Here is a 417,169-nt window from a genome sequence, read left to right as displayed (position 1 = left end):
GTCTGCTGTGGATCGTCGGAGCAGAGGGTCCAGCACCGCTCACCGGCGCTGCTACGCCTCGAGCCGGTAGCCCATCCCGCGCACCGTCTCGATGACGTGGTCACCGAGCTTCTTGCGCAGGTAACGGACGTAGACGTCGACGACGTTGGACCCGCCGTCGAAGTCGTATCCCCACACGTGGGACAGCAGTTGCTCACGAGCGAGCACCTGACCGGGATGACGCAGGAACATCTCGAGCACCGCGTACTCCCGTGCCGTGAGCTCGACCTGCTGACCGGCCACGACGGCGCGTCGGGTCAACATGTCGAGTGTGACCTCGCCGGCGGCCAGCACCGTCTCCTGCGTGGTCCCGCTGTCGCGGAGCTGCACGCGGATGCGGGCGAGCAGTTCCTCGAAGCTGAAGGGCTTGGTCAGGTAGTCGTTCGCCCCGCCGTTCAGACCCGTCACGCGGTCCTGCACGGAGTCGCGTGCGGTCAGGACGATGATCGGGAGCCGCTCGCCGCGACGCCGGATCTCGGCGAGTGCGGCGAGCCCGTCCTGGCCCGGCAGACCGAGGTCGAGCAGGAGCAGGTCATGGTCGGTGTCACGAGCGAGCGACGCAGCGGAGATGCCGTCGGCGACGGTCGTCGTGGTGAAGCCCGAGGAGCGCAAGCCCTTCTCGACGAAGTTCGCGATGCGAGCCTCGTCTTCGGCGATGAGGATTCTGGTCACGTGTGCGCACTCTCGTTCTGTCGATGGTCTGGATCGGTCTCGTCGGGCTGCCCCTGACCCGGGCTGTCGTGAGCGAGGTCCGTCTCGACCTCACCGAGACCGGCACCCGGCAGCACGATCGTGAACTCCGCACCGTGCCCGGGTTCGCTGGCCAGGTCGATGCGACCTCCGTGCGCCTGGACGATCGCTTGGACGATCGACAGACCCAGGCCCGCACCATCGGAGCGTCGCTGGTTCTGGCGGCCCCGTGAGAACCGCTCGAAGATGTGTGCTCGGTCGGCCGCTTCGATCCCGCGACCGGTGTCGGCGACCCAGAACCGGATCTCGGAGCCCGACCGGCTGCTCCCGAACCCGATCCGGTCACCCTCCTCGGTGTGCTCGACCGCGTTGCGGGCGAGGTTCAGCACCGCCTGCGTGAGACGGTCGCGGTCGACCACCAACTCGCCCGAGTCGGCGTGGTCGAGCGACCAGTCCCGCTCACCGAGCTTCGTGATCTTGGAGAACAACTCGATCGTCACGTCGCTCAGCTCGTGCTCCTCGAGCCGGACGAAGTCGGGTTGCTCGGCTTTGGCGAGCACGAGCAGGTCGTTGACCATCCGCGCCATCCGGTCGAGTTCGTCGGTGACGAGTGCGACCGTCTCGATCCGCTCCGCCGGGCTGTCGCCCATCAGTTCCAGGTGCCCGCGAACGATCTGGATCGGCGTCCGCAACTCGTGGCCGGCGTCGTCGACGAAGGAGCGCTGAATGGCGAAGGCGGTTTCGAGCCGATCGAGCATGCCGTTGAACGTCTGTGCGAGCTCGGCGATCTCGTCGTGTCCGTCGACGGGCAGTCGACGGGACAGATCGGTGTCGGTGATCGACTGGGCGGTCGCCGTGATCTCCCGCAGGGGTCGCAGCAGGCGACCGGCGATCACCCACGCCGCACCGATCGTGAGCAGGATCACGAGCGCGCTGATCAGCGCCTCGATCCTGATCGTGTCCTCGATCTCCTGACGCTCGTCCCTCACGAAGTTGGCCACGACGAACACCCCTGCCGTCTCACCCTCCGAACGCAACGGGATCGCGATGTAGTCGACCGGACCGGCCTCGGTGACGATCCTCGCGACCTCGCCGTTCGTCAGGTTCGTCCATCGCTCGACGAGCCGTTGGTCCTCGTCGAGACGTACGCCGTCGGGCGGTGCCGTCGTCGAGTACGCCATGCCGCCGACGAAGGTGAGGTAGACCTCGCCCTCGCCGGGCACGTTCCGCCGCAGGAACGTGTCGAAGATCGCCCGGACGTCGCCGTCGAACGGCTCCCCCGTGGTCGGGTCGCGACCCGCGGCGAGACGGGTGATCTTCACGCGCTCCTCGTCGAGTGACGTCGAGACCTCCTCGTCCAGGCGCGCCAGGACCACCGCCCGTTGGACGACGACGCCCACGGCGAATGCGCCGATGAGCAGCGCCGCCACGAAACCGAGCACACGCGACCGGAACCCGAATCTCGGCCGGCGTCGGGTGCGTCCGGCCCCTGGGTCGCTGACGTCATCCACGGCGGTCTCGATCAGTCGTCATCGTCGTCGCCATCATCATCGAAACCGTCGTCGTCGTCATCGTCGTCGTCGTCATCGTCGTCGTCGATCGGGGCTGGGGCCGGAGCCGGTGCCGGCGCAGGGGCCGGTGGCGGGGCCGGGGCCGGGGCCGGGGCCGGGGGTGGTGCCGGGGCCGGGGCAGGGGGCGCAGCGGGGACCGGTGCCGGATCCGGAGCGCCGGAGGTGGGCGCGTTCACCGGGTCGGACGCCGCCGGCGCAGGAACGGTCGTGGTCGTGGAGGGTCGGATGGTCGGCACGGGCACCACGGCCACGCCGGGCCCGTCGGTGGTCGGAGGTTCGTCGACCAGCGCCGGGTCGTTGCCCAACTGGATCGCCGGAACGGTGCGTGGCGGCTCGGGGGTCGACAAGGCACGTCCGATCGCGAATCCGATCGGGATGGTCGAACAGACGAGCAGTGCCAGCACCGCGCCGCGCATCGCCGTTCTCACGGGACCACTGTTGCGGCGCACGACGAGACGAACATGAAACGGAGATGAGAAGTTTCTCACGATCCGCGCCACCGTGCCTGCAGTCGAGCCACGCTTCGCCGACGGATGTCACGCCGGCGCACTTCGTGAGCGCGGTGACGACGGTGCCTAAGTTCCAGGAGGTGACCATGGAAGGCGACACATCGCAGTCCGCGTCACGAGAGAGCCACGCAGCCGTCATCGTGGCGGTCGGTGCCGACGACGGGTACGCCCGGCGGCTCCTCGTCACCGTGATCGGTGGCCTGATCGTCTTCTCGTCGTCGATGACCATCGTGTCGGCGTCATTGCCCACCATGGCCGATGACCTCGACTCCACCGAGTCGTTCCTCAGTTGGTCGGTCACCGGCCTGTTCCTCATGATGGCGGTCGGCACCCCGGTGCTCGGCCGGCTCGGCGACAGCCACGGTCACCGCAAGGTCTTCCTGCGCGGTTCGCTCGTGCTCGCTGTCGGAACCATGCTGTGTGGCCTGGCGCCGACCGCCGAGGCGTTCGTCGGTGCACGGATGCTCGTCGGGCTCGGAATCGCCGCGACCATGCCCAATGCGATGGCCTTGATCATGGAGGCGTATCCGGCGTCGCGCCGCTCGGAGGCGATGGGCTGGTTCCAGATGGCGATGACCGGCGCGCCGGTGATCGGGCTGATCGTGGGCGGACCGCTCATCGACCTGTTCGGTTGGCGCATCGTGTTCGCCATCCTCACGCCGGTCTCCTTGATCGGCTTCGCTGCCGCATGGCGCGTCATCCGCCCGTCGGCGGGACGCGATCGGGTCCAGATCGACTGGGCCGGAGCGGCGGGTCTCGGTATCGCCACGCTGGGCTTCCTGCTGTTCCTCGAGCGCGGCTCCTCTGCCGGTTTCGCCGACCCTCTCGCCGCGCTGCTCGCGCTCCTCGCCGTCGGCTCGATCGCTGTGTTCGTGCGGATCGAACGACGTGCACCGAAACCCATGTTGCGACTCGACTACTTCCGTCGATCGAACTTCACCGGACCGCTCATCGCCCAGCCCCTCAGTCAGTTCGCCTACATGGGCGCCTTCCTGATCGCTCCGCTCCTGCTCGACGACCTGTTCGGCTACTCCGTCGGAGCGATCTCGCTCGTGCTGCTCGCGCGTCCGTTGGTGTACAGCGTGTCGTCGCCCGTCGGCGGGCGCTTGGCGACCACCATCGGCGAGCGTCAGATGATCATCGCCGGCTCGGTGCTGATGGTCCTGTCGATGCTCACCTGGGTGCTCGCAGCGCACTGGGTGAACCTGGCGTTGATCATCCTCGGACTCGTGCTGTCGGGGCTGGCGATGGGACTGGCGTCGCCGTCGTACGCGACCACCATCGCCGCCGCGGTCGACGACGGCGACCTGGGCATCGCGAATGCGATGGGCACCACGATGATGAACATCGGGATGCTGACCGGGATCCAGACCATGTTCGTGGTGCTGGGCGACGGCCGAGGGCCGGACGACTTCGCGATGGTCTTCGGGTTCGGGGCGGTGGTCACCGCGTTCGGACTCATCGGCGGCTTCATGGTCGACGCGAGACCGCAGGTGGCGGGCCCAGAGCACTGACTCGTCAGTTGCCGACGTACTTGTAGCCGAATCGACCCTTGATGCAGAGGTTGCCGTGGGTGACGGAGTGGTCGACGGGCGAGGTGACCTTGACGATCTCGTTGTCCTGCACGTGCAGTTCGAGGTTGCAGCCCACGCCGCAGTAGGAGCACACGGTGCGGGTGATCGTCTGGTCCTCTTCGCGCCAGTTGCCGGCCTGGCGCAGGTCGAACTCGGTCGTGAACTGGAGCGCGTTCGTGGGACACACCGCGACGCAGTTGCCGCAGTAGACGCACGCCGAGTCGGGCAGGGCGACGTCGAATTCGGTCGAGATCCGATTGCCGAATCCTCGTCCCGCGACGGCGATCGCGAACGTGTGCTGGGCATCGTCGCCGCACGCCGAGACGCACTTGTAGCAGAGCACGCACTTGTCGTAGTCCCGGATGTACAACTCGTCCTGGATGCGGATCGGCTCGTCGATCACCTCGCGGTCGGCCAGGCCGCCGTGCTCGTAGCGGCTCACGTCGGCGTCGTACCGAGCGGAGTACCGGGCGATCTCGGGCGCCTGGGTCAGGTCCACGCCCGATCCGAGGAACTCCAGCACCATCTTGCGGCTGTGTCGCACCCGTTCGGAGTCGGTCCGGATCTCCATCCCGTCCTCGACCGCCCGTGAGCACGCCGGGGCCAGGGTGCGGTTGCCCTCCACCTCCACCACACAGACGCGGCACACGTTGACGGGTGTGAGGTTCTCGGCGAAGCAGATCGTCGGCGTGTCGATGCCCTGTGCGTTGCAGGCGTCGAGGATCGTCACCCCGTCGTCGACGGTCACGTCGGCGCCGTCGATGCGAACGGTCACCCGCGTCCCGGTCACGGACGGGTCGGTCACGAGCGCGCCCCGATCAGGCCGAGGCGGATGGCGGACTGCACGGCGCCCGACGCCGTGTGGCCCAGACCGCAGATCGACGCATCACCCATCGCACGTGCCATGTCGTCGATGAGCGCGTTGCGGTCGTCGGTCAGCGTGCCTCCCCGCTCCGACATCTCGACGAGGACTTCGCGCTGACGCACGACACCGACTCGGCACGGCACGCACTGGCCGCACGACTCGCCTTCGAAGAACCTGGCGATGCGCAGGACGAGCGAGGTGAAGCCGACCGTGTCGTCGAACAGGGTGATCACCCCCGAGCCGAGCGTGGTGCCCCGTTCGCGGGTGTCCTCCTGGGTCAGGGGCATGTCCATCTGGTCGGGGCCGATGAACGACCCAGCGGCACCACCCATCAGGATCGCCGCCGTCGCGCCGGTCGCTCCGCCTGCGAGCTCGACGACCTCACCGAGCGTGGTGCCCATCGGCACTTCGTAGATGCCCGGCACGGCGACGTGACCCGACAGACAGAACAGGCGGGTACCCGGTGACGCCTCCGTCCCGGCGAGCCGGTAGGTGTCGGCGCCATGCTCGACGATGAACAGCGCGTTGGCGAGCGTCTCGGGGTTGTTGACGGCCGTCGGCTCACCGAACAGACCGTGCGTCGACGGAAACGGCGGCTTGTTGCGCGGCTCTCCGCGGAACCCGGCGATCGACTCCATCAGCGCCGTCTCCTCTCCGCAGATGTACGCACCTGCGCCCCGTCTCAGTTCGATGTCGAAGCGGAGGCCCGAGCCGAGCACGTCGTCGCCGAGGAGCCCCGCTGTGCGGCACTGCTCGATCGCATTCGCCAGCCGCAGCGTGGCGAGCGGGTACTCGCCACGGATGTAGATCCATCCGTTCTCGGCACCCGTGGCGAGGCCGGCGAGCGTGAGGCCCTCGATCACGCAGAACGGGTCGTTCTCCATGACGATCCGGTCCTTGAACGTCCCCGGCTCGGACTCGTCGGCGTTCGCGATGACGTGCTTCGGGCGCCCGCGCTCGTCGGCGACACCCTGCCACTTGATCGCCGTCGGGAACGCTGCGCCGCCTCGACCGGAGAGGCCGGCGCCGCGGATCTCGTCGATCACCGCCTGGGGGCCGATGTCGATCCCGCGCTGCAGTGCGAGGTATCCGCCGTGGTCGCGATACGACGCCAGCGATGTCGGATCGACGACGCCGACGTTCCGCAGCAGACGAAGTTGCACATCGGGATCGGCGGCGCGCTGGGGCAGCGCGACGAGTTCGTCGGGTCGGTCGGCGGGAACGTGGTCGGGTTCGTCGCGACCCTGCACGAATCGTGCCGGTGCCTTCTCGCACTGCCCGAGACACGGCCCGCGATGGACCTTCTCACCCTGCGCCTCGAGTCGCTGCGCGAGGTCCTCGGCGCCGGCGATGTGGCACGCCGTGTCCATGCATACGTGGTGCACCGACTGCTCGTGGCCGGGGTCGGTCGTGCGGAACAACTCATAGAAGCTCGCCACCCCGAAGCCCTCCGCCGGAGGGACCTGGAGTGCGTCGCAGAGATGGTTCAGTCCGCCGGGGCTGATCCAGCCGGCGGTCGCCTGCAACGCGTGCAGCCCGGGGAGCAGCAGGTGGCGTCGATCGCGACGCCGCGCCGTACCACCCCGAACGGATCGCTCCGACTCGTGGATCACCGCGTGGTCGTCGGGGGCGATCACCGATGCGACCGCCGCCCTCTCCGCGTCGGTCGAGGTGTCGACGTGCAACTTCAGGTCCGCCACGGGTGTCCTCTCCGATCGCACCGAGGTGTCGCGCAGGTGTTGCGCGTGTCGGTGTCGCACGTGTCCGACACCGACATCAGGTACCGGTGGCGGGGATCGGGGCGTCGAGCTTGTCGATGCGGATGGCGGCGGCCTTGAACTCCGACGTTCCGGACCGCCGGTCCCACGCGTCGTTCGTGAGGAGGTTGATGTCGACGAGGTCGGGGAAGTGGTAGGTGGTGAAGGTGAGGCCGACGGGGATGTCGGGTTGCACCCTGACCGCCATCTCGACCGACCCGCGAGGCGAACTCACCCGGACCCGTTCGCCGTCGGCGATGCCCAGATCGGCGGCGTCGGAGGGGTTCAGGTCGAGCGCCTCGCCGTAGCGGATCGGCGACGTGTACCCGTTCGACTGGACTCCGGTGTTGTAGGAGTCGAGCGAGCGGCCCGTCGTCAAGCGGAGCGGGAACTCCTCGGTCAGCGCTTCCTTCGGCCCTTCGTGCTCGACGGGCGAGAACGGTGCCGGGTCGCGCCCGTCCAGATCGTCCGCCCACAACCAACCGTGGAGGAACGGCGAGCCCGGATGGTCGAGCGACGGGCACGGCCACTGCAGACCGCCTTCGGACTCGAGACGCTCGTACGACATGCCGGCGTGGAGCGGCGACAGCGAACGCAACTCGTCCCACAATTCCTGCGGGACGCTGGTGCCGAGGTCGACGCCCATCCGCTCGGCCAACGCGCACATGATGTCGAGGTCGTGGCGCGCCTCGCCGGGCGGAGCGACGGCCCCGCGCACCCGTTGCACCCGTCGCTCCGAGGAGGTGACCGTTCCGTCGCACTCGGCCCACGCCACCGACGCGGGGAACACCACGTCCGCCAACTCCGCGGTGCGGGTCATGAAGATGTCCTGCACGACGAGGCAGTCGAGGCCCCCGAGCACGGTGCGGGCGTGTTCGATGTCGGCCTCGGAATCGGCCGGGTTCTCCCCCACCACGTACGCCGCGGTCATCTCGCCGCGCTCCATCGCCTCGAACATCAGCGTCAGGTGGATGCCCTCGAGCGGGTTCAACTGCATCCCGTACGCGGCTTCGAACTTGGCACGGTGCTCGTCGTTGCCGATGTCCTGGAAGCCGGGCAGCTTGTTGGGCAGCGCGCCCATGTCGCCACCTCCCTGGACGTTGTTCTGTCCCCGCAGCGGAACGAGGCCCGAACCCCACCGACCCACGTGACCGGTGAGCAGTGCCAGGTTGCACAGCGACAGGACGTTGTCGACGGCGTTGTGGTGCTCGGTGATGCCGAGCGTCCACAGGATCTGACTCCTGCCACCCGCCGCATAGGCGTGAGCCACCTCGCGGATCGCCTCCGGCGGCACACCGGTGATCTCGGCGGCGGCATCGAGCGTGTACGCCTCGACCGACGCCGCGAACTCCTCGTACCCCTGCGTCGAGTGTGCGATGAACTCGGCGTTCGCGAGTCCGGCGTGGATGATCTCGCGTGCGATCGCATTGGCGAGAGCGATGTCGGTTCCGACGTCGATGCCGAGCCAGAGGTCGGCGAACTTCGACGACGAGGTGCGGCGCGGGTCGACGCAGTACATCGTCGCCCCGTTGTCGAGACCCTTCATCAGGTGATGGAAGAAGATCGGGTGCGCTTCACGCGCGTTGGAGCCCCACAGGAGGATGACGTCGGCATGCTCGATCTCCTCGTAGGACACCGTGCCGCCTCCCGCTCCGAACACTGTCGCCAGACCGACGACGGACGGAGCGTGTCAAGTCCGGTTGCAGGAGTCGATGTCGTTCGACCCCATCACCATCCGAGCGAACTTCTGCCCCAGGTAGTTGACCTCGTTGGTCGCCTTCGAGCAGGAGAACATCCCGAACGCATGGGGCTGGGACCCGTCGGCGACCCGGGCGCGGGCGGCACCGAGCCCCGCTGCGGCCCGGTCGAGGGCTTCCTCCCAGGACGCCGGGCGCAACGGCCGGTCCTTGGCATCACGCACCATCGGGCTCGTCAGCCGGGGGAGTTTCGGCGAGGCGAGCCGAGCTCGGGTCGCTGCCATCGGGTCGGACCGGTTCGTGCGCTCACGCATGCCCATGTCCCGAAGTTACCTCGCCGGTCCATCTCCGTAATGGCCAGCGGCCCGTCATCCGGAACGAATCCATCATGCGGAACGCGGGCGCGAACACGTGTCCGTCGAAAGGCGAAACATTTGGCGGACTCCCCGAACGCGGTGGTTCGGCTCGCTATCGTGGACCACCATGCGCGACGAGTGGGATGATCGGCAGCACGACGCTGGACCCGGTCGTCGACGAAGCCAGTCGACGCAGTTTTCCAAGCCCGTCGAGCAACGACGACGCGAAGTGGCCCTCGGCCTCGGCCTGGTCGGTGTGCTCGGCCTCGCCGCACTCGGTGCAGTCGTCACTGCGGGCGGCGAGTCCTCGTCCGTCGCCACCGCCGATGCACCCGACCAGGCACTGGAGGACATCGACGCAGCCATCGACGCCAGCGAACAGGCCGCTGCGGCCGACGACGGTCTCGTCGAAATGGTCGACGTCGAACTCGCCGGCCTCGCCGACCCGGATCCCGACGTCGACGGCGCACCGGAGGAACAGGAACGCTCCGACGGTGGATGCACGATCGGTGCCCTGTCGTTGCGTCTCGGCGCCACCGGCGACGGGGTCACGTGCCTGCAGGACGCGCTGGCGGACGAGGGGTACTTCTCCGGAACGTCGAACGGCGAGTTCGGGCAGAGCACCTTCGACGCGGTGATGGCGTACCAGCAGGCCGAGGACATGTTCGTCGACGGAGTCGTCGGCCGTGAGACCGCACTCGGGTTGGCCGTCTGGCCGGACGAGGAATCGTTGGTGACCCGCACGCCCAAGCCGGCGCCCGGAGCCACCGACCTGTGGGGCGTGGAGCTCTCGCCCGTCGGCTCCGCCGGCGACGACGCTCCCCCACTGCCCGAGAACTCGGGCTCGGGCTACCGTGTCGTCTACGACCGAGCGGGCCAGCGTGTCTGGGCGGTGGACGAGAACGAACGGATCATCCGATCGTGGCTGGTGTCCGGAAGCACGTACGCGAACGAGATCCCCGGTACGCACCAGGTGTACAGCCGGTCCGAGATGTCCACGGCGTGGAACGGCAAGGCCTACCTTCCGAACATGATCCGTTGGCTCAAGACCGAGCGCGGTGCGATCGGATTCCACGGCATCCCCACCAAGGTCTCCACCGGCGAGGTGTACCAGACCAGCGACGAACTCGGCACCCGTCTCTCGGGCGGCTGCCAGCGCCAGCACAACCTCGACGCATCGTTCCTCTGGGGCTTCGCCCCGGTCGGAACCACCGTCGTCGTCACCTGACGACACTCACCGTCGCCCGGTGAGCGGACGTCAGATCTTCCAGCGGGATTCGGCGCCGGCGTGGCCCGTACGGATCAGCCAGACCGTGGTGGCCACGACGGCGACGGCGGCCAGCACCTGGAGCACCAGCACCAGTCGAGCACCGGTCGCGGGGGCCACTGCCGCCGACACTGATCGCGTCGACTGCCTCCGGACGACGAAGGCAGCGATGCCGACCGCGGCGGCCAGCACCAGCCACACGATGCCCAGCACGAACGTCTGACCGGCCAGGTCCTCGTGGCGATCGATGTCGCCGAAGACGTTGTTCGCGGCTTTCGCCGATTCGCCCGACTCCTTGGCGACGAAGAGCATCACGACCATCACGAGGGCGAGGCCTGCGAGCGGAATCGCTGACCGCTCACGCCACGTGCGACGGAACAGCACGACGATCGACACGATCGCCAGGATCGGGATCAGCACGATCGGCGCGTGGACTGCCAAGGGGTGTGTCGGGACCCCGAAGGTCTCGTCGAAGATTCCTGCGATCATCGCGTCGGCTCCGGTCCCGATGCGGTCAGGAGACGGTGATGTCGAGGCGCTGACCCTGGCCGGCGTGGCTGCTCCCGCCACCACCCAGGTTGCACAGCAGGACGTAGTTGCCGGGCGCGAGCGTGACCGTGAGATCCTCGCTCGACCCGCCACCGAGCCGACCGGTGCGACCGATCAGGGCGCCGGTGGGCAACTCGTCCTCGATGACCGAGCCGCCTTCGGCGAGTGGGAGCGACTCGTAGCCCTCGCCCGCGATCACCACGAACTCGTGCGGGAAGCTCCCGCCGTTCGTGGCGGAGAACGTGATCTCGCCGGCGGCGTAGTCGGTGGGGGCCTCGATCGCCCATTCGACCAACGTCACCGCCGCCGCCGATGCCGCCTCGGGCGTGTCGTCACCACCCGGAGGGGCCGCGTCGGTGTCGCTCGGTTCGCTCTCGGGCGGCGCGACGGTGTCGCCGGTCGTCTCGGTTCCGGGCGCCTCGGTTCCGGGCACCTCGGTTCCGGATGCCCCGGGCTCGACCGGGTCGGTGGCGACGGGTTGATCGGTCGTGTCGGCGGCGGTTCCGTCGACCTCGGTGAAGCCGCCGGAATCATCGGCGGAGGTCTCGGGGGCGGGTGTCGACGCCACGGTGTCGGCGTCGCCGTCGGACGATCCGCCGCACGCAGCGAGGACGAAGGTGAGCGAGACAGCGACCGGGAGTGCCCGGCGGATGGTGATCATGAGGGGACCGTAGTGGAGCAGAGCACCCCGGGGCAGGTCATGCGCGATGACGGCGCAGGTCCACGCGATCGAGCCGAGCGACGTCATGAGGCGGTGAGATCCCGAGGATCAACCGATCGACGCCCAACCCCTCGTACCGCTCGATCCGCGCCGGTGCGTCGGCCACGTCGTCGAGGGAGTCGAGCACGCTCACCTCGAAGTCGACCGGACGTTCCCGTCCGATCCGACCGAGCAGTTCGTCGAGCGCACCGGTTCGTCGCACGTTCACCCCGTCGGCCACCTCGAGCGCGATCTCGACGGTCGGCCACGCCGACGCCCCGACGACGATCGGTGGACACGGCGAGGAGTCCACCACCGCCGCCGACCTCTGCGAGCCGACATCGTCGCCGTCGCCGTCGGCATCGTTCCAGATGGCCCGGAGCGACGAGATCGTGTCGACCAGACGCCGACGCCGCGCCGCCGCATCACCCAGCACCGTGCCGATGGCCTCGTGCTCGACCGCGAAGCGCGACCCGGGCGCAGCACCCGACCCCACGCCCAGGCGCACCCGTCCCGCAGCGATCGACTGGAGGGAGTTCACCGCCGACGCCAACTGCGCAGGATGGCGGTTGACGACGTTGGCCACCAGCACGCCGACCTCGATCTGCTCGGTGACCGCGGCGATCGCCCCCAGGCACACGAACGGGTCGCGTGACCAGGAGCGACCCACCACGGCACCACTGAAGTGATCCGCGACCCAGATGCACCCGGCATCATTCGATTCCGCGGCACGGGCGAGCGACATCATGTCGGGCACCGATGCGTCGAACGGATTGATCGCCAGGTCGATCAGCACCGTCGCAGCGTAGGCCTGCACCGACGTACCCTGGGCCGGGTGGCCGGACCCCGCTCAGCGCTGACTCCCACCGAGGTCGACACCTACCTCGCGCGCCTCGGCATCGAACGCTCCGAGGCCACCGCCGACCTCGCCGGCCTGAGCAGGATCCACCGTACGCACCTCGAACGGATCCCGTTCGAGAACCTGGACATCGTCTTCGGTGGCGGCGTCGAGCACGACCGCGACGCGGCGATCGTCAAGATCCTCGCCGACGTCCCTCCGCCCGGAGGTCAGCAGCACGACGACCCGCCCCGTGGCGCCGGCCGCGGCGGCTGGTGCTTCGAACTCAACGGGTCGCTCGCTCTCCTGCTCGAGGCTCTCGGCTTCGACGTCCGGTTGCTGGGCGCCGCCGTCCTCCTCGGTGGTCCGAGCGAGATCGTCGAGCATCTCCTGCTGGAGGTGTCGTCACCGGATCTCGCGCCACATCTCGCCGACGTCGGATTCGGCAACAGCTTCGACCTCCCCCTCGCTCTCAACACGCCGGGCGCTCAAGCGGCGGGATCGGGCGTGTTCGAGCTGATCGGCAGTCCGCAGGGCACGACGGTGACCCGCCATGTCGGCGGCGTGCCCGAGGCGCTCCTGCGCTTCAAGCGGGTGGCCCACTCGTTCGACGACTTCGGGCCGATCGCTCGGTCGATGCAGACCGATCCGGACAAACACTGGCGGAGCAAGCCGTTCGCCACCCGCCGCTTGACCGATGCCGAGGTCGAGACCGACGTCGAGCAGGGCGATGCGGTCGGTGTGCGGCGCGTGACGCTCCTCCACGATCGGATCAAGATCGAGCGCAACGGCCACCTCGACGAACGGCTGGTCGCACCCGGCGAATGGGACCGGGCCCTGGCCGACTGGTTCGTCATGACCCGACCGGGACCCTGGCCCACAGCGACATGACCCACCCGACTCGGCGGCTGCCTCGCGGCGCCCCGGTGTCTCGGTGTCAGCTCGCCGACGAGGATCGAGGTTCGTGGCTCACGTCGTGAGGGCCGAGCTCGCGGGTCCACGCTGCGAGTTCGAGCGAGATGCCATCGGGATCGGTGAAGTAGACGGAACGGACGAACACGTCGTCGGTGAGCTCGCGCGACACCCCCCACTCGCTGTCGTCGTGATTCCACACCTCCGTGCAGTCGACTCCCGCTGCGCGCAGCGAGTCGACGCACCGGTCGATGTCGTCGGCCGACACGCCGAACGCGACGTGGTTCATCGAGCCGTGGGCGGAGACGATGTCGCCCTGGTCGGGACGGTGGGCGGGAGCGCTCACGCCGGGCACCCCGGCCGGTGCGTGCGGGAACCAGAAGAAGGCGAGCGAGTCTCCGTTGCCGCAGTCGAAGAAGAAGTGCTGACCGCCACCGGGGATCTCGATGGTCTTGGTCAACGGCATCCCCAGCACACCGGAATAGAAGTCGACGGTGCGAGCCATGTCGCTGCTCACGAGGGCGAGGTGGTTGACGCCACGGAAGTCGATACCGGCCATGAACCATCCTCGCACCAACCCGACAGCCCGGTACGGTCGGGGCGTGCCTCGTCGCCCCGCCATCGGCCAGCCCGCACCCCGCTTCGAACTCCCCGCCCACGGTGCCGTCGCGGGATCCCCCACGTGGTCGCTCGACGACGAACTCGACCGAGGGTTCACGTCGCCGCAGGACTCCGACACCGGCACGGGCACCGCGGGCGCCGGTCGAGCCGTCGTGTTGATCTTCCATCGGCACATCCATTGACTGCCATGTGCGGAACACGCGGCCGCCGTGCGCGACCGACTCGACGAGGTGGCGGGTCCCGATGGTGAGCGGGCGTCGGTCGTGATGATCACGTTCACGACGAGCGGCGAACTCGTCGGCTACCAGCAACGACGCCGGCTGCCCTTTCCGATCCTGCTCGACACCGACCGGCGGGTGTACGACGCCTATGGCATGGGTCGCGGTTCGTTCCTCGACGTGTGGGGTCGGCGCGCGCTCCTGCGCTATTGGCAGATCCTGCGTCCGTCGGGACCCGGCGGTCGCCGCGATCTGCACCCGGCCACCGAGGACACCCGCCAACTCGGCGGCGACATCGTCATCGCGTCCGACGGACGAATCGCATGGGGTCACTGGAGCGAACGTTCGACGGATCGACCGAGCGTCGACGACATCGTCCGCGCCGTGACCGAGGCGACGGCGGGTGTGCGACCGTGAGCGATCCCGCACTCGTGCGCCACCTCCCGAGACGAGATCCGCAACGTCCCGAGGACGACCTGTCCGACGCGGTGTTCGACGGCTTCGCCGCGTGGTGCGCGGAACTCGGGATCGAGATGTACCCGGCCCAGGAGGAGGCGATCTTCGAACTGCTGGTCGGCAACCACGTGATCCTCAACACCCCGACCGGGTCGGGCAAGTCACTCGTTGCGACGGCCGCGCACTTCGCCGCTCTCGCGACGGGCCGACGCAGCTACTACACGGCGCCGATCAAAGCGCTCGTGAGCGAGAAGTTCTTCGCCCTGTGTCGCGACTTCGGGTCGGAGAACGTCGGGATGATCACCGGCGACGCCTCGGTCAACCCCACGGCGCCGATCATCTGCTGCACGCAGGAGATCCTCGCCAACCAGGCACTGCGAGACGGACCCGACACCGACGTCGACGTGGCGATCGTCGACGAGTTCCACTACTACGGCGACCCGCAACGGGGCTGGGCGTGGCAGGTGCCGCTGCTCGAACTGCCCCACGTGCAGTTCGTGCTGATGTCGGCCACGCTCGGCGACGTCGGGTTCTTCCAACGTGACCTCACGGCGCGTACGGGACGCGAGACGTCGGTGGTCAAGTCGGCGCATCGCCCGGTGCCGTTGCACTTCGAGTACCGCACGTCGACGTTGCACCAGTCGATCGAGAGCCTGCTCGAATCAGGCCGTGCACCGATCTACGTCGTGCACTTCACGCAGAAGGACGCGACGGACGCAGCCCAGAACTATCTCGCGCTCGACCCGCTCACGAAGGACGAGAAGGCGCGCATCAAGGAGATGATCGGTGGGTTCCGCTTCGACTCCCCCATCGGCAAGGACCTCAGGCGGTTCCTCACGGCCGGGGTGGGCGTGCACCACGCCGGGCTGCTGCCGAAGTACCGACTGCTCGTCGAGAAGCTCGCCCAGGACGGTCTGCTGAAGATCATCTGCGGCACCGACACACTGGGCGTCGGCGTCAACGTGCCGATCCGTTCGGTGCTGTTCACGCAGCTCTGCAAGTACGACGGCACGTCGGTGAGGATCCTCTCGAACCGCGAGTTCGCGCAGATCGCGGGTCGCGCCGGGCGCAAGGGGTTCGACGATCGGGGCGACGTGTGGGTACAGGCACCCGAACACGTGGTGGAGAACCTGCGTCTCGCGGAGAAGTCGGAGACCGCGAACTCGAAGAAGAAGCCCGTGAAGAAGAAGGCGCCCGATCGCAACTTCGCCATGTGGGACCAGAACGTGTTCGAGAAACTGGTCGACGGCGCACCCGAGGAACTGCGGTCGCACTTCCACGTCAACCACCAGATGATCATGTCGATGCTCGACCGCCCCGTCCGCGCCGACGGCGTCGACGGGTGTGCGTCGATCCGGCGCCTGCTCACCACCAACCACGAGACCCGCAAGCGTCAGCGGGGCCACATCCGGCGGTCGATCGCGGTCTACCGATCACTCGTCGACGCCGGCATCCTCGAGTTCCTCGACGAACCCGACGACGAGGGTCGTCGCGTCCGCGTCACCGTCGACCTGCAGGACGAGTTCGCGCTCCACCAGCCACTCTCCCTCTGGGCTCTCGAGGCGGTCCTCGAACTCACCGAACAATCGGCTCCGATCGTCGATGACGTGGGACCGGACGGGACCGAATCGGATGACGACACCGTTCCGGCCCCCGACGACGGGTGTGGAGTGGGTCAGACCCCTGCCACACCCGCTCCGGCGCGGAGCAACGAGGTCGATCACGCGCTCAACGTGCTCTCGGTGATCGAGGCGGTGCAGGAGAACCCGGGCGTGATCATCGCCGCCCAGGTGAACGAAGCCAAGTCGGCGCTGATGTCGGAGATGAAGGCCGCCTACGTCGAATACGAGGAGCGGATGGAACGTCTCGCCCAGGTGGAGGCTCCCAAGCCGAACCAGGACTGGACCTACTCCAGCTTCAACCGGTTCCGGATGCGGCATCCGTGGGTCGGTGGCGACACGGTGAAACCGAAGTCCGTGGTGCGCGAGTTGTACGAACGGTCGATGACCTTCGGCGAGTACGTGTCGCACTACGGGTTGAAGCGGTCCGAAGGCGTGGTCCTGCGATACCTGTCCGACGTGTACAAGGGCCTCAGACAGAACGTCGCCGAAGAACTCCGCACGGAGGAGATCGACGACCTCACGGTGTGGCTCGGCGCAGTCGTGCGACAGGTCGACTCGAGCCTGATCGACGAGTGGGAGCGCCTGATCGATCCGGGCGACGACCCTGCGAACGTGCCGGTGCGCTCCAATGCGAACGGCACCGTCATGGACGACACCCGGGCGTTCCGGGTGATGGTCCGCAACGCCATCTTCGAGTGGACCCAACGACTGGCGGCGAGACGCGGGTACGACGTGCTCGTCGCCGCGGCCGTCGACGCGTCGGAGTTCGCCGAGATCGAGGACGTGGCCGCACGACTCGCTCCCTACTGGGAACAGTTCGACCGGATCGACGTCGGCCCGGACGCCCGCAGCCCCGAACGGTTCGTCCACGAGCCCGCGAGCGGCCGCGTCGCCCAGATCCTGCTCGACCCGGAGGAGACGAACGAGTGGCGGATCGAGGCCGTGATCGACGTCGAGGCCTCGATCGACCAGCAGCGCGCGGTCCTGCGTTTCGTCGACATCGTCCACGACGCCTGACGTTCATCCGGTGTCAGACACCGAATGAACGGACTGTCATCTGATGTCTGACACCGGATGACTGACCGGATGACTGCCCGCCGGACCGTCGGTGCCGGGTTCGTAGATGTGGAGTTCGAGGTCCGCGGAGTGGAGCGGAGCGACGAGCCGCCATGCGGCCACGACGTCATCGATGCGGGCGAAGTGGCGGGTCGCACCGGAGAGGGCGTTGTCGAGCATGACCGCGTAGTCTCCGAGTTCGCCGTGATCCTCGGGCGCACAAGCCACGATCGTGGTCGGGACGGTGTCGTGGGTGGACGGGTCGAGGATGCCGATGTCGATGGCGACCGACGCCCGCGGCTTCACCTCGAAGCGGATCCGGTTCTCGACGAGATCCGGACCGGGTGATCGCAATGTGATCGTGGCCACCGTCGAATCCGACGACAGTGCCTTGCCGGTGCGGATCGTGACCGGCACGTCCCGCCACCGGTCGGTGTCGATCGTGGTGCGTGCCTCGACGAACGTCTCCACCTGGGAGTCGTCGTCCACGTCGTCCAGGTCGCGATATCCGGCGTACTGGCCGATCACGGCGACCTCGGGATCGAACGGAACGACGGTGGCGAGCAACGTCGACCGTGCGGTGTGGTACGCCTCGTCGGAGTCGTCGTCGGGACGCTCCATCGTGAGCACGGCGAGCATCTGCAGCAGATGGTTCTGCACGACGTCGTCGATCGCACCGACGGATTCGTAGAACGAACCGCGTCCGTCGACGTCACCCTCCTCATGCATCTCGATGTCGATCCGCTCGACGAACCGGCTGCACATGCTGTTCTCGATGAGGGGGTTCGACGTGCGCACGGTCAGCATGTTCTCGATCGCCGACTTGGCGAGGAAGTGATCGACGATGAACAGCCTCGATGGGTCGAGCGCTTCGACGATCTCGTCGTACAACTGGCGTGACGATTCGACGTCGTTGCCGAACGGCTTCTCGCACACGAGGCGAGTGGTCTCGGGCAACGACGAGCCGGCGATCCCCCGCGCGACGTCGCCGAAGATGCCGGGCGGCAGGGCGCCGTACACGACCGGCCGCGCGGTGCCGTCGAGTCGGTCCACGAGCGCGTCGTAGGTGGCGGGGTCCGTGGAGTCGCCCGAGACGTAGCTGAGTTCGATCGCGTCGACCACCTCGGGATCGACCGCCCCGCCGCTGGCTGGTGTGTAACCCGCCAGCGACTCCTCGAGCATGTCGTCGAGTTCCTCGTCGGTGTACTCGGACCGACCGACACCCACGACCGGGATGCCCAACCTCCCCGAGGCCTGCAGTTCGTACAGCGCCGGGAACAGCTTCTTCTCCCCCAGGTCACCGGTCAGCCCGAACATCACCAGCGCGTCGGCCCGCTCCACATCGTTCGTCGTCATCTCGCAGTCCTACCCGATCCGAACGACCCGAACCACACGGTCGGCCTCGTGCCGGGCACGGACCAGACCCACCCGGGCAAGGAGCGCTCAGCGTGGTTCCGACCGAGCGTGATCAGGAATGTGATCCGCCCACGACTGGAGGCACTCGGCCAGCGGATCCGCCCAGGAGTCGTACCAACCCTGGATCGTGGAGAAGCCGAGGCTCCTCGCCTGGTCGAGTTGCTCGGATGTCTCGATGCCCTCGGCGACGACCCGATGCACTGGTCGCCGAGGGTTGAGACCTTCCCTCGGGACGCGCAACGGCCCCGCCGCCACACCGAAGTGGGGAGACGGGGCCGTCGGGCGTCGCAGGTCGGGGTCGCCCCCGGCCCGTCACGTCATGGTCAGAAGTTGCCGAGCTCCATCACCTTGGTGAAGGCCGCCGCGAAGTCCTTGACGAACTTCGCTTCGGAACCGGCCTGTCCGTAGATCTCCGAGATCGCACGGAGCTGGCTGTTCGCACCGAAGATCAGGTCACAGCGTGTGGCCGTCCACTTCACCGAACCGCTCGCACGGTCGGTTGCCTCGAACACCGACTCGGTGTCGTTGGTGGGAGCCCACGTCACGCCGAGGTCGAGGATGTTCGTGAAGAAGTCGTTCGACAGCACTTCGGTGCGGTCGGTGAGCACGCCGTGCGTGGTCCCACCGGTGTTGGCACCGAGCACGCGCAGGCCCCCGACGAGGACGGTCATCTCCGGAGCGGAGAGCGTGAGCAACTGCGCACGATCCACGAGGATCTTCTCGGGCGGGAGCGTGGCGCCCTTGCCCTCGAAGTTGCGGAAACCGTCGTACGTCGGCTCGAGCGGCTCGAACGAGTCGATGTCGGTCATCTCGGCGGTGGCGTCGCCGCGACCGGTCGAGACCGGCACGGTCACGTCGTGGCCGGCAGCCTTGGCCGCCGCTTCGACGGCAGCAGCGCCGCCGAGCACGATCAGGTCGGCCATCGACACGGTGCCCGAGAAGTTCGACTGGATCTCCTCGAGCTTGCCGAGGACCCGACGCAGCTGGTCGGGCTGGTTGACATCCCACGTGATCTGGGGTTCCAGGCGAACACGGGCGCCGTCGGATCCGCCGCGCTTGTCGCTGTCACGGTACGTCGAGGCCGACGCCCAGGCGGTGGCGACCAGCTCGGAGATCAACAGACCGGAGTCCATGATCTGGCCCTTGAGTGTTGCGACGTCGGCGTCGCTGAGCTCGGTGCCCTGCTCGACCGGATCCTGCCAGATGAGCACTTCGTCGGGCACTTCCGGACCGAGGTAGCGGACCTTCGGACCCATGTCGCGGTGGAGCAGCTTGAACCAGGCGCGAGCGAACTTGTCCGCCAACTCGTCCGGGTTCTCGAGGAAGCGCTGACAGATCTCGGCGTAGACCGGGTCGACCTTCATCGCCATGTCGGCGTCGGTCATCATCGGCTGGAACTTCAGCTCACCGGTGGCTGCGTCGGGCACCGTGTTGGCGAGTGCATCGCCGACCGGCTTCCACTGTGACGCTCCGGCGGGGCTGGTGGTGAGTTCCCACTCGTTGTTCAGCAGGGTCTCGAGGTAGCTGTTGTCCCACTGGATCGGCGTGGCCGTCCACGCGCCCTCGATCCCCGAGGTGATGGTGTCGGTGCCGACACCCGAACCGAAGGAGTTCTTCCAGCCGAGCCCCATCTGCTCGATGGGGGCGCCCTCGGGCTCGGGACCCACGTGCACCTCGGCATCACCGGCGCCGTGCGCCTTGCCGAAGGTGTGGCCACCGACGGTGAGGGCCACGGTCTCCTCGTCGTTCATGGCCATGCGGCTGAAGGTCTCACGGATGAGGCGGGCGGTGCCGAGGGGGTCGGACTTGCCCATCGGGCCTTCGGGGTTGACGTAGATCAGACCCATGTGGGCGGCGCCGAGCGGCTTGTCCAGGTTGCCCTGGGCGTCGGTGCGTTCGGATCCGAGCCATTCGGTCTCGGGACCCCAGTAGATGTCGTCCTCGGGAGCCCAGATGTCGGCGCGTCCGCCGCCGAAGCCGAAGGTCTCGAAGCCCATGGTCTCCATGGCGACGTTGCCGGTCAGGAGGAGCAGGTCGGCCCAGCTGATCGAGTTGCCGTACTTCTGCTTGATCGTCTGCAGCAGGGCGCGAGCCTTGTCGAGGTTGCCGTTGTCGGGCCACGAGTTCAGCGGCGCGAAGCGCTGCGCTCCGGTGCCGCCGCCACCGCGGCCGTCCTCGATGCGGTAGGTGCCGGCTGCGTGCCAGGCCATGCGGACGAAGAACGGGCCGTAGTGGCCGTAGTCGGCCGGCCAGTAGTCCTGGCTGTCCGTCATCAGGTCGGCGAGATCCGACTTGAGTGCCTGGTAGTCGAGGGCGAGGAAGGCCTCGGAGTAGTCGAAGTCGTCACCGAGCGGGTTCGAAGCCGGATGGCCCTGGTGGAGCATCCGCAGGTCGAGCGCATTCGGCCACCAGTGCTGCGCAGCAGTGAAGCCCTTCGCGGTGTGCGCGGCGCTCGGGCCGTGCATCACCGGGCATCCCGTCGCATCGCTGTCGTTGATCTCCCAGACGTCTGATTCGTTGCTCATTGCTACTCCTTGTGTTGACGGTTGTGTTGACGGTTCTTCGGTGCCTGCGGTGGGTGTTCGGGTGCTCGACCGTGGTGGCTCACGCGTCGGAACGGACTCGGTTCACCTGGCAGGTCGGACAGTGACCCCAGTACACGACTTCGGCTTCGTCGATGTCGAACCCGTGGTCGTCGTGAGCGGTGAGGCACGGAACGTCGCCGACGGCACAGTCGACGTCGAACACGTCACTGCACCCGCGACAGATCAGGTGATGGTGGTTGTCGCCCACCCGATCCTCGTAGCGCGCCGCCGCTCCGGCGGGTTGGATCCGACGCACGAGATCGTGGTCGATCAGGACGCTGAGCGAGTCGTAGACCGCCTGGCGAGAGATCGATCCGATCACCGAACGAACATCGTCGGCGACCTCGTCCGCTGTCGTGTGTGGCCGCGCCGACACCGATCGCATGATGGCCAGCCGCTGGGCTGTCACCCTGACCCCCCGCTCTCGCAGGAGTTGATCGATACCGTCGGTCACTGAAGATCAGACTAACACCAAGACTGGACTCAGTCAACTCTTGTCAGACGCGCTGCACCTGTACGAGCAGTTCTCGGTTCCGTACGTCGATCAGGTGCGGCATGTACCGACCGAGGACCGCCTTCTCGGCGATCAGTCCGAGCGGTCCGAGCGGTGCCTCGAACTCGACCTCGTCGATCATCTCGGTCGAGCCATCGCCGAGGTCGGTGAAGACGTGGAGATGACGGAACGACGCGAACGGCCCCTTCACCTGTTCGTCGACGAAGGAGTGCGGACGGTCGAACGCGGTGATCTGGGACGTCATCGTCCACCAGATGCCGAAGTGACGCGCTCTCCACGTGACGTCGTCGCCGAGCCGCATTCCTCCCGCCTCGACACCACCGACGATCTGCTCGCCGGAGTCGGAGAACGACTCGAGATGGACGTCGACATCGAGCGCCAGGTCGAAGCACCGTTCGGTCGACGCCGGCAGGACCGTGCGGCGCGAGAACCGGACGCCCATCAGGTGGATCCGATCGACTGACGTGGCGGACTGCGGGTGCCGGACGACGGCGCGGCACCGACAGAGGACTCGGCCAGCACGTCGGTGAGCACCCCGATCCGCCCCGACCTCGCTCCGCCCGACACGCGCACGGCCCCCTCGCACATCGCGACCCACATCGCCGTCTGGAGTTCCTTGGCGATCCGGAGGCCGAGGTGCAGGACCGTGAACGCCCGGTCGCCGCCGCGAGCCCAGGACCGGATGCGGAAGGTGAAGTCGTGCCCACCGCCCGGACGCTCGACGTGATCCGTGGTGTCGAAGCGGATGTGACCGGCCTCCATGTGGCCGTCCAGCGTCTGGAGGAGGAGCTCGTCGTCGTCCGCCCGCACGACCCGGACCGGGCCGTTCCACGGGCCGGGCAACTCGACGACCAACTCGTCGCCGACCCGCAGGTCGGTCGCAGGCCGATCGTCGCGGACGAAGGCGGCGATGCGGTCGTCGTTGAGTTCGCCCGGGCGCTCGAGGAGCACGCGCATCACCGCGGCGGGGCCGAGCGCAGCACCTGTGATGCGCACCTCGTAGGACCTCATCACCATCGGGCCGACGCCATCGGCGGCGGTCTGGACCTCGCTGCCGCCACCCGCCTGGTCTCCGGCCGCCTGGTCTCCGGTTCGGGTCGGTGGGGGCTCACGCAGCCGGTCGACGGTCTGCGTGCTCTCGTCGATCCTGCGGCGTCGCCAGAGATGGTGGAGCATGAACGGCGCAACGGTGAACACGGCCCGGCCGATGTTGCGCAACGTCGACAGGTGGCCGGCGGAGACGGGCGGGGACACGGATCCGGTCTACCCACGCCGCCGACGTCTCAAGCGCCGCACCGAATCGGCACGCGATCTGTTTGGCCGATGCGGTTCGTGGGGTACGGACCCGATCTCACCTGCCGGCGCAGGCAGTCGATCGAGCACTCGCAGGAGTTCCACCCATGGCCGCAACCGACGACATGAAGATCGAGACGACCTCGGACGGGCCGTTCATGGTCCACCACGTCACCGTCCGAGACGCCGACTACGTGACGGCCGCCGACGGTGCGCCGATGACGTGGTCGTTCGGAGAGGCACTCGACGTCGACGGCGACTCCGTGGCACTGTGCAGGTGCGGGCAGTCGTCGGACAAGCCGTTCTGCGACGGATCGCACCACGACGCCGACTGGGATCCGACCGACGCCGACTCGTCGGGCGAGTCCTACGAGCAGCGCGCACGTCGCAAGCAGAGCCCGAAGGACGGCTACGAGATGCTCGACGACACGCCGTTGTGCATGCACGCCGGTCTGTGCGGCACGGCCAAACAGACGGTCTGGCAGATGATGCCGTCGACCGACGACCCCGAGGTGCGCGGTCAGGTGATCCGAATGGTCGAGAAGTGTCCGTCGGGGAGACTGTCGAACGTGGTCGACGGGTCGATCGTCGAGCCGGCCCTGCCCGCCGAGGTCAACGTCGTCCCCGACGGACCGCTCTGGGTGACCGGAGGGATCACCGTCACGAACGCCGCGGGCGACCAGCTCGAGACTCGGAACCGGGTCACGCTGTGCCGCTGCGGAGCCTCGGGCAACAAGCCGCTCTGCGACGGAACACACGAGGACATCGGCTTCGAAGGCTGAGGTCACGACCAATCTGTGGAGTACCCCCGGGTCATACTCGGGAGATGGATCTCGACGGCGCACTGAGGGAACTGACCGGGCGCGACGACGCCGCGTTCCGCGATCACCAACGCGAAGCGGTGGAAGCGCTGGTCGATCGTCAGCGGGTGCTCGTCGTGCAGCGCACGGGGTGGGGCAAGTCGGCGGTGTACTTCCTCGCCACGTACCTGTTGCGTGAGCAGGGCATGGGGCCGACGTTGTTGATCTCGCCGCTGTTGGCGCTGATGCGCAACCAGATCGAGGCGGCAACGCGACTGGGGCTGCGGTGCATGACCGTCAACTCGTCCTCCGCGACCACGGTCGACGAACTCGCCGATGCGCTGAACGCCGACTCCCTCGATCTGATCCTGGTGTCTCCCGAGCGTCTTGCGAACCCCGAGTTCGCGATGAAGGTGATGCCGATGTTGGAGGAACGGCCCGGGATGATGGTCATCGACGAGGTGCACTGCATCTCGGACTGGGGTCACGACTTCCGGCCCGACTACCGGCGCATCGGCCGGATGATCGACGAGTACGGCCGGGCTGCCGCCGAACGGGTGCCGATCCTCGGGTGTACGGCCACGGCGAATTCGCGGGTCGTCGACGACGTGGCCGAACAACTCGGCGCAGAGCTGACGACGTTCCGCGGGGCGCTGGGCCGGTCCGGACTGGGCCTGGGCGTGGTGAACCTGCCGGCGCAACCCGAGCGTTTGGTGTGGCTGGCCGAACGGCTCGAATCGATCCCGGGTTCGGGCATCGTCTACTGCCTGACGATTCGCGACACGCTCGCCGTCGCCGACTGGTTGCAGTCACGCGGCATCGACGTGGCGGCCTACTCGGGCGCCACCGACGCCGACGAGCGAGAGGTGCTGGAGAAGAGGTTGCAGTCGAACGACCTCAAGGCACTGGTGGCAACGAGCGCTCTGGGGATGGGGTACGACAAGCCCGACCTGGGCTTCGTCATCCACTTCCAGATGCCCGGCTCCCCCATCGCCTACTACCAGCAGGTCGGGCGGGCCGGGCGGGCACTCGACCAGTCGGCGGCGATCCTGCTGGTCGGCCAGGAGGATCTCCAGATCCAGAACCACTTCATCGACCGGGCCTTCCCGCCGCCCGAACAGGTCAACGAGGTGATCGCGATCGTCGACGCCACCAGTGGTCCGATCGGGGTCCGGGACATCGCGAGCGAGGTCAACGTCAAGTGGAGCGACCTGGAGTCGATCCTCAAGCAGCTCGACGTCGAGGGCGCCGTGAAGCGGGTCAAGGGCCAGTCGTACGAACGGACCGGGCAACCGTTCGAGTATCCGACCGAGCGGGTCGCCAACGTCACCGAAGCCCGCAGGTTCGAGCAGCAGTTGATGCTCGACTACGCCGAGACCTCGGGCTGCCGGATGCAGTTCCTCACCACACTCCTCGACGACCCGGCCGACGACCCGTGCGGCATCTGCGACAACTGTCGGCGTGCCGGACGCCTCGCCGACGGAGCGTCGGCGATCGACGCCCTCGTCGACTCCGGCGTGTTCGCCGCGTTCGACCCCGACCCGGCCTCACTCGAACGCGCTGCTCGGTTCCTGCGCAACCGACCCATTGTGCTGGCCCCGAAGAAGATGGGTGTTGCCGCCGACCAGCGCAGCGAGTCCGGCCTGGCGTTGGCGGTCTGGGGCGACGACGGCTGGGGACGGGACGTCGAACGTGGCAAGTATCGCGACCACCGCTTCTCCGACGAGTTGGCCGAGGCGGTCGCCGTGATGGTGCGGGACTGGGCGCCCGACACGCCGATCGAATGGGTCACCGCCGTGCCGTCCGATCGCAGCGGCGACCTCGTCCCCGACGTCGCGGCACGGGTGGCGTCGTCGCTCGGCCTCCCGTTCCTCGCTGCCGTGACGCGTGCAGCCGATCGCCCTGCGCAGGAGGAGATGGCGAACAGCGCCTACCAGCAGTCGAACGTGGAGGGCGCGTTCGCCACCGCTGGCGACGTCCCACCGGGCGCGGTCCTGCTGATCGACGACCTGATCGATTCGGGCTGGACGCTCACCGAGGTGGGTCGGGTGTTGCGTCGAGCAGGCAGTGGCCCGGTCATGCCGGTCGCACTGGCGACCACCCCGATCCGCAGCTGAACCGGAGCGGCAGCGTGGCCCTGTCCGAGCGGCCGGGGGCGACCATCTACGATCGCGACACCCACGTCTGACCGTCACGCGTCGGGTCGACTCCAGGAGCACATCGAATGATCAAGGTCATGGCCACAATCATCGCCAAGTCGGACAAGGTCGAGGAGACGAAGGCAGCGCTGTCGTCGCTGGTGGCACCGACCAACGACGAAGCCGGGTGCATCAGCTACGAGCTGTTCCAGTCGAACGACGACCCGACCGAGTTCGTCACCGTCGAGGAGTGGACCGACCAGGCTGCGATCGACAGCCACATGGGCAGCGACCACATCGCCGCAGCGCTCGGCGCCGCTCCGGACATCCTGGGCGCCGACCCGAAGATCACGAGCTACACGAAGATCTCCTGACCGCTCGACCTGGCTCAGCGATCGCCGCCGACCCGTGACCGAACCCGCTCGATCCGAGGGGAGCGACGCACTCCCCGACGCAGGACGATGGGCGGCGGTGCGCACCGTGTCACGCAGCCGAGGCCTGGCTCGCTGTCTGCGCGGGTTGTTCGCCTTCGCGATCACCGAGCAGGGTTGCTGGCTCGCCATCCTGCTGTTCGCGTACGAGCGGGGCGGCGTCAGCGAAGTCGGTTGGGTGGCCGTGATGCTGCTCGTGCCGACGGCGGTCCTGGCCCCGCTGGTCGCGGCGTCGAGCGATCTGTTCCCCAGGGACCGCGTCCTCACCATCGGATACGCGCTCGTCGCCACCACCTCGATCGCCACGGGTGCCGCGATGCTCGGTCGTGCGCCGATCGCCGTGACCTACGGTCTGGCGATCGTCTTCTCGATCCTGTTGACCTTCGCCCGTCCGGCGACGGCGGCGATCATCCCGACGGTCGCGACCACCGCCGACGAGTTGACGGCCGCCAACACGGCGGCGGGGATCACCGAGACGGCCGGAACGGTCGCCGGGCCCCTGCTCGCCGGGGCGATCCTCACCGTGGCATCGCCGGGAGCCGTGCTCGTGTGGATCGGCGCGCTGATGGCGCTCGGCGCACTCTCGACCGTCAGGCCTGATTCGACGGCGTCACCGGCGTCGCTTCGCCATGCCGACGATCCGGGACGACGCTCTGCGCTGGTCGAGCTGTCCGCCGGTCTCCGTCTCCTGCGCAGCGATGCCCAGGTCCGGACCCTGACCGGAGCGATCGCCACCAGATCGTGGATCACCGGGGCACTCGACGTGGGTGCCGCAGCCATCGCGATCGACGTCCTGCGCCGAGACGACGCCTCGGTCAGCGTGTTGCTCACCGGGTTCGGGGCCGGCGGCCTGATCGGATCGGCCCTGTGTTTCGCTCTCGTCGGACGACGACGCCTCGCGCTGGCTCTCGCCGGGAGCGTGGTGATGATGTGCGGGTTCTTCGCACCACTCGGTCGGAGCACGGACCTCGCGACGGCAACGATGCTCCTCGTCGTCGTCGGGGCAGGCGTCACCCTGACGTCGGTGGCCGGTCGCACGATGCTGCAGGGTCTCACACCGGACGACACCCTCGCCCGACTGTTCGGAGTCCTCGAGGCGCTCGAGGCGATCGGACTCGCGTTGGGCGGCGTGGCACTCTCCGTGCTCGCCGTCCAGACCAGCATCGAGACCGCCTTCGCACTCGTCGGTGGAGTCGGGATCGTCGGGCTGGTGGTCATGTGGCGGCGACTCCTGACCATCGATCGCGCGCGCCGACCCGTTGACCGCGACCTCCTGCAGTTGGCGCGCTCGTCTCCGGTCCTCGCTTCGCTCCCGCCCTACGCCGTCGAACAGGTGATGTCCGGCCTGACGACCGAGACCTTCGCTGCCGGAGAGGTCCTGATGAGGATCGGCGAGGTCGGCGACCGGGTCTGCCTGATCGGCAGCGGCAGCGTCGACGTCCGCACCGAGACCGGCACGCGCCTCAGCCGCGGTGTCGGCGTGCTGCTGGGCGAGATCGCACTCCTTCGCAAGGTGCCCCGAACCGCCGACGTGACCGCCGGTGACGATGGCGCAACCGTGCACTGGATGAACGTCGATGCGTTCCTCGACGCGATCAATCGGGTCCCGCGCAGTCGATCACGCGCCGACGCGGAGGTCGACCGACGTCTGCAGAAGTGACGCCGGCGACGGGCCTGCGGATCAGCCCATCTGGGTGAAGTGACTCGGCGTCACCACCATCACGACACGCTCGTCGCCGGGTTGGTGGAAGGGGTAGGCGTCGACGTCCATGTACTTCTTCGCCATCGAGTCGATGAACGTGTTCGCGGAGTCGTCCTCGACGGAGGTCAACGCACCACGGATCTCGAGGTATCGGTAGGGGTTGTCGGGGTCGATTCCGGAGATCGCGATCGTCGAGTCGGCCGTGAGGTTCTCGTACTTCTGGCGACCCTTGGTGAGCGAGAACACGAAGTCGTCCCCCCGACGGCCACCCCACACCGGTGAGGACTGGACTTCGCCGTTCGGCCCGATCGTGGCGATGTGCCAGAACGTCTTCTTGTCGAGCAGGTCAGCGTGTGATTCGGGATATGCAGCCATGGTCGCAGCAACACCGTTCGACTCCCGGCTATTCCGATCCGGGTCGAGCCCGGCCGTGGTCGAACGCCGAGTCGTCGCGAGTCGACCGTGTTCCTTCGAGGACGATGTCAACCGAGTCGGTAGTGGGGACCGAGGATCTCCTGGTAGCGGTCCGACGTCCAGTCGGGCAGCGCGTTGCCGTGGACGACGGCGTGATGGCGGTCTGCGTAGTACTCCCAGCCCGGGCCGATGTCGGCCGCATCGAGCTCGTCGGCCAGCATCTGGGTGAACGTCATCGTCGTCGTGCCGTCGGTCTCGATCAGTTCGACCTGGAGTCGCCACGGGTCACCCGCACCAGCCGTCTCGATCAGGAATCGACGTGGCGGGTCGCACTCGACGACGAGCGCCGGTTCGGCCGGAGCGCCCTCCTCGGCCGTCATCGTGATCATGATCGTCCGACCGGCAACCGGTTCACCCTCCACCGTCCCGTACCACCGTGCGACTCGCTCCGGCTCGGTGAGGCTGGCCCAGACCTCTCCGATCGGAGCATCGAACGTGCGCTCGACGACCAGCCGGCGGCCCTGTGGTGTGTGATCGATGTGGCCGGTGGGTGGGCCGGGGTAACTGGTCATGCGGTCTGCTCCGTCTGCGCTCCGGGTCGATCCGGAGGCTACGCCGAGTCCGCCGCGCGTTCGCGCCGGGTGCGGTGCACCTCGGTCGCCAGTGCGTCGATGTCGTGGAATGCGGTCTGCTCCGTCAGGCTGCGGTCAGCTTGACGGCGATGATCGCGGCGACCAGACCGGCGATCGCCACGACCTGACCGATCCCGGCGTCGTCGCCCTTCACGAACACGCCGACGAGGAATGCGCCGACGGCCCCGATGCCGACCCACACCGCATAGCCCGTCCCGATCGGAATCGTGCGCGTGGCGACACTCAGCAGGTACATGCTGATGGCCAGTGTGACGAGGAAGCCCAGCGAGGGCCACAGGCGGGTGAATCCCCTCGTCGAGTCGAGCAGGCTCGCCCACACGACCTCGAAGAGTCCGGCGACGATGAGGATGATCCAGGCCATGAGGAGTACTCCTGCGCCCGTCGTGCCTGCCGGTACGGTGCGCCCCTCGTCGGGCGAGACGCGAACTGCGTCTCACGGCGATCACGATACCCGCGCTCGCACGAACGTCCGACCGCTCGTCCCGACCGGGTCGGGACGAGCGGTCGGCTGCGTTCGTGCTACCGCACCCACCCGCTGACGTCGAGGATCGCCTCGGTCTCCGACGACACGTAGATGCACACCGTGCCGCTGGCCGAGAGCTTCGTGAACGTGTTGTTCGCCACGATTCCACCGGTGCCATGGTTGAGGTTCGACGTGGTCGGCCGCACTCCACACGGGTAGAGGGTCACGAAGCCGGGAGCGACCGGGCGGATCGCAGCGACGTTCAGCAACGCTGCGGTCGCATCGGCCGGCACACCGGCACGACCGGCGACCTGGACCTCGATGAACGTGTCCCCTGGGATCGGCCCGTCGGCCATCGACTCGCCGTCGACGGTCACGCCGAACGCACGCGTGTCGAGCAGACGGGCCGGAGTGGCCGACGCAAGACCGGACACGCCGGTGGGGACGTACCCGGTGACGTCGAGCAACAGGTGACTGGCCTCCTCGGTGTAGATGCACACCGTGCCGTCGGGGCTCAGATCGGTGACCGCACCGTTGGGCACGATCTGACCGGCGGCGTAGTTCAACGTCGATGCCAACGGACGAACCCCGCACGGATACAGGGTGACGTACCCCACACCCGACGGACGCACCGCCGTGACGTTGACGACCGCCGTCGCCGCGTCGGCCGGGACGTTGCCACGGCCGGCGACCTGGACCTCGATGAACTGACCCGCAGCAACGGGACCGCCACCCTGGGCGACGCCATCGACCGTCGGATTGCCCTCACGGGTGTCGAGGAGACGGACCGGCGCCACACCGACCAGGCCTGCGCCCTCGGGAACGAAGCCGTTGACGTCGAGGGCGAAGTGGGATTCCGACGTGGTGTACACGCACACCTGGCCGTCGTCGCTGAGCGGCACGATGGAGTTGTTCGCCACGTTGGATCCCACGACGAAGTTGACGTTCGAGGTCGTCGGCACCGCATCCGTGCACGGATACATGGTGGCGAAGCCCCCGGCGCTCGGTGCGATGACCGTGAGGTTGGCGACCACGCCGACCGCATCGATCGGCACGTCTCCGCGACCGGCGATCTGCACCGCATAGGTGGCGCCCGCCCCGAGGCGTCCCGTGTCGGACTGCTGTCCGTCGAGGGTCGGGGACGGTCTCGTGTCCCAGTAGCGACCCGGCTCGAGCGGTGCGATCACCTCGGGATCGTCGACGACGGGTTCGTCGGTGCCGGTGCCCGTGAGTGCGACGCTCACCAGCGGCGCATTCGACGTGATCGTCAGGGTTCCGGTTGCTGCTCCGACAACGGTCGGGCTGAACGTGACCGACACCGTGCAGGACTCTCCCGCCGGGATGGTCGCGTCACACGCATCGTCGCCGTCGGCGGCGAACGGACCGGTCACTGCGATGTCGGTGATGTCGACGTCGAGGTCACCGCTGTTGGTGATGGTGACCACCCGAGGAGCCGACGTGCTGTCGACGAGTGTGTTGCCGAAGGCGACACTCCCCGGAGCGACCGTGACCTCCGCTTGGCCGACCTCACCGATCGTGACGTCGGCCGTGGCGATCGCCGACTGGGCGAACGGATCGTCGGTGATGTGACTGACCTCGTTGGTGAGGACCCCCGCCGTGGGCGGGTCGTCGACGGTGACGGTGTAGGTCAGCGTGGCCTCGGCGAACGTCGGACCCACGTAGTCGTAGCAAAGCGTGTCGCCGTCGACCAGGCCCGTGGCTGCGGCCGCGTCCAGGTACGAGGTCGCCTGCGTGCCCGCCAGGTTCTCGACACCGATCGTCGAGATCGCCGGCAGTGCTTCGAGCGAGGCGTACTCGAAGGTCATCTCCGGCCGGTCCGGGCTGACCGAGTTGTAGATCCACGCCTGGAAGGTGCCGACCGACGGGCCGGTGGCGTCATCCCCCGGCAGCCATTCCGGCAGGTTCTCCCACTGGATCACCGCTGCGGTGCCCGTGTTGGCGAGTCGGACGCCACGTCCAGCCGTGGCGTCGGCGATCAGATCGGACCAGAGCGGAGCGATCACGCCGTTGGGAAGGGCTGCGTCGGGAAGGACCTGCGGCTCGAACACCGCTCCGCCGTAGCCGCCGGTGACGGTCGCGAAGCCGTCCTCCGCGACGACGAGGTTGGGGTACGACTCGCCGTAGAACGGGAACGGACCGATCGAGCTGAACGCCGTCGCAGCGACCGAGTCCCCGTCGATCACGGTCGACACGGGGATGTTCGCGCCGTCCGGGTCACCGAGGTCGACGAAGCCGGCCCAGTTCAAGCAGTCCTCGCTGTCGGCCGGCGTGGAGATGACGTAGTCGCCCGCAGCGCCCGCCGCGGTCGGCATGGTGACGTTCCAGTCGATCTGGTTGCCGTCGACCACGGCCGTGCCGTCGCTGGACTCGACCGAACCGTCGACGAGGGTGAGACCCTCGGGCACGAGGTCCGAGAGCGTGTACTCGAGGTCGGTGTCGGTCACGTTCGGTTGGACGGTCACGGTGTACTCGATCTCGTCGCCTGCCGCCGCAGTTGCGACGGATGCATCCTTGGTCACGTCGTCCTCGATGCGCACGAGGCGGATCGGCAGCGTGCCGATGTCGTCCGTGCTCCCGACGTCGGAACCGAGCACCGCTTCACCGTAGAAGACGTCGCCGGCCTCGGCGTCGGGCAGGTCCCACGTGACGGTCATGTCGTACGGCTCGCCGGTCGGCGTCGGCGCCGGACCCACGATGGTCGCGTTGCCGAGGTCGCCTTCGACGACTCCGTACGACAGCGTGAAGCTGTCGGGTTGGTCGTCCGTCCCGTCCCAGTTCTGGACCACGACCCACCACGGGCCCGCGGCCGGATCGTCGATCGCGCAGTACTCGATCGCGGATCCGGTGGTCGAGGCGCACTCCTCGGTGGCGAGGCTCGGCGTGGTGCCCGACCCGACGAAGAGGTCGGCATCGGGCATCTCGGCGGCGATCGTCTCCACCACCAACGAGTTGGCACCCGCAGGGACGTCGATCGTGGTGACGTACACGTCGGTGAGGACGTCGTAGGGATCGTCGTTGGTCGGGTCCTCGAGCAGCGACTCGGTGACCTGCGCGCCCTCGACGAGTCCGTTCACCGAGCCCTGGAAGTCGACGACTTCGATCGACTCGACACCGGAGACCACCTGCGAGCCGGCGTCGCGCCGGGTCTCGATGTCGATCGAATCGGGCAACACCCCGCTCGACGGCACCACCGCGACCGGCATCGTGACGGTCGGGATGCTCGCGTCGCTCGGGGTCAGGGTGATCCGACCGAAGTAGGTCGTGCCGACGTCTGCGCCCGCGACGTCGGCGTCGACGGTGATGGACATGGTGTCGCCGGGCGACACCGTGGCCGGCGAGAGCACGACGCCGAGGTCGAGACCGGCGTCGGTCGACCATGTGGCGTCCCACGTGACGCCATCGGCGATCGGTCCTGCACCGATCGCATTGTCGGGCACCGTTGCCGTGCGCTCCCAGGTGCACTGGACGAGGCACTGGGAGTTGGCGAACGATGCGAGGTTGAGTGTCTTGGGGTCGCCGCCTTCGGCGGGGTTCGAGGCGTCGTAGTTCTCGAACGTCTCGTCGAACAACAGCCCGACGGAGACCGCCGCCGCGACGTCGACGCGTCCGGAGCCCTGGTCGAACGGAGTCCCCGGCGAGAGGTCGTGGCTGAGCACGCCCGTGAACGCCGAGGTCATCAGTGCCGACTGCATCTCCGCCGGCGACCACTCGGGACGGATCTGGGTCATCAACGCACCGGCACCGGCCACGTGCGGGCTCGCCATCGAGGTGCCCGAGAGGAAGGCGTGGACGTCGCCACCCGTCGGGTCCTCCAGGTCGGTGAGTGCTGCGAGGACATCGACGCCCGGCGCGCTGACCGAGGGCACGATGGTGTCGACGGCACGGTTCGGGCCGCGCGACGAGAAGCTGGACATGATGTCGGCGAATTCCGGTCCGTACTCGAACACGGTCCCCTGGATCGCGGCTGCGTGATCGGCGCCGACGGCGAGCCAGTCGCGCAAGGTGACGCCGTCGGTGTTCGAGATGAACACGCCGGGGATCACGTACTGGTCACCCAGGAGGGAGAGGTTGTTGAGCAGGTCGTTGACCAGCACGAACCCGACGGCGCCCTGATCGGCCACGTTCTGGGACTTCTCGACACGACCGTTCACGCCGCGTGTGCAGATCACGATCGCACCGGTGAACGCCGTCTCGTTGCCGGTGGCGTCCTCGCAGAACTCGTCACCGAACTCGGCGGCGTCGACGAGAGGCGTCGAGACCGGCAGCGCTGCGGTCACGCCGGTACCGGAGATGTCGGGCAGTGTGCCGCTGCTGCTCGTCAGGTCGGTGAGCACGTTGCCGTTGCGACGCGTGTGGGTGGATGCTCCGACCGACGTGATCCACGGGGCGTCGGCGGGCGATCCGGTCGTGGCGACGCCGGGTCCGTCGTTGCCGTTCGAGGTGGCGACGAAGATGCCGGCGGCGCGTGCATTGAGGAAGCCGATCGCGTCGAAGTCGTTCCACAGATCCGACGGGGCGCTCGACCCGATCGAGTAGTTGATCACGTCGACCTGATCCTCGATGGCCTGGTCGATCGACGCCGTCAGGCCGCCGACGCTGCAGCAGCCGAGATAGGAGATGACGTTGGCATGGGGAGCCACGCCGGAGATGTCGAAGGTCCCGGGCGCCCCGTCGACCGTCACTCCGGTGACGACGTTGCCACCCGATGTGCCGGCGGTGTGTGAACCGTGGCCGTCGTTGTCGATCGCCGTCTCGTTCAGGTCGTCGAAGACCCAGGCGCCGATCAGCTTGTCATTGCACGGGAAGTCCGGATCGAAGACCGGGTTGCCCGGCGTGGAGTCGCAGACGCCGAGGTAGTTCCCGGCACCGAGCGGATTGTCGTGGTCGTATCCGTCGTCGCCGACGTCGGCGAACGACTCGTTGAACGGGCTGATGCCCGAGTCGATCGTGCCGATCACGATCCCTTCACCGAGGTAGTCGGCGGGGAGTCCGAGGTCGGTCGCCGCATTCCAGACCTCGTCGGCGTTGATCTGCTCCGGGCCGACGTCGGTCTGCAACTCGCGGATCTGATCGGGAGCGATCGAGAGCACGTTCGGGTTCGTCGAGATCTCCCGCGCCTCGTCGGCGGTGAGCTCGACGGCGAGCCCGTTCACGGCGTACTGGTACGTGAACTTCACGTCGACGTCACGACCGGCCGACCGTTCGAGCTGGGTGATGAACTCGGCCTGTGCTTCTTCGAGGAAGTCGACGTAGCGCTGCGCAGCGGGCGCTTCGGGGTCGAGCTGCTGACCCGAGCGCGGCGCGGTGGAGGGCAGACCGGCGCGCCCGCCTCGGTACGCAGGGACCGGAGCTTCGGTCAGACGGATCAGGTAGGTGGCGATGCCGCCACCGGTGTGGAACTTCGGCGCTGCGATCAGCGCCTGGCCCTCGGCCTCGGCCGGGACCAGGTCGTCGATGTCTCGTTCGCTGCCGGGCGACCCCTCAGCCGCTGACGGCGCGGCGAGCGCCGAGCCCGCAGGACCTGCTGCCTGCGTCACCCCTGCGAGGGTGCTCGACGCCATCAACATGGTGGCGGTGACAATGATGAACGAGCGGCTGCGCTTCATTCGTACTCCTGGGTCGTAGTGATTTCACACGTCCCGTCCAGCCCTGGGTTCGAGAAGGTAGTACGTCGCTCGGCGGGTGGCAAGAACTTCTTGTCACCGATGTGCGCAGCAGAAAGCCGCCGGCCCGGGCGGTCCCTCCGTTGACTGGATTGCGGTCAGGCGGCGATCGGGCCGGCGACGTTGCGGCGGACGCGCCGCGTCACCCACGTCGGCAGAGCCGGCATCGGGAGGTCGCGTGACAGTTCGACGACGACGTGGCCGAGCGCACGCTCACGGACCGGGGCGGGTGCCGAGCGGTCGCCGGCGACGTCGACGAACACGGGGTTGACGTTGGAGCGACGAGCTTCGTCGAGCAGTTGGGCCAGGTCGGCGTCGAAGGAGTCGAAGCCGTCGACCACGATGGATTCGGCGATGTGGAGGGCGGTGGCGGTTGTCATGACAACAACGATACGGACGGTTGGTGATCATCAAAAGACACAGTTCATGGAGTTGGTCATCAGCTATCATGATGATCATGGCAGGCCTCCGGGACGTCGATCCGCGGCACTTCGCAGCGCTCGTCGCCGTGCACGAACAGGGCACCTTCGCCAATGCCGCCGACGCCCTCGGCTTCACCCAGTCGGCGATCAGCCAACAGATCGCACAGTTGGAACGCGCCGCGGGCGTGACCGTGTTCGACCGTCCCAAGGGGCCGCGACCTGCCGAGTTGACGCCCGCCGGAGAGGCGCTGCTCGACTTCGCACGGCGGACCCTGACGCGCCTCGACGAGATGGACGAACGCCTCGACCTGATGCGTCGCGGCATCGCCGGTCGTCTGACCGTCGGGACGTTCCAGTCGGCGTCGGCGGAGTTGCTGCCGAACATCATCGGCCAGATGCGCCGCGAGGTGCCCGACGTCGACGTGCGACTCGACGAGACCGACGACCTCGACGAACTCGTCAACGACGTCCTGACCGACGAGACCGATCTCGCCTTCACCGTCGACCTCGAGGCCGACGCACGTCTGACGATCGACGTCCTCGGTCGAGACCCGTTCGTGATCATCGCTCCCCGCGGCGAGGCGAGCGGGCGGGTGACCACCGCGGCCGAGATCGACCGCCACCCGCTGATCGGTCAACCCGACACGCACACCGGTCAACGGATGGTCGACGACCGACTGATCGCTGCAGGCATCCGGCCCGAGTTCGTGTTCCGGTTCCAGAACAACGCGGCGGTCCAGAGCATGGTCCGGTCGGGCCTGGGCTGGGCGGTGATGCCGTCACTCGCGATCGATGCGCACGACCCCGGGATCGTCGTGATGCAGACCGACCCACCGCTTCCACCGCGCGAGATCCAACTCATCGCGCGCACGGGTCGCACGCTGCTGCCAGCCGCCGACCGGTTCCGTGCCGTGGCGCTCGAGGCTGCGTCGGATCTGTTCGAACGACGCAGTCTCAACCCGCGAGCGCGGCGAACATCTCGTTGACCTTGCCCATGTCGAAGTAGTCACGCCAGAGGGTGACGAGACCGGCCTCGTTCACCTCGAACACGCCGGCGACCAGCAGGTCGAAGGTCTGATCGCCCGTCACGAAGCGGTCCGTCCGCTCGTTGAGGACGACTCCACCGGTGGCCGCCTCGCGGTGGACGATGAACTCGATCGTGTCGAAGCTCGACGTCATGTTTCCTGCGAACCCCTTGATGCCGTCGGGTCCGAAGTTCTTCCCGATCGGCACGTTGTCGTACTCCACGTCGTCGGCGACCAGTTCACATGCGTGGTCGAGGTGCATCGTGCAGAAGCGACGCATGAACTCGTTGACGGTCTCGAGTGGGGTCATCGTCAGACCGTAGCTGTCCGACGACACGAGAAATTCCGTGCATCGGCACCATGGTCTCTGCGACGCTGACGAGATGAAACTTCGAGCGATCTCCGCGACTCTCACCGTGCTCGTCGCCGGCACGGTGATCGGCGCCGCCACACAGCACTTCGCGTCGGCGGGGATCTCGTCCGGCGAGCGGGCCGTGCTCGTGTCGATCACGCCGTGCCGACTCGCCGACACCCGCCCGTCGTCCCAGGTCGGCCCGCGGTCGGCGCCCCTCGGGACCGGTGACGTCCACACGATCAGCGCACGGCAGGCGGGTGTCCCCTGTTCCGGACTGATCCCCGCCGATGCGTCGGCGCTCTCCCTCAACGTCACGTCCATCGGAGCGACCCGACAGTCCTTCCTCACGATCTGGCCGGGAGGCGACCGACCGAACTCCTCCAGCCTGAACCCGTCGCCGGGCCAACCACCGGTCCCCAACGCGGTCAGCACGATCCTGTCCGTGGACCAGACGTTCGACGTGTACAACGACCGCGGCAGCGTCGACCTCGTGGTCGACGTCAACGGGTACTACGTCGATCACGATCACGACGACCGCTACTACACCAAGTCCCAGGTCGACGGAGCAATCGCTGAGTCGACGTCGGCTGCTCCGTGGAACGTCTCGATGCCGATCTCGTCGGCATTCTGGTTCGACGACAGTACGAGCGAGACCTGGACCATCGCCAGCGGGGGGTCCAAGGCACCGGACGGGCTCACCCTGCAGAACATCTCGTACGGCCGCTTCTGGCACGGCTTCACGCTGCCGCCGACCTATCGGCCCGGGACCGACGTCAAGATCCGGGTGTCGTGGATGGCCGACACCGACAACGTCGTCGGATGCACCTTCCGGCTCGAGGACAACGGCACCTCCGCCTACCGCCCCGGGGTCCCCGACCTCCAGCCTGCCACTGCGTTCGTCGGCGGCCCCGCCGCGGGTGGGGGCTCGTTCCCCTACGTGATCCTGACGGCGAGCAACGAGGGCAGCCCGTCGTCGTTCACCGACAACGACGTACAGGTCGCCGAACTCGTCGTGACGGGAACCGACCTGCTCCCGGGCGATCAGGTCCAGTTCGCGATCGCCCGTCGGGCCGAGCCGACGAACGCGAGCCAGGACTCCTGCGCCGAGGGGCTCACCGTCGTCGCTCTGAGCGCCGTCCCGGCGTAGTTCCTCACCGGAGCGGGGCGGCACGAGTCGTCGAACGAACCGGCCGAGGTCGCGCCCGTCGCTCCCCGTAGCCTCGCCCGGTGCCGACGACCACGAGCGACGTGCTGGCGGTGCCGGCGGTCAGGTTGTACCTCGCCTCGGCCGCGTTCGCAGCGGTCGGCCAGAACCTGCTCGTCACGGTGCTCTTCAAGCAGGTGTTCGACATCACCGGCGACGAACTCGACATCGGGTTCATCGGGCTCGCACAGTTCGTCCCTGCGCTCCTCCTGGTGCTCGTCAGCGGATGGGTCGCCGACCGCTTCGACCGACGTCGGGTGACGGCCCTGTTCATGGCGGGGCGCGCATTCAGCGGTGCGGCGCTGATCGCCTTCAGCGTCAGCGGGTCGACGCGGGCACTGTGGCTGTTCGTCATCGCAGCCGTCCTCGGCACGGCCGACGCGATGCTCGCACCGGCACGTCGCTCGATCATGCCGTTCCTGACGGACAAGTCGATGGTCCCCCAGGTGGTCGTGGTGTGGACCGGCACGTTCGTGGCGGCGTCGATCATCGGGCCGGTCGCAGGGGGCTTCCTCTACAGCATCGGTCCGTCGTGGGCGTACGGAGTCGCCACGGCGTTCCAGTTCGCCGCGGCCGTCCCGATCCTGCTGATCCGGTACCAGCGCGAGCCGGAACGCTCGACCGATCGCCCCACGTGGACGAGCGCCGTCGAGGGACTCCGCTTCGTGCGCCGCACCCCGGTGGTCCTCGGCACGATCTCGCTCGACCTCTTCGCCGTGCTGTTCGGCGGGGCGATCGCACTGATCCCCGCGGTGGCCAGTGAACGCCTCGGCGTCGGCGACATCGCGTACGGATGGCTACGCGCCGCACCCGGGATCGGTGCGGCCGGCATGGCGCTCTGGTTGAGTTTCCGACCGCTGCGCCGACGGATCGGCCCGACACTGCTGTGGGTCGTGGCGATCTTCGGTGCGGGCAACATCGTGTTCGGGATCACCCGGAGCTACGCGATCGCCTTCCTCGCGCTGGTGGTCGTGTCGGCCGCCGACCTGGTGTCCATGAACATCCGCGGGGCGATCATCCCGCTCGTGACCCCCGACGAACAACTGGGCCGGGTGAACGCCGTGGAGGGCGTCTTCATCGGCGCGTCGAACGAACTCGGAGCGTTCGAATCGGGGGTCGCCGCACGCGCACTCGGCTTGCCCTGGGCGATCGCGGGCGGCGGCCTGATCACGGTGGTGATCGCCGCCGGATCCGCCTTCCTGTTCCCGTCGCTGCGCAAGATCGACACGTTCGAGGAACTCGAACCGATCGACGCCGCACCGAACGCTCCGGCACAGGCCGAGCCTCCACGAATGGTGTGACCGTGCCATGATCGGGCGATGGCCAGTCACTCCTTCACCGTCGCATCCGACCTGACGATCGAGGAGGCCTACGCCCGAGCGGTCGACCTCGAACGGGTCCCGGAGTGGGACGACGGGGTCCTGTCCTCGACCCGACTGCCCGACGACGCCGACGGGTCGGCCCGCTACTCCGTGAAGGTCACGGGGTTCGACGGGCAGCCGAGCTCGGTCGTGTACACCGTGACCGAATCCGACGCACCGAACCGCTTCGTGATGGTCGGTGAGAACAACGTGTTCCGGGCGGTCGACACCCTCACCTTCACGGCATCGGGCGATGCCTCCACCCTCGTCTACCTCGGCACGCTCGAACTGCTCGGCGACGAGCCGCCGCTGTCACCGGATCAACTCGACTCGATGTTCCCGAAGATCGCCGCCGTGGCCGAAGCAGGGCTCACCCGCTACCTCAACCCCTGACGACCGGCCCACTGCGGCGCGGTGGGACGCGGCGCAGTGGGTCAGACCCGATCCGGCCGTCAGAGGAGTTGGTCGGAGGTGAGCGCGAAGAGGTCGTCGGCGCGTGACGTCACCGCCGCGAGCAGCCCTGCGGTCGTGGGCAGGATCTGCTCGCCGAAGAACTTGGCGCCGGTGACCTTGGCGCTCAGGAAGTCCGCCGGGTAGTCGGCACCGTTCGAGGCGGCGATCGCCGACTTGGCGAGGAACCCGGCGCACACGGTGGTGCCGAGCAGGCGGAGGTACGGCGTCGACGACGCGAGCAGCGAACGAGGGTCGCTCCCGGCGATCGACACGAGGTGTGCGGTCGCCTCGCGAGCGGTCGACACCGCCTCGGACAGCCGGTCGGCGAACGTGGCGAGCCCGTCGATGTCGGCCAATTCCTTCACGCGCAGATCGAACTCGTCGAGCAGGTCGGTGATCACACCACCGGAACGCATCGCGAGCTTGCGTCCGACGAGGTCGGCGGCCTGGATGCCGTTCGTGCCTTCGTAGATCGCGGCGATCCGTGCGTCGCGATAGTGCTGAGCGACGCCCGTCTCCTCCACGTAGCCCATCCCGCCGTGGATCTGCAGGGCCAGGGAGGTCATCTCGTTGCACACGTCGGTGCACAGCCCCTTCGACAGCGGGATCAGCAGGTCGGCGAGTTCGCGCCACGTGCGCTGCTCGTCGGCATCCGTGGCGGCGTCGGCCCGGTCGAGGGCGGCGGCATTGGTGTAGACCAGCGCCCTCATCGCATCGATCCACGCGCGTTGGGTCATCAGCATGCGGCGCACGTCGGGATGTTCGATGATCGGGCTGGCGGCGCCCTTCGGGGCGCCCGGCGCCGTGCCCTGCTCGCGGTCCTGCGCGTACTGGAGCGACTGTTGGAAGGCCCGATCGGACAGCGACAGGCCTTGCAGGCCCACCGAGAGGCGAGCGTTGTTCATCATCGTGAACATGTTGCGCATGCCGTCGTGTTCGTTGCCGACGAGCCAACCGGTGGCACCTTCGAACTGCATCACGCAGGTGGGCGAGCCGTGGATCCCCAGCTTGTGTTCGATCGACACGCACTCGGCGCCGTTGCGCTCGCCGAGCGACCCGTCCTCGTTCAGGAGGTACTTCGGCACGACGAACATCGAGATGCCCTTCGTGCCCGGAGCCGAGCCGGGGGTCCGGGCCAGGACGAGGTGGATGATCTGCTCGGCCAGGTCGTGCTCGCCGTAGGTGATGTAGATCTTCTGACCGGTGATCGACCAGGCGCCGTCCGAGTCGGCGATCGGCTGCGCCTTCGTGCTCACCGCTCCCACGTCGGAACCGGCCTGCGGCTCGGTGAGGTTCATCGTGCCGGTCCACTCGCCCGTCATCATCTTGGGCAGGTAGGTGTTCTTCTGCTCGGTCGAGCCGTGCGCGTGGATGGCGTCGATCGCACCCTGGGTGAGCAACGGGCACAGCGACAGCGCCATGTTCGACGTGGTGTACATCTCCTGCACCGCGATCGCCGAGATCCACGGGAAGTCGGCACCGCCGTACTCCGGATCGAACGGCATCGCGCCGAAGCCCGACGCCACCCACTTCTCGTAGGCGGACTTGAAGCTGTCGGGGGTGACCACGGTAGCGGGTCCCCCATCGGACGCGTGCCACTGCGAACCGATGCGGTCCCCGTCGACGTTGGTCGGCGCGACCTCGTCGGCCATGAACCGTGCGACCTCGGTGATGACGGCGTCGATGCTGTCCGCGTCGACGTGGGAGAAGCGCTCGGTCGCGAGGATCCCGCCGAGGTCGGCCACGTGGTTCATCACGAAGCGGATGTCGTCGATGGGCGGCGTGTAGTCACTCATGAGAACCAGGGTAGGGCCACCCCGATGGCCTCGCCATCGGAGCGACGGAGATCGTTCCGCATCACTCGTCACATGTCCGTACGACCCGTTCCGACACGAGCGACGGACGCACGAAGGTCGTGCCGGTGCGGCTGCCGGTTCGCCCTCGACGCTCGCCCGATGCGACGATCGATGATGCTCAACACGCGAGTCGTCCTGCTCCGGCGCCCCACCGATCGGGCCACGCCCGATCACTTCTCGGTCGAGACGGAGGAACTCGGCGCGCTGGCGCAGGGCGCCGTCCGGGTGGCGGTCGAGTACATCTCGATCGACGCCGCCGCCCGCACGATGCTGCGTGGCGAGGGCTTCCACCGTCAGACCGGCATCGGCGAGACCATCCCCTCCCATGGCGTCGGGAGGGTCGTCGAGACGACGGACGACACCTGGTCGGTCGGCCAGGCCGTGATCGGTCGGTTCGGCTCGCAGTCGGTCGCCGACATGCCGGCGGGCAAGATCGCCGCGGTCGACGACTCGCTCGGCCCGATCAGCCTGCACCTCGGGATCCTCTCCGGCTCGACCGGCGTCACGGCGTGGATCGGGTTGCGGGAGGTCGCCAAGCCCCAGCCGGGCGACGTGTTCGTGGTCTCGGCGGCCGCCGGCGCCGTGGGGTCGGTCGCCGGGCAGATCGCGAAGAAGGACGGTGCACGGGTCATCGGCATCGCGGGCGGCGCCGACAAGGTCGCCCACGTGGTCGACGTGCTCGGCTTCGACGACGCGATCGACTACAAGAACTCCGACGTGGGCGAGCGCCTGAAGGAACTGGCCCCCGACGGCGTGAACGGCTTCTTCGACAACGTCGGCGGCCCGATCCTCGACGCCGTGCTGGACAACATCGCGATGCACGCACGGATCACGATCTGCGGTGCGATCTCCCAGTACGACGACATGGACCACGTCACCGGACCATCCATGTACCTCCGGCTCGCGGAGCGTCAGTCACGGATGGAGGGATTCGCCTACTTCCACTTCGCCGATCGGATCCCAGCAGCCGTGGAGGAACTCGCCGGTTGGGTCGCCGACGGGTCCATCACGCTTCCCGAGACCGTGCTCGACGGGATCGAGCGATACCCCGAGGCACTCGAGGTGATGTTCACCGGTGGCAACCTCGGCAAGCTGCTCGTGAAGGTCTGAAGCGACACCGGCCCAGCCCCGGTCCGCCGATCGGTACCGTGCGCACCATGAGCCGCCTCGACGTGACCGCCGCCATCGACGACGACGCGGTGCTGCTCCGCGACGTGGGACCGCGCGACGGGTTGCAGTCGATCGACGCCGAGGTGTCGATCGAGACCAAGGTCGCGATGGTGCAGGGCCTCGTCGCCGCCGGACTGCGGCGGGTGGAGGTCGGTTCGTTCGTCAGCCCCACGGCGGTCCCCCGGATGGCCGACTCGGGCGACGTGTTCGCCGCGACGGCCGGCCTCGGGAAGACGTCGCGCGAGGCGCTGGTCGTCAACGAGCGCGGCGCGCACGCCGCCGTCGCTGCCGGCGCCGACGTGCTGGTGAGCGTCGTGTCGGTGAGCGAGACGTTCAGCCGGCGCAACGTCGGGATGTCGACCCACCAGGCCATCGCCGAGATGGCCGCTGTGTGCGCCGTCGCGGCCGAGGCGTCGCTTCCGGTCAGCATCAACCTGTCGGCGTCGTTCGGCTGCGCGTTCGAGGGTCCGATCGAGCCGACGGCGGTCGCCGACGTGGCCGAGGCACTCGCCGAGCTCGGCCCGACCGAGTTGCTGCTCGCCGACACGATCGGTGCCGCTGCACCCTCCGACGTGCGAGCCGTCGTCGCAGCGGTGCGCGAGCGAACGGGCGACGGCACCCATCTCGGCTTGCACCTCCACGACACGCGAGGTCTGGCGCTGGCCAACGCCGCTGCAGGTCTCGATGCGGGGATCCGCCGGTTCGACGCGAGCGTGGGCGGCCTCGGCGGGTGCCCCTTCTCTCCCGGAGCGACCGGCAACGTGTGCACCGAGGACCTCGTCCACCTGTTCCACGCCGAAGGCCTCTCCACCGGCATCGACCTCGACGAGCTGATCGCCGTCGCCTCCACCATCGAATCCGCCCTCGACCGGACGCTCCCCAGCCGCATGCTCCGCGCCGGCCCCCGCTTCCGAGACCGGACGGAGCCGAGCTTCAGATGATGGCGTGTTCGACGATCGGCTCGTTGCGTTCGATCCGGCCGTAGCCGAGCGGGGTGAGGTCGATCGTGCGGTACTCACCGTAGGTGATCAGTTCGCTCAGTCCGCGCCCGACAGCGGGTCCCTGCTGGAGTCCGTGACCGGAGAATCCGTTCGCGAAGAGCAGGTTCTCGACCTGGCTGCTGGGGCCGATGATCAAGTTGTGGTCGAGCGTGTTGTAGTCGTACTGCCCTCCCCATGACGTGACGAGACGGATCTGGTCGAACCGTGGCACGTACGTGGACACGACCGGCCAGATCTGGTCCTCGAACTCGTCGTGGCGGACGTCGAAGTCGTCGGGGTCGATGGCGACGTCATCGCGCGGAACGGTGCCGCACATGAAGTGGTGCTGCTCACGTCGGAAGTGGACGCCGGCCGGGGTGATGGTGAGCGGCACGACGCTCTCGATCGGTTCGCGACAGGCGAAGACGAAGCTCGTGCGTGCACGGGGTTCGACCGGGAGATCGAGTCCGGCCATCACTGCGATCTGTCGGGCCCGACAGCCCGCAGCGTCGATGGCGACGCCACACCCGACCGATCGACCCGACTCCAGGCGAACCGTCGTCACCCGCGACCTCAGCACGTCGAGGCCGACGACGCGGTCCTTCACGTAGGTCACGCCGTTGTGGACCGCCCGCTGGCGCAGACCCTGGAACAGCGCCCACCCGTCGAAGGAGCCTTCGCGCATGCCGCCGAGCCGAGCACCCGTCAGTCGGTCGGCATCCATGTACGGGAAGCGCTCGGCGACCTGCCCGGGCCGGAGCATCTCGACGTCGGCACCCCTCGCGAGTTGGTCGACGGACTCGCGTTCGAGTTGGTCGTACAACTCGTCGGTGTCGGCGAGGAACAGGTATCCCGTCCCGCGGAAGTTCAGTTCCGGCGACTCACCGTTCACCTCGACGTGGTGGTGGAAGTCGTCGATGAAGTCCATGCCGAACGTGCTCAGGGCGATGTTCACCTCGTTCGTGAACTGCGCCCGGATGCTGTTCTGCGCACGGGTCGTGTTCGCGAAGTCGTACGTCCAGTCGGGCTCGACCACGAGCACGGAGCCGTCGAAGTCGGGGTTCTCCGACAGGAAGTACGCCGCTGCGGTCCCCGTCATCGCACCACCGATGCACACCACGTCGTAGTGCGCCGTCAGGTCCGTCACCGGGTGCGCGCCTCAGGTGACATAGCCCTGCTCACGATCGTGGGCGATCGCCGACTCGCTGCGGTCGGCAGGATCACCGAATCCGCCACCACCCGGGAGTTCCATCACGAGTCGCCGCCCCGACGGGACGATCTGGCGTCCCTTGCCGGCGAATGGCGTGCCGTCGTCCAGGTACACCGCACCGGGTGCCCCGTCGCGTCCGCCGAAGCGACCACGGGCCGGGTGGTCGATCCGGTCGAACATCGCCGAGAAGTCGAACTGGTACCCCTCGGTCGGGCCGACCTCGATGATCTGGCCGAGCCCTCCCCGATACTCACCCGCGCCGCCCGAGTCGGGTCGGATCTCCTTGCGCCAGATCACGATCGGACCGACCTGCTCGGTCGCCTCGACCGACATCGTGCGCACACCCGACGGGAACGCCGTCGACGTGAGCCCGTCGAGGCGCGGGCGCGCTCCGGTGCCGCCGCTGTTGAACATCAGGATCTCGACCGGTGGACGCGGGTCGGACACATCCGACGAGCGCGCGCTCGCCTGGAAGTTCCAGAGTGCCCCGGCACCTTCGGCCGGCACCCGTGCGGGCAGTGCCGCCGCCACGGCACCGAGACACAGGTCGGTGACGAAGTGCCCGAGCACGTGGCGCACCGACACCGGATCGGGGTGCTTCGCGTTGAGGATCACGCCGTCGGGTGCGCTCACCGAGAACACGTCGAGCGACGCGAAGTTGTTCGGGAGTTCCGGCGCGAGAGCCACGAGCATGCCGTACGTGAAGTAGGCATGGGCGTAGCCGAGCGGGACGTTGATCCCGAACGGGCACACGGGTGACGTGCCGGTGAAGTCGGCGTGCATCCCGTCGTCGGTGACGGTGATCGACACGGCGAGCGTGACCGCCTCGCCGTAGCCGTCGACGACCATCTCGTTCGTGTACACGCCGTTCTCGACCGCACCGATCGCCTGCAGGGTCGCGGTCGCCGTGCGCTCGAACACGAATGCCGCGAGCGACGACAGGTCGTCGAGGTGGAACTCGTCGAGCATCTGCAGCAGTCGACGACGCCCGGTCTCGTTCGAGGCTGCGAGTCCGTGGATGTCGCCGACCACCTGGTCCGACTCACGGACGTTGACCTTGAGGATGTTGACCAGGTCCTGGTTGAGTCGACCTCGGTCGACCCACTTCATGATCGGGATGTTGATGCCCTCCTCGTACACCTCCTTCGCGTCGGGCCCGTAGCCGCGACCGCCGATGTCGACCACGTGTGCCGTCGACGCGAAGAAGCCGATCAGGGTCTCCACGTCGTCGACGTGGCGGAACACGGGCGTGCAGACCGTGATGTCGTGCAGGTGGCCGGTGCCCTTCCACGGATCGTTCGTGATGTACGCGTCGCCCGGCTCGATCCGCTCGGGGCCGATGTCGGTGATGAAGTGACGCACGGCGGCCGCCATCGTGTTGACGTGACCCGGAGTCCCCGTGACCGCCTGGGCGATCATCCGGCCGTCGGGGTCGAACACGCCGGCCGAGAGGTCACCCGCCTCGCGCACCGAGGTGCTGAACGCGGTGCGCACCAGGGCCAGAGCCTGCTCCTCGACCACGGCGATCAGGCGGTTCCACATCACCTGGTTGTGGAGGATGTCGACGGCACTCGTGGTGACCTCGCTCATGTGCGTGCTCCGTTCTCTCGGCTGCGGGTTCTGGTGACCAGCAGGCTGCCGTCGGCCTGCATGGTGCAGACGTGGTGCGACCCGATCACCGTCGTGGTCTGCTGCTCGGCGATGATCGCCGGCCCCTCGACCGCGGCGCCCGCAACGAGGTCGTCGCGGTGCAGGACGGGGGTCTCGACCCGGCCTCCCGTGACGGCGTCGTAGGCGTCGCGGGTGGTGTCGACCGCGATCCTCGCCGTCGATTCCGTCGACAGTTCGACGCGTTCGGGGATCGGCACGATGGACGACACGCGTACGGCCCAACTGACGGTCTCGATGGCGAGGTCGTCGATCGCCCGGCCGAAGAATCCTTCGTACGCCTTCGTGAACTCGGCCGACAGCAGATCGGCGGCGAAGTCGTCGAACGCCGTGGTGGCATCGAGCGTGACCGGGATCTCCCACCCTTGCCCGGCGTAGCGCATGGACACCTGACGTTCGACCGTGACCTCGTCCGCCGTTCCCTGACGCACGAACGCCATCGCCTCCTCGGTGAGCGAGTCGAGCACCGCGTTCGAACCCTCGACGTCGAAGTCGAGCGTGCTCGTGTAGAAGCTGCGGATGGCCTCGTAGGAGAACGGTGCGACGAGGAACCCGATCGCGGAACCCACGCCGGCACCGGGCGGCACGATCAACTCGTCGAGGCCGAGCTTGTCCATCAGCCGCGCGGCGTGCAGCGGCGCACCGCCACCGAAGGCGATCATCGTGTAGCCGCCCAGGTCCTTGCCGCTCTCGACCGCGTGGGCACGGGCGGCGTTGGCCATGTTCTCGTCGACCACCTCGGCCACGCCCACGGCGGCGGTGTCGGCGTCGAGTCCGAGACGTTCACCCACCGAACGCACGAGTGCCTCGGCGGCGAACCGTGGCGAGAGGTCGATGTCGGTGGCGCCGAACGTGTCGGGGTGGAGTCGCCCGAGTTGCAGGTTGGCATCGGTGACCGTGGCGTCCTGGCCGCCGAGGGAGTAGGCGGCCGGGCCCGGTTCGGAACCGGCGCTGTGCGGGCCGATCCGGATCTGGTCGAGCGAGTCGACGCTGGCGATCGAGCCTCCGCCTGCGCCGATCTCGATCATGTCGATCACCGGGATCGAGATGGGCATCCCGCTCCCCTTCTTGAAGCGCGCCGTCCGATCGACCTCGAACGACTTCGCGGTGGCGGGGCGGTAGTCGTCGATCAGGCTGATCTTGGCGGTGGTACCGCCCATGTCGAAGCTCAGGACACGGTCCCGTCCGTAGCGGGCGGCGATGTCGGCCGCGAAGATCGCGCCGCCCGCCGGACCCGACTCGACGAGGCGCACGGGGAACTCGGCGGCGCTCTCGACGCTCATCAACCCTCCCCCGGAGTGCACGAGGTACAGCGGGCAGGTGATGCCGCGGACCTGCAACTCGTCACGAAGTCGCACGAGGTACGACGCCATCAGGGGCTGGACGTACGCGTTCGCGCACACCGTGTTGAAGCGCTCGTACTCGCGCATTTGCGGGCTGACCTCACAGCTGATCGACACCGACACGTCGGGAAGTCGCTCGAGCAGCAGCTCGCGGAAGCGTCGCTCGTTGGTGCCGTCGACGTAGCTGTGGATGAAGCCGACGGCGACCGACTCGTAGCCCGCCGAGGCGAGCCGCTCGATCAGTGCGCGTGCCTCGACCTCGTCGAACTCGATCAACACGTCGCCGCGCGCACTGCGCCGCTCGGTCACCGTGAAACGGTCCTTGCGTTCGATCAGCGGTGTCGGCAGCACGATGTCCAGGTCGTACTGCTCGAACCGACTCTCGGTGCGGGTCTCGATCACGTCACGGAACCCGTGGGTGGTCACCAGGGCGGTCCTGGCGCCGCGTCGCTCGATCAGCGCGTTGGTCGCGAGCGTCGTGCCGTGGATGAACTGGGCGACGGCGCCGGCGGCCAGGTCGACGTTCTCCTCGTCGGCCAACCGTGCCACCCCGTCGAGGATCGCCCGCTCGGGGGCGTCGTGCGTGGTGAGGACCTTCGTCGACGCGTACGAGCCGTCCGTGCGTTGGAGGACGACGTCGGTGAACGTGCCGCCGACGTCGGCCCCGATCCGGATCCCGGTCCCGGTCATCCCCGGTTCTCCCGACATCACAGGTCCTCGACCTTCGGGAACCCCGACGGCGGCATGATGTCGACGGTTGCCGAACGCTGCTGAGCGAGCATCCCGCCGTCGACCTTGATCACGTCGCCGGTGATGTAGCTCGCATCGTCGGAGGCGAGGAACAATGCGGCTCCGGTCATGTCGATCGGTTCGCCGATCCGTCCGAGCGGCACGTTCTCGCCACGCAACCGGCGCTCGTCGAGGCCGAGCCCGCTGGTGTCGATCGAGCCCGGCATCAGCGCGTTGACCCGGATGCCGTAGGGGCCGAGGTCGAGCGCCATCGCACGCGTGAGCGCCTCGATGCCGCCCTTCGTCGCGTCGTAGGCGGTGAACGCCCGGTGCGCCCGGGTGGCTCCGCCCGAACTCATGTTGATGATGTTGCCGCCTCCGGCCTTGGCCATGATCCGAGCGGCCCGGTGCGAACACAGGAAGTGACCGGTGAGGTTGACGTCGATGATCCTGCGCCACCAGGCTTCGTCGGCGTCGAAGAAGTGGAGCATCGGCGACACGAGGCCGGCGTTGTTGACGAGTACGTCGACGGTGCCGTACTCGTGCGTCACGGTGTCGAACATCGCGGCCACCGCATCGCCGTCCGACACGTCGGCGACGATGTCGATGGCCGTTCCGCCGGCGTCGGTGATCGTGGACGCGACCTCGGCAGCGCCGTCGGCGTTCACGTCGCTGACGACGACCTTGGCGCCCTGACCACCGAAGCGCTCGGCGATCGAGCGGCCGATGCCACCGGCGGCGCCGGTGACCACGACGACCTTGTCGTGGAGGGAGGGGAATCTGGTCTCGGTGATGTGTTGTTCGTTCATGTCGTCGGGTCCTGCTTCTCGTTCGTCGGGTGGGCGTGTCGGGACGTCGTCGGATGCGTGTCGCTTCAGAGGTCGGCGAGCCGGTGGGTGAGTCGGGCGATCGCGTCGGAATCGCGTCGGTAGTAGACGTAGCCCGACCGTGGCGTGGCGATGACCAGCCCGGCGTCCACGAGCACCTTCATGTGCCGCGACGCCGCCGGCTGGCTGACACCGAGCTTGTCGGTGATGTACATGTTGCATGCACCGTGCTCGACCGGATCGCCGTGTTCCTGCGGTGGGAAGTGGGCGATCGGATCCTTCAACCATTCGAGGATCTGCAGGCGCCGGGTGCTCGCGAGCGCCTTGAACGCCCGCTCCATCTCGCGAGAGTCGGTGTGGTCGCGCGCGCCCTGCGCCACGGCGGCTTCGATCGTCGTCGATGACATACCCATATAACTAATTCGTTATCGAGGCGGCGTCAAGCGTGATGTCGCCCACCACCTCTCGCCCGGGGCGTCGTCGCACGTCACGCCGCCCGTCCTCCCCGGGGCGTCGTCGCACGTCATGTCGCCATCCTTCCCCAGGTCGGCGCCGCACGTCACGCCCCGTACCACCCTCGTCCCGCACGCCAACGGAACAGCCCGGCCGGTCACCCGGCCAGACGCGAGGGCGGCCCCGCCGTCATCACCGTTCCGTCGGGCAGGGTGATCGTGAGTCGACGCTGCGGCCCGAGTCGGACGCCCCAACCGCTGTCGTGGATCTCGTGGTGATGGTGCACGCACACCGGGAGCAGGTTCTCGAGATCGGTGAGACCGCCGTTGCTCCACCAGACGATGTGGTGGATCTTGCAGCGATCGAAGTGCGTGGCGCACCCGGGGACCGCACACGTTCGGTACAGCGCTCGCAGAGCACGGCGTTGATCTCGGCTGGCGTGTCTCGCTCCGCGACCGAGGTTCATCTCTCCCGGGGCGTACACGACGACGCCGTGGCGAACCACCACCGCTGTCGCCGTGGCCTGCCGTGTGTCGACCAGTTCGGCAACGACACGCATCGGCACCTCGACGGGGATTCCCCAGTCGACCGTTGGTTCGCCGTTGCCGTTGGGCTGATCGACATCGATCACCGCGACGAACTCCGCCGTACCCGCCCGGACCACCGTGCGATCACCCTCGATCAGACGTGCGAGTGCGAGTGCCCCGAGGTGCTCCTGCTTCTCGACCGGATCGCCAGGACACGTCGGCGGCGCCTGCTCGGCGAACAGCGCATCGACAGCCCGACGGATCGCGCTCGACAGCCTCACGCCCGTCAGTGGGTCGAACCTCGCACGCAGGTTCCACATCCCGTCGGTGTCGGTCCACGACGACATGGTCGTCGCGCGCTTCTGGCGCTCGAGGCGCCCCATACCGTCGTCGCGCTGGATCGACTTCACCTCCTGCGCCAACGTCGCTCGGAACTGCTCGACTGTCGAACGCTCAGCGTCGGCCAACAACGTCGCCGACCGTTCGAACAGTTCGTCGCGCTGCGCCTCGTGGTCGAGTCGCTTCGCCGCTCGGGTGAGTTCGTCGACGTGACCCGTCACGATGGCTCCGCTGACGAGAGCACCCTCGAATCCTTCCGCATGCTCCAGCGTGACGCTCCGCTCCCGAGTCCGAGACGCAGCGCTGATCGTCGATCGAGTCGCCTCGGCGATGGAAGCCTCCGGCAACGACGAGACCGACCGGAGTTCGGAGACGATCTTCGCCTCGGCCGCCGATGCCCACGAGCGGATCGCCTCGATGTCGCACAGCGCAGCGCGCAGCGCTGCTTCGGTGCGAACCTCGCCGATGGGCGCGGGATGTCGAAGTCGCGCCACCCGTTGCACCCTTTCGACGACCCCCGTAGCCATGCTGTCCATTCAACTCCAGGGGTACTCCAGAGTTTCCGAGCCGTGCGCCGACGGCGTCGTCGATCCGGTCGGACGTCGACCACGTGGCGGTCTGCGCACCGCACACGTCACCACCAGGGTGCTTCGACGCGGATTGCGTCAGAGGGTCGGCTGGTCGCGCCACCAATCCGCGAGGTAGTGGCGTCGCGCGACCTCGTCGCTGAACTCCTCGGCAGTGAGTGCACCACTTCGTTCCGGGCCGACATGGAGGAGATACTCCGCTGCGCCGGCGCACATCGCACCAGCGACGCGCGTCGCGCGTCTGCGCTCGTCGGGACCCGCGCCGTACGCAGCCAGGAGCACATCGAGGGTCTCACGTGCCGCATCCGCTCGCTCCCGGTACTCCGCGGGTCGGTCGGGACGTGGGCAGCGTGAGGAGAACAGCAGGGTGACGACGTCGTAGAGCGCGTCGCCCCGCGTTGCGAAGTCCCAATCGAGCAGTGCGACCGGTCGATCGCCTCGATACACGAGATTGCCGTAGTGCACGTCGCCGTGGAGCCAGGTCGATCCCGGAGCCGGACACGGACGGCGAGACGTCACTCCCGCCGGTGCGACGAAGTCGTGGCCCGCTTCGTGCAGTCGCCGGAGCAACCGTGCGACATCGACGAGGTGGGAACGGTTGGCGTCGTCGTCGCGGAGCCACGTCGGCTCCGACGTGGCGTCACCCTCGACGAAGGTCAGGACCTGGCGGCCTGCGTCGTCGACACCCAGGAATCGCGGAGCAGCATCGAACCCGACCTGCTCGAGATGGAGGAGGAACGCTTCGACGAGGTCTGCTCCCGCCGAACGCGGCCGGTGGACCTCGCGACCGATCCGAACGACCTCTCCCGTGTGGGTGCTTCCGCCACCGAGCACCACCTCTGCGTCGTCCACTCCGACAGTCTCGTCGACGTACGGGTCGACAGGACCCTCGGTCAGGAGGGGATCCGCCGGATCGACACGTGGCTCGTACTCGTCGGTCCGATGTGTCGCTCGGACACGTCGAACGGGACCAGACGCTCCGCCACCGACGTCGAACGACGCCATGGGAATCGAGTACGAACCGTGGTCGGATGCGGACGTGGTGGTGGATTCGGCGGACGACGTCGATCGGGCGATCGAAGCGGTTCGCCGACCTCGCCGACGTCCGGATCGGTAGGTTCAGGGGATGGCGTCGAGTCGATCGTTCGACAACGGCCGGCGGAGGACCGTCGGCGAGTCGACCGTCGTCGGTCCACCCGTCGCAGAGCAACTCGTCGATGCGATCGACCGAGCGGTGGAGACCCGGTGGGCGGCTGCGCAGGAGCGGGCACGCAACCTGCCCGGTCTCGATCGCGAGGAGCGCGTCGATGCCGTCACGGCGAGGATCCGGCGGGAACTCGGAGCGGCCGGAGCAGCGTCCGGTGGCACGGCGGCGATCCCCGGCGTCGGGGTCGGAACCGTGGCTGCCACGTTCGCCGTCGAACTCGGGTGGTCGACGATGCGCCTGGCCGACCTGATCCTCACGATCGCCGCGATCCACGGCCACGACCGCGCCGACGTCGACGAACGGCGGATGTGGGTGTTGTCGATCCTCACCTACCGAGACGGCGCCGCCGGGATGATCGCGAAGTTGGCCGCGGAGATGGGCGAGACCACGACCCGACGTGGGACCCGTCGTCTCACCAACGCATCGGTCAGGAGGATCAACGCGACGATGGGTCGTGCGGTCATCGCCAAGTACGGCGCCCGTCGCGGCGTCGCGGCGCTCGGTCGGGCCGTGCCGTTCGGAGTCGGCGCCGTCCTCGGCTACGGCATGAACACGCGTGCCGTGTCGATCACCGCGAAGCACGCCCACGGCTTCTTCACCGAGTTCCCGATCGCACTCGACGCCATCGACACAGAGGGTCGGATCGTTCCTCGTTCGATCCCCTTGGGCCCGGGCAGCGGTTCGACACCGTAGGCGCCGGGCAGACTGGGCCCATGCCAGAGGGAGACACCATCCGACGTCTCGCCGAACGCATCTCCGGTCGATTCCTCGGCCAGCGGGTCGCCCAGTCGTTCGCCAGGGACCCGAGGATCACGCACCTCGACCTCGTCGGTTCGACCCTGACCGACGTCGATGCCGTCGGCAAGTGGTGGCTCCTGCGCTTCGACGACGGTCGCACCGTGTACGGCCACCTGCGGATGGACGGCCGCTTCGACCTCGGTCGTCGGTCGAAGGCACCCGAGTGGCAGCGACGCCTCGAGTTGGAGATGGAGAACGGCTGGATCACCGCCATCGACATGCCGAACATCGGTGTGGTCGCCACGGCGAAGGAGGAGTCGATCGTCGGCCACCTGGGCCCGGACCTCTGTTCGACCGAGATCCCGGACATCGCCCTGATCGCCGATCGGCTGAGGAGCAACGGCGACCGCCCGCTCGCCGGCGCGCTCCTCGATCAGCGTAACGTCGCCGGGTTCGGCAACGTGTACGCCGTCGAGGTCCCGTTCATCGCCGGAGTGTCACCGCACCAGCCGGTCGATTCGATCGACGACCTCGAAGCGCTCGTCGCCGCCGGTTCGGCGCTGATCCGCACCAACATGGGTCGGTCGCACCGCAACACGACCGGGCGCAGACTGCACACCACGAACATGTGGATCTACGGTCGACAGCGCCGACCGTGTCCGTGGTGCTCGACGACGCTGGTCGGCGGCGCGGAGCGCGAGATGCCGTGGGGCAGGGTCAGCGTCTGGTGCCCGACGTGCCAGGCGATCGAACCGACCCGCGCGGTCGACCCCGCTCGGATCGAGCGTGCGCTGATCCTCCACCCGGCCCGCAAGCTCTGGCCGATCGAACAACCGACGACCTGATCAACCTCTGTTGTTCCGTCCGGGAGCGAACAACAGAGGTTGCGCACCGAGGCTCAGTCAACCTCTGTTGTTCCGTCCGGGAGCGAACAACAGAGGTCGGTCGGCGACGGCCTACTGCTCAGGCGCCCACTCGATGACCTGTTGGAACGTCGGACGGTTCGTCGTGCGGAAATCGTTCGGGACGAGGCCGGGCACGAACGTGGTCCGACTTCCTTCGCCGAGCCAGGTGGACGGATCGTCGCCTCGCTCGGCCGCGACCACCGCGAGGGCCTCGTCGATCGCCGTCCACAGTGCTGCGCTGCAGGCATCGACGTCGCCCGCTCCGCAGTAGGAGACGGCGAACTCGCCCTCGACCGGTTCACCGAGCAGGGTGCGCAGGTCCTTGTCGATGATGCTCGACGAACCGATCCCCTCCAGTTCCACACCCGAGGCGACGAGGTCGCCCAGAACGGGTTCGCGGACGGCATCGGCGATCGGGCCGAAGATCGTGTCGAACAGCAGGGGTCCGGCCACGTCGTACTCGCCGTCGTCGTCGGCGTCGAGGATCGGCGCGTCGTCGGCGATCCAGGCGTCGATCAACTCGACGGCCGTGGCGGACAGTTCGCTGGGCGCGGTGCCCTCGGCGAGCACGCCGCTGATCACGGGCCAGAGCGTCGAGTCGACGTCCTCGGTCGCCGCCCGGTTCATGACACCGACCACGCCGGACAACTCGACCCGGTCGGGCCACTGGTCGAAGTTCTCGACGCGGTTGACCGACCCGTACAGGTTGTTGTCGCCGTGCATGAAGCCCGGAGCGGACTGGTTGTTCCAGTTCAGCAGGCGACCCGACGGATGACCGTCGGCGTGCGGGTGCTCGTCCTGCTCGAGGAAGCCCTGCCACTCGTACTCGCCGGTGCCGAGGGTCGGGAGGCGACGGTCGAGCCCTTCGGCCCGCACCGGGAGGTAGCCGGATGCGAAGTAGCCGATGCCCTCACGGTTGGCGTAGCCCCAGTTGAACGTGAACCCGAACCGGTTCGCCGATTCGAAGAACGACTCCGTCGTGTCGGCGTCGCCTTCGGTCATGTCCTTCAGCGCTGCCAGGTTGAGGCCGTCGCGGCCGAACGTCGAGCGCTTCGAGGTGAGCGCGATCGGCACGCCGTCCGACGTCGCCGTGCCGACGACGGGGCCGTGGACCGACGTGGGGAACGTGATCGGCACGTCGCCGAGCGTGCCTGCGTCGAAGAGTTCGAACGGCACGCATTCGCCGTCGAACTCGTAATGCGACGACGTGCGGGTCGGCTCGGAACCGTCGGGTTCGCACAGCACTTCGGCGTAGATGTCACGCACGTCCTGGTTGGCCGACGTGAGGCTCCACGCGTAGTCCTGGGTGCGCCCGATCAACAGGTACATCGCCAAGCCCGGCACCGCGGCGCCCTGCGCCTCGATGCCCGGACCGGTGAGGTGGATCTGCTGCACGATCTCGGGGTAGTAGTAGCCGAGCTGCGGGCCCATCACGGCGAGCGTCGTGTCGTTCGCCGACGCATCGGGTGACGTGAGCAACCAGTTCGACGCAGTGCGCGTGGGCGGGCCACCCGCTGCGGGGTACAGCACACCGTCGGGCACTGCGGCCTCGACCGTCGGCGCCGCACCCTCGGCGGGTTCGCGCGGGTCGAGCGAGATGATCGATCCGGCGTCGATCGCCACCGAACCCGTCACCTCGCCGCCCGTCAGGGCCGGGTACTCGAAGCGCTCCTCGAGGGTCGTGGGCGCCTCGGGGTCGTCGGTCGGGAGCAGGTCCTCCCACACGGCCCGACCCTGCTCCTCACCCAGTGCGAGTTCGAGTTGTGCGAGGAAGTCGGCGTTGCTCGCCTCGCCGCCACCACCGGCGCCGAAGATGGATCCGATGAACGCCGTCGTGGCGATCACGTCGTTGACGGTGAACGGTGCCGCGTCGACGCCGTTCGCCTCGTTGTACGCGGTCGCGCCATCGGCGTAGGCCTGGGCGTCGGCGACGATCTCCTCGCCCTCCTCGGGGTAGGTGTCGAGGATCAGCTGGATCTGGTCGGTCACCAGTTGTTCGGTCGCCTCGCTCGGGGTGAAGGTCTGACCGCTCGTGACGAGTGAGAAGGCGTCGATCCCGGGGATGTCGGCGACGGCGGCACGCGCCGGCCCGCGACCGAGTTCGATGAGCAGGCCGCGGTCACGAGCCGACACCCACCCGGCACCGAACGCCAGGTCCTCGCGGGTCTCGCCGGTGATGTGCGGGACACCGAACTCGTCGTAGACGATGGTGGTGCCGGCGCGTCCGGTGGGCTCCTCGAAGGTCTCACCGATCGGCGTGAAGTCGGCCGGGAGGAAGAACTCCTCGATGTCGGCGTCGGTGACGTCGCCGCGCAGCGGCGTCAGCCCGTCGTACAGCGCGAGTTGGTCGAAGGACTCGTCGTTGGTCGGAAGACCGCCGTAGTTGCCCGGCGGGAGGATGTAGAACGCCCGGTCCTCGGTGACGTCGCTCGGCGACGGCTCGTCGGATGCGTCGGTCGCCGGCGGCTCGCCCTCGACGGTGGTGTCGGGGGTGGTGTCGGCGGTGGTGTCCACCGGGGCGCTCGGATCGGTCTCGGTGGGCGCCTCGGTCGTGGGGGCGTCGGTCGTCGTCGCTCCGTCCGTCGCCGGGGGCGTTGCGTCGTCGGACGAGCAGGCCGCTGCCGCCAGGCCGATGGTCACGGTCAGGGCGAGTCCGACCCGCTTGGAGCGCGTCGGTCGGTTTCGTGGTGTCATGGCTTCCCCCTACGGAAAACGTGTTCGACACCGGTCGTCGACAGGTGTCGGACTGGAAGGTAGCCGAGCAGCCGGAGTCGGACCCAAGCGTCCTGGCACAGGGCACGCCACGACATCTCGGCTCTCTATGATCAGCGCGTGGCTGCGAGCGGGATCCCGAAGTACCGGTCGATCTCGAACGACCTCCGCCGACGGATCGACGGGGGTGAGATCGCTCCCGGCGAACGGCTCGCAGCCCAGCACGCGCTCGCCCAGGAGTACGGCGTGACGGTGATGACGCTGCGCCAGGCGCTGGCCGACCTCGAAGCCGACGGCCTGGTGCACGCGGTCAAGGGAACGGGCACCTTCGTTTCGGAGTCACCGAGCGTGCGCTACGACCTCGATCACCTGTGGAGCTTCACGCAGGAGATGACCGAGCAGGGCGTCGATGTCGACACCGAGGTCCTCGACGTCGACGAGGCGGCCGACTCGGCGATGGCTGCCGAGGCCAGCCGGTCGCTCGAACTCGCCGACGGCACGGCGCTCGTCGAGGTGGTCCGTCGTCGCTCGATCGACGGCATCCCGGTCGTCGTCCAGCGCAGCTTCGTGACCACGACGGCGTGGTCGAAGATCTCGTCGGTCGACCTGCGGGTGGTCTCGCTGTATGCGGCCCTCGCCACCGCGTGCGGTCTCGTCCTCGATCGTGCGTCGGAGATCCTGCGATCGGTGCGACTCGACGGGGTCGACGCCGAGATGCTCGCCGTCGAGCCCGGACGTGCGGCGTTCGAATCGGTGCGCGTGTCGCGGACCGGAGACGGCACGGCGTTCCTCTACGACCGCGCCGTGCTCAGCGGCGACGCCACCGAGATCCGCACCGAACGCTCGGCACGCAGCATGCACGTCGGCTATCGACCTCGCTGACGGCGCGGGTCGGGCACCGTCGGTCAGTCGCCGGACTCGAGCGCCGACTTGAGGTTGGCCATCGTGGTCGCACACGCGCGTTCCAGGTTGTCGCGGCGGCCTTCGATCCTGCCGGGGTAGACGTCGGGGAGGCCCAGGAGCGGAGCGTGGAAGGTCTCGGTGACGGTGCACCCGGTGCCCTCGGCGTCGGGTTCGATGGTGTACGCCCACGTGGTCGCGTGCTCGTAGTCGGGTGGCACCTCGTAGGCGAAGCGGCGTTCGGGTTCGAGTTCGGTCACCACGCAGTCGGCGTGCCACTCGTAGTCACCCGCCCGGTTGTGCCCACGGAACCGGGCGCCGACCTCGATCGACGAGGACCCGTCGAGGAACTCGCAGCGTTCGTTCTCCGGGCTGAGGCCGGGCAGACGGTCGAGGTCGGTGAGCAGGGCGAAGACCGTCTCGGGCGACGCGTCGACGTGGACCGACGCCGATCCGTGGAGTGGAGACCCGGCCTGGACGTCGTCGCTCATCTCCGTGAAGCTACGCGTCGGGGCGGGTGGCAGTCGAAACCACCGTCGTCCGGTCGCCGGCCTCGTGGAATAGCCGGGGGCCGAGTGGGTACGTCAGTGCGATGCCGAGACTCCCTCCACCGATCCGAGCGCTTCCGTGACCGTTCGGGTACCGAAGGCACTGCTCGACCGTGACCCCGCCGTGCTCGCGCCGCTGATCGACCTCACGCACGTTCCCGACACCGAGCCGGGCCACACGCGGCGTCGACGCGGATCCGGTTTCAGCTACACGAACGCCACCGGACGAGTCCTCGGAGTTCGTGAGATCACACGCATCGACGCACTCGCGATCCCGCCCGCGTGGACCGACGTGTGGATCTGCCCGAACCCCACCGGCTACCTCCAGGCGACCGGCATCGACGAAGCCGGTCGCAAGCAGTACCGATACCACGAGGCGTTCCGGGCGTTCTGCGACACGCGCAAGTTCGCTCGGCTCGCCTACTTCGGGCGGGCGATCGTGAAGATCCGAAAGGCGGCGGCGGCAGCTCTGAGCGAACCGGTCGGCAGTCGCGATCACGCCGTGGCCGCCGCGGTGACCCTCATCGATCGGGAACTGCTGCGCGTCGGCAACGACCAGTCCGCTGTCAACGGCCACTACGGCGCGACCACGCTGACGGTCGACCACGTCATCGACGACGGCCTGGTGTCGCTCGTGTACACCGCGAAGAGTGGCAAGGAGCGTGAGGTGCTCGTGGAGGACGACGACCTCGCCGACGTGCTGACCGAACTCGCCGCCGACGCCGACAACGAGCTGTTCTGGTTCGACGACGACCTCACCGGCGAGCGACGCCGAGCGACGGCGGGCGACATCAACCGGTTCGTGATCGAGCATGCCGGTTCGGCGTTCAGTGCGAAAGACTTCCGAACGTGGGGAGGGTCGCGCACCGCGCTCGAGGCCCGCGCCGGTGGCAGCCGTCTCCTCGAAGCGATCGACGCCGCTGCGGAGGAACTCGGCAACACCCGATCGGTGGCGCGCAGCTCGTACGTGCACCCCGCGATCACCGAGGCGGATCAGGAGTCGATCGACGCGGCATGGTCGTCGTCTCGCGGTTCGAGGTGGCTCGATCGGTCCGAGAGCGCACTCACCAAGCTGCTCACCGGGGAATAGTTGTGGCCACAAAGATGTTGGACCCGGTATGACATCGTCCATCCGACTCCACCGGGCCGCTGACCGCTTCCACACCGCAGCCGGCTGGCTCGACTCCCACCACTCGTTCAGCTTCGGGCACCACCGCGACCCGAACAACGTCCATCACGGGCAACTCCTCGTGCTCAACGACGATCGTGTCGCCGCCGGAACCGGCTTCGAGACCCACCCCCACCAGGACATGGAGATCGTCACCTGGGTGCTGGACGGTGAACTCGAGCACAAGGACTCCGAGGGCAACCGCGGCCTGATCTACCCGGGCCTCGCACAACGGATGACCGCCGGCTCGGGCATCTGGCACTCGGAGAAGAACAAGGCCGAGGACGCCGACGTCCACTTCATCCAGATGTGGATCGTCCCCGACACCGCCCGTGTCGATCCCGGGTACCAGCAGATGGACATCAACGAGCACCTCACACGAGGTGGCCTCGTCCCCGTCGCGTCGGGCATGGGGCACGACTCGGCGATCTCGATCCAGCAGCGCGACGCCGCGCTCTGGGCGGCACGCCTCACTCCCGGAGAACGGATCGAGGTCCCGGACGCGGCGTTCGCCCACGTCTTCGTCGCCAAGGGCTCGGCGGACTTCGAGCAGGTCGGCGCCCTGGCCACCGGAGACGCGGTCCGGATGACGGCGGGGGGCACGCCGACGATCACCGCCGGCGACGACGGTGCAGAAGTGCTGATCTGGCAGACCGGCGACCTGCCGCGCTGACCTCCGCCACGTCACCCACCCGACGAATCAACCAGGTGATCCAAACGGTGTCAGACACCATTTGGATCACCGGGTGGTCGTCTCGTCAGTCGGGGACGGGCACGGGTGGTTCGGGGTGACTGGCCATCGCCCACATGTCGGCGTCGGACGTGCCCATGATCGAGTCGTACACCGACCGCGGGTAGTGCATCTGCGGCTTCGAGTCGTCTGCGGCGGGCTGGGGCACCGGAGTCGGTCCGACCGTCGTGGGCGACGGTGACGTGAGTGCTGCGAGTTCCTCGGCCGAGATGCCGCACAGACCCTGCACCTCGGGGTCGACCCACTGCTTCTCGTCGATGTCGTGACCGCAGCACACCTCGAGGCTGAGCCCCTCGGGCCCGGCGAAGTAGATCGACTGGATCATGCCGTGGTCGATCGGCCCCATCACCTGCACTCCGTTGGACCTGATGCGATCGCGCATGGCGAGCACGTCGTCGAGGGTGTCGACGTGGAGTGCGATGTGCTGTGTTGCGCCTCCGGTCACCGGTGCGCCCGGATTGCCGGCGTGGGTGACGCCGTACTCGACCTCGGCCCGGTTGTCGGGGTGCTGCACGAAGGCGACGTAGGAGTCGCCGGACAGTTCGACGAAGCCGTGGAACGTGTTCGCCACACCGTGCATCCAGTACAGCGCTCGGGTCGGGCAGCCGAGCACCTCGGCCCAGAACGTGAGCTGGCCCTTCATGTCCGTCGTCGAGATGGCCAGGTGGTTGATCCCGCTCGGGTGCAGATCGGGGCGGATCTCGCCCTGGATCGTGGGAGCGGTCGACGACGCCGTGTCGAGTGAAGTCATGCTCCGACTTTACGACTGCGTCGCGAGGTCGAGATCATCGACGACCTCTCGACTCAGTACGCCGCGTCGAGGGCCTGTCGCATGTCGCGGACCTGCCCGGCCACCTCCTCGACGCTCCCGCCGTCGAGGAGCGTTCGCATCAGTGTCGAGGCCACGACCACGCCGTCGGACTCGCGCGACGCGGCGACCGCATGTTCGGGCGTCGAGATGCCGAAACCGATCACGACGGGCACGTCGCTGATCGCCTTCACCCTGCGCGCCAGCACCGTTCCGGCGTCGTCGAGGTCCGTCCGCTCCCCCGTCGTGCCCATGGTGCTCACGGTGTACATGAAGCCCTGGGTGTTCGACGCGAGCATCGCCAGGCGCTCGTCGGAGGTGACGGGGGCAGCGAGCAGGACGTTCTCGATGCCGTACTCCCCCGCTGCGGCGAGCCACTCGCCGGCCGCCTCGATCGGGAGGTCGGGAAGGATCGCGGCACTCAGACCGCTGGCCGCCATGTCCGACGCGAAGCGTTCCGTTCCGTAGCGGTAGACGAGGTTGTAGTACGTCATCGCGATCAACGGCACGGCGATCTCGCGATCGCGCAGTGCCGACAGAGCGGCGTGCGGCGTGATCCCGTTGTCGAGCGCTCGAACCGACGCCTGCTGGATCGTCGGGCCGTCCATCGCCGGGTCGGAGAACGGGATACCGATCTCCACGGCATCGGCCCCGGCGTCCACGACCGCCTCGACCAGATCGAGCCAGTCGGGGACGATGCCGGCGGTGACGTAGGGCATCAGCAGCTTGCGTCCGGAGTCGCGTGTGGCCCGGAGCGTGGAGCCCAGGGCGATCTGCGGTCGGGGTGAGGACGGGGAGTCCGAGGACACCGCCGTCTCGGGTGACGTCGTGCCCGTCACGACTCGTCGCCGTTCTGTGCGGCTTCGAGCATCTCCTGCACCTGTTGGACGTCCTTGTCCCCGCGCCCCGACAGGTTGACCACGACGTTCTTGCCCGCCAGTTCGGCGGCGTTGTCCATCACCCAGGCGATCGCGTGCGCCGATTCGAGGGCGGGGATGATCCCCTCGGTCCGTGCGAGCTTCCGGAAGGCAACGAGCACGCGTTCGTCGGTGACCGGGTGGTACTCGGCTCGACCGATGTCGGACAGGAACGAGTGCTCGGGGCCGACTCCGGGGTAGTCGAGGCCCGCCGAGATCGACTCGGCTTCGAGCACCTGACCCACTTCGTCCTGCATGAAGTGCGCCTTCATGCCGTGCACGATCGCCGGGATGCCCCGGCCGATCGCAGCACCGCCGGCCGGCTCCACACCGACGAGGCGGACCTCCTCGTGGTCGGCGAACCCGGCGAACAGTCCTGCGGCATTCGATCCACCGCCCACGCAGGCGACGGCGACATCGGGCTGTCTGCCCAACAGCGCCATCATCTGCCGCTGCGACTCGCACCCGATGATCTCGTGGAAGCTGCGCACCATCCACGGATACGGATGCGGACCCATCACCGTGCCGATGCAGTAGTGCGTGTGTTCCACCTCGCTCACCCAGGCGCGCATCGCCTCGTTGACGGCGTCCTTCAGCGTGCGGCTGCCTGACAGGGCGGGGATCACCTTCGCTCCGAGCAGACCCATCCGGAAGACGTTGAGGGCCTGTCGCTTCATGTCCACTTCGCCCATGTAGACGGTGCACTCCATCCCCATCAGCGCCGCGGCGGTGGCGGTGGCGACGCCGTGTTGGCCGGCGCCGGTCTCGGCGATCAGATGGGTCTTGCCCATCCGCTTGGCGAGCAGCGCCTGTCCGATCACGTTGTTGATCTTGTGGCTGCCCGTGTGGTTGAGGTCCTCACGCTTGAGGAACAGACGGAGGCCGAGTTCCGCGCCGAGGTTGACGCACTCGGTCATCGGCGACGGTCGACCGACGTAGTGCGTGAGGACGTCGAGGAACTCCTGACGGAACTCGTTGTCGGACCATGCGTCGCGGAAGGCCGCCTCGACCTCCTGGCACGCGCCGATCAACGGCTCGGGGACGAACCGCCCACCGAAGTCGCCGAAGTACCCGTCGGCGTCGGGTTCGGTCATGCGCTGTCGCTGGACGGTGTCGACTTCGAGCATCGTGGTCCTTGTCTCCCTCAAGAATTCTAGTCTTCTAGAAGAGTAGCGCCCCCAGTCGCATGTGCGGCGTCCGGCGGAGAAATCGGATCGGATCAGGGCTCTTCGGACGGAGCGGCCACAGTGGGCCGGACCCGACACGACCGATGCGTGTTCTCGGTGGTCCAATGCCGCGTTCGACCGTCGGGCGTGGCGCTCGACGGTCCGGCGTCGTCCGGCCGCGGGGTCTCGATTGCGGAACGGACGCCGAGAAACTCTGGAGTACCCCCGTGCTTGGATGGACAGCATGACCCCGGCGGCGATCCTCGAGCAGGCGACCATCATCGTCGGCGTGCGCTCGAACGCCGCGTCGTGCCGAACCGAGGTCTCGCGAGCGCTGGTGTCGGTGCGGCAGATGCGCGCCTGGATCGACGCACAGGAGGCACGTCTGATCACGCGTCTGTCGGCGTTCGACAGCTTCCCCGAAGCGACCATCGCCGAGGCCTCGAGGTCGAACCTCGGTCACGCAGCGAAGGCCACGGAACGCGCCGCCACGCTGGGTGCCACGCCGTCCCTCTCCCAGGCGTTGGAGGCCGGCGCCATCACGGCGGGTCACGTCGATGCCGTCACCCGGGCGCGCAGACAACTCGACGGGCCGCAACGTCAGCGGCTCCTCGACGTCGCCGACGGACTCACCGGAGTCGCCTTTGCTGCGACCGTCGAACAGTTCGCAAGCCGCATCCGTCTCGAGGCCCGACGGCTGCAGACCGACGACGGCGAAGACCGACTCGTCCGACAGAAGCGGAGCACCCGCGTGTCGACGTGGACCGGTGATGACGGCATGTGGAACCTGCGTGGGGTGTTCGACCCCGAGACGGGTGTCCGGCTGTTCTCCGCGATCGACTCGATGGTGGCGACGACGTTCGCCGAGGCCATTCCGGAGCACTGCCCCACCGACCCGATCGAGAAGCAGAAGTTCCTCGCAGCCCACGCCGTGGTCCGACTGCTGACCTCCCCGTCGTCGGGTGGGACCTCGTCGACGGGTTCCGTGCGGCCGCAGATGGTGGTCGCGATCGACGCCGATGCGCCGGAGCAGCCGGGACCCGTCGCTCAGTGGGCGATTCCGGTCGAACTACCGGCCAGAGTGGTGGCCGAACTGGCGGGCTCGTCGGACGTCACCGCAGTGGTCGTGCGCAACGGCGTGGTGCTGCACGCTCCCGGCAACCTCGACCTCGGTCGATCCACGAGGCTGGCCAACCGTCCCCAACGCCGCGCGCTGAGGGCCCTCTACCGCACGTGTGCGGTGCCGGGATGTTCGACCGGGTTCGACCGGTGCCGGATCCACCATGTGGTCTGGTGGCGACACGGTGGGCTGACGAATCTCGACAACCTGCTGCCGGTCTGCGCGGCGCACCACAGCCGGATCCACGACGACGGGTGGGCCGTCGAGCTCGGACCGAATCGCCGGCTGACCCTTCGCTTGCCCGATGGGACCGTGCGGAGTACCGGGCCGCCGAGCATCCGGGCGGCGTGACGTCCGAGGGAGCGGAACCGGGTCATCCGCGCCCTCCGGTCCGGCTCAGTCGCAGGAGACGGTCTCTCCGACCTTCGTACACGTTGTGAGACCGCCCCGGTCCGTCGGAGCGGAGTTCGACGGACCGGAGCGTTCCGTTGCGCTGCCCGGTGCATCAGCCGCAGACATCGGCGCCCTGCATTCCAGGGACGTCACGGTCGATGAATCCACCACACGGATCGTCCACTGCGTTCCGTCCCACACGAACTTCGGTGCGTTGACCGCCCCACCGACGTTGTAGCTCGAAAATGTGGCGCCCGTGACGGTCTCGCAGATCGTTCTGACGTTCGCGAAGTTCGGGAGCGTCGGGATGTTGAACTGGTCCTCCAGAGCGATGCCGTTCAGCGTCGGAGTCGGGCGGGGTGCGCGGTGCGCCGGGGGTGAGGGATCCACACTCGAGGGTGGCGCCCTTCACGATCTGTCTGGGGGTGAACCGCCCGACCGGTGCCAGCTCGATCGCCGGGCCATGTGGACCCACTTCGCCCTGCTCGCCCTGCGGTCCGGGGTCGCCCTGATCACCCTTGGGTCCCGGAGGTCCGGAGGCCGCGGGGATCATGTAGCCGGCCACGTCGATCAGCACGTCGCTCGCCGTTCCACTGACGAAGATGTCGATCTGTCCCGACGTCGGTAACTGCACGGTGACGGAGTTCGCGATGTTCGCCCCGCCTGCGGCCCAGTTGATGTTCGACGTCGACGGATCGCCGGTTGCGTCACCGGGACGGATCGACAGGAACCCGGTGGTGGCGGGTCGAACCACCGTCACGTTCAGCACGACCGCCGTCGCCGTGACCGGCACGACGTCAGCGCCGACCGGCGCGGCACCGCCGGGCGGCTGTGTCGGCACGGTGCCGGTCCCCTGCAGCTTCTGGGACACACCCGACACGAAGGGGCCGGCGAGGCCGACATCGGTGCGCGTGTCCAGGATTCGAGTCGGCGTCACGGTGATCACCGACGACGGTGCCGATGTCGCGGCGTCGACGGCGACCATGCCGCCGGCGCCCAGCGTGACCGCAATGGCGGCACCGATCGCCGCCCATCGTGAGCGCCACCCTCCGTTTCGAGGACTCGTCGTGCCCGTCATACTCCCGTCCGATCTCGCTCGAGCACCCGATCCCGCGCCGAGTGCGCAGGAAGTCATGCCACACGGCAGATCACTCGACGACGAACCGGCCGATTCATGTCGCCCGGTTCGAGACCAGGACAACGCTCGACGGCCTCTCGGGGCGTCGCCCGACCGCGCCTCAGAGCAGACGCTTGGCGACCTCTTCGAGCATCACCTCGGTGGCGCCACCACCGATCGGGAGGATGCGTGCGTCGCGGGTCATCCGCTCGATGGTCGACTCGCGCATGTACCCGATGCCTCCGTGGAACTGGAGACAGTCGTACATCACCTCGTTGACCACTTCGCACCCCAGGGCCTTGACGCCCGACATGGCGCGCACGTTGTCGATGCCCTGATCGCCGAGCCAGGCGGCGTGGTACATCCCGGCACGAACGGCGTCGACCTTGGCCTGGTTCATCGCCATGCGCTGACGGATCGCACCGAGGTCGGAGAGATGCCCACCGAACGCCGGCCGACTCCGGACGTACTCACTGGTGAGGTCGATCGCCGCCTGGGCTGCGCCGACCCCCATGCCGACCAGGACCATCCGCTCGTTCTGGAAGTTCTTCATCGTCTCGTAGAAGCCACGGTGCACGGTGCCGAGCACCGAGGAGTCGGGCAGCCACACGTCGTCCAGCACCAGCTCGGCGGTGTCGGAGCATCGCCAGCCGTGCTTGTCCAACTTGTTCGCGACGGAGAACCCCTCGGTTCCGGCCGGAAGGAGAAACATGGTGATGCCGTACTTGTTGTCCGGGTCGGTCTTGGCGGCGAGGATCGTCATGTCGCCGTACACGCCGTTCGTGATGTACGTCTTGGTGCCGTTGATGCGCCAGCCGTCACCGTCCTTCACCGCCGAGGTCCGGATGCCGGCCACGTCGGAGCCGGCATCGGGTTCGCTCACACCGATCGACAGGATCGTCTCGCCGGACAGGACGCTCGGCAACCACCGCTCGAGTTGTTCGGGCGAACCGGAGTTGACGAGATGCGGGCCGGCCATGTCGGTGTGGACGAGGACCGAGGCGTCGAAACCGGCATACGTCGACGAACCGAGCGCCTCACTGAACGTGGCCGATGCCACCATCCCGAGCCCGAGTCCACCGTGCTCCTCGGGGACACGGAGCCCGAGCATTCCCAACGAACCCATCTTCCGGAACGTCTCGCGGGGCACCTTGCCGGCCGCCTCCCATGCGTCGCCGTGGGGTTCGACCTCCTTGGAGACGAACTCGACGGTCTGTTCGTAGATCGCCTCCAACTCGTCGGTCATGTAGGCGTTGCGGTGCGTCGTGCTCACCGCTTCAGCCAATCACATTTCACATGCCGACCCACCGCGAAGGCCCGCCGCCCGGACACTCGGCCACCATCAGCGCCACCGAGGTGCCCGCCGGCCCCTGCGATCGTCACTTCCGCAGCGTCGTCTTCGAGATCACCTCGTACGCGCGGAGGAGGGGTCATCACCTCCGCTCGCGTGCGTTCTCAGCCCTGTGTCTCGCCCCGGCCGGTCTTCGCCTGCAACTCGTCGATCCGCTGCGAGGCTTCGGCCTTCGTCATCGTTTCGTCGAAGTCGACTCCGGCCTCCTGGCTCAGGGTCCGGAGGTACGAGGCCTGGGGACCGGTCATCTTCTCGTCGCCGGTCACCCAGTCCTGCGGGTCCTTCTCGGGGTTCCCGGGGAGGTCACCGCCACTGGTGTCGGTGGTGTCTTCGGTGTGATCGGTCATGACGTTCTCCTGTGGTGTTCGTGGACCGTCATCGGCCCACGTCGCTGTTGATGTCGGTGCTGATGACGTCGGTACCCGCAGCGTGCGACCCCCAATCCCCCGATCGCGCGCCGGGCGGTTCCATCCGTTCGGACGAGATTGGTCGCTCGATGCTCGGGGTACACCTGCGCGATGATCGCCAGCACTGCAGTGTCCGATGCACTCTTCGTCCTCGACGGAGCGCGTCGATCACCGGAGTCGGCGAGGAGTGCGACCCGGGTCCTGGGCGACGACGTCCGCTGGTCGATCGTGTCGGTCATCGCGGAGCATCCCCGCTTCACGTCGGGAGCGACCGGCTTCGCTTCGCCGATCCTGTCCGAGTCGGAGATGGACGCGCGTGCCACCGAGGAACTCATCGCCGGTGACGCAGCTGCGGCCGCGACCGCCGGCGGCTTCGGCGATCGGCCGGTGACCCAGGCCGTCGTGCGTGGCGAGGTGGTCGCTGCGGTCACGCGGTACGTCGATCGCCATCCCGTCGATCTCGTCGTCGTCGAATCGACCGACGTGGCCGCTGCACTGCTGGACGGCGGACTTCCCGCCGTCCTGGTCGTGGCTCCGACGAACGACTGACGACACGACAGGCACCGAGCGTCAGCGGAGAGGAACCGAGCGACGGAAGCCGTCAGCGCTCGGGCAACACGATCGACAGCAGTCGATCGACGAAACCCTGGTCGATCGGATCGCGAGTGAGCAGCCGCCGGTAGACGAAAGGACCGATCAGCACGTCGATCAGCACGTCGAGGTCGAGGTGGCCGGCAAGTTCTCCGCGCACGACAGCGCGCTCGAGCAGGCTGCGCAACGGCGCACGGCGATGTCGGACGTAGTCGTCGAGCGACGAGCGAACGGCCTCGTCACGACGGCTGGCTTCGATCAGGTGCGGCAGGATGTCACTCATCGGGTTCTTGTCGAACCGTTGCACCAACTCGCCCAGGTACATGTCGAGATCCGCCCGCAGTGAGCCGGTGTCCACGTCATCGAACGGCACGATCGCCGAATCCAGCGCTGCGATGACCAAGGTCTCCTTGCTCGGCCATCGCCGGTAGACGGTCGCCTTGGACACGCCGGCCCGGGCGGCCAGGTCGTCCATCGACATCCCGTCGATGCCGACCTCACCGGCGAGTTCGAGCGTGGCGGACAGGATCGCCTCGTCCGCCTCGACCGACCGCGGCCGCCCGCGACGGGCGGGCTGGGACGACGACCGTCCGCCGCTCGACGCCGCCGAATTCGCCGCCTCCGTGCTGGCGGTCCTCGTCTCCTCGGTGCCCGCCTCGACCGTGCCCTCCTCGACCGTGCGCGGCTCCGTCGTGCCCGAATCGACCATGGTGGACATCATGGCCGATCGATCGGACCCCTCGCCGCGTTCACCGAGAGACCGGGTGACCCGTCCGACGTGAGCGAACGGAGGCTCGCTCCAGCCGGTGCAGCAGCACCGACGACCGAAGGTGAACCGCCCGGCGCGCCCACCGCCGCGGGCCGGATGTCGGCGGGCTCGGACGTCGACGCGTCCGTGGCGTGCGCCGGGAGGAACCGCCACGCCATGAGCGCCGCTGCGGCGACGACGGCCACGCCGACCCGCAGACCGACCGACATCGAGTCGACGAACGACTGGTTGGCTGCGTCGAGGAACCGGGCCGCATCGGCACCGAGTCCGGCGGCGACGCGTTGCGCACCGCCGAGCGACGCCTGTGCCTCGGTCCCGGCGGCGGAACTCAGACCGAACTGCTCGGCCAGGTCGGTCAGTCGGCTGGCGTACACACTCGACACCGCCGAACCCACGATCGCCACGCCGAGCGCGCCGCCCACCTGACGGGTGGTGTCGTTGATCGCCGAGCCGACGCCGGCCTTCTCGCGCGGCAGCGAGCCCATGATCGACTCCGTCGCCGGAGCCATGGTCATGCCCATGCCCGCCGACATCACGACGAGGAACGAGATCACCACGACGTACGGGGTCTCGGGCTGGATCAACGACAAGAGCGACAGCCCGACCATGATCAGGACGAGGCCGGTCAGCACGACCCGCTTGGTGCCCGCGCGTTCGACGAGTCGCGCCGACATCGGTGCGACGAGCATCATCGTGAACGCCTGGGGCAGGAGCCTGACGCCGGCCTGGAGTGGCGAGTAGCCATGGACCAACTGCCAGTACTGGGTCATCAGGAACAGCGAGCCGAAGAGCGCGAAGAAGACCATGGTGATGGTGCCACTGGCGGCCGAGAACCGGGCGTTGCGGAACACGCTCACGTCCAGCATCGGATGTGCGGTGTGGAGTTCCCAGGCGATGAACGAACCGAGTGCGACGATGCCGACGGCGAATCCGACCAGCACGGTCGAGTGCGTCCATCCCTTGGCCGGGCCCTCGATGATGCCGAACAGCAACGACGCGAGCCCGACGATCGACAGCGCTGCGCCGACCGGGTCGAGCCGGCTCTGCTTCGGGTCGCGCGAAGTCGGGACGAGGAAAGCGCCCAGCAGCAGGGCGGTGGCGCCGAGCGGCAGGTTGACCCAGAACACGGAGTGCCACGAGAAGTGTTCGAGGAGGAACCCGCCCGCCATCGGACCAACGGCGACACCGAGGCCGGAGAACCCGGCCCACACCGCAATGGCGCGTCCGCGCTCCCTGGGGTCTCGGAAGACGTTGGTGAGGATCGACAGGGTGGACGGCATGATCAGTGCGCCGCCGATCCCCATGAAGGCACGTGCGGCGATCAACTCCCCGGCAGAACCCGACAGCGCGGCGGCGACGGATCCGAGGCCGAACAGGACGATGCCGATCTGCAGAGCACCCTTGCGACCGAAGCGGTCCGACAGGCTCCCTGCGGTGAGCAGCAACCCGGCGAACACGATCACGTAGGAGTCGATGATCCACTGGATCTGGCTGTTGCTCGCACCCAGGTCCGTGATCAGCGACGGGATCGCCACGTTGAGGATCGTGTTGTCCATCACGATGATGAGCAGGCTGAGGCACAGCACCCCGAGCACCAGCCAACGGCGCTCGTGGACCACCGTGTCGAGATCGTCGGGGGCGGGAGCGGGTGATGGCGGAGACGGCCGTGTGTCGTCGTCTGGCCGTCGCTTCGGATCGTCGATCACTGTCATCTCTCGCTCACTCTTCTCTTCTTGCAATACTGAACCGTTCAGTATCGTAAATCGACAGGCGGTGGGATCCGACCATCCGCCGTGTGACACTCGACATGCGGCAACGGGGCGGAGTCGCCGGTGCGGGACCGGTCGGCCGGACCGTGCACTACCTTGACGGCGATGTCGGGCCTCACACCGTTGACCACCTGGCAGCAACGCCTCGCCGATGAACTCGCCGACGACTCGGTGGTCGTCGCCGTCGACGACGCGGTCCGCCACGTGATCCTCGAGGAACTCGACCACTGTCGCCGGGCACCGGTCTTCGAAGGGCGTCAACCGACCTACGGAGCGATGATCATCTCGCCCGACGGATCGGCGGATCGGCGCCAGGCGCTCAACGACCACATCGCATTCGACGTGATCCCGCTCGACGGCGACCCGATGCGGGCACGAACCTACGCCGACGGCAGGTCGTCGTACCTCGTGCGCGACGTCGAGGGCCACGTGGCACTCGCATGTTTCGAACGGTCGATGCTCTTCGAAGTCGACCTCGTCCACCTGCAACAGCTCACCGGTGGCGCCATCGTGCAGCGCACACCCGTCCTCGACGTGGTGCGGATCTTCGTCGAGGACTCGGTGATCAGTTGGGACGGACGCCACTGGCAGTCGCGCCCCACGGCGAGTTCGCTGCGGACGGCGCTCGCGTCGGGACGGCCCGAACTCGGCGAGCGACTGGCCGACGTGGCCGAACTCGCGATCCACTGGCTCGCTCCGTCACGCGTGGGAGCGACCATCGTGATCGGTCACGGCGAACTCGACTACGGCCGCCTCGACCTGTCGACGGCAGCCCGCACGCCCGCCCTGTCGGTGAGCAACCGTCGCCACTTCGCAGCGCTGGTGGCGGTGCTGCGCCAGCACGATCTGGCCGTGGTCGTCGACAACGACGGCGTCATCCGCAAGATGGCCGTCGGCCTGCGATGGAGCGACGCCGCCGAGGCTGCCGTGGACAACGCCCGCGGGATGCGACACCGTTCGGCGCAGAGGTACAGCTACGACCAGGCCGACGTGACCGTGGTGGTGGTGAGCGAGGACGGGCCGGTGACGTTCTACCGGAACGGCGCCGTGCTGGCCACGACCGGCGCCGCTCCACCCGACGAGGCCGCGGCGCCGCTCACCGGACCCTGAACGCCGACCGTCCGCCGCGACGGCGTCGGTCAGGTCGTTGCGGTGCGCGCTGCGAGACGACGTCGGGTCTGGCGTGACACACGGGTGACGGCCTTGGACCTGTCGACGCTCCGCTCGGCCAGGTCCCGACGCGCACGTCGCTCCCCCAGCGCGGCGGCGATCACGAGGCGACGCTGGCGTTTGGAACGGAGCTTCGAGTAGACCACCGGCCGCCGGGCACCGGGGTCGATCGCGACGACGGGCCCGTCACACAGACCGACACACTTCAGGTCGACGACGTCGCACTCGGTCTCGAGGGCGTTGCGCATCTTGGCGGATTCACGACGTTTCGCACAGTCCTTGCCCATGCACATCGCGATGACGGGACGCTCGGCGACGACGGAGAGTGATCGTTTCCCCATGGCGGGCTCTACAGCTCGACCTGCGCACCCACTTCGACGACCTGGCCGGCCGGGAGGTGGTAGAAGCGCGACGCACTGGCTGCGCCGCGGTGGAGCAGCACGAACAACTGATCCCGCAACGGGTGCATCCCCGGCCGATTGCCGGCGGTGACCGACTCGCGTCCGAGGAAGTAGGTGACGTCGTCGACGTCGAACGGGTGGTGCGGGATCACGTGCCCGGCGAGCACGGCGGGAACGTCGGGCTCGTCGAGATAGCCGAAGGTGATCCGAACGTGCGTGATGTCGCCGGGGAGTCGGATGTGACGGGCTCGCTTGCGAACACCGACGTGTGGGTCCTCCGACACCTCGACCGACACGAGAATCACGTTCTCGTGCAGCACGTGGTGGTGACGTACGTTCGCGGCGAGGGCCGGAGGGACGCTGCCGCTGTCACGGAACATGTACACCGCCGTGCCGGGCACCCGCGGAAGGCCGCGTGAGGCGACCTCTTCCATCACCGACTCGAGTGTCCGGTTCGATTCGTTGAGCGACTTGGCGACGAGTTGGCGGCCCGTGCGCCACGTCGTCATCTGCGCCACGAGTACCAGGCCGACGAGCAGTGGGAGCCAACCGCCCGCCGGGATCTTCGGGATGTTCGCCGACAGGAACCCGACGTCCACGATCATGAACGGCAGGAGCACGACCAGTGCCTTCAGGGTCGACCAGTCCCACCGATCGCGCACCAGACGGTAGAAGATCAGCGTCGTGATCAGCATCGTGGTCGTGACGGCGATGCCGTAGGCCGCCGCCAGCGCACTCGACGTCCGGAAGATCAGGATCAGCGCGACGCATCCGATCATCAGCAGCCAGTTGACCAGCGGGACGTACACCTGCCCGATGTGCTGGGGCGACGTGTGGCGGATGGCGAGCCGCGGGAGGTAGTCGAGCTGCACCGCCTGCGCGGTCAGCGAGAACGCACCCGAGATCAGGGCCTGGGAGGCGATCACCGTCGCACACGTGGCCAGGACGGCGAGTGGAGCGACACCCCACTTCGGTGCCATGTCGTAGAACGGGTTCCCGAGTTGCCCCTCGCCGTTGCCGAGCAGTGCAGCCTGTCCGAAGTAGATCGCCAGCAGGCTCGGCAGGACGAGGCAGTACCAGGAGATCGAGATCGGGATCCGGCCGAAGTGACCCATGTCGGCGTACAACGCTTCGCCCCCCGTGACCACGAGGAAGATCGAACCGAGTGAGAGGAAGGCGCGCAGCGGATGGTCGATGAACAACTCGACCGCGTAACCGGGCGACACCGCCGCCAGCACTCCGGGGTGCTGGATGATCTGGCGGATACCGAGCACGGCGAGCGTGGCGAACCACACGACCATGATCGGACTGAACACCCTGGCGATCCCCGCCGTCCCGCGGGACTGCACCGCGAACAGCGCGATCAGGATCAGGATCGACACCGGGATCACGAAGCTCGAGAACGCCGTGGTGGCGACCTCGAACCCCTCGACGGCGGACAACACCGAGATCGCCGGGGTGATCAGTCCGTCGCCGTAGAGCAGAGCGGTGCCGAACACGCCGAGGGTCACGATCGCCGCATGCATCTTCGACGGAGGCGCTCCCTTGCCGGGCATCACCAGAGCGGTGAGGGCGAGGATGCCGCCCTCGCCGTGGTTGTCGGCGCGCATCACCAGGAAGAGGTACTTCAGGGAGATCACCGTCAACAGTGCCCAGAACACCACCGATGCGACGCCGTACGCCGTGGCCTCGGCCACTTCGAGTTCGGACACCTCGAAGGATTCGCGGAAGGCGTAGATCGGACTCGTGCCGATGTCGCCGAAGACGATGCCGAGAGTTCCGAAAGCCAGCGCCATCCGGCCCGCGGTGGGATGTTCGCTCACCGAGCAGACGCTACGTCAGCGCTGACGAAAGCCCTTGCCGTTCAGGATCTTCGGGACGCAGCTGTCCACGCGGGATTCACGGGTCGACGCCTGCTTCGCTCCCGAGATGTGCAGGTGGTACTCCCGCCGTCGACCGGGCGTGAGGGCATCGAACGCCGCCTTCAGCTCGGCATCGCCATCGAGTCGTGCCTGCAGCTCCTCGACGAGTTCGAGCTCGGGCGGTGGGCCCACCTCGATGCCATCGACCTCGAGTTGCACGGCTTCTGCGACGTAGGAGACCACGGTGTCGGTGAGTCGCTCGACGTCGGCCACCGACGCGAAGCACATCCGTCTGGCCGACCGCGAGTTCGGCCCGTTCGGCTCGAGCACGCCCGCGATGTCGTCCAGGAGCATGCCCTTGAAGAACATCAGTGCGAGGACGTCCTTCATCTCCTGCATGATGACGATGTTCGCGCCCTCGGTGCCGAAGCAGGGCTTGTTCCACTTGAGCTGCTCGGAGAGTCCGCAACCGAGCAGGACCGGGCGGAGCGCGGTCATCACCTCGGGCCAGTTCGTCGACTCGGCGATGTAGCGGTCGACGTCGTTGCTCGTGTCCCTCTGCACGACGACGGATTCTTCCACACCGTCCGGCGCCCGATGCGAGGCACTGGCCGTTCCGGAGCACGCGCTGACCTCGTTTCCGGGTCGACCTCTGACAAGCTCGAATTCATGCATGAACGTCGTCGACGTCCGGTCTCGTCGGCGCAACCCGTTCGCGGGGCGCAACGTCTCTGGCATCCCCGGGTCTGGGGAACCGTCGTCGGCGCCGCGGGCGCAACGGTGTTCGTCATGGTCAACCGGGGTGCGCTGCCGGAACCCTGGCCGACCGTTGCGCTGTGCGCCTGGGTCGTCGCGCTCCTGGCCTACGTCTTCCTCGTGTTCGGACGTCCACGGGCTCTCGGGGAGATGGACGAAGTCGGACCTCGGAGCGGGCTGGTCTACCTCGGCAGCGTGGTGGGGATGCTCGTGACGATCCGCCTCGGCTACGTCCTGCTGCCCGACTCACGGGTCGAGGACCTGCGGCCTGCGGTGATCGTGATCGCGGTCGGGCTGCACTTCCTCCCGTTCTCCGCAGCGTTCCACACCCCCATGTTCATGCGGCTCGGGGTCATGATGACCGCGCTCGGCGCGGCGGGTCTGGGACTCGGCTGGACGTGGGACGAGCGTGCCGCCGCCGCCTCGGCCGTGGTGACCGGAGTGCTGATGCTCGTCGCGATCGCGGGCGATGCCGTCGACCCGGACCTGGCGCCGACGTCAGCCGGCACTCACCCCTGAGGTCCGTCGACCCGGTCGGCGAGTCGTCGCATCGCGTCCGTCCAGTCCGGCGGGCCCACGAGGTCGGTCGGACTCCAGGCGTGGAAATCCGAGCTCCACATGCGGCCCTGGTACCGCCGCATGACCGAGGCGTGGCTGTGGTCGCGGGTGAACGCCGAGATCGCCGGCTGATCGTCCCACGTCGACAGGGTCCAGAAGGTCCTACGGAGTGGCGCGGCCCGCAGCGAGATGCCGGAGCACCCCGGCGACCGCAGTGCGGTGCGTCGGAGTCGCAAGGCGGTCACGAGGAACCCGGGTACGTGGCGGGCGCGTCTCAGCTCAAGTCTCGAGACCTGGACCAGACCCACGTCACGAGACCCGTGTCCGGACTTCCACAGAATGGTGATCATCGTTCTCCTCGGTTTCGTGGCGTGACGGTGGTGGTGAGCATTTCTCGATCAGTCCCGCAACGGCAGTCGGCGATTCTGTTCTCTCGGCTGTCAGAACCGCACGAAGGCGGCCGCGTACCGGCTCCGTCGGAACGCCTGATCACGGTGCGACGCGGCCGGATCGAGCGTCGGACCCCCGGGCGTCGGTGAGCGATTCCCGGCGGTGCGCGATCCGGTCCTCGGTGGATGCCCACGACCACACGGACAACAGCAGGAGCGGCAGCGTCGTCGCCATCCCACCGACCCACATCAGCGATGCCGCGGCGCGCTGGTCCGCGAGCGCGTCGACCGGCCCGAGACGATCGGCGTACGTGTCGATGAGTGGGCTCGACGCCGAGATCAGCACGACACCGAGCAACGCGCTGCCACCGATCACTCCGAACACGGCACCGACGCGATCGAAGGCTGCCTCGCGACCGGAGGATCGCAGCGCCGCCCACAGTGCGATCGCACTGCAGACGTAGGCGACGTGTTCGACGTCGTGGACGAACCGGTTGCGCAGCGCCGCATCGTAGATCCCGGTCAGATGGGTCGCATACAGTACGAGCACGAAGGCCGCCGCCGACGCGATCGCACCGTGCGAACGCCATCGACGCGCCAGCGAGCGCTCGGTCGTGGTCGTGCGCCTGGGCACCCATCCGAGCGCGCGTGACGTCGCGACCGGCCTGGCGACCACGACGAGCGGCGCCGCGACGACGATCATCACCAGGTGCTGCACCATGTGGCCGGTGAAGGACCGCTGCGCCCACCGCTCCATCACCGGCAGCACCGACACGAGCAGCGCCGCCACGCCAGCACACCACGCCGTCAACCGCCAGACCGACGCTCGGCCGGTCTGCAGCCACCCCCATCCGTAGACGACGACCGCGATGATCCCGACCGCCACGAGCACCCCGTGCTCCACCGGACTCGTGTGTGCGATCACGTCGGTCCACACGGTGTCAGACACCGTGCGACAGACCGTGATCCAAACGGTGTCTGACACCGTGTGACAGACGGTGTGGGGCTCACGTGTCGGTGTCCCTCGTGAGCAGCAGGACCTGGGAGGCGACGATGGCGATCCCGATCATGCTCATCCACGATCCGAGCGGGATGCCGAGAACCATCGCGGTCACTCCGAGAGCGAGTGCGAGCGGGCGCAGGCTGGCCGTCGGGTACACGCCGACGATGCCCGTGAGGTCGCTCGCGTCGACGTCGGCGCGGTCCTCGACCCGTTCGTCGTGCCTGCGACTCCAGTCCCACGTCCACCCCGCCACGAGCCCACCGAGGCCGGTGGCCATCAGCAGCAGCGACACGCCGGTCGTGTCGCCGCCCACGAGCAGATAGGTGACGCCGATCACGACGAAGTAGACCGTCACCCCCGTCCACAGGATCGCCTCGACCCTCACGGCTCGTCACCCTCCTCGACGTCGTCACCCTCGACGACTGGCGCCTCGACTCGCTTCTCGGCGGCGTCCGCGTCCTCGACGGCGTCCGTGTCGTCGACGGGTTCCTGGCCTTCGGGGACCTGCTCGATCGGACGTGGACCGTCGGTCTGTGTGCGCTCGTCCTCGTTCGACCACTGGTGCAGCGGCAGCCACTTCTCGTCGTGCTCCTGGCGGGCGTGCCACGCCTCGGCCGAGGTCGGCGCGCCCACCCCTTCGTGATTGATCCAGCGCAGGTCGAACACCGGGCGCTCCGACCGGATCGGCGGCATCCACGTGAAGTTGTGTTCGGCAGGCGGTGACAGCGTGGCCCACTCCAGCGAGTTGGCATGCCAGGGGTCGGCACCGACCGTGGCCGGGCTGCGCAGCGAGCGGACCACCGAGATCAGGAACGGGACGAACGAGGCGGCGAGGATCACGAACCCGAAGGACGAGATCTTGTTCCACAACTCGAAGTTGTCGAGCGGACGGTAGTCGGACACCCGTCGCGCCATCCCCTCCCGCCCGAGCAGGTGCTGGACGAAGAAGGTGACGTTGAAGCCGATCATCAGCAGCCAGAAGTGGATCGAGCCGAGCCGCTCGGACAGCAGCCGACCCGTGACCTTCGGCCACCAGAAATAGATCGCCGCGAACATCGCGAAGATCACGGTGCCGCCCATGACGTAGTGGAAGTGGGCGACCACGAAGTAGGAGTCGGACAGGTGGAAGTCGATGGTGGGCGACGCGAGCATCACGCCGGTCACTCCCCCGCCGACGAAGGTGACGAGGAACCCGATCGAGAACTTCATCGGTGCCTCGAAACTCAGCGATCCGCCCCACATCGTGCCGATCCAGTTGAACACCTTCACGCCGGTGGGCACGGCGATCAGGGCCGAGGTCAGCGCGAAGAACGGGAGCACGATGTCACCGGTGACGAACATGTGGTGGGCCCACACCGACGTGGAGAGCGCCCCGATCCCGAGCGTCGCCAGGACGAGGCCCTTGTACCCGAACACCGGGCGACGCGAGAACACCGGGAAGATCTCGGTGACCACACCGAAGAAGGGCAGGGCGACGATGTACACCTCCGGGTGACCGAAGAACCAGAAGAGGTGTTGCCACAGGATGGGCGAACCCCCGGCGACCGGATCGAAGAAGTGGGTGCCGAACTGGCGGTCGGCGAGCAACATCATCAGCGCCCCCGACAGCACCGGGAACGCGAGCAGCACCATGAACGAGGTGATGAACAGGTTCCAGGTGAGGATCGGCATCCGGAACAGCGTCATGCCGGGCGTTCGCATCATGGTCACGGTCGCGATCACGTTGACCGCGGTGACGGTGCCCGACGTACCGGTGAGGATGATCGACACGATCCACATGTCGGCACCCAGCCCCGGGCTGCCACCGGCGCCGGACAACGGCGGGTAGGCGAACCATCCGAACGAGGCCGCTCCCCCGTCGCTCACGAAGCCGAGCAGCATGACCGCACCGCCGATCACGTACAGCCAGTACGAGAACGAGTTGAGCCGCGGGAACGCGAGGTCGGGCGCCCCGATCTGCAGTGGGATCAGATAGTTCGCGAGGCCGAATCCGAACGGAACCGCGAACAGGTACACCATGACGCTGCCGTGGATCGTGAACACGCTGTTGTAGGTCTCGGGGCCGACGATCTGCAGCCCGGGTTCGGCCAGCTCCGCCCGGATGATCCCGGCGAGCGCGCCACCGATCGCGAGGAAGATCATCGACGTGACGACGTAGGCGATGCCGAGCGCCTTGTGGTCGGTGGTGGTGAGCCACCCCATGATCGTGCGCGGCAGACCACGCGGGCCGTGTGCGTCGGGGTCGCCCAGGAAGTCGTCGATCTCGACGAGCTTGCGATCGTCGTGCTGACCCATCACCTCGGGGTCGACGACCGGGTCGCCGGAGGGCGCCGGGTCCAGCGTGGTCATGTCTCACCATCCTGATCCTCGGCCTGATCCTCGGCCTGATCCTCGGCCCGATCCGCAACCTGATCCGGGGCCCGATCCTCGGCCTGATCTCCGGCCTGATCTCCGGCTTGCTCAGCGGCGCGCTCGTCCAGCCAGGCGTCGAACTCGTCGGGTTCGAGCACCAGCACCGAGAACTGCATCTTGGCGTGGTCGAGCCCGCAGTACTCGGCGCACACCCCGGCGTTCGGGTACGAGCCGGCCTCGTCGCCGATGTCGACGCTGAACGAGGTGAGGCGACCCGGGATGATGTCCCGCTTGAACCGGAAGGCGGTGACCCAGAACGAGTGGATGACGTCGAGCGACTCCATGTCGAAGCGCACCGAGGCGTTCGCCGGGAGCACCAGTTCGGCGACGTCGGTGTCGGCACCGCCCACCACCGTCACCCCGGACTCGGGGTACTCGAACTCCCACTGCCACTGGAACGCCGTGACGTGCACGACCAGATCGGGGTCCTCGTCGGTCTCGCTGATCGACCGCTCGGTGACGAACGTGACGGCGAACAGCCCCATGATCACCACGAACGGGATCACGGTGTACGCGACCTCGAGCGGGATGTTGTAGTGCTTCTGGCGCGGGAGCCGATCGTCGCGTCGCCGGTAGCGGATCACGACGTAGACCACGAGGATCAGTACGAACGCGAAGACCCCGTAGGCGAGGTACAGGAACAGGTTCCACACCCACTCGGTTTCGACCGCCTGATCCGTGATCGGTGGATCGAGCGTCCCGGCCGTCTCGGACACACTCATCGTCCGACCGCGTTCTCGGAGTCGACGTCGTCATCGGCGTCGCCGGCACCATCGCCCGCACCATCGCCCGCACCATCGTCATCGGCGTCGCCGGCGACATCGTCGGCGTCGTGTCCGTCGGCATCGGTGGTCGCCGCACCCGAGCGGACGGATTCCCGGGGCGAGATGTCGTCGAAGTGCCCGGGGGCGGCACCGCCTGCCACCATCCAGTCCTCGATGTGGTCGTGGGGGATGTGGTAGCCGCCGTCCGCGGCACGTTCGATCGGGACGCGCCGCTCGGTCCGCTCGGGCCCAAGCCGGTCGCGCAGCGAGATGCACACCCACCTCGCGATCACGAACGCGATCGGCGGCGCCAGGATCAAGCCGAACTGCAGCACGCTCGTGACGTGGCCGACCGACAGGTTGACGGTGCGCGCCACGACGTCCTGGGCTCCGCCGAGGAAGAGGATGGCGACGAAGGTGATCGATGCCGCTCCGATCGCCGTGCGGTTCGGCGCATCCCTCGGTCGGTCGAGCAGGTGGTGGTCACCGACGTCGCCGGTCAGTCGCCGTTCGATCGTCGGCGCCAGGTAGAGCCCGCCGAAGATGATCGAGGGGATCAGGATCCCGGAGAACACGAGCGTGTTGATCACGTACCCACCGACACGGATCTCCCACGGCGGCACGAGTCGCACCGATCCCTCGAGGAAACCGATGTACCAGTCGGGCTGGGCGAGCGACGTGGCCGCCGCCGTGTCGTACGGGCCGTACAACCACACCGGGTTGATCTCGAAGATCGCTCCCATCGCGGTGAGCACGCCCGCCGTGAGGAACAGCAGGCCGATCGACTTCATCGCGAACGAGGGCCACACCCGTTCCCCCACCACGTTCGACTCGGTGCGGCCGGGGCCACGGAACTGGGTGTGCTTCTGGCGCCACACCAGGCCGAGGTGCACGGCGAGCAACCCGACGATGGCGGCGGGGATCAACAGGATGTGGACCGGATAGAGGCGTCCGATGATGTCGGTCCCCGGCCACTCGCCGCCGAAGATCAGGTATGCCAGCCGTTCCCCGACGAAGGGAATGGCCAGGATGATCCCGTTGGTGATCCGCAACCCGGTTCCCGACAGCAGGTCGTCGGGAAGCGAGTACCCGGTGAACCCCGCTGCCAGCGAGAGCACGAGCAGCGTGAGCCCGACGGACCAGTTCATGTCGCGCGGGCGGCGGAACGCCCCGGTGAAGAACACCCGCGCCATGTGCAGCGCAATCGCCCCCATGAACAGCAGCGCCGACCAGTGGTGCATCTGACGGATGAGGAGGCCGCCCTTCACGTCGTGGGAGATCCGCATCACCGAGTCGAACGCCGCGGACACCTCCTGGCCCTGCAACGCCTCGTAGGAACCCGTGTAGGTGCGCATCTCCTGGGAGCCCTCGTAGAACAGGGTGAGGTACGTGCCGGTGACGAGCAACACGATGAAGCTGTACAGCGCCAGTTCCCCCCACAGGAACGAGAAGTGCGACGGGAAGACCTTGCGCAGGCTCTTGGTCAGGAACGTGTTGCCCCCGGTGCGTCCGGTGACCGACTCGACGTACCGCTCGACCAGACCGCGACGACGATCGACGGGTTCGGCTCGACGCAGCAGGCGGGGACGTTGCTTCGGGAGGAAGCGTGCGAGCGCCATCAGCCTTCGTCCCAGGTGATCGGGCCGACCGGACGGTCGAAGTCGCCGTTGGCCACGAGGAATCCCTCGTCGTCGACGCCGAGCGAGAGTTGTGGCAGCGACCGCGGCGCCGGGCCTCCCACCGGCCGGGCCCCGTCGGTCGGGTCGAACACCGACTGGTGGCACGGGCACACGAGTTGACGGACCACGTCGGGTTCGCGGTCGTCCACACCGAACAGTCCGACCGAGCAGCCGGCGTGAGTGCAGATCTTCGAGTAGGCGACCCAACCGTCGAGGGCACCCTGTTCGATCGTCGACGCGCTGAGCAGTTCCTCGCGCAGCCGGAGCAGCACGACCTGGGAGTCGTCGCGCCCGATCATGCCGTCGGGGAACACGGTCGCGAGTTGGTCGAACACGCCCGAACTCAGTGCGACCGGCTGGCCGTCGAGGGTCACCAGACGGCGCCCTGCGACCCACCCGGTGCGGTCGCGCTCCCCGCGAGGTCGGGGGCCGAGCGAGCCGATGGGGCCGACGAACCCGATGGCGAGGCTGGCGAAGGAGCCCCCCAGCAGCCCGACGAGGAGCTTGCGGCGACCGACGGTCTGCTGGGTCATCTCGACCTGCCCGGTCAACTCGTCCCGCTCGGCCGCCGTGGGACGCAACGGCTCGCGCTGCTGCACCACGTGCTCGTCGAGGTCGAGGTACTTGGCCCACGACACGAGTCCGAACCCGATGCCGCCGAGAGCGAGGGCGAGTCCGACGCCGAGCAGCGTCTGGGTCTCGCTCGTCCAGTACGCAGCAGCAGCCAGCAGCCCGCCGGCGACCGCCACGACGAACGCGACCGTGGCCGCCCGGTAGGCGCGCAGGTTCATCTCCTCGTGAGGGACCGCCACCCACTCCGATGTCGCTGCGTCGTCGCTCACGACGCGGTCGTGCCCACTGCGGGCGAACCCACCAGTGTCGCTTGCACGTGGTCCGTCCGCTCCCGTTCCGCTCGTCTCCGATCCGCTCACGAGGGCGCCATCTCCTCTTCGTCGTCGTCGATCGGGTGAGCGAGGTCGTCGAGCTGGGCGTCGTCGTCCACGTCACCGTCCGGTTCGAGGGGGTGGTCCCGGCCGTCCTTGGCCTGGCCGATCCACCGGGTCAGCGCGACCAACGGGAGGAGAGCGAGGATCCACGCCGCCAGCCCTTCGGCGACGGGCCCGGCACCACCGAAGCGGCTGGCCGACGTGGTCTCGGCGTCCTGCAGGGCGACCTCGATGTAGGCCGCCACGTCGGCGATCTCGTCGTCGTCGAACTCACCGAACACCGGCATCGACCCCGGACCGACGAGGATCGCCTCGGCGATCTCGGTCGACGTGGCCAGCTGCAGGTTCGGAGCGCTGCGGCCCCCACCGATCGGTGCGCCGGCGCCGGACGACACGTGGCACGCCGCGCAGTTGAGCCGGTACAGCTCGCCGCCGTTGGACACGTCGGCACCGGCGATGTCGACCTCCGGTACGTCGGGACCACTGCCGATCGACGCCACGTACTCGACGAGGGCGACGATCTCGGCCTCGTCGTACCGCACCGGCCCCCGGCGCGCCTGGATCCCCGGCGCGGCCAGCGGCATCCGCCCCGTCCGCAACACGAAGTCGGTCGAGGCGCCGCCTTCGGGTTCCAGCGTGGGACCGCGATCGTCGACGCCCCGGGCGTCGAGCCCGTGGCAGCTCGAACACTGCGTCTCGAAGAGTCGTCGCCCGTCGACGGGCTCGTCGACGCCCGCCTGCTCCGATCCCTGCTCGACTTCCTGCTCCGGCGGGGTGGCCGGTGCAGCGGAGGCTCCCGGTGCCGACGGCGACAGGAGAGCGACCGCGGTGAACAGCCCGGCTGCCGCGATCGGGAGACCGAGCATCGCCGCCGACGCGGTCGAGCGCTTCAACGGATCACCCAGATCGTGAGGAAGACGCCGACCCAGACCACGTCGACGAGATGCCAGAACAACGAGATCCCGCGAGCCCACGGCGTGATCTCGTCCAGCGAGCGGGTGCGCGCAGCGCGGACGTAGAGCAGGCCGAGCGCGCACACGCCACCCAAGACGTGCGCCGTGTGCAACCCGGTGAGCCCCCAGTAGACGGATCCGTAGGGGTGGTCGTCGGCGCGGAAGTCGAGTGTGGCGTACTCCGCGAACTGATTGACGAGGAACCCGGTACCGAGAGCGATGGTGACGATGAGCCAACGCCGCATCGACCGACCGTCACCACGTTCATGGGCCCGGTCGCCGGCGACCAGGGTGAACGACGACGCCACGAGCACCACGGTGGCCGCCACGGCTCGCGCCACGTCGAGTTCGGCGCCCTCGGGCGGCCACTGCTCGGCCGTGGACCGCAGCAGGAAGTACGCCGCGAAGAACGGGGCGAACAGCATCACGTCCGAGGCGAGGAACACCACGACTCCGAACTGGCCCGTCGTCCGCCCAGGCGACCGCGCCGGCGTGCGCTTCGCCTCGGCAAGGGTCATGTGTCGAACGTAACCCGCAGAGCAGCGTCGTGGGAACGAAAACTCGGAATTCCGTGGCGGGGGCGATGCAGCCGCTGTTCCCGTCAGCACATCCGGGCGACTCGGCCGGATGCGCTGCCAGGAATCGCGTCTCGTCGTGTCTGTGAGCACATGTCCGCAACTCGCACTGATGTGCTGACACGAATTTCGGTGCCCGATCGACCGTTCGGTCAACTCGTGGAGCGCTCCAGCCGGATGACGATCGACTTCGACGCCGGCGTCTGTGCGACCGGGCCGTGGTGGTCGAGTGGCACGAGCACGTTCGTCTCGGGGTAGTACGCGGCCGCCGTCCCCTCGGGCGTCGGGTAGTCGACGATCCGGAAGCCGCGCGCCCGACGTTCGGGTCCCGACGCCGACGTGACGAGATCGACCCGGTCGCCGGACGCGAACCCGAGACGAGCGATGTCGTTCGCGTTCATCATCACCACGTGCCGGTCGCCCGAGAGTCCTCGGTAGCGATCGTCATGACCGTAGATCGTCGTGTTGTACTGATCGTGCGAACGTGTCGTCTGGAGGACCAACTCCCCGTCGCCCGCCGTCGGCGTGACCGCACGACTGACGGTGAAGTGGGCCTTGGAGTCGCTGGTCTCGAACGTGCGTGAGTCCCTCGGCGGGTGCGGCAGTTCGAACCCTCCCGGGATCCGGACGCGCGAGTTGAAGTCGTTGAACCCGCCGACCGTGCGGCCGATGTGCTCGCGGATGACGTCGTAGTCGTCGCCCATCTCCTTCCAGCGCACCGGGTGGTCGGCGCCGAGCAGACGCTGCGCCAGCCCGGTGACGATCGCCACCTCGCTGCGGGCGTGTCTCGACGGCGGCGGCAACATCCCGGTCGACGCGTGGACCATGCCCATCGAGTCCTCGACCGTGACGAACTGGTCACCGCTCGCCTGGCGGTCGACCTCGGTGCGACCGAGTACCGGGAGGATCAGCGACGTCTGGTCGGTCACCAGGTGCGTCCGGTTCAGCTTGGTCGAGAGGTTCACCACGAGCGACGCATCGCTCAGGGCGCGCTCGGTCCGGTCCGTGTCGGGTGTGGCTCGCGCGAAGTTTCCGCCGAGTCCGATGAACACCTTGGCGTGCCCGTCCTCGAACGACCGGATCGCGTCGACGACGTCCACCCCGTCGTCCGTCGGCAGGGACACGCCGAACTCGTGCTCGAGGGCCGCCAGCATGTCCGGCTGCACCTTCTCCCAGATCCCCATCGTGCGATCGCCCTGGACGTTGGAGTGCCCGCGCACGGGACACAGCCCGGCGCCGAGTCGACCGATGTGTCCGCCCAACAGGTTCAGGTTCACGATCTCCGCGATGGTGTCGATCGCGCCGACATGCTGTGTGATCCCCATCGCCCAGCACACGATCAACCGCTCCGCCGACGCCACGATCTCGTAGGCCTGGTCGACCGCCGCGGGGTCGAGTCCCGTCTGTCGCAACAGATCGTCCGCGTCGACGGACGCCAGGTGCGCACACAGTTCGTCGTAGCCCGACGTGTGGTCGGCGACGAACCGTTCGTCGACCTCGCCGGCCTCGACGAGGCGCTTGTTCCAGAGTTGGAAGAGCGCATGGTCGGCACCGAGGCGGATCGGCAGGTGGACGTCGGCGAGCGGCGTGCCGACGCCCGACAGGCCACGAGGAGTCTGTGGGTTCTTGAAGTTCAGGAGGCCGGCCTCGGGCAGCGGGTTGATCGAGACGATCCGTGCCCCGTTCTTCTTCGCCTCCTCCAACGTCGAGAGCATCCTCGGGTGGTTGGTGCCCGGGTTCTGGCCGGCGAGGACGATCGTGTCGGCGTGCGCGAAGTCGGAGAGTCGAACCGATCCCTTGCCGATGCCGATCGTGTCGCTCAGCGCGGCCCCGGTGGGCTCGTGGCACATGTTCGAACAGTCGGGCAGGTTGTTCGTCCCGAAGCACTTGGCCATCAACTGGTAGACGTAGGCGGCCTCGTTGCTCGAGCGGCCCGACGTGTACAGCACCGCCTCGTTCGGGTCGTCGAGCGAACGCAGGCGATCGGCCACGAGGTCGAGGGCCGCGTCCCACGAGACCGGTTCGAAATGCGAACCGCCGGGTTGCTTGACCATCGGTTCGGTGAGTCGGCCGACCCGTCCGAGCCAGAAGTCGGATCGTGTCCGCAGGTCGTCGAGGTCGTGTGCAGCGAAGAACTCGCGGTCCACGCGGTCCGTGGTCGCCTCCTCGGCGACCGCTTTGACGCCGCTCTCACAGAACTCGATGTGCTTGCGTTCCGACGGGTCGGCCTCGGGCCAGGCACACCCCGGACAATCGAAACCCGACGGCTGATTGATGACGGCGAGCGTCCTCACGGTTCGGCGAACGCCCATCTGCGAGATGGATCGCTTCATGCTCGATGCGATCGCCGGGAGCCCGGTGGCCGAGGTCTCGGGTTCGGACACCTCCACGTCGGATGCTTCGGGTTCACGGATCGAGCGGGAGGACATGGGTCCATTGTCTCCACATGCGGAGCCGCATACACGTTCGTGCCGACGATCACCACGATCGGCACGATCGCCCCGCCGCCCCTCCGATCGAAGCACCAGCACGCGTCGTCGAACGACTGCTCCGTGGAATCCACCTCAGGCTGGGGGGATAGCTTCGACCCATGGAACACCGCAACCTCGGCCACACCGGAATGATCGTCAGCCCGCTCTGTCTGGGGGCGATGATGTTCGGCGCCTGGGGCGAACCGGACCACGACACGTCGATCGGCATCATCCACCGGGCCCTCGACGAGGGCATCAACTTCATCGACACCGCCGACATCTACTCGCGTGGGGAGTCCGAGACGATCGTCGGCAAGGCGCTCGCCGGGGGCAAGCGTGACGACGTGATCCTGGCCACCAAGTTCCACGGGCCGATGGACATCGAGATGGGCGAGTCCGGAGGCGACCCGAACCACCGCGGCAACTCGCGACGCTGGATCGTCAAGGAGGTCGAGGAGAGCCTGAAGCGTCTCCAGACCGACTGGATCGACCTCTACCAGGTCCACCGACCCGACACGGGAACCAACGACGACGAGACCATCTCGGCGCTGACCGACCTGCAGACCCAGGGCAAGATCCGAGCATTCGGTTCGTCGACGTTCCCGGCGCACCGCATCGTCGAAGGGCAGTGGATCTCGGAGAAGCGAAGCCTCGGCCGGTTCGTCACCGAGCAGCCGCCGTACTCGCTGCTCGTGCGCGGCGTCGAGGCCGACGTCCTGCCGGTGGCGGAGAAGTACGACATGGGAGTCATCCCGTGGAGCCCGCTCGCCGGAGGATGGCTCAGCGGCAAGATCCGCAAGGGCGAGGGTCAACCCGAGACGAACCGATCGAAGCGGCGCCCCGGCATGTTCGACATGTCGAACCCCGCGATCGCCCGCAAGCTCGACGCCGTCGAGGACCTCGCGCTGCTGGCCGAGGAGGCCGGGATGTCGCTCATCCACCTGGCGATCGCATTCGTGATGCAGCACCCGGCGGTGACCGCGCCGATCATCGGACCACGCACCATGGAACACCTGGAGTCCCAGATCGGCGCCGCCGAGGTGAAGCTGTCCACCGACGTCCTCGACCGCATCGACGAGATCGTTCCGCCCGGGACCACCCTCTCCGATGGCGACACCGGCTACCAGCCCGATGCGCTGCAGGATCCGTTCCTGCGGCGTCGGCGCACGGCCTGATCGGCCGTCACGCTCACCCGCCGATCAGGCGGGTCCGGCGCCGAGCACCCCACGGACGAAGCCCTCGCGGCCGGACCTGACCCGCCAGTGGACCCACCGACCGCGCTTGTCGCCGTCGATCAGACCCGCCTCGGCGAGGATCCTCGTGTGGTGGCTCACCGTCGGTTGCGACTTGGCGAGCGGCTCGACGAAGTCGCACGAGCACACCTCGCCCGATGCGGCGATCAGGCTCAACATCTTCAGCCGGACGGGGTCGGCGAGGGCGGCGTACGTTCGGGCCAGTTCGGCGGCGGCGGCGTCGTCGATCGGCGCAGCGGTCAGCGGGGCACAACAGTCGATCTGCTCGGTGAGTTCCACGTCTGAGTTCCCCTTCGGATCTTTCACATTGACATCTGTCGATCTATTGGTACGATCGTCACATCGACATCCGTCAATCTATCATCAGCTCATCGAAGGGGCCACCATGTCACGCATCCAGCTCGCACTGAACGTCTCGAACATCGACGAGGCGGTCGAGTTCTACTCGAAGCTCTTCGCCACCGAACCGGCCAAGCGCAAGCCCGGCTACGCCAACTTCGCCATCGCCGAGCCGCCGCTCAAGCTCGTGCTGATCGAAGGCGAGGCCGGGGGGACGCTCAACCATCTCGGCGTCGAGGTGGAGACCGGCGCCGAGGTCGAAGCCGCCGAGGGCCGCCTGTCGGGCGATGGCCTCGCCACGACCGGCGTCGACGACACCACGTGTTGCTATGCGTTCAAGACCGAGACGTGGGTGCACGACCCCGACGGGGCCCCGTGGGAGTTCTACGTGAAGACGGGCGACGCCGAACAGATGCGCAACACCGTCCACCGCGCCGCTGACGGCGCGGAGGACAACGCGCAGTGCTGCGCACCGGCTCCGCAGACAGCGTGACCCGCACCACGACCACCCCACCCGAGCCGGCCGTCGTCGCCGCCGCCGAGCTCTCGACCCTCGACCGGTATCTGCCGGTCTGGATCGGCCTGGCGATGGTGTTCGGCATCGGGATCGGACGCGTGCTCCCCGACCTCGACGACTGGCTCGACGAGATCACCATCGGCACCGTGTCGGTCCCGATCGCGATCGGCCTGCTCGCGATGATGTACCCGGTGTTGGCCAAGGTGCGCTACACCCGTGTCGGCGAACAACTGGGTGACCGACGCACGCTCGGGCTGTCGCTGGTGATGAACTGGATCGTCGGCCCCGCGCTGATGTTCGTGCTCGCTTGGACGTTCCTGGGCGACCTGCCCGAACTGCGGACCGGGCTGATCATCGTGGGGCTCGCCCGGTGCATCGCGATGGTGCTGATCTGGAACGACCTGGCGTGCGGGAACCGGGAATTGGGAGCCGGACTCGTGGCGGTCAACTCGGTGTTCCAGATCGTGATGTACTCGGTGCTCGGCTGGTTCTACCTGACGGTCCTGCCGGGCTGGCTCGGGTTCGAGACCGAGCGTCTCGACGTCGGCATCTGGGAGATCGCCCGTTCGGTGTTGATCTTCCTCGGTGTCCCACTGCTCGCCGGTTTCCTGACGAGAACCATCGGCGAGAAGCGCAGGGGCACCGTCTGGTACGAGGAACGCTTCCTGTCGCGCATCGGGCCGGTCGCCCTCTACGGGTTGCTGTTCACGATCGTCGTGCTGTTCGCCCTGCAGGGCGAGCGGATCACCGATCGCCCCGTCGACGTCGCCCGAGTGGCGGTACCCCTCCTGGTCTACTTCGTGACGATGTGGTTCGGGTCGTTCACCGCGGGCTACCGCCTCGGGCTGCCCTACGACCGCAACGCGTCGGTTGCGTTCACGGCGGCGGGCAACAACTTCGAGTTGGCCATCGCCGTCGCCATCGCCGTGTTCGGGGTGACGAGCGGTCAGGCCCTGGCCGGCACGATCGGCCCACTGATCGAGGTGCCGGTCCTGGTCGGTCTGGTCTACGTGTCGCTCTGGGCCCGTCGCCGCTTCTACGCGAGATCCGTCGACACGAACTGACGGGGGTGCCGGACACGGGCGCCGGCATCTCGTACGATCCGAGCGCTCCCGCCGCCGCCGCCGATCTCGTCATGCACTCCCACGGACCCCATCCTTCCCACGACGGTGCGCCGATCACCGTCCGCCCGACGATCCGCCGAGCGATGTGGGCATCGGTCGCCGTGTGTGCCGTTCTGGTGCTGATCGGGCTCGTCGCCCTGTGGCCGGGGTCGTCGGACGGGGGTGTCGACCCGCTCGGTCTGGAGGGCGACCCGGTACGGGCGCAGGTGACCTCGGCACCCGTCGAGCCGTGCAGCTACGACCCGCTGCTGGGTTGCAGGATGATCGAGATCGTCGTCTCCGAGGGTGATCTCGACGGGGAACGGATCTCGTTCGAGCAGTCGATCGACAGCCCGATCCGCGACGGCGACTCGATCCTCGTCGACGTCGTCGAGAACGGCGACGGGTCCACCCAGGTGTTCTTCTACGACTTCGAACGATCCACCCCGCTGCTCCTGCTGACGTTGCTGTTCGTGGCTGCGATCGTCGTGCTCGGCCGATGGCGTGGGGTGGGCGCCCTGGCCGGACTCGCGGCCAGCCTCTTCGTGATCGTCGCGTTCGTGTTGCCGGCGATCCTCGCCGGGTCCAACGCCGTCGCCGTGGCACTCGTCGCCGCCGGGGTGATCGCGTTCATTGCGCTGTTCCTCGCGCACGGGTTCAACCTCGCGACCGCGGCCGCTCTCCTGTCGTCGATCGCGAGCCTGGCGATCACGGCGCTGCTGGCCTGGGTGTTCGTCCGATTCTCCGATCTCACCGGCCTGGCCGACGAGTCGACCGGATTCCTCGGTGCGCTGGGCACCGACATCAACCCTCAGGGCCTGCTGCTGGCAGGGGTCGTGATCGGGTCGCTGGGCGTGCTCGACGACGTGACGGTCACGCAGGTGTCCGCCGTGTGGGAGTTGAAGCGCGCCCGGCCCGACGCCGACATGAGGGATCTGTACGGCCGAGCGGTACGGATCGGACGCGACCACATCTCGTCCACGGTGAACACCTTGTTCCTCGCCTACGCGGGGGCTGCGCTCCCCCTGCTGCTGCTGTTCAGCGAAGCCGGTCAGTCGGTGTCGTCGGTGGCGACGCGTGAGGTCGTGGCGGTCGAGATCGTCCGGGCGCTCGTCGGCTCGATCGGCCTCGTCGCCTCGGTGCCGATCAGCACCGCACTCGCTGCTGCCATCCTCGGCAGCGTGACCCACGACGGCACGGCCGACGTGTCCGCCGGTCCGGCTCACGGGACGGATCAGTCGAACGACGACTGATACCGGGCCCGCAGGTCGGAGCAGTCGTCGATTGCCCGCACGTAGGGATAGGGGTTGATCGCCCCGCCCCCGCCCGGGTGGATCTCGAAGTGCAGGTGCGGGGTGGCGCTGCTGCCGGTGCTCCCCACGAATCCGATCACGTCGCCGGCCTCCACCCTCGTGCCCACCTCGATGCCGGGAGCGAACCCGGACAGGTGCAGGTAGACGAAGTAGGTGCCATCGGCGGCGGTCAGCTTGAGCCCGTTGCCCGAGATCCGGCCGGGCTGGTCCCAGTAGCGGGTGGTGATGGTGCCATCGGCCACCGCGTACAGCAGGTTGCCCGTGGCGGCGATGACGTCGACGCCCTCGTGGACACGACCACCCCCACGCGACGCGTGCCAGGTGTCGCCGTAGGCGCAGTTGCCCTGCACGGGGAACCGCTCCAGAGAGGTCCATCCCGTGGCGTCGCTCCCCGTGGCGTCGGTCGAGTCCGACTCGGACCCGCCGGACCGAGATCGGCTCGACGCTGCACCGCTCGAGACGCGCTCGAGACGCCCGATCGTCTGCTCGTCGAGTTCACCGGTGCGCTCGAGACCGTTCCAGGACTGGAAATCCGCGATCGCCTTCGTGGTCGCCGACCCGAAGACACCGTCGACACCTCCGGGAAGGAACACCCCTCCTGCCACGAGCGCCTGCTGCACGTCCTTCACCCTCGGCCCGATGTCGCCAGGCCCGAGATCGTCGGCACCGTCGAGTCCCGCTGCGATCATCGGCGGCGCAGCAGCGGTGGTCGCGGGAATCGACGTCATCGAGATCGCGATCAGCGAGAGACCCAGACTCGCCTTCTTCCAGGTCCCGCGGCGCGAGAGCGGACGTCGTGTCGGTCGGATCGGCGTGGGGCGGGTGGTCGTCGTCATTCGGGGTCCTCGGGGTCTCGTGTGGTTGTCGTCGTCGTGTGTTGTCGTGATCCCCGTCCGCAAGTCTCACCCTAAACCACAGATCGAGGGTTGTCACGACAGGAGGTCTCACACGTTCGATGCGACGAGAGGTCACGACTACACTTCGTCCGGTTATGGCTCCCACAACCGAACTCGACCGGGTCGTGGCGGACCGCCTCGATCGACACGACATGAGGTACACGTCGGGACGCCGCGCGATCGTGGCGGCGTTGCGCTCGATCGGTGGACCCGTCACGCTGCCCGACCTCCTGGCCTTCTCCGGTGAGATCACCCAGAGTTCGGCGTACCGCAACCTCGCGTTGATGCAGGATGCCGGCGTCGTGCGCCGCCTCGTCCACGGCGCCGACCATGCGCACTTCGAACTCGCCGAGGAACTGACCGAGCACCACCATCACCTGATCTGCGAGACGTGCGGCTCCGTCGAGGACTTCACGCTCGACGACGAACTCGAGCGGCTCCTCGACGCCGCGTTCGCGAAGGTGGCACGCGCCGCCGACGCGACCCCCTCGAGTCACCTGATCGACGTCTTCGTCGTGTGCGCCGAGTGCGGCGCGACCGGCGACTGATCGGTCACCGCCCCCGCACTCCGCGCCACCGGCTGCTCGACGGCCCGACCAGTGGTGCCCGGATCAGTGGTGCCCGGTCAGTGGTGATGATCGTCGTCGATGGCGATCGAGCCGTCGCCCAGGTCGAGCACGCGACCTCGGTACGCCTGACGAAGGTTCTCCGGTCGCAGCACCTCGGCCGGTGGCCCGGACGCCACGACGGTCCCGTTCAGCATGACGACACGGTCGGCTCGAGTCGCCTCGGCGAGATCGTGCGTCGCAACGACCACGGTGCGACCGGCGGCCCGCTCGTCGTCGATCGCCGACCTGATCGTCTGTTCCGACGCCAGGTCCAGACCTGCGACGGGTTCGTCGAGCAGCAGGATGTCGGCCTGCTGAGCGAGGCCCTGCGCGATGAACACCCGCTGTCGCTGCCCGCCGGACATGTCCGCGAGGTGGCGGTTCGCCAGATCGAGGATGCCGAGGCGCTCCATCACGGCGTTCACGACGACCCGTTCGGCTCTGCTCGCGGCGCCCGGGAACGTTCGGCGACGGGCGAGGCGAACCACCTCGCGAGCGGTCACGAGCAGGTGCTCCGACGCACGCTGGGACTGGAGCACATAGGCCACGTTCGCGTCGCGAGTGCCCGACGGAAGCAACCTGACGCTGCCCTGCGACGGGTGCAGGAGGCCCGCGATGACGTGGAGCATCGTCGACTTCCCCGACCCGTTGGGGCCGACCAGGGCGGTGTAGCCGGCAGCGATCTCGAGGTGAGGGACCTGCAGCACCGTCGACCGTCCGCGGTCGACGATCACGTCGGACAGGACGATCGACGGTGAACCCGCCGTCCGCGAGGCGACCTCGCTCGTCGTGTCGATGTCAGGAGAACTCTTCACGCAGTGCCGTTCTTGGGTTGCCGTTCTTGGAATGATTCCCATAACCTGCACTCATGGGAAGAGTTCTCAATACTATCGTTCTGTCGGGCCGCTCCGTGAGCGTCATCGTCCTGCTGGCGGCCGCCACCGCATGTGGATCGCAGGCGTCGGATTCGGCGTCGGACACCGACCAGAACTCGTCGGCCACCGCAGACCGACCGCGGATTGTCGTGACGACCAACATCCTCGGCGACATCGTGTCCGCTGCGGTCGGTGACCAGGCGGACGTCGAGGTCATCATGCCGCTCGGAACGGACCCGCACGACTTCGCGCCGTCCGCCCGTCAGGCGGAGTCGATGGAGGACGCCGACCTGCTGATCGTCAACGGGGCCGGCTTCGAACAAGGCATGCTCGACATCGTGGCGAACGTGTCCGACACCGGAACCGAGGTGTTCTCCTTCGCCGACCACGTCGAACTGCTCGAATTCACCGGCGACCACGACCACGGCGACGACGACCACGGCGACGACGAGCACGCCGACGACGAGCACGCCGACGAGGACCACGCCGACCACGAAGGTGGCCAGGATCCCCACCTCTGGACGGACCCGACGCGGATCGCAGCGGCCGTCGCCGCGCTGGAACCCGTGGTGGCGGGTCTGTCGGGCGTCGACGCCGAGGCCGTGGCCACGTCCTTCGACGGCTACCTCGACGACCTCGGCGCCCTCGATGCCTCGATGCAGGAGACGCTCGCCGTGGTTCCCGCTACACAGCGAATCCTCGTGACCAACCACGAGGTGTTCGGCTACTTCGCGGACCGGTACGACTTCGACGTCATCGGCACGATCATTCCGTCGCTCACGACGAGCGCCGAGTCGTCCGCCTCCGACATCGAAGCGCTCGCCGACCTGATCGACGCCGACGGCGTCCCCGCGGTCTTCGGTGAGACCACCCAGTCGTCGACGCTGACCGAGGTGTTGGCCGACGAGGTCGGAGAGTCCGTCGAGGTGGTGGAACTGTTCAGTGAGAGCCTCGGCGAGGAGGGTTCGGGCGCCGAGACGTACCTTGGCATGATGCAACGCAACGCCGACCTGGTCGCCGGAGCGCTCACGTGACCCCCGCTCACGTCCGGCGCCCGTCGTGATCGACTTCTTCCTCGACGCATTCGGGTCCCAGATCACCCGCCGGGCGCTGGTGGGCGGGCTCCTCGCGGCGACGATGACCTCGCTGATCGGCACGTGGGTCGTCATCCGCGGCCTCGCCTTCTTCGGCGATGCCATGGCGCACGGCGTGCTGCCGGGCATCGCTCTCGCCGCGGTGTGGGGATTCGACCTCACGCTCGGCGCCGCTGCCAGCGCCATCGTGATGGTGTTCGGGATCAACCTCGTCCACCGCACGACGAAGCTGTCCGACGACACCGGGATCGGCCTGCTCTTCGTCGGCATGCTCGCGCTCGGGGTCGTGATCATCAGCAGACCGAACTCGTTCGCCGGCGACCTCAACGGGTTCCTGTTCGGAGACGTGCTCGGCGTCCGTCGCGGTGAACTGGTGCTGGGGTCGATCGCCCTGATCGTCACGGTGATCGGCGTGATCGTGGGTCATCGCGCCTTCCTCGCACTCTCGATCGACGCCGACAAGGCCGCCACACTCGGGCTCCGACCCGGCCTCGCGCACGTCGCGATGCTGTTCCTGCTGTCGCTCACGGTGGTGTCGAGCTTCCGGGTGGTGGGCACGCTCCTCGTGTTCGGCTTCCTCGTCGCTCCTCCCGCCACGGCGGTCCTCCTCGTGCGCCGGGTGCCCGTCGTCATGGGTGTCGCCGTCGTCTTCGGCTGGCTCGCCGTCGTCGTCGGACTGGCCATCAGCTACCACGCCTCGACCGCGGCATCGGCCACGGTCGCCGGCATCGCGGTGGCACAGTTCTTCGTCGTGCTCATCGCCTCCGAAGTCGTCCGGTCACTCAGCGGCCGACGGCGACACGAGCTGCGAGCGAGCGTCGGCGACACGGGTGTCCCGGCGGTTCGGGCCTGACCCGGGTCGCTCATCCATCACCGCGTCGCCCGGGCCCGTCGTCGGGGCGTGAGCGGCACGTCGTCGCCTCGCTGTCCGTATCGTCGCTGCGATGTCGGGCACCGAACTCGCGATCATCCTGATCGCTGTCGTCCTCGGAGCGACCGTCAAGGCGGTGACGGGGATGGGTCTGCCGATCATCGCGATCCCGATCGCGGCGCTCTTCGTCGATCTCGACGACGCCGTGGTCACCCTCGCCTTCCCGAACGTCCTCGCGAACGCAGTGCTGGCGTACCGCGAACGCGGTCACCGCTCCGAGACGCGTGACCTCCCGGTGCTCGCCGCCGCCGGGGTGATCGGAGCGGCGATCGGCGCCATCGCGTTCGTGTCGCTGCCCGAGACCCCGCTGGTCGTCGTCCTCATCGTGGCGATCGTCGGCTACGTCGTCACGTTCTTCGCCAAGCCCGACATGCGCATCGGTCCCGACCGGTCGCGCCGGGCCGCGCCCGTGGTGGGGTGGGTGGCCGGAGCGTTCCAGGGAGCCGTCGGGATCAGCGGGCCGATCGTCGGCTCGTGGATCCACAGCTACCGACTCCACCGGGGTGCTCACATCCTCTCCGTCACCTCGCTGTTCCTGATCACCGGGTTCACCCAGTTCGCCGTGTTCGCCGCCACCGGCGAACTCGGCGGACGCGTCGGCGCGTCGCTCCTCGCGTGCATCCCGGTGCTGGCATCGATCCCGCTCGGCACGTGGCTGCGCAACCGGGTGTCCACACGCGGATTCGACCTCGCCATCGTCGCGATGCTCGTCGCCTCCGTCGGAGCCCTGGCCGTCACGACCTTCGTCTGACGGGCAGTAGGTCCTGGGCTGCAGCGTTCCTGCCTCGCTGCCGCCCGCAACCCTCCTCACGGCATCCCGGCAACCGAGACCGCGACACGCGCGATGGCCGGCTTGCTCGACGTTGCGGTATGGTGACCGCGACCAACCCGACGGGGAGTCTGCGGAACGGCAGGCTGAGAGGGTGACACGCCGTCACCGACCCGAGAACCTGAACCGGATCATGCCGGCGTAGGAATCGAGACATGAACGAACACATCGTCGTCGTCACCGGAGCATCATCGCTTCCCGATCACGTCGTCGCGGAGATTCCGTCCGCAGCGATCGTCCTGGGCGTGGACGGTGGTCTCGACCTGGCACTCGCCGCAGGTCTCAGCCCGTCCGGCCTGATCGGCGACCTCGACTCGGTGAGCGCAGACGGCATCGCGTGGGCGAAGCAGTACGCCACGATCGCCCGGCACCCGACCGACAAGAACCAGACCGACACGGAACTGGCCCTCTCGTTCGCCGCCGACATGCAGCCCGCACGGCTCACGCTGATCGGTGGCGGTGACCGCCTCGACCACACCATCGCCGCCATCGGATCGCTCTCGGCGCGCACCCTCACCGGAGTCCCCGTCCTCGACGGATGGTGGGACGGACGACATCTCGACGTGCTCCACGGTCCCGCCCGCAGGACCCTCGACCTGGAACCCGGCTCGACACTGTCCTTGCTGGCCATCGGGCCGAAGTGCCTCGGCGTCACGATCGAGGGTGTCCGTTGGCCGCTCACCGACCATCGCCTCGATCCCGTCACCGGACTCGGCGTGAGCAACGAGGTCACGTCGACCGACGGACGAGTCCCCATCTCCGTGTCGGCCGGCGTCCTCACCGTCTTCGACACACCTCGAACCTCCCCTGAGACCTCCCCCACCGAAGGAGCATCCGCATGACCGCCGATCGACACCCCCACACCACGCCCGTCGCCGCTCTCCTCGTGGCGAGCGCGATGCTGGCCGCGTGCGGAGCGAGCGACGACTCCTCGGGTGACGCCGACGAGACGCCCGCCGCGACGACGAGCGACGAGGCCGCAACGCCGGGTGCACCCGGCACCACCGACGAGCCGACGGACACGGCGACACCGGCCTCCACCGACGACCCCGGGACGACCGACACCCCGGCCCCCGACGTGACCGAGACCGTGACGCTCGTCGCGTACGAGTCGTTCCCGTCCGAGGACACCCCGATCAACGAGCAACTCGCGGCGTTCACCGCCGACACCGGCATCGGCGTCGAGATCCTCATCGCAGGCGACACCGGGACGATGCTGTCGAAGGCCGAACTCACCGCCGGCAACCCCGAGGGTGACGTGATGTGGGGCATCGACAACACGTTCCTGACGCGCGCGATCGACTCGGGGATCTTCGAGCCGTACGTGTCGCCGGGCATCGATTCGGTCGATCCACGGTTCACCGACCTCGTCCCGAACGGCGAGGCGACTCCGGTCGACTTCGGTGACGTGTGCATCAACTACGACATCGCCGCGCTCGAAGGTCTCGGTGTGGAGCCACCGACATCGCTCGACGATCTGATCGACCCCGCCTACGCCGACCTCCTCGTGGTCGAGAACCCCGCCACGTCGTCGCCAGGACTCGCCTTCCTCCTCGCGACCATCGACGAGTACGGCGACGACGGCTGGCAGGACTACTGGTCGGGCCTCGTCGACAACGGCGTCTCCGTCACCGACGGCTGGACCGACGCCTACTACGGCGAGTTCACCTACGCCGGCGGCGATCGCCCCCTCGTGGTGAGCTATGGGTCGAGCCCGCCCTTCGAGGTGCTGTTCGGTGACGGGCTCACCGAGGCCCCGACCGGCGTCGTGGAATCCACCTGCTACCGCCAGGTCGAGTTCGCCGGCATCCTCGCCGGCACCGATCAGCCCGACGCTGCGCAGCAGTTGATCGACTTCCTGATCAGCGAACCCTTCCAGGCCGAGGTCGCGCTCAACGTGTTCGTGTTCCCCGTCAACACCTACGTCGAACTGGATCCCGCATTCGCGGACTTCGCCGTGATCCCCGACGAGAGCCGGTCGCTCGACACCGAGGACGTCGATGCCAACCGCGAGGACTGGATCGACGAGTGGACCGACCTCGTCATCGGCTGAACGCCACCACACCGACGGCGAACCGGGGCGGGCCGGTCCGACGGTGAATCGGTCGTCACCCTGGCTCCCGATCGCGCTCGTGGCCGCGCCGACCGTCGGGCTCGCCCTGTTCTACGTCTGGCCGTTCGCGAACCTGATCGTCGAAGCGGTCGACGTCGAGTCGGTCCGCACGACGCTCGGTCGCAGTCGGACCCGGTCGATCATCTGGTTCACCACGTGGCAGGCCGTGGTCTCCACGCTCGTGACGATCGTGGTCGGGTTGGCACCGGCCTGGGTGATCGCCCGCTACGACTTCGTCGGGCGCCGACTGCTGCTCAGCCTGCTCACCGCCGTGTTCGTGCTGCCCACGGTCGTGATGGGCGCAGCCTTCCTCGCCCTGCTCCCGGATTCGCTCGACCGCACCGTGTGGGCGGTGATCGGTGCACACGTCGTGTTCAACCTGGCGGTCGTGGTGCGTACGGTCGGTGCCGTGTGGGAGCACCTGCCGACCGACATGGAGGCCGCCGCCTCGACCCTCGGTGCGTCGCCGTTCGTCGTGTTCCGTGAGATCACGCTGCCGCTCCTGCGCCCGGCCGTCACCGCGGCCGCCGCGATCGTGTTCCTCTTCACGTTCACCTCGTTCGGGGTGATCCGTATCCTCGGAGCGCCCGGCACGCGCACGATCGAGGTCGAGGTGTGGCGACGATCGACGCAGCTCGGTCAGGTCGACCAGGCCGCCGTGCTCGCGCTGCTGCAGCTCGGCGTTCTGGCCGCCGTGGCCGTGTGGTCCTCGATCGCGTCGCGTCGCCACGCTCGCTCGCTCGCGCTGCGTCCGCTCGCCCGCCCGCGCCGAGCCCGGTCGCGCCAGGAGCGCCTCACGATCCTCGTCGTCGTCGGCGTGACGTCCACGATCGCGGTCGCCCCGCTCCTCGCCCTCGTCGTGAACTCGCTGTCCTCACCGTCGGGATGGACGACCAGCGGGTGGACCGACCTGGGGAGTGCGGAGATCCGTCCGGGCATCGGTCTCGGCATCGACCCCATCGCCGCACTCGCTGCGTCCCTGCGCACCGCAGCGTGGGCCACGCTGTTCGCCACCGCGCTCGGGGGGCTGGCGAGCCTCGGGATCGCGACCGCCGGTCGCTTCGGTCGGGTCCTCGACGCCGGGCTGATGCTGCCGATCGGAACCTCTGCCGTGACCATCGGGTTCGGGATGTTGATCACCTTCGACCGCGCCCCGTACGACTGGCGTTCGACGTGGTGGCTCGTGCCGGTCGGGCACGCACTCGTGGCGATCCCGTTCGTCGTGCGCACCACACTGAGCGTGCTCCGCTCCGTCGACGGTGCCCTGTCGGAGGCGGCCGCCACGCTGGGCGCATCACCGACTCGCGCCTGGCGCGAGATCGTCGTCCCGCACCTGTGGCGCCCGCTCGCCGTGGGTGCGGCGCTCGCCGCCGCCATCTCGCTCGGGGAGTTCGGCGCCACCAGCTTCCTCTCCCGCAGTGGCGGCGAGACACTGCCGATCGCCATCGAGAAGTTGCTCGGCCGAACGGGATCGCTCCTGCAGACGAAGGGATATGCACTGTCGGTGGTGCTCGCGGCTGTCACGATCGGGCTCGTGATGGTGGTCGATCAAACCGGCGACATCGTCGGCGCGCGGCGCGGCCCCGCGTCGGGTCCTCCTCGAGTGGGTCGAGCGGCCGGGCCGTCGTCGGGTGCGGCGGCTCCGGGGTCGGTCGACGAGGTCGGGCGCTGATGTCGGGCGCCGAGGTCACGGTCACCGGGGTGTGCGTCGGCTTCGACGGCCACCGAGTCCTGCGCGACGTGTCGATGCGGGCCGGCGCCGGTGAGGTCGTCGGGCTCCTGGGGGCCTCGGGCTCCGGCAAGAGCACGCTGCTGCGCGTCGTCGCCGGGCTGCTCACCCCCGACAGCGGACGCGTCGACATCGGAGGAACGGACGTGACCCGCCTTCCCACCCATCGCCGCGGGGTCGGCATGGTCTTCCAGGACAACCAACTCTTCCCGCATCGCACCACGCTCGAGAACGTCGAGTTCGGCCTGAAGATCGCCGGAGTCGACCGTTCCGAACGACGAGCGCGGGCCGAGGCGTGGCTCGAGCGAATCGGACTCGGCGGGTTCGGCCCGCGCCTCGTGACCGAACTGTCCGGCGGCGAGGCCACACGGGTCGCGCTCGCTCGGACCCTGGTCGTCGAGCCCACGGTGGTCCTGCTCGACGAACCACTCACCGGGCTCGATCGCGAACTGCACGACCAACTCGTCCGGGAGCTCGCCGGACTGCTGCGCGACACGTCCTCGACGGCGATCCTCGTCACCCACGACGTCGACGAAGCGTCCGCTCTCGCGGACCGGACGCTGTTGCTGAGCGACCTCCAGTCATGACGCCCCACGTCGAGATCCACGAGATCATCTCCGCTCGGACCCACGACCTCCGGCGGCGGGTCCTGCGTGACGGTGCAGCTGATGCCGTGGTGGACTGGGTCGGGGACCACGACGACTCGACCGTTCACCTCGGCGCCGTGGTCGGCGGCCAGCTCGTCGGCATCTCCACGTGGTCCGCCGTGCCGGATCCGCATGCCACGGACCTGCCGTCGATCCAGTTGCGTGGCATGGCGACCGACCCGGCATTCGCCGGGCAGGGGCTCGGACGTTCCCTCCTCGACGCAGGATTCGGACGTGCTCGATCGGCCGGGCCGGTGCGGGTGTGGGCGAACGCCCGCGTCACCGCACTCGAGTTCTACACACGGGCCGGGATGGTCGCGTCCGGCCCGGTTTTCGTGACCGAGGCCACGGGCCTCCCGCATCGTCACGTCCACATCGACCTCTCCTGAGCGCGGCACGCCGGTCGGCGGACACCGGGACACCGGTCCCGTCGTCTTCCTCTTCGTCGCTCCGACGACCCACTGGAGGGGTGCCCTCGTCCCGTTGCGCCTCGTCGACCCGACCGAACCCGACTTCGATCACACACGAGGCGCCATGTCGCACGCACACGCCGATCACGCCCGGCGACGAGCCGCCCACCTGCGCACGTTGGCGTCCGAGATGCTGCACTCACCCTCGATGACGTTGCACACCCATTCGACGGTCGACACGTGGCACGGCCCGCAGGCCCAGGCGTGCAACCAAGCGCTGGCCGGCGCCCAGCGGGCCGTCCACCTGGCGATCGACGATCTCCTCGACCGAGCGTGGCGACTCGACCGCGACGCCGACGAACTCGAAGCCGCTGCGATCCGCATCGATCGTCTCCGTGACCGCCGGGTCGACGAGGCCGCCGAACGCGCATGAATCCGGCGCTCGTTCGACTCCGAGCAACGGGGCCTCGAACCCGATCGACCGCCCCCGCATCGTCGGCGCTCCCGACCCGTTCGCCCACCGGGCCGAATCCAGCCACCGGCACCACACCGGTTCACGACGAGGTCAACGATGCGACACGGATACGAACCTGACCGGATCACCACGCTCACGCAGCAGTCCCGCTGGGCCCTCGGCGCCCTCGACACAGTCCGCAGCACGGACCCGGCGGCGGCGGAGGCGATGGCCGCGATCGCTGCCCTCGGGGCGGTCATCGCCGACCGCTTCATCCCCGCCACCACCGCAGTGGGGATCGTCGACCCGCTCGGTCGGGCGGGCCGGCCGAGCCCGACGCCGGCGGGGGCGGACTGGTACGCCGACTGGCTCGACGATCGGTTCGACACGACCGCCGAAGCGATGTCGGACGACGAGCTCTTCGCCGAGCTGGATCGCCTCGAGGACGAGTTGCCGTACGACGACGACCTCCGACCCGACATGGACCACTCGTTCTGGACCGACTTCGAACAACTCGCCGTCGAGATCGCCGTACGAGCCGAGACCGACCCCGAGTTCGCAGATCGGCTGGTCTCCGAATCCGCTTCCTCGGTCCTGATCCCCGTCGCGTTGGACTTCGCACGTTTCGACCCGGGTCTCGTGGCCGCCATGTCGGCGAAGGTCCTGTCGTCCCGCCAGACGATGATCGACGTCGAGTACCACTACCAAGCGTACGGCACCGACCTCATGCTCGCGTTCCTCACACGGTTCCCGGACCTGGCTCTCGACCTGCTGGCCCACGGCACGACCGACCGGGGCGACAGCATCCTCCGCGAACTGCTGACGTGGCCGACGATCGATCCCGGCACGGTCACGGCGTTCGTCGACGCAGCGATGTCGGCTCCCTTCGAGCAGCCCGAACTCCTGACACAGGCCGGAACGGTCATGCACCACCTCGTCGAGATGGCGAACGAGCGCAGCCTGTTCCCCGACGGCTTCCCCACGGAGTTCAGTCCGATCGCGGCGAAGATCGTCATCCAGTACCTGCCGTTCTTCGTCACCAGCCTGAGCGGAGACGGCGACGTCCATCTGAAGGGCTTCGACCTGCAGGACATCGGCGTCGAGCTCGGTTCGTACGGCGAGGTGCTCGATCTCGTCGGGGCGTTGATGCGCGACCCGACGTCGTCGGAGATCCTGCTCGGGGTGATCCCGGCCCTCACCGTGCTCGGCCAGAACGCCACCGGACCGCTCGACGTCCGACTCGACAGCGTCGCCGACTACCTGCAGATCCTCCGCAAGGGCGCGGAGAACGAGCAGCTCGAGGAGGTGCTCGAGGCTCGACGCGACGAGGCATCCACGCAGCTCGCCATCGACCTGATCCTCGGCGCCATCGACCTCGTCACATCGGTCACGGGGCCGATCGAGGTCGGTCTCGTCGAGGTGCCGCTGGGCGTCGTCGAGAAGGGAGCGCGACTGTTCGCCGAGTGGGCGGTCTCGGTGAGCGACCTCGGTCTGGGCACCATCGACCGGATCGCGTACCTCCTCATGGTGTACGGGCTGGGTGTGGCGATCACACACCGACGCAGCAACGGCGACGACGATCCCGACGGCGAAGGCGATCCCGACGGCGACGGTGACGAAGCCGCAACGACCCAGAACCGACGGCTCGCCGAGCAGATCATCGACGAGATCGACGACGCGCTCGCGAGCGGCCGGTCGATCGAGGAGGTCGAGGGCCTGATCGGCGATCTCCGGCTCGTGACCGACGCCGTCGACAGCCGGTCGACGACCATCCTGGACGACCCACGTGTGAGACCGACGACCTACGACGTCGAGGAGAACGTCGACAGCGAGGAGTGAGGGCACCTCGGCGGCCCACGGTTCCCACCTCCACGCCTCGCCGTCACGTCGACGTGGCAGGCTGGGGGGCATGCAACTCGGAATGATCGGGCTCGGGCGCATGGGCGCCAACATGGTGAGGCGACTCAAGGACGGCGGCCACGACTGCGTCGTCCACGACGTGAGCGACGACGCCGTCACGGCGCTCGAGGACGAAGGCTTCACCGGTGCCCACACGCTCGAAGAACTGGTCTCCGGCCTCGACGCTCCTCGATCGATCTGGGTGATGATCCCGGCGGCGTTCGTCGGCGACATGCTCGAGAAGCTGGTTCCGCTGCTCGACGAGGACGACACGATCATCGACGGCGGCAACTCCTGGTACCACCTCGACGTCGACCGCTCGAAGCTGCTCGCCGGCCAGGGCATCCACTACGTGGACGTGGGTACCAGCGGCGGCATCCTCGGCCTGGAGCGCGGCTACTGCCTGATGATCGGCGGCGACGACACGGCGGTCGGTCGGCTGGAGCCGATCTTCGACACGCTCGCTCCCGGTGTCGAGTCCGCCGAGCGGACACCGGGGCGGTCGGGCGACATCGCGCCCGAGGAGAAGGGATGGTTGCACTGCGGTCCCAACGGTGCCGGCCATTTCGTGAAGATGGTCCACAACGGCATCGAGTACGGCGTGATGTCGGCGATCGGCGAAGGACTCAACGTGCTCGCCGAGGCGAACATCGGCAAGCAGGACCACGTGCAGGACGCCGAGACCGCGCCGCTCGACTCCTCCGAGTACTACCAGTACGACCTCGACCTGTCGAAGGTCACCGAGGTCTGGCGACGAGGGTCGGTGATCACGTCCTGGCTGCTCGACCTCACTGCCGAGGCGTACCTGAAGGACCCGGAGCTGAGTGGCTACAGCGGCCACGTCAGCGATTCGGGTGAGGGGCGCTGGACGATCGCGGCCGCCATCGACGAAGGTGTGCCGGTCCCGGTGCTGTCCGCGGCGCTGTTCCAGCGCTTCGCCTCCCGCGGCCGCGACGACATGGCGAACAAGGCCCTGTCGGCGATGCGTGCCGGGTTCGGTGGCCACGTCGAGCGCAAGGGCTCGACGCGATGAGCGACCTGCACCCCGGCGAGGCGCGCGGCGGCACCTACGTCGACACGACACAGATCGACACCAACCAACCCCACGCCGACGCGCTCGTCCTGTTCGGTGCCACCGGCGACCTCGCCAAGCGGAAACTGTTCCCGGCGCTGTACCACCTGCAGAAGCTGCAGGACGTCGCGGATCGCGCCGACGCCCTCGTAGAAGTTGCCGCGACCTTCGATGCCGATGCTCTCCGACATCGTGACCTGCACGCTGCGCACGTAGTGCCGGTTCCAGACCGGCTCCAGCAGTGTGTTCGCGAACCGGAACACGAGCAGGTCCTCGACCGCCTCCTTGCCCAAGTAGTGGTCGATGCGGAAGATGTGGTCCTCGGGGAACACCGCGTGCAACGTCTTGTTCAGTTCGATGGCGGAGGCGAGGTCGCGCCCGAACGGCTTCTCCACGACGATGCGCCCACGCGAGTGGAGCCGGACCGACGCCAGACGCTCGGCGACCATCGGGAACATCGACGGCGGGATCGCCATGTAGAAGACCGCCGTCGACGAATCGTGGCTGTCGAGCATCGCCACGAGTTCGTTCCAGGTGTTCTCGTCGGCGTAGTCGCCCTGGATCAGGTCGAGTCGCGCTTCGAGGGCGTCGATGACCGCCGGATCCGCGTCGGCCACGTGCGCCAGGATCGACTCTCGGGCGTGCGACCGGAAATCGTCGTCGGTCCACTCGCTGCGCGCCACACCGATCACGGGAACTTGGAGGGTGCCCGACAGAACCATCTGCTCCAAGTCGTCGCGCTCCTCGCGATGGAGCCACCGGCGGGGCCCGACCCCGGGTTCCTCCAGGACGAGAAGGCGAAGGTCATCAACGCGATGCGCCCGATCGATTCGTCGTCGCTGGTGCGCGGCCAGTACGTCGGATACCGGGACGAGGAAGGCGTCGCCGAGGACTCCGAAGTGGAGACCTACGTCGCGGCCCGTCTCGAGATCGACTCGTGGCGGTGGGCCGGTGTGCCGTGGTACGTCCGGGTCGGCAAGGGACTGAGCGAGGCGGCCACCGAGGCCGTGATCGAACTGAAGAGCCCGCCGCGGATGCTGTTCGACGAGGCCGGGAGCCCACCGCCGGAACGCAACCTCATCCGCCTGCGCCTCGGCAACAACGACGGTGTCACGTTCGCGCTGCAGGCCAAGACACCGGGGCCGCACATGGACAGCCAGGAGGTCGACGTCGACGTCGACTTCGCGGCGGCGTTGGGAGTACGACAGGACGCCTACGAGCGACTGCTCGGCGATGCGTTGGTCGGATCACTGCGTCGCTTCGCCCGTCAGGACGTCGTCGAGGGGACGTGGCGAGTGGTGCAGCCCGCACTCGACGAGCCGGGCCCGATCTACCCGTACTTCCGCAAGTCGTGGGGCCCGTCGGAGGCCAGCGCGATCCTCGTCAACGACGACGACGTCTGGTACCCACCCAGCCCCACCCGCACGTGACGACCACCGACCACACGGTGTCGGACACCGTCTGGTTGTCATCCCGTCTGTCATCCCGTGTCTGTCGATCCGTGTCTGACACCGTTTGATATGCTCTCAACATTCGGTACGAACGTCCCGAATGTTGAGACACCATGTGGATTCCGATCACGCTGGCTGCGGCGACCTTCCAGATCCTGCGGACGGCGCGCCAACACGACCTGCGACGGGTCCTCGACATCGTCCCCGCGGGATTCGTCCGGTATGCCTACGGCTTCCCGTTCGCGGTCCTGGCGAGCATCGTCACGTTCGGGGTCGCACGAGCCGAGTTGCCGACGCCTCCCCCGCGGTTCTGGCCGATCATCGCCGGCGCGGGAGTCGCTCAGATCCTGGGAACGATCGCGCTGCTGCGGTCGTTCCGGATGCGCGACTTCGCGGTCGGCACCGTCTACGCCAAGACCGAGGTGATCATCGTCGCCGTCGTCTCGGCCGTCGCACTCGGCGAGCCTCTGGCTCCGCTCGGTTGGATCAGCGCCGTCGTCTGCGTGATCGGCGTGGCGTGGCTGGCCGCACCCGACCGGATCACCGACATCCTCCGCCTCGCCGGTGACCCCGCTGCCTCGATGGGCGTGCTCGCTGCTGCAGGATTCGCACTCGCCGCGACCGGGATCCGCGCCGCGTCGAACTCACTCGGCGACCTCCCCACCTGTAACCGGGCGTTGCTGACGCTGACGGTGATGCTCGGCATCCAGACCGTCGTCAACGGTGCCCAGTTGGCGATCACGGACCGCACGGGACTGCGCTCGGTCGTCACGCACTGGCGTCCGGCGATTCCCGTCGGGGTGCTCAGCATCGCCGGGTCCACGTGCTGGGCCGTCGCGGTCACCCTGACCGACGCGACGAGAGTGCGCACGCTCGGCCAGGTCGAACTGGTGCTCGCCTTCGCGATCTCCGCGATGTGGCTACGCGAACGGCACACGAGGCCCGAGTTCGTCGCCAGTGCCGTCGTGCTCGTGGGAATCGTCGGGGTGGTGGCGTTCGGCTGAACGATCTACATTCTCGACCGTGCGCGGCATCGTGGTCCCCGAGAAGACCGAAGACTTCACCGCCGACCCGGTCGAACTCTTCTTCGACCTCGCGTTCGTCTTCGCGTTCTCCCAACTCGTCCACCTGTTGATCGTGCACCCGGATTGGGAGCACGTCGGCAAGGCGACACTGATCTTCCTGCTGCTCTGGGCCGTCTGGTCTCAGTTCTCCTGGTCGGCGAATGCCGTGCCCGGCAACCAGCGCTCGGTCCGGGTCGGGTTCCTCGTCGCCACCGCTGCGAGTGTGCCGATGGCCGCCGCAGTGGAGACCGCGTTCGACGACAGCGGCCTCCTGTTCGCCGTCCCACTGGCTGTGATCTTCCTGATGGCGAACGGCGTGTTGGTCTCGTCGACCGAGCGCGGAACGGCGGCGCGAGCGACGACGATCCGATACTCGATACCGAACACCATTGCGATGATCACGCTGGTGGCGGGCGGGATCGTCGACGGAACGGCGCGGTACGTCGTCTGGATCGCGGCGTTCCTCGTCGTCCTGTGGGCCACGATCAAGGCAGGCCAGGGCGAGTGGACGATCCGCCCGGGGCACTTCGCCGAACGGCACGGTCTGATCATCATCATCGCCCTCGGCGAGGTCATCGTCGCACTCGGCAACGCCGTGGTCGACCCGCTGTCGGAGGAGGGCGGCGGATTCGCCGGCGAGACGGTGGCCGCACTCGCTGCCACCGGCATCGCGGCGGGCTTGCTGTGGTGGTCGTACTTCGATCGCGTCCAACCCGCACTCGAACACCACGCCGAGGAACTCGACAGCCGGCCCCGCGGACGCTTCGCCCGCGACGGCTACACCTACGCACACATGCCGATCGTCGCCGGGGTGATCCTGATCGCCGTCGGGATCGAGGAAGCGGCCCTGCACCCCGGCGACCCCCTCCCGCTCGCCTACCGGATGATGCTGCTCGCCGGCATCCTGTGCTTCTTCGGTGGCATCAACATCGGTGTGTGGCGAGCGTTCCGTGCTGTTGCCCGCGAACGACTGATCGCGATGGCCGTGATCACCGGCGTCCTGGCGCTGGCCGGGTCGGTCGAGGCCGTGTGGCTCATCGTCGTGATCGACGTCGTGGTGATCGCCGTGCTCGTCGCCGAACACCTCCGCATCGAGGTCCGCCCGAGCGACCCGAAGATCCACCACGCCCACTGACCCGACCTGTCATCCGGTGTCAGACACCATTTGGTTGTCCGTCATCCGGTGTCTGACACCGGATGGATCAGGTGTCGAGGGAGCGGCGCAGCCACTGGAACACGCGCCACGCGGCGTGTTCGGGAGACAACGTGGCGGCCGCGATGTGAGCCGCCTCGTCGCTGATCGCGCGTCCGTCGGGTGCCTTGACGTGGACCTCGGCGACGCGTTCGGCCATGACGAACCAGGCGACCGCCGCCTCGACCGACGTCCCGACGGTGAGGAAACCGTGGTTGCGCAGGATGCACAGCTTGGCGTCGCCGACGGCTGCCGCGATGCGCTTGCCGCCGTCGATGGAGAGCACCTCGACCTCCTCGTCGTCGAACATCGCCTGATCGAACACGAACGCACACGACTCCTGGCTCAGCGCGCGCAACGGCTCGACGTTCGCCGACCACGGCGTACCGAACTGGGTGTGCGTGTGAGCGGCCGACACGATGTCCGGCCGAGCGGCGAGAACCGGAGCGTGGATGTTGTAGCCAGCCGTGTTCACGGCGCCCGTCGAGTTCCCGTCGGCATCCTTCACCTCGCCGCCCGGGCCGACCAGCACCATGCGGTCCGCCGTCGCCGAACGGAACGGAACGCCCCAGTCGAGCAGCCAGAAGTGGTCGAGCAACTCAGGGTCACGCGCGGACACGTGACCGTCGCCGAGTTGGCCCCATCGCTGCGCTGCGAAGATCCGGTAACCCGCCGCCGCCATCTCCTTGCGGTGCTGTCGCTCGTCGTCGATCGACCGGACCGCATCCATCGGCTCCACGCCGTCGAAGCCCGGGTACTCGCTGTCGTCACTCATGGCACCCAGCGTAGGCACGCATCCGGACGCCGGTCGGAGCGGCCGCGTCACGCACGACTCACACGGTCGAGGACCTCCGCCAGTTCGTTGTCGGTCGAGATCCGTACGGTGGGGACATGAACCACCCGACACTGAACTACGTCGAACTCCCCGCCACGGACCTCGCCGCGACCAAGGCGTTCTACACCGACGCCTTCGGTTGGGCGTGGACGGACTACGGCCCGACGTATGCCTCCGCCGATGCGTCTGGCCTCGAGGTCGGCCTCACCACCGAGGCCGCCCCGGCCCCGACGCCGACGGACGACGACGAGAGTTCGATCGGTCCACTCCTGTTGTTCCAGTCCCACGAACTGGACGACGCACTCGCGTCGGTCACCGCCGGCGGTGGCCGGATCGTCACGCAACCCTTCGACTACCCAGGCGGCCGACGGTTCCACTTCAGTGATCCCAGCGGCAACGTCCTCGGCGTCGATCGACCCGACACCGCCTGACCCGGCCGCCTGACCCGGCCGCCTGATTCGGCCTCGCAGGACGCCTCGTCGAGCGCCCATCCTCCCGCCGCAGGCATCCGACGGCGATACTTGGGCCGTGAGCCTCCCCGGTGACGAGCGTGCGACCTTGACGGTCGACGAGCGTGCGGCGGCGCGTGCGTTCGTCGCTCGGTGCGAGGTCCGGCTCTCGACGATCCATCGAATCGCCGTGGGCATGTTGTCGGGTGCGGGTCTCCTCGTCGTCCTGCCGGTCGTCGCCCGCGACTCGGTCTCGGGTGTGCTTCGATCGCTGCTGATCGACGGGGTCGGATTCGTGGACATCGCGCTCGTCGTCGGTGTCGTCGCGATGCTCGCCGTCCCCGTCGTCGCCCTCTGGCTGCTGTTCGCGGATCTGACGCGCTTCTACTTCCACGCCAACCACCTGGGTGGTGACGGCCGGGATGTGTTCACGCCTCGCTTCACGCTGACCTCGCTCAAGCTCCCCTCCGACGAACTCGGCCCGACCGCTCGGGACCAACTCTCCGACAGTCGGAACGACCCCCGCATCGTCGAACTGCTGGTGCCGGCCAACGACACATCCAGGCGCCGCGTCGACCGTCAACTCCAGGTGTACCCGGGGCTCGACTCCGGTCCCGACGACGTGGGGCGAGCGGATGGCCTCTTCGAGCTGGCAGCGGCGACGAGCCGAACCCTGCTCGAAGAGGTCGCGAAGGTCGAGTACGGGATGGCCCGCCACGTCCTGCGACTCCGTGAACTGGTGCTGCGGTACGTGAAGGCACTTCTGGCGCTCCTGACCACGGCACTGGCCGTGTACTCGGGAGACGCCATCGTCGTCGGACTCGACCAGGGGCAGGGCATGACGGTCTCGGGGAGCGTCGCGCTCGCAGCCGTCGTGCTCGTGTGGGCCCCGGCCGTGGTCCTCGCCGTGACCTCTCCGGTTCGGTGGATCGAGAAGCTCATGCGTGATGACGGAGCTCCTTCGACCGCGGTTGCCGACGATCCCGATCTGACCCACGTCGAGCGTGTGTCCCTTCGGATCGCCGCGGTCGGCTGGCTCGCTGCGGCCGTGGCGATGGTCGTCTCGGCGATCGACGATGCCACTGGAGGCCAGGCCCGGGCGATGGGACTCGCGGTTCTCGCAGGGTCACTGATCGCGGTGACCGTCGCTGCGACGTCCGGACGATTCCGGAGTCTGGCGAGGATCCCCTGACATCGTTCGTGCTCCGGACCCGTCCGGGGAGCGTCGGACGCGGCGGTAGCTTCGAACCATGACGTCGATGTCGTTCGATCCGAGTGGCAGCCGGGTCGTGGCGGTACATCGGGCCCGGGACCACGAGTTCTCCAAGACGACCGTCGAGTCGATCATGCTGCTCGCCGGACTCGGCGTGGAGGGTGACGCACACATGGGTGCGCGCGTGAAGCACCGGTCGCGTGTGGCGAAGGACCCACTGCAACCCAACCTCCGACAGGTGCACCTCATCGCGTCCGAACTGCTGGACGAGGTGAACGCGAAGGGCTACGGCGTGGCGCCGGGCGACCTCGGGGAGAACATCACCACCGTCGGCCTCGACCTCATCTCGCTCCCGGTCGGCACATCGATCCGCATCGGCGACGCGATCCTGACGCTCACGGGGCTCCGCAACCCGTGCGTGCAGATCGGGGCGTTCGCCGAGGGTCTGCAGGGAGAGATGCTCGGTCGGGACGCCGACGGCAAGCTGCTCCGCAAGACCGGCGTGATGGCCGTGGTGATCCACGGTGGCGTCGTCGCCGCCGGCGACTCGGTCCTGGTTGCGCCACCCGCCGGCGAACCTCAGGCGATGAACGCGATCTGACCTGCGTAGAGGATCGGACCGGTCAACCGGCGACGAGCCGCCGGAGCAGGTCGGTGTCGAGGTGTTCCTCGACGGCGTCGGCCAGCAACTCGAACGTCGGCTCCAGCACCGGTTCGACGCGCACACCGAGCACCGCCTCGATGAAGTCCGGATGCTCGAACAGACCGTGCACGGTCGTCGCGGTGACGTTGCCGTCGACGCCGAACCGCAGATCGTTCGTCAGTTCACCGAAGCGGATCTCGTACCCCGAGTAGGTTGCGCCGAACGCCTCGATCACGCCGAACGTCGTGAGCTTCTCCGCGCCCATCACCGTCGAGTGGTCCATCAACCCGAGCCCGGCCACGATCGATCCGGGCGGACCTTCCACGCCGTGTGGGTCGACGATCTCGACGCCGAGCATCATCGCTCCCCCGCACACCCCGATCACCCGGACGCCGTGTCGGGCCGCGGCGACGATCGCCTGGTCGATCCCGTTCGAGCGCATCCACGCGAGGTCGGCGGCGAGATGTTTCGAGCCGGGGAGGATGATCGCATCGCGGTCGGGGTCGAGCCGTGTGAATCGACCGGGATGCGATGCCCAGCGGACGTCGGCAGCATGGCCGAGGAGATGGAACTCGTCGAGATTCGAACCGAACGGAAGCCTCGGGATCACGACCCTGGGCGCACCGCGGGGTGCCGACGAGGAGTCACGGGCACCCTCCTCCTGCGGCAGGTCGTGACGGAGCATCGGGACCACGCCGGCGGCTTCCATGCCCGTCATCGCCACCAACATCTCGGGGCCTGGTGCCAGCAACGAGGCGTCACCGCGAAAGCGGTTGAGGACGAAACCGGCGAGGCGGTCGCGGGTGGACTCCGGCACCAGCGACCACGTGCCGAACAGGTGGGCGAAGGCGCCACCGCGGTCGATGTCGACTGCGAGCAGCCCTGCGGCGTCGGCGTGTTCGATCATGCGATTGTTCACCTGATCGCGCAGGTTGATCTCGGCGGGGCTCCCCGCACCTTCGATCACGACGAGGTCGAACTCGGCGGCGAGCGAATCGAACGACTCCGCCATCGGCGTCCAGAGGGCGTCGTGGCGATCGTTCCACGGCGTGTTCGTCAGTTCCAGGTCCACGACGCCACGCACGATCACCTGGCTGCGGGTGTCGGCCTCGGGCTTCAGCAGCACCGGGTTCATCCGCAGGTCCGGTTCCACCCGCGCCGCCTTCGCCTGGAGCCACTGGGCCACGCCGATCTCGCCCCCGCGCACGACGCGCGCGTTGTTCGACATGTTCTGCGCCTTGAACGGAGCGACCCTGACCCCCTCTCGCGCGAACCAGCGGCACAGTGCCGTCACGAGCAGCGACTTGCCCGCATCGGAGGTGCAGCCCAGCACCATCAGTGGAGTCATCGCGTCAGTCTCGCCGACGGCTGCGTCCGAGCGAGGCACCTCTCGCCCGTCGAACTCCGCGTTCGGCGACGATGCCGCCCACGGCGAACACCAGCGTCACCCGACGCGCCAACGCGACCGCGCGACCGACGTCGTGTGCGACCGGCGCACGCCCGTCACCCAGTTCGCCCCGGTCCTCGGCAACCCCCTCGTAGACGTTCGTGCCACCGAGGCGGACGCCGAGCGACGCGGCGAACGCGGCCTCGACGACCCCGCCATTGGGCGACGGGTGCTTCCCGGCGTCACGACGGACGGTTCGCCACACGTCGGTGGCCCGCGACGGAGCGGCGATCACGACGGCGGCGACCGTGAGGCGCGCCGGCAGCCAGTTCATCGCGTCATCCAGACGGGCACTCGCCCAGCCGAACCGTTCGTGGCGATCGGTGCGGTGACCGACCATCGCATCCATCGTGTTGACCGCACGATGGACGAGAGCACCCGGGGACCCGCCGACCGTCGCCCAGAACAGCGTGGCGGTCACCGCATCGACGGTGTTCTCCGCGACGGTCTCGATGACCGCCCGGGTGACCTCGGTGGCGTCGAGCATGTCGGTCCGGCGCCCGACGAGCCGGGCCACTGCCCGGCGTGCGACGTCGAGGTCGTCGCCCTGGAGGGCGGCACCGACCCTGCACGCCTCACGCTCCAGCATCGCCCCGGCGATCGCAGCGCCCGACGCGAGAGCTGTGGCGACCGGCGCACCGGCGACACGACGGAGCAGCAGCGCCGGAACGACGCCGACGGCCACGCCGCTCGCTGCGTACGCGAACCCCGAGCGTCGATCGTCAGCCCAGTACCGCGCCTCGACCGCGTCCATCACCTCGGCGAACCGCACGACCGGGTGCCATCTCGTCGGTGGCTCTCCGAGCACTCGGTCGATCACGGCGCCGACGGCAGCGGCCGACGCACTCACGCCGACCGGACCCGTTCGAACGCTCGCAGTACCCGATCGACCTCGTCGCGCCGTGGGACGGCGACCCGCGACACGTCGATCAGACCGAAGTCGGTGCAGTCGCGCACCACGACTCCGTGCGGGATCAGGCGCTCCCGAAGCCCCGGTTCCATCTCGACCAGCACCCAGTTGACGGACGTGTCCCGCGCATGGAACCCGAGGGCGCGCAGCGCCTCGGCGAACGACCGGCGCAGATCGGCGATCGCCGACGACCACGAAGCCAGGTCGGTCTCGGCCAGCATCGGCTCGACCACGGCGATCGCGGGCGACGACACCGACCACCGTGGCTGTCGGTTCCTGATCACGTCGGCCGACCGCTCGTCGGGTGCGATCACGTAGCCGAGACGCAGGCCGGGGCACGCCCACAGCTTCGTCAGCGACCCGAGCCGCCACACGCCCTCACCGTCGAGACGCCGACTTGTCCAGGTGCCCGTGGCGATCGGCCAGAAGGCTTCGTCCCAGACCGAGGCGGTCTCGCCGTCGTCGGCCAACCGACCGAGCGGGTTCGACGGATTCGACCGCCACCTCGGCGCGTTCGGGTCCAGTTCGTCGAGGTGACGTTCGTACAGCGAGAACTCCGGCGCCACCACGTGGCCGGCCGGCATCGTCGACGCCACCAGGGCGATGGCCTCGGAGCCACCGTTCGTGAGCACCACCAGCGAGCGGTCCACCTTGAGCACGTCGGCCATGGCACGAGTCGCGTCGGTCGGGTCGGGGTAGTCGGCGATGGTGTCCAGTCGGTCGGCGAGAACCCGACGGACGTCGGGAGCCACCGGGTTCATGCTCATCGACAGATCGATCAGCGACGACCGGTCGACGCCGAGCGCCCGGGCCACCGCCGCAGCGTCTCCCCCGTGCCGGCTGCTGCCGACCTGCTCCGGCATCCGACCCGAGTCACGCATCCGTCGGCGACTCGACGGGGAAGCCGCGGCGTGGAACGACGATCACCGCACCGTCGTGCGGGTCGACGTCCACGGTCACGCAGACGTTGTACACCTCACCGAGTCGCTCTGCCGTCAGCACGTCGGCAGCCGAACCGGAGGCGACGACGCGACCTTCGTGGAGCATCACCAACCGGTCGGTGTAGGTGCCGGCGAGCGTCAGGTCGTGCAACGCGGAGATCACCGTCAGCGCCTGCGCGTGTCGGAGCTCGGTCACGAGTTCGAGCGCCTGCTGCTGGTGCCCGATGTCCAACGCCGAGGTCGGTTCGTCGAGCAGCAGGATCGGAGCCTCCTGCGCGAGCGCCCGAGCGAGCACGACACGTTGCCGTTCGCCGCCGCTCAGAGCACCGAGCAGGCGGGGGGCGAACTCGCCCAGCCGGAGGCGCTCGAGCGTGTCGGCGACCACGTCACGATCGTGCTTCGACTCGCTCGACCAGTAGCCGATGTACGGCGTGCGACCAAGCAGGACGTAGTCGGTGACCGTCATGTCGTCGGGGATCAGCGGCTCCTGGGGCACGTATGCGACGCGCTGCGCCCGTTCGCGATCCTTGAGGTCGCCGAGGCGGGTCCCGTCGACCTCGATCGAGCCGGCGTGTCTCACCAGTCCGGCGATCGACCGGAGCAGCGACGACTTCCCGGCGCCGTTGGGCCCGATCAGCCCGACCCACTCCCCCGGTGCGATCGTGTCGGAGAACGGTTCCACCGCCACCCGTCGCCCGTAGGACACGGCGACGTCCTGCAACGACAGTTCGCTCACCCGCTGATCCCTCGACGACGGATCAGGTAGATGAAGAAGGGCGCACCGAGGAAGGCCGTGACGACGCCGATCGGCGTCTCGGCCGGACTCTCGAGGATGCGTCCGGGAACGTCGGCGAGCACGAGGAACGTCGCGCCACCCATCAGCGACAGCGGAAGCACGCGCCGGTTCCGGGACCCAGCGATCAGCCGCACCACGTGAGGCACCACGAGACCGACGAAGCCGATCAACCCGCTGACCGACACGACCGCTGCCGTCCCGAGCGTCGCGGCGACGACGATGACCAGCCGTGTCCGGCGGATCGACACTCCGAGCGTTGCGGCCTCGTCGTCGCCGACGCGGAACACGTCGAGGTGACGACGGTGCAGGATCAGCACGATCGAACACACCACCACGTACGGCGCGCACAGTCTCACGTCGCTCCACGTGGCTCCCGACAGGCTGCCGAGGATCCACTCGAAGACCTCTCGGATCACGTCGAGGTTGCGGCGGAGCACGAACGTCTGGACGGCGGACGTGAACGACACCACCGCCACACCGGCGAGGACCAGCGTGGTGCCCGTGCGACCGCCGCCGAACGACGCTCCGACGACGTAGGTGACCAGCACCGTCGCCACGGCGAAGACGAACGCGACGGCGGGGACGGGATTGACCGGCCAGTCGTTCAAGGCACCGCCCCGCACGACGATCGCGATCGTCGCACCGAGTCCGGCACCCGAGGCGGCCCCGAGCAGGTACGGGTCGACGAGTGGGTTGCGGAACACGCCCTGATATCCGGCGCCGGCGATCGACAACATGCCGCCGACCAGCGCACCGAGCAGCACCCGCGGCATGCGGATCCTCCACACGATGTTCCACTCGGCGTCGGTCACGCCCGAGTCGATCGCCAGCAGTGGCAACCGGTCCATCAGTTCGAGCGGTACACGCCACCACGCCGGGCCCGCCGGTCCGATCGACGCTCCGAAGAGAATGGCGACCACGAGCAGCAGGCCGCCGCCGACGAACCACACGCGATCGCGCGCGTGTGCGTCGGCGTGTGCCTCCGTGCCGTCGAACACCGTCGTGTCGATGGGTGCGTTCGTGTCGGTGTCCGCGATCGGTGCGGTCGCGTCGGTCGCTGCGGTGATGTGGATGGTGTCGGCGGGTGACGGCCCCTCGCCCGTCTCCGGGTGTCGGTTGCCGAGGTCCCCCGTCGACACCCCGAGACCGGTCAGGCCGGCACCGAGGCCTGCTCGACGGCCGCGGCGATCGCCTCCATGTAGTCGACGATGCGCGGGCCCCAACGCGATGCGATGTCGTCGTCCATCTCGATCACGTTCCCGTTCTGGACCGCTGCGATCTCCGCCCAGCCGTCACGCTCGGCCACGGTCGCTGCGTTCTCGCCGCAGCACTTCGTGTCGGCGAGGAAGATCAGGTCGGGGTTCGCTGCGATCACGGTTTCGGCGTTGAGCTGCGGGTACTGGTTGCCCCCGCCGTCCACGCTCGATCCGGCGATGTTGGTGAGCCCGAGCAGTTCGTACTGCTGGCCGATGAAGGTGTCGGACGTGACGCTGAACAACGAGGGATCGAGTTCGTGGAAGTACGTCAGCGGAGTGTCGGACGCCGGTGCGTCGGCGACGAGTTCGTCGATGCGGGTCTGCATCGACAGGACGACTTCGGCGGCATCGCCGACGTGGCCGGTGGCCGCACCGAGCTGTTCGATCTGGGCGTAGGAGTCGTCGAAGGTCGTCGCCGACGGACCGACCCACGTCGCGATGCCGAGATCCTCCAACTGGGCGACGGCACCGTCGTCGCTCAGCACGACGAGGTCCGGCTCGTACGCAGCGATCGCTTCGATGTTCGGCTCGAAGCCCGACAACTCGTTCGGCAGGTCCAGTGCTTCGGCGGGGAAGTTCGAGAAGTCGTCGACGGCGACCACCTGGTCACCCGCGCCGATCGCGAAGAGGATCTCGGTGTGGGTCGGGCTGAGCGACACGATGCGCTCCGGAACGTCACCCTCGGCGGCCGCTCCCTCCGTCGTTCCTGCGGCCACGGCCTCGTCGTCCTCCATGTCGGGATCCATGTGGACGTCGTCGTTCATGTCCATGTCGGTGGTGGCGACGGCTCCGTCGTCCACGGGTGTCGCGTCCTCGGAGTCGCTGCCGCACGCCGCGACGACGAGCGAGAGACCGGCGACGGCGCCGATCAGTATCCGGATGTTCCGGTGGTGGTGATGTGTCTGCATGGTTCCTCCATGTGAGTGGAGGACAAGCTGGGTCCATCGCAGGCCGAGGCCTGCGGTGCGAACCGTCCCTTGCCTCGAGGGATTGTCTGTCGCGTTCTCGACCGAGGCGACCGGACTCGACTCGGCCGTGCGGCCGGGTCATCACCGTTGCGGGACAGTGCCGGGATCACACCGGACTTCGCTCTGACGAGAACAATTCGACACACTAGTGCGCGCTGCGTAGCCTCCCCCATTCCATGACCGACGCCACCGACACCAACCCCACCACGACCGACGCCACGACCGAGGCCACGATCGACCCGGAGACCGGTGAGCTCGCCCCGCGCGAGGATCCTCGCCCCGACGGGTTGCGTCGAGCCGACTCGCTCGTCGTGGTCAACACCGGCAACGGGAAGGGCAAGTCGTCGTCAGCGTTCGGGATGATGTTGCGGGCGCTCGCACGGGACTGGAACGTGGCCGTCGTGCAGTTCATCAAGTCCGGCAAGTGGAACACCGGCGAGGAGAAGATGGGCAAGGAGTTGGGCGTCCACTGGGTGTCGTGCGGCGACGGTTTCACCTGGGATTCCGACGATCTGAGCAACGACAAGCGGATCGCGGCAGAGGGCTGGGCGCAGGCGAAGGAGCTCCTCGCAGCCGGTGAGCACCAGTTGGTGATCTTCGACGAGCTGACGTATCTCGCCACGTACGGCTGGCTCGACATCGACGAGATCGTCGGCCCGATCCGTGACCGACCCCGCCACGTCAACGTGATCGTCACGGGCCGCGATGCCCACCCCGACCTGGTGGAACTCGCCGACACGGTGACGGAGATGACCGAGGTCAAGCACGCATACGCATCCGGCATCCGCGCCCTGCGCGGCATCGACTTCTGAGTCCGTTGCGTCGGCTCCCATGTCGCTCACACTGCTGATCGGAGGGGCCCGCAGCGGCAAGAGTTCGCTCGCAATCGACATCGGCCATCGGCATCACGCCGCCGGGATCTCGGTCACCTACATCGCCACGGCGCCGGTGCTCGACGACGACATGGCCGACCGCGTCGAACGGCACCGGGGCGAGCGTCCGCCGGAGTGGTCGACGATCGAGGAGGAGATCGATCTGGTCGGCGCCCTGCGCGGCGTGGACTCGGGTCTCGCGATCGTCGACTGCCTCACGTTGTGGACGTCGAACCTGATGTGGCGCGATCTGAGCGACGACGAGATCCGGTCGCGTTCCGCCGATGCCGTCGCTGCGGCCGCGGCACGGGCTGAACCGACGGTCGTGATCACCAACGAGGTGGGGCTCGGCATCCACCCCGAGACCGATCTCGGTCGCCGCTACCGCGACGTGCTGGGCTGGGTCAACCAGCAGTGGGCCGCCGCGGCCGACACCGCCCTGCTCCTCGTCGCCGGCCGAGCCCTCCCCCTCACCGACCCCTGGTCACACCTCTGATCCGAGTCGGTCCTTCTGGTTCTGAATGAAACGGACCGACTCGACCTCGGACACCGGTCGGTCCCTCTGGTTCTGAATGAAACGGACCAACTCGACCTGGGACACCGGTCGGTCCTTCTGGTTCTGAACCAATCGGAACAGGTCGGTGGGCCACCGGATCTGGCACACTCGCCGACGATGACGTTGTTGGCGGATCGACTCGTCGCGCTTCCCGCGCCGGACTCGGCTGCGATCGAGGCGGTGCGGACGCGGGCGTCGAACGTCCTGCGCCCGGCCGGTGCGCTCGCCTGGCTGGACGACGTCGCTGTCTGGAAGGCCGGCTGGCAACGCTCGGTGACACCGACGGTCGAGCGGCCCAGCGTCCTGGTCTTCGCCGGCGACCACGGCGTGACCGCCGCCGGAGTGAGCAACTATCCGAGCGACGTGACGGCCGCGATGCTCGCCGCGACCCGGCAGGGCAAGGCCACCATCAACGCCTTCGCCCGCTCGGCGGGAGCCACGGTCACCGCCGTCGACGTCGGCGTCGGCGAACCGACCGGCGACATGCGCGTCGAGGCGGCACTGTCCCGCGAGCGTTTCGACGAGATCACCCGCATCGCCTTCGACGCCGTCGACGCACTCGACGGCGACCTGCTCGTGCTGGGCGAACTCGGCATCGGGAACACCACCGCTGCGGCGGCGATCGCCGCGGCCTTCGCAGGCGGCGAAGCCACGGTGTGGGTCGGGCGGGGAACCGGCGTTGACGACGACGGCCTGGCCCGCAAGCGTGCTGCGGTCCAGGAGTCCGTGCGACGGATCGCCGGTGTGATCGACCCGATGGAGATCCTGCGCGAAGTGGGTGGTTCGGAACTGGTCGGCATGGCGGCCGCATGCGTCGCAGCGAGACATCGCTCGATCCCGGTCGTGCTCGACGGCTACATCTGCACGTCGGCGATGCTCCCGATCCATCGGGCGAACGGGGCCGCGCTCGACCACTGCATCGTCGGACACTGCTCCGCCGAACCCGGGCACCGCCTGCTGCTCGACCGACTCGGCAAACAACCGTTGCTCGACCTCGACATGCGTCTCGGCGAGGGCTCGGGAGCGATGGCCGCCGTCCCGCTGGTGAGGATGGCGTGCGCGGGAGTGGTCGAGGTCCCCACCTTCGACGAGTTCTTCGGCGCCGGATCCGTTGGAGGGTCGGATGGGGTCTGACCCCAGCCGACCCCCGCGCCGACCGTTCGGGCTGCTCGCGGCGATGCAGTTCCTCACACGCATTCCGATCCGCATGTCGTCGGCGCCCGATCTCCCCGGCTCCGTTCCGTGGTTTCCGGTCGCCGGCGCGCTGATCGGTGCGATCGTCGGGGGAACGGCCGCCGGACTCATGGAGGTCGTTCCTCCCTCGGTCGCGGCCGCGGTCGCCGTGGTGGTGGGCGTGATGATCACGGGCGCCTTCCACGAGGACGGCCTGGCCGACGCTGCGGATGCGATGGGTGGATCGACGCCCGAGCGGCGACGCGAGATCCTGAAGGACTCGCGCCACGGGAGCTACGGGGTCGCTGCGATGTGCAGCACGATCGTGGTGCGCGTGATCTGCGTCGCGTCGCTCGGCCCTGCCGCCGCCTTCGCCGGACTCGTGGCCGCCCACACGCTCGGACGTGGGGCATCGGTCGCCGTCATGGCGATCGCTCCGGACGACCCGACCGACGGGTTGTCGGGCCAGTACACCCGGACACTCTCCCGCCCTCGCGCCACGCTCGGGGTGACGGCCTCGATCCTGCTCGGTGCCGTCGCCGTCGGGTGGTGGGTGGTACCGCTCACGGCGGCCGTCGCGCTCGGAGCCCTCCTCGTGTCGTCGATCGCGCGACGCGCGTTCGGCGGTGTCAGCGGTGACATCCTCGGGGCGATCGAACAGGTCGGCGAGTGCGTGGTGCTCGTGATCGTGTCCGGGCTCGCCATCCACCACGCCCCCTGGTGGGCCTGAGTCCGACGTCTGCGTCGCATCACGTGTTCCGACGCGTCGATCGCACACCGAGACACCCGAGGACCAGTCGTCGCTAGCCTCGTCGCTCGTGCCCGACACACCGACCAACACCCGAACCACGCCGGCGGGCCATGCACTGCAGTTCGCACGTGGATTCGCCATGGGCGCCGCCGACATCGTGCCCGGCGTCTCCGGCGGCACCGTGGCACTGGTGCTGGGGATCTACGACCGCCTGATCCGCAACATCCGCACCGGCGCCCACGCCCTCAAGGAACTGCTCACGGGCGATCTCGCCGGATTCGGCAAGACGCTGCGCAAGATCGAATGGGTGTGGCTGATCACCCTCCTCGCAGGAATCCTCGTCGCCGTCGCTGCGCTGTCGTCACTGATCGAGACGCTGCTCAACGATCACCCCCAGACCATGGCCGGGCTGTTCTTCGGTCTCGTCGTGGGCACGATCTGGATCGCCTACCGCCTGCTCGACCGCGTCGACGCCGTCACCATCGGCATCATCGCGGTCACCGCCGTCGCCCTGTTCCTCCTGCTGGGCCTCCGCGAGGACACCGAAGTGGCCGAGGGAACCCTCGAGGTGGTCACCCAACCGCTCTGGATCTTCTTCCTCGCCGGAGCGATCGCGATCTGCGCCATGATCCTGCCGGGCATCTCCGGCTCCTTCATCCTGGTCATGCTCGGCATGTACAGCGAGGTCCTCGGAGCCGTGAACGACCGTGACATCCTCACGCTTCTCGTGTTCGTCCTCGGTTGCGTCACCGGCCTGGCGTTCTTCTCGACGCTGCTGAACTGGCTGCTCGAGAACTACCGGAACTGGGTGATCGCCGCCATGATCGGCCTGATGATCGGCTCGATGCGCGTCCTCTGGCCGTGGCCCGGGGGCACGTTCACCACCAGCCTCGGCGCTCCCGCCGACCCCATCGTGCTCCCCATCGTGCTGGCCGTGGCCGGCGCAGTGGTGGTCATCGTCGTCGAGCGGGTGAGCAGCCGGGTCGGCGAACCCCACTCGGCCTGACCGACCCGCCATTCCGACCCGCCATTCCGGTTTGCGTGACACCTTCGGCGGTCAGGACCGCCGAAGGTGTCACGCAGACCGGGGAATCAGCCGGAGACGAGGGCAGCGAAGCGGGCGATGCCCTCCTCGATGTCGGCATCGCCCAGCGCGAAACTGAAGCGCGCATAGCCGGGGGTGCCGAACGCCTCACCGGGCACGATGGCGACTCGCGCCTGGTCGAGCACGATGTCGGCCAGTTCGAGCGTCGAGGTCGCCTCCACTCCTCCGTACGAACGACCGAGGAGGCCACGCAGGTCCGGGAACGCGTAGAACGCGCCCTGCGGCTCCGGGCACACGACGCCGTCGATGTCTCCGAGCAGACCGTGGATCAGCGTCGCCCGGCGGGTGAACGCCTCGCGCATCATGTGGACGTCGTCGAGCCCGCCGTTCAACGCGGCGATCGCGGCCCGCTGGGCGACGTTCGCGACGTTCGACGTCGCGTGGCTCTGGAAACTCGTCGAGACACCGATGATGTCCTTCGGACCGATCATCCAGCCCACCCGCCAGCCGGTCATCGCATACGTCTTGGCGACACCGTTGACGATCAGACACTGGTCGGCGAGGTCGGGGACGAGCACCGGCATCGAGGAGAACTCGTTGGCACCGTAGACGAGGTGCTCGTAGATCTCGTCGGTGATCACCCACACGCCGTTCTCCACCGCCCACTCGCCGATCGCCTTCACTTCGCCGGGCGAGTAGATCGCGCCCGACGGGTTGTCGGGGCTGACGAACAGCAGCACCTTCGTGCGCGAGGTCTTGGCCTCGTCGAGTTGCTCGATCGTGACCTTGAAGCCGGCTTCCACGTCGGTGTCGATCACGACGGGGACACCGCCGGCGAGCGTGATCGCCTCGGGATAGGTGGTCCAGTAGGGAGCGGGGCAGATGACCTCGTCGCCGGGGTCGCACAGCGCCGCGAACGCCGTGTAGACCGCGTGCTTTCCTCCGTTCGTGACGAGGACCTGCGACGGCTCGCACTCGAACCCCGAGTCACGCAGGGTTTTGGCGACGATCGCGTCCTTCATCTCGGGCAGGCCGCCCGCCGGCGAGTACTTGTGGTTCTTCGGATCGGCGCACGCCGCCTGCGCGGCCTCGACGATGTGCGCGGGAGTCGGGAAGTCGGGCTCGCCGGCACCGAAGCCGATCACGTTCTCACCGGCGGCCTGGAGGGCCTTGGCCTTGGCGTCGACCGCCAGCGTGGCGGAGGGCTGGATGGCGGACAGGCGTTGCGATGCGCGGTTCACGGTTGCCGAGGCTACAACCGGGCCTCCACGCACTTCACGGCCGATTGCGTTCCCGGGGGCCTTCGTCACGGGCCAGGTGTCGGACTTGACGAAAAGTCCAGTCGGATCGGTGCCGTCGGCCGCCATGCTGGGCGGGTGAGCGCAACCCCCGACCAGATCACCATCCCGACCGACCTGCTGCCCGCCGACGGCCGTTTCTGCTGTGGACCGTCCAAGGTCCGCCACGAGCAGGTCGACGCGATCGTCGCCGCCCGCGACACCCTGCTCGGCACCTCCCACCGCAAGCCGCCGGTCAAGAACCTCGTCGGCGCGGTCCGGTCCAAGCTGAGCGACCTGTTCTCGCTTCCGGATGGCTGGGAGGTCGTGCTCGGCAACGGCGGCTCGACGGTCTTCTGGGACGTCGCGACCTTCGGTCTCGTCGACGACCGCAGCCAGCATGCGGTGTTCGGCGAGTTCTCGTCGAAGTTCGCCGAAGCATGCGCTGCGGCGCCCCACCTCGGTGAGCCGAGCATCGTGAAGAGCGACGTCGGAACGCACCCGACGCTGGAGGCCGAGGACGGCATCGACGTCTACGCACTCACCCACAACGAGACCTCGACGGGCGTGATGATGGACCTGAAGCGTCCGGCGGGCACCAGCGCCGACACCGCTCTCGTCGCCGTCGACGCCACCTCTGCGGCCGGCGGCCTCACCTGGAACCCCGGCGAGGTCGACGTGTACTACTTCGCACCGCAGAAGTGTTTCGCCTCCGACGGCGGGCTCTGGCTCGCAGCATGCTCACCCGCCGCGCAGGACCGCATCGAGCGGATCGGCACCTCCGACCGCTGGCGTCCGGCATCGCTCGACCTCCGGATCGCGCTCGACAACTCCAGGCAGAACCAGACGTACAACACGCCCGCCGTCGCCACGCTGGTGATGCTCGACGCGCAACTCGACTGGATGCTGGCGAACGGCGGCCTCGACTTCGCCGCCGGTCGCAGCGCCGAGTCGGCGGCCACGTTGTACGGCTGGGCCGAGTCCCGCGACTGGGCGACACCCTTCGTTGCCGACCCCGCGCAGCGATCCCACGTCGTCGGCACGATCGACCTCGACGACTCGATCGACGCGAACGACGTCTGCGTCGCTCTGCGAGCCAACGGAATCCTCGACACCGACGCCTACCGCAAGCTGGGTCGCAACCAGTTGCGCATCGGGATGTTCCCCGCCATCGACCCGAGCGACGTCGACGCCCTCACGAAGTCGATCGACCACGTCGTCGCCCAACTCTCCTGACGGGGTGTGGCAGGGGTCTGACCCACTCCGCACCCCGAATGGTGTGGCGGGGTCTGACCCACTCCACACCCGAGTGCAGCGCGGCGTGGCGTGACCCGTCGCCCGACAATGGTGTGGAGTGGGTCAGACCCCTGCCACACCAGGCAGACTGGAACACGTGGATGTGTCCGAGGTGCTCGACTTCTCGATCGACGAACTCGGTGAACTCGACCGGCCGGTGATGCTCGTCGGTCTCGAAGGCTGGTTCGACATCGCGAGCGCCGCCACCCACGCAGTCGATTCGTTCATCGACGACGATGCGGCGGTGATCGTCGGCGAGATCGACCCCGACCCGTTCTACGACTTCACCCAGCAACGTCCGCTGGTGTCCGTCGACGACGGCGTCCGTTCGATCCAGTGGCCGTCCAACGAGATCCTCGTCCAACGCAACGTCGGGCACCGCGACCTCGTGTCGCTGATCGGCGTCGAGCCGCACATGTACTGGGCGACCTACGTCGACGCCGTCGTCACGGTCGCCGAGGAGCTCGGCTGCGAAGCCGTCGTCACCGTGGGTTCCGCCGCCGAGGCGATCCCGCACACGCGCCGCCCTCCCGTCACCGGCAGCACGTCGAACGTCGCCCTGGCCCGGGCGCTCGGCCTGAGTGCGCCGTCGTATCAGGGGATCACGGGCGTGGCGGGCGTCCTGCAGGCTGCGCTCGAAGCCCGTGACATCCCCGCCGTCTCGCTCCGCGTCGGCATTCCCCACTACCTGATGAACGCGGAGCACCCGCAGGCGACAGCCGCCCTCTCACGGCACCTGAGTCATGTCCTGAACGTGCCGGCCCGCATCGACTTCAGCGATCAGATCGACTCGTGGCGCGATGTGCACGACGAGATCATCGACACCGACAACCAACTGCGGATGTACGTCCGCATGCTCGAGGCCGAGTTCGATCGCCGAGCCGAGGCCGCCATCCCGACCGCCGACGACCTGGCGGCCGACTTCGAGAAGTTCCTCGACCACCTCCGCGACGACGACTGATCGTCGGCGTCGCCCCACGCACCTGGCGTTCCGCCCCGAACCCGACCCAGCGGGAGACCGTCGGGAACGAGAGCCGTCGGACGAACGTGAGGGGCTGACGTCGCGGCTACCGGTTCGACTGGGCGACGGCCACGAGTGCGGCATTGACGATGCTGTCCGTGTCGATCCCCGTCAGTTCGTGCAGGTCGGCGATCGTGCCGGACTCGCCGAAGCGGTCGACGCCGAGCGAGTACTGGCGGGTTCCGAGTGCCGAGCCGATCCACCCGAGACTGTGGCTCGACGCGTCGTGCACGCTCACGACCGGACGGCTGCGTTCGTCGACCGGGATCATCTCGTGGAGGCGGCTCGACGACGGTGAGAGCCGCGCCGTGGCCATCGCCCGGACCAGGTCGCCACGCCAACTCGCGTGGATCCGGTCGGGGCTCGTGAGGTGCACCACGGTGGCCTGCACCCCCTCGGCGTCGAGTTCGTCGGACGCGGCGAGCGCCTCGGGCGCCATCACCCCGGTGGTCACGATCGTGACCCCCGGTCGCCCGTCGGGTGGGGCGTCGCGCAGTCGGTAGCCGCCGGACAGCACCTGGCCGCGGAGCACCCCCTCGCCCACACGATCGAGCACGGCACCGAACGGCTCCTGGTCGATCGGCCGCGTGGACAGCCGGAGGTAGCTGCTGGTCCCGTCGGCACGGCCGATCTGGTCCAGTGCGTCACACAGGATCCAGTCGACCTCGGTCGCGAACGCCGGCTCGAAGTAGGTCAGGTTCGGCAGTTCCGCACCGACCGACGCCGTGATGGTCGACTGGTGTGCGCCTCCCTCGGGAGCGAGCGTGACCCCGGCAGGGGTTCCCGCGACGACGAACTTGGCATCGTTGTAGAGGCCGTAGATGAAGGCGTCGAGCCCACGGAGCACGAACGGGTCGTAGACGGTGCCGACCGGCAGCAGATGCTCACCGTGGTGGTCGTGACTCAGCCCGAGTTGACCCAGCAGCATGAACAGGTTCATCTCGCTGATGCCGAGTTCGATGTGCTGCCCGGTCGGCCCGGGCGCCCACCGCAGCAGTCGGTCCGCTCCCCCGTGGTGGTCGTCACGCTCGTCGTGGGAGTACACGCCGCGCTTGTTGATGAACCCGCCCAGGTTCGTGGAGATCGACACGTCGGGGGCCGTGGTGACGATCCGCTCACCGACGCCCTCGACATCGGCGAGTCCCGCGAGCACTCTGCCGAAGGCTTCCTGGGTCGACGACACGCCTCGCGTCGTCGTGGACCGCACCGACGTGGGGATCGACAGTTCGGGTCGCGGCCGAGCCGGCTCGTTGTTGATGTCTCCGCCGACCGAGCGGCACCGGCGACCGGCTTCGGACTCGTCGTCGAAGCGGTCCCATTCGGTCTCGGTGGTCAAGCCGAGCGACGATCGGAACTCGTCGATCTGTTCCGAGCTCAGCAGCGCCGAGTGGTTCATCGGGTCGCCCGCCATCGCGAGACCGTGACCCTTGATCGTGTAGGCGAACACGACCGATGGACGGTCCACCTCGGCATCACAGGAGCGGAACGTGTCGACGAGGAGCCCGAGATCGTGCCCTCCGAGGTCGGTCACCAGGCGCTGCAACTCGTCGTCGCTCATCGTGTCGGCGACATCGAGCACCGCACGGTCCGCACCGACGAGGAACTTGCGTTTCGCGTCGGCGGACGACAGGCCGAACAACTCCTGATAGGCCTCGTTCGCCATGGCGTCGATGTGCGCCTCGAGCGCATCGCCTCCCGGCTGGGCGAACGCCGCGGTCAGCCGGCGCCCGTACTTCGCCTCGGCCACGTGCCACCCGGCATCGGCGAAGAAGCGCTTCAGTCGGGTGGCGGCGATGTCGGGGATCACGCGATCGAGCGACTGGCGGTTCAGGTCGATGACCATCGTGAAGTTGCCGAGCCCTCGGGTGGCGGGGTCGGCGATCGCCTCCCACACGTTGCCCTCGTCGAGTTCGGCGTCACCGACCAGCGCGACGAAGCGGGCGCGGGGCTGCTGGCCGAAGTGCGAGTCCACGTACCGACGGGTCAGGGCGGAGAAGAGCGGGGCGACCGCTCCGAGGCCGACCGATCCGGTCGAGAAGTCCGACACGTCGGGGTCCTTCGTACGTGACGGGTAGGCCTGCAGCCCACCTCGTTGGCGCAGCGTCGTGAGGTACGAGCGGTCGAGTTCCCCGGTCAGATACTTGATCGCGTGGTACACCGGCGATGCGTGCGGCTTGACCGCCACCTTGTCCTCGCCGCCGATGTGCGCGAACCACAGCGCCGTCATGATCGACACCATCGACGCGCTCGACGCCTGGTGCCCACCGACCTTCACGTCGTGGCGGCCCGCCGCTTCTTCTCGTCGGTTGGCGTGGTCGATCATGCGGGTGGCGAGCCACAGCACACGACGTTCGATCTCACGCAGCGTCTCGATGTCGATCTCGTCGCTCATGACCACCCATCCTCGCCCACTTCACTCCCCCGCGCTGCCGGTCCGTCCACGACGTCGTCGTCGAGGAACGCCCGGAGCGCGGTGGCGGCGTGGTCGAGGTGCGCGTCGAGCAGATCGACGGCACCGTCGACATCTCCGGATCGGCACGCGTCGAGCAGCGCCTGGTGTTCGACGTCGGAGTCCGAACCACCACCGAGAGAATCGGTGTACAGCCGCACGTACGGAGCGACGGATGCGTGGAGGATCTCCACGACGGCGAGGCCGCGCTCCCAGCCCGACGCGACGTAGATCGCCCGGTGGAACCGCCAGTTGGCCTCGAGGCCCGACGGGTCGGCGTCGGACGTCGCGGGACGGTCCGATGCGAGGGCGAGTTCCGCTTCGGCGAGGTCGACGATCGTCAGCTTCGGGATCGAGCGACGCAGCAGTTCGGGTTCCACCGCACGCCGGAGCGTGAAGTTCTCGTCGGCCTCGGCAGCCGTGAGCGCCGGGATCACGGCGCCCCGATTGGGCTCGAAACGCAACAGGCCGAGGGCTGCGAGACGCTGCAGGGCCTCGCGGACCGGGATCTTGCTCACCCCCATCGACGCAGCCAGCTCGTCCTGGCGCATCCAGGTGCCCGGGGCGAGAGCTCCGCGCAGCATCCGGTCCATCACGCTGCGCTGCACTCGATCGACGGTTGACATCCACCGATCGTATACGATTATGCTGTCGAGATGAAACTCGCCGACTTCCCTCGCCACCCGCTCACGTTCGGACCGTCCCCCATCCATCCTCTGCCGCGCCTGTCGGAGGCATTGGGCGGAGACGTCGAGATCTGGGCCAAGCGGGAGGACTGCAACTCGGGCATCGCATTCGGAGGAAACAAGGTCCGCAAGCTGGAGTACCTCGTGGCCGACGCCCTGGCCACCGGGTGCGACACGCTGGTGTCGATCGGCGGCATCCAGTCCAACCACACGCGCGCCGTCACCGGCGTGGCCCGCCACCTCGGACTCGGATGCGTGACGGTGCAGGAGGCGTGGGTCGACTGGCCCGACATGAACTACGACAAGGTCGGCAACATCCAGCTGACCCGCATCATGGGCGGTGACATCCGCATCGACGACGCAGGCTTCGACATCGGCATCCGTGACAGTTGGCGCGACGCCCTCGCCTCGGTCGAGGCAGCCGGCGGCAAGCCGTACCCGATCCCAGCCGGAGCATCGGATCATCCTCTCGGCGGTCTCGGCTTCGCGAACTGGGCGGTCGAACTGGCTGCACAGGAGGCCGAGATCGACACCTTCTTCGACCACGTCGTGGTCTGCACCGTGACCGGGTCGAGCCACGCCGGGATGATCGCCGGGTTCGCCCTCGAGGACACGGAGGCGCTTCCTGCAAAGCGGCACGTGATCGGCATCGACGCCTCGGCGACGCTCGACAAGACCGTCGAGCAGGTCACCCGCATCGCACGGAACACCGCCGAGACGATCGAACTCGGTCGTGAGCTGCGCGACGACGAGATCACGGTCGTGGCCGGCTACGAGGGCCCCGCGTACGGCATCCCCGACCAGCAGACCGTCGACGCCATCCACCTCACGGCCCGGACCGAGGGGATGCTCACCGACCCGGTGTACGAGGGCAAGTCGATGGCCGGACTGATCGGAATGGTCCGCAGCGGCGAGATCCCGGCCGGCTCCACGGTGATGTACTGCCACCTGGGCGGCCAGCCCTGCCTCCCGGCCTATGCCGGCGCCCCCGGACTGGGCTGACGACACGACGGCGCCTCCCGTCGGAGCCGCGGCCCTGGACGTCGGGAGACGTCAGTCCGGTCGCATCGTCCCGGCGGCCGACATCGATCCTCGAAGTCGCCGCGCCGTGGAGTCGACGATCCGACGCACTTCGTCGGGCGCGGTGTCGATCTCGATGTCGAAGCGGGTGGCGATGAACGCGATCGTCGAGGCGACGTGGACCAGGTCGTCGGCGGTGATGGTCACCGCGACCCGTCCGTCGTCCGTCGGGGTCGCGTCGCCGGAGATCCAGTGGCCGAGCGTCTCGACCTCTGCGGTCGATGCCGACACGACGACGACCGCCCGATGCGCGGCGACCATCGAGCGCATCCCCTCGCGCACGAACGACGCGGCATCGGCGGCCGGGAGCGGGCGTCGTTCGAAACGGACTCCGGCGAGAGCGGGTTCGCTCATCCGGTCGACGCGGAACGTGCGCCAGTCTCCACGCCGCACGTCCCACGCGACGAGGTACCAGCGCCGCCCGGCGGCAACGAGCTGGTGTGGCTGCACGAGTCGGTGTGAATCCTCGCCATCACGACGCCGGTACGCGAAGCGGACCTCCTCGCTGTCGCGACACCCCTGGCTCAACACCGTGAGGTCGTTCGATCGGACGACCGCCCCGTCGTGTGACCAGGTCATGACCTCGACGCTCCGCTGGAGTGCGTCGATCTGACGTCGGAGACGATCGGGGAGGATGTCGTCGAGCTTGGTCATCAGCGCCACCGACGAGTTCTCGATCCCCTCGATCGCACTCAACGCCGTGGCGCGCAGCCCGACGGTGAGTGCGATCGCTTCGTCGTCGGTGACGAGGAGCGCTGGCAGATGGGCGCCGACGGCGAGTCGATACCCGCCGTCGACACCCGGTTCCGCGTCGACCGGATAGCCGAGCCCACGCAGTCGGTCGACGTCGCGCCGCACCGTGCGCTCGCTGACGCCGAGCTCACCGGCGAGATCGGCGCCGCGCCACATTCGATGCGTCTGCAGCAGCGAGAGCAGCGACAGGGTCCGAGCTGTGGGATCCGACATCAGTCGTAACTGTTGACCATCTTGATGCTGAGCGCCAACATCGCCGCCATCGCCACCGCCACGACGGCGAACGCCTTGACGAGCGACGGCCCGTCGAAACCGTCGAGGATCAGCGAACGTGCCCCTTCCATGACGTACGTGACGGGGTTGATCGTGGCGGCGACCTCCATCGGGCGGGTCAGCTGGTCGCGAGGCACGAAGTTGGGTGTCAGGAACAGCAACGGGAAGAACACCATGCTCGCCCCCTGCGTCGCCGCCGCACTGCGGGTCTTGACCGCGATCAGTTGCATGAACCCGCTGAACACCATCGCCCAGAGCGACACCATGACGACCAGGACCAGGAAACCGAGGAAGCCGGACTCGACCCGGATCCCGAAGAGCAGTGCGAGCACCACCATCACGGTTCCGACCACCATCGTCTTCACGAACTCGGCGTAGAGACGACCGAGAACGAGCGCCATCCGCGAGATCGGTGTCGCACGAAGCTTGTCGAAGTAGCCGCCTTCGATCTCCTCGACGAGGTACAACGCCGCCCCGCCGAACGACGCAGACAGCAGCAGGGACGCCGGCAGTTGGAACGCCCCGTAGTTCTGACCCTGCAGGAACGACGTTCCGTCGGCCGGGAAGATCCGAGCGGCCTGCCCCACGTTGACGACGAGGAAGAACAGCGGGATGAGGATCGTCGGGAACAGCGAGTCCGGCGTGCGGATCGCCTCGCGGATCGCCCGACCGCCGAGGATCAGCGAGTCGCGAGCGGCGTTCGTCGACCCGGTGGCCGACATGGGTCGCGAGTCGGGCGCTGCGTGTGTGGTGATGGTCATGGTCAGATCTCCTTCACTTCGCCCGCGACCTTGTCGCGGGTACGGCCCGTGGCGTCGAGGAAGACGTCGTCGAGCGTGGGGTCGGTGGACAGGCCCGCGCGATCGCGCAGGTCCTGCTTGAGCGATGCGGGTGTTCTTTCGCGAACGATCCGTCCGCCGTCGATGATCGCCAACCGGTTGCACAGTTGGTCGGCTTCCTCGAGGTACTGCGTGGTGAGGAACACCGTGGTGCCGAGACGGTTGATGCGGCGCACCTCGTCCCACACCGTGAGTCGGCTGGCCGGGTCGAGCCCGGTGGTGGGTTCGTCGAGGAACAGCACCTCCGGTCGGTGGACGAGCGCCGAGGCGAGGTCGAGACGACGCTTCATGCCACCCGAGTAGCCCTTGACCCGACGGTCCGCGGCGTCGAGCAACTCCACGAGGACGAGCAGTTCCTGCGCTCGCTCCGACGCCTCGGTCGACGACATCCCGAAGAGTCGGGCCTGGAGGGTGAGGATCTCGCGACCGGTCTGACGGGGGTCGAGGCCCGCCTCCTGGAGGGCGACCCCGATCTTGCGTCGCGCTCCATGCGGGTCTGCGGCGATGTCGACGCCGGCGACGAAGGCCGAGCCCCCCGTCATCGTCATCAGCGTGGTGAGCATGCGGACCGTGGTCGACTTGCCCGCACCGTTGGGGCCGAGGAAGCCGAACACCTCCCCCTCCGCCACGTCGAGGTCGACGCCGCGCACGGCGTCGACCTCACCGTCGCCACCCACGTACGTCTTGCGCAGCCCGACTGCGCTGATCGCGCTCATCGGGTTCGCCCCGGTGGCCGTGTGAAATTGGTCGTCATGATCTGCTCCCTGTTCGTGGCGGGTCGGCGGATCCGACCTGCCACACGATCATGACGAACCATGCGGACAGATCATGTCCGCAATCAGGAATCCCCACGCGCACGTCCGCGCGTCGAGACCGCACATGTGCACCCGGACCCGCACGGCGGGCTCAGGCACACGGATTCGGCGCGGGGGGCGGGTGGAGCGCAGGCGCGGGTCAGGAACCCGACATGGTGATGCCGGAGATGACGAGCGACATCCCCGCCGCACTCGTCGGCAGCCACTCGATGTCGCCGCCGACCTCGACGATGTCGAGCAGCATCCGCTGCAGCGTCGAGGCGATCGTGAACTCGCGCACCGGGGCGCCGATCGTCCCATTCTCGATCAACAGGCCGGCCGCACCGGTGGAGAAGTCGCCCGAGATGGGGTTCACACCCGAATGCAGACCCTGCATCTGCTGCACGAGCAGGCCGTCGTCGATCGAGGCGACGATCTCGTCCTGCGTCCGAGCACCCGGCACGAGCGACAGCGCGAGGCAGCCCACGCCCGGAGTGCCGGCGAATCCGCCACGGGTCGCGTTGCCCGTCGACACGCCTCCGACCCGTCGGGCCGACGAGGAGTTGTGCACGAACTGCTTCAGCACGCCGTTCTCGATCAACACGTTGCGACGGGCGGCGAGACCTTCACCGTCGACGTCGGTCGAGGTGTAGGCGTTCGGGTTCGTCGGATCGTCGACGAGCGTGACGAGTTCGTTCGCCACGGTCTCGCCCAGCCGGTCCTTGAACAACGAACGACCCTTCGCCACGGCCATCCCGTTGAGCGTGGAGGAGATCACCCCGAGGAACTGAGCGGTGACGAACGGATCGAGGACCACCGTGGTGGTCTTCGACTTCGGCTTGGTCGCACCGAGCAGACGGGTGGCCCGCTCGCTCGCCTCGCGCGCCGCCCGTTCGAGGTCGAACTCGTCGGGCGAATCACCCACGGAGAACCCGAATCCGGTCTGGGTCTCGGCATCGTCCCCCTCGCCCCCACCTCCTTCGCCGTCGGCCAGCGTGGACACCGACACGTAGCAGCCGTTCTCCCGTCCGGCCTGGCGGATGCCGGCGGTCGAGGCGACTGCGGCTTCGCCCCAGCCGTCGGCGTAGTTGGCGTCGTCGACGCGGACGCGCGGGTCGAGCCCGGACGCGAGCTTCTCGAGGGTCTTCGCGATGTCGATCTTGCGGTCGGTCGGGTACTCGGCGAGCACGTCGTTCCACATCACCTGCTCGGTCGTGGGAACGCCGTCGGGTTCGGCGAGGCCGGCGAACTCGTCGCTCGTGCCGAACGCGACGTTGTCGCGTGCTTCGGCCAACACCTCGCGTACGGCGTCGGGGTCGAGCGTGCCGGCGTAGGCGAAGCCGGTGCGCCCGCCCTCGATCACCCGGATGCCGATGCCTTCGGACTGTGCCGACACGAAGTGCTCGACGGCGCCCTGGTACACCCGCACCTCGGTCTCACCGCCGCGAGACACGAACGCTTCGATCTGCTCGTTGCCGGCCGCCTGCTCGATCACCCGATCGGCGATCGCCTGCAACTCATCGGTCGTGTCGATCATGATGTCTCCTTCGACGAGGGCCGCGTCTGGCGCACCATCGTCAGCGCAGCCGGGAAGGCGCCTGCGTGGCATGAACGCTGCGCTCGGCGCGAGCCGGCGCTCTCGACACAGCTCATGCCGCGGTGCCTCCGACCGTGAGTGCCTTCACTCGCAGTGTCGGCTGACCGTCGCCGACCGGAACGCCCTGGCCGTCCTTGCCACACGTGCCCGGGCTGCCCATCGAGAAGTCGTTCGCGAGCATGTCGATGTCCTGGAGGACCTTGGGGCCGTTGCCGATCAGGTTGCCATCACGCAGCGGCTCGGTGATCCTCCCGTCCTCGATCAGGTACGCCTCGGTCATGCCGAACACGAAGTCGCCCGACGCCGTGTTGACCGACCCGCCGCCGAGCTTCGCGACGTAGACGCCGTTGGGGGTACTGGCGACGATGTCGTCGGGGTCGTCGGGGCCGTTCATGACGTAGGTGTTGGTCATGCGGACCATCGGCAGGTGCTGGTAGCTCTGGCGCCGGCCGTTGCCCGACTGAGGGCGACCGTCCTTGCGCGACCGCAGGTAGTCCCACATGTAGTCGGTCAGCACACCGTCCTCGATCAACACGTTGCGTCGGGTCTGCGAGCCCTCGTCGTCGAAACCCAGGGTTCCCCACTCGCCGGGCATCGTCCCGTCGTCGACGAGGGTGACCATCTCGTTCGCGACCTGCTTGCCGACCTTGCCCGCATAGACCGACGCGCCCTTCTGGATGTGGTCGGCCTCGAGGCCGTGTCCGCACGCCTCGTGGAAGAGCACGCCACCGGTGCCGTGCTTGATGACGACGGGCATCGAGCCCGACGGCGCCGGGCGGGCTGCGAGCTTGGTGACGGCCTGGCGGGCGGCTTCACGGGCCATGTCCTCGACGTCGACGGTGTCGAAGATCTCGAACCCGACCGTGTGCCCCATCGACTGGTACCCGGTCTGCATGCCGCCGTCACCGTTCGCGACGGCGTTGATGCGCAGCAGGGTGCGGACCACCTCGTCGTCGGCGAGGACGCCGTCGGTGTTCGCGACGAGCACCCGCTTGGTGCTGTCGCCGTACCCGGCCGACACCTGGACGATCTCGGGTCCGTACGCGCGAGCGGCGTCGTTCATGCGGACGAGCAACTCGACCTTGCGGGCCTTCTCGATCGAGTCGGGCTGGTGGACGATCGCATTCGGACGGTGCGTCGCCGCTCGGGTCAGCCCGACGGAGTTGACGCCACCGCCACCCTGGCTCGCTGCGGCTGCGGCGGCACCCGCAGCCGCCGACAGACCGGCCTCGGTCAGGTCGGAGGTGTACGCGAAACCGGTCGTGTCCCCGGCGATCACGCGGATCCCCGCACCGCGGTCACGACCACTCGTGACCTGTTCGATGCGTCCGTCGTCGAGACCCGCAGAGGTGGACCTCTTGTCCTCGGCGTACACCTCGGCGAAATCGGCACCGGTCTTCGTGGCACCGGCGAGCACTCGTTCCAGGACGTCGTTGTCGATCACCTCGACCAGTGTACGAACCGGCACCGGCGACCGAACCCGGACACGGCCGACTCAGCCGGACCGACCCCCGCGGCTCGTGTCGAACCCCTCGAGCGACGGTCCCGTGACGAATCGTGCGAACACCGCGACCAGCGAGAGCGCCACGCGACGTTCCTCGATCGACGTCGGGCGACCTTCACTGCGCACGACGAATCGTCCCAGCTCGACCAGGCCCACCGTCGCCGGGATCTCGACCGACGACGGAAGGACCTCCTCCGAGCGATTCGACACGGTTCCCGCTGTCGACATCACCGGGTCGACGGTGCCGTGGTAGCCGGGATGCCACGTCGCCGACGACGCCCGGAGGATGGTGGTCAGCTCGCGACAGGCGATGTCCGCCAGATCCGACGGAGTGCGACCACCGGCCACGAGCGCCACGAACCCGTCGACGTCGCGGCCACGGGTGAAGGCCGCTTCGCTCATCTCGCGGAGGTGCGAACTGGTGACCCCGACCACCGTGCCGGCGACGAGCAGCACGACCATCGCCACGATCTCGTCGGAGTCCTCGATCACGAGCGAGTAGTACGGCTGGGTGTGCAGGGCGTTGTAGGCGAGCGACGACACGACGCCGGCGACGACAGCGCCGAGCGGACCGCGGGCCAGGGCCACGAACAACGTCGGCAGCACGAACAGGATCGCCGAGCTCTGGCCGACCGCGTCGCGCGACGGCACCAGGACCACGCCCGCGAGGATCGGGACGACGACGGCGACGGCGATCGTGACCGAACGGCTGCGGGCGGCTGCTCGCGGGTGCTCGCTCGCCGGCTCGGGGCGGTCCCCCACCGGCGCTCCCGTCCGGAAGTTCGACAGCACGAGGAAGCGGAGCAGTCGCGCATACGGGCTCACGGCCCGACCTCGCCGGTGTCCTGGCCGGTCTCCCGGCTGGCGTCTTGGCCGGTGTCCCGGTCGGCGTTCGGGACCGAGTGCTCGTCGGGGCCGTCGACCACGCCTTCGAGTCGGTAGCCGATCCCGGGTTCGGTCACGAAGAACGCGGGCCGGACCGGGTCGGGTTCGAGCTTCTGGCGGATCTGGGCCATGAACCCGCGCAGGTAGTGCGTCTCGGTGTCGTAGTGCTCGCCCCACACGTGGTGCAGGACCTGGCGCTGCGTCACGAGACGACCCGGATTCCGTGCGAGGAGTTCGACGATCGCCCACTCCTTGGGCGTGAGGTGGACGGTCGACCCGTCGCCGAGTCGAGCCCGACCCTCGACCAGGTCGATCGAGAACGCAGCGGTCGCCACGACTCGCGGTCCGTCTGCGCCGTCGGCGACCGTCGCCCGACGCAACTGCGCCCGCAGCCGGGCGAGCAACTCGTTCATGCCGAACGGCTTGGTCACGTAGTCGTCGGCACCCGCGTCGAGTGCCTCGACCTTGTCCTGCTCGCGATCGCGGACCGTCAGCACGATCACGGGCACGGTCGACAGACCCCGGATCCCGTACAGGACGTCGATGCCGTCGAGATCCGGGAGGCCGAGGTCGAGGAGCACGAGATCGGGACGGTCCTCGGTCACCGCCAGCACGGCCTGCGCACCCGTCGACGCCTCGATCACGTCGTAGCCACGCACGACGAGGTTGGTCCGCAGCGCGCGCCGGATCTGGACCTCGTCGTCGACGACGAGGATGCGGTCGGCCGAGGTCACGAGCGTGTTGTCCCCATCGTCGCCCGGCCCATCGTCGCCCGGTCCGTCGTCGCCCGGTCCGTCGTCCAGCCCGTTGCGAGCGGCAGCCGGATCTCGACCGTGAGGCCGCCGCCTTCCGTGTCGTCCACCAGCAGTCGCCCGTCCATCGCCGTCACGAATCCCTGGGCGACGGACAGCCCGAGCCCCACGCCCGGGTTGCGGTCGTCGAGTTGCTGGAACGCATCGAACATGTGCGGCCGACGATCCGGCGGAACACCCGGCCCGTGGTCGACGACCGACAGGTACGCCTCGCCGTCGCCACCGTCACCTGCCCGGATCTCGATGCGTTCGGGCGAGTGTCTCGCTGCGTTCGCTACGATGTTCTCCAGCGCCCGCTCGAGGAGTCCGACGTCGGCGCGCACCGGGGCCATGTCGATGTCGACATGGACGCCGAGATCCCGAACGTTGCGGAGATCGATTCCCGACACCACCGCCTCGATGACCTCGTCGAGTCGGACCGGCCCACGATCGATCGTCAAGGCGCCCGCCTCCAGGCGACTCGCGTCCAGCAGGTTGGCGACGATGCGGTCGAGGCGGCCCGCCTCCTCGACGATCGTGGAGAGGAACTCGCGCCGTGCGTCGTCGGGCCACTCCACGTCGTCCTGTTGCAACGACGACCCGGCGGCGGTGATCGACGCCAACGGGGTGCGCAGGTCGTGGGAGACCGAACGCAGGAGTGCGGTGCGGAAGCGGTCGGCCTCTGCGAGCGCCTCCGCCCGTGCGGCATCGCCGGCGAGCTCGGCACGACGCAGCGCCACGGTGAGTTGGTCTGCGAATGCGCGCAGGATCAGGCGGTCTTCGGCATCGGCGATCGGTCGGGACGTGACCAGCGATCGACCGTCGGTCAGGTCGATGTGCTCGGCGTCGTCCAACCTCGACGTGTCGCCCGACGACACGATCGTCTCGCCGTGTTCGTCGAGCACGGCCATCGCATCGAGTTCCAGCAGGATCCGGAGTTGGCCGAGCAACTCGGGAACGGGGTCGGTGTCGGCGAGCGTGGCCGATGCGGACGCGAGGGCGCGGGCCTGGGTCCGCGCGGTCTCGGCCTCGGCGGACTGGCGACCGAGGCGCCCGACGATCACCGCCACGAGCAGCGCGACCGACAGGAACGACACCAGGCCGACCACGCTCGACAACGCCGTGATGCGGAACGTCTCGAACGGTCGGGTGAGGAACACGTTGCCGAGCGCGAACCCACCGACCGACGCCAACAGGGCGGGCCCGGTGCCGCCGGTGACCGCCGCGATCACGACCAGGAGGAGGTAGGCGGGCAGCACTCCGGGGAGACCGTTGTCCTCACGGAACGGCACGAAAACGGCCGTCAACACGATCGGCCCGACGACCGCGAGCACCCATGCGAGCGCTCGGCGTCGTGCGGTGAACCGGTGGCGACTCATCGTCCGCGGCGCGCTGCGCCAGATCGGCGGCTCGTCGCCATCCGCGTCGTGGGAGATCACGTGCACGTCCAGGTCCGGTGAGTTCCGGATCGCGCGGTTGATGACCGAGCCGTGCAACAGCTCGTCGAGGCGGCCGCGCCGCGACGTGCCGAGCAGGAGTTGGGTCGCGTTCTCCCCGCGTGCGAAGGCGGTGAGTTGTCGTGCCGGGTCGTCGCCGACCACCTCGTGGTACCGGCCGCCCAGGTCCACCAGCAACTGGCGGTGCTTGGCGATCTGATCGTCCGCCGTGTCGCTCCCGAGACCGTCGGACCGTCGGACGTGGACGCCGATCAGCTCGGCGCGGGAGCGCTCCGCCATGCGAGCGGCGCGCCGGATCAGCGGCTCGCTCCACGGCGAACCCGTCACGGCGACCACGAGACGTTCGCGCGTCTCCCACGGCCGATCGATGCTCCGGTCGCTGCGGTACCGGCGCAGTTCCTCCTCCACGCGGTCGGCGACCCACAGCAGGGCGAGTTCGCGGAGGGCCGTCAGGTTGCCGATCCGGAAGTAGTTGGCCAGCGCCTTGTCCACCCGTTCGGGCGGGTACACGTTGCCGTGGATCATCCGCCGGTGCAGTGCCTCGGGCGCCATGTCCACCAGTTCGATCTGATCCGCCTGCCGCACGACGGCGTCCGGGATGGTCTCGGCCTGTTGCACGCCGGTGATCCTGAGGAGTGCGTCGTTCAGCGACTCCAAGTGCTGGATGTTGACGGTCGTGATCACGTCGATGCCGGCGTCGAGGAGTCGTTCGACGTCCTGCCACCGTTTGGTCGCGACCGAGCCGGGGGCATTCGTGTGGGCGAATTCGTCGACCGCCACCACCTCGGGGCGCCGGTCGAGGACCGCTTCGACGTCGAGTTCGTGGAGGACCGCACCACGATGCTCGATCGTCCGCCGGGGGATCACCTCGAGGCCGTCGATCAGCGCCGCGGTGTGTTCGCGTCCATGGGTCTCCACGATGCCGACCACGATGTCGGTTCCGCGCTCGGCGCGTCGGTGTGCCTCCTGCAGCATCCGATACGTCTTCCCCACGCCCGGCGCCGCGCCGAGGTACACACGCAGCGCCCCTCTGCCCGCTCCGGTGGTCACCATCAACCCAGGCGATCGAGTGCGACGTTGAGTGCAAGCACGTTGACGGCATCGTCGCCGAGCACGCCCAGCGGCCGGCGTTCGGTGTGATCGTCGATCGCGTCGAGGACCACGTCGACGGCCAGTCCTCTCGCAGCCGCCACACGCTCCGCCTGCAACCGTGCATTGGCCGGGGAGATGTGCGGGTCGAGGCCCGAGCCCGACGCGGTCACCGCGTCGACGGGAACCGCTGCATCGGGGGCCAGGCCGTTCTCGCTGCGATACGCAGCGGCGCGGGCGTCGACGGCGTCGAGCAGAGTGGGGCTCGTCGGCCCCAGGTTCGATCCACCGCTCGCAGCGCCGTCGTGTCCGACCGCGCTCGGGCGGGAGTGGACGTACTGCGGCGACGTGAACTCCTGGCCGATCAGTTCCGATCCGACGACGACGCCATCCACCTCGAGCAGGCGACCGTCGGCACGATCGGCGACGACGGTCTGGGCGAATGCCGTGACCGCGAGCGGGTAGATCACGCCGAGGACGACGGTCATCAACGCCAGGATACGCACGCTCGCAACGAGGTGACGCAGGAATGGGGTACGCATGTCAGGAGACTCCCAGTGCCGAGACGACGACGTCGATGAGTTTGATGAAGACGAACGGTGTCACGAGGCCGCCGAGGCCGTAGATCAACAGGTTGCGGCGCAGGACCTCCGCAGCGCCGGCCGCGACGAACTTGACCCCGCGCAGTGCGAGCGGGACCAGCCCGACGATGACCAGCGCGTTGAAGACGACCGCCGAGATGATCGCCGAACGTGGCGACTGGAGGTCCATCAGGTTCAGTTCGTCGAGCGCCGGGAGCACACCGGCGAACATCGCCGGGATGATCGCGAAGTACTTCGCGACGTCGTTCGCGATCGAGAACGTCGTCAGGGCGCCGCGGGTGACGAGGAGTTGCTTGCCGATCTCGACGACCGAGATCAGCTTCGTCGGGTCGGAATCGAGGTCGATCATGTTCCCGGCCTCCTTCGCCGCCTGCGTGCCGGTGTTCATCGCGACGCCGACGTCGGCCTGGGCGAGTGCGGGGGCGTCGTTCGTCCCGTCGCCGGTCATCGCGACCAGTCGGCCGCCCATCTGCTCCTTGCGGATCAGGGCGAGCTTGTCCTCCGGTGTGGCCTCGGCGAGATAGTCGTCGACACCTGCTTCCTTGGCGACGGCGGCGGCGGTGAGCGGGTTGTCGCCGGTGATCATCACCGTCCGGATCCCCATCTCGCGGAGTTGCACGAACCGCTCGACGAGGCCCTCCTTGATCACGTCCTTGAGGTGCACCACGCCGAGCATCCGGTCACCGTCGACCACGACCAGCGGGGTGCCACCGGATCGGGAGATCTCGTCGACGGCGGTGGTCAACTCGGGCGGCGTCGCCCCGCCCATCGCGTCGACGTGGACGCGCATGGTGTCTGCTGCGCCCTTGCGCAACCGTCGACCGTCGGGCAGGTCGACACCCGACATGCGGGTCTGGGCCGTGAACTCGACGAGTTCGGCGTCGGCCGGCAGCGTGATCTCGGGTCGACCGAGTTCGCCGGTCGCCAACGCGACGATCGAGCGGCCCTCGGGGGTCTCGTCCGCGGCACTGGACGCGATGGCGGCATCGGCCAGTTCGTCGAGGGTCACTCCGTGCACGGGGACGAGTGCGACCGCTCGACGGTTGCCGTAGGTGATCGTGCCCGTCTTGTCGAGCAGCAGCGTCGACACGTCCCCGGCGGCTTCGACGGCACGCCCGCTCTTGGCGAGCACGTTGCGCTGGACCAGGCGGTCCATGCCGGCGATGCCGATCGCCGACAGCAGACCGCCGATCGTCGTCGGGATCAGGGCCACGAGCAGTGCGACGAGCACGACCACGTCCTGTTCGGCACCGGAGAAGATCGCGAACGGCTGGAGCGTCACCACGGCGACGAGGAACACGATGCTCAGCCCTGCGAGCAGGATCGAGAGCGCCAGTTCGTTGGGCGTGCGCTGGCGCTCGGCGCCTTCGACGAGCGAGATCATCCGGTCGAGGAACGTCGAGCCCGGCTCGGCCGTGATCCGCACGACGATCTCGTCGGACAGCACCGTCGTGCCACCGGTGACCGCCGAGCGATCCCCGCCCGACTCGCGTACGACGGGTGCCGACTCACCGGTGATGGCCGACTCGTCGATCGTGGCGATGCCCTCGACGATGTCGCCGTCGCCGGGGATCACCTCACCGGCCGTGACGACGACCTCGTCGCCGATGTGGAGGTCGTTCGACGCGATGTCCTCGACGTCACCGTCGTCGTTGCGTCGTCGGGCCATCGTCTCCTTCTTCGCGTCACGCAGGCTGGCCGCCTGGGCCTTGCCGCGCCCCTCGGCCATCGCTTCGGCGAAGTTCGCGAAGAGCACGGTCAGCCACAGGAAGACCGAGATCAGGCCGTTGAACACCACGACGTCGGTGTCGTCGCCGAGGTCGCGCAGGAAGATCAGGGTGCACAGGACACTGCCGATCTCGACGACGAAGATCACCGGGTTGCGGATGAGCTCGCGGGGGTCGAGCTTGCGCACGGCGTCACCGATCGCCGGGCCGACGATGGCGGGGTCGAAGATCGAGCGGGTCGGGAGCGGGTGTCGCTCACGGCCGCCGTCGCCCGGTGCGCGTACGGGTTCGCCGGCATCCTGGTCCACGGGTTGGATGGTCGTCTGGTCGATCATGGTTTCTGCTCCGTCCATCACAGTGAGAGGTGTTCGACGATCGGTCCGAGCGCGAGCGCCGGGAAGAAGGTGAGGCCGGCGATGATCGCGACGACTCCCACGACGAGGCCGCCGAACAGTGGCCCGTGCGTCGGGAACGTGCCGCTCGACTCGGGCACCCTCGGCTTGGCCGCCAACGATCCGGCGAGGGCGACGGCCGGGATGATCAGGAAGAACCGGCCGACCAGCATCGAGACCCCGATCGCCCCGTTGTGCCACGGTGTGTCGGCGGCGAATCCGGCGAACGCCGAACCGTTGTTGTTGCCGCCCGATCCGTAGGCGTAGAGCACCTCGGTGAGTCCGTGCGCACCCCCGTCCTGGATCGACTCACGGGCAGATGCCCAGACGACCGAGACCGCCGCGAGGCCGAGCACGACCACCGGCATCGCGAGCAGGTACAGCATCATCAGCTTCATCTCGGCGGCCTGGATCTTCTTGCCGAGGTACTCGGGTGTGCGACCGACCATCAGACCGGCGATGAACACCGCCAGCAGGGCGTAGACGAACAGGCCCATGAAGCCGACGCCGACACCGCCCGGGCTGATCTCGCCCAGGAGCATCGAGAGCAGCGCGATGCCGCCACCGAGCGGGGTGAAGCTGTCGTGCATCGAGTTGACCGACCCGCTGGACGTGTTCGTCGTCGCAGCAGCCCACGCCGCCGAGGTGGTCGAGCCGAAGCGGACCTCCTTGCCTTCGAGGTTGCCGCCACCCTGGTCGAACGAGATCGACTGATCGACGCCTCGTGCATCGAGGGCGGGGTTGCCACCCGCCTCGGCGAGCGTGGCCACACCGGTGGCGGTCAGCAGGATCGTGCACATCACGGCGAGCAGCGTCCGGCCTTGGCGGCGGTCGGCGACCATGCGTCCGTAGGCGAGCGGGAACGACAGCGGGATCAGCAGGATCATCACGTACTCGACCAGGTTCGACCACCCGTTGGGGTTCTCGAAGGGATGGGCGGAGTTGACGTTGAAGAACCCGCCGCCGTTCGTGCCCAACTGCTTGATCGACACCTGACTCGCGGCGGGTCCGCCGGGGATCCGTTGCAGCCCGCCCTCCAGGGTGGTCACGGTGGTGTTGCCCGAGAGGTTCTGGACGACGCCGGTGACGACCAGCACCACGGCTCCCACGATCGCCATCGGCACGAGAATGCGGGTGAGCGACCGGGTGAGATCGACCCAGAAGTTGCCGATCGTGTCGGCACGAGCCCGGGAGATCCCCCGGATGATGGCCACGGCGACGGCCATGCCGACGGCCGCCGACACGAAGTTCTGGACCGTCAGTCCGACCATCTGGGTGAGGTTGGACATCGTCGACTCCCCGCCGTAGGCCTGCCAGTTCGTGTTGGTCACGAAGCTGACCGCAGTGTTGAAGGCCAGTGCGGGCGAGACCGACCCGAGTCCGTTCGGATTCGCCACGAGTGACCCCTGCGTCCGCAGCAGCACGTACAGGAACACGAAGCCGACGACACTGAACGTGAGGAGCGAGCGGAGGTACGCCGTCCACGGCTGCTCGCGGGTGTGGTCGATCCCGCAGATCCGGTAGACCGCCCGGTCGATCGGACCGAACAGCCACTCGCCGGCGGTCGGTCCTCCCGAGTGGACGGCGGCGAGGTGACGCGAGGTCAGCGGGACCAGGACCGCGAGGATCGCGGCGAACAGGACGAGTTCGACGATCGAGGCGGCGGGCACGTCAGAACCGCTCCGGGGCGATCAGCACGGCCACCATCAGGACGACGAGGAGGACGCCCACCACGAGTCCCACCCCGTTGTCGTACGCGGCGCCGATCATCGCGCCACCACCTCGTCACGGGCGGCGACGTCGGCGGGTGACGTGTCGCCCGTCGTTCCGACTGCCTGGCCGACGCCGTCGGCTCCGACGATCGCCCGACAGAGTCGCACGTAGGCGAAGGCGACCGCCATGAACCCGGCGAACACGAGGGAGAAGATCACGTCGTTCATGGATGCGATCCAACACGGCGCCGGCACCGTCCGCTCGGCTCCTGACGACCTCGTTGCGGCCCGATGGCCGATCCTGACGCGAATCACACGCGGCGAGGTCGCCGTGTGAGTCGGCACGGACGGATCTCGCGAGAGGGCCGAGACCGTGCTCCGCGGGCTCCTCCCCCGCTCCGTGACCATTCCGCGTGTGCGCACCACCGTGGCTCCGGCCTCGGCTCGCGTTAGCGTCACGAGCCGTGACGGTGGAGACGGGCATGCGCGGGTCGGCAACGTTGGTGGTCGAGCAGGTCGACACGGCGTCGGCGATGCGATCGGGCGACGTCGACGTGCTGGGTACACCCCGGCTGATCGCGCTGTGCGAGGAGGCCACCATGACCGCACTGAACGGCGCCCTCGACGCCGACCACTGCTCGATCGGGATGCGGATCCGCGTCGATCACCTCCAGCCGACACCGGTCGGTGCGTCGGTCACCGCCGATGCCGTACTCGACAAGATCGACGGCCGACGCCTCACGTTCACCGTGTCGGTGTCGGACTCCGGCGGCCTCGTCGCAGCCGGCAAGATCACCCGCGCCGTCGTGGATCGTTCGACGTTCCTCGACAAGTGCTGCTCCGCCTGAACCGACCGACAGCTCGGCGATCCACCCGCCTACAGTTGGCTCGATGAGCGAGGGGAACGCACCGCCCGACGCGCCCCCACGTGTCCACCGCCTCCACTGGTGGAAGGAAGCGGCGATCGTCATCGCGTTCTACGTCGTGTACTCGTGGATCCGGAACCGGTTCGGGTCGAACACGATCGCCGACGACGGCGTTCCCCAGGCCGCATTCCACAACGCCGAGCGGATCATCCGGATCGAGCGTGCGATGGGGCTGTTCCACGAGGAGAGCATTCAGGAGCTGTTCCTCGCCCAGCGCTGGTTCATCCAGTTCTGGAACGTCTACTACGGGACGTTCCACTTCTTCGTCACGCTGGCGGTGTTCATCGTCCTCTTCTTCAAACGCAAGGACGTGTTCCCGCAGTGGCGCAACACGTTGGCGGCGATGACCGCGCTGGCGATCATCGGCTTCGCGTTCTTCCCGCTGATGCCCCCGCGCCTGCTCGACCAGCCGTGCCCCGGCGCCAACACCGTCGAATTCGGCGGTGCATGTGTCGAAAGTGAGCTGCGCCCGGGCCCCGAACTGACCTTCGACGGGACGAACGGATTCGGGTTCGTCGACACGCTGAGCGTGTACGGCGGGCCCTGGCGCTTCGACTCCGACGAGGTCGCGTCGATCTCGAACCAGTACGCAGCCATGCCCAGCCTGCACATCGGCTGGTCGACGTGGTGTGCCCTCGCGGTCTGGCCGTTGCTGCGCCGCAGGTGGACCCGAGCGGCCGTGCTGCTGTATCCGCTGGCGACACTCTTCTGCATCATCGTCACGGCGAACCACTTCTGGCTGGATGGAGCGGGCGGCCTGCTCGTCTTCTCCGTCGGCGCGTTGATCGGGTGGGGCTTCCACCGCTGGAACCAGAACCGGCTCGACCGACGCGACCTGCTCAACACGATGCTCACCGAACGCTCCGGTAAGGCACCCAAGCGGTTCCGGTTGAGCTCGGTCGCCTCGGAGATCATCGACGACGTCCAGGGCGACTACGACGACGAACATCGCCGCCCGCTGGTCGACGACGCATCGGCGCCCGACCCGCCGCGTCCGCCCGGCTGACTCTCCGCCACTCCCGCCCGCACGCTGTGCCACGCATGTGATCGTTCGGGGTCGTAACCTGGATCGCAATGAGCCAGATGCGTCTGAACCCTCTCAACGGGCGTTGGGTGACGATCGTGCCGGACCGCGCCGAGCGGCCGAGCGACTTCGCACCCCGTGATCCCAGCGACGACTACAACCTCGACCGCCCCTGCCCCTTCTGCCCGGGCAACGAGGAGGAGACCCCGCCGGCGTTGGAGACGATCGACGAGGACGGGAGTTGGTCGATGCGCGTCATCCCCAACCGGTATCCCGCGTTCGACGGCGACGACGCGTTCGCGGTCCACAACATCGGGCCGGTCCACGTCAAGGCGGAGGCCAGCGGCATCCACGAGGTCTTCGTCTACGCCGCCGACCACCAGGGTGCGCTCCACGAACTCGACGACGAGCACGCGACGCAACTGATGCAGGTCCTCAAGCGTCGCCTCGCCGAGCACGCGGCGCTGCCGTTCGTGCGCTACACGCAGGTGATCGTCAACCACGGTCGCGAGGCGGGCGCATCGGTCGAGCACCCGCACGGCCAGATCCTCGGTCTGCCGTTCGTTCCGAGCGAAGTGCTCGACGAGGAACGCGCCTTCGCACGCTTCGCGGGAGGGTCACTCCTCGAGACGACCATCGCCGCCGAACTCGCCAACGACGACCGTGTCGTCATCCAGAACGACGACGTCGTGGTGATCTGTCCGTGGGCCAGCGGCGTCCCCTACGAGATGCTGATCGTGCCCCGCGAGCAGCACGCCCACCTCCCCGACGCCTCCGATCGATCGCTCGCCGCTGTCGGGATCGCGCTCCGCGACGCCGTCGCACACCTGAACAAGGCGCTGGGCGACGTGGCGTTCAACCTCGGGTTGCACACGGCCCCGCACCAGCACAGCGGCGACTACCACTGGCACCTGCACATCTGGCCACAGATCACCACGCAGGCCGGTTTCGAACGCGGGACCGGCGTGATGATCAACATCGTCGCGCCGGAACAGGCCGCAGCCACACTGCGCTCGGTCAGCGCACCCGTCTAGAGGGTCGCTCGAACCTCACCGAAGTCAGGTCGAGGGAGGTCGGGTTCCTGCCAACCAGACCATGCTCATGGGGCCGATGTCGAGGAGGGCGCTCGATGGTTGCCCTTGCCAGGGTTCGTGGTCGGTGGCGACGACGGGTCCGAGCGAGCGGTGGCCGCTCCCCCACCATGCGGCGGCGTCGGTGTCGAGCGCGAGTTCCCACTCCCCGTTCCAGGGAAGGCCGACCCGGTAGCCAGGCCGCGGGACCGGCGTGAAGTTCGCGATGCACGCCACGGCGTCGGCGCCGTGGTCGCCCCAGCGGAGGAAGGCGAACATCGAATGAGCGGCGTCGTCCGCGTCGAGCCACTGGAAGCCGGCGGGGTCGGAGTCGCGCCGCCAGAGCGCCGGGAAGGCGTCGGCCGATCGACTCATCTCGGCGAGTACGTCGTGGACGCCGCGGTGCGACGGATGGTCGAGGAGGTGCCACGGCAGGCCCGTCGCAACGTTCCACTCCTGCCACGGTGCGAGTTCGGCACCCATGAACAACAGCGGTGAGCCGGGCATCGCCCACTGCCACGCGAACAGTGTGCGCAGGCCCGCGAACTTCTGCCAGTCGTCGCCGCCCATCTTGTTCAGCAGGCTGCCCTTGCCGTGGACCACCTCGTCGTGGCTGAGCGGCAGCACGAAACGTTCGTTGTACGCGTAGATCTGCGCGAAGGTCAGTTCGTTGTGATGGTGCGCACGATGGACCGGGTCGTGCTCCATGTAGCCGAGCGAATCGTGCATCCAGCCGAGATTCCACTTGTGGCTGAAGCCGAGACCACCCTCCGACACCGGTCGTGTGACGCCGGGCCACGCCGTCGACTCCTCGGCGATCATCAGGACATCGGGGAACTCGTCGCCGACGACGGTGTTCGTCTCCTGGATCAACCTGATCGCCTCGAGGTGCTCGCGGCCGCCGTGCTCGTTGGCGATCCACTCGCCCTGCTTGCGTGAGTAGTCGAGGTAGAGCATCGACGCGACCGCGTCGACGCGCAGCCCGTCGACGTGGAACTCGTCGAGCCAGTACAGAGCGTTCGCGATGAGGAAGTTGCGGACCTCGTTGCGGCCGAAGTCGAAGACGTACGTACCCCAGTCGGGGTGCTCACCGCGGCGCGGGTCGGCGTGCTCGTAGAGCGCCGTTCCGTCGAATCGGCCGAGGCTCCACTCGTCCTTCGGGAAGTGAGCGGGCACCCAGTCGACGATGACGCCGATGCCACGGCGGTGCATCGAATCGACGAAGCGGCGACAGCCGTCGGGATCCCCGAAGCGGGCGGTGGGGGCGTAGTAGCCCGACACCTGGTACCCCCACGAACCTCCGAACGGATGCTCGGCGATCGGCATCAGTTCGATGTGCGTGAACCCGAGACGTACCACGTGCTCGCCGACCTGTTCGGCGAGTGCATCCCAGTCGTCGACGCCGCGTCGCCACGAACCGAGATGGACCTCGTAGACACGCATCGGCGTCTCGCCCTCGAGGGTGCTGCTGCGGGCAGCCATCCAGTCGTGGTCGTCCCAGTCGAACGCGTCGAACGACGGCACCACGCTCGCATCGCTCGGCGGCGCCTCGGTGCGGCGCGCCATCGGGTCGGCCTTGCGAACCGTCCGACCCTGCGCCGTGGTGATCTCGTACTTGTAGCAGTCGCCCGTCGCAGCCTGGCTCGCCACCGACCAGATGCCCGACGTCCCTGCGACTCGGGTCATCGGCTCCGGCTGCCACTCGTTCCAGTCGCCCACGACGGCGACCGCGGTCGCGTTCGGTGCCCACACCGAGAAGAAGGTCGGTGCCGACTTCTGCTCTCCGCGCCCGGGACGCTGCGGCCCCAACACCTCCCAGAGACGTCGATGGGTTCCCTCCCCGAACAGATGGAGGTCGAGTTCACCGATGTACTGATCGTTGCCCGGCATCGAGCCCCACAGTACCCGGCCGTCCGTTCGCACTGCGCCGACGCGGCCACCCCGGTCGCTCTCGTCTTCCCCCGGTGCGAGCTACGTCGACGTCGCACGAGGCGGGTTACAGTCCGCTCGTGCGCGTGCTGATGCTGAGCTGGGACTTTCCTCCGCGCTCCACCGGTGGCAATGCAGCCCACGTCCACGGCCTGAGCCAGGCGCTCGCCGACGCCGGCCACGACGTCGTCGTCCTGACCCCGGCCATGAGGCGTCCCGACCCCGCCGTCGCGGACGTCGGACGCGTCCGAGTTCTCCGGGCCGACGTCGGACTCCCCCACATTCCCGACGATCGGCAGCTCGCGATCGCCGCGTCAGCGAACCATGCGCTGACGCAGGCCGTCTTCGATGCCGGCTCGCCGCTCTCGGGCTGGAGGCCCGACATCGTGCACGGTCACGACTGGCGCGTCGGCTGGGCCGCCGACACCGTCGCTCGGCACCACGACGTGCCGTTCATCCTCACGATGCACGGCACCGAACGCGTCCGTCACGGCGGCAACCTCCCGGAAGGCGATCCGACCGACGTCAACTCCATCGAGTGGTGGCTCGCGTTCCGCGCCGACCGGCTCGTCGCATCGACGCGCTTCATGGTCGACCAACTCGTCTCCACCTTCGAACTCGCTCCCGAACAGGTGGTGCGCGTGCCGAACGGGATCGATCCGACGCTCTGGGCGGGTCACGACCGGCCGACCGACCGCCAGCCGTTGATCGTCTCCTGGGGGCGGGTCCAGTACGAGAAGGGCTTCCAGGTCCTCGCCCGAGCGATGACCACGCTGCGCCATCGCGTTCCGGACGTGTCGTGCGTGATCGCAGGTCGAGGGAGCTACCTGCCCGAGCTGCAGACCCAGATCGACGTGGAGGGCGTGAGCGACCTGATCGAACTGCCCGGCTTCGTCCATGACGCGGCGCTGCGCCATCTCGTCCAGCGGGCCGGATGTGTCGTGCTCCCGTCGCTGTACGAGCCGTTCGGCCTGGTCGCACTCGAGGCGCTCGCAGCCGGCGCGCCCCTGATCGTCGCCCGCACCGGAGGACTCGCCGAGCTGATCGTCGACACCGACGCCGGCCTCACCTTCGAGCCCGGCAACCCCGACGACCTGGCGGACTGCGTCGAACTCGTCCTGCGCGATCCGGCTCTCGCACAGCAGCTGACCACGAACGCCCAACGGCTGATCGAGACGAAGTACTCGTGGGGAGCCATCGCCGCGTCGGTCGTCCACGTCTACGACGACGCGACCGGTCATCGCATGCGCTGACACCCCTGGCACGCCTCCGGCAATCGTTCACACGGCCGAAATCCTGTTCATCCGGACCGCGTTACGATCGCCGGACGATGCGCCCGACCCACCAGTTCAACGTCACCAGCGAGATCCCCGACGAGCTGTCGGTGCTCCCCGCGCTCGCCGCGAACCTGCACTGGGCATGGGATCGCCAGCTCGCTGCGGTGTTCGACCGCATCGACGGCCGACCCGTCGACGAGTCGTGGCGGCGAACGGGTCAGCACCCCACCGACCTCATCCGTCGCACCGATCCCGCCCGCTGGCAGCAGCTGTCGACCGACGGCGATTTCGTCGCCCAGGTCCGAGACGCCAAGCAACGCCTCGACGACGCCCTGCAGGGCGGCACCTGGTTCGGCGACCGCGCCGGCACCGACGGTTCACCGTTGCGCAGCGTCGCCTACTTCTCCCCCGAGTTCGGGATCACCGAGGCACTCCCGCAGTACTCGGGCGGTCTGGGCATCCTCGCCGGCGACCACCTCAAGGCATCCTCCGACCTCGGCATCCCGCTGATCGGCGTCGGGCTGCTCTACGCCGAGGGGTACTTCCGTCAGCGGTTGAACGCCGACGGATGGCAGGAGGAACGCAACGAGGCGATCGATCCGAACGCTCTCGGCATCGTGCCCACCGGCGTCGTCGTCGAGGTCGAGCTCGCCGGTGTCACGGCCAAGGTGCAGGTGTGGCGCGTCGACGTCGGGCGCATCGCGCTCTACCTGCTCGACACGAACGTGCCCGGCAACCCACCCGAGATCGTGTCGATCACCGACCGTCTCTACGGTGGCGACGAGCAGCACCGGCTGCGTCAGGAGATCGTGCTGGGCATCGGTGGAGTGCGTGCGCTTCGTGCGCTCGACCTGGCGCCGCAGGTGTTCCACATGAACGAGGGTCACGCGGGCTTCCTCGGTCTCGAGCGTGTGCGGGAATGGGTCGACCGAGGGCTCACGTTCACCGAGGCGATCGAAGCGGTGCGTGCCGGCGGCGTGTTCACCACCCACACCCCGGTCCCCGCCGGCATCGACCGCTTCCCCCGCGACCTGTTCGAGCGGTACTTCGCCGACTTCGCCCCGCTCCTCGGCATCACCTTCGACGAACTGTTCGCGCTCGGTCAGCGAGCCGACGAACCCGACGGCAAGTTCAACATGGCGGTCATGGGGATCAACCTCGCCTCCTACCGCAACGGGGTCGCCGCTCTCCACGGCTCGGTGGCCCGCGAGATGTTCAGCGGTCTCTGGCCCGACGTCCCCGTCGGCGAGACGCCGATCGGCCACATCACCAACGGTGTCCACGCTCGCACCTGGGTGAGCGACCGGGTCGACGAACTCCTCTCGGGCGCGGTCGGTGAGCACTGGCACCTCGCCGACGAGTCCGAGTTCTCACGGATCCGCGAGATCGACCACCACGCGATCTGGTCGGTCCGTCGACAGGGTCGCCAGGAGCTCGTCGACCTCGTCCGCGACCGGCTCGGACACGACCTCCTCGATCCCGACGTGCTCACCATCGGCTTCGCGCGTCGCTTCGCCACGTACAAGCGCGCCAACCTCCTCCTCGGACAGCTCGACCGACTGAAGGCCTTGGTGCTCGACGCCGACCGTCCCGTCCAGTTCGTCTTCGCGGGCAAGGCGCATCCGGCGGATCATCCCGGCAAGTCGCTGATGCAGCAGATCCACCACATCACCCGCGACGCCGACATCGGCCACCGGTTCGTGCTGATCCCCGACTACGACATCGGCGTCGCGCGCACGATGTACCACGGCTGCGACGTGTGGCTGAACACGCCGCGCCGTCCGATGGAGGCCTGCGGAACGAGCGGGATGAAGGCGGCACTGAACGGGGTGCTCAACTGTTCGATCCTCGACGGGTGGTGGGACGAGATGTCCAACGGCACCAACGGATTCGACATCCCGTCCTTCGAGGACGACCACGACGACGTCCGGCGCGATCAGCGCGAAGCCAACGCCACGTTCGAGGTGCTCGAGCGGCAACTCGTCCCGCTCTACTACGCCACCGACGATGCCGGTGACGGCCTGCCGCACGGCTGGATCGATCGGATCAAGGACAACTGGATCACGCTGGGCTGGAACGTCATCGCCGGCCGGATGGTGCGCGACTACACGACGGCGCTGTACGAACCCGCGGCACGAGGTGCCGACATCGCCGTCGCCGACGACGCAGCGTGCGCCCGCGAGCTCGCAGCCTGGCGAAACGGCGTCACCTCCGTGTGGCCGAAGGTGACCGTCGCCGTCGATGCGGCATCCGAACTCGACGACGGTGTGGCCGGCGACCGACGGACCGTCTCGGCAACCGTCGACCCGGGAAAGCTGCGCCTCGACGAGGTCATCGTCCAGATCGTTCACGGACCCCTCGATCCGTCGGGGGCGGTCGACGACAACCGGATGCAGACGGTCACGATGTCCGGCGACGGCACCGGCCGGTTCACCGGCGCCTTCACACCGACCGGTGCCGGCCCCTGGGGCGTCGCCGTGCGGGCCATGCCGTTCCACATGGCCCTCAGCAGCCCCGTCGAAACCGGCCTCGTCACGCTCGGCTGAGGTCTCCGTCCGAGGGCGTCCCGCCCCAACTCCCCCGTCTGTCATCCGGTGTCAGACACCGAATGACAGCTCTGTAGCCTCGCCTCGGATGAGCGTGGGACGAGACACACGGGTGCCCGTCGTTCCCCCGGTCGACGGCCGACCGTCGTCGTGGACGATCCTGCTCGCATTCGGCGGTCTGAACGGCACGCTCGCGGCCGGGTACGGCGTGCTGTTCACCATCGTCGACGACTACCAGCGCGAGTACGACATCGGGCGCAGCCAGATCGGGATCGTCATCGGCATCGGGTTCCTCGCCGGTTTCGTCTCCCAGATCGTCTTCGCACCGCTCGCCGATCGTGGCCACGCCCGCAAGGTCGTCGTGGTCGGGGTGCTCGTGAGCGTCACCGGCCTGCTGCTGATGGCGGTCGGAACGAGCCTCCTGCCCATCCTGATCGGGCGGATCATCAACGGGTTGGGGGTGGGAGCAGCCACCCCGGCGATCCGGCGCATCGTGATCCTCGCCGACCCCGAGAACCTGGGGAGCAATCTCGGTCGCCTGCTCTCGGCCGACGTGTTCGGCTTCGCCATGGGTCCCGCCATCTCCGCTGTGCTGGTCGGACCTGCGGGGATCCCCTCGCCGTTCGTCGTGGTCAGCGTGTTCGCCCTGGTGCTGCTGCCGTTCGTGGCGCGGGTGAAGGTCGACGAGACCGAGACCCACCTGCGTCCCAAGAAGCGACTGGCGTTCGACCTGCTGCGGATCCGACCGTTCGCCGGAGCGACGGTGCTGGCCGGGGTCACGTTCATCATGATCGGTGGTTTCGACGCCCTGTGGTCGCTCGTGCACGACGAACTGGGAACGTCCGAGTGGATCGCGAACCTCGGGATCACGCTCTTCGCGCTGCCGCTCGTCTTCCTCGGTCCACGCGGCGGCCGTCTCGCCCAGACCTTCGGGCCGTTCAGACTCGCGGCGATCGGGCTGTTCGCCGGCGGCGGATTCCTGATGGGCTACGGCCTGCTCCCCACAGGTGGACTGATCTTCGCGCTCGCCATGTGCCATGCGCTGTCCGACGGCCTCACGATCTCGGCCGCAGGGGTCGCCGCCGGCATGGTCATCCCGCAGGACCGCCAGGCCGGAGCACAGGGGATGCTCGGCGCCTCCCAGGCTCTGATGGCCGGGATCATGGCCGTGGTGACCGGCTTCGTCTACGAGGAGTTCGGTCGGACCGTGGCCTACGGCGTGATCGCCGGTTCGATCTTCGTCGTCACGGCGATCGGACTCTGGCTCGCCAGGGATGCCTGGTCACTCAAGCGACCGATCGAGCGCATCGCCATCTGAGATCGAACTCCGAACTGCGTCCCGCGGGAGCGTGGGCGAGCAGCCTCACCGGCCGGTGAACGTGGCCTTGCCCGGACCGTGTTCGAGGAAGCTGGCCACGCCGATCTGGCTGTCGTCGGATCGGAACACCTCGACGAACCCGTCGCGCTCCATCGCCAACCCGTCGTCGAGCGACGTCTCGATGCCGTCGTCGATCAGTCGCTTGGTGATGCCCTGCGCGACGAGCGCACCCCTGGCCACCTCACCCGCGAGCGCGAGCGCTCGGACGTGCAGTTGCTCCGGAGCCACGACCTCGTCGGCCAGACCGATCCGCAGTGCTTCGTCGGCCTTCACCTGCCGACCCGTCAGGCACATCTCCTTCGCCTTCGACGCACCGACGACACGTGCGAGGCGCTGCGTCCCACCGCCTCCCGGGATGATCCCGAGCAGGATCTCGGGCTGACCGAACACCGCTCGCTCGGATGCGATCCGGTAGTCACACCCCAATGCGAGTTCGCATCCGCCTCCGAGCGCATAGCCGCTCACCGCGGCGATCACGAATCTCGGAAGCGCGGCGAACGCACCGATCGCATCGTGGAAGAGCGGCCCGATCTCCGCAGCCTCGTCAGGCCCACCGAACTGTGAGATGTCCGCTCCCGCGGCGAAGATCCGGTCGCCGCCCGTGATCACCACGGCGCCGGGCAGATCCGCGGCCAGGTCGTCGGCCGCCTGCTTCAACTCGCCGAGCAGCTCCCGTGACAGCGGATTGACCTTGCCGTTGGTCAAGGTGACCACGGCCACTCCGTCGTCGCGTCGTTCGAGCGTGAGCAGTTCGTAAACCATCGTCACAGCCTGTCAGACCGGGACGTCCACCACCCGGTCCGGTGAGACTCCCTCGCACCCAGGCCGACCCGAACTCACCACCAACCCCGTCCCCACCCCACCGGTGAGACTCCCTCGCACCCAGCCCGACCCGAACTCACCGCTACGGCGGGTGGTCGGGTCAGGCGAGGCCGGCGAGCATCTCGTCGGCCGCGGTCCAGGGGTCGGTGATGCGTTCGGCGACCTCGTCGGTCAACTCGTCCCACCGATCGCCGGTGCAGATCTGACGGGCCTTGCGACCGAGCCGCTGCGCGATGATCTCACGGAGTTCCTCGCGCAGTCGGAACGTACGGCGTTCCTTCAGCAGTCCGGTCGACTCGGAGAACTCCCGATGCTCGAGCACCGTGTTCCACAGGTCCTCGACCCCCGCACCCGTGGTCCCCACGGTGTCGATGATCGGTGCCCGCCACGCTTCGTGCGCGATGTCCGACAGGTCGAGCATCTGCATCAGGTCGCGTCGAGTCTCGTCGGCACCCTTGCGATCGGACTTGTTGATCACGAAGATGTCGGCGATCTCCATCAACCCGGCCTTGTTGGCCTGCACGCTGTCGCCCCAGCCCGGATTGACGACGACGATCGTGGTGTCGGCCTTGCCGGCCACCTCGACCTCGACCTGCCCGACACCGACGGTCTCGACGAGGATCCACTTCCGTCCGATCGCATCGAGTGCTCGCACCGCTTCGGGCGTGGCGAGCGACAGCCCGCCGAGATGGCCGCGGGTGGCCATCGATCGGATGAACACGCCGGGATCGGTCGCATGGTCCTGCATCCGGACGCGGTCGCCGAGGATCGCTCCGCCCGTGAACGGCGACGACGGGTCGATCGCCAGGACGGCGATCTCCAGATCCATCGCACGCAGGTGGGAGATGATCGCCGACGTGAGCGTCGACTTGCCGGCACCCGGCGCGCCGGTGAGCCCGACCGTGTACCCGCCACCCGACAGCGGGTAGGCGAGTCGACCGATCTCGCGCGCTTCGTCGTCACCACGTTCGATCAGCGACAACAGGCGTGCGAGCGATGCACGATCACCGTCGAGCGCCGACTGGAAGAGTTCGGGAGCGGGCGGTCGCTTGCGGGCCATATCGCTACAGAGTCAATCGGATCGAGTGGGGTCGGACCCAATCAGACGACGCAACGACCACACTCGACGACGACGAGTCGGTGCGACGTCCCGACAAGGAGGACGCGCCGGTCGAACGGTCGCCCGGGCTCAGGCCAGAGGGCTGCGAACGGGCCCGTTGCCGATGGCGGCATCGAGATCGCGAGCGGCGATGTCGATCACTTCGGTCACGCCGTCGACACGGTCACGCATGATCCGTTCGATTCCGGCCTTGAGGGTCTGGGTGGAGGCGGGGCAGCCGACGCACGCACCGGTGAGTTCCACCTCGACCACGCCGGTCTCCTCGTTCACCGCGTGCAGGATGATGTCCCCACCATCGGCCTGGAGGGCGGGGCGGATCACTTCGATGGTGGTTTCGACCTGTGCGCGCATCTCGCAGACCATTCAATCAGCGGCGGTCGTACGATCCATGACGTGATCGCCACGCTCGCAGCGCTGCTCGCCCATCAGGGCGGATGGGACGAGGCCCTGCTGATCGCCGGCCCGATCGTCGCGATCGCCGGGTTGCTGATGCTCGCCAAGAAGCGGGTCGACGCCGCCGCCGAGGAGACCGCGAACAGCTCCGATCCGGACTGACGACACCCCGAATCGTCGCCCGTCAGACCCGCTCGATCGACGCACCGACGGCGCGCAGGCGACCCACGAGATCGTCGTACCCCCGATCGATGTGGTGCACTCCCGAGATGCGCGTCTCGCCCTCGGCAGCGAGGCCGGCGACCACCATCGCGGCGCCTGCTCGGATGTCGTGCGCCTTGACTCGCGTGCCCGTCAACCGGGGAACCCCGCGCACCACCGCATGGTGCCCGGTCGTGCGGACGTCGGCTCCGAGCCGTTGGAGTTCCTCGACGTAGCGGAAGCGGCCCGGGTAGAGGTTCTCGGTGACGATGCCGACTCCGTCGGCCACGGCGAGCATCGTGATGACCAGTGGCTTGTAGTCGGTGGCGATGCCCGGATACGGCAGCGTGGCGATGTCGATCGAACGGGCGCGACCTTCGGCCACGACGTGGATGCCGCTGTCGGTCACCGTGATGTCGAGGCCCATCTCGCCGAACCGGTCGAGCAGCATCGTCATCTGGTCACCGCGTGCGCCGACGATGTCGAGTTCTCCGCCGGCCACGCTGCAGGCAGCCAGGTAGGTGGCCGCCTGGATCCGGTCGGGGCACGTGCGGTGCGACACCGGACGGAGGTCACGCTGGTCGACGCCCTCGATCCGGAGCGTGGCCGTGCCGATGCCGTCGATCCGAGCGCCCATGGCCACGAGGAACTCGCACAGGTCGGAGATCTCGGGCTCGCGGGCACAGTTGTCGATCGTGGTCACACCGTCGGCGAGGACCGCCGCAGTCATCAGGTTCTCGGTCGCCCCCACACTCGGGAAGTCCAGCGTGATGTCGGCGCCGTGGAGACGGTCGGCACGCGCCTGGAGGTACCCGTCGCTGAACTCGAACTCGGCACCCATGGCTTCGAGACCGGCGATGTGCATGTCGATCGGGCGGGCACCGAAGTCGTCGCCACCGGGCATCGACAGCTTCACCTCGCCGCACCGGGCGAGGAGCGGCCCGAGCACGTTGATCGACGCACGGATCCGCTCGACCAGTTCGTACGGGGCGACCGGCACGATGTCGCCGGTGTTGAGCAGGACGAGTTCGCCGGGCGAGGGGCGTGACATCTCCACGCCGATCGCCGCGAGGAGGTCGCCCATGATCGCCACGTCGACGATGTCGGGAACGTTGCTCAGTTCGTGCGGACCGTCGCACAGGATGGTCGTGGCCATCAACTTGAGGACGGAGTTCTTCGCTCCCGGGACGAACACGGTGCCCGACAGCGGGCCGTTTCCACGGACGAGGATCGTCTCCTCGCCGGAGCCAGGGTCGGAGCGACGGTCACAGGCGGGTTCGGACACGACGTCGGACTGATCGTGGAGGGGGTCGACGGACGTGTTCACAGCCCACCAGTATGCTCCCGGCGTGAAGCCAGGTGGGCGCATGGTGACCCGTCGGTGGCCCAACGACTCCGAGCATCGCGCAACCATCGGCGCCGAGCGAGTCGATCTCATCTCCGAGCGGGAGGTCGAGCGGACTCTCACCGGTGACGGCGAGAAGATCGTGTTCGCCCAGCGTGTCGGCCCCTTCGTCACATACGAGCGCACCGTCGAACTCCCTGCGGTGTCCGACGGCCACTCGAAGATCGTCGAGCGGACCCGCTATCGGTTGGCGATCCCGTGGTTCGGCTGGTTGTTCGGCCCGCCGGTCCGAGCGGTCGTGTCCCGCAGACTGAAACCGAAGGGCTGGTGGACTCCACCCGACGAGGTCGACGCCACCCAGGTGCTCGTGATCGGCCTGCTGGCCGCAGCGTCGATGTCGGCGGCGTTCATCAACACGATCTTCACCCAGACCGTCGGATTCGCGACCGACGACTTCGGGATCAGCGAAACCGCCAAGGGCGACGCCGGCTCGATCGTGCGTGCCGGCATCGTGTTCGCGCTCCCGGCGGCGGTGATCGCCGACCGCATCGGCCGGCGCCGAGTCCTGGTCGCCGTTGCGTTCCTCGCACCGATGCTCACGATGCTCGGTGCGGCGGCGCCGAACTTCCCGTTCCTCGTCGCGACCCAGACACTCGGTCGACCGATGGGCATCGCTCTGGCGTTCGTGATCGGCGTGATCGCCGCCGAGGAGATGCCGAAGAACAGCCGGGCGTATGCGATCAGCGTGCTCGCGATGGCCTCGGGGCTCGGCGCGGGTGTCGCCGTGATGTCGCTCGGCCTCGCCGACATCAGCGAGGGCAGTTGGCGCCTCACCTATCTCGTGTCGGCGATCTGGCTCGTGGTGGCCGTCGACCTGATGCGACGGCTCCCCGAGACCCGTCGCTTCGCCGCCGAGGCCGCTCGGGTCGATCGTCCCAGCAAGCCACCTCGACTCGACCGCAAGCGTTTCGCACTCCTGGCCACCGTGGCGTTCGCCGGCAACGTCTTCGTCGCTCCGGCCAGCTTCTTCCAGAACACCTACCTCGAGGACGTCCGCAACTTCAGCGGCGGCCAGATCGGCCTCTTCTCGATCCTCGTCGGCACGCCGGCCGGCATCGGCCTCATCCTGGGCGGGCGTTTCGCCGACCGGCACGGACGCCGCCGGTTGATCAGCGTGGCGCTGCCCGTCTCGGTCCTCGCGATCATCGCTGCGTTCTCGTTCGGTGGGCTCGGACTGTGGGGGTTCTCACTCCTGGCGGGCGTTCTCGGTTCGGCGGTGTACCCGGCGATGACCGTGTACCGCACCGAACTCTTCCCCACCGCCAATCGGACGCGTGCCACCGGCTACGTGACCGCGTCGGCGCTGATCGGAGGCATCGGCGGCCTGAGCCTCGCCGGCCGTCTGATCGACGCCGGCTGGTCCTACGGAGCGACCATGAGCGTGCTGGCGATCGGCCAACTCGTCGTGACCGTCCTCGTGGTCGCCGCCTATCCGGAGACGGCGCACCAGGAGTTGGAGGCGTTGAACCCCGAGGACGACCCGATCGACCTCGTCACGTCCTGATCGCGAACCCGAGCTCGCAGGTCAGGCGACCGAGCGTCCGCGACGCTCGAACGCCTTGACGATCTCGAGCAGGACGAGCAGCGCCACTCCGGCAGCAACACAGATCCCGATGTCGACCGCTCCGAGCGTCTCCAGGTCGAGGAACTCGCGCAGCGGCGTGTAGATCGCCAGGAACTGCAGGGCCGTGACGAAGCCGGCGATGGCGAGCAGCAGCGGATTCGTGAAGAAGCCGATCGAACGCAGCGACTCGGTGTTCGACCGGGTGCCGATCGCCTGAGCGACCTGCATCAGTGCCAGGGTGGTGAAGATCATCGTCTGCCACTCGACCTTGTCGGCACTCTCGTAGGCGAAGCCGATGCCGAGCGACACTGCGCCGATCACGGCACCGATCCACAGCGTCCTGACTCCGAGCCCGCCTGCCCACAGGCTCGCTCCCGGGCTGTGCGGTGGCCGTTCCATCACACCCTGTTCGGCCGGCTCGACGCCCATCGACAGACCGAGCAGGCCGTCGGTCATCAGGTTCAGCCACAGCAACTGCAGCGGCAGCAGCGCGATCGACGATTCCAGGCTCCCGCCGTCAGCGATCAGGAACGGAATCGGCCAGCCCAGCATCACGATGATCTTGCCGAGGTTGCCGGCCACGGCGAAGCTGACGAAGCGACGGAGGTTGTCGTAGATGACCCGCCCTTCTTCGACCGCAGCGACGATCGTGGCGAAGTTGTCGTCACGCAGCACCATGTCCGACGCCTCTTTGGACACGTCGGTCCCGGTGATGCCCATGGCCACACCGATGTCGGCGCGCTTGAGCGCCGGCGCGTCGTTGACGCCGTCGCCCGTCATCGCGACGACCTGGTTCTGCTGCTGCAACGCACCGACGATGCGCAACTTGTGCTCGGGTGACACCCGTGCGAACACCGACACGGTGGATGCCGCCTCGTCGAACTCCGCATCGGTCAGCCGGTCGAGATCGACGCCGGTCAGGACCCGGTCGTCGGTCGAGATGCCGAGTTCGGTCGCGATCGCCTTCGCGGTGAGCGGATGGTCGCCGGTGATCATCACTGGCCGGATCCCCGCACGACGGCACACCGCCACCGCGTCGCGGACCTCGGTGCGAGGCGGGTCGATCATCCCGACGAGCCCGAGGATCACGAGTTCGTCCTCGGCCTCACCGGCGAGTTCCCCCTGGGAACGCTCCACGGAGGGGTCGCCGAACGTGCTGTACGCCACGCCGAGCACCCGTCGACCGTCGGCCGCGAGGCGGTCGTTGGCCTCGATGATGCGCCGTCGCCATTCGTCGTCGATGTCGACGGGCCCGTCGTCGGACCACACACCCGACGCCCGCTCGACCAGGCCGTCGATCGCTCCCTTCACGAAAGCGATCGGCTGGTCCTGGGGAAGTTCGGCGAAGAGTGGCGTCTGGCCGTCGAGCGGCGCGTGGACGGTGCTCATCCGCTTGCGACCCGAGTCGAACGGATTCTCGGCCACGCGGGAGAACTGCTGGCGCAAGGCAGGGACGTCGACACCGGCGTTGGCCGCCAACTGCAGCAGCGCCGTCTCGGTCGGATCGCCGATCAGCGACAGGGATCCGACTTCGTCGGTGTCGGCCTGCGCGTCGTTGCACAGCACCATCGCACCCAGCATCGCCCGCGCGGTGGCGGGAAGATCCTCGGGGGATGGCGTGGCGTCGGCTTCGATCAGGATGTCGTGGTCGGCGACGTCGAGCATCGTCACGGTCATCTGGTTCTGGGTGAGCGTTCCGGTCTTGTCGGAGCAGATGACCGTCACCGAGCCGAGCGTCTCCACCGCCGGCAGCTTGCGGATCAGCGCATTGCGCTTGAGCATCCGCTGCGAGCCGATCGCGAGCGTGAACGTGACCACCGCCGGCAGGCCTTCGGGGATGACCGCAACGGCGACGCTGATCGCGGTCAACACCAGTTCGGATGCCTCCTCTCCGCCGATCGCACCCATCAGGACCACGAGACCGGCCACGCCCACGCCGACCAGGGCGAGCTGCTTGCCCACCTTGTCGAGACGCGCCTGGAGCGGCGTGTCCTCGCCACTCACCCCTTGGAGCAGCGTGGCGATGCGACCGAGTTCGGTGGACATGCCCGTGGCCACGACCACGCCTGTACCACGACCGGCGGTCACCTGCGTGCCGCTGTAGGCCATGCCGCGTCGGTCACCGAGCGGGAGGCTGTCCTCGTCGATCGCATCGGTCGTCTTGTCGGCCGGCTCCGACTCACCTGTCAGGGCCGCTTCCTCGACGCGCAGGTTGGCCGCCTGGATCAAGCGGACGTCGGCGGGCACGATCGACCCGGCGTCGAGCTGCACGATGTCGCCCGGTACCAGTTCGCCGGCGGCCACCTCGGTGGTGCGGCCGTCACGCACGACGCGCACGATCGGCACCGCCATCTTGCGGAGGGCGGCGATCGCCTGCTCGGCGCGGTACTCCTGGAAGAAGCCGAGCAGCGTGAAGAGGATCACGATGGCACCGATCGCACCGGCTTCGAGGTACTTGCCGAGCAGCAGCGACAGGAACGCCGCGCCGATCAGGATCAGCACCATCACCGCGGAGATCTGCTCCCAGATGAGCTTCCAGGGGCTGCTCGACCCGGTGTCGACCAGTTCGTTCGTCCCGTACTCGGCCAGTCGCTCGGAGGCAACGGACGCAGTCAGACCGTCGTCGGTGACACCCAGACGCTCGAGCGCCTCGTCGGGGGAGAGTCGGTGCCATTCGACCGTCGACGTGTCGGTCGGACGGTCGGCGAGCGGCGTGGACGTCTCGGGGTTCAGTTCGGGCATGGCGAAATCCTTTCAGCGCACGGATCAACGTTCGCTGAAGGTCTCTCCGCCCAGAACTCGGACTGGCCGCGCCGGCTCGATGAGCGTGTTGACGACGGGCCACGAGGGATACTCCCCTTCAGTTCCCGGGATGATAGCGGCACATCCCGGCCGTCGTCAGGTGCCGTCGACGAACTCTGCGATCGCATCGGCGATCGCCGCGTCGTGACCCTTCAGATCGTGTCGCGCCCCCTCGATCCAGAGGTGTTCGACCGGCGCCGGGATCGTGGCCGTCCACGTCTCCAGTTCCTCGGGGGTGCCGAACGGATCCCGCGTTCCGGAGATGAACAGACACGGCACGGAGATGTCGGGGAGATGCTCGACACGCAGCTTCTCGGGCTGCTTCGGCGGGTGGAGCGGATAGCAGATCAGCACGAGACCGGCCAGGCGTGCGACCGGTCCGGCGCCGTCGACATCGGCGGCGACCATCGTGGTCATCCGCCCTCCCATCGACCGACCGCCCATCACGACGGGACCGCGCCGCCGAGCGAACTCCACCAGGTCGTCGCGGACCGACGCCATCAGCTTCGGGGCCCGATCGGGAGCCGTGCGACCCTGCCTCCGGTACGGGAAGTCGCGCCGCTCCACGTAGGCCGACGACCCGAGCCGACGTTCGGCGGCCACGAGGCTCGAATGGTCACAACCCGTTCCCGCTCCCGGATACAACACCACCGTCGCCTTCGCCATGCGACGATCCTGCCACGGTCGCCCCCATCTCACGCTCCACGGATCTCGTGGCCACCGACGACGGAACGGTCGCAGATGCCGCCGCGCCGGCCCGACGAGCGGTGAGGGACGACGCCGGGGATCGGACGATCCGGCTCGGCTCAGCCGAGGATCCGGCGGGCCTCGGCGAGGTCGGACATCGCCTTGGCGGCGTCGATCTCGGCCCCGCCGTGGTCGGGGTGCACATCACGCATCCGAGCGCGGAACGCCTTGGTGACGAGCCGCTTGGACGGCTTCTCCGCACCCAACTCGAAGCCCAGCATCTGCATCGCCCACCCACTCGGGTCGGCGAGCGCTGCGAGCGTCGTGGTCTGTGATCCGGCGAGGTACGCGATCATCGATGCGCCGATCGGGCCGCGCCATCGCGCCGCCTTCTGCAGCACCGGCACGATCAGGCGCCGGTGTTCGAGCGCCAGGCGTTCCACGGCGTAGATCGCACCGAGCACCTGCGCCAGGTCCGTGCCGGTCGTGGCGAAGTCGAAGGAGATGTCGTCCCCGTCGCCGATCAGGCGATGCGTACTGTGGGACAGCCCGTGGCGGTCGAGCTGGAACCGGTGCCGAAGGCGCGGTTGGACGACCCGGTGGCCGGTGGCGATCTCGTCGATCAGTCGGTGGACGTCGGGCACGTAGTCGTCGTCGACGCCGTCGAGGTGCTGCGCGATGATCGCGCCGAGCAGCAGCCCGCCGAACCCGGGGGCGGGATCCACCGGGAGCACCATGTGCCCGAGCGCGATCCGCCGCGTCGGCTGCACCGGCCGGCTGTGGTGGATCTCGAGTTCGGCGAGGAGCACGGACCGACGAAGCTCAGACGAACTCGCGCACGGTCGAACGCAGCTTCTGCGCCAGACCGATCACGTCCGAGGACTCCTCGAGGTGCCCGTCGTCGCCGATCGCACCGTCCTCGACGGTGTTGCTGTCGGCGTCGGCGTGGATCCTGTCGACGATCGCAGCGACGTCGGCGACCGCCTGCTTCCAGACCCGTGGCGCCAGGGCGTAGGGCGGATGCTCGCCGTCGATGAGGCCGTCGAGGTCGATGATCTCACGGCGCGCCTTGGCGTCGAACGGATCCTTGGCCAGCTTGTCGGCCACCAGGAAGATGTCGCTCAACACCCCCTCGGGCGGCTCGTCGGCGCCGTCGTCGACCGGACCGAGTTCTCCGGCCTCGATCGCGTCGAGGAGGGCGTCGACGTCCTCTTCGGCGTCTGCGGCGACCCGGACCGTGGTCGACGTCCAGCGGTGCGGGATCTCCGCGTCGATCAGTGCATCCGTGAGCGTCGAACGATCGGCATCGCTCCACTCGTCGAGCCCGTACTCGACCGATTCGTCGTCGGGGTCGAGGCCCACGGGGAACGGCCCGAGTTCGGCTTCGAGGTGCTCGAACATGGCGTCGGTCGCCGATTCGACCGCTTCGGGGACCACCAGTTCCTCGTCGTCCCAGTAGTGCGGCAGGCCGGCGTCGGCCAGTGCTTCGGCGAGCTCGGCGCGGTTCTCGAACGTCCACGCCGACAGGTCGTAGTGGACCTTCACGATCTCGTCGTCGTTCGGATCGAAATCGATCGGCTGACCGGACGCAGCCGTGTCCTGCTGCTGTTCCTCGCCACTCTGCTTGTTCACGAAAGCCACATCGGCACGCTACCGGCGGCCCCGGCGCAGCGACGGGCGGCGGCGGCCGACGGCGACGTCACGCGACGAGCTGGGATTCAGCGCACGGGCGTTCGGCAACGACGGGTAATCGGCGGTGACCTCGACCTGGAGATCGTGGAGTCCGTCGCGTGCTACGAACCGCTCGGCGGGTGAGCGAGCACGCGGTCGAGGAACGCCGCGGTCCGCTCGTATTCGTCCTCGACGTGTTCGGCTCGTCGGAATCCGTGGCCCTCGCCCTCGTACACCACGAACTCGACCGGTGCGCCGGCGGCCTCGACGACCCGTACCAGCCTCTCGCTCTGGGAGATGGGGACCACCGGGTCGTCGGTTCCGTGGAAGATCAGCAGCGGCGAGGTGATCCGTTCCGCCCGGTGGATCGGTGAGAGCCGGGCGAACGCCGCCTCGGACTCGGGCGATCCGTCGTTCGGCGCCACCAGCGTGTCGGTGTAGTGGGCTTCGAACCGGTGGTCGACCTCGGTGAGCGCCACGAGGTCGCTGACCGGGTACGACGCCACCCCGCCGGCCACCAGGTCGGGATGGTCGGCGAGCACCCCGAGCACGGTGAGTCCACCCGACGAGCCGCCGAGGACGACGGTCGACCCGGGCGTGGCCCAACCCCGACGGTGCGCATCGCGGATCAGGTCGGCGGTGTCGTCGACGTCCAGGCGGCCCCACTTCCCGTGCAGGGCCTGGTGGTACACCCGGCCGTGACCGGTCGTGCCGCGAGGGTCCACCACGAGCACGTCCCATCCGCGCGTCATCCAGTACAGGATCCGTGGCCGCCAGTCGACCTGCCACTGGTCCGTCGGCCCACCGTGGACCCAGACGAGCATCCGTCCCAGCCCCACGACGAAACGACGGGCGTGCAACGTGGTCCCGTCGGCGGAGGTCGCCTCCACGATCTCCGGCTCGGGAAGCTGCGACCGATCCCACACGTCGGGCTGCGTGTGCGCCAGTGTCGTGCGGGCCCACGGACTGCCGCGATACATCACCAGTTGCGTCGGCGTCCGCGCTCCCGACCGGATCGCCACCAACGCGTCACCGACCCAGTCGAGGTGGCCGTGGACCCCTCGACCCAACTGTTCGACCTCCCCACTCGTGAGGTCCGCCACGCACAACGCCCCGTGGCCCGCTTCATTGCGCACGAACGCCAACCGACGCCCGTCACCGTCGAGGGCGTAGGAACGGTTGCCCATCCCCCACGTCGGCCCGGCGTGATCGAGCGACTCGCACACCACGGGTCGGTCACCGATGTACACGTTCAGCCATCCGGAACCGTCGTGGACGTGGATCGGCTCGCCGTGCGGAGTGAACCGCGGTTGCTGGAACGCACCGTCCACGATGCGCCACTCGCTGATCGCACCGGTTCGCAGGTCGCAGTCCACACGGACCGCCCCGTCCCACGCCATGTCCGGAGGACTCCACCCCTGCCACGACACGATCCGTTCGTCGGGCGCGATCGCCGGATCGAAGCAGAACGCGTGCCGCCCGTCGTCGATCCGCCGTTGCTCCCCGGTGTCCATGTCGATCAACCAGATCTCCGCATCGTCGAGCACGTGGGCCACCAGCCGATCGTCGGCGTCCGGTGTCGGACGCTGTGACGCGACGGCCGGTCCTCGGGCGGATCGGCCGTGGGAGGTCAACCGCTCGAGGTGCATGCCGGTCTGCCGCCAGAGTTCGCCGTCGAGTGCGGCATAGAGCAGCGAGAGCGGCCCATCCGTGCGTTGCAGCCACGTGAAGCACCCACCACCGAGGCCCCGGCCGGGGGCGGGCTCGGCTCCGAAGGTGAGCCGGCGTTCGATCCCGTCGCCGTCGACCGCCACTCGGCCGATCGACGTGGTGCCGCCCGTGCGCTGGACGAACCCCACCCAGCGTCCGTCGGGCGACACCCGCGGTTCGGTCAGGTCACGACCGGCTCGGATCAGCGAGAGCGGAATCGGTTGCATCGTTCGACCCTACGCACCTCCGCCGCCTCGATTCCTTCCCGTCGGATCTCGATGTCGTCGCACCGTTCACCGTCCCACCTTTCACGGTTGGCTCGGTGTCTGACTACGGTCAGAGCATGTCCGAACAGCATCGTGAGCGCCCAGACCGCAACCTGGCCATGGAGTTGGTGAGAGCCACCGAGTCCGCCTGCCTGGCTGCTGCGCGCTGGGTCGGGCGCGGCGAGAAGGAGAAGGCCGACGGAGCCGCCGTCGAAGCGATGCGCCTGTCGCTGTCCACCGTCCAGATGAGCGGGACGGTGATCATCGGAGAGGGCGAGAAGGACGACGCTCCGATGCTGTTCAACGGCGAGATCGTGGGTGACGGTTCGGAGCCACAGGTCGACGTGGCGGTCGACCCCATCGACGGCACGACGCTCACCGCCCACGGCAAGACCAACGCACTCTCGGTCATCGCGGTGGCCGATCGCGGAGCAATGCTCGACCCTGGCCCGTCGTTCTACATGGAGAAGATCGCCGTCGGCCCCGACTCGGTCGGCTCCATCGACATCACCGCGAGCGCCACGCAGAACCTGCGGTGGATCGCCAAGTCGAAGGGCGAAGACGTCCAGGACCTCACCGCCGTCATCCTCGACCGCCCCCGACACGCCGACCTCATCGCCGAGGTGCGCGCGGCCGGCTGCCGGATCCGGCTGATCACCGACGGCGACGTCTACGGCTCCGTCGCCACCGCCTGGCCCGATGCCGGCGTCGACGTGCTGTTCGGCATCGGCGGGACACCCGAGGGCGTGATCTCGGCAGCTGCGTGCAAAGCCATGGGTGGCGAGATGCAAGCGCGTTTCGCTCCGCAGAGCGATGAAGAGCGCGCCAACATGGAGGCCGCCGGCTTCGACCTCAGCCGGGTGATGAACCAGGACGACCTGATCACCGGCGACAACTGCTTCTTCGCCGCCACCGGCCTGACGGACGGCGCTCTGCTGCGCGGCGTCCGGTTCGACAAGTTGGGTGCCCGCACGCAGAGCCTCGTCATGCGGTCACGCAGCGGGACCGTCCGCTTCGTCGATGCCCGCCACAAGGTGAGGAAGCTCCGCGCGTTCTCCGCCATCGACTACTGACCGGACATCACCCGACGACCCGGACGAGTTTCAGCCGAAGCTGTTGACGAGGACGGCGAAGTGCTTCGACGTCGCGCCGTGCCGGGTGCCCACGATCGCCTGGTATTCTCCCGATTCGTAGATCTCCTTCGCTCGTTCGATCGACTCGAACTTGAGCACGACGGTCTGCTTGCCCGCACCGTCGCCCTCGATCTGCTCCGACGCCGGGTCGAACACCACGACCTCGCACTCGTCGGGGATCCGCAGCGCAGCCACCGATCCGGCCTGGTACTCCTTGTACATGTCGAGGTCGTCGACGTCGTAGTTCACGATCAAGTAGGCGCTCATGGAGCGCCATCGTTCCAGACGGCCGCAGTCCGCGACGACCCGGATCGACTCGGTCGCACAGGTTCCGTCGAGTTCGACGACCGATGCCGGGACATGCGTCGGCGAGCCCGCTCACCGGGATCGGGCACACAGGTTTCGCACGTCGGGGACGTGCGGTCCAGCTGCGGTCGGGTCAGGCCGTGAAGGAGGTGCCGGTGGCGGTGAGACGCGCGCTGGCGCGCGCCTTGCCGGCCACAGCGTCGGCGATCTTCGATTCGACCTGCTCGTCCTTGAGCGTGCGCTCGTGACGCTCGAGGGCGTCCTTGGCGCGAGCCACGTCGATGTCGGCGGCGAGTTCGGCGACGTCGGTGAGCAGTGAGATCTTGGTGGTCTCACCACCGCTCACCTCGACGAACCCCCGGTGCACGGCGACGTCCTGGACCTTGCCGTCGGTGAGGAAGATCCGCGTGTGGTTCTCGACGAGAGCGCCCACGAAGGGCTGGTGCCCGGCCTGGAATGCGATCTCGCCTCCCCCGAGGGTGCGCGTGATCACCATGTTCGCCTCGCCCGAGAAGAGCACCTTCTCCGGCGACACGATGTCGACGTGAAATGGTTCAGCCATGATCAGCTGTCCAGCAGCTGCTTGGCCTTGGCCTGCACCTGGTCGATGTTGCCGACGTTGAGGAATGCCTGCTCCGGGAGATCGTCGAGTCCACCGTCGATGATCGCCTCGAACGACTCGACGGTCTCGGCGACCGGCACGTACTCACCGTCGAGGCCGGTGAAGACCTTGGCGACGAAGAACGGCTGGCTCAGGAAGCGCTCGACCTTGCGGGCACGGGACACCGTCAGACGGTCCTCGTCGGACAGTTCGTCGAGACCGAGGATCGCGATGATGTCCTGCAGTTCCTTGTAGCGCTGCAGGGTCTCCTGGACGCGGCGGGCGACTCCGTAGTGGTGCTCGCCGACGACCTCGGCGCTGAGGATGGTCGACGTCGACGACAACGGGTCCACTGCCGGGTAGATGCCGAGCGAGGCAACCGTACGGCTGAGCTCGGTCGTGGCGTCGAGGTGCGTGAAGGTGGTGAACGGCGCGGGGTCGGTGTAGTCGTCGGCGGGCACGTACACGGCCTGCAGCGACGTGATCGAGCGACCCTTGGTGGAGGTGATCCGCTCCTGGAGCTGACCCATCTCGTCGGCCAGTGTCGGCTGGTACCCCACGGCGGACGGCATGCGTCCGAGCAGGGTCGACACTTCCGAACCCGCTTGGACGAAGCGGAAGATGTTGTCGACGAACAGCAGCACGTCCTGGCCGGCCACGTCACGGAAGTACTCCGCCATGGTCAGCGCCGAGAGAGCGACACGCAGGCGCACGCCCGGCGGCTCGTCCATCTGACCGAAGACCAGTGCGGCCTTCTCGTACACGCCCGACTCCATCATCTCGAGACGGAGGTCGGTGCCCTCACGGGTGCGCTCGCCGACGCCGGCGAACACCGACACACCACCGTGCTGCGATGCCACACGGTTGATCATCTCGGTGATGAGCACGGTCTTGCCGACGCCGGCGCCACCGAACAGGCCGATCTTGCCGCCGGCGACGTAGGGGGTCAGCAGGTCGACGACCTTGATGCCGGTCTCGAACATGCGAGCGGACGGCTCGAGGGAGTCGAAGGTCGGCGCGGAGCGATGGATGTCCCAACGCTCCATCTCGGCGAGACCTTCGGGCTGCGTGTCGAGGGCTTCGCCCCACACGTTCCACACGTTGCCGAGGACCTTCTCGCCGACGGGCACCTGGATGCCGTGCCCGGTGTTGCGCACGGGTGCGCCACGGACCAGACCGTCGGTCGGCTTCATGCAGATCGCACGCACACGACCGTTGCCGAGCTGCTGAGCGACTTCGGCGAGCACGTTCGTCGACTCGCCTTCGAGCGTGACGGTGAACTCGATCGCCGAGTTCAGTTCCGGCAGCGCGCCGCGCGGGAACTCGACGTCGATCACGGGGCCGGCGATGGCGACGACCCGGCCGTCTTGCAGTTCGGTTGAGGATTCAGTCATGGTCATTTCGATGATCTCCTGTGTCGATCAGATCTGGTCGTCGGGGTACTTCTCGTTGTGGAACCGGCGGGCTTGGCCCTGCCAGTCGTCGCGCTGGATCCGACCTTCGAAGCCGAGGCTGTCGTCGATGCGATCCATCTCCGCGGCATCCCACGTGGTGATCTCTTTGAAGGTGGTGATGCCCAGGGCGTGGAGACGCTCCTCGAGCACACCGGCCACACCCTCGATGAGCTTGAGGTCATCGGGTCGTTCCATCGTGGCGGTGGTGGCGCCGGAGGACTGCGCGGCGGGGGCCGCCCCGGGCGACGCTGCACGACCGGGTGCCGGTTGCGCACCCAACGGATCGCCGAAGTAGTCGTCGCCCATGTCGATGTAGGCGATGACGTCGTCGCCACTGTCGAGGGCCGCTGCGCCACCGACGATCTCCATGATCTCGGAGGTGATCGACGCCTGGCGGGCCCGGTTCATGACGATGCTCAGGCTCCGGATGAGTTCCTCGGCATTGTCGGTGGCCGACTTCATCGCCCGCTGGCGGAAGGCGTGTTCGGACGCCGCGGCGTTGAGCAGCGCCGCGTAGATGCGGGCTTCGACGTAGCGCGGAAGCAGCGTGTCGAGGATCTCGGTCGGGTCGGGTTCGAACTCGAAGGACGCCCCGCCACCGGAGGTGTCCTTGCCGTCGCCGCCGACGACCGTGGTCGCGCTGAGCGGCACGAGCGGGCGGAGGACGACTTCCTGGCTGCCAGCGGTGATGAAGCGGGTGTAGACCAACTCGACCTTGTCGACCTGACCGGTGACGAACAGGTCCACGACGTACTCGCCGATGCGGCGTGCGTCCTCGTAGCTGGGCTGGTCGCTGAAGCCCATGAAGGACTCGGTCAGTTCGTAGCCGCGGAAGCGGAAGTACCCCTCGGCCTTCTTGCCGACGGGCACGATCTTGTAGCTCTTGCCGGCGAGCACGTCGGCCTTGACTTCGCCTTCGGTCGCACGCTGCACGCCGGCGTTGTAGCCGCCGCAGAGTCCGCGGTCGGCGGTGATCGCCACGTAGCAGGTGGTCTCGACGTCGGCGCGCCCGGCGAGCATCGGAGCGTCGGAGGAGGCCCCGGCCGCGGCGAGATCCTTGACGACCTCGGTGATCAGCTCGGAGTACGGCACTGCTGCCTGCACCCGCTGCTGGGCCTTGACGATGCGCGAACCCGCGATCAACTCCATGGCGCGCGTGATCTTCTTCGTGGACTGCATCGCCTTGATGCGGCCCCTGAGGATGCGTTCTTGTCCACCTGCCATGAATGACTACTCCGTCGCCAGCGTCTTGGCGGATGCGGCGTCGCCCATCTCGTCGGCGTCGACGGAGGACGGGTCGACCGGCTTGCCCGGGGTGCCGCCGGTGGGCGTGAACTGAGCCTTGAACGCATCGACGGCGCCGGCGAGGGCGTCGGGGATCTTCTGCGTCTTCAGCTCGTCCATCAGCCCGCCGTGGCTCGAGTGCATGAACTCGAGCAACTCGGACTCGAAGCGCGCCACGTCGGTGACGGGCAGGTCGTCGAGGTATCCCTTGGTCCCGGCGAACAGCGAGACCACTTGATCCTGGACCGGCATCGGGCTGTTGAGCGGCTGCTTCAGCAGTTCGACGAGGCGATAGCCACGCTCCAACTGAGCCTTCGAGATCGCGTCGAGTTCGGAGCCGAACGTGGCGAACGCCTCGAGCTCACGGAACTGTGCGAGGTCGAGCTTCAGCGTTCCCGCCACGCCCTTCATCGCCTTGGTCTGTGCGGCGGAGCCGACGCGTGACACCGAGATGCCCACGTCGACGGCGGGCCGCACGCCGGACTTGAAGAGGTTGTCCTGGAGGAAGACCTGGCCGTCGGTGATCGAGATCACGTTGGTCGGGATGAACGCCGAGACGTCACCGGCCTTGGTCTCGATGATCGGCAGGGCGGTGAGCGATCCGGCACCGTTCTCGTCGGACAGCTTCGCTGCCCGCTCGAGGAGACGCGAGTGGAGGTAGAACACGTCGCCGGGGTATGCCTCACGGCCCGGCGGGCGCCGTAGGAGGAGCGAGATCTGGCGGTAGGCGTCGGCCTGCTTGGAGAGGTCGTCGTACACGATCAACGCGTGTTCGCCGTTGTCCATCCAGTGCTGGCCGATGGCACAACCGGCGTACGGAGCGAGGTACTTGAAGGGTGCCGAGTCGGCGGCCGGCGCCGAGACGACGACCGTGTACTCCATCGCACCGGCCTGGCGCAGGGTGTCGACGGTCTGTGCGACGGTCGACCCCTTCTGCCCGATCGCGACGTAGATGCACTTCACGCCGAGACCCTTCTGGTTCAGGATCGTGTCGATGCAGATGGCGGTCTTGCCGGTCTTGCGGTCACCGATGACGAGTTCGCGCTGGCCGCGACCGATCGGAGTCATCGCGTCGATGGACTTGATGCCTGTCTGCAGCGGCTCGTGCACCGGCTGGCGCCCGAGGATGCCCGGAGCCTGGATCTCCATGCGGCGTTGGATGGCACCGACGATCTCACCGCCGCCGTCGATCGGCTCGCCGAGTGCGTTGACGACACGACCGAGCATCGCGTCACCGACGGGCATCGAGAGGATGCTGCCGGTCGACTTGACGGTCTGGCCCTCTTCGATGGCGTCGACGTCGCCGAGGACGACGGCGCCGATCGAGCCCTCGTCGAGGTTCAGGGCGAGGCCCATCGATCCGTCCTCGAACTGCAGCAATTCGTTCACTGCTGCGTCCGGCAGACCGGACACGCGGGCGATGCCGTCGCCGACTTCGGCGACGCGACCCACGGTGCGGGCCTCGACCGACGGCTCGAAGCCGTCGAGGTTCTTCTTGAGAGCGGACGCGATGTCCGCTGCGGAGATGGTGAGTTCAGCCATGTTCGTTCCTGACGGCCCTACAGGCGGGCCTTGAGCTGGTCGATACGGGTGCGGACGGAGTCGTCGATGACATCGTCGCCGACGGTGGCGACGACACCGCCGACCACGGAGGGGTCGACGATCGTCTTGAGGTTGAGGCGCTTGCCGGTGGCGTTCTCGAGAGCCGCCTTGAGGCGGTCCTCCTGGTCACCGGTGAGAGCGACCGCGGTGCGGACCTCGGCGGTGTCGAGTTGCTTGGCGCTGCTCGCACGCTGCACGAGGAGATCGACGATGGCCGGCAGGTCACGAGCCTTGCCGGAGCCGACGACCATCGACACGAGTTGCGTGGTGGTCGGTGTCGCCTTGCCGCCGAGGAGGTCCTCGATGATGGCCTGGCGCTTCTCGGCCGGGATCTGATCGTCGGAGAGAGTGTTGCGCAGCTCTTCGGAGCCCTCGTAGGAGCGAGCGAAACGGAAGAGTTCGTCCTCGACCTCGTCGAGCGTGCCGTCGGCACGGGCGATCTCGAACAGCGCTCGGGCGTAGCCCTGGATCTGTGCGTCGCTCATGACGTGACGACCTTTCCGGCGCCGACCCGGGCGATGAAGCCCTCGATCAGTTCCTGGTGAGTGGCGTCGTCGAGCGACGCGGTGACGCTCGACTCGATCGCCTGGCTGGAGAAGCGTGCGATGTCGGCACGCAGATCGTCGGCGCCACGGCCGGCGGCGGCGGCGATGTCGGCCTCTGCCTTGGCTTCCATCTCGGCCACTTCCTGGTTGAGCCGGGTGCGTCCGTCCTCGAGGAGTGCCGCAGCCTGAGCTTCGGCTTCGGCGAAGAGTCGGGTGCGCTCGCCGTCGACGTCGCCGAGCGACGTGCGGATCTGAGCAGCGTCGGTCTCGGCCTGCTTGCGTGCCGCAGCGGACTCGTCGAGATCCTTCTGGATCCGAGCGGTCCGGTCCGACATGCCCTTGGCGATCGCCGGCCAGGCGAACTTCCAGAGCAGTGCGAACACGATCAGAGTGGCGAGGCCACCGATGACCACTTCCTTGAGCGGTGCGAAGTAGGGGTTGAGCGAGGTCGAGCCGACACCGTCGTTGGGCACCGATTCGGCCTGGAGCACCCCGGCGGCGAGGAGGTTGAGCTGTGTGGTGATCATGAGGTCGCTCCTGCGCTCGCACCCATCGCAGAGCGCACGGCGCTGCTGACGGTCGCCGGATCGGCCGGCTTGCCGGTGGCGATCTCGGTCGCCCGGGCGACCACGTCGCTCACGGCCGATTCGACGTCGCCCATCGCTGCTTGACGTGCTGCCTCGACCTCGGCGGTGGCGACGCCCCGCTTCTCGGCGATCCGCTGGTTGGCAGCGGCGATCTTGTCGGAGCGTTCGCCTTCGAGGGTGGCCCGTGCAGCGTCGACCTTCTCCTGGGCGTCGGCACGCACCGACGCGAGGCGGGCCTCGTACTCGGCGACGTCGGCTCGAGCGGCGGCGGTGAGCGTCTCGGCGCTCTCCCGGTCGCTCTGGATCGACTCGTAGCGCAGCGTCATCCCCGCACGGACCTTGGGGAAGAGCCAGACGTAGAGGACGATCAGGAGCACGAGGAAGGCACCGAAGCCCCAGATCATCTCCTTGACCTCGGGCGCGATCGGGTTCAGCTCGGGGCAGCCTTCACTGCCGACGGTGAGGGCTTCCTCACCACCGAGTTCCTCGATCTCCGCGTCGGAGAGGTCGGTGCGCTCGCACGTCTCGGCTGCCAGGAAGTTGACCTGGAGCTGACCCGTGGATGCAGTTGTGACGACGGCAGTCAGCACGTCAACTCCATTCCTGGATTGCAGTTCGAATAGGACTCATGGTGTCTCGGTTCTCGACGGTCGCATGCGGACCGTCGGTCGAGCACGCCGGATCAGGCGAACTTGAGGAGAATGAAGACCACGAAGCCGATGAGGGCGAGGGCTTCGGTGAAGGCGATGCCGAGGAACATGGTCGTACGGACCATGCCCGCTGCTTCGGGCTGGCGGGCCATGGCCTCGACGGACTTGCCGACGAGGTAACCGATGCCGATGCCGGGACCGATGGCCGCGAGGCCGTAGGCGTAACCGGCCGAGGCGGCTGCTGCCGTGTTCTTTGCGTCTGCGGGATCGATACCTGCCTCATCGGCGGCGGCGACCAGTGCGCTGAAAGCTTCCATTGGGGTCTTCTCCTAGTGGTTTCTGTGTGAGTGGGAGATCTGTAGAGATCGGTGGGTGGACGGGGTGGGATCAGTGCTCGTCGCCGTGGCCGGCGACCGAGTTGCTGATGTACACCGCCGCCAGGATGGCGAAGATGTAGGCCTGCAGGAAGGCGACGAGGATCTCGAACGCCGTCAGGAACACGAGCATGAAGAACGGCAGGATGCTCGCCGGGATGAACAGGAACTGGTTCGTCTCGGCACTGACCAGCGAGTGCGTCAGCAGTGCGAAGGTGACGAGCAGGATGTGGCCGGCGAGCATGTTCGCCATGAGACGAACGGTGAGCGAGAACGGCGTGACGATGATCGTCGAGATGAACTCGATCGCACCCACCAGCGGCTTGAGTGCGACGGGAACACCGGGAGGCCACAGGAGGTGACCGAAGTAGGCCGCGCCCTGGTGCTTGAGGCCCACGAAGATGTAGATGACCCACACCAGCAGCGACAGCGTCAACGGGATGGCGATGCGGGCCGTGGCGGGCATCTGGAAGAACGGCAGGATCCCCGGGATGTTGCACAGGAAGATGAAGATGAAGAGGCTGAGCAGGAACGGGGTCCACTTCAGACCGTCCTTGCCGAGCGTCTGCATCACGATGCCCTCCTCGACGAACTCGATGGCCTGTTCGGCGAGGTTGCGCGGGCCGGTCGGAGCGAGCTTCGGGTCGGCGCGGCTGGCGAGCAGGAACAGCCCGATGCCGAGCAGCGACGCCAGGCAGGCGATCAGCGCGATCTTGTTGAAGCTGGGGAAGATGTCCTGCCAACGAAGCAATTCGTTGATCGGCGGGAAGACAAGGCTTTCGGCAAGCACGTTGATTCCGTTTCAGTCAGAGGTGGATGGAAGGGGCGAGGTGTCGAGCGAACGACGACCGGGTCTACGAACGCAGTGAGGATTTCGGTGTGGGCTTGAGGCCCGGGTGTGCGAGGGAGATCGCCACGTACTTCATCTCCCAGAAGAGCAACCCGAGGTGCGTCACGATGATGGTCGATCCGAGGGCCGGAAGTGAAATCCATCCGGCATCCTTCACGAGCAGGACGGCGAGGAAGATCAGCCCGAGGCGGATCAGGTAGCCGAAGAGCGTTGCGCCCATCATGAGGGCGACCGAGATGCGAGCCGCGGCAGCGATGAGCCCGGCGGCGAGTGCGAAGTTGGCGAGGACGATCGCGATGCCGTAGGCCGACGACCATGCGCCGTCGCCGCCCCAGATCACGGCGCAGATGCCGATCAGGACGGGTGCGACGATCAGACCACGCTTGATCATGTCGTTCGACACGCCGACTTCCGGAGCGGGGCCCTCGAAGCGGGTGGTCATCGGATCCATGACGCTCACGCCGCGTCCTCGACGCTCGTCGGCGAACCGGCGAGCTTGGCGACACGATCGGCGTCGTGGCGGTCCATGCGACGTCCGTAGCTGTAGTAGAACCTGGCGAACAGCCCGATCGATCCGATGACGGTCATGGTGATCATGAACACGGGGATCGTGCCGAAGAGGCTGTCGAGCCCCCAACCGGCACCGAGGAAGATCGCCAGCATGATCACGGCGTCCATGCCGTGACCGAGCGATTCCTCGGAGTTGGCGCGCACGTCGTCAGCGCTCGGGGGTGTCGGGAGAAGCTTCATCGATCTGGAGTTTCACGAGGCGATCCTGGCGGACACGACCGGCGCTTGTGAATGCATGCACAACCTAGTGCTGCCGCGCATCGGCGGCAACCCTTTCGCCGAATCGGTCGCACGATCGTCAACCTTCGTCGTCACGTACCGTCGACAGCGACGCCGACTCCGGCGTGCCGGGTTCCGATGCGGTGTCGAAGAGGGTCGGTTGGTTCGGGTCCGGCCGTTCGATCCCGCCGGGTGGCGTTCCGTTGCGACGCCGCTGCGCGATCACGCTCGGGTGCAGGATCGTGTACAGCACCATGCCGAGCGCGGCGATGCCGAACGGCAGGTAGCTCGGGTTCTGATCGGTGAGGATCGGATAGAGGACGAACGCCGAGAGCAGTGCGGTCCAGGTCCACAGGATCAGGACGCTGCGCCGGTGACCGTGACCGAGGTTGATCAGGCGGTGGTGGAGGTGCCCCTTGTCGGCCGTGGCGAGCGACGAGCGACTCGTGGCGCGTCGCACGATCGCGAACGCGGTGTCGAGGATCGGCACGCCGAGGATCAGGAGCGGGATCGCGATCGGCGCGAGCAGGAAGTACGTGGTGCCGACGAACTCGGTGTCGAAGGAGTCGGCGCGGCCGCCGACGACGCTCGTCGACACCGCGAGGAGCAGACCGAGCAGCAGCGCTCCCCCGTCGCCCATCATGATGCGCGCGGGGTTGAAGTTGTGTGGCAGGAACCCGACGCACACGCCGACGGCGAGGATGGCGAAGAGCGGGCCGACGTTGCTGCTCAGGATCAGGTCGCGACCCGCCAGTTCCTGGCTGTAGAGGAAGAAGGCGAAGGCGCCGATCGCCACCACGCCCGCAGCGAGGCCGTCGAGACCGTCGATCAGGTTGATGGCCTGGCTCATCCCGAGCAACCAGAGCACCGTGACCAGCGGCTTGAAGTCCGCTCCGAGGATGAACTCGCCGAAGTACGGCAGACGGAACGCATCCATCACCACGCCGAAGTAGACGAGTGCGATGCCTGCCAGGACGGTTCCGAAGACCTTGGCCGGGGCGCTCAGTTCGCGCACGTCGTCGAGGAACCCGGTGGCGAAGATGATGGCCGCGGCGATCGCCACCCCGAGCGGCTCCGAGTTCGACGCGAACAGCGGCTGCAGGTCGCCGATCGCCCAGGCCACCGCAAGCGCCACACCGAATCCGATGAACATGGCGAGCCCGCCGACGTCGGGCAGTGGTTGCTTGTGGACCGTTCGTTCGTTGGGCAGGTACACCCACCCGAAGCGTCGAGCGAGTGCTCCCACCACGGGAGTCGCGACGAACGTGACGACGGCAGCGATCAGCCCGATCAGGAAATACGAACCGACATCGGGCACGAACGCAGAGAGTAACCCACCCGCCTGCGTCTACAGTCGTCGCCATGTCCTTCCCTGCAGATTGGTACCCCGACCCCGCCGGCGACCCGACCCTCCTTCGTTGGTGGGACGGCGTCCAGTGGACCGAGCACACCCACCCGGCACCGCAGGCACAGGCGCAGCAACAGCCGGTCGAGCAGCAGTGGGACGCCGGTGCCGCTCAGGACGCTTCCGCCGCCGCAGCCGCAGCGGAGCAGGCCATCGAGGCAGCCGACCACGCCGTGGACCAGGCGACACCGTCGGACGTGGTCGAGCAGCGCGACGACGACCTGACCGTCGCCCGGGTGCCGGCCGCCGAAGGGAGTGGCGTCGCGACCGAGTACACGGGTGCAGCTGCCGTCGCCGAGCCCGCTGCGCCGTTCGTCGCTCCGGTCGCATCGCAGGTTGCCGGTGCGAGCGGCAACGGGATCGCCGGGATCCGTTCCGACCTGTTCTCCGGCGAGTACTCCGAGAACGATGCGAACGAACGCGTGGTGCTGCAGAACTCCAAGATGCTCAAGGTCCGACTCGGCGAGCCGGTGTTGGCACGTCAGGGTTCGATGGTCGCGTTCCAGGGCCAGGTCGATTTCGACCACGAAGGAGCAGGCGGTGTGGGCAAGTTCCTGAAGAAGGCCGCCACCGGTGAAGGCGTGCAGTTGATGCGCTGCACCGGTCAGGGTGAGGTGTTCTTCGCCAGCGAGGCCGACCAGGTCCACATCCTGCACCTCGACGGGAGCGCACTGTCGGTGAACGGCCGCAACATCCTCGCGTTCGAACCCACGCTCGACTACGACATCCAACGCGTCCAGGGCGCCGGAGTGCTGACCGGCGGCCTGTTCAACACGCGCCTGAGCGGATACGGCTGGGTCGCCATCACCACGAAGGGTCAGCCGGTGGTGCTCCACACCAACCAACCGACGTTCGGCGACCCTCAGGCGGTCGTGGCGTGGAGTGCCGACCTGCGCACGTCGCTGAACAAGACCGTCAAGGCCAAGGCCCTCGTCGGACTGGGTTCGGGTGAGGCGTTCCAGTTGGCGTTCGAGGGCAACGGCATCGTGATCGTGCAACCGGCGGAGTATGCACTTCCGGCCGCCGGCGGCTGATCTCGGTCGTCGAGTCCGCCGGGTCGACCGAGTCCGCCGGGTCGACCGAGTCCGCTGGGCCGACCGAGTCCGCTGGGCTGATCGAGTGCGCCGGGTCCGCCGGGTGGCGATCGCCGGGCCGGTCAGCGCTGCGTTGATCGCCTCGTCGTGCGCAGGCGGAGCGTCGCCTCCCGACGCGGTGTCGGTCGACGCGGTGTCGGTCGGGGCGACCTGGCAACTCCAACTCCAGGGTGACGTCGACACGTCCCACGACGCCGACGTCTACGACATCGACCTGTTCGACGTGCCCGTGGAGACGATCGACGCGCTCCACACCGACGGCCGCACGGTCATCTGCTACTTCTCGGCCGGGTCGTGGGAACAATGGCGCGACGACGCCGACGGTTTCGCCGACGATGCGATCGGTGAGCCGCTCGTCGGCTGGGAGGGCGAGCGGTGGTTCGACATCCGCCATGACTCGGTCCGCGACGGACTCGTGGCCCGCATGGACCTCGCCGTGACGAAGGGATGCGACGGCGTCGACCCCGACAACGTGACGGGATACGACACCGACACCGGGTACGACCTCACCGCCGACGACCAGCTCGACTTCAACCGGTTCCTCGCCCGCGAGGCCCACGATCGCAACCTCCTGGTCGGCTTGAAGAACGATCTCGCCCAGATCCCCGAACTCGTCGACGACTTCGACTTCGCCGTCAACGAGCAGTGCCACGAGTTCGACGAGTGCGGTGCGATGCAACCGTTCCTCGATGCCGGCAAGCCGGTGTTCAACGTGGAGTACCTCGAACGCTTCGTCGCCGACCCCGACGAGGTCTGCGACGCGTCGCGCGCGCGTCGGATCGCGACGCTGATCCTGCCGCTCGCACTCGACGGCGACTTCCGGATCGCCTGCGACTGACGCGTCGCTCCCCACCCCGGCCGGACCGCTCGACCGGCCACGTTCGCACGCACGGCGTCGTCTCGTGCCGTGCCTCGGCCCGAATCGAACGAGGGAATCTGGGCACTGCGACTTCACGCTCGGCCCGAATCGAACGAGGGAATCTGGGCACTGCGAATCCACCCTCGGCCCGAATCGAACGAGGGGATCTGGGCACTGCGAATCCACCCTCGACCGGCAGCCTGGAAGCAGCGCATCGCCGATCACGTCATGCCGCCCGCCGGCTCGGAGGCCCGGTGTTGCGGACCGTGCCGTCCGGCAACGTCAGGGTGAGCTCACGGTTCGGGCCGAGTTGCACGTTCCATCCGCCGTCGTGGATGGCGTGGTGATGACGGGAGCAGACCGGCAACAGATTGTCCAGATCGGTCGCCCCGCCGTTGCGCCACCACACCACGTGATGCAACTTGCAGCGGTCGAACCCCGTCGAACAGCCAGGGATCGCACACGTCGCGTACAGACCACGCAACGCACGCCGCTGTGCCCGGTTCGCCAGGCGCGTCGCCCGACCGAGATCCAGATTCCCGGGCGCGTGCAACACCACACCATTGCGCACCACCACCGTGGTCACGTCCGCATCCGCAACCAGTGACGCCAACACCCGCTGCGGCACCTCGATCGGAATCGGCCATTCCACCGTGGCGGCTCCCGCCACCGCCGGAGCATCGGCGTCGATCACCGCGACGAACTCGGGACGACCCGGCCTGCCCGACCCGACACCACCCTCGACCAGACGCCCGAACGCGAGCGCTCGCAGGTGCTTCTGCTTCTCGATCGGATCGGACGGACACGACTCCGGAACCGCCTCGGCGAACAACGCCTCCACCGCACGCTCCAGCGCCGACGACACCGACAGCGCCGTCACCGGATCGAACCGACCACGCACGTTCCACATGCCCTCGTCATCGGTCCACGTCGACATCGACGTCGCCCGCCGCTGACGCTCCAACCTCGCCATCCCGTCATCGGCACGCACCTCGTCGGCCTCACGACGCACACGACGCGCGAACTCGGCCACCGACAACCCACCCGCCTCCTCGACGAGCCCTTCGATCCGACCGAACAACGCGTCACGCTCCGAGGGCTCGAGCGACTTCGCTCCTCGGGTGACCGCGTCGACATGACCAGCGGTGAGACGAGCATCGTCGAGTGCCTCGGCCAATCCGGCCACCACCGCGAGGGTCTCGCCCCGTTCGATCACCCTGGACGCCGCCGACAACGACTCACCCGACACCGCAGCGATCTCCGGCTCCGCGAACGACGAGGCCACCCGCAGACGCAGCGCCAGATCGGCCTCGGCAGCGGCCAGGAACGACCGCAACTCAGCGACCGATCGCATCGCCGAGATCAGCGAATCCGTGGAAGCCGATGAGTCGGCGCGCACCGACATCACCCGCTCCGCTCGCTCGATCACCCCCTCGATCAGCATACGAACAACAGTACTCAGGGGGTGTCACAGAGTTGATGGGAAGTGCCACCCTGACGCCAGTGCGGAGCGTCGCCATGGGGTGAGCCTCGCCCCGCTTCGACGCGCCCTTCGGCGTGCGATACAGACCGGTGCACGTCACCGAACCCGTGTGCCACCGATCCGGAAGGTCTCGGAGCGATTCGCATCCGACAGCGGCACGGTCGGGTCAGGGAGCCACGGGTCGGGTCACTCCGATGCGGCAGCCGCGTCGAGCTTCGAGGGGCCGCCGCATCGGAGTGCGTACGTCACCGCAGCGAGCGTCATCGGCAGCAGGAGGATGCCGATCACGATGAGCCAGAAGCTCTCCGGTGGAGTGCCATCCTCGGCGGCGACGAGGTAGGACACCGCCGGCACCACCGGCATCGCCGGCACGAGCAGCGTCACCACCACGAGCCACCACCGTGCTGGGGCACCGATGCGGGAAGTCGACTGCCGACCGCGCCACCAGACGATCCCGACCGGTCCGAGAACGACGAGCAGAGGGGTCGCGAAGACGATCAGCGGCGAGACGACGATCAGCAGGCAGAGACCGATCAGGCCGTACAGGTAGAACGAGATCACCGAGATGACGCCCTGGTCCCCGACACGCATGTCGACGAGTCCAGCAGGTGGATACTCGTTCGGCGGGAATCTCGGGCGCTCGGTGGCGGAATGCGCCGGGACATCACAACGAGGTCGACACGCCGCACCGCCGGGAGACTCGTGCGCGAACAGGTGAACCGATCGTCGATCAGGTTCGGCAGCGATGATGCGAAGGCGCAGCTGGACCCAGGAGTGCGAGCGATCGGCCGCATCGCAGGCCGACGGTCAGTAGGCGGGGAACCTGGCGCAGAGGTCGGCGACCTCGGCCTTGATCGAGCCCAGGGCCTCGGCGTCGTCGACGCTGCGCAGCGCACGGGCGATCAGACTCGCGATGACGGGCATCTCGGCCTCCTTCATCCCCTGCGTGGTGACCGACGGCGTGCCGATGCGGACGCCGCTGGTGACGAAGGGGCTACGCGGATCGTCGGGGATCGTGTTCTTGTTCAGCGTGATCCCGGCTTCGTCGAGGGTGGCCTGGGCGACCTTCCCGGTGAGTTCGGCGTCGAACGGGGTGAGGTCGACGACCATCATGTGGTTGTCGGTGCCGCCCGACACGAGACGGAACCCCTCGTGTGCGAGTGCCTCGGCGAGTGCGGACGCATTCGTGACGATCTGGTGTGCGTACTCCTCGAACGACGGGTCCATCGCCTCGCGGAACGCGATCGCCTTGCCGGCGATGGCGTGCTCGAGCGGCCCGCCCTGCCACCCGGGGAACACGGCCTTGTCGATCGCCTTCGCATGCTCGGCCGTGCACAGGATCGCTCCACCGCGCGGGCCGCGCAGGGTCTTGTGGGTCGTGAACGTGACCACGTCGGCGAACGGCACCGGGTTCGGGTGGGCGCCACCGGCGACGAGTCCGGCGAGGTGGGCGATGTCGAACATCAGCAGGGCGCCGACCTCGTCGGCGATCGCCTTGAACGGCTCGGGGTCGAGCCGGCGCGGGTACGACGTGGTGCCGGCCACGATCATCTTCGGCCGGTGTTCGAGGGCGAGCTCGCGCACGTTGTCCATGTCGATGCGGTCCTCGGCTCCCGTGCCGTAGGCGACGAAGTGGTAGAGCAGACCGCTCGCGTTGACCGGAGACCCGTGCGTGAGGTGGCCACCGTGGTCGAGGCTGAGGCCGAGGATCGTGTCGCCCGGTTCGAGCAGCGCCTGGTACACGCACATGTTCGCGTTGGCCCCCGAATGCGGCTGGACGTTCGCGTGCTCGGCGCCGAACAACTCCTTCACCCGGTCGATCGCGAGCTGCTCGATCGAGTCCACCACCGAGTTGCCGCCGTAGTACCGCTTCCCCGGGTAGCCCTCGGAGTACTTGTTCGTCAACACCGAACCCGTGGCCGCCATGACGGCCGGCGAGGTGAAGTTCTCGGATGCGATGAGTTGCAGACCGGTGGTCTGGCGCTCGACCTCGCGGGCGATGAGGTTCTCGACCTCGGTGTCCGGATCGGTGGTGGTGGGAAACGGCATGGCGGGTTCCTTCGTGTGGTTCGGAGATGTCGACGACGGGCTCTGGACCAGCCCCGCCATCGGATCAGAAGATGGATTCGAGGGCGGTGATCTGGTCGACGCGCCGCTGGTGGCGGCCGCCTTCGAAATCGGTGGTGGCGAACGTGGTGACGATCTCCTCGGCGAGACCGATGCCGACGACGCGGCCACCCATCGACAGCACGTTGGCGTCGTTGTGTTCGCGTGCCATGCGTGCGGTGTAGAGACAGTTGCACAACGCAGCACGAACGCCGCGCACCTTGTTGGCGGCGAGTTGTTCACCCTGCCCGCTCCCGCCGAGCACGATGCCCCAGTCGGCGTCGCCGGCGACGACGGTGCGTCCGACGTCGGCGCAGATCTCGGGGTAGTCGATCGACTCCGTCGAATGCGTTCCCCGGTCGTCGACCTCGTGGCCGAGCACCGTCAGGAAGGTGACGAGGTGCGCCTTCAGGTCGTAGCCGGCGTGGTCGGATCCGATCGCGATGCGTGCCATCGCCTCGGAGTGTAGGACGGCGAGCCGCCGCAGGGCGCGGCCGATTCACCCGCAACCCCCACCGATTCATAGGGTCGGACCGTGAACCTCGATCCACGAACCCCCGTCATCGTCGGCGTCGGCCAGTACAACCATCGCGCCGACGGCTTCGACGATGCCCTCGAACCGGTCGCCCTGATGGAGCGGGCCGTGCGCATCGCGACCGACGACGCCGGATTCGACGGACCCCCTGCGGCGGACTCGGTCCGCGTCGTCAACGTGATCGGCTGGCGGTACCGCAACCCCGCCCGCTTCCTGGCCGGTCGGCTCGGGATCGAGGCCGCCGAACTGGCCGAGTCGGCACCGGGAGGCAACAGCCCGCAGTCGTTGGTGAACCGCACCGCACTCGACATCGCAGCCGGCGCCGTCGACGTCGCGATCCTGGCCGGGGCCGAGGCGTTCCGGACGTTCATGAAGGCCCGCAGGGAGGGCGTCACACTCGACTGGCCCAAGGCGGACGACGACGACCTCCCGGTCCGGATCGGCGAGGAACTCGACATGACGTCGCCGGCCGAGCGCGAGCGTGGCATCGTCATGCCGGTCCAGATCTACCCGATGTTCGAGACCGCTCTGCGCGCCGCCGCCGGGCGCACGGTCGCCGAGCACCAGGCCCACCTCGGCAAGCTGTGGTCCGACCTCAGCCACGTGGCCGCCGGGAATCCCCACGCGTGGATCCGCGAACCGAAGTCGCCCGAGGAGATCACCACGATCGGGCCGAAGAACCGGATGATCGGATTCCCCTACCCGAAGCTGATGAACTCGAACAGCGACGTCGACATGGGGGCGTCGATCATCATGTGCTCCGTCGAGGCAGCCCGGCGGATGGGCATCGACGAGGACCGCTGGGTCTTCCCCCACGCAGGCACCGACTGCCACGAACACAACTTCGTGTCGAACCGCGACACCTTCGCTCGGACCCCCGCCGTCGAACTGGGTGGCGCACGGGCACTGCAGCTCGCCGGCGTCACGATCGACGAGGTCGAGTTGATCGACCTGTACTCCTGCTTCCCGTCGGCAGTGCAACTCGGTGCGCAGTCCCTGGGCATCGATCTCGCCACCCGGCAGTGGTCGCGCACCGGCGGCCTGCCGTTCTGCGGTGGCCCGTGGAACAACTACCCGATGCACGCGATCGCCACGATGGTCGGCGAACTGCGCGAGCTGCCCGACGCTCGCGGCCTCGTGTGGGCGAACGGCGGGTATGCCACCAAGCACGCATTCGGCGTGTACTCGGCCACTCCCCCGGCCGACGGCTTCCGCTACGACCACCCCCAGGACGAGATCGACGCGCTCCCCCGTCGCGAACTGGCCGTGGGAGCCGACGCCGCCGGCTCGGTCGAGATCGAGGCCTACTCGGTGATGTTCTCCCGCGAGGGAGAGCCCGAGACCGCGCTCGCTGCATGCCTGCTCGCGGACGGTCGGCGGGCGTGGGGAACCTCGGGCGACCGGGCCCTCGCGTCGGCGATGTGTGACGGTGAGTGGGTCGGGGTGACCGTGCGCCTCGACGACGAGGGAGCGCTGCTCGTCTGACGACGTTCGTGCGTCGTCAGAGGCCGCCGGAGTCGACGTCGTCGTTGCCGGCCAGCGTGCCCTGGTCCGGGCAGGCGGCCGTGATGTACTCGAGCGACGGCCCGATGTCGAACTCGGTCGTGTCGAGGGTCGGATCCTCCAGGACCGACGGGAGTTCGGCGATGAACGCCTCGGCGGCTGCGTCGAGCGCCTCGGTCGAGTCGGCGGGGACGTCGACCGTGAGGCTCTCGGTCTCGAGCCCCTGCTCGGTGATCGCCTCGACCCACGCCACACCGAGCGCGTCGATCCGGTCGCCGTCGAGGCCCGCCTCGGCGAGCAGCTCTCCGGCCCGGTCGGCGCGGGCGAGGAAGGGCCCCGGCACGTCGACGGTCAGCGCCTGACGGTTCGATTCGATCTCGTCGGGCAGCTCGTCGGCCATCTGCGCGACGGCCGCTCGGAGCGCAGAGGTCGCTGCGACTTCGAGGCGGGCGGCGTCGACGGGCGCCTGCAGCGCCCACGCCAGCGAGATCGCCTGCACCGACCCGGCGTACGTGCTCCACGCACGACAGAAACCGTCGTCGCTCTCGATCCCCGGAACGCCGGTCTCGGCGACCGCGGGAAGCGACTCGACGACCCCCTCCACGACCGACTCCACGACCTCCTCCGCCGGGGGGACGACGTCGTCCTCGTCACCGGGGTCGACCCCGCCGTTCGTACTCACGCCACCGACGGTGCCGCCGGCCTCGGTGAACACGTCGCCGCCCGACTCCGCGGTGGCCACCGGAGCGTCGGGCGTGCCCGCTTCGCCCCCTCCGTCGCTCGAGGCGCACGCAGGGAGCACGACGATCGCGATGACCGCAAGTCTCGCGGCGAGTCGTCGCGGATCCTGACGTCGTTGCATTCGTCCAGTGTGCACGACGGCCTGCCAAGCTCACGGGCATGCCCGCCGACCGCGCCCGCCTGCTGCTCGACTGCGACCCCGGCCACGACGACGCCGTGGCGATCATCGTCGCGGCGGCCTTCGCCGACGTGGTCGGCATCGTCACCGTCGCGGGCAACGCCCCGCTCGATCGGACCACCCACAACGCACTGGTGATGCGCGATCTCATCGGACTCGACGCGCCCGTCCATGCCGGATGCGAGCGCCCGCTCGTCGCTCCACCACGCCATGCCGGGTTCGTCCACGGCGAGTCCGGACTCGACGGCGCCGAGCTCCCCGAACCCATCACACCGCTCGACGGGACGGACGGCGTGGAGTTCATCATCGACACGTGCCGGTCGTCGGAGGGTGTGTGGCTCGTGCCGATCGGACCGCTGACCAACATCGGCACCGCGTTCCGCCTCGCCCCGGACCTGCCCGGACGCGTCGCGGGTGTGTCGCTGATGGGAGGCGGGAGCTTCGGGAACCGTTCGGCCGTGGCCGAATTCAACATCTGGGCCGATCCGGAGGCCGCGGCGGTCGTGTTCGACGCCTACGACCCGGCCACCCCTGGCTCGGCGGCCGGTCCACTGATCATGGCGGGCCTCGACGTCACCCACCGCTTCCAGGTCACGCCGCCGCGGATCGCCGCCACACGTGCCGTGCCGGGGCGTCTCGCGACGACGCTCGCCGACCTGTTCGACTTCTTCACCGACACGTACCTCAGCCGACACGACGACGGTGCGCTCGACGGTGCCGCGCTCCACGATCCGCTGGCGGTCCTGGCCGTCACCCACCCCGAGCTCTTCGGCCACGTGGACCGCCACGTCGTGGTGGAGACCCGGGGCGAACACACGGCGGGGATGACGGTGATCGACGAGCGACGTCTGCTCGAACGATCGGACCCGAACTGTCGGGTGCTCACCACCGTCGACGCCGACGCTGCGTTCGCACTGGTCCTGGACGCCGTCGCCCGGTGCTCGACGGGCGGATGATTCGAGGCGTGGCCGTGGCGTGTCGCCCCTCGGGACCGGTCACCGACGGCCGCGATCCGGGAATCCACGGTTGACCTCGCCCGTCGGACGTCGGAAAATCGGACGATTGAGAACGCGAACGATGGACACACTGAGCCGGTGAACCGCGCACACGACCTGTCCCGCCGCACCTGGGTCGGTCGTCCGTTCCCACTCGGCGCCCGCTACGACGGGTCGGGCACGAACTTCTCGCTCTTCACCAGCGTCGCCGACGGCGTGGAGCTGTGCCTGCACGGCGAGGGCGCCGACGGGAACGACGAGGAACGCATCGAGTTGACCGAGGTCGACGGCCACATCTGGCACACCTACCTGCCCGACGTCCGCCCCGGCCAGCGCTACGGATACCGCGTCCACGGCCCGTGGGAGCCGGAGCGTGGCACGTGGTGCAATCCGTCGAAGTTGTTGCTCGACCCGTACGCCAAGGCGATCGACGGACAGATCGACTGGGACCCCGCGTGTTTCGCCTACGACTTCGACAGCCCGCTCGAGATGAACACCACCGACAGCGCGCCGCACGTGTGGAAGGCCGTGGTCGGTGACCCGTTCTTCGACTGGGGCAACGACCGCCCACCCGAGACCCCGCTGCACGAGACCGTGATCTACGAAGCCCACGTCCGCGGCATGACGATGACGCACCCGAGCGTGCCCGAGGCGCTGAGAGGCACCTACGCCGGGATCGCACACCCGGCGGTGGTGGAGCATCTCCACGATCTCGGCATCACCGCGATCGAGCTGATGCCGGTGCACCAGTTCGTGCAGGACCACCACCTGATGGAGAAAGGCCTGCGCAACTACTGGGGCTACAACTCGATCGCGTTCCTCGCGCCGCACAACGAATACACGTCGTCGGTGGCGCTGGGCCAGATCCAGGAGTTCAAGACGATGGTCAAGTCGCTGCATGCGGCAGGCATCGAGGTGATCCTCGACGTCGTCTACAACCACACCGCCGAGGGCAACCACTTCGGGCCGATGCTGTCGATGCGGGGCATCGACAACCAGGCGTACTACCGGCTGATGGAGGACGACCCGCGGTACTACCTCGACTTCACCGGCACCGGCAACAGCCTGAACATGCGCCACCCGCACGTCCTGCAACTGATCATGGACAGCCTGCGGTACTGGGTGCTCGAGATGCACGTGGACGGATTCCGGTTCGATCTCGCGTCGACCCTGGCGCGGGAACTGCACGACGTCGATCGCCTGTCGGCGTTCTTCGACCTCGTCCAGCAGGACCCCGTCGTCTCCCAGGTCAAGCTGATCGCGGAACCCTGGGACATCGGTGAGGGCGGCTACCAGGTCGGGAACTTCCCGCCGCAGTGGTCGGAGTGGAACGGTCAGTACCGCGACACGATCCGCGACTTCTGGCGCGGTGAGCCGTCGACGCTGGCCGAGTTCGGATCGCGCTTCACCGGAAGCTCCGACCTGTACGAAGCCGACACCCGTCGCCCGACCGCGTCGATCAACTTCGTGACCGCACACGACGGGTTCACGCTCACCGACCTGGTGTCCTACAACGAGAAGCACAACGACGCGAACGGCGAGGACGGCAACGACGGCGAGTCGCACAATCGGTCGTGGAACCACGGGGTCGAGGGGCCGACCGACGACCCGGCCATCCGCGCCCTGCGCGACCGCCAGCGCCGCAACCTGATGATGACGCTGATGCTCAGCCAGGGCGTCCCGATGATCGTCGGCGGTGACGAACTCGGTCAGACCCACGACGGCAACAACAACGTCTACTGCCAGGACAACGAACTGTCGTGGTATCCGTGGCACGACGTCGACGAGGAATTCGTCGACTGGTGCCGACGCGTCATCGCCTTCCGTGCCGCTCACCCGGTGTTCCGACGCCGACGGTGGTTCCAGGGTCGGCGCATCCGCGGCATCGAGGATCTCGCATGGCTTCGCCCCGACGGCGAGGAGATGACCGACGACGACTGGGACACGGGCTACGCACGGGCCGTCGGCGTGTTCGTCAACGGCACGACGATCCCCACCACCGACAACTACGGCGAGCGGGTCATCGACGATTCGTTCCTCCTCCTGTTCAACGCCGGGCACGAGGCTCTCTCGTGGACCATCCCGGGCCCGCAGTGGGGACGACGGTGGACCGTCGACCTCGACTCCGCCGACCCCCGGGTCGGGGTCCGCCGCAACATCGCCGCCAGACCCGGCGACGTGGTCGAACTGCTCCCCCACTCGCTGCGGGTGCTGCGCTCCACCCGCGCGCCGTCGCAACGGTCCAAGATGCCCGCACGTCGGAGTCCGGCACCGGCCGACGGTTCCGAGACCCACGACGCCAAGGCCACCGACGCCGACTCCGGCACCCCCCACACCCTCGCCCAGACCGACGCTGCGTTCGACACGCCGACCGATGAGGAGACCGATCGATGAACATGCCGCCACCGACCACGCCGTCGACTCCCGGAACAGCCGACGCCGCAACCGCCGGTCGATTCCCGGCGCACCGACCCTCCCGCACCATCGTGGAGCCGGTGTCGCCGATGGTCGACGGTGGAGCGTTCGCCGGCAAGGCCAGCATCGGCCGGCCCGTCCGCATCGTGGCCGACGTGTTCACCGACGGTCACGACGTGGTCTTCGCCGAAGCGGCCGTCGGGTCGGCGTCGTCGGATGCCGTCCGCACGATCCCGATGGCACCTCTCGGCAACGATCGCTTCGAGGCGTGGTTCACGCCCGACGAACTCGGCCGGTGGAACTACGAGGTGACCGGCTGGGTGTCGCACGCCGAGACGTGGCGCCTCGGAACCGCCGCGAAGGTCGCTGCGGGTCTCGATGTCGAGGTCGAAGCGGCGATCGGCGCAGCTCTGGTCGCCGCCATGCGCGCCACGCCACACCACGCCGCCACCGACGCCGATCTGGCCAGGCTGGCAACGCTCGGGACGGCGCTCGAATCCGGGAACACCGAAGCCATCACCGACGACGACTGGACCCAGCTGTTCCACCGCTGCGAGCCGCGCGATGCCGCCGACTCGGGGGCCCCCCTCCCGATCGACGTCGACCCGCTCCTCGGCGCGATCGGCTCGTGGTACTCCTTCTTCCCGCGGTCCACGGCGAGTGACGGTGACGTCGCACCGGATGCACCGGGAACGCTGCGCACGGCGATCGACCGCCTCGACCACATCGCCGACATGGGCTTCGACGTGGTGTACATCCCTCCGGTCCATCCGATCGGCACCACCAACCGCAAGGGTCGGGACAACTCCACGAACGCGCAGGACGGCGACGTGGGGAGCCCGTACGCGATCGGCTCGCCCGACGGGGGCCACTTCGCCGTCGCGCCCGAACTCGGCACCGTCGACGACGTCACCGCACTGGCCGCTGCATGCGATGCGCGCGGGATGAAGTTGGCACTCGACATCGCATTCAACTGCTCGCCCGACCATCCGTGGGTGAGCGAGCACCCCGACTGGTTCGTCCGGCGTCCCGACGGCTCGATCCAGTACGCCGAGAACCCGCCGAAGAAGTACGAGGACATCTACCCGCTCGACTTCGAGACCGACGACTGGCAGGCGTTGTGGACCGAACTCGCCGACGTCTTCCGGTTCTGGATCGAACGGGGCGTCACGATCTTCCGCGTCGACAACCCGCACACGAAGGCGTTCGCGTTCTGGGAGTGGGCGATCGGCGAGATCCGTACGGCGCATCCGGAGGTGATCTTCCTCTCCGAGGCATTCACCCGGCCGCGCGTCATGCAGCGGCTCGCGAAACTCGGGTTCAACCAGTCGTACACGTACTTCGCGTGGCGCCACACCGCGCACGAGCTCCGCGAGTACTTCGAGGAACTGTCGACCGAGACGATCGACTTCCTGCGCCCGAACGCGTGGCCGAACACCCACGACATCCTCACCGAGCAACTCCAGCACGGAGGACGCGCCGGGTTCGTGAGCCGGGCGATCCTCGCGGCGACCATGTCTCCCAGCTGGGGCGTGTACGGCCCGCTGTTCGAACTGCTCGAGACCTCACCTCGCGACGGCGTCGAGGACTACCTCGACTCGGAGAAGTACGAGGTGCGCCACTGGAACCTCGATCGAGCGGACTCTCTCGCTCCCCTGCTCGCACGCCTGAACGAGATCCGACGTCAGCACCCTGCGCTGTGCGACCTCGCGTCGATCACGTTCCACCCGTGCGACGACGAATCGTTGCTGTGCTTCACCAAGACCGACCCCGCAGGCATCGGTGACCCCGTCCTGGTGGTGGTCAACGTCGACCCGTTCGCCGAGCACCGCGGCTTCGTCGACGTCGATCTGGCAGCGGTCGGCCTGGAGTACGAGTCGAGCTACGACGTCGTCGACCGACTCGGCGGCACGACGCACCACTGGCGCGGCAACCGCAACTACGTCGAGCTGTCGCCGTACGGGGCGATGGCGCACATCTTCACCGTCCACGGCCACCGCCCGGCCGCTGCCGACGCGACGAACGACGACCCCGGAAGGACCATCCGATGACCACGACCGAACCTGCGACCTCCACCACGATCCACAGCGACGGCGCCGACTGGTTCAAGGACGCCGTCATCTACGAACTGCACCTGCGGGCCTTCAGCGATTCCAACGGTGACGGGGTCGGTGACCTGAACGGCCTGCGGGACCGACTGGACTACCTCGCCGATCTCGGGATCACGGCGATCTGGATGCTGCCGTTCTACCCGTCGCCCCAACGCGACAACGGCTACGACATCGCCGACTACATGACCGTGAACCCGGAGTACGGCTCGACGAAGGACTTCCAGAAGTTGCTCGACGCGGCCCACGAACGCGGCATCCGGGTGATCACCGAACTCGTGATCAACCACACCAGCGACCAGCACCCGTGGTTCGAGCGTGCACGGCGCGCCCCCAAGGGATCCCCCGAGCGCGACTTCTACGTGTGGACCGACAACCCGGAGGACTACTCCGACGCACGGATCATCTTCCAGGACTTCGAGACGTCGAACTGGACCTGGGACCCGGTCGCCGGTCAGTACTTCTGGCACCGGTTCTACTCCCACCAACCCGACCTCAACTTCGACAACCCGGCCGTCGAGGAGGCGGTGTTGGGCGTGCTCGACTTCTGGCTCGACATGGGTGTCGACGGGCTGCGGCTCGACGCCGTGCCGTACCTGTACGAGCGCGAGGGCACCACCTGCGAGAACCTCCCCGAGACCCATGCCGCGCTGAAGCGGATGCGCGCCCACATGGATGCCAAGTACGACGGACGGATGCTGCTCGCCGAGGCGAACCAGTGGCCGGAGGAGTCCGCTGCCTACTTCGGCGACGGCGACGAGTGCCACATGAACTTCCACTTCCCCGTCATGCCTCGACTGTTCATGTCGGTCCAGATGGAGAACCGCACGCCGATCATCGACATCATGGAGCAGACCCCCGAGCCTCCTCCCGGCTGTCAGTGGGCGACGTTCCTGCGCAACCACGACGAGCTCACCCTCGAGATGGTCACCGAGGAGGAGCGCGACCTGATGCTGCGGGCCTACGCCCGTGACGACGAGATGCGGATCAACCTCGGCATCCGCCGTCGCCTGGCACCGCTGCTCGGCAACGACCGACGCAAGATCGAACTGCTGAACGCGCTGCTGTTCTCGCTGCCCGGCACGCCGGTCGTCTACTACGGCGACGAGATCGGCATGGGCGACAACGTCTACCTCGGTGACCGTGACGGCGTGCGCACCCCGATGCAGTGGACCGCCGACCGCAACGCGGGCTTCTCCGACTCCAACCCGCACCGGCTCTACCTTCCGCTGATCACCGAGCAGGAGTACCACTACGAGAGCGTCAACGTGGAGACCCAGTCGGAGAACCCGGCGTCGTTGCTGTCGTGGATGCGTCAGCTGATCGCGCTCCGCAACCGCCACCCGGTACTCGGGCGTGGGGCGATCGAGTTCCTCGACCCCGACAACCCGCACGTGCTCGCCTTCACCCGCACCATGCCGGGCGAGTCGGGAGCCGTGTCCATGCTGTGCGTCGCGAACCTCTCCCGCCTCGCACAACACGTCGAACTCGACCTTCCCGACCACATGGGAGCGACACCCGTCGAGGTCTTCGGTCAGAACCGTTTCGCCCCGATCGGCGAACTCCCCTACTCGCTCACGCTCGCGCCGTACGGCTTCTTCTGGTTCTCGCTCGAACACGTCCGCGAGGAGGCGGGACGCCAGACGGTGCCCCACCTCCCGGGAAGCCTCGACGAGGTGGGCCGTCGCAAGGCCGCACTGACCCGCGCCCTGTCAGCATGGCTCCCCGAGCGCCGGTGGTACGCGGGCAAGGACCGCACCGTCAGGGACCTGACGATCGAGACCGTGGTCCCGATCGACGGCGACGTGCTGTTCGTGACCGCCGTCGTGTCGTTCACCGAGGGCGACGACCACCGCTACGCGATTCCGATGCAGAGGGTCACCGCCGACACGGCCACCACGGTCGAGAACCTCCACGCGTCCACGGTGATCGCCCGACTCGACGACGGCGCCCTGCTCATCGACGCGATGACCGACGCGCGAGGCGCTGCTCGGTTGGTGGCGGCCGCCGTCGACGGCGAACACTTCGAACAAGGCCGCAACCGGCTCGCCGGCGCCCCCGAACGAGACGGACTGTCGGGTGTGGCCGACGACTGGCGCAACGTGACGATCCTGGGCGTCGAACAGTCGAACTCGTCGGCCATCGTCTCCCTCGACGGCGGGGAGGAGTTGATCGCCAAGCTCATCCGGCGCGTCGACATCGGCGAGAACCCCGACGTCACACTCCCCCGCCACCTGGCCCGAACCGAGTTCACGCAGATGCCCGGCGTGGCCGCCACGCTCGACCTCTCCCTCCCGAAGCAGACCGCACCGGCGATGGTGATGGTCGTCCACGACGCCGTCGATCACGAGAGTGACCTCTGGGTCCGCGTGCTCGACGACCTGTCGCTGGCGATCGACAACGACGTCCTGTTCCGCGACCACGGCTCGGGGACGCCCGCGGCGCCCGTCGACGCCGTCGCAGCAGCGCTCGCCGATCTCCTCGGACGCCGCACCGCCGAGCTGCACAGCTCGCTCGCGGAGAGCACGGCCGAGGAGCTGCGTCCGGAGTCGTTCAACCTGCAGTGGCAGCGGTCGATCCTGCAGACGGTTCGCAACTCGGTCCGTGCGACCCAGCGAGAGCTGAAACGCCACCGCCGATCGAACGACTTCGCACCCGAGGCCGCCGCACTGGCCGACGTCGTGATCGAACGCGGCGACGAACTGATCTCGCGCTTCGATCCGCTCACCACCACGAAGATGCTGGCCAAGCGGATCCGGATCCACGGCGATCTGCACCTCGGCCAGGTCCTCTGGACGGGCAACGACATCGTGTTCATCGACTTCGAGGGCGAGCCGGGTCAGCCGATGGGCCAACGCACGATCAAGCGGTCCCCGCTCGGCGACGTCGCCGGGCTGCTGCGATCCCTCGACTACGCCGGTCGCGTCGCCGTGGACACCGCCACGCAGCGGGGCCGCGTCGGCGATGCCAGTCGCTCGGCGGTCGAGACATGGCGCGCCGCGTGGACCGACGAGATGCAGCGCCGCCTGGTCGCCACGTACGCCGACGCCGTACGGGGATCGGGGCTCGTCCCGGACGACCCCGACGAGATGCGTCTGCTCCTCGAGGTGTACATGGTCACCAAGAGCCTGTACGAGGTTCGCTACGAGTTGGCGAACCGACCCGGCTGGGTCGCCTGGCCGCTGAACGCCGTCGTCGAGATGCTCGAACCGTCGGCGAGTTCGGCTCGTTCGAAGAGGACTCGATGATCGGCGACGCACTGCGCCGACGCGCGATCGAACTGGGAGTCGAGGTCACCTACGACGACGTCGATCAGGTGACCCACGACGCCGACGAGGTGGTCGTCGCTCGGGTGGTCGAGGTCCTCGAGGAGGATCGCTCGCGACACCCGGCGCACATCGTCGAGCCGATCCATCTCGACCCGGCGCTCACCGTCGCCGTGGCGGCGACGCCCACCGACGCCGAGTTGACCGTCGAGGGAACGAGCGTCGGTGTCAATCTCGGACCCGGCGGTGTCGATCTCCCCGACGGGCTCCCCGTCGGATGCCACACGTTGCGCATCGAGGCCGACGGTCACGTCGCCGAATGCCTCGTCGTCGTGGCCCCGTCGGCGATGCCCGGGTTCGACCCGGTCGAGCGTTCGTCGTGCCTGTTCGCGCCCGCCTACTCGCTCTGGGAACACGACGAGCCGCTGCCGTCGTTCCGGCACCTCGCGCGACTCGCCGACCGGATGACCCGGTTCGGCGTCGACATGGTCGCCACGCTCCCGCTGTACGCGGCGTTCCTCGACCAGCCGTTCGACCCCAGCCCGTACTCCCCGATCAGTCGGTTGCACTGGAACGAGGTCTACCTCTCGGACGCGGGTCTGCCCGCTGCTCCGCTTCCCGACCTCGGCGACGACGGCCTCGGGGGCGACGTCGACTGGCGCGAACTGGCGGCCCGACGACGCCGCCAACTCCTCCGGGCCGCACTCGACGCCGACGACCTCCTCGTCGGCGAACTCGACCGCTTCCGAGCCGCACATCCCGACGTGGGGTCGTTCGCCCGGTTCATGGCCTCACGTGAGTCCGGTGGCGACCTCGTGGTCGAGCGCTCGCACGTGCTCGCGCAGTACCTGGCCGACCGCGAGCTGAGCGCCATCGGCCACAACGGATCGGCGTCGCTGTCGCTCGATCTGCCGATCGGATCCCATCCCGAGGGGTGGGAGACGTGGGCTCATCCGCAGTTGTTCGCCACGTCGATGTCCGTGGGCGCTCCTCCCGACACGTTCTTCACCGAAGGACAGAACTGGGGCTTCTCGCCCCAGCTCCCTGCGGCGATACGCCAGTCGGGCTACGAGCTGTGGCGGCAGATGATCGCCCGCGCCGGCCGCTACTGCGACCTGTTGCGGATCGATCACGTCATGGCCGTGCACCGGCTCTGGTGGGTTCCCGAGGGTCAGAGCGCCGACCGTGGCGTCTACGTCCGGTATCCGCACGACGAACTGCTCGCCGTGATCGCCGCCGAGGCCGCCGTGGCCGGCGTGGGCATCGTCGGTGAGAACCTGGGCACCGTGCCACCCGAGGTCGATGCGGCACTCGACGCCTGGAACGTCCTCGGCATGCACGAGGAACAGTTCCACCTCGACGGACCCGATCTCGCCGAGATCCCCGCCCGTTCGGTCGCCGGTGTGCGTACCCACGACATGGCGCCGTTCGCCGCCGTGGTCGACGACCCGGCGAACGCCGAGACCACGGCGGCCTACCGCGACCGACTCGGCGCCGCCACGCCGGCCGACCAACCGCTGCTCGACGCGGTGATCACGCGCCTCGGCGCGAGCGACGCTCAGATCGTGGTGGTCGACCTCGACGACCTCGTCGACGAGACCCGTCCGCACAACCTGCCCGGTCGCGTCGTCGACGGCATCTGGCGGCGCCGCCTCGACCGCCCCACATCGGAGACGCTGGCCGACGACCGTGTCGTGCGCCGCCTCGAACTCCTCGGAAGGACCCCCTCGTGAACCATCACCCGGACGATCTCGACCTGCACCTCTTCGGTGAAGGCACCCATCGGTATCTGCACCGCTCCTTCGGTGCACAGCCCGGCGACGGCGGCACACGCTTCGCCGTGTGGGCCCCCAACGCCACGCGGGTCGTCGTCGCCGGATCGTTCGACGGTTGGTCCGGCGAGCACGAACTGACGGGGAGCGACGGCGGCGTGTGGAGCCGCTGGGTCGATGGCGCCGGCATCGGCGACCGGTACGTGTACCGCGTGACGGATCGGCAGGGCGCCACGGTCGAGAAGTCCGACCCCGTCGGTGCCGCGGCCGAGGAGGCTCCCGGGATCTCCTCGATCATCGCCGACCTCGACCACGAGTGGGGCGACGACGAGTGGATGTCGACTCGCGGCGAACGGGTCGCGCTCGACGCGCCCGTGTCGATCTACGAACTCCACCTCGGGTCATGGGGTCGACACGTGAGCGACGGCCGGCTGTTCCCGCGCTACGACGAACTGGCGGACCCGATCGCGGACCACGTTCTCGCCCACGGCTTCACCCACGTCGAGTTCCTGCCGATCATGGAGCATCCGTTCTACGGTTCGTGGGGCTACCAGACCACCGGGTTCTTCGCTCCGACTGCTCGCCACGGCAGCCCGACCGACCTGATGAAGATGATCGACCGGCTCCACCAGCGCGGCGTCGGCGTGATCCTCGACTGGGTGCCGTCGCACTTCCCGACCGACGCGCACGGCCTGTACGAGTTCGACGGTACCCATCTGTTCGAACACGCCGACCCCCGCCAGGGCTACCACCCCGACTGGAACTCGGCGATCTTCAACTACCAGCGCAACGAGGTGCGGTCGTTCCTGATCTCGAGCGCGATGTGCTGGCTCGACCGCTACCACGTCGACGCACTGCGGGTCGATGCGGTGGCGTCGATGCTGTACCTCGACTACTCGCGCAAAGAGGGTGAGTGGATCCCCAACGAGTTCGGTGGCCGGGAGAACCTCGACGCGATCGTGTTCCTGCGCCAACTCAACGAAGCCGTGTACGGCGAGTTCCCCGACGTCGCCACGATGGCCGAGGAATCGACCTCGTGGCCGATGGTCAGCCGCCCCACCTACATCGGCGGCCTCGGATTCGGCAACAAGTGGGACATGGGGTGGATGCACGACACGCTCCAGTACCTCCAGGAGGACCCGATCAACCGTCGCTGGCACCACGGTGAAATCACGTTCCGCTCCGTCTACTCGGCGAGCGAACACTTCGTGCTGCCGCTCAGCCACGACGAGGTGGTCCACGGCAAGGGTTCGCTCCTGAACAAGATGCCGGGGGACGCCTGGCAACAGTTCGCCAACCTGCGCCTGCTGTACGCGATGCAGTGGGCGCAGCCCGGGAAGAAGCTGCTGTTCATGGGCGGCGAACTGGCGACCCGCCTCGAGTGGAACCACGACTCGACCCTCGACTGGTCGCTGCACGACGCCGACATGCACGCCGGCGTGCGCATCCTCCTCGCCGATCTCAACGCGCTCTATGCGTCGGAACCCGCGCTGCACCGAGGCGACAGCAACGCCGAGGGGATCCGTTGGGTCGAGGGCGGCGACGCCGACCGAAGTGTGTACGCCTGGCTCCGACTCGATCCGTCGGGCGACGCACGTCCCGTGCTCGCCGTGTTCAACGCCACGCCGGAACCCCAGCACGACTACCGGCTGGGCGTCCCGACCGCCGGGCGCTGGACCGAGGTGCTGAACACGGACGATCCGAAGTACTCGGGGAGCGGCGTGCTGAATGCGTTCGAGGGCAACCACACCGTTCCCGTCGACGCCCACGGTTTCTACCACTCGATCATCGTGTCGATCCCGCCGCTCGGCGCCGCCTTCTTCGTCCCGGGGGACCGCGATGGCGGCGAGTGATCCACACCGACCGGACACGAACCGGTTGGGCGCAACCGTGGTCGGCGATGCGACGCGCTTCGAGGTGTGGGCACCCGACGCCGACCGCGTGCACGTCGTGGTCGAGCGGTCCGACGGCGACCCTCTCACCGTCGAGTTGACTCCCACGGAACCGACCGACGGGCCGACGTCCTCGGACGCCACGTGGTCGGCGACCGTCGACGGCGTCGGGGCCGGCGACCGGTACCGGTTCCGCCTCGACGAGGGTGACCTGTTGGCCGACCCGGCGAGTCGACTCCAGCCCGACGGGGTCCACGGACCCTCCGAGGTCGTCGACGTCACCACCTTCCCGTGGACCGACGCCGGCTGGGCGGGCGTACCGCTCGACGCCACGGTCCTCTACGAACTGCACGTCGGCACGTTCACACCCGACGGCACCTTCGACGCGGCGATCGGACAACTGGACCGCCTCGTCGACCTCGGTGTCACGACGATCGAGGTGATGCCCGTCAACGCCTTCCCCGGCCACCGGAACTGGGGCTACGACGGGGTGTTCGCGTACGCCACCCAGGCGAGCTACGGCGGACCCCTCGGCTTCGCCCGGTTCGTCGACGCCGCTCACGCGAAGGGCCTCGGTGTGTTCCTCGACGTGGTGTACAACCACTTCGGGCCCGAGGGCAACGTCCTGCCCCGCTTCGGTCCCTACCTCACCGACGACTACTCCACCCCGTGGGGTGGGGCCGTCAACGTGTCGGGACGACACAGCGACTCGGTGCGGCGCTACCTGATCGCCAACGCGGTCGGCTGGGTCACCGACCTCCACCTCGACGGTCTGCGGCTCGACGCGGTCCATGCGATCGTGGACCCGACGGCGAGACCGTTCGTGGCGGAACTGACCGCCGCCGTGCACCATGCCGCCGCCGAGGCGCAGCGCGACGTGCTGGTGACCATCGAGAGTTCGTCGAACGATGCCCGCATCGTCACCGACGTCGGCTCCGGCGGTTGGGGATGCGATGCGGTGTGGAGCGACGACGTCCACCACGCGTTGCGGGTGGCGCTGACGGGCGAACGTCACGAGTACTACGCCGGCTACTCCGGAGTCGACGACCTCGCCGAGGCCTGGCGACATCGATGGGTCTACCGAGGCCAGCACTCGACGGGTTTCGGTCGCCGACACGGCTCCGACGCCGACCACGTCGACCACCGCAGGTTCATCGCCTTCTCGCAGAACCACGACCACAACGGCAACACACCGCTCGGCAACCGACTCCTCCACGACGGTGGCCCGGGCGACCCCCGCCTGCGTCTCGCCGCTGCCGCCACGCTGCTGGCGCCCTTCACACCGATGCTCTTCATGGGCGAGGAGTACGCCGAACCGGCGCCCTTCCCGTACTTCGTCGACCACGGTGACCCCGACCTCGTCCGCGCCGTGCAGGAGGGTCGCCGACGGGAGTTCTCCGGTGTCGACTGGGAGGGTGGCGTGGCCGATCCTGCCGCCGAATCGACCTACCGGGAGGCTGTGCTCGACCCGTCGATCGTCGAACGTTCCGACGAGCATCGCCACGTGCTCGACCTGTACCGCGAACTGCTGCGGATCCGGAGAGAACACCCCGTGCTGACCGACGCCGACGCCGAGCAGGACGTCACCGTCGACGGCTTCGTGATGACCGTGCGTCGACGCTCGAACGGCACCGAGTCGATCCTGATCCTGAACTTCGGAGACGAAGACGCCGGTCTCGAATCGAGCGATGTCGAGGTTCACGCCACCGTGCTCGACACGAGCGGAGCGACGCACGGCGCGCTCGCCCCGTGGTCAGCCCGACTTCGGGTCGCTCGCTGACCGCAACTCAGCGGTCGGTCCGCTCCAGGACCTCGACTCCCGGAATGCCCGACCGTCCGGCACTCGCACCCAGGAGATCAGCCAGCCGGCGGCGACCGCCCTGTTCGATCGCCGCGTCGTCGACCGTGACGCTGCGCCACGTCCCAGCCGGAAGTTCGACCTCGGCGTCGTTCCCGGGGTCGTTCGTGACCCGGGTGACGATCACCACGACCGATGCGCCGTCACCGGCGTTGCCGCCGTCGGTGCGGGCGAAGGCGATGACCTTCTCGGCATCGGGTCCCGACGCCTGGAGCTCGAGGTAGCCGGCGCCGGCGCCGAAGGCTTCGGGCCGGCGACGCCGGAGACGCAGGATGCGCTCGGTGAGGACCGTCCGGGCCAAGTCGACGTCCCCGTCGGCGTGTGCGGTCGCAGCATCGGCGGTCGGCACCCTCTCGATCGTTGCGGCGATCGAGTCCCAGTCGACCTCACCTCGGTTGTCCGGATCGACGAGCGTGAGCAACCGGCGCGGCGAGCCCTGGTAGAGGTCGGCGAAACCGGGGCAGGTGAGCTGGAGTGCCAGCAGTCCGAGTCCGGCGGCGTCACCGATCGGTTCGATCCGGTCGGCGAAGTCGGCGAGCGGTCCTGAGCTCGCAGCGTCGACGAGCGCGTGGGCGAGCGACCGCAGGGCGGCCTCCACCTCGTCGTCGGGCGCGGTCCACGTCGTGATCAGATCGGCTTCGCGTGCCGACTTGACGAGGTAGTCACCGAGTCGAACGGCGTCGATCGGTCGAGCGGTGACGGCGGTCTGCATCGCCAGGTCGACGATGCCGGCACCGAGCCCGCCGTCGCGGTCGAGGGCAGGGTGACCGGGCGAATCCCGGCCGTCGAGCCAGGTGTCGACGACCGCCCCCCATTCCTCGGCGTGTGCGGCCAGCGCGAGCGACCGAGCCCGCACCCCGCCCGAGCGCTTCGTGTCGTGGGTCGTCTCCGCGAGCATCGCCGTCGGATGGGCGCTCTGCCTGGCGAGCTGGGCGGCGTGGAACTCGGCGACCGGGATCGAGAACCGTTCGGGGTCGCCGCCCACCTCACACAGCGAAGCCAGCGGAAACCATCGGTAGAAGGCGCGATCCTCCCCACCCTTGGCCACGGCCGGACCGGTCAGTTGCTGCCAGCGTGCGAGCAGGCCGTCGGATGTGCGGATCGTGTCGGCGACGGCGCGCACCGCCGATCCGTCGGTGTCGGGACGACTCGAGGCGCGCTCGACGACGCGCTCGAACACCTGCTCCGAGGCCGTGTCGTCGGGCAGGTACGTCCGGTAGCGATCGATCGAGCGCGTCATGGCATCGAGTGCAGGCCTCACCTCCGATGCCGTCGTGGCGAGGGCGTCGGCGATCGCCGTGGCGAGACGGTCGAAGTCCGGATCGAGGCCGTCGGCGAGCACTTCGGCTCGGGCAGCGTCGTCGAGGTCGGCGAAGGACCGGCCGCCGGACCGACGCTCCCAGACACGCATCAGGTGTTCCTCGGCAGCGGGGTCGAGGAGTGCGTGCTCGGCGACGGTCACCTGCTCGTAGCCGGTCGTGCCGTCGACCGGCCACCCGGTCGGCAGCGGCTCACCGGTCGCGACGATCTTCTCGACGAACAGCAGGCGTTCCTCGCCGATCACGTCGCGCAGGCCCTCCAGGTAGGAGCCGGGGTCGGCGAGGCCGTCGACGTGGTCGACACGGACACCAGCGAATGCGGCGTGCGCCGTCAGGTTCCGTGGGAGCGTGTCGACGACGTGGGCGACGGCTGCGTGTTCCACGCACACCGCGGCGAGATCGTCGATGGTGAAGAAGCGCCGGACGTTGCGAGCGGGGTCGCGCCAGAAGGCGAGCCGGTAGTGCTGTCGCCCGACGGCGTCGCGCACGTCGAGGTGCTCGGTACCCGCTGCCAGGGGGAAGCGCAGATCACCGACCCGGAGTTCGCGTCCGCGATCGCCGTCACCCATCACGATGTCGCCGTCGTCGAGCATCTCGTCGAGCGGCGCGCCGAGCTTCGCGACGATGACCTTGCCGCCCGTCGCCTGCCAATCGATGTCGAACCAGAGCGCGGCGTCGGTGTCGGGGCCGCCGCGCAGCGTCTCCCACCACGGCGCGTTGAGCTCGGCGCGTTCGACGGACACGTGGTTCGGCACGTGGTCGACGATCACACCCATGCCGCGCTCCTCGGCGGCGTCGAGGAGTCGTTCGAGGCCTGCCTCGCCACCCAGATCCGAGCGGACCCGGGTGTGATCGGTCACGTCGTATCCGTGTCGGCTGCCGGTCACCGCTTCGGCGATCGGTGAGAGGTACACGTGCGACACACCGAGTGTGGCGATCGTGGCGAGTCGAGAGGCGGCATCGGCGAATGCGAAGTCGGGTGTCAGTTGCAGCCGCATCGACGCCGTCGGCTCCCGCAACGACGGCGGGACCGCAGGGTCGGAGGCTGGGGTGTCGGGCGCGGAGCCGCTTCTCGGAGAACTGCCGGAGGTCATGGTGCAGGACTACCCGGACCCGACGCCGATCAGACGCAGGGGACCGGTCGCCACCGACCGGTGCATCTACAGTGCGGGCGTGAGCGATTCGTTTCCCCGCCAGTACGCCCGCACCCAACGGTTCACCCTGGGCGAACCCCGCAACGTCACGGTCTCCCCGGACGGGAAGCGGATCGTGTTCCTGCGCTCGTCGGCCGGCGACGACCCGGTCAACGCACTGTGGGTGATGGACGTCGACACCGGCGCCGAGCGACTGGTGGCCGACCCTCGTGCGCTGCTCGGCCTCGACGATCCGGCCGGGGACGACATCCGCGACGAGGTCACCGACGAGGAGCGCGCACGTCGCGAACGCACGCGTGACGGCTCCACCGGGATCACGGCGTACGCGACCGACGCGAAGTGCCAGGTCGCCGCGTTCGCACTCAACGGCGCTCTCTTCGCTGCCGGTCTGCTGAGCGGCCAGGCCCGACCGATCCACGTGCAGGGGCCGGTCCACGATCCCCGGCCCGACCCGACCGCTACCCGCCTCGCGTACGTGAGCGGCCGCACCCTGCGAATCGGAGAACTCGACGGCTCGTCGCGACTGCTCGCCGGCGACGACCCCAAGGACTCCGACGCCGTGTCCTGGGGCGGTGCCGACTTCATCGCGGCCGAGGAGATGCACCGGTTCCGCGGCTTCTGGTGGAGTCCCGACGGTCAGACGATCGCCGCCTGCCGGGTCGACGACGGCCCCGTGTCCGAGTGGACCATCGCCGACCCAGCCGACCCGAACCGACCGGCGCGCACCGTTCGCTACCCCGCCGCCGGGACCGACAATCCCATCGTCACGCTGCATCTGCTCGGCCTCGACGGATCACGCCGGATGGTCGACTGGGATCGCGAGTTCTTCCCCTACCTCGCCCATGTCGACTGGACCGAGGACGGGCTCCTGATGTCGGTGCAGTCGCGCGACCAGCGTGGCTCGATGGCGATGAAGGTCGACCTCGGCACGGGCGAGGCGATCGCTCTCACGAGCGACTACGACGACGCCTGGATCGAGAACGTCCCCGGCGTTCCCCGACTCCTGCCGGGTGGCGCCCTCCTCACCGCGTCGGATCGTGACGGCATGCGACGCCTGTACGTCGACGACCGCCCGGTCACGCCGAACGATCTCCAGGTCCGTTCCGTGGCTGCCGTCGCCGACTTCGACGACAGCGACGACCCCACCATCGTGTTCCTCGCCAACGATCCCGACGAGCCGACCGAGCTGCACGTCTGGTCGACCACGCCGTCGACCGATCCGGAGGCCGACGGGTCCCGACCCGGGCGATTCACCGAACGCGTCGGGGTCCACTCGATCGCCGTCGGCGGCACGACCTGTGTCGTCCGATCGCTCGTCCCCGACACGCCCGGAGCCACCCACACCGTGCTCGTCGACCGCGTCGTCGACGGCCCGACGATCACCTCGCACGCACAGCTCCCGTCGATCGCGCCGAACCTCACGCTGATCAAGGCCGGCGATCGCGACATCGCCACCGCCGTGCTGTTCCCGACCGGTCACGACCCCGACGACGACACCAAGCTGCCGGTCCTGCTCGACCCGTACGGCGGCCCGCACGCGCAGCGGGTCACCGCGAGCCACAACGCCCACCTGTCGTCGCAGTGGTTCGCCGATCAGGGGTTCGTGGTCGTCGTGGCCGACGGGCGCGGCACTCCCGGGCGCGGCGCGGAGTGGGAGCGGGCGGTCCGCAACGACCTGATGAACCCGCCGCTCGACGATCAGATCGACGCGCTGCACGACACCGCCACGAGGTTCGCCGCGGTCGATCTCGATCGTGTGGCGATCCGCGGTTGGAGCTTCGGGGGGTATCTCGCTGCGCTCGCCGTGCTGAAGCGCCCCGACGTCTTCCACGCGGCGATCGCCGGCGCTCCGGTCACCGAGTGGCGGCTGTACGACACCCACTACACCGAGCGCTACCTGGGCGACCCGAACGGCACGGGACCCGAGGAGGGTGCCGTCGTCTACGACGCCAACTCGCTCCTGCCGCTCGCGGCCGACCTCACCCGCCCGCTGCTGTTGATCCACGGTCTGGCCGACGACAACGTCGTCGCTGCGCACACGCTGCGACTGTCGTCCGCCCTGCTCGCTGCCGGTCGAGCACACGAGGTGCTTCCACTCGTCGGCGTCACCCACATGACACCGCAGGAAGTGGTCGCCGAGAACATCCTCGTGCATCAACTCGACTTCCTGTCGCGCTCACTGGGCCTCGATCTGGAAGCATCGGGTTCATGAACGATCGACTGGCCGAGCTCTACCGTGGCGTTGCCGTCCACGCCACCGCCGACGCGGAGCACCGCGCCGCGCTCCAGCTGTTGACGTTGGTGATGCTCGCCGACGACAACATCAACGATCGCGAGGTCGATGCGGTGCGCGAGATCAGCGAGGAGTGGCGCGGAGCCGACTTCCCGTTCGAGGACTACCTGCGTCCGGCGATCGAGACGGCTCGACGGGCGATCGAGACGGGCCGCACCATCGAGTTCCTCGACCAGATCGACGCCACGATCAGCAGCCGCGTCCTGCGGTCCGCTCTCTTCTCCGCCGCACGGGACGTCGCCGGCGCCGACGAGGAACTCTCGCCCGAGGAAGGCTCGATCCTCGCCGAAGTCGCCGTCCGGTTCGACTGACGAGCGCCGGAGGCACCACGTGAAGGGCGACATCATCGTGCTCGAGGAGCACCACGAGCGGGCGGCGGCGGCGATCGTCCCGAGCCTGCTCGATGCCATCGCATCCAAGCCGGCGCGCTACACGATCAGCGTCGCCGGTGAGTCCGGGAGCGGCAAGTCCGAGACCGGGCAGGCGATCGTCGACGCACTGGGCGCACACGGGGTGAGCGCCGTGCTGCTCGGGCAGGACAACTACTTCGTGCTCCCTCCCACGTCCAACGACGCACGCCGTCGTGAGGATCCCGACTGGCTCGGCCCACACGTGGAAGTACGCCTCGACCTGATGGAGCAGAACCTGGTCGACGCCATCGGCGGTGCCGACGAGATCACCAAGCCGCTCATCGACTACGACGCCAACAGCGTCGAGGACGAGACGATCGGACTGGCCGGCGTCCAGGTCGTGGTGGTGGAGGGCACCTACACCTCGCTCCTGCGACACATCGACACCCGTGTGTTCATCGATCGCAACCGACTCGACACGCTCGAACACCGCCAGAAGCGCAACCGGGGTGGCGAGGTCGACGACCCGTTCGTCGAGAACATCCTGAAGACCGAACACAAGATCATCGCCGGCCACAAGCAACTGGCCGACTTCGTGATCACCAAGGACTACGACGTCGTCGAGGTCGCCTCGGTCCCCTCCGTCTGAGCACCTTCCGGCGCCGAGGGCGACTCGGGGTCGTCGCTGCTCGTTCCGGGGATCGCACGCAGCATCGCCGCGAGACGGCCTCTCGGCTCCTCCGACACCCCGACGAGCACGGGATCGTTCGCGGCCACGAGCGTGCCGTCACCCGGGTCGACCGGCTCGAACCAGACCGCGAGCCGCGCGTCGACGCCCTGCGCTCCATCCGGGTCCGCATGGTCGAGGCGCCGGAGCCGACGCACGAGGTCGTCGTCACCGGTGTGCCCGGCCCACGTCGCGAGCAGCGCCCGACGCATGGTGTCGGCGTCCCGGTTCGTGGCGCCGACGCACGCGGCGAGGTGCCGGAACGTCGAACGCGACGTCGGTGCCGTGGCGTCGATGGCTGCACGAGGAATCGGTGTGATCGTCATGGCGGTGATTCTCCCGCTCCCGAGCCGGCCGCGCCGCATCTCCGACGAACTCCGGGCGTCACGGGAACCGGAGGGTCGACTCCTCGGCGCCGCGTCGGTCGACGATCGTGAACGCTCCGGTCGACAGGTCGGCATCGAGGACGGCGATCGCATCGTCGTGGGTCCACGTGAGCAGCAGACGATCCGGCGGGGTGGCCCCGATCTCCAACCTGCCCGCGAATGCGGGTGACGTGTTGCGCAGCCGGAGCATGGCCAGTTGATCGACCACGATCGGTCGGGCGAGCCCCGCGTCGACGTCGGACATCGAGAGGTTGGTGCGGTTGATCTCCTTGTGACCACCCTCCCCCGCGGCGTCGGCGGCGGCGTCGTCGTTCGCTCCCGCGAAGAGGTCGAGGTACCAGACCTCCGGTGTGCCCGGCATGAACACCTGGATCGCCCGGGCGAGGCGGAGTCGATGCTCGTCCTCGCCCAGGGCGCTGAAGAACGTGGCGTTGACCTGGTAGTAGGAGATCTTGGTCCCGTCGGCGCCGTAGAGGTTCTTGACCCGCCCGCCACGCTCGATCAACCGCTCGACGGTGGCCTCGATCGTCGAGTCGGGCAACAACCCGGGTCGCTGCACGCCGTCGACGTCGACACCCCCGCGGAGGTCGATCACCGGGATGCCGTCGTGACAGCCCAGCATGTTCACGACCTTCAGGTCGTTGTCGAGGATCTCGCCGATCCACCGCACGAGGTGGGTCACGTCGCCGGAGTCGATCGCGTCGATCACGAGCCCGGGGAAGAAGAAGTCGTACACGGGGTAGCCGTGGTCGCCGAGTTCCTCGTGCAGCCCGGAGCCGTACTCGGAGTGGATCTCGGGGAGCAGCGTCAGGTCGAACTCCGCCGCGATCACCCGGAGCCGTTCGAGGTGGTCCCAGGTGCCGGGGCGATTGAAGAAGTTGGTCTTGCCGACCTCCTTGTGCAGGTACGCGAAGGCGTCGAGTCGAAGGATCCTCGCTCCGTAGCCGCTGAGCTTCTCGATCGTCTCGCGGTAGAACTCCCACACGGCGGCCGACTCGGCGTTGACGTCCATCTGGCCGAGGTATTCGCGACCCTCCGGGCCGTCGGTGACCTGCTGGTAGAAGGTGTTCCAGTAGTTGCGGTCCGTGCCGTCGGGGAAGCGCACACGCAGGATCGGCAGTCCGGGCTTGCGCATGAACAGGCGCTCCAGGTGCTGCGGATCGGGTACGACGTGGCCGTCGTCGGAGAGGGTCCCGTTCCCGTCCCAGAACTCGTCCCAGTCGATGAAGAAGTCTCGGAACTCCGACGCGTCACCGAGCGCGACCATGTCGCGGAACTGGGGTGATCCGACCGAGAGGTGGTTCAGGACCAGGTCGAACTTGAGTGCGATCCCGAGTCGTTCCAGTGCGGCGAGGTCGTCGGCGTCGACCATGTCCTCGTCGAGGTCGTAGTCGATGATCGAGAACCCGCGGTCGAGGTCGCTGTGGAAGCACGACGGAAGCACGTAGAGCATGGAGAACACGTCGGAGAGTGCCGGGTGCTCCAGCAGGGTGACGGTTCCGGTGAGACGTCCACCGATGCTGTCGGGGTAGACGTTGAGCATCACGCCGTTGGGCAGGTCGGACTTCACGACGACGATGCTGCCCCGTCTGCAGTGCTGGGCGCAAGCCGTCCCGAGGCAACGTGTCCGGGCGCCGCCGACTCCGGCGCGAGCCGACCCAGCGTCATGCGGTCGAGTCCGCTGAGGTCGAGTCGGGTCTCGACGTCGGACAACCCCGCGTCCTCGAACAGTCCGGCCACGGCTGCGCCCTGGTCGTGCCCGTGCTCGACCACGAGCCACCCGCCGGGGCGGAGCCAGGCAGGAGCGTCGGCGACGATGCGTCGCAGGTCGTCGAGGCCGTCGGCCCCGGCAAACAGCGCATCGTGCGGCTCCCAATCGGTCACGATCCGTTCGGCCTCCGGCGATCCCGTCGCCACGTACGGCGGATTCGACACGATCACGTCGAAGCGCTCGTCACGGGGCAGAGCGTCGAACCAGTGACCTTCGGCGACCCGCACGTTGCCCGCTGCCCGCCCGACACCGGCCAGGTTCGCCCGAGCGACGGCGAGCGAGTCGGGTGACGAATCGGTGATCCACACCGATGTTCCCGTCAGCGGCAGTTCGTCCGCCATCGCCAGGCCGATCGCACCCGAACCGGTCCCCAGGTCGAGCACGGCACGGGTCGGCCCGAACGTGGCCGCCAGCCCGATCGCGACCTCGGCGACGAGTTCGGTCTCCGGTCGCGGGATCAGCACCCGGGCATCGACCGCGAGGTCGAGGTGACGGAACGACCACGAACCGAGCACGTACTGGATCGGCTCACCGGTCCGTGCCCGGGTGACCATCGCGTCGAGGTGGGCGACCGCCCGCTCGCCTGCGGCATCGTCGAGGATCTCCCGGAACTCGTCGGCCGTGGACGAGGTGGCGATCTCGCAGATCCAGCGTGCGTGTTGCGGGTCGTCGACGAGCGACCGGGTCTCGGCGAGGAGTTCACGCCAGGTGACCGTGCCGTCGGAGCGCGTCACGACGCGTCGGGGCTTCCCTCGGCGAGCAGTCGGCTGCGTTCGTCGGAGGTCAACGCGTCGACCACCGACGACAGATCACCGGCGAGCACGTCGGCGAGGCGGTAGACCGTGAAGCCGATGCGGTGGTCGGTGAGCCGGTTCTCCTTGTAGTTGTAGGTGCGGATCTTCTCGCTGCGCCCGCCTCCACCGACCTGGGAGCGACGCTCCGCCGACAGTTCGTCGGCGCGCTCCTGCTCGGCGCGTTCGAACAGGCGGGCCCGCAACACCTGCATCGCTCGGTTCCGGTTCTGCAACTGGGAGCGTTCGTCCTGCATGGTGACGACCACTCCGGTCGGCACGTGCGTGATCCGAACCGCGGAATCGGTGGTGTTCACGTGCTGGCCGCCTGCGCCACTCGACCGGTAGACGTCGATCTGGAGGTCGCGTTCGTCGACCTCGACGTCGACCTCGTCGACCTCCGGCAACACGGTCACGGTGGCGGACGAGGTGTGGATCCGGCCCTGGCTCTCGGTGACGGGAACCCGCTGCACCCGATGCGGACCACCTTCGAACTTGAGCGACCGCCAGGCGGTGTCGCCGCGCACCTCGAACGTGATGTCGTTCAGTCCGCCCATCTCGCTCGTCGTGGACGACAGCGTCTCGACGGTCCACTTGTTCGACGACGCGTACGCCGCGTACATCTCGAACAGGTCGCGAGCGAAGAGGTTCGCCTCCTCGCCGCCCTCTGCCCCTCGGATCTCCATGATCACGTTGCGTCCGTCGTGCGGGTCCTTGGGCAGCATCAACTCGCGCAGGTCGGCTTCCAGGCCCGGCAACTCGGCGGTGACGGCGTCGATCTCGTCCACCAGCATCTGGCGCTCGTCGCCCGACGATCCGTCGAGCATCTCGCGTGCCGCCTCGGCGTCGGCGCGTCGCGAGGTGTAGTGGTTGACGGCCGCGACGACCGGGCCCAGCGCGTTGTACCGCTTCGACGCCGTCCGCAACCGGTCGGGGTCGGCGAGCACCTCGGGGTCGGACAGTTGCCGTTCGAGAGTGTCGTACTCGTCGACGATCTGTGCGAGTCGGTCGAACATCGTCTGGGCGGACATGGTGAGCGCAGGCTACCGACGCGTCCGTCACCGATCGGATGCCCGGAACCGGTCATTCCGTCGCCCACCGCCGCAAGGGTGTCAGTCCAGCGCGACGAACTCGACGTCGACACGCAGACGACGTGCGAGGTCCCGATTGATCTGGACGAGGTCGCGTTCGGGACCGGAGACGACCACCACTCGTTCGAACTCGCCGCTCCGCTGGACGGCGACGTCGGCCACGAATGCCACGAGGTCGAGGTCGACACCGCTGGTGAACACGACGGCAACGGGGTCACCGTCGACGTGTGTCGCCGTGGCGAGACACGGCTCGGCGTGCTTCATGCTCAGACGATCGACCGGGGGGTCGACCGGTGTGAGGTCCCGCAACGACAGCAACGACGGGTCCTGCTCGACCCGCCACCGGAGGTGACGCTCGGGTGCCATCCGGTTCAGTGGATGCTGCGGGGCTCGTTCGCTGCGGTGCTCGGTGACCGCGTCGACGACCCGGGCCAGGGCCTCGTGGGTGGGCAGGTGACCGTGCAGCATCTGGAACGCTTCGCGATCGTTGGCGCCGACACCGACCTCCAGGATCACACCCTCGACCTCTCGCCGGGCGATGCGTGCGGCGAGTTCGGCGTCGTCGGACGCGACGCTCGCCGACGTCGGCAGATCGCTCAGTTCGGCGAAGTTCCCCGTGGTGGGCTCGTCGACGACCCGACAGACCTCGAGGCCGCGGACCTCGCCGGTCACCACGCCGCGCTCGACGTGAGGGTCGGCCCCCGCCGAGCGGATCATGTCGAGCAGCGCGAGGTGCTCGCCGGGCGGCTCGGCCGGCGGCTCGGGGGCTTCGGCCACGACCGGGAGGAGGGTGCGCCCCTCGGCGAACCAGACGCGGATCGGCAGATCGAAGGCCTGCGCTCGGCGCGCGAGCAGGCCACCGTCGCGCTCGGCGATGACGTCGAGCGACTCGGCGTCGTGTCGGATCGCCCAGGCGAGCGTCGCGCCCAGCCGTCGGGCGGCGGGCCCGTCGACGATCGCCCAGGCGCCGCCGCCGTGCACCAGCGCCGCCCCCGCCCCGAACGCTGCGACCTCGTCGTCGATGGCGACACCGAGGTGCTCTGACACGAGCGCCTTCAGTTTGATCCCGAGTAGCCGCCGTCGACGATCGCCCACCCCTGGATCGCCCATCTCAGCCATGAACCCAACCTAACCACACGGTGTCAGACACCGGATGGTTGCCATCCGAACGGTGTCTGACACGGAATGACAGACCGTCCAAACGGTGTCTGACACGGGTTGACAGACACGGGATGACAGAGCGGGGCCGGGTCAGACGAAGTAGGCGGTGAGGTCGGCGAGGAGGTGGACGTCACCGTTGGCGTTGAAGAGCCGGATGCGCCCACCCGCGCCGACCTTGGCGATCACCAGGTTCGCGGACACCTCTCCCGGGTCCGGGTTGAGGCTCGACGCAGTGGGACGGGACTCGCCGTCGGGATACACCGTCAGGTAGGTCTGCACGCTCGGACGCACGGCGGTGACGTTGAGCGCCACCGCCGTGGCCTCCGTCGGCACGCCGTTGCCCGTCACGCGCAGGACGATCTCCCGACCCGGCCCGACCCGCGCCGCTCGGGCGCCGACTCCACTGCGCGTGTCGAGCAGTCGGGCGGGGGCGACGGGCGCCAACCGAGCGCCCGCCGACGTGAAGCACCCGACCACGTCGGCGACCAGGTGCACCGTGCCGTGACTCGGTCTCACCTGGATCGTCCCGTCGGCACCGACCTTGCACACGGTGAGGTTCGGGATCACGCGCCCCGCACGGTACGACAGGCTCGCCGTTGCCGGTTCGGGAGCACCCGTCGGCCACGCCGTGACCCATCCGTCCTCCGTCGGCCGGATCGACAGCAGGTTCAGGGCCACCGAGTCGACACCCCCGGCAGGCACGCCACCGCGTCCGAGCACCACGAGGCGAAGCGCCTGACCACCGGCGACGGTCGACGCAGCAGCACCCACCCCCTCACGGGTGTCGAGGATCCGCGACGGTGACAGCGGCAGCATGCGCCCGAGCGCTCCCGTCGACGGCCCGCCCGAGCGCGCGAAGTAGCCCGACACGTCGGCGGTCAGGTGGACGTCGGATCGGTCGTTGTAGATCGAGATCGAGCCGTCGGAGCCGACACCCACGATGCTCGCGTTCGGCACCACGGCACCGGCACGGGGATTCACCGTGGAGGAACCGGGGCGGCTCTGACCCGACGGGAACGCGGTGACGAACGTCTCCTCGACCGGTCGGATCGACGTGAGGTTCACGGCGACGGCCGCGACCCCGTCGGTGGGGACCGAACCCGCGCCCGCGATCTTGATCCGCACCGTCTCGCCCGGGCCGATGCGGGCGGTGCGGCCACCGGTCCCGTCGCGGGTGTCGTAGAGCCGTTCGGGAGCGATCCCCACGAACTCACCCCGGATCGTCGTCGGCGGGAACGTGACCTCGGCCGTCGGGCCGCTCGAGAACAGCCCCAGGTCACGTCGGCCACTGCCGAGCACCTGCTCGGAGCCACCGCCCATCCAACCGTCGATCATCGACGCGTAGTAGTCGCGGAAGTCGACGTGGGACGGCATCCGTTGCCAGCGTTCCAACCCCGCGAGCGAGGGGCGCTGGCCGTGGAAGCCGCCCCGGACCGTCGAGCCGATCACGAACTGCGGTGCCGACGAGCCGTGATCGGTTCCCAGCCCGTCGTTGGAGAACGAGGTCCGACCGAACTCGGAGAAGGTCATCAGGGTCACCCGACCGACCCACCGGGGATCGAGGTTGCGGTAGAACTCGCCCACCGCTGCATTCAGCTCGCGGAGCCGCGTTCGGTGCTGGAACGGTTGGCCCGCATGGCTGTCGAAGTCGCCGAAGCCGGCGGTCACCACCCGGAGGCCGAGGTTGGCGTTGATCAGGCGGGCCGCGACCTGCAACTTGGCGACGATCTCCGTGCCCGACAGCCCGCCATCGGCCGGGACGACCGAGTCGAGTGACGCAGCGACGTCGAGCATGTCGACCTGAGCCGCACCGACGCGCCGTTCCCAGGATCCGGTGGGCGTGCCAGCCGCCATCGCCCGCACCGCCCGGAACAGGGAGAGGTCGGCGCCGGCACGCCACGAACGAGGGACCCCGAAGTCGGGTCGGCTCGGCGCCACGCTGGTCGCGATCGACCGCTGACCGATCACGTGCAGCGGGACCGAGTTGCCGACCTCCACCGCGGCGAACAGGTCCTTGTCACCGTTCAGGTAGCCGTCGGTCCAGCGGCCCAGCCAGCCGCTGTCCGGAACGGTCGTGGGTCGACCGCTCATCCACTTCGCCATCGACGCGAAGTGGCTGAAGTCCGAGCGAAGGTGGCCGACGCCCTCGACGATCGCGAGCTGCCCTGCGTCCCAGAAACTCTTGAACTCGGTCAGTTCCGGGTGCAGGCCGGTGTCGGCGTCGAGCGGCAGCGTGTCGCCTGCCGGGACGGCCAGGACGCCGTGCTGGTCGTGGTAGTGACCGTCGTTGACCGGCACCACGGTGTTCAGCCCGTCGTTGCCGCCGTACAGGCCGACCACCACGAGGATTCCGTCGGCGGGCCCGATCGGAGCTCCCCAGGCCGACGGATCCAGTCCGGGAAGGGTCAGGTCGAGCACGCTCGCGCCGGGCGCCGCCAGCATCCCGGCCCCGAGGCCGAGACCGACCATCTGGAGGAACCGGCGACGATCCAGAGCGAACGGGTCGTCCGACGGGGGGACGGACAGGTGCCGCAGAGCGGCGGCGGTGGAGATGTCGGGGTCGAGCACGATGATCCTCAGGCGATGTGCATGGACGGGGCGGACAGGAGCAGCGAGAGTGCGTCGACGCGCATCGCCGGGTCGACGGTCGCGTCGCCGAGATGTTCGAGGATGCCGGCGCGTGTGGCTGCGGTCGGGCGCACCCCGGTCAGTGCGGCGAATCGGTCGACGAGGGTCGCGGCCGGCAGCCCTTCGACCTCCGATCGGGTGATCACGTCACCGGGTCCTGGACCGAAGCGCAGGTGCGCGTCGGAGCGGTACCACGTCGCGTCACGCAGCTTCTGGACCACGTGCTCGACGATGCCGTGGCGGGTCGACATGGATCCGGCGTTGACCCAGTAGCCGTTGGGCCTCCACCCGCTCACGTTCGGCGGGTACAGCGGCTGCTGACCGACGCTCGCCAGCAGCCAGTTCGGAATGTGATCCATCCTCGTGTCGAGCCCCGTGGCGACGAGCAGGGCGACCATGAACTCGACCGGTTGACGCACCAGCCCCGTCTGCGCCGTGGCGGAGTAGAAGTCGTCGTGGAGCAGCATCGCTCGCACCCATGGACGGATCTCGAATCCAGTGCCGAGGAGCGCGCCGGTCATCGCCGACCCCACGCCGGCGGGCACGGAGCCGGTGGTGGCCTCACCGAACTCCTGCCACAGCTTGAAGGTGAGGAATTCGGCGGCGACGGCCTTCGTCTCCCGACCGCCGTTGCGCTCGGCGGTCATGGGAACGATCCCCGAGCCCAGGGGTCCGGTCCCGAGGATCACCTCGATCGTCTCGATGCCCGCCTGCTGGGGCGGCCGCGTGGCGTTGATGGTGCGGCCCAGGAACACCTGCGACGTCGGCTCGTGGGCCGACTGGTCGAAGAAGTAGGCGTTGCGGTTCGTCGGGACGTGGGTGTGCCCGGTCCACGCCGCGGTCGAGGCCTCGACGTCGGCTTCGGTGTAGTTGCCCACGCCGAGCAGGAAGAGTTCCATCAACTCCCGAGCGAAGTTCTGGTTCGGCGAGCTCGCGAAGTTCTGGTGGTTGTCGAGGTAGCGCAACAGCGCCAGCTGGAGGGAGGCGTTGCTCACCAGTTCGGTCACCGTGACCGACGAACCGGCCGCCCCGAGACCACGCCGTCGGAACAGATCGATCTGGTCACGCATCAGATCGGCAGAACCGACCTTGTCGATCGAGGTGGCGAGATGACCGTGCCAGAAGAACGCCATCCGCTCGGCGAACGGTCTCGTCGTGGACGCCATCCGGCCCAGCCAGTGGTCGGAGAGTCGAATGCCCCGTCGCCACTCCTCACTTCCCTCGGGGCCGTCGAGCGTGGCGGTCGGCGGATCGGCGACGACGTTCATCACGTCGTCGACCGCCGCCTCGAGGCTCGGGAGGGCGAGCAGGGCAGCGACGCGCTGCGGCCGATCCACGACCTCCGTCCGCCGCAGCAGGTGGCGGACATTCCCCTCGTCGAGAGCTGGCACTCGTTCTCCTGATCCGTCGCGACACCCGCGCTCCCCGTGTCGGAACTCCGAACGTAGCCCCGCTCGGGTCGCGTACGACCGCGGTCGGCTCGCGACCACCCGATCGGTGCCCCTACGTCACCAGCACCAGAACCGTCGCGACGATCACCGCAGGAAGCCCGATGCGCGTGCTGACCGCCACGTATCGACGTGGCGACACGTGGACACCGGCACGTGCCGCCGTGTCGCTCCACAGGAGTCCCGACAGCGACGCCGAGATCACGAAGATCGCGCCGATGTTCGTGCCGATGAGGAGCGGCCAGGCCTGCTCGGCGTTCGTCATCGCGCTCGATCCGGCGAGAACGATCGGCAGGTTGTTCGCCGCGGCCGAGCCGATCGTGCCGAATGCGACGATGCCGAGATCACCCCAGACGCCGGACCGACCGAAGATCCGATCGAGCCCGAGTGACGGCAGCGCTGCGGTGACGAGGATCGCGAGCGAGGCTGCGACGACGACGGCTGCGAGCGGTACCGCCCGCCACTGAGAACGTCGGGTGGTCGACACCGTCCACGACCAGGCCACCGCGGCGATCGCCCAGGCCGGGATTCCGAGGGCGTCACCGAGTGTGAATCCGACGAGGACGAACCCGATGATCGGAACTCCACGTCGCAGTGCCAGGGGGTCGACGTGGTCCTCGACTCCGACGTCGGTCGTGTCGAACCGGAACACGTGCCGGTACGCCAGGTACCCGATCGCCGTGGCGGCGACCGACGGCAGTGCGAGGTGCGTGAGGAAGTCGGCGGCGGTGAGGTCCCACCGGTCCGCGACGATCAGGTTGGTGAGGTTCGACACCGGCAGCACACCCGAGCTCAGGCACGCCAGGAGCACCGGCTGGAAGGCCAGCGCCTCGGCGGGCAGGCCATGTCGCCGAGCGATGCGCACGTACAGCGGCGTGAGCAACACGACCGCAGCATCGAGATTGAACACCGCCACCACACCGGCCGCGAGCCACCACAGTCGGGCGACGAGATGTGCATCGTGCCCGAAGCGCGCCGCGATCGAGGAGAACACACCGATCTCGTCGAGGCCGACCGCGAGCGGCACCGCGAAGACCAGGAACAGCAGCGAGTCCCGCAGCGGCCCCAGAGCCGACGTCGCAGCGGACGGAGACAGCAGCGTCGTCGCGAATCCGACGACGACACACATCACCGGCCCGATCCAGATGGCGCTTCCACCGGGTCGCCACAGCATGAGCACGCCCGCGACGACGAGCAAGCCGACTTCGATCAAGGAGCAGAAAGCTACCGGCCCCGCCCGGATCGCGCCGGCGAACGGTGCCCGTCAAACGGTGTCAAACGGTGTCAGACACCGGATGACAGACACCAAACGGTGTCCACCAAACGGTGTCAGACACCGGATGACAGGTCTGGCGCCGCTCAGATGAAGTAGGCGGTGAGGTCGGCGAGGAGGTCGACGTCTCCGTTGGCGTTGAAGATGCGGATCCTTCCGCCCTCGCCGACCTTGGCGACCACGAGGTTGGCCGAGACCGCACCGGGGTCGGGGTTGAGACTCGATGCCGTGGGGCGGGCCTCACCGTCGGGATACACCGTCAGGTAGGTCTGCACGCTCGGGCGGACCGCCGACACGTTCAGCGCCACCGCCGTCGCGCCGGTCGGGATGCCGTTGCCCGTCACACGCAGCACGATCTCCTGGCCCGGTCCGACGCGTCTGCGGGCGGCCCCGGTGCCGTCGCGGGTGTCGAGCAGGCGAACCGGCGCGACCGGGGAGAGCTGCGACCCGGTCGATGCGAAGCATCCCACCACGTCGGCGACGAGGTGCACCCGCCCGCTGCTCGCTTCGAGTTGGATGGTCCCGCCGGTCCCGACCTTGCACACCGTGAGGTTCGGGATGATCCGACCGGCACGGTACGACAGGCTCGCAGTCGTCGGCTTCGCCGAGCCGGTCGGCCACGCGGTGACCCATCCGTCCTCGGTCGGATCGATCGACAGCAGGTTGACCACCACGGCGTCGACCCCGGAGGCGGGGACGCCGCCCTGTCCCAGCACCGCCAAGGAGATCGCGCGACCACCGGCCACCCGGCCCGCAGTGGCACCGATGCCCGAGCGGGTGTCGAGGAGGCGTGCCGGGGAGAGTGCGAGCAGCCGACCGAGCGACGACGACCCTCCGCCACCGGCCTGGAAGTACCCCATCACGTCGGCGGTGACATGGACGTCGGAACGGTCGTTGTAGAGCGAGAACGTACCGTCGGGGCCAACGCCCACGATCGTCGTGTTCGGCACAATCGCTCCGGCACGCGGGTTGAGCGTCGACGACGGCGGCCTGTTCTGACCGGAGGGGAAGGCGGTGAGGAACGTGTTCTCGCCGGGGCGGATCGAGGTGAGGTTGACGGCGACGGCCGTGACGCCGGCCTCCGGGAGCGAGCCGGTGCCTGCGACCGCGATCCGGACGGTCTCGCCGGGTCCGATCCTCGTCGAGCGTCCGCCCGTGCCGTCACGGGAGTCGTACGCGCGCTCGGGCCTCATGCCGACGAACTGGCCGAGTGCCGAGGTCGGCGGGAATGCGATCTCTCCGGTCGGGCCCCGGCGGAACAGTCCGAGATCTTGTCGCGTGCCGCCGAAGATCTCGCTGGAACCACCGCCCATCCAGCCGTCGATCACGGATGCGTAGTAGTCGCGCATGTCGACGTGGCTCGGGATCCGATCCCAGCGTTGAAGGCCCGACAACGACGGCCGCTGTCCGTGGAAGCCACCCTTCACCGCGGCGCCGAACACGAACTGGGGAGCAGAGGAACCGTGATCGGTGCCCTGCCCGTCGTTGGCGTAGGGGGTGCGACCGAACTCCGAGAAGGTCATCAAGGTGACACGGTTCCCCCACGCCGGATCGAGGCGCTGGTAGAAGGTGCGCACGGCCTCGTTCAGTTCGCGCATCCGACTCGTGTGCTGGCTCGGCTGGCCGGCGTGACTGTCGAAGTCTCCCCATCCGACGGTCAGCACGCGCATCCCGAGGTTCGCGTTCACGAGGCGTGCCGCGATGTCGAGCTTCGCGACGATCTCCGTCCCGGACAGTTGATCGTCGTCCGGAATGACCGGATTGAGCGCGGCAGCCACGTCGAGTTGATCGACCTGCGCCTGACCGACCCGACCGAGCCACGAACTCGCCGGCGCACTCGACGCCAGGTCGCGCACCGTCTGGAACAGTGCGAGGTCGGCTGCGGATCGCCATTCCCGGGGCACGCCGAAGTCGGGCTTGTTGGTCGGGACCGTCGTGGCGATGGATCGTTCGCCGATCATGTGCAGCGGGATCGAGTGGCCGATCTCCGCCGATGCGAACAGGTCCTTGCTGCCGTTCAGGTAGCGGTCCGTCCATCGCCCGAGCCACCCGCTGGTCGGAATGCCCGTCGGCTTGCCGCTCATCCACTTCGCCATCGAGGAGAAGTGGCTGAACTCGTCCTGCAGGTGTCCGACGCCTTCGACGATCGCGAGTTGGCCGGCATCCCACAGCCTCTTGAACTCGGTCAGTTCCGGATTGAGGCCCGAGTTCGCATCGAGCCGAAGCGTGGCGCTTCCCGGGATCGCGAGCGCTCCGTGCTGGTCGTGGTACAAACCGTCGTTGATCGGCACCACGGTGTTCAGTCCGTCGTTGCCCCCGAACAACCCGATCACGACGAGGATCCCTTCCTCGGGTCCGATCGGACCTGCCGCCCAGGCCGACGGGTCGAGTCCGGGAAGCGCGACATCGAGCAGCGACGTGCCCGGGCCGGCGACCATGCCGGCACCGACGCCGAGGCCGACCATCTGGAGGAAGCGGCGCCGGTCGAGCGCGAACGCATCGGTCCCGTCCGAGACGGAGAGGTGACGCAGTGCGTCGGAGGTGGAGATGTCTGGATCGAGCATGGGGGCCTCAGGCGATGTGCATCTCGGGAGTGGACAGGATCAGCGTCAGAGCGTCGAGGCGCATCCAGTTCTCGATCACGTCGGAGTCGAGGTGGGCGAGGATTCGCTGACGGCTCGCAGCTGACGGGACGATGCCGGTGTAGTCGACGAGTCGGGCGACGAGTTCGGTCGTGGGGATCGGCTCGATGTAGGGATGGCCGGGTCGCCAGAGTCCTTCGATCTCGGTCTTGGTCAAGCGTCTCGACGGGTCCGGGCCGAATTGGATGTACCCGTCGTCGCCGTCCCAGGTCGAGCCGGTCAGCTTCCAGACGACGGTGTCGACGAGGCTCTTGCGGGCACCCATCGCGCTCGCGTTGACCCAGTAGCCGTTGGGCCGCCAACCGCTGACGTTCGGCGGATTCAGCACCTCCTGTCCGGTGTGGCGCATCAACCAGTTGGGGACGTTGCCGATCGCATCGAGCCCCGTGGCGACCAGCAGCGCCACCATGTACTCGACCGGTTGGCGGACGAGACCGGTCCTGGTGGCCCCGGTGTAGAAGTCGTCGTGGACGAGCATCGCCCGCACCCACGGTCGGATGTCGAAACCGCTCGACACGAGCGCGGAGGTCATCGCTGATCGAACACCCGCAGGCACGGACCCGGTTGCCGCCTCGCCGAACTCCTGCCACAGCTTGAAGGTGAGGAACTCTGCGGCCACGTCTCTGCTCGGGCGGCTCACGTTCGGGCCGACCGGCACCGTGCCCGAGCCGAGCGGACCCGTCCCGAGGATCACCTCGATCGTCTCGAAGCCCGCTTCGTTCGCCGGTCGGGTGGCGTTGATCGTGCGGCCGAGGAACCGTTGCGGTGCCGACTCGTGCCGGGTGGCGTCGAAGACGTACGTGTCGGAGTCCCAGCGGGTCCGGGTGTGGCCGGTCCACGCCGCCGTCGACGCCTCGACGTCGGCCTCGGTGTAGTTGCCCACCCCGAGCAGGAACAGTTCCATCAGTTCGCGTGCGAAGTTCTGGTTGGGTGAGTCCTTGAAGTTCTGGTCGTTGTCGAGGTAGCGCAGCATCGCCGCCTGCGTCGATGCCGTGCGCATCAGTGCGCCGACGTTGCCCGAACTCGCCGCCGTCCCCAGCCCGCGTGATCGGAACAGATCGATCTGGGCGCGCATCGCGTCGTAGGAGTCGACCTTGGAGATCGACGACACGATGTGACCGTGCCAGAAGAACGCCATCCGCTCACCGAACGGGCGACGTGCCGTCGCCATCTGACCGACCCAGTGCTCGGCCACGCGCTGCCCTCGCTGCCATCCCTGGTCAGCCGGGATGCCGTCGTACGTCACGCTCGGCGGTGAGGCCGCGACGTCCATGATGTCGTCGACTGCGGCCTCGATGCTGCCCAGACCCAGCAGGGCCTGGACGCGCGCGGGTCGATCCACGAACTCGGTCCGGCGCAGCAGGTGACGGACGTTGGCTTCGTTCAGAGCTGGCACTCGTTCTCCCGGATCGCAGCACAGATGTGTACGAAGCTCATCGGCTCGTCACTGCACGAGGTTGAGCAACCTCTGTGTGTCGATGATCGTCATCGGATCGCAACACGAATGCGAGAATCATCGCGCGGCGCGTTCGAACCGACGCGGTGCGTGCACGGCCGGGTCGCCGTGGGACTCGAGTTCGACACGACGGGCGAAAACGACGAGATGCCGCCCGGGTGGGCGGCATCTCGGTGCATTCGATGGGAGCTCCCGGTTCGGAAGCCGAGGATCAGTCCTCCATCTGCGACGGGGCGCCTTCACGGCGTCCGTAGCGCTTGTTGAAGCGCTCGACGCGTCCACCGGAGTCGACCAGCTTCTGCTTGCCGGTGAAGAAGGGGTGGCACTCGTTGCAGAGTTCGACGGTGAGGTCGCCCTCGCGGGTCGACTTCGTGACGAACGTGTTCCCGCACGAGCACTTCACGGTCGTGTCGGTGTACGTGGGATGGATGTCGGTCTTCATGATGATTCCTCGGTTTCGATCTCGGGTGACGGCTGAACACTCGACCCCACTGGCTCGTGGTGTCGTTGAACGTCGTCGACGATCAGCGCCGGGTGACGCTATCTGGGTAGAACACGCTTGCGCCCGTCCTTGTTCCCACAGGCTCACGCCGATGCGCACGGACGTCGCACCGCGCAGGCGCCCGGCTACATGCCCGGTTGCTTGGCGATCTCGTTCAGGAACTCGCTGTTCGACTTGAAGGTCTTCAGTCGGTCCATCAGGAGTTCGAGGCCCGGTGCGGCGCTGCCTTCGGCGGCGAGGCCACTGAGCACGCGGCGCAGCTTCCACACCATCTGCAGTTCCTTGCGGTCGAACAGCAGCTCCTCGTGGCGGGTGGACGACGCGTCGACGTCGATCGCCGGGTAGATCCGCCGTTCGGCGATCTTGCGGTCGAGGCGCAACTCCATGTTGCCGGTGCCCTTGAACTCCTCGAAGATCGCTTCGTCCATCCGGCTGTTCGTGTCGACCAGTGCCGTGGCGAGGATCGTGAGCGAGCCACCCTCCTCGACGTTGCGTGCCGAGCCGAAGAACTTCTTCGGCGGGTAGAGCGCACCGGCGTCGATACCACCGGACAGGATCTTGCCGGTGGAGGGCGCCGACAGGTTGTAGGCACGACTGAGCCGGGTGATGCCGTCGAGCATGATCACGACGTCCTTGCCGGACTCGACCATGCGACGGGCCTTGGCGATCGTCATCTCGGCGACGGCGGCGTGCTCGTCGCTCGGGCGATCGAAGGTCGACGAGATGACTTCGCCCTTCACCGTGCGCCTGATGTCGGTGACCTCCTCGGGCCGCTCGTCGATCAACAGCACGATCAACTCGACCTCGGGGTTGTTCTTCTCGATCATCTTCGCGATGGTCTTCAGGATCGTGGTCTTGCCGGCCTTGGGAGGCGACACCAGGATCCCGCGCTGGCCCTTGCCGATCGGGCTGATCAGGTCGATGATCCGAGCCGTCATGTTCGACGGATCGGAGAGGTCCTCGAGTGTCAGCTTCTCGTCGGGGAACAGCGCGGTGAGGTTCTCGAAGTGCGGTCGGGACTTGGCCTTCTCGGGGTCACCGCCGTTGACCGTGTGCACGTCGAGCAACTGCGGGTTCTTCTCGTTGCCGCGCATCGGGCGCATCTTGCCGGCGATCTGGTCGCCCTTGCGGAGACCGAACTGGCGGGCGAGCTTGACCGGGACGTAGGCGTCCTCCTTGCCGGGGAGGTATCCGTTCGTGCGCAGGAAGCCGTATCCCTCGTTGCGCATGTCGAGGTAGCCGGTGACCTCGACGGGTTCGTTCGACTGGGGCTGACCGTCGTCGTCCAACAGGTCGACGTCATCGCCCTGGGGGCCTTCCTGACCGCGTCCGCCGCCCTTGCGACGCCGACGCCGACGCTTGTTCCCACCGTCGTCGTTGTTGTTGTTCGTGTTCCGGTTGCCGCCACCCTGACCGCTGTTGCCGCCCTGGGAGTTGCCACCGCCCTGGCCGTTGCCGTTCTGCTGGGAGCGGGCCTCCTGGTTGCCGCCTCCGCCCTGATCGGTGCGGTCGTCCTGACCGTCGCGGTTCTGACCGCCGTTCCGGTTCCGTCCCGACGCGTCGTTTCTCTGGCCGTCGTTGCGCTGGCCGTCACTTCTCTGCCCGTCGCTTCTCTGGCCGTCGTTGCGCTGGCCGTCACTTCTCTGGCCGTCACTTCTCTGGCCGTCACGGTTGCGGCGGCCGTTCTCGTCGCGACCGGACCCGCGCTCCGGCGCGCCGCTCGACTCGGAAGCGTCGGTGGATGTCGTCTCGGTGGACACACCCTGCTTGCGGAGTTCGATCTCCCAGTCGGCGAGGGGTTCGCCGTCGGGGCCGAGTTCGACCTCGGCGTCCGGCGCGCTCGACGTGGATGCCCCTGCGCTCTCGGCCGCTTGCTTCGAGCGCGGCTTGCTGAACCCGCGTGCACCGTCGGTCACCTGGATCCCCGACGACGGACGTGGCGCAGCGGAGGAGGGGGACGAAGAAGGAGGAGAGGATGGCGACGACGGCGTCCCGGCGCTGACCGCACCTGTCGGCGATGCCGCTTCGGACGACGGCGACGCGGAAGCCGTGTCGGTGGGGGTGGAAGCGGGTTCGGCGGGCCGGTCACGCTCGGCGGGCGAGTCGTCGACGCCGCCGGCGGCGTCGATGATCTTGTCGACCAGGTCGGCCTTCTTCAACTTCGAGACGCCCTTGACGCCGAGCGCCTTGGCGATCTGCAGAAGTTGGTCCTTGTCCTTGCTTTCCAGCGCGGACTGTTCGAGTGCCATTGCGGGCATCGTGTGCCTCTCTTTCACCGTCGGTGGAGATCGACCGGTGAGATCTGGGCTCAGAGGAAGGGGTCGCGGCGCATCGCAACGAGTACAAGGCGCCAGCCACGGATCCCCTGAGAGATTCGCACGCTTCGAGAGTTCGAGGTGCGGTTCGGCGAGAACCGAACGACACAGACGTTAGTTGGCAGCGTCAGCCGTTTGCAACATCAGCGCGCCGAGGCGGTCAGTGGGTCAGTCGCTCGACCAGCGCCTGGACCGCATGCAGATCGTTGGCGACGGTCTCGGTGCGCTCCTCGCGCTCGAACAGATCCGCCAGGTGATCGGGCAGTGGCGGCCGCTCGCCGGTCGCCTTCTCGACGGCGTCGGGGAACTTCGCCGGGTGTGCGGTGGCGAGGGTGATCATCGGGTTGGTGGGGCCACTCGGCCCACCGAACAACCTCGCCGCCGCAGTGGCGGTGGCGGTGTGCGGGTCGACGAGCATTCCCGTCTCGGCTCGCATCCGGGTGATCTCCGCGAGGGTGGCGTCGTCGTCGAACGCCGCTGCCTTGAAGGTTCCGTCGATGAATGCCGAGCGCTGATCCGGCTCCACGTCGAGGCGTCCGGTCGAACGGAACCGGGTGAGTTGCTCGTCGGTCATCCCGCCGTCACGGTCGTTCATCTCGAACAGCAGTCGCTCGAAGTTCGACGACACCGCGATGTCCATCGACGGGCTGAGGCTGGGCTCGACGGGACGGGAACTCATGTCGGAATCGTTGACGAAGCGGGTGAGGATGTCGTTGCGGTTCGACGCCAGCACGAAGTCCTGGATCGGGGCACCGATCTCCCGGGCGATCCATCCGGCGAGGACGTTGCCGAAGTTGCCGGTCGGCACCACGAACGTGGCCGGATCGGCGAAGGTCTCGGCGGCGACCACGTAGTAGACGGTCTGGGCCATCACCCTCGCCCAGTTGATCGAGTTGACCGCCGACAGATTGTTGCGCGTGCGGAAGTCGGCGTCGTTGAACATCGCCTTGACCAGGTCCTGGCAGTCGTCGAACGAGCCCTCGACCGCCACGGCGTGCGCGTTGGGCGCATCGACGGTGGTCATCTGCCTGCGTTGGACGTCGCTCGTGCGTCCGAGCGGATAGAGGATGACCATGTCGACCCGATCGCATCCGGACACGCCGTCGATCGCAGCCGAGCCCGTGTCGCCCGAGGTGGCCCCGACGATCGTGATGCGCTGATCGCGCTCGGCGAGAACGTGGTCGAACATCTTGCCGACCAGCTGCAGGGCGACGTCCTTGAACGCCAGGGTCGGTCCGTGGAACAACTCCTGCACCCACTGGTTCGCTCCGGTCTGCACGAGCGGCACGACGGCGGGGTGTCGGAACGTGGCGTACGCCTCGGTGCACAGGTGCGTCAGCGTGATCTCGTCGATGTCGGGCTCGACGAAGGGCAGCATCACCTCGACCGCTCGGTCGACGTAGCCCGCGCTCGTCGATCGGCGCGGCGCGAGCTGCGGCCAGGTGGCGGGAACGTAGAGGCCGCCGTCGTCGGCGAGGCCGGCGAGCAGCACCTCGGCGAAACCCAACTCGGGGGCCCTGCCGCGGGTGGAGACGTAGCGCATCGTCGCCTCAGTCCCCGATGACGCGGATCAGTCCGCCGACCTTGAGGACCACGTCGAGTTCGTTGAGTTCGCGGACGGTGGCCTGCACGTCCTTCTCCCGGGCCTCGTGCGTGATGAACACCAGCCGCGCATCGGGGCCGTTGCCCTCCTGCTCGGCAACCCGGATGCTCACGTCGTGGGCGGCGAACACGCCGGTCACCGCATGGAGGACGCCCGGGCGATCGGCGACGTCGAGGCCGAGCAGGTACTCGGCCGAGGTCTCGTCGATCGGGCGGATCGTCGCCTTGCCGAGTGCGCCGATCGATCCGTGCGTGCCGCTGCGCAGGTTCAGGGCCGCATCGATCACGTCGCCGAACACGGCGCTGGCGGTCGGTGCTCCCCCGGCGCCGCGTCCGTAGAACAGTGCCGAGTCGACGTAGTCGCCCTCGACGAAGATCGCGTTGAAGCTGTCGCGCACCGTGGCCAGCGGGTGGTGGTCGGGGACCATCGTCGGGTGGACGCGCACGCTCACCTCGTCGGTTCCGGGATCACGTTCGACGATCCCGAGCAACTTGACGACGTAGCCCAGACGACGTGCGATCGCGATCTCCGACGCCGTGATCTCGCTGATGCCCTGGTGGTACACGTCGCCGGCGACCACCTTCTTGCCGAATGCGACGGACGCGATGATCGCCGCCTTGGCGCCGGCGTCGAAGCCCTCCACGTCGGCGGTGGGGTCACGTTCGGCATACCCGAGGCTCTGTGCGTCCTTCAGCGCCGCACCGTAGTCGGCGTCGCCACCGGCGTCGACGGCGTCGGTCATCTTGGTGAGGATGTAGTTGGTGGTGCCGTTGATGATCCCGAGGATGCGGGTGATCGGCTCGCCGTACAGGCTCTCGCGCAACACGCGGATGAACGGGATCCCGGCGGCGACGGCCGCCTCGAACAGCAGATCACGCTCGGCCGCGTCGGCCGCTGCATAGAGCTCGGCGCCGACGTTGGCGAGCAGTTCCTTGTTCGCCGTGACGACCGGCTTGCCGTTGGCGAGAGCGGCGAGGATCAGCTCGCGTGCCGGTTCGATGCCGCCGATCGACTCGACCACGATGTCGATGTCGGGGTCCGTGACGACGCTCATGACGTCGCGGGTCAGGAGATCGTCGCCGACCTCGATGTCTCGGGGTGCCGACATGTTGCGAACGGCGACGCGGGTGACCTCGAGGCGGATGCCGGTGCGCTGTTCGACGGCGTCGGCACGGTTGCGCACGATGTCGATGAGTGCCGCGCCCACGTTTCCGCAGCCGAGAACACCGATGCGCACGGCGGTGTTCTGAGACGGGGAATCGTTCGCTTCGGTCACGTCGTCAGGCTACGGGATCGTTGCGTCCCCAATGGTGTCTCGGACGCACCCTGTTCGTGTGCTCCGGGGTCCGTCGTCTCCGAGCGTGGTCAGCTCACGTCGGGAACGACGAGACGCGTCCGCTCGCGGCACCCGGTCAGTTCCGTTCGCACCCTCGCGGGGAGGTCGGGGTCGGCGAGCGACACCGATGCGACACGGACCGTCCTGTCGGCGAGGTCGTTGCAGATCGCGATCGAGCGGGTGACCGCGTCGAAGCCCCCGTCGCCGCGTTCGCTGAAGTCGACGAAGGCGAGCAGTCCGTCAGCGGTGCGGGCGTCGGCGTACCGGCCCACCGACGGAGGACCCATCTCGGACACGAAGTTGCCCAGGCTCCACCACACGGGTGTGTCGTTGACGATCTCGAACGGCTGCACGACGTGGGGACCGTGCACGAAGACCGCGTCGACGTCGGCCATCGCCGTGAGCCGCTGGACGAGCGTTCGATCGGTCGGATCCGGTCCGGGCAGGAGCTCCTTGCCGACGTGGATGCTCACCACGACGACCTCGGCGCCGGCGGCTCGCACCGTCGCCACCCGCCGGGCGATCGGTTCGGGCGATCGCACGTGGTTCAACCGCCACGGATCGTTCGGCGGAACGGTGTTCGAGGAGGTGGTGACGGCCAGATGTGCGACACGGACACCGTCGACGAGCAGGATCCGGTCGACCGATTCCTCCCGGGACCGTGCCGACCCGGTCGTGGAGATCCCCTGCTCGTTCAAGCCCTGGATCGTCCAGGCGATGCCGTCGACACCGAGGTCGAAACTGTGGTTCGACGCAGTGGAACACCGGTCGAAACCGGCGCCCGCCAGGCCGGCCGCGATCTCGTGGGGAGCGAGGAGCAGGTTGCCGCCGAAGGGTGATCGCCCGGCGAATCCGGCGGCCTGGCCGGGGCGACCGACAGGGATCTCCATGTTGCAGATCGCGAGGTCGACACGTCGGACGATGTCGCCGACGGGCGCGAACATCGGGCCGAAGTCGAAGCGGACACCGGCGGCCAGGCCGGCGCGGGCTGCAGCCGCTCGGACGCGCGACTCGGGCAGAACGTCGCCTCCGGCGATGACGGTGAGCGACCGCAGCGGCGTGTCGACACGAACCGCACGCTCGCTGGTCGTGGCGCGCTCGTCCGCTGCGGCCGACCCGCCGACCGATGCCCCGAACCCGATGAGCGCGGTCACGGCGATCGGCATCGCGATCCGCCGACCGATCGATGCCGCCCGGCCGGTCACGCCCGCACGATGTCGTGATACCTGGCGACGTTGCCGACGACCTCGTCGAACCGGTCCCTCGCGAGGATCGCCCCTTCGCGCCGGACCTCGTCGGCGTCGATGGTCAGCAGTCGGTCGACCTTCGCCCAACTGTCGCGACGCCTGGGGTCCCACGCCCCGGTGCCGACCGGGACGTTCTCCCGGCGCCCCCGGTCCTTCGACGTCAGCGCCACGCCGGCGAAGCCGTCACCGGTCCGACCGATGATCACCACCGGCCGATCCTTGCCCTGATGCGGGTCCTCCTCGTAGGGCACCCAGGCCCACACGACCTCACCGGGGTCGGCGTCACCGTCCATCTCCGGCGTGTACTCGACGCGCACACCGTGCTCGACCGCACGCGTCGGCGGGGTCGGCCGCTTGGTCCTCCTGCCGGCCATCGGGTCGCGCTCCGCCTGCGCGGACTGGACCTGCTTGACGAGCTTGCGGATGGAGCCGACCAATGTCATCGCTCCAACCCTACGCAACCACGGTTGCCACGCTCAGATGCCAACCTCTGTTGTTCCGTCCGGGAGCGAACAACAGAGGTGGATCAGCCGAGGTCGGTGGCGAGGAGATCGTCGAAGGTCTCGCGCCGCACGACGGGGTGGGCGTCGCCCTCGGCACAGAACACGACGGGTGGTCGTGTGATCTTGTTGTAGTTGGAGCCCATCGACTGGCCGTAGGCGCCGGTGACCGGCATCGCGAGCAGGTCACCCACGACGATGTCGCTCGGGAGTGCCGCCTCGAACGAGAGCACGTCACCCGACTCGCAGTGCTTGCCGACCAGACGAGCCGACATCGCCCGCGGATCGTCGACGGCACGCGGCAGGAACGATTCGTAGCCCGAGCCGTACAGGACCGGACGGGGGTTGTCGCTCATGCCGCCGTCGACCGACACGTAGGTGCGCACGCCGGGGATGTGCTTGATGGTGCCCACGGTGTACACCGTCATCGCAGCTGCCGCGACGATCGAACGACCCGGCTCCACGCTGACCTTCGACCTCACTCCGATCGACTGGCAGGCGTCGAGCAGGACGTTGCCCCACTGGGTGATCGTCGGTGCCTCCTCCCCCGCGACGTACGCAACGCCGAGGCCACCGCCGAGGACGAGTTCGGGCAGGTCGAGGGGGATGGCGAAGTCGGCCATCACCTCGGCGGCCTTGGCGAACGACGACGCCTCGAACACGTTGGAGCCGATGTGGCAGTGCACGCCGACCAGCTGCATCGACGACGAGCGACGTGCGCGATCGACCGCTCGGTGCGCGTCGCCGTTCTCCAGGTTGAACCCGAACTTGGAGTCGTTCTGGCCGGTCGAGATGAACTCGTGCGTGTACGCACTGACGCCCGGGGTGATCCGCAGGACGACATCGGGCACGTCGCCCGCGCCTGCTGCGACGAGCGCGTCGATGCGGTCCATCTCGTCGAAGGAATCGACGATCACGTGCTTCACGCCTGCGGAGATCGCCATGCGCAACTCGGCGATCGACTTGTTGTTGCCGTGCAGCGTGCACGCCGACGCCGGAACCCCCGCCGACATCGCCACGTGCAGTTCACCGCCGGACGCGACGTCGAGCAGCATCCCCTCGTCGTACGCGAGCTTCGCCATCGCCCTGCACAGGAACGCCTTGGTCGCATAGATCACACGGTCGCGACCGAACGCCGCCACCGCCTCCCGGCACCGATCGCGCAGGTGCTGTTCGTCGTACACGAACACGGGCGTGCCGTACTCGGCCGCCACGTCGTCGATGCGGCACCCACCGACGGTGAGCATCCCGTCGTCGTCCACCGCCGTGTTGTCCGACAGGAGTCGACGGTCGAGGGTGCTCATCGTTCGCTCCGGCAAATCGTTGGCGGAACATGTGCATCGGAGCCCGCTCGACGGGCCGAGCCGCACAGATCTCGAGAGGGGCCCCGACCCATCGCGCAACGTGTGCGTTCGATCCCGCTCGGCGCGACCTGACGCACGAATTCGCCGGACGGGCCAGGCGCCGGGCGCAGGGCGCAACGCGAGCTCACATCTGCTCCGGAGCGTCGATGCCGAGCAGACCGAGCGCCCGTTCGAGCACGCGGGCCGTGAGGTCGGCGAGCGCGAGACGGCTGGACCGGACGGGCTCGTCGGACGACAGGATCGGACAGTGCTCGTAGAACGAACTGAACGCCGAGGCCAGGTCGTACACGTACGTGCACAGCTTGTGCGGCTGGTACTGATCCAGCATCGAGTCGATCGCCGTGGGGAAGGCGAGGACCGCCAGCGCGAGCGCCCGCTCCTGCGGCTCGACGACGGTGATGCCCATGCCGCGCACCGAATCGCGTGGCACGCCGGCCTTGGCGAAGACGCGGTTGATCCGAGCGTGTGCGTACTGGCAGTACGGACCGGTGTTGCCCTCGAAGGCGAGCATGCGGTCGAAGTCGAAGACGTAGTCCTTGACGCGGTCGGTCGACAGGTCGGCGTACTTGATCGCTCCGATGCCGACCATGTTCGCCACGCGTCGACGTTCGCCCGGATCGAGGTCGGCGTTCTTCTCGGCGATCGCGGAGTCGGCACGATCGATCGCTTCGTCGAGCAGGTCGACGAGCTTGACCGAATCCCCCGAACGACTCCGCAGCATCTTGCGGTCCTCGCCGAGCACGCTCCCGAACGCGACGTGCACGGCTTCGACGGGCGGTCGCAACCAGCCCGCCGCCGCACACACGGAGTACACCATCTGCAGGTGCTGCGCCTGCGGGCTGCCGATCACGTAGAGCATGAGGTCGGCGCCGAGTCGCTCGACGCGGTCGACCACGCATGCGAGGTCGCTGGTCGCGTACATGAACGCGCCGGTGCGTGACTTCACGATCATCGGCAGCGGGTCGCCGTCACGGTTCGTGAACCCGTCGACGTCGACGACCATGGCGCCATCGTCCTCGCGCACCAGATCCGACTCCTCGAGTCGGGCGTACACACCTTCCATCAGCGGCTGGTACTTCGACTCCCCCGCCAGGTCGTCGTCGGTCAGCAGAACTCCGAGCTTGGAGTACACCTGGTTGAAGTACGCAGCCGACATCTCGACGAGGCGGCGCCACAGCACCATCGTCTCGGGATCCTCCGACTGCAGCAGCACCACCCGGTCGCGCGCACGCGACTGGAACGCCGTGTCCTGCGTGAACTTCGCATTGGCCTGCTTGTAGAAGCCGTCGAGGTCGCCCTGACCGAGCCCGTGGGCGGCGACGTCCTCGCCCAGGTCGAGCAGGTGCTCGATCAGCATCCCGAACGGGCGACCCCAGTCGCCGATGTGGTTCTCGCGGATCACGGTGTGTCCGAGGAACCTGAAGGTGCGCACGAGTGAGTCGCCGATCACCGTCGAGCGCAGGTGACCGACGTGCATCTCCTTGGCCACGTTGGGCGCCGAGTAGTCGACGACGACCGTCTTGGACGGCGTCGCGACGGCGACTCCGACCCGGTCGTCGGTGGCGACCTCCGCGAGTTGCGACGCGAGGAATTCGTTCGTGAACGTGACGTTGACGAACCCGGGTCCGGCCACTTCGAGTTCACCGGCGACACCGTCGAGCACGCCCGATTCGACGATTCGCTGCGCGAGTTCACGAGGGTTCGCGCCGAGACGCTTCGCGAGCGGGAGTGCACCGTTGACCTGCGCGTCGGCACGTTCCGACGGACGCACCGTCGGATCGGCAGGAGCATCGGTCCCGGTGCCGGCCAGGTCGGCGAAGACCGGTTCGAGCAGCGTGTTGAGGGTGACGAGCGGGTCGGACATGCGGCGCCAAGTCTGCCCGAACGGCTGCGCAGATCGCATGATCGATTCCGCCGAGGTCCGGGCATCCGTCGGCGCCGATCCCCTTCGCTCGGCGGGCGGGAGGACCTCCGCAGCCGACCGGACCCGAATCGCGGTGCCGGAACACGTGCACCCGGTTGTAGATTCGGGCTCGCTACTGCCTTCGTAGCTCAGGGGATAGAGCACTGGTTTCCGGAACCAGGTGTCGCAGGTTCGAATCCTGCCGAGGGCGCCACCGCACGACGGCGATTCACCTCACGTGGACGGGACCACCCGATTCCACCCGATTCGAGGTGGTCACCCGTCCCGGGTCACACCACGCGTCAGCCGAGGCGTGCGACGGCGTCGCCGAGCAGACCGCTGGCGCCGAAGCGGAACGTGTCCGGCGTGGCCCACCCCTCGCCCAACCGGTCGTCGGCGAGCCCCAGGTACGCGAGTGCGTCGGCGACGGTGCGGACGCCTCCCGACGGTTTGATGCCGACACGTCCGCCGGTCTCGGCGATGACGTCGAGCATCGCGGCGACCGCGTCGGGTGTGGCACCCGTCGCGGTCTTGCCGGTCGAGGTCTTGACGAAGTCGGCGCCACCGTCGATCGCGAGTCGCGTCGCCGCGAGCACCGAGGCGACATCGGGGAGTTCGCCGGTCTCGAGGATCACCTTGAGCAGTGCAGCCGGTGTGTCGTGCACGCGTGAGGCCACCGCGTCGACCATCGCGCGGGCCCGTTCGACGTCACCGTCGAGGAACGCTCGCCACGGGAGCACCACGTCGATCTCTGCGGCGCCGTCGGCGAGCGCGGCGTCGACCTCCGAGACGACGTCGGCAACCGAGGCGGCCCCGGACGGGAAGTTCACGACCGTGGCGACCCGCACGCCCGAGCCCGCCAGCTCGTCTGCTGCGCGACGAATGAACTCGGGCCACAGGCACACGGCGGCGGTGTGATGTCGCCGCGCGTCGGCGAGCAACCCGTCGATGACGTCGGGACGGTGGGAATCGTCGAGATCGGTGAGGTCGATCAGCGAGATGACACGCTCGATCGCTGCGACGTCGGGTGACGACGGGTGGGGTGTGTCGGCGTCGGGCATCGCCCTCGATCGTAGTTGCGGTCGGGAGGCGGCGCAGTCCTGCCACCTACACTCGGCGCCGCGGAGGATCATGACGAACACCCACAGCAACGAGAGCCCCGCACGGAGGGCCACGATCGACGACGTCGCCGCGGGCGCCGGCGTGTCGGTGGCCACCGTCAGCCGGGCGCTGCGCAACCTTCCCAACGTCGCTGAATCGACCCGCCAGCGGGTGGCCGACGTGGCCGCCTCCCTCGCCTATCAGCCCGATCCGGCCGCCGCTCGGCTCGCCGCCGGGCGAACCGGAACGGTCACCGTCGCCGTTCCGTCGCTCAACGGGTGGTACTTCTCCACCGTCGTGGCGGGCGCCGAGACCGTCTGCGCCGACGCCGGCCTCGAGTTCCAGGTGATCGGGATCGCGACCCCTCAGCAGCGCGACCGACTGCTCGACGAACTGCAACGGATCGAACGGCGCACCGACGGGCTGATCCTGATCGACATCACCGTCACGGACGAACAGGCTGCGTCGCTCCAGCGGCGACGGGTCAGCCTGGCGACGGTCGGATCGCGCACGATCGGACACCCGTCGGTGGCCATCGACGACACACACGTGGGGCGGGTCGCGGCGGATCATCTCGTCGGACTCGGTCATCGTCGGATCGCGGTGATCGGCGGGGTCGCCGACGGGCCGATGAGCTTCGACGCGCCGATCGCGCGGCGTCGCGGTTTCGAGTCGGCGATCCACGCGCACGGCATCACCCTCGCCGAGGGGTCCTTCATGAACGGCCAGTTCAACGTCGCCGGCGGGTACGCGGCGATGACGGCGCTGATCGACTCGGCCGAGCGGCCGACCGCGGTGTTCGCGATGTCCGACGAGATGGCGTTCGGCGCGATCATGGCGCTGAACGAGCACGGTCTCGTGCCGGGCGACGACGTGTCCCTGATCGGCGTCGACGACCACGAGTTCGCCCAGGTCGTCCGCCTCACCACGATCCGCCAGCCCGTCGCCGACCACGGCTCGGCCGCCGCACGGCTGCTGATCGAGACGATGACGGCGCGGGATCGCAGCGACGCAGGCGTCCACCGGATCGACGCCGAGGTCGCGTCCCTGCAGCCCGAGGTGCATCTCGTCGAACGTTCGACGACCGGACCGCCGCCGCGGACCTGACGTGGCCGTTTCGCGTTCCACTTGACGCGCCCGTCCCGATATGTAAGCGTTTACATTCCGGACACGCTCCGGACATCAACCACATCATGGGGGAGGACCCAATGAGAAAGCACAGCATCAAGCTGGCTGCTGTTCCCGTTGCGCTGGCGCTGGTCGCCGGAGCATGCGGAAGCGACGGCACCGCAGATGACACCGACACGACCGACGCAGTCGCCGACGAGACGGACACCACCGATGCGGTGACCGACGACAGCGTTGCCGAGGACACCGAGACCACGGAGGCTCCGGCCGCCGAGGAGACCCCGCCGCCGCTCGAGATCGAGCGCACCGGCGACGAGATCGTCGTCACCGGACCCGAGCGTGACGACTCCGAGGCCGGCGCCATCCAGGAAGTCCTGGGCGCATGGGGCGAGGAGAACGGCGTCGAGGTCGTCTACCTCGGCGACGCCGCCTGGGAAACCAACATCAACACCCAGATCGCCGGCGGCAACCCGCCGGACGTGTCGATCTTCCCGCAGCCCGGCAAGCTCGCCGAGTTCGCACGAGCCGGTGACGTGAAGCCGCTCTCCGATGCGACGGCCGCAGCAACCGCCGAGAACTGGCCCGAGCAGTGGACCGTGTTCGGCAACGTCGACGACGTGCAGTACGGCGTTCCCGTCAAGGCCGACCTGAAGTCGCTCGTCTGGTACCAGCCGTCCGCCTTCGAGGCAGCCGGCTACACGGTGCCCGAGACGTTCGACGAGTTCACCGCACTCGTCACGCAGATCACCGAGGACGGCGGCCCCAAGGCGCTGTGTGTCGGCATCGAGTCGGGCCCGGCCACGGGCTGGACCTTCACCGACTGGACCGAGGACATGGTCCTGCGTCAGCACGGCCCCGACGTGTACGACCAGTGGGTCAGCCACGAGATCCCGTTCAACGATCCGCAGATCGTGGAGTCGATGCAGACCGTTCTCGACCTCTGGAACGAGGACACCGTCTTCGCCAGCTCGGGCACGATCGCCGCAACGGCGTTCCAGGACAACGGCCAGCCGCTGGTCGACGGACAGTGCTTCATGCACCGTCAGGCATCGTTCTACTCGGCGTTCATCCCCGAGGGCACCGCCTTCGCCGACGGTTCCGAGGGTGCGGTCGACGTGTTCTACTTCCCCGACATCAACGGCGATGCGCCGGTGTTGGGTGCAGGCACGCTCGCCGCGGCGTTCAACGACCGTCCCGAAGTCCAGGAACTCCTCACCTACATGTCCACGGCTGACTACGCCGAGGCTCGTCAGGTGGCGCAGCAGGAACTGAAGGGTGGCGGCACGGCGCTGTCGGGCTTCCTCTCCGCTGCGAACGGGCAGGACCCGAGCGTCTACCAGCCGCTCGAGCAGTCGTTCCTCGACATCCTGGCCGAGGCTCAGATCATCCGCTTCGACGCTTCCGACCTGATGCCGGCCGACGTCGGAGCCGGTGCATTCTGGACCGAGGGCACGTCTGCCGTCAACGGCGACCAGGACGCACAGGCTGCGGCCGACGCCATCGAGGCGGCCTGGCCGGCCTGAGCAACCGAATGAACGTGGCGCTCGCCTCCGGGTGACCCGTCACGTGAATCCTGCGGGGCACCGGCACACGTCGTGCCGGTGCCCCGTTCCGTTTTCCGTTCCGTTCGCACATCGATCGTGCGAGTGCTACACATGTCATCGGGACGGGTGACAACGAACACACCAGGAAGATCATCGAGGGAACGGCTCGCCGCCGTGATGAATGTGGGGAACGAATGACGCTGATCGATGCAACCGACGCGGAAGCGGACACGGCCTCGGCCACCTTCGCTGCGCCGCCCCCGGCCGAGCAGGAGCCACGCACACCTGCGTTCTACGTGCGACGCTCGCTGGGCGTGATCGCCGGAATCGGTGTGCTCTACCTCCTCGTCACGGAGGGCAAGGCTCGTTCCACCCTGGTGACCGTGGCAGTCGCCGTGGGCGGCAGCGCGGCCATCTGGATCGGTGCGAACCTGTTGTTCAACCAGGTGCGCGACAAGTGGCAGCGCTTCACGATGCTGCTGTACTTCTCGGTGACGTTGATCGTCACCACGCTGATCAGCGGGAACCGCGCGATCGGCAACGAGGCCGCCGACGACCCGATCGCGAAGGCGATCAACAAGTTCGTCAACGGCATCAGTTCGGGCACGCTCACATCCGACAGCCTGGTCCCGCGCTTCACGGCGATGATCTGGATCCCGCTCGTGCTGGCAGTCGCTGCGGGTGCGATCGGTCTGCTGCTCACTCGGACCGATGCCCTGGCGACGCGACTGGCCATCGGCGCCGGCGGCCTGGGCCTCGTCGGCGTGGCCGCCGGAGCCTTCTGGAACTTCAACGCCCGCCCCGAGGTCGACGCCGTGGGACTCGTCGCGTGGACGGCACTCGCAGCGGGCATCGGCGCCGGCATCGGTTTCCTGCGATCGTCCGACCCGATGCGACCGATGCTCCTCGGCGCGGCGATCGGCTGGGTCATCGGCGCATTCGGTGCCCCCGACATCGGTGGAGGCCCGTCCGGCTGGACCATCGTCGCCGTCGCCGTCCCGCCGGCGCTCATCGGTGTACGCGCCGCACTCAACGGGAACCTGGCGCTGCGTGAACGCGGTGCGATCGACATCAACTCCCGCAAGTGGATCTTCCTCGCACCCGCCGTGTTGTTCGCAGGCGGCATGCTCGTCGTCCCGGCGATCTCCACGATCTGGTTGTCGCTCAAGAACCGCAGCGGAGACGACTTCATCCGCAACGAGAGCGGCGATGCCGACCTGTTCGCGAACTACCGCAACATCTTCGACGACCCGAACTCGTGGAACCCGCCCGACGGTCTGTCGTTCCAGTTGGTCGGCCTCGGTCAGGGCGCGAGTTGGATCCTGCTGGCCGTCCTCACCGTCGTCGCCGGGTTCGTCGGAGGCTTTGTGCGCCGCCGCTCCGCGGGCGACGACGAGGCACCGCCCGTGTTCTCGCCCGGGTACGCAGTGACCACCTTCTTCGGCATCCTGGCGGTCGGCGCGATCGTGGAACGGTTGCTGCCGTCGTCGATCGAGCAGGTCGTCGGTTTCAACCTGTTCGCACTCCCGACGGGCACGAGTCGCTTGATGATCATCGGGTTGATCGTCCTCGCCGTGTTCGTCGGCGTCGGCCTCCTGCAGAAGTCTCGGACCGGCAAGGTGGTCGAACTCGGCAGCCCGAGCATGGGGCCACTCATCGTCGGCGGGCTGCTCGTCATGCTCGCCGTGGTCACCACCTTCCGTGGCACGATCATGAACAACCTGTGGTGGGTGATCGTGGTCACCCTGTTCTCCACGGGACTCGGACTGGCGATCGCGGTGCTGGCCGACGGCGTGCGTTTCGAGCAGGTCGCCAAGTCGATCATCTTCATGCCGATGGCGATCTCACTCGTCGGCGCCTCGGTGATCTGGCGGTTCATGTACGTCGCCCGGGACTCTTCGACGGAACAGACCGGCGTGCTCAACTCGCTGTGGGTGGCGCTGGGCCGAGTGTCCACCGGACGCGAGGTGGCATCGGTCGCGCTCGTCATCATCGGCGGACTGCTCGGCGTGGCACTGCTCAACAAGTTGGCCCGCAAGCGCTCGAATACCATCGGCATGGTCGGAGGTGCCGGCGTCGTCGTCGCCGTGACCGGTATCGTCGCCGCGTTGATCTGGCTGTTCGCCGGCACCACGAACACGAGCACCACGCACTTCGTCGTCTCGATCGTCCTGGTCGCCCTCGCGGTCATCGCCGCAGTGGCGATCTTCGTCCTCGCCGTGATGAAGGACGCAATCGGCATGGTCGCCGGGGCGGTCTACGCCGTGGTGCTCGCTGCGGTGCTGTACGGCTTCGCGTCCGTCTGGGGTGGATCGCTCACCGGCTTCACGCAGAAGGTGATCGTCGGCGTCGCCGTCGGGGCGATCCTGCTCGCACTGCTCGCGATGACCGCTCAGCGACTCACCACGCAGAACTTCGGTGGTGCCGTGCTCCCGCTGATCCTCGCCGCCCTCATCGGCTGGTTCCTCCTCCGCTACCTCGCCGTGTGGGGCGGCGGCGTCGGTGGTCAGTCGATCAACACCGTCGGCAACCTCCGCGACAGTCCGATCAACTTCGTGCAGGAATCCCCGTGGAACTCGATGTTCCTGATGGTCGTGCTGATCTGGATCCAGACCGGGTTCGCGATGGTCATCCTGTCGGCGGCGATCAAGGCGGTACCGACCGAATTGATCGAAGCCGCCAAGGTCGACGGCGCCACCGACTCCCAGGTCTTCTGGCGGGTCACGCTGCCGCAGATCGCCCCCACCATCGGCGTGGTGGTCACCACGATCATCGTCCTCGTGATGAAGGTGTTCGACATCGTGAACGTCATGACGAACGGCAACTTCGAGACCCAGGTGCTGGCGAACGACATGTTCTTCCAGGCCTTCCAGAGCCAGAACCAGGGACAGGGGGCGGCTCTCGCAATCCTGATCTTCGTGTCGGTGCTCCCGATCATGGTCTTCAACATCCGCAAGATGCAGCAGGAGAACTGAGATGAGCAACATCACTCCCGTCACCAGCGACGTCGACGCACCCGGCTCGCTCGCCGACACCTCCGACGTCATGGGCTCCTCCCACGGCAACAGCGGACCGAAGGGCCCGGCCGGGAAGCTCTACGGCTGGCTCCGGTCGATCCCGGTCTGGGCGCTGTGGGGCATCGCGCTCGTCTGGAGTCTGCCGACCGTCGGGCTGTTCCTGAGTGGATTCCGAACACGCGACGCCCAGCGCCAGACCGGCTGGTGGGACATCCGCCTCGACGAACTCTCGCTCGACAACTACGAGACCGTCTTCGGCGCACGGTCGAGCCTGAAGGATTCGCTGCTGAACTCCATGGCGGTGGCCATCCCGGCCACGCTCATCCCGATCGCAGTCGCCGCCTTCGCGGCGTATGCGTTCGCCTGGATCGACTTCAAGGGCCGCAAGACGCTGTTCATCATCACCGTGTCGCTGCTCGCGATCCCCCTGCAGGTGGCGCTGATCCCGCTGCTGCGCCTCTGGGTCAGCGGTGCCCGTTTCACGATCCCGTTCCTCGACAAGACGATCACGCTCGTGCCCGACTTCAACCTCGTCGGATCGACCACGGCGGTCTGGCTCACACACACCGGCTTCGCACTGCCGTTCGCAATCTTCCTGCTCCACAACTACATCTCGTCGCTGCCCAAGGACGTGTTCGAGGCGGCCCGAATCGACGGTGCCGACCACTTCACGATCTTCTGGCGCCTGGTGCTGCCGCTGTCGGTCCCGGTGCTCGCGGCGTTCGCGATCTTCCAGTTCCTGTGGACGTGGAACGACTACCTGATCGCCAAGACCATGGCCGGCAACAACCCCGATGCGCAGGTCACCACGATCCTCATCGCCAACCTGGCCGGTGACTTCGGGGCCAACGAACACCTGCTTCCGGCCGCTGCGTTCGTGCAGGCGTTCTTCCCCCTCGTCGTGTTCTTCGCACTCCAGAAGTACTTCGTGCGAGGCATGTTGGCGGGCGCCGTCAAGGGCTAGGTTCCGACGGATGGGTTCTCTCGTCCAATCTCACAAGCGTTCGCTCGGCGCACTCGATCCGGTGGGGCCGATCGCCTTCGGGCAGTGGCGGTTCACCGACGAGGATCTGTCGGCCGGCCAGGAACTGCTCGAAGTCGCACTCGACTCCGGGCTCAACCTGATCGACACCGCAGACGTCTACGGATTCGACTGGGGCGGCACCGGCTTCGGCCAGGTCGAGGAGATCCTCGGGCGGATCATCGCGTCGTCACCGGGCCTGCGGGATCGGATGGTGCTGGCCACGAAGGGCGGAATCGCTCCACCCACGCCCTACGACTCCTCCCCCAAGTACCTCCGATCGGCGTGCGAAGCGTCCCTGCGGCGCCTGCAGGTCGACGTGATCGACCTCTACCTGATCCACCGTCCCGACATGTTCGCCCACCCGGCCGACGTCGCGATCACGCTCGATGCACTGCGTGCCGAGGGCAAGATCCGAGAGGTCGGCGTGTCCAACCACACGCCCGCACAGGTCGCCGCGCTCCAGGCTCACCTCGAATTCCCGATCGTGGCCAACCAGCCCGAGTTCTCGGCCGCTCACCTCGCACCGATGCGCGACGGCACGCTCGACCAGTGCATGGAACTGCGGATCACGCCCATGGCCTGGAGCCCGCTGGCGGGCGGCCGACTCGCCACCGGTGACGACCTCCCCGCCGACCTGCTCGGCGTGCTCGACGGACTCGCCGAGCGCGAGGGCGTCGACCGGTCGCAGATCGCCCTCGCCTTCGTGCTCGCCCACCCGTCGGCACCGATCGCCATCATCGGTTCCCAGAACGCCGACCGCATCCGGTCCGCCACCGCAGCACTGGGCGTCGACCTCGGCCGCGACGACGTCTACGCCATCGTGCAGGCCTGCGAAGGGGTCCCACTGCCGTGACGACCTCCGACCCCACCGCGGCGAGGCGAGGCGAGGCGAGCGCCGGTTGTCACCCGGTTCACGCCGATCCGCGAGACTGCCGGACATGAGCGATCAACAGAATCCGTGGTGGGCCGACGCAGCGGACACGTCGCCGCCGACGGCTTCGCCGACTCCTGCCGGTACGAACTCGACTCCGGCCGGCCCGATGCCGCCCGGCGCGACCGTCGCCGCAGACGCTCACGGCCGACTGCCCGCCGATCCCGATGCGACCGTGGTCGTACCGGCCCGGCATCCCGGTGCGCCACCGGCCGGTCCCGGCTCCGGCGGCACACCCGCCCAGTACGCCCCGCAGCACTCCGCGTTCGGCGCTCGGCAGCCGGGGCCACCGCACCCGAACGACGCATGGCCGAACCATCCGACGCCGAACGACGCCAACCGGCATCCCCACACCTTTCCGCAGCAGGCACCCGCTCCCTACGGTGGACCGCAGTTCGTCGACCCGTCATCACGGGTGGGCACGTACCGCGCTCCCGGTGGCGCCACGACGATGATCGCCGGCGCGCTGGTGTCGATCATCGGCACGTTCCTGCCGTGGGTCACCTTCGGGAACGACTCCGTCAACGGGTACGACACGTACCCCATCGGCGACGACTTCGACGCCGTCCAGTGGACCAACCCCGGGGCGTACGTCGTCGGGGCGATGGTTCTCGTCATCATCTCGGCGGTCATCGTGCTCGCTGCCGGGCGCCGAGTCGCAACCTGGATCATCGCGCTCCTCGCCGCCGGATTCGGCGGCCTGATGGCACTCGGCGGGCTCGGTGCCGTCGGCAGCGTCCTGGACAACGCATTCTTCGACGATCTGAACATCGGATTCGGTGTCGGGCTGTGCCTGCTCGGCGCGGTGATCGCGGGCGTCGGAGCGATCATCGTCGCCGCCAAGAGGTCCTGATCACCCCAGCCGCCCGTTCCCGCCGCGGCCGAAGGCGACCAACCTCTGGTCAGTCCCAGATGGCGAGGTGTGTCTCGGGGTCGAAGAAGTGCATGTTCTCCGTCGACACCGCGACCGTCACCTCTTCGCGCATCCGCACCCGCGAGCGAGGGCTGAAACGTCCGACGGCATTGGACGACGACTCGGATTCCTCGACAGCGTCGGGGTCACCGGAGTCGACCGTGCGGGCGTCGATGTCGAAGTGCACCATCAGTTCCGATCCGAGTGCCTCGATCAGGCTCACCGTCGACGTCAACTGCCTGCCCGACGTGTCCTCCTTGACCATCGCCGCGTCCTCGTAGTCCTCCGGACGGATGCCGACGATGACCTTGCCCGTGTGGTTCTTCAACGCCGGGCGGGCGGCGAGCACCTCGGCTCCGATCGTGAGTGTCTGGCTCCCCAGATGGACGATCCCTCCGTCGTCGACGAGGTCGATCGTCGCTTCGTACAGGTTCATCGACGGCGACCCGATGAACGCGGCGACGAACACGTTGTCCGGTCGGTCGTAGAGGTTCTGAGGCGTGTCGACCTGCTGCAGGTAGCCCGCCTTGAGGACCGCGACGCGGTCACCCATGGTCATCGCCTCGATCTGATCGTGGGTGACGTAGACGGTGGTGACGGCCAGGTCGCGCTGGAGTGCGGCGATCTCGGCGCGCATCTGCACACGCAGCTTCGCGTCGAGGTTCGACAACGGCTCGTCCATCAGGAATGCTGCGGGCTGACGCACGATCGCCCGCCCCATCGCCACACGCTGACGCTGACCACCCGAGAGCTGACCGGGCTTGCGGTGCAGGTTGGCATCGAGTTCGAGGATCTTGGAGGCCTGACGGACTCGCTTGTCGATCTCCTCCTTGGGCACCTTGGCGAGCTTGAGTGCGAAGCCGATGTTGTCGTACACCGTCATGTGCGGGTACAGCGCGTAGTTCTGGAACACCATGGCGATGTCGCGATCCTTGGGCTCCACGTCGTTGACGACCTTGTCGCCGATCAACATCTGACCACCGCTGATCGTCTCCAGGCCGGCGATCATCCGCAGTGCGGTCGACTTGCCGCAGCCCGACGGGCCGACGAGCACCAAGAACTCCTTGTCCTCGATGTCGAGATCGAGATCGTGGATCGCATGGAACCCGTTCTCGTAGACCTTGTTGACCTTGTCCAGTGTGACCGTTGCCATCAGTTTCCCCTTCGAACGATGTAAGCGGTTGCAGAGTAGCTCAGAGCGAGACGCGGGTGCCACGCCGTCCGTCGGATCGGTCGCTCCGCGGCGGTAACGTCGCGGACCTTATGGCCGTGAATCAGATGAAGAACCGGATGCAGGCGCTCGGGCTGCTCGATCGCTCGTTCAAGGCCGCATCCGACGAGCACCTGGCTGGTGCGATCGATGCGCTCGGCGACGACCACCGCGAAGGACTCGATGCCTTCGTCGAGGAGCTCACCCCGGACGGCGTCCGTGCAGGAGTGAAGGCCGGTCGGATCGACGGCGGCATGGAGGCGATCGCTGCCATCGTCACCGACGCGGCGCTCGCCGACTGCATCGACAAGCTCGGCGACAACGCCGAGAACCCGTCCTCGGATCAGCTCCGCGAGGTCCTGCCCGGAATCGTCGAGCGTCACAACCTGGGGATCACCAGGATCATGCTGGCATCGACCGTGGCCGGCGAGGCCCCTGCCTCGGCGATCATCCGCGACCTCCTCAAGAACGACGAGACACTCGCACTCCCCAAGGTCGACGACGTCGAGTTGGCTCCGCTGCTCGACACGTCGAAGCGGTCGGCCGACGAGCAGAGCGAACTGCGCGCCCAGCGCAAGGCCGCCAAGAAGGCCAAGCAGGACGAGGCTCGGGCACGCAAGGCCCAGTCCATCGCCGCCCGACGCAAGTAGCCCGACGCACGGAGCCGAGCCGGCGGGTGTCTCCCGCACACCCGTGGCAAGCGTTCACACCAGCGTGTGACCGGCCACCCGCGACTCGTGGTCCAGGAGCCATCGCTTGGCGTCCATCCCGCCGGCGAATCCGGTGAGTGCGCCGGTCGAGCCCACGACACGGTGGCAGGGCACGATGATCGAGATGGGATTGCGACCGTTCGCCGCGCCGACCGCTCGAGCCTTGCGCTTGTCGCCCATCCTGTCGGCTTGTTCGCCGTAGCTGATCGTCGTGCCGAATGCGATGGTCTGCAGTGCCCTCCATGCGTCGAGCTGGAAGCCGGTGCCGTGTGCATCGAGCGGGACGTCGAATGCCGTCCGCTCGCCTCGGAAGTAGTCCTCCAACTGGTCGACGGCGGCCGCGAGGATCTCGTCGCGGCGGTCCGTGGCGATGCCGGCGTCGCTCCCGCCGCTGGATTCGACCTCGGTGAGCCTGACCCGATCGGGCCCGTCGAGCGGCCACAGGACCGCACGAACACCCGCGCTGCTGGCCACGACGGTCAACTCTCCGACCGGGCTCGTCATCGTGGTCGACCGCAGCACCGTCTGGGTCGACATCTCACCGTGGACGTTCTCGGCAGTGCGTTCGGTCTCGATCGTTGCGTCGTGGTCGCGCATCGGATTCTCCCTCTGGTCGTGTGATGGCTGGTCGTGTGATGGCTGGTCGTGTGATCGGTGGTCGCGTGACCGGTGGTCGCGTGACCGGACGTCACGGGTTCGGCGCCGGGGTCGTCGATCGGAGGAGGCCGGCTGCGGCATTCGCCGCACCGTCGAGCGTCCCGAGGCTCGCCCAGAGATGGTGGAGGGCGTAGCTGCGCCACGGCGCCCAACGGTGCGTTGCTGCGACGTCGAGGCCGATGTTCTTCAGAGCGTTGACCGCAACGAGGTCGGTGTGGAGGAACAGGTCGGGGTGGCCGAGCCCCCGCATCACCACGTAGTCGGCGGTCCACGGCCCGATCCCTTTGAGGGCGAGCAACTGCGTCCGGGCCCGATCGTGATCGACGCCGACATCGAGGGTGAGCGCTCCGTCGAGCACGGCCGCAGCCAGGCGACGAACCGTGTCGCGCCGGGCCGTCGGCATCGCGAACGGTTCGTCGGGCGCGGCCACCAGCTGTTCGACGGTGGGGAAGGCACGGGTGAGCGACGTGCCCGCAGCGAGGGCTGCGTCGAGCGGGTCACCGAGTGCCGCGACGAGTCGGCCGGTCACGGTGCGAGCACCGGCGAGCGACACCTGTTGACCGATCACCGCACGGATTGCGGTCTGGATCGGGTCGGCACTCGCCGATGCCCGACGTCCCGGCGCACGTGCGACGAGCGGTGCGAGGACCGGATCGCCGGACAGGGCTGCGTCGACGGCGACCGGGTCGGCGTCGAGGTCGAGGAGGCGGCGCAACCGCTGAACGGCGGTGGCGAGATCGACCCAGTCGGCGAGTCGGAGGTGCGCTTCGATGTGGTCGTCACCGGCGTGCAGCGACGCCACCCCGTGCCCGTGGGGCAAGGTGAGGACCTGGCGGAAGACCGCTCCGTCCCACGACTCCACTCCCGGCACTGCGTGGGCTCCGAGAAATGCGAGCAGTTGGTCACCGGCGAAGGGCCGACGCGTCGGCAGTCGGAGACAGACCTCCCCGACCGGACCCGGAGCGCCGACCCGACCTCGTCGCCCGCGCAGGTTCGTCGGACTCGTGGCGAACACCTCACGGATGGTGTCGTTGAACTGGCGGACGCTGCCGAAACCCGCTGCGAAGGCGATGTCGGTGAAGTTCATCGCCGTGGTCTCGATCAGCAGACGCGCGGTGTGCGCCCGATGCGCACGTGCGATCGCCAGCGGACCGGCCCCCAGCTCGTCGGTCATGACCCGGTTGAGATGTCGCTCGCTGTACCCCAGACTCGCTGCCAGACCCGACACACCGCTGCGCTCGATGATCCCGTCGGCGATGAGGCGCATGGCGCGACCGACCACGTCGTGGCGCAGATTCCACTCGGGCGAGCCGGGAGAGGCGTCGGGTCGGCACCGCTTGCACGCTCGGAAGCCACGCTGCTGGGCCGCCGCTGCGGTGAGGTGGAACTCGACGTTCGACTGCTTCGGCGTGACGGCCGGACAGCTGGGACGGCAGTAGATCCGAGTCGTGCGGACGGCGACGATGAAGTGACCGTCGAAGCGCGCATCCCTCGTGGCGGCGGCGGCGTAGCAGCGGTCGTGATCGAGCACGGCACCATCCTGCACCGACTACAGCATCGATGGAAGCGGAAATCGGACACGGCAGGACGACGTCCGATTGCCGCTGGTGCAGATGCTCAGTCGCCCGCGGAGGTGAGCGCGGTGCGCCCGGTGTCGATGTCGCGTCGACGCACGGTGGTCGGGCCCGCATCGGGCGACCCGAGTGGAACGACGAAGCGGCGCAGGACGAACAGGCCGACCAGGACCATCACCACGCCACCGTAGAAGGCGGACTGCTTCCCGACGACCTGGCCGAGGGCGCCGATGGTCAGCCCGCTGAATGCCGAGCCGATCTCGAAGAACATCGTGAACGAACTGATCGCCACGGCTCGTTCGGAATCGTTCACCCGGTTCACCGTGAGCGCATTGAGCGACGGATAGTTGAAGGCCGCTCCGATCCCGATCATCACCGCGGCGAACCAGAGCGCCCACACGGCGTCGAAGATCGCCACGGCGAGGAGGCCGACGGCGAAGGCGAGCAGCGCCACCGTCACCATCCGCCGCGGTCCGAGACGTTCGGGCAGTGTCGCTCCGAAGATCCTGATGAGGAGCGACATCAGGGAGTACACGAGGAAGAGCCCACCCGACGAGCCGAGTCCCAGGTCGCGCGAGTACTCGGGGATGAACAGGAAGAAGGCGGTCAGCCCGCCGACACCGAGGGCGAGCACGGCACCCGGGAGGACCGCGGCGGGATGGATGTACTTCGCCAGTCCTCGCAGCGCCGGTGCGGCGGGTGACTCGACGGATCTCCCGGTCTGCGAGTCGGGTGACACGACGAACGACGGAGCGAAGAATGCCACGGCGGCGGCGCCGACCGCGAAGATCGCACCGGCGACGAAGGTCCGCTCGAACTGGGTGTCGTCGAGCAACCATTCGCCGAAGACCGGCCCGAGGCCGAGGCCGGTGAAGATCGCCACGGAGAAGTAGCTGGCGCCCTCGGCACGTCGGTCACGCGGCGACAGGTCGGCGATCAACGTGGCGGCTCCGACGAACATGGCTGCCTCGCCGATGCCGGTCAGTGCACGGAACCCGAGCAGCGGCGCCAGGTGTTCGACCTGGCTCATCCCCGCACCGCCGGTTGCCGCGAGCAGCGTGCCGCCCACCATGACGGCGCGACGCCCGTACCGGTTCGCCAGACGTCCGATGAACGGTCGGGCGACGACCGCTGCCACGGCGAATGCCGCGACGTTCAGGCCGACGCCGAACTCGCCTCCCCCGAGGGGTCCCTCGATGTAGAGCGGGATCAGCGGCAGGAGCGTCCCGATGTACATGAAGAACATCAGGCCGGCGACGGTGACGACGAGGAACGGGACCGTGATCAGACGGTCCGTCGGAGCGACGTAGGTACGACGACGCTGCTGGTCGAGCGGTACTGCGCTCACCGGTTCGTCGTTCGTGGCAGCCACCGGACCATCGTGCCCCGATCGCTCGCGCGGTCAACCGACCGGTCGGCGAGTCGTGTGTCACAGGTCGACCGAACGATGGACGACACCGAACGCTGTGCCGGGCGCGTCAGTCGCCGGTCGGGGGCTTGGGTTCCTTGGGGAGCCCGAGGACGCGTTCGCCGACGATGTTGCGCTGGATCTGACTCGTGCCACCCCAGATCGTCTCGGAGCGGGAGAAGAAGAACGACGACATCATCGGGCTCACGGGGTATCCGTCGCGCCGCTTGTCGCGGGTGGCACCGGGCCAACCACCGGACTCGGGAGTGGTGTCGATCAGCATGCCCTCGGCTCCGAAGATGTCGAGTGCGAGCTCCATCGCGGCCTTGTGCATCTCGGACCAGAACATCTTGTTCGTGGCGCCCAGTGCGATGGTGCCCATGTCCTTGCTGTCGTTCAGCGTGGAGGTGAGGTTGCGCAGACCGTTGATCCTCAGGATCTGGATCTTCGTGTAGTACTCCATCAACCGCTGGCGGATCGACGGGTCGTCGATCCTGCCGTTGGCGGTCGCCACCTCGACCATCAGGCGGTACTCCTCGGCGAACCGACGCCAGCCCGTGGTGGCCGACAATCCGCGTTCGAATGCGAGCGTGGAGTTCGCCACCTTCCAACCGTTGTTCACGCCACCGACGACCGCGTCCTTGGCACAGCGGGCGTTGTCGAAGAACACCTCACAGAACTCCGCGGTGCCGTCGGGCTGGACGATCCCGCGGACCTCGATGCCGTCCTGCTTCATCGGGACGAGCATGTAGGAGATGCCTGCGTGCATCTTGACGTCGGGGTCGGTGCGGGTGAGCAGGAAGCAGTAGTCGGCGTGGTGGCCCTGCGTGGTCCAGACCTTCTGGCCGTTGATCACCCACTCGTCGCCGTCGAGCACCGCGGTCGTCTTGAGCGAGGCCAGGTCGGAGCCGGAGTTCGGCTCGGAGAACCCCTGGCACCAGCGGGTCTCGCCTTTGAGGATGCCCGGCAGGAACTCCTTCTTCTGTTCCTCGGTCCCCCACTGCAGGATGGTCGGTCCGACCAGGGTGTCGCCGAAGAAGTCACCGCGCATTGGCGCCTTGGCTCGTGCGAACTCCTCGGAGAGCGCGACGCCCTGCATCGTGGTGAGGCCCTTGCCGCCGTACTCCGCGGGCCACGTGGCGCAGATCCAGCCGCCTTCGAACAGCTTCGCCGGCCAGGTCCGGTTGAACTCGGCGCGCTCGTCGTCGGTCATCTCGAAGTCGTCGTCGAACCAACCGTCGGGCAGGTTCTCCTCGAGCCAGCCACGGATCTCCGTGCGGAACTCTTCGGCTTCAGCGGGGTACGTCAAGTCCATTGGAACAGTGTTGCAGGCGCGCATCTGGCGCCGCCAAAGCCACCGCGGGTTCGTCGGTCACAGCAGGCCCCGCACTCGGCCGAGTCCGCTCGCACCGACGAGCCAGAGGTCACGTGCGGGTTCATCACTCGTTCACACGGCGCACACATCTCCGAAAGAGTCCGTCCCTACTGTCTCTCACCAGCGGCCGGTTCGCTCCTGACACCCCCCACTCCGACGTTCACCCCCTCGAACGACATCGGTTTCCCCCTCGTCAGGAGTGAGCCGGCCGCTCAGGTTCTCCGACCCGTTCACGAGCGGTGAGCCGACAACACCGCCGCCATCCGGTGCTTCACACGGACGAAACATCGTCAACACCTCCTCGACACGAGCGTTCACCGAGACGAAACGTGACGGCGACGATGAAGAAACCCGCCCCGCCTACCTTCCCCTCCGTTCCCGGGCGGCAGCGTGGCTCCCTGGTTCATCCCATTTTCACTCTCACTTGGAGGACAACCAGTGCACAACAGAGCACTTCGAATCGTTTCAGGCCTGGGAGGTGTGGTCGCCATCCTGGCCATCACACCGTCACTCGGCTTCGCACAGGATGCGACACCCGGAGAGGAGGCCGCTGCCGGCGTTCAGGCGATCCTGGACAACATCTGGGTCCTGGTCGCCGGAATCCTGGTCTTCTTCATGCAGGCAGGGTTCGCGCTCGTCGAGGCCGGTCTCACCCGGGCCAAGAACGTCGTGAACATCTTCGCCAAGAACATGGCGGATGCGATCATCGGCATCCTGGCCTTCTTCGGCACCGGCTACGCCTTGGCCTTCGGCAACGATCCCGCCGCCGACAGCGTCAGCAAGATCGCCGGATCGAGAGGATTCGCCCTCACCGGTATCGGCGACATCGCGGAGTTCGGCGGGAGCGGATATCTCAACCTGTCGCACACGACGTTCTTCTTCTTCCAAGCCGTGTTCGCTGCCACGGCGGTCACGATCTGCTCGGGGGCACTGGCCGAACGCACGAAGTTCATCTCGTACCTGATCTTCGGTGCGATCATGTGTGCGTTCATCTACCCGATGGTCGTCCACATGGCATGGGGCGGCGGTTTCATCGCTCAGATCAACATCGGTGACCGCGCCTACTCCGACTTCGCCGGTTCTGGCGTCGTCCACATGACCGGCGGCATCGCCGCCTTGGTCGGAGCCTTCGTCGTCGGGCCCCGAAAGGGCAAGTACGCCGCCGATGGCACGCCACGAGCGATCCCCGGGCACAACATCCCCTTCGCCATCCTCGGCGTGTTCATCCTGTGGGTCGGCTGGTTCGGATTCAACCCCGGCTCGGAACTCGCTGCGGACAACCTCGTCGGTGGCATCGCCATCAACACACTCATCGCTGGAGCGGCGGGTGGCTTCGCGACGACCGTCGTGGTCTGGCTCAAGTCGGGCAAGCCCGACCTCGCGATGATCGGCAACGGCGTGCTCGCCGGACTGGTGTCGATCACCGCTCCGGTCGGCTCCGTCACTCCCCTGATGTCCATCGTCATCGGTGCCATCGGCGGCATCATCGTCGTCTTCGCCGTCGACTTCTTCGACAAGGTCAAGATCGACGACCCGGTCGGTGCGGTGAGCGTCCACGGCGTGTGCGGTGCGTGGGGCGTCCTCTCGATCGGGCTGTTCGCCAAGGTCGACGATGCGTTCCTCGGTGCCAACACCCCCGACGGCGAGACGTGGGAATCGAGCGGGCTGTTCTACGGAGGCGGCATCGAGCAGTTGATCATCCAGTTGCTGATGGTCCTGATCATCGTCGTCTTCGTCGGCGTCTGCAGCTTCATCGTCTTCTCCGCACTCAAGGCCACGATCGGCCTGCGGGTGAGCGACGAAGAAGAGGTCGAAGGCCTCGACGTACCCGAGCACGGCCTGTCCGGCTACCCCGCTGACGTCAACTACGTCTGAACGACTGACTGAACGAAAGAGAGATCACACCATGAAACTCATCACTGCAGTCATCAAGCCGTTCAAGCTCGATGACGTCAAGGACGCGCTGAAGGACGCCGGGATCACGGGCATCACCGTGAGCGAGGTCCGCGGCTTCGGCCGCCAGGGCGGACACACCGAGACCTACCGGGGCGCCGAGTACAAGATCGACTTCGTGCCCAAGGTCGGCATCGAGGTCGTCGTCGACGACGGGGTCGTCGATGCCGTCGTCGACGCCATCAAGACGGGCGCCGCCACCGGCAAGATCGGCGACGGCAAGATCTGGGTGAGCGACGTCGATCGCATCGTCCGCATCCGGACCGGCGAGGAAGGGGTCGACGCGATCTAGCGCTGACCCGGCGGTGTCGAGTGGATCCGAGGACGATCCATCCCCTCTCGACATCGCCCGTTCCGAGATGTTCCACGCATCTCCACCGTTTCCCCGGGTCCCGTCGCTTGTCCTCAGACGGGGCCCGGGGATTCGTTCGTGGCCCACGCGGAAACACCGTCGCTCCTTTGCGTCGGTGTTTCCGCCATGTGAACGCCGTGTGTCGGGTCCCGTGCGGCAGAGGTGCCGCACCTAGATTCGCCGCCCATGGATTCAGGCAACACCGCATGGGTGCTGATGTCAGCCGCTCTCGTCCTCTTCATGACACCGGGGCTGGCGTTCTTCTACGGCGGCATGGTCCGCTCGAAGAACGTGCTCGGCATGTTGATGCAGAACTTCTTCGCGATGGGGCTCGTCTCGACGATCTGGGCGGTGATCGGCTTCTCACTCGTGTTCGGCGACAGCGGGAACGGCTGGATCGGCGACTTCGACTTCGTCCTGATGCGAGACGTCACGACCCTCGACGGTGACATCCCCGGCTTCGCCTTCTTCGCATTCCAGATGATGTTCGCGGTGATCACCCCCGCCCTCATCACCGGCGCCACCGCCGATCGCCTCAAGTTCGGCTCCTACGCCGTGCTGATCGGCGTGTGGTCGGTGCTCGTCTACCTGCCCGTCGCGAAGTGGGTCTTCAACGGCTGGCTGCTCGACATGGGCGCACTCGACTTCGCCGGCGGCACGGCGATCCACATCAACGCCGGCGTCGCCGCACTCGCAGTGATCATCGTGATCGGCAACCGCCGGGGCCACGGGAGCCAGCCGATGCCGCCGCACAACCTGCCCTACACGCTGCTCGGTACGGGCATCCTGTGGTTCGGGTGGATCGGCTTCAACGCCGGCTCCGGTCTGGCCGCCAACGGCCTCGCGTCTCAAGCCGTGGTCAACACGCACCTCGCTGCGGCCACGGGCATGCTCGGCTGGCTGCTCGTGGAGAAACTCAAGGGTGGCCACGCCACCACGCTCGGGGCCGCCTCCGGGGCCGTGGCCGGTCTCGTGGCGATCACCCCGTGCGCCGGGTTCGTCGGCGGTCCGTCGCCGTTGATCATCGGTGCCGCAGCGGGCGTCATCTGTTACCTCGCACTCCGGATCAAGGAGAGGATGGACTGGGACGACAGCCTCGACGTGATCGCCGTCCACCTCGTGGGTGGGCTCGTCGGCACACTGCTGCTCGGCCTGTTCGCCGACACGGCGGTCAACGACGAATTCGACGGTCTCTTCCACGGCGGCGGACTCGAACTGCTGAAGGACCAGTTCGTCGCCGCAGTCGCCGTCGGCGCCTTCTCCTTCGTCGCCACCTATGCCATCGCACGGGCCGTGGACGCGACGATGGGGTTGCGCATCGACGAGGAGTCCGAGCACAAGGGCCTCGACCAGAGCCAGCACGCCGAGTCCGCATACACGTCGTGAACCCGGGTACCCCACGGCGCCCACACGAGCCCGTCCACATCCACGCCTCCGTGACACACTGGAGATCACCATGAAACTCATCACCGCCGTCATCAAGCCGTTCAAGCTGGACGACGTCAAGGACGCCCTCAAGAACGCAGGGATCACCGGGATCACGGTCAGCGAGGTCCGCGGCTTCGGGCGCCAGGGCGGACACACCGAGACCTACCGGGGTGCCGAGTACAAGATCGACTTCGTCCCCAAGGTCAGCGTGTCGATCGTGATCGACGATGCACAGGTCGACGCTGTCGTCGACGTGATCGCACACGCCGCTCGGACCGAGAAGATCGGCGACGGCAAGATCTGGGTGACCGAGGTCGACCGCGTCGTGCGGATCCGCACCGGCGAGGAAGGCCCCGAAGCCGTCTGACGCCGGCCTCGGCGATCGAGTGGGGGGTCGAGGCGACCGGCCCCACGTGGAAGCACTGCCGCCGGGTAGGGCGGCGCCGTGTCACGAACGGAGGTGACGGGTGAGGAACGCTTCTTCCCCGGCCATCCAACGGACCGACGTGGGGTGATCGGGAAGGAAGCCGTTCGAGGCGTGGAACGCGCCCGGGTACACGTGGAGCTCGGCCGACGAACCCGCCCGGTTCATCGCGGTCGCGTAGGCGATGTCCTCGTCGAGGAACATGTCGAACGTGCCGACGTCGATGTAGGCCGGTGGCAGGCCGCTCAGATCGTCGGCGATCGCAGGCGAGGAGTAATCGGTGGGTTCGCCGCCTCCGAGGTATGCCTCCCAGGCGTGCAGGTTGGACGACCGGTTCCAGACCCGCAGGTCGGTGATCGCATGGCTGCTCGGCGTCTCGTTGCGATGGTCGAGCATCGGGTACACGAGCAGCTGCGCGGCGATCGAGGGGCCACCCGAGTCGCGTGCCCTCAGCGCGGTCCCCGCAGCCAGACCGGCGCCGGCGCTCGCGCCACCGATCACGATCCGGTCGGCGTCGACGCCGAGTTCGCCGGCATCGGCAGCGAACCACGTCAGCGCCGCGAAGCAGTCGTCGACGGGCCCGGGTGCCGGCGTCTCGGGCGCGAGCCGGTAGTCGACGGACACGATCACGCAGCGGTGCAGGGACGCCCGGGTCGCACACAGGAAGTCGTCGCCGTCGGCACTCAGCAAGACCATCCCGCCGCCGTGGATCCACAGCAGGCCGCCCGCACCGGGAGCCGGCGAGGTCGGCGTGTACACCTTGACCCGCACGTCGGGTGCGCCGTCGAGCGACGGTGCGAAGGCTTCGGTCACGACGACGTCGGCGGGGAGCGGTGGCGCCGGCATCAGCGCAAGCAGCCCGTCGAGGCGCGAGCGCCCGGCAGGGATGTCGCTCAGATCCATCAGATCCGGAGGCAGCATCGACAAGACGGCCGCGTGCTGCTCGTCGAGCGCTGCGTCGAGATCGATGGGTTCGTTCATCGCCCGATCGTGTCAGATGCGCGATCGTCGTGGCGAGGTGGCTGATGCGAGCGGATCACGTTCGCGTCGCTCGTCGTCGACGCGTCTGCAATGCGACCCCGCAGCCGGGGGCGAATACAGTCGGCACCATGACGACCATCGAGGCCGACGCCCCGCTTCCCGAGAACCTGGCTGCCGACAAGGACGGGCGCTGGACGGCGCAGTGGAGGGAGCTGTACGCCGAGGTCATCACCAACGACCTGTGCACCGGATGTGCCGGCTGCGTCGTCACCTGCCCACACGACGTGATCGGCTACGAGCACGAGGAAGGCAAGTACATCCCGTTCCACCTCGAGGAGTCACTCGGGCTCGACAACTGCATCCACGGCTTCGGCGAGGAGGGTGGCTGCACCACCTGCACACGGGCGTGCCCGCGGTTCCGGGCGTGGGAGCCGGCGGCCGACATGCACCTCTTCGGCCGGGTCCGCGAGCCCGACGAGATGGCAGGCATCTGGCGCCAGCTGTACCTCACCCGCGCGACCGACGCGACGGTCCACGAGAACGGTCAGGACGGTGGCCTCGTGTCGGCACTGCTGATCTGGCTGCGCGAGAACGACTACATCGACGCCGCACTGGTGTCGGGCGTGGAGGACGACGACAAGTGGAAGGCCAAGCCCGTCGTCGTGGAGACCAAGGAGGAGATCCTCGCCACCGCCGGGTCCCGCTACACGTACTGCGCCAACCCCCTCGCGCTCCCCGAGGCACGAGAGCGCGGGTTCGAGCGCCTCGCCCTCGTCGGCATGGGATGCCAGACCTCGTCGCCGCCCGTGATGTGGGACCGCAAGGCCGGCAAGGTGTCCAAGCCGTTCATCGTCAACATCGGCCTGCTCTGCTCGAAGACGTTCGACGACGCCATCTTCGAGGAGCTCTTCGAGGCCAAGTACGGCCTGAAGAAGCAGGACATGAAGAAGATGAACATCAAGGGCGTCTTCCAGATCTGGATGAACGACGGGTCGTATCACGAGATCAACCTGAAGGAGTGCCACGCGTGGACCCGTCAGGGATGCACGACCTGCCCGGACTTCGCCGCCGAGCACTCCGACATCGCCACCGGAGGCATCGGCGAGGACAACGACTGGACCCTCACGATCGCCCGCACCGAACTCGGTGAGGAGATCATCGAGCGGATGATCGCCGACGGGGTGATCGAGGCGAAGCCTGCTCAGACCGACGAGACGGCGATGCGTCTGCTCCGCCTGCTCTCGATCGTCAGCCGGCGACGCTGGCCCCAGTCGGCGGACATGTCACCGGCCGTCGGCGTCCCACCGCCCAAGAAGAAGGTGGTCGCCGCCGAGGCGAAGCCGGCGGCCGACGGCGAGTCGGCGGAGCCAGGAGCGAAAGGGTCGGCGAAGCCGTCCGAAGAGCAGCCGTGAGTGAGGTCGGAGTTCCGGGGGTTCCGGAGCCGACGTCGTCCCGAAGAACGAGGGCGAGTCGGCAGAGGAATCGCCGGAACTCCGGCCGAACGGTCTCTCAGGCGTTGCAGGCGTCGAGGGCGGCCTGGAAGTCGGCGAGCGCGGACTCGCCGGCGGCCTGCGTGTCAGCGTTGCTGCTCGCGAGGTCGTCGGCGATCGCCTCGAGAGCTTCGTCGTCGAACCCTTCGAGCGCATCGAGCATGCACTCCTCGTCCAGCGCCGGATTCTCGAGTGCTTCGGCCTTGATGATGTCCTGAGCGACACGACTCGGGCCCGGGTCGGACGAACACGCGCCGAGCGTGAGCACCGCCACCACCGCAACAGCACCCAGGTGCCGTGTCGACCGACGACGGGACCGGGACACAGGTGCGAGCAGCATGGAATCGTCGGTCATCACAGTGTCGAGAGGCTACTGCCGGGATCCACCGATGCCGTCCGACCCTGTCGGGCCCGGAGGTGGTCAGCGGTCAGCGCGGTCGAACGATGCCCGACAACTCCACCGCTCGGGAGAAGACGGCATCGAGCATCTCCTCGGTGAGGCGACCCGTGAAGGTGTTCTGCTGGCTGACGTGATAGCAGCCGAGCAGGGTCAGTCGGATTCCGCCGTCGAGCTCGACCTCGACCTCGACTCCGTGGCCGAACTTCGGTTTGGGACGTAGTGCGAAGTGTCGCAGGGCAGCGTCGAAGCCGAACGTCCCGAGACACACGATCACACGTGCCCGCGCCAAGCCGGCCAGTTCGAGCCGCAGGAACGAAGCGCAGGTGTCACGCTCGACCGGGGTCGGCTTGTTGTCGGGTGGCGCACACTTGACCGCCGACGTCACCCAGGCGTCTCGCAGGAGGAGACCGTCGCTTGCGTGGACCGACTCGGGCTGGTTCGCCAGCCCTGCTCGGTGCATCGCACGGAACAGCCAGTCGCCACTGCGATCACCCGTGAACATCCGTCCGGTGCGATTCGCTCCGTGCGCAGCGGGGGCCAGTCCGAGCACGACGATCCGTGCGTCCGGGTCACCGAACCCGGTGATCGGTCGTCCCCAGTAGTCGTCGTCGCGAAATGCCGCCCGCTTCTCGACAGCGACGCGTTCGCGCCACTCGACGAGGCGCGGACAGGCCCGACAGTTCACGATCTCGCGATGCAGGCCGGTTCCGGGCACGACGAGCGACTCCACGGGACCGACAGTAGATTCGTCGTCGGACATGACCAAGCCGACCCCCGCCCCCAAGAAGTCCGCCGCACGCTCGAAAGCGGCGGCTCCCGCTGCAACGACGATCCTGCTCGTACGTCACGGCCAGACCCCCACGACGGGCAAGGTCCTGCCGGGCCGGGCGAAGGGCCTCCACCTCGCCGACGAGGGTCACCGTCAAGCCCAGATCGCCGCCGACCGCATCGCCGAACTCGGCAGAGTCGATGCCGTGTACTCGTCGCCACTCGAGCGGGCCAAGGAGACGGCGGCACCGATCTCCAAGGCGCTCGGGCTCAGGACCAAGGTCGATCGCGGTCTGTTCGAGTGCGACTTCGGCGACTGGACCGGCAAGGAACTGAAGGCACTGAACAAGCTGCCCGAATGGCAGACCGTGCAGCGCGCACCGTCCACCTTCCGGTTCCCGAACGGCGAGAGCTTCACCGAGATGCAGACGAGGATGGTGTCGACCCTCGACCGGCTCCGACTCGAGCATCCCGGCGGCACGATCGTGTGCGTGTCCCACGCCGACACGATCAAGGCGGCGGTCGCTCACGCACTCGGCACGCACATCGACCTCTTCCAACGCATCGTGATCAGCCCTGCCTCGGTGAGCGCTCTCACCTGGCATGCGGGTGGGCCGATCGTGCTCGCCGTCAACTCGACCGGACGACCACTCACCGAGCTGAAACCCGCATGATCGGGCGGTTGCGATGAGCGTGTTCCACGAATTCGACGATGTCGACAAGTTCACCGTCGGCACCCAGGGTCGGCCGGGAGCGCGCACCTTCTTCCTCCAGATCCGCGCCGAGGGCACCCGGCTCGCGGTGAAGTGCGAGAAGCAGCAGGCGGCGGCGATCTCGCAGTACCTCGACAAGGTGCTGGCCGATTTGCCCCCGGCCGAGGACCGTCCGATCCAGGGCGCCATGGAACTGTCCGAACCCATCGACCCACTCTTCGTGCTGGGTCCGATCGGGCTGGGCTACGACCGGTCGAACGACCGGGTCCTGTTGCAACTCGAGGAGATGGGCGAGGTCGACGAGGACGGCGAGATGGTCGACGACGAGAATCGTGGCCACATCCGGATCTACATCACCCGAGGTCAGGCGGCGGCGTTCGCGAAGCACGCCGGCCAGGTCATCGAGTCGGGCCGCCCCGAATGCCAGTGGTGCTCGTCGCCGATGGATCCCGACGGCCACGCCTGCCCGAGGATGAACTGACCCCGTGAGCGCTGCGACGCCCGAGGACCGTTCCGACGACAGCGAGGACGACGGGTTCGAGAGCGACGAGTACGACGAAGACGACGACGACGATTCGGACGATGTCGTCCACGAGGAACCGCAGGGCGTCGAGTTGCGGGTCGATCACGTCGACGACCCGATCCAGCATCTGTTGCGCGGCGAGGTCGAGGTCGAGGGGCGGATGCCCTACAGCTCGAATGCGACCTTCCTCGTCCACGTGCACCACGACGGGAAGTCGCACCCGGCGATCTACAAGCCGATGCGCGGCGAGCGGCCGCTGTGGGATTTCGAGCCCGGGTTGCACCGCCGCGAAGTCGCCACCTTCCGGCTGAGCGAATTCCTCGGTCTCCACGTCGTCCCACCCACCGTGTTGCGTGACGGTCCGGTCGGAGAGGGGTCGTTCCAGTGGTTCGCGGTCGCCGACCACACCGAACACTTCTTCACGATCTACGAGTCGATGCCCGAGCTGCACGACCGGCTGCGTGACATCGCTGCGCTCGACATCTTCGCCAACAACACCGACCGCAAGAGCGGCCACTGCCTCCTCGTCCCCGGTACCGACGACACCCCCGCGACCGTGTGGGGCATCGACCACGGATTGTGCTTCGCTCCCGAATACAAGCTGCGCACGGTGATCTGGGAGTTCGGCGACGAGGAACTGCCCGCCCACGTGATCGACGGGGCCAACCGGTTGATCGACGCCGTCCCGCTCGATGTCGCCGCACTGCTCGGCGACGAGGAGGTCGAAGCGATCCAGGGCCGTGCGGCGTGGATGGTGAAGGAGCGGAGGTTCCCGACCGACCCGACCGGACGCCGGTACCCGTGGCCACTGGTGTGAGCGACCGAGTCGGTCCGACCGGTTCAGGAGCAGAAGGACCGACTCGTGGGTGAGATGGAGCGGACGGTGGTGGTCACCGTCGACGCACCACTCGCCGACCTCGTGACCGACCGCCTGTGGCAACTGGGCGTCCGAGCGGTCAGCGAAGTCGGGATCGCCGACGGGCGGGTCGAGGTGTCGACGTCGGTCGGCAACGACGACGACGCCATCGCACGTGCCCTGTCCGCTCTCGACCCGGCCTGGTCGGTGGAGGTCCGAGACCTCGACGCCTCGATCGTCCAGGTGGCTCCCGAGTTCCTCGCTCCCACCTGGTACGCGCCCGGCAAGGTCTGCGTCCCCGCATCGCTCCTCGGGGTGTGGCAGGGGTCTGAACCACTCCACACCCTCCTCGACGCGGATGTCGTCACCGTGATCGACCAGGGCAGCGCGTTCGGACTCGGAGACCACCCCACGACGCGGACCTCGATGGCGTTGCTCGCCCGACTCGTCGACGACGGCGAACAGACCTGCGAACGCCTCCTCGACGTCGGATGCGGAACGGGCGTCCTCGCCGTGCTCGCCGCACAGCTCGGTGTACCGACGATCCGGGCGATCGACATCGCCGACGCCGCCGTGTCCTCCACGCTGCGCAACGCCGAACTCAACGACGTCATCGACCGGATCGACGTCGACACCACGCCCGTCGCGGACGTCGAGGGACACTGGGACGTGATCATGGCGAACATCCTCGCCCCCGCCCTGATCGACATGGCCGGCGACCTGCGGCGTCTCCTGCGGCCGGGCGGTTCGCTGGTGATCAGCGGCATCCTCGCCGACCGCCACGACCACGTCCTCGAAGCTCTCGCTCCGCTGGCGCCCGTCGACTCCCTGACGCACGACGGATGGATCTCCGTCGAACTGCGTTGAACCGGCTGCGTCTCGAGCCCCCGACGTCGGTGGATCGTGGCAGGCTGCGGGGGTGAACGACGACGATCTCGATGCGCTGATCGCCCGTGGCGACCTGGACGGTCTGGTGCGGATGATCGACGACCGTTGCTCGTCACGCGACTGGCCGGGCCTGCTGCGGGTCCGGGACGAATCGCGCGCGGCGGTGCACACGGGTCGCCAACTGTGGCCTGCGGCCACGCTGGCGGAATACCGGCTCGCACTGCTCGCCGACGCCGACCACGTCGCGGCCGTCCTCGACGAACGAGACGGGCTGTCCGGGCGCTTCACCATCGGCCCACTGACCGAGGTCGCGGCACAGCACCATTCGTGGGGCGACCTCGAAGCCGTCCTCGACAACGGTCCGCGAGCGACGTTCGTCGCCCACGAACGAGCGATCCGTGGCGAACCGATCGAGACCGTCGACCTCTCGGCCGTCCTCGACATCCCACCGGTGCTCGCCGACTGGGAGCCCGACTACGCCCTCGCCACGTACTCCGAGAACGGCGCCGAATTCCCGGCACCCGACCTCCCCGACGACTGGCGCGACCTCACCACGACCAGCGGTGCCGAGGAACTCGACGACGACGTCGAACTGTCGTTGCGCCAACTCGTCGACGCGTGGACGACGTCGTCGAACGGACGGGCCGAATCGACGTGCGTGGACGGGGACATCGGTGCTGCGCTCGGTTCGCTCGGGCTCCGTCGGGTCCGCATCTGTGATCTCACGCCTGCCGAGGCGATCTCGTGGATGGCGTGGGCCGGAGCCAGCGGTGGCGCCCACGGTCGGCGGGCGGGTGCCGCAGCCGGGCGATTCGGCGCGTGGTGGCTGCTCGCATCCCTGGGCGACCTGCTTGAGGACTGGCCGATCGATCCCGACGAACTCGGCGATCTCGCACACGACCTCCGCTGGTACCGGTGGAACGCGTACGAACCCGAGGTCGGCTGGTCGCTGCAACTGGCGGTCGAAGACCCGGCCGACGGCGTCGCCTGGGCCATCACCGCACTCGATCAGGACTGAGTCGGTCGGGTCGCCACCGAACGCCGCGACCACCAACCGTCCACGGCGGCCGCGGCGGCGAGCACGAACGCCACGTCGAGCGGGACCCGGAGCCGGGGGATGCCGTACACCGCAGCGAACAGAACGAGGGTGAAGCCAACGGTGACGATCAACGGCCAGCGCGGCATCGGGCTCGCCCATCGTGTCAGACCCGACAGGGCGATCGGGGCGAGCAGCCAGAACTGGACGGTGGCGATCCAGCTCGCCCACCGGGCCCGACCCTCGAGTTCGTTGATGCGGGTCATCTGGTCGGGCCGGAAGAGGTGGACGCCGCGCCCGACCCTCGCCAGTGCCACCGCCGGGAGCTCGTCTGCGTGTTCCACGGCGTAGTCGAGGCCCGCCGCGCGGTAGGCCGCCGAACGGACCGACTGATCGGCGCCGTCGTCCACCTCGACCGTCTCAGCGCACTCGATCGCCCAGAATCCGACGAAGTCGCCGCGGTAGGCGGGCGGGCAGTTCGCCCCCAACACCGTCAGACCGTCCTGCGTCGACATGATCGTGGACTCGTCGAACCGCACCTGGTTGCGGATCACCCACGGGGCGAGCACGGCAAGGCTGACCACCCCGGCGAGTGCGAGGTGGGTCCAGCGCACGGACGGCGATGGCGGGCCCGAAACGTCCGGTCGTCCGGCGCGACCACCTCGGTCGAGGAGAGTCATCCCGATCGCGACGAGCGCGCCGAGTACGAGCAATTCCGCACGCGCCAGACCTGCGACGCCGACCGCCACGCCGAGAGCCGCCGCCCAGCGCCACGATCGACGCTCGCGGTACACGTAGGCGCAGCAGAGCACAGCCACCACCGCACCCGTGGCGAGCGTCTCCGACATCAGGACCACGTCGTTGAGCCAGAACGCTCCATATCCGCCGGCGATCGCCGCCGCACCCAGCGACGCACGGCGGCCGAGCACGATCCGGGCGAGCACTGCGACCGCACCGACCACGAACACGCCCGTCGACGCCATCAGCAGACGCTGCGCGAGGATCGACCGATCGTCGACCCAGGAGACGAGCGACAACCACAGTGCCGTCAGTGGAACGTGATCGGCCGCGAACCCGCCCGGCGGAAACGGGTTCTCGAACCACTGTCCGTTGGCGATCACGACGGCCTGAGCGTGGTAGTAGCCCTCGTCGCCCACGAGCGGATCGTCGCCCTTCACCGCCAGCACGTAGCCGATCCGGAACACTGCGGCGGCGGCCAGGACGCCACCGAGGCATCGGCGGTACGCGCTCTGCGACATCGACGACGACGTCGCCTTGCAGACCACCGGGTGTTCAGGTTGCTCCGGCATCGGCCTTCACGGTCGCCGGAGCGGCCGGGTCGTTCCGGCGACGCCACCTGTCGACGAGACCGACGACCGCCACCGATGCGGCGATCACCAGGCCGGGCTCGATCGGCACACGGAACCTGGGGTTGCCGTAGGAGATCGCCATCATCATCAGCGTGAAGACCATCGTGGCGACGATCGGCCACCTCGGACGAAACCATCGACCAACGCTGGGCCAGCGGCGCAGACCGGCGATCGCGAGGACGCCGAGCGCCCAGAACTGGATCGTCGAGATCCAACTCGCCCAACGATTGCGGCCGTCGAGTTGGTTGATGATCGTCATGTCGTCGGGTCGGTAGAACCCGAAACCGCGCGCCACGCGGAACACGGTGACGCGGGGCAGCTCGTCGACGTTCTCGCCGATGTAGTCGAAGGCGGCATCGCGATACCGGGCCTCGGTCTGACTCTGGTCCTCCCCCTCGAGGGTCGGGATCGCCGCCACGCAGCTCAGTTCCCAGAAGCCGACGAACCGACCGTCGTACGCGGCGGGGCAGTTGGCACCGAGCAGCGTTCCGCCGTCCTGCGTGGAGATGTAGGTGGGTTCCTCGAACGCCGCCAGATTCCGTGCGACCCACGGTGCGAGCAGTGTCAGGGTCACGACGCCCGCGAGAGCGAGGTGCGCGAACCCGATCGGGCGACTCACCTCTGCTGCCGCGACACCGACGATCGCATCGGTGTTCGTGCCGTCGTCGGTGTCGGTGTCGTCGTCGGTCGGCGGATCAGGGTGGCCGGCTTCGACGGTCCCGGTCGGGCGACGGTGGAGCCACATGACGAAGATCGCGATCGTCCCGCCGAGGGCGAGCAGTTCGGTGCGTGCGTAGCCGCCGGCCGCGACCGTGACCCCAACGACCGCTGCCGACGTCCACGACGGTGCGGCTCGGTAGCGGTACGCCGACCACAGGATGGCGACCACGGTGCCGGCGGCGAAGGTCTCCGACATCACCATCACGTCGTTGAGCCACAAGCCGGCATAGCCGCCTGCGAGCATCGCTGCGACCAGCGACGTCCGGCGATCGAAGAGCATCCGGGCCACGGCGCCGATCGCAACGACGACGGCGGTTCCGTACACCGCCATCAGCATCCGCTGAGCGGTGACCGCGCCGTCGAGCCAGGAGACGGGCGCCAACGCCACGACCGTCATCGGCGCGTGACCAGCCGACTTCACACCCGGCAGGATCGGGTTCTCGAACCCTCGGCCGTCGGCGATCGCGATCGCCTGTCGGGTGTAGAAGAACTCGTCGGTCCAGAGCGGATCGTCACGCTTCACCAGGAGCACGTAGAGCAGGCGGAACAGCCCCGACGCGACCACGATCAGCGCCAGTGCGATCCGGTATCGACGCTGGTCCATCTCCCTCGCCGACATCGGCCGCAAACCTAACCGGGCAGCACCCCTCCCCACCCCACCTCGACGTGAGCGACACCCCGCCCCAGATCGGGGCGATCCTCACGCCGACGAACCCACACACCTCGACGTGAGCGACACCCCGCCCCGGAACGGGGCGATCCTCACGCCGAGGCCGGTGGAGTGCGGTGGGAGTGCGTGAAAACGGCGACGGCCGGACCCGAGGGACGGGTCCGGCCGCAGCCACACATCTCGGTTGTCCGTTGGATCAGCCGCGCGCGGCGAGGGCTTCCAGGAGCTGCGGGAGCACCTTGTGGACGTCACCCACGATCCCGAGGTCGGCCACGCCGAAGATCGGCGCTTCCTTGTCCTTGTTGATCGCGATGATGTTCTTGGAACCCTTCATCCCGACCATGTGCTGCGTGGCACCCGAGATGCCTGCTGCGATGTAGACGGTCGGCTTGACGACCTTCCCGGTCTGGCCGACCTGATAGCTGTACGGGACCCATCCGGCGTCGACGATCGCACGCGAGGCACCCGGCGCGCCCTTGAGCCGCTTCGCGAGCTGCTCGATCATCTCGAACTTCTCGGCGTCGCCGAGCCCGCGGCCACCGCCGACGACGACCGCAGCCTCGTCGAGCTTGGGACCCGAGGTCTCCTCGACGTGCACGGCTTCGACCGTTGCGCCGCCCGTGGCGCCGAGGTCGGGAACCGGAGCGGCCACGACTTCACCCGCTCCACCGGCACCGCCGGCGGGCTCGAAGCTCTTCGGGCGGAAGGCCGCGAGGTACGGCGTCTCACCGGTGAAGGTCGCCGTGACGAGCTTGGCGCCACCGAAGATCGGCGTGGTGCAGCTGACGGAGTCACCGTCGACCGAGACGTCGGTCGAGTTCGTGAGCACCGTGCGGTCGAGCTTGACCGACAGGCGGGCCATGACGTCGCGGCCCTCGTAGTTCTGCGGGAACATCACGAGGTCGGGCGAATCGCCGCCGTCGATGACGGCCTTCATGGCCGACGCAACGGCAGCACCCGGAAGGGCGCCGGCGAGGTCGCCGGTCTCGTAGATCTTGGCTGCCCCGTGGTCCGCGAACGCCGCAGCGGCCTCACCGGCGGATCCGACGACGAATGCCGTGACGGTGCCACCGAGCGTGTTGGCCTTCGTGAGCAGTTCGAGCGTGCCGGCGGTGGCAGCTCCTTCGGGGGTGGTCTCGGAGAAGACCCAGATGTTGGAGAGAGACATGGTCAGATCACCTTCAGGTTGTCGAGGAATGCGACGATCTTGTTGAACGCTTCGCCGTCGTCTTCGATGATCTCGCCGGCTTGACGGGCGGGAGCGTCGGTGACGTCGGTGATGGACTGGGCCCAGCTGACGGATTCGATGCCGAGGTCGGCGGCGGTGACCGTGTCGACCGGCTTGGCCTTGGCAGCCATGATGCCCTTGAAGCTCGGGTAACGGGGCTCGACGACACCGGCGGTCACGGAGACCACGGCGGGCAGCGGGCAGGTGACCTCGTCGTAGCCCGACTCGGTCTGACGCTCGACCTTGACGGTCGAGCCGTCGACCACGATGGTCTTCGCGAACGTGACCGACGGCAGGCCGAGGACTTCGGCGATCTGCTCGGGGACCGTGCCCGTGTACCCGTCGGACGACTCGGTGCCGGCGATGATCAGGTCGTAGTCACCGGCCTTGCCGACCGCACCGGCGAGGATCTTGGCGGTGGTGAGCGCATCGGCTCCCGACAGCGTGGGATCGGAGACCAGGACGGCCTTCTCGGCACCCATGGCGAGTGCGGTGCGCAGACCGGACGTCTCGTCGTTCGGAGCCATGGACACCAGCGTCACGGAGCCGTCACCGGCGGTGTTGACGAGCTGCAGCGCCATTTCGACGCCGTAGCTGTCGGACTCATCGAGGATGAGCTTCCCGTCGCGCTTCAGCGTGTTGGTCGAGGGATCCAGCTCACCCGGCAGCGCCGGATCAGGGATCTGTTTCACACAGACGATCACGTTCATAAGGCCACCCAAGTTACCGCCGGGTCTACTACGCGCCCCAAATCGAGACCCGGATGTCACACGGCGGTGCAGATCGAGGTCTCGCGCCCCGAGGGAGGTGGACGGGTCGGCGCGACGGATTCGTCTCCTCGGACAGTCCGGGAACGTGGCGCACTACCCTCTGCGGCTTGCGGATCATGCTCATCGTCAACTCGTTCGCGTCGTCGGTGACGGCGCGCAACACGGTGGTGGTGCAGCGACGCTTGTCCGAAGGCGCTGACGATCCCGACCACCGGACCCGCCGGAGTCCCGATCGGCACCAGGTCGAGGTGGTCGAGACCAACCGGCGTGGGCACGCGACGCGATTCGCCCACGACGCGGCTCGCCGCGGCGTCGACGTGGTCATCGGGTACGGCGGCGACGGCACGCTCAACGAGGTGGCCACCGGCATCGCCGGGACCGACACCGCGCTCGGCGTGCTCCCCGGGGGCTCGACGAACGTCTTCGCTCGGACCCTCGGCATGCCCAACGACCCCGTCGAGGCCGTCGAGCACCTCGTCCGCGGCATCGACGCCGCCGACTTCCGACCGATCGGCCTCGGGCAGGTCAACGGTCGCTCCTTCTGTTTCCACACCGGCATCGGGTACGACGCCGCGGTGGTGCAACGGGTCGAGAAGCACGGCTCGCTGAAGCGTTGGCTCGGTCACCCACTGTTCATCTACGCAGGCCTGTCCACGTGGGCCACCGGCTACGACCGGAAGCATCCGCACTTCGCCGTGTCGGGTGACGGAGGCGCCGATCTCGAGAACGGCTACTTCACGATCGTGCTCAACACGAATCCCTACACCTACCTCGGGAACCGTCCGCTCGACCTGTCGCCCCACGCCGGACTGGATCAGGCGCTGGTGGCGATCACGTTCACGACGATGAGCGCCCGCGCGATCCTCACGTCACTGGCGGGCGCACTGAAGGGGGGCGGTGTGAGGCCTGCGCCACACCTCGACATCCGCACCGACGTGCGTCGACTCACCGTCACGCACCACGATCCGTTCCCCTACCAACTCGACGGTGATGCGCTCGGCGAGACGAACCGACTCGACTTCGTCCACGTCCCCGACGCCGTCAGGCTCGTGTTCCCCAACTCGGGCTGAGGTCCGGTCCGCCGATCCGCCCCGTGGCGGCGAGTGCGACGTCGGGAACGTCGGAGCACACACCGTCGACACCCATCGTCACCAGTTCGCGCAGCCGAGCCGGGTCGTTGCACGTGTAGGTGTTGACCGAGAGCCCGGCAGCGTGGCATGCATCGACGCACTCGGACGTGAGCGACCCGACCCACGGGTGGACGGCGACGTGGCCCGACGCAACCGCCGCAGCGATCGCCTCGTCCGTGCAGTCGCCCACCAGGAGCGCCGTGGGCAGGTCCGGCGCGACGAGACGACAGTGGTTCATCGTGTCGAGGTCGAACGACGAGAACAGCCAGCGACCCGCCCAGGAATCGCCCCGACGACGCATCGCGGCCACGGTCGGCGCGACCACCGCCATCGTGGGATCGTGTCCACCGTCGCCGGCGGAATTCTTGATCTCGACGTTGATCAGCATCCTCTCTCCGCACGCATCCAGGACGTCGTCGAAGCTCGGGAGCGCATCGAGTTCGATCCGTGACGCCGGCAGCGGGTCGTGGAACACGACCAGACGCGTGCCGCCGTTGCCGTCCGTGGCGAGGCGTACGTCGAGTTCGACCCCATCGGCGCCCATCCGGTCGGCGAGAGCGAACGCCTCGGGGGTGTTCTCGGTGAGGGCGCCCGAGGCACCGCGGTGGCCGATGACGTTCATCGCGCCAGTATCGCCCGATCCGACCCCGCCCGACGGCGTCCGACCTCGCCCGACGCGCTCGGACCGACGGGCGGCGCGCGGAGCGACCGGTCGATTCACGGCGTTGACAACCTGAGCCGGCGGTCACACGTCACAGGAAGAGCCACTTGCGGACGGCGTGGGTCGCGCCTATTTTTCGTGCCGACGAGGGGTCGGCGTTGGGGCCGCTCACCGCCGCGACCACTGCCACCGACTCGGCGATGCTTCCTGCACCGCCGAACGACCCACATGGGGGAACCCGAACGTGACGATCCTTGCGTCCAGCCTTGCTCTCGGAGCTGCCGACTACGACTGGCGCGACGACGCGCTGTGCCGGGACACCGACCCCGCACTGTTCTTCCCGGTCGGCACCACCGGCAACGCGCTGGTCCAGATCGACCATGCGAAGGCCACGTGTGGCGAGTGCTCGGCCGCCAAGGACTGCCTCGACTTCGCGCTCGACACCAACCAGGACTCGGGGATCTGGGGCGGGTTGACCGAAGAGGAGCGGCGGGTCATCCGCCGCAAGCGCGTGGCCGCGGCCCGCGCCGAGCGCCGTTCGGCCGCCTCCGCCTGACGGGTCGGTCGGGGCGCGGGCTCCGTCACCCATCGGGCCGAACGCCCAGGAGTCCGGCCAGCCGGCCGATTCGGCCGAGCGAGCCGCGGGCTGAATTCAGTCGTCGAGGGTGGGTACCCGGAGTTCGACGACGGTTCCGCACGGGCGGCCGACGTCGGCGCCGAGCCCCACTGCGGACAGGTCGTCGATGGTGGCGGGCCGCATGGTGATCGTGCCGTCCAACTCCGTCGTGACGAGCGTCCGCACGATGGACAGGCCGAGGCCGGTCTGAGCGTCGAGGTCGAACCCCGGCTCGACGCCACGTCCGTTGTCCACCACCCGCAACGACAGAACGTTGCCGTCGTGACTGAGGACCACCGCGACGTCGCCGCCACCCGACCCCTCGGGGAACCCGTGGTCGACGGCGTTCTGCAACAGTTCGGTCATCACGACCGAGAGCGGCGACGCGGCATGAGCGGGCACGCGCCCACCGGTTCCGCTCACCGAGAAGCGCACCGGCCGGTCGGGCGATTGCAGGCCTTCCTCGGCCAGACGGAGCAGCGGTCGCACGATCTCGATGAAGGCGATGTCGTCGCCGGGCTCACGTGACAGCGACTCGTGGACCAGCGCGATCGTACGGATGCGTCGGACCGACTCCGCGACCGCAGCCTTGGCCTCCTCGCTCTCCAGACGACGCGCCTGGAGGCGCAGCAGCGACGAGATCGTCTGCAGGTTGTTCTTGACCCGGTGGTGGATCTCGCGGATCGTGGCGTCCTTCGAGAGCAGCAGACGGTCGCGCTTGCGGAGTTCGGTGACGTCACGGATCAGCAACAGTCCCCCGTCGACGACGGCCTGATCACCGCTCCCGCGCAGCAACGGCACGCACCGTGCGAGGAGGGTGACCTCGGTGCCCTGCTCGAACTCCTCGACGACGGGTTCCCGTCGTTCGAACGCCTGGCGAGCGGGGCCGTCGTGGAACCCGAGTTCCGCGAGACGCATCCCGACCGGGTTGGCCTGGATGCCCACACGGTGCAGCGCGGAGTTGGCGTTCGGCGACACGTAGGTGACGGCGGCGTCGAGGTCGAGCATCATCACGCCGTCGCCGACCCGTGGTGCAGCACTGGAGTCGGCCACACGACCGGGGAACGGGAAGGTGCCCGCTGCGATCATGTGGGCGAACTGCTCGAAGATCAGCGAGTAGTTGCGTTCGAGCTCGCCGAGGTTGCGCCCGGCACGCACGACCCACTCCTTCGTGAGCACGGCGATCACGTTGCCGTTGCGGCACACCGGGATGGCCACCACCCGTGCGGTGGTCTCGTCGCCTCCGACCACGGGGACGTTGAGCGAGATCTCGCCTTCGGTACGCGCACCCGTCTCGGCCGCCTGGTCCATCAGCGAGTTGGCCTGAGTGGCCCACACGCCGATGAAGTCGATGGCGTACATCGTCTGGTTGGTCGCCGGGCGGACCTGGTCGACGATCATCCAGCTGCCGTCGTCGGCACGGACGTGGAGCAGGAGGTCACCGAACGACAGGTCGGCCAGGAACGCCCACTCGGCGGTCAACCGATTGAGGTGATCGATGTCTTCCTTGTCGAGCGGCGAGTGGGTTCGAGCGAGGTCAGCGAGCGACGTCATCACGACGATTCTGCCGCATTCGGGAGGCCTCGCAGGTGACGGGCCAGGACACCGAGCCCCGAGAGGTCGTGGATGTCGCCTCTGAGCCACGGAACGTCGACGGTCGTGGTGGCGAGCGACGCCAGCTCCGACCGCCGTTGGCGCTCACGGGCCGCGACCATCGCCACTTCGTCGAAGCGCTCGGCCATCCGGTGCAGCACTGCGTCCACGACCTCGTCGTCGGCACCGAGTTCGGCAGCGACCGCGACTGCGAGAGCGCCGTCACCGCCCGATCCCGTGCGCTCGGCGAGCACCTCGGCGGCGCGACTCGCCGCCACGTCGGCCAGGTGGTCGGGCAGGACGCGGTTCGCGATGATCGCCCCGATCGGCATCTTGCGCTCGCGCAGCGACTCGGCGAGGAACTTCGCCTCGTGCGCGGGTGCCGCCTCCAGCGTCGACACCACCACGAAGGCGGTTCGCGGATCGACGAGAAGTGCTTCGACCTCCTTGGCCCGCTTGACGAAGCCCTTCTCCATCGCCTGGAACAACACGAAGAAGTCGGCGATGTCCTGCAGGAAACGTGAACCGAGGATCGTGTCGGCGATCTTGTAGAACGGCTTCGAGGCGAACGTGAAGAGCCGCGACCGGTACGGCACGGTCAACCAGCGCAGCAATCGGCTCCCGAAGAAGTCGGCCATGCGCCCCGGGGCGTCGAGGATCGTCAGCGCGTTGCGCGACGGCGGCGTGTCGACGATCACGAGGTCGTACTCCCCGGTCGCGTGCAGGTCGTGCAACTGTTCCATCGCCAGGTAGTCGTGGCTGTGGACGAAACGACTCGTGATGTTCTGATACAGCGGGTTCGCGAGCACGGCGTCGCGTGTGGCGGCGTCGGGCGCGTGCCGCCTGATCAGCTCGTCCCAGCCGGCCTTCGTGTCCAGCATCGCCACGTACAGTTCGCCGCGCACGTCGAGGCCGGCGTCGGCGAGTGCCTGGTCGTCGATTCGGACCGGCGTGTTGCCGAACGCCTCGAGTCCGAGGGCGGTGGCCAGACGACGCGCCGGATCGACGGTGAGCACGAGCACCCGGCTCGCCTGGCGCTGCACCGCAGCGAGGCCGAGCGCAGCGGCGACGGTCGTCTTGCCGACGCCGCCTGATCCGGCGACGAGGATCATCTCACGGCTCGCGAGGAGGGGGTCGACCGACGGTGCGGTCCGACGCTTGCGAGTGGCCATCAGACCGTGCTCCCGTCCCGGCTGCCGGCGTCGAGGGTTCGATCGAGGACGTCGGCCACGAGCGACACGACCCGCCGACCGTGCGCGCGGGAGAACATCTCGGGGATCGACAGGATCGGCAGGTCGAGCGCGGCTCGGCCACGCGTCGCACCCGACAGGTCGAGGCCCTCGATCGCCGTGGCGAGCCGAGCGAGATGCGATTCGCCGATCTCGCGACGCGACTCGATGATCCTGGCTGCCTCGACGACTGCGGCGACGCCTGGACCGACCTCGTCGACCAACAGGTCGACGGCCCCCGACATGCGATCGGCGACGTCGCGCTCTGCGTCGTCGAAGATCTCGGGGAGCACACGGTTCGCGATGACGGCCGCCGGGAACGTGCCGGTCTCGGTCGTCAGGCGTTCGAGCAGTTCGATGGACTCCGTTACCGGCATCTCCTCCGATGTCGTCACGACGGCCACGCCGGTGCGGCGCGGGTCCTCGAGGATGTCGAGCATCCACTGCGTCTGGTCCTTGACGACGCCCACCTGCACGAGGTCGGCGATGACCTTGGGCGCACCGATCTGGCTGACCACGTGCCCGCTGGCTTCGGCGTCGACCACCACGAGGTCGTAGTGACGTTCCTTGACCTCCCACGCGAGCTTCCCGATGGCGAGGATCTCCTTCACCCCGGGAGCGGCATCGGCGACGAAGTCGAGGGTCGAGGCGAGTGGCCCGATCCGGCCCAGGAACGGGATCTTGATGAAGAGGCGCAGGTACTCCTGCAGTGCGTCCTCGGTGTTCATCGACATCGCGTGGAGCCCGGGCTCGACCTCGGTCGGCTCGAACTCGAGGGTGGCGACCTCGAACGCCGTGGCGAGTGCGCCCTTGGCGTCCATCTCACAGACCAACACCCGCTGGCCGCGCCGTGCAGCGACCTCGGCGATCGCGGCGGCGACGGTGGTCTTGCCGACGCCGCCCTTGCCGGTGACGAAGAGCAGCTCGAGGTCGAGCAGCGCCGTCATCGATCGGACGCACCCGGAACGCACGGGTGGGGTGTCGAAGGTTCACGCAGCACGCGACGGGCCTGCCCCACGGAGTTGCACTTCAACCGCTCGACGGCCGCCCGCGAGCGTGCGTCAGCCGCCGAACCCGATGCTGCGGCTGCCCTCCTGGGAGCCGAGTTCGGCGTAGGCGATCTTGGCCGACGGCACGAAGACCTCGTTGCCCCGCTTGTCGGTGATGACCAGCAGGTCGGTGGCGCCCGACAGGGCAGCCTCGATGCGCTGCTTGAGATCGTTGCGATCCGCGTCGTCCGCGAGCTCGATGTTGATCTCACGAGGTGCCTGGGTGACTCCGATGCGTACGTCCACGCCGTGAGGGTATCGGCCCGCCCGAACCTTGGGCTCCCGCCTCCCGGGCAGCGCGTCGGCGACGTCCACGCCGGTGACATCCGACTCGGCGGATGTCACCCGGTGGCCTCCGCCCCGGGACGCCGTTGGCGTGAATCGTGGGACGCGTGTCATTGACGCCGTTGACCGGGACGTCGAAGATGGGCGCCATGCACCGGATCGTGATCGTCGCCTTCGACGGCGTCCAGTCGATCGACGTGGCGGGTCCGGCCGAGGTGTTCGCCGGTGTGAACACCCTTCTCGGGTCGACCGGGCTCGAACGCCTCGGGTACGACGTGACGATCGTGTCGATGGACGGAGGTGTCGTGTCCACCGAGAGCGCCGTGCGTCTCGCCACGCAGTCCTTCGACTCGGTGCAGGGCCGCATCGACACACTCGTCGTGGCCGGCGGGTTCTCGGTCTGGCGCCACCGTGACGACGAGGAATTCGTCGAAGCACTCGGCCGCCTCGTCGGTCGATGCGGACGACTCGTCACGATCTGCTCGGGTGCGGCGCTCGCAGCGGCCACCGGGGCGCTCGACGGCCACCGCGTCACCACCCACTGGGCGCGCGCCGAACGGCTCGCCGACGCCCACCCGGAACTGACGGTCGACGCGGATCCGATCTTCGTCCATTCGCCGTCGCCGCACGCGGATCGACCCGACGTCTGGTCGTCGGCGGGCGTGACCGCCGGGATCGACCTGTGCCTGGCGATCGTCGAACTCGATCACTCGACCGACATCGCCCAGGAGGTCGGTCGCTGGCTGGTGATGTACCTCCGGCGACCGGGCGGCCAGTCGCAGTTCGCGTCGCCGACGTGGATCCGCCAGGCGCCGGCCGGTCCGATCCGCGTGGCCCAGGCGGCGGTGATCGACGATCCGGGTGCGGACCACCGCGTCGTCCGACTCGCCGGGCGCGTCGCGATGAGCGAGCGGAACTTCGTCCGCCGGTTCACCGAGGAGGTCGGCCTGCCGCCTGCGAAGTTCGTGGCACGGGTGCGGATCGACGCCGCACGCCACGAACTGGAACGATCCGACGACAACGTCGCCGCCATCGCCCGACGCTGCGGCTTCGGAACCGCCGAGACCCTCCGTCGATCGCTCCACCGGCACCTCGGCGTGGGCCCCGAGGAGTACCGGCGCCGCTTCGCCCACCCACCCAGCCAGACCGTCCGACGAAAGGCCACACCCGCATGACCACCCAGATCGTCATCCCGCTCTTCCCCCGCTTCACCGCGCTCGACGGCATCGGCCCGTACGAGGTGCTGCAACGGATCCCCGACTTCGACATCACCTTCATCGGCCACGAACTGGGTGTGGTCCGCTCGGACAACGCGATGCTCGGCATCGAGGTCGATGCCACGTTCGAGCAGCACCCGACACCGGACGTCATCGTCTTCCCCGGTGGCCACGGGACGCGCGCACTGATGGACGACCAGCGTGTGCTCGACTGGGTGCGTGGCGCCCACGAGACCACCACGTTCACCACGTCGGTGTGTACCGGTTCACTCGTGCTCGCGGCGGCGGGAATCCTCGACGGACTGACCGCCACGACCCACTGGGGCGCGCTCGACGTGCTCACCGAGCACGGCGCGATCCCGACGGGCGAGCGGGTGGTCGAGCACCTCGATCGGCGGATCATCACGGCCGCCGGCGTGTCGAGCGGGATCGACATGGCCCTCCGACTCGTCGAGATCCTCGTCGACCGGACGGCTGCAGAGGCCTCCCAGTTGATGATCGAGTACGACCCGCAGCCGCCGTTCGACGCGGGTTCGACCGCCAAGGCGAGCGAGGACGTGGTCGCCCGGGTGATCGAGTACGCCCAACACCGGCACTGAGACACAGCCCACCTGACCCCACGGAGACTCCGATCCGAGCCGCATCGTCTTCGACGGCACCAACCTGTTCGTCACGAACTTCGGGGACGACACGGTGTCCAAGATCCTGCCGATCTGAGGGCGACGGTCGACCGGACGCGGTTGCCCGGATCCGCGGCGGGACCGCTCACGAGAGGCAGATCGGGGGCAGCGGTCGTCACGGTGGCAATCGACCGGCCCTCCTCCACACTGGACGTCATGGCAACCACTCCCGTGACCGAGGACCAGGTCATCGACGCACTGCGTCCCGTCGAAGATCCCGAACTGCACCGATCGATCGTGGATCTCGGCATGTTGAAGGCCGTCCAGATCCGCGAGGACGGCATCGTCGGCGTACTCGTGGCGCTCACCGTCCCCGGCTGCCCGCTGAAGGGCGAGATCACCAAGCGGGTGTCCGAGGCGGCCACCGAACTCGACGGCGTGGAGTCGATCGACCTCGAGTTCACGGTGATGACCGACGAGGAACGCGAGAACGTCCGCAAGATGGTGCACGGCGACGCCGGCGCCTCAGCGGGGTCGAACCAGGCGCACGGCCACGCCGAGGGTCGGGAGATCCCGTTCGCGAAGACCGGTTCGAAGACGCGTCCGCTGCTGATCTCGTCGGGCAAGGGCGGCGTCGGCAAGTCCACGGTCACCACCAACATCGCGGTCGCACTCGCACAGCAGGGCTACTCCGTCGGCATCATCGACGCCGACATCTACGGCTACTCGATCCCACGCATGCTCGGCACCGACCGCGACCCCGTCGTGATCGACGAGATGCTGCTCCCACCCGAGATGTGGGGTGTGCGCTGCATCTCGATCGGCTACTTCGTGCCGCAGGGCCAAGCCGTCATCTGGCGTGGTCCGATGCTGCACAAGGCGCTCGAGCAGTTCTTGACCGACGTCTTCTGGGACGAGCCCGACTTCATGCTGATCGACATGCCGCCCGGCACCGGCGACATCGCACTGTCGTTGTCCCAGTACCTGCCGCGCGGTGAGGTGTACGTCGTCACGACACCACAGCCCGCCGCGCAGAAGGTCGCCGCCATGTCCGCAGCGATGGCCGAGAAGGTCAACCTTCCCGTGCGCGGCATCATCGAGAACATGTCGTGGTTCACGGGAGACGACGGCAAGCGCTACGAGCTGTTCGGCTCCGGCGGCGGTCAGGAACTCGCCGACGACCTCGGCGTGCCGCTGCTCGGCAAGCTGCCGCTGGTCCAGGCGACACGAGAAGGTGGCGACGACGGCAAGCCGATCACCGCGGTCGACCCAGAGTCCGAGACGGCCAAGGCGTTCCACGAGATCGCCCGCCAGATCGCGGTCGACATGAAGCCGAAGAAGATCTATTCCGACGCCCTCAAGGTGATCTGATCTCGAGCCGGACTCACCGACGAGGTGGGGTGTGCGGAGGGAGCAGGGTCATCGCTTCCTCACGCAGGCGTGCGGCCTGGTCGCGCATCGTGAAGGCCGTCGAGTCGTCGTTCATCAGTTCGGCGGTGTCGGCGAGCTCGTCGAGGCGATCGGCGGTCGCAGCGAGGCGATCGGCGGCGCCGGTCACGACACGGCTCGCTCGCTGCTGATGGCATTCCATGCACACATCATCGTCAATCGGGACCGGACGCCCGGTCGCGACCAGACAGTACTGTCGACGTCGTCATGATCGCCGCACAACCGCATTCGTCGAGCACGCCGCGGGTCGCCGCCTTCGACCGGTGGATCCGCACCCGCTTCGTCGACCTGAACACGCAACTCGAAGACCTCTACGCGACCCGGGAGAACCGGTCGCAGGTCGACGGCGTGGGCGACGACCTGAAGGCGACACTGCACGACGAAGGCCGCGACCTGATCATCCCGCTGATCGAGGAGGGCAACACCGACGAGGGTTTCGACCGCGCGTTCGAGTTGCTCGGCAACGTCGGGTACTACATGGCCGCCTGCCGCCGCCACGAGATCACCGAACCGTCGCGCGAGCGCACGTCGCCGCTCGTCGAGGCGTCGACGCTCGCCCTCCACCTCGGAGCGTCGCTCGGCACGGCACCGCGATTCGTCACCAGTCACATGGAGACGTACAACCGCGCGGTGAACGGCGTCTACCGCACGTTCACGCACGCGCCGGCGGAGAAACTCTTCCTCGACCACAACACGCGCGGGGCGTTCGCCTACATGCGCGCCGCCGACGCGCTCGGGCGCATCCACCCGATGGGCGTGTCCCACCCCGCCACGTTGGACCTGCTGGTCAATGCGCGCGACGCGTTGCGCGACGCATACGAGATGAACGTCGTCCTCGAACAGACCCTCGATGTCGACGACTTCTTCTTCCGGGTGCGGCCGTACTACAAGCCGTACCGGGTCGGATCCCAGGAGTACCGCGGAGCCAACGCCGGAGACTTCGCAGCGTTCAACCAGATCGACATGCTGCTCGGGCTGTGCAGCGCGACCGACCCGTCCTACAGCCAGGTCGTGGTCGAGAAGTTCCCGTACCTCACACCCGACGAACAGCGACGGCTGCACGAGTCGTTCCGCCACCCCAACGTGCTCGACGCACTCCTCGCCCAGTCCGACCACGCCGACGAGAACTGGTTCAGGACCCATGCGACGGCGTTCCTGGAGGTGTGCGACGCCCACGGACGCGCTGCCGAGCACCATCACGAACGACTCGTCGTCGGATTCATCCAGCGGCCGGCAGGCAAGATTCCCGCCGAGCACCTCGACGGCCTGACCGCCAGCGGCCCGCCGCTCGATGTCCTCCTCCGCGCGCTGCGCGGGTTGGTGGACCGTCGCCTGGCCCGAGCACGCGACGACATCCCGACCCGACACGACGACATCGCCACCCTGCGAGGTCTGATCTCGTGACCGGGTCCCAGGTACCGACGAGCGGTGGCGGCGAGCGGAACGACATCGACTCCGTCGAGCGACTCGCCGAGCACTTCGTCGAGCACGACCGCACCTACCTCCTGAGCCACTCGATCGGCCTGCCGGTGGTGGGATCGCGCGAGGTGGCAGCCCGGTACTTCGACACATGGGAGCACCACACCGCCGATGCGTGGCCCCGTTGGCTCGAAGGGATCGAAGGTTTCCGCAGCACCCTAGCGAGGCTGCTCGGTGCCGACGCGACCGCAATCTGTCCGCAGAGCAACGTGTCGAGCGGGCTCACCAAACTCCTCGACTCGGTCCGTCACGAGTTCGACACCCCGACGGTGCTGATCAGCGAGAACGCGTTCCCCTCACTCGGCTTCGTCTGCGAGCGGTCGGGCTACCGCGTCCGCTTCGTGCCGGAGACCGCCGACGTCTGCGACCCCGAGGTGTGGCGTGAGCACCTGCGCGGGGTCGACGTGGCGATCATCACCCACGTGCACTCCAACACCGGTGTCTGCGTCCCGGTGCCCGACATCGCTCCGGCAGGACGCGACGCGGGTGCACTGCTCGTGGTCGACGTGGCGCAGTCCGTCGGCGTCGTCCCCATCGATCTCGTCGCCTGGGAGCGGAGCGGAGTCGATGCGGTCGTCGGTTCGTGTGTCAAGTGGCCGAGTGGAGGGCCCGGTGCCGGGTGGCTGTGGGTGTCGGAGCCACTGTTGCCACGGTGTCGCCCGACCGACGTCGGTTGGTTCTCCCACGCGGCGCCGTTCGAGTTCGACATCCACGACTACCGCGACGCGCCCGACGCACTCCGGTTCTGGGGTGGCAGTCCGACGGTTCTCCCGTTTCTCGTGGCCGCCCATTCGCTCGCCACGATCGACTCGATCGGCGTCGGCACGATCCGTGCCCACAACCTCGCCCTCACGGACCACCTCGTCGAAATGCTCGGCGAACGGGTGACCAGCCCTCACGACCGTGCTCGTCGGAGCGGGACCGCGATCGTGCGCGCCGACGTCGCCGAGGTGGACCGTCTGGCATCGCACGGCATCGACGTCGACCATCGTGCCAACGGCATCCGTGTCTCACCTCACGTCCACACGACTCGGCGCGACGTGGACGCCCTGGTCGACCTCCTCGCCGACTGAACGTCCCGACACGCCGGGATCGGTGCCGGACGGAAGTCCGACGCGTTCGTTCTCCGGGCGGCCGATCTGACACGGTGAGCGGATGGAACTGAACGGTCAGGTCGTCGTGGTCACGGGTGGCGGATCGGGGATCGGTGAAGCGATCGCCCGCGCAGCCCACGCCGAAGGAGCGCGTCACGTCGTGGTGGTCGACCTCGACGGCGAACAGGCCCGACGCGTCGCCACCGACCTCGGCGAGCGAGCGACGGCCGCCACCGTCGACGTGAGCGACGAGGCGGCGATCATCGAGCTCGTCGAGTCGACCGAGGCGGCGCACGGGCCGATCGGAGCATTCGTGTCGAACGCCGGATTCGTCACCGTCGCCGGATTGGAGGACTCGAACGAGGCGATCCGCAAGATGTGGGACGTGCACTGCATGGCCCACATCTACGCCGCCCGCGCCGTGGTGCCGTCGATGATCGCGAACGGGGGCGGCTACCTGCTGAACACGGCGTCCGCCGCCGGCCTGCTCACCCAGATCGGATCGATGAGCTACTCGATCACCAAGGCCGCGGCCGTCTCGCTCGGCGAGTGGTTGGCGATCACCCACCACCACCAGGGAATCCGCGTGTCCGTGCTCTGCCCGCAAGCGGTCCGCACGAACATCGTCACGAACAGCCCCGACTTCGTCGAGGGCCGCTCGGGCGATGCCGGTGACTTCGACAGCGGCGTCGCAGCCGGCGACGGCGTCCTGGAACCCGACGATGTCGCACGGCTCTGCATCGAAGCGATGCGAGACGAGCGCTTCCTCGTGCTCCCCCACCCCGACGTCGCCACCTATGCACAGCGCAAGGGCGCCGATCGTGACCGGTGGCTCGCCGGGATGCGCCGGTTCCAGTCCGCACTCCACGCCGACGGCCCACTCCCGGGCGATGCGATGGCCCCCGAGCTCTGACATGACTCGCACCGGAACCAGCCACCTGGGCGTCGGTGCTGCGAGCTCCGTCCGTCTGATTCGAAGAATGTCAGGCTGGCCTGACATCAGCCCGAGGCCACGTCAGGCCAGCCTGACATCCAGGGACGATGACAGACGGGACCTCCTCCTCCCGTCCAGTCCTCGGGGCGCGGGATGAACGCGACCTCCGAGCCGGGTCCACCGATGCTCGGCGCCTACGCGGCCAAGCAGTGCCCGGTGCGGCTGTTCCGCTCGTACGACCCGACCGAGATCGCCGTCGCCGCTCCTGCGGACGAGGACCTCCAGCGTCTCTTCGACGACGGCATCGCATTCGAGGACACGATCGTCTCCGAGATCGTGGCGCTGCACCGACCCGGTGACGTGGTGGTGATCCCCGGTCGTGACGAACTGGACCACGCCGCGCGACGCGACCTGACGCGACGAGCACTCGACGCGGCGACACCCGTGATCTGCGGAGCACTGATGGAGCCCGATCTGCACGCCCGACGGCTGGGTGAGATCGACGTGCTGGTGGCGACCGGCCGGACCGTGAGCACGTCGGGCAGACCCGAGTACCGCGCCATCGACGTCAAGTCGCACCGTTGCACCACGACCACCGCCACGACCACGACCACCACCACCACCACCGCCACGCCGGAGCCCGTCCCGGAGGTGTTCGACCTGAACCTGGTCGAACCGTCGCCGGTGGAGGATGTCGCAGCGAAGTACCGCGAGGACGACTGCTTGCAGTTGGCGCACTATCACCGACTGCTCCAGGCGACCGGGCACGCCGAACTCGACGACTCGACACACGACGTTCGTGGCGGGATCATCGGTTCCGAAGGCGTGATCGCCTGGTTCGATCTGCAGCGACCGAAGTGGGCGACCCTCACCCCACAGATCGTCGGCGAGGGGACCGGGCGATCGATCGGCTATCACCGCCGGAGCCATTCGACGAAGCGGACCACGCTCGACCGCTACGACTTCGAGTTCGCCTTTCGCGTGAACGTCGTCGACGCCGCCCAGGCACGGACCGATCGCAGCATCGAGCCGATGGTCCACCCGGTGAAGGTGGCCGAGTGCGAGCGATGCGACTGGCGTGACGTGTGCGACGCGGACCTCCGTGCGGGCGACGACGTGAGCCTGGTGAACAGCGTCGGGTATCAGGAGTGGCGGGTCCATCGGTTCATGGGCGTCACCACGTGTACGCAGCTTGCCGAACTCGATCCCGACGAGGCCGTCGAGCGCTACTCCGGCACACCGCTCACGGAGAAGGCGCTGCGCAACCAGATCGACGAGGCGAAGTCGGCCGTGGCCGGCAGGCCGATCGTCCGGCCGACGTGGGACGAGGCGGAGATGCCGCGTGGCGACCTCGAGATCGACCTCGATATGGAGAACGACGACCACGTCTACCTGTGGGGGACGCTGCTCGCCAGAGTCCCCGACGGGTGGCCGCAGTCCGCAGACACGTACGTTCCGTTCGTGTCGTTCGAACCGATCGACGATGCCGGCGAGCGTGCGCTCGCCGCCGAGATGTGGGTCTGGCTGCTCGGCCTGATCGATCGGGCAGACGACGAGGGTCTCGTGGCTCGGGTGTACTCCTACAGCAGCGTCGAGACCACGAAGCTGCGCCGGATCATCCCGTCGGAGGCCCTCGAGGAGGTCGTGGACTCGGACCGATGGGTCGACTTGCACCCGTTGATGAAGCGGAAGTTCTGGAGCAACGAGGGCCACGGGCTGAAGGTCACGGCCGCGGCCTGCGGATTCGCGTGGCGCGACGAGGACCCGGGCGGCTTCGCCAGCATGGCGTGGTATCGCAGCGCGTTGGCCGGCATCGACCGCGACGAGAACATCGAGCGGATCCTGGCCTACAACGAGGACGACTGCCGCGCCACCGCCGCTCTACGCGACCCGATCGAGTCCGGCCCGTAGGTTGTCCGGGTGGAGATCGTGGCGAAGTACCGCTTCGAGCGGATGGTCCGAGAGGCGCTCGACGACCTCCCCGACGAGTTGCACCACGTGCTCGACAACGTCGTTGTCCAGGTGGTCGATCGGCATCCCGACGAACCGACGCTGCTCGGCCTGTACGAAGGGGTTCCACACACCGAACGGACCGGGCAGGAGGGACCCGACGTCGTCTCGATCTACCGGCTCGCACTGTGCGAGATGTGCGACGACCTCGACGACCTGATGGAGGAGGTGTACGTCACGGTGATCCACGAGGTCGCTCATGCGGCGGGCATCGACGACGACCGTCTCCACGAACTCGGCTGGGGGTGATGGCCGACACCGATCGGGGCCTGACCGCCGTCGCGATCGCCCCCGACGTCGGAGCGGCGATCGTGGGAGCCGACGGACGGGTCGAGGCGTTCGGTCCCCGTGAGGCGGCGCAACGGTTGACGGCGATCGAGGCAGCGGGGGTGCGGTGGGCGTGGTGGAACAAGGACACGTGCGCCGAACTGGCTTCGATGGAGATCGAGCCGTCGAAGTGCTGGGACCTGTCCGCCGTCCACCGGTTGCTCGTCGGCGGGTGGCGCAGCGGACCCGAGCGGGTGTGGGCATCGGCCCTCGGACTGGACACGTCGACGATCCCGACTCTGCAACCGGTCGACCTCTTCACGCAGGCGATCGACGCGGGCGACGTCGAGGACCCCGTCGGCCCGGACGGACATCTCCGACCCGAGTGGGTGCAGGGAGGATGGTCGGAGTCACTCGACCGGCTCGTGCGATGGGCGGGTCTCGTCGCCGACGTCCAGCGGGCGCAGTCGAGCCAGCTCGCAGCTCGTCGCCGTGGTGAGTCCGATGCGGCACTCCGTCATCGCCACCAGACGGCGCTGTCGGAGTCGGCGGCCGAGATCGTGTGCACCGAACTCGAAGTCCACGGCCTGCCGTTCGACCGCACCGTGGGCGAGCGGCTCGTCGCCGGCTTCGTGGGGCGACGACCCGTCGATGCCGCCGACGAGCGGGTGGTGCTCGGCGAACTCGATGCGCCGGTGCTGGCGCATCTGCCGGCCGGCGCAGCGGTCGACCTCCGCAGCCCCGATCAGGTCAGGTCGCTGCTGCGGCGCGCCGGCATCGAGGTGCCCGACACCCGGGCGTGGAGGCTCGAAGCACTCCGTTCGGAACATCCGGTCGTCGACGCGCTCCTCACGTGGCGGCGCGCCGAGCGGATCCGGACGACCTTCGGCTATCCCTGGATGGACGACAACGTCGGTGCCGACGGTCGACTCCGTGGGCGCTGGTCGGGATCTGACGGTGCGGCGGGCCGGATGACCGCCACGGCGGGGCTGCACAACATGCCGTCCGAGATGCGCCCGGCGGTCGCCGCCGAGCCCGGCCACGTCCTGGTGCGCGCCGACCTCGGCCAGATCGAACCGCGTGTCCTGGCCGCGGTGTCGGGTGATGAGCGACTCGCCGCTGCCACGCAGGACGACGACATGTACGCACCCGTGGCGCAGCGCCTGAGAGTCGAGCGCGAGATCGCGAAGGTCGCGGTTCTCGGCGCGATGTACGGCCAGACCACGGGCAGGGGCGCAGAGGCCCTCCGCGGTCTCGAGCGCGAGTACCCGGTGGCGATGGGCCACCTCCGCTCGGCCGACGAGGCGGCGCAGGGCGGTCACGACCTGTGGACGTACGGCGGACGCCGGATCAGGATGTCGGGCAACCTGGTCGAGGGGATGAGCGACGGCGACGCGCGATCACGAGCCGCGGCCCGTGGCCGCTATGGCCGCAACGCGATCGTGCAGGGCGCCGCAGCAGAGTTCTTCAAGACCTGGGCCGTGCTGGTGCGTCTGCGCAGTCGGCCGTTCGGTGCGCGGATCGTGTTGTGCCTCCACGACGAGCTCGTCGTGCACACCCGCGCCGACGTCGCCGATGAAGTGCGCGACGTGGTCGACGCCTGCCTCCAGGAGGCGGCGGTTCGATGGGCGCCGCCCGCCGACTCGCCCGTCAGGTTCGTCGCCGACACGAGCGTCATCGAACGTTGGTCGCAGGCGAAGTGAACGCCGCCGCGTCGACACGTCACGTCCCCGTGGGCCTGGCCTGATGGCGAGACCCCCGGCCGAGCGGATAGCTTCGCGGCGGTGAGCGACGACGGCCTGCCTCCACCTGTCCCGTCGTCACGCAACTCCCCCGTCGGCACTCCGGCTCCGACCGGCGCGAGCTCGGTGGTTCCGCCGCCACCTCCAGGCTCCTCATCGCCACCACCACCGCCGCCACCACCGCCGCCGCCACCGCTCACGGCTCCACCCGGCTACCTGGCGTTCCGCAACGCTCCGACCCCCGTCGGCCAGTTGAAGCGCATCCGCGGCCTCGGCAAGTGGGCGATGATCGCCACCGCCGGATCCGCCATCGTGGACGTGGTCGCGGCCGTCGTGCTCGTCCCGGTCCTGGACAAGGCGTCGGGGTTCCTCGACGGGACCGTGAGCGCCGACGAGTTCGACGACGCCTACCTCTCGAGTCAGTTGCTGTCGACGCTGAGCGCCGTGGTCGGGTTGGCGGCGGGCGTGTTCACCATCCTGTGGATGTTCCGCGTCGCCTCCAACCTGCGCGTGTACTCCCGACGCACCACGTTCAGTCCGGTGTTCTCGATCTTCGGTTGGGTGCTCCCGCCGTTCCTGTTCGTGCTGCCACTCCTCGTGCTGCGCGAGCTGTGGAAGGCGAGCGACCCGGAGACGCCCGTCGGCGACGAAGGCTGGCGTGCCCGACCCGTCGACCCGCTGCTCTACGTCTGGTTCCTCCTCTACGGTGTCGTCGGCGGAGTGATCCAGGCGATCGTCGCCGTGTCGACGGTCTCCTCGCTGCTCGACAGCGGGATCTCGACCACCGACAGCACCCGCGTCACCGCCGAGTCGCTCGATTCCGGCGGGATCCTCCCGTTCGTGGCCGCCGGGGTCGCCCTGGTCGCCGCAGCAGCGTGGGTCCTGTTCGTCAAGCGGTTGACCGATCGCCACGTCGAACTGACCGGCGAGACCTGACCCGACCACCACGACCGACGAGAGCCGACAGGGAACATCGCACCGTGGGACGACCCGACACCATCTACCTCGTCCGCCACGCCAAGGCGGGCGAACGCCGCCTGTGGGTCGACGACGACGTCGATCGCCCGCTCAGCAAACGAGGATGGAAGCAGTCCGAGGCGGTGGCCGAGCGACTCGCCTCGCATGGAGCCACCACGCTCTACTCGAGCTCGTACGTCCGCTGCATGCAGACGCTCGAACCGCTGGCGAAGTTGATCGGCACCGAGGTGCGGCCCGAACCCCGATTGTTCGAGGACGAACCGTTCGAACCGGTGCTCGACCTGCTCGGTGAGGTCGAGAACGGGGCGGTGCTGTGCAGCCACGGCGACATCATCCCGGCCACGATCAGAGCACTCCACCGGCGCGGGATGCACCTCGACACCCCTCCCGACTGGGGCAAGGCCAGCACCTGGGTCCTGCGACGGAAGGGATCGAAGATCACCAGGGGCAAGGTGTGGCCGGCGCCGTGCTGACTACTCGGAAGCGGCGGCGCGGATCTGTTCGGCGAACGGAGCGACGATCGCCTCGATGTCCGACGGCGGGTTCAACGCCTCACACTGATCCACGAACGGCAGGGCGGTGTCGGCGTCGTCGTTGAAGTTGAACTCGATGATCGCCACGAAGCAGTACGGGTCGGGGAACGTCGGATCCATCGTGATCGCCTGGTTCAGAGCGAGCAGGCTGATCTCGAGTTGGCGAGGGTCCACCTCACCGTCGCCGGCGGCCTGACGAGCGAGGAAGAACGACGTCCAGCCCACGTATGCCCGTGCCTCGGCATTGGAGTTCCCACGTTCGATCTCTTCCTGGTCTGCTCGGACGAACAACTCCTGCGCGAGGACGAACTCGCCGCGGTTCAGCGCTGCGCGCGCATTCGCCAGCGTGGTGCGCGTGTCGTCACCAGGTGTGAAGCCCGTGATCTGGTCGTCGGTGCCGCGCTCGCCGAAGGCGGAGGCCAGAGCTGCACCGATCGCGACTGCGAAGACCACGGCCACCAGCGACACGGCGACCAGGCGCTTCCAGTTGCGCGGAGGCTTCGGCGCGAGCGCCCGACGACCGTCCTCGATCTGGCGCAGGACCGACGCCGCCCGCACGGTGTAGCCGTTCTTCAGCGTCTCGTAGTCCACGTCGTCGACATCGCCGGCGACGCGCTCGTTCTCGAGGTCCTTCAGCGACCGGAGGAGGTAGCGGCGCTCCTCTTCCAGTTCGGCGAGTCGCTCCAGTCGCTGCCCCGACCGGATCGTCGACGGTCCAGAGCTCTCGTCGTGCTCGGGACTCCCGTCGTCGGGGGTCTCGTCGTCGGGAACCCCATCCGCTCGGTTCTCGGTCATCGTCACCGACCGCTTCCCTCGCCCGCGTCCTGATCCACGTCGGCAGCGAGCGCCGCGTCGACCAGCGCACGATCGTCGTCGGTCGGGTCGGCGAGGCCCGCCGCATCGGCCCGCCAGCGGCGGAAGGCGACGATCAAGCCGGTCATGCCGAGCACGAAACCGGCCGCCGGCAGCGCCCACACCAGTGCATCCAGGCCCGAGGCCCGCGGCACGAGGAGCAACTCGGCCTCGAAACGGTTGTCGACGAAGCTGAGGATCTCGTCGTCGGACAGCTCGTTGGACCGAACGAGCGACTCGACCTGGTTGCGGATGTTGCGCGACGAGTTGTTCTGCGACTCGAAGACGCTCTCGCCGTCACACACCGGACAGGCGATGCGCTGGGTGATGTCGTCGACCCGGTCCTCGGGCGACTGTGGACCACTCGACCGGGTCGAGCCGACGGCGAGGAACGCCACGACCACGACGAGCATCAGTGCCCAGCCCGGCCACGACTTGAGCCGGCGATTGATCGAGGAGTTCACCGGATTCCCTCGCGGATCTGCTGGATCGTGACGCTCAGCACTTCGGCGGTCACCTCACCCTGGAAGCGGGCCTGCACCACACCGCGTGGGTCGATGATCCACGTCTCGGGAACCTGCGCCACTCCGAATGCCACCGTGATCTGGTCACCGTCGGAGTAGATCGCCGGCCAGTCGCCGCCTTCGCGTTCGAAGAACGCCTCGACGTTGGCGCGCGTGTCGCCGGTGACCACCGAGTAGAACTCGGCGCCCTGTGCGCCGAGACCGGCCTGCTGGTCGACGAACTCGACCAGTTCGGGGTGCTCGGCGATGCACGGGATGCACGACGACTGGAAGAAGTTGAGGACGACCCAACTTCCCTTGCGTCGCGACAGGTCGAACGGCGTGCCGTCGTCGAGTTCGCCGACCGCTTCGGGGGCCGGCTTGCCGAGCAACGGCGAGGCACCCTGCGGCGCCGGGGCATCGGGATCGGCTCCGATGAACAGCACGACGAGACCGATCAGTGCGACGGCGATGCCCAGCGCGATGAAGGGCGCGAGCCGTCCTCCGGAACGACCGCCCGTCGACGCGGGTTCCGTGAGTTCGTCGACCGAGGTGGTCACTCGTCGTCCACCGGGTCGGAGGTGACGAGTTGCTCGGAATCACGCACGATCGGCGGTCCGCCGACCGCGATGGGAGCAGAGACCGCGTCGGTGGCCCGACGGCGCTTCGAACCGGGGAACGCCGCGAGCAACGTGCCCACCGCCATGATCAGCCCGCCGATCCAGAGCCAGAGGATCATCGGCTTGACGAACACACGGATCACCGCGGTGGAGTCGCCGGGCTCGGCGCCCGGTTCGAGCGTGAGGTACACGTCCTTGGCGAGTCCGGTCCGAACGGATGGGGTGCCGACGGTGATGCCCTGGTTGAGGTAGGTGGTCATGGCCGGGCTGTACACCTGCTCACCGTCGAGGAGGACGTTGGCCTTCAGGACCCGCTCGCTCTCCGCAGCGTTGGTCTCGACGGTCACCGAGTCCAGCGCGAACGTGTGGGAGCCCCATTCGACGACCCCGTCGGTGTCGAGCTCGAGCGTGGCCGAGTGCGTGAAGCTGTTGGATGCTGCGAGTGCGACGGCGATCATGATCACACCGAGGTGCACGACCATTCCGCCGTTCGCCCGCCCGACGAAACCGCGCCAACCCTGGCGACGGGTGGCGAGCACGATCTGGCGGAGCGCCGCACCGGCGGCGAACCCGCCCAGGCCGAACGCCACGAGCGGCGCCCAACCGGTCGCACCGACGGCGACCGAGAAGACGAGAGCTCCGACGCCGCACCAGGCGGGCCAGAACAGGCGGGTCGAGAGGAGTTCCTGGCTGGCCTTGCGCCACGGCAGCACCGGCGCGATGGCCATGAGGAACAGCATGACGATGCCGATCGGCATCGACAGTCGATCGAAGTACGGCGCACCGACGACGGTGCGGCGGTCCTGGAGTGCTTCGACGAGCAGCGGGAACACGGTGCCGAGCAGCACGATGAAGGCGAACACGGTGAACAGGACGTTGTTCGCGAGGAACGCCCCTTCCCGACTGAGCGGGGAGTCGATGGATCCGGGCGACCGGAGTCGGTCACCACGCCAGGCGATGAGGGCGAGCGACACGACGGCAATGACGACGAAGCCGCCGAGCAACCACGAGCCGACGGGGCCGTCGCCGAAGGCGTGGACCGAATTGATCACCCCGGAGCGGGTGAGGAACGTGCCGAGGATCGTGAGCGCGAACGTGGAGATCAGCAGGCTGAGGTTCCACACCCGCAGCATGCCGCGTCGTTCCTGCACCAGGACGGAGTGGATGTACGCGGTGCCGGTGAGCCACGGCAACAGCGAGGCGTTCTCGACGGGGTCCCACGCCCACACGCCGGACCAGCCGAGCACCTCGTAGCTCCACCACCCGCCGAGGAGGATTCCGATCGACAGGAAGGCCCAGGAGAACAGAGCCCAGCGGCGGGTCTCCATGAGCCAGCCTTCGCCGAGACGACCCGTGACGAGTGCCGCGATCGCGAAGGCGAACGGGACGGTGAAGCCGACGTAGCCGAGGTACAGGATCGGAGGATGGAACAGGACGAGGATGTGGTTCTGCAGCAGCGGGTTCGGGCCGGGTCCGTTGAAGTCCGGCGCCACGGGGACGCCCGCCTGGAATGCGTCGGCGGGTCCGAAGCTGAGCACCGCGAAGAACGCGGTCACGACGAACATCACCATCAGCGCCCAGCCGACGAGTTCGTCGTCGCTGCGCTTGCGGAAGCGCCAGGCCACGGCTCCGGTGAAGCCGGCGAGCGTGACGCCCCACAGCAGGATCGAGCCTTCGAGGGCGGACCACATGGCGGCGATGTTGTACAGCACGGGGGTGTCGCCCGAGCCGACCTGCTGGATGTAGGCAATCGAGTAGTCGCGGGTGATCAGTGCCCGCTGCATCATGATCACCGCGAGGACCGAACCGGCTGCAGCGAGCCAGGCGTAGCGTGGTGCCTGCTTCAGCAGACGGCGGTCCTTCTGCCACACGCCGAGGACGATGGTGAGCGCCCCGATCACCGACGCGGCGAGCATCAGCAGCAGCCCGCCGCGCCCGAGCGCCGAATTCAGCGACGCAGCGATCATCGCCGTGACCCGGCGCGACGGTCCGAGGTGTGGCAGGGGTCTGACCCACTCCACACCCCCACGCCCCACGAGACTCGCGTCGCGAACGTGGTGTGGAGTGGGTCAGACCCCTGCCACACCATCATGCAGTGACGGCGGGACATTCGGCGTCCGCGAACTCTTCGGCGGCGGCGAGGTTCTCGTCGTTCACCGCGACGTACTCGTTGGAGTGCTTGACCTCGACGAGATCGCCGTGGAGCACACCGTTGCGGATCTCGCCGTGGACCACGACCGGGATGCATTCCTTGAAGATGCCACCCGGGATGCCGTCGTACTCGACGTCGATCTCGGCCTCACCGAACGCCATCTTGAACGCCGTGACGCCGGGAACGGACCCGTTGATCGTGCCCGCCTCGACGGTGCCCTGCAGCCGGATCCGGCGGCCCTCCTCGCAGCCGTCGCGCGAGCCGACCTCGTCGACGTTGCAGAAGTAGTCGACCGCGTTGTTCAGGCCCTGCGTGATGATGACGCCACCGCCGACGAGGACGAGAGCCAGCACCACCATCGGGACGAGGTTTCGCTTCTTCTTCTTCTTCGACGAAATGTCGGCGTCGTCGTCCGATCCACTGCGAGGTGTGAGGTCCATGTCGCTCATGATGCTGAGTCCATCGTGGCCCGTCAGGCCCAGTACTTCTCGTCGTCGGGGACCTGTTTTCCGAGTTTTCTGCCGGTCCTCACCAGCCGCCACGCAATGGCGCCGATCGCAGCGAACGTCACCGCATAGCTCGTGACGATGAACCCGGCGTCCTCGAAGATGGCGATCATCGCACGCCCCCTTCGGCTCGTCGTTCGGCGAGTGCCACGTCGAGACCCCGATCGTCGAGCAGGTCCTCCATCGCCATCACCCGGGTGCGGTGCAGCATCAACCACACGTAGAGCAGGGAGAAGGCGACGAGTCCGACGAGGATGCTGAAGAACATCAGGCCGTCGATCTCGGCGTCGAGGTCGGTGTTCAGGATCGTCGCCTCCTGGTGCAGGCTCCGCCAGATCCGCACCGACCAGTGCACGAGCGGGAGCAGCAGGACACCGAGCAGACCGATCACGGCGGATCGCTTGGCCCGCTGGTGGTGCGAACCGTCGAGGCGTCGGACGGCCAGGTACCCGATGTAGGTGACGAAGAGCAGCGCCGTCGTGGTGAGGCGAGCGTCCCACTGCCAGAACACACCCCACGTGAGGCGGCCCCACAGCGACCCGACGATCAGCGTGAGCCCCACGAAGATCACGCCGATCTCCGACGATGCCCCGGCCATGCGGTCCCAGCCGAGCGAGTGGTTCTTGGTGAACAGGTACAACCCCGACGCGATCGCCGAGACGATGAACGACAGGTAGGCGACCCAGATGGTCGGGAGGTGGATGTACATCAGCCGGACCGATTCGCCCTGGTTGACGTCGGCCGGCGAGAACACGAGGGCGAACAGCAACAGCCACGCCATGGCGACGACGACGGCGATCCCGATGGCCCGGGTCGCCCTCGTACCGGTCGATCGTTCCGCGACCAGCTCGGAGTCGGTGGGGGTCCGGTTGGGCTCCAGCGTCGTCATGTCCAGCGTTCTCCTCGGCCGTGTCGAGGACGGGCGGACCGAACCTCGACATCTCGGTTCTATTCGTCGATGAGCGGGCCGAACGCCAGGGCTCCGCCGACACCGAACACCACGGCGAAGACCGTCAGCAGACCGACCCACTGCCAGCCGTCCGACAATTCCGCCACGCCGGTGCCGAGCGCGGATTCCACCGCTCTCGTCGCCCCGATCAGGACGGGCGCAACCGCTGGAAGGGTGAGCAGTGGGAGCAGAGTCTCACGGCCCTTCGATCCGGCGGCCAAGCCTCCGTACAGGGTACCGACCGCGGCGAGACCGCACGTCGCGGAGACCAAGGTCGTGACGAGCAACACAACCCCACCCGCCGGGATCGTCTCGGCGAAGAGCACCACCGCGGCGAAGAGCAGCACCACTTCGAGCAGCAGGAGTTGGATCACGAGGCCGATCGCCTTGCCGAGGAAGATCGCACGGGCGTCGACCCCGGCGACGCGCATCGCGTCGAGCGCTCCGTCGTCACCCTCCACGGCGAACGCACGCTGCACCAGCAGCAGCAGACTGAACATCGTCGCCAGCCACACCAGGCCCGGGGCGACGAGTTCCAACACCGCCTTGTTGGCATCGAGCGCGAACCCGAAGATCAGCATCGTCACACCTGCGAACGGCAGCACCTGATTGGTGAGCACACGGCTGCGACGTTCGATGCGCAGGTCCTTCTTCGCGATCAGCCACGCGACGCTCCACGCAGTCATCGCGCGCCGCCCGACGCGACCTGGCCGGCCACGACGTCGACGATCCGCGTCGCGAGTGACTCGGCTCGGTCGAGCTCGTGGCTCGCCACCAGGATCGTCGCGCCGGCAGCGGCCGCTTGGCGCAGCGTGGCGTCGAGTTCGTCGCGGCCTCGCTGATCGAGCCCCGAGTGGGGTTCGTCGAGCAGCCACAACCGAGCTCGCCGCGCCAGGAGGCCGGCGAGGGCGGTGCGTCGCTTCTGCCCTGCGGACAACAGCCGCACCGGCACGTCGGCCAGACGATCAGCGACACCCATCCGTTCCATCGCCGCAGCGATCTCGTCGGTGCTCGCTCCGACGGTGGCACCCCAAAACCGCACGTTCTCCACCACCGTGAGATCGGCGTAGAGGCCGTTCTGGTGTCCGAGCAGGCCCACGTGGGGCCGCACACCTTCCCGATCGGTGGCCAGGTCGTGGCCCACTACCTTGGCGTCGCCGCGCACCAGCGGGAGCAGGCCGGCGCACAACCGCAGCAGCGTCGTCTTTCCGGCGCCGTTCGGTCCACGGAGCAGGACGATCTCGCCCGTGTCGACCCGCATCGTCGCCCCCGACAGCGCCGGGAACCGCCCGAGGGTGGCGACGACGTCGACCAGTTCGATCACCGGCTGCGAGGATGCGGCGGTCACATCGGGATCCGACGCCAGGTCGTCGCCGTCGTTCCCGATCGCTGTCACGGGCTGCACGCTATTGCGACTCACTTCGATCGTGTCGGACGAGGAATTCCGCGCCGCCCCACTCTGCTCGATCCGGCGCACGAATGCGCCATACGGCATCGGCTCGTTCGGCATCCCGACGCCTCACATCCGGCCATCCGTGCCACTACCGTCGGGGACGATGACGGGCATCGACACCGGGCGCGACAGCTCGACGACACCGACGGTGCCCCCGGAGCAGACCGAACTCGACGCCGCATCGCGGTCCGAGGTGCCTGGCACACGTGCAACCGATGCGACCCCCGACGCCGATCGAGCCGTCCACCTGGAACGTTCCGACCCGGTCACCTCCGACCCGATCACCTCCCCCGTCGTCGCCGGCCGCGGTCGCCGTCGGCGTCGAATCCGCAAGTGGGATCGGCCGAAGCAACCTCGCGACTGGCGGTTCTACGTGGGTGGCGTCGGCAAGACGCTGATCGCCGTCGGATTGCTGATGTTCGGCTTCGTCGGCTTCCAGCTCTACGGAACGGGCATCGAGACCGCAGCGGCCCAGAACGAACTCCAGAACGACTTCGAGCAGCAGTTGGCGCAGGCCGGGCAGACGTCTCAGGAACCGGGCGACGGCGGATCGGTCGACGCCCCCGCGGACGACCCGGACGACCCGGTCGACGCGACCGATCCGGCCGACGTGACCGGAGCTGACCCCTCCGCCCCGGCCGGCGACGCCCCTGAACCGTCGGCCCTCCCGATCGACGCGCAGAACATTCCCGCCGACCTCGCCGACGGAGACGTCCTCGCCAGGATCGAGATCCCGAGCATCGGCGTGGACGACTACGTCGTGGCCGGTGTCGCGACCAGCGACTTGAAGCGCGGCCCCGGCCACTTCCCGGACACGCCCCTGCCCGGCCAACTCGGGAACGCAGCGATCGCAGGCCACCGCACCACCTACGGCCAACCGTTCCGGTACGTCGACCAGCTCCGCAGCGGCGACGAGATCAAGGTCACGACCCTCAGCGGCGTCTTCGTCTACCGGGTCACGGGTCAGGAGATCGTGTCGCCGTCGCAGTACGAGGTCGTGGCGACCACCGACCCCACGGTCGCCAACCTCACCCTCACCTCGTGTCACCCGGTGTTCACGGCTCGGGAACGCATCGTGATCTTCTCCGAACTCGATCGCACCCTGTCCGACCCGGTGGGCGAACCGGTCATCAACTACGGCCGCCCCGCCGCCGCGGACACCCCGTCCGACGTCGCAGACGGCGAACTCCCCGCCGAGGACACCGTCGTTCCGGTCGACGACGGCACCGTCGACCCGGCCGCACCGGATGGCGACGACACCGGTTCGGTGACCGACGACGACGCGACCCCTGCGCCCGGGTCCGAGGCGGCGAACGCCGGGATCGCCGATGCATTCTCCGAAGGCTGGTTCAGCGACCCGGGGGCCGACCTCCAGGTCGGACTCTGGGGGTCCGCACTCGGGGCCATCGCCCTGGCTGCGTACGCGCTCAGCCGCCGCTTCCGCCACGACTTCGTGGGCCTGACGGTGGGCCTGGTGCCGTTCGCCCTGGCGCTCTACTTCTTCTTCCAGAACGTCAACCGCCTCCTCCCCCCCAACCTCTGAGCCCGACCATCCGGTGTCTGCTGACACCGTGTGGTTCCGTTCGGGTTCACCGACCGGTGAAGGCGGGGCGGCGCTTGTCGAGGAAGGCGGTGCGACCCTCGCCGGCGTCGGCACTCGCCCAGGCCTCGGTGCGCAGCGACTCGAACTCGGCATCGACTCCGATCGACTCCGACTCCAGTGCGACCTTGTGCGCGTGCATCGTGAGCGGAGCGAGCATCGACAACCGCCCTGCCCAGTCCAGTGCGTCGTCGAGACCACCGAGGCGATGGATCCCCCCGGTGCGGTGCAGGTCGGCCGCGGTGTAGGTCTCGGCGGCCACGAGCATCGCTCTCGCGATCGACGCCGAGAACTCCGACGCCACGCGCCGGACCGTCCAGTGGTCGACCACCAGGCCGAGCTTGGCAGCGGGGACGCCGAGCACGCTGTCCGGGGTGGCGATCCGCAGGTCGCACGCCACGACCAGTTGCGTTCCGGCACCGAGCGCCGGACCGTCGATCGACGCGATCACGGGGACGCGAAGCGAACTGAAGCCGTGCAGCATCCGTGCGAGGTCCGTGGCGAATCGGCCCTCCTCGACACCGGTGAGGTCGGCGCCGGCACAGAAGGCAGGGGGAGCGCCCGTCAACACGACGGCGCGCACCTCGTCGAGCGACGCCGACGCGACACGTTCCTGCTCGTCGATCAACTCGAGGATCGACTCGTGGTCGAGTGCGTTGCGTCGTTCCGGTCGGTCGAGCGTGATCAGTTCGATGCGGTCGTTTCGTTCCACTCGCAGCATGGCGCCGTACGCTACGCGCTCCCCATGGCTGCCGACGAGAAGCCCACGACGCCACCGGCGACCCAGGACCCGGTCCTGATCAAACGCGCCAAGATCGCCAGGTGGACGCTGGTGGCGAACCGGGTCGGGTACCTGTTCATGGCACTCGCGATCGCGTTGTTCGTCATCGCGTTCGCCGTCGGCTTCAACTCGACGATGGCCACCCTCGTGATCATCTCGTTGCTCATCGGCAGCGCGCTCCTCGCTCCGTCGATCATCGTCGGCTACGCCGTCAAGGCCGCGTACCAGGACGACCACGAGCGGGGTCTCTGACGTCCGGCCCGGTGGCCGGTCGAGCGGCCGTGACCCGTGGTCGCCACCCGCAAGATGAATGCCCGACGAGCGGTTACCATCCGGTAACTGTGTCCCAGCGACTTCCCGCCACCGCACGACGCGAGCAGATCCTCGACGTCGCGCTGAACGTCTTCGCCGACGCCGGTTTCCACGGTGCGTCGATGAACGACATCGCCGAGGCGGCCGGCGTGACCAAGCCCGTGCTGTACCAGCACTTCGATTCCAAGCGTGATCTCTACAAGGCACTGCTCGACGACGTGGGCAACCGCCTGCTCACCCAGATCGCCAAGGCGACCGCCGAGGCGACCGACGGCAAGAGCACGACCGAACTCGGCTTCCGCGCCTACTTCCGGTGGGTCGCAGCCGACCATGCCGCCTTCCGTCTCGTGTTCGGCGGAGGCACCTCGACCGACGACGAGTTCGCTGCGGCCGTCGCTGCGATCACGGCCCAGGCCGCTGCGGCGACCGTGCCGTTGATCGACGTCGACCGGCCCGAATCGAGTCGGCGCACGCTCGCCCACGCGCTCGTCGGCATGGCCGAGGGGGCCAGCCGCCGCCTCGTGGAACTCGGCGACGACTTCGACCCCGACCAGATCGCGAGCGAAGTGTCGACGCTGGCCTGGGCCGGCCTCCGGGCGCTCTGATCGCCGCCGAGGTGTTCATCCACTCGCGTTGACCACCCAACGGCGCCCACCGCACGGGGCCTCGCCGAGAAGGTCTCCCGCCTGCCGCGACACGGTTGCGACCACGCCGAGGCGTCCGCCCCCACCCCGTGGGTTGACAACTGTTCACTCACCGTGTTGGATGGTCGTCATGACCGATGTGCTCGAGCCCGCGACCACCACTGCGACCACCGCCACCGACCTTCCACTCCGTCGGCCGAGCGACAACATCTACCTGTCGGGCAACTACGCACCGGTCGAGGTGGAGGTGACGGCACACGATCTCCCCGTCGTCGGCGAGATCCCCGTCGAGTTGGAGGGTCGCTGGCTCCGCAACGGTCCGAACCCGGAGTCGGTGGACGACGTCGCCAAGCACCACTGGTTCATGGGTCAGGGCATGGTCCACGGCGTCCGCATGCGCGGCGGGAAGGCCGAGTGGTACAAGAACCGCTTCGTGCTCGATGCCGACTCCCGTTCTGCGGGAGTCTTCGGGGCGAACACCAACGTCGGTGGTTTCGCCGGTACCACGTGGGCGATGGTCGAGGCCGGGATGCCGCCGTGCGAGATGAGCTACGACCTCGATCCGCTCGGCATCAACCGCTTCGGCGGCACGCTGGACGGCCCGTTCACCGCTCATCCGAAGTACGACCCCACGACGGGCGAACTGCACTCGATGAACTACCAGTGGCCCGATCTGGTGGACCACGTCAACTACACGGTCGTGGGACCGAACGGCCGCGTCGACAGGAACCTCGCGATCCCTGTGCCCGACATGCCGATGATGCACGACATGTCCCTCACCGAGAAGTACGCCGTGGTGTACGACCTCTCGGTCACCATCAACTTCGACGTCCTGGGCGCCGGCTTCCCGTTCCCGTTCAAGTGGGATCCCGACCGCCCGTGTCGGGTCGGACTGCTCCCGCGTGACGGAGCGGCCGACGACATCGTGTGGTGCGACGTCGAGCCCTGCTACGTGTTCCACCCCCTCAACGCCTACGACACACCCGACGGCAAGGTCGTCGTCGACGTCTGCCGATACGACGACATGATGGTCGAGGACCGATGCGGGCCGTTCACCGAGAGTCCGGCCACGTTCGACCGCTGGGTGATCGATCCCGTGTCACGCCGGGTCACCGAGACCCGGATCGACGACATGCCCCAGGAGTTCCCGCGCCACAACCCGAAGGCGGGGCTGCGCGAGCACCGGTTCGGATTCACGTCGCAGGTCAAGCCGACCGAGGTCAACCTCCACGGCGTGATCAACAAGTACGACATGGCGGCTGGTTCGGTCGAACGACACGACTTCGGTTTTGGCCGCGGCGGGGCCGAGCCCGTCGTCGTGCCCAAGGCCGACCGGTCGGAGGAGGACGCGGCGTGGATCATGACCGTCGTCTACGACGCGACGACCGACTCCAGCGAACTCCACGTCCTCGACGCCGAGGACATCACCGCACCGGCCGTCGCCCAGATCGCCCTCCCCCAACGCGTCCCCTTCGGCTTCCACGGCAACTGGGTCGCCGACACCAGCGTCGGCCCCGCCTGACCCCTCCTGACCCCGTCCGCCTACCGCGCCTGACCGGCCACCCGTCCTCGCCATCGTGCGCTCCGGGCCCGTCACCACTGCGATCTCTCGTCAGCCCATCTCTGCGGAACGACGAAGTTCGCTGACCGGAACGTCGTGCGAGAAACGGCGGTCAGCTCATCTCGGCGAGCCGTCCCGATGAGCTGACGGGAACCGGAGCTCGGCGGTGGATCGGGACCCGGGAGGACGGGACCTCGCGGCACTATGTTGTCCCGATGATCTCCCGGTGGAGCGACGACACGGCGCTGTTGCTGATCGACGTGCAGGTCGGCGTCGACGTGCTCGAACACTGGGGTGGCCCGACCGGGCGACGGAACAACCCGGGTGCCGAAGCCGTAATGGCCGATCTCCTGTCGGCGTGGCGCGGTGCCGATCGTCAGGTCGCCTTCACCCGGCACGACTCGCGGGAGGCGGCGTCCCCGCTGAAGTTCTCGCTGCCGACCGGGGCACAGAAGCCAGGCTTCGAGCCGAGGAACGGCGAGATCGTCGTCGAGAAGGACGTCAACAGCGGCTTCATCGGGACGTCGCTCGAAGTCGACCTGCGACGACGCGGCATCGACCGACTCGTCATCGCCGGCTTCTTCACCAACTTCTGCGTCGAGACGACCACGCGCATGGCGGGCAACCTCGGATTCGACACCTACCTCGTCCACGACGGGTGCGCCACGACCAACCGGGTCGGACCCGACGGCACCGACCACGACCCGCAACTGATCCACGACATCACCGTCGCCAACCTCCACGGAGAGTTCTGCACGGCGATCACGGGGACCGATGCAACCAACCTCCTCTCCGCCGACGCCGACCACCTCCAACGGAGCCAGGGCAATGAGTGAGGCGGCCACCAGGGGACCGGCCGAGAACGGACTGGCAGAGGACCGACCGGCGCAGAGCACGTCGACCGACGGGTTCGGCGTGTGTTCGAGCGTGGCCGTGCTGCGCAAGGTGGCGATGCGCCGGCCCGGAGCGATGCTCACCGCGGACCACGAGCGTTGGCACTACACGAAACCGCTCGATCCGGTCGCGCTCACCGCGCAGTACGAGGTGTTCGCGGGCCTCGTGGCAGCGAGCGGCGCCGAGATCCACTGGCTTCCCGAGGACGACGGCACCGGCGCAGTGGACGACCTCGCCGACTCCGTGTTCACCTACGACCCGTCGTTCGGCGTGCCCGGCGGTGCCGTCGTGTTGCGGCCCGGCAAACCGCTCCGTGCAGGCGAGGCCGGTCTCCACGCCGACTTCTACGAGTCGGCGGGCATCCCGATCCTCGGTCGGATCGACGTACCGGGCCTGTTCGAGGGCGGCGACTGCTTCTGGCTCGATGCCACCACGCTCGCGGTGGGTCGAGGATTCCGTACGAACCAGTCCGGCATCGACCAGATGGCGGAGATCGTCGCGCCGCTCGGGGTCACCGTCGACGCGTTCGACCTCCCGTACCACCTCGGTCCCGATGCCTGCCTCCACCTGATGTCCGTCGTGAGCGTGCTCGACGACGACCTCGCGCTGGTGCACGCACCCCTGATGCCCACCGCGCTGTACCAACGGATGCTCGACATGGGGTATGCGCTCCTCGAAGCACCGGCCGGGGAGTTCGCAGCGAGCCTCGGCCTGAACCTGAACGTGTTGGCCACCGCTCCACGCCAGGTGATCGCCATCGACGGATTCGACGGCACGCTCGCACTGATGCGCGAGGCCGGCTGCGAGGTCACCACCTTCGTCGGCGACGAACTCTGCATTCCGTGCGAAGGCGGGCCCACGTGCCTCACCCGCCCGCTGCTGCGCGGCTGACCAACGGCCATCGCCCGGATCAGCCGCGGTACGTCATCCCCCGGTAGCCGTCGGCGAAGCCGGCGGCGCGGAGGATCTCGACGAAGCCTTCGGGTACGTCCGGGCTCGACAGCGTGTTGCCGTCGACCTTGCGGATCTCGATCGACTTCATCCGCCCGTTCGGCACCAGCGCCATCAACGCTGCCGCCCACGAGGTGTCGACCAACGTGTCGGGGAACGTGACGAGGTGATGGCCGCGCTTGTCGAACCAGGCCAGCAGCTTGCCTGCTCGCAGCACGACGACCGACGAGACGTTGCGCGCCGGCCGCCCCGCGGATTCGGGCCACGGAAGCGTCGCACCGTACGCGTTGGCCGGGTCGGTGGTGGCCAGGACGATCGGGTCCGGAACGTCGCCCGGGTGCAGCAGCGGGTCCGGCGTCTCGCGCGCGGCCCGGAGGCGGTCGACCGCACCGGGCACGGCGAACTGAGCAGCACCGAGACCGTCGACGAAGTAGCCACGGCGCACCTGGCCACGTTCCTCCAACACCTTCAACACGCCGTAGACGTTCGTGAAGCCGCCACTGATGCCTTCGGCGAGCACACCTTCGCGGGTGACCACGCCGTACCGCTCCACGAGTTGCAACGCCTGCGCGTACGACGCCTCCGTCGGGTGCGCCGTCGTCTCCAACAGCGGCGCCACCAGACTCCAACGACCCTGTCCGGCGGGTGGGCCGATGCGGTTGAGTCGCCCGGGGCGCGGGCGACCACCGAGGCGCGACGAACGCGATGTGGCCGTGCCGGACTTGACCTTCGCACCCGCGACGACGGCGCGCAGCGGAGCGAGCGAATCGTTCGTGACCTCGCCCGCCCACACGAGATCCCAGAGCGCAGCGAGGATCTCGTCGTCGTTCGATCCGGGCGCAGCGCTGCGGAGTTGGTTCCAGAAGCTGGCGCCGCGTTCGGTCAGCTGCAGTCGGATCGCCTCGTGGATCGCACCGTCGGGCTTGTCGCGCTCCTCCCAACCGGGTGACAGCAGCGGCAACTGATCGGCGAACGTGAGGCGCACCCGACCGTCCCGCGCACCGACGGCACCGGCACCGATCCACACGACCTCGCCGGCCGTACACAGCTCGTCGAGCATCGACGGTCGGTAGCCGAGCACTCGCGACGGCAGGATGTCGGCCTCGATGGTGGACGCGACGATCGCCGAGCCCGAGAGCATGCCGAGCGATTCGACGAGCGCTTCGATGCCGCGCCGGCTCGGTGGGATGTCGTGCCAGGCCGGGAGGAAGCGCGCGAGCGCCTCCTGCTCGACGGCTTCGACCTCCTTGCGCAGCGAGGCCAGCGAACGACGGCGGAGCTGGCGCAGCACGTCGACGTCGACGAACTCACGAGCGACACCCTCGGGACGGAACTCGCCGATGACCAGTCGGTCCTCGCCTTCGAGCGCGGCGAGCGCACCGGCGATCCGCTCGCGTGGCGCGCCGAACCGGGTGGCGACGTCATTGGTGACGAACGGTCCGTGGGTGCGGGCGTACCGGCCGACGAGTTCCTCCAGCGGTCGGGCGACCGGCTCGGTGAACGCCATGGGCAGACCCACCGGAATCGCACAACCGAACGCATCTCGGTACCGGGCGGCATCCTCGGCCGCGGCGAAGCGCATCTCGCCACCGACCCCGATCTCGATCGCCCGCTTCTCCTCCACCAGCTGTCGGATCCACACCGCCCCCAACCCCGTCGACCGCGGCTGATCGGCGGCTGGGTGATCGGTGTCTGACACCGATCGCCCCAATCGCCCGTCCGTCATGGTGTCGACGCTGCTCGGGCGCACGGAGTCGAGGTCGTCGGTGACGCGGAGGTCGACCTCGGCCGCCGTGAGGTCGCCCACCTTGCGGAGGATGTCGTGCAACTCGTCGGCCGATCGGGCCCGTCGGTACTCGTTCAGGCACTGCAACTCGAGTTCGACATCGGCGAGCACGTCGGCGTCGAGCAGGTCGCGGAGTTCCTCGGCGCCGAGCAGGTCACGGAGCAGGTCGCGATCGAGCGCCAACGCTGCGGCGCGACGCTCGGCGAGCGGCGCATCGCCCTCGTACATGTACGCGGCGATCCAGTTGAACAGCAGGCTCGACGCCATCGGACTCGCCTTGCCGGTGTCCACCGACACCACGCGCAGCTTGCGACTGCGGAGGTCGCCGAGCACCTCGCGGAGCGCCGGGACGTCGAAGACGTCCTGCAGGCACTCACGTGACGCTTCGAGCAGGATGGGGAACGTCGGGAACTTCGACGCCACCGCGAGCAGGTCGGCGGCGCGCTGACGCTGCTGCCACAGAGGCGTGCGTCGATCGGGACGACGACGCGGCAGCAGGAGCGCCCGGCCGGCGCATTCGCGGAAGCGGGCCGAGAACAGCGCCGTCTGCGGGAGCGTCGACACGACCAGTTCGTCGATGTCCTCCGGGTCGATCAGCAGGTTCTCGATCGGCATCTCGTCGGCCGACTCGGGCAGACGGATGACGATGCCGTCGTCACCCCACATGGTCTCGACGGGGATGTCGTAGCGGTCCATCAGCTGACGCTCGATCGCCATCGCCCACGGGGCGTGGACCGGGGTGCCGAACGGCGTGAGGATGCACACCCGCCAGTCGCCGATCTCGTCCCGGAAGCGTTCGACCACGACGGTTCGGTCGTCGGGCACTGCTCCCGTCGCCTCGGCCTGCTCGTCGAGATAGGCCACGAGATTCGTCGCCGCGAACGCGTCGAGGTGGTAGTGCTCCATGAGCCGCTTGGTGGCCGCCTTGGACACCGGTCGCTGCGCGGCCTCGATCAGAGCACCAGGATCGTGGACTCCGTCGTCGTCGCCCCCGGAGGAGGTGTTGCGCGAGCTGTTGCGCGCATCTGACCCCGTGTCGCTGTTGGAGAGGTCGCGGATCTCGCGGACGAAGGCACCGAGGGCTCGGCCGAGTTCGAGCGGACGGCCGGGTCGGTCGCCGTGCCAGAAGGGCATCTTGCCGGGTTGGCCGGGTGCCGGGGTGACGGTGACGCGCTCGTAGGTGATGTCCTCGATGCGCCAGGTGGACGCACCGAGGACGAAGGTCTCGCCCGGGCGCGACTCGTAGACCATCTCCTCGTCGAGTTCGCCGACACGCGTGCCGTCGGGCAGGAACACGCCGAACAGGCCCCGGTCGGGGATCGTGCCGCCCGAGGTGACGGCGAGGCGCTTCGACCCGTCTCGCGCCCGCAGCGTGTCGTTCACCCGGTCCCACACGATGCGCGGCCGCAGTTCGGAGAACTCCTCGCTCGGGTAGCGCCCGGCCAGCAGGTCGAGCACGTTGTTCAACAACTCGTCGGAGATCTCGGCGAAGTTCGCGCACCTCCGAACCATCGACGTGACCTCGTCGACGGTGCATTCCTCGACCGCTGCCGTGTGCGCGACGATCTGCTGGGCGAGCACGTCGAGCGGGTTGCGCAGGAACCGACTGGATTCGATCTGTCCGTCGATCATCCGGCGTGCGACGACGGCCGTCTCCAACAGATCGCCTCGGTGCTTCGGGAAGATCGATCCGCGCGACGGTTCGCCGACCTGGTGACCGGCACGACCGATCCGCTGCATCCCGCGCGACACGGCGCCGGGCGATTCGACCTGGATCACGAGGTCGACCGCACCCATGTCGATGCCGAGTTCGAGCGACGACGTGGCCACGATCGCCCGCAGGTCGCCACGTTTCAACTGGTCCTCGATCACCACCCGCTGCTCACGCGCCAACGACCCGTGGTGCGCCTTGACGAGCTCCTCGACCATCACGCCGGTCTCGGCGTCGACGATGCCCGGCACACCCTCCTCGACGGCCAGTTCGTTGAGCTTGGCGGCCAACCGCTCGGCGGCGCGGCGTGCGTTGCAGAAGATGATCGTCGTGCGGTTCGCCAGGATCCGCTTCAGGATCTCGGGGTAGATCGACGGCCAGATCGACGAGCGCGAATCACCGGTTCCCGACCCGGCGGACCCGTATCCGAGTTCGGAGCCGCTGCCCGGTCCGGTCGATCGCTGGCCGAGCGACGACATGTCCTCGATCGGGATGACGACCTCGATCTCCATGTCCTTGCGGATGCCGGCGTCGATGATCTTCACCGGGCGCAGCTTCCCGGGCGTGCCGTCGACTCCGGGCGTCTCGTACCCGCCGAGGAACTCGGCGATCTCCTCCAGCGGGCGCTGCGTGGCCGACAACCCGATCCGCTGGAACGGCTTCTCGGTGACCAACTCCAGGCGTTCGAGCGTGAGCGCGAGGTGAGCGCCGCGCTTCGTGGTGGCCATCGCGTGGATCTCGTCGATGATCACCGTCTCCACACCGAGCAGGGTCTCGGCGGCCTTCGAGGTGAGCATCAGGTAGAGCGACTCGGGCGTGGTGATCAGCAGGTCGGGAGGACGTCGGATCAACTTCTGTCGATCGTTCGACGGCGTGTCGCCGGTGCGCATCCCGACCTCGGGGGCGACGAACCCCTCCCCCAGCCGCTGCGCTGCGAACTCGATGCCCTTGAGCGGGGCGCGCAGGTTCTTCTCGATGTCGAAGGCGAGGGCTCGCAGTGGCGAGATGTAGAGGACCCGGTTGCGGTGCGACCGGGCTCGGTCGCCGTCGGGGCGGGGCGTGGTGGTGAGCCGGTCGATCGACGCGAGGAACGCGGTGAGCGTCTTGCCCGACCCGGTCGGCGCACAGATCAGCGTGTGCTCCCCCGCCGCGATGTGCGGCCAGCCCTGGATCTGCGGCGGTGTGGGCGACGGGAACGACGACGCGAACCATTCTCCGACGGCCGGCGAGAACGCGTCGAGCACGGGATGATGAGCGATGAGTCGAGACTATCGAGCGGTACGAACGCCCGTTCTGCCCAGTGCGGGATCACCCGATCGGACGGGCGGGCGTCCAGGCCTTCCGCGGTGTCGGTCGTCCCGCTCGCCACCACCCCGAGTCGGCGGGACGATCAGATGCAGGGGACGGTGGAGAAGTCCTGGTGGCCGCGTCCGGGAACGCAACGGAACCCGTAGGTGGCCGATGCGAATCGGAACGACCCGTCGTCGGAACGCTCGGTCGTGACGATCAGCCGTGTGGCATCGGAGGAGTCGTCGAGGAGACCGGTGGTGGTGACGATGACGAGCTGACCGTCGACCTCGATCAGTTGCTCGGCGCTGTCGCTGAGGGCGGGCGACAACTGGAGCGCGAGGAGTTCGCGATCGAAGGCCCAGAACGGCTGCTCGGTGTCGATGTACTCGTTCAGGCCAGGTGCCGAGGCGGACGCCGATTCGAGATCGACGTCGATCTCGCCCGGCCATCCGCGAGTCGCGACTTCGTCGAGCTCGCGTCGGACGAACTCGCCGCCGTTCGGCCCGGATGGGACGACCACCGTTCCCGAAGGTTCCAGCAGCAGGCTCAGGAACGAATCGGAGAGTTCCCGGTAGTAGACGTCGCCGTTGTCCACGTTCGCCGACGGCCAGTCGGTGTCGAAGTCGACGATCACCTCGAACCCACCGGACGACAACTGCACGTAGTCGTAGGCCAACGCTCCGCCGTCGTCGGTCGCCACGACCGACGGGAAGTCCCGGGGGGACGCATAGACAGCGGGCAGCGTGAAGCGTGTGAACACCGCGGAACCGTCGGCGGCGGTGTCGATCCGCGTGAGGCTGTTCCCTGCGTCGCCCAGGTTGAGGTCGAACGACGGGTGCGTCGACTCCGCGACCTCGCCGTTGCGGTCGACCCACCTGTAGATCGTGGCGTCGGGGGCTGGGCGCGTTCCCTCTCCGCCGCAACAGTTCACGTTCGTCAGCCCCGACTTACGGGGGACGAGCCTGCTGTCGCCGCTGCCGTCCAGGCCCGTCCAGCGCATCACGACCGACCCGGCGTCGGACCCCACCAGCGGGATCGCCAGGAGGTCGTTGCTGGGGTCCTGCACTCCGGGCGTCTGCACCCGGAGGTAGGCGACGTCGTCCGGTCCGACGTGGGTCAGGAACGGTGCATCCCCGACCGGCTCGGTGAACGTCACCTCCGACTGCACTTCGGTGCCCGTCTCGTCGTACACCCGCAGGGTGTCTCCCCCGGGATCCAGGGCGACGATGCGTCCGGTCTCCGTCGTGGCCAACTGTGTGCATTCGAACTCCGACACACAGGTGCGGGTGACCGCCGTCGGTTGCACGAGTCCTGGAGCACCGGGGTCGGTCGGCTGCGCCGTGGTCGTCGGCACCGCGGTGGTCGGCGCCGGTGGCGTGGGCGCCGGTGTCGAGGGCGTCGGTGACCCGGGCTCGGTGACCCCCGAGATCGGCGGCAGTGGACCGGTCGGCGGCACGAGGTCCTCCAGCCGTGCGAGTTCGATGGAGTCCGCCGTGATGCGTGCGAGGAGCGTGCCCCACACGTCACTGGCCACAACGTCCCAGTCGTCGGGAAGGCGGATCCACTCACCCGACCCGTCGTAGTTCAGGAGCGCCACGACCGGCATACCCGTCGGGCCGAAGTCGGCATCGGGGTCCGTGTCGGCTCCGATGCGTTCCGTGTAGATCGCACGCTGCGCACCCGGAGCGACCACGTTCAGCCCGACGAACGGCGGCGCCCAGGTCGGATCCCGTTCGATGTCCAGTTGCCAGGACACCTCCGTGCCGCGCAGCGTGACGATGCCCTCCGAAGCGGGGCTGGTGTCCTGCAGGTCGGTCTCGAGGTCGAGCATCGGGAACGACGTGCCGTTCTCCGCCGATTCGCCCGAATCGCGCGGCTGCCCGTCCTCGTCGACGTACCCGATGACCGTGGCGCCGTCACGTCCACGGGTAATGACACCGTCGGACCCGTGGCCGAAGAAGTACGGTGGAATCTCCAGGTAGGCGTTCACGTCCACTTCGTCGACGGCCACGACCGAGCCCGCGTTCTCCCCGAGAAACGGGATCGCGACGAACCGGAAGCCCCGCGGAATTGCCTGGTCGTCGCCGTCGAACACGGGCTCGCCGAACCCGTAGACGACCGGACCCGGTCCGCTGACGACCGAGGAGATGTCCTCCTCGACAGGTACCTCGCGGGCCGAGATGCCGTCGACGTCAGGCCCCACGATCGTGATCGATCCCGTATTGGGTTGGTTGACAACGACGTGATCGGCTCCGACGGCGAAACTGATCAGGCCGCCCCCCTCGGGGTTCGGCACCAAGGGCAGCGAGAAGTACGGCTCCGGCTCGAGGATGGGCGGCGGATTCGCGGCGTCGACCGAGATGGTCTGGCGGACGAACCCCTCGGATCCGACGGTCGTCGACGGCTGCGGCTCGGGTGCGGCGACCGTCGTGTCAGGCGAGGTCGACACGGGTGACGTCGTTGCCGGGTCGGTCTGCGCAACCGTGCCCGGGGTGATCACGTCGTTCGTCCGGTCGCCGCCCACCACGGCGACGAGGCCGAGCGCGATCATGCTGACGACCGCCGCCGCGGCTCCGAGCAGGATCAGCGGCGAGCGCCGTCGGCGATCGCGCGCCAGGTCGATCGATGGCGGCGCGCCACCGAGGTCGCCGCCGGCGATCCGTGACCGCACGGCGTCCAGAGCCGCTCCGGTCTCACCGGACGACACCGTATGCTCGTGCTCGTGCATGGCCGCCATCGCCACACCACCGAGTTCGTGGTCGATGCTCTGGTCGTCGCGTTCGTTCATGACCGTGCCTCCGTGTCCCTCTCGTCGGGGAAGAATTCGTCGGATCCGCCGAGTCGTCGGCGCAGGTTCGCCCTCGCCTTGGACAGCGCGGACTTCACCGTGCCGGTGGCGATGTCCATGATCTCCGCGACATCGGCCACCGAGTGGTCCTCGGCGTAGTACAGCGTTGCCGCGAGCCGCTGCTGCGGACTGAGCGACCGTGTGAGATCGGCCCACCGGATGGACGCAGCGACCGTCGCCGGGTCCGGCGTGCGGTCGTCGTGGCTCGACTCCCGGTGGCCGAGCCGCTCGATCGCAGCGGCCTCCGAGCTGCGGCTGCGATGGTGGTCGATGAGCAGGTTCCCCATGACCCTGCGGCACCATGCGATCGGCGAATCGTACGCATCCAACTCGTCGCGGTGGTGGTGCGCCCGCAGCATCGTCTCCTGGGCGAGTTCCTGGCTGACGTGACGCGAGGTCGACATCGCCAGCCCCATCGCGACCAGACGCGGGTAGGTCGAACGGAACAGATCGTCGTATTCGTCATCGGTCATCGGCACACCACCCGCTCATTCTCCCGTTCACACCCGATGACACGGATCACCGCGCACATCGGTTCCCATGATGTGCCCGAAATGTCCGTGGGCATGCGACGACCCGCCACGGCATCAGCCGAAGCGGGTCGTGATCGAGTCGATGTGGAGGAAGGCAGGCGGGGACGCCGGCCGCTCAGTCCTCCTCGTCGCCGCCCGGCCCACGGAGCGTGATCTTGGAGTCGAACTGCTGCGTCCCGAAGGCAAACCAGCCATCGGTCTGCGACGTGTCGAGCACGGCCACGCGCAACTCGATCGACTCACCGAGTCCGATCGTTGCATCGACGCCGTGGAGGTGGAACTTCGTCTTCTTCCACGACGTGGCGTTGTTCACCTGCCGCGTGTCGGAGCCGAGCAGGGTGCACTGGTTGAGGAGGTTGCACCGGTAGACGCCGACCTGGACATCGAGGTACTCGTGCGCGAAGTCCTTCGCGGCGATGTACAACTCGACGTCCAGACCGCGATCGATCACGATGGGGAAGGGCGTCGCGGACCGGAATCTCATCACCTTCGTCGGGTCGGTTCCGCCGACACCGGCTGCGTCCTTCTGCACCAGAGCACCGGGCGCACTGTCACGATCGGTGTCGAGGTTCACGAGCGAGACGTCGCGAGGAGCGTTGTCGAAGATCCCGAAGAACGCCGGCGCCGGCATCGCCGAAGCGAATCTGTTCCCGAGGTACAGCGTCTGTCCGGCCCCGACCGCAGGTGGCGCCGGGACGGTCGGCGTAGTCGTCGTCGTGGTGGGTGCTGGACGTTCGGGCTCGGGAGCGACCGGAGGCGTGGTGGTCGTGGTCGTGGTCACGGCCGGACCGGCGGGTACTGGCACCGTCGCCGGCGGGGCGATGTTCGGCGGTGTGGTGTCGGGCGTTGCGGTTGCAGCAGGCGACGTGGAGGTCGTGGTCGCCGTCCCCGTCCCGGGTCGAACCGTCGTCGACGGGGTGCTTGCGGTCCCGTCGCCTGCCGTGGAGGTCGTGTCCGTGCCCGCAGTTCCAGGTGGGTTCGCCGAGTCGATCGCAGGCGCACTACCGTCCGCATTCGTCGACGCCGACACGGATTCGGTCGCGGCAGACGGATCGGCGACGAGTGAAGCAGGTTCGATGGACGCCGACACCTGCCCGCCTCGCCCGACGGACGGGTCGGGCGCCTCGGCGGAGGCGGCGTCGAGCACGACGACCGTCTCGCCCGGCGTCTGCAGGTCGTCCGCGTCACCGAACGCGACGACCGCCGGAGGCGATGCTGCCATGACGGGAACGCTCACCGGAGGCGACGCAGCCGCGATGCCGATGGTGCTCGCGACCACGCTGGCCGCCGTGGCTGCCACGGTGGAGGCCAGGCCGGCACCGCCCGTCGATGCCGCTGCGGCGGTCACTCCCGATGCGGCGCCCGACCCGATCCCCGACGCGGTCGATGCGACGGCGGACGTCAGCATCGACCCGCCGGTCGCCGTCGCTCCCGACCCGCCGGCCTGGGCCGAGGTCGAGCCGGCGTGCACGATGCCGCTCGGCTCGAAGAGCGCCAACTGTGCGAACCAGGCGAGCGGCCCGGTCATCAGACGGAGCCGACCGAGCGACACGTTCAGGAACGCGCGAACGACGACCGGATCGAACTGGGCCCCCGAACACGCCGCCAACTCCGTACGCGCCGCCTCGGCGCTCATCGGCTTCTTGTACGACCGCGCCGACGTCATCACGTCGTAGGAGTCGGCAACGGTGACGACGCGTGCGGCGAACGAGATGTCGGTCCCGCTCAGGCCCTGCGGGTACCCGCCACCGTCGAAGCGTTCGTGGTGCTGCCACACCGCCTGGATCGAGTCGCCGAGCCAGTCGGACAAGGGTGCAACGAGGGCTCGACCTTCGTCGGGATGGGTCTTGACGATGTCGTACTCGTCGTCGGTGAGACGACCGGGCTTGTTGAGGATCTCGGTGGCGATCGCGGTCTTGCCGACGTCGTGGAGCAGTGCCGCCCAACGCAACTTGTCGAGTTCGGATCCGGTGAGACCCAGTTCGTCACCGATCAGGTGGGTGTAGGCGCGCACCCGCTCGGAGTGACCACGGGTGAGGCGGTCGTGGTGGCTGAGCAGCCCGACCAGTTCCAGGAGGCGCTCGGCGGCGGCCTGCGGGGTCTCGCCCAACGGCACCTCGCGAGCGGACTCGAGCCGGGCGCGCAGCTGCATTGTGGTCCCCGTGCGCATCGCCACCGCGAAGCGCGACGGGGCGTGATCCGGGAACACGAGCGTGAGTTTGAGGAGTACCGACAGAGGCAGGAGGCGGCGCGCCAGACGGTCGACCGCGATCATCGCAACGGTCGAGACGGCGACGATGCCCAACCACCGCACGACGCGCATCGGGAGCGCCGACGCCACGGGCATCAACCCGGAGAGCAGGAAGGCCATGGCCATCGCTGCAACGAACGGCACGACGAAGATCGTCACGCGGACGAACCACGAAAGCGCGGGCCTGCCTCGCCATCCTGCGCTGCGCGCCGCCTCGTCTGCCATCTGCCTTCTCGGTTGCTGCTCAGGTTCCGTCCGCCTGGACAGAGCTCGGGACCGGAAAGCTACGCCTCGCGATCGCTCACGAACAGTGTTCGCGTGGACTTTTGTGGTGATCTTGAGCGGATCGTCGACCCGTTGCGAACCGAACGAATGCTGCGAGCGGCCGTACTTCACTCGGTGTGACTTCGTTGGGCGCCTGACCGGGCGGGCCGACAGCGGCGACGGCGTCGTCATCCACGTGTTCAGCTGATCGACTGTGGGTCCCGTTCCGTCACCACACCAGCGTCCACCGCGATCACGCGGGTGAACTCGGTCGCCCGAAGCAGGGTGCGGTCGTGGGTGACGAGCAGGATGGTTCCGTCGAAGGCCGCGATGGCGTGCTCCAACTGTTCGATCGCATCGAGGTCGAGGTGGTTGGTCGGTTCGTCGAGGACGAGGAGGTTGGCACCGTTCGCCATCAGGACCGCCATCGCCGCTCGTGTCCGCTCCCCCGGCGACAACGTGCGACCGGGCCGATCCAGTTGGTCGGGGCCGAGGCGGAACTTGGCGAGCAGAGTCCGAGCCGTCGCCGTGTCCATGCCGGTGATCGCGCAGAATGCGGCGATCAACCCGTCGTCGCCGATCAGCCCGTCGCGAGCCTGCTCGATCTCACCGATCACGACCGACGAGCCGAGACCCGCCCGACCCGACGTCGGCGCCCGACGTCCCAGGAGCAGGTCGAGCAAGGTCGACTTCCCCGAGCCGTTCGGCCCGACGATCGCGATCCGATCCCCGTGTGCGACGTCGAGATCCACCGGCCCGAGACGGAAGTCGCCGCGCTCGACGACGGCACCGTTCGCCGTGGCCACGATGTCGCCACTGCGGCCCGCGGTCGGAATCGAGTACCGCAGCTCCCACGCCGTGCGCGGCTCGTCGACCACGTCGAGCCGCTCCAGCGCCCGGTCGGTTCGCGCCGCTCTGCCTGCGAGCTGTTCGGTCTGGTTCATCTTGAAGTTTCGAATGTGCTTGTCGGCTTCGTCCGACTTGCGCACACGGGCTGCGCCCTGGCTCGCCCACTCCCGTTCACGCTGCCCGCGATCGACGAGCGCCTGGTGCTTGGTGTCGTACTCGTCGTAGCGCTGTTGCGCGTGCAGCTTCGCCAGGGCGCGCTCGTCGAGAAAGGCGTTCCAGCCCCCGGCGAACCACGACACCCGATGCGAGTGATGGTCGATCTCGATCACGTCGGTGACGGTGCGTTCGAGGAACGAACGGTCGTGACTGACCAGAGCGACCGGAGCATCCAGCCCGACGACCCACCGCTCGAGCCGATCGAGCCCGTCGAGGTCGAGGTCGTTGGTGGGTTCGTCGAGCAGCACGACGTCGAAGCGCGAGAGCAGCAGGGAGGCGAGCGACACTCGCGCCGCCTCCCCACCCGACAGCGTCGCGGTCGGCTGCGATCGCACGCGTTCGGTCAACGAGAGGTCGGCGAACACCTGGCCTGCGCGAGCGTCGAAGTCTGCGGCGCCGAGCGACAGCCACGCCTCGAGGGCGTCGCTGTACTGGTCGTCGCTGCCGGGCCGGCCCTCCGCCATCGCCGTGGTGGCGGCGTCGAGCGCCGACTGCGCTCGGTCGACACCGGTGCGGCGAGCGAGGAATGCGTCGACGGTCTCGTCGGCGCGCCGATCGGCCTCCTGGGGGAGGTACCCGACGGTCGCCGAGGCGGGCACCCGGGTGACCGACCCCCCGACCGAGGTGGTCGTGTCCGTCAACCGGCCACCGAGCGCCTGCAGCAGCGTCGACTTCCCGATCCCGTTCGGACCGATGACCCCGACGCGATGGCCGGGCGAGAGCGTGAGTTCGACGTGGGCGAGCACGTCGAATGCGCCGCGTGTGACCGTGAGGTCGCGGGCGATGAGAGAAGCGGGCATTCGGGTCTCCTGTGTTCAGCGGTGCGGCGGCACGCAGCAGGCTGCTGCTCGGTGCCTGATCTGGCGGCAACCTCTGTTGATCCGTCCGGGAGCGATCAACAGAGGTTGGTGGACGTCACGTGTGCCTCACAGGTGCTTCATGGGTGACGACAGTAGTCTCGACGTTCCCTTCTCGCTCGGCCGGATTCGGTCGAGCCACGAGTTCCCTCCACACCACAGCCTCCACCACCCCCTCTCACGTGTCGACGATCAACCTCCGCCCGTGGCAGCGCGACGCATTCGCCCTGTTCATGGACGGTGGACGACCGCACCCCGTCACCGGCGAGATCGCCCCCGACTTCCTCACCGTCGCCACGCCGGGGGCCGGCAAGACCACCTTCGCCCTCACCTGTGCGCGAGCGACGCTCGCCGAGGAGAACCGGCCGCTGATCGTGGTCGCACCGACCAGCCACCTCAAGACCCAGTGGTCTCTGGCGGCGCATCGACTCGGACTGCAACTCGACCCGCACTGGTCACCCGGCGACGGACTCGCGCGTGACGTGCACGGCCTCGTCACCACCTACCAGCAGGTCGCCACCGGTGCCGCCGCCACGAAGCTCGCCGGGCTGTCGGCGGAGGGCTTCGTGATCCTCGACGAAGTGCACCACGCCGGCCACGAGAAGGCGTGGGGCGACGGGATCCGCAAGGCATTCGCCCTCGCACACCGTCGCCTGTCGCTGTCGGGCACGCCCTTCCGCAGTGACGCGGCACCGATCCCGTTCGTGCGCTACGACGCCACCGGCGAAGGCGAACTCGCACACGCCGACTACACCTACGGCTACGCCGACGCACTGCGCGACGGCGGCGTGGTGCGCCCCGTCTACTTCCCGCGCGTCGACGGGGAGATGGAGTGGACCACCGCCGCGGGCGACACGCTGTCGGCGTCGTTCCAGGACGAACTGACCCGGGACCAGAGCTCGATGCGGCTGCGAACGGCGCTGAGCCTGGAGGGCGAATGGATGCCGTCGGTGCTCGCCAAAGCGGTCGACCAACTCCGCATGATCCGGTCGTCGCCGGTGGCGGAGGGTGGTCAGGCCGACGCCGGCGGCCTCGTCATCGCGATCGACCAGGAACATGCCCAGGGGATCGCCCGCCTGCTGCGCGACCGGTTCCAGGTACCCGTCGACATCGTGGTCAGCGACGACCCGGGCGCCTCGAGGAAGATCGCCGAGTTCTCCGAGAACGACCGACCGTGGATGGTGTCGGTGCGGATGGTGTCCGAAGGCGTCGACATCCCCCGACTGCGCGTGGGCGTGTTCTCCACCACCACCTCGACCGAGCTGTTCTTCCGCCAGGCGATCGGCCGTTTCGTCCGGTGGCAGGCCGGACGATCGAACCAGAAGGCGTACGTCTACATCCCCGACGACCCACGCCTGCGTGCTCATGCCTTCGCGATCGCCGAGGCGCGTCGCCACATCCTGCGCCCGCCGGGCACCGCCACGGAGGACGACGACTTCCAGGCGGACGGTGGCCTCGACGACCAGAAGGTGTCCGACGACGCCGAACAACTGGCGCTGTTCTCGGAGTTCGCCGTGCTCCGAGCCGATGCGACCGACATCTCCATCCACACGGTCGGGGCCGACGGTGCGGTGATCGCCGGCGACGGCAGCGACACGTCCGCCACCACCTACTACGAGCCGACCTACGACGTGGGCGGCCCACCGGCGTTCGACGACGAGCCCGACCCGCCCACCCCGTTCTTCGCGAGCGATCCGTCGCTGTTGCTCGACCTGCCCGAGATCCCGACCGCAGCGGGCCTCGCGCCTGCCGGGTCGCTCAGCGTCGCCGAACTGAAGGACGACCTGCGCAACCGCAACGCGCACGTCGCCAAACGGTTGGTCGACGTCACCGGGTGGGGTCACGCGAAGGTACAGGCCGAGATGAACAGCATCGCCGGGGTGCGCAGCGTCGCGAGCGCCACCAACGAGCAACTCGCTCGGCGGCTCCGCTACAGCGAGAGTTGGCTCCGCAAACTGTTGCGCTAGCCGATCCGAGCCGGTCCGGCCATCGCGCTGGGCGCGGCAGGCACTCCGGCGACCTCTGTAGGATGTCGAGATGCCCGCTGCCGGAGAGCACCACCCCGCATTCGAGGAGTACTGCGAGTGCATCTTCGAGCTTCGAGAGGACGACCTCGAGGTCATCCAGGCTCGTATCGCCGAGCGACTGCAGGTCAGTCGACCGGCGGTCAGCGAGATGATGAAGCGCCTCGAAGCCGAAGGGCTGATCACGTCCGAGGGCGGCATCAAGCTCACCGAGTCCGGGCGCACGCTGGGTGAGTCGGTGGTCCGCAAGCACCGTCTCGCCGAGGTCTTCCTCACCGACGTCCTCAAGCTCTCCTGGGCCGAAGCGCACCACGAAGCCGGCAAGTGGGAACACGTCATCAGCGACTCGGTCGAGAAGGCGATGATGAACCTGCTCGGCGACCCCACCACGTGTCCGCACGGCAACCCGATCCCCGGTTCGGGCTACGTGGCACCCGACTCCGAGCCGCTCTCCACGATCCAGGTGGGCGCCGGTTTCACGGTGCGTCGGATCACGGAGGAACTCGAGTTCGAGCCCGGTCTCCTCGAGTTCCTCGAGGAATCGGCGATCCAGCCCGGCAACACCGGCACCGTCACGGCGTCGTCGCCCGACGGCACGCTCACGATCGAGATCGACGGACGTCATGTCGGCGTCGGCTCGTTCGCAAGTGAGCGCATCCTCGTCACGGCATGACGACGCCGTCGCGCACGACGTTGGCAGACTGTCACCGATGACCACGCACCGACCATCGCGTCGAGTCACGTTCGCGTCCTGCGCTCTGCTCGCATCCTCGATGCTGATCGGTTGCGCGACGACCAACCTCGACGACACGAGCGATCCAGCCGACTCCCTCACCGAAGCCGAGCTCACGGGTGGTGAGGGCCGCCAGATCGCCGAGGACGACACCAGTCCGCTCGAGGAGGGCGAGATCGTCGACCCCGACGCCCCCACCACCACGCTCGCGATCGTCGGTTCGCCGGCCGACCTGCTCCCCGAGATCGGCATCGACATGAGCCGACTCAGCGCCGAGATCGGTGACGACGGCGACGAGGACGCCACGATCGCCCGCATCGAGGCGAACTGGGCGGCCATCGAGGACGAGGTGGCCGAATCGAACCCCGAACTGGTGAACAGCATCCAGGCAACGGTCGACATGGCGCGCACCGCCGTCGACGCCAACCGCCCGGCCGACGCCGACAAGGCGTTCGGTCTGCTCACCGACCTGATCGACGCCTACACCGGCGACGGCTGACCGACCGGCGGCCCGCACGGCCACCACCCGCCGGGGTCCGTCCGATGCGGGTTCACCCCGCCAGACGGAGACGTGCGTTCAGAGGGCGGCAGCGGCTCGCTTGATCGCCTTGCGGATGCGGTGGTACGTCCCGCACCTGCAGTAGTTCTCGCTCATCGCGTCGTCGATGTCCTGGTCGGTCGGGTTCGGGATCCGCTCGAGCAGCTTGACCGCGGTCATGATCTGCCCCGCCTGACAGAAGCCGCACTGCGCGACGTCCTCGTCGATCCACGCCTGCTGCACCGGATGGAGCACGTCTTCGACCGCGAGTCCCTCGATGGTGGTGATGTTCGCACCGGCAGCATCACCCATGGGGACGATGCACGGGCGGACGAGTTCACCGCCTTGGAAGCTGGTGCACGCACCGCACACGCCCACACCGCAGCCGTACTTCGGACCGCGGACCCCGAGACGGTCGCGGAGCAGGTAGAGCAACGCATCGTCGTTCTCGGCGTCGATCGTGACGGGGGTGTCGTTGACGTTGAAGGTGATCTCAGGCATCGGTTCAGCCCTCCTGGTGGAAGTCGCGGAGTGGGAAGCGGCGGGGCTTGATCCCCGTCGCACGGGCAAAGGCGTTGGCGATCGCTGCCGCCGCCGCCGGGAGTGCGAGTTCGCCGGCGCCGCCGGGGCGGTCGCCGTTGGCGGGCATGAAGTGCACGACGATCTCGGGCGGGGTGTGCTTCATCTGGGCGATCTCGAAGTCGCCGAAGCTGCTCTCGCGGATCGCACCGTTGTCGAGATGGAGTCCCGTACGGAGGATCGAGGAGATCGCATCCGTCGCCGCACCGATCACCTGGGCCTCGAGTCCGGTCGGATTGACCACGCGGCTGACGTCGAGCGCCACGACGAGCTTGGTGACCCTGGCGTCGACGTCGGGATCGGGCGAGGTCTGCAACTCACAGAGCACCGCCGCTCGCGACTTGTACTCGTTGTGGACGCCGAAGCCCTGCGCACTCCCCGCCGGCATCGAGCGACCCCAGTCACCGAGTTCGGCCACCTTGGCCAACACCGCCTTGGTGCGCTCGTCGTCCAGGGTTCGCATGCGGAAGTCGTACTCGTCCTCGCCCATCGCTCGGGCGAGTTCGTCGACGATCACCTCGTTGGCGACCACCGCCGTGCCGGAGTAGATGCCACGCCACGACGAAGTGGCGACCGGGAACTTCTTCTCGTTCAACAGCAGCGTCGTGAGGCCGAAGTCGTACTGAACGAGTTGGGTCGAGTGCCAGATCGTCTGGCTGAACCCGAACGGCACCAGTTCGCCACCGAGGGCGGTGATGCCCTCGCCGAACCCGTGGCGCAGATCGAGCTCCGGCGTGGCCGCACGGTGATCGAAGGTGAACACCTTGCCCTTGCCACCCAACAGGCTGCGTGTCCGGTAGGTGGCCTGCACGTTGTGGATGCTGAGTGGACGGGCCCGACCGAACTTCATGTCCTCCTGGCGGGTGAACATCAACTTGATCGGGCGGCCGGCGATGCTCGAGATCCGGGCCGCTTCGACCGCGGCGTCGAAGAACAGGCGACGGCCGAACGAGCCGCCCGTCTTGACCACGTTCACCTCGACGCTCGTCGGCAGGATCCCGAGGTCGCGAGCGATCTTGGCCTGCGCCGCAACGGGCGTCTTCACGCCCGTCCAGACCCGTGCCCGACCGTCCGAGACGTCGGCGATCGCGGTCATGGTCTCCATCGGCGCGTGAGCCATGTACGGGAAGATGAACTCGCCGCTGATCTTCTTCGTGAGCAACGGGATCGACGGCAGAGTCGGAAGGTTGATCCGACGCAGATCGTCGATGATGTCGTCGTCGGAGAGGTCGTCGGCGGTCCCGCCGTTCCAGACGATCTCCAGGGCGTCGCGTCCGCGGAAGGCCTCGCCGAACGAACGGGCGATCACGGCGACGCCCGACGATGCCCCTTCGACGTCGATCGGGACCTCGACGACGTCGATCACGCCGGGAAGCGATCGGGCGACCGCATCGTCGTACGAGGCGACGGTGCCGCCGAGGGTCGGTGGGCGAGCGACCACGGTGGGCATCGCGTCGGGCACGACGTCGAGATCCATGGCGTACTGGACCTTGCCGGTGACGATGTCGCGTGCATCGAGTCGTGCCGTCGGCTGCCCGACGACGCGGTAGTCGGACGGATCCTTCGGAACCGCCAGGCGAGCGAGGTCGTTGCGTCCTTCGACACCGTTCGAGAGGTCGGCGTAGCGGATCGATCGGCCGTCGGGAGCCGAGGCGAACCCGTCCTGGGTGGTGATCTGTCCGGCCGGAACACCCAACTGCTGCGCCGCCGCGAGCACGATCATCTGGCGCAGTGCGGCGGTGACCTTGCGGAGCGGATCCCACAGCGACGAGATCGAGTGGGAGCCGCCGGTGATCTGGCCGGTCAACCGGCGGATCTCGGCCGGCGAGAGCGACGGATCGATCATGTCGACGGCGACGTCGAGCTCCTCGGCCACGATCATCACCGCAGCGGTGATGATCCCCTGTCCGACCTCCATCCGTGGGAGTTCGAATCGGACCCGATTGTCGGCCTCGATGCGGATCAGGTAGTCGTAGTAGAACGGATCGCCCGACAACAGCAGCAGGTCGGTGAGGTCGAGTGCGTCGGCCAACTCCGGGATCGGTGGGAGCAGGTCGAGGGCCTCGGCATCGTCATCACCCGTGACCCTGTCGACTCCGACCGTCAGCGCAACGGCCAGCGCGGATCCCTTGATGGCGTACCCGATGAGCGATCGGCGCTCCACCGGCGTGGCGAGGACCCCGGTCGGTGACGGCAGGTCATCGCCGATGTCCTCGGTTTCAGCGTGTGACTCTGGCGAGCGGGTCGTCATGGTCATTCCTCTCGATGGTGCTTCGGTCGGTCGAAACCAGCGGCGTTCGTGTTGCGGTCGCATGACGTCTGTCGTGCGGGGTGTCGCTTGTCACGCAAATTATGGCATCGGATGCCCCTTGTCAAGAAAAAGGTGACATCCAGTGTCGACTATGGCGGTCCAAGTGGCACGACATGCCAACGAACTACGCTGTGAATCGAATGAGCAGGACGACGGGGAAGCGTGCAGCGAACAGGGAACGCGTCCGCGACGACCTCGCTGCCGCGGCACTGAACCTGTTCGATCGTCAAGGTTTCGCCGACACCACGGTCGACGAGATCGCCGAAGCCGGTGGAGTGTCCCGCCGCACGCTCTTTCGACACTTCCCCACGAAAGCCGACGTCATCTTCGCGGATCATCCCGAGCGGATCATGCGGCTCGACGAGTACCTGCTCGCTGCTTCGCCCGACACCTCACCGCTCGATGTCGTGATCGGGTCGGCCAAGGCCACGATCCCGTCGTTCGTCGACCCCGCCGACTTCTTCCTCACCCGACACCGCCTGCTGAAGGACACGCTCGAACTGCGTCTGCGCGAACAGGCCTACGGGCTCCAGTACACCGGGGTGCTCGCTCGGTTCCTGCGCCGACGACTCCGCGAGACGGGCATCGACGTCGCCGACGTGAACGCGCTGAGCGACATGATCGCGGCCGCCGTCGTCACGGTCGTCAATCGCGCACAACGCACGTGGTCGGCGTCGGCCGGTCACGCCGACGCGATGGAGACCACCACGATCGGCCTGAGCATGCTCCGCCAGGCGTTCGACCCGCTGGTGAACCCTCGATCGGATGCGGTCTCCAACCCGACCGTGATCGTGATGAATGCCGAGGGCAATGTTCCACCCGACGTCGTGAAGCGACTCAACTCCATCTTCGATCCGACCTGAGACCCACCGCCACGTCTCGTCCCGTCACGTCACGTCGTGGTCGAGATCGAGCCGTCTTCCCGACGGCTCAGCTCGGACGTCGTCACCTCATGGGTTCGGGGAGTTCGTCGGCGTGGACGACCGCGAGACGTTGCGTCGAACGGGTGAGAGCGACGTAGAGCGCACGCATCCCGTGTTCGATGTCGCTCACGATCCGGCTCGGCTCCACGACGATCACACCGTCGAGCTCCAGACCCTTCACCACACTCACCGGCACGAGGGTCACACCGGAGTCGAGGCCGGTGCGGGTGGCAGAGCCGTGGGTGATCCCTGCGGCCGTCAGGGCCTCGGACAGATCGGGCAGCATCGAGTCGGGTGCCACGACACCGAGCGACGCACCACCCAACTGCTCCTGCATCGTGGCCACCTGACGCGCGACCTCGGCGGGAAGTTCGTCGAGCGATCCGGCGCGCACGATCGACGGGCCAGCCTCACCGACACGCACCGACTCCGGAGCACGCAGCCCCGGCGTGGCGACCGCTGCGACCTTGTTCGCGAGTTCCATGATCTGGCCCGGGATGCGGTAGCCGACCGACAGGCCGATGACCCGCGGCGCCCGGCGATCCGGCAGGTGCACCAACACGTCGTCCCACGAGTCGGGGGCGAGCGGCCCGGTCGCCTGGGCGATGTCGCCGACGATCGTCATCGATCCGTTCAGCGAGCGGCGGGCGGCCATCTTCAACTGCATCGGTGTGAGGTCCTGCACCTCGTCGATCACGATGTGACCGAACGTGCGGATCTCGTCGGCATCGTCGAACTTGCCGTCCCTGCCGGGCTTCGGGCCGAGCACGTCGAAGGCGTCGTCGAGAAGTGCCACGTCCGACATCGTCCAGCGGACATCGTCGACCGACTCCGATCGCGGCCGGAACAGTGTGAGTGCGTCGGACTCGCCCATCACGTCACGCGCGGCGAGCTTGAGCAGCGCCTTCGAACCGAACAGATCGTGCAGGAGCTGCGCGGGCGTGAGCACCGGCCACATCGCGTCGAGGATCGCACGACCCTCGTCGGTGTGGCGGAACGCCTCCCTGATCTGGCGTGGCCCGACCTCGGGGTCGCGCTGGCTCGCGGCGAGCACCCCCCACACCTCGTTCTCCACGTAACGGCGCCCTGCGTTGTGACGCTGGAAACGCCGCTTCGCCGTCTTGACGATGCGCGCGGAGTCCTGGACGAGCAGGCGCACGTAGCCCGCACCGAACGGCAACACGACGTCCTCGCGCAACGGGCGTTCCCGGTCGGCGACAGCGTTGTCGATCATCTCCGACATCCGCTCCTCACCCTTCAGACGAGCTGCGGCGTGCGAATCGTCACCGTCGTCGCCGGGGCGCAGGAAGCTCACGCCGCGCACGAGGTCGGCGAGCACCACCTGGTCCACGCCGGCCTCACCGAGCGACGGGAGGACACGTTCGATGTAGCGCAGGAACACGCGGTTCGGACCGATCACGAGGACGCCCTGGTCCTCGAGCGGGAACCGGTGGGTGTAGAGGAGGTACGCGGCCCGGTGGAGTGCGACGACGGTCTTGCCCGTGCCTGGCCCGCCCTGCACCACCAGCACACCCTGCTGCGGAGAGCGGATGATCTCGTCCTGCTCGCCCTGGATGGTGGCCACGATGTCGCCGAGCGTGCCCGTGCGGCCGCGCTCGATCGAGGCGAGCAGCGTCGAGTAGCCGCGCAGTCCGGAGTCGGCGGCGACGACCGCCCCGTCACCCTCGCTGCGCAGGCTGGCGCCGGAACTCAATCCGGCGTCGTCGCCGAGTCCGAGGTGACCGTCGCCGAACAGTTCGTCCTCGATCCCGAGCAGGCTGCGACCTTCGATCACGAAGTGCCGACGACGCGCGATGCCCATCGGCTCGCGACCGGTGGCCCGGTAGAACGGCTCGGCAACCGGGGCGCGCCAGTCGACCACCACCGGCTCGCGGTCCTCGTCGGCGATGGCGAGACGCCCGATGTGGAACGGCTCGAACTGATCGGGGGACTCGGCCACCCGGTCGATCCGTCCGAACACCAGGGCTGCATCACCGAGATCGAGTTCCTCGAGCCGCTTCACGATGGCGGCGTCGAACGTGTTGCGCTCGTACCTGGCCTGGAACGTGCCGCCCTGGTCGGCCTCGGTCATGTTCCGGATGCGGAGCGCGGCCGCCTTGCTGGCGTCCAGACACTCGTACGCGTGGTCGATGTAGGACTGCTCTTCGGCGAGTTCGGGATGCTGTTGCGTCATAAATCGGGGCGGAGAAATGCTATCCCCGAGCCTCCCCGTCTCGTCCAACGTCGGTCACACCCCCACACCCCCACCGGTGAGCCTCCATCGCACCCACCCCGACCCAAACTCACCGCTCCAGATCCCCACACCCCCACCGGTGAGTCTGCGTCGGGCCCGGACCGACGCAGACTCACCGACCGGGTGTGGGAGGTCGCCAGGGGACCCGTCGGTGGCGTGGCGATAGCGTCCGTGCACGATGACCGACCCTGTTTCCGTCCCGTTCCTCGATGCCGCGAACGGACGCACTCCTGCGCACACGCCGGTGTGGTTCATGCGCCAGGCCGGTCGCTCGCTGCCCGAGTACAAGGGTGTGCGCGGCGAGGGATCGATCCTGCATGCGATCAAGCAGCCCGAGACGGCCGCCGAGATCACGATGCAGCCCGTGCGCCGATACGGCGTGGACGCCGCCGTGCTCTACAGCGACATCGTCGTTCCGCCCCATGCGGTCGGGTTCGGCATCGACGTCGCCCCGGGCACCGGCCCGGTGGCCGAGCAGCCGCTTCGGTCCGTGGCCGACCTCGAACGACTCCGGCCGCTCGAGGTGGACGACGTGTCCTACGTGGTCGAGACCGTGAAGCTGCTCGTCGAGGAACTCCCCGCATCGGTGCCGCTCCTCGCGTTCGCCGGTGCGCCGTTCACCGTCGGCAGCTACCTCATCGAAGGCCGACCGTCGAAGGACTACCGGTACACGAAGGCGATGATGTACACCGAGCCGGCGCTGTTCCACCAGGTGATGGACCGCCTGGCCACGTCGGCGGTCACCTTCATCGACGCCCAGTTGACCGCCGGTGCCGGCGCCTTCCAGCTCTTCGACTCGTGGGCCGGATCGCTCAGCCTCACCGACTACCGCAAGTTCGTGCTCCCCCACTCGACCCGCGTGTTCGCCGAACTCCGGGTTCGTCACCCGGAGGCTCCGTGCATCCACTTCGGGATCGGGTGCGACCATCTGCTCCCGGCCATGTACGGAGCGATGCCCACGGTCGGTCCGCGCGTCCTCGGTCTCGACTGGCGCACTCCGATCAGCGACGCGCGCGCACGCCTCGGCGACGACCTCGTCGTGCAGGGCAACCTCGACCCATCGCTCGTGCTCGCCGGCACCGACGCCGCTCTGGCCGGCACCGAGCAGGTCCTGGAGTCGAATCGGCGCGCTGACGGCTCGCAGCATGCTGGTCACGTCTTCAACCTCGGTCACGGCGTCCACCAACACAGCGATCCCGACGTCCTCCAGGCGGTCGTCGACCGCGTCCACACCGCCACCTCCCTCCCGAACGAGTCGGTGTCGGACACCGTCGGTCGACCGGATGGCGTCTGACACGATTCGGTTGCGCCGTACGGTTCGTCTCGGGTCGGACGTCGATCCGGCGCGTGTTCGGCCGAGACGTCTGACATCATGAGATGTGGCGCACCGAGCGCCCGAACCCCTGACCGAGGCCCGCGAATGCCGAATCCATCGTGAAGACTGCGTGGACAGGACGACGCCGCCGCACGCTGCGACACGGCCTCCTCGTCGCCGCCCTGGCGGTGGCCGGTGTCACGGTCTCCAGTGCGTCGATGCAGACCGCCGGTGCCGACACCTCTCCGGCGACGGTCTCCGACGCAGCGCCGGTCGCCGGACTCCGGCCCGCCGAGCGGGTGTCGGCCCCCCGTCTCGTGTCACCGCGAACCGAAGTGCTGCAGGCCGGCGTCGTCGGGATCAACAAGGTGAACGACACGTTTCCCCAGACCGACATCTCCGTGGCAGCGATCGCGGAGGTCGGCGACACGATCTACGTCGGAGGCAAGTTCACCCAGGTCGAGATCGCGGCAACGGGTCAGCGCATCGGCCAACGGTTCCTCGCCGCCTTCGACCGATCCACCGGCGCGTGGATCGATTCGTTCCGCCCGCAGATCGACGGGAACGTGTGGGACCTGAAGGCGACGGGCGACGGCCGACTCATCGTCGCCGGCCAGTTCTCCAGCGTGAACGGCCGCCCGAACACGACCGGGGTCGCCATGTTGGATGCGGCGAGCGGGGCCCTCGACCCGACCTGGCGCGTCTCGCTCGGCCTGACCGGCGCCCCGCGCTGGCCGATCGCCCGTGCGCTCGACATCGAGGACGGCTACGTCTACATCGGCGGCAACTTCACCCGCATCACCGGCTCGGACAACAGGACCACGCAGGTGATCCAGGCCGCCCGGGTGCGCCTCGACACCGGCCGCGTCGATCCGTCGTTCGTGCCTGACTTCGGCGGGATCGTGTTCGACATCGATGCCGCCCTCGGACGCGTCTACGTCGCAGGCAACTTCTTGTTCGTGAACGGGGCCGAGTCGATCGGCATCGGCATCCTGAACGCGTCGGACGGGTCGCGCGTCGCCGGACTCCGACCCCCCGTTCGAACGAGCGACGAGATCACCAGGAACTACCAGCAGGCCGTCCTCGTTCTCGACGGTCAGGTCTGGCAGGCCGGTTCGGAACACAGCCGCCAGGTGTACCGGCGGAGCGATCACGCTCTCATCCGGTCGTGGATCAGCGACCCGTTCGGCGACGGCCAGGCGCTCGCGATCCTGAACGGCGTCGTGTACTCCGGGAGCCATGCCAGCGGCGCGACGCGGCTGTATCAGGACGCCCGTCGCTGGCCCGGGCTCGACGGAGCGACCAGCAGCAAACCCATCGTCTGGATGGAGGCGTTCAACTCCGCGGTTCCCGAACACCTCGCCTGGAATCCACAGATCGGCAGCCGGAACGGCGAGGGCAGCTGGGAGTTGTTCGCCGACTCGACGGGATGCCTCTGGACGGGCGGGGACTTCAACCGCGGCAGCTTCGACGGCGCCACGCCACGCTACGTGCAGGGGTTCGCGAAGTTCTGCGCCTCGTGAGTGTGCGACCGCCGCATGCACGGTGATCGGTCAGTGACCCGGGAATGCTCCCTGCAGCGTCGCAGCGGTGAGCGTGTTCTCGAGCAGACAGGCGATGGTCATCGGCCCGGTTCCGCCCGGCATCGGGGTGATCCAGCCGGCGACCTCGGCCACGGCTTCGGTGTCGACGTCGCCGACGATGCCCGCCTCGGTGCGTGAGACGCCGACGTCGATGACGGCGGCGCCGGGCTTGACCATGTCGGCGGTGATCATGCGGGCCTGGCCGGCGGCACCGATGACGATGTCGGCTTCGGAGACGACCGCAGCCAGGTCGACGGTGCGCGAGTGCGCCATCGTGACGGTGGCGTCGGCGCCCTTGCGGTTGAGCAGCAGAGAGAGCGGGAGTCCCACCAGCGTGGAGCGACCGATCACGACCGCTCGCTTGCCCGACGTGGGCACGTCGTACTTCTCGAGCAACCGCATCACGCCGAGCGGGGTGCAACCGACCAGGCCCGGCCGGTTCCGCACGAGTCGCCCCATCGACCGTTCGGTGAGCCCGTCGACGTCCTTCTCGGCCGGCACGAGGTCGAGCACCGGTTCGGGGTCGAGGCCGTCGGGCAACGGCAACTGGACGAGGATCCCGTGCACCGAGGGGTCGGCCGCCAGTTCCCTCACGATCGCTTCCACCTCGGCCTGGGTGGCGTCGGCCCCGAGGCCGTGGTGTCGCGACACCATGCCGGCCTCGGCGGCCTTCTTGTGCTTCGAGTTCACATAGCGCTGCGACGGCCCGTCGTCGCCGACGAGCACCGTGGCCAGGCAGATCTCCGGCGAGCCCGCTGCGGCGATCCGTTCGGCCAACCCCGCGACGATCTCGTCGCGCAGGGCATTTCCGTCCATCACGATCGCTGCCATCGCGGCGACGCTACTGCCACTCAGGATCCCCGACGCGATGAGCGGCCCACCCCGCCGCGGCGACTCGCCACGCACCGGGTTCGGACGTCAGCCCGCTTCGGAATGGGTGACCGCCTGCTCACCCATCCACTCGCGCAGGGTGTTCTTGAGCTTGGTCTGCTGGATGAACAGGTCCTGCTCGGCAGGGCTGTCACCGGCGGCCTGAGGGGCCTTCAGGTAGAAGCTCAGCCATTCCTGCACGCCGCTCTCACCGGCGCGGTGTGCGAGGTCCATGAACAGCGCCAGGTCGAGCACGATCGGGGCGGCGAGGATCGAGTCGCGGCAGAGGAAGTCGACCTTGATCTGCATCTCGTAGCCGAGCCAACCGAAGATGTCGATCGCGTCCCAGCCCTCCTTGTTGTCACCACGCGGCGGGTAGTAGTTGATGCGCACGACGTGGTCGATGTTGCCGTACAGGTCGGGGTACACCTCGGGCTGCAGGATGCCGCCGAGCACGCCGAGCTTGGACATCTCCTTGGTCTTGAAGTTCTCCGGGTCGTCGAGCACCTCACCGTCGCGGTTGCCGAGGATGTTGGTGGAGTACCAGCCGCGCATGCCGAGCATGCGGGCCTTGAAGCCCGGGGCCAGCATCGTCTTCATGAGGGTCTGGCCCGTCTTGAAGTCCTTGCCGGCGATCGGAACGCCGTTGCGCTTCGACAACTCGATCATGCAGTCGAGGTCGGTGGTGAGGTTCGGTGCGCCGTTGGCGTACGGAACGTCGCTCTGCAGCGCGGCGTAGCAGTAGATCTGCGACGGTGAGATGTTCTCGTCGTTGTCCCGCAGTCCCTGCTCGAACGCCTCGACCGTGGCGTGGACGTCGGACGGCTCCTGGTAGGCCTCGGTCGAACCGCACCAGACGATCACCATGCGGTCGCAGCCGTTCTCCTCCTTGAAGCGCGCCATGTCCGCGATGAGTGCCTCTGCCTGTTCCCACTTGTTCGAGATGTCCTTCACGCGAACACCGTCGAGGCGGCTCACCCATCGCTGGTCGAACACGGCCTCCATCGGCACGATGCCTTCCATCTCCTTGGAGACCGCATCGAGGTCCTTGCCCTGCAGAACGCCTGCGGTCGTGGCCGCTTCCATCGCGTTGGGCGAGATCGGATCCCACCCACCGAAGACGATGTCGTCGAGGCTGGCGAGGGGCACGAATTCACGGATGAGGGGGTTGCGGTCCTCCTCCTTGGTGCCGAGACGGATGTGGGCCATCTGGCTCACCGACCCGATCGGGGCGTGCGTGCCGTTGCGAGCCGCGATGACCCCGGCGATGAAGGTGGAGGCCACGGCGCCCATCCCGGGGGTGAGCACACCGAGCTTGCCGGTGGCGGGGGCGATCTGTCGAGCTGTCATCGAGTCAAGCTAAGCATCCGTTCATGATTTGTCCATCTGGTGAAGCATGACTTCACATTGCCGCACGGGTACCCTGGCGGGGTGTCGACCACCCGATCCGACCGCTCGAACCATCGGGGCTCCTCGGTCGACCGTCCGCTGCTCCCCGACATCACGATGCGTCAACTCGAGTACCTCGTGGCCATCGACGACGCACCGACGTGGGCGGTCGCAGCGGAGCGGGTCGGAGTGAGCCCGTCGGCACTGTCGCAGGGCTTGGCCGAACTGGAGCGACGAATCGGCGTCGACCTGTTCGAGAACGTGGGCCGTCGTCGCGTCCTGCGCGCGACCGCCCGACCCGTCCTCGACCACGCCCGTCAGGTCGTCACCCTCACGACCGACCTGACCCGGTGGTCGACCCGACTGCGCGACGGCACGAGCGGCAGCGTGCGCCTCGGCATGGTCGACGTGGCCGCCGTGGTCCACTTCCCCGACGTGCTGCGGTCGTTCCGCTCCGAGCGCGGAGACGTCGACCTGTTGCTCTCGGTCGCTCCGTCACGTGCGCTGCTCGACGACGTGGCGCGCGGAGGCCTGGACCTCGCCGTGTGCGTCGAGCCGCCCGAGCCACTTCCCGGCATCGACACCGTGGCACTGCTGAGCGAGACGCTCGTGGTCTACGCCCCGCCGACCACGGTCATCGGCCACCCGTCGACCTGGGGACCGTGGGTGCTGTTCCCGTCGGACTCCCACACCCGCCGTGCCGTCGAGCAGAGGCTCGTCGAAGTGGGAGCCAGGGTGGACATCGCCGCCGAGTCGCACCAGCCCGACGTGCTCCGCGAGATGGTGCAACTCGGCCTGGGGTGGACGGTCCTGCCGCGCACCCAGGGCGAGACGGCGCAGGCCGACCTGGTGGTGGGCGACCGACTGCTCGAGCGCAAGTTGGTGCTCGCTCGGCGGTCACGGTCGGTCCACGACCCCGCCGCCGACGATCTCGCCGCCCGGTTGCGTCGACGACCTCAGCCGGCCTGAACGACGCTGCGACTCCCGGGGCTCGGCCTCGATCGACTCCGACCGTACGGCGCCGCCAACGTCCGATCGGATCAGGCCGGAGCGAGCAACACGCGGCCGCGCGGTCCGTCGACGCACCCACTCGGTCGTTCCGTCGCTGTCAGACCGTCGGCGTACGACCGGCGAGCACCGTGGCGAACTGGTCGGTGTCCACGTTGCCGCCGCAGAGGACGAACGCACTGTGGGCGCCGCGCTGCGCGGGCGACTCCGACAGGAGTCCGGCGAGCGCGATCGCGCCGGCCGATTCGGCGACGTTGTGTGTGGTCCGGAAGATGATGCGCATCGCCTCGGCGACGGCGTCGTCCGACACCGAGATCACCCGGGCTGCACCGCCGATGACGCCCGCCATGGACTGTGGGTCGGGCGAGCGCGTCGCCACCCCGTCGACGAACGTCGCTGCGGTCGGTGTGGTCGTGAGCCTGCCGGACCCGAACGTGAGCTTCGTGGCGGGAGCACGATCGGACACCACGCCGACCACCCGGGTGTCGAGTCCGAGCAGGTCGCGTACCGCGATGATCGCGTTCACGCCCGAGCCCATCCCGACCGGCACGTAGACCGTGTCGATCGGTTCCGCCGCCTCGAAGAGTTCGAGTGCGTACGTCGCGACACCGAGCACCAGGTCACGGTGGAAGGGTGGGACCGCCTCCAGGCCGTGGTCGTCGGCGTGGGCGACCGAGGCCTGACGGGCCTCCTCGAAGTCGTCGCCGTGTTCGATGACGGTCGCGCCGAGTGCCCGCATCGCTGCGTTCTTCTCGACGCTGTTGCCGTGGGGCACGAAGATCGTCACGCTGCGGTCGTGGATCCGACCGGCGAACGCCAGGCTCTGGCCGTGGTTGCCACGCGTCGCGCTGACCACCCCGGACACGTGCGGTCGCTGTCGCACCAGGCGATCGAGGTAGACCAGGCCACCACGAACCTTGAATGCGCCGACGGGCGTGTGGTTCTCGTGCTTGACAGTGACTCTCGTACCGGCGTGGGCCGTCAACATCGGCCACTCGAACTGGGGTGTCGGAGGAACGTGCGGCCGCACGATGCGTACCGCCTCGGCGAGGTCGGCGCGAGTGAGTGTCAGGGCCGGGGGAAGCGGCGGGGCGGTCTCAGACATGGTCGCCGGGGTGCTCGCTGGGGGCGTGGGCGTGCGATCGGGTCGTCGACCCGTGAACTGCGTCCTCGGTGACGACCAGGTCGAGGCGAACGTCGTGATCCTCGGTCGGGATGCTCTCGACGATCTGGGCGGCGAACGCCACCCCGATCACGACGGCATCGTCGCGACGCGCCGGGAGGAACCGGTCGTACCACCCGCCGCCCTGGCCGACCCGGTCTCCGTCGGCGGTGAACGCCGTCCCGGGAACGATGATCACGTCCGGCCACGACGCCTCGACGTCGTCCTCGGGCACCGCGGTCTCGATGCCTCGATCGGCGCACCACGAGAACAGCGCGTCGGTCTCGACCTCGCCCACGACCGATGCGTAGGCGAGCAGCCGTCGGGCGTCGACGACGGCGTGGAGTGAGACCAACCGTTCGATGATCCGCTGCGATCGCTCGGGTCGGTCTGCGAGGCCTCGTCGCAGCGCGCGCATGCGGCGACGCAGATCGCGTTTCGCCTCGACGATCGACGACGCACTCGCCTCGTTCTGGTCTGGCATGGATCGGCAGCGTACAGTTCGAGGCGATGAGCGATCAGACGAACGAACCATCCACGAACGGCGGCACAGGCGATGTGAGCTTCGATCCCGGGCACTTCCGCACCGTGCTGGGTCACTTCCCGACCGGGGTCACCATCGTGTCGGGCATGAACGCCGACGGTGTTCCGCACGGCTTCACGATCGGTTCGTTCACGTCGGTGTCGCTCGACCCGCCGATGGTCGGCTTCCTCCCGCAGATCGGATCCACCACGTGGGAGGAGATGGCGCCGTCGGGCAGCTTCTGCGTCAACGTGCTCAGCGATCAGCAGAGCGATCTCTGCTGGAAGTTCGCGAAGTCGGACACCGACGCGACGCGCTTCGACGGCGTCGGGTGGCACGCAGCGCCTTCTGGTTCACCGATCCTCGATCGTGCCGTCGCGTGGATCGACTGTTCGGTCGAGCACGTGTACGACATGGGCGACCACCACTTCGTGCTCGGGCGCGTCGGCGCGCTCGATGCCGACGCCGACCACGACGGGACGCCACCCGTGCCGCTGCTGTTCTTCAAGGGCACGCTGGGCGGTTTCGCAGCCGAAGGCTGATTCGATGTCGACATGAGTCGATCGTCGATCAACGAACGAACCCCGATCGCCGCCGCCGTCGACGCCGGCATCGTCACGGCTTTCGTCGCCATCGGGCGCAACAACCACGACGAGGATCCCGGCGTGATCGGGCTGCTGTCGACTGCGGCGCCGTTCCTCGTCGGCCTCGTCATCGGGTGGCTCGTGACGAAGGCCTGGGACGATCCGATGCCGATCCGCAGGGGCCTGATCATCTGGCCGGTCACCGTGGCCGTCGGCATGATCGGGCGCAGACTCGTCGGGGACGGCACCGCACTGTCGTTCGTGATCGTCGCCACGGTGTTCCTCGGCGTCACCCTCGTCGGCTGGCGCGCCGCCCGCCTCGCCGTCGTCGCCAAGCGCCACGTCGTCTGACGTGTGGGACCGGCCCCACGCCGGGGCGACCACGACCCATCCATCCGGTGTCCGACACCATGTGGATGGCGGCATTCGGTGTCTGACACCGTTTGGATGACGGCGTTCGTCTGACGGATCGGCCCGGAGGTCACCCGTCGACGACGACGACCTTGTCGCTGCTGCTGCGACCGAACACCTCGGAGGCGTAGATCTCCTCGGCGCGGGTCGGGGGCACGACGAACTCGCCGGGGGTGGTGGCACGAGCGACGTAGGTGTACTCGTACGTGCCACCGGGCAGGTAGCTCGTGAAGGCCTCGGCCCGATCGTCCCGGAGGTTCTGGTACTCGTACCACTGCCACCACCACGACCCGTCGTAGGTCACGCTGGCATCGTCGGCCGGAACGGTGAGTGACGTGGCGAGAGCAGGGTTGACCGCTTCGAGCCCGGCGGGGAGAGGATCGATCAGCGCGACGTGCGTGCGGCGGGCGTCGGCGACCATCGTGAGTCGCACCCGGACCGTCGCTCCCGCCGCGATCTCCCACGTGCCGTCCTCGCGACGGGTCACGTCGGCGGGGTCGTCGACCGCTTCGTAGCTGCGTTCCACCACGAACCCCTCGTCGCGCGGGTCCAGGTCGAGGTCGTCGGGGGCGTACCGCAGGGCGAGTCGGTAGTACAGGCGTCCGGCTCCGTCCTTGTCGAGGACGAGGTCGACGTCACCGCTCTCGATCAGTTCCGACGTCGGCACGGTGGTGAGGTTCGTGTCCGTCGAGCGTCCCCGGAACTCGGACTCGACGGCGTAGGTGTCGCCGAGCCAGGCGCGGGCGACGAAGTCGGGGTCGACCGATTCGAACGTGTCGAAGTACTCGTTCATCGCCAGCAGGATGAAGGAGTTCTCGTAGGCGTTGTTCCAGCGGCCCCGGGTCTGGTTACCGATCAGTCCCGTGACGACCTTGGGGGTCACGTCGCTGTCGGGCGCCTCCCGCACGAGTGCGTCGAGGACGATGCCGTCGGTCCGGCGATCGGAGTGGGCGATCACGTAGGCGTCCTCGCCGTACGAGGTCGCGAACGTGGCCGCACCGGCGGTCTCGACGGCGGAGTTCTCGATCAGGCTCAGGATCTCGGCGCGTGCATCCGCGTCGTCGATGACCGTCCACAACTGTGCGATCGAGTCGAGTTGCAGGGTGTCGTCGGAACCGCGTCGGTACAGGTCGAGCCCCTTCACCGGGTCGGCATCGCCGGCGATGCCCCGGGCATAGAGGGCGTACGCGCTGATCGCATCCTTCGTCTCCTGCGAGTACTCGGGCGGGATGAAGTCCTCGATGCTGCGGAGGTGGTCGAGCGCCACGTCGAGGGTGAACTGGTCGACCGCGTACCCGTTCTGCTGGGCGAGGACGAGTGCGTGCGTCGCGTACACCGACACCCACGGGACGGACTCTCGGCCGCGCTGCCAGTACGGGAACCCACCGTCGTCGTTCTGCAGCGCCTGGAGTCGTTCGATGTCGCGAGTGACGGCGGCATCGAGCTCTGCGGGGGCCGGCAGGCCGTCGGCGTCGAATGCGTCGAGTACGTCGCGCAGCGCCGCCACGGCCAGGATCCGCGAGGCGAGGCCGTCGGACGATTCGTAGCGGTAGTCGTAGAGGTAGAGCACCGAGTCGGTGAGTGCCTGCAGCGCCGTCGACGACGTCGACACCTCCAGGCCGCCGAACTGCGGGAACACGTTCGTCGGAGCGAGCAGCGGTTGGGCGATCGGGTCGTCACCGTCGAGCACGCCGTAGGTGGCGAACGCCTCGGCGGTGGCGGGCGTGTAGACCGGAAGATCGATCGTGGCGGCGTCGGTGAACTCGCCGCTCACCGTCGCCACACGGAAGCGAGCGGTGCCCACCTCGGCCGCCGACGCCGGGAAGCGCACCTCGACACGGTCGTTGGCCGGAACGGTCACCCGCTGCCCGGCCGAGCCGGCGGAGCCGTCGGCGAGCGACAGGTTCGACACCTCGATCGCGACGTCGACCTCGACGGCAGCGTCGGTCTGGTTCTGCACGACGACGGGTAGTTCGAAGCGGTCGCCGAAGTTCAGGAACCGAGGCGCCGACGGACGGACCGACACCGGGAGTCGGGCGGTGATGGTCGACTCGCCCGAGCCGAACCGGTCGGCACCGGACACGCCGACGGCCATCACCCGGTAGCGGGTGAGGTTGTCGGGCAGGTCGACGGCGACGGTGACGGAACCGTTGGCGTCGGTGGTCTCGTCGGGGGCGAACACGGCGAGCGCGTCGAAGTCGGCACGCACGTCGATCGGCGTCGGCGCCTCGCCCTGGGCTCGCTCCGTGTCGCCCGGTGCGGCGGCCGGTGCCTCTGCCGCTCCCGTGTCTTCACCGCCCGCCGACTCGGCGTCGGCCGAATCTTCCACTGCCCCTTCGCTCATCGCGTCGGTCGTGGGAACGTCCGGGCTGACCTCGTCGCCGAACAGGTCGGGGTTGGCGAGCACGATCGAGTCGCGGATCAGTTGCGGGTCGAGCGTGCTGGACACATCGGAGTAGAAGGACTCGAGCGGGTCGGCGAGTTCGTAGCCGGTGAGCGAGAGGACCGCCTCGTCGACGACGATCAGCGCCACTCCTGCGTCCGGTACCGGATCGCCGGATGCGTCGACGACGGTGACGTCCACGGTGGTCGAGTCGCCTGGCAACAGGTCGGTCGACGCCGGGGTGGCGACGACATCGAGAGTGCGTGACACCGGAGGGATCTGCAAGCGCACCTGGCCGGCGGCGAATGCGGGCTGCGGGGGCGCGTCGGGCAACGGCGTGCCGTCGTCGGCGAGACGTTCGCTCGTTCCGACCATGTCGACGCGGACGTCGAGGTTCGGGATGTCGTCCTCGGCGATCGGCACGGTCAGCACCGCGCTCCCGTCGGGAGCATCGAACGCCTGGACGATCTCCACACCGGCACGGGTCACGGTGAGCAGACCCGAGGCGGGGGCGAACGGTGCCTGCACGAGCAGCTCGGCGGTGTCGCCGGGCGCGTGGAACTCTGCGTCGGGCACGATCACCACGTCGCCCTGCGTGAGATCGCGGGTCGGGCGTGCGGTGCCGCCGCTGACGTACTGGGTGAACTCGGCACGGTTCGACCGGCCGTCGTCGTCGGTGACGATCGCCGTGATCCGGTACTGCCCACCGACCTCGGTGGTGAACTCGCAACGCATCGACTCGTCGATCTCCTCGTTCGTGACGATGTCGGTCGACGTGACGGTGCACGTCTGCTCGTCGACGAGTTCCTCCACGTACTGGTCGCCGTCGTAGCGGTAGTCGACACGTCCTGCGACGACGTCGAAGGTGCGGCCGGCGACGGGGCTGCCGTCGACGTCGACCACGGTGGTGTCGATCACGATCGGCTGGCCCTGCTCGACGAAGCCGCGATCGCTGCGGACACCGACGTAGTAGCGCGACGGGTGGACGAGCAGGTTCGTGCGTGAGGAGATCGCCTGGCGGTTCACGTCGAACACGGTCGCCTCGGCGGTCACCGACGTGGGTTGGTCGACCTGCATCGGCTCGGCGTCGGGGTCGGCGGATGCCGGGATGTCGGCGAAGTCGAGTTGCAGCAGGTGCGTTCCCGACGCATCGGTGCGGCCCGTGAACTCCTGGAACCGCAGGTCCTCGCCGGGGAAGCCGCCGGGGAACCCGCCGACGTCCTCGACGACGTCGCCTCCGAAGCCGCCGCCAAACTCGCCGAAGCTGTCGAACCACCACGGCGTGTCGACCCCGAAGGAGAAGTCGCGCCAGTTCGGCGGCGAATAGGTCGTGTCGCTGGTGGACACGAACCAGTTCACCTCGGAGTCACCGAGCGGTCCGCCGGCGAAGTAGTTCGCGTCGGCGGCGATCGTGGCCGGTTCGACGACGTAGTATGGCCCCTCGGTCTCGGCGCGGGCCTCGACCTCGAACTCGGGGGTGCGGAAGTCCTGCACCTGGAACTCCTGGAACCAGGAGATGTTCGAGTCGGTCTGCTCGGCGGAGTCCACGAGGTAGAGCTGGACGTAGCCACCTCCGGTGTTCGACGCCTCGGGGACCTCGATCGAGAGGTTGAACCCGCCGACCGAGTTGACGGGGACCGAGTCGGTCGCGATCTCGTTGCCGGTCGGGTCGAACGCCTGGTAGCGGACGAAGCGCTCGCCCCCGAACAGTTCGAGCTGGGCATCGTCGGCCGTCACGTTGCGGACGAGACCGGTGATCCGAACGGTCTCGCCGGGTCGGTAGATGCCGCGGTCGTCGATGACGTACCAGCGATTCTGGCTCCCTGGCTCGAATCCCTCCCATCCGTTGAAGCGCTGCGACGGCAGCATGCCCGTCCGGTCGCCCGCCGTTGCGGTGAGGCCGTTCACGGCGCCGTTGGCGAGGCTGACCCTCGTGACGCCGTCCGGGCCGGTCGTGACCGACTCCCCGGTGCCGAGTGCGGTGACCGCCGCTCCTTCGATCGGGTCACCGGTGAGCAGGTCGGTGACCCACACGAGGACCTCGTCGTCGGTGGCGAACGCGTCGATCCCGATCTCGGTGTCCTGCACCCAGGTGTACGACGGGCGGTTCTGGAAGTACTCGTCGTCACGCGGATCGATCGCGGGGTCGGGTTCGACGCGCAGGACGATCGGGCCTCCCGATTCGTCGAACGCAGCGGTCAGGTCGACGACGGTCTCGGTGAGCTGATCGGTGGCGGCATCCACCTCGATCCGCGTGTCGAGCACGACGGGCCAGTCGGGGTCGCGGGGGCGCGTGTCGGAGAAGGTCGTGTCGAGGTACGCCGTGAACTCGCCGTACTGCTCGGGTGTCACCTGCCATGCGGTGACCGCGAGCGCATCGTGGTTCACCGTGGTGAACGACACCCCGGGCGCTTCGGCGAACGGATCGGTCGTGACGAACTGGCGATCGGGCCCGACGAACAACGGCCGTGCGTCGCCGACGTCGAACTCGTCGCTCCACTCCTCGCCGAGGGTCTGCCCGTACACGTCGACGACGTCCGGTGCGATCGTGACGGTGTACGTGGTGTTGCCGGCGGTGGCGCCACGGATCTGCAGCGAGTTGCCGAAGTTGTCCACCCGCAGGCCCGGCACGGCCGGCTCGACGCTGATCCATGCCGGGTCGAAGGCGTCCGCGTCGAGGGGGTTGTTGAACTCGATCGAGAACGAGGAGAACGGAGCGCACGGATCGGAGCAGTCCGAGCGGTCGATCTCCAGCGGCGCGTAGGTGCGGCCCGACTCGCGAGCGCTCTGGTCGCCCACGACCGGGCCTTCGAGCGACGGGATGCCCGGACCGACCTCGACCACGACGCGGGTGTCGGGTTCCAGCGTGGCGGTCGGGACGAATGCGACCGCACGGCCGGGGAGTGCTCCGTCGAACGTGGATCGAGCCGACGGGTCGGCGTCGAGTTCCTCGTCGGTGGCGAGACGGACCGACGTGACGTCGCCGGCATCGAGACGCACGATGTCCAGCACGGCGTCCGGGTCCACCCGCTGATCGAACAGTGCGACGAACACCGGGTCGAGTCCCATCGACTCGCTGACGCCGAACACGGCGAGCGGGGACGCTGCAGGCGTCGAGAAGGTGAAGCTGACGTCGTCGGCGAGCGTGGCACCGTTGACCGACTCGGTCCCGGCCGGGACGGTGACGGTGTAGTCGGTGGCCGCCGGGAGACGGTCGAGCGCATCGTTCGAGCCCCCGGCGGGGGTCGAGTCGTCGGCACCCGGCTCGGGTGTGACCTCGAAACGGAGGGTGCGGGTACCGATCCAACGCCAGCGGCCGTCGATGCCCGCGGTCTCGGCGATGTCGGGTTCGATCCTGACCGGAACGTCGGCATCGTCGAGTTGATCGAGGGTTGCCAGTTCCACCATCGGCTGGTCGAACGTCAGAGCGATGAAGGGTGCGATGTCGACGTTGCCCTCGGGCTGCATGCGCAGCACTTCGAGCGGGCCGTCGGGTGTCGCATCGGGCACCGATGGCGCATCGGGCGCCGGCGGGAACGGTGCGTCGACGGTCTCGCCGACGGTCGGCGGCTGCAACGACTCGACCGGACGGTTGAAGTCGGTGGCGTCGTCATCCGGGACGTCCCAGTCGGGCAACCGGTCGAGAACCGCCGCGACCTCCTCGGGCGTCAACGGTGTCCCGTCCACGACGGCGACCGACGGAGCGACGGCGGCAGCGGCCGTCCCCTCGCTGAGCCGGACGCCGAGCGCAGCGGGCACGACGCCCGCGGCGCCGTCGCCGGGCGATCGGGTGCCGTCGGGTGTGGTGACGCCGCCTCCGGGCTCGGGGTCGGTGCGCGCACCTTCGACCGTGGTGGTCGGGTTCGACGAGTCGTCGTCGCCCGAGCAGCCTGCCGCGGCCATCGCCGCTGCAACGAGGAGTGCCGTCCATCGCTTCGTGTTCATCGCGCCACCTTCGTTCGAGTCCGAGTCAAACCTACGACGCGCCGCTCGGCCGTCGTGGCTCTTTGGACGACCGCCGCCGCCCTCCGGTTCCCGACATCCCGAGAAGCTCCGCACCGCCGGTCCCGGCGGGCGTCTCCCCCGTGGTGTCGGGCACCGGTGGCGAGCACTCGGGACCCGTCGGGCCGCACGATCCGTCCCCACCGTGCGATGCGCACGGGTGCGGCTGCGGGGGCTCGCATTTGAGAGGCTGACGGACATGACCGACATGCCGACCGCCGCCGACCCGTCGACTCTGGGGTTCGACCCCACCCGACTGCAGCGCATCGACGACCACTTCGCGGAGTACGTGGACGACGGACGCCTCGCGGGATGGCAGGTCGCCGTGATGCGTCATGGCCGACTCGCGCACCACTCGACCTACGGAAAGCGCGACCTCGAGTCGGGCGCCGACTGGGCACCGGACACGATCGCCCGGATGTACTCGATGTCGAAGCCGATCACGTCGGTGGCAGCGATGATCCTGCACGAGGAGGGCCGCTTCCAGTTGAAGGACCCGGTGTCCAAGTTCATCCCGTCGTTCGCCGACACGCCGGTCTACCGGAGCGGCTCGTTCCAGGCGCCGCTGACCGAGCCGCAGACCGAGCCGATGCGCATCTGGCACCTCCTCACCCACACGTCGGGACTCACCTACGGCTTCCACAACTCTCACGCGACCGACGCGATGTACCGCAACGACGGCTTCGAGTGGGGCATCCCGGCCGGACTCGACCTGGCCTCGTGCTGCGATCGGTGGGCGGCGTTGCCCCTCGTCTTCCAGCCGGGCAGCGAATGGAACTACGGCGTGTCGACCGACGTGCTCGGACGGGTGGTGGAGGTCGTCTCGGGTCAGCCCCTCGACGTGTTCCTGCAGGAACGCGTCTTCGAGCCGCTCGGCATGACCGACACCGCGTTCTGGGTCCCCGGCGACCGACGCGACCGTTTCGCCGAGTTGTACTACCGCAACCCCGCCACGAAGAAGGCCGCGAAGATGCCCGCGCCGGCGTTGACGGAGAAGCCCGACATGCTCGGCGGTGGCGGTGGGTTGTGCGGCACCGCCGCCGACTACCTGCGCTTCACCCAGATGTTGATGAACGGCGGCGAACTCGACGGTGCCCGCATCCTCGGGTCGCGCACGGTGGACTACATGACGACGAACCACCTCCCGGGTGACGCCGACCTCGAGGAGTACGGGCGGCCGCTCTTCGCCGAGACGACGTTCGACGGTGTGGGATTCGGACTCGGGTTCTCGGTCGTCCTCGACCCGGCGGCGAACAAGGTGCCCGGATCGAAGGGCTCGTACTCGTGGGGCGGCGCAGCCAGCACGGTCTTCTGGAACGATCCGGCCGAGGAGATCACCGCCCTGTTCCTGACACAGCTCCTCCCGTCGAGCACGTACCCGATCCGCCCGCAGCTCCAGCAGCTGGTGTACCAGGCCCTCGTCGACTGAGCCCGGCTCGGTCCACGACTCCGGCGTGGGGGTCCGTGTCGGGCCCCGGCACCGACGTGGTCGGCGGGCGGAGTGACCGGAACGATCGTCAGTCGTCGCCGCGCAGCTTGAAGTACAGAGCGGCGAGCGCTCCGATCACCACGAGGATCACGATGATCCGGAGCACGGCTCGCAATGCTGCGAGGACCCAGCCGAACAGGAACCAGACGACCAACGCCACCACGATCCACCCGACGATCGTGGCGAGGAGGGATCGGCCCGTCGACGTTGCCATGACCTCATCGTACGCACGGTCACCCGTCCGGATGGTCGTGGCCTGTGGGGAGTCGTCCACCGGGCGGCATCGGCTACCTCAACTTCCATGCGCCCGGGCCCGGACGCCGAGCCGCGCGCGACGTCGAGCGTCAACTTCGCTCCGGGAGCAGCGGTGGCGAACTCGGTGATCACGCCGGTCCTCGACGGAGAGGTCTGCGCATACAACAGCGCCAAGGTCGAGATCATCGCCGACGTCGCCGGCTGGATCGCTCCCGCGAACCTCCTCCCCACCGAAGGTGGAGCCTCTCGCGCGTTCGACAGTCGTTGCGTCGCCACGTCGGCACAGGCGGGTGAATCGGTCGTGCTCAACGCCAACGGGTTCCTGAACGTCTTCCCCTCGAGCGCCACGGCAGACCCGACGCTGAACTCGACGGTCAACTTCCGGGCCGGGGCGAACGTCGCCAACGGCACGATCGTTCCGGCCGGAGCCGACGGGCGGATCTGTGTGTACTCCAGCGGTGCCACCCAGGTACTCCTCGACGTCGCCGGCTACATGAAGGCCGGGGTGTTCGTGCCGCTCAACGCCGACGGGTCGGCCACGCGCGTCCTCAACACCCGAGGTTTCTGACGCCTCACGGCGCCCGACACCCGATCGGGGCCCGACGTTCGTTCCAGGGCGTGGTCGCGACGCACGTGCGTCGCGGCCACCGCCCCGGTTGCGCGCCGGACGTGACATGGGCGACCCGGTCGGATCGTTTCGCTCCGAGTCCACCGGGCACGACTCGTCCATGACTCAGATCCTGATGGTCCTCAGCAGCCACGAAGCCCTCGGCGACACCGGCAAGTCCACCGGCTGGTACCTCTCCGAAGCGGCGCATCCCTGGAAGGTGTTCAGCGGCGCCGACTATGGCATGACGTGGATGTCGCCGGACGGTGGCTTCGCGCCGATCGACGGCAAGGACCTCGACGACGCGACCAACGTCGCGTTCCTCGAGGAGTTCGGCGACAAGGGCCCCGACACCCTGACCCCCGACGCGGTCGACGCGTCCGACTTCGACGCCATCTTCTACGTCGGTGGCCACGGCACGATGTGGGACTTCCCGGACAACGACGAACTGTCGGCGATCGCCTCGTCGATCTACACCGACGGCGGCGTGGTCGCAGCCGTGTGCCACGGCCCGGCCGGTCTGCTGAACATCGAGATCGACGGCGAGAAGCTGATCGCCGGCAAGCGTGTCGCCGGTTTCACGAATGCGGAGGAGTACGGCATGGACCTGTCCGACGTCGTCCCGTTCCTCCTGGAGGACGAGTTGAAGGCCGCCGGAGCCGACCACCGAGCCGGACCCGACTTCGAGGAGAACGTCGTCGTCGACGGTCGTCTCGTGACCGGCCAGAATCCGCCGAGCGCCACGGGCGTGGCGACCGCTGTGGTCGCTGCCGTCCGTGCCGTCCAAGCGGTGGCCGTCGCCGACGTCTGACTCGATCGCTCCGTCCCGCGTCGCCGAGAGCAGTCCCTGCGGTCGGCAGTGCCGCTGCGACCGCGTCGACTCGGCCCACGCGCCTGCGTGTTCAATCGACGAGGCGCACCGAGGTGATTGCATCCTGCGAACAGTCGAGGTCGACACCTCGCTCGGCTGCGTCGTAGTGCTCGATCTTGCTGTCGATCACGCCAAGCGCGACGTGGAGTTCATCGATCGCGTCACGAATCCGGTCGCGATGTCGAACCAGCACGGTGCGCCGTTGCTCCGGTGTGCCCTCGTCGTTGCGGACGAGAGCGGTGTACCGGGCGATCTCGCTGATCGGCATGGCCGTGGCGCGGAGACGGCGGATGAACGTGATCCACCCACAATCGTCGTCGGAGTAGCGCCGCTGGCCAGATGCGCCCCGGGCCACCTCGGGCATCAGCCCGGCTCGCTCGTAGTAGCGCAGCGTGTCGATGCTCACGCCCGTCCGGCAGCTCACCTCGCCGATCGAGAACATCGCGTCGTGGTGCACGCTCTCGGTCGGGCTTGACACGATGTCCACGGTATCGCTTGACCTGGAGCGCGCTCCAGGATGTTGGATGGGATCCATGACCACTTCGCACGAGACCTCACTGCCGACATGCGAACTCGGACCCGGCGGACCGATCGTCTCCCGGCTCGCGCTCGGGACGATGACGTTCGGCGTCGAAACCGACGAGTCGGTCGCCCGCCGCCAATTGGACGAGTTCGTCGAGGCGGGCGGAACGTTCGTCGACACCGCCGACGTCTACGGCGACGGCGCGTCCGAGGAGATCATCGGCCGATGGGCGGCGGCACGTGGCGGTGTCGACGACCTGATCGTCGCCACGAAGGGTCGATTCGCTCCTCCCGCAGGCTCACACGGCGCATCGCGACGAAGCATTCATCGATCGGTCGACCGGAGTCTGCGCCGTCTCGGACTCGACGCGATCGACGTCTACTTCGTCCACGGCTGGGACGACTTCACCCCGATCGAGGAAACGCTCGACGCTCTGACGTCGTTGGTCCGAGCAGGCAAGATCCACCACATCGCATGGTCCAACGTGACCGGTTGGCAGCTCCAGCGGATCATCACGACGGCGACGCTGGGCGACTTCGTCCCGCCTGTCGCGGTCCAACCGCAGTACAACCTGATCGACCGGGGCATCGAGCTCGAGGTGTTGCCGTGCTGCCTCGAGGCGGGTCTCGGCATCGCGCCGTGGTCGCCGCTCGGAGGCGGTTGGCTGACTGGCAAGTACGACCGAGGGCAGCGACCGACGGGGAACACTCGGCTGGGCGACGACCCCGAACGCGGGGTGGAGGCCTACGACGTGCGCAACACGGAGAGGACCTGGCGGATCCTGGACGAGGTCATGTCGATCGCCGACGAACACAGCCGGTCGCCCGGGCACGTGGCGATCGCATGGCTGCTCTCCCGGCCGGGCGTCGCATCGGTGCTGCTCGGCGCCCGTACCGCCGAGCAGTTGAACGACAATCTCGCTGCTGCGGACCTGGTGCTGTCCGACGCCGAACTCGGACGACTCACTTCGGTGTCGGCGACCCATCTGCCGCCGTACCCGTACGGGATGATCGAGGACTTCTGCGACGTGGACGTCTGGAAGCGCCTCGGCACTGCCTCGTCAGCCTGACACGGGCGGCGCGCCGTCCACGCCGTCGAAACTCTGGAGTACCCCTTCGTCATACTGGACTCATGACTCCCGCAGCCCTCGCCGATCGTGCACGGCACATCGCCGACGTGCGTGCTCGATCACGAGGCGATGCGGCGGCTGTCAGGTCCGCCATGGTCGCGGTGCGCGAGATCTCGGGCTGGGCCGATGCCCAGAACGCTGCCCTCGTCGGGCTCCTCGCCTCGCTCGATTCGTTCCCCGAGGCAGCGATCGCCGAGGTCTCGCGGGGCTCTCTGTCCGACGCTTCGAAGATCAAGGAGCGAGCGGACACCATCGCCGGCGCTCCGTCGATCGCCGAGGCCCTGGAGCACGGTTCGATCACCGTCGGTCATGTCGACGCGATCACGCGTGGGTCCAAGCGGCTGGAGCCGGAGCAGCGTCAGGCGTTCGTCGATCGGGCCGAGTCGCTCGCCGACGTCGCTGCAGCGGCAACGGTCGCCGAGTTCACCCGGCGGCTGAACCTGGAGATCACGCGGATGCGCTCCGACGACGGCGAGGCCCGTCTGATTCGTCAGCGGCGCGACACACGGTTGAGCACGTGGACCGACGACGACGGGATGTGGAACCTGCGCGGGCGGTTCGATCCGGTCGCGGGGATCGGGATGTCCTCGCGATTGAACGATGCGGTCGAGTCGCTGTTCACCGAACAGGTACCGGAACTGTGTCCGTCGGACCCGCTCGAGAAGGACAAGTTCCTCCGGGCGCACGCGCTGGCACGGCTGCTGACCGGTGGCACGGCGACCGGTGCGAGTGCGAATGCGAATGCGAACGGTGGCGATCAGATGGGTGGCGCCGAGCCCGGTGGCGACCGCCGGTCGAACGGTCCGACACCGATCGGACGTGGGTCGGCGCGATCTGGTGCGGTGCTCGCGGTGATCGACGTCGACGCACCGGCCACGTGCGAGTGCGGAGGACGGTCGACGGACTCGAGTGTCGAATGGCCCATCCCGGTCGAGGTGCCGTACCGCGTGCTCGCCGAACTCGCTGCAGGCGCCGAGGTGGTCGGTGTCGTGGTTCGCAACGGCGTCGTGCTCCACGCTCCGGGCACGATGAACCTGGGTCGGAGCACCCGACTCGCGAGTCGTGATCAGCGGCGAGCGCTGCGAGGTCTCTACCGAGGGTGCGCGGTTCCGGGATGCGCGGTCGGGTTCGACCGGTGCAAGATCCATCACGTCGTCTGGTGGCGCAACGGTGGTCTCACAGATCTGAGCAATCTGCTGCCCATCTGCGCCCAGCACCACAGCAGGCTCCACGCCGACGAGTGGCTCGTCGAACTCGGGCCGAATCGCGAACTCTCGATCACGCTGCCTGACGGAAAGGTGATGTCGACCGGACCGCCGAGTCGCAATGCCGCCTGAGGGCGGGGCGACCGACGCGCATCTGATCGCCGGAGTCACGCTGCCCGTCTGCGAAACGAACTCTGGCTCGACGATCCTCGGCTGACGCGGGCGCGCGATTGGCGGCGAGGCGACTCGTCGGCTGACTCATCATCGGCGCAGCGATCCTCGGCTGACGAGCCACGCGACTGGCGGCGGGGCGACTCGTCGGGACGAGGTCGTCGGATCGAGGTCGCCGGATCGAGGTCGCCGGAACGAAGCCGCCGGAACGAAGCCGCCGGAACGAGGTCGTGTGACGCGTCGCAGCGCAGCGCGAATCGCTCTCAGAGCGGGTTGGTGATCGCCCCGGTCTCGGCGCCCTGCACGAGGCGGGCGTACTTTCCGAGCACACCCGTGGTGTAGCGGGGCGGATTCGGTGACCAGCCCTCCCGGCGGGCGGCGAGCGTCGCTTCGTCGACCAGGAGATCGAGTGCCTTGGTGGCGACGTCGATCCGGATGACGTCGCCCTCCTCGACGAACGCGATCGGCCCGCCGTCGGTGGCCTCGGGTGCGACGTGTCCGATGCAGAACCCCCACGTGCCGCCCGAAAAACGACCGTCGGTGATGAGTGCACAGTCGCCGCCGCGGCCCGCACCCTTGAGCGCACCGGTAATGGCCAACATCTCACGCATTCCCGGTCCACCCTTGGGGCCTTCGTAGCGGATCACGATCACGTCACCCGCGTTGATCCCACCGGCCAGGATCGCCTCCATCGCGAACGACTCGTCGTCGTAGACGCGCGCCGGACCTTCGAAGTGCATCTGCTCGGCGGTGAGGCCGGCGACCTTGACGACGGAACCCAGCGGAGCGAGCGATCCCGAGAGGATGTTGATGCCACCTTCGCTGTGGATCGGAGCGCTGACCGGGTGCACGACCACGCCGTCGGGTTCGGCGAGGTCCATCTCCGACAGGTTCTCGGCCATGGTCTTGCCGGTGACCGTCAGGCAGGACCCGTCGATCATCCCGTTGTCGAGCAGGTGCTTGAGCACGCCGGGCACCCCACCGACCTTGTCCAGGTCGCTCATGTGGAACCTGCCGCCGGGCGTCATGTCGGCGATGTGGGGCACCTTGTCCGCGATGCGGTTGAAGTCGTCGAGACTCAGGTCGACACCGGCCTCGTTGGCGATCGCGAGCAGATGGAGCACCGCATTCGTGGATCCGCCGAGTGCCGAGGTCAGTGCGATGGCGTTCTCGAATGCGGGCTTGGTCATGATCTGGCGCGCCGTGATGCCGCGCTCGAGGAGCCTGACCACGGCCTCACCGGCCGCACGCGCATCGACTTCACGGCGCGAGTCGATGGCGGGCGGCGATGCCGAGCCGGGGAGCGACATGCCCAGCGCTTCAGCGATCGAGCTCATCGTGTTCGCCGTGAACATGCCGCCACATGCGCCTTCACCGGGGCACGCCTTGACCTCGATCGCGTGCAGTTCGGCGTCGTCGATCGTGCCCGCAGCGTGGGCTCCGACGGCTTCGAACACCGAGGTGATGTCGAGCGCCTTGCCGTTGTGCTCGCCGGGCATGATCGAGCCGTTGTAGACGAACACCGAGGCGAGGTCGAGTCGGGCAGCGGCCATGAGCATGCCCGGGATCGACTTGTCGCAGCCGGCGAGCCCGACGAAGCCGTCGAGGCGTTCGGCGTGCATCACGGTCTCGACCGAGTCGGTGATCACTTCACGTGACACGAGCGAGGCGCGCATGCCTTCGTGGCCCATGGAGATTCCGTCGGACACGGTGATCGTCCCGAACTCCATCCCGAAGCCACCGGCGGCGAAGATGCCCGCCTTGGTGTGCTCGGCCAGCTTGCGCAGTGTCATGTTGCACGGCGTGACCTCGTTCCAGGCCGAGGCGATCCCCACCTGGGGCTTCTCCCAGTCGTCGTCACCCATGCCGATCGCACGCAGCATCGACCGCGACGGTGCCTTCTGCATGCCGTCGGTGACGTCACGAGAACGTGGCTTGACGTCGACAGGGGTGTTGGGCGTGTCCGGTGACATGGGGCTCAGAGTAGTGGGGGGTCTCCACGCAGAACCTGGTGCTCCGCACACCAGTCCCGGCGACACCGACACCGACACCGACACCGCCGGTGCCGCGACCGGCGCCCGACCCGCAGGAGCCTTGTCGCGTCCGATCCGACACAATGGGGACATGGCCACCGTTCGAGAGACGAACCTGCCGGGGATCGGCGTCAAACACGACTTCACGACCGACGACGGACGAGACGTCGGCGTCCTCGTCCATCGTGACGGGCGACGCGACATCGTCGTGTACGACTCGGCGGATCCCGATCGGTGCAGCGCCCAGATCAGTTTCTCGGCGGGGGACACCCGCACGCTGACCGAACTCCTCGGAGCGAGCCGGGTCACCGAAGCGATCGGCGTGGTCACCCAGGAGATCGAAGGACTCGGGATCGAATGGCTGCCGATCAGTTCGACCTCGCCCGCCGTCGGCGTCACCATCGGGCAGGGTGCGTACCGGACGAAGACCGGGGCCTCGATCGTGGCCGTCATCCGCGGCGCGACCGCTCATCCGGCGCCTGATCCGGACTTCCTCATCGCCCACGGCGACACCGTCGTCGCAGCCGGAACGTCCGACGGACTCTCGGCCCTGACCGATCTGATCGCCGGCAACTGAAGTCCACACGCCCAGACGCCCATGCCCGGGAACGACTGTCGGTTGACCGGCCGATGAGGGTCGCATCGTGAGCCTGCTCGCCGCCGGGAGCTCGGAGGCGGCACTGGCCTTCCTCGAGATCGGTGCCGTGGCGCTCGGTCTCGCCGCGCTGTCCCGCGTCGCCGGGCGGATCGGCATCACGGCCGTCCCGCTCTATCTCGTCGCCGGCCTGGCGTTCGGCGAAGGAGGCATCGCCGAGGTCAGCGTGAGCGAGGACTTCATCTCGCTCGCTGCGGAGATCGGCGTGCTGCTCCTGCTCTTCACGCTCGGGCTGGAGTACAGCGAGTCCGAGCTGCGTTCCGGATTGCGGACCGGCGTCCCACCCGGACTGCTCGACATGGTCGCCAACGCGCTCCCCGGCGTCGGCCTCGGCCTGCTCCTCGGGTGGCAGCCGCTCGCCGCGGTGCTGCTCGGCGGGGTGACGTGGATCTCCTCCAGCGGCATCATCTCCAAGGTGCTCGCCGACCTCGGACGACTCGCCAACCGCGAGACGCCGGCGATCCTCAACCTGTTGGTGATCGAAGACCTCGCCATGGCGATCTACCTGCCGGTCGTGGCGGCTCTGATCGTCGGGGGCACCGCGGCCGAGATCTCCACGAGCGTCGGGATCGCATTGGTCACGGTGGTCGTGATCCTGTTCGCCGCTCTGCGGTTCGGGCGGAGGTTCACGACCCTGCTCGGAGGCGGGTCCGACGAGTCGTTGCTGCTCGCCGTGTTCGGCGTGACCCTGCTCGTCGCCGGGGGCGCCCAGTCGCTCGAGGTGTCGGGGGCGATCGGCGCGTTCCTGGTGGGACTCGCGCTGTCCGGACCGGTGGCCGAGCGTGCCGAGCGCCTGATGAGCCCGCTGCAGGACCTGTTCGCCGCGACGTTCTTCGTGTTCTTCTCGTTCCAGATCGACCCCGCCGACCTGTTCTCCGCCGCACTCCCGGCCTGTGCTCTCGCCGTGGTCTCGATGATGACCAAGGTGGTCACCGGTTGGTACGCCGGCCGGCGGGTGGGTGCCGGACCCCGGGGTCGACTCCGTGTGGGCACCGCACTGATGGCGCGTGGCGAGTTCTCCATCGTGATCGCTGCGCTCGGTGCCGGTCTCGCCGACGGCCCCGAACTCGGTGCCCTCGCCGCGGGGTACGTGTTGATCACCGCCGTGGTCGGTCCGGTCGTGGCGCGCTTCGCCGACCGGATCCCCCTCGGCCGTCTCGCTCACTGACCTTCGACGTCGACCGGTCTGCTCGTCGACCGGTCTGCTCGGCACGCCGGCCGGGGCCGGTCCGATCGGCACACCTCGCCTGCGTGACGGGCGTCCGCCGCCTCCGAACGGAGGCTGCCCAGACGGGAACCGCTCGTCGATCGGTGGAAGAATGCGACGCGTGACCGACCTGCTGACCACCGCTGCGCTCGCCACCACCTCCGTGGAGATCGACCCGCTGCTCGCTCCGGCCGACGCCGAGGCCATCAACCGTGCGGTCCTCGACGGCGGCCCGTACGGCTTGTACGCCGCCGAACGCTCGAACGGCCCGCTGGAATCGGGTGTGACGGAACGGTACGACGCCGCGCGCAACTACGTCGCCACCGGCGGGTACCTCGGCGTCAGCGAACCACCGACGACCCTGATCCGGCGGACCGGCTACTTCCGATCCACGTTGATGCAGGGCGGGCGGGTCGTCGCGCCGGGGTTCGAGGTGCTCGACACGTTGCCCGCCCTGTACGACGCCGCGCGCGACGTCCACGCCAAGCCGGTCGTGGAGCCTGCGATCCTCTACCTCAACCTGCTGGTCCCGGGTCAGGAACTCGCGATCCACATCGACGTGCCCGAGTTCGCCGGCGCCGACCGGTCGATCACGCCACAGTGGCTGCTGGTGATCATGCGCGCGTCGGGTCTGTTCGAGGACCTGCGCGTGCCGATCGCCACCGGCATCACCTACTTCGGTCACGCACCTGGCGGAGCGTTGCGCCACTATCCACACGGACCCGACATGCCGTGTCACCGCTTCGAACCGTCGCACAACACCGCGCTGGTGCTCGACACCGACTCCCGGTACCACGGCGTGGAGCGCGTCGGTGCGCCCGACGAGCCCGCTCCGGTCGAGATCGTGGCAGGCGCCACCCTGCAGCACGACGGTTCGGCCTGGGTGATGGCGTCTCCGTCGGGCGACGAACTGCGTCGGTACGGCACCGACGAGGTCCGCATCTCGATCTCGTGGAAGGCGTACTGCTTCGACGACGCGGACGACGCGGTTGCGTTCGAGGCGGCGCGGGGCTCGCTCACCATCGCCGAGATCGAGCGGCGCCTGGTCGACGACCTGCGTGACCGCGGTCTGATCGGCAGTGACGCGTCGCCGTACCTGCCCGACATCGTCGATCTGTTGATCGACACCTACCAGCGGTTTCCCGTTCTCCCGTGAACCGTCGCTCGACGGTCGACGTGTACCTCGCGGCGAGCGACGCCGGTGATTCGGTGAACAGCGGATTCGGATTCCTGGTCGCGGTCGTTCCGACCCTCATGTTCGGCGCTGTGGTCGCCCTCGTCGTGTTCCTGATCATCCGAGGCCAACGCATCGCCGCCCGACAGCGCGCTCGCGCCATCGCACTCGCGGCTCACTACGGGTTCCTCATCGACGCGAGCACGAAGGGTCCACCGCCCCAGCGCTTCGACGCGTTCGGTACCGGACACAGCCGCAAGGTGACCAACCAGTTGTGGCGTCCCGGATCCACGGACTCGGTCTTCGACTACACGTACACCACCGGAAGCGGGAAGAACCAGACGACCCACAGACGGACGTGTGCCCTGGTCGCGCTCCCCTTCGACGCTCCGTACACCAAGATCGCCACCGAGAACTTCTTCAGCACACTCGGCCAGCGGCTGGGGATCCGTGACATCGAAACCGAGTCGGTCCGGTTCAACGACGTCTACCGGATCACCAGCGACGACGAGCGCTTCGCGATCACGCTCCTCGACAGCAGCGCGATCGACTGGCTGCTCGAGCACATCCCCAACGGCCCGGGTTCGGTCACCTTCGAGTTGTGGGGCCCGTGGTTGCTGTGCATCTCGAAGCGGATGGCGATCGACGCCCAGTTCGGGTTCCTCGACTGGGCGCGCAGCGTGCCCGACCAGTTTCCCGACGTGCTCACCTCGCTCCATCCGATCACCGAGCAGTCTCCTCCGTGGCCGACGTGATCGCCGTCCTCGTCGTCGGTGCGCTCCTGCTGCTCGTGCTCACCGGTGCGACCTACCTGATCTCCTACAACGGACTGGTCCAGGCGCGCCAGACGGTCGCGGACGCCTGGGCGGTCGTCGACCTCGAACTCCAGCGTCGTCACGACCTGATCCCCGCGCTCGTCCACAGCGTGCAGGCCGCTGCGGTGCACGAGCGCCGGATCCTCGACGAACTGGTCGCCCGCGAGCGTGCGGCATCGGCCGTCGAGCGCAGCGCTGCCGCGCGATCGGGTCCCGAGGACGAACTCGCGGCATCGGCCCGAGCGGTCGTCGCACTCCGCGAGTTGTACCCACAGCTGAACGCCCAGGCCAACTTCCTGCGACTCCAACACGACCTCGCCATCACCGAGGACCGGATCAGTGCAGCGCGACGCTTCCACAACCTGAAGGTCGCCGAACTCAACCGGCGGACCGAGGCGTTCCCCTCGAACGTCGTGGCCGGAGTGCACGGAATCGAACGGGGTTCGTACTTCGGTGAACGTTGACGTCGCGCCGCGTCCTGCACGTGTGCGTCGGGGCCCACCACGGGAATCCTCCTCTCCCCTGTCGCCGACGCGAGCCCTCCGTACCTGCGTCGGCACATCGTCGAGTCGCCGAGGGGCGCACTGGCGGCGACCGCGGCAGACGCCCTTCCGCCACCGGTCGCCCACCGGGACAGGAGGCTCGATCCGTGGTGGGTAGCTTTCCTGCGTGATCGAATCGACGACTGCGACGGCCACGACCCACGACGGACTCGATCAGTTCCGGCGTCGGTGGTCTCCGACAGGTGAACCTCGAGCGGCGATGGTGCTGGTGCACGGGATCGGGGAGCACGCCCAGCGCTACGAACACGTCGGGGTGGCGTTCGCCGCTGCGGGGATCGACGTGCTCGCGCACGATCAGCGCGGGTTCGGCCGATCGGGCGGACCTCGGGCCTACGTCGACTCCTTCGGCGACTTCCTCACCGACATCGAGCCCCTGATCGCCGACCGTCGCGAACTCGGTGTGCCGGTGATCCTGCTGGGGCACTCGCTCGGTGGCCTGGTCGTCACGGCCTATCTCGTCAGCGACCGTCCACAGCCCGACCTCGCCGTGCTGTCCGCTCCCGCCCTCGCGGCGGAGTTGCCGGGGTGGCAGCGAGCCGGGGCTCCGCTGCTGGGCACGCTCTTCCCGAAGATGAAGGTCCCGGCCGACTTCGACGGCAACCTCCTGTCCCGGGACGTTCGGGTCCAGCAGGACTACGAGAGCGACCCACTGCGCGTTCCCGCTTCGACGGCACGGCTCGGACGCGAGATCCTGAACACGATGAAGGCCGTGGGCACGTCGCTCGATCGGCTCCGCATCCCGACCTACGTGTTGCACGGCGCCGACGATGCACTCGTGCCCGCGTCAGCCTCCGAGCCACTCGAGTCGCTTCCCAACGTGACCCGCCGCGTCTGGCCGGGGCTGCGTCACGAGTGCTTCAACGAACCCGAACGTGACGACGTGATCGGCGAGGTCGTCGCGTGGCTCGGGGCGCAACTCGCAACGTCGGAAGGATCCACGACATGACCGACGACGACCAGGGTCGGACCGACGACCCCCTGACCGACGACGACCAGGCTCTGACGGACGACCCCGCTCCCGACGACCCCGCTCCCGACGACCCCGACTCGGACGACTCGGTCGAGCGGGTGCACCGCGCGACCATCGAGTTCGGGCTCGATGCCGATCAGGCCGACGCCTTCCAGGCGCTCGTCGACAGCGTCACCGTCGACGGCGCCGACGAGGCGCACGTCGACCCCGCCACCGTGATCGCCGCGCTCGACGACCGGGCCGTGGCCGAAGCGGCGTGGACACGCTGGTCCGACGAGGATCTTCTCGGTCGCCCGCTCGATCGACTCGTCGAGTCGATCGCGGACGACGTGAGTCCGGGTGCCGCCTGGCTGCGGGCCCGGCACCACGCCTGGTTCTCCCGCACCGACGAGGCGATCGCCACGCTCGAAGCGGCTCGGTCGAGCGGCCACCACCTCGTGCTGTGCGAGCTCGCTGCGATCGAGGCCGACCGGGGCAACCCCGTGGCAGCGCGTGACCTGTTGCGCGAAGCCGACGTCGACGTCGAGATCGACCTCGACACCGAGTTCGACCCCTTCTCGGCCGACGACGGTTTCGGTGCCGAACTGGCCGAGGAGATCGCCCCGTTCGCCGCCATCCGTCCGCGACCGATGGCGGGCCGCAACGACCGGTGCCCGTGCGGATCCGGGAAGAAGTACAAGCAGTGCCACCTCGGCAACGAGATGCACCCCCTCGAGGACCGGGCGGGGTGGCTGTACGTCAAGCTGATGCGCTTCATCGGGGTCAACAACCCGAACTTCCCTGCCGTCATCGCCGACGACATCGTCGACGGGGTCGCCTCGGAGGATCTGCGGTCGATGGTCCACGAGTCGTACCTGCCGATCGACCTCGCACTGTTCGAGGGTGGCGTCGCCTCGTGGTTCCTCGGCGCGAAGCGGTCGCTGCTTCCCGCCGACGAGGTCGAGATGGTCCAGAGCTGGATCGATGCGAGCCGCAGCGTCTACGAGGTCGTCCGGTCCCGACCGGGGACGATGGACGTGATCGACCTCGCCACGCGCGAACGGATGACGGTGGTCGACACCGTCCCCGACGAACCGCTCGACACCGGCTGGAAGCTGATCGGACGGCTCGTACCGGTCGGCGACACGTACCGGGCGTTCGGTGGGTTCCTGCCGATCAACGACGACATGGCCGACTCGATGCTCGAGGGATTCGCCACACGCAAGCTGGAGACGGTCGCGATCACGATCGGTCAACTCTTCGAGGTCGCGGCCACCCAGGACGAGATCCAGGACATGTTCGCCGGCAGCCTCGACACGGGCGAGCTGGAGTCTCTGGCCCAGCAACTCGGCCTCGACACCGACGACACCGACGACACCGGCGCAGACGAAGAACCCGACGACGCGCCCTGAGCCCTCCGTGTGAAAAGTGGCTCAGCGGAGTTCGACGACCGTCCAACCGTCGAGTTCGTCGGTCGAACAGTCGGCGATGCTCTGTGCGTTCGTCACGAGGATGCGTTCGTCTGCCGACGAGGCATCGGGGAAGGCGTTGATCCCCTCGAACGAACACGGTCTGAATGCCTCCGTGCTCACCCACTCCAGGTCCGACTGATACCCGTGGATCGATGACGACGTGGCGCCGACCGTCGCCAGCGCGAACTCGGTGTGCTCCCGGTCGTCGATGCGATCGAGCTCCAGGGGAACCCGATTCAGCACACCGACCATCGGTTGCGAGGTGTCGACCACGACGAAGACCTGCTCGGTGTCGCGCGTCGCGCCGGTCACGGCGGTGAGTCCCGCGAACGCCGCCACGACCCCGACCGCCCAGATCGCCAACGGCTTCATCGACCGCACCTCACGGATGTCATCGGAGCAACGACGCCGGTCATCCGCCGGCGTTGAACAGAGCGGCGATCTTGAACTCCACGTCGTCCTGGTCCGCGTTGATGCTCGCGGCCTCGACGAGCGTGGAGAGTCGGCCGAGTTCGTCGAGGTCGGCTTCGAACCCGACGGTGTAGACGGGGATCCGCAGCCCGGCGATCGTGTTGTCGACGCTGCCGTACTCGAGCCCGTCGGTGGTCTGGCCGTCGGTGAGGACCACCAGGAGCGGCTTCACCTCCGGGTTCGCGGCAACCTCGGCTTCGAGCATCGACAGTCCCAGGACGATGCCGTCGTACATCGCCGTGCCACCGCCGGGCGAGAGGTCCTCGGCCACGGCCGTGTAGCCGCCCTGCTGATTGAGGTCGAACTCGGCGATCGGGAGCCGCAGCGATGCCCGGTCGTCGAACTCGACGATTCCCACACGGGTCTCGGGCTTGATGAACTCACGGGCCGACAGCATCGCGAGCTGCAGTGCTTCGATCCGGGTGCCGGCCATCGAACCGGACACGTCGACGACGAACACCGTCGACACGGGACGCCCGCCGTCCTTCTTGTCCTTCCAGATCGCCTGCGCCTCGATCAGCGTGGCCCCCGTCGGCGTTTCGACCGTGGCCGTGTAGTCGGGTGGGTCGAACCCGTACTCCCGACCGAGATCGGCGAAGTCGCTCTCGGCGAACTGTGCGAACAACTGGAGCGTCTCGGTCGCGGACGGGCCGATGTCGCCGACGGCGGACAGCGGGTTGTCGTGGCGCACACCGAACGGGATGAACACGTAACCGGACTGCAGCGAGTCGGTGTTGATGAACGTCTGGTACTCCATCACGAAGGTGTCGAGCGTGCCGGTGTCGCTCTCCACGGAGTCACGCATCTGCAGGGTGGTCAGTGCGACGAACGGCACCTGGCGCTGGAACTGTTCGAACACGCTCGCCACGTCGGGTGAGGTGATCCGTGCTTCGTCGCCGTCGGCGATCGCGTCGAGCACCGTCACCAGGAAGTTCAACCCGGTGCTCGACGCGAACGGATCTGTGTAGCCCATCACGAGGTCACCGGCGATCACGGCGTCGACGAGCGTTTCGGGAGTCGTCGCACCGTAGGCGGCTTCCACCTCGTCGGCCGTCTCGGTCTTCATCACGATTCCTGCGGTGTTGGACACCATCGACGCATCGATCTCGGACATCGGCTGGAACTCTGCAGCCATCTCGACCCACAACTGGTTCGACGGGCTGAATGCGTCGGGCAGGTAGCTGCCGCTCGCGATGAACTGGTAGCCGGTGCCCGACGCGATCTCACGGATCGTGACACCGGCGCGTTCCCCGTTGGCCAGGGTGATGTTCGCCGCGTTGAACGCCGTTGCGGCCTCGTTGATCCAGCCGTCGGTACCGTCACCCGACTTCTCGGTCGACGCGAAGATCTCGACCGCCGTGCTGTCGCCCGGTGCTTGCACCGACAGGTCGAACGTGTCGATCGGCGGGAGCGTGGCGGCGAGGTCGGCACCCGAGGGCGGGGGGATCGCAGCACGACGGGTGACCGTGTCGTCGATCCAGTCGATGTCGTCGGCGAACTCGTTCAGCGATGCGAGCGCTGCATCGCGCTCCAGTGGCTCGTCACCGTCCCCGCCGCCACCGCCACAGGACGCGACGACGACCAGTGCTGCGATGCCGATCGTCGCCGAGCGCTTGAAAGTGGATCTCATCGTGTCTCCTGTCGTGTCACGGGGTGACCTCGGGAACAGTACGTTCCACGGACGGCAATGCCTCGCGTCGTCGCCCGTCGATCTCGTTCAGTTCGACATCGATCTCGTCGAATGCCGCTCGCAGCGCGTCGAGTTCGATCGTCGTGTCGCCGCTGCTCCGAGCGCGAGGGCGATCGTCGGTGCGGAGTCGGATCCCGGTTGCTGCCATCAGTTCGGCGGTGGCTGCGTCGATCCGGTCGAACGCTGCGGAGTCGCCGGAGCGGCCCGCTGCGCCTGCCGCCGTCGAAGCGACCGCCAGCGCTCCGAGCGTGAGTTGGCAGGTGCGGTCGATGCCCGCGATCATCTCACGGTTGCTGCGCATCACCGATTCGATCGCGTCGGCGGCCTGATCGTTGACGAGTCTGGCCTGGTCGAGGTCGCGCATCCGTCGACGACAGGTGTCCAACAAGTCGTCCTCGAACAACGGTCGACGAGGGTCGTCGGGGGCCAGTTCGACATCGATCGCGAACACGAGCGCGTCGTCGAACGCCTGGACGTCGGCGACGGCTCGGCCGAGTGATGCCGACAGTTCGTGAAGTCGCTCCTGGTCTGCGCGCAGTGTGCTGTTGTCACGCGACAGGACTCCCCGCCCCTCCTCCAACGACTGGACGATCGATCCGATGCGGGCGCGCGAACTCTCGAGACGCCGGAGGTAACGGTCGGCGGGGGATCCGACTCCCGGCACCTTGCCGATGGCTCGAGCGAACCAGCCACGGTCGCGGTCCAGTTCCGACGGGTCGAGCGACTCGAGTGCGCGGCGGAGGTCGGCGAGTGAGCGAGCGATCTCGCCGCCCTCGGCGCGATGATCGTCGACATCGGCCCACGAGGTCCGCAGTGATGCGGCGACGCGGCCCGCCTCGTGCTGCACGTCGCGCCCGAGCGTCTCGACCGTATCGCGGGCGTCGTTGCATGCGGGATCGGCAGGGTCGAGCAGCAGCCACCGGGAGACGGCACGCGTGACGTCGTCTTCGTCCGCCCGTGCAGCGACGTCGTCGGAGGCGTGCATCGCCACGTTCTCGGACGGATCCCCGGTCGTCGTCCCGCCGGTCGCGTGGGTGGCGATGTCGCGCTGGCCGGCGGTCATGGCCCTTCTTCCGCATCGAGCAACCGGGCGCGGTCGGCGAGGTCGGCGAGTGCCGCCATGGCGGCGTCGACGTCCTCGGGACGTTGACCGACGGGAACGTCGGCCAGCGCGCTCGTCGTGCGGTCGAGCGTCGTGAGGGCCACCTCGTTCTGAGCCAGGAGGCGTTCGATCCGAGCCATCTGGTCGTCGCGAAGTTGTGTTCGCTGGGCCAACGACTCGCGCTCGCGAACCGCCGACTCCGTCTGCGCGCCCGAGCGATCCAACTCCGCGAGACGCCGTTTGATGTAGCCGGTGTCGATGCTCCCGACACTGTCGATGGCAACCGCCACTTCTCGCAGGTTGTCCAACGCGCTGCGGTACACCTGCTCCGACGTGGACACGTAGCGCGAGTACGTCAGCTCCGTGCGATCGAGCCGACGGTCGAGCACCTTGATCAGCGCTGCCCTCTTCTGCCCGAGTGCGATCAACTGCTCCAACGGCTGGGAATCGGAGATCCCGGAGAGTTCGGTGGCCAACGTCGCGGTCGCCATCCGGTCGTCCGACTCGACTTCGGGTACCGCGAACTGTCGACCAGACAGCGTGCCGGTCATCGACATGACGAGCGGCCAGCCGACGACGGCGAGCACGACCACGACGCCCATCGCGCCGATCATGACGGGGGGTGGATCGACGGCGACGACGAAGCCCGCTGCAAGAACCGCCAGAAGGGCACCGGCGACCCACGTGGGCGGGTACGTGAGCACCGCTTTCCACCACGACTGCGGCCCGGAACTCGTCATGTCTCGCACTGTCGTTCTTCGGCTGCCACGGTTCCTGCACGATAGTGAGTTTTCGATGTCGCGGACGTCTCACCGCCGGTCCGGTTCACGGCGCGTTCACGCTCCGTCACCACGATGCGAGCCATGACGACGACCGACCGCTCCCTCACCCTCGCGAAGAAGACCCTCCCACTCGTCGCCGCCGCCGTGCTCGCCATCGTGAACGTCGGCCCGCACGGGGGGATCTACCTCGTTCCGTTCCTCGTCGTCGCGCTCATCGGCATCGTGCAGGCCGTGCGCGTGAGCGGCCTGATCGGTGGCTTCGCCAGCAGCGACCGCCGACTGCACGGATCGGTCGCCGACACTGCGCCACGTGGCCGTGCCCTCGCCGACGAACTGCTCGACGACGGCTGAAGGCGACGCCCGACCACCCCTTCCCCGCAATCGCTCAGTCGCCGGCGCCGGCCGTGTTCGCGGGGACGAACTGGCTCGCCACGAACGACGCGCCCTGCGGATCTGCGATGGTGGTCGAGCGGACCCACGGGAGATCCATCGGCTCGGAGAGCACGGTGCCACCGAGTCGCGTCGCCGCCTCGGCCGCGGCGTCGCAGTCGTCGACACCGAACGTGACACCCCAGTGGGCCGGCGTCTGGGTGTCCGCATCGTCGATCCGCACCACGCTGGCCACGACGTTCTCGAAGCCGGTCGGGGCACCCATCGCCGCCATGTTCTCGCGCATCCCGGGGTTCGACGCCTCGAGGAAGTCGCCGTAGGCAGGCAACGCCCACATGAACGCTCCGGGCCCGATCTCCTGCAGTTCCCAACCGAACACCGCGCCGTAGAAGGCGGCGGCCCGGTCGACGTCTCGGGTGTGGAGGTCGTTGAAGGTCACGCCTCCGTGTTCGTTGACCGCGAGCGAACCGCGGTGCGCGCCGGCCTGCCAGATCCGGATCAGAGCACCTTCGGGGTCGGTGAACGAGGCCGAACGTCCGGAGTCGAACACGTCGAAGGGCTCGTCGACGACCGAGCCGCCGGCCGCCTCCGCCGCTGCGACGGTGGCGTCGGCGTCGTCCACCCAGACGTAGGTGTTCCACGACGCCGTCGTCGTCGTTCCCTCGGTCATCGAACCGACCGCCGCGGCGTCGCGTCCACCGATTCGCGCCATGAAGTACTGACCGGGAGCGTCGGCGGGCATCGTGTCCTCGCAGTCCCACCCGAAGAGTCCCGAGTAGAAGTCGGCGGCTGCCGCCGGGTCGGGGAACGCTGCGTCGGCCCAGCACGGCACTCCCGCGATGTATCGGTCCTGGTCGGTCATGTGATTCTCCTTCGGGTCGTCGGGGCACGGAGGCCACCGAACTGGAGAGATCAACGTACGAAACGACCCGGACGGATCCTGTCCGCAATGGCCGATCATTCGGGTGACGGTGACACCTCGCTCGCTGCGAGGAGTCGGCGGGCCACCTCCGCGACGGCAGCGCGGAGTTCGCTGCTGTCGACGACCCGGAACGGATGCGGGATGCCGGCGAGCCATTCCCCGGCGTACATCGCGACGTTGCTGGTCGTCCCGCGCAGGATGCAGCGTGCGCCGTCGTCGAGCGGTTCCAGGATGCCCATCGACCGCGTGATCCACGGAGCGACATCGGCGTACGCCGCGTCGAATTCGACGGTGGTCGAGTGCGCCCACCCGCTGGCGAGGTGGTTCTCCAGCCATTCGACCGGGTTCAGGTCGACGGGGACGTCGACGTCGGTGTTCAGTTCGATGAGGTCGGTGATGCGATCGACCCGGTAGGCGCGGGCTGCATCACTGTCGTGGACATACGCGAGGAGGTACCAACGTCCGTGTCGCACCACGACGGCCCAGGGATCCACACGTGCCTCGATCGATCTCCCGGCACCCGTCGTGTAGTCGATTCGTGCGCCACGTCGGTGGGCGACGACCTCCACGAGGCGGGCGATGATGTCCGGATCGGGGCGGACGGCTCGCTGGTCCGGCGCTGCGCGGGCATGGTCGCGCACGAGCGCCGCCTGCTGCGCGGTCGACGCCGGCAGCGACCCGATCAGCTTGCCGAGTGCGGCACCGACCGGATCGTCGGCGTCAGCGGCGGCGTGGTGTCCATCGAGCACCGCCATGACGAGCCCGAGTGCTTCACTGCTGGTGAAGACGATCGGAGGAGGGGTGAGGGACCGACCGAGTCGGTAGCCACCCGACCGGCCCAGGGTCGAGTCGACGGCGACGTGGGCATCGCGCAGGATCGAGATGTATCGACGCACCGCTCGGTCCGACACACCGAGTCGATCAGCGAGCCCTCGCGAGGTGATCCCTGGTCGGGTCTGGAGGACCAGCAGCGTGCGGATCACGTTGGCGGTCGTGCTCGTTCCCGAATCCACATCACGAGTCTAAAGAGGACGCAGATCGTCCTGGTTCTGTTCTACCGTCGTCGACATGGACATCGTGCTGATCGCCGGGCTGTGGCTCCCGGCAACCGTGTGGGACCGCGTGGCGGACGAACTTCGACGACGGGGGCACCGACCCACGGCGGTCACGTTGCCCGGGGTCGACGACGGGTCGACGACGGCGACCCTCGAGGACCAGCTCGCCGCAGTGCTCGCAGTCGTGGACGATGCCGGCGAACAGGTGGTGGTCGTCGGTCATTCTGCTGCGTCGACGCTGGCATGGCTCGCAACCGACCGCAGACCCGACGCCGTCGCGACCGCGGTGATGATCGGCGGCTTCCCGAATGCGACCGGCACGCCATATGCCGACTTCTTCGCAGTCACCGACGGGATCATGGCGTTTCCCGGCTGGGGACCCTTCGAGGGCCCCGACAGCGATGATCTCGACGCGTCCGCCCGTCGGCATCTCGAATCGATCGCGGTCCCGGTTCCCGAGTCGGTCGCCCGCGCGACGGTCGAGTTGGTCGACGAGCGCCGATATGCCGTCCCCGTCACGCTGGTGTGCCCCGAGTTCGGTCCCGACGAAGCCCGGGCCTGGCTCGCCGACGGCCAGCTCCCCGAACTGGCGAGAACCGACCAGGTCCGGTTCGTCGACATCGACTCCGGTCACTGGCCGATGATCACCCGCCCCGAGGGACTGGCCGAGATCCTCGACGACATCGCCACGACGAACGCCGACGTTGCAGGCTGACACGATGACGCTCACCGTCACCGAACTCGACGCATCGACGTGGCACCTGTTCGCCGAACTGGTCGAGCGCAACAACGGCGTCTTCGGCGGCTGCTGGTGCATCGGCTTCCACCCCGAAGCGCCGGAGAAGGGTCTCGACCATCGGTCGGCCAAGCGCGAACGTGTCGAATGCGGACGCGCGCACGCCGCGCTCGTGCTCGACGATGCAGGGGTCGCTCAGGGATGGTGCCAGTGGGGCGACCCCGAGGAACTGTCGAACATCAAGCACGGTCGCGTCTACCGCAAGGAACCGCCGCCGGTTCCCGATTGGCGGATCACGTGCTTCTACGTCGACACCAGGCATCGCGGTCGTGGCGTCGCCCGCGCCGCGCTCGGCGGGGCACTCGATCAGATCGCACGAGCAGGCGGCGGACTCGTCGAGGCCATTCCCGAGGTCACCGCCGGGCGCACCGCCCACGGTCGCTTCCTGTACTCGGCCACCCTCGAACTGTTCGAGGACTTCGGCTTCACCCGCCGCCGACAGGTCGGCAAGCACGCCTGGATCGTCGACACCACCATCCCACCGGCACAGGAGAACGCACCCTGAGCGAGAAGTCCACCGACCGAGACCTCGCCGGAGCGGAGTTCCGGGGAGTCGACCGAATCAGTTCTTCTTCTGGTTGAGCAGCGCCGTCACGGCCTTGCCGTCGGCCTGGCCCTTCGACGCCTTCATCACGGCACCGACCAACGCACCCATCGCCTTGCCTTCCCCGGCGCAGAACTTCTCCCACGCGTCGGGTTGGTCTGCGATCGCGGCATCGACCATCGACTCGAGCTCCGACGTGTCCATCGCCTCGAAGCCGAGCGCTGCGGCGATCGCTTCGGGGTCGCGCTCGTGGTCGCCCGCGATCATCGCCTCGACGACGGTCTTGGCCTGCGTCGCCGTGACCGCGCCGCTGAGCTCCATCGACGTGAGCGTGGCGAGCGAGCTGGCGGGCACGACGGTCGAGAGGTCCGGCGCCTCCTTCACGTGCTTCAGGGCGAGGGCGACGTCACCGCCCTGCGTCCCCGCTCGCAGCACGTACTCGTCCTGATCCCGCTCGACGACGAGGAGCACCGCGTCGGAGTTCGCCGGCTCACCCGACGCCTCGGCGAGGGTGGCTCGACGGGCGGCCGGCAGCGGCGGGAGCGACGCACGCACCCGTTCGATCCATTCGGGTCCGGGGTCGACGGTGACGAGGTCGGGTTCGAGGAAGTACCGGTAGTCGTCGGCGTCCTCCTTCGAGCGCAGCGTGTGGGTCTTGCCGTCGTTCTCGTCCCAGTGGCGCGTCTGCTGGACGACGGGCTCGCCCGCTTCGTGCAACGCGATCTGGCGCTTCGCCTCGTACTCGATGGCGCGGCCGACCGAGCGCACCGAGTTGACGTTCTTGATCTCGCAGCGCGTGTTGAAGTCGGCGCCCGGCTTGCGCACGCTCACGTTCGCGTCGACGCGCATCGAGCCTTCCTCCATCTTGGCGTCGGACGCCCCCACGGCGACGAGGATCGCCCGGAGCTCGGACACGTAGGCCTTGGCCTGTTCCGGGTGGCGGATGTCGGGCCGGCTGACGATCTCCACCAGCGGCACGCCGGCGCGGTTGAAGTCGATGAGCGAGTAGTCGGAGCCGTGGATGCGACCTCCGGGTCCGCCCACGTGGGTGGACTTGCCCGTGTCCTCCTCGAGGTGACCGCGCTCGATGCCGACACGGAACCCGTCGGGCAGATCGAGCCAGCCGTCGGCGTTGATCGGCTCGTCGTACTGGCTGATCTGGTACGCCTTGGGCATGTCCGGGTAGAAGTAGTTCTTGCGCGCGAACGTCGACTTCTGCACCCGACAGTTGAGGGCGAGGCCGAGGCGCATCGCGAGTTCCACCGCCTGGCGGTTCAGCACGGGCAGTGCGCCCGGGAGCCCGAGTGTGACGGGGTCGATGTTGGTGTTCGGCTCGTCGCCGAAACGGTTCGGCGACGCCGAGAACAGCTTGGTCTGCGTCGCGAGTTCCACGTGCACCTCGAGCCCCACGACCATCTCGTAGCCCCGATGCTCCCAGCGTTCGTGTTCGTCGTTCGAGGGGAAGTATCCGTCGTCGTTGACGTACATCGGCTGCCCGGTCATGATCTCACTCCTTCTCGTTCGCGTGAGGTCGTTGCGGTCGTGGGCCGCACGGACCTCCCGCGAACACTGCGATCGGTGGTCGGGTCGGCGGCGCTCACGACCCGGACCCCTGCTGCTGCTGATCCTGCATGTACCGCTCCAGTTCGGCGGCGACCCGGAACATCGTGTGGTCCTGCAGTGCCGGCGCGAGGACCTGCACACCGACCGGCAGGCCGCCGTCGCCGGAGCCGAACGGCACGCTCATCGCTGGATCACCGGACAGGTTGGACGGGATGGTGTACGTGTCGCACAGGTACATGGCGAGTGGATCGGACGACTTGTCGCCGATCTCGAACGCGACCGTGGGCGATGCCGGCGTGAGCAGCACGTCGGCCTTCGCGTAGGCGGACGCGAAGTCGTCGGCGATCAGGCGGCGGACCCTCTGGGCCCGCCCGTAGTAGGCCTCCTGGTAGCCGGCCGACAGCGCATAGGTGCCGAGCATGATCCGGCGCTTGACCTCGGCACCGAAGCCGTCGGTGCGGGTCGCCATGTACATCTGGTTCGTGTCGGGCGCACTGGTGCGACTGCCGAAGCGCACACCGTCGAAGCGGGCGAGGTTGCTCGACGCCTCGGCAGGTGCGATGAGGTAGTAGGCGGTGAGGCCGTATCCGAAGGCGGGCACCGCGACGTCGACGATCTCCGCTCCGGCGGCAGCGAGGGCATCGAATGCCTCGTCGAGGCGGGCCTGGACGTCGGGGCTCGCTCCGGTCGGGAGGTCGGTGATCCGTCCGACGCGGAGTCCGGCCGCGCCCATCTGCAACTTCGAACGCAGGTCGAGCGGCGGGCGCTCGATGCTGGTGGAGTCGCCGGGGTCGTGCCCCGAGATCGCCTCGAGCGTGAGGGCGGCGTCGTCGACCGAGTGCGCGAACGGGCCGATCTGGTCGAGGCTCGACCCGAAGGCGATCAATCCGAGGCGGCTGACGGCGCCGTACGTGGGCTTCACGCCGACGGTTCCGCAGAGTGCCGCGGGTTGGCGGATGGACCCACCGGTGTCGGAACCGAGGCTCACCGATGCGAACCCCGCGGCCACGGCGGCCGCCGAACCGCCCGAGGATCCTCCGGGCACGCGAGTCGTGTCGTGCGGGTTGCGCGTCGGGCCGAACGCCGAGTTCTCGGTGCTCGACCCCATCGCGAACTCGTCGAGGTTGGTCTTGCCGATCACCACGGCGCCCGCCTCGCGCAGACGTGTGACGACGGTTGCGTCGTAGGGCGGCTTCCAGTCGCCGAGGATCCTGGACGAGCACGTGGTGGGGATGCCCCGGGTGCACATGTTGTCCTTGAGCGCCACGGGCACCCCGGCGAGGATTCCGGGATCGCCGCCCCCGGCGACGATGGCGTCGACCTCCGCAGCCCGCTCGCGGGCGAGGTGGGCGAGCACCAGGTTGAAGGCGTGGATCTCGTCCTCACGAGCGTCGATGCGGGCGAGGTGGTCGTCGAGCACGTCGACGGCGCGCAGGGTCCCGTGGCGCACTCCCTCGGCGATCTGCGTCGCCTGCACAGCGGGTTCGGAACCGGCAGTGGTGTCGCTCATCGTCAGTCGTCCAGACCGATGATCGGCGGGACGCGGAACCGGTCGTCCTCGGCGAGCGGCGCAGCCGCCAGGACCTCGTCACGATCGAGCACCTCACCGATGACGTCGTCACGCATCACGTTGACGAGGTGGGTCGGGTTGTTCATCGGCTCCACGCCGTCGAGGTCGAGCGCATCGATGTCGGCGAAGTGGTCGAGCATCGCAGCGAGTTCGACGGTCGCGGTGGCGAGTTCGTCGTCGGTGAGCGTGAGTCGGGCCAGCGTGGCCACCTTGCTCACGTCGGCGGTGGTGATCCGTTCTGGCACCCGAGCGAGGCTACCCGTGCCCGCGATCCCGACCCCGGGCGGATTCGTGAAGGAGTGCCGCCCGACGCCGCCGGGCGGCTCCGCGATCGCCGGATGTCACCGGTGCCGTTCGATCCAACGTGCATTCGAACCGAGAGCGCCGGTTCTGAGACGATGTCGCCCATGACCGCACGTGACACCCTGACCGCCATCGCCGGACCCACCGGGGACATCGGCGCCTCCTTCTACTTCCACCCGGCGACCGTTGCCGCCGGCAAGGAATTGGGGCTGAACGGCTTCACCTTCTACATCCTCGGGCGCGGCGGTGCGCTCGGTGACGTGCCGGCGGCCGTCGTGTCGGCCGCCTTCGGCTACTTCAACCCCGACACGATCGCCAGCGCATGGGACAAGGCGAGCGAGACGATGTCGCCGTCGGCAGCGGGCCAGGCGTACTTCGACGAGTGCGGTCGGCGCGGCAGTGAACTCTTCGCCGGCATCGATCCGGACGTTCTCGAGGCGTACGTGGAGGCGGCCGACATCGTCATCGATCACGCCGATCTCGCGGCCCTCCCGCTCTTCGCCGGCACCTCACGCCTCACCTGCAGCGACGACATCGCAGGGCGCGCCATGCAGAAGGCCGCCGTGCTGCGCGAACTGCGCGGCAGCGTGCACCTCTGCGCCGTGCTCGCCAGCGGACTCAGCGATGCGCAGGCGCACGCGATCAAGCGACCGGGCGACGTGGCGATGTTCGGTTGGGAGGAGGCGCCGTCCGTCCCGGTCGACGGCGACGAGCGCATGGACGCCGCCGAGGAACTCACCAACACGATGCTGGAACGAGCGTTCTTCGCACTCACGTCCGAGCAGGCCGACGCTCTCGTCGCCGGCACGACCGCGATGCACGCCGCGATCCGACCCGCCTCCTGAACCTCCGGCGATCCGTCCCGACCTCTGTTGATCCGTCCCGGACGGATCAACAGAGGTCGGGACACGATCGACGTTGACGAATCGACGTTGACGGTCGGCTGCGGTGTGGGCACGATGGCCCGATGACGACCTGGGTGCGAGCACCGGAGGCAGCGCGACGCCTCGGCGTGACCACGGAGACGTTGTACTCCTACGTCAGTCGCGGCCGCGTCCATCGCACACTCGGATCCGACGGCAGATCGTCGCTGTTCGACGTCGCCGAACTCGACGCGCTCGCCGCTGCGTCCTCGCGGCCGACCCGACCGCCGTCGACGATCGACGTGCGGATCTCGACGTGCATCACGCAGCTCGACGAAGCGGGGATCCGGTACCGCGGCGTGTCGCTCGACGACCTGGTCGACGAACCGTTCGAGCGAGTGTGTGACCTGCTGTGGCACGGGTCGCTGGGCGACCTCACCGGGTGCGCGCTCCGGTCGTTGCCGCCGGCCGCCCCCTGCGGTGCGCCGACGAGCGTGATCTCGCTGATCCGGCTCGCCACCGACATCGACGCCGGCTCCACTCCCACGGAGACCGCCGTGCGGTTCCTGGACGCCATCGCTCCGCGATCCTTCCCGACCGAAGATCGCTCCTCGTTCGCCGCACGCCTGACACGCCGATGGGTGGACGATCCGTCGCCGGCCCTCGTCCGGGCGGTGAACTCGACGCTCGTGCTCCTGGCCGATCACGAGTTGGCCACGAGCACGCTCTCCGTGCGCGTCGCCACGTCGGTGAGAGCCTCGCCTGCGGCGTCGTTGATCGCCGGTCTCGCCACCGTCGAGGGCGATCTCCACGGTGCCGCGTCGTTCCACGTGCACCGGATGTTCGAGCGGATCGAAGCCGCCGGACCCGAACGGGTGCTCACCGACCACCGGCGTCGCCGAGAACCGGTCCCGGGCTTCGGACACAAGATCTACCGCGACCGCGATCCGAGGTTCTCGTTGCTCCTCGACCGCGTTCGTGATCTGCCCGACCCACACGATCGCCGGGGTGTGGTCGACGACACCGTCCGGGCGGCGGGTGCGCTGGTCGGCCGGCTGGCGAACGTCGACCTCGCGCTCGGCGCACTCACCTACGTCGCCGGACTACCGCCCGGTGCGCCGCTCTTCGCCGTTGCCCGAGTCGCCGGCTGGACGGCCCACCATCTCGAAGAACTCGAGGAGCGCCCGCTCCGCTTCCGTGGCCTCGCCCGCTGACCGACCGACCTCTGTCGCTCCGTCCCGGACGAAACAACAGAGGTCGGCTTCAGGACCGATCGTCGAGGATCGACTCGATCCGTGAGGCCAGGTGTTCACCCATCGCCACCAACAGATCGAACTCGACCTCGGACAGGTACTGGTCCCCCGTCGAGTAGTCGGGGAACGGTGGGTTGGCGGCGGCGAACTGGCGGAGTTCGGAAGGGGCGGTGTCGCTGATCTGCGCTTTGGCATAGATCAGCCGGGTGCGATGAACGACGCGACGGTCCGGTCCCTCCCGGAAGCTGGCCACGCCCGTGGTCACGCAGTCGATCGCCACGTCGCGGTCGCGCCACTCGACCGGCTTCCAGTCGATGTCGACCTGCACGTCGAGTTCCACGTCGGCGAGTTCGATCGCGCCCTTCATCGTCCCGAACCCGCCGGGCCGATCGCCGCTCGCGTCGAGGACGATGATCCGGTCGGGTCGTTCGCGCAGTTGTTCGACGAAGCCCAGGTTGTCGCGATGGCCACCGTCGGCGACGTAGAGGAACGCGTCGTCGTCCGGGTCGTACCGGTTGAACAGTTCCTTCACGAAGTATCCGAGGTGGATGCGGGGCGACCGGTCGCGATCGATGAACCAGTCGGCGCGCTTCGGGTTCGGCACCCACATCCCGAGGCGGAAGTTGACGGCGGCGAGCAGCGAGTTCGTGGTTCCGTACGACTGGCGACCCATCGCCGACGCGAACGCCGCACCCGCGAGCGCCATCGAACGCGACACCACCCAGCTGCGCGGGTAACCCTCCCACGACGATCCTCCCGGATACCCGATCCACTGCGCCGACGCTCCGTCGTGCAGGGTGACCCCCGCAGCTCGGAAGCTGAAACCGAGAGCCGGGAGGCCACCTGCCTGCAGCGTGCTCGAATGGGCGGTCCCGCACAGCACCAGTTCGGGTCCCGGATCGTTGCGGTACTCCGCCCACAGCGGCTCGTCGGCGTATCGGATTCCGGGCAGGAAGGTCTCGGCGAGCCGTTTGCGGTAGACGCCGTTGAGCGTCAACCGGTGCGAGGGCAGGACGTCGACGACGACGAGCCACGCGACCGCCACCGCCGGAACCCAGGATCCACGGAAGAAGCGTTCGAGGTTCGCCTGGTCGTCGGCGACCTTGCCCGCCAGCAACAGCAGTCCGACGCCGAGGGCCACGCCACCGAGTCGACTCCACCGCTTCTTGATCTGGGCCGTCAGCAGCTTCTGGATCGCAGTGATCAACCCGACGGCCGACAGCAGACCGAGCACACCGGCATTGGTCTCGGCCGATCCGTTGCGCAACAGCGACAGCACGGGCCGCCCGTACCGGATGCCGACGGGCACGGCGACGAGGGCGACGAGGAGCAGCCCACCGACCCCGCCCGCCAAGGTGATCACGGCCGTCGCGCGAGCCCGTGTGCGTGTGTCGTAGGTCGTCCGGCTGAGCAGGAACACGATTCCGGCGAACACGACGGGGATCAGCCCGGGCAGGACGAGACGCCACGCCAGCAGGCTCGACAGCGATGTGGCCGTGCCCTCGCCGTTCGAGAATCCGGGGTGCACCGACCAGTTGCGGGTGAGCCTCCCGGCGAGCCAGCCGACGAGGACCGCACCGGAGACCACGCTCCCGAGGACCACGACCGTGCGCGCCGCGGCACCGACGGCCCCGCCGACGATCGACCCGACCCCGTTGTCGAGGTAACGGCGACGCTCGCGCACGTGACGGAACCACGGATCGTCCTCGCCGAACAGATCGACGCGGCCGTCCCGATGGCTCGTCGCCCGCCAGCCACCGGCAGTGAAGCCGCCACCGGACACCGCGTGCAGCCAGCGGGCACGCTGGAACGTGCCCGTGCCGCTCAACCCGCGGAACGCACCGATCATCACCGCGGCCGACCGGATGCCACCACCCGAACACGTGATGCCGAGCACCTCCCCCGGCACGTGATCGGACACGTCGTCGGCTCGTCGCGTCGGCGCGGGCGGCACACCGAGTGCCCCGTCGGCGAGACCGAGGATCCGACGCATCGTCGGCCGGATCACCGGCGCCAGCCCTGGCCCGATCACCAGACCGAGGAGGCCGACGAGAGCGACGAGGTAGGCGATCCACTTCCACCAGGCGATCGCGGCGACGGCGTGGGTGACGATCGTGGGCGGGAGCGAGTCGATCCAGATCAGCTGGGCACCGGTTTCGATCAGATCGAGTACACCGGCGGCGACGGCAGCGATCGCCATGTGCCGCCAGATGAAGCGGTCACCACGTCGACGCATCGGTGCCCAGTACCGGTGCCCGGTGCGCAGGAGGAGGAATCCGACGACCGCGAACGACGAGAGGAACACGAGATCGAGGACGAGTGCGATCCGAGCATCGGACAGATCGACCGAGTCGATCGTGGTCTCGCTTCCGGGCGCGTACACGAACCATCCGCCGGCGGCCCCGCCGCCACGAGCGGCGTACACCCACCGGTCCGGCGTGCCCGCGAAGTACAGCCGTGACAGGTAGCCCGGAGGCACGAACGCACCGATCGCGAGGAACGGCACGAGCGGGACCAGAGCAGTGAGCCCCCACCACCGACTCGGCGCGCGCTCCTCCCCCACCCGCTGAACAGTAGACCCCTGCCACACCCTGGTCAGGTGCGGGTGAGGGTGAGGAGGACGGCGGACTCGGGATGGAGGACGGGCGGCTGGACGCCGTGGACGGCGAGTTGGCGACCCGTCAGCGCGATCCCGCCGCTCAGCCATGCCGGCTGCACCCGCGCCGCACCCCATCGTTCGCCGGGGATGGGCAGGTGCTCGACCCGGTACCGAGCATCGGGGTCGAGGCCCGGCATGCGCAACGGGGGCGGCGTCAGGCTCGACGCCGTCGTGAGCTGAGCGAACGAGACGATCGCGTGCGAACGATCCGTGGCGTACACACCGCGAGCGACGTAGGCCGCCTCGGTCGTGAAACGGACCGCGTCACCTCCGTGCAGCAGTTCGCGGTGGTGCTTGTGCAGGGCGATGATCGCCCGCAGCCTCGTCCGTTCCGATTCGCTCAGCGTCGCCACGTTCCACTCGACGCCCAGATGACCGAAGATCGCCGTCGCCGCACGGAACGCCAGTGACTGGGTCCGCGCCGTGGTGTGCGAGCGGGCCGGTCCGATGTGAGCGCCCATCACCTCGGGTGGGATGAACATCGAGGCACCCTGCTGGATCAGCTGGCGTTCGAGCGCATCGTTGCAGTCGCTGGTCCACACCCGCTCCACTCGCCGGAGGATCTCGTGGTCCACCCGGCCCCCTCCGCTCGCACACGACTCGAACTCGACCCCAGGATGCGCGGCTCGGAGATCGTCGAGGAGTCGGTAGAGCGCTCGGGTCTGAGCGTGGGTACCGGCGGCACCGCCGTGGCCGCTGGCCTGGACGTGGTCCCGGTTCATGTCCCACTTCACGTACGACACGTCGTGGTCGCACAGCAGCGCGTCGAGGCATCCTTCGACGTACTCGTGGGCCCGGGGGTTCGCGAGGTCGAGGACGAGTTGGTTCCGTCCGAGCACCGGTTCGTAGCCGTCGGTCGCCAGCACCCAGTCCGGATGTGCGCGGAACACGTCGCTGTCCGGGTTCACCATCTCGGGCTCGACCCAGATCCCGAACTGCATGCCGAGCCCCGTCACGTGATCGATGAGTGGTGCCAGACCATCGGGATACACGTCGTCCGACACCCACCAGTCGCCCAGGCCTCTCGTGTCGTCACGCCGGGACCCGAACCAGCCGTCGTCGAGGACGAATCGTTCGATCCCCAGGTCGGCTGCGGCATCGGCGAGTTCGGTGAGCCTCGCGGTGGAGTGATCGAAGTACACCGCCTCCCACGTGTTCAGCAGCACCGGGCGCGGCGCGGTCGCATGAGCGTCGCGTGTGCGAACAGCAGCGTGGAACTGCCACGACGCCGGGGTGAGGCCACAGGGAGAGTAGACGCCGAGCACGTCGGGCGTCGTGTAGGACTCCCCCGGCTCCAGCACGATCTCGCCCGGATGCAGCAACTCCCCCGCCTGCACGTACCGGCGACCGTCGGGGAGTCGCTCGGCGAACAGCGTGTGGTTGCCGCTCCACGCGACGTGGACGCCGTGGACCTCACCGTCCCACTCCCCGAAGCCCGACCGACCGGCGAACACCAGCGGAGGTGCCTCGTGCGACGTGCGCCCGCTGCGATTCTCCACGGAGAACGAACCGTCGGCCCAACTGCGACGCTGCTGCTGGAACTCGCGCGCCCAACGGCCCGAGAACGTGAGCAGTTCGTCGACGTGCTCGGCGATCGGCAAGGTGACCGTCAGCGCGTCGAGTGAGTAGCGGCGCTCGGCGGTGTTGACCACGGTCACCGTCACCCGCAGGATCTCGGACAGCGTGATCGTCGTCGACAGAGCGAGCCCTGCGACCTCGTCGACCGCTTCGACGACCAGCGTGTCACCGTCGACGCGGTGCTCCGAGGTGCGGAATCGCGGCGCCCAGGCCCGCCCTCCACCACGGCGACCGACGAGCCCGGGCCGGCCGGGAAATCCGGACCCGTGCTCGGGGACGACCGACAGGGGCGCAACGGTGTCGAACGTTCCGTGGACGACCGGCCGGTCCAGCGCCGAGACGACCGACTCCGGATCGATGTCCCCGCCCAGCGAGCGACCCCAGTGGACGATCGTCGGCGCACCCGTCGAGACGTCGACCACGACGTCCACCGGCCCGGAGGCGTGATCTTGTGACAAACGGACGAACTGCGTCATCGACTCCCCTTGGAATCGAGCCGACCATAGCTGCGACCGGGGCGCTCGACCGGTTCCGACAGGGCCGTCGCCGACCGGGGCGGGACGGCGTGGCCGGCCGGATTCGCAGCCGACGTCGCCCGTCAGGTCTCGCCGAAGATCACCTGGGCACGCTCCCACGCGGCCTCGCCGACCCGACGGCCGATCTCGCGTCCGGACTCGTCGTCGGCCGGGATGTGGATCCCTCCCCAGATGCGCGACCGGCCCGCCTCGTCGGCGGCGTCACGGAAGGTGGCCCACTGCAACTGGATGTCCTCACTCGGACCTCGCTCGTGGACCAGCGAGAACGCCGCGACGTCGCGGGTGAGCAGGCCGCCGGGGAAGAACTCCGATCCGGTGACGTTCGTGAGCACCTCTGCGCCCGCTCGGCTGAAAACGCTGTGACCCGACACGTACCCGGCGAATGCGGGTGTGATGAAGGTCGGACGCTGGTACGGCAGCCAGTCGACGGCGCGAATCCACGCGACCCCCGCGACCTCGACGTCGCCGAGTTCGGGCGGACCGGACCAGGCCAGGATCGCCGTCTCACCCACGGGCAACCCGGCGTGTCGCTCACCGATCGCGGACGACTCCTCGGTGACGATCTCCACGAGCCCCTCCACGAGCGGCAGCGACGTCTCGCCGTCCTGTTCCGCCATCCACCGGATCATCGAGATCGGACGGACCGAGTCGTAGAACCCCTTGTTGCCCCACGCGGCGATGGCGGCGTCGTGCATCGCCCCGTTCAACGCGAGCCCGAGCTTCACGTCCCACTCGAGGCGTTCTCCCTCCGGACGCGTGTCGTCGTCGGCGAACAGAGCATCGGACGTCTGGTTCGCCAGAGAGTTCCAGTGGCCGGGGGGCGTCTCGGAGGTGGGGCCGTCGGCCCAGTACTCGGCGATCGCTCGGAAGTAGTCGGCGGCGTCGACCTCGTTGGGCTCGTACGCGAGGCCGGTTGCGGGGTTGACCTCGTGGCCGCCCGACGACTCGTAGTCGAGCACGGCGACGCCGTCCGAACCGGGTCCGATGTCGATCCTCGCCGCACCCACCTGCAGGTCCGACGACGCCCGGATCACGTCGACCGCCTGGTTGCGATACTCCTCGGCCGTGGCCGGGTCGGTGATCCGAGGGGGCGGTCCGGGATCGAGCGGAGGTTGCCCGTCGACGTCGATGGCGAACGGCGTGACCGACCCCCACTGCGACCCGACGAAGGTCTGTTGGCCGCCCGGCAGCGGCACGCCGTTCTGGGACACGCTGTTCTCCAACAGCAGCGGCTGCCAACGGTCGGGATCGACCAGTTCGGTCCCCGACTCGGCGACGACGAGCGGAGGGTTGACCGATTCGTACGCGTCGTCCACGTAGGCCGCACCCTCGAGTGACCCGTCGTCGAACGACGCTTCCAGGATCGCGTCGGCGATCTCGACGCCGAACGCCGCGGCGCTCTCGGGATTCTGCTCGGCGAAGTCCGGCTGCGCGCCACACGCGGTGGACAACGAGTTGTTCAGAGCCAGCCGAGTCTCGGGTGCGGCCAGGCTGAGCCGGTATCGCTGGGTGAGGATGCGGTGTGCCGCGAAGGCGATCGCGTCGTCGCGGGCTGCGGCCACGTCGTCGGCCACGCGGTGTTCGTCGACGAAGACTGCCGACGTGGTCGTGTCGTTCGGCTCGTAGGCCCGCCACACGTCCCACATCGCAGCCGACAGGTGGTACAGGTTGCGAGCGTGCACCGTCGGTGCGGGGAAGTCGACGCGGATCGCATCGAGGGCTGCGTCGTTCCACATGCGTGGCATCGATGCGTCGTCGCCGGGCGAACACTGCCCACCCTCGGCGGTCGTGGTCGACGCCTCGCTGCCCGGCCCCGTACTCGGCTCGGTCGCCGGATCTGCGACCGTCGGATCTGCGACCGTCGGTTCGGTGACCGTCGGTTCGGTGACCGTCGAGTCGGCGTCGGTGGCGACGTCACCGGCAGAACACGCCGGTGCTGCGAGCGCAAGAGCCGTCAACAGGATGATCGAGCGCCGCATCGGCACGATTCTGTCCCACGGACGACGAGGTTCGGCGACAGACGGGACACCCCGCCGTCGATCACGTGGGCTCAGTCCGGTTCGTCGGTGCCGACGCGCCTGGCACGCGTCCGAGCAATGGGTTCGTCACCGGCGACGACGACGTCAGCATCGCCGGCGACCTCGGCGTCCGCGAGATCGTCATCTCCCGCAAGGTCGTCGTCTGCGAGCTCGTCGTCTGCGAGATCATCGTCGTCTGCGAGCTCGTCGTCCGCGAGCTCATCGTCCATGAGGTCGTCGTCGAGGGTCGGGGATCCCTCGCCGTCGTCGAGGGGGTCGGTGTCGGGGGACGTGTCGTGCGGTGCGACGCCGTCGACGAGGCCACGCGGTGTCGGTTCGACCTCGGGACGACGACGGAGTGCGAAGAACGCACCGAGCCCAACCACGATCGCCGCGAGGGCGACCCACTGGTTCCAACGGAACGGTCCGACTTCGTCGGCCGGGTCGACACGCAGACCCTCGATCCAGAACCGACCGACGCCGTACATCGCGATGAACAGGCCGAACAGTGAGCCACCGCGAGGTCGCCAGCGGCGGTCGATGTACAGCAGGAGGCCGACGGTCGCGAAGCTCCACAGCGATTCGTAGAGGAACGTCGGGTGAAAGGTCGTCCCGACGTCGAACTGCTCCCCGGTCGCAGGGTTCGTGACCAGGTGCTCCCGGTCGATCTGCAACGCCCACGGCAGGTCCGTCGCTCGGCCGTACAACTCCTGGTTGAAGTAGTTGCCCCATCGCCCGATCGCCTGCGCGAGCGGAATGGCGGGTGCGGCACACGTGGCGGCGGTCGAGTACGCGATTCCCTTGACGCGCGCCATGTGGAGCCCGACGGCAGTTCCGAACAGCAAACCGCCGGGAATTCCGAGGCCCCCTTCCCAGATCTTCGGGATCGCCCCGTAGTTGTCGGCGAAGCGATCCCAGTCGGTGGCGACGTGGTAGAGCCGAGCGCCGATCACTCCGGCGATCACCGCCCAGATCGCCATCGAACTCGCGTCGTCCGAGGTGCCGGCACCGCGTTCTTCGAGTCGCCTGCCGAACAGCCACACACCGGCCACGACGCCGGCCGCGATCATCAGTCCGTAGACGTTGAGGCTCAGCGGTCCGATGTCGAGCGAGTTGAACGACGGGCTCGGGATCGCAGCGATCATGTTCACGATCAACTCGTGACGCGTTCGATGAACGCGAGGCTGCGCTGGTTGATCAGGTCACGGTCGTAGTCCTGTGTGGCCACGTGGTAGCTGCGTTCCAGCGTGACGAACTCGACCTCGCCACCGGCGGTGTCACGCAGGTGCGCGCTGTTCTCCGGCGGGACGACGTGGTCGTCGGTCGAGGAGAGGATCAGCACGGGCACCTTCAGTTCGCCGTAGCGCCCGGTGATCGGAGCGAGCCCGTCGTTCGAGAGCGACATCAACTGCTTCAGCGGGGTGCCCTCGTAGGCGATCTCGGTGACGTCGGGGTCGGCGATGTCGGAACCGATACCCGGCATCACGTCGTTGCCCTCGTCCATCATCTCCTGGATCATGGCGATCACGTCCTCCCCCTGCGGGGCGGTCGCGGCGTTGACGCAGATCAGTCCCTTCAACTTCGGATCGGCCTGGCGTTCGAGGCCGGTCCACAGCGTCAGCGTCCCGCCCATGCTCAACCCGATCACGACGACCTGCTCGGCTCGCTCGGCGAGCCGGTCGTAGGCAGCAGCGGCCTCGCCCGACCAGTCCGTCCAGTCGGTGGTCATCATGTCCTCGAGCGTGGTGCCGTGCCCCGGCAGGCGGGGTTGCTCCACGTGGTACCCCGCGTCGGCGAAGGCCTGCGCCTGGTACGTCATCGACGACGGGTTGCCCGTGAAGCCGTGGATCACCAACACCCCGGCGGTCGAGGACCCCTCGTGGGTGAACGGTTCACATCCGGGCATCACATCGGTCTGACTCATCCCCACTGTCTACTCCGAATGCTCGTGCCTGACCCTGCGCCGATGCGCGTCCCACAGGTGGATCCGTGCGCGACGACCGGACCGCAGAGGATGGCTCGGCACGGAACACGCCGGCTCCGACATCGAGTCGGGCGTGCCCGGCGGTCAGACTCGCCGGATGCCGCTGCTCTCCTTCCCGGCCCGCCTCGAGTCCCTCGCTCGGGCCGATCCCGATCGTCCCGCCGTCACCTGCCTCGGTGACACGCTGACGCGCCGGTCCCTGCAGTCCGACGCGACCCGCCTCGCTCGCGAGCTCCGTGATCTGGGCGTGGGACCCGGCGACTTCGTGACGGTGGCACTGCCGAACTCGGTGGACTGGTTCGTGGCGTACATCGCGTGTTGGATGCTCGGAGCCGTGCCACAACCCACGTCGGCGAAGTTGCCGGCGCGAGAACTCGCAGCGATCGTGGAACTGGCCGGATCGAAGGTCGTCGTCGGCGCACCGGAGGCGGTCGTGGACCTGTTGCCGCCCGGCACCGCGACGATCCCACTCGGGTACCGGCCCGACCCGGCGATCTCCGACGAACCACTCCCCGACGTCACGTCGCCGGCGTGGAAGGCACCCACGTCGGGCGGGTCGACCGGGCGACCGAAGCTGATCGTGTCGGGCGACCCGGCGGTCGTCGACACCGACGCTCCCCTCGGCCTCGGCTTGGTGCACGACGGGGCGATGATGATGCCGGGCCCGCTCTACCACAACGGTCCTGCGGTGTGGGCCTGCCAGGCCCTGCTCGCCGGGAACCATGTCGTTCTGCTCCCCCGGTTCGACGCCGAGGCCACGCTGGCGTCGATCGAGGAACACGGCTGCGACATCGTCTACATGGTCCCCACGATGATGAAGCGCATCCTGCGTCTCGACCCCGAGGTCCGTCTCGGGTTCGACCTGTCGTCGATCCGCATCGTCTGGCACCTCGCCGAACCGTGTCCGGCGTGGCTGAAGCAGGAGTGGATCGACTGGCTGGGTGCCGAACGCATCTTCGAGCTGTACGCAGGCACCGAGGCGCAGGCGGTCACGATCATCACCGGCACCGAGTGGCTCGAACATCGCGGCTCGGTCGGCCGGGTCACGACCGGCGAGATGAAGATCTGCGACGAGAACGGCAACGAACTGGCGGCGGGTGAGCAGGGCGAGGTGTGGATGCGCTCGACCCGCGGCACGCCGACGTACGAGTACGTCGGTGCCGACGCCAAGACCCTCGGTGGAGGCTGGGAGTCACTCGGCGACATCGGATGGTTCGATGCCGACGGCTACCTCTACCTCGGCGACCGGGTGGCCGACATGATCCTCAGCGGCGGCGCGAACATCTACCCCGCCGAGGTCGAGCACGCGCTCAACGAACATCCCGACGTCCATTCGTGTGCGGTGATCGGCCTCCCTCACGACGATCGCGGCAACGACGTCCACGCGATCGTCCAGGCCGATCCGGATGTCGCTCCGGAGTCCGAACTGCTCGCGTTCCTCGCGGAGCGTCTGGTCGCCTACAAGCTGCCGCGCACGATCGAGTACGTCGACGAACCGCTGCGTGACGACGCCGGCAAGGTCCGCCGATCCGCCCTTCGCGCCGAACGGATGACCAGCGCCTGACCCCCGCCCCCGGTCAGCGCCCCGTCCAGTCTGTGCGGTGAGTCTGCGTCGCCCCAGGCCCGACACGGACTCACCGCAACAGCCCACCCGAACCCATCGGTGAGTCTGCGTCGCTCCAGGCCCGACACAGACTCACCGCCGCAGCCCTCGAACCGACCGGTCAGTGGTTGGCGGCCTGGTATGCGCGCCGGGCCTCACCGGCTCGGGCCAACGCGTCGCGGTTGTGTTCGCCGACAGCCATGAAGGCGTCCCGCCAGTCGTCGTTCCCCCATCGCTGGGGAGCCTGGAGCGTCGTACGTGGAGCGATCGCCGACCCTGCGAGTTCGAGCGCGAGCGTCACGATCTCGCGCTGCATCGCACGATCGCCCGGCTTGCCGCACGGATTGCCCAGCGGGAAGTCGACGAAGACGAACCTCGGAACCCCCGCTTCCTCGATGATGTCTCGGGCACTGCCGATCACCACCGTGACGATCCCCGACTCCTCCAACCGACGCGCAACCAGACTCACGGTCTGGTGACACACGGGTCAAAGAGGAACGAGGAGTGCGATGTCGACGCCGTCCTCGGTGCACCAGGCGGCGATCTCGTCGGCGTCGAGGCCGGTCTTGCGCTGGCTGTACTCCGTCGGCACACCGAAGAACCGGCCGTTCAGCGACCCGATCACACCGTCGTCGGCGAGCGACCGGAGCGCCCCGAGCGGCAGGAACGACTCCGTGTCGTCGGTGTGCGTCTCCTGCTTGTCCCACGACAGGTCGTCGGTGAACATGCGGGCGGGGACCTCGGCGACCGGGTGGTGGTAGACGACCTTGCCGGTGGCCGGCGCGCCGTGCGCCGAGTCGTGATGGTGGAGGAACGACGTGGTCACCACGGCGACCCGACTCTCGTTCAGCGGCTTCGACGATGGGGAGAACGGGACCTCGTCGAACGCCGCCCAGCGGTACGGATGCTCGAATCCCTGCGCCTGGTAGTACTCGCGCGACTTGTCGATGTAGGACACGAAGCTTCGACGTGCGAGTTGCCGGTCGGCCTGTGCTGCCATGCCACGACCGTACGCGTCGCGCCGGCTCCGGGTCGACACGTCGCGATCGTCAGGTGTCACGCACCCACGATCCGGCGCCGGTGCGGCGGCCACGACCGGTCGCGAACTCGTGCGCACGGACCCTCTCGACGGATTCGATCGCACATGTTCTGGCTCGATCGCAGATCGGTCGACCTCAGTACGGGTCCTGGTCGGAGCGGGGCAGCGTCCACCAGTCGGCGGGCACGTCGGCGGGGCTCCAGTCCGGGTTCGGGTGGATGCAGTCGACCGGGCACGCCGGCACGCACTTGTCGCAGCCGCTGCACAGCTCGGGGATGATCACGACGTCGGGACCGTGGTTGAAGATCGCACCGAACGTCGGTGGGCACGCACGGAGACACGCGTCGCAGTTGATGCAGTCGAGCATGTCGATCCACAGCGGCGGGTTCTGCCACTTGTCGTTGCGGACGCGCCCCTCGATCCGCTGATCGCGCGTCGTCGCCGTATCGGGTGAGGGCCCACTCATCGACACGACCTTAGGGTCCACCCGCCGCCGGTGGCCCACCGGCCCACCGGATCACCCGACGAGATGTCACCCTCCCCCGACCGCGTCCGACGATCCGATCGGCCAGGCGTTGCGGAGGTGATCGGTGTCTGACACCGATCACCCCGCGGAGGTGTTGCGGTGTCTGCCCCTCAGGTGCCGGTGTCGGCGGCGAGGTCGGGGTTGCGGGCACGCATCACCGACACGAAGGCGTCGACGAGGCGCGGGTCGAACTGCGCTCCACTGCCCGAGGCGACGAAACGCACGGCCTCCTCGAGGCTCCACTCGCGCTTGTAGATGCGTCGCGTGGCGAGCGAGTCGTACACGTCGGCGATCGCCACGATCCGTCCGGACAGCGGGATGTCGTTCCCGCTCAGTGCGTTCGGGTAGCCGGAGCCGTCCCACCACTCGTGGTGCGTCCATGCTGCTTCGGCCGCGAGTTCGAACAGATCGGTCGACACGCCCGACAGGAGTCGCCGGCCCAGCACGGTGTGCTGCTTGACCTCGTTGAACTCGTCGATGTCGAGCGGCCCCGGCTTGAGCAGCACCGAGTCGGCGATCGCGACCTTGCCGATGTCGTGGAGTCGCGCCGCCAGTCGCAGTTGCTCCGCCCAGTCCGGAGCCTCGCCGATCGCGTGCGCGATCTCGGCGGCGAGGTCGCCCACGGTCGCGGTGTGCTTGGTGGTGTTCCCCCCGCGGAACTCGGCCAGCGATGCCAGACGTTCGAACGCCTCGAGGTGATACGCGTCGACGTCCACGTGATCGACGGCGAAGTTGGCCACGAGCTCCGAAGTCTGGAGCCGCGTGATCTCGGCACGGTGGCGCGCGGTCTGGTTGTCGTGGGAGACCTGCAGCGTGCGCAGACGCAGGTCGGCAGCGTCGGTGAAGATCTCGCGGTGGAGGGCGAAGTGGCGTTCGCGATGCTCGAGCGCTTCGGTGAACCGCCCCACCTGCTTGTAGGCGGTTGCCAGGTGATCGTGGATCTCCAATTCGGTCTCGCGCATGTCGGTCCGGTCGGCGAGATCGAGCGCCGCGGACAGCGAGGCGATCGCGTCGTCGACCTGGCCACTGCGCAGAGCGACGCGTCCTTCCGACACCATCACGCCGAGTTGCTCGGTCGGGCTCAACTCGCCGCCGTCGGCGGTCCGGTACTCCCAGTCGGCACGCGCCTCGGCGAAGCACAAGGCTGCGCTCGCATGGTCGGCGAGGCCGACGTATGCCTCGGCGAGATCGGCCAGCAGCCCACCGACGAGGTGCGGTGCGTGCTCGCGGGCCAGTTCGACCGCCTTGCGACCGAGGCTGACGGCGGGGAGGTATTCGCCGCGACGACCGCGGATGCGAGCGAGGTTGCCCATCACCATCGCGTCGAGGTCCTTGCGACTCAGCGGCTCGTTGATGGCAAGGGCACTCTCGTAGGTGGTGATGGCCCGGTCGTAGTCGCCCATCGACTGGTAGATCGCGGCGATCGTGTGGAGGATCTTGCCCTCGTTGATGTCGTCTCCGGTCGCCCGGTACACCTGGATCGCGAGCAGACAGGATTCGAGCGCCGATGCGAAGTTGCTCGCCTGGTAGTGCACCACCCCGATCAGATGCAGCGACCATGCGTGCGTGAGGTTCGCGGTGCCGGTGTCGGCGAGGTTGACCGCCTCCGACGCGAGCGCGAATGCGTCGTCGGCCTGCTGGTGCTGATGTGCGATCGAGGCCAGTTGATACAGAGCTTCGGCTTCGTCGAGCACGAGTCCGCTGGCGCGCGCCTGGACGCGAGCGTCGAGGGCGATCTTGCGAGCGAGCGTGGCGTCGGTCGACCGGCACGCTGCGACCTGATCGAGCAGTGCCCGAACTCGATTCTGATCGGTTGTCATCGAATCCTGCACTCGGTCCTACTTCGCGACCCAGCTCGTGGGCATGTCGGCGGTTGTTCGTGGGTAACGGTTGTCTATCGGCACGGTCGGTCATGGTCTTGAGATCCAGTCGAGCGAGCGACGTCGGCGCAGTACCGGGATCCGTCCACCTCCGGCGCGCACGGGCAACCGCTTCGTATCCTGATCGGGGATGACCCAGCGGTCTGCGCTCCTCGCGTTCCTTCCGGTCGTCGCCATGGCCCCCTTCAGCGTGCTTGCGCTGTTCGTCCTGTGGCTGCCGTTCTCGTTCTGGGTGCCGTTCGTGTGGGTCCTCATCGGATTCGCCGCCACGGGCCCGCTGCTCTTCGTTCGCCGATTCCAGATCCTCGTGCTGACCCCGATCATGGGAGCGCGCGTGCCGACGCCGCACGAGGAGGCGGCGATCGCACCGCTGTGGAACGAGATCGTGCGGGCGAGCAAGGTCCGCGACGACCGGTACGTGGTCCGCATCCTGCCGTCCGACGAACTCAACGCGTTCGCCTGCGGCGGCCACCTGGTGGTGGTCACGTCGTTCGCCGTCGACGAGTTGACCACGCCCGAACTGCAAGGTGTTCTGGCACACGAGTTGAGCCATCACCTCGGGTTGCACACCGTGGCGATCACCATCGGACACTGGCTGTCGACGCCGGTCGTCCTGCTCGCTCGCATCGGCGTGTTCCTGGAGAACGTGGCGATCGCTGCACGCGAGAGCTATGGCAAGGACTCACCGGCGATCGATGCGATCACCAACGTGGCCGCGGTGGCGATCCGCGCCGTGTCGTGGGTGTTCACCGCGGCGATCCGCGCCGGCGTGGCGATCGGCAACCTGGTCGGACACGGCTCGGAGTTCGACGCCGACCGCCGTGCGGTCCGGATGGGGTTCGGCCGGGAGTTGGCGAGCGCGCTGCGACGGGTGCTCGCTGCTCACCACACTCCGCGGCCGGTCGGCTGGCGTGCCCGTGTGGCGTCGTCGCATCCGTCGGCTCGCACCCGCGTCGCCCGCATCGAAGCGCTCCTGCGCCATCCGGCGCGTTGATCCTCGGACGGGCCCGGCCGTTCACGTCACGGCGTCGGCACTGCGGACTACTGTCGACCCGATGACGAATCAGTACGCCGTTCCGGCTCAGCCCGAGCAGTTCGTCCTGACGATCGGCGACATCGGCGTGTCGCCGTCCTGGGTCGTCACACCGAACGGCACAGCGCCCCTGCGTGAATCGCAGTGGACGGTGCAGGACCGCACGTTCGTCACCCAGACCACCCCCACGTGGGCGATCGTGATGGCGGTCCTCGGCATCGTGTTCTGTCTGCTCGGACTGCTGTTCCTGATCGTCAAGGAGAACCAGACCAGCGGCTACACGGAGGTGACGGTCCGCTCGGGCAACCTGTTCCACGTCGTGCAACTCCCGGCGAACTCGCCCCACGCCGTGGCTCACGCACGCCAGTTGGTGTACCAGGCACAGTCGATGGCGGCGGCGATCCGCTGACGAACGGATCGTCTCGAGCCGATCGGCTCCAGGTGCCGACCTCCTCGAATGTCAGGCTGGCCTGACATCGACCGATGTCCTGTCAGCCCAGCCTGACATTTCGGAGATCTCGTACATGGAACCGGGTGGGTCCCGGGCGCGAACCTCAGGCGGTGATCGGGGCGACGACGGCGTCGAGAAGGTCGGCCAGGTCCCTGGGTGCCAGTGAGATGTCGAGGCCGCGCCGCCCGCCGCTGACGTAGATCGTGTCGAACAGTTCGACGCTCTCGTCGAGCACGGTCCGCAGCAACTTGCGCTGGCCGAGCGGGCTGATGCCGCCGACGACGTATCCGGTGATCCGTTCCGCCGCGGCCGGGTCGCACATCGCCGCCTTCTTGGCGCCGACCGCCGCCGCGACCAGCTTCATCGAGACCATGCAACTCACCGGTACGACCACCACGACCGGGTCACGCGGGGCGTCACCACCTTCGGTGTCGACCAGCAGCGTCTTGAACACCTGGTCGTGTTCGAGCCCGAGCGCTTCTGCAGCCTCCCGCCCGAAGTCGCGCAGACCGTCGCCTCGGTCGTACTCGTGCACCCCGAATGTCACACCCTTGTCCTCCAACAGCACGACCGCAGGTGTCACCACCCCAGTCTGTCAAACGGTGTCTGACACCGGATGACAGGTCGGGATCGGGTGCATCGGCTTTCGCGGCAGACTCATCACGTGCGTCTGACCGTCGATCCCTCCACCGACCCGCAGGACTACGAGTTCGCCCACGACATCCGCGTGCGGTTCGTGGAGACCGATGCCATGGCGATCGTGCACCACTCGAACTACCTCGCCTACTTCGAGGAGACGCGGGTGGCGTTCCTTGCGCACATCGGACACCCGTTCACCGAGTGGCGCTCCGCCGGGCTGGAATCACCGGTGCTCGAGTCGTTCGTCCAGTACCGCCAACCGTGCAGGTTCGACGAGGTGCTCACCGTCCACGTCGCTCTGGCCGCCGCGACCCGTGCCACGTTCCAGATGAGCTACCTCGTCGAGGTCGACGGCCAGGCGCGCACGACGGGCGTGACCGTCCACGGCTGCACGACGCTGCTGGGCCGACCGACACGCCTCCCCGCCTGGCTCACGGAACGGTCCGTCACCCGCTGACCCGGGGCGGCCTGCGCGCGTTCGGTGAGTCGTCGTCGCCGCCAGGCCGACGGAGGCTCACCGAAGCCGGTCGACGCGTCACATGCGTTGGGTCAGGCCGCCGTCGACGACGAAGATCTCGCCACTGACGTACGTGTTGCGAAGCAGCGCCAGCACGGCCTCGGCGCAGTCCTCGGGTGTCGCCGAACGAGGTACCGGCGCGATCGCCGCGACGGCGTCGTGCTGGTCCTGCCAGTCCGCCGTCCACGGCGTGGCCACCAGACCGGGAGCGACGGCGTTGACGCGGATCGGGCCGTAGCTCTTCGCCAGCAGCACCGTCATCTGGTTCAGTGCGGCCTTGGTCATCGAGTACGCCATGGACGATCCGACCGGGCGGACCCCGGCGATCGAGGTGATGTTGACGATGTTCGCAGCGTCGGACTCACGCAGGTGCGGGATCGCGTACTTCGTCAGCCACCACGTCCCGAACACGTTGACGTCGAACGTCTTCTGGAAGATCTCGTCGGTGAGGGCGTCGAGATCGTGGTGCGCGACCGACGTGGTCCATCCGGCGTTGTTGACCAGGAAGTCGAGACGGCCGTACGCCTCGATCGTGCGATCGACGAGGGCCCGACCCTGCGCCTGGTCGGCGATGTCGGCCTGCACGTACATCGACTCGCCCGGAAGGGCCGACGACACCGCCTCGCCGGCCTCGACCGACGACGCCGAGTTGACCACGACCGTCGCACCGAGCGACGACAGACGACGGGCGGTCTCCTCGCCGATCCCGCTCGACGACCCCGTCACGATCGCCACCCGTCCCTCGAACTCCGATGCAGTCATGCCCCCGAAGGTAGATCCACGGACCTCGGTTCCCTCTACCGGGAGCGTGGCGGACTGCGCCGAACGCCGACGGGAGCCCGAGTGCCGAGTTGCGAGCGACTACCGTGTCGGCGATGACGGTCACCCTTCGGGAACGCAACCGGCAGGCGGCAATGGAGCAGGTGCGCGCCGTCGCCTTCGACCTGATGTCCACCCATGGGTTCGACGCGGTCACGGTCGAACAGATCGCCGCTCGCTCGAGCGTGTCGCCGTCGACCGTCTACCGGTACTTCGGGACGAAGGAGGCGCTCGTCCTGTCCTCCTCGCGACCCGCCCACCTGCTCGAACGCCTCCGCGAGACCGGTGAGACCACGTGGGCCGATGCGTTCCGGCGGGCAGCGGTCGACGTCTGGCAGGCAGACCCCACCGCAGCGGTCGAGTTGGGTCTGATCGTCGCCAACGACCCGCTGATGCACGCGTGGGAACGTCAGTTGCTCGATCAGCGCACCGACATCGCCGCAGCCTTCGCGGCACGACGTGGGAAGTCGGGCGGCGCGAAGGACGACGCCCGCGCCGCCGCAGCCATCGGTGTCCTCACCGCGGCACTGTTGCGCTGGCACGGCGACGCCGCGAGCAAGAAGTCGCTCGACCGCTTGCTGGCGAAAGCCTTCGACGCGCTCCGCACCGACTGATCCAGGACGTCGCGGTGGCCCCGAACGGACTCCACCGGACACTCACGGCTGACCTCGGCCGTCAGGCGAGGTGGCGGCGGAGATTCAGGGCCAGCGCACGCTGGACCTGATCGTCGTCGAGACCCGCATTCGCGTCGAGGTACTCCAGCGCCTCGAACTGGAACGCCGCATCGACCACGGCGGCGACGAGGCGCCGTTCCTCGGGCTCGTAGCGATCGAACTCGGCGATGAACACGTCGACCAGCCGCGTCCGGAGGGCGGCACGCGCCCGGTCGACCCCCGGGGTGCCCGAGGAGTCGACCGCGGCGTGGGCGACCTCCATGCGGACCACCGAGCGGAGTCGGCGGTACATCTCCATACGAGCGGCGACGAACCACTCCACACGCTCGTCGAAGGAGCCGTTGCGCGCATCGTCGTGGAAGACCTCGGCGGACACGGCGTCGAATGCGCGCACGACCGCAGCATCGAGCAACTCGGCACGCGTGTCGTAGTACCGGTAGATGGAACGGTGGGAGATCCCGGCCAGGGCGGCGATCTCCTCCGAGGTCGGATCGAGGTTTCCGGCACGTGCGAGTTCGATGACCGAATCGACGACGGCGTCGATGTTGCGGCGCCGCCGCTGGGTCCGTCCGTCGACTGTTGCGACTGTCTCGTCGATGATCATGGCTCTCCACTCCCGTTGATGAGTCCTCGTACACCACTGACACTATCCATGACAAGGAACGTCGCGTGACACGAGGTCACTTTTCGTGGCGTTCCGACCACTCGACGTCTCAGAGGAAGAGGCGATACGCGGGGTTGTGCGTCTCGTCCCAGTGGCGGTACCCGAGGTGTTCGAGGAAGTCGTCGAAGGCTCGGGCGTCCGACGCAGGGACCTGCATTCCGACCAGGACCCGGCCGCTGTCGGAGCCGTGGTTGCGGTAGTGGAAGAGCGAGATGTTCCAGTTCGGCTGCATCGACCCGAGGAAGTTGAGGAGTGCTCCCGGCCGTTCGGGGAACTCGAAGCGATGCAACACCTCGTCGGAGGCAAGTTCGGACTTGCCGCCCACGAGGTGACGCAGGTGGACCTTGGCCAGTTCGTCATCGGTCAGGTCGAGTGTGTCGAAGCCGTCGGAACGGAAGGTGTCCGCGAGTTCGTCGGCTTCGGCACGCGACCCGATGCTCACGCCGACGAACACGTGCGCTGTGGTGTCGTCGCTGATCCGGTAGTTGAACTCGGTGACGTTGCGCCCTCCGACGAGTTCGCAGAATCGGCGGAAGCTCCCCGGCCGTTCCGGGATGGTGACGGCGAACACGGCCTCTCGCCGCTCGCCGATCTCGGCACGTTCGGACACGAACCGCAGTCGATCGAAGTTCATGTTCGCACCGCACGACACGGCCACCAGCGTCTCGCCGGTGACGCCCGTCGTCTCGACGTACTTCTTCAACCCGGCGATCGCGAGCGCTCCCGCGGGCTCCAGGAGCGTTCGGGTGGCGGTGAACACGTCCTTGATCGCCGCACACGTCTCGTCGGTGTCGACCACCAGGATGTCGTCGACGTAGTGCTCGACGAGTCGCAGCGTCTCGACGCCCACCTGCTTCACCGCCGTGCCGTCGGAGAACAGTCCGACGTCGGCGAGTTCGATCCGCTCCCCGGCTGCGACCGACCGTCGCATCGCATCGGACTCCACGTGCTGCACCCCGATGATCCGGATCTCCGGGCGAACCTGCTTGACGTATGCCGCGATCCCCGAGATCAGCCCGCCCCCACCGATCGCCGCGAAGATCGCATGGATCGGTCGGCCGTGCTGGCGAAGGATCTCCATTCCGATCGTGCCCTGTCCGGCGATCACGTCGGGGTCGTCGAAGGGATGCACGAACGTGAGGCCACCCTCCGCGCAGAGTCGTTCGGCGTGCGCCTGCGACTCGCTGTAGGACTCGCCGTGCAGCACGACCTCGGCACCGCGCGCCAGCACGGCGTCGATCTTCAGTGACGGCGCGGTCGTGGGCATCACGATCACCGCCCGGCACCCGAGTTCGTTCGCCGCGAGCGCGACGCCCTGAGCGTGGTTGCCGGCGGAGGCGGCGATCACTCCGCGAGAGCGTTGCTCGGCCGTCATCTGCGCCATCTTGTTGTACGCACCACGCAGTTTGAAGGAGAACACCTCCTGCAGGTCCTCGCGCTTGAGCAGGATGCGGTTGCCGAAGCGCCGCGACAGATCGGTCGCCGGTTCGAGCGGCGTCTCGATCGCCACGTCGTACACCTGGGCGTTGAGGATCCGCCGGAGGTAGTCGACGTCGTCCACGTGCGTGTCGCTCATCCGTGCAGTCTGGTCCCCCCGGAGAGCGCTGCGTGCGAGGCGCCGCCATCGAGATGGTGTGAGTAGGTTCGGGTGCATGAAACTCGGACTCGCATTCGCCAACACCGGACCCTTCGCCGAAGCCGAGGGCGTCGTTCAGATGGCCGTTGCTGCCGAGCAGGCGGGGGTCGAATCGGTGTGGACCGTCGAGCACGTGATCTGGCCGAGCGACTACGACTCGGAGTACCCGTACTCCCCGACGGGAAGGATGCCCGGCGACAAGACATCCTCGATCCCCGACCCACTGGTGTGGCTCGCGTTCGTCGGGGCGCACACCTCGACGCTGCGACTCGGCACCGGCATCATCATCCTGCCCGAGCGCAACCCGCTGATCTTCGCGAAGGAGGTGGCCACGCTCGACCGACTGTCCGGCGGACGGATGGAACTCGGCATCGGTGTGGGCTGGCTGGAGGAGGAGTTCGACGCACTCGGCGTGTCGTGGCCCCGCCGTGGTGACCGGACCGACGAGTACGTCCATGCGATGCGCGCACTGTGGGCGGGCGACGACGCGTCCTACAGCGGCGACTTCGTGTCGTTCGAGAACGTGTCGTCGAATCCGAAGCCCGCGAGCGGCAGCGTGCCGTTCACGATCGGCGGCCACTCGGCGGCCGCTGCCAGGCGTGCGGGCCGGCTCGGCGACGGGTTCTTCCCCGGCAAGGGTTCGATCGCGGAGCTCACCGAGATGATCGACATCGTGCGCCAGACCGCCGCCGAACACGACCGCGACGCCGACGCGATCGAGATCACCGCTGCTCATCCAGGCCTGTTCGGCGACGATCCTGTCGGGGCCGCCGAGGAGCTGCGGGCGATCGGCGTGAGCCGCACGATCGCACCCGCGTTCATGCTGCTCGGTTCCGACGGCGTCGAGGCCAAGGCGACCGAACTCGCCGAGAAGATCATCGCCCCCATCGCCCACGTCTGACCGCGAACCTCTGTTGTTCCGTCCGGGAGCGAACAACAGAGGTTGTTCAGGCGAGGGTGATCGTCCGGGTGACCCGGCCGGCGCGGGGGTGGCGGGCCTCGACGGTGATCCCGGTGCCCATCCCGCCACGGATCGTCCACGACACGAGTGCGCGGTCCGGCGTGCCGTCGTTGCCACCTGCGAAGCGCAGCGCCACCCGGCCTTCGAGTTGCCCGGCCTGTCGGCGTGCCGGTCCGTCGAGGAACTCGATGTCGTCGCTCTGCAACTCCACGGTGATCGGCGACACGAGTGACTCCTTGCGCGCCAACGACGTCACGTCGGTCGGCAGCCACCCCGTGTTCGCCACGCCGACGTCCACCCGCCACGTCGCGCCCCCGATCCGCGTCGTCTCGACGTGCGCGATCTCGATCCGCGGCGAGCACAGCGCCTGGTGGATCGCGAAGTCCGCGTGCGGTCCGACCTCCTCACGAAGGTGCTCGCCCGTCGGGTTCGTCCAGGTGATCAGACCGTTCCAGCCGCCGATCTCGACGGCGCCGAGTTGCGGGTGATCGAACGGAGCCCAGTCGACGTGGCCGCCGGGCCGGTGCTCGTCGCACCAACGGAGCACGGCGAGTGCCTGCCCGTCGGTCGGCCCGGTGTACCAGAAGTGCGTCGACTGCTTCTCGCCGGTCGCCGCATGGACGATGTCCCAGAACTCGGTGGTCCAACTGAACACACCGAGGTGCTCGTACGCCCAGTCGTCGCTCGCGCCGCTCATCGTCTCGCTCTGGTCCCACGTGAAGTCCTCGTAGACCGAGTGCGAGGGGTAGCCGGTCAGCGAGGTGCCGCGCTCGCCGATCTGCTTCCACACCCACACGTCACGCGGCGCGAGCTTCGCATCGGCGCGGGTCGACGACGGACGCAACAGCACCCCGCCGCTCGTGTGGTACGCGTTGAATCCGCAGATGTTGGGCCGGGCCACCATCGCACGCACGAGTGCATCGATCTCGGGTTCGCTGAGGGGGTGATCGCCGGCGCCCGGCACCGAGGTGGACCAACCGGCGGGGTAGTTCCGGTTGAGGTCGAGCCCTTCCACGGCGCTTGGCGTGGGCACGGTGAAGCCGTCGTGGTCGACGATCCGCCCCTCGTCGAGCAGTCGGTACGTCGGCGTTCCGGGAGCGACACCCTCGGCTGGGAGAGGAATCATCAGTCGCTCGTCGTCGGGGTGCGGGGTCCAGGCTCCGGCAGGGTCCGCGATGCGCATCTGCAGGATCCGTCCGTCGCCGTCGACGTCCTCCACGTGCAGACCGGGCCATTCGTGGCCATCGGTCCACGGCCAGGCGCGTGTGCTCGACCTGCGAAAGCGCGGCGAGTCGGCGAGAACCCACTCGGCCCCGTCGGGGTTGACCCGGGGCACGACGTAGAAGGTGCGTGTCCGCAGGGCCCTCGTGACCGTGTCGTCGCTGCCGAAGCCCTCGACCAGTCGCTGGATGAGATGGCACGCAGCGACCGTCGCGGTCAACTCGACCGCGTGGATGCTGGCGTCGATCCACATCGCCGGCTTGGTGTCGTGGGTGCCCGTGGAGGAATCGGTGACCGTGACGATCCGCAGGTCGCGTCCTTCGTGCGACGAGCCGTAGGTGTCGATCGAGACGAGGTCGGGATGGGTGGCGGCCACGCCGTCGAGCCATGCGTTCAACTCGTCGTACCGAAGGAACCGATCGAATCCGTACTCCATGGCCGCACCGTATCCGGGCCCGTGGCGACGCCCGACGGCCCGGTCCCGCACGCCGCCACCCGGACACTTCCCGGGTACGTTGCACCCGGTGTGGCGCATCCCGGATCCGGTGGTCGCGAATGACCGCCTCTCCTCTCGTCGGGTGACATCGTGACGTCGGCGATCGTGGTCGGCAGCGGGCCGAACGGCCTGACTGCCGCAGCGCGCCTGGCTCGCGCCGGTCTCGACGTGACCGTGCTCGAGGCCGCGGCTGCGATCGGTGGCGGCACACGCAGCTCGGAGATGATCGTGCCCGGCCTCGTTCACGACCACTGCTCGGCGTTCCACCCGATCGCTGCAGCGTCACCGTGCTTCGCCGACCTCGACCTCGTGGGGAGTGGCGGCGTGCGCTGGCTCCAGCCCGAGGTCGACTGCGCGCATCCCCTCGACGACGGGTCCGCGGGTGCGCTGTACCGGTCGATCGGCCGGACGGCGGAGCAGCTCGGCTCCGACGGTGGCAGGTGGCGTCGATACTTCGGCTACGTCTCGGAACACTTCGACGACGTGTTCGCCGACGTGTCGCAGCCGGTGCTGCACCTCCCCCGTCATCCGCTCTCGTTGATGTCGTTCGGCTCGAGCGCTCTGTTGCCTGCCACGACCACGGCGAAGCTGTTGTCCACACCCCGGGCGAAAGCGCTCTGGGCCGGGGTGGCCACACATGCGCTCGCGCCGCTCGGCCGCCCGCTCACCAGCGCCGTCGGGACGATGCTGATCGCCTCCGCCCACGCTCGAGGGTGGGTCGTGGCCGAGGGCGGGTCGGGCACGATCGCCGACGCGTTGGCTGCTGACATCGAACGACACGGCGGTCGGATCGAGACCGGCGTCCGGGTCACGTCGGTCGCCGATCTGCCGGCGAGCGACGTTCTGATGCTCGACGTCGCACCGTCGATCGCCGCCGACATCCTCGGCGACCGGTTGCCCGCCCGTGTCGCCCGCGCCTACCGCCGGTTCCGTCACGGGCCGGGAGCATTCAAGGTCGACTTCGCGATCGACGGCGACGTCCCGTGGACCGCCGAATCGCCCCGGGCCGCCGGCACGGTCCACCTCGGCGGCGGTATCGAGGAGGTCGTGGCCTCCGAAGCATCGATCTTCCGGGGCGACATGCCCGACCGCCCGTTCGTGCTCGTCGGCCAGCAGTACCTGGCCGACCCGGGACGATCGGTCGGGAGCGTCAACCCGCTGTGGACCTACGCACACGTGCCGAACGGCTACACGGGCGACGCCACCGAGTCGATCATCGCGCAGATCGAGCGGTTCGCTCCCGGCTTCCGCGACCGGATCGTCGGCACGGCCGTGCGCTCCACCACCGAGATGTCGGTGGACAACCCGAACTACGTCGGCGGTGACATCATCGGCGGGGCGACGTCGGTGCGACAACTGGTCTTCCGCCCACGTGTGGCCCTCGATCCCTATTCCTGCGGGATCCCCGGGACCTACCTGTGCTCGGCGTCCACCCCGCCCGGTGCCGGCGCTCACGGTATGTGCGGCTCCAACGCCGCTGACCGGGCACTCCGGGAACTCGACTGATCACGATCCTCGGCGGCCGGACCGCGACGACGGTCGGGGAGAGCTCCCCGCAGGGCTGGCGAACCGACGACAGGTCGATTGCGTACGTTGTGGCGCCCATGGCCGGCGATCCGACGCCGTCCGACGCGATCCGCCGCGGGGACACCTCCCCGTGGGCGCATTCGGGAGCGATGCGTACCGTCGTCTCCATGAGTGACGATGTCAACGACGAGACCTCCCCCCGCCGACCTGCGCCGCCGCAGTACCCGACGGAGCCGCCGCCCGAGTCACCGACCGCGGGCCCTCCACCGGGTACCTGGGTGGGTTCGCCCGCCGACACGGCAGCCCCGGCGGGAGTCGAGCGAGGTCCCGTCGACGAGTCGGCGTGGGTCCGTTCCGTCTACCTGTTCGGAGCGTGCGCGGCCAGTGGCGTGCTGATGATCGTCGGTCTGCTGATGGCCGTGGGGTCCCTCGTCGCGGTCGTGAGCCCCGACAGCGGACTGCGCGACGGATGGGATCGCGGCCTCGTCGGGGCCACCCAGGTCGTCGACGAAGGGCTCGGTGTGTTCGACGAGTTCGAGCGGATGCAGCGCCAGGACGACTTCGAGGACATCTGCGACGGAGAGACCGACGACGCCTTCTGTGAGGATCTGGCCGACAGCATCGACGACGAGACCTCCACGATCCCCGACGAGGTGACCGACAGCATCGGGCTGATCCGTGACGAAGTCCACCGTCAGATCCGGATCGGGGCGATCGCGAAGCTGGTCGGCGGTCTGGCACTGGCGATCATCGGGTTCCTGGTATTCCGGTTCCACTCCAGGCAGGTCACCGTCTACGCGAAGGCCTGACTCGAGGTGTGACGCGAACGTGCCCGCCGGTTCATCCGGCGGGCACGCTGCGCGTGTGGAGGGTTCGCGGCCTCGTCGTTCGGGTAGCACCGCAGGTGACAGATGAAGCGACGTCAGAGGAGAGACATGTCCAGGATCCGTTCCACCGCCGGCCCGACCCCGATCGAACTGGAGGTGTACGACTCCGGCGGCGACGGCCGCGCCGTCGTGCTCGTCCACGGTTGGCCGCTGAGCGGTCACAGCTGGAAGCCGCAGAAGGTCGACCTGGAAGCGGCCGGGTACCGGGTGGTCTCGTTCGACCGGCGCGGGTTCGGGGACTCCGACCAGCCCGGCGACGGCTACGACTACGACACGATGGCGTCCGACGTCCACACGATCATGGACGAACTCGACGTTCGCGACGCCGTGCTCGTCGGCTTCTCGATGGGCGGCGGCGAACTCTGCCGCTACGTCAGCCAGTACGGCACAGAGAGGCTGTCGGCCATGGTCTTCGCCTCGGCCGTGCCGCCGTTCCTGCTGAAGTCCGACGACAACCCCGACGGTGGCCTCGGCGACGAGGACGTGGAGGAGATGAAGCAGGGGCTGGCAGACGATCGGGAGGCGTTCTTCGCCGACTTCTCGACGAACTTCTACACGAACGCCGACGGCGATCTCGTGGTCGGCCAGGACGTGATCGACACCTGGCTCGAACTCGCAGCACCGTGCTCCACCGAGGCGGCGCTCGCCTGCATCGACGCCTTCGCCCGGACCGACTTCCGTGACGACCTGGACAAGATCGACGTTCCGACGCTCGTGATCCACGGAAGCGGCGACCAGATCGTGCCGTTCGAGGTGAGCGGCAAGCGCACCGCCGACCAGGTGAAGGGCGCCCGACTGCACGTCATCGACGGCGGCCCGCACGGCGTGCTCGACAGTCACACCGAGGAGTTCAATCGCGTGCTCCTCGACTTCGTCGCGTCGATCTGACGGGCGCGCCGCGCTCCCCGACGACCTGTGTCGGGGTGCGCGCGCCCGGAATTGGTCGGGCCGGTACCGGTCAACCCTTGGCGCGACCCGTGTAGCCGAAGAGCGCGCCGGCGACCTTGCGGATCTGGATCTCGTCGGACCCCTCGGTGATCCGGTAGCGACGGTGGTGGCGGTAGATGTGCTCGAACGGCATCGCCCGGTTGTAGCCCTGTCCGCCGCAGGTCTGCATCGCCTGATCCGCTGCGTTGCAGCAGAAGCGGTTGGCGCGGTAGTTGCACATCGCCACCTTGTCGGTGATCTCCATGTGGTCGATCCCCGAGTCGAGTTGCCACGCGGTCTTGTGAATCAGCGCACGCAGCATCTCGCCTTCGGCGGCGAGATCGGCCAGCGGGAACTGGATCGCCTGGTTCGTCGACAGTCGCTTGCCGAACGTGGTGCGCTGGTTCGCGTAGTCGACGGCGAGGTCGATGCAGTGCAACCCCGCCCCGAGCGACGACGCCGCCTGGCGGATGCGGTTCTCGTGGACGAAGAGTTGTGCCGTCTGGAGGCCGAGACCCTCCTCGCCGAGGATGTCCTCGTCACGCACGCGGACCTCGTCGAGCCTCACGTGGGCGTGGTCGGTCGGCATGTTGAAGGTCCACATGAACTCCTCGATCCCGAAACCGGGCGAGTCCGTGGGGGTGATGAAACAGGTGATGCCGCGGCCGTCGCCGGGCTCACCGGAGGTGCGGGCGAAGATGTAGTCGTGGGTGGCGTGGTGCAGACCCGTGTTCCAGTACTTCTCGCCGTTGATCACCCATTCCTCCCCGTCGCGGACGGCGGTGGTCTCCATGTACGTGGCGTCGGAGCCATGGAGGGGCTCGGTCAGCCCGAAGCCGATGCGCGCGGTGCCCTCGAGCATCTTGGGGATCCACTCGGCCTGCTGTGCCTCCGACCCGTACTTCTCCATCATCAGCACCGTCACGAGGTTGCCGACGATCGAGCTCTCGTTCTGCAGGTCGTTGTGCAGGCCCAACCCCTTGCGGGCCAGGTGTTCGCGGATGATCGCCATCTCGAGGTTCCCGGCATCGTGGCCACCGAAGCGCTCCGGGAGTTGATGCCGGTAGAACCCGGCCTCGTCGGCGGCCACCCGCATCCGGCGGAGCAGCCCCTCCCACTCGGCGTTGGGAAGACCGTCGCGGTCCCAGTCGGTCCTGGCGTCCTCACGTCGGTGGTCGAAGAAGCGGATGTTGTCGTCCTCGTTCTCCATCGGCTTGATCGTCGACTCGATGAAGTCGTCGAGCTGTCCGAGGAAGTCCTGGATCGGTTCGGGAATGGAGAAGTCCATGCGACGAACGTAACGAGCCTCCGCCGCCGACCTCCGACCGAGCCGGTGGCAGGGCGATGCGGGGCGCCGATTCGAGCACGAAGAATCCGTGAGTGTCGTCTCGGAGATGCACTCGCTGCCCGGCCGCCCGTCGTCTCGGACGGTTCCACAGCTGACGTGGCGAAAATGTCAGTCTGGCCTGACGCAGCGACCTTCCGCGTCAGGCCAGACTGACATTTCACCGATGCTCACGGCGGAACCCATCCCCCGTCGGCTCGATGGGCTCGCCCGCTACGCCGTCGATGCGGTCGCCGGTTCCTTCTCCAACTTGCCATCGCTCGCGACCGTGATCTCCTTCTCCAGGAGGTCGGCGCGACCGACCAGCGTTGCGAACGGGGCGTCGGCGGCGTCGCGTCCGTACCCGATGCGGACGAGTGCATTGGACTGCGCCATGCCCGTCGGATCGAAGAGATACCAGTCGGTGCCGACGTACGCCTCGAAGAAGCCGTGGAAGTCCTGCGGATCGACACCGATGCCGTACCCCGACACGTACCGCGCCGGCACGCCGATCGCCCGACACAGCGTGATCGCCACGTGCGCGAAGTCGCGGCACACGCCGGCACGCTGCAGGAGTACGTCGGTGGCGCTGCTCGAACCGTCCGTCGACCCCGACTCGTACACCAGGTTGTCGTGCACCCAGTCGCTGATCGCCTTGACCCGGTCGTAGCCCGCCGGCGTGTCGCCGAACAGCCGGAACGAGAAGTTGCCGACACGATCGGACTCGCAGTACCGGCTCGGGTTCAGGTACGGCAGCACCTCGGCGGGCACCTCGTCGAACGGCACCTCGTCGAGGCCGTCCGGACGATCCGTCTGGGCCGAGACCGTGACCGACGCCGTGTAGGACAGGTCGAGTTCGCCGGGGTCGACGGTCAGACGGAGCAGTTGATGCGTACCGGAGCCGTACGGAACCATCGTCCACGCCACGTCGTCACCCAGGTCGATCGTCTCCTTCGTGACCGTTTGGTGGTCGGTGCGCGCCGCCACGATCGAGAAGGCGAACGACGCCCGCTCGGTGACCTCGTAGCGGAGGCGCGAGGTGATCAGGATCTCGTTCACGCCGAGCGCTCCGTTCCGACGAGTTCGCTCCACGGCGTGGGGAGTCGGTCGAGTGCTGCGTGGAGGTGGTCGTGCCACGCGGCGTGCACCGCCTCCATGTCGTTCTGGGTGAATCGTTGCATCGTGAAGTCTTCCTGGTCTCGGGGTTGGACGCCGATGTCGATCGGGAAGTCGACGTCGGTGGAGCTGGCGGCCGTGGCGTCGAACGCCAGGTATGCGAGCGAGATGGCGTGTTCGAGTGTGGACCCGGCGCGCAGGAGTCGGTCGAGGATCGGCTTGCCGTACGACGACCGGCCGATCACGAAGTACGGAGCATCGTCGGTCGCCTCGACCCAGTTCCCCTCCGGATACACGTGCATCAGGACCGGGTCGACGTCCCCGGGGAACCGACCGGCGAGGATCGCATGCGAGTCGAAGGTCAGGCCACCTTCGGCGAGAGACGGTTCGTCCTCCGCTCGGACCGCGCGGAGTTCGTCGCCGTACGCGCTGGCGAACTCGTGGAAGCGATCGAACTCGACGCCCGACGACAGGCGGTCCTGCATCCGAGCCACGACCTTGTCGCGTACGGAGCGCAGCCCGGACGTCATCACGACCGCCTCGCTGCGCCCGTCGGTCAACGTCGACAGCTTCGACTTGCGAGAGGTCTCGCTGCCGGTGACGACACGGGTGTCGGAGAGCACGACGATGCCGGCGTCCACCCTGATGCCGATGCAGAACGTCATGACTTCTCCTTCCTCGGTGGTCGCGGTCCGTGATCGGCACGGTCGACCCGTCCGATGTCGTCGTCCGATCAGTGTGGATGGCGTGGGACTCGACGCGCCGCATCGGCGGAGCGTCGTCGGTCACAGTCGATCAGAGCCCGCCGCACCACCCGCAGCCTGTCACACGGTGTCGGACACCGTTCGACGCCGTGGGGTGACCTCACGTCGCGAACGATTCGCCGTCGCCTGGTGGCGTCTCAGGTGGTGACGGCGTGCGGCAGCTTCGAGCGATCCAGGTCCTGCGCACACGGGAACGCGCTGCGCAGGTACCACGGTGCCGAGAAGTGCCGCCACTGGTCCTGGGGCTGTGCGAGGCGGTCGGCGATGGCGTAGATCGCGGCGGTGTTGAAACCGAGACCGCAATGGCTTCCGAACACCCTGATGTTCTCGGTGCGGTCGCTCTTGCGGATCAAGCAGGCTTTCCAGTTCACGACGCCGTCGGTGCGCGTGTAGATCGATGTGGCGGGGACCGCCAGCAGTGGTCGATCGGCCTCGCGTTCGGGGCTGCGGAAGCCCGGCGCGTGGTACCTGCGCAACGAATCCCAGATCCGCGACGCCGACGACGTGTCGTTCTCGATCATCTGGATCGGGCTGCCGAGCGTGATGACCTGGCGGACGAGATCGGGCCGGGCACGGGCCAGTTCGCGCGCGTAGATCCCACCCAGGCTCCAACCGATGACGGACACGCGCTCGCCCTGTCGGTCGTGAGCCTTCTCGAGTCGGTCGAAGATGCCGTCGAGGATTCGGCGCGTCGGACCCACGTTGACACCGAGACCCCACCCGTAGGTTCGGTAGTCGAGGTCACGCAGGAGTCGTCGCAGCGGCTGCGTCGAGCGATCCCCCGTGGTGAAGCCGGGGAAGATCAGTACGGGGTGGCCGTCGCCCTTGGGGAGTCGCCGCAGCGCCGGCAGCATCGCCGACATCTGCGCACGCTCGGCCACCGCGCGGTACTCGAGAGCCGCCATCCACGCCGGAGGCGCCGAGATGTTCTCGTTCGTCATCGGACCCTCATCCCGACGACGAACGTACTGCGTCCATCGGGTGCCCGGAGCGTCCAGCGCTCACTTCCTGGATGCAGTCTTCTTCGTCGCAGTCTTCTTCGACGCGGCCTTCTTCGATGCGGCCTTCTTCGACGCGGCCCTCTTCGATGCGGCCCTCTTCGATGCGGCCCTCTTCGTGCCCGCCGGGATCGAGGGAGCGCCGGTCACGGCGCGCTCGTCGGCGACGCGTGCCGCGACCTCCGGACTGCTCGGTGGGACCGCCTCGATGCCGAGCCCGCCACGTCGCATCGGTGGGGGCATCGGCGGCTCGGCCCACTCGGCGCCGGTCGCCTCGAACAGGCGGGCGATCTCGTCGACGTGCAGGTCGACGAGGTCCCAGAGGTCGGGCACGAGTTCGCGATCGGAGATCAGGCCGATGTCGAGGCGGTCCTCGTAGCTGTGCACGGTGATGTTCAACCCGACCCCGTCCGAGATGGTCGACACCGGGATGTACGCATCCAACTTCGCGCCTGCGAAGTACAACGGCTCCCGGGGGCCCGGAACGTTCGAGATCACGACGTTGATGGGTGAGTTCATCCGGTCGGCGAGCTTCAGGCGTCCCACCAGGCGAATGGCAGACGCAGCGATGACGGGCGACGTCATCTGGGTCGCCTGCATCATCGTGTCGGCGGGGAGGAGGTCGAGTTGGCGCTTGGCCTGCTTCATCGCGTCCCGGCAGAGCGCCACACGCTCGACGGGGTCGGCACAGTTGGTCGGGAGTTCACACACGATCGCCGTGACCCGGTTCGTCCAGACGTCCTCCTCGTCCCCGGTCCGGATCGACACGGGAACCATGGCCCGCAGCGGTTCATCGGTCAACATGTCGTGACGGATCAGGTACTCACGCAGCGCGCCGCTGCACATCGCCATCACGACGTCGTTGATCGTGCCTCCGGTCGCGTCCTTGAGCGCCTTGACGTTCGCGAGCGACACCGACCTCATCGCGAATCTTCGGTTCGGCGTGACGGACGCGTTCCACGGGGTCTTCGGCGCCGGACTGAGCGGGATGCTCACGCTCGACTCGTTGTCGTTGGCGTTCGAACCGCTCGACGTCGTCACCAGTGACTTGATCGCGTCGCGCGCCTGGCTCGCCGCGCTCCCGACGCTGTCGATGCCGGCCGCTTCGGCCAACTGACGCACGACACGGAGCTGGAGGCGAGCAGCCTTCACCGGATTCGTGGCGAGATGACGCACGGTCTGCTTCAGGAGTTCGCTGTCCTTGGGGATCGCCTCGCCTGTCCACTCGACCGGCTTGAGCACCCACTCGGAATCGGGGGCCGGGTCGGTCATCATCTTCAGCATGATCACGCCCGACGCTCCGTCGATGGTGGCGTGGTGCGTCTTGGACAGCATCGCCCAGCGGCCGTCGGCGAGGCCTTCGATCACGTACACCTCCCACAGGGGACGGCGGCGGTCCATGTGGCGGCCGACGATCCGCGCGACCTGCTCACCGAGTTGGTCGTCCGCTCCCGGCGGGGCGAGTCCGATGTGGCGGACGTGGTAGTCGAGGTCGAAGTCGGGGTCGTCGATCCAGTAGGGATGGTCGAGGCCGAACGGCACGTCGACGAGGCGCCGTCTCAGTGGTTCGAGGTTGCCGACCATCACGCCGAACCGCTCGTACACGTGCTCGAAGGGCTCGAAGTCGTCGGACGGTCGCTCGTAGATCGACAACCCGTTGACGTGCCCGTAGGTGTTCGGCGTCTCCATGTACAAGAAGCTCGCGTCGAGCCCCGACAGCTGTTTCATGTTGATCCTCTCTCCCCGAGGTCACGAGGTGTGACCGAGGTCATCATGCCTCATTCCGCGATCGACGTGCGAATGCTCATCGCGCGACCCTCGACGTGAGCCAGGCCCCGCCCGAAAACGGGGCGATCCTCACGCCCAGCCCGACGTAACGCCCGACGTGAGCGAAACCCCGCCCTGGAACGGGGCGATCCTCACGTGCAGCGCCGGATGTGGCGAACGCTGGGTGATGGACCGACCCGGCCGGCGTGAGGTCGCGAATCCGGTCGACGTCAGAGCACGGTGACGAGGCCGGTGTCGCCGTTGACCTCGATCTCGACCCCGTCGGGGATCGACCGGGTCGCACCCACGGCGCTGACCACGCAGGGGATCCCGAGCTCGCGGCTCACGATCACCGCATGACTCATCGTCGCGCCGACGTCGACCACCACGGCCTCGGCCGCGAGGAAGAGCGGCGTCCACGACGGGTCGGTGATCGGCGCGATCAGCACATCGCCGGGGCCGAGGTCTCCGGGCTCCCCCGGGTCGAGCACCACGCGTGCTCGCCCGCGGGCCACACCGGGACAACCGGCGATGCCCTGCATCGTGTCGCCCGACCGCAACGCCACGGCCGTCGACGCACGCGCGTCCCAGGTCTCCATCGCGGGCACGGTCCCGTCGACGATGAACGGCGGGATCAGGCTCGACAGTCGACCGTGCAGTTCTGCACGCTCCTCGATCAGCCCGCCGAACGCAGTGGGACCGTCGAGATAGCGCGTGAACTCGTCGACGTTGAGCAGGCAACTCTTCCAGCGCTCGTCGACGCCGCCGCCGGCAGCGGCTCGCAGGTGCATGGTGTTCTGCGCTCGACGGACGGCGTGGATCGCCTTGATCACCGTGGTCTTGGAGCGTTCACGGGCCTGGGAGAACAACACGGTCGCCTGGTACGCCTTGTCGAACTGGAACCGGTCGATCCGGTTGAGTCCGCCACGCACCTCGGCGAGCGCGCCGTCGCGCACCGCGGCGAGTCGGGTGGCCTGCGCACCGGGAGCATGCGTGTCCGAAGCGGGACGCATCGCGTCGATCGCCGCCGTGGCCATGGCGGGTCGGAAGCTCCAGGGGTCCGATCCGATGTCCCACTCGTTGGGTCCGCGTGTGCCGAACTCGGCGAGGAACCGGTCGAAGCCCGCTGCGTACTCGGCGCTGTCGGGATCGAGGCGGGACAGCTTCCACATCGCCGCCGACGGTGCAGCCGATTCGATGTCACCGATGCCACCGAGGATCGAGACGAGGAGGTCGGGCGTGCCGGCCTTGACGACGAGGTCGATCATCGCCCCCGACACGAGCGCATTGGAGAACGTGTTGTCGATGTGGCGCGAGAACAGCGCTTCGAAGAACGGCCGGAACGACAGGCAGTACGCCATGAGCTCGTCGTTCGACGCGTCGTCTCCGGGATATCGGGCGATGAAGCGGTCGACCTTGACCTTGTCCTGCTCCATCGCGGGCAGGTCCTTGGTCGACAGCAGACGCAGCAACGTCTTGCCGAGCATCAGCGTCGTCCTGAAGTTCTTGTCCCCGTCGCGCGGCGCATAGCGGGGCGCATCGGATTCACCGAAGAACATCGTGTCGATGTTCTCGACCTTGCCACCCGGGGCGCGCACCCCGAGGATGCGTACGTAGCTGGCGTTGATGTAGCAGTAGCCGCCGAAGACGCTGAGGATGATCATGTCCTCGTCGTCGGGGAAGTCGCCGTCGGCGACCAGTCCCATCTTCACGAATGCCTGGCGCCATCCGTCCTCGGCCGCCTTGCCGATCAGGTCCCACGTGAAGGGCAACACGACCTCGGGGAACACCTCGCCGACGTTGCCACGCGTGTACAGCGGCCACTTGCGACTCGGAGCGTTGTCGGTCTCCCAGATCTTCTCGAACGATGCGGTCATGTCAGCCCTTCTTCCAGTCGTGCGGGAACTTCGTGCCGACGAGCGCACCCTCGACCAGGCGGCGCGGCGCATTCGACAGCAGGTGGTAGATGCCGTAGCGCTTCGGCAGTCGGACGAACCGCTTCTCCTGCAGGACGGCGTCGACGGTCGCGTCGGCGATCTGTTCGGGCGTGAGCTTGGGCAGGAAGCCGAGACGTGCGAAGCGCTTCAGTCCCACTGCGGCGAACGGGCGGTGGTCGTTCTCGAGGCGTTCCCACATCTCGGTCTCCACCGGGCCCGGACTCACCAGGGTGAGGTCGACGCCGGTGCCCTTGATCTCCAGTCGCAGCGTCTCGGTGAAGTTGGTGATGCCGGCCTTGGTGCCGGAGTAGGCGGCGAGGCCTGGAAACGGGATCGCGCCGGCGACCGAGGACATCTGCACGATGTGGCCGCTCCCCCGCTCCAGCATGTGCGGCAGCACGTCGCGCGTCAGCAGCAGCGTCGCTTCGAAGTTGAGGCGGGCGATGGTCCGAAGCGCATCGCGGTCGGTGGTGGCGAAACTGGTGGAGGTCTCGACGCCTGCGTTGTTCACGAACACGTCGATGTGACCCATCGTGTCGAGGCACGTCGCGACGAAACCGTCGACGTCATCGGGGTTCGTGAAGTCGGCCACGATGCGGTCCCCCACGATCCGGTCCGCGATGACTCGCAGCTTCTCCTCCGATCGGGCCGCCACGAGCACACGAGCCCCCTGTTCGGCGAACGCGTGCGCCATCGTGGCCCCGATTCCCGCCGACCCGCCCGTGATCACCACGTGCTTTCCGCTCAGGTCCACGAGACGCGCCCCGGTCCGTCGAACGGTGTCAGACCGAATGGTCGTCGCACGGTTTCCGACACCGAGTGGTCTCATCGGAGGACGACCGGGATCTCGCGTGGGCCGCGGATCTGACCGTTCGTCCACGTGGTCCGCTTCGAGCGGTCGATCCGGTACTCGGGGAACGCCGCACACCACTCCTGGAACGCGACCTTCATCTCGAGGCGCGCGAGGTTCGAGCCGAGGCAGCGATGGATGCCCAGCCCGAACGCGAGGTGGCGGTTGACCTCGCGATCCATGAGGAACTCGTCGGCCCGTTCGAACGCGGCGGGATCGTGGTTGGCGGCGGGAAACGTCACGAGCACCTGCTCGCCCTTGCGCACGGGACAACCGGCCACGGTCGTGTCGCCGATCACCTCCCGACCCATCGTGACCGGGGCGTAGAAGCGCAGCACCTCCTCGCTCATGGTGAGCCACAACGGATCGTCGAACGACAACCCCTTCAGTCGAGCGAGGTCGGACGGGTTGCTCCCGAGGTGCCACAGCCCCGAGCCGATCGCGCTCCACGTCGTGTCGATCCCGGCGAGGATCAGCAGGAGCAGGTAGCCGAGCTTCAGTTCGCGATCGATGGGTTCACCGTCGATCTCGGCGTTGGTGACCAGGGTGGCCAGATCGTCTCGCGGGTCGTCGGCGCGAGCGTCGAGCAGATCGCCGAAGTAGGCGCGCATGTCGGCGGTGACCTCCTCGCGGACCCTGTTGTCCCGTGGGGCCAACTGGAAGTTGCGGTAGATCCAGTCGCGGAAGATGTCGGCGTCGGAGTCGGGCACGCCGATCATCTGTGCGATCCCGTGGACCGGGATGTGCTGGCTGTACTCCGCGGCCGCGTCGGCCGTGTCCCGCCCGGCCAGCTCGGCGATCAGGCCCCGTGAGTACTCGCGCAGCTCGTCCTCCATCTGCTCGATCCGCTTCGGACTGAACGACGGCAACAGGAGTCGACGATGACCCTGGTGATCGGGTGGGTCCGACGTGATCGGCGGCGCCGGTCGTCGTTTCGCATCGGGCTGGGCGACCGACACGAACCGCGAGGAGAAGTTCTCGGTGTCCTTGGCGATGGCCGACACCGCATTCATCGTGACCGGCATGAACGCCCGCCCGTAGCGTTCGGTCATCGCCATCGGGGTCACCTCGCGCACGGCATTCCAGATGTCGATCGCGTCGGTGCCCCACTGGGAATCCAACCAGTCCCAGTCGTTCACCCAGTCGGTGACCGGTGCGGCGTCGATCGACCCCGGATCGTTCTCGTACCCCATGGTGGAACCCCCATTCCAGATCTGGCACTTCGTCGTGATCGCAAAGTAGCCGCCGGCGCCGTGACGTCGGCGCAGCAGACGATCCAGGACGGCCCGGCTTCGGCGCCTATTGGCCTGACGACACCGAAATGACACGCGTTGTCGACGCAAACGAGTCAGAACTTCACTCTTCGTGACTCACGCCACCTGAACGACATCCGTCCGTCATCAAACTGTAACTTGACTCGCCATGTCCAATGACATGACCGCCCGCCGACGCCGAGCCGCCCTCGTCGCAGCCACGTCCGCCGCCGCCTTGTTCTCCTCTCCATCCGTCTCCGTCGCCGCCCCCTCCGACCCGACCCCCACCGACCAGCCCCCCACCGACCAGACCTCCACCGACCCCGCCCTCACCGACACGGTCGTCGAGGCGCCCGTCGAACTGCTCGCGGCGTGTCCGGTCGACGCACCTGCGACGTTCGAGGACTCGTGGGGCTGGCCTCGATCGGGCGGCCGCTCGCACGAGGGCGTCGACATGATCGCCGACCGGGGCGCCCCCGTGATCGCCGTCCGCGACGGCGATGCACTCTTCAAGCGCAACTCGCTCGGCGGCAACGCGGTCTGGCTCACCGCGGCGAACGGCGACAAGTTCTACTACGCCCACCTCGACGGCTTCGCCGGCGAGAGCCGAACGGTGGAGGCCGGCGACGTGATCGGCTTCGTCGGCAGCACGGGAAATGCTCGAGGCCCCCACCTGCACTTCGAGACCCTGCCCGCCGGCAACGTCGAGAACCCGTACCCGCACACCGTTGCCGCGTGCGTCCCCACGCTCGACGAAGTCGCTGCGATCTTCGAAGCCGGTGCCAACGCGCTGAACGACCCGACCGTATGGGAGCGATTCATCCCCGCCTCGTGACGCCGCGAGAGCGACCACGTCCGGATGTGAGCGCGCTCGCCACGCTCCGCGATCGATCGGACCTGCGTCCACCGAGCGGTGCCCGCGGGGACCTCCCACCGCTCGGATACTCTCTCGGCGACATGACTGACGCCACGATCGATCCGGTGGACACCTCCAGGGGACTGACGGCGGCGCAGGTCGCGGAACGCCGATCCGACGGACGGACCAACAACGTCCCGGACGCGCCGGTCCGCACGCTGGGCGAGATCGTCCGCGCGAACGTCCTCACGCCGGTCAACGCGATCATCTCGACGCTGTTCGTGCTGATCCTGGTGGCCGGCTACCCGGCCGACGCGCTGTTCGCAGGCGTCGTCATCTCGAACTCCGTCATCGGTGTGCTGCAGGAACTCCGAGCACGCCGCACGTTGCACCAACTCGAACTGCTCAATGCTCCCAAGGCCACCGCCCGGCGCGACGGGGAGAACGTGGAGTTGGCCGTCAGCGAGGTGGTCGCCGACGAACTGCTCGTGCTCAAGCCCGGCGACCAGATCGTGGTCGACGGCACGGTCGAATCGGCGGTCGGCCTCGACGTCGACGAGTCCCTCCTGACCGGCGAGAGCGACTCGGTGAGCAAGAAGCCGGGCGACGAGGTGATGTCGGGCAGCTTCGTGTCCTCGGGCTCCGGGCTGTACACCGCCACGGCGATCGGCGCGGAGAGCTATGCCGCCAAGCTGGCCGAGGAGGCCCGCGTCTTCAAGCTGGCCGACAGCGAACTGCGCGCCGGCGTCAACACGATCCTGCGGTGGCTGACCTTCGTCATCCCCCCGGCCGCCGTCCTCCTGCTGATCCGCCAACTGAACAGCGACGAGGTGGACCGCTGGCAGGACGCACTGCAGGGCACCGTGGCCGCGGCGGTCGCGATGGTGCCCGACGGCCTGGTCCTCTTGACCAGCCTGGCGTTCATCGTCGGCGTGATCTCACTCGCCCGACGCAAGGCACTGGCGAAGGAACTCACCTCGGTCGAGTTGCTCGCACGCGTCGACACGCTGTGCCTGGACAAGACGGGAACGATCACCACCGGTGAGATCAGCTACGGCGACGTCCAGCCGCTGCCCGGCGTCGACGCCGAGTACGTGTCGGAGGCGCTCGGCGCGCTCGGCGCGTCGGACCCCAGCCCGAACGCCACGCTCGCAGCGATCATCACGGCGAACCCCGCCCCCGACCCGGAAGCCGGATGGGTCGCCGACGACATCACCCCCTTCAGTTCCGCACGCAAGTGGGCGGCCACGCACTTCGAAGGACGCGGCTCGTTCTACATCGGCGCACCCGAATTCCTCATCGACCCCGACGACGCCGAGACACGGGCGCTGGTGAGCTCACGCGCCGATGCGGGCAGCCGCGTCCTCGTGCTGAGCCACGCCGACGGCGAACATCAGGGCGAACGGCAGCCCGACGTGCTCACGCCGCTCGCGATCATCTCGTTGGAGGACACCGTGCGCAGCGACGCTGCGGAGATCCTCGAGTTCTTCCGGGAGCAGGGCGTCACGATCAAGGTGATCTCCGGCGACAACCCGTCGACCGTCGCCGCGGTGGCACGACGAGCCGGCGTGCTCGGCAGCGAATCGGGCACCGACGCCCGGGACCTCCCCGACTTCGACACCGACGCCGAGGCGTTCGGGGACTGCGTCGACGCTGCGGCGGTCTTCGGTCGCGTCACCCCGCACCAGAAGCGGGCGATGGTGAAGTCGATGCAGTCGCGTGGGCGCGTCGTCGCGATGACGGGCGACGGCGTGAACGACGTCCTCGCCTTGAAGGACGCCGACATGGGGATCGCCATGGGCGACGGCAGTTCCTCGACGCGCGCAGTGGCCCAACTGGTGCTGCTCGACAACCGGTTCTCCACCCTCCCCCGCGTGCTCGCCGAAGGTCGACGTGTCATCAACAACATCGAGCGGGTGTCGAACCTGTTCATCACCAAGGCCACCTACGCCGTGTTCCTCACGCTGCTGGTCGGTGTGGCCGGGTCGCCGTTCCCGTTCCTGCCGCGCCAGCTCACGTTGATCGGGACGTTCTCCATCGGACTGCCCGGCTTCTTCCTTGCGTTGTCCCCGAACGAGAACCTCGTACGGCCCGGCTTCCTCCGCCGTGTTCTCCGCTACTCGATCCCCGCCGGCATCGTGGCGGGAACCGCTGCGTTCGTCGTGTACGAGGTGGTGCGCCGCATGGACGGCGTGATCCTCGCCGAGGCGCGGACCGCGGCCACGATCACGCTGCTGGGTGCCGGGCTCTTCGTGTTGCTCTCCGTGAGTCGGCCGCTGCAGCTCTGGAAGGTCGGCCTCGCTGCGGGAATGGCGTCGCTGTACGTGGTCGTGATCGTGGTCCCGTTCTTCCGCGACTACTTCGAGCTCGATCTCCCCGGACGCGACCAGTGGATCGTCACGATCATCGGCGCCATCGCGGCTTCGGTCGGCGTGTGGGTCGTGCCGGCGATCGTCGCCCGACTCGTCCCCGACGACTGACCACGACGGACCGCACACGTCGAGCGCCCACGTCGAGCGCCCACGGCAGGAATCGAACCTGCGGCCTGCCGCTGAGGAGACGACCACGACGGACCGCACACGTCGAGCGCCCACGTCGAGCGCCCACGGCAGGAATCGAACCTGCGGCCTGTCGCTTAGGAGGCGACCGCTCTATCCGACTGAGCTACGTGGGCAACGCGTGAGAAGTCTACGAAACGAATTCCGGACACGTCGCTATGAAGGCCCAGCGTCGACGGCCGGGCCTCCTCGGACGTCGAGTCAGGACGGGAAGTCGCCGAACACGTCGAGGATCACGTGCGCCGGCTGACTCACGAACACACACACCGTGCCCTGCGCACTCACCTTCGTGATCACACCGTTCGCGATCGGCTGACCCGCCTGATAGTTCAACGACGACGTCCCCGGCTGATCCTGATCACACGCGAACAACGTCGCGAACCCAGGAGCCAACGCACCCGGCACCGTCAAGTTCACCGAAATCGACCGCCCCGCATACTGCGCACCCACCGGAACCGTCAACGTCGCACCACCAGCAACACGATCACCACCACCATCACGCGTGTCGATCGCACGATCCGGACCCACCGCGACGTACGGCGGCGGCTTCGGCGTGACGGGCGCCGACGGTGCCGACGCCGGACCCGGGCCGGCGGCGGTGGTCGCGACCACCGTGAACGTGTACGCCGTACCGTTCGTCAGACCGGCGACTGTGCAGGTCGTCGCGCCGGACGTCGCGCACGTCGCTCCTCCGGGTGATGCCGTCACCGCGTAGGCGCTGGGCACGCTGGCGCCGGGCGCCGCGGCGGGGGCAGTCCACGACACCGCGACCCGGCGATCGCCGGGGACGCCGGTGACGGCGGTCGGTGCGGCCGGCAGGCTCGGCGCGATGATGTCCGTGCTGACCGAGTTGCTCACGGCCGTCTCGGTGGCGCTCGTTGCGTTCGCCACGTTGGTGACGGAGACCACGGTGCCGATGGAGACGTCGTCGACCCACCAACCGGCACTGGACACGCTCGAGTCGGATGCGCCGCGGAATCGGATGCGAGCGTTCGTCCCGGCGAAGCTCGACAGGTCGACGACCGTCCTGCGGTACACCAGCTGGCTGCCCGTGAACGCCGGACGGCCGGCGATCGGGCTGCTGAAACCGCCACTGATCGTGCCGTTGTAGCCGTTCGCGGTCATCTGTGGGCCGAGATCGGCCCACGTGGCGCCGTTGTTCGTCGAGATCTCGACGACACCTCCGTCGAAGCCGCTCTCGAGGTCGTGTCGATGCCAGAAGGACAGTCGCGTGGTCGACAGGATCGACACCGGAGTCGTGAGCGCGAGGTACTTGTCGGACACCGAAGCGGGGTTGCCGGCGAAGACGGAGTTGGTGCCGGTGTGCGGGTCGACCGCATCGATCACCCAGTCGATGGAACCCGATGCGTGGCTGAGCGTCCAGGCGGACGCGTCGGGTTCGAAGCCGTCGGTGAAGACGGCGACGGAGAACGGACTCGCGTTCGTTCGGACCCGGAACGAACAGGATCGGCTCTGCCCCGGTGTGAGGGTCCCGACGACGAACGTCACCACGCCGGCGGCCTGGGTCCCTCCGCATCCGGCGGATCCGGCGACATAGGTCGTGCCGCTCGGGACCGCATCGGTCACGATCACACCGGTCTGGTTCGTCGTTGCATTGCTCTTCGCGACGAGCGTGTACGTGATCTCGCCGCCGGCCCGTGCGGTCGCCACGTTCGCGGTCTTGGACACCACGAGTGGGAGGCATTCGCTCGGAAGATCGAATGCCTGCGTTCCATCGGTCCTCGAGGACGAGAGACCCTGGGTGGCGCTGAATCCCAGTCCGCGTTTGGCGAAGGCGGTCCAGATCAGGCACGTGTTGGCGCCGGCGTTGCCGGCGACGTCGGCGGCCAGGATGGCGTCCCGCGCGTCGACGAATCCGGGCGAGCACGGTTGCAGTTTCATTCCATCGACGACGAGTTGCATGGCGATGTTGTTGCCGCCCGAACCGCTCGCCAGGTCCGCGTCGAAGCCGTAGCGGTCGACCAGCGCCCACGTCATCTCCCACAGCATGGTGCCGAACACCTCGCCGACGCCGTGGGGAACCGCCGCCGTCTTGATCGTGTCGTAGGTGTGACCGTTGATCGACATGTCGGTGCTGTACGGAGCGGTACGGATGCCCGGGCCGGTGATGGGCTGACCGAGTGCATAGGTGCCGATGCCGCGGGCCTGCGGTCCGGTGTCGGTGGAACGCATCGTCGAGACGAGCGCCACGAAGTCGCTCCATCCTTCACCCGCTTGCTCCTGGTTGCCGAGGCAGGCAACGGTGCTCGGTCCGCCGGTCAGGCGGCTCGACAGGCCGTGGCCGAACTCGTGCATGACGACCCCGTTGTCGAGGGCACCGTCGCGGGTGGGCGCCGGGCTGGTCCAGTTGAACATCTGCATCCGGGGGGATGCGCCGTCGGCAGGCGTCGAGAAGTTCGCGTTGTTGGTGCCCGAGCCGTCCTGTGCCTCGGCGTTGAGCGCGTCGTTGCCGGTACCGCCCCGGCCGTAGTTGTTCACCTGGAAGTTGCCTGCGGCCTCGTCGAAGCCGTACGCGTAGAGGAAGTCGTGAGCGATGTTGGTCCAGTAGAAGAGGTTGGTCACGGCTGCCGGTTGGTACGTGGACGGTGCGTTCGCCAGGTCGATCGGGAAGTCGAAGTCGAGGCCGGCGCCGCCGTTGGGCTGACTCGCGACGTCGGCAACGTTGTCCCCGTCGGTGTCGGTGTAAGCGGACACGTTGTTGCCGCGGGTCACCGTGAACTCGGCGCCGGCGACGCCGTTCGTGTCGTGCCAGCCGAACGGCGATGCGGTGTCGTCGGCGGGCTGGTTCACGAGTGTCCGGCCGCCGAAGGTGGGTGCCTCGGTCGGCTGGGCGTACACCCGATACGACGAACCGTCCGCGACGAGGTCCGCCGATGTCTCCGACGTCTCCGTCGAGCTCGGCTCGGGCAGCACTGCGTCGTGGGCCGATCCGCCGCCGAAGTCGTCGTGCACGGTCAGGTTGTTGCGATCGAGTTCTTCGCCTGTCGCAGCGTCGATCCGGATCTGCCACCAGTCGTGGCCGTCCGGGGTCTCGATGCCGAGTTCCCACGCCAGTCGGGTGGACTTCGCGTCCACGGGTTGGAACACGAGTCGGGCCGGGATCGGCGACAAGGAGATTCCGGCGTCGCTCAAGGTCTGAGACCGGGCAGCCCCGATCGGCGCGTCGACGACGTCGAACGACGACGACGGCTCGAGTCCGAGGATGTCCGCTGCGGATTCGGCCGCGTCCACCGCTGCGATCTCGGGGACCGCATCGTTCGCCACGACCGCCATGAGCCGACTGGCATCGTTGAACACCGAGCCGTCTCCCTTCACGGCGATGTTGGCGATCGCCCCGAACACGTCGATCCCCTGGTGCTGCTGCTGTACGTACACGTGGGTCAGGCCGTTGTGGTCCGTCGGCACCACACCGGCCACCACGAGATCGGACGCGTCGGTCACACTGGCCGACGGGGACTGCGATGTCAGATGGTCGAGCGCGACGCCCACCGGATCAGGCGGTGCGGCCTGGACCCCCGGCGCGGCACTCGAGCCGGTCGACATGACGAGCATTCCGGCCAGCAGTCCGCCGACCACGCACAGGCGACACCTCATGATTCCCCTCCCAGGTCCTCGAAGGAGGAGAAAATATCACACCATCGCGACGAGGTGTTCCGAATTGTCGGGGACGGATCAGGCGGCTCCTCGAGGCTTGGGGGCTCGCCATCCGAATCGGATCGCAGCGAGCCGCACGACGAAGACGACGAAGGCGATGGCGATCGCGAACCCGCCGGAGTAGAAGTCGTTGCGCCAGGCGATCACGATCGCGGTCGCTCCCAGGGCCGCCGGGATCGCGTACAGCCGGCTGTTCGGGTGGAACAGGTGGGGTGGGTCGTTGGCCAGGACGTCGCGGATGATGCCGCCGCCGGTGGCGGTGACGACGCCGAGCAGCACCGCACCCACCGCATTCGCTTCGAAGGCCGACGCCTTGACTGCGCCCGTCACGGCGAACAACCCGAGTCCCGCGGCATCGAACAATTGGACCGGCGTGGCGAAGCGATGCTCGATCGATGCGTGCGCCACGAACACGATCACGGCAGCGACCAGAGGGACCACGAGGTAGAGCACGTCGTCGAACGCGGTCGGCGGGGTGGCGCCGAGCACGAGGTCCCGGATGATCCCGCCACCGAGCGCCGTCACGAGCGACAACGCCACGACACCGACCAGTTCGAAGCCCTTGCGCACGGCGAGCAGCCCACCCGACACGGCGAAGAAGAACACGCCGACCAGATCGACGGAGCGTTCGAGCGTCGCATCGAGACCCGTGGCCGAGTCGACCTGCGCGAGCAGTCCGAGAATCATCGTGTCGGAGAACCAAACGGAGCCGGACACCGAATGAACGAAGCAGCCAGGTCGACCCGTGGAGAACTTCTCATTCGGTGTCCGCCACCGTTTGGTTCGTTCGATCGTCGACGGGAAGACAGTCGTTCGCACAGCCGGTCGCCGAGTTGGCGAAGCCCGGCGCTGCGGAACGGTGCAACACGGCGCCGCGGGGCGCGAAGCGGATCAGGTGCTTGCCGTCGGGGACCGCATCCGTACCATCGACAGCGGTGGCGAGGCCGTCGACGATCAGGCTGTAACCGTCGTGATCGAGCGGCGGGTAGCAGAGGGTGACCACGGCGCCCGTGGTCGAGTTCCGTGCCGTTCCGGTACTGACCGACATCAGCAGGGCGTCGCCGTCCCACTGCGGGGACAGGCTGACCAGGTGCGGCGTGGCATCGGGTCGGACCGTGAGCAGGTAGGCCCACGTGTACTCCGCGGTCTTCGCCTGGAGATCGGGCAATTCGACGGGGATGCTCATGCTCCGATGATACGGAGCACGAGCATCCCCGACCGGATCAGCGGGTGTAGCCGACGATGTCGATGACGAGGTCGGTCGCCGCGCTCGAGAAGATGCAGATCTCACCCGACGAGTCGAGTTGGACGATCATCTCGTTGGCGCCGTTCACGCCCGCTTCGTAGTTGAGAACCGACGTGTTCGACGGCGGGACTGCGCAGTCGTGGACCGAGAGGAAGCCACGGGCTCCCGGGTTGGCCACGGTGATGTTCAGCACGACGAGGTCGGCGTCAGCCGGTGTGTTCGCCCGGTCGGCGATCACCACGGCGACATCGGCTCCCGCTGCGAGGCGCCCGGACACCGAAGTCTTGAACGGCTGGGCCGTCGACGACGTGATCACCGCCTCGGGGCGGGTGTCGAGCACCCGTTCCGGCGCCACCGTCTGGAGCGGGCTCCCGACGGGCAGGTACCCGACGACATCGGCGATCACGTCGGTCTCGGCCGACGTGAGGATGCAGATGCCACCGTTCTCGTCGAGCGGTGCGATCAACTCGTTCGCACGGGTGACCCCCTCGACGAAGTTCAGCGACGACGTGGTCGGGGACTCGATGCAGGGATGCACCGTGACGAATCCCTTGTCGCCCGGGTTGACGGCCGCCACGTTGACGATCACCGCTGCAGCATCACCGGGCACGTCGCCGCGTCCGGTGATCTGAACCCGCTGCTGGCCCGCTGCCCGGCCCGCTCCGACGAACTCACCGTCGACGGTGACGCCGGCGGCTCGCGTGTCGAGGAAGCGGTTCGGGGCGAGTGCGACCGTCGACGAGTCCTCGTCGACGTAGCCGGCGACATCGACGGTGAACTGGATGTCGGTACTGCTGAGCACACAGATCGTGCCGTCGTCGGACAGCGGAGCGAAGATCTCGTTGCCGACGTTCACTCCGGCGGTGTAGTTCACGGACGAGACCGTGGGAACCGCATCGGTGCACGGGAAGACCGTGACGAACCCGGTCGCCGTGGTCCGAACCGCCGTCACGTACATGACGACGGCGTCGGCTCCGACCGGAACCGGGCCGCGGCCGGCGATCTGGAACTCGGTGACGGACGAGGCGGTCAACGCCCCACCCGCCTGTTCCAGTCCGTCGATCGTGACCCCGTCGGCGCGGGTGTCCACGAACCGACCACGTTCGACCGTCGACACAGCGGGCTGCACGACTGCGACGTCGCCGTCGGTGATCGTGACCGTCGCAGACGGTGTCGCGATGGCCGTGGTCACCGGGTCGATCAACTCGACCAGGAACGTCTCGGTGCCTTCGACGACGTCGTCGTCGACGATGCCCACCGTGATCGTCTGGGCCGTCGAGTCACCCGGTTCCCACGTGAGGGTTCCGGTGGTCGACGTGTAGTCCGGACCTGCCAGCGCCGAACCGTCCACCGTGCGGTAGTCGACCGACGCGCTCAGCGAGTCGTCGGCGCCGGTGCGGGTGACGGTCAACGTGGCCGTCCCGTCCGACTCGTCCACGGTCACGTCGGAGATCGACACCGTGCCCTCGGCCGGGGCCACGTCACCGTCGGTGATCGTCACCGTGGCCGAATCGGTTGCGATGGCCGTGGTCACCGGATCGAACAACTCGACCTCGAAGGTTTCGCTGTCCTCGACCGCGGTGTCGTCGATGATGTCCACCGTGATCGTCTTGGCGACCGAGTCACCCGGCTCCCACGTGAGTGTGCCGGTGGTCGCCGCGTAGTCCGAACCGTCGAGAGCGGTCCCGTCGACGGTCTGGTAGCTGACCTCGGCGCCGACGAGATCGTCGGCTCCGGAACGCTCGACGGTCAACGTGGCCGTTCCGTCCGACTCGTCCACGGTCACGCCGGAGATCGAGACGGTTCCCAATTCGACGTCCGGTCCGGTCAGGTCGAGTCCGACCAACACGGGATCGTGGTCCGAGGTGCGGAACTCGTCGGGTGCGTAGTAGTCGTCGATCTGGGCCGGCGTCTTGAAGTTGGTGTTGTAGTCGAGCACCGGCACTTCGTCGGAGTTGATGTGGTAGTCGGCCGCGCCGGTCACCTGGGCAACGAGCGACGAGGATGCGAGCGCGTAGTCGAGGTACCCCCACTGGCCGTCGAAGACGTAGCCGTAGGGATCATCGCTGTACTCCGGTGCCAGGTCGACGTAGTCAGCCACGATCAGCACGTCGATCGGGTCTTCCTTGGCGTACGAGTTGAGGTCGCCGAGCACGAGCGTGTCGGGGTCGTCCAGGCCGGTCGGCGATGTGTCGAGCCAGTCGACGAGTGCCTCGGCGGCTGCGGTGCGTGCTGGGTTCCAGCAGCCCTGACCATCGCCCTGATCGGCATCCAAGCCGGTTGCGCCACCGCAACCCTTCGACTTGAAGTGGTTCACGACGACGGTCATCGTGCCACCCGTGGCCTTGTCGATGAAGCTCGCGGCGAGCGCAGGGCGGTTGAGCGTGTCGATGAATTGCGGATCGACCGAAGAGTCGAGGACGGCGAAGTCGCCGACCTGGGCCACGGCAGCGGTCCGGTAGATGATGCCGACCTTGATCACGTCGGTGCCGATGAGGCCGGCGTCGACGTAGTCCCAGGCGCCCTCACCCTCGATGTCGTTGAGGCCGGCGACGATGTCACCGAGCACGTCGACCGTGCCGCCGCCTGCGAGCTCGGAGTTCTCGATCTCCATCAGGCCGACGACGTCGGCGTCGATCTTGGTGAGCGCGGCCAGCATCTTCGTCCGCTGACGTTCGAATTCCTCCACGTCCTCGGCACCGCGACACTCCTGCCGGTTGGCCACCGGGCCGCAGTCGTTTCCACCGTCGTCGAGCGTGAGGAAGTAGTTGAGCACGTTGAAGCTTGCGGCCTTCAGGCCCCCACCGACGGCGGGAGCTTCGGTCGGGCGCGGGTTGGCCGTGACGAACTCGATCGGCTCGGTGGCCGGACGAAGGCGGTACGCGTTGCCCGACGCCGAGTTGCCTGCCCACGTGTAGGTCATGACGCCGGTTGCTCCGGTGGTGGTGTCACCGCCGCGCAGGGGGTTGTCCGCCGAGAGCGGTGCCCCGTTGCCGCCGTAGATGATCGTCGCCGGGTTCTGATCGTTGGTGGTGTCGTCGATGATCAACCGATTCAGGTTGTTGGCTGCCTGCACGGCTTGCGCCGCCGGTCCCGGCTCAGCGACCGCCGTCGGGTTGTCGAGGCGACCGTCGCTCGACACCACGACCTGGCCGAAGCGGCCGAGCTGGAAGTACTCGGTGGCGGTGAGCGCCTGCGGGAACGTGACGAGCATGCCTTCGACCGCTTCGAGCGAGTCGGCGTCGGCGACCGGCAGGGTCACCTCGGTCGGCGTCACGCCGGGGGTCGTGACACCGTCACCCGGCGTCGTGATGCTGATCGTTGCCGAGCTGAGTTGGGTCTGCTCCTCGAACTCGCTGACCGTGCCCGTCACCTGGACGACGTCGCCGAGGCCGACTTCGTCGGCAGCGTTGGTGAAGACGAAGATGCCTTCCGACGTCGCCGGGTCGGCGTCCGCGTCGAGATCCTCTTCCTGGACGTAGAAGCCGCGCAGTTGGGGTTGTGGACCCTCGAAGTCCGCGACGACGACGCCCTCGACGAGCACGTCCGCTTCGTCGAGGCACGGCGACACGTCGGTGGCGCCCTGCACCTCGCTGATCAGCGTGACCTCGGGTGCCAGTGCGCACTCGCGGACGGGAGGCGGCGGCGCCGTGTTCAGCGACCCGAAGCTCGCCGCGACCGGCCCGATCCAGTCATCATCGACCCGCTGCAGCGACTGCCCGATCGGTGTGTCACTGGGCTCGAAGACGCCGATGTCCGTGGACGTCAGTCCGATCGCCGGACCGTTCGTTGCGGTCAGCGTGCCTTCGTAGCTGAGGAACTGGACGACGGTTCCCTCGTCGTCCACGAGTGCGATTCCATCGGGCTCCGGCGCAGCCGGTGAGCCGCCGTTCTGGAGACCGTTCGCCGGATAGGTCTGCACGACAACTCCGGATGTTCCATCGAGGTCTGGGATCGCTCCGCTCAGAGTGGAGGTTCCATAGGTGACTCCTCCATTGCCGTTGTAACGAACAATGGTCCAACCCGTCAGATCTGTCCCGGCCGGGCCGGTGATCTCGACACCCTCGTCAACATCGCTGCCGTCGTTGTCGTAGTGGATCTCGCTGAGATACACGGGGATGCCTTCGGGATCGAAGGCCTCGACCGCGCCCGGCGCAGCAACGAGGGCCGAACCCGCCATGGCGAGTGCGGCGAGGATCGACGACCGACGGCGTGGTCCGGTCGATGACGAACGAGGTGGGATGAGTGACATTCAGGCTCCAAGTGGTCGTGAGTGCCCGCACGATGCCCGTCCTGATCGACGCCACGATGGCCGATGTGTGAACAGAATGCAAATGGTCATCGAAAACGACAGGAACATGACGCAGCAGCGACAAACCCGACCATCTGGGTCGGGATTCGCCGTTTGCTCGTTAGCCTCGCGACCTCAGACCCATCCCCTTCGAATCAGGAGATTCACATGGCAGTCCGCCTCGGCGACACCGCACCCGACTTCACCGCCCCCACCACGCAGGGCGACATCAACTTCCACGAGTGGCTCGGCGACTCCTGGGGCGTGCTGTTCAGCCACCCCAAGGACTTCACGCCGGTCTGCACCACCGAACTCGGCACCGTCGCCAAGTTGAAGCCGGAGTTCGACAAGCGCAACACCAAGGTGATCGGTCTGTCCGTCGACCCGGTCGACAGCCACGTCGAGTGGGAGAAGGACATCGAAGAGGTCGTCGGCACCGCCGTCAACTTCCCGATGATCGGCGACCCGGACCGCACCGTCGCCGACCTCTACGACATGATCCACGAGAACGCCAACGACACGCTCACCGTGCGTTCCGTGTTCATCATCGGGCCGGACAAGAAGGTCAAGCTCACGCTGACCTACCCGGCCTCGACCGGGCGCAACTTCGACGAGATCCTGCGCGTCATCGACAGCCTGCAGCTCACCGCCGACCACAAGGTCGCCACCCCGGCCAACTGGAAGGACGGCGACGACGTGATCATCAGCCCGGCCGTGTCGGACGAGGACGCGAAGGACCTGTTCCCCGGCGGCTGGGAACCGGTCAAGCCGTACCTGCGCACCACCAAGCAGCCCAACCGCTGACCCCGGACCTGGGGTCCGACCCGGACCTCGAGGTCAGAATCCTGGATCGTCGAAGATCCAGTGCGACTCGATCCACTGACGGACCGGCAGCGCCACCTTGTCGAGGTGGGCTGCCGGTTCGTCGCGTATCTGGGTCGCGCTGATCGGCACGGCGGTGCGTTGTGGGTCGACGGTGACCGGCAACGCATCGAGTCGTTCCGCGATGCCGGACACGTAGGTGTCCGACGAGAACACGGCATGAGGACCCTCGTCGTACGGCCAGTGCGACCGGAACAGGGCGATCCACCTGGCCCACAGGTCCTCGTCGTCCCAGTCGGTGTCGAGCGAGTGACGGACCACCCGGATCTCCACCGAGGGGTGGAGCTCGGCGAGCCATGCGCCGCGCAACTCACCCGGGATGGTGTCACGGCGGAACGACGAGTTGACGTACAGCACCAGTCGGTCGGTCTGCTCCAACGCCCGCTCGATCATGTACGAGTGGCCGAGATGGGGTGGGTCGAATCGGCCCACGATGAGCCCGGTGCGAAAGTCGCTCACGATGTCGTGCTCCCTGTCGCAGGCGTTCCTGCTGCTGCGCTCACCAGTCCGGCGATGACGCGCTTCCAACCGTCTCCGAGGTGCTCGACCCGGCCCACGTCCACACCTTCGTCCATCGCCTGACTCGCGGATCTCGACAGTGCGATCGCCGCAGCGTCGCCCGCCTCGGTCGCGGTGCGTCGAGCCCGCTCGAGGCGTTCGATGGCGAGCGGCGTGTCGGTCGACGTGAGCGCACTGGCCGCCGCGATGTCGGCGAGCACCCGGTCGAGGTAGGTCGACGTGTCGTCCGTGGTCACCGCGTCGGCGGCGCGGATCGCGTCGTCGGGGATCCCCGCCATCGCCGACGCGATCGCGGTGACGGCCTGAGAGTACGGGCTCGGTTCGGTCACGTCGAGCAGTGTGGCGAGCGCGCGGTCCGGATCGCCCACCTGACACAACCCCAACGCCAGCGTGACGCGCGCCTCGGAGCCACTCGCATGCATTGCCAACATCCGTTCGAGCGCCACTTCTCCGAGCGTGACGGCGCGGGCACCGAGCCCGAGGTGCGCGGCGGTGCCCGCTGCAGCCATGGTCGGAATGGCGAGGTGCCCGAACGAGTCGGCCATCGACAGCGCCTCTTCCAGGCTCCGCTCCGCCTCCTGATCCCGACCGAGCGCGACGAGCGCTCGCATGCGCGGCGCGAGCGCCTGGATGATCCCGAATCGGTCGTTGAGTTCACGGAATCCGGTCAGCGCACGGCGCGACAGTTCCTCGGCCTCGGAGAAGCGACCCGTCCAGAGCCGGATCGACGCCATCAGCGAGTCCATCATCGCCGGCGCCCAGAGCTCGCCGAGTTCGACGGCGTCCCGGCGAACGCTCGACGCGAGTTCCTCGGCATCGGCGAAGCGCCGTTCGAAGAACCGGACGTACGCCAGAAGACCCAGCGCCCACCCCGAACCGGTCCGGTCGCCGAGATCGTCGAACATCCCCGACGACGCGGTCAGGCGCTCCTCGGCGAGCGCCGTGTCACCGGACAGGAACGCGACCCACGCCTGGTGCTGGCGGATCCACGCCAGCCGTCGACGATCGTCCAGCGACTCCGCCATCGCCTCGGCTTCGGCGAGGATCCGGTCGGCGTCCTCCAACGACCCGCCGAACACCTCGACGAAACCGCGGTCGCTCAGCGACGTCGCGAGTTCACGCTCGTCGTCGAGAGTTCGCAGCAGGTCGACACTCGCCGTCAGTTCCGTGCGAGCCGTGTCCAGATCCCCCTGCTGTTGCGCTGCGATGCCGAGCAGTCGACGCGCGATCGCCTCGCGGAGCGGGTCCTCGTCCGCCTCCGCCCGGGTCAGCACCTGCTGCGCATCCTCCTCGGCTCCGCTGGCGTTGCGCCGCTCGAGGGTCGCCGTGGCGCGCAGCAACCTCAGGTCACTGGCGACGACGTGCTCCTCGACCTCGTCGACGAGGGCGAGTGCGCGTGTCGCCTGGTGGACCGCCTGGCTGAACGCCCCGACGTCGAGCGAGCGCTGCGCCGCCGCCTGGAGCAGCTTCACCGCGTGGGTGGACGCATTGGTCGAGAACCCCTCGATGGGACCGATCTCGCGGACGAGTTCGGCCGCAGCGGCCGCGTGGTGGGCGACCTGATCGATCGGGGCGATGCCGAACTCGAGCATCACCGCCGCCGTCCCGGCGTGACGCTGCGCTCGGGAGGACTTCGTGAGCGTCTGGTAGGCGACTTCGCGCACGACGTCGGTCCGGAAGTGCCACCACTGGTCGGTGATGTCGAGCATCCCGACATCGACGAGCGCGTCGAGATCGGCGGGGTCGAAGTTCTGACCCATCTCCTCGGCGAACCGTGCGAGCGAACTGATCGGTCCCGTCGCCCCGAGAACCGACGCGTTGTCGATCACGAGGCGCTGGCTGTTCGGCAGGGCGTCGAGTCGAGCGGCGATCAGGGCGCGCAGTGACCCGGGCAGTGCCGCGTCTCCCGGATGGTCGCGCGCGACCTCGGCGA

The 417,169-nt window shown here is 68.2% G+C and carries 357 protein-coding genes, 2 tRNA genes, 4 pseudogenes and 2 riboswitches (1 of these 365 cut by a window edge); of the genes and pseudogenes, 154 read left to right on the top strand and 209 right to left on the bottom strand.

All coding sequences use genetic code 11. The features are described from left to right. Positions 1 to 51 precede the first annotated feature (51 nt). The 3 genes from ABJK40_RS03515 to ABJK40_RS03505 form a co-directional block, all read right to left on the bottom strand. Complete coding sequence (locus tag ABJK40_RS03515; RefSeq protein ID WP_348481191.1) at positions 52 to 711, bottom strand: response regulator transcription factor; 660 nt, start codon at positions 709 to 711, stop codon at positions 52 to 54. Continuing rightward, positions 708 to 2,159 (bottom strand): ATP-binding protein, encoded by a 1,452-nt coding sequence (locus tag ABJK40_RS03510; protein ID WP_348510147.1) that lies wholly within the window; start codon positions 2,157 to 2,159, stop codon positions 708 to 710. The genes ABJK40_RS03515 and ABJK40_RS03510 overlap by 4 nt, the downstream gene beginning before the upstream one ends. A 92-nt stretch (positions 2,160 to 2,251) precedes the next feature. After that, positions 2,252 to 2,728: a hypothetical protein gene (locus ABJK40_RS03505; protein ID WP_348510146.1), complete on the bottom strand. Its 477-nt coding sequence runs from the start codon at positions 2,726 to 2,728 to the stop codon at positions 2,252 to 2,254. A 134-nt stretch (positions 2,729 to 2,862) separates the two neighbouring features. Here ABJK40_RS03505 and ABJK40_RS03500 point away from each other — a divergent pair, with 134 nt between their 5' ends. Beyond that, entirely contained in the window at positions 2,863 to 4,323 is a 1,461-nt protein-coding gene (locus ABJK40_RS03500; RefSeq protein WP_348510145.1) for an MFS transporter, read from the top strand. A 4-nt stretch (positions 4,324 to 4,327) separates the two neighbouring features. Here the strand turns inward: ABJK40_RS03500 and ABJK40_RS03495 are convergent, their stop codons facing one another. From ABJK40_RS03495 to ABJK40_RS03485, 3 genes are all read right to left on the bottom strand, one after another. Continuing rightward, positions 4,328 to 5,158: a 2Fe-2S iron-sulfur cluster-binding protein gene (locus ABJK40_RS03495; RefSeq protein WP_348510144.1), complete on the bottom strand. Its 831-nt coding sequence runs from the start codon at positions 5,156 to 5,158 to the stop codon at positions 4,328 to 4,330. 26 nt (positions 5,159 to 5,184) lie between these two features. Further along, a complete protein-coding gene (locus tag ABJK40_RS03490; RefSeq protein WP_348477946.1) occupies positions 5,185 to 6,948 on the bottom strand; it encodes an NAD(P)H-dependent oxidoreductase subunit E in 1,764 nt (587 codons plus the stop codon). Between the two features lie 76 nt (positions 6,949 to 7,024). Beyond that, positions 7,025 to 8,986: a molybdopterin-dependent oxidoreductase gene (locus tag ABJK40_RS03485; protein ID WP_348478084.1), complete on the bottom strand. Its 1,962-nt coding sequence runs from the start codon at positions 8,984 to 8,986 to the stop codon at positions 7,025 to 7,027. Positions 8,987 to 9,185: 199 nt separating this feature from the next. On the opposite strand from ABJK40_RS03485, the gene ABJK40_RS03480 reads away from it, so the two are divergent. Next, on the top strand, positions 9,186 to 10,286 hold the full coding sequence (locus tag ABJK40_RS03480) for a L,D-transpeptidase family protein (protein ID WP_348477947.1): 1,101 nt from the start codon (positions 9,186 to 9,188) through the stop codon (positions 10,284 to 10,286). Positions 10,287 to 10,316: 30 nt separating this feature from the next. Here the strand turns inward: ABJK40_RS03480 and ABJK40_RS03475 are convergent, their stop codons facing one another. Genes ABJK40_RS03475 through ABJK40_RS03465 form a run of 3 tightly spaced genes read right to left on the bottom strand, consistent with a single transcriptional unit; the run spans position 10,317 to position 12,391 of the window. Beyond that, positions 10,317 to 10,814 carry a DUF2231 domain-containing protein gene (locus tag ABJK40_RS03475; RefSeq protein ID WP_348477948.1) on the bottom strand — a complete coding sequence of 166 codons (498 nt, stop codon included), beginning with the start codon at positions 10,812 to 10,814 and terminating at the stop codon, positions 10,317 to 10,319. A 25-nt stretch (positions 10,815 to 10,839) separates the two neighbouring features. Further along, positions 10,840 to 11,535: a hypothetical protein gene (locus ABJK40_RS03470; RefSeq protein WP_348477949.1), complete on the bottom strand. Its 696-nt coding sequence runs from the start codon at positions 11,533 to 11,535 to the stop codon at positions 10,840 to 10,842. Positions 11,536 to 11,572: 37 nt separating this feature from the next. Beyond that, the gene (locus ABJK40_RS03465) at positions 11,573 to 12,391 is read right to left on the bottom strand and encodes an LLM class flavin-dependent oxidoreductase (RefSeq protein WP_348477950.1); all 819 of its coding nucleotides are present in this window, start codon (positions 12,389 to 12,391) and stop codon (positions 11,573 to 11,575) included. Between the two features lie 18 nt (positions 12,392 to 12,409). Between ABJK40_RS03465 and ABJK40_RS03460 the strand changes: the two genes are divergently transcribed. Further along, positions 12,410 to 13,303 carry an arylamine N-acetyltransferase gene (locus ABJK40_RS03460; protein ID WP_348477951.1) on the top strand — a complete coding sequence of 298 codons (894 nt, stop codon included), beginning with the start codon at positions 12,410 to 12,412 and terminating at the stop codon, positions 13,301 to 13,303. 46 nt (positions 13,304 to 13,349) lie between these two features. Here the strand turns inward: ABJK40_RS03460 and ABJK40_RS03455 are convergent, their stop codons facing one another. Then, positions 13,350 to 13,883, bottom strand: a complete 534-nt coding sequence (locus ABJK40_RS03455; protein WP_348477952.1) for a VOC family protein — start codon at positions 13,881 to 13,883, stop codon at positions 13,350 to 13,352. Positions 13,884 to 13,926: 43 nt separating this feature from the next. On the opposite strand from ABJK40_RS03455, the gene ABJK40_RS03450 reads away from it, so the two are divergent. Genes ABJK40_RS03450 through ABJK40_RS03440 form a run of 3 tightly spaced genes read left to right on the top strand, consistent with a single transcriptional unit; the run spans position 13,927 to position 17,258 of the window. After that, entirely contained in the window at positions 13,927 to 14,127 is a 201-nt protein-coding gene (locus ABJK40_RS03450) for a hypothetical protein (RefSeq protein ID WP_348477953.1), read from the top strand. Between the two features lie 27 nt (positions 14,128 to 14,154). Further along, complete coding sequence (locus ABJK40_RS03445) at positions 14,155 to 14,580, top strand: AhpC/TSA family protein (RefSeq protein ID WP_348477954.1); 426 nt, start codon at positions 14,155 to 14,157, stop codon at positions 14,578 to 14,580. A gap of 14 nt (positions 14,581 to 14,594) precedes the next feature. Next, positions 14,595 to 17,258, top strand: coding sequence for a DUF3516 domain-containing protein (locus ABJK40_RS03440; RefSeq protein ID WP_348478085.1), 2,664 nt, complete (start codon positions 14,595 to 14,597; stop codon positions 17,256 to 17,258). 36 nt (positions 17,259 to 17,294) lie between these two features. Here ABJK40_RS03440 and ABJK40_RS03435 read toward each other — a convergent pair whose 3' ends face one another. From ABJK40_RS03435 to ABJK40_RS03410, 6 genes are all read right to left on the bottom strand, one after another. Further along, complete coding sequence (locus ABJK40_RS03435; protein ID WP_348477955.1) at positions 17,295 to 18,653, bottom strand: hypothetical protein; 1,359 nt, start codon at positions 18,651 to 18,653, stop codon at positions 17,295 to 17,297. 87 nt (positions 18,654 to 18,740) lie between these two features. Beyond that, complete coding sequence (locus tag ABJK40_RS03430) at positions 18,741 to 18,914, bottom strand: hypothetical protein (protein ID WP_348510143.1); 174 nt, start codon at positions 18,912 to 18,914, stop codon at positions 18,741 to 18,743. A gap of 122 nt (positions 18,915 to 19,036) precedes the next feature. After that, positions 19,037 to 21,238 (bottom strand): catalase/peroxidase HPI, encoded by a 2,202-nt coding sequence (gene katG / locus ABJK40_RS03425; RefSeq protein WP_348510142.1) that lies wholly within the window; start codon positions 21,236 to 21,238, stop codon positions 19,037 to 19,039. A 79-nt stretch (positions 21,239 to 21,317) separates the two neighbouring features. Further along, complete coding sequence (locus tag ABJK40_RS03420) at positions 21,318 to 21,752, bottom strand: Fur family transcriptional regulator (RefSeq protein ID WP_348477957.1); 435 nt, start codon at positions 21,750 to 21,752, stop codon at positions 21,318 to 21,320. A gap of 43 nt (positions 21,753 to 21,795) precedes the next feature. Continuing rightward, positions 21,796 to 22,254, bottom strand: coding sequence for an SRPBCC family protein (locus tag ABJK40_RS03415; RefSeq protein ID WP_348477958.1), 459 nt, complete (start codon positions 22,252 to 22,254; stop codon positions 21,796 to 21,798). Continuing rightward, on the bottom strand, positions 22,254 to 23,066 hold the full coding sequence (locus ABJK40_RS03410; RefSeq protein ID WP_348477959.1) for a hypothetical protein: 813 nt from the start codon (positions 23,064 to 23,066) through the stop codon (positions 22,254 to 22,256). Before ABJK40_RS03410 ends, ABJK40_RS03415 begins: the two co-directional genes overlap by 1 nt. 146 nt (positions 23,067 to 23,212) lie before the next feature. Here ABJK40_RS03410 and ABJK40_RS03405 point away from each other — a divergent pair, with 146 nt between their 5' ends. The 4 genes from ABJK40_RS03405 (at position 23,213) to ABJK40_RS03390 (ending at position 28,134) form a co-directional block, all read left to right on the top strand. Continuing rightward, positions 23,213 to 23,887 (top strand): CDGSH iron-sulfur domain-containing protein, encoded by a 675-nt coding sequence (locus ABJK40_RS03405; RefSeq protein WP_348477960.1) that lies wholly within the window; start codon positions 23,213 to 23,215, stop codon positions 23,885 to 23,887. A 44-nt stretch (positions 23,888 to 23,931) separates the two neighbouring features. Next, positions 23,932 to 26,022 (top strand): RecQ family ATP-dependent DNA helicase, encoded by a 2,091-nt coding sequence (locus ABJK40_RS03400; protein ID WP_348477961.1) that lies wholly within the window; start codon positions 23,932 to 23,934, stop codon positions 26,020 to 26,022. Between the two features lie 119 nt (positions 26,023 to 26,141). Beyond that, a complete protein-coding gene (locus ABJK40_RS03395) occupies positions 26,142 to 26,417 on the top strand; it encodes a putative quinol monooxygenase (RefSeq protein WP_348477962.1) in 276 nt (91 codons plus the stop codon). 34 nt (positions 26,418 to 26,451) lie between these two features. Beyond that, a complete protein-coding gene (locus ABJK40_RS03390; RefSeq protein ID WP_348477963.1) occupies positions 26,452 to 28,134 on the top strand; it encodes an MFS transporter in 1,683 nt (560 codons plus the stop codon). Between the two features lie 21 nt (positions 28,135 to 28,155). On the opposite strand, the gene ABJK40_RS03385 is transcribed toward ABJK40_RS03390, so the two are convergent. The 5 genes from ABJK40_RS03385 to ABJK40_RS03365 form a co-directional block, all read right to left on the bottom strand. Then, positions 28,156 to 28,551, bottom strand: a complete 396-nt coding sequence (locus ABJK40_RS03385) for a PPOX class F420-dependent oxidoreductase (protein WP_348477964.1) — start codon at positions 28,549 to 28,551, stop codon at positions 28,156 to 28,158. Between the two features lie 107 nt (positions 28,552 to 28,658). Then, a complete protein-coding gene (locus ABJK40_RS03380) occupies positions 28,659 to 29,162 on the bottom strand; it encodes an SRPBCC domain-containing protein (protein ID WP_348477965.1) in 504 nt (167 codons plus the stop codon). A 124-nt stretch (positions 29,163 to 29,286) separates the two neighbouring features. Then, positions 29,287 to 29,604, bottom strand: a complete 318-nt coding sequence (locus ABJK40_RS03375; protein ID WP_348477966.1) for an SMR family transporter — start codon at positions 29,602 to 29,604, stop codon at positions 29,287 to 29,289. Positions 29,605 to 29,762: 158 nt separating this feature from the next. Beyond that, on the bottom strand, positions 29,763 to 35,333 hold the full coding sequence (locus tag ABJK40_RS03370) for a S8 family serine peptidase (protein WP_348477967.1): 5,571 nt from the start codon (positions 35,331 to 35,333) through the stop codon (positions 29,763 to 29,765). A gap of 155 nt (positions 35,334 to 35,488) precedes the next feature. After that, on the bottom strand, positions 35,489 to 35,770 hold the full coding sequence (locus ABJK40_RS03365; RefSeq protein WP_348477968.1) for a hypothetical protein: 282 nt from the start codon (positions 35,768 to 35,770) through the stop codon (positions 35,489 to 35,491). Positions 35,771 to 35,847: 77 nt separating this feature from the next. On the opposite strand from ABJK40_RS03365, the gene ABJK40_RS03360 reads away from it, so the two are divergent. Next, entirely contained in the window at positions 35,848 to 36,798 is a 951-nt protein-coding gene (locus ABJK40_RS03360; RefSeq protein WP_348477969.1) for a LysR family transcriptional regulator, read from the top strand. On the opposite strand, the gene ABJK40_RS03355 is transcribed toward ABJK40_RS03360, so the two are convergent. Further along, the gene (locus ABJK40_RS03355) at positions 36,767 to 37,147 is read right to left on the bottom strand and encodes a limonene-1,2-epoxide hydrolase family protein (protein WP_348477970.1); all 381 of its coding nucleotides are present in this window, start codon (positions 37,145 to 37,147) and stop codon (positions 36,767 to 36,769) included. The genes ABJK40_RS03360 and ABJK40_RS03355 overlap by 32 nt on opposite strands. Positions 37,148 to 37,220: 73 nt before the next feature. Here ABJK40_RS03355 and ABJK40_RS03350 point away from each other — a divergent pair, with 73 nt between their 5' ends. From ABJK40_RS03350 to ABJK40_RS03340, 3 genes are all read left to right on the top strand, one after another. Next, positions 37,221 to 38,339, top strand: a complete 1,119-nt coding sequence (locus tag ABJK40_RS03350) for a hypothetical protein (protein WP_348477971.1) — start codon at positions 37,221 to 37,223, stop codon at positions 38,337 to 38,339. Between the two features lie 80 nt (positions 38,340 to 38,419). Further along, positions 38,420 to 39,697 carry an MFS transporter gene (locus ABJK40_RS03345; RefSeq protein WP_348477972.1) on the top strand — a complete coding sequence of 426 codons (1,278 nt, stop codon included), beginning with the start codon at positions 38,420 to 38,422 and terminating at the stop codon, positions 39,695 to 39,697. 18 nt (positions 39,698 to 39,715) lie between these two features. Continuing rightward, the gene (locus ABJK40_RS03340) at positions 39,716 to 40,150 is read left to right on the top strand and encodes an SRPBCC family protein (protein WP_348477973.1); all 435 of its coding nucleotides are present in this window, start codon (positions 39,716 to 39,718) and stop codon (positions 40,148 to 40,150) included. A gap of 59 nt (positions 40,151 to 40,209) precedes the next feature. Here ABJK40_RS03340 and ABJK40_RS03335 read toward each other — a convergent pair whose 3' ends face one another. Continuing rightward, positions 40,210 to 42,006, bottom strand: a complete 1,797-nt coding sequence (locus ABJK40_RS03335) for an acyl-CoA dehydrogenase (protein WP_348477974.1) — start codon at positions 42,004 to 42,006, stop codon at positions 40,210 to 40,212. Positions 42,007 to 42,165: 159 nt separating this feature from the next. On the opposite strand from ABJK40_RS03335, the gene ABJK40_RS03330 reads away from it, so the two are divergent. Together ABJK40_RS03330 and ABJK40_RS03325 are read left to right on the top strand one after the other, a co-directional pair. Then, a complete protein-coding gene (locus ABJK40_RS03330) occupies positions 42,166 to 43,176 on the top strand; it encodes an NADP-dependent oxidoreductase (RefSeq protein ID WP_348477975.1) in 1,011 nt (336 codons plus the stop codon). A gap of 47 nt (positions 43,177 to 43,223) precedes the next feature. Further along, positions 43,224 to 44,177 (top strand): hydroxymethylglutaryl-CoA lyase, encoded by a 954-nt coding sequence (locus tag ABJK40_RS03325; RefSeq protein ID WP_348477976.1) that lies wholly within the window; start codon positions 43,224 to 43,226, stop codon positions 44,175 to 44,177. Here ABJK40_RS03325 and ABJK40_RS03320 read toward each other — a convergent pair. The 7 genes from ABJK40_RS03320 to ABJK40_RS03290 all read right to left on the bottom strand — a co-directional run bounded on the left by ABJK40_RS03320 (position 44,170) and on the right by ABJK40_RS03290 (position 52,751). Then, complete coding sequence (locus tag ABJK40_RS03320; protein WP_348477977.1) at positions 44,170 to 45,363, bottom strand: FAD-binding oxidoreductase; 1,194 nt, start codon at positions 45,361 to 45,363, stop codon at positions 44,170 to 44,172. The genes ABJK40_RS03325 and ABJK40_RS03320 overlap by 8 nt on opposite strands. 12 nt (positions 45,364 to 45,375) lie before the next feature. Next, positions 45,376 to 47,016 carry a hydantoinase B/oxoprolinase family protein gene (locus ABJK40_RS03315; protein ID WP_348477978.1) on the bottom strand — a complete coding sequence of 547 codons (1,641 nt, stop codon included), beginning with the start codon at positions 47,014 to 47,016 and terminating at the stop codon, positions 45,376 to 45,378. Beyond that, on the bottom strand, positions 47,013 to 49,127 hold the full coding sequence (locus ABJK40_RS03310) for a hydantoinase/oxoprolinase family protein (protein WP_348477979.1): 2,115 nt from the start codon (positions 49,125 to 49,127) through the stop codon (positions 47,013 to 47,015). Before ABJK40_RS03310 ends, ABJK40_RS03315 begins: the two co-directional genes overlap by 4 nt. A 17-nt stretch (positions 49,128 to 49,144) precedes the next feature. Beyond that, positions 49,145 to 49,975 carry a glucose 1-dehydrogenase gene (locus tag ABJK40_RS03305; protein WP_348477980.1) on the bottom strand — a complete coding sequence of 277 codons (831 nt, stop codon included), beginning with the start codon at positions 49,973 to 49,975 and terminating at the stop codon, positions 49,145 to 49,147. A gap of 65 nt (positions 49,976 to 50,040) precedes the next feature. Next, complete coding sequence (locus ABJK40_RS03300) at positions 50,041 to 50,400, bottom strand: metalloregulator ArsR/SmtB family transcription factor (protein ID WP_348477981.1); 360 nt, start codon at positions 50,398 to 50,400, stop codon at positions 50,041 to 50,043. Between the two features lie 203 nt (positions 50,401 to 50,603). Beyond that, positions 50,604 to 51,806: an HNH endonuclease signature motif containing protein gene (locus ABJK40_RS03295; protein ID WP_348477982.1), complete on the bottom strand. Its 1,203-nt coding sequence runs from the start codon at positions 51,804 to 51,806 to the stop codon at positions 50,604 to 50,606. A 171-nt stretch (positions 51,807 to 51,977) separates the two neighbouring features. Continuing rightward, the gene (locus ABJK40_RS03290; RefSeq protein ID WP_348477983.1) at positions 51,978 to 52,751 is read right to left on the bottom strand and encodes an aminoglycoside phosphotransferase family protein; all 774 of its coding nucleotides are present in this window, start codon (positions 52,749 to 52,751) and stop codon (positions 51,978 to 51,980) included. Positions 52,752 to 53,025: 274 nt separating this feature from the next. Between ABJK40_RS03290 and ABJK40_RS03285 the strand changes: the two genes are divergently transcribed. After that, positions 53,026 to 53,799 carry an EcsC family protein gene (locus ABJK40_RS03285; protein WP_348477984.1) on the top strand — a complete coding sequence of 258 codons (774 nt, stop codon included), beginning with the start codon at positions 53,026 to 53,028 and terminating at the stop codon, positions 53,797 to 53,799. A gap of 20 nt (positions 53,800 to 53,819) precedes the next feature. Next, positions 53,820 to 54,689, top strand: coding sequence for a DNA-formamidopyrimidine glycosylase family protein (locus tag ABJK40_RS03280; RefSeq protein ID WP_348477985.1), 870 nt, complete (start codon positions 53,820 to 53,822; stop codon positions 54,687 to 54,689). A gap of 111 nt (positions 54,690 to 54,800) precedes the next feature. On the opposite strand, the gene ABJK40_RS03275 is transcribed toward ABJK40_RS03280, so the two are convergent. After that, entirely contained in the window at positions 54,801 to 57,443 is a 2,643-nt protein-coding gene (locus ABJK40_RS03275) for a penicillin acylase family protein (RefSeq protein WP_348477986.1), read from the bottom strand. Positions 57,444 to 57,581: 138 nt separating this feature from the next. Here ABJK40_RS03275 and ABJK40_RS03270 point away from each other — a divergent pair, with 138 nt between their 5' ends. Continuing rightward, entirely contained in the window at positions 57,582 to 58,343 is a 762-nt protein-coding gene (locus tag ABJK40_RS03270) for a GntR family transcriptional regulator (RefSeq protein ID WP_348477987.1), read from the top strand. 23 nt (positions 58,344 to 58,366) lie between these two features. Here ABJK40_RS03270 and ABJK40_RS03265 read toward each other — a convergent pair whose 3' ends face one another. Continuing rightward, complete coding sequence (locus ABJK40_RS03265; protein ID WP_348477988.1) at positions 58,367 to 58,852, bottom strand: SRPBCC family protein; 486 nt, start codon at positions 58,850 to 58,852, stop codon at positions 58,367 to 58,369. Between the two features lie 136 nt (positions 58,853 to 58,988). Here ABJK40_RS03265 and ABJK40_RS03260 point away from each other — a divergent pair, with 136 nt between their 5' ends. Both ABJK40_RS03260 and ABJK40_RS03255 read left to right on the top strand, forming a co-directional pair. Then, positions 58,989 to 59,999, top strand: coding sequence for a DNA topoisomerase IB (locus tag ABJK40_RS03260; RefSeq protein ID WP_348477989.1), 1,011 nt, complete (start codon positions 58,989 to 58,991; stop codon positions 59,997 to 59,999). A gap of 28 nt (positions 60,000 to 60,027) precedes the next feature. Next, positions 60,028 to 60,750: a pirin family protein gene (locus tag ABJK40_RS03255; protein ID WP_348477990.1), complete on the top strand. Its 723-nt coding sequence runs from the start codon at positions 60,028 to 60,030 to the stop codon at positions 60,748 to 60,750. Positions 60,751 to 60,835: 85 nt separating this feature from the next. On the opposite strand, the gene ABJK40_RS03250 is transcribed toward ABJK40_RS03255, so the two are convergent. The 3 genes from ABJK40_RS03250 to trpB are packed head-to-tail and all read right to left on the bottom strand — an operon-like array spanning position 60,836 to position 63,680. After that, positions 60,836 to 61,579: a VOC family protein gene (locus ABJK40_RS03250; RefSeq protein WP_348477991.1), complete on the bottom strand. Its 744-nt coding sequence runs from the start codon at positions 61,577 to 61,579 to the stop codon at positions 60,836 to 60,838. Positions 61,580 to 61,632: 53 nt separating this feature from the next. Further along, a complete protein-coding gene (trpA, locus tag ABJK40_RS03245; RefSeq protein WP_348477992.1) occupies positions 61,633 to 62,475 on the bottom strand; it encodes a tryptophan synthase subunit alpha in 843 nt (280 codons plus the stop codon). Beyond that, positions 62,472 to 63,680 carry a tryptophan synthase subunit beta gene (gene trpB, locus ABJK40_RS03240; RefSeq protein WP_348510141.1) on the bottom strand — a complete coding sequence of 403 codons (1,209 nt, stop codon included), beginning with the start codon at positions 63,678 to 63,680 and terminating at the stop codon, positions 62,472 to 62,474. Before trpB ends, trpA begins: the two co-directional genes overlap by 4 nt. Before the next feature lie 283 nt (positions 63,681 to 63,963). Between trpB and ABJK40_RS03235 the strand changes: the two genes are divergently transcribed. Then, positions 63,964 to 65,190 carry a DUF222 domain-containing protein gene (locus tag ABJK40_RS03235; protein WP_348510140.1) on the top strand — a complete coding sequence of 409 codons (1,227 nt, stop codon included), beginning with the start codon at positions 63,964 to 63,966 and terminating at the stop codon, positions 65,188 to 65,190. Positions 65,191 to 65,344: 154 nt separating this feature from the next. Here ABJK40_RS03235 and ABJK40_RS03230 read toward each other — a convergent pair whose 3' ends face one another. From ABJK40_RS03230 to ABJK40_RS03220, 3 genes are all read right to left on the bottom strand, one after another. Next, positions 65,345 to 66,310 carry a hypothetical protein gene (locus ABJK40_RS03230; RefSeq protein WP_348477995.1) on the bottom strand — a complete coding sequence of 322 codons (966 nt, stop codon included), beginning with the start codon at positions 66,308 to 66,310 and terminating at the stop codon, positions 65,345 to 65,347. Positions 66,311 to 66,470: 160 nt separating this feature from the next. Continuing rightward, a complete protein-coding gene (locus tag ABJK40_RS03225) occupies positions 66,471 to 67,622 on the bottom strand; it encodes an acyl-CoA dehydrogenase family protein (protein ID WP_348477996.1) in 1,152 nt (383 codons plus the stop codon). A gap of 182 nt (positions 67,623 to 67,804) precedes the next feature. Continuing rightward, entirely contained in the window at positions 67,805 to 68,047 is a 243-nt protein-coding gene (locus ABJK40_RS03220; RefSeq protein ID WP_348477997.1) for a DUF3072 domain-containing protein, read from the bottom strand. 171 nt (positions 68,048 to 68,218) lie between these two features. On the opposite strand from ABJK40_RS03220, the gene ABJK40_RS03215 reads away from it, so the two are divergent. After that, positions 68,219 to 68,656, top strand: coding sequence for a hypothetical protein (locus ABJK40_RS03215; RefSeq protein WP_348477998.1), 438 nt, complete (start codon positions 68,219 to 68,221; stop codon positions 68,654 to 68,656). Between the two features lie 52 nt (positions 68,657 to 68,708). On the opposite strand, the gene ABJK40_RS03210 is transcribed toward ABJK40_RS03215, so the two are convergent. Further along, positions 68,709 to 69,419: a TetR/AcrR family transcriptional regulator gene (locus tag ABJK40_RS03210; RefSeq protein ID WP_348510139.1), complete on the bottom strand. Its 711-nt coding sequence runs from the start codon at positions 69,417 to 69,419 to the stop codon at positions 68,709 to 68,711. Beyond that, complete coding sequence (locus tag ABJK40_RS03205; protein ID WP_348478000.1) at positions 69,416 to 71,179, bottom strand: DHA2 family efflux MFS transporter permease subunit; 1,764 nt, start codon at positions 71,177 to 71,179, stop codon at positions 69,416 to 69,418. Before ABJK40_RS03205 ends, ABJK40_RS03210 begins: the two co-directional genes overlap by 4 nt. Before the next feature lie 162 nt (positions 71,180 to 71,341). Here ABJK40_RS03205 and ABJK40_RS03200 point away from each other — a divergent pair, with 162 nt between their 5' ends. Next, the gene (locus ABJK40_RS03200) at positions 71,342 to 72,346 is read left to right on the top strand and encodes a DNA integrity scanning protein DisA nucleotide-binding domain protein (RefSeq protein ID WP_348478001.1); all 1,005 of its coding nucleotides are present in this window, start codon (positions 71,342 to 71,344) and stop codon (positions 72,344 to 72,346) included. 29 nt (positions 72,347 to 72,375) lie between these two features. On the opposite strand, the gene ABJK40_RS03195 is transcribed toward ABJK40_RS03200, so the two are convergent. Genes ABJK40_RS03195 through ABJK40_RS03185 form a run of 3 tightly spaced genes read right to left on the bottom strand, consistent with a single transcriptional unit; the run spans position 72,376 to position 75,233 of the window. After that, positions 72,376 to 72,747 (bottom strand): hypothetical protein, encoded by a 372-nt coding sequence (locus ABJK40_RS03195; protein ID WP_348478002.1) that lies wholly within the window; start codon positions 72,745 to 72,747, stop codon positions 72,376 to 72,378. 8 nt (positions 72,748 to 72,755) lie between these two features. Continuing rightward, positions 72,756 to 74,630 carry a KUP/HAK/KT family potassium transporter gene (locus ABJK40_RS03190; protein WP_348478003.1) on the bottom strand — a complete coding sequence of 625 codons (1,875 nt, stop codon included), beginning with the start codon at positions 74,628 to 74,630 and terminating at the stop codon, positions 72,756 to 72,758. Between the two features lie 15 nt (positions 74,631 to 74,645). Beyond that, on the bottom strand, positions 74,646 to 75,233 hold the full coding sequence (locus tag ABJK40_RS03185) for a YdeI/OmpD-associated family protein (protein ID WP_348478004.1): 588 nt from the start codon (positions 75,231 to 75,233) through the stop codon (positions 74,646 to 74,648). Positions 75,234 to 75,338: 105 nt separating this feature from the next. Here ABJK40_RS03185 and ABJK40_RS03180 point away from each other — a divergent pair, with 105 nt between their 5' ends. Continuing rightward, positions 75,339 to 75,944 (top strand): hypothetical protein, encoded by a 606-nt coding sequence (locus ABJK40_RS03180; RefSeq protein ID WP_348478005.1) that lies wholly within the window; start codon positions 75,339 to 75,341, stop codon positions 75,942 to 75,944. On the opposite strand, the gene ABJK40_RS03175 is transcribed toward ABJK40_RS03180, so the two are convergent. Beyond that, positions 75,935 to 76,228 (bottom strand): hypothetical protein, encoded by a 294-nt coding sequence (locus ABJK40_RS03175; RefSeq protein WP_348510138.1) that lies wholly within the window; start codon positions 76,226 to 76,228, stop codon positions 75,935 to 75,937. The genes ABJK40_RS03180 and ABJK40_RS03175 overlap by 10 nt on opposite strands. 145 nt (positions 76,229 to 76,373) lie before the next feature. On the opposite strand from ABJK40_RS03175, the pseudogene ABJK40_RS03170 reads away from it, so the two are divergent. Further along, positions 76,374 to 76,472 (top strand): annotated as a pseudogene (locus ABJK40_RS03170) (CGNR zinc finger domain-containing protein); the annotation flags it as partial. Here ABJK40_RS03170 and ABJK40_RS03165 read toward each other — a convergent pair. The 9 genes from ABJK40_RS03165 to ABJK40_RS03125 form a co-directional block, all read right to left on the bottom strand. Next, positions 76,473 to 77,321, bottom strand: coding sequence for a cytochrome c oxidase assembly protein (locus ABJK40_RS03165; RefSeq protein ID WP_348478007.1), 849 nt, complete (start codon positions 77,319 to 77,321; stop codon positions 76,473 to 76,475). 58 nt (positions 77,322 to 77,379) lie between these two features. Further along, the gene (locus ABJK40_RS03160) at positions 77,380 to 77,760 is read right to left on the bottom strand and encodes a cytochrome c oxidase subunit 4 (RefSeq protein WP_348478008.1); all 381 of its coding nucleotides are present in this window, start codon (positions 77,758 to 77,760) and stop codon (positions 77,380 to 77,382) included. Continuing rightward, the gene (gene ctaD, locus ABJK40_RS03155; protein WP_348478086.1) at positions 77,757 to 79,577 is read right to left on the bottom strand and encodes a cytochrome c oxidase subunit I; all 1,821 of its coding nucleotides are present in this window, start codon (positions 79,575 to 79,577) and stop codon (positions 77,757 to 77,759) included. Before ctaD ends, ABJK40_RS03160 begins: the two co-directional genes overlap by 4 nt. Positions 79,578 to 79,720: 143 nt before the next feature. Next, positions 79,721 to 80,509 carry a cytochrome c oxidase subunit II gene (gene coxB / locus ABJK40_RS03150; protein WP_348478009.1) on the bottom strand — a complete coding sequence of 263 codons (789 nt, stop codon included), beginning with the start codon at positions 80,507 to 80,509 and terminating at the stop codon, positions 79,721 to 79,723. Beyond that, the gene (locus tag ABJK40_RS03145; protein WP_348478010.1) at positions 80,506 to 82,170 is read right to left on the bottom strand and encodes a ubiquinol-cytochrome c reductase cytochrome b subunit; all 1,665 of its coding nucleotides are present in this window, start codon (positions 82,168 to 82,170) and stop codon (positions 80,506 to 80,508) included. The genes coxB and ABJK40_RS03145 overlap by 4 nt, the downstream gene beginning before the upstream one ends. After that, positions 82,170 to 83,072: a Rieske 2Fe-2S domain-containing protein gene (locus ABJK40_RS03140; protein WP_348478011.1), complete on the bottom strand. Its 903-nt coding sequence runs from the start codon at positions 83,070 to 83,072 to the stop codon at positions 82,170 to 82,172. The genes ABJK40_RS03145 and ABJK40_RS03140 overlap by 1 nt, the downstream gene beginning before the upstream one ends. Before the next feature lie 86 nt (positions 83,073 to 83,158). After that, positions 83,159 to 84,070, bottom strand: a complete 912-nt coding sequence (locus ABJK40_RS03135) for a c-type cytochrome (protein WP_348478012.1) — start codon at positions 84,068 to 84,070, stop codon at positions 83,159 to 83,161. Next, positions 84,067 to 84,648, bottom strand: coding sequence for a cytochrome c oxidase subunit 3 (locus ABJK40_RS03130; protein WP_348478013.1), 582 nt, complete (start codon positions 84,646 to 84,648; stop codon positions 84,067 to 84,069). The genes ABJK40_RS03135 and ABJK40_RS03130 overlap by 4 nt, the downstream gene beginning before the upstream one ends. 209 nt (positions 84,649 to 84,857) lie before the next feature. After that, complete coding sequence (locus tag ABJK40_RS03125) at positions 84,858 to 87,134, bottom strand: FdhF/YdeP family oxidoreductase (RefSeq protein WP_348478014.1); 2,277 nt, start codon at positions 87,132 to 87,134, stop codon at positions 84,858 to 84,860. Positions 87,135 to 87,295: 161 nt separating this feature from the next. Between ABJK40_RS03125 and ABJK40_RS03120 the strand changes: the two genes are divergently transcribed. After that, complete coding sequence (locus ABJK40_RS03120) at positions 87,296 to 88,351, top strand: aldo/keto reductase (RefSeq protein ID WP_348478015.1); 1,056 nt, start codon at positions 87,296 to 87,298, stop codon at positions 88,349 to 88,351. A gap of 24 nt (positions 88,352 to 88,375) precedes the next feature. On the opposite strand, the gene ABJK40_RS03115 is transcribed toward ABJK40_RS03120, so the two are convergent. Then, complete coding sequence (locus tag ABJK40_RS03115) at positions 88,376 to 88,735, bottom strand: metalloregulator ArsR/SmtB family transcription factor (protein ID WP_348510137.1); 360 nt, start codon at positions 88,733 to 88,735, stop codon at positions 88,376 to 88,378. A gap of 79 nt (positions 88,736 to 88,814) precedes the next feature. On the opposite strand from ABJK40_RS03115, the gene ABJK40_RS03110 reads away from it, so the two are divergent. Genes ABJK40_RS03110 through ABJK40_RS03100 form a run of 3 tightly spaced genes read left to right on the top strand, consistent with a single transcriptional unit; the run spans position 88,815 to position 91,641 of the window. Beyond that, entirely contained in the window at positions 88,815 to 89,261 is a 447-nt protein-coding gene (locus ABJK40_RS03110) for an ArsI/CadI family heavy metal resistance metalloenzyme (protein WP_348478017.1), read from the top strand. After that, on the top strand, positions 89,258 to 90,349 hold the full coding sequence (arsB, locus tag ABJK40_RS03105) for an ACR3 family arsenite efflux transporter (protein ID WP_348478018.1): 1,092 nt from the start codon (positions 89,258 to 89,260) through the stop codon (positions 90,347 to 90,349). The genes ABJK40_RS03110 and arsB overlap by 4 nt, the downstream gene beginning before the upstream one ends. 5 nt (positions 90,350 to 90,354) lie before the next feature. After that, entirely contained in the window at positions 90,355 to 91,641 is a 1,287-nt protein-coding gene (locus ABJK40_RS03100) for a YibE/F family protein (RefSeq protein ID WP_348478019.1), read from the top strand. Here ABJK40_RS03100 and ABJK40_RS03095 read toward each other — a convergent pair. Next, positions 91,623 to 92,537, bottom strand: coding sequence for a peptidoglycan DD-metalloendopeptidase family protein (locus ABJK40_RS03095; protein WP_348478020.1), 915 nt, complete (start codon positions 92,535 to 92,537; stop codon positions 91,623 to 91,625). The genes ABJK40_RS03100 and ABJK40_RS03095 overlap by 19 nt on opposite strands. 155 nt (positions 92,538 to 92,692) lie before the next feature. Here ABJK40_RS03095 and ABJK40_RS03090 point away from each other — a divergent pair, with 155 nt between their 5' ends. Next, complete coding sequence (locus tag ABJK40_RS03090; RefSeq protein WP_348478021.1) at positions 92,693 to 93,145, top strand: transcriptional repressor; 453 nt, start codon at positions 92,693 to 92,695, stop codon at positions 93,143 to 93,145. Positions 93,146 to 93,222: 77 nt separating this feature from the next. On the opposite strand, the gene ABJK40_RS03085 is transcribed toward ABJK40_RS03090, so the two are convergent. Then, positions 93,223 to 94,020 carry a metal ABC transporter ATP-binding protein gene (locus tag ABJK40_RS03085; protein WP_348478022.1) on the bottom strand — a complete coding sequence of 266 codons (798 nt, stop codon included), beginning with the start codon at positions 94,018 to 94,020 and terminating at the stop codon, positions 93,223 to 93,225. Between the two features lie 53 nt (positions 94,021 to 94,073). Here ABJK40_RS03085 and ABJK40_RS03080 point away from each other — a divergent pair, with 53 nt between their 5' ends. The 12 genes and pseudogenes from ABJK40_RS03080 to ABJK40_RS03025 form a co-directional block, all read left to right on the top strand. Next, positions 94,074 to 95,114: a metal ABC transporter substrate-binding protein gene (locus ABJK40_RS03080; RefSeq protein WP_348478023.1), complete on the top strand. Its 1,041-nt coding sequence runs from the start codon at positions 94,074 to 94,076 to the stop codon at positions 95,112 to 95,114. 25 nt (positions 95,115 to 95,139) lie between these two features. Beyond that, positions 95,140 to 96,027, top strand: coding sequence for a zinc ABC transporter permease AztB (gene aztB / locus ABJK40_RS03075; protein WP_348478024.1), 888 nt, complete (start codon positions 95,140 to 95,142; stop codon positions 96,025 to 96,027). A 91-nt stretch (positions 96,028 to 96,118) separates the two neighbouring features. After that, positions 96,119 to 96,856 (top strand): sulfite exporter TauE/SafE family protein, encoded by a 738-nt coding sequence (locus ABJK40_RS03070; RefSeq protein WP_348478025.1) that lies wholly within the window; start codon positions 96,119 to 96,121, stop codon positions 96,854 to 96,856. 131 nt (positions 96,857 to 96,987) lie between these two features. Further along, a riboswitch (TPP riboswitch) is annotated at positions 96,988 to 97,099 on the top strand. Next, the gene (locus tag ABJK40_RS03065; RefSeq protein WP_348478026.1) at positions 97,090 to 97,776 is read left to right on the top strand and encodes a thiamine diphosphokinase; all 687 of its coding nucleotides are present in this window, start codon (positions 97,090 to 97,092) and stop codon (positions 97,774 to 97,776) included. (Overlaps the previous riboswitch by 10 nt.) Further along, a complete protein-coding gene (locus ABJK40_RS03060) occupies positions 97,773 to 98,987 on the top strand; it encodes a thiamine ABC transporter substrate-binding protein (protein ID WP_348478027.1) in 1,215 nt (404 codons plus the stop codon). Before ABJK40_RS03065 ends, ABJK40_RS03060 begins: the two co-directional genes overlap by 4 nt. A 43-nt stretch (positions 98,988 to 99,030) precedes the next feature. Continuing rightward, complete coding sequence (locus ABJK40_RS03055) at positions 99,031 to 100,719, top strand: iron ABC transporter permease (protein WP_348478028.1); 1,689 nt, start codon at positions 99,031 to 99,033, stop codon at positions 100,717 to 100,719. Continuing rightward, on the top strand, positions 100,719 to 101,363 hold the full coding sequence (locus ABJK40_RS03050; RefSeq protein WP_348478029.1) for an ABC transporter ATP-binding protein: 645 nt from the start codon (positions 100,719 to 100,721) through the stop codon (positions 101,361 to 101,363). The genes ABJK40_RS03055 and ABJK40_RS03050 overlap by 1 nt, the downstream gene beginning before the upstream one ends. Beyond that, entirely contained in the window at positions 101,360 to 101,812 is a 453-nt protein-coding gene (locus ABJK40_RS03045; RefSeq protein WP_348478030.1) for a GNAT family N-acetyltransferase, read from the top strand. Before ABJK40_RS03050 ends, ABJK40_RS03045 begins: the two co-directional genes overlap by 4 nt. A gap of 145 nt (positions 101,813 to 101,957) precedes the next feature. After that, complete coding sequence (locus ABJK40_RS03040; protein ID WP_348478031.1) at positions 101,958 to 102,266, top strand: hypothetical protein; 309 nt, start codon at positions 101,958 to 101,960, stop codon at positions 102,264 to 102,266. A 138-nt stretch (positions 102,267 to 102,404) separates the two neighbouring features. Continuing rightward, positions 102,405 to 104,126, top strand: a complete 1,722-nt coding sequence (locus tag ABJK40_RS03035; protein WP_348478032.1) for a hypothetical protein — start codon at positions 102,405 to 102,407, stop codon at positions 104,124 to 104,126. 70 nt (positions 104,127 to 104,196) lie between these two features. Next, on the top strand, positions 104,197 to 105,219 hold the full coding sequence (gene gnd / locus ABJK40_RS03030) for a phosphogluconate dehydrogenase (NAD(+)-dependent, decarboxylating) (RefSeq protein WP_348478033.1): 1,023 nt from the start codon (positions 104,197 to 104,199) through the stop codon (positions 105,217 to 105,219). Continuing rightward, a pseudogene (locus ABJK40_RS03025) lies at positions 105,216 to 105,359 on the top strand (hypothetical protein); the annotation flags it as partial. The gene gnd and the pseudogene ABJK40_RS03025, both read left to right, overlap by 4 nt. A 60-nt stretch (positions 105,360 to 105,419) precedes the next feature. Here ABJK40_RS03025 and ABJK40_RS03020 read toward each other — a convergent pair. Further along, positions 105,420 to 105,980, bottom strand: a pseudogene (locus ABJK40_RS03020) (glucose-6-phosphate dehydrogenase); the annotation flags it as partial. Between ABJK40_RS03020 and ABJK40_RS03015 the strand changes: the two are divergent. The 3 genes from ABJK40_RS03015 (at position 105,900) to ABJK40_RS03005 (ending at position 108,908) form a co-directional block, all read left to right on the top strand. After that, a complete protein-coding gene (locus tag ABJK40_RS03015; RefSeq protein WP_348510148.1) occupies positions 105,900 to 106,688 on the top strand; it encodes a hypothetical protein in 789 nt (262 codons plus the stop codon). The pseudogene ABJK40_RS03020 and the gene ABJK40_RS03015 overlap by 81 nt on opposite strands. A gap of 134 nt (positions 106,689 to 106,822) precedes the next feature. Further along, positions 106,823 to 107,713: an EamA family transporter gene (locus tag ABJK40_RS03010; protein ID WP_348478034.1), complete on the top strand. Its 891-nt coding sequence runs from the start codon at positions 106,823 to 106,825 to the stop codon at positions 107,711 to 107,713. A 19-nt stretch (positions 107,714 to 107,732) separates the two neighbouring features. Beyond that, complete coding sequence (locus ABJK40_RS03005) at positions 107,733 to 108,908, top strand: low temperature requirement protein A (protein WP_348478035.1); 1,176 nt, start codon at positions 107,733 to 107,735, stop codon at positions 108,906 to 108,908. Positions 108,909 to 108,975: 67 nt separating this feature from the next. Here the strand turns inward: ABJK40_RS03005 and ABJK40_RS03000 are convergent, their stop codons facing one another. After that, positions 108,976 to 109,740: a class II aldolase/adducin family protein gene (locus ABJK40_RS03000; protein WP_348478036.1), complete on the bottom strand. Its 765-nt coding sequence runs from the start codon at positions 109,738 to 109,740 to the stop codon at positions 108,976 to 108,978. A 116-nt stretch (positions 109,741 to 109,856) separates the two neighbouring features. Here ABJK40_RS03000 and ABJK40_RS02995 point away from each other — a divergent pair, with 116 nt between their 5' ends. From ABJK40_RS02995 to ABJK40_RS02985, 3 genes are all read left to right on the top strand, one after another. Further along, complete coding sequence (locus tag ABJK40_RS02995; protein WP_348478037.1) at positions 109,857 to 110,231, top strand: VOC family protein; 375 nt, start codon at positions 109,857 to 109,859, stop codon at positions 110,229 to 110,231. Positions 110,232 to 110,328: 97 nt separating this feature from the next. Then, positions 110,329 to 111,441 (top strand): hypothetical protein, encoded by a 1,113-nt coding sequence (locus tag ABJK40_RS02990; protein WP_348478038.1) that lies wholly within the window; start codon positions 110,329 to 110,331, stop codon positions 111,439 to 111,441. Between the two features lie 67 nt (positions 111,442 to 111,508). Next, on the top strand, positions 111,509 to 112,063 hold the full coding sequence (locus ABJK40_RS02985; RefSeq protein WP_348478088.1) for an MOSC domain-containing protein: 555 nt from the start codon (positions 111,509 to 111,511) through the stop codon (positions 112,061 to 112,063). A 22-nt stretch (positions 112,064 to 112,085) separates the two neighbouring features. Here the strand turns inward: ABJK40_RS02985 and ABJK40_RS02980 are convergent, their stop codons facing one another. From ABJK40_RS02980 to ABJK40_RS02955, 6 genes are all read right to left on the bottom strand, one after another. After that, entirely contained in the window at positions 112,086 to 113,453 is a 1,368-nt protein-coding gene (locus tag ABJK40_RS02980) for a cobyric acid synthase (protein WP_348478039.1), read from the bottom strand. 4 nt (positions 113,454 to 113,457) lie between these two features. After that, on the bottom strand, positions 113,458 to 114,402 hold the full coding sequence (gene cbiB, locus ABJK40_RS02975) for an adenosylcobinamide-phosphate synthase CbiB (RefSeq protein WP_348478040.1): 945 nt from the start codon (positions 114,400 to 114,402) through the stop codon (positions 113,458 to 113,460). Continuing rightward, the gene (locus ABJK40_RS02970; protein ID WP_348478041.1) at positions 114,399 to 115,343 is read right to left on the bottom strand and encodes an aminotransferase class I/II-fold pyridoxal phosphate-dependent enzyme; all 945 of its coding nucleotides are present in this window, start codon (positions 115,341 to 115,343) and stop codon (positions 114,399 to 114,401) included. Before ABJK40_RS02970 ends, cbiB begins: the two co-directional genes overlap by 4 nt. Next, positions 115,336 to 116,139, bottom strand: coding sequence for an ABC transporter ATP-binding protein (locus tag ABJK40_RS02965; RefSeq protein ID WP_348478042.1), 804 nt, complete (start codon positions 116,137 to 116,139; stop codon positions 115,336 to 115,338). The genes ABJK40_RS02970 and ABJK40_RS02965 overlap by 8 nt, the downstream gene beginning before the upstream one ends. Beyond that, positions 116,136 to 117,149 carry an iron ABC transporter permease gene (locus tag ABJK40_RS02960; protein WP_348478089.1) on the bottom strand — a complete coding sequence of 338 codons (1,014 nt, stop codon included), beginning with the start codon at positions 117,147 to 117,149 and terminating at the stop codon, positions 116,136 to 116,138. Before ABJK40_RS02960 ends, ABJK40_RS02965 begins: the two co-directional genes overlap by 4 nt. A gap of 200 nt (positions 117,150 to 117,349) precedes the next feature. After that, positions 117,350 to 118,363 carry a helical backbone metal receptor gene (locus tag ABJK40_RS02955; RefSeq protein ID WP_348478043.1) on the bottom strand — a complete coding sequence of 338 codons (1,014 nt, stop codon included), beginning with the start codon at positions 118,361 to 118,363 and terminating at the stop codon, positions 117,350 to 117,352. Positions 118,364 to 118,417: 54 nt separating this feature from the next. Next, positions 118,418 to 118,570: riboswitch (adenosylcobalamin (AdoCbl) riboswitch) on the bottom strand. A gap of 29 nt (positions 118,571 to 118,599) precedes the next feature. Here ABJK40_RS02955 and cobO point away from each other — a divergent pair. From cobO to ABJK40_RS02930, 5 genes are all read left to right on the top strand, one after another. Next, positions 118,600 to 119,235, top strand: coding sequence for a cob(I)yrinic acid a,c-diamide adenosyltransferase (gene cobO / locus ABJK40_RS02950; protein WP_348478044.1), 636 nt, complete (start codon positions 118,600 to 118,602; stop codon positions 119,233 to 119,235). A 19-nt stretch (positions 119,236 to 119,254) separates the two neighbouring features. Then, a complete protein-coding gene (locus ABJK40_RS02945; RefSeq protein WP_348478045.1) occupies positions 119,255 to 119,791 on the top strand; it encodes a bifunctional adenosylcobinamide kinase/adenosylcobinamide-phosphate guanylyltransferase in 537 nt (178 codons plus the stop codon). A gap of 177 nt (positions 119,792 to 119,968) precedes the next feature. Further along, on the top strand, positions 119,969 to 120,985 hold the full coding sequence (cobT, locus tag ABJK40_RS02940) for a nicotinate-nucleotide--dimethylbenzimidazole phosphoribosyltransferase (RefSeq protein ID WP_348478046.1): 1,017 nt from the start codon (positions 119,969 to 119,971) through the stop codon (positions 120,983 to 120,985). Further along, on the top strand, positions 120,975 to 121,754 hold the full coding sequence (cobS, locus tag ABJK40_RS02935) for an adenosylcobinamide-GDP ribazoletransferase (RefSeq protein WP_348478047.1): 780 nt from the start codon (positions 120,975 to 120,977) through the stop codon (positions 121,752 to 121,754). Before cobT ends, cobS begins: the two co-directional genes overlap by 11 nt. A gap of 88 nt (positions 121,755 to 121,842) precedes the next feature. Then, complete coding sequence (locus ABJK40_RS02930; protein WP_348478048.1) at positions 121,843 to 122,781, top strand: DUF368 domain-containing protein; 939 nt, start codon at positions 121,843 to 121,845, stop codon at positions 122,779 to 122,781. A gap of 86 nt (positions 122,782 to 122,867) precedes the next feature. Here ABJK40_RS02930 and ABJK40_RS02925 read toward each other — a convergent pair whose 3' ends face one another. Further along, entirely contained in the window at positions 122,868 to 124,061 is a 1,194-nt protein-coding gene (locus tag ABJK40_RS02925) for a pyridoxal phosphate-dependent aminotransferase (RefSeq protein WP_348478049.1), read from the bottom strand. Positions 124,062 to 124,196: 135 nt separating this feature from the next. Here ABJK40_RS02925 and serC point away from each other — a divergent pair, with 135 nt between their 5' ends. Next, positions 124,197 to 125,333, top strand: a complete 1,137-nt coding sequence (gene serC / locus ABJK40_RS02920) for a phosphoserine transaminase (protein WP_348478050.1) — start codon at positions 124,197 to 124,199, stop codon at positions 125,331 to 125,333. Between the two features lie 157 nt (positions 125,334 to 125,490). Further along, on the top strand, positions 125,491 to 126,354 hold the full coding sequence (locus ABJK40_RS02915; RefSeq protein WP_348478051.1) for a PAC2 family protein: 864 nt from the start codon (positions 125,491 to 125,493) through the stop codon (positions 126,352 to 126,354). A gap of 106 nt (positions 126,355 to 126,460) precedes the next feature. On the opposite strand, the gene ABJK40_RS02910 is transcribed toward ABJK40_RS02915, so the two are convergent. Both ABJK40_RS02910 and ABJK40_RS02905 read right to left on the bottom strand, forming a co-directional pair. Continuing rightward, complete coding sequence (locus ABJK40_RS02910; protein ID WP_348478052.1) at positions 126,461 to 128,806, bottom strand: 1-deoxy-D-xylulose-5-phosphate synthase N-terminal domain-containing protein; 2,346 nt, start codon at positions 128,804 to 128,806, stop codon at positions 126,461 to 126,463. Then, positions 128,803 to 129,489, bottom strand: coding sequence for a GntR family transcriptional regulator (locus ABJK40_RS02905; protein WP_348478053.1), 687 nt, complete (start codon positions 129,487 to 129,489; stop codon positions 128,803 to 128,805). Before ABJK40_RS02905 ends, ABJK40_RS02910 begins: the two co-directional genes overlap by 4 nt. Before the next feature lie 30 nt (positions 129,490 to 129,519). On the opposite strand from ABJK40_RS02905, the gene ABJK40_RS02900 reads away from it, so the two are divergent. Beyond that, entirely contained in the window at positions 129,520 to 130,551 is a 1,032-nt protein-coding gene (locus ABJK40_RS02900; RefSeq protein ID WP_348478054.1) for a 1-aminocyclopropane-1-carboxylate deaminase, read from the top strand. A gap of 51 nt (positions 130,552 to 130,602) precedes the next feature. On the opposite strand, the gene ABJK40_RS02895 is transcribed toward ABJK40_RS02900, so the two are convergent. From ABJK40_RS02895 to ABJK40_RS02840, 12 genes are all read right to left on the bottom strand, one after another. Next, entirely contained in the window at positions 130,603 to 131,595 is a 993-nt protein-coding gene (locus ABJK40_RS02895) for a WYL domain-containing protein (protein ID WP_348478055.1), read from the bottom strand. After that, positions 131,595 to 132,416, bottom strand: a complete 822-nt coding sequence (locus ABJK40_RS02890; protein ID WP_348478056.1) for an ABC transporter permease — start codon at positions 132,414 to 132,416, stop codon at positions 131,595 to 131,597. Before ABJK40_RS02890 ends, ABJK40_RS02895 begins: the two co-directional genes overlap by 1 nt. Before the next feature lie 2 nt (positions 132,417 to 132,418). Further along, entirely contained in the window at positions 132,419 to 133,210 is a 792-nt protein-coding gene (locus tag ABJK40_RS02885) for an ATP-binding cassette domain-containing protein (RefSeq protein ID WP_348478057.1), read from the bottom strand. Positions 133,211 to 133,448: 238 nt separating this feature from the next. Then, entirely contained in the window at positions 133,449 to 134,825 is a 1,377-nt protein-coding gene (locus ABJK40_RS02880) for a TldD/PmbA family protein (RefSeq protein WP_348478058.1), read from the bottom strand. Positions 134,826 to 134,937: 112 nt separating this feature from the next. Next, positions 134,938 to 136,329: a TldD/PmbA family protein gene (locus ABJK40_RS02875; protein ID WP_348478059.1), complete on the bottom strand. Its 1,392-nt coding sequence runs from the start codon at positions 136,327 to 136,329 to the stop codon at positions 134,938 to 134,940. A gap of 51 nt (positions 136,330 to 136,380) precedes the next feature. Beyond that, positions 136,381 to 137,214, bottom strand: coding sequence for a DUF4118 domain-containing protein (locus ABJK40_RS02870; protein ID WP_348478060.1), 834 nt, complete (start codon positions 137,212 to 137,214; stop codon positions 136,381 to 136,383). Further along, complete coding sequence (locus ABJK40_RS02865) at positions 137,211 to 138,008, bottom strand: response regulator (RefSeq protein ID WP_348478061.1); 798 nt, start codon at positions 138,006 to 138,008, stop codon at positions 137,211 to 137,213. Before ABJK40_RS02865 ends, ABJK40_RS02870 begins: the two co-directional genes overlap by 4 nt. Further along, positions 138,005 to 140,575 (bottom strand): ATP-binding protein, encoded by a 2,571-nt coding sequence (locus ABJK40_RS02860; RefSeq protein WP_348478062.1) that lies wholly within the window; start codon positions 140,573 to 140,575, stop codon positions 138,005 to 138,007. The genes ABJK40_RS02865 and ABJK40_RS02860 overlap by 4 nt, the downstream gene beginning before the upstream one ends. After that, the gene (gene kdpC, locus ABJK40_RS02855; protein ID WP_348478063.1) at positions 140,575 to 141,153 is read right to left on the bottom strand and encodes a K(+)-transporting ATPase subunit C; all 579 of its coding nucleotides are present in this window, start codon (positions 141,151 to 141,153) and stop codon (positions 140,575 to 140,577) included. The genes ABJK40_RS02860 and kdpC overlap by 1 nt, the downstream gene beginning before the upstream one ends. A gap of 1 nt (position 141,154) precedes the next feature. Beyond that, positions 141,155 to 143,275, bottom strand: a complete 2,121-nt coding sequence (gene kdpB, locus ABJK40_RS02850) for a potassium-transporting ATPase subunit KdpB (protein ID WP_348478064.1) — start codon at positions 143,273 to 143,275, stop codon at positions 141,155 to 141,157. A 17-nt stretch (positions 143,276 to 143,292) separates the two neighbouring features. Further along, a complete protein-coding gene (gene kdpA / locus ABJK40_RS02845; RefSeq protein ID WP_348478065.1) occupies positions 143,293 to 145,002 on the bottom strand; it encodes a potassium-transporting ATPase subunit KdpA in 1,710 nt (569 codons plus the stop codon). A 96-nt stretch (positions 145,003 to 145,098) separates the two neighbouring features. After that, positions 145,099 to 145,272, bottom strand: coding sequence for a hypothetical protein (locus tag ABJK40_RS02840; protein WP_348478066.1), 174 nt, complete (start codon positions 145,270 to 145,272; stop codon positions 145,099 to 145,101). A 236-nt stretch (positions 145,273 to 145,508) separates the two neighbouring features. On the opposite strand from ABJK40_RS02840, the gene ABJK40_RS02835 reads away from it, so the two are divergent. The 3 genes from ABJK40_RS02835 (at position 145,509) to galT (ending at position 148,028) form a co-directional block, all read left to right on the top strand. Then, a complete protein-coding gene (locus ABJK40_RS02835; protein WP_348478067.1) occupies positions 145,509 to 145,892 on the top strand; it encodes a hotdog domain-containing protein in 384 nt (127 codons plus the stop codon). 43 nt (positions 145,893 to 145,935) lie between these two features. Continuing rightward, positions 145,936 to 146,976: a phosphatase PAP2 family protein gene (locus ABJK40_RS02830; protein ID WP_348478068.1), complete on the top strand. Its 1,041-nt coding sequence runs from the start codon at positions 145,936 to 145,938 to the stop codon at positions 146,974 to 146,976. Between the two features lie 68 nt (positions 146,977 to 147,044). Beyond that, positions 147,045 to 148,028 (top strand): galactose-1-phosphate uridylyltransferase, encoded by a 984-nt coding sequence (gene galT, locus ABJK40_RS02825; protein ID WP_348478069.1) that lies wholly within the window; start codon positions 147,045 to 147,047, stop codon positions 148,026 to 148,028. Between the two features lie 24 nt (positions 148,029 to 148,052). On the opposite strand, the gene glgB (ABJK40_RS02820) is transcribed toward galT, so the two are convergent. Continuing rightward, complete coding sequence (glgB, locus tag ABJK40_RS02820; RefSeq protein WP_348478070.1) at positions 148,053 to 149,954, bottom strand: 1,4-alpha-glucan branching protein GlgB; 1,902 nt, start codon at positions 149,952 to 149,954, stop codon at positions 148,053 to 148,055. Positions 149,955 to 150,073: 119 nt separating this feature from the next. On the opposite strand from glgB (ABJK40_RS02820), the gene ABJK40_RS02815 reads away from it, so the two are divergent. The 3 genes from ABJK40_RS02815 to ABJK40_RS02805 all read left to right on the top strand — a co-directional run bounded on the left by ABJK40_RS02815 (position 150,074) and on the right by ABJK40_RS02805 (position 155,134). Further along, positions 150,074 to 151,246 carry a glycosyltransferase family 4 protein gene (locus ABJK40_RS02815; protein ID WP_348478071.1) on the top strand — a complete coding sequence of 391 codons (1,173 nt, stop codon included), beginning with the start codon at positions 150,074 to 150,076 and terminating at the stop codon, positions 151,244 to 151,246. A gap of 77 nt (positions 151,247 to 151,323) precedes the next feature. Next, complete coding sequence (gene glgP, locus ABJK40_RS02810; RefSeq protein ID WP_348478072.1) at positions 151,324 to 153,816, top strand: alpha-glucan family phosphorylase; 2,493 nt, start codon at positions 151,324 to 151,326, stop codon at positions 153,814 to 153,816. An 88-nt stretch (positions 153,817 to 153,904) separates the two neighbouring features. Then, positions 153,905 to 155,134: an MFS transporter gene (locus ABJK40_RS02805; protein ID WP_348478073.1), complete on the top strand. Its 1,230-nt coding sequence runs from the start codon at positions 153,905 to 153,907 to the stop codon at positions 155,132 to 155,134. 45 nt (positions 155,135 to 155,179) lie between these two features. Here the strand turns inward: ABJK40_RS02805 and ABJK40_RS02800 are convergent, their stop codons facing one another. From ABJK40_RS02800 to ABJK40_RS02790, 3 genes are all read right to left on the bottom strand, one after another. Next, positions 155,180 to 155,956 carry an enoyl-CoA hydratase/isomerase family protein gene (locus tag ABJK40_RS02800; protein WP_348478074.1) on the bottom strand — a complete coding sequence of 259 codons (777 nt, stop codon included), beginning with the start codon at positions 155,954 to 155,956 and terminating at the stop codon, positions 155,180 to 155,182. A 160-nt stretch (positions 155,957 to 156,116) separates the two neighbouring features. Further along, positions 156,117 to 157,076: a methylmalonyl Co-A mutase-associated GTPase MeaB gene (meaB, locus tag ABJK40_RS02795; RefSeq protein ID WP_348478075.1), complete on the bottom strand. Its 960-nt coding sequence runs from the start codon at positions 157,074 to 157,076 to the stop codon at positions 156,117 to 156,119. 129 nt (positions 157,077 to 157,205) lie between these two features. Continuing rightward, the gene (locus tag ABJK40_RS02790) at positions 157,206 to 157,487 is read right to left on the bottom strand and encodes a NifU family protein (RefSeq protein WP_348478076.1); all 282 of its coding nucleotides are present in this window, start codon (positions 157,485 to 157,487) and stop codon (positions 157,206 to 157,208) included. Positions 157,488 to 157,529: 42 nt separating this feature from the next. On the opposite strand from ABJK40_RS02790, the gene ABJK40_RS02785 reads away from it, so the two are divergent. Next, positions 157,530 to 157,691 (top strand): hypothetical protein, encoded by a 162-nt coding sequence (locus ABJK40_RS02785; protein WP_348478077.1) that lies wholly within the window; start codon positions 157,530 to 157,532, stop codon positions 157,689 to 157,691. 22 nt (positions 157,692 to 157,713) lie between these two features. Here the strand turns inward: ABJK40_RS02785 and murA are convergent, their stop codons facing one another. Further along, positions 157,714 to 159,057, bottom strand: coding sequence for a UDP-N-acetylglucosamine 1-carboxyvinyltransferase (gene murA / locus ABJK40_RS02780; RefSeq protein WP_348478078.1), 1,344 nt, complete (start codon positions 159,055 to 159,057; stop codon positions 157,714 to 157,716). Between the two features lie 22 nt (positions 159,058 to 159,079). On the opposite strand from murA, the gene ABJK40_RS02775 reads away from it, so the two are divergent. Further along, on the top strand, positions 159,080 to 160,639 hold the full coding sequence (locus ABJK40_RS02775; protein WP_348478079.1) for an MFS transporter: 1,560 nt from the start codon (positions 159,080 to 159,082) through the stop codon (positions 160,637 to 160,639). Positions 160,640 to 160,660: 21 nt separating this feature from the next. On the opposite strand, the gene ABJK40_RS02770 is transcribed toward ABJK40_RS02775, so the two are convergent. The 5 genes from ABJK40_RS02770 to ABJK40_RS02750 form a co-directional block, all read right to left on the bottom strand. After that, positions 160,661 to 163,441: a cation-translocating P-type ATPase gene (locus ABJK40_RS02770; RefSeq protein ID WP_348478080.1), complete on the bottom strand. Its 2,781-nt coding sequence runs from the start codon at positions 163,439 to 163,441 to the stop codon at positions 160,661 to 160,663. A 156-nt stretch (positions 163,442 to 163,597) separates the two neighbouring features. Beyond that, positions 163,598 to 164,167 carry an alpha/beta family hydrolase gene (locus tag ABJK40_RS02765; protein ID WP_348478081.1) on the bottom strand — a complete coding sequence of 190 codons (570 nt, stop codon included), beginning with the start codon at positions 164,165 to 164,167 and terminating at the stop codon, positions 163,598 to 163,600. A gap of 140 nt (positions 164,168 to 164,307) precedes the next feature. Next, on the bottom strand, positions 164,308 to 164,997 hold the full coding sequence (locus tag ABJK40_RS02760; RefSeq protein WP_348478082.1) for a J domain-containing protein: 690 nt from the start codon (positions 164,995 to 164,997) through the stop codon (positions 164,308 to 164,310). A gap of 13 nt (positions 164,998 to 165,010) precedes the next feature. Then, positions 165,011 to 165,829 (bottom strand): hypothetical protein, encoded by an 819-nt coding sequence (locus ABJK40_RS02755; RefSeq protein WP_348510136.1) that lies wholly within the window; start codon positions 165,827 to 165,829, stop codon positions 165,011 to 165,013. Between the two features lie 152 nt (positions 165,830 to 165,981). Continuing rightward, positions 165,982 to 167,796 (bottom strand): prolyl oligopeptidase family serine peptidase, encoded by a 1,815-nt coding sequence (locus ABJK40_RS02750; protein ID WP_348479269.1) that lies wholly within the window; start codon positions 167,794 to 167,796, stop codon positions 165,982 to 165,984. A gap of 116 nt (positions 167,797 to 167,912) precedes the next feature. Here ABJK40_RS02750 and glpX point away from each other — a divergent pair, with 116 nt between their 5' ends. Beyond that, entirely contained in the window at positions 167,913 to 168,908 is a 996-nt protein-coding gene (gene glpX / locus ABJK40_RS02745) for a class II fructose-bisphosphatase (RefSeq protein ID WP_348479270.1), read from the top strand. A 30-nt stretch (positions 168,909 to 168,938) separates the two neighbouring features. On the opposite strand, the gene ABJK40_RS02740 is transcribed toward glpX, so the two are convergent. From ABJK40_RS02740 to ABJK40_RS02680, 13 genes and pseudogenes are all read right to left on the bottom strand, one after another. Next, positions 168,939 to 169,235, bottom strand: coding sequence for a DUF1330 domain-containing protein (locus ABJK40_RS02740; protein WP_348479271.1), 297 nt, complete (start codon positions 169,233 to 169,235; stop codon positions 168,939 to 168,941). A 172-nt stretch (positions 169,236 to 169,407) separates the two neighbouring features. Beyond that, entirely contained in the window at positions 169,408 to 169,836 is a 429-nt protein-coding gene (gene atpC / locus ABJK40_RS02735) for an ATP synthase F1 subunit epsilon (protein ID WP_348479272.1), read from the bottom strand. A gap of 2 nt (positions 169,837 to 169,838) precedes the next feature. After that, positions 169,839 to 171,269 (bottom strand): F0F1 ATP synthase subunit beta, encoded by a 1,431-nt coding sequence (atpD, locus tag ABJK40_RS02730; protein WP_348479273.1) that lies wholly within the window; start codon positions 171,267 to 171,269, stop codon positions 169,839 to 169,841. A gap of 399 nt (positions 171,270 to 171,668) precedes the next feature. Next, a pseudogene (locus ABJK40_RS02725) lies at positions 171,669 to 172,553 on the bottom strand (F0F1 ATP synthase subunit gamma); the annotation flags it as partial. 6 nt (positions 172,554 to 172,559) lie between these two features. Then, positions 172,560 to 174,155 carry a F0F1 ATP synthase subunit alpha gene (atpA, locus tag ABJK40_RS02720; RefSeq protein WP_348479274.1) on the bottom strand — a complete coding sequence of 532 codons (1,596 nt, stop codon included), beginning with the start codon at positions 174,153 to 174,155 and terminating at the stop codon, positions 172,560 to 172,562. 17 nt (positions 174,156 to 174,172) lie between these two features. Then, entirely contained in the window at positions 174,173 to 174,700 is a 528-nt protein-coding gene (gene atpH / locus ABJK40_RS02715) for an ATP synthase F1 subunit delta (RefSeq protein WP_348479275.1), read from the bottom strand. Further along, positions 174,697 to 175,287, bottom strand: coding sequence for a hypothetical protein (locus tag ABJK40_RS02710; protein WP_348479276.1), 591 nt, complete (start codon positions 175,285 to 175,287; stop codon positions 174,697 to 174,699). The genes atpH and ABJK40_RS02710 overlap by 4 nt, the downstream gene beginning before the upstream one ends. Next, positions 175,284 to 175,937, bottom strand: coding sequence for an ATP synthase F0 subunit B (locus ABJK40_RS02705; RefSeq protein ID WP_348479277.1), 654 nt, complete (start codon positions 175,935 to 175,937; stop codon positions 175,284 to 175,286). Before ABJK40_RS02705 ends, ABJK40_RS02710 begins: the two co-directional genes overlap by 4 nt. A 92-nt stretch (positions 175,938 to 176,029) precedes the next feature. After that, positions 176,030 to 176,314 carry an ATP synthase F0 subunit C gene (gene atpE / locus ABJK40_RS02700; RefSeq protein WP_348479278.1) on the bottom strand — a complete coding sequence of 95 codons (285 nt, stop codon included), beginning with the start codon at positions 176,312 to 176,314 and terminating at the stop codon, positions 176,030 to 176,032. Positions 176,315 to 176,384: 70 nt separating this feature from the next. Further along, entirely contained in the window at positions 176,385 to 177,161 is a 777-nt protein-coding gene (gene atpB / locus ABJK40_RS02695; RefSeq protein ID WP_348479279.1) for a F0F1 ATP synthase subunit A, read from the bottom strand. 64 nt (positions 177,162 to 177,225) lie between these two features. Beyond that, a complete protein-coding gene (locus tag ABJK40_RS02690) occupies positions 177,226 to 177,663 on the bottom strand; it encodes an ATP synthase subunit I (protein ID WP_348510135.1) in 438 nt (145 codons plus the stop codon). Positions 177,664 to 177,677: 14 nt separating this feature from the next. Continuing rightward, on the bottom strand, positions 177,678 to 177,971 hold the full coding sequence (locus tag ABJK40_RS02685; protein ID WP_348479280.1) for an AtpZ/AtpI family protein: 294 nt from the start codon (positions 177,969 to 177,971) through the stop codon (positions 177,678 to 177,680). 118 nt (positions 177,972 to 178,089) lie between these two features. Then, entirely contained in the window at positions 178,090 to 179,328 is a 1,239-nt protein-coding gene (locus tag ABJK40_RS02680) for an MraY family glycosyltransferase (RefSeq protein ID WP_348479281.1), read from the bottom strand. A 44-nt stretch (positions 179,329 to 179,372) separates the two neighbouring features. Between ABJK40_RS02680 and ABJK40_RS02675 the strand changes: the two genes are divergently transcribed. Beyond that, the gene (locus ABJK40_RS02675; RefSeq protein WP_348479282.1) at positions 179,373 to 180,449 is read left to right on the top strand and encodes an AIM24 family protein; all 1,077 of its coding nucleotides are present in this window, start codon (positions 179,373 to 179,375) and stop codon (positions 180,447 to 180,449) included. 85 nt (positions 180,450 to 180,534) lie between these two features. Continuing rightward, the gene (locus tag ABJK40_RS02670; RefSeq protein WP_348510134.1) at positions 180,535 to 181,347 is read left to right on the top strand and encodes an endo alpha-1,4 polygalactosaminidase; all 813 of its coding nucleotides are present in this window, start codon (positions 180,535 to 180,537) and stop codon (positions 181,345 to 181,347) included. A gap of 247 nt (positions 181,348 to 181,594) precedes the next feature. Here ABJK40_RS02670 and ABJK40_RS02665 read toward each other — a convergent pair whose 3' ends face one another. The 4 genes from ABJK40_RS02665 to rpiB form a co-directional block, all read right to left on the bottom strand. Beyond that, positions 181,595 to 182,812, bottom strand: a complete 1,218-nt coding sequence (locus ABJK40_RS02665) for a DUF222 domain-containing protein (RefSeq protein WP_348510133.1) — start codon at positions 182,810 to 182,812, stop codon at positions 181,595 to 181,597. A 225-nt stretch (positions 182,813 to 183,037) separates the two neighbouring features. Continuing rightward, positions 183,038 to 183,442, bottom strand: a complete 405-nt coding sequence (locus ABJK40_RS02660) for a hypothetical protein (protein ID WP_348480685.1) — start codon at positions 183,440 to 183,442, stop codon at positions 183,038 to 183,040. A 216-nt stretch (positions 183,443 to 183,658) separates the two neighbouring features. Continuing rightward, a complete protein-coding gene (glyA, locus tag ABJK40_RS02655) occupies positions 183,659 to 184,900 on the bottom strand; it encodes a serine hydroxymethyltransferase (protein WP_348480686.1) in 1,242 nt (413 codons plus the stop codon). A gap of 64 nt (positions 184,901 to 184,964) precedes the next feature. Next, positions 184,965 to 185,411, bottom strand: a complete 447-nt coding sequence (gene rpiB / locus ABJK40_RS02650) for a ribose 5-phosphate isomerase B (protein WP_348480687.1) — start codon at positions 185,409 to 185,411, stop codon at positions 184,965 to 184,967. An 81-nt stretch (positions 185,412 to 185,492) separates the two neighbouring features. On the opposite strand from rpiB, the gene ABJK40_RS02645 reads away from it, so the two are divergent. Continuing rightward, positions 185,493 to 186,977, top strand: coding sequence for an acetyl-CoA acetyltransferase (locus ABJK40_RS02645; protein WP_348480688.1), 1,485 nt, complete (start codon positions 185,493 to 185,495; stop codon positions 186,975 to 186,977). Positions 186,978 to 186,993: 16 nt separating this feature from the next. Here the strand turns inward: ABJK40_RS02645 and ABJK40_RS02640 are convergent, their stop codons facing one another. Further along, positions 186,994 to 187,857 carry a hypothetical protein gene (locus ABJK40_RS02640; protein WP_348480689.1) on the bottom strand — a complete coding sequence of 288 codons (864 nt, stop codon included), beginning with the start codon at positions 187,855 to 187,857 and terminating at the stop codon, positions 186,994 to 186,996. A 38-nt stretch (positions 187,858 to 187,895) separates the two neighbouring features. Between ABJK40_RS02640 and ABJK40_RS02635 the strand changes: the two genes are divergently transcribed. The 7 genes from ABJK40_RS02635 (at position 187,896) to treZ (ending at position 202,142) form a co-directional block, all read left to right on the top strand. Further along, positions 187,896 to 188,870, top strand: coding sequence for a nucleoside hydrolase (locus ABJK40_RS02635; RefSeq protein WP_348480690.1), 975 nt, complete (start codon positions 187,896 to 187,898; stop codon positions 188,868 to 188,870). A 138-nt stretch (positions 188,871 to 189,008) separates the two neighbouring features. Next, positions 189,009 to 191,303 (top strand): glycogen debranching protein GlgX, encoded by a 2,295-nt coding sequence (glgX, locus tag ABJK40_RS02630; protein ID WP_348480691.1) that lies wholly within the window; start codon positions 189,009 to 189,011, stop codon positions 191,301 to 191,303. After that, a complete protein-coding gene (locus tag ABJK40_RS02625) occupies positions 191,300 to 193,375 on the top strand; it encodes a maltotransferase domain-containing protein (protein WP_348480692.1) in 2,076 nt (691 codons plus the stop codon). Before glgX ends, ABJK40_RS02625 begins: the two co-directional genes overlap by 4 nt. After that, on the top strand, positions 193,372 to 196,680 hold the full coding sequence (gene treS, locus ABJK40_RS02620; RefSeq protein ID WP_348480693.1) for a maltose alpha-D-glucosyltransferase: 3,309 nt from the start codon (positions 193,372 to 193,374) through the stop codon (positions 196,678 to 196,680). The genes ABJK40_RS02625 and treS overlap by 4 nt, the downstream gene beginning before the upstream one ends. After that, positions 196,677 to 198,431 carry a 4-alpha-glucanotransferase gene (locus tag ABJK40_RS02615; protein ID WP_348480694.1) on the top strand — a complete coding sequence of 585 codons (1,755 nt, stop codon included), beginning with the start codon at positions 196,677 to 196,679 and terminating at the stop codon, positions 198,429 to 198,431. Before treS ends, ABJK40_RS02615 begins: the two co-directional genes overlap by 4 nt. Beyond that, entirely contained in the window at positions 198,428 to 200,323 is a 1,896-nt protein-coding gene (gene glgB, locus ABJK40_RS02610) for a 1,4-alpha-glucan branching protein GlgB (protein ID WP_348480695.1), read from the top strand. The genes ABJK40_RS02615 and glgB (ABJK40_RS02610) overlap by 4 nt, the downstream gene beginning before the upstream one ends. 25 nt (positions 200,324 to 200,348) lie before the next feature. Further along, entirely contained in the window at positions 200,349 to 202,142 is a 1,794-nt protein-coding gene (gene treZ / locus ABJK40_RS02605; RefSeq protein ID WP_348480696.1) for a malto-oligosyltrehalose trehalohydrolase, read from the top strand. A gap of 7 nt (positions 202,143 to 202,149) precedes the next feature. On the opposite strand, the gene treY is transcribed toward treZ, so the two are convergent. Beyond that, positions 202,150 to 204,537, bottom strand: coding sequence for a malto-oligosyltrehalose synthase (gene treY, locus ABJK40_RS02600; protein ID WP_348480697.1), 2,388 nt, complete (start codon positions 204,535 to 204,537; stop codon positions 202,150 to 202,152). Positions 204,538 to 204,712: 175 nt separating this feature from the next. Here treY and ABJK40_RS02595 point away from each other — a divergent pair, with 175 nt between their 5' ends. The 3 genes from ABJK40_RS02595 to ABJK40_RS02585 are packed head-to-tail and all read left to right on the top strand — an operon-like array spanning position 204,713 to position 207,985. Then, positions 204,713 to 206,905 (top strand): prolyl oligopeptidase family serine peptidase, encoded by a 2,193-nt coding sequence (locus ABJK40_RS02595; RefSeq protein ID WP_348480698.1) that lies wholly within the window; start codon positions 204,713 to 204,715, stop codon positions 206,903 to 206,905. Next, the gene (locus ABJK40_RS02590) at positions 206,902 to 207,297 is read left to right on the top strand and encodes a TerB family tellurite resistance protein (RefSeq protein ID WP_348480699.1); all 396 of its coding nucleotides are present in this window, start codon (positions 206,902 to 206,904) and stop codon (positions 207,295 to 207,297) included. The genes ABJK40_RS02595 and ABJK40_RS02590 overlap by 4 nt, the downstream gene beginning before the upstream one ends. Positions 207,298 to 207,316: 19 nt before the next feature. Further along, positions 207,317 to 207,985: a hypothetical protein gene (locus tag ABJK40_RS02585; RefSeq protein WP_348480700.1), complete on the top strand. Its 669-nt coding sequence runs from the start codon at positions 207,317 to 207,319 to the stop codon at positions 207,983 to 207,985. On the opposite strand, the gene ABJK40_RS02580 is transcribed toward ABJK40_RS02585, so the two are convergent. The 18 genes from ABJK40_RS02580 to argS form a co-directional block, all read right to left on the bottom strand. Continuing rightward, a complete protein-coding gene (locus ABJK40_RS02580; RefSeq protein WP_348480701.1) occupies positions 207,946 to 208,389 on the bottom strand; it encodes a hypothetical protein in 444 nt (147 codons plus the stop codon). The genes ABJK40_RS02585 and ABJK40_RS02580 overlap by 40 nt on opposite strands. 58 nt (positions 208,390 to 208,447) lie before the next feature. Beyond that, entirely contained in the window at positions 208,448 to 210,019 is a 1,572-nt protein-coding gene (locus ABJK40_RS02575) for a glycosidase (RefSeq protein ID WP_348480702.1), read from the bottom strand. Beyond that, the gene (gene prmC, locus ABJK40_RS02570; protein WP_348480703.1) at positions 210,016 to 210,954 is read right to left on the bottom strand and encodes a peptide chain release factor N(5)-glutamine methyltransferase; all 939 of its coding nucleotides are present in this window, start codon (positions 210,952 to 210,954) and stop codon (positions 210,016 to 210,018) included. Before prmC ends, ABJK40_RS02575 begins: the two co-directional genes overlap by 4 nt. After that, the gene (gene prfA / locus ABJK40_RS02565; RefSeq protein WP_348480704.1) at positions 210,951 to 212,042 is read right to left on the bottom strand and encodes a peptide chain release factor 1; all 1,092 of its coding nucleotides are present in this window, start codon (positions 212,040 to 212,042) and stop codon (positions 210,951 to 210,953) included. Before prfA ends, prmC begins: the two co-directional genes overlap by 4 nt. A gap of 81 nt (positions 212,043 to 212,123) precedes the next feature. Beyond that, positions 212,124 to 213,221 carry a hypothetical protein gene (locus ABJK40_RS02560; RefSeq protein WP_348480705.1) on the bottom strand — a complete coding sequence of 366 codons (1,098 nt, stop codon included), beginning with the start codon at positions 213,219 to 213,221 and terminating at the stop codon, positions 212,124 to 212,126. A 132-nt stretch (positions 213,222 to 213,353) separates the two neighbouring features. Then, positions 213,354 to 215,831: a DUF1501 domain-containing protein gene (locus ABJK40_RS02555; RefSeq protein WP_348480706.1), complete on the bottom strand. Its 2,478-nt coding sequence runs from the start codon at positions 215,829 to 215,831 to the stop codon at positions 213,354 to 213,356. An 8-nt stretch (positions 215,832 to 215,839) separates the two neighbouring features. Next, a complete protein-coding gene (locus tag ABJK40_RS02550) occupies positions 215,840 to 217,282 on the bottom strand; it encodes a DUF1800 family protein (RefSeq protein ID WP_348480707.1) in 1,443 nt (480 codons plus the stop codon). A 112-nt stretch (positions 217,283 to 217,394) separates the two neighbouring features. Continuing rightward, complete coding sequence (locus tag ABJK40_RS02545; RefSeq protein ID WP_348480708.1) at positions 217,395 to 218,552, bottom strand: SLC13 family permease; 1,158 nt, start codon at positions 218,550 to 218,552, stop codon at positions 217,395 to 217,397. Between the two features lie 146 nt (positions 218,553 to 218,698). Beyond that, positions 218,699 to 221,176 carry a DUF1501 domain-containing protein gene (locus ABJK40_RS02540; RefSeq protein WP_348480709.1) on the bottom strand — a complete coding sequence of 826 codons (2,478 nt, stop codon included), beginning with the start codon at positions 221,174 to 221,176 and terminating at the stop codon, positions 218,699 to 218,701. A gap of 7 nt (positions 221,177 to 221,183) precedes the next feature. Further along, entirely contained in the window at positions 221,184 to 222,650 is a 1,467-nt protein-coding gene (locus tag ABJK40_RS02535; protein ID WP_348480710.1) for a DUF1800 family protein, read from the bottom strand. A 271-nt stretch (positions 222,651 to 222,921) separates the two neighbouring features. Further along, entirely contained in the window at positions 222,922 to 223,152 is a 231-nt protein-coding gene (gene rpmE / locus ABJK40_RS02530) for a 50S ribosomal protein L31 (RefSeq protein ID WP_348480711.1), read from the bottom strand. Positions 223,153 to 223,337: 185 nt separating this feature from the next. Then, positions 223,338 to 225,461 carry a transcription termination factor Rho gene (rho, locus tag ABJK40_RS02525; RefSeq protein ID WP_348480712.1) on the bottom strand — a complete coding sequence of 708 codons (2,124 nt, stop codon included), beginning with the start codon at positions 225,459 to 225,461 and terminating at the stop codon, positions 223,338 to 223,340. A gap of 226 nt (positions 225,462 to 225,687) precedes the next feature. After that, the gene (gene thrC, locus ABJK40_RS02520) at positions 225,688 to 227,070 is read right to left on the bottom strand and encodes a threonine synthase (RefSeq protein ID WP_348480713.1); all 1,383 of its coding nucleotides are present in this window, start codon (positions 227,068 to 227,070) and stop codon (positions 225,688 to 225,690) included. A gap of 7 nt (positions 227,071 to 227,077) precedes the next feature. After that, the gene (locus ABJK40_RS02515) at positions 227,078 to 228,406 is read right to left on the bottom strand and encodes a homoserine dehydrogenase (protein WP_348480714.1); all 1,329 of its coding nucleotides are present in this window, start codon (positions 228,404 to 228,406) and stop codon (positions 227,078 to 227,080) included. An 89-nt stretch (positions 228,407 to 228,495) separates the two neighbouring features. Then, positions 228,496 to 229,671, bottom strand: a complete 1,176-nt coding sequence (locus tag ABJK40_RS02510; RefSeq protein WP_348480715.1) for a CapA family protein — start codon at positions 229,669 to 229,671, stop codon at positions 228,496 to 228,498. Further along, positions 229,668 to 230,156 (bottom strand): type II toxin-antitoxin system PemK/MazF family toxin, encoded by a 489-nt coding sequence (locus tag ABJK40_RS02505; RefSeq protein WP_348480716.1) that lies wholly within the window; start codon positions 230,154 to 230,156, stop codon positions 229,668 to 229,670. Before ABJK40_RS02505 ends, ABJK40_RS02510 begins: the two co-directional genes overlap by 4 nt. An 83-nt stretch (positions 230,157 to 230,239) precedes the next feature. Continuing rightward, on the bottom strand, positions 230,240 to 231,517 hold the full coding sequence (gene lysA, locus ABJK40_RS02500) for a diaminopimelate decarboxylase (protein ID WP_348480717.1): 1,278 nt from the start codon (positions 231,515 to 231,517) through the stop codon (positions 230,240 to 230,242). Positions 231,518 to 231,701: 184 nt separating this feature from the next. Then, the gene (gene argS, locus ABJK40_RS02495) at positions 231,702 to 233,441 is read right to left on the bottom strand and encodes an arginine--tRNA ligase (RefSeq protein WP_348480718.1); all 1,740 of its coding nucleotides are present in this window, start codon (positions 233,439 to 233,441) and stop codon (positions 231,702 to 231,704) included. A gap of 177 nt (positions 233,442 to 233,618) precedes the next feature. On the opposite strand from argS, the gene ABJK40_RS02490 reads away from it, so the two are divergent. Further along, a tRNA-Arg gene (locus ABJK40_RS02490) sits at positions 233,619 to 233,694 on the top strand. 88 nt (positions 233,695 to 233,782) lie between these two features. On the opposite strand, the gene deoC is transcribed toward ABJK40_RS02490, so the two are convergent. Continuing rightward, entirely contained in the window at positions 233,783 to 234,541 is a 759-nt protein-coding gene (gene deoC / locus ABJK40_RS02485; RefSeq protein WP_348480719.1) for a deoxyribose-phosphate aldolase, read from the bottom strand. Positions 234,542 to 234,611: 70 nt separating this feature from the next. On the opposite strand from deoC, the gene ABJK40_RS02480 reads away from it, so the two are divergent. The 6 genes from ABJK40_RS02480 to ABJK40_RS02455 all read left to right on the top strand — a co-directional run bounded on the left by ABJK40_RS02480 (position 234,612) and on the right by ABJK40_RS02455 (position 243,078). Next, positions 234,612 to 235,688, top strand: a complete 1,077-nt coding sequence (locus ABJK40_RS02480; RefSeq protein ID WP_348480720.1) for a LacI family DNA-binding transcriptional regulator — start codon at positions 234,612 to 234,614, stop codon at positions 235,686 to 235,688. 86 nt (positions 235,689 to 235,774) lie between these two features. Then, positions 235,775 to 237,232: an ABC transporter substrate-binding protein gene (locus ABJK40_RS02475; protein ID WP_348510132.1), complete on the top strand. Its 1,458-nt coding sequence runs from the start codon at positions 235,775 to 235,777 to the stop codon at positions 237,230 to 237,232. Positions 237,233 to 237,447: 215 nt separating this feature from the next. Continuing rightward, positions 237,448 to 240,228 carry an ABC transporter permease subunit gene (locus tag ABJK40_RS02470; protein ID WP_348480722.1) on the top strand — a complete coding sequence of 927 codons (2,781 nt, stop codon included), beginning with the start codon at positions 237,448 to 237,450 and terminating at the stop codon, positions 240,226 to 240,228. Position 240,229: 1 nt separating this feature from the next. Continuing rightward, positions 240,230 to 241,234: a carbohydrate ABC transporter permease gene (locus ABJK40_RS02465; RefSeq protein ID WP_348480723.1), complete on the top strand. Its 1,005-nt coding sequence runs from the start codon at positions 240,230 to 240,232 to the stop codon at positions 241,232 to 241,234. A gap of 10 nt (positions 241,235 to 241,244) precedes the next feature. After that, complete coding sequence (locus tag ABJK40_RS02460) at positions 241,245 to 242,147, top strand: aldo/keto reductase (protein ID WP_348480724.1); 903 nt, start codon at positions 241,245 to 241,247, stop codon at positions 242,145 to 242,147. 85 nt (positions 242,148 to 242,232) lie between these two features. Beyond that, the gene (locus ABJK40_RS02455; protein WP_348482252.1) at positions 242,233 to 243,078 is read left to right on the top strand and encodes a hypothetical protein; all 846 of its coding nucleotides are present in this window, start codon (positions 242,233 to 242,235) and stop codon (positions 243,076 to 243,078) included. A 49-nt stretch (positions 243,079 to 243,127) separates the two neighbouring features. Here ABJK40_RS02455 and ugpC read toward each other — a convergent pair whose 3' ends face one another. Beyond that, entirely contained in the window at positions 243,128 to 244,291 is a 1,164-nt protein-coding gene (gene ugpC, locus ABJK40_RS02450) for a sn-glycerol-3-phosphate ABC transporter ATP-binding protein UgpC (RefSeq protein WP_348482250.1), read from the bottom strand. Positions 244,292 to 244,407: 116 nt separating this feature from the next. On the opposite strand from ugpC, the gene ABJK40_RS02445 reads away from it, so the two are divergent. After that, positions 244,408 to 244,998, top strand: a complete 591-nt coding sequence (locus ABJK40_RS02445; RefSeq protein WP_348482248.1) for a hypothetical protein — start codon at positions 244,408 to 244,410, stop codon at positions 244,996 to 244,998. Between the two features lie 54 nt (positions 244,999 to 245,052). Here the strand turns inward: ABJK40_RS02445 and ABJK40_RS02440 are convergent, their stop codons facing one another. The 4 genes from ABJK40_RS02440 to ABJK40_RS02425 form a co-directional block, all read right to left on the bottom strand. Further along, positions 245,053 to 245,595, bottom strand: coding sequence for a methylated-DNA--[protein]-cysteine S-methyltransferase (locus ABJK40_RS02440; protein ID WP_348482259.1), 543 nt, complete (start codon positions 245,593 to 245,595; stop codon positions 245,053 to 245,055). 151 nt (positions 245,596 to 245,746) lie between these two features. Further along, positions 245,747 to 247,246, bottom strand: a complete 1,500-nt coding sequence (locus ABJK40_RS02435; protein WP_348482246.1) for an AlkA N-terminal domain-containing protein — start codon at positions 247,244 to 247,246, stop codon at positions 245,747 to 245,749. 86 nt (positions 247,247 to 247,332) lie between these two features. Further along, on the bottom strand, positions 247,333 to 248,661 hold the full coding sequence (locus tag ABJK40_RS02430) for an MFS transporter (RefSeq protein ID WP_348482244.1): 1,329 nt from the start codon (positions 248,659 to 248,661) through the stop codon (positions 247,333 to 247,335). 106 nt (positions 248,662 to 248,767) lie between these two features. Then, positions 248,768 to 250,012, bottom strand: coding sequence for an acyl-CoA dehydrogenase family protein (locus tag ABJK40_RS02425; protein WP_348482242.1), 1,245 nt, complete (start codon positions 250,010 to 250,012; stop codon positions 248,768 to 248,770). Between the two features lie 540 nt (positions 250,013 to 250,552). Here ABJK40_RS02425 and ABJK40_RS02420 point away from each other — a divergent pair. The 4 genes from ABJK40_RS02420 to ABJK40_RS02405 all read left to right on the top strand — a co-directional run bounded on the left by ABJK40_RS02420 (position 250,553) and on the right by ABJK40_RS02405 (position 254,172). Next, on the top strand, positions 250,553 to 251,947 hold the full coding sequence (locus ABJK40_RS02420; RefSeq protein WP_348482240.1) for an ammonium transporter: 1,395 nt from the start codon (positions 250,553 to 250,555) through the stop codon (positions 251,945 to 251,947). A 31-nt stretch (positions 251,948 to 251,978) separates the two neighbouring features. After that, positions 251,979 to 252,317, top strand: coding sequence for a P-II family nitrogen regulator (locus tag ABJK40_RS02415; RefSeq protein ID WP_348482238.1), 339 nt, complete (start codon positions 251,979 to 251,981; stop codon positions 252,315 to 252,317). 246 nt (positions 252,318 to 252,563) lie between these two features. After that, positions 252,564 to 253,763, top strand: a complete 1,200-nt coding sequence (locus ABJK40_RS02410) for an ammonium transporter (protein WP_348482236.1) — start codon at positions 252,564 to 252,566, stop codon at positions 253,761 to 253,763. Positions 253,764 to 253,833: 70 nt separating this feature from the next. Beyond that, positions 253,834 to 254,172 carry a P-II family nitrogen regulator gene (locus ABJK40_RS02405; protein ID WP_348482234.1) on the top strand — a complete coding sequence of 113 codons (339 nt, stop codon included), beginning with the start codon at positions 253,834 to 253,836 and terminating at the stop codon, positions 254,170 to 254,172. Positions 254,173 to 254,253: 81 nt separating this feature from the next. Here the strand turns inward: ABJK40_RS02405 and ABJK40_RS02400 are convergent, their stop codons facing one another. Next, positions 254,254 to 255,210 (bottom strand): alpha/beta hydrolase, encoded by a 957-nt coding sequence (locus tag ABJK40_RS02400; RefSeq protein ID WP_348482232.1) that lies wholly within the window; start codon positions 255,208 to 255,210, stop codon positions 254,254 to 254,256. Positions 255,211 to 255,338: 128 nt separating this feature from the next. Between ABJK40_RS02400 and ABJK40_RS02395 the strand changes: the two genes are divergently transcribed. Further along, positions 255,339 to 256,622, top strand: coding sequence for a Coenzyme F420 hydrogenase/dehydrogenase, beta subunit C-terminal domain (locus ABJK40_RS02395; RefSeq protein ID WP_348482231.1), 1,284 nt, complete (start codon positions 255,339 to 255,341; stop codon positions 256,620 to 256,622). A gap of 97 nt (positions 256,623 to 256,719) precedes the next feature. On the opposite strand, the gene ABJK40_RS02390 is transcribed toward ABJK40_RS02395, so the two are convergent. Further along, the gene (locus ABJK40_RS02390; protein ID WP_348482229.1) at positions 256,720 to 257,055 is read right to left on the bottom strand and encodes a hypothetical protein; all 336 of its coding nucleotides are present in this window, start codon (positions 257,053 to 257,055) and stop codon (positions 256,720 to 256,722) included. A 73-nt stretch (positions 257,056 to 257,128) separates the two neighbouring features. Continuing rightward, a complete protein-coding gene (locus tag ABJK40_RS02385; RefSeq protein WP_348482227.1) occupies positions 257,129 to 257,830 on the bottom strand; it encodes a uracil-DNA glycosylase in 702 nt (233 codons plus the stop codon). A 28-nt stretch (positions 257,831 to 257,858) separates the two neighbouring features. On the opposite strand from ABJK40_RS02385, the gene ABJK40_RS02380 reads away from it, so the two are divergent. Genes ABJK40_RS02380 through ABJK40_RS02360 form a run of 5 tightly spaced genes read left to right on the top strand, consistent with a single transcriptional unit; the run spans position 257,859 to position 261,866 of the window. Next, positions 257,859 to 258,542, top strand: a complete 684-nt coding sequence (locus ABJK40_RS02380; protein ID WP_348482225.1) for an MSMEG_4193 family putative phosphomutase — start codon at positions 257,859 to 257,861, stop codon at positions 258,540 to 258,542. Positions 258,543 to 258,555: 13 nt separating this feature from the next. Further along, the gene (locus ABJK40_RS02375) at positions 258,556 to 259,062 is read left to right on the top strand and encodes a DUF3090 family protein (RefSeq protein ID WP_348482223.1); all 507 of its coding nucleotides are present in this window, start codon (positions 258,556 to 258,558) and stop codon (positions 259,060 to 259,062) included. A gap of 4 nt (positions 259,063 to 259,066) precedes the next feature. After that, the gene (locus ABJK40_RS02370; RefSeq protein ID WP_348482221.1) at positions 259,067 to 259,921 is read left to right on the top strand and encodes an SCO1664 family protein; all 855 of its coding nucleotides are present in this window, start codon (positions 259,067 to 259,069) and stop codon (positions 259,919 to 259,921) included. A gap of 54 nt (positions 259,922 to 259,975) precedes the next feature. Next, positions 259,976 to 260,827: a 50S ribosomal protein L11 methyltransferase gene (locus ABJK40_RS02365; RefSeq protein WP_348482257.1), complete on the top strand. Its 852-nt coding sequence runs from the start codon at positions 259,976 to 259,978 to the stop codon at positions 260,825 to 260,827. A gap of 52 nt (positions 260,828 to 260,879) precedes the next feature. After that, a complete protein-coding gene (locus tag ABJK40_RS02360; RefSeq protein ID WP_348482219.1) occupies positions 260,880 to 261,866 on the top strand; it encodes a DUF6183 family protein in 987 nt (328 codons plus the stop codon). Here ABJK40_RS02360 and ABJK40_RS02355 read toward each other — a convergent pair. From ABJK40_RS02355 to ABJK40_RS02340, 4 genes are all read right to left on the bottom strand, one after another. After that, positions 261,857 to 263,194: a hypothetical protein gene (locus ABJK40_RS02355; protein ID WP_348482217.1), complete on the bottom strand. Its 1,338-nt coding sequence runs from the start codon at positions 263,192 to 263,194 to the stop codon at positions 261,857 to 261,859. The genes ABJK40_RS02360 and ABJK40_RS02355 overlap by 10 nt on opposite strands. After that, complete coding sequence (locus ABJK40_RS02350) at positions 263,178 to 264,593, bottom strand: hypothetical protein (RefSeq protein WP_348482216.1); 1,416 nt, start codon at positions 264,591 to 264,593, stop codon at positions 263,178 to 263,180. The genes ABJK40_RS02355 and ABJK40_RS02350 overlap by 17 nt, the downstream gene beginning before the upstream one ends. 247 nt (positions 264,594 to 264,840) lie before the next feature. Continuing rightward, positions 264,841 to 265,812: an electron transfer flavoprotein subunit alpha/FixB family protein gene (locus ABJK40_RS02345; RefSeq protein ID WP_348482214.1), complete on the bottom strand. Its 972-nt coding sequence runs from the start codon at positions 265,810 to 265,812 to the stop codon at positions 264,841 to 264,843. A 2-nt stretch (positions 265,813 to 265,814) separates the two neighbouring features. Next, entirely contained in the window at positions 265,815 to 266,564 is a 750-nt protein-coding gene (locus ABJK40_RS02340) for an electron transfer flavoprotein subunit beta/FixA family protein (RefSeq protein WP_348482212.1), read from the bottom strand. Positions 266,565 to 266,758: 194 nt separating this feature from the next. Here ABJK40_RS02340 and ABJK40_RS02335 point away from each other — a divergent pair, with 194 nt between their 5' ends. Beyond that, positions 266,759 to 267,712, top strand: coding sequence for a diacylglycerol kinase family protein (locus ABJK40_RS02335; RefSeq protein ID WP_348482255.1), 954 nt, complete (start codon positions 266,759 to 266,761; stop codon positions 267,710 to 267,712). Here ABJK40_RS02335 and ABJK40_RS02330 read toward each other — a convergent pair. Further along, positions 267,684 to 268,394 carry a glycerophosphodiester phosphodiesterase gene (locus ABJK40_RS02330; RefSeq protein WP_348482210.1) on the bottom strand — a complete coding sequence of 237 codons (711 nt, stop codon included), beginning with the start codon at positions 268,392 to 268,394 and terminating at the stop codon, positions 267,684 to 267,686. The genes ABJK40_RS02335 and ABJK40_RS02330 overlap by 29 nt on opposite strands. 283 nt (positions 268,395 to 268,677) lie before the next feature. Here ABJK40_RS02330 and ABJK40_RS02325 point away from each other — a divergent pair, with 283 nt between their 5' ends. Then, positions 268,678 to 268,989: a WhiB family transcriptional regulator gene (locus tag ABJK40_RS02325; RefSeq protein WP_348482208.1), complete on the top strand. Its 312-nt coding sequence runs from the start codon at positions 268,678 to 268,680 to the stop codon at positions 268,987 to 268,989. Between the two features lie 96 nt (positions 268,990 to 269,085). On the opposite strand, the gene ABJK40_RS02320 is transcribed toward ABJK40_RS02325, so the two are convergent. The 4 genes from ABJK40_RS02320 to ABJK40_RS02305 all read right to left on the bottom strand — a co-directional run bounded on the left by ABJK40_RS02320 (position 269,086) and on the right by ABJK40_RS02305 (position 273,166). Next, positions 269,086 to 270,603: a sensor histidine kinase gene (locus ABJK40_RS02320; protein ID WP_348482206.1), complete on the bottom strand. Its 1,518-nt coding sequence runs from the start codon at positions 270,601 to 270,603 to the stop codon at positions 269,086 to 269,088. Further along, the gene (locus tag ABJK40_RS02315; RefSeq protein ID WP_348482204.1) at positions 270,603 to 271,814 is read right to left on the bottom strand and encodes an ArsA-related P-loop ATPase; all 1,212 of its coding nucleotides are present in this window, start codon (positions 271,812 to 271,814) and stop codon (positions 270,603 to 270,605) included. The genes ABJK40_RS02320 and ABJK40_RS02315 overlap by 1 nt, the downstream gene beginning before the upstream one ends. Beyond that, the gene (locus ABJK40_RS02310) at positions 271,814 to 272,818 is read right to left on the bottom strand and encodes an ArsA-related P-loop ATPase (RefSeq protein ID WP_348482202.1); all 1,005 of its coding nucleotides are present in this window, start codon (positions 272,816 to 272,818) and stop codon (positions 271,814 to 271,816) included. The genes ABJK40_RS02315 and ABJK40_RS02310 overlap by 1 nt, the downstream gene beginning before the upstream one ends. 114 nt (positions 272,819 to 272,932) lie before the next feature. Then, on the bottom strand, positions 272,933 to 273,166 hold the full coding sequence (locus ABJK40_RS02305; RefSeq protein ID WP_348482200.1) for a DUF3107 domain-containing protein: 234 nt from the start codon (positions 273,164 to 273,166) through the stop codon (positions 272,933 to 272,935). Positions 273,167 to 273,354: 188 nt separating this feature from the next. On the opposite strand from ABJK40_RS02305, the gene ABJK40_RS02300 reads away from it, so the two are divergent. The 3 genes from ABJK40_RS02300 to ABJK40_RS02290 all read left to right on the top strand — a co-directional run bounded on the left by ABJK40_RS02300 (position 273,355) and on the right by ABJK40_RS02290 (position 276,413). After that, positions 273,355 to 274,380, top strand: coding sequence for a helix-turn-helix domain-containing protein (locus ABJK40_RS02300; protein WP_348482253.1), 1,026 nt, complete (start codon positions 273,355 to 273,357; stop codon positions 274,378 to 274,380). Continuing rightward, entirely contained in the window at positions 274,377 to 275,021 is a 645-nt protein-coding gene (locus ABJK40_RS02295) for a DJ-1/PfpI family protein (RefSeq protein ID WP_348482198.1), read from the top strand. The genes ABJK40_RS02300 and ABJK40_RS02295 overlap by 4 nt, the downstream gene beginning before the upstream one ends. A gap of 237 nt (positions 275,022 to 275,258) precedes the next feature. Beyond that, positions 275,259 to 276,413 carry an Mrp/NBP35 family ATP-binding protein gene (locus ABJK40_RS02290; RefSeq protein ID WP_348482196.1) on the top strand — a complete coding sequence of 385 codons (1,155 nt, stop codon included), beginning with the start codon at positions 275,259 to 275,261 and terminating at the stop codon, positions 276,411 to 276,413. A 13-nt stretch (positions 276,414 to 276,426) separates the two neighbouring features. On the opposite strand, the gene ABJK40_RS02285 is transcribed toward ABJK40_RS02290, so the two are convergent. After that, entirely contained in the window at positions 276,427 to 276,633 is a 207-nt protein-coding gene (locus ABJK40_RS02285) for a hypothetical protein (protein WP_348482195.1), read from the bottom strand. A 65-nt stretch (positions 276,634 to 276,698) separates the two neighbouring features. On the opposite strand from ABJK40_RS02285, the gene ABJK40_RS02280 reads away from it, so the two are divergent. The 8 genes from ABJK40_RS02280 to ABJK40_RS02245 all read left to right on the top strand — a co-directional run bounded on the left by ABJK40_RS02280 (position 276,699) and on the right by ABJK40_RS02245 (position 285,468). Beyond that, on the top strand, positions 276,699 to 277,895 hold the full coding sequence (locus ABJK40_RS02280; protein WP_348482193.1) for a monodechloroaminopyrrolnitrin synthase PrnB family protein: 1,197 nt from the start codon (positions 276,699 to 276,701) through the stop codon (positions 277,893 to 277,895). After that, a complete protein-coding gene (locus ABJK40_RS02275; RefSeq protein WP_348482191.1) occupies positions 277,892 to 279,043 on the top strand; it encodes an aminotransferase class V-fold PLP-dependent enzyme in 1,152 nt (383 codons plus the stop codon). The genes ABJK40_RS02280 and ABJK40_RS02275 overlap by 4 nt, the downstream gene beginning before the upstream one ends. Before the next feature lie 82 nt (positions 279,044 to 279,125). Then, a complete protein-coding gene (locus tag ABJK40_RS02270) occupies positions 279,126 to 279,977 on the top strand; it encodes an SDR family oxidoreductase (protein WP_348482189.1) in 852 nt (283 codons plus the stop codon). A gap of 174 nt (positions 279,978 to 280,151) precedes the next feature. Continuing rightward, positions 280,152 to 281,909: a TM0106 family RecB-like putative nuclease gene (locus ABJK40_RS02265; protein WP_348482187.1), complete on the top strand. Its 1,758-nt coding sequence runs from the start codon at positions 280,152 to 280,154 to the stop codon at positions 281,907 to 281,909. A 9-nt stretch (positions 281,910 to 281,918) separates the two neighbouring features. Next, positions 281,919 to 282,257, top strand: coding sequence for a metallopeptidase family protein (locus ABJK40_RS02260; protein ID WP_348482185.1), 339 nt, complete (start codon positions 281,919 to 281,921; stop codon positions 282,255 to 282,257). Beyond that, positions 282,257 to 283,978, top strand: a complete 1,722-nt coding sequence (locus tag ABJK40_RS02255) for a DNA polymerase (RefSeq protein ID WP_348482183.1) — start codon at positions 282,257 to 282,259, stop codon at positions 283,976 to 283,978. Before ABJK40_RS02260 ends, ABJK40_RS02255 begins: the two co-directional genes overlap by 1 nt. Before the next feature lie 81 nt (positions 283,979 to 284,059). Continuing rightward, positions 284,060 to 284,953, top strand: coding sequence for a DUF4328 domain-containing protein (locus ABJK40_RS02250; RefSeq protein ID WP_348482181.1), 894 nt, complete (start codon positions 284,060 to 284,062; stop codon positions 284,951 to 284,953). 44 nt (positions 284,954 to 284,997) lie between these two features. Further along, complete coding sequence (locus tag ABJK40_RS02245) at positions 284,998 to 285,468, top strand: phosphoglycerate mutase family protein (RefSeq protein WP_348482179.1); 471 nt, start codon at positions 284,998 to 285,000, stop codon at positions 285,466 to 285,468. On the opposite strand, the gene ABJK40_RS02240 is transcribed toward ABJK40_RS02245, so the two are convergent. The 9 genes from ABJK40_RS02240 to ccmA all read right to left on the bottom strand — a co-directional run bounded on the left by ABJK40_RS02240 (position 285,469) and on the right by ccmA (position 292,506). Next, positions 285,469 to 286,323 carry a hypothetical protein gene (locus ABJK40_RS02240; protein ID WP_348482177.1) on the bottom strand — a complete coding sequence of 285 codons (855 nt, stop codon included), beginning with the start codon at positions 286,321 to 286,323 and terminating at the stop codon, positions 285,469 to 285,471. It abuts the gene before it with no gap. A 2-nt stretch (positions 286,324 to 286,325) separates the two neighbouring features. Further along, positions 286,326 to 286,844: a cytochrome c-type biogenesis protein CcmH gene (locus ABJK40_RS02235; RefSeq protein ID WP_348482176.1), complete on the bottom strand. Its 519-nt coding sequence runs from the start codon at positions 286,842 to 286,844 to the stop codon at positions 286,326 to 286,328. Then, a complete protein-coding gene (locus tag ABJK40_RS02230) occupies positions 286,841 to 287,443 on the bottom strand; it encodes a redoxin domain-containing protein (RefSeq protein WP_348482174.1) in 603 nt (200 codons plus the stop codon). Before ABJK40_RS02230 ends, ABJK40_RS02235 begins: the two co-directional genes overlap by 4 nt. Beyond that, complete coding sequence (locus ABJK40_RS02225) at positions 287,440 to 289,470, bottom strand: heme lyase CcmF/NrfE family subunit (protein WP_348482172.1); 2,031 nt, start codon at positions 289,468 to 289,470, stop codon at positions 287,440 to 287,442. Before ABJK40_RS02225 ends, ABJK40_RS02230 begins: the two co-directional genes overlap by 4 nt. Positions 289,471 to 289,591: 121 nt before the next feature. Beyond that, on the bottom strand, positions 289,592 to 290,104 hold the full coding sequence (locus ABJK40_RS02220; protein WP_348482170.1) for a cytochrome c maturation protein CcmE: 513 nt from the start codon (positions 290,102 to 290,104) through the stop codon (positions 289,592 to 289,594). Between the two features lie 23 nt (positions 290,105 to 290,127). Beyond that, entirely contained in the window at positions 290,128 to 290,274 is a 147-nt protein-coding gene (locus ABJK40_RS02215) for a hypothetical protein (RefSeq protein WP_348482168.1), read from the bottom strand. Next, positions 290,271 to 291,050, bottom strand: coding sequence for a cytochrome c biogenesis protein CcsA (gene ccsA / locus ABJK40_RS02210; RefSeq protein WP_348482166.1), 780 nt, complete (start codon positions 291,048 to 291,050; stop codon positions 290,271 to 290,273). Before ccsA ends, ABJK40_RS02215 begins: the two co-directional genes overlap by 4 nt. A gap of 59 nt (positions 291,051 to 291,109) precedes the next feature. After that, complete coding sequence (locus ABJK40_RS02205; RefSeq protein WP_348482164.1) at positions 291,110 to 291,796, bottom strand: heme exporter protein CcmB; 687 nt, start codon at positions 291,794 to 291,796, stop codon at positions 291,110 to 291,112. Further along, positions 291,793 to 292,506, bottom strand: a complete 714-nt coding sequence (ccmA, locus tag ABJK40_RS02200) for a heme ABC exporter ATP-binding protein CcmA (protein ID WP_348482162.1) — start codon at positions 292,504 to 292,506, stop codon at positions 291,793 to 291,795. The genes ABJK40_RS02205 and ccmA overlap by 4 nt, the downstream gene beginning before the upstream one ends. A gap of 160 nt (positions 292,507 to 292,666) precedes the next feature. Here ccmA and ABJK40_RS02195 point away from each other — a divergent pair, with 160 nt between their 5' ends. Further along, positions 292,667 to 294,106, top strand: coding sequence for a class E sortase (locus ABJK40_RS02195; protein ID WP_348482160.1), 1,440 nt, complete (start codon positions 292,667 to 292,669; stop codon positions 294,104 to 294,106). Positions 294,107 to 294,152: 46 nt separating this feature from the next. On the opposite strand, the gene ABJK40_RS02190 is transcribed toward ABJK40_RS02195, so the two are convergent. After that, positions 294,153 to 294,884, bottom strand: coding sequence for an enoyl-CoA hydratase-related protein (locus tag ABJK40_RS02190; protein ID WP_348482158.1), 732 nt, complete (start codon positions 294,882 to 294,884; stop codon positions 294,153 to 294,155). Positions 294,885 to 294,908: 24 nt separating this feature from the next. Between ABJK40_RS02190 and ABJK40_RS02185 the strand changes: the two genes are divergently transcribed. The 5 genes from ABJK40_RS02185 to ABJK40_RS02165 all read left to right on the top strand — a co-directional run bounded on the left by ABJK40_RS02185 (position 294,909) and on the right by ABJK40_RS02165 (position 299,246). After that, entirely contained in the window at positions 294,909 to 295,196 is a 288-nt protein-coding gene (locus ABJK40_RS02185; protein WP_348482156.1) for a hypothetical protein, read from the top strand. An 89-nt stretch (positions 295,197 to 295,285) separates the two neighbouring features. Then, complete coding sequence (locus ABJK40_RS02180; RefSeq protein ID WP_348482154.1) at positions 295,286 to 295,861, top strand: TetR/AcrR family transcriptional regulator; 576 nt, start codon at positions 295,286 to 295,288, stop codon at positions 295,859 to 295,861. Positions 295,862 to 296,030: 169 nt separating this feature from the next. Continuing rightward, the gene (locus ABJK40_RS02175) at positions 296,031 to 297,422 is read left to right on the top strand and encodes a carotenoid oxygenase family protein (protein ID WP_348482153.1); all 1,392 of its coding nucleotides are present in this window, start codon (positions 296,031 to 296,033) and stop codon (positions 297,420 to 297,422) included. 254 nt (positions 297,423 to 297,676) lie between these two features. Then, entirely contained in the window at positions 297,677 to 298,297 is a 621-nt protein-coding gene (locus ABJK40_RS02170; RefSeq protein ID WP_348482151.1) for an isochorismatase family protein, read from the top strand. After that, positions 298,290 to 299,246, top strand: a complete 957-nt coding sequence (locus ABJK40_RS02165) for an arginine deiminase family protein (protein ID WP_348482149.1) — start codon at positions 298,290 to 298,292, stop codon at positions 299,244 to 299,246. Before ABJK40_RS02170 ends, ABJK40_RS02165 begins: the two co-directional genes overlap by 8 nt. Before the next feature lie 19 nt (positions 299,247 to 299,265). Here the strand turns inward: ABJK40_RS02165 and ABJK40_RS02160 are convergent, their stop codons facing one another. The 5 genes from ABJK40_RS02160 to ABJK40_RS02140 all read right to left on the bottom strand — a co-directional run bounded on the left by ABJK40_RS02160 (position 299,266) and on the right by ABJK40_RS02140 (position 311,854). Further along, a complete protein-coding gene (locus ABJK40_RS02160; RefSeq protein ID WP_348482147.1) occupies positions 299,266 to 304,047 on the bottom strand; it encodes a DEAD/DEAH box helicase in 4,782 nt (1,593 codons plus the stop codon). Positions 304,048 to 304,193: 146 nt separating this feature from the next. Next, positions 304,194 to 306,881 carry a hypothetical protein gene (locus tag ABJK40_RS02155; protein ID WP_348482145.1) on the bottom strand — a complete coding sequence of 896 codons (2,688 nt, stop codon included), beginning with the start codon at positions 306,879 to 306,881 and terminating at the stop codon, positions 304,194 to 304,196. Continuing rightward, positions 306,878 to 307,414: a sigma-70 family RNA polymerase sigma factor gene (locus tag ABJK40_RS02150; RefSeq protein ID WP_348482143.1), complete on the bottom strand. Its 537-nt coding sequence runs from the start codon at positions 307,412 to 307,414 to the stop codon at positions 306,878 to 306,880. The genes ABJK40_RS02155 and ABJK40_RS02150 overlap by 4 nt, the downstream gene beginning before the upstream one ends. Positions 307,415 to 307,589: 175 nt before the next feature. Next, the gene (locus ABJK40_RS02145) at positions 307,590 to 309,869 is read right to left on the bottom strand and encodes an HD-GYP domain-containing protein (protein WP_348510131.1); all 2,280 of its coding nucleotides are present in this window, start codon (positions 309,867 to 309,869) and stop codon (positions 307,590 to 307,592) included. A 320-nt stretch (positions 309,870 to 310,189) separates the two neighbouring features. Further along, on the bottom strand, positions 310,190 to 311,854 hold the full coding sequence (locus ABJK40_RS02140) for an ABC-F family ATP-binding cassette domain-containing protein (protein ID WP_348482139.1): 1,665 nt from the start codon (positions 311,852 to 311,854) through the stop codon (positions 310,190 to 310,192). 239 nt (positions 311,855 to 312,093) lie between these two features. On the opposite strand from ABJK40_RS02140, the gene ABJK40_RS02135 reads away from it, so the two are divergent. From ABJK40_RS02135 to ABJK40_RS02125, 3 genes are all read left to right on the top strand, one after another. After that, positions 312,094 to 313,878: a DEAD/DEAH box helicase family protein gene (locus ABJK40_RS02135; RefSeq protein ID WP_348482137.1), complete on the top strand. Its 1,785-nt coding sequence runs from the start codon at positions 312,094 to 312,096 to the stop codon at positions 313,876 to 313,878. A 70-nt stretch (positions 313,879 to 313,948) separates the two neighbouring features. Then, a complete protein-coding gene (locus tag ABJK40_RS02130) occupies positions 313,949 to 314,608 on the top strand; it encodes a metal-dependent transcriptional regulator (RefSeq protein WP_348482135.1) in 660 nt (219 codons plus the stop codon). A gap of 37 nt (positions 314,609 to 314,645) precedes the next feature. Beyond that, positions 314,646 to 315,167 (top strand): hypothetical protein, encoded by a 522-nt coding sequence (locus ABJK40_RS02125; RefSeq protein ID WP_348482133.1) that lies wholly within the window; start codon positions 314,646 to 314,648, stop codon positions 315,165 to 315,167. Between the two features lie 78 nt (positions 315,168 to 315,245). On the opposite strand, the gene ABJK40_RS02120 is transcribed toward ABJK40_RS02125, so the two are convergent. Next, positions 315,246 to 315,707, bottom strand: a complete 462-nt coding sequence (locus ABJK40_RS02120; RefSeq protein ID WP_348482131.1) for a (2Fe-2S)-binding protein — start codon at positions 315,705 to 315,707, stop codon at positions 315,246 to 315,248. A 4-nt stretch (positions 315,708 to 315,711) separates the two neighbouring features. After that, positions 315,712 to 318,042, bottom strand: coding sequence for a molybdopterin cofactor-binding domain-containing protein (locus ABJK40_RS02115; RefSeq protein ID WP_348482130.1), 2,331 nt, complete (start codon positions 318,040 to 318,042; stop codon positions 315,712 to 315,714). A gap of 194 nt (positions 318,043 to 318,236) precedes the next feature. Here ABJK40_RS02115 and ABJK40_RS02110 point away from each other — a divergent pair, with 194 nt between their 5' ends. Next, positions 318,237 to 318,959 (top strand): helix-turn-helix domain-containing protein, encoded by a 723-nt coding sequence (locus tag ABJK40_RS02110; RefSeq protein WP_348482128.1) that lies wholly within the window; start codon positions 318,237 to 318,239, stop codon positions 318,957 to 318,959. An 82-nt stretch (positions 318,960 to 319,041) separates the two neighbouring features. On the opposite strand, the gene ABJK40_RS02105 is transcribed toward ABJK40_RS02110, so the two are convergent. Next, on the bottom strand, positions 319,042 to 321,213 hold the full coding sequence (locus ABJK40_RS02105) for an ATP-binding domain-containing protein (protein WP_348482126.1): 2,172 nt from the start codon (positions 321,211 to 321,213) through the stop codon (positions 319,042 to 319,044). Positions 321,214 to 321,451: 238 nt separating this feature from the next. On the opposite strand from ABJK40_RS02105, the gene hemE reads away from it, so the two are divergent. Both hemE and ABJK40_RS02095 read left to right on the top strand, forming a co-directional pair. Further along, on the top strand, positions 321,452 to 322,567 hold the full coding sequence (gene hemE, locus ABJK40_RS02100) for a uroporphyrinogen decarboxylase (protein ID WP_348482124.1): 1,116 nt from the start codon (positions 321,452 to 321,454) through the stop codon (positions 322,565 to 322,567). A 140-nt stretch (positions 322,568 to 322,707) separates the two neighbouring features. Continuing rightward, the gene (locus tag ABJK40_RS02095) at positions 322,708 to 324,111 is read left to right on the top strand and encodes a hypothetical protein (RefSeq protein WP_348482122.1); all 1,404 of its coding nucleotides are present in this window, start codon (positions 322,708 to 322,710) and stop codon (positions 324,109 to 324,111) included. A 30-nt stretch (positions 324,112 to 324,141) separates the two neighbouring features. On the opposite strand, the gene ABJK40_RS02090 is transcribed toward ABJK40_RS02095, so the two are convergent. Together ABJK40_RS02090 and ABJK40_RS02085 are read right to left on the bottom strand one after the other, a co-directional pair. Then, positions 324,142 to 325,002, bottom strand: coding sequence for a bifunctional 5,10-methylenetetrahydrofolate dehydrogenase/5,10-methenyltetrahydrofolate cyclohydrolase (locus ABJK40_RS02090; RefSeq protein ID WP_348482120.1), 861 nt, complete (start codon positions 325,000 to 325,002; stop codon positions 324,142 to 324,144). An 87-nt stretch (positions 325,003 to 325,089) separates the two neighbouring features. Next, on the bottom strand, positions 325,090 to 326,391 hold the full coding sequence (locus ABJK40_RS02085) for an inositol-3-phosphate synthase (protein WP_348482118.1): 1,302 nt from the start codon (positions 326,389 to 326,391) through the stop codon (positions 325,090 to 325,092). Between the two features lie 81 nt (positions 326,392 to 326,472). On the opposite strand from ABJK40_RS02085, the gene ABJK40_RS02080 reads away from it, so the two are divergent. Then, positions 326,473 to 327,399 (top strand): LysR family transcriptional regulator, encoded by a 927-nt coding sequence (locus tag ABJK40_RS02080; RefSeq protein ID WP_348482116.1) that lies wholly within the window; start codon positions 326,473 to 326,475, stop codon positions 327,397 to 327,399. Positions 327,400 to 327,538: 139 nt separating this feature from the next. On the opposite strand, the gene ABJK40_RS02075 is transcribed toward ABJK40_RS02080, so the two are convergent. Continuing rightward, complete coding sequence (locus ABJK40_RS02075) at positions 327,539 to 328,543, bottom strand: threonine dehydratase (RefSeq protein ID WP_348482114.1); 1,005 nt, start codon at positions 328,541 to 328,543, stop codon at positions 327,539 to 327,541. Next, positions 328,536 to 329,084: a 5-formyltetrahydrofolate cyclo-ligase gene (locus ABJK40_RS02070; RefSeq protein WP_348482113.1), complete on the bottom strand. Its 549-nt coding sequence runs from the start codon at positions 329,082 to 329,084 to the stop codon at positions 328,536 to 328,538. Before ABJK40_RS02070 ends, ABJK40_RS02075 begins: the two co-directional genes overlap by 8 nt. Positions 329,085 to 329,110: 26 nt before the next feature. On the opposite strand from ABJK40_RS02070, the gene ABJK40_RS02065 reads away from it, so the two are divergent. Both ABJK40_RS02065 and ABJK40_RS02060 read left to right on the top strand, forming a co-directional pair. After that, the gene (locus ABJK40_RS02065; RefSeq protein WP_348482111.1) at positions 329,111 to 329,665 is read left to right on the top strand and encodes a flavin reductase family protein; all 555 of its coding nucleotides are present in this window, start codon (positions 329,111 to 329,113) and stop codon (positions 329,663 to 329,665) included. A 12-nt stretch (positions 329,666 to 329,677) separates the two neighbouring features. Next, complete coding sequence (locus ABJK40_RS02060; RefSeq protein WP_348482109.1) at positions 329,678 to 330,058, top strand: DUF3054 domain-containing protein; 381 nt, start codon at positions 329,678 to 329,680, stop codon at positions 330,056 to 330,058. A gap of 130 nt (positions 330,059 to 330,188) precedes the next feature. On the opposite strand, the gene ABJK40_RS02055 is transcribed toward ABJK40_RS02060, so the two are convergent. After that, positions 330,189 to 336,446: an alpha-2-macroglobulin family protein gene (locus tag ABJK40_RS02055; RefSeq protein WP_348482108.1), complete on the bottom strand. Its 6,258-nt coding sequence runs from the start codon at positions 336,444 to 336,446 to the stop codon at positions 330,189 to 330,191. A 256-nt stretch (positions 336,447 to 336,702) separates the two neighbouring features. On the opposite strand from ABJK40_RS02055, the gene ABJK40_RS02050 reads away from it, so the two are divergent. Next, on the top strand, positions 336,703 to 337,932 hold the full coding sequence (locus ABJK40_RS02050) for a serine hydrolase domain-containing protein (RefSeq protein ID WP_348482106.1): 1,230 nt from the start codon (positions 336,703 to 336,705) through the stop codon (positions 337,930 to 337,932). A gap of 88 nt (positions 337,933 to 338,020) precedes the next feature. Here ABJK40_RS02050 and ABJK40_RS02045 read toward each other — a convergent pair whose 3' ends face one another. Beyond that, on the bottom strand, positions 338,021 to 338,206 hold the full coding sequence (locus ABJK40_RS02045) for a hypothetical protein (protein WP_348482104.1): 186 nt from the start codon (positions 338,204 to 338,206) through the stop codon (positions 338,021 to 338,023). 87 nt (positions 338,207 to 338,293) lie between these two features. Here ABJK40_RS02045 and ABJK40_RS02040 point away from each other — a divergent pair, with 87 nt between their 5' ends. Continuing rightward, positions 338,294 to 338,815, top strand: a complete 522-nt coding sequence (locus ABJK40_RS02040; RefSeq protein ID WP_348482102.1) for a hypothetical protein — start codon at positions 338,294 to 338,296, stop codon at positions 338,813 to 338,815. A 160-nt stretch (positions 338,816 to 338,975) separates the two neighbouring features. Further along, entirely contained in the window at positions 338,976 to 339,665 is a 690-nt protein-coding gene (locus tag ABJK40_RS02035; RefSeq protein ID WP_348482100.1) for a type 1 glutamine amidotransferase domain-containing protein, read from the top strand. 91 nt (positions 339,666 to 339,756) lie between these two features. On the opposite strand, the gene ABJK40_RS02030 is transcribed toward ABJK40_RS02035, so the two are convergent. Further along, positions 339,757 to 340,203 carry a MerR family transcriptional regulator gene (locus tag ABJK40_RS02030; protein WP_348482099.1) on the bottom strand — a complete coding sequence of 149 codons (447 nt, stop codon included), beginning with the start codon at positions 340,201 to 340,203 and terminating at the stop codon, positions 339,757 to 339,759. A gap of 55 nt (positions 340,204 to 340,258) precedes the next feature. On the opposite strand from ABJK40_RS02030, the gene ABJK40_RS02025 reads away from it, so the two are divergent. Both ABJK40_RS02025 and ABJK40_RS02020 read left to right on the top strand, forming a co-directional pair. Next, positions 340,259 to 341,317, top strand: coding sequence for an aldo/keto reductase (locus ABJK40_RS02025; RefSeq protein WP_348482097.1), 1,059 nt, complete (start codon positions 340,259 to 340,261; stop codon positions 341,315 to 341,317). A 62-nt stretch (positions 341,318 to 341,379) separates the two neighbouring features. Beyond that, the gene (locus tag ABJK40_RS02020) at positions 341,380 to 342,714 is read left to right on the top strand and encodes an HNH endonuclease signature motif containing protein (protein WP_348482095.1); all 1,335 of its coding nucleotides are present in this window, start codon (positions 341,380 to 341,382) and stop codon (positions 342,712 to 342,714) included. A 302-nt stretch (positions 342,715 to 343,016) separates the two neighbouring features. Here the strand turns inward: ABJK40_RS02020 and ilvD are convergent, their stop codons facing one another. Next, the gene (ilvD, locus tag ABJK40_RS02015) at positions 343,017 to 344,726 is read right to left on the bottom strand and encodes a dihydroxy-acid dehydratase (protein WP_348510130.1); all 1,710 of its coding nucleotides are present in this window, start codon (positions 344,724 to 344,726) and stop codon (positions 343,017 to 343,019) included. A gap of 151 nt (positions 344,727 to 344,877) precedes the next feature. Here ilvD and ABJK40_RS02010 point away from each other — a divergent pair, with 151 nt between their 5' ends. The 7 genes from ABJK40_RS02010 (at position 344,878) to ABJK40_RS01980 (ending at position 351,561) form a co-directional block, all read left to right on the top strand. Beyond that, complete coding sequence (locus ABJK40_RS02010; RefSeq protein WP_348478140.1) at positions 344,878 to 345,363, top strand: TrkA C-terminal domain-containing protein; 486 nt, start codon at positions 344,878 to 344,880, stop codon at positions 345,361 to 345,363. 67 nt (positions 345,364 to 345,430) lie between these two features. Beyond that, positions 345,431 to 346,609 carry a cation:proton antiporter gene (locus ABJK40_RS02005; RefSeq protein WP_348478139.1) on the top strand — a complete coding sequence of 393 codons (1,179 nt, stop codon included), beginning with the start codon at positions 345,431 to 345,433 and terminating at the stop codon, positions 346,607 to 346,609. Positions 346,610 to 346,769: 160 nt separating this feature from the next. After that, the gene (locus tag ABJK40_RS02000; protein WP_348478138.1) at positions 346,770 to 347,804 is read left to right on the top strand and encodes a hypothetical protein; all 1,035 of its coding nucleotides are present in this window, start codon (positions 346,770 to 346,772) and stop codon (positions 347,802 to 347,804) included. Further along, on the top strand, positions 347,801 to 348,577 hold the full coding sequence (locus ABJK40_RS01995; RefSeq protein WP_348478137.1) for a hypothetical protein: 777 nt from the start codon (positions 347,801 to 347,803) through the stop codon (positions 348,575 to 348,577). Before ABJK40_RS02000 ends, ABJK40_RS01995 begins: the two co-directional genes overlap by 4 nt. Further along, the gene (locus tag ABJK40_RS01990) at positions 348,565 to 349,101 is read left to right on the top strand and encodes a LemA family protein (RefSeq protein WP_348478136.1); all 537 of its coding nucleotides are present in this window, start codon (positions 348,565 to 348,567) and stop codon (positions 349,099 to 349,101) included. The genes ABJK40_RS01995 and ABJK40_RS01990 overlap by 13 nt, the downstream gene beginning before the upstream one ends. 205 nt (positions 349,102 to 349,306) lie before the next feature. Continuing rightward, on the top strand, positions 349,307 to 350,146 hold the full coding sequence (locus ABJK40_RS01985; RefSeq protein ID WP_348478135.1) for a lysophospholipase: 840 nt from the start codon (positions 349,307 to 349,309) through the stop codon (positions 350,144 to 350,146). Then, positions 350,143 to 351,561, top strand: a complete 1,419-nt coding sequence (locus ABJK40_RS01980) for an SEC-C domain-containing protein (protein WP_348478134.1) — start codon at positions 350,143 to 350,145, stop codon at positions 351,559 to 351,561. Before ABJK40_RS01985 ends, ABJK40_RS01980 begins: the two co-directional genes overlap by 4 nt. 21 nt (positions 351,562 to 351,582) lie before the next feature. Here ABJK40_RS01980 and ABJK40_RS01975 read toward each other — a convergent pair whose 3' ends face one another. From ABJK40_RS01975 to ABJK40_RS01960, 4 genes are read right to left on the bottom strand one after another with little or no spacing between them, the layout of a single operon-like run. Further along, a complete protein-coding gene (locus tag ABJK40_RS01975) occupies positions 351,583 to 351,993 on the bottom strand; it encodes a hypothetical protein (RefSeq protein WP_348478133.1) in 411 nt (136 codons plus the stop codon). A gap of 40 nt (positions 351,994 to 352,033) precedes the next feature. Then, on the bottom strand, positions 352,034 to 353,722 hold the full coding sequence (locus ABJK40_RS01970; protein WP_348478132.1) for a vWA domain-containing protein: 1,689 nt from the start codon (positions 353,720 to 353,722) through the stop codon (positions 352,034 to 352,036). A gap of 16 nt (positions 353,723 to 353,738) precedes the next feature. Next, positions 353,739 to 354,845: a toxic anion resistance protein gene (locus ABJK40_RS01965; RefSeq protein ID WP_348478131.1), complete on the bottom strand. Its 1,107-nt coding sequence runs from the start codon at positions 354,843 to 354,845 to the stop codon at positions 353,739 to 353,741. Then, positions 354,842 to 355,624, bottom strand: a complete 783-nt coding sequence (locus ABJK40_RS01960) for a hypothetical protein (RefSeq protein ID WP_348478130.1) — start codon at positions 355,622 to 355,624, stop codon at positions 354,842 to 354,844. Before ABJK40_RS01960 ends, ABJK40_RS01965 begins: the two co-directional genes overlap by 4 nt. Before the next feature lie 123 nt (positions 355,625 to 355,747). Here ABJK40_RS01960 and ABJK40_RS01955 point away from each other — a divergent pair, with 123 nt between their 5' ends. Next, positions 355,748 to 356,017, top strand: coding sequence for a hypothetical protein (locus ABJK40_RS01955; protein WP_348478129.1), 270 nt, complete (start codon positions 355,748 to 355,750; stop codon positions 356,015 to 356,017). A gap of 34 nt (positions 356,018 to 356,051) precedes the next feature. Here ABJK40_RS01955 and ABJK40_RS01950 read toward each other — a convergent pair whose 3' ends face one another. Both ABJK40_RS01950 and ABJK40_RS01945 read right to left on the bottom strand, forming a co-directional pair. Beyond that, entirely contained in the window at positions 356,052 to 356,918 is an 867-nt protein-coding gene (locus ABJK40_RS01950; protein WP_348478128.1) for a VOC family protein, read from the bottom strand. Between the two features lie 95 nt (positions 356,919 to 357,013). Beyond that, entirely contained in the window at positions 357,014 to 357,991 is a 978-nt protein-coding gene (locus ABJK40_RS01945; protein WP_348478127.1) for a WYL domain-containing protein, read from the bottom strand. Positions 357,992 to 358,046: 55 nt separating this feature from the next. Here ABJK40_RS01945 and ABJK40_RS01940 point away from each other — a divergent pair, with 55 nt between their 5' ends. Next, entirely contained in the window at positions 358,047 to 358,748 is a 702-nt protein-coding gene (locus ABJK40_RS01940; protein ID WP_348478126.1) for an alpha/beta fold hydrolase, read from the top strand. Between the two features lie 4 nt (positions 358,749 to 358,752). Next, positions 358,753 to 359,334: a GNAT family N-acetyltransferase gene (locus ABJK40_RS01935; protein ID WP_348478125.1), complete on the top strand. Its 582-nt coding sequence runs from the start codon at positions 358,753 to 358,755 to the stop codon at positions 359,332 to 359,334. A 57-nt stretch (positions 359,335 to 359,391) separates the two neighbouring features. On the opposite strand, the gene gatB is transcribed toward ABJK40_RS01935, so the two are convergent. From gatB to gatC, 3 genes are all read right to left on the bottom strand, one after another. Continuing rightward, complete coding sequence (gene gatB, locus ABJK40_RS01930; RefSeq protein WP_348478142.1) at positions 359,392 to 360,789, bottom strand: Asp-tRNA(Asn)/Glu-tRNA(Gln) amidotransferase subunit GatB; 1,398 nt, start codon at positions 360,787 to 360,789, stop codon at positions 359,392 to 359,394. A 181-nt stretch (positions 360,790 to 360,970) separates the two neighbouring features. Continuing rightward, on the bottom strand, positions 360,971 to 362,446 hold the full coding sequence (gene gatA / locus ABJK40_RS01925; protein WP_348478124.1) for an Asp-tRNA(Asn)/Glu-tRNA(Gln) amidotransferase subunit GatA: 1,476 nt from the start codon (positions 362,444 to 362,446) through the stop codon (positions 360,971 to 360,973). A gap of 2 nt (positions 362,447 to 362,448) precedes the next feature. Next, the gene (gene gatC / locus ABJK40_RS01920) at positions 362,449 to 362,751 is read right to left on the bottom strand and encodes an Asp-tRNA(Asn)/Glu-tRNA(Gln) amidotransferase subunit GatC (RefSeq protein ID WP_348478123.1); all 303 of its coding nucleotides are present in this window, start codon (positions 362,749 to 362,751) and stop codon (positions 362,449 to 362,451) included. 162 nt (positions 362,752 to 362,913) lie between these two features. Here gatC and ABJK40_RS01915 point away from each other — a divergent pair, with 162 nt between their 5' ends. Beyond that, positions 362,914 to 363,654, top strand: a complete 741-nt coding sequence (locus ABJK40_RS01915) for a hypothetical protein (RefSeq protein ID WP_348478122.1) — start codon at positions 362,914 to 362,916, stop codon at positions 363,652 to 363,654. Between the two features lie 122 nt (positions 363,655 to 363,776). Further along, positions 363,777 to 364,886, top strand: coding sequence for a citrate/2-methylcitrate synthase (locus ABJK40_RS01910; protein ID WP_348478121.1), 1,110 nt, complete (start codon positions 363,777 to 363,779; stop codon positions 364,884 to 364,886). Positions 364,887 to 364,935: 49 nt separating this feature from the next. On the opposite strand, the gene ABJK40_RS01905 is transcribed toward ABJK40_RS01910, so the two are convergent. The 5 genes from ABJK40_RS01905 to ABJK40_RS01885 all read right to left on the bottom strand — a co-directional run bounded on the left by ABJK40_RS01905 (position 364,936) and on the right by ABJK40_RS01885 (position 373,640). Beyond that, positions 364,936 to 367,488: a hypothetical protein gene (locus ABJK40_RS01905; protein ID WP_348478120.1), complete on the bottom strand. Its 2,553-nt coding sequence runs from the start codon at positions 367,486 to 367,488 to the stop codon at positions 364,936 to 364,938. 32 nt (positions 367,489 to 367,520) lie between these two features. Beyond that, the gene (locus tag ABJK40_RS01900; protein WP_348510129.1) at positions 367,521 to 369,638 is read right to left on the bottom strand and encodes an alpha-galactosidase; all 2,118 of its coding nucleotides are present in this window, start codon (positions 369,636 to 369,638) and stop codon (positions 367,521 to 367,523) included. 122 nt (positions 369,639 to 369,760) lie between these two features. After that, positions 369,761 to 371,677, bottom strand: a complete 1,917-nt coding sequence (locus ABJK40_RS01895) for a vanadium-dependent haloperoxidase (RefSeq protein ID WP_348478118.1) — start codon at positions 371,675 to 371,677, stop codon at positions 369,761 to 369,763. 71 nt (positions 371,678 to 371,748) lie between these two features. After that, positions 371,749 to 372,861, bottom strand: coding sequence for a prolipoprotein diacylglyceryl transferase (lgt, locus tag ABJK40_RS01890; RefSeq protein WP_348478117.1), 1,113 nt, complete (start codon positions 372,859 to 372,861; stop codon positions 371,749 to 371,751). A gap of 8 nt (positions 372,862 to 372,869) precedes the next feature. Further along, on the bottom strand, positions 372,870 to 373,640 hold the full coding sequence (locus ABJK40_RS01885; RefSeq protein ID WP_348478116.1) for an alpha/beta fold hydrolase: 771 nt from the start codon (positions 373,638 to 373,640) through the stop codon (positions 372,870 to 372,872). A gap of 157 nt (positions 373,641 to 373,797) precedes the next feature. On the opposite strand from ABJK40_RS01885, the gene ABJK40_RS01880 reads away from it, so the two are divergent. Next, on the top strand, positions 373,798 to 375,264 hold the full coding sequence (locus ABJK40_RS01880; protein ID WP_348478115.1) for an AMP-binding protein: 1,467 nt from the start codon (positions 373,798 to 373,800) through the stop codon (positions 375,262 to 375,264). Between the two features lie 160 nt (positions 375,265 to 375,424). On the opposite strand, the gene ABJK40_RS01875 is transcribed toward ABJK40_RS01880, so the two are convergent. The 4 genes from ABJK40_RS01875 to ABJK40_RS01860 form a co-directional block, all read right to left on the bottom strand. Beyond that, positions 375,425 to 375,772, bottom strand: a complete 348-nt coding sequence (locus ABJK40_RS01875; RefSeq protein ID WP_348478114.1) for a hypothetical protein — start codon at positions 375,770 to 375,772, stop codon at positions 375,425 to 375,427. Between the two features lie 18 nt (positions 375,773 to 375,790). Continuing rightward, positions 375,791 to 376,303 (bottom strand): glycine/sarcosine/betaine reductase selenoprotein B family protein, encoded by a 513-nt coding sequence (locus ABJK40_RS01870; protein WP_348478113.1) that lies wholly within the window; start codon positions 376,301 to 376,303, stop codon positions 375,791 to 375,793. A gap of 175 nt (positions 376,304 to 376,478) precedes the next feature. Next, positions 376,479 to 376,808 (bottom strand): 4Fe-4S binding protein, encoded by a 330-nt coding sequence (locus ABJK40_RS01865; protein ID WP_348478112.1) that lies wholly within the window; start codon positions 376,806 to 376,808, stop codon positions 376,479 to 376,481. Positions 376,809 to 376,978: 170 nt separating this feature from the next. Next, positions 376,979 to 378,688: an HD domain-containing phosphohydrolase gene (locus ABJK40_RS01860; RefSeq protein WP_348478111.1), complete on the bottom strand. Its 1,710-nt coding sequence runs from the start codon at positions 378,686 to 378,688 to the stop codon at positions 376,979 to 376,981. Between the two features lie 190 nt (positions 378,689 to 378,878). On the opposite strand from ABJK40_RS01860, the gene ABJK40_RS01855 reads away from it, so the two are divergent. Together ABJK40_RS01855 and ABJK40_RS01850 are read left to right on the top strand one after the other, a co-directional pair. Beyond that, positions 378,879 to 379,742: a M48 family metalloprotease gene (locus tag ABJK40_RS01855; RefSeq protein ID WP_348478110.1), complete on the top strand. Its 864-nt coding sequence runs from the start codon at positions 378,879 to 378,881 to the stop codon at positions 379,740 to 379,742. A gap of 61 nt (positions 379,743 to 379,803) precedes the next feature. Next, positions 379,804 to 380,190 carry a hypothetical protein gene (locus ABJK40_RS01850; protein ID WP_348478109.1) on the top strand — a complete coding sequence of 129 codons (387 nt, stop codon included), beginning with the start codon at positions 379,804 to 379,806 and terminating at the stop codon, positions 380,188 to 380,190. 145 nt (positions 380,191 to 380,335) lie between these two features. Here the strand turns inward: ABJK40_RS01850 and ybaK are convergent, their stop codons facing one another. Then, positions 380,336 to 380,815 (bottom strand): Cys-tRNA(Pro) deacylase, encoded by a 480-nt coding sequence (gene ybaK, locus ABJK40_RS01845; protein WP_348478108.1) that lies wholly within the window; start codon positions 380,813 to 380,815, stop codon positions 380,336 to 380,338. A gap of 81 nt (positions 380,816 to 380,896) precedes the next feature. Here ybaK and ABJK40_RS01840 point away from each other — a divergent pair, with 81 nt between their 5' ends. Then, on the top strand, positions 380,897 to 381,328 hold the full coding sequence (locus ABJK40_RS01840) for a thioesterase family protein (RefSeq protein ID WP_348478107.1): 432 nt from the start codon (positions 380,897 to 380,899) through the stop codon (positions 381,326 to 381,328). A gap of 78 nt (positions 381,329 to 381,406) precedes the next feature. On the opposite strand, the gene ABJK40_RS01835 is transcribed toward ABJK40_RS01840, so the two are convergent. Beyond that, the gene (locus ABJK40_RS01835; RefSeq protein ID WP_348478106.1) at positions 381,407 to 382,150 is read right to left on the bottom strand and encodes an SDR family oxidoreductase; all 744 of its coding nucleotides are present in this window, start codon (positions 382,148 to 382,150) and stop codon (positions 381,407 to 381,409) included. A 113-nt stretch (positions 382,151 to 382,263) separates the two neighbouring features. On the opposite strand from ABJK40_RS01835, the gene ABJK40_RS01830 reads away from it, so the two are divergent. Then, positions 382,264 to 382,821 (top strand): TetR/AcrR family transcriptional regulator, encoded by a 558-nt coding sequence (locus ABJK40_RS01830; RefSeq protein ID WP_348478105.1) that lies wholly within the window; start codon positions 382,264 to 382,266, stop codon positions 382,819 to 382,821. Between the two features lie 61 nt (positions 382,822 to 382,882). On the opposite strand, the gene ABJK40_RS01825 is transcribed toward ABJK40_RS01830, so the two are convergent. Both ABJK40_RS01825 and ilvA read right to left on the bottom strand, forming a co-directional pair. Beyond that, positions 382,883 to 383,485, bottom strand: a complete 603-nt coding sequence (locus ABJK40_RS01825) for a TetR/AcrR family transcriptional regulator (RefSeq protein WP_348478104.1) — start codon at positions 383,483 to 383,485, stop codon at positions 382,883 to 382,885. Positions 383,486 to 383,594: 109 nt separating this feature from the next. Further along, entirely contained in the window at positions 383,595 to 385,121 is a 1,527-nt protein-coding gene (ilvA, locus tag ABJK40_RS01820) for a threonine ammonia-lyase, biosynthetic (RefSeq protein ID WP_348478103.1), read from the bottom strand. A gap of 76 nt (positions 385,122 to 385,197) precedes the next feature. On the opposite strand from ilvA, the gene ABJK40_RS01815 reads away from it, so the two are divergent. Beyond that, on the top strand, positions 385,198 to 386,082 hold the full coding sequence (locus ABJK40_RS01815) for an LLM class F420-dependent oxidoreductase (RefSeq protein ID WP_348478102.1): 885 nt from the start codon (positions 385,198 to 385,200) through the stop codon (positions 386,080 to 386,082). 46 nt (positions 386,083 to 386,128) lie between these two features. Here ABJK40_RS01815 and ABJK40_RS01810 read toward each other — a convergent pair whose 3' ends face one another. Beyond that, the gene (locus tag ABJK40_RS01810) at positions 386,129 to 387,799 is read right to left on the bottom strand and encodes a M14 family metallopeptidase (RefSeq protein ID WP_348478101.1); all 1,671 of its coding nucleotides are present in this window, start codon (positions 387,797 to 387,799) and stop codon (positions 386,129 to 386,131) included. A gap of 150 nt (positions 387,800 to 387,949) precedes the next feature. On the opposite strand from ABJK40_RS01810, the gene ABJK40_RS01805 reads away from it, so the two are divergent. From ABJK40_RS01805 to ABJK40_RS01795, 3 genes are all read left to right on the top strand, one after another. Beyond that, the gene (locus ABJK40_RS01805; RefSeq protein WP_348478100.1) at positions 387,950 to 389,365 is read left to right on the top strand and encodes an NAD(P)/FAD-dependent oxidoreductase; all 1,416 of its coding nucleotides are present in this window, start codon (positions 387,950 to 387,952) and stop codon (positions 389,363 to 389,365) included. A gap of 188 nt (positions 389,366 to 389,553) precedes the next feature. Then, on the top strand, positions 389,554 to 390,195 hold the full coding sequence (locus ABJK40_RS01800; RefSeq protein WP_348478099.1) for a hypothetical protein: 642 nt from the start codon (positions 389,554 to 389,556) through the stop codon (positions 390,193 to 390,195). Positions 390,196 to 390,321: 126 nt separating this feature from the next. After that, complete coding sequence (locus ABJK40_RS01795) at positions 390,322 to 391,161, top strand: alpha/beta hydrolase (protein WP_348478098.1); 840 nt, start codon at positions 390,322 to 390,324, stop codon at positions 391,159 to 391,161. 70 nt (positions 391,162 to 391,231) lie between these two features. On the opposite strand, the gene ABJK40_RS01790 is transcribed toward ABJK40_RS01795, so the two are convergent. From ABJK40_RS01790 to ABJK40_RS01755, 8 genes are all read right to left on the bottom strand, one after another. Then, the gene (locus ABJK40_RS01790) at positions 391,232 to 392,488 is read right to left on the bottom strand and encodes an acyl-CoA dehydrogenase family protein (RefSeq protein WP_348478097.1); all 1,257 of its coding nucleotides are present in this window, start codon (positions 392,486 to 392,488) and stop codon (positions 391,232 to 391,234) included. Between the two features lie 270 nt (positions 392,489 to 392,758). Next, positions 392,759 to 393,583: a transglutaminase family protein gene (locus ABJK40_RS01785; RefSeq protein ID WP_348478096.1), complete on the bottom strand. Its 825-nt coding sequence runs from the start codon at positions 393,581 to 393,583 to the stop codon at positions 392,759 to 392,761. Next, positions 393,580 to 394,305, bottom strand: coding sequence for a proteasome-type protease (locus tag ABJK40_RS01780; protein ID WP_348478095.1), 726 nt, complete (start codon positions 394,303 to 394,305; stop codon positions 393,580 to 393,582). Before ABJK40_RS01780 ends, ABJK40_RS01785 begins: the two co-directional genes overlap by 4 nt. 236 nt (positions 394,306 to 394,541) lie before the next feature. After that, a complete protein-coding gene (locus ABJK40_RS01775; protein WP_348478094.1) occupies positions 394,542 to 395,345 on the bottom strand; it encodes an alpha/beta hydrolase in 804 nt (267 codons plus the stop codon). Positions 395,346 to 395,405: 60 nt separating this feature from the next. Then, complete coding sequence (locus tag ABJK40_RS01770; RefSeq protein ID WP_348478093.1) at positions 395,406 to 397,130, bottom strand: wax ester/triacylglycerol synthase family O-acyltransferase; 1,725 nt, start codon at positions 397,128 to 397,130, stop codon at positions 395,406 to 395,408. A gap of 269 nt (positions 397,131 to 397,399) precedes the next feature. Further along, on the bottom strand, positions 397,400 to 399,046 hold the full coding sequence (locus ABJK40_RS01765; protein ID WP_348478092.1) for a PEP-utilizing enzyme: 1,647 nt from the start codon (positions 399,044 to 399,046) through the stop codon (positions 397,400 to 397,402). Between the two features lies 1 nt (position 399,047). Beyond that, complete coding sequence (locus tag ABJK40_RS01760) at positions 399,048 to 399,860, bottom strand: SDR family NAD(P)-dependent oxidoreductase (protein ID WP_348478091.1); 813 nt, start codon at positions 399,858 to 399,860, stop codon at positions 399,048 to 399,050. A 71-nt stretch (positions 399,861 to 399,931) separates the two neighbouring features. Beyond that, on the bottom strand, positions 399,932 to 401,149 hold the full coding sequence (locus ABJK40_RS01755) for a cytochrome P450 (protein WP_348478090.1): 1,218 nt from the start codon (positions 401,147 to 401,149) through the stop codon (positions 399,932 to 399,934). 229 nt (positions 401,150 to 401,378) lie between these two features. On the opposite strand from ABJK40_RS01755, the gene ABJK40_RS01750 reads away from it, so the two are divergent. Both ABJK40_RS01750 and ABJK40_RS01745 read left to right on the top strand, forming a co-directional pair. Then, the gene (locus tag ABJK40_RS01750; protein ID WP_348510128.1) at positions 401,379 to 402,044 is read left to right on the top strand and encodes a M23 family metallopeptidase; all 666 of its coding nucleotides are present in this window, start codon (positions 401,379 to 401,381) and stop codon (positions 402,042 to 402,044) included. Between the two features lie 122 nt (positions 402,045 to 402,166). Continuing rightward, a complete protein-coding gene (locus ABJK40_RS01745; protein WP_348478584.1) occupies positions 402,167 to 404,545 on the top strand; it encodes a cation-translocating P-type ATPase in 2,379 nt (792 codons plus the stop codon). A gap of 120 nt (positions 404,546 to 404,665) precedes the next feature. On the opposite strand, the gene ABJK40_RS01740 is transcribed toward ABJK40_RS01745, so the two are convergent. From ABJK40_RS01740 to ABJK40_RS01720, 5 genes are all read right to left on the bottom strand, one after another. Next, positions 404,666 to 404,739, bottom strand: a tRNA-Arg gene (locus ABJK40_RS01740). A gap of 85 nt (positions 404,740 to 404,824) precedes the next feature. After that, entirely contained in the window at positions 404,825 to 408,238 is a 3,414-nt protein-coding gene (locus ABJK40_RS01735; RefSeq protein WP_348478585.1) for a M36 family metallopeptidase, read from the bottom strand. Between the two features lie 78 nt (positions 408,239 to 408,316). Beyond that, on the bottom strand, positions 408,317 to 409,015 hold the full coding sequence (locus ABJK40_RS01730; protein ID WP_348478587.1) for a trimeric intracellular cation channel family protein: 699 nt from the start codon (positions 409,013 to 409,015) through the stop codon (positions 408,317 to 408,319). Between the two features lie 40 nt (positions 409,016 to 409,055). Beyond that, on the bottom strand, positions 409,056 to 409,484 hold the full coding sequence (locus ABJK40_RS01725; RefSeq protein WP_348478588.1) for a pyridoxamine 5'-phosphate oxidase family protein: 429 nt from the start codon (positions 409,482 to 409,484) through the stop codon (positions 409,056 to 409,058). 37 nt (positions 409,485 to 409,521) lie between these two features. Next, positions 409,522 to 413,796 (bottom strand): ExeM/NucH family extracellular endonuclease, encoded by a 4,275-nt coding sequence (locus ABJK40_RS01720; protein ID WP_348478589.1) that lies wholly within the window; start codon positions 413,794 to 413,796, stop codon positions 409,522 to 409,524. Positions 413,797 to 414,003: 207 nt separating this feature from the next. Between ABJK40_RS01720 and ABJK40_RS01715 the strand changes: the two genes are divergently transcribed. After that, complete coding sequence (locus tag ABJK40_RS01715; RefSeq protein WP_348478590.1) at positions 414,004 to 414,639, top strand: peroxiredoxin; 636 nt, start codon at positions 414,004 to 414,006, stop codon at positions 414,637 to 414,639. A 33-nt stretch (positions 414,640 to 414,672) separates the two neighbouring features. Here the strand turns inward: ABJK40_RS01715 and ABJK40_RS01710 are convergent, their stop codons facing one another. Further along, entirely contained in the window at positions 414,673 to 415,176 is a 504-nt protein-coding gene (locus ABJK40_RS01710) for an adenylyltransferase/cytidyltransferase family protein (protein ID WP_348478592.1), read from the bottom strand. Further along, on the bottom strand, positions 415,173 to 417,169 hold the 3' portion of the coding sequence (locus ABJK40_RS01705) for an adenylate/guanylate cyclase domain-containing protein (protein ID WP_348478593.1). 1,447 nt of this gene lie beyond the right edge of the window; the window shows 1,997 of its 3,444 coding nt (coding positions 1,448-3,444); its start codon lies beyond the right edge, outside the window — the gene reads right to left on this strand; it ends in the stop codon at positions 415,173 to 415,175. Before ABJK40_RS01705 ends, ABJK40_RS01710 begins: the two co-directional genes overlap by 4 nt.

It is taken from the genome of Ilumatobacter sp., assembly GCF_039969435.1.
In the GTDB taxonomy this organism is placed as follows: Bacteria; Actinomycetota; Acidimicrobiia; order Acidimicrobiales; family Ilumatobacteraceae; genus Ilumatobacter_A.
Note: the sequence above shows the minus strand (reverse complement) of the source record. Positions and strands in the feature narration are given on the sequence as shown.

Bases quoted from the DNA above. Each gene is read 5' to 3' on its own strand.
- ABJK40_RS03480 (WP_348477947.1), top strand. From the start codon at position 9,186: ATGCGCGACGAGTGGGATGATCGGCAGCACGACGCTGGACCCGGTCGT.
- ABJK40_RS03475 (WP_348477948.1), bottom strand. From the start codon at position 10,814: ATGATCGCAGGAATCTTCGACGAGACCTTCGGGGTCCCGACACACCCC.
- ABJK40_RS03470 (WP_348477949.1), bottom strand. From the start codon at position 11,535: ATGATCACCATCCGCCGGGCACTCCCGGTCGCTGTCTCGCTCACCTTC.
- ABJK40_RS03455 (WP_348477952.1), bottom strand. From the start codon at position 13,883: ATGGCCGGTATCGACTTCCGTGGCGTCAACCACCTCGCCCTCGTGAGC.
- ABJK40_RS03435 (WP_348477955.1), bottom strand. From the start codon at position 18,653: ATGACGACGAACGATGTGGAGCGGGCCGACGCGCTGGTGATGTTCGGG.
- katG (WP_348510142.1), bottom strand. From the start codon at position 21,238: ATGAGCAACGAATCAGACGTCTGGGAGATCAACGACAGCGATGCGACG.
- ABJK40_RS03415 (WP_348477958.1), bottom strand. From the start codon at position 22,254: ATGGGCGTCCGGTTCTCGCGCCGCACGGTCCTGCCGGCGTCGACCGAA.
- ABJK40_RS03405 (WP_348477960.1), top strand. From the start codon at position 23,213: ATGGCCGCAACCGACGACATGAAGATCGAGACGACCTCGGACGGGCCG.
- ABJK40_RS03400 (WP_348477961.1), top strand. From the start codon at position 23,932: ATGGATCTCGACGGCGCACTGAGGGAACTGACCGGGCGCGACGACGCC.
- ABJK40_RS03395 (WP_348477962.1), top strand. From the start codon at position 26,142: ATGGCCACAATCATCGCCAAGTCGGACAAGGTCGAGGAGACGAAGGCA.
- ABJK40_RS03385 (WP_348477964.1), bottom strand. From the start codon at position 28,551: ATGGCTGCATATCCCGAATCACACGCTGACCTGCTCGACAAGAAGACG.
- ABJK40_RS03380 (WP_348477965.1), bottom strand. From the start codon at position 29,162: ATGACCAGTTACCCCGGCCCACCCACCGGCCACATCGATCACACACCA.
- ABJK40_RS03375 (WP_348477966.1), bottom strand. From the start codon at position 29,604: ATGGCCTGGATCATCCTCATCGTCGCCGGACTCTTCGAGGTCGTGTGG.
- ABJK40_RS03370 (WP_348477967.1), bottom strand. From the start codon at position 35,333: ATGAAGCGCAGCCGCTCGTTCATCATTGTCACCGCCACCATGTTGATG.
- ABJK40_RS03365 (WP_348477968.1), bottom strand. From the start codon at position 35,770: ATGACAACCGCCACCGCCCTCCACATCGCCGAATCCATCGTGGTCGAC.
- ABJK40_RS03360 (WP_348477969.1), top strand. From the start codon at position 35,848: ATGGCAGGCCTCCGGGACGTCGATCCGCGGCACTTCGCAGCGCTCGTC.
- ABJK40_RS03355 (WP_348477970.1), bottom strand. From the start codon at position 37,147: ATGACCCCACTCGAGACCGTCAACGAGTTCATGCGTCGCTTCTGCACG.
- ABJK40_RS03350 (WP_348477971.1), top strand. From the start codon at position 37,221: ATGAAACTTCGAGCGATCTCCGCGACTCTCACCGTGCTCGTCGCCGGC.
- ABJK40_RS03340 (WP_348477973.1), top strand. From the start codon at position 39,716: ATGGCCAGTCACTCCTTCACCGTCGCATCCGACCTGACGATCGAGGAG.
- ABJK40_RS03335 (WP_348477974.1), bottom strand. From the start codon at position 42,006: ATGAGTGACTACACGCCGCCCATCGACGACATCCGCTTCGTGATGAAC.
- ABJK40_RS03330 (WP_348477975.1), top strand. From the start codon at position 42,166: ATGCGACGATCGATGATGCTCAACACGCGAGTCGTCCTGCTCCGGCGC.
- ABJK40_RS03325 (WP_348477976.1), top strand. From the start codon at position 43,224: ATGAGCCGCCTCGACGTGACCGCCGCCATCGACGACGACGCGGTGCTG.
- ABJK40_RS03315 (WP_348477978.1), bottom strand. From the start codon at position 47,016: ATGAGCGAGGTCACCACGAGTGCCGTCGACATCCTCCACAACCAGGTG.
- ABJK40_RS03310 (WP_348477979.1), bottom strand. From the start codon at position 49,127: ATGACCGGGACCGGGATCCGGATCGGGGCCGACGTCGGCGGCACGTTC.
- ABJK40_RS03305 (WP_348477980.1), bottom strand. From the start codon at position 49,975: ATGAACGAACAACACATCACCGAGACCAGATTCCCCTCCCTCCACGAC.
- ABJK40_RS03300 (WP_348477981.1), bottom strand. From the start codon at position 50,400: ATGTCATCGACGACGATCGAAGCCGCCGTGGCGCAGGGCGCGCGCGAC.
- ABJK40_RS03285 (WP_348477984.1), top strand. From the start codon at position 53,026: ATGGCGTCGAGTCGATCGTTCGACAACGGCCGGCGGAGGACCGTCGGC.
- ABJK40_RS03280 (WP_348477985.1), top strand. From the start codon at position 53,820: ATGCCAGAGGGAGACACCATCCGACGTCTCGCCGAACGCATCTCCGGT.
- ABJK40_RS03275 (WP_348477986.1), bottom strand. From the start codon at position 57,443: ATGACACCACGAAACCGACCGACGCGCTCCAAGCGGGTCGGACTCGCC.
- ABJK40_RS03265 (WP_348477988.1), bottom strand. From the start codon at position 58,852: ATGAGCGACGACGTCCAGGCCGGGTCTCCACTCCACGGATCGGCGTCG.
- ABJK40_RS03255 (WP_348477990.1), top strand. From the start codon at position 60,028: ATGACATCGTCCATCCGACTCCACCGGGCCGCTGACCGCTTCCACACC.
- ABJK40_RS03250 (WP_348477991.1), bottom strand. From the start codon at position 61,579: ATGACTTCACTCGACACGGCGTCGTCGACCGCTCCCACGATCCAGGGC.
- trpB (WP_348510141.1), bottom strand. From the start codon at position 63,680: ATGCTCGAAGTCGACACCGTCCAGCGACAGCGCATGACCGAACCCGAC.
- ABJK40_RS03235 (WP_348510140.1), top strand. From the start codon at position 63,964: ATGACCCCGGCGGCGATCCTCGAGCAGGCGACCATCATCGTCGGCGTG.
- ABJK40_RS03230 (WP_348477995.1), bottom strand. From the start codon at position 66,310: ATGACGGGCACGACGAGTCCTCGAAACGGAGGGTGGCGCTCACGATGG.
- ABJK40_RS03220 (WP_348477997.1), bottom strand. From the start codon at position 68,047: ATGACCGATCACACCGAAGACACCACCGACACCAGTGGCGGTGACCTC.
- ABJK40_RS03215 (WP_348477998.1), top strand. From the start codon at position 68,219: ATGATCGCCAGCACTGCAGTGTCCGATGCACTCTTCGTCCTCGACGGA.
- ABJK40_RS03210 (WP_348510139.1), bottom strand. From the start codon at position 69,419: ATGATGTCCACCATGGTCGATTCGGGCACGACGGAGCCGCGCACGGTC.
- ABJK40_RS03205 (WP_348478000.1), bottom strand. From the start codon at position 71,179: ATGACAGTGATCGACGATCCGAAGCGACGGCCAGACGACGACACACGG.
- ABJK40_RS03200 (WP_348478001.1), top strand. From the start codon at position 71,342: ATGTCGGGCCTCACACCGTTGACCACCTGGCAGCAACGCCTCGCCGAT.
- ABJK40_RS03195 (WP_348478002.1), bottom strand. From the start codon at position 72,747: ATGGGGAAACGATCACTCTCCGTCGTCGCCGAGCGTCCCGTCATCGCG.
- ABJK40_RS03180 (WP_348478005.1), top strand. From the start codon at position 75,339: ATGCATGAACGTCGTCGACGTCCGGTCTCGTCGGCGCAACCCGTTCGC.
- ctaD (WP_348478086.1), bottom strand. From the start codon at position 79,577: ATGGGGTGGCTCACCACCACCGACCACAAGGCGCTCGGCATCGCCTAC.
- coxB (WP_348478009.1), bottom strand. From the start codon at position 80,509: ATGAGTGTGTCCGAGACGGCCGGGACGCTCGATCCACCGATCACGGAT.
- ABJK40_RS03145 (WP_348478010.1), bottom strand. From the start codon at position 82,170: ATGGCGCTCGCACGCTTCCTCCCGAAGCAACGTCCCCGCCTGCTGCGT.
- ABJK40_RS03130 (WP_348478013.1), bottom strand. From the start codon at position 84,648: ATGACCCTTGCCGAGGCGAAGCGCACGCCGGCGCGGTCGCCTGGGCGG.
- ABJK40_RS03125 (WP_348478014.1), bottom strand. From the start codon at position 87,134: ATGTCCTCCCGCTCGATCCGTGAACCCGAAGCATCCGACGTGGAGGTG.
- ABJK40_RS03120 (WP_348478015.1), top strand. From the start codon at position 87,296: ATGGAACACCGCAACCTCGGCCACACCGGAATGATCGTCAGCCCGCTC.
- ABJK40_RS03110 (WP_348478017.1), top strand. From the start codon at position 88,815: ATGTCACGCATCCAGCTCGCACTGAACGTCTCGAACATCGACGAGGCG.
- ABJK40_RS03095 (WP_348478020.1), bottom strand. From the start codon at position 92,537: ATGACGACGACCACCCGCCCCACGCCGATCCGACCGACACGACGTCCG.
- ABJK40_RS03090 (WP_348478021.1), top strand. From the start codon at position 92,693: ATGGCTCCCACAACCGAACTCGACCGGGTCGTGGCGGACCGCCTCGAT.
- ABJK40_RS03080 (WP_348478023.1), top strand. From the start codon at position 94,074: ATGGGAAGAGTTCTCAATACTATCGTTCTGTCGGGCCGCTCCGTGAGC.
- ABJK40_RS03070 (WP_348478025.1), top strand. From the start codon at position 96,119: ATGTCGGGCACCGAACTCGCGATCATCCTGATCGCTGTCGTCCTCGGA.
- ABJK40_RS03065 (WP_348478026.1), top strand. From the start codon at position 97,090: ATGAACGAACACATCGTCGTCGTCACCGGAGCATCATCGCTTCCCGAT.
- ABJK40_RS03060 (WP_348478027.1), top strand. From the start codon at position 97,773: ATGACCGCCGATCGACACCCCCACACCACGCCCGTCGCCGCTCTCCTC.
- ABJK40_RS03050 (WP_348478029.1), top strand. From the start codon at position 100,719: ATGTCGGGCGCCGAGGTCACGGTCACCGGGGTGTGCGTCGGCTTCGAC.
- ABJK40_RS03045 (WP_348478030.1), top strand. From the start codon at position 101,360: ATGACGCCCCACGTCGAGATCCACGAGATCATCTCCGCTCGGACCCAC.
- ABJK40_RS03040 (WP_348478031.1), top strand. From the start codon at position 101,958: ATGTCGCACGCACACGCCGATCACGCCCGGCGACGAGCCGCCCACCTG.
- ABJK40_RS03035 (WP_348478032.1), top strand. From the start codon at position 102,405: ATGCGACACGGATACGAACCTGACCGGATCACCACGCTCACGCAGCAG.
- gnd (WP_348478033.1), top strand. From the start codon at position 104,197: ATGCAACTCGGAATGATCGGGCTCGGGCGCATGGGCGCCAACATGGTG.
- ABJK40_RS03010 (WP_348478034.1), top strand. From the start codon at position 106,823: ATGTGGATTCCGATCACGCTGGCTGCGGCGACCTTCCAGATCCTGCGG.
- ABJK40_RS03000 (WP_348478036.1), bottom strand. From the start codon at position 109,740: ATGAGTGACGACAGCGAGTACCCGGGCTTCGACGGCGTGGAGCCGATG.
- ABJK40_RS02995 (WP_348478037.1), top strand. From the start codon at position 109,857: ATGAACCACCCGACACTGAACTACGTCGAACTCCCCGCCACGGACCTC.
- ABJK40_RS02985 (WP_348478088.1), top strand. From the start codon at position 111,509: ATGTCGTTCGATCCGAGTGGCAGCCGGGTCGTGGCGGTACATCGGGCC.
- ABJK40_RS02980 (WP_348478039.1), bottom strand. From the start codon at position 113,453: ATGACTCCACTGATGGTGCTGGGCTGCACCTCCGATGCGGGCAAGTCG.
- ABJK40_RS02970 (WP_348478041.1), bottom strand. From the start codon at position 115,343: ATGCGTGACTCGGGTCGGATGCCGGAGCAGGTCGGCAGCAGCCGGCAC.
- ABJK40_RS02955 (WP_348478043.1), bottom strand. From the start codon at position 118,363: ATGCAGACACATCACCACCACCGGAACATCCGGATACTGATCGGCGCC.
- cobO (WP_348478044.1), top strand. From the start codon at position 118,600: ATGACCGACGCCACCGACACCAACCCCACCACGACCGACGCCACGACC.
- ABJK40_RS02945 (WP_348478045.1), top strand. From the start codon at position 119,255: ATGTCGCTCACACTGCTGATCGGAGGGGCCCGCAGCGGCAAGAGTTCG.
- cobT (WP_348478046.1), top strand. From the start codon at position 119,969: ATGACGTTGTTGGCGGATCGACTCGTCGCGCTTCCCGCGCCGGACTCG.
- cobS (WP_348478047.1), top strand. From the start codon at position 120,975: ATGGGGTCTGACCCCAGCCGACCCCCGCGCCGACCGTTCGGGCTGCTC.
- ABJK40_RS02910 (WP_348478052.1), bottom strand. From the start codon at position 128,806: ATGAGCGACGAGATCGACATCGAGACGCTGCGTGAGATCGAACGTCGT.
- ABJK40_RS02905 (WP_348478053.1), bottom strand. From the start codon at position 129,489: ATGTCAACCGTCGATCGAGTGCAGCGCAGCGTGATGGACCGGATGCTG.
- ABJK40_RS02900 (WP_348478054.1), top strand. From the start codon at position 129,520: ATGAAACTCGCCGACTTCCCTCGCCACCCGCTCACGTTCGGACCGTCC.
- ABJK40_RS02895 (WP_348478055.1), bottom strand. From the start codon at position 131,595: ATGTCGGATCCCACAGCTCGGACCCTGTCGCTGCTCTCGCTGCTGCAG.
- ABJK40_RS02890 (WP_348478056.1), bottom strand. From the start codon at position 132,416: ATGACCATCACCACACACGCAGCGCCCGACTCGCGACCCATGTCGGCC.
- ABJK40_RS02885 (WP_348478057.1), bottom strand. From the start codon at position 133,210: ATGAGCGCGATCAGCGCAGTCGGGCTGCGCAAGACGTACGTGGGTGGC.
- ABJK40_RS02880 (WP_348478058.1), bottom strand. From the start codon at position 134,825: ATGATCGACACGACCGATGAGTTGCAGGCGATCGCCGATCGGGTGATC.
- ABJK40_RS02860 (WP_348478062.1), bottom strand. From the start codon at position 140,575: ATGGTGACCACCGGAGCGGGCAGAGGGGCGCTGCGTGTGTACCTCGGC.
- kdpC (WP_348478063.1), bottom strand. From the start codon at position 141,153: ATGCGTACCCCATTCCTGCGTCACCTCGTTGCGAGCGTGCGTATCCTG.
- kdpB (WP_348478064.1), bottom strand. From the start codon at position 143,275: ATGATCGACCAGACGACCATCCAACCCGTGGACCAGGATGCCGGCGAA.
- ABJK40_RS02840 (WP_348478066.1), bottom strand. From the start codon at position 145,272: ATGAACGACGTGATCTTCTCCCTCGTGTTCGCCGGGTTCATGGCGGTC.
- ABJK40_RS02830 (WP_348478068.1), top strand. From the start codon at position 145,936: ATGAGCGAGGGGAACGCACCGCCCGACGCGCCCCCACGTGTCCACCGC.
- galT (WP_348478069.1), top strand. From the start codon at position 147,045: ATGAGCCAGATGCGTCTGAACCCTCTCAACGGGCGTTGGGTGACGATC.
- glgB (WP_348478070.1), bottom strand. From the start codon at position 149,954: ATGCCGGGCAACGATCAGTACATCGGTGAACTCGACCTCCATCTGTTC.
- glgP (WP_348478072.1), top strand. From the start codon at position 151,324: ATGCGCCCGACCCACCAGTTCAACGTCACCAGCGAGATCCCCGACGAG.
- ABJK40_RS02805 (WP_348478073.1), top strand. From the start codon at position 153,905: ATGAGCGTGGGACGAGACACACGGGTGCCCGTCGTTCCCCCGGTCGAC.
- ABJK40_RS02800 (WP_348478074.1), bottom strand. From the start codon at position 155,956: ATGGTTTACGAACTGCTCACGCTCGAACGACGCGACGACGGAGTGGCC.
- meaB (WP_348478075.1), bottom strand. From the start codon at position 157,076: ATGGCCCGCAAGCGACCGCCCGCTCCCGAACTCTTCCAGTCGGCGCTC.
- ABJK40_RS02790 (WP_348478076.1), bottom strand. From the start codon at position 157,487: ATGCGCGCACAGGTCGAAACCACCATCGAAGTGATCCGCCCCGCCCTC.
- ABJK40_RS02770 (WP_348478080.1), bottom strand. From the start codon at position 163,441: ATGCCCGAACTGAACCCCGAGACGTCCACGCCGCTCGCCGACCGTCCG.
- ABJK40_RS02765 (WP_348478081.1), bottom strand. From the start codon at position 164,167: ATGGCGAAGGCGACGGTGGTGTTGTATCCGGGAGCGGGAACGGGTTGT.
- ABJK40_RS02750 (WP_348479269.1), bottom strand. From the start codon at position 167,796: ATGCAACCGATTCCGCTCTCGCTGATCCGAGCCGGTCGTGACCTGACC.
- glpX (WP_348479270.1), top strand. From the start codon at position 167,913: ATGTCCGAACAGCATCGTGAGCGCCCAGACCGCAACCTGGCCATGGAG.
- ABJK40_RS02740 (WP_348479271.1), bottom strand. From the start codon at position 169,235: ATGAGCGCCTACTTGATCGTGAACTACGACGTCGACGACCTCGACATG.
- atpC (WP_348479272.1), bottom strand. From the start codon at position 169,836: ATGGCTGAACCATTTCACGTCGACATCGTGTCGCCGGAGAAGGTGCTC.
- atpD (WP_348479273.1), bottom strand. From the start codon at position 171,269: ATGACTGAATCCTCAACCGAACTGCAAGACGGCCGGGTCGTCGCCATC.
- atpA (WP_348479274.1), bottom strand. From the start codon at position 174,155: ATGGCTGAACTCACCATCTCCGCAGCGGACATCGCGTCCGCTCTCAAG.
- atpH (WP_348479275.1), bottom strand. From the start codon at position 174,700: ATGAGCGACGCACAGATCCAGGGCTACGCCCGAGCGCTGTTCGAGATC.
- ABJK40_RS02710 (WP_348479276.1), bottom strand. From the start codon at position 175,287: ATGATCACCACACAGCTCAACCTCCTCGCCGCCGGGGTGCTCCAGGCC.
- atpE (WP_348479278.1), bottom strand. From the start codon at position 176,314: ATGGAAGCTTTCAGCGCACTGGTCGCCGCCGCCGATGAGGCAGGTATC.
- ABJK40_RS02690 (WP_348510135.1), bottom strand. From the start codon at position 177,663: ATGACCACCCGCTTCGAGGGCCCCGCTCCGGAAGTCGGCGTGTCGAAC.
- ABJK40_RS02685 (WP_348479280.1), bottom strand. From the start codon at position 177,971: ATGAAGCTTCTCCCGACACCCCCGAGCGCTGACGACGTGCGCGCCAAC.
- ABJK40_RS02675 (WP_348479282.1), top strand. From the start codon at position 179,373: ATGTCCTTCCCTGCAGATTGGTACCCCGACCCCGCCGGCGACCCGACC.
- ABJK40_RS02665 (WP_348510133.1), bottom strand. From the start codon at position 182,812: ATGCTGATCGAGGGGGTGATCGAGCGAGCGGAGCGGGTGATGTCGGTG.
- ABJK40_RS02660 (WP_348480685.1), bottom strand. From the start codon at position 183,442: ATGCGTGTCGGGGACCAGGGCGTCATCTCGGTGATCTCGTTCTACCTG.
- glyA (WP_348480686.1), bottom strand. From the start codon at position 184,900: ATGCCGTTTCCCACCACCACCGATCCGGACACCGAGGTCGAGAACCTC.
- rpiB (WP_348480687.1), bottom strand. From the start codon at position 185,411: ATGGCACGCATCGCGATCGGATCCGACCACGCCGGCTACGACCTGAAG.
- ABJK40_RS02640 (WP_348480689.1), bottom strand. From the start codon at position 187,857: ATGCAACGACGTCAGGATCCGCGACGACTCGCCGCGAGACTTGCGGTC.
- ABJK40_RS02635 (WP_348480690.1), top strand. From the start codon at position 187,896: ATGCCCGCCGACCGCGCCCGCCTGCTGCTCGACTGCGACCCCGGCCAC.
- ABJK40_RS02625 (WP_348480692.1), top strand. From the start codon at position 191,300: ATGAACATGCCGCCACCGACCACGCCGTCGACTCCCGGAACAGCCGAC.
- treS (WP_348480693.1), top strand. From the start codon at position 193,372: ATGACCACGACCGAACCTGCGACCTCCACCACGATCCACAGCGACGGC.
- ABJK40_RS02615 (WP_348480694.1), top strand. From the start codon at position 196,677: ATGATCGGCGACGCACTGCGCCGACGCGCGATCGAACTGGGAGTCGAG.
- treY (WP_348480697.1), bottom strand. From the start codon at position 204,537: ATGCGGCTGCAACTGACACCCGACTTCGCATTCGCCGATGCCGCCTCT.
- ABJK40_RS02590 (WP_348480699.1), top strand. From the start codon at position 206,902: ATGAACGATCGACTGGCCGAGCTCTACCGTGGCGTTGCCGTCCACGCC.
- ABJK40_RS02580 (WP_348480701.1), bottom strand. From the start codon at position 208,389: ATGACGATCACACCGATTCCTCGTGCAGCCATCGACGCCACGGCACCG.
- prfA (WP_348480704.1), bottom strand. From the start codon at position 212,042: ATGTCCGCCCAGACGATGTTCGACCGACTCGCACAGATCGTCGACGAG.
- ABJK40_RS02560 (WP_348480705.1), bottom strand. From the start codon at position 213,221: ATGGCTGAGATGGGCGATCCAGGGGTGGGCGATCGTCGACGGCGGCTA.
- ABJK40_RS02540 (WP_348480709.1), bottom strand. From the start codon at position 221,176: ATGCTCGATCCAGACATCTCCACCTCCGACGCACTGCGTCACCTCTCC.
- rpmE (WP_348480711.1), bottom strand. From the start codon at position 223,152: ATGAAGACCGACATCCATCCCACGTACACCGACACGACCGTGAAGTGC.
- rho (WP_348480712.1), bottom strand. From the start codon at position 225,461: ATGGCACTCGAACAGTCCGCGCTGGAAAGCAAGGACAAGGACCAACTT.
- thrC (WP_348480713.1), bottom strand. From the start codon at position 227,070: ATGCGCTACGTCTCCACCCGCGGCAGGGCCCCCGAGTTGGGTTTCGCC.
- ABJK40_RS02505 (WP_348480716.1), bottom strand. From the start codon at position 230,156: ATGACATTGGTCGGCTCCATCCGCAAGCTCGTCAAGCAGGTCCAGTCC.
- lysA (WP_348480717.1), bottom strand. From the start codon at position 231,517: ATGAGCACCCTCGACCGTCGACTCCTGTCGGACAACACGGCGGTGGAC.
- argS (WP_348480718.1), bottom strand. From the start codon at position 233,441: ATGTCCGACCCGCTCGTCACCCTCAACACGCTGCTCGAACCGGTCTTC.
- deoC (WP_348480719.1), bottom strand. From the start codon at position 234,541: ATGCCCGACGCCGACACACCCCACCCGTCGTCACCCGACGTCGCAGCG.
- ABJK40_RS02480 (WP_348480720.1), top strand. From the start codon at position 234,612: ATGACGAACACCCACAGCAACGAGAGCCCCGCACGGAGGGCCACGATC.
- ABJK40_RS02475 (WP_348510132.1), top strand. From the start codon at position 235,775: ATGGGGGAGGACCCAATGAGAAAGCACAGCATCAAGCTGGCTGCTGTT.
- ABJK40_RS02470 (WP_348480722.1), top strand. From the start codon at position 237,448: ATGACGCTGATCGATGCAACCGACGCGGAAGCGGACACGGCCTCGGCC.
- ABJK40_RS02465 (WP_348480723.1), top strand. From the start codon at position 240,230: ATGAGCAACATCACTCCCGTCACCAGCGACGTCGACGCACCCGGCTCG.
- ABJK40_RS02460 (WP_348480724.1), top strand. From the start codon at position 241,245: ATGGGTTCTCTCGTCCAATCTCACAAGCGTTCGCTCGGCGCACTCGAT.
- ABJK40_RS02455 (WP_348482252.1), top strand. From the start codon at position 242,233: ATGAGCGATCAACAGAATCCGTGGTGGGCCGACGCAGCGGACACGTCG.
- ugpC (WP_348482250.1), bottom strand. From the start codon at position 244,291: ATGGCAACGGTCACACTGGACAAGGTCAACAAGGTCTACGAGAACGGG.
- ABJK40_RS02440 (WP_348482259.1), bottom strand. From the start codon at position 245,595: ATGTCGACCCAGACGGTGCTGCGGTCGACCACGATGACGAGCCCGGTC.
- ABJK40_RS02425 (WP_348482242.1), bottom strand. From the start codon at position 250,012: ATGGACTTGACGTACCCCGCTGAAGCCGAAGAGTTCCGCACGGAGATC.
- ABJK40_RS02415 (WP_348482238.1), top strand. From the start codon at position 251,979: ATGAAACTCATCACTGCAGTCATCAAGCCGTTCAAGCTCGATGACGTC.
- ABJK40_RS02410 (WP_348482236.1), top strand. From the start codon at position 252,564: ATGGATTCAGGCAACACCGCATGGGTGCTGATGTCAGCCGCTCTCGTC.
- ABJK40_RS02405 (WP_348482234.1), top strand. From the start codon at position 253,834: ATGAAACTCATCACCGCCGTCATCAAGCCGTTCAAGCTGGACGACGTC.
- ABJK40_RS02400 (WP_348482232.1), bottom strand. From the start codon at position 255,210: ATGAACGAACCCATCGATCTCGACGCAGCGCTCGACGAGCAGCACGCG.
- ABJK40_RS02395 (WP_348482231.1), top strand. From the start codon at position 255,339: ATGACGACCATCGAGGCCGACGCCCCGCTTCCCGAGAACCTGGCTGCC.
- ABJK40_RS02390 (WP_348482229.1), bottom strand. From the start codon at position 257,055: ATGACCGACGATTCCATGCTGCTCGCACCTGTGTCCCGGTCCCGTCGT.
- ABJK40_RS02380 (WP_348482225.1), top strand. From the start codon at position 257,859: ATGACCAAGCCGACCCCCGCCCCCAAGAAGTCCGCCGCACGCTCGAAA.
- ABJK40_RS02375 (WP_348482223.1), top strand. From the start codon at position 258,556: ATGAGCGTGTTCCACGAATTCGACGATGTCGACAAGTTCACCGTCGGC.
- ABJK40_RS02365 (WP_348482257.1), top strand. From the start codon at position 259,976: ATGGAGCGGACGGTGGTGGTCACCGTCGACGCACCACTCGCCGACCTC.
- ABJK40_RS02355 (WP_348482217.1), bottom strand. From the start codon at position 263,194: ATGCCGGAGCAACCTGAACACCCGGTGGTCTGCAAGGCGACGTCGTCG.
- ABJK40_RS02350 (WP_348482216.1), bottom strand. From the start codon at position 264,593: ATGTCGGCGAGGGAGATGGACCAGCGTCGATACCGGATCGCACTGGCG.
- ABJK40_RS02345 (WP_348482214.1), bottom strand. From the start codon at position 265,812: ATGTCTCTCTCCAACATCTGGGTCTTCTCCGAGACCACCCCCGAAGGA.
- ABJK40_RS02335 (WP_348482255.1), top strand. From the start codon at position 266,759: ATGCTCATCGTCAACTCGTTCGCGTCGTCGGTGACGGCGCGCAACACG.
- ABJK40_RS02330 (WP_348482210.1), bottom strand. From the start codon at position 268,394: ATGAACGTCATCGGCCACCGCGGTGCCTCGGGCGCCCTCACCGAGAAC.
- ABJK40_RS02320 (WP_348482206.1), bottom strand. From the start codon at position 270,603: ATGACGTCGCTCGCTGACCTCGCTCGAACCCACTCGCCGCTCGACAAG.
- ABJK40_RS02315 (WP_348482204.1), bottom strand. From the start codon at position 271,814: ATGGCCACTCGCAAGCGTCGGACCGCACCGTCGGTCGACCCCCTCCTC.
- ABJK40_RS02310 (WP_348482202.1), bottom strand. From the start codon at position 272,818: ATGACGGCGCTGCTCGACCTCGAGCTGCTCTTCGTCACCGGCAAGGGC.
- ABJK40_RS02300 (WP_348482253.1), top strand. From the start codon at position 273,355: ATGCACCGGATCGTGATCGTCGCCTTCGACGGCGTCCAGTCGATCGAC.
- ABJK40_RS02295 (WP_348482198.1), top strand. From the start codon at position 274,377: ATGACCACCCAGATCGTCATCCCGCTCTTCCCCCGCTTCACCGCGCTC.
- ABJK40_RS02290 (WP_348482196.1), top strand. From the start codon at position 275,259: ATGGCAACCACTCCCGTGACCGAGGACCAGGTCATCGACGCACTGCGT.
- ABJK40_RS02285 (WP_348482195.1), bottom strand. From the start codon at position 276,633: ATGGAATGCCATCAGCAGCGAGCGAGCCGTGTCGTGACCGGCGCCGCC.
- ABJK40_RS02280 (WP_348482193.1), top strand. From the start codon at position 276,699: ATGATCGCCGCACAACCGCATTCGTCGAGCACGCCGCGGGTCGCCGCC.
- ABJK40_RS02270 (WP_348482189.1), top strand. From the start codon at position 279,126: ATGGAACTGAACGGTCAGGTCGTCGTGGTCACGGGTGGCGGATCGGGG.
- ABJK40_RS02265 (WP_348482187.1), top strand. From the start codon at position 280,152: ATGAACGCGACCTCCGAGCCGGGTCCACCGATGCTCGGCGCCTACGCG.
- ABJK40_RS02255 (WP_348482183.1), top strand. From the start codon at position 282,257: ATGGCCGACACCGATCGGGGCCTGACCGCCGTCGCGATCGCCCCCGAC.
- ABJK40_RS02240 (WP_348482177.1), bottom strand. From the start codon at position 286,323: ATGACCGAGAACCGAGCGGATGGGGTTCCCGACGACGAGACCCCCGAC.
- ABJK40_RS02225 (WP_348482172.1), bottom strand. From the start codon at position 289,470: ATGATCGCTGCGTCGCTGAATTCGGCGCTCGGGCGCGGCGGGCTGCTG.
- ABJK40_RS02220 (WP_348482170.1), bottom strand. From the start codon at position 290,104: ATGAGCGACATGGACCTCACACCTCGCAGTGGATCGGACGACGACGCC.
- ABJK40_RS02215 (WP_348482168.1), bottom strand. From the start codon at position 290,274: ATGATCGCCATCTTCGAGGACGCCGGGTTCATCGTCACGAGCTATGCG.
- ccsA (WP_348482166.1), bottom strand. From the start codon at position 291,050: ATGACGACGCTGGAGCCCAACCGGACCCCCACCGACTCCGAGCTGGTC.
- ABJK40_RS02205 (WP_348482164.1), bottom strand. From the start codon at position 291,796: ATGACTGCGTGGAGCGTCGCGTGGCTGATCGCGAAGAAGGACCTGCGC.
- ABJK40_RS02195 (WP_348482160.1), top strand. From the start codon at position 292,667: ATGACGGGCATCGACACCGGGCGCGACAGCTCGACGACACCGACGGTG.
- ABJK40_RS02190 (WP_348482158.1), bottom strand. From the start codon at position 294,884: ATGCTGCGAGTGGAACGAAACGACCGCATCGAACTGATCACGCTCGAC.
- ABJK40_RS02185 (WP_348482156.1), top strand. From the start codon at position 294,909: ATGGCTGCCGACGAGAAGCCCACGACGCCACCGGCGACCCAGGACCCG.
- ABJK40_RS02175 (WP_348482153.1), top strand. From the start codon at position 296,031: ATGACCGATGTGCTCGAGCCCGCGACCACCACTGCGACCACCGCCACC.
- ABJK40_RS02170 (WP_348482151.1), top strand. From the start codon at position 297,677: ATGATCTCCCGGTGGAGCGACGACACGGCGCTGTTGCTGATCGACGTG.
- ABJK40_RS02165 (WP_348482149.1), top strand. From the start codon at position 298,290: ATGAGTGAGGCGGCCACCAGGGGACCGGCCGAGAACGGACTGGCAGAG.
- ABJK40_RS02155 (WP_348482145.1), bottom strand. From the start codon at position 306,881: ATGAACGAACGCGACGACCAGAGCATCGACCACGAACTCGGTGGTGTG.
- ABJK40_RS02150 (WP_348482143.1), bottom strand. From the start codon at position 307,414: ATGACCGATGACGAATACGACGATCTGTTCCGTTCGACCTACCCGCGT.
- ABJK40_RS02140 (WP_348482139.1), bottom strand. From the start codon at position 311,854: ATGCCCGCTTCTCTCATCGCCCGCGACCTCACGGTCACACGCGGCGCA.
- ABJK40_RS02130 (WP_348482135.1), top strand. From the start codon at position 313,949: ATGCCCGCTGCCGGAGAGCACCACCCCGCATTCGAGGAGTACTGCGAG.
- ABJK40_RS02125 (WP_348482133.1), top strand. From the start codon at position 314,646: ATGACCACGCACCGACCATCGCGTCGAGTCACGTTCGCGTCCTGCGCT.
- ABJK40_RS02120 (WP_348482131.1), bottom strand. From the start codon at position 315,707: ATGCCTGAGATCACCTTCAACGTCAACGACACCCCCGTCACGATCGAC.
- ABJK40_RS02115 (WP_348482130.1), bottom strand. From the start codon at position 318,042: ATGACCATGACGACCCGCTCGCCAGAGTCACACGCTGAAACCGAGGAC.
- ABJK40_RS02110 (WP_348482128.1), top strand. From the start codon at position 318,237: ATGAGCAGGACGACGGGGAAGCGTGCAGCGAACAGGGAACGCGTCCGC.
- ABJK40_RS02105 (WP_348482126.1), bottom strand. From the start codon at position 321,213: ATGACGCAACAGCATCCCGAACTCGCCGAAGAGCAGTCCTACATCGAC.
- hemE (WP_348482124.1), top strand. From the start codon at position 321,452: ATGACCGACCCTGTTTCCGTCCCGTTCCTCGATGCCGCGAACGGACGC.
- ABJK40_RS02090 (WP_348482120.1), bottom strand. From the start codon at position 325,002: ATGGCAGCGATCGTGATGGACGGAAATGCCCTGCGCGACGAGATCGTC.
- ABJK40_RS02085 (WP_348482118.1), bottom strand. From the start codon at position 326,391: ATGACAGCTCGACAGATCGCCCCCGCCACCGGCAAGCTCGGTGTGCTC.
- ABJK40_RS02075 (WP_348482114.1), bottom strand. From the start codon at position 328,543: ATGTCTGAGACCGCCCCGCCGCTTCCCCCGGCCCTGACACTCACTCGC.
- ABJK40_RS02070 (WP_348482113.1), bottom strand. From the start codon at position 329,084: ATGCCAGACCAGAACGAGGCGAGTGCGTCGTCGATCGTCGAGGCGAAA.
- ABJK40_RS02065 (WP_348482111.1), top strand. From the start codon at position 329,111: ATGAGCGATCAGACGAACGAACCATCCACGAACGGCGGCACAGGCGAT.
- ABJK40_RS02060 (WP_348482109.1), top strand. From the start codon at position 329,678: ATGAGTCGATCGTCGATCAACGAACGAACCCCGATCGCCGCCGCCGTC.
- ABJK40_RS02055 (WP_348482108.1), bottom strand. From the start codon at position 336,446: ATGAACACGAAGCGATGGACGGCACTCCTCGTTGCAGCGGCGATGGCC.
- ABJK40_RS02050 (WP_348482106.1), top strand. From the start codon at position 336,703: ATGACCGACATGCCGACCGCCGCCGACCCGTCGACTCTGGGGTTCGAC.
- ABJK40_RS02045 (WP_348482104.1), bottom strand. From the start codon at position 338,206: ATGGCAACGTCGACGGGCCGATCCCTCCTCGCCACGATCGTCGGGTGG.
- ABJK40_RS02040 (WP_348482102.1), top strand. From the start codon at position 338,294: ATGCGCCCGGGCCCGGACGCCGAGCCGCGCGCGACGTCGAGCGTCAAC.
- ABJK40_RS02035 (WP_348482100.1), top strand. From the start codon at position 338,976: ATGACTCAGATCCTGATGGTCCTCAGCAGCCACGAAGCCCTCGGCGAC.
- ABJK40_RS02025 (WP_348482097.1), top strand. From the start codon at position 340,259: ATGACCACTTCGCACGAGACCTCACTGCCGACATGCGAACTCGGACCC.
- ABJK40_RS02020 (WP_348482095.1), top strand. From the start codon at position 341,380: ATGACTCCCGCAGCCCTCGCCGATCGTGCACGGCACATCGCCGACGTG.
- ilvD (WP_348510130.1), bottom strand. From the start codon at position 344,726: ATGTCACCGGACACGCCCAACACCCCTGTCGACGTCAAGCCACGTTCT.
- ABJK40_RS02010 (WP_348478140.1), top strand. From the start codon at position 344,878: ATGGCCACCGTTCGAGAGACGAACCTGCCGGGGATCGGCGTCAAACAC.
- ABJK40_RS01980 (WP_348478134.1), top strand. From the start codon at position 350,143: ATGACCGACGACGACCAGGGTCGGACCGACGACCCCCTGACCGACGAC.
- ABJK40_RS01975 (WP_348478133.1), bottom strand. From the start codon at position 351,993: ATGAAGCCGTTGGCGATCTGGGCGGTCGGGGTCGTGGCGGCGTTCGCG.
- ABJK40_RS01970 (WP_348478132.1), bottom strand. From the start codon at position 353,722: ATGAGATCCACTTTCAAGCGCTCGGCGACGATCGGCATCGCAGCACTG.
- ABJK40_RS01965 (WP_348478131.1), bottom strand. From the start codon at position 354,845: ATGACCGCCGGCCAGCGCGACATCGCCACCCACGCGACCGGCGGGACG.
- ABJK40_RS01960 (WP_348478130.1), bottom strand. From the start codon at position 355,624: ATGACGAGTTCCGGGCCGCAGTCGTGGTGGAAAGCGGTGCTCACGTAC.
- ABJK40_RS01955 (WP_348478129.1), top strand. From the start codon at position 355,748: ATGACGACGACCGACCGCTCCCTCACCCTCGCGAAGAAGACCCTCCCA.
- ABJK40_RS01950 (WP_348478128.1), bottom strand. From the start codon at position 356,918: ATGACCGACCAGGACCGATACATCGCGGGAGTGCCGTGCTGGGCCGAC.
- ABJK40_RS01940 (WP_348478126.1), top strand. From the start codon at position 358,047: ATGGACATCGTGCTGATCGCCGGGCTGTGGCTCCCGGCAACCGTGTGG.
- ABJK40_RS01935 (WP_348478125.1), top strand. From the start codon at position 358,753: ATGACGCTCACCGTCACCGAACTCGACGCATCGACGTGGCACCTGTTC.
- gatB (WP_348478142.1), bottom strand. From the start codon at position 360,789: ATGGTCGTGGGGCTCGAGGTGCACGTGGAACTCGCGACGCAGACCAAG.
- gatA (WP_348478124.1), bottom strand. From the start codon at position 362,446: ATGAGCGACACCACTGCCGGTTCCGAACCCGCTGTGCAGGCGACGCAG.
- ABJK40_RS01915 (WP_348478122.1), top strand. From the start codon at position 362,914: ATGACCGCACGTGACACCCTGACCGCCATCGCCGGACCCACCGGGGAC.
- ABJK40_RS01910 (WP_348478121.1), top strand. From the start codon at position 363,777: ATGACGACCTGGGTGCGAGCACCGGAGGCAGCGCGACGCCTCGGCGTG.
- ABJK40_RS01900 (WP_348510129.1), bottom strand. From the start codon at position 369,638: ATGACGCAGTTCGTCCGTTTGTCACAAGATCACGCCTCCGGGCCGGTG.
- ABJK40_RS01895 (WP_348478118.1), bottom strand. From the start codon at position 371,677: ATGCGGCGCTCGATCATCCTGTTGACGGCTCTTGCGCTCGCAGCACCG.
- lgt (WP_348478117.1), bottom strand. From the start codon at position 372,861: ATGATCGCTGCGATCCCGAGCCCGTCGTTCAACTCGCTCGACATCGGA.
- ABJK40_RS01885 (WP_348478116.1), bottom strand. From the start codon at position 373,640: ATGAGTCAGACCGATGTGATGCCCGGATGTGAACCGTTCACCCACGAG.
- ABJK40_RS01880 (WP_348478115.1), top strand. From the start codon at position 373,798: ATGCCGCTGCTCTCCTTCCCGGCCCGCCTCGAGTCCCTCGCTCGGGCC.
- ABJK40_RS01870 (WP_348478113.1), bottom strand. From the start codon at position 376,303: ATGGCAGCACAGGCCGACCGGCAACTCGCACGTCGAAGCTTCGTGTCC.
- ABJK40_RS01865 (WP_348478112.1), bottom strand. From the start codon at position 376,808: ATGAGTGGGCCCTCACCCGATACGGCGACGACGCGCGATCAGCGGATC.
- ABJK40_RS01860 (WP_348478111.1), bottom strand. From the start codon at position 378,688: ATGACAACCGATCAGAATCGAGTTCGGGCACTGCTCGATCAGGTCGCA.
- ABJK40_RS01855 (WP_348478110.1), top strand. From the start codon at position 378,879: ATGACCCAGCGGTCTGCGCTCCTCGCGTTCCTTCCGGTCGTCGCCATG.
- ABJK40_RS01850 (WP_348478109.1), top strand. From the start codon at position 379,804: ATGACGAATCAGTACGCCGTTCCGGCTCAGCCCGAGCAGTTCGTCCTG.
- ABJK40_RS01835 (WP_348478106.1), bottom strand. From the start codon at position 382,150: ATGACTGCATCGGAGTTCGAGGGACGGGTGGCGATCGTGACGGGGTCG.
- ABJK40_RS01830 (WP_348478105.1), top strand. From the start codon at position 382,264: ATGACGGTCACCCTTCGGGAACGCAACCGGCAGGCGGCAATGGAGCAG.
- ABJK40_RS01825 (WP_348478104.1), bottom strand. From the start codon at position 383,485: ATGATCATCGACGAGACAGTCGCAACAGTCGACGGACGGACCCAGCGG.
- ilvA (WP_348478103.1), bottom strand. From the start codon at position 385,121: ATGAGCGACACGCACGTGGACGACGTCGACTACCTCCGGCGGATCCTC.
- ABJK40_RS01815 (WP_348478102.1), top strand. From the start codon at position 385,198: ATGAAACTCGGACTCGCATTCGCCAACACCGGACCCTTCGCCGAAGCC.
- ABJK40_RS01810 (WP_348478101.1), bottom strand. From the start codon at position 387,799: ATGGAGTACGGATTCGATCGGTTCCTTCGGTACGACGAGTTGAACGCA.
- ABJK40_RS01800 (WP_348478099.1), top strand. From the start codon at position 389,554: ATGAGTGACGATGTCAACGACGAGACCTCCCCCCGCCGACCTGCGCCG.
- ABJK40_RS01795 (WP_348478098.1), top strand. From the start codon at position 390,322: ATGTCCAGGATCCGTTCCACCGCCGGCCCGACCCCGATCGAACTGGAG.
- ABJK40_RS01790 (WP_348478097.1), bottom strand. From the start codon at position 392,488: ATGGACTTCTCCATTCCCGAACCGATCCAGGACTTCCTCGGACAGCTC.
- ABJK40_RS01780 (WP_348478095.1), bottom strand. From the start codon at position 394,305: ATGACGTTCTGCATCGGCATCAGGGTGGACGCCGGCATCGTCGTGCTC.
- ABJK40_RS01775 (WP_348478094.1), bottom strand. From the start codon at position 395,345: ATGACGAACGAGAACATCTCGGCGCCTCCGGCGTGGATGGCGGCTCTC.
- ABJK40_RS01770 (WP_348478093.1), bottom strand. From the start codon at position 397,130: ATGAAACAGCTGTCGGGGCTCGACGCGAGCTTCTTGTACATGGAGACG.
- ABJK40_RS01765 (WP_348478092.1), bottom strand. From the start codon at position 399,046: ATGACCGCATCGTTCGAGAAGATCTGGGAGACCGACAACGCTCCGAGT.
- ABJK40_RS01755 (WP_348478090.1), bottom strand. From the start codon at position 401,149: ATGGGGTACGAGAACGATCCGGGGTCGATCGACGCCGCACCGGTCACC.
- ABJK40_RS01750 (WP_348510128.1), top strand. From the start codon at position 401,379: ATGTCCAATGACATGACCGCCCGCCGACGCCGAGCCGCCCTCGTCGCA.
- ABJK40_RS01745 (WP_348478584.1), top strand. From the start codon at position 402,167: ATGACTGACGCCACGATCGATCCGGTGGACACCTCCAGGGGACTGACG.
- ABJK40_RS01735 (WP_348478585.1), bottom strand. From the start codon at position 408,238: ATGAGGTGTCGCCTGTGCGTGGTCGGCGGACTGCTGGCCGGAATGCTC.
- ABJK40_RS01725 (WP_348478588.1), bottom strand. From the start codon at position 409,484: ATGAGCATCCCCGTCGAATTGCCCGATCTCCAGGCGAAGACCGCGGAG.
- ABJK40_RS01720 (WP_348478589.1), bottom strand. From the start codon at position 413,796: ATGTCACTCATCCCACCTCGTTCGTCATCGACCGGACCACGCCGTCGG.
- ABJK40_RS01715 (WP_348478590.1), top strand. From the start codon at position 414,004: ATGGCAGTCCGCCTCGGCGACACCGCACCCGACTTCACCGCCCCCACC.